Raw genomic sequence first — 418422 nt, 5'->3', positions numbered from 1 at the left:
CCGGGGCGCCGGGGGGGGGGGGGGGGGGGGCCGCGGGGGGGGCCCCCCCCCCCCCCCCCCCCCCCCCCGGCCCCCCGGGGGGCGCCCCCCCCCCCCGGGGGGGGCCCCCCCCCGGGCCCCCCCCGCAACCGGGGTCAGCCGTGCTTCTGCTGGTACCGCTCGTACGACTTGTTGACGACGTCCAGGTAGGAGCCCATGTTCTTGCCGTTGAGCTCGGTCACGTAGGCGTCCCACTCGCTGATCGGGCGCTGGCCCAGGATGAACTTCAGCGTGTTCGCGTAGACGAAGTCCTTCAGCGGCGTCTCCCAGAGGGTCACCTGCTCGCGTTCCGCGTCGCTGAGCGGGTGCGGCGGCGCGACCGCGACGTTCGGGCGCGCGTTGAGCACCTTCTGGAACTCCTTCTCCTCCTCGGAGAAGAAGGACTGGACCAGCTCGACGTGGCCACCGTAGGCGAAGATGCCGTTGTAGAAGCCGAAGTCCTTCTGCAGGTGCTTGGTGCCCTTCGGGTTGAGCCCGAGGACGTCGACGTCGGGGGTGAGGGTGCGCGTGCCGGAGGCGTCCTTGGTGAAGGTCGTGCCCTCGACACCCCACCTGGCGAACTCCTGGCCGGCGTCCGAGTACCAGAGCCAGTCGATGAACTGCATCATGGCCACGAAGTTCTTGCTGTCGCGGGCCTTCGAGGAGATCATGATGCCGTTCTCGAGCCGGGGCGCCGGGTTCACCGGTCCGGCCGGCCCGACCGGGAACGGAATCTTGGCGATCTTGGCGTTCGGCAGGCTCTTGGCCATGTCGGGGCGGTAGTCGTTGACGATGCTCTGTGCGTTGGCGCTGATCACGAAGGACTTGCCGCTGGCGAGCTTCTGCCGGGCCTGGTCGTCGTCCTGGGTGAAGGTCTCCGGGTCGAGCAGCTTCTCGTCAACCAGCTTGTGCAGGAACTCCAGCATCGCCTTGTACTGCTCTGACGCGCCGGTGTAGACGAACTTCTTGGCGTTGGCGTCCCAGCTGGTGTGCTGGAAGTTCCAGCCGGCACCCTGCAGGCCGTAGGCAAGGGCGAGCATGTTCAGCAGGTTGCCGGCGGGGTTGGGCTTGCCGAACCGGTCCGAGAACGGGTAGACGTCGGGGTACGCCGCCTTCATCGCCTTGAGCATGTTGTAGACGTCGTCCCAGGTCTCCGGGACCGGGATCTTGAGCTGCTCGAGGATGTCCATCCGGACCGCGAGGGTGTAGTCCTGCCAGGGCTTCTCGTGCAGGCCGGGAAGCAGGTAGAACTTGCCGTCCTCCTGGCGAAGCGAGTCGATCTCCGGCTTGAGGTTCCACTTCTCGATTCTGTCCTTGAAGTTGGGCATCAGATCGAGGTAGTCGCTGACCGGAAGGACCGCGCCGGAGGAGACATAGGCCTCCTCCTGCGGGTGGTAGGTCTTCGGAATGATGAACGGCGCATCACCGGCGCCGATCAGAACGCTGCGCTTCTGCTCGTAGTCGCTCAGCGGCACGGCGACCGGCTCGATCTTCACCCCGGTCCGCTTGGACAGCTCAGACCAGAACAGCCAGTCGTCCTTGAGCGGGTAGTTCGGGTGGTTGTTGTAGAGCATCGAGAAGGACACCGCCGTGGTGGCCTTGAACTGGTCGCCGACGCCGTACTTGTCCATGGCACCGACACGATTGTCGGCGAGGTCCTTCTTGCCCTTGTCGTCGCCGCAGCCGGCCATCGAGACGACGGCGGCTGCGCCCGCGGCGAACAGCAGGTTTCGCCGGGATAGCTGAACCATGGGGGATTCCTTTCGGTGGGGGAACGGTGCGGGTGGTCGCGCCGGTGGCTATCCCTTGACCGCGCCGAGCATGACTCCGGAGACGAAGTACCGCTGGATGAAGGGATAGACCGCCAGGATGGGCAGCACGGTGAGCACGATGGTGACGGACTTGATGGTGGCGGCGGACTGCACCACGTCGGTGGCGCTGCCGAGGCCGCCGCCGACCGAGGTCGCGTCGGTCGCACCGGCGATGAGGTTGCGCAGATACACCGTCACCGGCCACAGGTCCATCTGGTCCATGTAGAGGAACGCGGCGAACCAGGAGTTCCAGAAGGAGACGGCGTAGAAGAGGAACATCGTGGCCACCACCGCCTTCGACAGCGGCAACACGATCCGCAGCAGGATGCCGTACGTGTTCAGCCCGTCGACCGCGGCGGCCTCCTCCAACTCGACCGGCAGGCTCTCGAAGAACGCCTTCATCACCAGCAGGTTGAACACGCTGATGGCGTTGGGCAGCGCGATCGCCCACACGGTGTTCTTCAGCCCGAGGCTGGTGACCAGGACGTAGTTGGGGATCAGCCCGCCGCTGAAGAACATGGTGAACACGGCGATCCCGACCAGTGCGTTTCGACCCTTGAGCTGCTTCTTGGACAGCACATACGCGTAGCAGGTGGTCAGCACGAGCGAGACGGCCGTGGCGACTGTCGTGTAGAACACCGTGTTGCGATAGTTCGTCCAGAACATCGGGTCGGCCATGACGGCCTTGTACGCCGCGATGTTGAACCCGCGCGGGATCAGGTTCACCTGTCCCGACACGATGTATGCGTTGTCGCTGACCGAGCGGGCCACGATGTTGACGAAGGGATACAGGGTCACCAGCACGACGCCGGTCAGGACGATGGCGTTGACCACCTGGAAGACCCGGTAGCCCCGGCTGGTGTGGGTGCCGCGCCGACGTCTGGTCGCCGGGGCGGGCGTGGTCGTGTCGAGGGTCACCACAGGCTCGTCCCTACTGCGCGCTTGGAGATCGCGTTCGCCGACAGCACCAGCGTCAGTCCGATCACGGACTCGAACAGGCCGATCGCCGCCGCGTAGCTGAAGTTGTTGGAGACGATGCCGACCCGGAACAGGTAGGTGGAGATCACGTCGGCCGTCGGGTAGGTCAGCGGGTTGTACAGCAGCAGGATCTTCTCGAAGCCGACCGCCATGAACGTGCCGATGTTGAGGATCAGCAGCGTCACCATCGTCGGCCGGATCCCGGGCAGCGTCACGTGCCAGGTCTGCCGCCACCGGTTGGCACCGTCGATGCGGGCAGCCTCGTACAGGTCCTCGTCGACGGCGGTCAGCGCGGCGAGGTAGAGGATGGTGCCCCAGCCGACGGTCTGCCAGACCTCGGACGAGACCCAGATCGTGCGGAACCACCCGGCCTGCTGCAGGAACGGCACCGCCTCACCACCGAGGGCGCGGACGAGCTGGTTCACCGCCCCGTCGACGGAGAGCAGCTGCATGACCATCGCCGCCACGATCACGATGGACAGAAAGTGCGGCAGGTAGGACACCGACTGGACGAACCGTTTGATCTTGGGGCTGCGCAGCTCGTTGAGGAGCAGCGCCAGCACGATCGGCAGCGGGAAGCAGAACACCAGGGTCAGCGCGCCGAAGATCAGCGTGTTGGTGAAGACGTCCCAGAACGTCGGGTCGTCCAGGAACATGCGGACGTACCGCAGGCCCACCCAGTACTCGCCGAAGATGCTTCCGCCGGGCTGGAACCGCCGGAAGGCGATCACGTTGCCCAGCATCGGCAGGTAGCGGAAGATCAGGAAGAACAGCAGCGGCAGCACCGCGAGGGAGTAGAGCTGCCAGTCCCGTCGTAGCGCCTTACGCCAGGTGCGCCGAGCGCGCCGGCGGCGCGTACCGCCGACTGCCGCGGGTCGGCTCTCCGGCCCCACCGGCGGGCTCACCGCCTCCGACGTGGTCATGAGCGGCGCGCTTCGGCCCGGCTGGTCCAGCGACCGCCGTCGGGCAATCTGCCGTTCACGTGAACCCCCCTCGACCGACCGGGTCAACACCCGTGTGCCACCCGGTTTGCGCAGTGTCGGCTGCCGAAACTTTCGGCGGCGCGACGGTACTTTTTCGGCAACCTAGGGGTGTCGGCGTGAGTGTGTCAAGGGTCGACAAGTGAAGGTGCGACGGGGTGTGGCGGTGGGTGGTACTGACGAGGATGAATTCCACTGTCGAACAGGGTAGAACTCGCGGGGGCGCAGGTCCCGCGACCGACGTGATACGGTGCGGCGAAACTTTCGGACGCTCTTGCGGGCATCCGCGAAAGCCGACGGTGGCGGCGTTCCCGACTCCGCCGCGAGCTGAGCGGTGCCGGGCGGGGCGCCGCCCGCAACACCGAGCCGCCGCCCACGCGCCGTACCCCCGCGAGGAACCATGCCCCTGTTCGACCTGCCCCTCGACCAGTTGCGCCGATACGCGCCCGTGGTGGCCGAACCGGCCGACTTCGACGAGTTCTGGCGAACGACCCTCGCGGAGGCCGCCAGCCGGCCGGTCCTGCTCGATGTGCGGCCGGAGCCGACCGACCTGCGCCTGGTCGACTCCTGGGACGTGACCTTCGCCGGCTTCGGCGGCGATCCAGTCCGGGCCTGGTACACCCGTCCGGCCGGAGTGGACGAACCGCTGGCCACGGTGGTGGAGTTCACCGGTTACGGGCGCGGACGCGGCCTGCCGCACGAACGCCTGACGTGGCCGGTGGCCGGCTACGCGCACCTGCTGATGGACACCCGTGGACAGACCGGCCTGCACGGCGGCGGGGACACCCCAGACCCCGGGCAGGGGGCGGCCGGGGGTCCCTGGCCGGTGACCTGGGGCATCCTGAGGCCCCAGGACTACCACTACCGTCGGCTCATCACCGACGCCGTGCGGGCTGTCCAGGCGGCCCGCGCCCTGCCCGGCGTCGATCCCGACCGGGTCGTCGCCGTCGGGAACAGCCAGGGCGGCGGGCTCGCGCTCGCCGTGGCGGGACTCGTACCCGACCTCGCCGCGGTTCTCGCCACGGCCCCGTTCCTCTGCCACATCCAGCGGGCCATCGAGATGACGGACGCGGCCCCGTACGGCGAGATCGCGCGCTACCTGGCGGTCAACCGGGAGGCGGAGGAGGCGGTCCGCCGGACCCTTTCCTACGTCGACGGTGTCACGTTCGCCCGTCGGGCCATCGCCCCGGCGCACTTCGGGATCGGCCTGCGCGACAACGTGTGCCCGCCCAGCACCGGCTTCGCCGCCCACAACCAGTACGGCGCCGCCAACGGCCGCCCCGATCAGCCGGCGCGGGAGCTGCACGCCTATCCGTTCAACCAGCACGAGGGCGGGGAGGCCATGCACGTGCGGCGCCAGTTGCGGTGGCTCGCGTCGGTGCTGCCGGCCCACCTTCCCGCGCCAGCGTAATCCGTATTCGCGTGCGGCACATGGGGGTATCCGGCCTTCGAGGGAACACGACCTGCCGCATCCCGTGTCGCCCCCATCGCCGGGTCTCCGCCGTGGGGTCGCGAGCGAGCGGAGCGGGTCGGCCGGGGACTCGGTTTCGAAACTTTCGGAACCGCTGACGGCCGTCAAGCGTGGATCTCGTCGGGGACGCGGCACCTTCGGGTTTCGCTGGCACGGCTGGGATTTGCCGTGGCGGCAGGTGTAACGCCCTAGGCGCGTCGCGAGGGGCATCCGGACCGACGTAGCCGGTCACGGTTGCCGCTCGCGGCGAGCAGGCGATCGCCAGCGGGGTGGCCGAAAGTTTCCGGAAGTCGTTGACGCGCAACGCCGTCTTGCTCGACCCTGGGGCGTACCGGGGGCATAAGTGATCATCGATCACAGCGTGTCCATCACCCCAACCGGAAGGAGAGCCCAGGTGATCATCGGCTCGGGCCGCTCTAGGCTCCGTTCGACAGTCGTCGTGCTCGCGGCGGCGGCGCTCGCGGTCACCGGAACGGTGACCGTGGTAGCGAGAACCACCGCAGCCGCAGCCGCCGCCGACGTCATCGCGGCCGCCGCGCCCGTCGAGGACGAGGGCGCCGACTGTCAGGTGCCCGACCCGGGCTCCCTGACGGCCAACGCCAAGCTCCCCGATCCCTTCAAGAAGATCAACGGCACGCGGATCTCCACGAAGTCGGACTGGCGGTGCCGGCGAGCCGAGATCAAGAATCTGGCGGAGCGGTACGTCTACGGCAGCAAGCCCCGAAAGCCGGCAACCGTCACGGGCACGGTCTCGTCCACCAACATCACCGTGAACGTGACCGACCAGGGCAAGAGTTCCAGCTTCTCGGCGCGGGTTGAACTGCCGAGTGGCACCGGCCCCTTCCCGGCCGTCGTCGTGCTGGGCGGACTCGGCGCGGACACGTCCACCATCAAGTCCGCCGGTGCCGCCGTCATCAGCTACGACCCCCTCGCCGTCGGCAAGGAAGGCACGGCACGAAACAACAAGCAGGGCGCGTTCTACAGCATCTACGGCGCGACGAGCAGCACCGGCCTGCTGATGGCCTGGGCCTGGGGGGTGAGCCGCATCATCGACGTCATCGAGCAGTCGGGCGGCAACATCCTCAGGGCCGACGCGACTGGCGTCACGGGATGCTCGCGGTACGGCAAGGGCACCTTCGTGACCGGCGCCTTCGACCAGCGCATCGCGCTGACCATGCCGATCGAGTCGGGCAGTGCTGGGGCTCCGATCTTCCGCGGGATCCCCGGGGAATCCGGCTCCCAGCCGCTGAGCAGCGCCTACAGCGAGCAGCCGTGGTTGGGTGACGCGTTCAGCTCCTTCACCGGCAACCCGAACACACTGCCGGTGGACACCCACGAGATGGTGGCCATGGTCGCCCCGCGCGGGTTGCTCATCATGGAGAACCCGCACATCGACTGGCTGGCCGCCAGGTCCGGCAGCGTGGCCGCGCTGGGCGGAGCCGAGGTCTACAAGGCGCTCGGCGTGGGAGACAACATCACCTACTGGTCCGACATCCAGGACGGCACGCACTGCGCCGTACGGCCCGAGTGGCGCGATCCCCTGCAGAAGTTCATCAAGAAGTTTCTGACGAAGACGGGCAACGACGCGGGCACGATCAGGATCTCGAGCAAGAAGGCCGGCAACCTCGGCGAGTGGCGCGACTGGCAGACGCCGACCCTCTCCGACGGTGGCCCGACCACGCCGCCCACCACCACGCCGCCCACCACCGCTCCGCCGACGACCGCTCCGCCCACGACCGCTCCGCCCACGACCGCTCCGCCGACGACCGCTCCGCCCACCACCGCCCCGCCGACGACCAACCCGCCGACCGGTGGCTGCTCGGCGTCGGTGACGATCAACCAGTGGGTGGGTGGTTTCACCACCAACGTGCGGGTCACCGCCGGCTCCTCCCCGGTCAACAGCTGGACGGTCGGGGTGAACCTGCCGTCGGGCAGCAGCGTCACCAACACCTGGAACGCCAACGCCAGCGGGAGCACCGGCACGGTCCAGTTCAGCAACGTCAGTTACAACGGCTCCATCGCGCCTGGCCAGTCGACCGAGTTCGGCTTCCAGGGCACCGGCACCGCCCCGACGCAGACCCCCACCTGCACCGTCCGATAGGCGGCCGAGGCCCGGTGCGCAGGCGGCGCGCCTCCGCACCGGGCCCCAGGGCCAATGTCAGTCGAGGACCTTGACGCAGTCCCTAGAACAGGGTCTGCGGCCCGACCGGCGCCGGCTCGGGCAGCGGATCGAGCTCGGGCAGGCGCGTCCGCACCTCGTCGTGGAACCGGCGGGCGAGGTCGGGCGCGTCGGCGTTGTCCGGGGTGTGCACGAAGACGGTAGGTGAACGGCCCTCGCGCAGCCAACCGGTCACCACGTCGAGCCACGGCTGCCAACCCTCGACCGTCCGTGCGGGGTCGTCCCGGCCCAGGTACCGGACGATCGGCCGCTCGGTCAGCGCGTGGGTGCGCAGTGGCGTGCGCGGCTTCCTGGTCCATGCCTTCCGTTCCGCGTCGCTGGTCGGCGGCGTGCGGAAGAACGCGGTGGTGTCGAACGGAATCCACTCCGCGCCGACCCTGACCAGCGCCTCCTCCAGCGTCCGCGCCGCACCGGGATCGTCGAAGAACGCGGGGTGGCGGACCTCCACCGCGTACCGGTGGGCGGTGGGCAGCCCGCGCAGGAATCGGGCGAGCGCGGGTACGTCGGCGGGGCCGAACGAGCCCGGCAGTTGGATCCACAGCGCGTGCGCCCGTGGCCCGAGGGGCTCGATCGCGCTCAGGAACGCCCGAAGCTCCTCGTCGGCACCGGTCAGCCGGCGTTCGTGCGTGACGACCTTCGGCAGCTTGAGCACGAACCGGAAGTCCTGGTCGGTCTGCTGCGCCCACGACGCCACCGTCTCCCGGGCCGGGGTCGCGTAGAAGGTGGTGTTCCCCTCGACCGCGGTGCACCACCCGGCGTAGGCGCGCAGCCGTTCATGGGCCGGCAGCGGATGGGCCAGGAAGCGTCCCTGCCAGGACCTGTGCGTCCACATCGCGCACCCCACGTGCAGGCGCATCCGGCCCTCCCATCGCTCGACGACCCGGGCGGGGTGCCCCGCGCCGCGGGTACGGTATCCGGCCGGGACGGCCGTCGTCGCCGCGCCCGGGTCCGCTGATTCGCGGCGGGTGACGGTCGCGGGTTTCCGGCCGCGATCCTGGCCGGCGAGACGACGCTCGCCTGTGGCGGTGCGCACCCGAGGGGAGTGCGGCCGGACCTGCCGCCCGCCGTCGGTGGAACACGTCCGCCATTCACCACAGGCGATGCAATGGCAGATGACTCTCCGGTGTCCCGTGCTGGTCGGGCAGATTTAATTCCGAATTCCCGTAATTGCCGACGACGTCGTGGTGCGGCCCGGAATGTGGCAGGGGTGGCCCTTGTGCGGCGAATTTCGCCCCGCGGTCGGCCGCCCGGCGCGCCCTTAGCTGAGGCTTAGCTGAGGCGCCGTCGGATGCTGGATAGGGGTTTGCCTAATGGTGAGTAGGGGTGTCCCCAATGGGGGCTAAGGGTACCGCGAAGCTGCTGTTCACAAGGGGTTTCACCGGGGTGGAGCAGCAATAGTTGACATTGGACTGGTGGCGCTGCCATGCTGGCGTCGCGATCGGAAAAGGTCATCAGCAGGGGCGAATACAAATCACGTCGCAGCATTGTGCTGCGGTTTTTTGTGGCCTTGTCGGGCGGGTTTGTTGAGTAACTCTTCGCTCGCCCGAGCCCCGCTGGTCGGGTGGAGCAGACGTCAGAAGGAACCGGATTGTGAGCAGGTCGGTCCCAGGGCGAGACAATGCACATGAGAGCCAGGTTGGCCCGGCGGGGCGACGGGCCGGATCCACCGGCCGCTCCCGCGAGCCGCGCACCCTCGTAGATCAGTTTCGGGCCGTCCTCCTGGGGCGTCCGGAGGCGTCGACGTACCGGTTCCTGGTCGACGGCGAGGATGACGAACTCGTCATCTCGAACGCCGACATGGACCTGCGGGCGCGGGCCATCGCCGCCACCCTGCGGGAGCGGGTGAACGAGGGCGACCGGGCGCTCATCGTCTGCCCACCGGGCCTGGACTATCTCGCCTCGTTCCTGGGCTGCCTGTATGCCCGGGTGATCGCCGTACCGGTGTATCCCCCGAACCCGGTGCTGCTCAAGCGGACTCTGCCCCGGCTGATCGGCGTGATCGAGGACGCGCAACCTGCCATCGTGCTGGCCCCGGCCGAGATCATCGCGATGGCCGACCCGATCACCGCACTCGCCCCCGCGCTGGGGTCGCTGACCTGGGAGGCCGTCGACCGGATCGACCACGCCGTCGCCGACCGGTGGCGGGAGCCCGATCTCGACGGCAGCGACATCGCCTTCCTCCAGTACACCTCGGGCTCGACCGGCCGGCCGAAGGGCGTGGTGCTCAGCCACAGCAACCTGCTGGCCAACCTCGAGGTGACCAACCAGCGCTTCATCACCGAGGTCGAGAACACCCGGTTGATCAGCTGGCTGCCGCCGTACCACGACATGGGGCTGATCGGCTCGATGCTGCAACCGCTCTACGCCGGCTGCTCCGCGACGTTCATGTCCCCGACGTCGTTCCTCAAGCGGCCCATCCGCTGGCTGCAGGCCATCTCGAAGTACGCGGGCACGCTCAGCGGCAGCCCCAACTTCGGTTACGAGCTCTGCGTGGCGAAGACGACCCCGGAGCAGCGGGCCGCGCTGGACCTGAGCAGCTGGCGGCTGGCGTTCAGCGGAGCCGAGCCGGTCCGGGCCGAGACCATCGACCGGTTCGTGGCGGCGTTCGCCCCGGCCGGGTTCCGGCGCAGTGCCTTCTACCCCTGTTACGGGCTGGCCGAGGCGACCCTTTTCGTCTCCGGTGGACTCGAGGGGGAGGAGCCCGGCGTACGACGGGTCCGCGCCGCCGACCTCGCCCAGGGCCGGGCGGCCGACGCCGGCCCCGACGAGGTGAGCCGGACCCTGGTGAGCTGCGGATCGGTCGCCGCCGACCACGAACTGGCCATCGTCGACCCCGAGTCGGGTGAGCAGCTTCCGGCCGGGCGGGTCGGCGAGATCTGGTTCGGCGGCGGGAGCGTCGCCCAGGGCTACTGGCGGCGCCCCGAGGAGAGCGAGCAGATCTTCCAGGCGCGGATCGCCGGCACCGGCGCCGGACCCTTCCTCCGTACCGGAGATCTCGGCTTCCTCGACGAGCACGGGGAGCTCTTCGTGACCGGCCGGCGCAAGGACCTGATCATCATCGCCGGCAAGAACCACTACCCCAGCGACATCGAGTTCACCGTCGAGCAGAGCGACCCGAAGCTGCGGCCCGGCTGCGGGGTTGCCTGCTCCGTGGAGGTCGACGGCGAGGAGCAACTCGTCGTCATCCAGGAGGTCGGCGGCAACCGGAGTCAGCTCGACGCCGAGCGGGTGATCACGGCGATTCGGGGCGCCGTCTCCCAGGAACACGGTCTTCAGGCGTACGACGTGGTCCTGATCAAGCAGGGGAGTATCCCGAAGACGTCCAGCGGCAAACTCCAACGGCACGCCGCCCGGCAGTCGTACCTCGCCGGTCGTCTGGAGGTCCTGGCGAGCTGGAGCGCCGCCGACCCGGAGCGCGCCCCCACCGGCGCCGGCCGGGCGACTCCGGCGACCACCGCCGGGCCGGCCGCTCCGGCGCCCGCCGTCACGCCCGGCCGGGCCGAGGTCGAACAGCGTCTCATCGAGACGCTCGCCACCCGGCTGAAGGTCAGCCCGCGGACGGTCGACCCGACCCGGCCCATCGCCACCTACGGCCTCCAGTCGGTCGAACTGGTCGGTCTGGTCGGCGAGCTGGAGGGCTGGCTCGGCCGGGAGCTCTCCTCGACCCTGATCTGGGAGTACCCCACGATCGACGCGCTCGCCGGGTTCCTCAGCGCCCCGGCGTCCGGCGATCCGGCCGCCACCGCCACCGCTACCGACGCCACCGCCACCGCCACCGGCGTGACCGCGACCACCGACCCCGGCACGGGCGCTTCCGCCGACCCCGCCGCGGACCGGGCCACCGCCGGTGGAACCGGCGCGGAACCGGCCACCGCCGGTGGGCCCGGTGGGGCCGGCCCGGCCGGTGACACAGGTACGCCGGACCAGCCCGAACCCGTGGCCATCATCGGCATCGGTTGCCGGTTCCCGGGTGGCGTGGACGGCCCGGAGAGCTTCTGGCGGCTGCTGACCGAGGGCCGCGACGCGATCCGCGAGGTGCCCGAAGACCGGTGGGACGTCGAGGAGCTGCACACCGACGACCCGGCCGCACCCGGCAGGACCACCACCCGGTGGGGCGGCTTCCTGGACCGGATCGACCGGTTCGACCCGCACTTCTTCGGCATCTCCGCGCACGAGGCCGCCCGGATGGACCCGCAGCAACGGCTCCTCGCCGAGGTCACCTGGGAGGCGCTGGAGGATGCCGGCGTGGTCGCCGAGGACCTGGCCGGCTCCGCCACCGGTGTCTTCATCGGTATCGCCACCAACGACTACGGGCAGCTGACCTTCCAGGACCTGGACCGGGTGGACGCCTACACCGGCACCGGCAACGCGTTCAGCATCGCGGCGAACCGCCTGTCGTACCTGTTCGACCTGCGCGGCCCGAGCCTCGCGGTCGACACCGCCTGCTCCTCCTCGCTGGTCGCGGTCCACCAGGCCGTGGACAGCCTGACCCGGGGCGACTGCACGCTCGCCGTCGCCGGCGGCGTCAACGTGGTCCTCTCGCCGGCGCTGGCGATCAACTTCAGCAAGGCCGGCGCGATGGCCGGCGACGGGCGCTGCAAGACCTTCGACGCCCGCGCCGACGGCTACGTCCGGGCCGAGGGCGCCGGCGTGGTCGTCCTCAAGCCACTGTCCCAGGCGGTCAGCGACCACGATCCGATCTACGGGGTGATCCTCGGCGGAGCGGTCAACCAGGACGGCCGGACCAACGGGCTGATGGCGCCGAACCCGCACGCCCAGGAGGCGGTGCTGCGCAGCGCGTACGAGCGGGCCGGCGTACCGCCGGAGCAGGTCGGGTACGTCGAGGCACACGGCACCGGCACCCTGCTCGGTGACCCGATCGAGGCCAAGGCGCTGGCCGCGGTGGCCTGTGCCGACCGCGACCCGCGACGGCCCCTGATCGTCGGCGCGGTCAAGTCCAACCTCGGGCACCTGGAGGCCGCCGCCGGCATCGCCGGTCTGATCAAGACCGCGCTCGTCCTGCGGCACCGGGAGATCCCGCCGAGCCTGCACTACGAGACGCCCAACCCGCACATCCCGTTCGCGCAGCTCGCCCTGCGGGTCGCCGACCGGCGCCAACCGTGGCCCGCCCCGGACGCTCCGGCCGTGGCCGGGGTCAGCAGTTTCGGTTTCGGCGGCACCAACGCGCACCTGGTCCTCGGCGAGCCGCCCCGGCCCGCCGACGCCGCCTACCCGCCCGGCGCGGCGGCGGCGACCGGTGGCCCGCTCACCAACGGTCGGAGCGGCAGCAACGGTCGGATGCCCGCCGGGGCGTCGGCCAACGGGTCGACGCCGGCCGACCAGGACGGGGCCCGGCTGCTGGCCATCTCGGCCCGCACCCCGGAGGCGCTGCGCGAGCTGGCCGCCCGCTACGCCGACCGGCTGGCCGCGCCGGACGCCGGAACCGATCTCGCCGCCGTCTGCGCCGCCGCGGCGACCCGCCGCAGCCAGCACGAGCAGCGGCTGGCCTGCGTCGGCGGCTCGCCCGACGAACTGCGGGCGGCGCTCGCCGCGTACGCCGTCGACGAGGAGCGGGCCGGCCTCTCCTGGGGCGGCCGGCGGGTCGGCCGGCACCCGAAGCCCGTCTTCATGTTCTCCGGCCAGGGCCCGCGCTGGTGGCCGCTCACCGCCGACCTGCTCGCCGTACCGACCTTCCGCGACACCCTGGAGCAGTGCAGCCGGGCGCTGCGGCAGTACGTCGACTGGTCCCTGCTCGACGTGGTCACCGCCCACGCCGACGAGCAGCTGCTCAACGACCCGGCGGTGGCCCAGCCGACGCTGACCGCCGTGCAGATCGCCCTCGCCGCGCTGTGGCGCTCCTGGGGCGTGGAGCCGGCCGCCGTGGTCGGGCACTCCGTCGGTGAGGTGGCCGCGGCCCAGGTCGCCGGCGCGCTCAGCGTCCCCGACGCGATGCGGGTCGCGTGGCAGCGCGGCCGGGTCATCCGGGCCGCCATCGGCAACGGCCGGATGGCGGTGGTCGGGCTGCCGCTGGACCGCACCGAGCGCCTGCTCGCCGAGCGCGAACCGGGCGCCGTCTCGGTTGCCGCCAGCAACGGCCCGGAGTCCACCGTGCTCTCCGGCGACGGTACGGCGCTGGCGGCCCTCGCCGAGACGCTCCAGGCCGAGGGGATCTTCTGCCGGCTGCTCGAATCGGTCGACTACGCCTCGCACAGCCCGCAGATGGAGCCGCTGCGCGCCGAACTCGCCGCGCTGCTGGAGGGGCTCACCCCCCGGCCGGCCACCGTGCCGATCATTTCCACGGTCACCGCCGGGCCGATCGAGGGCACCGCGCTGGACGCCGGCTACTGGGCCACCAACCTGCGGCAACCGGTCCTCTTCGACACCGCCGTCACCGGGCTGGTGGACGCCGGGCACGACATCTTCGTGGAGATCTCCCCGCACGCCATGCTCGGCGACCCGGTCACCGAGCGGATCGCCCGCCAGCAGGGCGAAGGCGTCGTCGTCGGCTCGCTGCGCCGCGACGAGTCCGGTCACGCCACCATCCTCGGCGAGCTGGGCCGCCTCTACACCGCCGGCTACCCGGTCGACTGGCGCCGTGTCCACGGGGCGGACGTGCCGATGGTCGCCCTGCCGGCGTACCCGTGGCAGCGGGAGCGGCACTGGATCACCGACGAGTACCCGCGACCGCGCCGTGCCGGCCACCGGGGACACCCGGTGCTGGAGACGTACGTCCGCTCCGCCGCCGAGCCGGGCGGGCACCACTTCAGCGCCCGGATCGACCTGGCCGGCTTCGGCTACCTGCGCGACCACGTGGTCGAGGACACTCCGGTCCTGCCGGCCAGCCTGCTGCTGGACGCGGCCCTGTCCGCCACCCGGCGACTGCTGGACGACCCGGCGGCCGTCGTCGAGCGGATCGAACTGACCCGGGTCACCGTCGTCGACGAACTCGCCGAGGACGACACCCTCCAACTCGTCCTGCTGCCGGAGAACGGCACCGGCGGCGCGCTGCGGATCTACAGCCGCGGCCCGGCCCAACCGGACGGGACGTGGCGCGAGGTGGCCCACGGCCGGTACGGCACCGACCCGGCCGACCAGCCGGACCCGACCGCCGAGCCGCTGACCACGGTACGCGCCCGCTGCGCGCAGCCCTTGGACAGCGCCGAGCACTACGCCCGGCTGGACCGCTCCGGGCTCCGCTACGGCCCGGCCTTCCAGGGCGTCGGCTCGATCTGGCGGGACGGGCACCAGGCGCTCGGCGAACTGCGTGACCCGGTCGAGCTGACCGGAGACCACGACCCGTACCTGGTCCACCCGGCCCTGCTGGACAGTTGCCTGCAGGTGCTGGCGGCGGCCCTCACCGCAGGCGGCGACGGCACCGACGCCGGGACGTACCTGCCGGTCGGGGTGGAGCGCTTCCGGCTCGCCGCCGAGCGGGTGGTGCCCAGGTGGGCGCATGCGACGGTCGACGGGGCCAGCGTCGGGGCGCCCGAGATCAGCGGCGCCCGGGTCGTGCTCTACGACGCGGCCGGCACCCCCGCCGGGGAGATCACCGGGATCAGGCTCCAGCGGCTGGCCGGCTCCGGCACCGCCGACCGGGTCGCCGAATCCCTCCTGGAACTCTCCTGGCAGGAGACGGTCGACCCGACGGAGGAGACCGCGGCCCCCGGCTGGTGGCTGCTGCTCGCCGACGCGGACCCGGTCGGTGCCGACCTCCGGGCCGAGCTGGCGGGCCGGGGTGTGGCCACGGTGACCGCCGTCCCCGGCGACGCCTACCGGCAGGCGACCCCGGACCGGTACGAGATCGACCCGGCGCGCCCGGAGGACTTCGTCACCCTCCTCGCTGAGCTGCGCGCGGCCCGGCCCGAACCGTGCGCCGGCGTGGTGCACGCATGGAGCCTCGACACGGTGCTCACCGAGCAGCCGGCCGAGGCGGGCCCGGCCAACAACGCCGCCCAGCCGGCCGGGGACGCCCCGGCCGGCGGGCGGGACGCCGAACTCGACCGGAACGACCTGCTCGGACCGGTCGCCGTCCTGCACCTCGTCCAGGCCCTCACCCGGGCCGCCGGCCGCTCGCCCCGGCTGGTGCTGGTCACCCGGGGCGCGCAGGTGGTGGCCGCCGAACCCAGCACCCCGGCACCGGCCCAGGCCGGCCTCTGGGGGCTGGCCCGGGTGGTCACCCTGGAACACGGCGAGCTGCGTCCCACCATCGTCGACCTCGACCCGGCGGTCGAGGCGCGCACCGTCGCCGGCCTCGCCGACGAGCTGCTGCACCGGACCGGTGGGGAGCAGGTCGCGCTCCGGGCCGGACGTCGGTACACCCCCCGGCTGGCCCCCTGGCGGGCGCCCGCCCCGACCGACGCCGACCTGCGGCCGCACCCGTTCGACCCGACCGCCGCCGACGGCAACTACCGCCTCCTGTCCCTGCGGGGGCACCTGGGCAGCCTGACCCCGGTGCTCTCGGAACGGACCCCGCCCGCGCCCGGCCAGGTGCAGATCGAGGTCACCGCCGCCGGGCTCAACTTCAACGACGTCCTCAAGGCGATGGAGATCTGCCCCGGCGTACCCCCGGGCATCGTGCCGCTCGGCGGCGAGTGCGCGGGCCGGGTCACCGCGGTCGGCGCGGGGGTCACCGGTCACCGGGTCGGCGACCGGGTGATGGCCGTCGCGCCGTCCAGCATGGCCGCGTACGCCACCACCCCGGCCGAGATGGTCGCCCCCATCCCCGACGGGCTCACCGACGAGCAGGCCGCCGCGATCCCGATCGCGTTCCTCACCGTGGTCTACGGCCTGGAGTACCTGGGCCACCTCGGCGAGGGCGACACCGTCCTGATCCACTCGGCGACCGGTGGCGTCGGGCTGGCCGCCCTGCAGGTGGCCCGCCGCAACGGGGCCGAGGTGCTGGCCACCGCCGGCAGCGAGGAGAAGCGGGAACTGCTGCGCGGCCTCGGGGTCAAGCATGTCATGGACTCCCGGTCACTGCGCTTCGCCGACGAGGTGCTGGCGCTGACCGACGGCCGGGGCGTGGACGTCGTGCTCAACTCGCTCACCGGCGAGGCGCTGACCCGCAGCCTGCGCCTGCTCGCCCCGAACGGCCGGTTCGTCGAGATCGGCAAGCAGGACATCTACGCCAACAGCCACCTCGGCCTCGAACTGCTCCGGCACAACCGGTCGTTCCTCGCCGTCGACCTGGAACGCGCCTTCGCCGAGCAGCCGAAGCTGATCGCGCGCCTCCTCGCCGAGGTGCTGCGCGGCTTCGCCAGCGGCGAGTTCGCCGCCCTGCCGGTCACCACCTTCGGCTACTCCGACGCCGCCCAGGCGTTCGGCCACATGGCGCAGGCCCGGCACACCGGCAAGATCGTGCTGCGGCCGGACGTGCGGGAGGCGGCCGTACCGCCGGGGGAGGTGCCGGTCCGGCCGGTGGCCACGTACCTGATCACCGGTGGTCTCGGCGCCCTCGGCCTGCGGACCGCCCGCTGGCTGGCCGACCGGGGCGCCCGGCACCTGCTGCTGCTCGGCCGCAGCCAGCCCTCGGCGGCGGCCGAACGGGTCCTCGACGAGCTGCGCGGACGCGGCGTCGACGTCCAGGTCCGGCACGCCGACATCGGCCGCTACGACGAGGTCGCCGCCGTGGTGGCCGGGATCGACCGGGACCTGCCGCCGCTGGCCGGCATCGTGCACTCCGCCGGTGTGCTCGACGACGGGCTCATGCTTCAGCTCGACCGGGCCCGGTTCCGCGCCGTCGCCGCGCCCAAGGTGGACGGCGCCTGGCACCTGCACCGGGCCACCCTCGACAAGGACCTGGACTTCTTCGTCCTCTACTCCTCGGCCGCCGCGCTGCTCGGCTCGCCGGGCCAGGCCAACTACGCCAGCGCGAACGCCTTCCTGGACGCCCTCGCACAGCTGCGCCGGGCCCAGGGCCGGGCCGCGCTGAGCGTCAACTGGGGACCCTGGTCGGAGGCGGGGCTGGCGGCCCGCCCGGACCGCGGCGGCCAGCTCGCCGGGCAGGGCATCGTCAGCATCGACCCGAACGACGGCATCGAGGCGCTGGACCGGCTGCTGCGTACCCCGGCCGCCCAGGCCACCGTCCTGCCCCTGGACCGGGACCGGCTCCGCGCGGTGGCCACCGGCGGGCTGGTGCCGGCGCTCCTGGCCGACCTGGTCGCGGCGGACGGCACGCCGGCCGCCGCGGAGCGGCAGCGCTCCGGTGAGGTACGCCAGCGGCTGCTCACCGTCGAACCCGGCCGCCGCCGGCGCAACCTGCTGACCCAGCACGTCGCCGGGGAGGTGGCCCGGGTGCTCAAGCTCGACGTCGCCCGCGTCGACGTCACCGCGCCGCTGGCCAGCATGGGCTTCGACTCGCTGATGTCGCTGGAGCTGCGCAAGCGGCTGGAGGCGTCCCTGGACGTCGAACTCTCCGCCACCATCGCGTGGCGCTTTCCCACCATCGACGCGCTGGTTCCCTTCCTCGCCGAGCGGATGGACATCCCGCTGGCGGCCGAACCCGCCGCCGACGCGCTCCCGGCAGCGGCCGGCCCGGCCGCCACCGCCGCCGAACCGGCCACCGGGAGCCGCTCACCCGCCGGGGTGGGCGCCACCCCGGACGACGACCTGGCCACCGAGCTGGAGCAGCTCTCCGACGACGACGTCGAGGCACTCCTGCTGGCCAAGCTCACCCAGATCGATGAAAGGCCTCAGGTATGACCACTGGCCAGCAGGAGCAGGCGCCGACCTCCACCCTCAAGCGCGCCTATCTGCAGATGGAACGGATGCAGCGGCAGCTCGCCGAGTACGAGCGCGCCCGTACCGAGCCGGTGGCCGTCGTCGGCCTGGGGCTGCGCTTCCCGGGCGGCGCGGTCGACGCGGAGAGCTACTGGCGGATCCTGCGGGACGGGGTGGACGCGGTCGACGAGATCCCGGCCGACCGCTGGCCGGTCGACGACTACTACGACACCGAACCGCAGCAGCCCGGCAAGATGCGCACCCGTTGGGGCGGCTTCCTGGACCGGGTCGACCAGTTCGACTACGAGTTCTTCGGCATCTCCCGCCGCGAGGCGCTCGCCATGGACCCGCAGCAGCGGCTCGCCCTGGAGATCACCTGGGAGGCGCTGGAGAACGCCGGGCACGCCCCGACCGCGCTCGCCGGCAGCCGCACCGGGGTGTTCCTCGGGGTGTGCAGCAACGACTTCGCCACCGAGAACTTCCCCGGCCTGGAGGACATCACCGCGTACGCCAGCACCGGCACCGCGCACAGTGTGGTGACCGGCCGGCTCTCGTACGCCTTCGACTTCCGCGGCCCGAGCGTGGCGGTGGACACCGCCTGCTCCTCGTCGCTGGTGTCGGTGCACCTGGCGGTGCAGAGCCTGCGCGCCGGCGAGTGCGACCTGGCCCTCGGCGGCGGGGTCAACGTGGTGCTCTCCCCGCTGCCCAGCGTGGCCTTCTCCCAGTTCCCCGGGATGGTCGCACCGGACGGCCGGTGCAAGACCTTCGACGTCCGGGCCAACGGCTACGTCCGCAGCGAGGGCTGCGGCATCGTGGTGCTCAAGCGGCTCTCCGACGCGGTCCGCGACGGCGACCGGGTGCTCGCGGTGATCCGGGGCGGCGCGGTCAACCAGGACGGGCGCAGCTCCGGCGTGACCGCCCCGAACGGGGTGGCCCAGCGGGACGTGCTGCGCCGCGCGCTGGAGGCCAGCGAGGTGACCCCCGAGCAGGTGTCCTACGTCGAGGCGCACGGCACCGGCACCACCCTCGGTGACCCGATCGAGGTCGAGGCGCTGGCCGAGGTCTACGGCCGGGAGGCGGGCGCACCGTTCTACCTGGGCTCCTCGAAGACCAACATCGGGCACGCCGAGGCGGCCTCCGGCATCGCCGGGCTGATCAAGGTGGTGCTCGCCCTGCACCGGGGCGCGATCCCGCCGAACGTGCACTTCACCGAGCTGAACCCGCACATCTCGTTCGCCGGCACCACGTTCGCCGTACCGACCGTGGTCAGCGAGTGGCCGGCGGTGGCCGAGCGGTCGATCGCGGGCGTGAGCAGCTTCGGCTTCAGCGGCACCAACGCGCACCTGATCGTCCAGGCCGCGCCGGAGCCGCCGGCCGCGCCCGAGGGGTCCGAGCCGGAGCGGCCCCGGTCGGTGCTGCCGCTGTCCGCGAAGACCCCGGACGGCCTGCTGGAACTGGCCCGGCGCTACCAGGAGCGGCTGGCGGCCGACCCGGCCACCCCGCTGGCCGACATCGGCTACTCGGCCGGCACCGGCCGGGCCCACTTCAAGCACCGGCTGGCCGCCGTCGGCTCCCGCCAGGAGGTCGCCGACCAGCTCGCCGACTTCGTCGACGGGCTCCCCGGCGACCTGCCGGTGGTCGGCGCGGCCGGTGGCAACGAGGTGGTGTTCCTCTTCACCGGCCAGGGACCACAGCGGGTCGGCATGGCCCGCACCCTGTACGAGACCCAGCCCACCTTCCGGCAGGTCATCGACCGCTGCGACGAGATCCTGCGGCCGCTGCTGGAGGTGCCGCTGCTGGACGTGATCTACCCGGCCGACCCGGAGTCCGACCTGGTCTACCGGACCACCTACTCGCAGCCGGCGCTCTTCGCCGTGCAGTACGCGACGGCCCAGCTCTGGCGCTCGTGGGGCGTGGAGCCGGTGGCGGTGCTCGGGCACAGCTTCGGCGAGTATGTGGCCGCCTGCGTGGCCGGCATGATGAGCCTGGAGGACGGGCTGCGGCTGGTCGTCGACCGCGGCCGGTTGATGTGGGAGCTGGCCGAGAACGGGGCGATGGTCGCCGTCTTCGCCCCCGAGGCCGAGGTCGCCGAGGTGCTCGCCCCGTACGCCGACCGGGTCTCCATCGCGGCGGTGAACGGGCCCGGGACCACCTCCATCTCCGGGGAGCGCGAGGCGCTGGCCGAGATCCGCGCCGAGTTCGACCGGCGCGAGGTGAAGACCAAGCAGCTGCACATCACCACCTCGTCGCACTCGCCGTTGATCGAGCCGATCCTGCCCGGCCTGCGCAAGGCGGCCGACTCGGTGTCGTTCACCCCGCCACGCATCCCGCTGGTCGCCAACCTCACCGGCGAGCTGTGGCCCTGGGACACCGCCCCGGACGCCGACTACTGGTGCCGGCACGCCCGCCAACCGGTGCGCTTCGCGGCCAGCATCGACACCCTGCGCGAGCTCGGCTACCGGACCTTCATCGAGATGGGGCCGGCGCCGACCCTGCTCGGCATGATCAGCGACAACCTGCCGGCGGGGGAGGCCCTGCTGGTGCCGAGCCTGCGCCCCAAGCACGACGACTGGGCGGTGCTGCTCAACACGGTGGCCCAGCTCTACGCCGCCGGGGTGGACCTGGACTGGTCGGGCTTCGACCGGGACTACCGACGCTCGCGGGTGCCGCTGCCGACGTACCCGTTCGAGCAGACGCACTGCTGGCAGGAGCGGCGCCGCACCGACCGGGACCGGTACGCGGCCCCGGTCACCGCCGCCACCGGCCCCGACGACCCGGCCGACGAGTACGCCGACGACGACCTGCTCTACCGGCTCGACTGGCAGCCGGCTGAGGTTCCCGCACCGGCCGGGGACGCGGCACCGGTACCGGCCCGGATCTGGCTGGTGCTGGCCGACGCCGCCGGGATCGGCGCCGGGTTCGGCGACGCGGTGGCCGCTCGGGGCGAGCGGGTGGTCCGGGTGGTGCCGGGCGCGGCGTACCGCTTCGGCGGGGGCGCCGAGGCCGAGGTCCGCCTCGATGGCCCGGCGGACCTCGGCCGGCTGCTCGACGAGTTGCGGCTCGACGGCGCCGACCTGCAGGTGCTGCACCTGTGGGGCCTCGACGGCGCCGACGCCGGCACCGGCGCCGGCGGGGCCGCCGACGCCGCCGCGCTGCTGCGCGCGCACGAGCGGGGCGGCCTGAGCGCGGTGTACGCCGCGCAGGCCCTGGCCCGGGCGCAGGGCCCGGAGTCGGTCCGGCTCTGGCTGGTCACCAGGGGCGCGGTGCAGCCGACCGGCGCCGCCGGCGGCCCGGTGTCGCTCGAGGTCGCCCAGTCGACCCTCTGGGGCCTGGGCCGGTCGCTGCAGCAGGAGCACTCCGCCCTCTGGGGCGGCCTGATCGACCTCGACCCGCAGGCGACGCCCGCCGCGCTGGTCGGCCGGCTGGTCGAGGAGCTGACCCGGCGGGACGCCGAGGACCAGATCGCGCTGCACGGCGACCAGCGCTACGTGGCCAGGCTGGTCCGCCAGGCGGTGCCCGAGGTCGGCGTCGGCGAGGGGCCGTGGCGGCCGGACGCCAGCTACCTGATCACCGGCGGTCTCGGCGGCCTGGGCCTGGAGGTGGCCCGGTCGATGGTGCGCGCCGGCGCCCGCCGGCTGGTGCTGCTCGGCCGGACCACGATCCCGCCCCGCGCCGAGTGGGCCGACCTGCCCGCCGACGGGCCGGTGGCGCGGCGGGTCGCCGCGGTACGGGAGTTGGAGGCGCTCGGTGCCAGCGTCCACCTGGAGTCCGTCGACGTCGCCGACGAGGCGGCCATGCGGGACCTGCTGACCCGCTACGACCGGGAGGGCTGGCCGGCGATCCGGGGAGTCATCCACGCGGCCGGCACCGGCGAGGTCGCGCCGCTGCTGGAGCTGACCCGGGCCGACCTGGAGCGGCCGCTGCTGCCCAAGGCGGTCGGCGCCTGGGTGCTGCACCGCCTCTTCGCCGACCGGGAACTGGACTTCTTCGTCCTGTTCTCCTCGACCAGTTCGCTGCTCAGCTCGCCGTTCGTGGCCGGGTACGCCGCCGCCAACGCGTTCCTCGACGCCCTGGCGGCACAGCGCCGCGCCGCCGGCCTGCCCGGCCTCAGCGTCAACTGGGGCATCTGGGGCGGGGTCGGGCTGGCGAACCGGGGCGCCGAGGCCAACCCGGGGCTCAGCAAGGGCATGGGCACCCTGCGGCCCGGCCAGGCGCTGCGGGTCTTCCACCGGCTGCTGCACCACGACGACGCGCAGATCGCGGTGGTCCCGGTCGACTGGGCCGAGTGGGGCCGCCGCTACCAGGAGGTCTCCGGCTCGGCGCTGCTCGCCCCGCTGCTGCGCGGCGACGGACCGGCCCGCCCGGCCCGACGCCGGGCCCGCGCCAGCCTGCTGCCCAGCCGGGCGCAACTGCTGGCCCTGCCGGCCGACCGGCGTGCCGAAACCCTCATCGGGCAGCTGGTGGTCAGCGTCGCGGCCACCCTCGGCTCCGGGTCGGAGGCGGTCGGCCGGGACCAGCCGCTGTTCGACCTGGGCCTGGACTCGCTCATGGCGGTGGAGCTGAAGAACGAGATCGAGCGCCAGCTCGGCGTCGCCCTCTCCATCGCGGTCTTCCTCGAGGGCGCCACCCTGCGCACCCTCACCGACCAGATCATCGGCGGCCTGCCGGCCGGCGAGGACGACGGGGTCGCCGACACTGCGGGCATCCACCGGGTCGAGCGCTTCGAGGACGTCGCCCTGGAACTCCTCGCCGAGTTGGAGGGCCTCTCCGACAAGCAGGCGCAGGCCGCACTGGAGAAGGAGGGGTGAGGTGACCGACCTCGACGCACGGCTGGCGTCGCTCTCCCCGGAGAAGCGGGCGCTGTTCGAGAAGATGCTGCGGGAACGGGGGCAGGCGCAGCCCGCCCGGGCGGAGAACGTCTTCCCGATCTCCGTCATGCAGCAGGGCATCTGGTTCCTGGAACAGCTCAAGCCCGGCAACCCGGCGTACCTGATCCCGGCTGCGGTGCGCATCCGTGGCCCGCTGGACACCGGGCTGTTGCGCCAGGCCGTCAACGGGGTCGTCGCGCGGCACGAGTCGCTGCGGACCACGTTCGAGCTGCGGGACGGCCGCCCGGTGCAGGTGGTCCGCGCCGGGCTCGACCTCCCGCTGCCGGAGACGGACCTGTGCGGCACGGCACCCGACGGTGCCGAACTGGAGGAGCGGATCCTCGCCGAGCTGCGTGAGCCGTTCGACATCAGCGCCGGACCGCTGCTCCGGCTGGCCCTGCTGCGGCTCGGCCCGGACGACTGCGTGCTCGGGGTGGCGATGCACCATCTCATCTCCGACGGCTGGTCGGTCGGGGTGCTGCTCGGTGAACTCTCCACCCGGTACGCCGCCCTGGTCGCGGGCACCCGGCCGGCGCTGCCCGAACTGCCCGTCCAGTACGGCGACTACGCCGCCTGGCAGCAGGACTGGCTGCGCCGGGAGGACCTGTCGGCGGACCTCGCCTACTGGCGGGAGCACCTGGCCGGCGCGCCGGCCGTGCTCGACCTGCCAACCGACCGGCCCCGGCCGGCGGTGCAGGGCTTCCGGGGCGCCTCCCACCCGTTCGAGCTGCCGGAACCGGTGCTCTCCGCGCTTGGTGCGCTCGGCAAGCGGCACGGCGCCACCACGTACATGGCGCTGCTGGCCGCCTTCGGCGTGCTGCTGCACCGCTACAGCGGGCAGGACGACGTGGTGGTCGGCGTGCCGCTGGCCAACCGGGACCGGGCCGAGGTCGAGCCGCTGATCGGCTTCTTCGTCAACACCCTGCCGGTCCGGGCCGACCTCGCCGGCAACCCGACCTTCGCCGAGGTGCTGGGCCGGGTCCGCGACGCCTGTCTCGGCTGCTACGCCCACCAGCGGGTGCCGTTCGAGAAGGTGGTCGAGGAGCTGAAGCCGGCCCGGGACCTGAGCCGGCCGCCGATCTTCCAGGTGGGGCTGTCGTACCAGAGCGACCCGCTGCCCACCCTCGCCCTGGCCGGGGTGGAGTTCGAGCGGCTGCCGCTGCGCGCCCAGGCCGCCCGCTTCGACCTGGAGCTGCAGTTCTTCAACAACGCGGGCGGGCTGAGCGGCTGGTTCGAGTACGACCGGGACCTCTTCGAGGCCGCGACGATGGCCCGGCTGGCCGGCCACTTCCGGCGGGTGATCGAGCTGGTTGTCGCGCGGCCGGAGACCCCGGTCGACGAGCTGCCGCTGCTCGACGCCGACGAGCGGCGCGCGGTGCTGGCCCTGTCCCGGGGCGAGGCCCGGCAGTGGCCCGACGCCGGCTGGGTGCACGAGCAGATCGTGGCGCGGGCCCGCCGGACGCCGGAGCTGCCGGCGCTGCGCTACGCGGACCGGACGGTCGGCTACGGCGAGCTGGTGCGCCGGGCCAACGGGCTGGCCCGGCGGCTGCGTACCGCCGGGGTCGGCCCGGGTGTGCTGGTCGGCCTGGTGCAGGAGCGCTCGGTCGAGCTGGTGGTCAGCCTGCTGGCGATCTGGCAGGCCGGTGGCGCGTACGTCCCGGTCGACCCGGGACTGCCTGCCGGCCGGGTGGCGCTGATGCTCGACGACGCCGACCCGGCGGTGGTGCTCACCCAGCGGCCGCTGGCCGAGAAGCTCTCCTGGGACGGGCCGCTCTGGTACGCCGACGAACTGCTCACCGAGGACCCCGGCGACGCCGCCGACGATCCGGCCACCCCGGTCCGCGGCGCGGACGTCGCGTACGTCATCTACACCTCGGGTTCCACCGGCCAGCCCAAGGGCGTGCCGAACACGTTCGCCGGCATCCGCAACCGGCTGCTGTGGATGCAGGACGCGTACGGCCTCGGCCCCGGCGACCGGGTGCTGCAGAAGACGCCGTACTCGTTCGACGTCTCGGTCTGGGAGTTCTTCTGGCCGCTGATGGCCGGCGCGACCCTGGTGGTGGCGCGCCCCGACGGGCACCGCGACGGCCGCTACCTGGTCGAGACGATCCAGGCCGAGCAGATCACCACCATGCACTTCGTCCCCTCCATGCTCCAGGCGTTCCTGCGGGAGCCGGACGTGGCGGACTGCACCAGCCTGCGCCGGGTGATCTGCAGCGGCGAGGCGCTGCCCCGCGAGTTGCAGGACCGGTTCTTCGCCTCGTCAAAGGCCGAACTGCACAACCTGTACGGTCCGACCGAGGCGGCCATCGACGTCACCTCCTGGGCCTGCCGGCGCGACGATCCGAGGCCGGTGCCCATCGGGCGTCCGATCGCCAACACCCAGGTGTACGTCCTGGACCGGTTCCTGGAGCCGGTTCCGGTGGGTGTCCCCGGCGAGCTGCACATCGGCGGGGTCAACGTGGCGCTCGGCTACCTGAACCGCCCCGAGCTGACCGCCGAGCGGTTCGTGGCCGACCCGTTCACCACCGGCTCCGCTGAGCTCGCCGCCAGCGGCGCTAGCGGCACCGGCCTCGCCGGCGGCCCGGCCGCCGCCGGAGAGCGGGACGCGGGCCGGCCGCCGGCGCGGCTCTACAAGACGGGCGACCTGGGCCGGATCCGCGCCGACGGGGCGATCGAGTATCTCGGCCGCCTCGACCACCAGGTGAAGCTGCGCGGTTTCCGGATCGAACTGGGCGAGATCGAGGCGGCGCTGACCAGCTGCGCCGGGATCGCCGAGGCGGTCGTGGTGCCCCGGACGCACGCCGGGGACACCCGGCTGGTGGCGTACCTGGTCGGGCCGGCCGTGCCGGGTGCCGGCGAGCTGATCGCGCAGCTCAAGGAGCGGCTGCCCGAGTACATGGTGCCGTCGGTGTTCACCACCCTGCCGGCCCTGCCGCTCACCCGGAACGGAAAGGTCGACCGGCGGGCGCTGCCCGAGCCGGATCTGGCCCGCCCGGAGCTGCGCAGCCCGTACGTGGCCCCGCGCGGCGAACTGGAGCGAACCGTCGCCGGCATCTGGCAGGAGCTGCTCGGCGTGGACCGGGTCGGGGTGGACGACAACTTCTTCGAACTGGGCGGCCACTCCCTGCTGATGGCCGAGGTGCGGCTCCGGCTCGTCGCGGCGGTCGGCCGGGACGTGGCGCTGGTCGAGCTGTTCCAGTTTCCCACCGTCGGCGCGCTGGCCGGTCACCTCAACCGGCCCGGCGGCGGCGACGACCTGCTGGCCGACGCCCGCGATCGGGCGGAGAGCCGCCGGCAGTCCCTGAGTCGACGTCAACAGGCGGCCGCTCGTCGGGCGCGGGCATGAACGGTAGGTGAGGCAGGTGTCAGACGAAACCGGAGACCTGAACCAGGTCGCCGTCATCGGCATGGCCGGGCGCTTTCCCGGCGCCCCCGACGTGGGAGCCTTCTGGGCCAACCTCACGGCCGGCCGGGAGGGCGTCGTCGGTCTCTCCGACGAGGAACTGGCCGGCTCCGGGGTGGACCCGGAGCTGGCCGCGCGGGAGAACTACGTGAAGGCCAAGGGGGTGCTGGCGGACGCGGACCAGTTCGACGCCGCCTTCTTCGGCTTCCACCCCCGTGAGGCCGAGGTGCTCGACCCGCAGCACCGGGTCTTCCTGGAATGCGTCTGGACGGCGCTGGAGTCGGCCGGGTACGACCCGAAGACCTTCGCCGGGCGGATCGGTGTCTTCGCCGGGGCGAGCCTCAACTCGTACCTGCTGTTCAACCTGCTCGCCAACCAGCGGGCGGTGGACTCGGCCGGCAGCTACCAGACGCTGATCTCCAGCGACAAGGACTTCCTGGCCACCCGCGTGTCGTACAAGCTGGACCTGACCGGGCCGAGCATGACCGTGCAGACCGCCTGCTCCACCTCGCTGACCGCGGTGCACCTGGCGGTGCAGAGCCTGCTCAACGGCGAGTGCGACATCGCGCTGGCCGGCGGGGTCTCGGTCAGCGTGCCGCTGCACGGCGGCTACCTCTACGAGCAGGGCGGCATCCTCTCCCCGGACGGGCACTGCCGGCCCTTCGACGCGCAGGCGCAGGGGACCGTCGCCGGCAACGGTGCGGGCGTGGTGGTGCTGCGCCGGATGGCCGACGCCCGCGCGGCAGGGGACACCGTGGACGCGGTCATCCTGGGCACCGCGGTCAACAACGACGGCTCGCTGAAGGTCGGCTACACCGCGCCCAGCGTGGACGGCCAGGCACAGGTCGTCGCCGAGGCGCTGGCCGTGGCCGAGGTGGACGCGGACAGCATCGGCTACGTGGAGACCCACGGCACCGCCACCGCCCTCGGCGACCCGATCGAGATCACGGCGCTGACCCGGGCGTACCGCAAGCACACCGACCGGACCGGGTACTGCGCGATCGGTTCGGTGAAGAGCAACGTGGGGCACCTGGACGCGGCGGCGGGGGTGACCAGCCTGATCAAGGCGGTGCTGGCGCTGCGCAACGAGGCGATCCCGGCGACCCTGCACCACACCCGGGCCAATCCGGAGCTGGCGTTGCCGAGCAGCCCGTTCTTCGTCAACGCCGAGCTGCGGCCGTGGCCCCGGCAGGCGGCGCCGCGTCGGGCCGGGGTGAGCTCGTTCGGCATCGGCGGCAGCAACGTGCACGTGATCCTGCAGGAGGCGCCGGTCGGGGAGCCGGCCGGGTCCGCCGCCGTCGCCCGTACCGCGCACCGGGTGCTGCCGTTGTCGGCCCGATCGGCGACGGCGCTGGCCGAGGCGGCCGGCCGGCTCGCCGACCACCTGGCCGCGCACCCGGAGGTGGACCTCGACGACGTGGCGTACACCCTGGCCAGCCGGCGCCGGGCCTTCGAGCACCGGACGGCCGTGGTCGGCCGGGACGCCGCCGACCTGGTCGGCGCGTTGCGGCAGGCCGCGACGGCAGGCAGCGGCACGGTGGCCGGGCGGGACACACCGGTGGCGTTCCTCTTCCCCGGCCAGGGCGCGCAGTACGTGGGGATGGCCCGGGACCTGTACCGGTCGGTGCCGGAGTTCGCCGCGGAGTTGGACCGCTGCGCCGAACTGTTCGCCGCGCACCTGGGGGACGACCCCCGGCTGCCGCTGTTCGCGGACGACGACGAGGCGGGCGAGGCGGCGCTGGCGCTGGCCCGAACCTCGGTCACCCAGCCGGTGCTGTTCCTGGTCGAGTACGCGCTGGCCCGGCTGTGGATGTCGTGGGGCGTGCGCCCGGCGGCGATGGTCGGGCACAGCGTCGGCGAGTACGTGGCCGCCTGCCTGGCCGGGGTGTTCTCCCTCGAGGACGCGGTGGCGCTGGTGGCGGCCCGGGGCCGGTTGGTGCAGTCGATGCCGACCGGGTCGATGCTGGCGGTGTTCCTGCCCGAGGCGGAGGCGGCCGGCTGGCTGACCGACGAGCTGTGCCTGGCCGCGGTGAACTCCACCGGGCTGTGCGTGGTGGCCGGCCCGGCGGCGGCGGTCGACGAGCTGGAGCGGCGGCTGGCGGCGGCCGGGGTGGCCCGCCGCCGGCTACGCACCTCGCACGCGTTCCACTCGCCGAGCATGGACGCGGCGGTGGAGCCCTTCGTCGCGGCGGTACGTCAGGTCACGCTGCACCCGCCGGCGATTCCGTTCGTGTCCAACGTGACCGGTGCGTGGATCACCGACGAGCAGGCCACGGATCCCGCGTACTGGGGCCGGCACCTGCGGGCCCCGGTACGGTTCGCCGACGCCCTGGACGTACTCCTCGCCGACGAGGAACTGGTGCTGCTGGAGGTGGGTCCGGGGCAGACCCTGCGCAACTTCGTCCGCCAGCACCGGGCCTGGCACGAGCGGCGGACCGCGGTCGGCTCGGTGCGCCATCCGGACGAGCGGCGGGACGACCGCGAGTACCTGCTGACCGGGCTCGGGGAACTCTGGTCCGCCGGGACATCCGTCGACTGGACGGCCCGGGACGGCGACGCGGCCCGCCGGTTGCTGCGCCTGCCCACGTACGCCTTCCAGCGGCAGCGCTACTGGATCGAGCCGGAGAGCACGCCGGCGCCGCGCCGCGCGGTGACCACCGGGGCGGACGCGGAGTGGTTCCACGTACCCGGCTGGCGGCGGCTGACCGAGCCGGTCGCCGGGGTGGTGGACGGGAGTGCCGACGGGGCGACCCTGTGGGTGCTGCTCGGCGCCGACCTGCCCCTCGGGGCCGAGCTGGCGGCGCGGCTCGCCGGCGGCGACGCCGTTGTGCTGCGCGTCAGCGCCGGCGACGAGCTGCGGGAGACCGGCGACCGGGCCTGGGCGCTGGACCCGACCAGCCGGGACCAGTACGCCGGCCTGCTCAAGTCGCTGGAGGCGTACGCCCCGCGGACGGTCCGGGTGGTGCACCTGTGGAGCCTGACCGCCGAGCCGGCCGACGGCCTGGACGCGGACCGGATCGACCGGGCCCGCCGGTTCGGCTTCGACAGCCTGCTGGCCCTGGCCCAGGCGATCGGGGACGTGCAGCCGACCGGCAGGGTCGAGCTCGACGTGCTCAGCCGGGGCCTGTTCGGCGTGACCGGCGACGAGGAACTCCAGCCCGAGAATGCCCCGCTGCTCGGCGCCACCACGGTCATCCCGCAGGAGGTGCCGGACGTCAGCTGCCGGGTGCTCGACCTGACCGGCGCTGACCTGACCGGCGGGGGCGCGGCGACCGGCCCGGCCGGGTCCGCCGGCGGCCGACGGCCGGGCACCGCCGCCGCCGTCCTGGCCCGGTTGACCGCTCCCGCCGCCGACCGGGAGCTGGCCCTGCGCGGCCGGCACTGGTGGGTACGCGACTTCGAGGCGGTCCGGCTGGACGCTCCGGCAGCGGCGGGCACCCGTCTGCGTCCCGGCGGCGTCTACCTGATCACCGGTGGCCTCGGCGGCGTCGGCCTGGCCCTGGCCGAGCAGATCACCCGCGCGGTCGACGCCCCGGTGCTCGGGCTGCTCTCCCGCTCGGCCTTCCCGACCGAGGCGGCGTGGCCCGCCTGGCTGGCCGGGCACGGCGAGCAGGACGACACCAGCCGGCGGATCCGCCGCCTGGAGCAGCTCCGCGAACTGGGCGCCCGGGTGATCGTGCTGGACGCCGACGTCACCGACCGGGACGCCCTGGCCGGCGCGGTCGACCGGCTGCGCACGGCCGGCGGCGGGCTGCACGGCGTGATCCACGCGGCGGGGCTCCCGTCCCGGGGTCTGATCGCGGTCAAGTCCACCCAGGACGTGGCGGAGGTGCTGGCCGCCAAGACCGTCGGCACGCTCAACCTGGACGCGGTCTGCGACACCGACGAACTGGACTTCCTGCTGCTCTGCTCGTCGCTCACCGGGCTGCTCGGCGGTCCCGGGCAGAGCGACTACTGCGCGGCCAACGCCTTCCTGGACGTGTTCGCCCAGTGGCGGGCCGCCACCGGGGCGCCGGTGGCCGCCGTCGGCTGGGACACCTGGCGCAACACCGGCATGGCCGCCGGCCTCGTCGAGCGGCTGCACGGCGGCACCGCGCTGGCCGGGCATCCGCTGCTGCACCGGCTGGTCGCCTCGACCGGGAAGTCCCGGACGTACGCCACCACGCTCAGCACCGCCGACAGCTGGATCGTCGACGAGCACCGGATCATGGGGCACGGCCTGGTCCCCGGTACGACGTACCTGGAGTTGGTCAACGCGGCGGTGGCCGAGCAGGCCGCCGGCCGGGTCGTCGAGCTGCACGACGTGCTCTTCCTGATGCCGGTGATCGTGCCCGACGGGCAGACCCGCGAGCTGTTCACCACCGTCGAGGAGCGGGACGGGCAGCTCCGGTTCAGCGTGCAGAGCCGGGTCGACGGCGACTCGGCCCGGTGGCAGGAGCATGCCACGGGCCTGGTCTCCTTCCCCGAGCGGCCCACGGAGATCAGCCGGGATCTGGCCCGGCTGCGCGACGACTGCGCGGTCACCGAGGTGATCGACACCGAGGACGAGCTGAAGCGCCGGCTCAAGCTCGACCGGGTGGAGCAGGGCGGCCGGTTGCAGTTCTCCTTCGGTCCGCGCTGGCGCTGCCTGCGTCGCATCGAGGCCGGCGCGCAGCGGTTGATGGTCACCCTGGAACTGGCCGAGGAGTTCGCCGCCGACCTGGAGCGCTACCCGCTGCACCCGGCGCTGCTCGACGTGGCCGGCGCCTCGGCCCGGATCCGGGCCCGGGACGTCTTCTACCTGCCGTTCACCTACCGCAGCCTGCGGGTCTTCGCGCCGCTGACCCGGGTGATCCACTGCCATGTGGAGGTCGCCGAGTCGGGCGACTCCGGCGAGACCCTGACCGTCAGCATCGAGCTGCTCTCCCCGCAGGGACGGCTGCTGGCCAGCATCGTCGACTTCACCATCAAGCGGATCAACGACATCGACGGCCTGCTGGAACAGGTGCGCAGCGGTGCGGTCACCGCCGCCGACCCGGATACCGCGGCCGCGCCGGGCACGCTGCACGTCCTCAGCGAGGGGATGACCGCGGCCGACGGGATGGCCGCCTTCGACCGGCTGCTCGGCGCGCCGGTCCTGCCCGAGCAGGTGGTGGTCACCGGCCGGGACCTGGCCGGGCTGCGCCGGCTCGCGGCCTCGATCACCCCGGCGCTGCTCGCCGGTGAGGTCGAGCAGATCGCCCCGCCCCGGGGCACCCACCCGCGGCCCGACCTGGCCACTCCGTACGTGGCGCCGGCCACCGACGCGGAACGGGCGGTGGCCGAGATCTGGCAGGAGGTCCTCGGGCTGGACCGGGTCGGCGTCCACGACGACTTCTTCGCCCTCGGTGGACACTCGCTGGCCGCCGTGCAGATCGGCGCGAAGATCCGCGGCCGGTTCGGGGTGGAGCTGAACCTGCGCGGCTTCTTCGACAGCCCGACCGTGGCGCACACCGTGACCGTGCTGGCCGACCCCGGCGCCCCCACCGACCCGGCGGCCGACCGGATCGAGGCGGTCAGCCGGACGGGGCCGGACGGCGACCTGGCCGGCCTCGACGACCTCTCCGACGAGGAGGTCGAGGCGCAGCTGCGTGCCCTGCTCGCCGAGGACGACGGAGGGGAAGCGTGACCCGGATCCGTACCACCCGGCGTGAGCCGGCCCGTATCACCGCACCGGCCCGTATCACCGCACCGGCCCACCAGCGAACCGAGGATGATCGCCCGTGACCACCACCGACCTGGGCAGCCTGTCCGCCGCGGAGAAGCGCGCGCTGCTGGCCGAGCGGCTGCGGCAGAAGAAGCAGCGGCGGGAGTTCCCCGCCTCGTTCTCCCAGCAACGGCTCTGGTTCCTGGAGCAGCTGTCGCCGGGCAGCGCCGCGTACAACATCCCCGGGGCGGTCCGCATCCACGGCCCGCTGGACCTGGCGGTGTGGCGGCGCAGCTGCAACGAGATCAGCCGCCGGCACGAGGCGCTGCGGACCACGTTCACCGAGGTCGATGGCGAGCCGCGGCAGGTGGTCAACGCCACCGGTGAGCCGGAGTTCACCGTGGTCGACTGCGCCCACCTGCGCGGCCCGGCGGGCGAGGCGGGCATCCAGGAGCTGGCCCGCGAGGAGTTCACCCGCCCGTTCGATCTGGCCAGCGGCCCGCTGCTGCGGGTGAAGTTCCTTCGGCTCGGCCCGGAGGAACACGTCCTGCTGCTGACCATGCACCACATCGCGGCCGACCTGTGGTCCATGTCGGTGGCCATCGCGGAGCTGGTCGAGCTCTACGGTGTCTTCTCCGCCGGCCGCGCGTCGGCCCTGCCGGAGCTGCCGATCCAGTACGTCGACTACACCGTCTGGCAGCGGCAGCGGCTGGAGGGCGACGCCCTCGACGCCGACCTGGCGTACTGGAAGGAGACGCTGGCCGGCGCGCCGGCCGCGCTGGAGCTGCCGATCGACAAGCCCCGCCCGGCCGTCCAGAACACCCGGGGCGGCTCCCGCCCGTTCGCCCTGCCCGAGCCGGTGATGACCCGGCTGCGTGCGCTGAGCCAGCGGGAGGGCGCCACCCCGTTCATGACGTTGCTCGCGGCCTTCCAGGTGCTGCTGCACCGCTACAGCCGCGAGAACGACATCGTGGTCGGCGTGCCGGTGGCCAACCGGAACCGGCCGGAGATCGAACGACTGATCGGCTACTTCGTCAACACCCTGGCGCTGCGTACCGACCTCTCCGGCGACCCGAGCTTCCGCGAGCTGGTCGGCCGGGTCCGGCAGACCTGCCTGGGCGCCTTCGCCCACCAGGAGCTGCCCTTCGAACGGCTGGTCGAGGAGTTGGCCCCGCGCCGGGACCTGTCCCGCTCGCCGATCTTCCAGGTGCACTTCATCTTCCAGAACATCCCGATGCCCGAGTTCGATGTGCCGGGGCTGCGGCTGGAGCCGGTCGACGTGGAGAGCGCCACCGCCCGGTTCGACCTGGAACTGCAGGTCTTCGACCGGCCGGACGGGCTGACCGGCTGGTTCGAGTACAACACCGACCTCTTCGAGCCGGCCACCATCGAGCGGATGTCCCGCCACCTGGCGCAGCTGGTGGAGAACCTGCTCGCCGAGCCGGACCGGCCGATCGACCAGGTCGCGATGCTCGGCGCTGACGAGGAGCGGGACCTGCGGCTGCGCTGGAACGACACCCGGCGGGACTGGCCGCAGCCGGTGACCGTGCCGCAGCGCTTCGCCGCCCGGGCCGCCGCCACCCCGGACGCCCCGGCGCTGCGTACCGACCGGGAAACCCTGACCTACGCCGAGCTGGACCGGCGCTCGACCCAGCTGGCCCACCGGCTGCGGCAGCTCGGGGTGGCCCGGGAGACGCTGGTCGGAATCTGCCTGGAGCGCTCGGCCGACATGGTCGTCTCGCTGCTCGCCGTGCTCAAGAGCGGCGGCGCGTACGTCCCGCTGGACCCGGGCTTCCCGCCGGACCGGATCGCCTTCATGCTCGCCGACTCCGACCTGTCCGTGCTGCTGACCAGCAGTGACGTGCTGGAGAGCCTGGGCGCGGTGAAGGCGCGGCCGCTCTGCCTGGACCTGGTCGGCGACGAGTTGGCCACCGAGCCGGCCGAGCCGCTGGTGCTCGACGTCCGCCCGGACCATCTCGCGTACGTCATCTACACCTCCGGCTCCACCGGCCGGCCGAAGGGGGTGCGGATCCCGCACGGCGCGCTGGGCAACTTCCTGCTCGCCATGGCCGAGCGGCCCGGCATCGGGTCGGGTGACGCGCTGCTGGCGGTCACCACCCTCTCCTTCGACATCGCCGGGCTGGAGCTGTTGCTGCCGCTGGTGGAGGGCGCCAGCGTGATCGTGGTCGGCCGGGAGGTCGCCGCCGACGGCGAGCGGCTGGCCGCCGCCCTGGACCGCTCCGGCGCCACCATGATGCAGGCCACCCCCTCCACCTGGCGGATGCTGCTGGACGCCGGCTGGGCCGGGCACCCTGGGCTGCGGGTGCTGGCCGGCGGCGAGGCGCTCCCCGCCGAGCTGGCCCAGCGGCTGCTGGGCGGCTGCGCCGAACTGTGGAACATGTACGGGCCGACCGAGACGACCATCTGGTCGGCAGTGGCGCGGGTCGACCACGGGCCGATCACCATCGGTGAGCCGATCGCCAACACCGAGCTGCACGTGCTGGACGGCAGCGGGGCGCTGGTCCCGCTCGGCGTCCCCGGCGAGCTGCACATCGGCGGCGCGGGCCTGGCCCGGGACTATCTGGACCGGCCCGAGCTGACCGCCGAGCGGTTCGTCCGGCACCCGTTCCCGGTCGGGCTGGGCGACCGGCTGTACCGCACCGGCGACCTGGTCCGCCGCCGGGCCGACGGGAGCATCGAGTTTCTCGGCCGGCTGGATCACCAGGTGAAGCTGCGCGGCTTCCGGATCGAGCTGGGCGAGATCGAGTCGGTGCTGGAGCGGCAGCCGCAGGTCAACCAGGCGGTGGTGACCGTACGCGAGGACACCCCCGGCGATCAGCGGCTGGTGGCGTACGTGGTGGCCGACCCCGACGCGGACACCGAGGCGGACGCCGAGTGGCTGCGCGAGACGGACCAGTGGCGGGACGTCTGGGACGCCGCGTACGACGTCGAGGAGACCGGCGAGGTCGATCCGACCTTCGACACCCGGGGCTGGAACAGCAGCTACACCGGGGCGCCGATCCCGGTGGCGGAGATGCGCGGCTGGGCCGAGGCCACCGCCGAGCGGATCCTGGAGAGCGACCCGCGGTCGGTGCTGGAGATCGGCTGCGGGACCGGCCTGATCCTCTACCGGGTCGCCCCGCAGGTGCAGCGCTACTGGGGGACCGACATCTCGCCGGTCGCGCTGAACCGGCTCCGCGCCGACGCCACCTCGCCGGCCCGGGGACTGTCCGGAGTGGAGCTGTTCGGCTGCGCGGCCGACGAGCTGGCCACCCTGCCCGACCAGCGCTTCGACGTGATCGTGCTCAACTCGGTGGTGCAGTACTTCGCCGACGAGCGCTACCTGCTGCGGGTGATCGAAGGCGCGCTGCCCCGGCTCGCCCCGGGCGGATCGCTCTTCCTCGGTGACATCCGCAGCCTGCCGCTGCTCGAGTCCTTCCACACCTCGGTGCAGCTGGAACGGGCCGCGCCGGAGGACACGGCCGAGCAACTGCGCGAGCGGGTGCGCCGGGCGCTCGCCGACGACAAGGAACTGGTCTTCGACCCGGCCTTCTTCACCGCGCTGCCGGCCCGCTTCCCGCAACTCGCGCAGGTGCGGATGCTGCCGAAGCTCGGCGAGGTGAGCAACGAGCTGACCCGCTTCCGGTACGACGTACGGCTCACCGTGGCCGGCGGCGACACCGCCGCGACCCCGGTCGGGGACGTGGACTGGCTCGACTGGACAACCGAGCGGCTGACCCCGGACGGGCTCCGCGACCACCTGACCGGCGAGCGGCCGGCGTTGCTCGCGCTTCGGGGCGTACCGAACGCCCGGATCGACCGCTGGACCCGGGCCGCCACGGCGCTGGCCGAGGCGGGCGGCACGGTCGCCGAACTCCGGGCCGAACTGGTCGCCGCCGGGGACGCCCCGGCCGCCGTCGACCCGGAGCAGTTGCGCCGGCTCGCCGACGGGGCCGGTTACCGGCTCGACCTGGACTGGTCCGGGCACGGGCCGGCCGGGCACCTGGCCGGGGTGCTGCGCCGGCTGGGCCCGGACGGCCGCCCCGAACGGCCGCTACCCCGGCTGGCGCAGCCCGCCAGCTCGGTGCCGAGCGGCGGGCCGGAGCCGGTCGCGGGCGAGGAGCCGCGCTGGGACCGGTACGTCAACGACGCGCTCGGCCGCCGGACCCGGCGATTGCTGCCCCGGCTCCAGGCCGCGCTCGGCGAGCAGCTCCCCGACTACATGGTCCCGGCGATCTACGTCTTCCTGGAGGCGTTGCCGCTCACCCCGAACAACAAGGTCGACCGGAAGGCGCTGCCCGCGCCGGAGGCCGGCCGGCGGCAGGTGCAGTCGGCGTACGTGGCGCCGCGCAACCCGGTCGAGGAGGTGGTCGCCGGCATCTGGGCCGAGACACTCGGCGTCGACCGGGTGGGTGTGCTGGACGACTTCTTCGCCCTCGGCGGGCATTCGCTGCTCAGCACCCGCATGGTGGCCCGGGTCCGGGAGGCGTTCGGGGTGGACGTGCCGCTGCACCGGGTCTTCAGCGACCCGACGGTGGCCGGGCTCACCCGTGCCCTGTGCGCCGACCCTGCCCAGCGGGCGGTCGTCGAGAAGACCGCCGAGCTGTTGATCAGGCTGAGCGAGCTCTCCGACGACGAGGTGCAGCAGGCACTCGCCACCGACGGGAGGAAATAAGCATGTCGAGAGGTCGGTTCGCGCTCTCCGCGCAGCGGCTGGCGCTGCTGGGCAACCTGCTCAAGGAGGAGGGCATCGACCGCGCCACGACGCGGACCGTGCAACCCCGTACGGACCGCGACGCCCCGGTCCCGCTCACCTTCTCGCAGAGCCGGATCTGGTTCCTGGAGCAGTTCGCCGCGCACACCTCGGCGTACGTGATCTCCACCGCGATGTGGGTGAACGGCGACTTCCGCGCCGACCTCTTCGCGCGGGCCTGCGCCGAGGTGGTCCGCCGGCACGAGTCGCTGCGGACCGTCTTCGTCGACCTGGACGGCCGGCCGCACCAGCAGGTCCGGGCCGAGCTGCCCCCGGACGTGCGGATCGAGGACGTGCCCGGGGTGGCGCCGGAGGCGGTCGACGCCGAACTGCGCCGCCGCGAGGAGGAGTTGGTCGACCAGCCCTTCGACCTGTCCACCGGGTCGCTGCTGCGGGTCCGGCTGCTCCGCTTCGGCCCGCAGCGGACCGGGGTGCTGCTCAACCTGCACCACCTCGTCTCCGACCGCTGGTCGATGGGGGTGTTGTTGCGGGAGCTGATCGCCGGCTACCGGTCCCTGCTCACCGGGCTGCCCAACGACCTGACCGAGCTGCCGGTGCAGTACGCGGACTTCGCCCAATGGCAGCAGGAGCCGGCCGCCCAGGAGGCGTGGGCGGCGGACCTGGCGTACTGGACCGGTCAGCTCGGCGGCGCCCCGGCGGAGATCGGCCTGGTCGGCGACCGGCCCCGGCCGAGGGAGAAGAGCTACCGGGGCGACTCGGTGCCGCTGGAGATCCCGCCGGCCGTGGTGACCCGGCTGCGCGCGTTGTCCCGGGAGGAGAACGCCACGCTCTTCATGGTGCTGGGGGCCGCCTTCAAAGTGTTGCTGCACCGGCTCACCGGTGACGAGGAGATCGTGGTCGGTTCCCCGGTGGCCAACCGGCGGCTGGTCGAGTTGGAGCCGCTGATCGGGCTCTTCATGAACACCCTCGCGCTCCGCACCGACCTGCGCGGCGACCCGTCGTTCCGGGAGCTGCTACGCCGGGTCTGCGCGGTCTGTCTGGCCGCGTACGACCACCAGGGCATCCCGTTCGAGCGGCTGGTCGAGCAGTTGCAGCCGGAACGGTCGGCGGCCAGCACGCCGATCTTCCAGGTGCTCTTCTCGTACCAGAACGTCCCCTTCCCGGCCTGGCACGACGGGCCGGTTCGGGTCGAGCCGGTCTCGCTCGACGCCCGCAAGGCCGAGTTCGACCTGCTGCTGGATCTGTTCGAGGACGGCGACACGATCTGGGGCCGGTTGGAGTACAGCACCGACCTCTTCGACGCCGAGACGGCCGAGCGCTACGTGCGGATGTTCCACCGGCTGCTGCGTGGCCTGCTCGACGACCCGGACACCCCGCTCGGGGCGTTGCCGCTGGTCGGCGCCGTCGAGCGGGACGAACTGCTCGCCCTGGCCACCGGCCCGGCCCGCGCCGACAGGACCGGCGGGTCCGACCTGCCGTTGGTCGTCGACGCCTTCGCCGAGGCGGTCCGCCGCGACCCGGCCGCCCCGGCGGTCCGGTTCGGCTCCCGGACGGTCAGCTACGGCGAGCTGGACGCCCAGGTCGACGCGCTCGCCGGCCGGCTGGTGGCGGCGGGCGTACGCCGGGGCACCCCGGTCGGTGTCCGGTTGGGCCGTTCGGTGGAGCTGGTGGCCGCACCGCTGGCGGTGTGGCGGGCCGGTGGGGTGGTCGTACCCGTGGATCCCGCGCTGCCGGCGGACCGGGCCACCGACCTGCTGGTGGCGGCCGGGGTCGCGCTGCTGCTCGCCCGGCGGTCCGAGGACGACGCGCTGCCCTGGGCTGGGCCGACCTGCCTGGTGGACGACCCGTCCGCCGACCCGGCGGGGGTTTCCGACCAGACCGTCGGGGACGCCCCGGTGACCTCGTTGAGCGGCGGTGATCCCGCCTACATCAGCTACCCGGCCGAGCCTTCGGCCCCACCGCGGATCAGCGTGCACCGCCACGCAGCGCTGCGTGACCGGCTGTGCTGGCTGCGGGACGCGGTCGGGTTGACCGCGGACGACCGGGTGCTCCAGCAGGCCCCCGCCTCGGCCCCCTCGGCCTTCTGGGAGCTGTACGCGCCGCTGCTGGCGGGCGCGACCGTGGTGCTGGCCCGCCCCGGCGGGCACCGGGACGCCCGACACCTGGTGAGCCTGATCCGGGCGGAGCGGGTCAGCGTGGCCTGCTTCGTGCCCGACCTGCTGGCCGAGCTGCTCGACCAGCGCGGGGTCCAACGCTGCACCGCGCTGCGGCACGTGCTCTGCGCGGGGGCGCCGTTGACCCGGGAGGTGGTGGCCCGCTTCGCCGAGCGGTGCCCGGCGACCCTGCACAACCTGCTCGTGCCGGTGGACGTCGCCGCGCCGGTCACCGCTCACCGCTGCGCCGTCGACGGCGAGCCGACCGAACCGGACACCGTGGACGACGAAGGCCCTCGGCCACCGGTGCCGGTCGGCCGGCCGGTGCCCGGCATTCGGGTGCACGTCCTGGACCGGGCCGGCCAGCCGGTCCCGGTCGGCGTGGTCGGCGAGGTGCACGTCGGGGGAGCGGCCGTACCGGTCGCCGCGCACCTGGTACCGGATCCCTTCGCCACGGAGCCCGGCGCGCGGCTGCTGCGCACCGGTGAAGTGGGCCGGGTACGCCCCGACGGGACGCTCGAGCACCTCGGGCACCGGGACCGGCGGCTGCGGCTGCGCGGCTTCCCGGTCGACCTGGATCTGGTCGAGGCCACCCTGGCCGGACACCCCGGCGTCACCGGGGCGGCGGTGGTGGCCCGGGGCGAAGGGTGCGACGCGCGACTGGTCGGCTACCTCGCCGGGAACGCGGTCCCGACCGCCGGGGAGCTGACGGCGTACCTGCAGGAGCGGCTGCCGGAACACCTGGTCCCCGCGGCCCACGTCGAGCTGCCGGAACTGCCCCGGACGCTGACCGGCACGGTGGACCGCGTCGCCCTGCCCGAGCCGGTCCCGGCCGCCCTCGAGCCGCCGGCCGGTCGCCCGGCTCTCCGGGACGAGGTCGAGGAGGCGATCGCCGACATCTGGCGCGAACTGCTCGGCGTCGACGAGGTGGGACCGACCGACAACTTCTTCTCCCTCGGCGGGCACTCGCTGCTCGCCACCAAGCTCGCGGGGCAGATCGACGCCCGGTACGGCGTGCGGCTGCCGCTGCGCGAACTCTTCGGCAACCCGACAATCGGCTGGCTGGCCGAGCAGGTCCGGCACAACCGGGCGGGTGCGGACGCCGGGCCGGCGCCGATCCTCCGGGTCGACCGGGACGGCGACCTGCCGCTCTCCTTCTCCCAGGAGCACCTGATCCGGCACCATCCGCTCGGCCCGGTGGATCCGATCCACAACGTGGTCACCGCGCTGCGGCTGACCGGGCCCCTCGACGAGGCCGGGCTGCGCCGCAGCCTGGACGACATCGTGGCCCGGCACGAAGCGCTACGCACCCGGATCGTCGACGGCCCGCACGGGCCGGCGCAGCGGGTCGACCCGGCCGGCAGTTGGCCGCTGGACACCGTGGAGCTGCGCGACGCCGACCCGGCCGACCAGCCCGGCCGGCTCCGCGCCCTCATCGAGGAGCAGGGTCGGCGGCCGTTCCGGATCGACGCGGAGCCGCTGGTGCGCGGCCTGCTGGCCCGGCTCGGCGCGGACGAGCACGCGCTGGTGCTCACCATCCACCACCTGGCCACCGACAACTGGTCGTACGGGGTACTGGTGCGGGACCTGGTCGAGCACTACACGGCACACGCCACCGGCCGGTCGCCGCAGCTGCCGGCGCTGGCCGTGCAGTATCCGGACGTGGCGGCCTGGCAGCGGCAGCAGCTCGCCGCCGGGGCCCTGGACGTCCAGCTGGACCACTGGCGGCGCACGCTGGCCGACCTGCCTCCGGCGCTGACCCTGCAACCGCTGTCTACGGGAACCGGCACCGATCCCGCCACCGGCTTCACCCGGGCGTTCCGGGTCGATCCGGCGGTCACCACGCGGCTGCGCCGGCTCGCGGAGGCGGAGGGGGCCAGCCTCTTCATGGTGTTGCTGGCCGCGTACGACCTCCTGCTCGCGGCGTTCTCCGGGCGGGACGACATCCCGGTGGGCTTCCCCGAGGCGGGCCGGGAACGGCCGGAGACCGGCGAACTGATCGGCTGGTTCGTCAACCCGCTGGTGGTCCGGGCCGACCTGGCCGCCGCGTCGACCTTCCGGGAACTGGTCGGCCAGGTCCGCGACCGGACCCTGGACGCCTACGCGCACCGGGGCGTCCCGCTGTGGATGGTCACCGACGCCGGCTCGGCCGGTGATCCGACCCGGGTCCTGTTCAACCTGCTCAACGCCGAGGTGCCGGAGCTGACGCTGCCCGGGGTGCGGGTGGGCTCGCTGGAGATCGGCGACGACTACGTCTTCTCCGAGGTGCTCGGCAGCAATCTCAAACCGGCGGAGGTCGATCTCGCCTTGATCATGCGCGAACGTGGGACGGAACTGTTGGGCACCTGGCTCTACTCCACCGATGTCTTCGACGCGGGGGTCCTGGACCTGATGATGCGCCGCTGGGACCAGCTGCTCGGCTGGCTGGCCGACGAGCCGGCCGCCGCGCTGGCCGGCCTCCGCGCCCGGCTCCGGCAGGTGACGGCGTGAGCCTCTTCGCCTACCTGCTGCGCTACCGGCGAGGCCCGTTCCTGCTGGCCATCGTGGCCGGCATCATCAGCGGCGGCACCGGTGCGGCCTTCATCGCCATGGTCAACCTGGCCCTGGATGCCGACGGCGCCCCGACGACCCGGCTGATCTGGGGCTACGTGGCGCTCTGCCTGGCCACCCTGCTGACCCGGTTCGTCTCCCAGTCCATGCTGTACCGCCTCTCCCAGGGGGCGATCTACGACCTGCGCCGCCGCCTGATCGACGGCATCCTGGGCGCTCCGCTGCGGACCGTCGAGAGGACCGGCACCGCCCGGCTCTACTCGGCGCTCTCCGACGACGTGGTGGTGATCGCCGACGCGCTGCCCGGCCTGCCGGGCATCTGCTCCGGTGCCGCGTTCGTGCTGGTCGCGATCGTGTACCTGGTGATCGTCTCCCCGGTGGTGGCGTTGGCCACCGGCGGCACGATCGTCGTCGGCGTGCTGCTCTACCTGCTCATGTCCGCCACGGGAATCGGCGCGCTCAAGGCCGCCCGCGGGGAGCAGGACGTCCTCTTCGGCCACTTCCGCTCGGTCACCGAGGGAATCAAGGAGCTGAAGCTCAACCGGGACCGGCGTACCGCCCTGGTCGAGCAGGAGCTGGAGCGCACCGCGCTCGCCTACCGCCGGCACAGCGTCTTCGGCCTCTCCGTCTACGAGGGAGCCACCGGTGGCGGGCAGGGGGTGTTCTTCACCCTCATCGGCCTGCTGCTGTTCGCCTTCCCCGCCTGGTTCGCCCTGACCGGCCAGACGCTGGCGGCGTGCGTGCTGATCCTGCTCTTCGCCGTCTCCAGCCTCCAGGGCGTCCTCGTCTGGTTCCCCGCCCTGGGCCGGGCCTCGGTGGCCCTGGCCACGATCGAGGAGCGGCTGGCCGCGCTGAGGCCCGCCGCCGGCGAGCCCGCCGGCCAGTCGCCGGCCGCCGGCCCGGTCGGCGCCATCGGCGCGGCCGGGGCGGCCGCGCCGGCCGCCGCGACCGGGACGTCGACGACGGAAACCAACCGCTTCGCCGACTGGCGCAGCATCGCCTTCCGCGGGGTCAGCCACGTCTACCCGGGTCCCACCGGCGAGGAGTTCGTGCTCGGCCCGCTGGACTTCGAGTTCCGCCGGGGCGAGATCCTGTTCGTCGTCGGCGCCAACGGCAGCGGCAAGACCACCCTGGCCAAGGTGCTGACCAGCCTCTACCCGCCCGAGGCGGGGGCGATCCAGGTGGACGGCGCCGAGGTCACCGAGGCCAACCGGGAGGACTACCGCAACCTCTTCTCCGCGGTCTTCTCCGACTTCCACCTCTTCGACAGCCTGCTCGGGCTCCCGGCGGCCGACCGGGCCGACCGGGCCGAGCACTACCTGCGCCGCCTGCAACTCGACCACAAGGTACGCATCACCGGAGACCGGTTCTCCACGACCGCGCTCTCCCTCGGGCAGCGCAAACGGCTGGCCCTGCTCGTCGCGTACCTGGAGGACCGCTCCTTCTATCTCTTCGACGAGTGGGCGGCCGACCAGGACCCGACGTTCAAGGACTTCTTCTACCGCGAGCTGCTTCCGGAGCTGCGGGACCGGGACAAGGCGGTCGTGGTGATCAGCCACGACGACCGGTACTTCCAGGCCGCCGACCGGCTCGTCCGGCTCGACTACGGCCAGATCAGAGAGGAGGAGATGTCGGGTGGACAGGCGGTGGCTGGCCGGCCGGGAGTTGAGTCCGGGCGCTGACTTCCGGCTCTTCTGCCTGCCGTACGCCGGGGGCGGCGCGGCGGTCTACCGGGCCTGGCAGGAGGCGGCTCCGGCCGGGGTGCAGGTGTTGGCGCTGGAACCACCCGGCCGGGGCACCCGGTTGCGGGAGGCGCCGTTCCGGCGGGTCGCCCCGCTGATCCGGTCCGTGGCGGAGGCGCTGGCCGGCGCGCTCGACCGCCCGTACGCCCTCTTCGGGCACAGCATGGGCGGGCTGCTCGCGTTCGAGCTGGCCCGGGCGCTGCGCCGCCGCCCGGTCCGCCAACCGGCGCACGTGTTCGTCTCCGCCGCCGCGTCGCCGGGCACCGCACCGACCCGACCGCTGCTGCACTGCGCCACCGACGACGAGATCCGCCGGCGCCTGGTGGAGCTGGGTGGCACACCCCCGGACCTGCTGGCCAACGTCGAGCTGATGGAGCTGATGCTGCCCGTGCTGCGGGCCGACTTCGCGGTGCTGGAGACGTACGAGTACCGCGACGAGACGCCGCTGTCGGTGCCGCTGACCGTGCTCGGTGGCCGGGCGGACCGGATCGTGCCGCCGAAGGCGCTCGACGGTTGGCAGCGGCACACCTCGGCCGGCTCCCGGCTGCGCCTCTTCCCCGGCGACCACTTCTACCTGCACGGCGCCACCGCCGACCTGATGTCGACGGTGATGCGGGACTCCGGCGCGGCGGCCCTCGCCGGGCCGGCCCGGCTGCCCCACTGACGCTCACCGCACCCGGATCTCCAGGAGGAGACATGACCACGCTCGATTCGGTGACCAGGCAGCAGCCGGACGAGAGCGACATCGAGCCGTTCACCTTGCTCAGCCCCCGGGACCGGAAGATCGTCCCGCCCGGCGCCCGGGACGCGTACCCGCTGCCCGAGGCGCAGGCCGAGCTGGTGGAGGAGGAGCGGGCCTTCGCCGAGGTCGACCTGGACGCCCGGCGGGTCACCGACCCGACTCCGTTCTCGCCGGAGCGCCTCGCCTCGGCGGTACGGGCCGTGCTGCGCGCCCACGAACTGCTCCGTACCTCGGTCGACGTGTCCGGCGGCACCGAGCCGCTGTACCTGGTGCACCCGGACGCCCCGCTTCCGCTGGCCGAACACGACCACCGCAGCGTGGACGAGGCCAAACGGGAGGCGATGTTCACCACGCTGCTGGCGACCGAGCGGGCCACCCCGTTCGACCCGGCCACCCCCGGGCCGCTGCGGCTGACCGTGATCCTGGAGACCGAGCGGAGCTGGACGTTGGTCGTCGCCGCGCCCCGGGCGTTGGCCTCGGTGGTGGACCTCGCCGGCATCCTCGCCGAACTGCTCCGCGCCTATCACGCCGACGACGCGGTCCCGGCCGTCGCCGGCACCCGGCACGCGCCCTGCGTGGCCGGCGGGCTCGACGCCGCCGCCGACTTCGACGGCGCGGAGCACTGGACCCGGCTGCTGGCGGGCACCGCGTTCGCCCTGCCCGGCGGCTGGGGCGGCGAGCCGGGCAGCACCGAGCTGACCGTCGAGTTCGCCGACCTGGCCGCCGGTCTGGCCACGCTCGCCGACACTGCCGGGGTACCGCTGTCCACGGTGCTGCTCGCCGCCCACCAGACGGTGCTCGGCATGCTCAGCGCCGAACCGGCCGGGCACACCGAGACGGCCCTCGCCGCGCACGGACGGCCGGAGCAGGCTGGGACCGGCTGCGAACGGCTGCTGCACCGGTTCACCCTGCCCGTGCCGATGGTCACCGGCGCGGCGACCTGGCGCCGCCTCGTCACCCGGGTCGCCGCCGGGGAACGGGCCGCCTGGACCCACCGGTACGCGTACCGGCCGCCCGCCGCCGGGGACGGGCGGCGGCAGCACGTCCTCTTCGAGTGGGACGCCGCCGCCGACACCCCCGGCGAGCCGGTTTCGGGCCTGCCGGCCGACCGGGCGGAGTACGGCCTGCGGGTCACCGCCGGTCCGGCCCGGCTGCGACTGCGCGCCGCCGGGGAGACCGTCGACCCCGGGTACACCCACCGGCTCGCCGCCCTCTACCGGGAGGTGCTGGCGGCGATGGCCGCCGACCCGGACGGCGACGCCCGGGGCGCCTGGTTGCCCGCCGACGAGCGGCGCGCGGTGCTGGTCGACTGGGCGGTCGCCGGAACCGTGGACCGGGGCGGGGTGACCGTGGTGGACCTGATCCGGACCCAGGCGGCAGCCACCCCGGACCGGATCGCGGTGCGGGTCGGCGACGTCCGGCTGACCTACCGGGAGCTGATGCGGCGGGCCAACCAGCTCACCCACCACCTGCTCGATCTGGGGGCCGGCCGGGACACCCTGGTCGGGGTCTGTCTGGGCCGGACCCCGGACCTGATCCCCGCGCTGCTCGGCGTCTGGCAGACCGGGGCCGGCTACCTGCCGCTGGACCCGGAACTGCCGCCGGAGCGGCTGCGGCACATGCTCGACGCCGCCGACGCCCGGGTGGTGGTCACCTCCACCGTGCAGCAGCCCACCCTCACCGAGCTGTACGACGGCACCCTGGTCCTCGTCGACACCGAGGCGGCGGCCCTCGCGGCCCGTCCGGACACCGCGGTCGACGTGCTGATCGACCCGGCGCAGCTCGCGTACGTCATCTTCACCTCCGGCTCCACCGGCCGCCCGAAGGGCGTCATGGTGCACCACGCCGGCCTGGCCAACTATCTGCTCTGGACGGTCGACGCGTACGCCGCGCACGGCCCGGGCGGGGCTCCGGTCTTCTCGTCCATCTCCTTCGACCTGGGCATCCCGAACATCTTCACCCCGCTGATCACCGGGGAGCCGGTGCACCTGCTGCCCGAGCCACTGGACACGGCGGACCTCGGCGCGTACCTGCTCGACAGGGCCCCGTACAGCTTCATCAAGATGACCCCCGGCCACCTGGACCTGCTCACCTGGCAGCTCACCGCCGAGCAGGCCCGGAATCTGGCCGGCATGGTCATCGCGGCGGGTGACTCGTTCACCGAGGCGCTGGCCACCCGCTGGCTGGAGCTGGCCGGACCGGACGGGACAAAGGTGGCCACCGAGTACGGCCCCACCGAGATCACCATCGGCAACTCGGGGCAGCCTATCAGCGAGCCGCCGACCACCGAGCTGGTGCCGCTCGGCGTGCCCATCGTCAACACCACCATGTACGTGCTGACGGATCGGCTGGAGCCGGTGCCGGTCGGTGTGCCCGGGGAGGTCTACATCGGTGGCGTCGGAGTGGCCCGCGGCTACCTCGGCCGGCCCGACCTGACCGCCGAGCGCTTCGTGCCAGACCCGTACGGCGCTCCCGGCAGTCGCCTCTACCGCAGCGGGGACCTGGCCCGTTGGCTGCCCGACGGCACGTTGGAGTTCCTCGGCCGGATCGACAACCAGGTCAAGATCCGGGGGTATCGGGTGGAACTCGGCGAGATCCAGGCCCGGCTCGCCGCCCACCCGCACGTCCGCGACGCCGTGGTGCTCGCCCGCGAATCCGGCCAGGGCGACAAGCGGCTGGTGGCGTACCTGGTGCTCACCGCCGGGCACCGGCCGGACCCGACCGCGTTGCGCACGCACCTCGCCGCCGACCTGCCCGACTACATGATCCCCGCGGCCTTCGTCGCCATCGACCACATCCCGCTCACCACAAACGGGAAGGTGGACAGCCGCGCACTGCCCGCCGGGTGACCCGCGCTCGCCGTACCGCCGAACACCCGTCCATCCACGACACCGTGCCGCTCCTCCCGGACCAGCCGCCGGTCGGCTCCGCGTGGAGCCGGCGCGGGCCTGCCGGAGGGGGCAACCCCGGAATCCCTACGAGAGGACCGAACCGATGACCACGCTCGACCAGTCGACGACCCCGCAGGGGCTGACGCTGGATCTCACCGACGACGAACGGGCCGCGCTGGAGGAGCTGGCCAGGCAGCTCCTGTCCACCCCGCCGGCGCTGCTGGACGATCTGGCCTGGGTGGCGCAGGCCCGGCAGGCCAGCTGCCGGCTGCCGCTGAGGCTGCTGGCGACGCTGCGCGGCTTCCGCAACGACGCCGGTGCGACCGGCTCGCTGATCCTCACCGGCCTCCCCGTCGACGAGGAAGGCCTGCCGGAGACACCGACCAAACCGGAGTCGGTGGAGCGGGCGACCACCGTGCCGGCCGTGGTGGCCATGCTGATCGGCCTCCAGCTCGGTGAGGTGATCGCCTACCGGAACGAGAAGACCGGCGCCCTGGTGCAGAACGTGGTTCCGGTGCCCGGCCTGGAAGGGACGCAGAGCAACGCCGGGTCGGTGCCGCTGGAGTTCCATGTGGAGAATGCCTTCCATCCGCAGCGCCCCGACTATGTCGGCCTGCTCTGCCTGCGCAACGACCACGCCAAGCAGGCCGGCACCCTGGTCACCTGCGTCCGTCAGGCCCTGCCGCTGATCGAGGAGACCGACCGGAAGGTGCTGTGCGAGCCCCGGTTCATCACCGCGCCGCCCCCCTCGTTCCACCACGGCGACCGGACCATGCCGCACGCGGTGCTGACCGGCAGCCCCGAGGACCCGAACATCTGCCTGGACCTGAACGCCACCACCGGCCTGGACGACGAGGCCCGGGAGGTGATGGCCCGACTCAAGCAGGTCCTCATCGAGGTCTCGACCTCGCTGGTGCTCCAGTCCGGCTCGATGGCCATCATCGACAACCGGCTGGTGCTGCACGGGCGGACCGAGTTCACCCCCCGTTTCGACGGGCGGGATCGCTGGCTGCACCGGGTCTACGTGCACCTGGACAACCGGCGTAGCCGGGCACACCGGGCCGGCGCCGGCGCCGTTCTCAACTGACACAGAAATTTCCATAGATCCACTTATACCGACGGTAGGCTGTCCGGCGCCGGAGCGTCAGCGCCGGCAGTCGACCGCAGCACCAGTGGCCGGCCGGGACGACCGGTCGCCAGCCAAGAAAGGGACGCCATGACCGAGACCCTGAGGCGCACCCGAAGGGGCGGCGCCGGCCGCCCGCTCGAGGAGGGCCGCCTCTATCGTTGGGCCGTCTGGGCCGCGCTCAACCCAGTCAAGGTCATGCTGATCTGGCTGCTGCTGCTCGCCGCGGCAGTCGTCTCGGCCGGCTACTTCACCTCCCACCTCACCGGCAACACCAACTCGGTGATCGGCTCCGATTCGGAGCAGGCCAACCGACTCATCGCCGACGAGTTCCCGCACACGCCGAGCGAGACGGACTTCATCGTCCTGCACTCGGCCGCGCTGACCGCCCAGGACCCGGCGTTCCGCGCGGTGGCCGACGCCGCCGTGAGCCGCTACCGCCAGGAGCCGGACGTCGTCACGGCGACCAGCCCGTACGACGCCCCGGAGCGGCTCATCGCCCCGGCCGGACGTACCGCGCTCATCCCGATCACCCTCGACGGCGACGACAAGGAACTCCAGGAACTGGCCGCGCCACTGGGCGCGATCGCCGAGAAACTCGGCACCGGTCAGGTCGAGGTCTACTTCACCGGCGCCTCCCCGCTCGCCGCCGCCGCCGTCGAGCAGGGCAACGAGGACCTCTCCATGGCCGAGACCATCGGCTTCCCGGCCGCCGCGATCGTCCTCCTGCTCGCCTTCGGCTCGCTGGTCGCCGCCGCCATCCCGCTGGTCCTCGGCATCGTCGCCGTGCTGGCCGCCTTCGGCGCCCTCGGCATCGCCGCCCACTTCACCAGCTTCGACGTCTTCGTCCAGACCGCGGTCAGCATGGTCGGCATCGCGCTGGGCATCGACTACACGCTCTTCATCGTCACCCGGTTCCGCGAGGAACTGGCCAAGGCTGCCGACAACAGCCGGCAGGAACGGGCCAGGGCCGTCGGCCGGACCGTGGCCACCGCCGGGCAGGCGGTGCTCTTCTCCGGCGTCACCGTGGTCGTCTCGCTGGGCGGGCTCTGGCTGGTCCGGTCGGCCAAGGTCTACTCGATGGCCGTCGGCATGAGCACCGCGGTGCTGGTCATGATGCTCATCGCGGTCACCCTGCTGCCCGCCCTGCTCGGCCTCCTCGGCAGCCGGATCAACCGGCTCGCCCTGCCCTGGGCCCGCCGGTCCCTGGCGCACCCCGACCCGGAGCATTCTGTCTGGGCCAAGGCCATCGCCGTGGTCATGCGCCGCCCGGTGCTCATCGCCGCGCTCGGCACCGTCCTGCTCGGCGCCCTGTCGGTCCCGGTCTTCCATCTCCGGTACGGCGTCGATCTCGGCGCCGGCGCGGTCGCCGAATCCCCGGCCGGCAAGGGGTACACCGCCGTCTCCGAGGCGTTCGCGCCCGGCGTGCTCACCCCGATCACCGTGGTCGTCTCCGCCGAGGGCAGGAAGCTCAACGACCCGCAGCTCGACGCCGTCGCCCGGTTCAGCGACCAGGCCGCCGGCAACCGGGAGGTCGCCGACGTCGTCAGCATCACCAGGGTGCTCGACGCCCAGGCCCAGGGGCACACCACCGCCCACCTCGACGCCGCGGTGCGGACCGCCGGCGCGGCGCTGGCCGGGGTGGTGAGCACGGACGCCGACACCACGGTCATCACCATCCGTCCCCGGCACGGCGCCGACTCCGACGAGACCGCCGACCTGGTACGCGAACTGCGTACCCAGGCCAAGGGCGCGTTCGCCGGCACCGGGCTCACCGCCCACGTCGGTGGCGGCCCGGCCGAGATCGTCGACATCACCGACGAGAGCTCCCGGGCCATGCCGCTGGTCATCGGCGCGGTGCTGGCCGCGAGCTGGATTCTCCTGCTGATCGCCTTCCGGTCCCTGGTCCTGCCGTTCGAGGCGATCTTCATGAACCTGCTCACCTCGGGCGCCGCCTTCGGCATGGCGGTGCTCGTCTTCCAGGAGGGACACGCCGCCGGTCTGCTCGGTGTCGAACGGACCGGCTTCATCCAGGTGATCCTGCCGCTGTTCGCGTTCGCCCTGGTCTTCGGCCTCTCCATGGACTACCAGGTGTTCATGCTCTCCCGCATGCGCGAGGAGTGGGAACGGACCGGCGACAACTGGGCCGCCGTCCAACTCGGCCTGACCCGCACCGCCAAGGTGATCAGCGCCGCCGCGGCCATCATGGTGGTCGTCTTCGCGTCCTTCATGTTCACCCGGATCCTCGAGATCAAGCAGATGGGCTTCATGCTCGCCCTGGCCGTGCTGATCGACGCGACGGTCGTCCGGCTGTTGCTGGTCCCGTCCCTGATGCAGCTGCTCGGCCGGGGAAACTGGTGGTTGCCCGGCTGGCTGGACCGCGTCCTGCCCCGCGCCGGCCAGCACTGACCCCGCCGTACGGAACGGGTCCCGCCGGATCGTCACGACCCGGCGGGACCCTTTCGTGGTGCGTCTGCTCCGGTCGGGCCGGAGCGGACGAGGACATCGTCACTCGGTGGCCGGCTCCACCAGCTCGACCAGGATTCCGCCCGCGTCACGAGGGTGCACGAAGTTGATCCGGGTACCGGCGGTGCCGCGTTTCGGCTGCTCGTAGAGGAGTCGCACCCCGCGCTCGCGCAGCTCGGCGGAGGTCTTGTCGACATCGTCCACGGTCCAGGCGATCTGCTGCACGCCCGGGCCGGACTTGCTGAGGAAACGGGCGATCGGTGAGCTGGGGGTCAGCGGGGCGAGCAACTGGAGCCGACCCTGGGCGGGGTCCGGCCCGATCGACAGCATCGCCTCCCGGACGCCCTGTTCGTCGTTCTCCTCCACGTGCACGCAGCGCATGCCGAAGAGGGTCTCGTATCGCTGGATCGCCTCGTCGAGGTCGTTGACGGCCATGCCGATGTGGTCGATGCCGCGCAGGCCGACGCCGGACAGCGCCGACCCGTCGGCGGGCTGGGAGAGATCGTCAGACATGCATCCAGCCTAGTGCTTCGGCCGCGTTTTCAGGGCCGGAGTCTGCGCTGGTGGTGGCTGGTTCGGGCGCGGTACCGAGGCCGGCTCCGGCACGGCCTCGATCGTGCTGTGTAGAGCCTCGATTGCGGCGCGGCCGACGGGATCATCCGGAGGACCCGCGGCCGTCTGTCGGTTGGCGGAGGTGCCACCGCCGTCGCCGTCGCCGCCGGCGGAGGTCACGCCGGACGCCACGGCGTGCGCCCACTCCTGGCAGGCCGTACAGCGATGCGAGGCGGTCGCCGTCGGCGCAGGCGAGCCGGTACCGAACCCCGGCCGTCTTCGGGTGGTGCAGCTCGGTCAGAATATGCGTCGCGCGCTGCCAGTGCTTCCGGGCGGCGGCCCAGTCGCCCGTGTCCCACCGGTTGTCGCCCAGGTGCACCAGCGCCTCGGCCTGGAAGTAGCGGTCGTCGAGGTCGAGAAAGAGGTCGAGCGCCCGCCGGAAGCAGTTGTCGGCGGCCTCCCGGTGACCGAGTGCGGCGTACGCACACCCGAGACTGTCCCAGGCGCTTGCCTCGCCGTGCCGCTCCCCGAAGCGTCGCAGCAGGACGAGCGCGGTCCGGATCTGCCGCATGGCCCGGGGTACGTGCCCGGCCAGCAGATTGAGCCAGCCCGCTCCGTTCAGCACCTCCGCGCGGGCACAGGTGTCGCCCAGAGCGCCGAAGATCGCGGCGGAACGCCGGCAGCGGTCGAGCGCGAGGCGCAGGTCGTCCCGCTGCTCGGCGGCTACCGAGAGCCCGTGGTGAACGCGGGCCCGGCCGATCTGGTCGCCGAGTTCGGCGGCGAGGCTCAGCGCGCGGAGCAGCACGTCCTCCGCCGCGTCCGGCTGGCCGAGCCGCAGGTACGCGCGGCTCATGCCCCGGTAGGCATACGACATGCCGAGCAGGTCGGCGTCCGTCCTGGCCGCCCGCAGGGCGACCCGGTGGACGGCGAGCTGGTCGGCCCAGTGACCGCCTCGGGACAGGAACGAGGTCAGGGCCCAGGCGAGCTGCCAGGCCAGTGTCGCGAGACCGTGCACCTCGGCCAGGCGGACCATCGCGAGAAGGGTGGAATGGTGGGCCACGAACCAGTTCCGCGCGTCCTCGGCCCCTGCCAGCGCCAGCACAACCGTGCCTGCTGAGGGCGTCCGCACCACCGGCAGCTCTCGTCGTGGTTCCAGCAGTCGGGCACCGGCGATCGAGGTGCGGAGGTAGTGGTCGCAGAGGCGCCGCAGGCCCGCGTGCCGGGAGGGCTGGTCGTCTCGGCGAACCAGGTCGGCGGCGTACGCGGCGATCAGATCGTGCTGGTGGTAGCGTGCGTCCCCCTGCTCGGTGAGCAGGTTGGCCTGGTGGAGTTCGGTGAGCAGCGGGTAGGCCCGGTAGAGGGAGACACCGGCGAGGCTGGCGGCGGCGACCGCGGTGGCCGGGCCCGGGTGCAGGCCGAGCAGTCGGAACAGGCGAGCGGCGGGCTCGCTGAGGAGCTGGTACGAACCGTCCAGGCAGGAGCGGAGGTCGGTGGCGGTGTCGCGGCTGGCGAACCCGTCCAGCCGGTTCCCGGGCCGGGTCAGTTCTTGTGCGACCGTCTGTAACGGTGTTGACGCACGGCTGGTGATCCGGGCGGCTGCCACGGTGAGGGCGAGTGGCAACCCGCCGCAGGCCTCGGTGATCACGTCGACGGCGGCGGAGTCCGCCGCCGTCCGCGGGGGGCCGGTCCGTCCGGCCAGCAGTTGCCGGGACGCCTCGGCGGTGAGCGGGCCCAGTTCGACCGAATGGGCGGAGTTGCCGGCGACCAGCCCCACCAGCCGGTCCCGGCTGGTGACCAGCACCAGGCAGCCCGCCCCGCCGAGTAGCAGGGGGCGGACCTGCTCGCTGTCCTGTGCGTTGTCGAGGACGAGCAGCATCCGCCGGTTGATGAGCAGGCTGCGGAGCAGGCCGGTACGTCCGATATCGTCGGCCGGCATCGACGGGGCGGGTACGCCGAGCGCGTCGAGGAAGGCCGCTGACGCGAGCCCCGCCGCCAGCGGTGGTTGCCGGGGGTCGAATCCGCGCAGGTCCACGAAGAGTTGTCCGCCGGGGAACCGGTGCCGAACCCGGTGGGCCCAGTGCACGGCGAGGCTGGTCTTCCCGATGCCCGCCGGCCCGATGATCGCGATGGTCGTGACTGCACGCGACCGTCGGCCGGCGAGGATGCGGTCCAGTTGGGCGAGCGGGTCGCCGCGCCCGACCAGGTTGACGTCGGCCGGTAGTTGGGCCGGGACGGGTCGTGCCGGTGCTGCCTCGGAGCCGGCCCAGGACGTCGTGGGCGCGGAGGTTGCCTCGCCGCATCGGGCCAGGGCGTAGAACCGCAGTCGCTGGGCGGGGGTGAGGCCGAGCGCCTCGGCGAGCAGCCGGACGGTGCGTTGCCGGGGGGTACGAACCTGGCCGACCTCGATCGCTCGGAGGTTTCGGACGCTCATTCCGGCCCGTTCCGCGAGCTCCTCCTGAGAGAGGCTCATCGCCCGCCGGTGGGCGCGCAGGGCATCGCCGATCGTGTGAATGGGTGCCTCCGCCTCAAGACATCTTCCCGGCAGGATGTCGCCGCTCGATTGCCGGTGACGCTCCGAGCGTACGTGGACACACATCGAAGTTGATAGTGCGATCAGGGCGCGATGGGGGTGAGTTCGGGGCAGGGGCGGCAACGTCACGCGGGGGCCGCCGACCTGCGGCGTTGATGGCCCCACCCGCTGGCGACCCGGGGCGTGAGCCGCAGCCGGTCGCGACGGCTGAGTGGTCCAGGTGCCGGCCTGGCCCCGAGGCATTTCCCGGTTCCGTGGCTCTGGCTGCTCGCCGGTGAACCGCCGGTCAAGCTCCTGTTGTCGTCGGCGGTCGCCTGCGACCGTTGCCTCAGGTCGATCCATCCGCTGTCCGCGGCACCGGCCACGCCACTTCGATCATCAGGAGTACGCATGAGACTGAACCGCCTCTTGGCCGCGTCCGTCGTCGCGGTGACCGCAGCGGTCGGCTTCGTCCCCACCCCGGCGTTCGCCGGCGGCACGTTCCAGACCCAGACGAATCTGAACCTTCGCAACTGCCAGTGGCTCAACCTCTCGCAGTGCTCGGTCATCCTCACCATTCCGACGGGCAAGTCGGTTTACCTGAACTGCTGGGCGACCGGCTCGTCGGTCAATGGCAACACCGTCTGGTACAACGCCTTCTACGGAAACGCCAACGGCATGCTGGCGGGCGACTACGTCAACACGGGCCACGATCCGAACCCGTCGATCTCCCGGTGCGTCTGAGCCCTGAAGGCCTCACATCCCTGCCAGGCCGTGTTCTCACAAACCTGGTCGAAGCCATTCGTTCAACACGGCCGGCCACGGCATGCGGCCCCTGAGTACGGCCGGATGCACCTTCGATGCGAGTACGGCAATGGCCGGCGGCCGGCGTGGTCGCCGGGGAAGGAGGCACGGGGAGCCATTCGGCGGACGGGCTTCCGGGATCGCGGCGACCAGTGTCTGGCGGCTGCCGGGCTGGCGGCGCCATCCGAGTGAGAACAGCGGTGGGCCAACGGCAAACGCCCTTGAGGCAGACGACGAAGGGAAGAACAGTGACTCGAACTGTACGACGTGCGTTGGGGATTTTCGTGGCGGCCGGCACGGCCGCGCTCGCGCTGGCAGCCCCGGCGCAGGCGGGCGGCACCTCGAACAGCGCCGTCGCCAACAACGGCGACGCCGCAACGAGCCAGGACCGGTCCGGGTCGCGAATGGACCGTGGCATGCAGGCTCTGGAGGCGGGTTGCCCGAAGGGCCCGGCCACGTACGACATCGGCCCCGGCGACACGGGCACCGCCGTCCGGGAGGTGCAGTGCCTGCTGAACTGGACCCTCTCCTGGTACGTCTACCCGTACGACATCGCCATCGACGGTAACTATGGTCCGGTCACGACCGGTGCGGTCAAGGTCTTCCAGACCTGCGCCAACAACAGGGGTGCCGGAATCTCGGTCGATGGGCGCGTCGGACGTCAGACCCTCCCGCACCTGCGGTGGTGGGGGCAGTACAGCTACGACACCGGCGTGCTCATGTGCTGACCGACTGAGGACCGCGGTGCCATGAGCGCGCGCTCATGGCACCGCGGTCAGGGCCATCTCAGGTCGATGGGGCCGCTCAGCATTCAGCGGCCGCTCAGGTCGAGGCGCGGACGACCAGGAGGGGATCGAAGATGGTCGAGGAGCTGGTCAACTCCGGATCGTCGACGCGGGCCAGCAACATCCGGGTCGCCTCCGCCGCCATGTCCTCCAGCGGCTGCCGGACGGTGGTCAGTGGTGGCTGGGCGGCCTGCGCCGCGCTGCTGTCGTCGAAGCCGACGACCGCCACGTCCTCGGGCACCCGGCGGCCTGCCGCGCGCACCGCGTTGAGGGCGCCCTGCGCCATCAGGTCGTTGGCGACGAAGACGCCGTCGACCTCGGGATGCCGGTCCAGCAGGCGGCGCATGGCGGCCTCGCCGCTGTCCCGGGTGAAGTCTCCGGCCTCGTACGGTGACCTGGTGCGTCCCCGTCGTGCCATGGCCTGCCGGAAGCCGGTGGACCGGTCCTGGCTGGCCGGTGTGTCCGCCAGGCCACCGATGAGCGCCACCTGCCGGCAGCCGCGCGCCAGCAGATGGTCGACGGCCAGCGCGGCGCCGAGCTCGTTCGCCACGTCGACGTAGCTGATCGAGGTGTGGCGGCGGGCCGGCCGTCCCACCATGACCACCGGAATCGCGGCCTCGACCAGGCGGGCCGGCAGGGTGTCGTCCGGATGCAGGGACAGCAGGAGCACCCCGTCGGCCTGCCCCTGGCGCAGGTCGCCGACGAGCCTGGCCCGCGCCTGCTCGTTGCCGACCAGGTGCAGGGCGAGTTGGATGGTGGTCGCGCCGAGGACGCTCATCGCGCCACCGACCGCCCGCCCGAAGAACGGGTCGGCGAGGAAGCGGCTGAAGAACGGGTCGTCGTCGTGGTCGTGACTGTCCGAGACGACCAGGGCGATGGTGCCGGCGCGCCGGGTGACCAGGGATCGGGCCGCCCGGTTGGGTACGTAGCCGGTGGCGTCCACCGCCGACCAGACGACGGCGTGCAGGTCCGGGTCGACGTTGCGTACGCCGTTGATGACCCGGGACACCGTCGCCCGCGAGACCCCGGCCAGGCGGGCGACGTCCTCCAGTGTCGGCAGCCGGGGCCGGTCCCCGTCGGTGCGCGGGCCGGCCGTCCGTGGCGGGTACCCGGCGGCGCGGGAACCTGGTTGGGACGGATTCGCCATGCCGTTGTTATAGCACGGTGCCGGGAGAGCGCTCTCTGGCGTAACTGTCCGTGCGTCGGACCGTGCCCGGCTTCCGGCGGCCCGTGCCGGGCGGGTGGCCGCCCGGCACGCCGCCGGTCACTGGTAGACGTGGACGTAGTCGACGAGCATCTGGGACGGGAACGGCGTCGACGCGTCCGGCGGCCCCGGCCAGTCACCACCCACCGCCAGGTTGAGAATCAGATAGAACTGGTGGTCGTACACCCACGGGCCGCGTGTCGCCTCGACGGTGTCCTTGCTGGCGTAGAAGACCTCCGTGCCGTCGACGAAGAAGCGCATCCCCTTGCTGTCCCACTCCACCGCGTACACATGGAACGCGGCGGACAGGTCGACCGTCCACACGTGTTCCTGGCCGTAGCCGCCGCCACCGTTGTACGCCGGCGCGTGCAGCGTGGTGTAGCTGCGGTACGGGTCGCGGCCGAGGATCTCCATGATGTCGATCTCGCCGTTGTACGGCCAGGGGCGCCCCTGGAGGAAGTCGGCGCCCATCATCCAGAACGCCGGCCAGAACCCGTTGCCCTTGGGCACCTTGATCCGGGCCTCCACCCGGCCGTACTGGACGTGGAACTTGTTGCTGGTGTTCATCCGGTGCGAGGTGTACGCCCGCCCGCCGGCCGTCTCCCGTCGGGCCTCCATGACGAGCTGGCCGCTGCCGTTCATGGCGGCGTTGGCGTTGTCGGTGTAGTACTGCAGCTCGCCGTTCTGGCCGGTGCCGGGGTCGATGGTCCACTTCGCCGGGTCGGGCTTGCTGCCGGCCCCACCGTTGAACTCGTCGGCGAAGACGAGCCTGGTGGCGGGGAAGGTCGGGTCCGCCGGCACGGGTGGCGGGGCGGTCGGTGCACCGCCGGTGCCGTACACCTGGAACTCCCACAGTGAGTAGCCGTAGGTGCTGTTGCGGGCGGTGCCGTACATCCGTACGTAGCGGCCGGTGCCGGTGACGTTCAGGGTCTGCTTGAAGCCCTTGCCGCTGGTGGTGCTGTAGATGGTGGTCCAGGTGCTCGCGTCGTTCGACGTCTGGATCTGGTAGGCGGTCGCGTAGGCCGGGTCCCACTGCAGGACGACCCGGTGGATGGTCGCGGTGGCGCCGAGGTCCACGTAGATCCAGCCCGGGTCGACCCAGCCGGTGGTGGCGCTGGTCGCCCAGCGTGAGGCCGGGTCCAGGTCGAACGCGCGCGACGGGTTGCACTGCCAGCAGGCGCCGTCGTCCTGGTACGACGAGGCGAACCCCGGCTTGCCGTAGGACAGCAGGACGTCCCCGCCCGGCGGGGGAGTGGACGGCGGGGGAGTGGACGGCGGGGGAGTGGACGGTGGGGGAGTGGACGGTGGCGGGCTCGACGGCGGCGAACCGGCGGAGGTGCGCACCGCGAACTCCCAGAGCGAGTAGCCCCAGACGGTCGCCCGCGCGGTGCCATAGACCCGGACGTACCGGCCGGAGCCGGTGACGGTGAGCTGTTGGGTGCCGCCGGTCGAGGTGGTGGTGGCGTAGCCGGTCGTCCAGGTGGAGCCGTTGTCGGAGACCTGGATCTGGTACGCCGTCGCGTACGCGGCCTCCCAGCTCAGGTCGACGCGGCAGATGGAGCGGGACGAACCGAGGTCGACCTGGATCCACTGCGGGTCGGCGGCGGCGCTGGACCACCGGGTGCCGGCGTTACCGTCGACGGCGGACGACGCGGGGAAGGCCGCGTTCTCGGTCGACGACGCGGTCGCCGGGCGGTTCAGCGCGGCGTTGCCGGTGGTGTCGCAGCCGGTGGCGGTGGTCGTGCCGTACACCCGGAACTCCCACAGTGACACGCCGTACTGGGTGGCCCGGGCCGTGGTGTAGACGCGTACGTACCGGCCGGAGCCGGTGACGGTGAGCTGCTGGGTACCGCCGGTCGAGGTGGTGGTGGCGTAGACGGTCGTCCAGGTCGCGTCGTCGGCCGAGACCTGGATCTGGTACGCGGTTGCGTACGCGGCCTCCCAGTTCAGCGTGACCTGGGTGATGGCCGCGGCGGCGCCGAGGTCGACGCGGATCCACTGCGGATCGGCGCCGGCGCTGGACCACCGGGTGCCGAGGTCGCCGTCGACGGCGGCAGCGGCGGGGAAGGCGGCGTTCTGGAGGGACGAGGCGGTGACCGGCCGGCCCTGCGACAGCAGCGGATCGGCCGCGTTGGCGGCGGTGGTGACGGCCGCGACGAAGCTCGCGACCATGACGGCCACCAGGACGAGGACGACGGCGAGCCGGCGTCGGGCGGACGCGGGTGGTGTCGGGTCGAGGGCCGGGACGGGGAGGACTGCCATGGTGTCTCCTTGCGGAGTGGTAGGTGGTCGGACCGGACGCACGCGGCGAACCGGTTCGCCGGCGCACCCGGCGGGTACGGCGCGGCCCGGTCCGTTCCGGCCGCCGGGTGGTGGTGTGCGGCGGCCGGGACGGACGGTCGGTGATGACCGGTGTGGAGAGCGCTCACCGGGCAGCAGGGTCACGCATCAATCGGAATATGCCAATATCTGCGCGGCCGTGGTCAGGTGTGCGCCGATCACCAGCCCACGGCGACGAGCAACCACTGGGGATCGCCGGTCGAGACGAACGAGGACTGGTCGGCGTAGTCGTCGTACGGGAAGCCGTACGCCCGGCCACCGATGGCGTTGTCGTGCCAGAACTTCGCGTAGTAGTTCGCCGGCGCCTGCTGGTAGAACAGGCTCGGATCCGACCACTGCGCCCGCGGCAGGTGCGCGACGTGCCGGTTGAGCGCGGCGCAGCCGGCCGGATCGCCGGCCAGCGGCCCGGCGCAGCCGAAGATGTCCGAGGTGGCGGCGGGCAGCCCGACCGAGGACGCGTACCCGCTCAGGTAGGACGCGTACTGGCCGCCGGAACGGAACTGCGGCGTGCTCCCCGGCGACGGGATCCGGTACGGCGCCCCGATGGTGGCCAGGTGCTTGAACTCGGCCGGCATCGCGTCCGAGAACCGCTGGAAGGTCACCGACCGGTCCTCGGCGAACGTCGCCTCGGTCTCACCGACGGACACGTCGTATCCGGTGCGGGCGTGCAGCCGCATCGCCAGCTTCAACCCGAACGCGTCGACCCGGGTGGTGTTGCCGTTGAACTGGTTCGGCCCGACGGTGAACTCGATGAAGTCGCTGTACTGGCTGGTCGGTGAGCCGAGGTAGAAGTACATCCGGCCGGCGGTGTTCACGGGCATGTCGAAGTACGGCTGCTCCGCGATCGAGTGCGCCTGGCCGTTGTAGCTCCAGTAGACCTGGCTGTCGGGGTAGCGGCCGTTCGTCCGGTTGAGCACCTTCACCGTGAGCACGTTCTGGGCCGGGGGAATCGAGCCGGTGTCGCCCCAGAAGCCGCCGGTGGGCGGCGGGCTCGTCGGCGGCGGGGTGGTGCCCGACGACGTGGTCCGCACGACGAACTCCCACAGCGAGTAGCCGTACGCGGTGGCGCGGGTCGTGCCGTACATCCGCACGTAGCGCCCGGATCCGGAAACGTTGAGTGTCTGGGTGCCGCCGGTGCCGGTGGTGGTGCTGTACACCGTGGTCCAGGGTCCGTCGGCGCCGGTGGAGACCTGGATCTGGAACGCCTGCCCGTAGGCCGCCTCCCACTGCAGCACCACCTGGCAGAGCGCCTGGGTGCTGCCCAGGTCGACCCGGAGCCACTGGGGGTCGGTGAAGGCGCTCGACCAGCGGGTGCCGGTGTTGCCGTCGACCGCGGACGAGGCGGACGTGGCGGCGTTCTCCGCCGACGAGGCCGCCGCCGGACGGTTGAGGGCGGCGTTGCCCGTGCAACTGGTGGCGGTGGTGCCGTAGACCTTGAACTCCCAGAGGGAGTAGCCGTAGCCGGTGGCGCGGGCGGTGCCGTACATCCGCACGTAGCGGCCGGTGCCGGAGACGGCCAGCGTCTGGGTGCCGCCGGTTGCGGTGGTGGTGCTGTAGATGGTCTGCCAGGGCCCGGACACGCTGTCGGAGACCTGGATCTGGAAGGACCGGGCGTAGGCGGCCTCCCAGACGAGTTCGACCTGGTCGATCGCGGCGGAGGAGCCCAGGTCGACCTGGAGCCACTGGGGGTCGGCGAAGGCGCTCGACCAGCGGGTGCCGGTGTTGCCGTCGACCGCCGCCGAGGCGGGTGCGCCGGCGTTCTCGGTGGACGAGGCGGTCGCGGGTCTGCCCTGGGAGAGGAGTGCGGACGCGGCGTTGGCGGGTGCCGACGCGGTCACCGCCGCGTAGCCGGCGAGGAGCGCCAGGAGGGCGGCGGCGGTGGTGAGGAGGCGGGCCGGGTGACGTCGGCCGGTACGGGCCGACCGGTGTCGGTGGTGGACTGGGTGAGCGACATTCATGGATGTCTCCTGCGGTGTGGTGTCCGACGGAGAGCGCTCTCACGCCGAGAGTCGCCCCTGGATCGCGCCCGTGTCAAGCGGCTGGAGTTCCGGAACCGCCGCCGGGCGACCACTCGCCGCGCCCTCTTGACTGATAGAAGCAACTCGATGACTCTGATGGAGAGCGCTCTCCGTTCCCGTCGCCACCACCACCCGTCCGGGAGCCAGCCATGCCGACAGCGCCACCGCAACCACCACCAGCCCGCCCGCGCCGCCGCCTCGCCGCCACGATCGCGGCGCTGCTCACCCTGCTCGCCACCTACGCGGCCGTCCCCGTCCAGACCGCCGCGGCCGCCGGGCCACTGATCTCACAGGGCAAACCGACCACGGCGTCCTCGGTCGAGCAGGCCGCCACCCCGGCCGCCGCCGCCACCGACGGTGATCCCGGGACCCGCTGGTCGAGCGCCTTCGCCGACCCCCAGTGGCTCCAGGTCGACCTGGGCTCCTCCGCCGCGATCGACCAGGTCGAACTCGTCTGGGAGGCCGCCTACGCCCGGTCCTTCCAGATCCAGGTCTCCGACAGCGTGTCCGGGCCCTGGCAGACCATCTACAGCACCACCACCGCAACCGGCGGCACCCAGACGCTGGCCGTCTCCGGCACCGGCCGCTACGTGCGGATGTACGGCACCGCCCGCGCCACCGGCTACGGCTACTCCCTCTGGGAGTTCAAGGTCTACGGCACCACCGGCGGCGGCTCGGGTCCGCCCGGCGGCCGGCCGATCTCGGAGTTCAAGAAGGTCGCCGCCTCCTCCTGGGAGGGCGGCAACGCGCCCGCCGCCGCGCTGGACGGCCGGACGAACACCCGCTGGTCGAGCGAGTTCAGCGATCCGCAGTGGCTCCGCGTCGACTTCGGCGGCGTCGCCACCGTGAACAGGGTCGTCCTCAACTGGGAGGCCGCCTACGCCACCGGCTACCGGCTGGAGATGTCCAACGACGCCAACACCTGGACGAGCATCTACTCCACCACCACCGGGCGGGGCGGCGTCGAGCAGCTCACCGTGGCCGGCACCGGGCGCTACCTCCGGTTCTACGGCACCGCCCGCGCCACCGGCTACGGGTACTCGCTGTGGGAGTTCCAGGTCTACGGCACCCTCGACGACACGGCGACCACGGCGCCCATGCTCTCCGGCCCCACCAGGCCGCCGGGCACGCTCAACCAGTTCGGGCTGACCGCCCCGGCGGACGGCGCCATGATCACCACCACCCGCCGGCCCACCCTCTCCTGGGCGGCCGTCGCCGGCGCCACCCGATACCAGGTGTGGATCAACATCAGCCGGACCGACTACGACTTCACCGCCTCCGGCAACCTCATCGACCTCTACACGAAGGTCGCCGAGCCGACCGGCACCTCCTACACGCCGACCTGGGACCTGCCGGACCGCTGGACCTACAAGTGGTACGTCACCTCGATCGGCGCCACGACGACCACCTCGAACATCCGCCAGTTCAGCGTCTACCTACCCACCCTCGAAACCATCGCCGACGGCGTCAACATCGTCGCCGGCAGCCGGGACCTCAACAAGAACGGCACCATCGAGCCGTACGAGGACTGGCGGCTGCCGGTCGAGACCCGGGTGAACGACCTCCTGGGCCGGATGACGGCCGAGGAGAAGGCGTACCAGATGTTCTACAACGCCCAGGCGTACCCCCGCTCGGGCTGGCACTTCGGCCCCGCCCAGGCGCAGGACCTGCACAACCAGCTCCTCGCGTCGGCCGGCACCCGGCTGGGGATCCCGTTCGTCTCGGCGGGCGACACCATCCACGGCTACCAGACCACCTATCCGATGCAGAGTGCCCTGGCCGCCGCGAAGGACTACCCGCTGGACTACAAGCTCGGCGACATGCAGCGGCGGGAGCAGCTCGAGGTCGGCACGCGGGGAGTCCTCGGACCACTCGCCGAGGTCGGCACCAAGGTGATCTATCCGCGTATCCAGGAGGGCAACGGCGAGAACGCGCAGGTCGCCGCCGCCCAGGTGCGGGCGCTGGTGGCCGGGCTGCAGGGCGGCCCGGAGCTGAACCCCCAGTCGGTGCTCGCCACCGTGAAGCACTGGCCCGGTGAGGGCGCCGGCGGCGAGGCGCTGATCGTCTACGACGGCGTCACGATCAAATACCACATGATCCCGTTCCGCGCGGCGATCGAGGCGGGCGCGGTCAACATCATGCCCGGGTACGCAGGCAGCTCGTTGCTCGACCCGGGCGGCCCGGGCGCCGGTGACAGCGCGCCGATCCTGGCGTACCTGCGTCAGAACCTCGGCTACCAGGGCCTGATCACGACCGACTGGCTGCCGTCCGGCTCGTGGGTCGGCGCGGCGAAGGCCGGCTCCGACGTCATGGGCGGCGCGGACCCGGGCGCGGCCGGCTTCTCGATGGCCACCTTCACCGCCAACGTGCCGGCCGCCCGGATCGACGACGCCGTCCGGCGCGTGCTGCGGTTGAAGTTCCAGCTCGGTATCTTCGAGAGCCCCTACGGCGACCCGGTCAACGGCCCGTACCGCTTCCACCAGCCGTCCTACGCGGCGCTGGCGAACCAGGCATCCCGGGAGGCGATGACGCTGTTGAAGAACGACGGGGCGGTGCTGCCGATCCGGCTGAACCCGGGCGACAACATCGTGGTGGCCGGGCCGCGGGCGGCCGACCCCGCCGGCTGCTGCGTCTGGACCAGCTTCTTCCACTCCGAGTACGGCTCGCAGACCATCCTGGACGCGGTCCGCGGCCGGGCGACCAGGAACGGGGTGAACGTCTACGCGGACGACGGGCCGAACCCCAAGCTGGCCGTCGTGGCGGTGGGGGAGGCCTCCTACACCCACGCCACCAACTGGACCAAGGAACAGCCCTACCTCCCGCCGGACCAGCTCGCGCTGATCCAGGGCTTCCGGTCCCGCGGGATCCCGGTGGTGGTGGCACTGGTCATGCCCCGGCCGTACGTCATCACCGAGTGGCGCGACCTGGCCAACGCCATCGTCGTCACCTATCGGGGCGGCGAGGAGATGGGCCCGGCGCTGGCGAGCCTGCTCTTCGGCGACTACGCGCCGAGCGGCAAGCTGCCGTGGCAGTTGCCGCGCAGCCTGGCCGACGTGCTCCGGCCCGGCGGCACCGACGTACCGGCCGACGCCGTGGAGGCCTGGGACCTGCCGTACGACCTGGGGGCCACCGCGGCCGAACGCAACCAGATCCGGGCCAGCATCGACGCCGGCCAACCGCCGGCGACGACGTACGGGAACCCGCTCTATCCGTACGGGGCCGGGCTGACGGGATTCTGAACCACCGTGACCGGCGCCAGCACGGCGGCGGGGCCGACGGTCCGCGACCCGGACCGGCGGCCCCGCCACTACGCCGGGACGAGGATGGTCACCACTTGTTCCACGGAATCGTCCAGTCGCCCACCCCGTCGGTGAGCGTCATCGCCCGCGGGGTGTTGCGTACGTCGACGACGTCACCGAGCCGGAACGTTTCGTAGAACCACTTGGCATGGGCCGGTCCGACGTTGATGCAGCCGTGCGAGGTGTTCTGGTTGCCCTGCGCGCCGATGTTCCAGTCCGCCATGTGGACGAACTCGCCCGAGTACGAGATCCGCAGGCAGAGCTGGATGACCTCGTCGTAGTAGTCGGGGTTCTTGGGGTCGACGACCCCGTAGCTGGCCGAGGTCATCCGGTGCGACGGCTCGCGCGTCATGACCACGTGCGGACCCGAACGGGTCCAGTAGCTGATGACCTCCCCGTCCGCGTTCTTGCTGGTGCCGCCCTTGCCCATGCTGATCGGGATGTCCCGCACCATCTTGCCGTCGAGGTAGACCTTCATCCGGTGGGTGCGGGCGTCCGCGATGGCGATGCGGGACGGGCCGATGGTGAAGTTCGTGCTCGCGTTGGAGCCGCCGTAGACCCCCTTGCCGAGATCCTTGCCGAAGAGGTTGATCTTCACCGAGATCTTCGTGCCGGCGGCCCAGTACTTTTCCGGCCGCCAGTGCGCGTTCTGCCCGTCGATCCAGCGCCACCGTCCCTCGACGGCCGGCGTGGTCTCGACCTGCATCGCCTTCTCGGCCTCGGCGCGGTTCTTGACCGGCTTGCTGAAGTTCACCATGACCGGCTGACCGACCCCGTACGTGCCGCCCGTCCGGAGCGCGGTCAGCGCGTTGGCCTGGAACGTGATCGAGGCGATCCCGGACGGCTTCACGGTGCTGAAGCTGCTCGTGTGCTCGCTCAGCGTGCCGGCGGAGTCGGCGACGGACACGGTGACCGTGTAGGTCTTGCCGTAGGCCAGCTTGCCGGTCGATCGCCAGGTCTGATCGTCGCTGTCCACCTTGCCGGCGACGGTCTTGCCGCCCGTCGCCACCGAGACGTCCTTGAGCGTGCCGCCCTCGGCCGCCACCACGACCTGGTCGAGCGGCGACACCTTCGTGGCGTCGGCGGCCGGCGTGACGGTCACCCGCACCTCGTCCACGGCCGCGTCCGCCGCCGCAGCCGGGTCCGCCTGCGACCACGAAGCGTCGGACGAGGTTTTCTGGTTGCAACCTGCCGTCACCAGGCCGGCCGTGACACCCAGGCCGGTGGCGATCAACTTTCGACGACTGATCATTGCGTTCCTCTCCGCCGGGAGAGTACTTGGCGGCGGCGCGTCATGGGAGTACCGGTGCCGGGTACTGGACAGTCGATCAAAAAATGTGATTTCCGCTGGGCGGATCCGCACCGGATTCTTCCCATCGGTTGAGATGTCGGCCGAATTGGCCGGCCGCGTGCCGAGTTCCGTTACGCGGCCGAGGTGAAGTGGTTCACTGATCGGTCGCGTCCAGCGCCGTCCGCAGCCGGGCCAGGAAACCGCCGAGCTCGGCGGGTCCGGCCCCGTCGAGCACCCGGCGCATCAGCGCCGAGCCGACGGCGACCCCGTCGGCGTACGCGCAGGCCTCGGCCGCCTGTTCGGGGCCGGAGATGCCGAACCCGAGCAGCACTGGAAGATCCGTGGCCTGCTGGAGCGAGGTCACCAGCTCCCGGCCGGGCTCCCGCAGCTGTGCCTGCTCGCCGGTGGTCCCCATGACGCTGACCGCGTACACGAAGCCGCGGCTGCGCCTGGCGATCTCGACCCGGCGCTGCGCGGCGGTGGACGGGGAGGCGAGCAGCACGAGGTCGAGCGCGTTGCCCTCGGCCGCGGTGGCGATCGGCTCCACCTCGTCGATCGGCAGGTCCGGCACGATCAGGCCGTGCGCTCCGGCGTCGCGGAGCGCGGCGCAGAACGCGTCGGCGCCGTCGTGCAGGACCAGGTTGGCGTAGGTGAACCCGATCAGCGGTACGGGCAGGCCGAGCCGGGAGAGGTCGTCGAGGATCCGCCGGGTGGTCGCGCCCCGGGCCAGCGCCTGATACGAGGACCGTTGGACGACCGGTCCGTCCAGGGTCGGGTCGGAGAACGGGAGGCCGATCTCGATGGCGTCGACGCCGGCGTCCACGGCGGCCCGCAGCAGGTCGGTCCAGTCCTCGGTGACGCCGCCGGTGAGGTACGGCACGAGCAGTTTGCGTCCGGCGGCCCTGGCCGCGCGGGTCCGGGTCTCCAGCGCGTTCAAGACAGCTCCATCAGGGTCGCCATGTCCTTGTCGCCCCGGCCCGAGAGGGTGAGCATCACCGTCGCGCCCGGGGGGATCGTGCCGTCGCCGGCGGCGCGGATCACCCACGCCACCGCGTGCGCGGACTCCAGCGCGCAGAGGATGCCCTCGGTGCGGGCGAGCCGGTGCGTCGCGGCCACCACCTCGGCGTCGTCCACGGTCACGTAGCTGGCCCGTCCCAGGTCCGCCAGGTACGCGTGTTCCGGGCCGACGCCCGGGTAGTCCAGCCCGGGCGCGATCGAGTGTGCCTCGCTGATCTGTCCGTGCTCGTCCTGCAGCACCTTGGAGCGGAAACCGTGCAGCACCCCGGTGGAGCCGGCGTTGATCGCGGCGCCGCCCGCGGCCTCGACGCCGACCAGCCGGGCCGGGGTGTCGACGAAGCCGGCGAAGGTGCCGGCCGCGTTGGAGCCGCCGCCGACGCAGGCCACGACGAAGTCGGGTGCACCGGTGGAGAGGCTGCTCGCGCACTGCGTCCGGGCCTCGTCGCCGATCACGCGCTGGAACTGGCGGACCATCCAGGGGTACGGGTGGGGGCCCATCGCCGAGCCGAGGCAGTAGTGGGAGTCCTCGACCGCGGTGACCCAGTGGCGCAGCGCCTCGCTGCACGCGTCCTTGAGGGTGCGGCTTCCGGTGGTCACCGGGATCACCTCGGCCCCGAGCATCTTCATCCGGAAGACGTTGAGCTGCTGCCGTTCGGTGTCCCGTTCGCCCATGAAGACCGTGGTCTGCATGCCGAGCAGGGCGGCGGCGGTGGCGGTGGCCACGCCGTGCTGGCCCGCGCCGGTCTCGGCGATCAGGCGGTGTTTGCCCATCCGCCGCGCCAGCAGTGCCTGACCGAGGACATTGTTGATTTTGTGCGAGCCGGTGTGGGTCAGGTCCTCCCGCTTGAGCAGCAGGTTGATGCCCAGCTCGGCGGAGAGGCGCGCCGCCGGTGTCAACGGCGTCGGCCGGCCCACGTAGATCGAGAGCACGTGGTGCAGTTCGGCCCGGAACACCGGGTCGGCCCAGGCCTCGGTGAACGCCCGCTCGACCGCCTCGCAGGCCGGTACGAGTGACTCCGGGACGAACCGGCCGCCGTACTCGCCGAACCTGCCGAGCCCGGCCGGTCGGCGGGAGTCGGCCGTGACGGCCTGCTGGCCGACACGCATGAGTTGGTCCATGGCAGTTCTCCTCACAGTTCTAGAACGGCAAGATGGTTATACCAGCTTGCCGGATTGAGTTCTAGAACTGTGGCGGATTGGTGTCCGGAACCGCCTCACATCGACGGGGAGTTATCCCCGATGGCGTAGCTCATCAGGTGGCCGCCGGCCTCCCGGGTATTCATGATCACGACGCCGTTCCCGGCGAGGACGGCGAAGTCGACGACCAGCGTCCGCCGGTCGGCGTCGCGGGTGACCCGCTCACTGCGCATCGCCGGCTCGCCCGCGGGGAGGCCGAGCAGCTCGCCGACGTGCTCGGGCATGAGCACCGGCGTGATCGTCTCCTCGGCCTGTGCCGCCACCGCTCCGGCCCGTTCCGTCAGGACGGCGTACAGCTCCTGCTGCTCGAAGTCCACGTCGGACAGCAGGTCCGCGAACGGCTGCGGGAGGTAGGACAGCTGATGGATCAGCGGAGTTCCCCGGACGATCCGGATCCGTTCCAGCTTCAGCAGCTGACTGTCCGCGGGAATCCGGAACCGCCGGATGAGCTCCTCGGGCGCGGGGATGATCTCGCGGCTCAACACCCGGGTACGTACCTCGATGCCGTGCGCCCGCAGGTCGTCGGCCAGGCTGCGCAGATTTCCCATCGAGTACGGGACGGGCAGGGCCCTGACGTACGTGCCCCTGCCGGGAAGCTGCTCCACCACGCCCTGGTCGCAGAGCTCGTCCAGCGCCTGGCGCAGCGTCATGAGGCTGACGCCGTACTCATCGCTCAGGTGACGCTGACCCGGCAGCGCGTCGCCGGGCGCGAACTCCCCGTTCCTGATCCGCCTGATCAGGTCGTCCCGGATCACCAGGTACTTCGGAGTTCTGCCCGGAACGTCGCGCATGCGTTACCCAGCCCTGAGAGTCGGAACGGAACGCGTCGCGCCGCCCGACGAGTACGGAGCCCCACGCCCTACTTCTGTGGTGCCAGCGTATGGCCGTCGTCCGTGCGGGCCGACGTACGGGGTGGGCCGGACGCCCGGGCCGGTCACGGGAAGTCGTCGGGGCTGGTGAGGGGCAGCGTGGCCAGCAGCTGCCCGGCCAGCCGCCGTACCGTGCCGTCGTCCTCCTGGTGGGCGAGCCGGACGAGCACGCCGCGGGTCCGGCTGTCCTCGCCGTAGTGACGCGCCAACGCCAGCAGCGCGGTCCGGCGGATCTCCCAGTCGTCATCGTCCACCAGCCGCATCAGCAGCTCCCGTACCTCCGTGCGGTCGGCCAGCGTGGCCGCCAGCTGCTCCACCGCCCGGCGCCGGACCTCGAGGTCCGGATCGTCGTGGACCAACCCCACCAGCAGCACCCGGACGGCCGGATCGGCCCCGAAGTACTCGCCGAGCGCGGCGGCGACGCGGGCGCGGATCGCCGGATCCTGGTCGGCCAGCCGGCGCATCAGCCGATGCGTGACAGCCATCGACGCCGAGCCCCGCTCGGTCAGGCAGTGCACCGCCGCGTCGAACACCGCCGGGTCGGTGTCGTACTCGACGCACTCCAGCAGCCCGTCGGTCACCACGTCGGGGCTCCCGTACGCAGCGAGGGTCTGCACGGCGGCGAGCCGGATGCCGGCGTAGCTGTCCCGGCGGGCCCGCCGGGACAGGGTCTCCACCAGACCACCGCCGGCCTCGCCGTCGCGGGCCAACGCCTGCGCGGCCGCGCGCAGCACGTTTGGATCGGGATCCCGGCGAACCTGCTCGGTCAGGCACTCGCGCACGCCGGCGTCCAGCGGACCGCCGCCGCGGGTCAGGCTGCGAGTGACCTGCAACCGGACGATCGGGTCCCGCTCCCGCGAGGCCCGGCTGATGAGCAGGTCGCGGGTGGCGTGCTCGAGCAGCGGCCGGCCGGTGAGCAGTTCCACCGCGGCGAGCCGGAGGCTAGCGGTGGGGTCGTGGCGGGCCCGCTCCAGCAGCAGCTCCCCGGTGCGGTGGTCCGGAGGGTACACCTCGGCCAGCGCGCGCACCGCGGCGAGGCGCACCGTCGCGTCCTCGTCGGCCCGGGCCGTGTGCGCCGCCACCGTCCACCCGGTGTCACCCGGGCGGTACAGGTCGACCAGCGCGGCCACCGCCGCGGCCCGCACGGCCGCGTCCTCGTCCTGCTCGATCCGGTCCACCAGCCGCTCCCGGCACCGCCCCTCCGGGTCGGGCGCCAGCGCCAGCCGCTGTACGGCGACCGCACGGACCCGCGCCGCGGAGTCCGACCCGGCCAGCTTCAACAGCAGCTCGGTGCCCTCCGGGCCGGGCCCGGGCAGCAGCTCGGTCACCAGGCAGCGGCGCACCTCGTCCGGGGCGTCGCCGGCCACCCGCTCCAGCGCCCGGGTACGGGCCGCCTCGGCGTACCCGGGCAACGTCACCAGGCAGTGCAGCGCGCACTGCACCACCCCGGGGTCGGAGTCGGCGGTGAGCAGCCGGTGCAGTGCCTCGGGCGCGCCCGCCAGGTCGGCGCAGCGCGCGGCGAGCACTCCCGCCGCGGCCCTGCGCACCGCGGTGTCCCGGTCGTCGGTGGCGCGGGCCAGCAGCAACCGCCGGATGTCATCGGACAGGTCGGCCCGGCCGCTGAGGGCCTGCACGGCGAGCGCCCGCACCGCGGGGTCGGGTGAGCCGGCTAGGTCGCGCAGCACATCGACGAGGTCGGGGTCGGCGCCGAAGTGGGCGACCAGGGCGCGTACCGCGGCCTGCCGTACCGCGGTCGAGCCGTCCGCCCGCGCCTGGGCGAGGAGCTGATCCCGGCAGTACCGGCGGCTGTGGCCGGTGTCCTGCCGGCCGGCCGCCTCAGCCAGCCCGGCGACCAGGGTGATGTGGGCCTGCCGTTCGCGGCGCTGTCCGAGTTCCCGGTCCAGCAGCTCCTCCAACTGCTCCTGTTGGCCGGACAGCGCCGCGGCGACCCGGGTGGCGAACGTGGAGCCGGAGCGCCAACTGGTCCGCACCCCCCGCCGGCGGTACCAGTGCAGGAAGGTGGCGCGGCCGGGCCACTGCGGCCCGAGCGCCCGGATCGAGGACAGCAGCTCCTGCTCGGTGAGTTCCACCAGGTTCGGGTCGTCGGCGGAGATACCGTGCTCGACCAGCAGCACAACCTGACGTAGCACCGCATTGCCGGCGTCGGCCAGCTCGGCCGGCTGCGGAGCCTCCGCCACGCACTGCGCGGCCAGCACCAGGTTCCATGGCGGACTGGCCAGGTTCAGCGGTGGCCAGGGCCGGTTGACCTCGGTCGCGAGCAGGGTGATCAGGTCGTTGGCGGTGCGGGCGGGCAGCGCGCCGGCGACCAGCCGCAGCACTTCCCGCCAGGACGGATCGGACCAGTGCTCGCGGAACAACGCGCGCATCCGGTCGGGGGACCAGGCGTCCGGGTCGTGCTCGAACCTGTCCACGATCTCCTCGGCACAGAAGTACTCCAGGAACGTGCGGTGCACGAACCCGAACAGTCGCAGTCCGTACCGCTCCAGGATGAAGCTTCGCTGGCGCAATTTGTCGATCATCGAGTAGGCCATGGCGTGCGCCCGCTCGTTCTCGAAGCCGTAGAACTCCACCAGATGGTCCCGGAAGATACGGGCCAATTCGTCGGATTCAATATAGTTTCCGGCCGGACCGGATTCCCGGCATTGCATCCGGTACGCCAGGTGGCGCAGCAGCCGCAGCTTCGCCGGCGGGTCCAGCGGCGGCACGTCGCCGTGGCTCTCCCGCAGTTGCTTGGTCACGTCCCATTCGGAGATCAGCACGTCCGTGACGTGCGCGTAGAGCCGGCGCCGGTTGCGCGGCAGCGGGTGGTCCCGGCCGACGATCGCCATCAGCGTCAGCAGCAGCGGGTTACCGGCGATCTCGTGCATCGCCTGGGATCCGCGTACCACGTCGAGGATCTGTCGCCGCTGCCGGTCCGCCTCGGCCGCCGGGGTGGGCATGACGTAGCGATACCAACTGCCCAGGAACCGGGTGATCCGCTCGTCGTCGAGGTCCTCAAGGGTGAAGTGGTCGAAACCGGCGTTGGCGAAGGTGTGCCGCAGGTACCCGGCGGCCCGCGAGGTGACCACCGTGCGTACCCCCGGGTACTCGGTGGCGAAGGTGGCGATCTGCGCGGCCACCTCCACCCGGTGCGCCGGGTCGAACACCTCGTCCAACCCGTCGAAGAGGAACAACGCCTGGCCGCCCTGGCGCAGGTACGCCTCCAACACGTCCCGGTCGATCCCGGCCAGCCCCTGCTGTCGACGGTGGCCGACGTAGTCCAGCAGACCGTCGCACCGGCCGTCCCCGCGATGCGCTGAGTACGACCGCAACTCGATCAGCACGGGCAGGTGCCGGTCCAGTGCCGCCAGCCGAGGTTCGGCGCGTACCCCGGCCAGCACCAGCGCCAGGTACCGCGCGGCCGCCGACTTGCCGGAGCCGGGGTCGCCGAGCAGCACGATCGCCCGCCGGCCCGGGTCGGAGACCACGTCGAACAGGGCCAGCGCGTCCTTGGCCGAATACTCCTCCCAGAGCCGCTCCACCTCCTCCTGGTCCACCACGCCGGGTAGACCGCCGGCGTCACCGTCCGCCGTGGCGCCGGCCCAACGCCACCAGGCCAACGGCATCTCCGGCCGGGCCTCCTCGTGCACCCGAGGCTCGACGAACACGTTGGACAGGCCGACCGTGAGGTAGCCGATGGTGGGCCGCGGCGAGACCGCGTCCAGCGGCACCGCCTGGTACATCTGCCCCAGGAGTTTCTGGTACTGGTTGCGGGCGGCCTCCGGCAGGTGGATGTCGGGGTCGCCGGGTTCGCGCCCCGGGGACCGGCCGCTGCGTACGTCGGCCAGGGCCACGGTCACCTTCGCCGAGAGATCGTCCACACTGGTGAAGAAGGCGCACAGATGGCGTTCCTTGAGTTCCCGGCGCAGCGCGACGATCTGCTGCCAGTCGGCGTCCCGATCGACCATGTCCACCGGCCACAGGGTGTCCTCGGCGAGCAGGAAGATGAGGCACGGTTTCCCGGCCGCGAGCGCCTCGCGGTACTCCAGTTCGGTGATGGAGGACTTCTGGCCGGACGGTCGGTACCCGTAGCGCCACGCGAAGAGTCCCACATAGAGGTCGCACCGGCGCACGTCGGCCAGGCAGCGCTCCAGGGGCGGCCGGATGTCGGCGCCGTACGCCTCCATGGCCACGTCTTCGATCTCGAGGCGACGGGCTGCCGCGTGCACGGCGGCTCGATATTCCAGCAGGTCCTTTTGCGTGGCCGAAATGTAAACCTTCATCGACGGTAAACTCCAGGGGTGGCTGGCGACCGCACCATTCAAAATATCAGCCTCTCTCACATCCACCGGCCCGCGAACCTCCGGCGGCCGGTCGGATATGTGCTCGCCGCACCGGTGGCCCTATGATGACGGCACCGATCGGATCCGGGTACGGGCCGAGCCCACGCCCACCGGTAATCCGCGCGCGGACCGTGTCGGTGCGGGGCACGGCGGCGTACGTCAATCACCATAGGACCGCATTCCGCGGGGCGACCGCGGACCGGTGGTGGCGATGCGGAGGAAGCCATGCTCACGGTGGGTGAGGTGCACACCAGCCTGCTGCAGCACAGCACGGCGTTGACGCAGGAGCAGAGCTCCGAGGTGCTCAGCCTGGTGGAGGGTGAGGCCGTGCTGACGTCCCGGCGCCCGTCGCTGTACGCGGTGTCGCCCGACGTCCGCACCGGCGTGGACTGCTGGCTGCCCAGCGCCAAGAAACGCCAACTGCGCGGGGTGGGCGCGGTGGTCACCCGGGCGGTCGTCACCGGCGGCCGGATCGCGCAGGCCTCCTCGATCGTGCAGGTCGTCGCCGGGGAGCGCCGCCGGCCGTGGTCGCACTACCTGGCCAGTCCTGGCGTGCTGGAGACGGTCGGCAAGCTGGACGTCGAGGATCTGGCCGGGGGATTCCGGCTCGGTAATGCCGCCGACGTGCTGAACCTGGAGGCGATCACCGCCCGGGTGCTCGACGGCGTGCAGATGAACGAGCTGTTGGACCGCCGACCGCCGCTGCGCGCGCCGCGCACCCGAATGCGCTGGACCGCCAAGATCCACGAGCGGCCGGACGTGGCCAGCGCCGTGGTCACGCTGGACACCCCGACGCTGCGCACGGTCGAACTGGTGGTCGGCCCGCAGGACGTGCCGGCCGTGGTGGCCGGGCTCTGCGAGGATCTGGCCCTGCACGACTGGCTGCTCACCACGCTGTCCGCGCTGATGGAACTCGCGGTGACCCGGGCGGTCTCGACGCGGGAGCACATCGAGCGGCTGCGGCCGGTGATCGAGCACCTGCGCCACCTGTGGCTACCCGGCGCGCGGGTGGACCCGCGGCTGCGGCCGGTCTGGGATCAGCTGGAGCAGGTGCCCGGGTTCAGCCGGCAGTGGAACTCGCTGGTCAACTGGATCCGGGACCAGATCACCGTGGGAAACCTGGCCCTGCTGCGCGACCTGGCCGACCAGGTGGCGGTCGGCCAGCCGGGCCTGCGCTGAGCACGCTCATTCCCCGATGAACACGTAGCTCAACCGGTCGACCAGCTCGCTGGGCAGCTCCAGGCCCTCGCCGCTGGCCCGCTTCGCGACCTGCCGGGCGACCGCCGGTGGCACCGCCACCTGACCGAGGATGGTCCGCACGGCGAGCTCCACCGGCAGGTACCGGGTGTCCATCAGGGTCACCGTGCGATAGGCGCAGAACGGTGTGGCGAGCGGGTTCAACTGGACGATCGCCGGCAGCTCGTCCCACTCGGTGGGCAGTGGTTCGCCGGCTGGCAGCCGGTACGGCTGGGCCACCGTCTCACCCCGGTGCCGCAGCACGCCCAGCCGGGTCATCTGCCAGACCGAGGCCAGCAGCGCGCAGGCCCACACCCGGCCGTTCGGCTCGTTGGACCACAGCTCGACGTCGACGAAGATGGAGTGCCGGGGGTCGCCGGACTGCACCGGCGGGGTCCACGGCAGCGGCAGGGTCATCGCGGGCGCGGGCACGTCCACATGTCCCGGCGAGCGCATGCCGTTGGACAGCCAGCCCGACTCGTTGAGCGGTGGGCGGCTTCCGTTGGTGTGCCGGGGCGGCTCCACCACCAGCGTGTCGACCACCAGTTGGGCCAGCTCGACGTCGTCGTGCCGGGCGAAGGTGGACTCCCGGGCCACGTAGTCGAGCACCAGCCCCTGGGACGCTGCGGCCTCCTGCACCTGGGGGATGACCTCGCGCGGGTTTCCGAACCGGTGGAAGTAGTCGTCGACGAGGAAACAGGTGCTCACCCGGGGCTGCCGCTGTGGACGCAGCCCCCGGCGGGCCAGCGCCGGAATCGCCTGGGCCCAGTCCGCGATCCGCTCGAACTTGCGCTGCAGCTCTCGGCCCCCGTCACCGAAGTCCTCCGCGTAGACGTGCCCCAACTCCACCGACAGGTGTGAGTACGGCACGCTCTCCGTGCGACGCACTGCGGCTGCCTCCTGGAACCTGACATCCACGGTTATCACACGGTCTCCCACGCGGTGTCGTCGAAGATTTTCTCGGTCAACTCCACGAAGGCGTCCGCGGTCCTGGCGTTGGCGATCTTGGATTGCACATCGTGGTCCGAGATGAGCTGCTCGCGCCACTGCAGCAACGGGTCCAGCGGCACCGTGCCCAGCAACGTGGTCCGACCGGTGCCGCGCCGTCGGGCCAACTCCGACAGTTCGGCGTCGCACGTCTGCAGGAAGGCCTGCTGGGCGAGGTCGAGGTGCTCGACCTCGGGACCGCGCGGATCGATCACGGCGGTGCGGATGAACCGAAGCGACTCCCGTAGTTGGTCCGGCTCGTGGCCGTACTCCTTGCCCATGGCCAGGATTCCGCCGGCCTCGAACGCCAGGTCCGCTGCCGCGGTGACGTGCTGGGGGGTCCACCGGTGGAAGACCAGCCAGCGTGCGGCCACCTTGCGCATGGTGGCGGTGGCGGTGGCGGCCAGGGCGATCTGGCTGGCGTAGGAGCGGCCGGCGCTGAGGTCCACCAGGGTCAGGTCGAACTCCTCCTCCAGCCGCAGGAAGAGCTCGGCGCAGCGCTTGGCGATGTCGTTGGTGAACCCGAACTCGCTGCCGTTGCGCTGCCCGGGCAGCAGCACCAGCGAACCCGACCCCGGGGGCCGCTGGCGCAGGCTGGGCCGCTCCGAGGTGCCCCACACGTCCAGCTGTTCCGGGGACGGGATCTCCCCACGCAGGTACCGGTGCAGGCCGCCGCCGTTCGGCCCGGCGCCCTCCACCCCGTTGGTCGCCTGCGGGATCTGGAACGTGATGCCGGCCGTCGGGGAGCCGAAGTCGTAGTCCAGGTAGCAAGTGGGGCGGCCGGAGAGCGCGCTGCGGTAGGCAATGTTCGCCGCGGTCACCGAGCGCCCGGTGCCGCCCTTGTGGGAGGTGACGAAGACCAGCATTCAAATCCCCTCGCTGGCCTTCTGCTGCCCGGTGGTGATGTCGTTGAGCAGCAGGAGCAGGGAGTTCGCCAGAGCCGCCGCGGTGCCGGGCCGCTCGTCCACCAGCAACTGCGCCCGGCGCAGACTGGACCGGATGCTACGCATGCTGCGGTTCATCGCCGTGCCGGCGAACGTGCCGCGCATCAGCTCCCGGTCGAACAGGTACTCGGCCTCGTCGATGAGATCCTGCGCGTACGCGGCGAGTCGGCCGGCCCGCGGGAACGGCCGCTCCCAGAGCAACTGGCCGGCGCTGACCAGTGCCTGCACCACCCGCTCGGTCAGATACCAGGAGGGTGCCTCCGGCTGCGGCGCCAGTCCGGGGAAGGCGCCGCCGGCATGATCCCACAGCCCCTCGTGCTGGCCGTCCGGGATGCGTCGCAGCAGCAGGTGGTCCCACACCTCGTCGGCGAGTTCGAGCAGTTCGCTGCGCTGCCTGGCGTTGCTCAGCAGACCGGCGACGGTGGTGGCGCGCTGGAGCAGCACCGTGGAGAACTCGTTGACGTTCCACGTCATGATCGGCTTCGACGTGTCGTCGTTCAGGGTCACCCGCTTGCCCGGCGCGTGCAGCACCAGCGCCGGCTCGTCGGGCGAGGCGCGGCGGGTGATCCGGGCCCGCTGGGCCAGCTCCACCAGCACCGCGGCGATTCGCCCGAGTTCCTCGTCGGCGCCGCGCCCGCCGGCGAGCAGGCCCTTCACTGCCAGCGAGGTCGCCTGCAGCGTGTAGTAGTCGGTCCGGTCGCCGTCGGTGGTCCGCCAGGGGACATCTTCGATGGGCCACCGCCGTCGATTGTCGAAGGTCGCCACCGTCGCCCAGTACGTGCGGGTGAGCTCCCAGCGCAGCTGCAGCGCCCGGGACAGCCGCTGTTGCTCCTCGTTGAGCAGCCCGAGCAGCCGGGTGCGTTCGGAGTTCAGGTCGTCGATGGCGTCCATCGCGATGACCGTGAAGTAGAGGTAGGGGGCGTTCTCGGCCGAGCCCTCGCGCTGGCGGCCGATCGGCTCGGTGGTCGGCACCTCCTCGGCCCCGGCGATGACCCCCCAGGACCAGCCGCACTCGAAGAGCATGTCTTTGGTGTCCAGGTCCTCGGTCACCCGACCGGACCCGATCAGCACGCTGCGCAGGCTGGCCATGGTGTCCTGCAACTGCGCACGCAGCGCCGCCACGAGTTCGCTGCGCGGCATCTCATCCTGGTTGACCATGTCGCACAGCCGCACGCCGTACTCGTCGTTGGCGGTGAAGACGAAGGTGCTGAAGCTGCGCAGCAGCCCCACCATGGCCGCGGTGAGTCGCGCGCTGGCCATCGCCTCCAGCCGGTCCAACTGCTCCAGCAGGTCACGCCGTTTCGTCGAGCCACGGTAGACCTTGACGAAACCGATCGTCGCCAGGGTGAGCGTGACCGACACCGCGAACGAGTCGACGATGTCCAGGGAGCGTTGCTCCTCGTCGAGGTCCGGGCCGTCGTCCAGCGGTATGAGATAGCTCCCGCCGCCGAAGACCGGGGTGCCGGCCTCGTCGGTGTACCGGGTGAAATAGTCGGTCATCACGCCGACCAACCGGCGGGGAATTTCGATGGCACCACCGATCGCGCTGAGCGCTTCGAGGATCTCCCGGTCGGTGCGGTCCGGGTCGTCCAGCGACAGCACCGGGACCTTGGTCGCCGGCAGCAACAGGGTCAGCAACTGCTCCGCGTCGCTGATGGAGTTGCTCCCGCTCCGGCCGCCCCAGTGCCATTCACCGTTCTGCCAGCAACTGCGCACCGCGGCCCGCCAGATGTCGAGAATCCTCTGGCGCGGCTGTATCCGCATGATTCACCGCCGTCTGCTGTAGTCGTCGACCTGGAACTGGTGATGCCGTGCGCACGATGATCCACGGTGAGGTGCATCGTCCATCGTATCCACCGAATCCGAGCCTGGCGTGAACGGATCGGGCACCCGTGTGTCGGCCGCTCGTCCGGTTCGCGCCGCCGATGCCTTCTCCGAACGGGGCGGCATCGGCGTCAGCCTCGGGTGCGGCCGGTGACCAGCAGCATTGTCAGATATCCGTCACGCAGCGGCGGCTTCGGCCGCACCTCGTGGAAATCCACGTCGTCCGCGCCGACGGCGACGCTCGCCTCCACCTCGGCGCGCCGCAGCTGCACCGCCGGAAACCAGCGTTGGCCGACGCTGTAGCCGCGGGAGCCGAGCATGAACGTCGCGGCGAAGGGCGAGCCGGGCCGTAACGCGCCGAGGAACCGCGCGACCGCGCGCTCGGACTCCGCCCGGTCGGCCGAGATCGAACAGGCGACGAAGAACATCGTGCCGGCGTCCCAGGCATGCCGGGGCAGGTCGAAGACGCTGGCCCTCCGCACCCGACCCACCTGCGCCAGGCGGCCTCGCGGATCGGTCAGCGCCGAGAACGCCGGGTGCTCCGCGCACACCTGCCAGTACGGGTCCCAGAGCTCGTCGTAGCGGTCGACCTGCGTGCGTAACCAGCTCACATTGGCTGTGGACCACTCACACAGGTCAACGGTGTGGGCGAACGGCAGGACGGGCAGCACCGGATAGATATTCGCCCCCGACCCCACGTCGACGCAACGCGCGTCAGACAGTTTCGCCTCGGCGAAGAAATCTCGGACGCGGCAGAGGATTTCGCGGTCGTCGGCACGCAGCGCGGAGTAGTTGTGCCGGACGTAGGCATGGGGATCGAACCTGTCCCACTCGACCTCGGAATTGACCGGCCTCGGGGATCGGGTTGGTGGTGGCGGGGTGGATGAAGCGTTGCAACCAGAGCCAGCCGCCGGCGTCAATGCCATGGACAAGCCTCCATGAGGTAGGCGGACCACTCTGGCCGTTGTTCCGACGCGCTGAGCACGTTGTCCAATTTGTATCGGACGGGGTTGCAGGCCGCAAGTGGCACCCCGCCAACGCCGTCAATGCCGGCCGCGGGCCATCGCCGACCGGGCTGCCCCGGCGGTGAGGTGGTCAGGCGGGCCGGCTGCCGACCGGTGTCCTCGGGCAGCTGTGCCGGGTGCGCCACCAGCGTGGGTGAGAATTGCGTCTACGCCGCCTGGGCGCAAATTGCGGCGCTCGACGTTCGGCCCATCCCCGGCCGACCGCCCGGCGCCTTTCCGTCGCCACGCGCGCGCGTATGTCCCTGGCAAATCGGGACCGACTGCGAGGAAAAGGAACCTGTCTCGGGACGGCGCCGTTTCGGCTCAAGGTTGCTGGCTCTGACCCAGCCAGGTCAGGTCTGAGACGAGGGCCTGCAGCTCGTTGACAAGCCGTGCCGAATGGAACCCGTCTACGGCGGCGTGGTGCACCTGTACTGCGAGGGGGAGCAGCACTCGGCCGTCTCGCTCGATGTAACGGGCCAGCGTGAAGATCGGCGCCAGGTGGTCCCAGCCATCGCCGATGTTGAGGTTGAATCCGGTGAAGGATGCCCACGGCAGGCTCGACACATCAAACGTGTTGGCCGGGCAGGATGCCTCCTGTGGGAAGAACTCGGTGGCGCGACTGTGTTCCGCGAGCAGGGCGGCGGCGTTGTCATGGAAAGCGCCGAAGTCAGGATCGTACGGCGCCCATACGCTCGCGAACGTCTCGCGCTCCGGGTTGAAGACCGTGAAGGACGGGTGCACGACAGACCAGATGGCCGGCTCGCCGGAAGCGGTGAGGCACATTTTGAACTCATCGTGCCGGTTGACGACCGTGGACAGCGCCCAGACCTGCGCGAAGTACGTCTTCCGTCGCGATTGACGCAGCGCTGCGGCGAACGCGGTGACGTCGAGCTCCACCGTCATCGAATACGTGCACGGAACGACCCGGCGGTAGTGCTCGAAGTGTTGCCGGCGCGGCCACGTGTCGAGGTCGATCGGGGTCGGAGCGTCCATCCGCTCGATCATGCCATTCCCTGGGCTTCGCCGGCGTGCGCCCTGGCGACACGTCCGGCGGCCGGCGGTCGGACGACGAGCAGGAGCAACAGGCCGGCAGCGCACAGCCCGGTGGACGCGCCGTACGCGAGGCGGAAGCCGTAGTGCTGTGCCAGGCCGAACAACGGACCGGCCAGCATCGCGCCGATCGGATGGCAGTTGGTGAACAGGGTGGTGGCCTGCCCGGGGCGCTGCGGCAGCAGATCCTGCATGTACGAGATGCCGATGCCGGACACCGCCGCGATGAAGGCGGCGTTGGCGAGCTGCCCGACGGCGAGCATCGCCAACGAGGAAGCGACGCTGGCGATCGCGTAGTAGGCGACGCCGCACGCGGCTCCGCAGAGCAGCAGCACGCGCACCCGGATCCGGGTACCCAGGGCGCCCAGGGCCAGCATCAGGGGGATCTCCAGGGCGGCGCAGAGGCCGAGGATGAGGCCGGCCTGGGCCGCGTCGCCACCGAGATCGGTGCTGATGAACAACGGGAGGGCCTGCACGGCCAGGGTCAGCGGGCAGCTCAGCATGACGAATGCCGCCACGGTCAGCAGCAGCGTCGACCGCGACGCGGCGGGGGCGCCGGTCGGTTGACCGCCGGTGGCGACTGCCGGGGTGCGGACCTGCCTCAGGCCGACGATCGACGCGAGCCCGGCGAGCCCGAACATGGCCGCCGCGCTCAGGTAGAGCGACCGGAACCCTCCGCTGCTCAGCAGAAGCGCGGCCACGGGTGGGCCAACGACCCACGAGAGCGAAAAGACCGTCCGCAGGGTGCTGATACCCATCGCGGCCCGACCGGGGTCCGCACCGGAGAGGACCTGACGGGCGTAGGCGAAGGCCTGCGGAAACAGCGCTGCGGAGAGCGGCGCCAAGGTCATGGCCAGCGTCACCAGGATCCAGTAGTCACGGATGAACGCGGTCACCGCCGCGTTGATCAGCCCGGCCAGCGAGGCCCCGACGAGCAGTGCCCGGCGGATCGCCCATCGATCCGACAGCCATCCGATCAGCGTGGCCCCGACCACGCCCGACAGTGGCGCGACCAGGAGAAATATCGTGATCCGGACCGGATCGGCATGCACCGCCGTACTGAGGAAGAGCGACAGGAAGGGCATGACCACGGCGTTCGCGATGCCGACGGCGAAGCACACCACGCCCAGCAGGAGCAGGGTGCGGACCGCGCCCGGCGGTCCGGACCGGGCCCCATCGGCCACCACGGGCTGCCACTTCAGGGCCGCCCCGGCGCCGGAGGCCGTCGCGGTCCCCGGGCGGACCGCGCTCACCGTCGCCTCGGCTGCGTCCGCCGCTGCGGCGGGTCCGGCTCCGACGGCTGCGGGCGTTCGACGCGGATGGGGTTGCCGCGTACCAGTTCGTCGTGCACGCGCCACCGGCCGGCGGTGACGGCGCGCCGGGCCGCCTCGTCACCGCGCTCGATGCGCCGGCGCAGCAGCTGCAGGGCGATACGGCGGTTGAGACTGAGCTGCCGTTCGGTGTCGACCACGACGACGAGGCCCGAGGGCCGATGGGTGGCCCGCACCGCCGTGCTGGCCTTGTTCCGATGCTGACCGCCGGGACCGCCGGTACGGCAGGCGACGATGTCGACGTCCGTCTCGGAGAATGTCGTGGCCGGGATGTCGACCTGGCACGGCCGGGCGATGACGTACCAGTTCTTCCGGCCGGTGCTCGCCCGGTAGGGGCTGGGGGCCTGCCAGCACAGCGTTCCGGACCAGGCGGCGGCGAACGCCTCCGCGTCGACGCCGGAGATTCGCACCACGGCCGACCGGTAGGTGTCGGGCCGGTCACCCGGCACGGTCTCGACCCGGTCGGTCGTCAGACCGTGCCCGGTGGCGTCGACCTCCAGCCGGCCCAGCAGCCGGGCCAGCGCCCAGGCGCACTCCTGCGGGCCGCGCCCGGCCGAGATGAGCAGGTGTACGTTCACGGCCGGCCTCGCCGGCGGTGGCTGTCACGGCGGTCGGTCCGGGGCGCGGACCCGACGTCGGGCGTCTTGTAGGTGACCAGGGGCACCGTGGTGGCCACGGGGGTGGCCAGGTCGTGTCCGACCAGGTCGCTGATCACCTGCTCGATGCGCTTGTAGGCGGTGGGCGCCTCCTCGAAGAGCAGTTGGCGGTCCCCGCACACCACCAGCGAGCCCACCGGGGTGCGGCGCAGTTCCTCGACGGTGTGCTTGGCCCGGCCGCGGCGCAGCGCGTCGGCGCGGGACATCTTGCGGCCCGCGCCGTGCGCCACCGAGTGGTTGGCGTCCGGGCCGGCATGGGCGGCCACGAGGTAGGAACGGGTGCCTCGCGTGCCGGCGATGAGCACGTCACGGCCGTCACCCGGCGCCGCGCCCTTGCGGTGCAGATAGACCCCGTCGCGGTGCTCGACCAGGTTGTGGCACTGGTCGACGATCGGCGCGGTGGTCTCGGCCCCCAGGGCGTGGGCGACCCGGGCGGCCAGCAGGCGCCGGTTCAGCGAGCCCCAGCGTACGGCGTCGTCGTGCATCGCCAGGTAGGCGGCGGCGTCGGGGGCGGGACCCGCGCCGTGGACCTCGGTGTGTTCCCGCAGGATCCGTTCGCCGAGCCCGCGGGAACCACTGTGTACGACGAGCACGAGGTCGCCCGGTTCGAGTCCGAGACGGCTCGCGTGCTGCGGCTCGAAGACGGTCTCGATCCGGGCCAGCTCGACGAAGTGGTTGCCCCGCCCGACCGTTGCGAGCCCTTCGACGTGACCGGCAGGAATGTCGCCGTCGGCGACGGCCCAGGCCGGGTCGTCGGCGTCCCGCTCGGGGTGCAGCGGGCGGTCGAGGTCGGGAAATCGGGCGGCGAGCCGTTCCGGTACGGCGCGCTTGAGTCTGATGGGGAACACGGCGATCCCGCACCCGATGTCGGAGCCCACCAGGAACGGGTACAACACGGTCGAGGCCATGGCCGCTCCGATGGGCGCACCCTTGCCGGGGTGCAGGTCCGGCATGGCGGCGACGTGGATCATGCCGTCGAGTGCGGCCACCTGGTGGCACTGCGCGAGGGCATCGGACTCGATCCAACTGATGGGGGAGGCGAAGACGGTTACGGTGGCCGTGGCGGAATGCGGCGGGGAGCTGTGCTGAGACAAAGACGCTCGCTTCTCGCAGAGAGGTGTGGACGGACGGCAGCAGGGCGCTGGTCGGCGCCGCCGGGCATCAGGGTGCTGGAGGGTGCTGGCCGTCAGAACGTCATGGCACCACCCTCGTGGAGCCCACCGAGCGTCGCAAGCGACTTTCGACCGCGCGGAAACCGTCCCGCCCAACCCCCTTGGTCAGGCGATCCGGAGCGGGTCCCGACCGACCGGCGACGGGCGGTCGGCGACGCTCGTCGCGGTGACCCAGCCGGTGGTGATCAGCAGGAGGGCCGCCGCGTACGTCGACATCACCAGCAGGCCCCGCCCGGGCAGGTGGAGGCCCGCGGCGCCCAGCCCGATCAGCAGGTCCGACCCGAGGAACAGCGCCCCGCCGGCTGCCACCCGCCGGGACACCCCGGCCGCGGCGGCGGCCATCAGGGACAGCGCCAGGCTGTAGCCGAGCACCGGCAGCCAGAGCGGCCCCAGCGTGCCCCGGAGCAGGACGTTGGCGCCAGCCCAGAGCGCCACGTACGCCAGCAACGCCGCGATGGGCGGCCGGCGGTGCCGGCGGAACGTGGTGAGCAGGGCGAGCTGGGTGACCAGGAAACAGCCCATGCCGGTCAGGAACGCGGCCTGGCCCGGCACCAGCAGGGCCACGTCGCCGGCGGTGGCGAACACCAGACCGACCGCGACGCCGTCGACCCGCCGCCGCGCCGACCACAGGTACGCCAGCAGCAGCGGTGCCAGCAGTGGTTTGGCCAACCACTCCGTGGTGGTCGAGTCCAGTGCGACGCCGACCAGTTCGACCACGGCGACGAGCCCGAACAGGGACAGCCAGGGACGTCTCACCGGGCCGGCTGCCAACCGGGACGGCCGAAGACGTAGCCGAGGCGGTGCCGCCAGGTACGGGCGGCGCGGGCGTCGGCCCAGATCGCGGCGAACTCGTGGGTGGCCACCCGCAGCGGGTTGTACGTATCGATGTTCTTGGTGAGCCCGTAGCGGACGGTGGCTCGTTCTGGCTCGAAGGTGCCGAAGAGCCGGTCCCAGACGATGAGGATGCCACCGTAGTTGCGGTCCAGGTATTCGGTGTTGGAGCCGTGGTGGACCCGGTGGTGGGACGGGGTGTTCAGGACCAGCTCGATCGGCCGGGGCAGCACGTTGATCCGCTCGGTGTGCAGGAAGAACTGGTAGAGCAGGCTGATCGACTGCTGTAGGAAGAGCATCCATGGCGGGATGCCGAGCAGTGCCAGGGGCAGCCAGAACGGCAGCGCGGTCATCGGCGTCCAGCTCTGCCGCAGCGCGGTGGAGAAGTTGTAGTAGACGCTGGAGTGGTGCACCACGTGGCTGGCCCAGAGCACGCGTACCTCGTGGTGCAGCCGGTGGAACCAGTAGTAGGCCAGGTCGTCGGCGAGGAAGAGCAGTACCCAGGTCGACCAGTGGGCGGGGGAGAGGTGCACCGGCGCCACCAGCCACAGTGCCGCGTAGAGGCCGGCGGTGAGCAGCTTCCATGGCACGCCGATGAGCTGGCTGCCCAGGCCCATCGACAGGCTGGTGGTGGTGTCGCGCAGCTCGTAGCCGCGTTCGCCGTCGTCGGGGAGGAACCGGTAGGAGACCGCCTCGATGATGATGAGCAACAGGAACGCCGGGACGGCGTAGAGCACGGCGGGAATCATCGCTCAGGCATCCCTTCCGGGGACGGGGGTGGTGGGGGCGGTGACCGGGGCGGTCAGCAGGGCCCGGGCGTGTCGGACGGCGGCCGCACCCTGGCCGGCCTCGATGGCGGCGGCGAGCCGGCGATGCCCCGCGACGTCGAGCAGTTCGGCGGCGCGCGCGTCAGGTGGGACGTCACCGATGGCGAAGGTGCCGGCCAGCAGGCTGTTGAACGCCAGCAGGTAGGCGGTGTTGCCGCTGCCCCGCACGATCAGCCGCCAGATCGCGATGTTGGCCTCGTCCATCCGGGGCAGGTCGGGTGCGAGCGAGCCGTACTCGTCGGCGGCCCGGACCAGGGCGGCGGTGACCGCCGGATCGCCGCGTTCGGCGCAGAGCCGGGCCGCGTCGATGCCGACGCAGGCCCGCATCTCCAGCATGTCGCGGACCAGCGTCTCGACCGGGAGTACGTCCGCCGAGCGGGCCAGCGAGAGCGCCAGGTCCAGCCCGGCGTGCACCCGCCAGTCCAGCACCCGGGTCGCGTCGCCCTGGCTGACCCGGACCAGGCCGAGCTGTTGGAGCCGGCGCAGCGCCTCCCGGACGGCGTGCCGGTTGACCGCGAACGCGGCGGCCAGCTCGCGTTCGCCGGGCAGTGTCTCCTCGGGCCGGTAGCGGCCGCTGACGATGGCGTCGCGGAGCTGGCCGAAGACGTGGTCGGAGACCGAGACGCGGGGGACCGGGGCGAAGGTCACCTCGGCAGTGTGACCCCCGACACATCAACCCGTCAACTGGTTGGACCAGTTGTTCCAGACCTTGCGGCCCGTGAACGGCCGCCACCGCAGCCCTTCGCGGTCAGCGCAGGAAGTCCAGCAGCAGCCGGGCGGTCTGTTCGGGGGCCTCCTCCGGGATGAAGTGCCCGACGGGAACGGGCTCGCCGCGAACGTCGTCGGACCACTCTCTCCAGATGGCCAGCGGGTCGTCGTACAACGTGGCGACCGACCCCCGCTGGCTCCAGAGAAAGAGCACCGGGCAGGCCAACTTCCGGCTGCCCCGGTCCGCCTCGTCCTGCTGGTAGTCCAGGGTCGCGGCGGCCCGGTACTCCTCACAGATGGCGTGCACGGTGGCGGGATCGGTGAACTTCCGTACGTACTCCGCCCGGATCTCGGCCGGGAAGGCGTCTTTCACCTCCGGCCAACTGTCGAGCATGAAGTTGACCAGGACGTCGGGCGCCGCGCCGATGAAGTGCTCGGGCACCGGCTCCGGTGCCGCCAGGAAGGACCAGACCCAGTATCCGAGGCTGAACTTCATCTCCGCCCGCCGGTAGGCGTCACCGGTGGGCACGACATCCATCACGGCCAGCCGGGCGACCGCGTCCGGAGCGTCCAACGCGAGCCGGTACGCACATCGTGCGCCACGATCGTGTCCGACGAGTCTGAACCGGTGGTAGCCGAGACTCCGCATCACTTCAATCTGGTCGCGAGCAGTCGCGCGCATGCTGTAGGGCTCGTGGTCCGGGGTGCTGGGCGGCTTGCCGCTGTCGCCGTAGCCCCGTAGGTCGGTGGCGACGACGGTGTAGTGCTCGGCGAGCTGCGGCGCCACCCGGTGCCACATGAGGTGCGTCTCGGGGATCCCGTGCAGGAGGAGGACGGGAGGACCGCTGCCGCCGCGGCGGCCGTGAATTGTCGTACCCGACGTCGTCAGGTCGAACTCCTCGAACCCGTCGAACACTGCAAGTCACCTCTGTCCGTGCTCAGGGAGCCCGTGTGTGCCCTTGAAGCTAATGGACGAAGGCCGCCTATTCCCGTGAAAGGAATATTCACCGCAAAATGCGGAAGTTGCTCGGGTCGTCGCGCAGGCCGAGGATGTCGGACCTGCTCGTGCCCCCGCCCGTACGACCCGGCGGTGCCGCCGCCGTCACGCCTCGTATCCTTTCCGGCGGAATCGTCGCCAGGTGGAAGGGAGTCGGTGTGAGCGACCGGGTCGAGACGTTGGAGTTCCAGGCCGAGGCTCGTCAGCTGCTTCAGCTGATGGTCCACTCGATCTATTCGAACAAGGACGTCTTCCTGCGCGAGCTGATCTCGAACGCGTCCGACGCACTGGACAAGCTGCGGCTGGAGTCGCTGGTCGACAAGGACCTCACGGTCGACACGGAGGACCTGCACGTCGAGATCGAGGTCGACAAGGAGGCCCGCACACTGACCGTGCGGGACAACGGCGTGGGCATGTCCCGCGACGAGGTGGTCAGGCTGATCGGCACGATCGCCAAGTCCGGTACCGCCGAGCTACTGAGCAAGCTGCGCGAGTCGAAGGACGCCGCCGCCAGCCAGGAGCTGATCGGCCAGTTCGGCGTCGGCTTCTACGCCACCTTCATGGTGGCCGACAAGGTGACCCTGCTGACCCGGCGCGCCGGGCAGAGCGGCGGCACCCGCTGGGAATCCAGCGGCGAGGGCACCTACGTGGTGGAGGAGATCGCCGAGGCCCCGCAGGGCACCTCGGTCACCCTGCACCTCAAGCCCGCCGACGCCGAGGACAACCTGCACGACTACACCGCCGAGTGGACGATCCGGGAGATCGTCAAGCGCTACTCCGACTTCATCGCGTGGCCGATCCGGATGACCGTCGAACGGTCGGGCGAGGACGGCGCCACCACCCACGAGGAGCAGACGCTCAACTCGATGAAGGCGCTCTGGGCCCGCTCCCGCGACGAGGTCGACGAGGCCGAGTACAAGGAGTTCTACCGGCACGTCGCGCACGACTGGGCCGACCCGCTGGAGACCATTCACATGCGGGGCGAGGGCACCTTCGAGTACGAGGCCCTGCTCTTCCTGCCCTCGCACGCCCCGCTGGACCTGTTCTCTCCGCAGGGCCGCCGCGGCGTGCAGCTCTACGTCAAGCGCGTGTTCATCATGGACGACTGCGACGCGCTGATGCCCAACTACCTGCGCTTCGTCAAGGGCGTCGTGGACGCGCACGACCTGTCGCTGAACATCTCCCGGGAGATCCTGCAGCAGGACCGGCAGATCCGCGCGGTCCGCCGCCGCCTGGTCAAGAAGGTCCTCGCGACCCTCAAGGAGATGTCGGCCGAGTCCTACCACACCTTCTGGGCGGAGTTCGGCGCCGTGGTCAAGGAGGGGCTGCTCGAGGACCCGGACAACACCGAGTCTCTGCTGGACCTGGTCCGGGCCGCCGCCACCCACGATCCGGCCGAGCTGACCACGCTGCGCGACTATGTCGAGCGGATGAAGGACGGCCAGTCGGAGATCTACTACGCCACCGGCGAGAACCGGGCCACCATCGAGAACTCCCCGCATCTGGAGGCGTTCCGGGCCAAGGGTTACGAGGTGCTGATCCTCACCGACCCGGTCGACGAGGTCTGGGTCGAGCGGGTCGGCCAGTACGACGGGAAGACGCTCCGGTCGGTGGCCAAGGGCCAGGTCGACCTGGAGACCGACGAGGAGAAGGAGAAGGCCGAGTCCGAGCGCAAGGAGTACGCCGACCTGCTCACCTGGATGACCGGCGCGCTCGCGGACAGCGTCAAGGAGGTCAGGCTCTCCTCGCGGCTCACCACCTCGCCGGCGTGTGTGGTCGGCGACGCGCAGGACATGACTCCGACGCTGGAGAAGATGTACCGGGCGATGGGGCAGGAGGTGCCGCAGGTCAAGCGGATCCTCGAACTCAACCCGACCCACCCGCTGGTCACCGGGCTGCGCAAGGCGCACGAGCAGGGCGGCGACTCCACCGCACTGACCGAGACCGCCGAGCTGCTGTACGGCATGGCGCTGCTCGCCGAGGGCGGGGAACTGGCCGACCCGTCCCGGTTCACCCGGATCCTCGCCGACCGGCTCGCTCGGGCGCTGTAGGGCCTGCCGCCTCCGCCGGCCGCGGCAGCCACGCCGTGGCCGGCGGACGGCACCTCCGCGCCCCTACTGGCTGGCGGTGGTGAGGGCCGCCGCGAGGGCTGCGGCCTTTTCCTTGCCGATCGCGGCGACGATCGCGGCGGCGGCGTCGGCCGGGGACTGCCCGCCGAGTGCCTGTACGGTCGCCGTCGCGATCGCGGCGGCGGTCGGTACGGCATGGGTGGTCTCGTAGAGGTCGTTCAGCACGCCCAGCGTCGACATGCCGGTGGGGATGCCGCGACCGACGTACTGCCAGGGCAGTGCGCGCATCTTGGCGGCGACGGTCGGGTCGGACAGGATCGCGGAGAATTCGGCGGGGGTCATGGTGTCGTCCTTCGTCAACAGTGCTCGCAGTTGGGCGAGCGTGCCACGGTATGCGTTGCAGTCGGTCTGTCCGGACGCGCCCGGGCAGGCGACGTTGGACCCGAACTGCCAGATCGACGGGGTCACCCCGCCGTACGCGGCCCAGCCGGGGCCGCCGTCCCCACCACCCCGCGGGTAGACGGCGGCGGGTGTGCCGGTGGGGTTGCCGCCGTAGTCGCTGGCGACCAGGGGTGCGTCGAGCGGCCGGAGGTCGGGCCGGCCGAGGTTGCCGTCCCAGTTCCATTTCGGCAGGTAGATCGCCAGCACCCGCTGGTCGACGGTGTGCCAGCGGTCCACGAACCGGCGTACGTCGTCGAAGCGCGGCCACAGTCCGTTGGCGACCAACTCCGGGTAGCGCTCGACGTCGAGCATCGCCCACACCGCGCCGATCCCGTCGAGGGTGCGGCGCAGGTAGTCGACCTGCCGGTTGGTGCTGGCCTGATCGCCCTTGATCAGGTTGTGGTAGCCGCCGATCACGTCGAAGCCGGCGCGGCTCGCGCCCTGCGCCATCTCGCTGACGTGCGGGCTGGACGGGTTGAACCCCTGCGGGTCGCCGTAGGTGGCTCGCAGGCACAGGACAGGGGAGGTGGCCCGGAGAACCGCCGCCCAGTCGAAAGTTCCCTTGACGCGGTCCCAGTCGTGATACGACAGGTCGGCATAGATCACAGCCATCGCCATCACCTCTGCAGCCCACCGTAGCTCGACCCATCTGACCTGCGCGAATGTGAAATTCGGTCGGTGAGATGGGTGATCTACCACTGCCGGACGGCCGCCGTCGCGCGGCCCTCGCCGGGTCAGACCTGGCCGGCGTAGAAGCCGTGGCGGGCCAGTGGTTCCACGATCTCTTGTTCCTCGTAGGACAGGTGCGACAACAGGGTGTCGGTGAGGACGTCCACCGCCTTCTGCAGCTCGGTGAAGTCGCCCGGGTTGCGGATCAGGTCGACCAGAGCCCGGTCCACACTCTCCACCACGTCGTGGATCACGACGTGCTCCGCCTCCAGCCGGTCGAGTACCGGGCCCAGTCCCGGGTCCGATCGTCGCAGGTGCGGGAAGACCGAGTTGTCCTCCAGCCCGTGGTGCTGGGTGACCACGGTGCAGTAGGCGGCGCAGTACGCGCCCAGTGTCCAGTTGTTCTGCCGCATGGTCATCTGGTTGAGCACGGCGCGGGCGGCGCCGGCGGAGACGACCCCGCGCTTGACCTGTTCGAGCAGGTCGCGCACCTGTGCCAGCTCCTGCCGCAGGTGGTCGTGCACGTCCACCAGGTGTGCTCCGACGGCCTGGGCCTGCGGGGTGTAGACGTGCCCGGCCGGGGCCGGAGGGGTGGCCGGACGGGTGGACTCGTCCCAGAGCTGGTGGTCGGTCAGCCGTACCCCGGAATCGGGGGTGGGGGTGACGGCGAGCGCGGTGGCGCGGCCGGCTGCGACCGCCTCGCGCTGCTCCTCGGTGGCCTCGGCGCGGCTGCCGGGCTCGGCGCGCTCGGCGGCGACCAGCTCGCGCACCGCGGGCGCCACCTCCTGCGCGAAGAGCTGGATCGCGGTGGGGTCGTCGGCGCCGAGGATGAACGTGGAGATGCCGTGGTCCAGCGTGAGCCCGGCGAGTTCCTCCACCCACTGCTCGGGGGGTCCGGCCAGGAAACCGGTGGAGGAGCGGGTGAACCGGCCGGAGACGTTGAGCAGCCGCCGCACCGTGCGGGGGTCGCGGCCGGCCGCCTCGGCGCCCTCGTCGACCAGGGCGTTCATCCCCGTCAGCTCGGCCGGCCCCTTCGACAGGTACGCCAGCGACGGCAACCAGCCGTCCGCCGCGCGCCCGACCAGCCGCAACATCCGCGGCTTGTACGCGCCCACCCAGATCTCCACCGGGTGCGCCGGCGCCGGCCCCCGCTTCGCCCCGACCACCCGGTAGTGCTCGCCCTCGACCCGGACCATGCCGCGCTGCTCGGCGTCCCAGACCTCGCGGATCACCTGGATCGCCTCGTCGAGGGCGTCCACCGCCTGCCCGGGGGTCAGCCGGCGCCCGCCGACCGCCTCGATCGCCTCCCAGAACGCGCCGGCCCCGAGGCCCAGCTCGACCCGGCCGCCGGTGAGCAGGTCCAGGCTGGCCACGCTTCGTGCCAGCACCACCGGCTGGCGCAGGGGCAGGTTCAGCACGTTGCCGGCCAGCCGGATCCGACTGGTCGCCGCGGCCACGAACGACATCAGCGTCCAGGTGTCCAGGAAGCCCGGCTGGTACGGATGGTCCTGGAAGGTGACCAGGTCGAGGCCGGCCTGCTCGCAGAGTTTGGCCAGTGCCACCACCTGCTCCGGCTGGCCCGCCGTGGGGGTGAGGAAGCCCCCGAAGATCAGCTCGTGTCCGTGGTCGGTCATCGCCCCCGCCTGCTGGTCCAGCCCGGCGATCGTGCCGGACCTCGCCACGGTAGTCCTCAAGGGAGAACGCGGCCTCTCCGGCTTCGTCGTCTCCGACCGGGCGCGGCTTGTAAGGCACCTTCGGACGGTGCGCAACTCGTCCGGGGGCGCGTTCGCTCGGCCGGGTGAAGAACTTCACAAGAAGTGGTCGATCATCCGAAATCGTCCCTAACGTCGTTTGTGTTCGCGATCGCGGACACCCCGGGCCGGCAACGCCTAATCCCGCCGCCGGCCCGCGGTACCTGGACCTCAGGCGGGAGCGGGGGACCCACATGTTCCTCGGTGCTCGACACCTCGGGGTGAAGCCGCCGTCCGGCGGCCGGGCTCCTCGGCCCGAACCCGACAGCTCACCTCGTCGGCGTGGAGGAAACCCACATGGCAACTGAATACGTCGCACGTCGCCGACGCGTCACCCAGCGTCGGGTCGCCGTCGGAGCGCTCGTCGCCGGTGCCGCCACGGGCGCGGCCACCATCCTCGGGCCGATCGCGCCGGCCAGTGCGTCCAGCGTGAACTGGGACGCCATCGCGCAGTGCGAGTCCGGCGGCAACTGGCGCATCAACACCGGCAATGGCTACTACGGCGGCCTGCAGTTCTCGAAGGGTACCTGGAACGGCTACGGCGGCCAGCGGTACGCCAGCCGCGCCGACCTGGCCAGCCGCGGTGAGCAGATCGCCATCGCCGAGAAGGTGCTCGACGGTCAGGGCATCGGCGCCTGGCCGGTCTGTGGCAAGAAGAGCGGATCGACCAAGCACTACTCGTCCAGCTCGGGCAACGGGTCGAAAAAGTCGTCCAGGAAGGCCACCAGGGACCGGTCGTCGGGGAACCACAGCTCCACCACCCGCAGCCCCCGCTCCGCCACGCCGAGCAGCGGTAGCGCCGGCGACTACGTGGTCAAGCCCGGTGACACGCTGTCCGAGATCGCCGAGGCCCACCACCTCTCCGGTGGCTGGCCGGCGCTCTACGAGCGCAACGAGCGCGTGGTCGGCGACAACCCGGGTCTGATCTTCCCGGGCCAGCGGCTCGACCTGCGCTGACGTCGCCGGAGGCCCACGTACGACGAACGCCTGGCCGGGATTCCTGGCCGGGCGTTCGTCGTACGGCGGCCGTCCGGTGCTGCCGAAGGTGGGTCGGGGCTGCTCGCCGTACCGGCGGACCTTCTGACACGGTGCGCGCATCGTCGCCGTCGGGCGTGGTTGCTAAGGTCACGATGCTCCGGAAAGACGTGAAGAAAGCGCGGCTATGACCAACGAACCGTTCTCCGCGGCCGCGAGCCTCGACGAACTGCTCACCCAGACCCAGCAGGCGCTGTCCTCGATGCGGTCGCGGGCCGTCGAGCACCCCGACGGCGACCCGGCGCGGTTGCTCCGCGCCGAGGGCTCCGCAGCCGACGGCCGGGTCCGTGCCGTGGCTGTCCAGGGTGGCCGGCTCGAGTCCGTCACTGTCGATCCGCAGCTGGCCGAGGCGGGCGTCGAGGCGGTCTGCGGGCACGTGGTGGAAGCCGTGAACGCTGCCCTCGCCGACCTCGACGCCCAGGTCAGCGCCTCGGCGCGGGCCGACGTCGACGCCCTGGCCGCGCGGCTCGGCGGGCTCCAGGGGCAGTCGGTACGGCAGATGGAGCTGTTCAGCCAGGCGATGGAGGACGTGGTGGCCCGGCTCAACCGCGGCGGCGACGCGGGCGCCCGGGCGGACGGCTGAGGCGAGCGTCGTCGCCGGCGGCCGGCGACGCGCGCGGCGCCCTTCAGACGGACGAGGCAGCCGCTGACGCGACGAAGCGGCCGGCCGTCGGGAGGACGACGACCGGCCGCTTCGTTCGTGATCAGGAGAGGTTGACCGCCGTGTCGTCGATGACGAAGGAGGTCTGCAGAATGCTGTCCTCCGCGCCGGTGAACGAGATGGTGGCGGTGGTGCCGGCCAGCGACGAGATGTCGAAGGACTTCTGGACGTAGCCGGAGGCCGCGTTGGCGTTGGAGTAGGTGGCCAGGGTGGTGCTGCCCGCCTTCACGGTCAGCTTGTCGTAGGCCGTGGAGCCCGACTCCGAGGTGTCGATGTGCAGCCAGAAGGTGAGGGTCGCCCGGCAGCCGGACGGGATCGTCACCGACTGCGACAGGGTGTCGGTGTGGGTGGTGCCATAGCCGTCCAGCCACGCCTTGTACGAGCCGCTGTGCGCCGCCTGGCCGGTCGAGTTGGTGATGACGCCGGAGGTGGTGGTCCAGCTCACATTGCCGGACTCGAAGCCCGGGTTGGCCAGCTTCTGGCCGGAGCAGCCCGAGGGCGGGGTTGTCGTGGCGGTCGGGGTCGGGGTCGGCGAGCCGCTGGTGCAGGTCGGGTCACCGGACTGCGCCGGCACGCTGACGGCGTCCCAGGCGGCCTTGACGGTGTTGAACTCGGTGCAGCTGCTCGGGTAGAGATTCTTCGCCGCCTGCAGCGTCCAGGTGCGGTACTTCAGGTACGACGAGGACGTGGTCTTCAGCAGCATCGCGTTGTACATGATCTTGATGGCCGTCTGGATGCCCAGGCCGGTCACGCTGCTGCCGTTGCAGGTGGTGCTGGTCGGCTGGCCGTTGGTCGGGTTGCTGCCCATGGCCAGCAGGTAGAACCAGTGGTTGCCGGGGCCGGCCGCGGCGTGCACCTCGGTGCTGGGGATGCTGCTGGAGTAGCAGTTCGGGTCGCCCAGCGCCGACGGGTTGTACATGTTGCGGATCGGGCCGCTGCCGACCAGGTTGATCTTCTCGCCGACCAGGAAGTCCGGCGCGTCGTACGCGGACGGCTCGTTGGCGAACCACTCGGTCGCGGCGCCGAAGGTGTCGGCGACGAACTCCTGGGTGCCGCTGCCGGAGATGCCGCCGGGGGTCTTGTCGTCGATGCCGTGGCCGATCTCGTGGGCCACCACGTCGAGCGAGCCGATCCACTGCCCTGCGGTGTTCTTGCCGATCTGGACCTGGGTGCCGTCGTAGTAGGCGTTCTGGTCGTTCAGGCCCACCCGGATCGGCCACGCGCCGCCGCTGCCGTTGGCGCCGTTGCGGCCGAGCCACTGCGAGAGCATCTTGTGCTCGGTCTGCGCGGCGAACAGCGCGTCGACGCAGCCGGTCTCCTTGTTGGTGGCGGTGCCGTTGCCCCAGACGTCCGTCGACTTGCTGAACGTCGTGTTGTTGGCGGCGTCCTGGCAGCTCAGGTTGGTGACGCTCGGGTCCTTCATGGAGTAGGTGCTGCCCGAGAGCGTGGTGTTGAGGGTGAGCGGGCTCGGGCCATTCCACGCGCCGGTGCCGGTGCCGTGCACGATGTGCTCCTGCGTACGCAGGACGGCGCCGGTCAGCGCGTCGACGTCGACGGTGAGCCGGCTGGGGCCCTCGGCGTCGGTGCCGCGGACCGTGGTCTCCCAGGCCAGGGCCGGCTGGGCGCCGAGCGTGTAGACGACCAGGGCGGTGCCTTCGACGGTGCTGACCGTCTTGAGCTGGCCGCGCGCGGTCTTCGCGGCGGCGGCCGAGGTCACCTTCGGCGTGATGGCGAGGCTGCCGATGCTCCGCTGCTGGGCGACGGAGGCGTACTTCAGGTTGCCGGCCGTGTCGGTGGCCAGGACGAAGTCGCCGCCGACGACCGGCAGGCCCTTGTAGGTGCGCTCGTAGGGCACGTACTGGGTGCCCTCGGAGGAAATGACCTGCTGCTGCACGAACGCCTCGTCGGCGCTGGCGTGCAGGTAGGCGGGCCGGCCGGCGACCAACGCGCTGGCCGAGTTGGCGGCGAGCGCGCGGGCCTGGGCGGGGTCAGGGGTGGAGCTGGGGGGCGCGGCCTGCACGGCCGCGGCGGTGCCGGCGGCGATCAGGCCGGCCGCGACCGCGCCCGAGAGCGCGGCGAGGCGGGGTGAGAGCTTCACGGGGTGTGCTCCTGTTCCTGGGCACGCGGAGCCCGGTCGGGGGCGCGTGACGTGGGGTAAAGAGGCGAGGTGACGGTCGGTCTCCGGAGCTGCCGGCGTGGCCCCGGTTCGACAGATCGACCGTCCGAGCCGCCGGGGGTTGGCGGACTCGCTGGAGCACAATCACACGGCCCCGGTCGGTGAGCAATGGGCGAGCGGTGCGACGAACCCTTGTCGATCACCGCCCGGCGCCCCCGATCCAACAAAGCCATGATCTTCGATAGCCACTGATCAGGGCTGATGTTCTCCTCAGTGGACCGCGAGCCGCCCGATACGCGACCAATGCCGCTATCCGCTGATGGTGCGTGTTCGCCCCTCGGTCAAGATGTGGATCAGGCGTGAGCCGTCCGGGCCGTCCGCCCGGCCGAACGGGTGGCCGACGGTCGTCCATGTCGGTCGGTGCGCATCTCCGTTCGACCGGGGGTCCCGCCAGGAGTCTGGCGACCACTTTCGTCGGTTGTGAGGAAAAGTAATCACGTGGAAGACGAAAGGTGTGGACAGGATGACGGGAAGTTAGTAGGGTCAAGCCCTATCAATATGTTTCGTCGAGAGGAACTACCGGCACGGTAGCTCTCGACTGTGGTACCTCGGGCGGCGCAACACGTTCGGGACCACGACCGGCCAGGGATGGCCTACCCCGGGTCAACGCAACACAGCGATCGGGCGCGGCACGCGCCACCGGTCGACCGATGTCCGTACCCGACGAATCCATCAGCTCTGCTGCACCGCCGTGCCCGTCGAGCGGCGGATCTCGGCCCGCCGTCGATGTCGGGGCACCAATCCACCACTTCGGACGACCGTGGCGCCGGCCACGGCCGGTGATCCCGTGCGGCCCAGGGAGGGGTCGTAGGCCCATGACCAGCCAGAACGGCTCCGTCGGACCGACCGCACCCAGGCACGCTCCGCCCGCTGCTCTCCGGATCGTGAAAGAGGAATCTGATGAACCCACATCCACCGCGGAGCCGGCTCGGCGCGAGCCGGCTCCGGAGAACGATGGCCGCCCTCGCCACGCTGGCGTTGCTGGCCACCGGCCTCTCCGCCGCGCCGGCGAACGCGCGGCCGGCCGGCCCGGAACGCTCCGCGCCGGCCGCTGCGCCGGCGCCCCTCCAGGCCCAGGTGCTGACCTGGACGGCGGGGGACAACTTCCTCGCCTACCGGTCGGCGCCCACCACCGCGGTCGCCGGACCGGCCACCCTGGTTTTCGAGAACAGTGCCGCCACCGGCAACACCACCGGGATGCAGCACACCCTGACGTTCGAGACGTCGGATCCGAGGTACAACAGCGACGTCGACGTGAACATCCTGGCCGATCCGACGGACCGCAACGGGGGTCGCTGGACGGTCGACGTGGTGCTCACTCCGGGCACCTACCGGTACTTCTGCGCGATCCCCGGCCACGGCGGGATGACCGGCCTGTTGGTCGTCAGCGGCGGCAGTTCGGACACCACGCCGCCGACCGTGACCGCTTCGGTGACCGGTGACAAGAACGCGGACGGCGCGTACGTGGGCAGCGCGACGGTCACCCTGACCGCCTCCGACAGCGACTCGGGTGTCGACCGCGTCGAGTACGCGCTGGACGGCGGCGGGTACGGCACCTACACCGCGCCGGTCACGGTGACCCAGCGGGGGCAGCACACGGTGACGTATCGGGCCACGGACAAGGCGGGTAACACGTCGTCGCCGCAGCAGGTGTCGTTCACGGTGGTGGATCCGCCGGTGCCGGACACCACGCCGCCGACCGTGACCGCCACGGTGACCGGTGACAGGGACGCGGACGGCGCGTACGTGGGCGGCGCCACCGTGACGCTGAGCGCCTCGGACGCCGACTCGGGGGTGGACCGGGTCGAGTACTCCCTCGACGGGCAGCCCTACGCCGGCTACACGACCCCGGTCACGGTGACCCAGCCGGGGCAGCACACGGTGACGTATCGGGCCACGGACAAGGCGGGCAACACGTCGTCGCCGCAGCAGGTGTCGTTCACGGTGGTCGACCCGCCGGCGCCGGACACCACGCCGCCGACGGTCACCGCTTCGGTGACCGGGCAGCGGGACGCGGACGGGGCGTACGTGGGTGGTGCGACGGTCACCGTTTCCGCGGTCGACACCGAGTCGGGTGTCGACCGGATCGAGTACGCGCTGGACGGCGGCGCCTACACCCGGTACTCGGCACCGGTGACGGTGACCCAGCGGGGGCAGCACACCGTGGCGTACCGGGCCACGGACAAGGCGGATAACACGTCGTCGCCGCAGCAGGTGTCGTTCACGGTGGTCGACCCGCCGGTGCCGGACACCACCCCGCCGACCGTCGCCGCCTCGGTGACCGGGCAGCGGGACGCGGACGGGGCGTACGTGGGCGGGGCAACCGTCACCGTCTCCGCGACCGACACCGAGTCGGGCGTCGACCGGATCGAGTACTCCCTCGACGGGCTGCCCTACGCCGGCTACACCGCCCCGGTCACCGTCAACCAGGTCGGCCCGCACACGGTCAGCTACCGGGCCACCGACAAGGCGGGTAACACGTCGTCGCCGCAGCAGGTGTCGTTCACGGTGGTCGACCCGCCGGTGCCGGACACCACGCCGCCGACGGTCACCGCTTCGGTGACCGGGCAGCTCGACGACAACGGGGCGTACGTGGGCAGCGCCACCGTCATCCTCACCGCCGCCGACAGCGAGTCGGGCGTGGATCGGGTCGAGTACTCCCTCGACGGGCAGCCCTACGCCGGCTACACCGCCCCGGTCACCGTCGACCGGCCGGGCCAGCACACGGTGAGTTACCGGGCCACCGACAAGGCCGGCAACATTTCCGGCACCGCCTCGGTCGCCTTCACCGTGGTCGGCAGCGGGCCGCAACCGGACTGTGTCAAGGACACCCGGCCCACCGTCTGGCTCGGCACCGTGGACAGCGGGGTACCCAACCGGGTCGTCGAGGGCGACTGCACCATCAACAACGTCATCGAGGACGAGGGCACCTGGCCCAACCACGGCCAGTTCGTCTCGTACGTCACCGCCGTCGCCGGGCACCTGCACCACCTGGGCGTCATCAGCCACCAGGAGCACGGCAAGCTGGTCAGCGCCGCCGCCCGCTCCGGCGTCGGCAAGCCGGACACGAAGAACGGCTACCAGGCGATCCTCGACAACACACCCGCGTCCTTCAACCGGTGGCAGCAGGTCGGCGCGGGCGGCTTCACCCGTAACGCCGACGGGTCCGTCACCAGCAAGCCGCTGTCCGGGCTCGGCATGCTCTGGTACCCGGTCACCGCGTACGGTGACTTCTCCCTGAAGCTGCAGTGGCGCGACGACGCGCCGGGCGACGGCCGGGCCAACAGCGGCGTCTTCGTCCGCTTCCCCGACGTGCGCAAGCATCCGGCGGAGCCCCGCCCCGAGTGGGTCGCCATCAAGTACGGCCACGAGATCCAGATCCTCGACCGGCCCGACGGCGACCAGTACAAGAGCGGCTCGGTGTACGGGTTCGACCAGGTCGGCCTGGCCGGCGCGGGCGTCACCCCGAAGGGCACCTGGAACGACTACGAGATCCGGGTCGTCGGTCAGCACTACTCCGTGTTCCGCAACGGAAAGCTGATCAACGAGTACGTCAACCGTCCCGACGCCGTCTTCAGCCCACCCCGCGCGGACGACCCCGGCGGCGCCGGCCGGCAGCACGCCACCGGATACATCGGCCTGCAGAACCACGGCACCGAGGACGTCATCAGCTTCCGCGACGTCCGGATCGCCCCGCTGACCCCGTGCTGCCCCGACGGGGCGCCGGGCGGCGGCTCGAACACCTGCTGCTGAACGAGCGAAAGGAACCACCATGGCAAGGAACAGGATCGACCGGCGGACGCTGCTGCGCGGCCTCGCCGGCTCCACGGTCGCGGTCAGCGCGGCCAGCCTCGCCGGCACCATGCCGGCCGGGGCCGACCAGGGCGGCCAGGGCAACCTCATCCCTCGTGGACACCTGGGCATCCAGCTCTACAGCGTCCGCGACAAGATCGCCGAGATCGGGTTCGCCGCCGTCTTCGAGGAACTGTCCCGCATCGGCTATCGGGAGGTGGAGTTCGCCGGCTACGCCCAGGGCTCGGTGGGCGCCATCACCCCGGAGCAGATCCGCCGGCTGCTCGACGACAACGGGCTGAAGGCGGCCGGCAGCCACCGAGGGCTGAACGACTTCCGCACAAATCTGGAGTGGGAGCTCGACGTCGCCGAGACCCTCGGCATGCCGGCGATCGGCACCGCCGAGGCGCCCACCGGCAACCGGACCATCGCCGGATACCAGGCCGCCGCCGCCGAGTTCAACGCCTGGGGCGAGGCCGCGACGGCCCGCGGCCTCAAGCTCTACCAGCACAACCACACCATCGAGTTCAGCTTCGCGACGGACCGGCCCGACCTGCGGCTGTACGACCTCTTCCTGGAGCTGACCGACCCCCGGTACGTGTTCCTGGAGATGGACATCCTGTGGGCGTACGGCGGGGCACGGAAGTACCCGGGCTTCCGCCCGGTCGACTACGTCAACGCCCACCCGCACCGCTACCCGCTGTTCCACGTCAAGGACGGCGTGCCGCTGCCCGACCCGCAGCAGGGCAACTCCTACCTGGACGTGGAGTTCGGGGCCGGGGTCATCCCGTTCACCGAGTTCTTCGGCGAGCTGAAGGGGCGGGGCCGTTTCGAGTTCCTCTGGGAGCAGGACTCGGCACCGGGCGCGCAGCCGAACCCGCCCGGTTCGCTGGGTGCCGCCGAGCGCAGCTACCAGCGTATGGCTGAGCTGAGAGGTGTCCGATGAGCGCCTGGCGGTTGGTGGAGGGCACGGCCCCCGATCCCCGGCCGGCGTCCGACGCCGCGCCGCGGCCCGCCGAAGCGGCCCGGCCCGAACGCCCGCGAACCGGCGCCCGGCGGATGCTGGTCGTGGCGGCGGTCGCGCTGCTCACCCTCGTCGGCGCCGGTGGGCTGGCCGCCGCCGGGACCGGGATGTTCGCCGAGAAGCCCGACGGCTGCGGCAAGCCCGACCGCAACATCCAGTTGTACGCGGTGGAACTGCCCAGGGACGGCACCCAGATCCGGATCGGCTACGGCCTCACCCCCCAGACGGCCTCCTACCCGGGCCCGTTGATGGAGATGATGGAGGGGGAGTGCCTCGCCATCACCCTGCACAACCAGGTGTCCGCCGAGACCCTGGCGGCGCTGCGAACCGATCCGGCGCACCCACTGGGTGTCTCGCTGCACGTGCACGGGGTGAAGTACACCCAGCTCTCCGACGGCACCGTGCAGAACGGTTCGTACGTCCCGCCAGGCGAGTCGCGGACCTACACCTGGTACGCCCAGCCCCGCAACAACAAGACCGGGTCGCAGGGCACGGCCGGCTACTGGTGGTACCACGACCATGTGGTCGGCGGTCCGCACGGCACCCAGGGCCTGTCCGCCGGCCTCTTCGGCGGCCTGGTCGTCCGCCGCCCCGGCGACCCGAAACCGGACCGCACCTACACCGTGGTCTTCGGTGACCGGCAGAGCATCAACCTGCGTCGCGGCGAAGCCACCGACACCTGCACCGAGGCGAACCCGCAGCCCGGCCCCACCTGCCTGGTCGCCCGCAAGGGGGAGCGGGTCGAGTTCGTCGTGGTCGGGATCGGCAACGACATGCACACCTTCCACCTGCACGGGCACTCGTGGGCGGACACCCGTACCGGGGTGGTGCCCAACGGGCAGCCGTTCGCCGACTCCGTACCGGTCATCGACAACAAGACGCTCGGCCCGGGTGACTCCTTCGGCGTCCAGGTGGTGGCCGGCGACGCGGTCGGACCCGGGCACTGGATGTTGCACTGCCACATGCAGTTCCACTCCGACGCCGGCATGTCGACGATGCTGCACGTCCTCGACGAGAACGGGAACATGCCGCCCGGAATGGGCCACCAGCACCCGGCCGCCGCCCCACCCGCCACCGCCGGTGGTGCCGCGGCGCCCGCCACCGACGGGCAGCACCAGCACAGCTGACCCACCAACCCACCGCCGCACCGGCCACCCGACCCGGGTGGCGCCGGCGGCCGCAAACGCCCCGCTCCGGTGAGCGCCTCACTCTCACCGGCGAGGGGACGCCCGGAAGAACCCTCAACCCAGGAGGAGTCGAGATGGCAGACAGACGCCATTTCCGGTTCTCCCGAAGAGTCGGACGCCTTCGCGCCGGCTCGACGGGACCCAACACATCCCGACCGCCCACCCCGACCGTGCCGCGTCACGTCGGCCGGCCCCGACGCGTCGGCGCCCTGGCCTTCAGCGCCGCCCTGGCGCTCGGCATGCTGGCCCTGCCCGCCCAGGCCGTCACCCCGGCGGCCGCCGCCGAGGCCGCCGCCGCGGTCAAGGTGCTGGTCTTCCACGGGCCGGTCGACCAGCAGGACGACCCGGTCGCCAAGGCCACCGCCAGCATCCGTGAACTGGGCGAGCAGCAGGGCTTCACCGTGGACGACTCGGCCGACCCGGCCGTGTTCACCGTCGGTAACCTGGCCCGGTACCGCGCGGTGGTGTTCCTCTCCGCCAACGGTGTCACCCTCGACGATGCCCAGGAGGCGGCCTTCCAGGCGTACGTGAAGGGCGGCGGCGGCTTCGTCGGCGTCCACGACGCGGCGCGCGCCCAGCCGGAGTCGTCGTGGTTCACCGGCCTGATCGGCGCCCGTCCGGCGACCAGCCTCCCGAACGCCGAGAAGCCCGTCTCCGCCACGGCCAGCGCGGAGAACCCGCCGAACGAGACCGCGGCGAAGGCGATCGACGGCTCGACTGGCACCAAGTGGCTCGCCTTCTCGCCGACCGGGTGGCTCGCGGCCAAGCTGGCGAAGCCGGTCGCGGTGAGCCGGTACGCGCTCACCTCGGCCAACGACTTCCCCGGCCGGGACCCGAAGAACTGGACCCTGCAGGGCTCCCAGGACGGCACCACCTGGACCGACCTGGACACCCGTAGCAACGAGACCTTCCCGCAGCGGTTCCAGACCAAGCAGTACAGCTTCACCAACACCACGGCCTACCAGCACTACCGGCTGAACGTCACCGCCAACGGCGGGGAACCGCTGGTCCAGCTCGCCGAACTGTGGCTGATCGGGCCGGACGCCGGGCCCGCGCCGGACAGCACCGTCCAGCGGGCGACCGTCGACGTCACCGACCGGCAGCACCCGGCCAACAAGGACCTGTCGTTGACCTGGACCCGCTCCGACCAGTGGATCAACTGGGACCCCAGCCCGATCGGCAAGGTCCACACGATCGCCCAGGTCGAGGAGCACACGTACAACTCGGGCCTGAGCGGCAACGGCGCCTTCCACCCGATCTCCTGGTGCCAGGACTACGACGGCGGTCGCTCCTTCTACACCGGCATGGGCCGGACCGAGGCGAGCTGGACCGGCGACAAGCAGTTCCAGGGCCACCTCGCCGGGGCGATCAGGTGGACGGCCGGGATGGTCCGCGGCGACTGCCAGGCCACCATCGCGTCGAACTACCGCATCGACCGGCTCACCACCACCAACCAGTCGGGCCAGCTCGACCAGATCGGCGAGCCGCACGGCCTCACCGTCGCCCCCGACGGCGGGGTGTTCTACATCGGCAAGGCGGCCTGCCCCAGCGGCCCGATCGTGGACTGGAACGACCCGAAGGTCGGCCTGGGGTGCGGCACCATCCACCGCTGGGACCCGAAGACCAAGCAGGTCAAGCTGCTCACCACGCTTGACGTGATGGGTAACCGGGGCAGCGGCAGCGAGCTGGTGAAGAACGAGGAGGGCCTGGTCGGCATCACCCTCGACCCGAAGTTCGCCGAGAACGGCTGGGTGTACGCCTACTGGATGCCGCACGAGTCCATCGACCGGGACCGGCGGATCGGCCAGCGAACCGTCTCCCGGTTCACCTACGATCCGGCGAAGCAGGCAATCGACCAGGGCACCCGCAAGGACCTGCTGCACTGGGACACCCAGATCCACAGCTGCTGCCACGCCGGTGGCGGGATGACGTTCGACGAGAGCGGCAACCTCTACATCGGCTCCGGGGACAGCAACTCCTCCGGTGGCTCGGACGGCTACTCGGGCAACAACTGGACGCAGGAGTGGAAGGGCACGTCGTTCCAGGACGCCCGGCGTACCGCTGGCAACACCAACGACCTCAACGGCAAGATCCTGCGGATCCACCCGGAGCCCGACGGGACGTACACCATCCCGGCCGGGAACCTCTTCACCGGCCAGGAGGAGGGCGGGGGCAAGGCCCGCCCGGAGATCTACGTGATGGGCGTGCGGAACATCGCCCGGATCGCCTGGGATCCGGTCAACCACTGGCTGACCGCCGCCTGGGTCGGCCCGGACGCGGGCGGGCCCAGCCCGGACCTCGGCCCGGCGAAGTACGAGACCGCCACGATCATCACCTCGGCGGGCAACCAGGGCTGGCCGTACTGCATGGGCGACCGGCAGCCCTACCGGGACCGCAGCAGCACCGACGCGAACGTGCTCACCGGCTGGTACGACTGCGACAACCTGAAGAACACCTCGCCGCGTAACACCGGCCTCGTGAACCTTCCGCCCGCCCGGGACAACATGATCTGGTACTCGCCGCAGGGCGGTGGACCGGTCTATCCGATGCGGAACGACGGCAGCGGGCTGCCCTCGTACGTGCCGGGTGAGGAGACCTTCACCCAGCCGTACCTCAAGGGCGGCGGCCAGGCCATCATGGACGGGCCGACCTACCAGCGGTCGAAGGTCGACACGAGCAGCGGCGTGGCCTGGCCGGCGTACTGGGACAACAAGTGGTTCATCGGCGACGAGTCCAACGCCAACAACCGGATCGCGGTCAGCGTCGACCCGGCGAAGGTCGCCGAGCAGGGCCCGCCGGCCTTCGCCGAGGACCTGCGCCAGATCATCCGCTCCGGCACCGGCGGCAACCAGCTCCAGTCCTGGATGGACGCCAAGTTCGGTCCGGACGGCGCGCTCTACATGCTCGACTACGCCGGCGGCTTCTTCAGCCTGCACGCGAACCAGAAGCTGATCCGGATCGCGTACACCGGCGGCGAGGCGACCCCGCGGGCGAGCGACGCCGCCTGGCGGACCGTCACGCCGAGCCAGCCGAGGACCGTCGCGTTCTCGTCGGCCCGGTCCGGCGGGGTGGCGTGGGAGTGGAACTTCGGTGACGGCAGCGCGCCGTCGCGGGAGGCCAACCCGACCCACACCTACCCGGGCTACGGCACCTACCAGGCGACCCTGAAGGTGATCTACGCCGACGGTCAGACGTCGACCGCGACGATCACCGTAACCACCGGTTGCGCCGCGCCGGACGTCCGCGCGACCGTACGGATGCTGGACACCGACACCGGCGTGACCAACCGCGAGGCCGGCGGCGGCTGCACCGTCAACGACCTGATCGACGACGAGCGGAACTGGTCGAACCACGGCCAGTTCGTCAGCCACGTCGCCGGCGTGGTCAACGAGCTGCGCGGTGCCGGTGTGCTGGACAACAAGGAGGCGGCGAAGCTGAACAGCTCCGCCGCCCAGTCGCCGATCGGCAAGGTCGCCGGCTACCGGTCACTGTTCGACGGCACGGCGGCGTCGCTCGCCGACTGGCGGCAGGCACCCAGCGGATCGTTCACCCTGCGGCCCGACGGGACCATCCGCAGCTCCGGCGGGCTCGGCATGCTCTGGTACGCCAAGGACGAGTTCGCCGACTTCTCGCTGCGGCTGAAGTTCCGGGACGTCTCCGCCGACGGCACGTACGCCAACAGCGGCGTCTTCACCCGGTTCCCGGACCCGCGAATCCCGCTGGACCAGCGGCCGGCCGACAGCTGCGGCACGGTTGGCTCGGCCCGGACCTCCCAGGCCTGGGTGGCGATCTACTGCGGCCACGAGATCCAGATCTACGACGGGCCCACCGGTGAGCCGCAGAAGACCGGGTCGATCTACAACTTCGATCCGCAGGGGCTCGACCAGGCCGGGGTGACCCCGAAGGGCCAGTGGAACGACTACGAGGTCCGGGTGGTCGGACAGCACTACACGATCATCCGCAACGGCGTGGTGATCAACGAGTTCGACAACACACCCGGCAAGGCGTCGTCCCGGGCCGGTGACCCGCCGACCGACCTGCGGCAGTTCCTCAGCGGGTTCGTCGGGCTGCAGAACCACGGCACGAACGACCTGATCGAGTTCCGCGACGTACGGGTCCGCTCGCTCTAACGCCCACCAGGTCAAGGGCCACCTCCCGGCAACGGGAGGTGGCCCTCCTGCTCACCTACGGCCGCCTGGGCATGGTGCTGCTCGACCCAGACAGCGAGGTCGACCGTCGCGTTGGCATCCCGTTCCGCTGTATGCCCACTCACCGCAGCAGAAGACGCGCACCGGGAGGGGCAGGGCGGGGCCGATAGTGCGGCAGGCACTACACATTCTGGTTGACGGATACCACCGAGGTGCCGCAGTGATCCGCCCGCCCCGCCAGCGCTGTTTTTGCCGATGATGCGGGCCAGATCCGCCCAACCCGCATCCGAATCGCGGCGGCCAGCCGCCGGTCAGTGGCATGCCGGCGGTGTGCAGGGCCGCCAGAGCTAGTCAGTCGTGGGTGATCTTTGACGAGTGGACGCTCGCCAGCGAGACAGGCGCCAACGTCAACGGGTGGTTTTGGCGGTACGAGTGGCTGTCCTGCGGGCCGGCACGTGCCCTGCCCGTTGGCCCGTCCGTGCAGTTATTCGTTTGTCGCCCATGGGCGGTGGCCCCTACGGTCCGACCATGGTTCTTCGGGAAGATCACATTCGCGACCGTGAAGCGATCGGCTCCCTCCACCGGCGTGCCTTCGGCGGCGACCACGGTGAGGTCGTGGCGGAGCTGGTGGACGACCTGCGCCGCGACGATCCCACTGCTCTGTCCTTCGTGTCGGAGGAGGCGGACGAGGTCGTGGGGCACGTTATGTTCAGCCGAGGTCTGCTGGACGCCCCACGGCGAACCGTTGGCGTTGCGTCACTGAGCCCGCTGGCCGTCGCCCCAGAGTGGCAGCGCCGCGGCATCGGCTCCGCGCTCATCCGCCATGGTCTCCAGGAACTGGATAAACGCGGCGTGCCGCTGGTGTTCCTAGAGGGCGACCCCCGGTACTACTCCCGTGTCGGCTTCAGCCCTGCGGTAGAACACGGCTTCCGTAAGCCATCCCTGCGTATTGCTGACTGGGCCTTCCAGGTAATCGAGCTGTCGGCATACGAGCCCTGGATGACCGGCACGTTCGTCTATTCGGAGACGTTCTGGAGGCACGACTGCGTCGGTGGGCGTGACAAGGACGCCTGAGCTATGCGCGAGTCGAGCGGCGCACGGAAACCAGGCCGTAGGCTAGGCGCAGCCCATCCCCTGGGCGTACGTGGCCTTCGGGTTTCCGGCGACGAATCCGTCGGCGATCTCCCAGAACACCTCCGGCCAGTCACCCTTCTTGTCCATCTGGTGCAACACCTTCCACTGGTGGCTGCTGCGCAACGCGTCGGTGGCCCGCTGGAGTGCGGCGTCGTCACCGGTCCGCTTCGCGCGTAACCATTCCGCGATCCACGCGCAGCCGACGCGGCTGGTCACCTCTGTGCCGAAATGGTAGGGGTCGTTCGCGCCGATGTCACCGAGGGCCGCGGTGTCGAACTTCGGCGGCAGCGGCACGTCGGCGAGCACCCTGGCCGCCTCCGCGGCCACCCGGTCCGGCGTGACGACCTCCGGCGGAAGCGCGGCCAGCCAGGTGCGTGCGTCGACGCGCACCACGTCGGCGAGCACCTGGTCGAGCCTTTTCCGGGTCCAGTTGCTCCCGGTCCGGAGCCGGACGAAGACACCGTCGCGGGGGCGAAGCAGGACCTCGAAGTCGCCGAGGTTATAGACGAAGAGGTCGCCCGGCCAGCTGTCGACCGTCACCGGTTCCGGCTTGCCGACCCTGAGCCGGTCGGCGTAGAAGCTGTCGTAGATGTCGTCGTACGGGCCGGCTGGGGCCCAGTTCATCTCCATTTCGTGCCTGCCGTTACGGAACCTGATGGTGCCGTCCTGCTTGGCGAACCCGTAAACGGTTGTCACCTTCCAGCCGGGCCGGTTGATCAGCAGTCGCGGGTTCTCCTCGGCGGCCTTGAGCGCTGCGGCCGAGTACACGACGGGGGCGCCCGCGGGGGCGGCCGGGCCGTCGTCCTGGTGTTCGGGGAGCACGGCGGGCACGGCGAGAACGCCGGCGAGAACCGCGGCTGCGGCCAGTGCCACGGCGGTGCGGCGGACCATGCTGCGGGTCGCCGGGGGGCGCGGCTGCGGTGGTTCGAGGAGGCGATGAAGGGGCGGCACGGACATGATCTCGTCCAGGAGGGCCTGCTGCGCCCCGTCGAGGTGTCCGATGACATCGGGCCGGTAGGGGTCGGCGTCCCGGACCATCTGGTCGAGGTGCTTGTCGGTCATCGGCCCTCCTTGGAGGCGGGTGCGGTCAGGACATCGAGTACATGTCCGGGCGGGGCGAGGTCGTCACCGATGAGGTCGCGCAGTCTGGCCCGCGCGCGCGACAGGCGGGTTCGCACCACGGCCGGGCTCAACCGGAGGACGGCAGCCACCTCGCGCGGCTCCAGGCCCTCCCAGACGGTGAGCGTCAGCACCTCCCGGTCCACCTCGCCCAGACGGGCCAGCGCGGCCTGGACGGCGAGTCGTTCGGGCACCACGCTGCCGGGATCAGCGACGACGATCCCCCTCATTCGCTGCCTGAGCCGCTCACCCAGCCGCTCGCGGCGCAGACCGGTGCGGCGGTGGTTGGCGAGCACCCGTCGAGCGACGCCGTACAGCCACAGTCTGACCTCGGCGTCGGCCGGCATCTCGTGGCCGCGGCGCCATGCGACAAGGAAGGTTTCGGCGACGACGTCGGCCGCGTCCTCGGGCTGTTCGGCGCGCCGCAGGGCGTACGCCAGCAGCGGCTGGAAGTTGCTGGCGTAGACGCGTCGGAAGCGTTCCTCGTGGTCAGTTCCGGAGCTCACATTCCCCCATGTCCGGCTAAGCGCCGATCGTGACAGGGCGAGCAGGAGCAGACAGGGTCACCCACGTCCTGAGGCCGAACGAGGGGATTCATCGGCGCTGTTCGGTAACGGCGCGAGGCGGCCAGATACCGCGATGCACCAGCCGATCAAGGTGGTCCAGCAGCCGGATCTCGCTGCGGAGCACTCGGCCTCGTTCCACGTCCGGCAAGCCAACGAGCGGGTCTGGAAGCTCTCGGTCGGGGGGTACGTGGACCATCGATCCCGAGTAGGTCCGACACTGTGAGCACCAGGCCAGGCCGATGCAACGCTCATACATCGGGGAACCAGGCGGGTGGAACCGGTAGGAGTAGGAGTAGATCTCGCCGTCGCAACCAGGGCGGCGGTGGAGTTCACGGGCGTGATTGACGAAGCGCTTGGACCAGCGCCACCGTGTCCAGTCCTCGTGCTCGCTCGTCACGGGCGGAAGCATCACACAGTTGCGGTTGTGCGGGACGCATGTTCTTTCGTCAGTGTCGCAGACGGTCGGGTGCCGGGCACGGGGCGTGAGCCGCCGTACCCGGCACCCGGGTCAATCTCCGTCAGCTGGTGGGCAGTACGGCACTGCCCTTCTGGTAGTTCTTGCCGGTGCCGTCAGCGCGGTAGTTGTTCTCCACGTTGCCGGCGGCGTCCACCGAGAACCAGTGGATCTTCGTTCCGGCCGGCAGGGTCACCGTCTCGCCGCCCTCCCGGACGCCGGCGGAGGCGTACAGGGTGGACGAGTAGGTCGGCGCGCTGCCGTCGAGGGTGTAGAAGACCGCCGCCGGCTCGCTCACCGTGAACGTGACGTCCACCATGCCGGGCGTGTTGCTGGCGGTCACCGACAGGCCGCTCTTCGGCCGCTGGTGGTCGGTGTCGAAGTCCCGGGCCACCCGCATCAGCTCGACCAGGCCGTTGGAGAACTCCATCGTCTCGGCGTGCGCCTCGTTCCAGGCCGGCTGGAACGAGGTGCCGACCTCGAAGTTCCAGGCGTAGATGCCGTACTTGTACCAGAGCATGTCGCCGGAGTTACCGGCCGCCGAGTACAGCACGTCGGAGATCGGGCCGGTCCGGGCCGGCGTGACCGCCATGTTGCGGTGCCGCTTGATCGCGGTGAGGATCCGCGACGAGGCCCCCCAGAAGAACGACTCCTCGGCCAGGGTCGGCCGGGGGGCCGAGATCCGGTCCGGGGTGGTGTACGCCCCCGGCGACCACATGAAGTAGTTGCCGGAGGAGTGCAGGTTCATCGAGAACTTGATGTTCTTGTGCTGGGCCAGCCAGTCGAGGTTCTTGTCCTCCGGCTCGGACAGCTCGCTGGGCCCGGCGTAGGTGCCGCTGGTGCAGCTGCTGGACGCGCCCGAGTAGCCGTCGAACAGGCTGTACTCGGTGTAGTTGCGGTTGTTGTCGACACCCCACGAGTTGCGACCGAGGGCGTCGGCCGCATCGGTCAGCGGGCAGTGGTTGGTCATGTTCTTCCGCTGCGAGGCGTAGTCGTAGAACGAGTAGTGGCCGCCGTCCGGGTTGATCGACGGGGCGATCCAGATGTCCAGGTTGTTGAGCAGCTGCTTGGTGCGGCCGTCGTGGCCGTAGTTGCGCAGCAGTCGCTCGGCGGTCTCGATGGCGACCAGCGGCGGCACCCACTCACGGGCGTGCTCCTGGGCGTACGCGAGAACGCCCATCCGGGACCCGTCGCGGTGCTTGCCGATCCGGATGGCGTACATCGGCTGCGGGTCGCGGGAGACGCTGGCCGGCGCCTTCAGGCCGTCGGTGAGCCCGGTCCGGGCGGCGGCCGCGACCACACCGGCTCCGGCGTCACCGCGGTAGGTGTACGCCCGGACGATCGACCCGGCGTTGGCGTTCAGCGCCGCGGCGACCTGGGCCGCGGTGCTGGTCAGTGCACCACTGGCGTTGGTGGCCAGGCTGACCCGGATGTCCTTGCCGGTCACGGTCACCGACAGGGGACGGCTGGCGGCACCCGGGTTGACCAGCTCGACGGAGATGTCGTTGCCGCCCTCGTGCCCCCAGGCCAGCGAGTCGACCGCCACCCGGTTGGCGTTCGCGGCACCGAGCACCGCCTGTGCCTTGCGGCGGTAGCCGTTCGTCTTGTACGGCAGCTCGACGACCTCGGCCAGGCCGGGGAACTCGGCGGCGAGCTGGTGGACCCGGTCGTACAGCTCGGTCGGGGTGAGGTAGCTGCTGACGAAGTCCTTCTGGTAGCCCGGGCCCTCGGGGTCGTCGGCCGGGATCGGCAGCCACTCCTTCACCTGCGCGACGGCGACCCCGCCGGTCGGGCTGGTGATCTGGATCCGGTCCGGGCGGGTCGTCACCGTCGAGGCGCCCCGGTGGTACATGTAGACGCCGGCGTCCACGAAACGCGAGATGTTCTGGGTGCCGCCCGAGCCGAGCGCCGTGCCGGGGCCGCTGTCCCGGACCACGGTGAGCGCGTTGGTCGAGGTCTGGCCCTGGGCCCACTTCGCCTCGACCGACAGGATCTGGTCGGTGCCGGAGGTGTAGTAGTCGGCACGGATGATCTTGACGTCGGAGGCGTCCGAGGCGACCAGGGACGCGGTGAAGGCCTGGTTCTCCGCCTTGTGCGCGGCGATGGTCGCCTCGCGCTCCGCGACCCGCTCCGCGGAGTCGGAGGGCTGGAAGACGGTTTCGCCGAGCCGGTAGCCCCGGGCGCGCAGGGCCGCCGCCTCGCTCGGGGTGACCACCGCGTGGGCGACGATGCCCTCCTCGGTGCGCGTCACGTCGTGGTCGAGGTCGACGCCGGTGGCGACGAGTTTGTCCAGCTCGGCGCTGTCGGCGAGCAGGACCTCCACCACGCTCGCCTCCTCGTCCGGAAGCCGGTTCAGCTCGATGTTCTGGCCGGCGCCGTCCGCGGTTGGTGTGACGGCGGAGGCCGGACTGACCAGGAGCACGGCCGAGACGGCCGCGACCGCGACGACCGGTGCCCGCCAACGGCGGTCACCGGAATTCGGCATTCGCATGTTCTCCCCTTCTGACGATGGGTGCGGGAATTGCGGCCCGCGACGATCGGTGTATTCGAGACCCGCGTGCTGCGGACGCCTGGCGCGACCAACGGACTAGGGCTGACGGAGTCGGTTTACCGCCACCGGTGCGGCGAACGGAGGACCGCAGGTGTGAATTCACATCGGTGAGCGTCCGGTGGGGCGGTCAGAGTGGCGGTTGGCCAATCCTGAACGCATCTTCATCCGGCTGTCAATGATGGATCGCTCCTGAATCGACGGTCCGGTGGTCGATCCGTGCGACCACCGGCGCGGTGGCTCCGGCGGCCGTGCGACAGGCGTAGGAGCCAGCGGCGACCATCTTCCACAGGTGTCCGATGACCTGCCCGCGCGTCGGTCCGTAGGTTCGGTGCGACCGTTACGGCGGTGACCCATGTCTATGCCGGGCGAGAGAGTAGACCTGCAGGTCGACGGGCGCTGTGGGGAAAAGGAGCACGCGGATGCGAAGAGGAAGACTTGCCTGGCGCGCCTCGGTGGTGGCCCTGGCGGTGGCGGTCACCGGCCTGCCGGCGACCGGCGCGCTGGCCCGGCCGGGCGCCGACGAACGCCCCGGGTTGACGATCGAGAATGGTGTCACCCAACCTGTTTTCGGGTACGCCGACGCCGTTCGGGAACGGATTTTCGTCACCTCCGACGTCGACACCGACGGCGACGGTGCGCGTGACGTGGTGGCTATGGACATCATCCGGCCGAGAGCCAGCGAGAACGGGCTCAAGGTTCCCGTGGTGATGGATGCCAGCCCCTACTACTCGACGGTTTGTCGGGGCAACGAGAGCGAATGCAAGGGCGATGTCGACGGGGACGGGCTGAATGACAAATGGCCCCTCTTCTACGACAACTACTTCGTCCCGCGTGGCTACGCGGTGATCCTGCTCGACATGATCGGCACCAACAACTCGACCGGCTGCCCGGTCACCGGTGGCGAGGCCGACAACATCAGCGCGCCGACCGCGATCGACTGGCTCAACGGGCGTCGGCCCGGGTTCGACGCCGCCGGCCGGACGGTCGTCGCCGACTGGCACAACGGCCGGACCGGCATGATCGGCAAGTCGTACGACGGCACCCTGGCCAACGCCGCGGCGGCCAGCGGGGTGGACGGGCTGACCACGATCGTGCCCATCTCGGCCATCTCGAGCTGGTACGACTACTCGCGTAGCAACGGCCTGGTCACCCGGGCGAACAACTACTCGGGCAGCCTGGCCAACACGGTCACCGACGCCAACCGTCGGGCGTACTGCGCGCCGGTGCGGACGGCCCTCGGGCAGGGCGGGGACGACACCACCGGGGACTACAACGAGTTCTGGGCGGAACGCGACTACGTGCCGCACGCCAACCGGGTCAAGGCCAGCGTCTTCGTGGTGCACGGCATCAACGACGACAACGTCCGCCCGGACCACTTCAGCAAGTGGTGGGACGCGCTGGGCGCGCAGGGCGTGCCGCGCAAGCTGTGGATGACCGGCACCGGCCACGTCGACCCGTTCGACTTCCGCCGCACGAAGTGGGTCGACACCCTGCACCGCTGGTTCGACTTCTGGCTGCAGGGCATCGACAACGGAATCATGCGGGAGCCTGCCGTGGACATCGAGCGGGCGCCGGACGTCTGGGAGACGGCACGCACCTGGCCGCTGCCGAACACCCAGCCGACCCAGGTGTTCCTCACCGCGCCGGCCACCGGGAACGCGGGTGGCCTGTCCCTGCACTCCGGTCCCGGCAACGCGAAGGCCGGCTTCCAGGACACGCCGACGATGACCCAGGCCAACGCCATCCGCCACCCGTCGGACCCGGCGGCGAACACGCAGAACCGGTTGGTGTTCCTCTCCGCGCCGTTGCAGGCGCCCCTGCACATCTCGGGCACCCCGATCGTCCGGATCAACGCCACCGTCGACGGCGAGGACACCAGCTTCGCCGGGCTGCTCGTCGACTATGGCAGCCGCGAGCGCTTCAGCACCGCCGGTGACGGCGTCCGGACGCTGACGCAGGAGGACTGCTGGGGGGAGACGGCCAACTGGGGCGGCTTCGCCGAGGACGCCTGCTACAAGAAGGTGGAGAAGACCGTGATCACCAGCCCGCAGGAGCTGGTGACCAAGGGCATCATCGACGGCCTCAACCTCGACTCGCTGTCCGTGTCGACGCCGCTGGTGCCCGGGCAGAAGACCGAGGTCGACCTGAACCTGCTGCCCGAGGACTACGTCTTCGAGACCGGCAACCAGATCGGCGTGGTCCTGCTCGGCTCGTACTCCGGCTTCAGCAGCCGGGCCAAGCAGAACCGGGCCAACATCACCGTTCACTTCGACCGAAGCCGGATCACCCTGCCGGTGGTCGGCGGCCGGCAGGCGGCCGCGGCGGCTGGCCTGTAGGGCTCCGCGCAGGTGTGGGACGTCGGAGCACCCGGCGTCCCACACCTGCCTCGTCGCCCCCTGTCCGGGCGCCGGTTACGGCTGGTACTGGCCGGTCAGGCGGCCGAGTTTCAGCGCCAGGTGCAGGCAGAGGCGTTCGTTGCCGTCCTTGAGGTCGGTGTCGGCGAGCAGCTCCACCCGCTGCAACCGGTAGTACAACGTCGTCCGGTGCAGCCGCAGCCGTTCCGCGGTGGCGTGGGCGTTGCCGGCCAGGTCGAGGTAGGTCTCCAGGGTTTCGAGCAGCACCTGCTGGGTCTCATCGCCGAGCAGGCGACCCAGCCCCGGATGCACCCGCGCGACGTCCAGGTGCCGGGCGTCGACCCCGGAGAGCAGCCGGTAGATGCCCAGCTCGGACCAGGGGACGACCGGACCCAGCGCCGGCAGCTGGACGCCCACCCGGGCCGCCTGGAACGCCTCCTGGTACGACAGCACGCTGTCGTAGAGGCGGGGTCGGGTGTCGCCGACGCCGAGGACGGTGCGCGCCACCGACGCCAGTCCCCGAGTCGCCCCGCGCAGGGCCTGGTCGAGCTGCGCGGCGGCGTCCTCCGCGGCCACCCGGACGGCGTTCCGGCCTCCGCAGAGCAGCAGCACCCCGTGGTCGTGCCGGACCAGGTGCAGCGTCTCGCGCGACCCGATCCACTGCCGGGTCGCGACGAGCGCGTGTTCCAGGGCGATGCGGGCCTCGTCGTCGAGCGCATCGTCCGGGGCCACGACGAGCTGGGCGACCAGGGCGGTGACCTGACCGTCGGTGCCGAGCAGGCCGTCGGTCAGCAGCGATCGGACGGCCTCGCGGCGGGACTCCGGGGACTCGACGAGCAGCGTGCGGGTCGCCTCCGCCTCCCGCTGCGAGGTCAGCTCGCCGAGCAGGTTCTCCCGGTAGAGGGCGAGCGACAGGTCCGACATCGCCTCGGTGACCACCGAGATGTCATCATCGGTCATCCCCTCGGCCTCGTCGATGAACCACACGAAGCCCAGCAGCAGGTCCTGGTGCCGGATCGGCACGCACACCCGGGGGAGGAGGTCCAGCTCGGGGGAGGCTGGGGTGCGCACCGGCTCCCGGGCCTCCATGATCCCGATCTCCCGCGCCCAGGCGATCACCTCCGGGGTGGTGTGCCGGCGCAGGATCGAGCTGCGGCGTACGCCGTCGATCACCCCGGTGTGCTCGCTGTAGACGACGACCCGCTGGCGCCGGTCCTCGATCAGGGCCGGTCGTTTGACCCGTGCCGCGACCCGGTCGACGATGCGTTGCAGCTCCATGCGCATGCGATTCTCCCGGACACCAACCCGCTCCGGCGCTGTCTCCGCTCGGCTCGGACTGGATATGTGCTGGTAGGACGGTTGGCCTACCTTCGATGATGTTGGCCTGATGGCGCAATCCCCGTAACCTCACCGCAACATCCGTACCCGGAATAGCCTCGGCGGTTTCGGCATCTGTCGGAAGACCGCGAGAGGTCACCCCCCTAACGTGTGCGGTTGCCGGCCCAACGGGCCAGGGTGGGTCGTCCTCTCGCTGGGCACGCCCGCACGAACGGAGTGTCCGGGAAGGGACGTCGTGGCCGCAACCAGGCCCTGGCAGGGCGTCATCGTCGCCATCCCCACGCCGTTCCGGGCGGATCTGTCGGTCGACTACGACCAGCTCCAGGAACACGTACGGTGGCTCACCGACGAGGGCTGCCAGGGAGTCGCGCCGTGCGGCTCGTTGGGGGAGTACCGGTCCCTGTCCGACGGCGAGCGCGCCGACGTGGTCCGCGCCGCCGTCGAGGCCGTGCCGAGCGGCTGCGCGGTGGTGCCGGGGGTCGGCGGGTACGGCAGCCGGCAGGCACGGCGCTGGGCCGAGCAGGCCCAGGCCGCGGGCGCCCAGGCGGTGCTCGCGCCGCCCCCGGTCGGGCACCCGGGCACCGCCGGCGAGGTCGTCGCCCACTACCGCGAGGTGGCCGCCGTCGGGCTTCCGGTGGTGGTGTACGCCGACCCGGCCGAAACCACGGTAGACCTGACGCCGGAGTTGCTCGCCCGGGTCGCCGAGACCGACGGCGTCGTGGCGGTACGCGAGCGCGACGTACGCCGGCTGCACCACGTCCGTGACCTGTGCCCCCACCTCGACGTGCTGGTCGGCGCCGACGATGTGCTGCTGGAATTGACCGTCTGCGGCGCGACCGGGTGGATCGGGAAGAGCCCCAACGCCCTGCCCCGGCTCTCCCGCCGCCTGCAACGGCTGTGCGCCGCGCAGGACCTGGCGGCGGCGCTGCCGTTGTACGCCCAGCTGCACCCCCTGCTCCGCTGGGACTCCCGGCCCGAGGTGGTGCAGGTCGTCAAGCTGGCGATGGGGTTCGTCGGCCGGTACGGCGGTCCGTGCCGGCCGCCCCGCGGACCCCTGCCGACGGAGACCGAGGCGCGGCTGAGCCGGGACCTGCGGCGGGCGCTGCGGGCCGACGCCCAGTTGTGACGGTCCGCGTCGGCGGGCCTCCTGCACGTGTCGGAAGCGGCCGGTCCACCTGCCGACATCTGCACGGTGACCACCGCATCGACCGGCTCCTAGATTCGGTTCGGGTGTGATCATGCCGGACGGCGACTCCGCCCGGCTCCGATCGCCTCCACCCTCCCGAGCCCCCGACCTGAAAGGTGACCCGATGCACCTTCTGCCCACCAGGCGCGCGGTGTGGCGTTCGGTGCTGGCCGCTGCGGTCGCGACCGCCGTGGTCGCGACCGGATCCGCCGGGCCGGCCGCTGCCGCACCGAGCCTTCCGCCGGACGGGCTGACCCCGTTCCAGGCGATCGATGCGCAGCACTGGCAGAACCCCGACACGATGACCTGGGACGACTTCGTCCCGGTGCCCAACAAGAACTGGGCCGACCCCACCATGCGTGGGTCGGTCCGCAACTTCAAGATCGCGCTGGTCACGCTCGACTACTCGGACCAGCCGTTCGTCATCACCCAGGCTCCGCAGTCGTCGGTCTTCGGCAACCCGCAGTCGACCGCGACGAACGTGCAGCGGGACCAGGTCGCGCAGTTCTACAGCGAGTTCCTGAACAAGCCGAACGAGCTGAACCGGGGACACACCCTGCACGAGTACTGGATGCAGGACTCCAACGGCCAGTACGGCGTGGACCTCACCGGCTTCGGCCCGTACAAGATGCCGTCGAAGTCGTACCAGTACGGCATCGACAACAGCTTCAACCCCGGCGCCTGCCCGTCCGGGGAGACGTGCAACCGGAACATCCGTACCGACGGGCTGGGTGCCTGGCGCGCGGCGGTCGGCGAGGAGGTGGCCAGCAGTTTCGAGCTGATCTTCATCCTCTCCGCCGGTCAGGACGAGTCCTCGACCTGGCAGGAGTTCGGCCAGATGATGTTCCAGACCAAGGAGGACGTGCCGGACGCCTGGGGCCCGCCGGACCCCAACCTGCCCAACTACGCCAAGACCCGGTACGTCGACTGGACCTCCTGGAAGTCGGCCGCCACCATCTGGCCGAACGCCAGCGGCAACTCCTCGACGCAGGCGGAGAGCTCCGGCATGGGCGTCTACGCCCACGAGCTGACCCACCTGCTGAACATCGGGGACAACTACAACAACCCGTACGGCGTTCCGTTGCGCCGCGCGTACACCGGCATCTGGAGCATGATGTCGCGCGGCTCGTTCAACGGTCCGGGCGGGCCCCACACCCGCTGGCAGATCCCGCCGGTCAACGGCGGCTCGATGGGCTCGCTGCACATGCTGCGGGACAAGCTGAAGATCAAGCTCCTCGGTGAGGAGCACGTGCTGCGGCTGTCCCGGGAGGGCCTGGCCACCTCCGGCCTGGTGGTCGCCGACGTCACCGCCCGCGCGGTGGACGCCGGGGACGGCCTGACCGGCCTCAACATCGCCATGAACCGGGACCTCTCGCCGGCCTGCACCGTCAACACCAACCCGCTGTGCGACGGCGGCAACTACAACAACTACACCGTCGAGGTCGTCGACCGGATGGGCGCGGACTCGTTCACCCCGGACAGCGGCGTGCTGCTCAGCAAGACCAAGAACGCCGACAGCGCGCCGTTCGTGTGGGTGGTCGACGCCAACCCGCAGGACATCGACATGGTCGACTTCTACCAGCCGAACGGCACCCCGCAGAAGATCACCATGGGTGACTACCGGCAGCTGTCCGACGCGCTGTTCCACGCCGGCGCCAACTCCGGCAGCGAGTACGAGTACGTGGACGAGGCCAACCGGCTGCACTTCTACGTGCTCAACCTCCGCCGGGACGCCGCCGGGGTGCTGTCGTACACGGTCGCGGTCCGTTCGCTGGACGGCGCCGGCCCGAGCGCGCACGGCGTGGCGCTGTCCAAGGGCTCCCTGATCACCCGGGGCCAGCCGACCGGCGAGGGTGCGTTCTGCACGTTCGACCTGACCAACACCGGCAAGTACGTGGCCGGCGAGCAGTCGCACCCGGAGGACGCCAGCGACTACCTGACGTCCGACGTGTACAAGCTCTCGGCGACCGTGCCCGGCAAGGGCTGGAAGGTGGAGCTGCCGAACGAGCTGGCCGTGGCCAAGTTCGGTGACACCACCGGGGTCAACGTCTCGGTCGGCGCCTCCGCCGACGCGGTCGCGACGACCCTGGTGGAGCTCACCGCCACCTCGGTGAGCGACCCGAGCAAGACCGTGACCAGCCAGTGCCGGGTCGAGCGACCCCGGGCGCTGATCAGCTGATCCACCCGATGACCCGGGGCGGTGCGGACCGTTCGCCGCACCGCCCCGGGCTCCACCTCACGACGATCTGGGAGGACCGATGCGGCGCCTGCTGGCAGTGCTGTCGCTGCCGTCGTTGCTCGCTGGCGCGCTGACCGGCTGCGGCGGCGCCGAGGAGTCCCGGTCGGCGATGACCGTGCGGGTGCTCGTCCGCGACATCAACATCCGGCCGGAGGGCGAGCCGTGCGCCGGCACCGGCCCCTACACCCATTTCCACAACCGCGCGCCGTTCCAGGTGACCGACGCCGCCGGCCACACGCTCGCCGAGGGCTCGCTGTCGTCGGGCACGTCGGTGGCGACGTTCGCGGAAGACCTGGAGGTGGCGCGCGTGCCGACGTACTGCGAGTTCGCGGTGCCGGTCAACCTGGCCGCCCGGGACGCCTACCGGCTGGTCGTCGACGGCCACCCGCCGATCGATCTCACCCCGAACAGCAGCGAGGGCCCCGCGCTGGTCGCGGTGGTCCCGTCGTGACCCGCCGGTACGCGGCCGGCCTGGCTGCCGCAACGTTGGCCCTGGTCGCGGCGCTCGCCGCGGCGGCCTGTTCCGACGGCACCCCGGCACGACCGGAACCGGTCCCGGGCGGTGCCGCGGCCCTGCCCGGCCCGGCGCCCGAAGGGCTCGCCCTCCGACCGGCCCCGTCCGGCGTGCCGGCCGCGCCGGCCGTCACCGGCGCGCTGACCGACGGCAGTCGGGTCACCTTCGCCGACCTGTGGGCCGACCGGCCGGTCGTGCTCGTCTTCTTCAGCTCCTGGTGCGCCCAGTGCGAGCAGCGGCAGGACGCCCTGAGCGAGTTGGCCCGTACCTACCGCGACCGGGTCGTCTTCGTCGGGGTGGCCGGCGAGGACAAGCCCGACGATCTGCACCGGTACCTGCGGGAGCATCGGGTGGAGTACCCGGTCGTGGTCGACGACGACGGCGGGATCGGGCAGTCGTACGCGGTCCGCGAGCCTCCGGCCGTGGTGGTGGTCGCCAAGGGTGGTGCGCTGCTGCGGGGGTGGCCGGGTGGAGTCGACGCGCCGACCCTCGACGGCAAGCTGCGTGAGCTGGTGCTGGCCTCCTGACCCGACGGGCCGCGCCACCGGTCAGGGTTCCGCCGGCCCCGCCCCAGGGCCGCCGAGCGTGCGGCGTTGCGGATGGATGGTCTCGCCACGGGCCAGCATGGCGACGAACTGCGCGATCCGGCGTTCGCGGGTGTCGGCGCGCTTGGCGGTGGCGAGCCGGTGGAGGATGGCGAACCGGTTCTGGGCGGTGAGGATGTCGAACATCGCCCCGGCCCGGGGCTCGGCGGCCAGTGCGGTGGCGAGGTCCGCCGGGACCTCCGCCGTGGCCTGACCGGCGTACGCGGCGTCCCAGCGGCCGTCGCGCTTGGCGCGGTCCACCTCGGCGATGCCGGCCGGATGCATGCGGTTCTCGGCGAGCAGCCGCCCGACGATGCCGACGTTCCGCGCCGACCAGGGGCTGCGTGCCCGCCGTGGGGTGAACCGTTGGCGGTACGTGGCTTCGTCGCGGCTCCTCACCTGGCCGTCGATCCAGCCGTGGCAGAGGGCCTCGTCGAGCGCCTGGTCGTAGCTGACGGTGGTGGGGCCGGTGCCGCCGCGCTTGGCCAGCACCAGCCACACGCCGTCCGGGTCGGCGTGGTGCTCACCGAGCCACCGCCGCCAGGCGGCGGCATCCGGGACGATCAGCTCCGGCAGCTCACCGGGCATGGTGGCGCCTCCCGGTGGTCACCGCGGTCCCCTGGTCCGCGTCGGCGACAGGGTCGCCAGCGGGCTCAGCGAGGGCGACCCGGTGGGCGGCGGTGTCGGCGGATCACTCGGGCTCGGGCTGGGGCTGGAGTCCGACGGGGTCTCGCTCGGCGTCGGCCGGGGCGAAGCGGTCCGGGACGACGTGGTCGGTGCCGGTTGGCTCGTGGCCGGCGGCGGGGCGTCGTCCGGGAACTTCGGGTCGCTGAACCGGTACTTGTCCGGGTCGAGCTTCATCGCCGCGGTCGCCTGCTCCATGAACTGTCGCCAGATCGGTGCGGGGGCGTTGGACCCGAACACCTGGTAGCTGCCGTCCTTCGTCTTCAGCGGCTTGCCGTCGCTGGTGCCGAGCCAGACCGCTGCCGCGAGGGCACCGGTCCAGCCGACCATCCAGGTGTGCACGTTCTGCGTGGTGCTCTGGCCCGCCTGCCAGGTGCCGGTCTTGCCGGCGGAGTCCCAGCCGTTGTCGAGCTTGGCGGCCTTCACCCGGCGCAGCGTCCAGTCGAGCTGGTTGATCGCCTCCTCGTTCAGCCCGATGTCGCTCTGCTCCAGCTGCTCGGTGTACAACTTGTCGTCGCCCTTGGTCACCGAGCGGACGAAGTGGGCCTCGGCGCGCTTGCCGCCGGCCGCGAAGGTCGCCATCCCGTTCGCGTGGTCCTGGACGCTGATGCCGTACTGGCCGATGCCGACCTCGGTGGAGAACCGCTTGGCCGACTCCTCGGCCGACTTGTCGCGCAGGTCCACCCGCTGCGGCTGTGGGTTGCCCTTCACGGTCGCCCACATCGAGTCGACCCCGGCCTGCTTCGCCATGTCGATCACCTTGGCGGTGCCGAGCTTCTCGGTCAACTCGAAGTAGGTGACGTTCAGTGAGGCGACCGTCGCCTCCCAGAGCGCGCAGTCGGGCTGGCAGGCGGCGTGCTCGGCGTTGCGGATCGGGCCGGCCGAGCTGTCCTTGGTCCGCCCCGACTCCGGGAACTCCTTGGTCTCCGGCGAGTCGAAGTGCTGCTTCACGGAGATCTTGTCCTGCACGGCGGCAGCCAGGTCGTACACCTTGAACGACGAGCCCGGTGGGTGCTGGCCGAACCCGCTCGCGTGCCCGTTCTCGTCGTAGTACCAGCCGGCGTAGTCGGCGCCGGTGCCGCTGCTGCCGCCGAAGTAGCCGAGCACCCGACCGGTGCCCGGTTCGACCGCCACCAGCGCGGCCTGCCAGTTCTTCGGCTGATCCCGGACCGCCTCGGGGGCGGTGTCGCGACGGATGTCGGCGGCGGCCTCGGCCGCCTCCTGGACCCGTTTGTCGATGGTGGTGACGATCTTGTAGCCGCCGTCGCGGATGATCTCGTCCGGCTTGCCCCGGAACTGTTCGGTCTGGCGCAGCTCGGCGAGCACGTGGTTGACCACCAGGCCGTTGGGCCCGTCCAGCCCCGTCTGGCCGGCGTTGGGGTCGATTTCCTTGACCGTGTCGGGGTACGCCAGGTTCGCGGCCTGTTCGGGCGTCAGGTAGCCCAGCTTCACCATGCCGTCGCGGATGTAGTTCCAGCGGTCGACCGAGTTCTGTTTGGCCAAGGCGTTGCGCCGCGGGTCGTAGCCGGGCGAGCCCTCCGGGTCGGCGGGGTCAGCTTCGGGCTGCTTCACCATCGCGCAGAGCACCATCGCCTCCGCCTGGGTCAGCTGCTGCTGCGGCGGCGCGTCCCGGCGCACCGTCTTGCCGAAGTACGTCTGCGCGGCCGCCTCGATCCCGTACGCGCCCCGCCCGAACGGGACGGTGTTCAGATAGAAACCGAGGATCTCCTTCTTGCTGTACTTGTCGCCCAGCTTCCAGGCGATGACCGCCTCGCGCAGCTTGCGCGAGTAGGTGACCCCGCGCAGGTCGGCGGCGACCCGTGCGTACTGCTGGGTGATGGTGGACGCACCCTGCCGTTGCCCGCCGGTGAGGTTGGACCAGGCGGCGCGGAGCACGCCGCTGAAGTCGATGCCCTTGTTCGTCCAGAACGTGCGGTCCTCGGCCGCCACGATGGCCTGCTTGGCGGAGTCGTTCATCTGGTCGTACGGAACGATCGTGCGGTTCTCCGCGCCCAGCTTCGCCATCGCCGTGCGACCGTCGGCGTAGTAGACGGTCGTCGACTCGGGAAGTTTGAGGTCGGTGGGCGTGGGCACCCGGTCGAAGTAGTAGCCGCCCGCGAGCAGGCCGGTGCCGGCCAGCAACGTGAAGACCGCGAGGAAGATCAGCAACCGGTGGCGTCGGCGCTTCCGGCGCCGGGTCGGGGCGGCGGAACCGCCGGCATGGTCGTTGTAATCGGTAGGAAATTCCCGCACCCGATACCCTCCGACTGCTCGGCCGAATCGTGTCCCTGCTCGACCTGCACGCTAGCGGAGCTGCGGGTATGCCGTCTGCCACCGCCGTCGCCGGATGTGTTCAATCTCGCGGTCCAGACATCGACGGCAGCGCCGGAACCAACCTCGACGAACCAGCTACGGGAACGGCCCCTGCCGATCGATTCTGCGCTTGAACAGCAACGATGGCACGCTCGTGACCCATCCCGCGGCAGGCCGACCGGGGCCCCGCACGAAGCGTCGCCCCGGTCGGCTCGCCTCAGCGCAAGGCCCAGCTGTTCACCCGGCCGTTACGCGTCAGGGCAGGCGGGCGACAGGTCGGCCAGCGGGCGTTGCCACCCGGGCGGCCGCCCCAGAACGGCGACAGCCGCCACATCGGGTGCGTGGTGGTGCCGCCCGGCACCGGGAAGGTGTCCCGGTCGGCGTAGCCGTACCGACGAAGCAGGTCCCGGTCGCTCTCGGTGAACGCCTCCGCGTACGTCGGCAGCCCCAACGTGTCCATCCAGCGCTGCGCCCCGGCGAGGAGGGCGGCCGACCGCCGTGCCGGAGCCTGCCCCGGCGCGGCCAGCAGCGCGAGATGGTTGTGTGCCTCGGTGGGACGCCGCGCCGAGAGGACCCGGTCGAAGACTTTGAACCGTTCCTGGTGCTCGCCGCAGGCATCGGCGAGCCGGTCGGCGTACCGCGCGGGCGGCGGGATCGGCCGGTAACGGTGAAACCAGACGGTCGCCGCCGAGCCGTCCTGGAGCAGGAACGCGTCGCCGAAGAGCAGCGCGTGTTCGGTCCAGATCCGCGCCACGGCGGCGAGCACGGATGGTCGACGCCGCTCATCGGGGACGAGCCAGGCGCCAAGTGCGGTGGGGTTCAGGGAATCGGTGACGAGATCGGCGATCCAGCCGATGTCGCGCCACCGGGCCCGGACGACGGGCATGCTCACGCTCATGGGTAACTCCTGGTCACCATCGTGATCGGTTACGTCTGAAGGTCGCCGGCGCGGATCGCGTGGTAGGGCGCGCCATCACGGGCCGCCAGCTCGGTCGGAGGTACGCGGGGCCGCCCGCGCCGTTGCGGACGGCACAGAGCAGCGCGCCGGTCAGGCGGGCCGAGTGTCCGGACGGGGCGAGCGGGACCGGAGCGCCTCGCCGTCCGGTGGGTGGCACCGGCGCGCGGGCAGGACGGGTGATGCCCAAGGTTCGGCGGAGGCGTCGGCGGGGGTGCCGTGCCCGCCGCCGGACAGGTCGACCTTGCTGCTGCCGGGGATGTGCTGGGCCGGCGTGGAGTCGGCATCCGACCGGAGCGGGTGTGGCCCCTCCGGCTCGAGCCGTTTCGACGGGGACCGGGCGGCCGGCGTGTTCGGGACGAATTCGGCGCATCCAGGGATGGCCGCCGCCGGACCGGTGGTGGTCGGGGAGACGGCGGTGGTGGCCGGCGGGGGAATCGGGTCGATCGGGCCGGGCCTCGGACCGCCCGTGGCCGGTGGTGGTGCCTCATCCGGCGGGTCGGTGGCCGGGTCCGGCGGGTCGGTCACCGGTTCCAGCGGGGTCAGCACCGGGAGGAGCGGCTCGAGCACCGGCTCCAGGACCGGTGCGAGCGGCCCGATGACCGGGCGCAGCGCCCTGGCCACCGGAGGGAGTATCCCCGTGCGTCGCGGCCCGGTGACGTGCTTCAAGGCGTTGGCGACGGGGGCGAGTATCCCGGTGCGGACCGGCTCGGTGACGCGGCTCGGCAGGCCGGCCTTCGGGGTGGGCGCCCGGGCGGGCGCCGGGCGGATCGTGTCGCGGGGCCGGTCGGTCCGTGGCGGGGTGGTGACCCGGTCGGCCGGTCTCGTCACCCGAGCTCGGGCCGGCGCCGTCGTGGGCGTGGCCGGCGGTGGCCGGAGTCGCCTTTGGGTGGGCCCGGCGGGGCGGACGGGCGGCCGTGGCGCCGCCCGCTTCGGCGGGACGACGGTCCTGACCGGCGGTGGGAGCGGTGCGGTGCGGCGGGCGGCCGCGTCGATGGCCGGCCCGTGGGCCGCGGCGTGCGGGGCCGTGCCGAGGGCCGGGCGGAGAACGCCGCTGACCAGGTCGAGGGTGGCCCCGATGACGGGTGGCCGGTCGGCGGCGTACGCGGCGTCGGCGGCGGCGACCTCATGACCGGCCCATGCCGCGAGCACCCCGCCGAGCAGGAGGCCGAGGCGCAGCAAGACCCGAGTCAGTCGCCCGCCTCGTCGAGTCATCCCGGGTCCCTCCGGCCGGCGGCCAATACCGCCGATCAACGCCCGTACTCTACCGAAAGCGGTCGCTCGATCACAGCCTGCGGCTGATCGAAATCGGGCGAGTCGGGCCCGGCCGGTAGCGGGTACCCTTCCCGCCTTCGACGACACCCGCTCCGTTGACGGGCGTGTCGACCGTCTGCTGTCCCGACCCGACGGACCGCACCGGGCCGCCCGGGCCGCCGCCGGTCTGACCGGGCAGGATGCCGGGCATGGACGACGACGTACGCGGGTATCTGGCCGAACTGGTCGACCGGGCCCGGTCGGTCCTCGGCGAGAACCTGGTCGGGGCGTACGCGGCCGGGTCGGTGGGGCTCGGCGCGTACCAGGCGGGACGCAGCGACATGGACGTGGCCCTGGTGGTGGCCCGGCCGGTGGGCGACGCGGCCAAGCGGGCCCTGGTGGACCGGCTGCGGCACGAGGCGTTGCCCTGCCCGGCGCGCGGCCTGGAACTCGTCGTCTACCGACGGGACGTGGCGGCCTCCGGCACCCCGGCGCCGGGCTTCGAGGTCGAACTCAACACCGGCGCGACCATGCCGTTCCGCGCCGCGTACGACCCGGACGAACGACCGGAGGCCGATGGGCGGTTCTGGTACGCCCTCGACCGCAGCATCCTGCGCCAGTCCGGGCTGGCCCTGCTCGGTCCGCCCGCCGCCGATGTCTTCGCCGATCCGGCCCCGGACGACCTCCGCCGGCTGCTGGTCGCGGCGTTGTCCTGGTGGCTGGCGCTGCCGACGCCCGACGGCGACCGCCCAGCGCCCGGCGCGGAGGACGCCGTGCTCGGCGCGTGCCGTTCCCTGGTGCGTTTCCGGGACGGGGTGTGGCTGGCCAAGGCGGATGCCGGACGGCGGATCGCCGAGCGCGGCGAGGGCGCCGACCTGATCGGGCGGGCGATCGAGGCCCGTCGGGGTGGCCCGCCGCCGGGTGGCGCCGAGGCGCGGGCCTTCCAGCGTCGGGTGCTCGACGAGATCGCTCGAGCGCATTGACGAGGCTCGACGCTCTACTGTAAACAAGGCGTACTGATTAGTCGGGGAGGCTCCCATGCGACGCTTGGTACCGCTGGCCGCGCTCCTGCTCACCCTCACCACCGCCACTCCGGCGGCCGCCGCGCCGCCCCGGTCGGCCCCCGCGCCCCTCGCGGCCACCCCGATCCAGATCTACGGCGCATGGCACTGTGGAAACGACTACTGCACCTGGGGCGCGGCCCGCACCGTGGCCGAGTTCGACAGCCAGAACCACTGGATGATCGACCGGGGAGACGGCCGCCCCGCCGTCAACCTCGTGGTGCTCAGCTTCGTCAACCCGCTCGACCTGCTGCGCCAGACCACCAACGCCACCACCCTCGACGGCGTGCCGCGCGGCATGACCCCCGAGATCGTCGGCTGGTTCACCTCCCGCGGCGTGCGGGTCATGCTCTCGATCGGCGGCATCACCTACACCGGCGCCTGGGACACCGCCCTCGCCGAGAACCCCACCCTGCTCGGCCAGCGGGCCGCCGCCGTCGCCACCCGCCTCGGCGTCGGCATCGAGATCGACTACGAGCAGAACACCAACCCGAACCTCGCCGGCCTGCAGTCCTTCATCGACGCCTACCGGACGGTCCACCCGTACGACGCCACCGGCGCCCGACCCCAGGCCCGGCTCACCATCGACGTCGCCGCCGGCGACCGCTACCTCATCGCACTCAACCGCAAGGCCACCGCCGACTGGCTGCGTACCGACACCCCGGTCCTCGACTACGCCAACGCGATGGTGGCCGCCAAGCCCGCCTCCGCCAGCACCTCCCAGGCGAGCTGGCAGGAACACGTCGACGGGAAGCCGCAGTACGCCCCGCCGGTGCCGCCGCTCGCCCCGGCGAAGTTCACCGGTGGCAGCTACCTCGCGCACGGCGGCAAGCCGCTGCCGGAGTGCGTCGACTACGCCACCTCGGTGCAGCGGGCCGCCGCCCCGTACGCGCAGAGCGTCGCCCCCAACGGTGCGGGCAGCACCGCCGGCATGCTCGGTTTCATGTTCTGGGCCGCCGAACGCCCCGCCACCAAGGGCATTGGCACCGCACCGCCGAACACCTGTGAGCGCGGCGCCGGCGCCGGGGCGACCGCGCTGGCCGTCCCGGTGCCGATGCCCGCCCTGCGGCAGAGCTGAACGCTCTTGATCAACTCTGGGTGCGGCATGTTGTGGTCACGGCCGGCCGCGAGACCACCCTTTGCCGCATACGGAGTCGATCAGGTCCGGTATCCCCGGACTGCCGCTTGATCTAAGCTGTCCGGAACGACCAGCTACAAAGGAGCGTCGGTGACGCAGAAGCCCTCGACCGCCCCGCGCGCCGACGCGCTGGACACCAGCGTCCCGCACTCGGCCCGCCTGTGGAACTACCTCCTCGGTGGCAAGGACAACTTCGCCGCCGACCGGGAGGCCGCCGAGCAGGTCCTCGCGTTCCTGCCGGAGCTGGTCCAGTCGGCCCGGTTCAACCGGGAGTTCCTCGGCCGGGCGGTCCGTCACCTCGCCGGAGAGGCCGGCGTCCGGCAGTTCCTCGACATCGGCACCGGACTGCCGACGGCGAACAACACCCACCAGGTCGCCCAGGCCGTCGCGCCGGAGTCGCGCATCGTCTACGTCGACAACGACCCGATGGTGCTGGTGCACGCCCGGGCCCTGCTCACCAGCAGCCCGGAGGGCATCACCGACTACATCGACGCCGACCTGCGCGACCCCGAGCTGATCCTGGCCGAGGCCCGCCGGACGCTGGACTTCGACCAGCCGGTCGCCGTCATGCTGCTCGGCATCGTCAACTTCGTCGTCGACGACGAGGAAGCGATCCACATCGTTCGACGGCTCGTCGACGCGGTGCCGGCCGGCAGCTACCTGGTCCTGTCGCACCCGACCCGGGAGGTCAACCCGGAGGCGGTCGACCGGGCACTGGCGATGTGGAACGACGGTGGCGCCGCGCAGATGGCCGTCCGGACCCCGGCGGAGATCGGCCGGTACTTCGAGGGGCTCGAACTCCTCGAACCGGGCCTGCTCACCTGTTCCCAGTGGCGTCCGGACGGCAACGACACCACCCCCACCTCCGAGTACTGCGCGGTGGGCCGCAAGAACGGCTGACCCGGGCCGGCCCGCCCGGGCGCGGGGCCGAAAACCGATGTCGCTCCCGGGCACGCGGCCGTTAGGGTCAGGCGATGATCGAGGTGCGCGATCTGGCGAAGCACTTCCGGGTACACCGTCGACCACCCGGGTTGGGTGCCTCGCTCCGCTCCCTGTTCCGGCGCGAGCACGTCACCGTCCGCGCGGTCGAGCGGGTCAGCTTCACCATTCCCACCGGCGAGGTCGTCGGTTTCCTCGGCCCGAACGGCGCCGGCAAGACCACCACCCTGAAGTGCCTGACCGGCCTGCTGCACCCCACCGCCGGCACCGTACGGGTGCTCGGGCACACCCCGCATCGCCGGGAAGCCGCGTTCCTGCGCCGGATCTCGCTGGTCATGGGCCAGCGCAACGCCCTGTTCTGGGACCTGCCCGCCGCCGACGCCTTCGAGGTCAACCGGGCGATCTACGGCCTCGCCGAGGGCCCGTACCGGTCGGCGCTCGACGAGCTGGTCGCCCTGCTCGACCTTGAGCCGCTGCTGAACAAGCAGGTCCGGGTGCTGAGTCTCGGCGAGCGGATGCGCTGCGAACTGGCCGGCGCGCTGCTGCACCGACCGGACGTGCTCTTCCTCGACGAGCCGACGCTCGGGCTGGACGTCAACGGCCAGGCGGCGGTGCGGACGTTCCTTGCCGACTACAACGCCCGGTACGGCGCCACCGTCCTGCTGACCAGTCACTACATGGGTGACGTGACCGCGTTGGCCCGCCGGGTGCTGGTCATCGACCACGGCGCGCTGCGCTTCGACGGGGATCTTGCCGCGCTGGTCGAGGCCAACTCGCCGTACCGGCTCGTCCGGGTCACCCTGCGTCAGCCCGCACCGGCGGAAACCTGGGTGGGCCTCGGTGAGGTGTCGTCGGTCGACGGTGCCGTGGTCACCCTGAAGGTGCCGCGCGCCGAGACGGCCACGGTCGCGGCCCGGCTGCTGGCCACCCTGCCGGTCGAGGATGTCGCGATCGAGGACCCGCCGGTGGAGGACATCATCCGGGCGGTCTTCGCCCATGCGTGACGTGCTCACCGCGTACCCCTCGCTGGTGCGCAGCGCGACGCTGGTGGCGGCGACCTACCGGGGCCGGGTCGTGCTGTCGTTGGCCACCAGCTTCTTCCCGCTGCTGACGATGGCGGTGTGGCTCACCGTCGTCGCCGAGGGCGGCCCGCCGGCGGGCTGGACCACCGGCGACTTCCTGTCCTACTACGCGGCGGCGACGCTGCTGTGGAACCTTGCGGGTGACCGCGTGGTGTGGCAGTGGGACGCGGACATGCGTAGCGGCGACCTGTCCGCGCGGCTGCTGCGCCCGGTGCACCCCTTCCACCAGTACGCCGCGAGCGACCTCGGCCACCGGTTGGTGTTCCTCACGGTGCTGGCGCCCGCCCTGGCGCTCGCCGCGCTGCTCGTGCCGGGCCTGGGTTATTCGGCCGACCCCGTCAGGCTCGTTGCCGTCGCCGCCGCGCTGGTGCTGGCGTACGCGCTCAGCCTGCTGATGGCGTCGACGTTCGCCCTGATCGGGTTCTGGAGTACCCAGACGTCCAACGTGTGGTTGCTGTGGTGGGGCCTGGGCTCGTTCGCCTCGGGCTGGGTCGCGCCGCTGGCGCTGATGCCGGACTGGCTGCGTACGGCCGCGCTGGTGCTGCCGTTCCGTACCGCGATGGGCTTCCCGGTGGAGCTTCTGATGGGCCGCCTCGACGCCCGTCAGACCGCGTACGGGTTCGCGGTCGGGCTCGGCTGGCTTGCCGCGTTCGCGCTGCTGTACCTGATCGGCTGGCGGTACGGCGTGCGCCGCTACCAGGCGGTGGCCGGATGAGCCGCTGGACCCGGCACGCGCGGATCCTGGGCATCTGCTGGCGGGCAGCGGTGGCCACTGAGGTGGAGTACCGCTTCAACTTTCTCTCCAACATCGCGCTCAGCGCCTTCTGGCTGGTCTGGGCGGCCCTCGGCGCGTCGGTCTACTTCCGCTTCACCGGCTCGGTGGCCGGCTGGGCCCATGCCGAGGTGCTCGTCGTCATCGGCCTGTTCTTCGCGCTCAACGGCCTACGTCAGGCGCTGCTGCAACCGAATCTGGAGCGGATGACCGACTACGTGCGGCAGGGCACGCTCGACTTCCTGCTCACCAAGCCGTTCGACGCGCAGCTGCTGGTGAGCCTGCGGCAGGTGCGGGTCAACAACCTGCTCGACCCGGTGCTGGGTCTGGCCCTGGCCACCGTCGGCGTCGTCCAAACCGGCCGGGGCGTGTCAGTGGGCGCGCTGGCCGCGTTCCTGCTGCTGCTGGCCTGCGCGATGCTGCTGACGTACGCCCTGACGGTGGCGCTGATGGCGCTCGCGGTGGTGCTGGTGGGCGCCGAGGAACTCGGCCGGGTCTCCTTTGCGTTCGTCGAACTGTCCCGCTTCCCGGTGGATCTGTACCGCAACCCCGCACAGGCGCTGCTGACCATCGTGCCGGTGGCGTTCCTGACCACGTACCCGGCCGAGGCGTTGCTGGGTCGGCTCGACCCGTACCTGCTGCTGATCGCCCCGGGGGTGGCGGTCGGCGCGGTGGTCGTGGCCACGGTGGCCTGGCGGCGTTCGCTGCGCTCGTACTCCGGCGCCAGTGCCTGACCCGACGGCCGCTGGTTAGGGTGTGGCGGGGGAGGTGCGCCGATGGGGTCGGAGCTGAGCGGGGCCGCGCTGGCCGGACTGGAGGCGGCGGTCCCGGGCGGGGTACGCACCCGGGCCGCGGACCGGCTGGGACTCGCCCACGACGCCTCCCACTACCTGCTGCATCCCGCCGCGGTGGTCGCCCCGGCCGACGCGGAGCAGGTCGCGGCGCTGCTGCGGCACAGCCGCCGCACCGACACCCCGCTGACCTTCCGGTCCGGCGGCACCAGCCTCAGCGGTCAGGCGGTCACCGACCGGTTGCTGGTCGACGCCCGCCGGCACTTCCGTGACCTGGCCGTCCTCGACGAGGGTCGCCGGGTCCGGGTGCAGCCGGGGGTGGTGCTGCGGCAGGTGAACAACCGGCTCGCCCCGTACGGCCGGCGGCTCGGCCCCGACCCGGCCAGCGAATCCGCCTGCACGGTCGGCGGCGTGGTGGCCAACAACTCCAGCGGCATGACCTGCGGCACCGAGTTCAACACCTACCGGACGTTGGAGTCGCTGCTGCTGGTGCTGCCCAGCGGCACCGTGCTGGACACCGGTGCACCGGACGCCGACGACCGGCTGCGAGCCACCGAGCCGCAGCTGCACGCCGGTCTGCTGCGGCTGCGCGACCGGGTCCGTGGCAACCCCGACTCGGTGCGCCGGATCCGCGCCCAGTACGCGATGAAGAACACCATGGGGTACGGGGTGAACGCGTTCCTCGACCACGACGCGCCCGCGGAGCTGCTCACCCGGCTCGTGGTGGGCAGCGAGGGCACGCTCGCCTTCGTGGCGGCGGCGACCTTCCACACCGTACCGGCGCACCGGCACGCCGCGACTGGACTGCTGGTCTTCGACACCCTGGGCGCGGCGATGGCGGCCATGCCGGCGCTGGTGGCCGCCGGGCCGGCGGCGATCGAGCTGCTCGACGCCGCCGCGCTGCGGGTCGCCCAGGCCGACCCGAAGGCGGACGCCGCGCTGCGCGCCCTCGCGGTACGCGAGCACGCGGCGCTGCTGGTGGAGTGGCAGGAGTCCGACCCGGACACGCTCGCCGAGCGGGTGGCGGCGGCGCGGCCGGTGCTGGCCGGGCTGCCGCTGACCGCCCCGGCCCGGCTCAGCGGCGAGGCGGCAGCCCGCGCCGCGCTGTGGCACATCCGCAAGGGCCTGTACGCGGCCGTCGCCGGTGCCCGCCCGTCGGGCACCACCGCGCTGCTGGAGGACATCGCCGTCCCGGTGGAGGCGCTCGCCGACACCTGCGCCGCGCTCGCCGAGCTGTTCGCCGGGCACCGGTACGAGCAGAGCGTGATCTTCGGCCACGCCAAGGACGGCAACCTGCATTTCCTGCTCAACGAGCGGTTCTCGGGCGGCGTGGCCCCGGCGCGCTACGCCGAGTTCACCGAGGAGATGGTCGACCTGGTGCTCGGCCACGGCGGCACGCTCAAGGCCGAGCACGGCACCGGCCGGGTGATGGCCCCGTACGTGCGCCGCCAGTTCGGCGACGAGCTGTACGCGGTGATGCGCGAGGTGAAGACCCTCTGCGACCCCGATGGTGTGCTCAATCCCGGGGTGCTGCTCAGCGACGATCCCGAGATCCACCTGCGGCATCTGAAGACGGTGCCCACGGTCGAACCCGAGGTGGACCGCTGCGTCGAGTGCGGCTACTGCGAGCCGGTCTGTCCCAGCCGCGACCTGACCACCACACCCCGCCAGCGAATCGTGCTGCGCCGGGAGATCGCCGCCGCCCGCGCCGCCGGTGACGAGGCGCTCGTCCGGGAGCTGACAGCCGCGTACGGGTACGACGCGGTGGACACCTGCGCGGTCGATGGCATGTGCGCCACCGCCTGCCCGGTGCTGATCAACACGGGTGACCTGGTGAAGCGGCTGCGTACCGAGGGCACCGGCCGTGTCGCGCAGACCGGCTGGCGCGGTGCGGCCAACCGGTGGGGCGCGGCCACCCGGGCCATGGCAACCGGGCTGAACCTGGCCGGGGCGCTGCCGCCGGCCCTGCCGGAGGCCGGCACCCGAGCGGCTCGGGCGGTGCTCGGCGCCGGGCGGGTGCCGCAGTGGCGCCGGGACCTGCCCCGGGGCGGCGCGGTACGTCGCCCGCGCCCGGTGGACGATCCGGACGCGGTCTTCGTGCCGTCCTGTCTGGGCACGCTGTTCGCGCCGGTCGACGGCGGGTCGGGCGTCGCCGCCGCGCTGCTCACCCTCGCCGAGCGGGCCGGGGTACGCCTGCTGGTGCCCGACGGGGTGGCGACGATGTGCTGCGGCACGCCCTGGTCGTCCAAGGGTCTCACCGCCGGCTACCAGGCGGTGCGTGACCGGGTGCCGGCGGCGTTGCGGGCGGCCAGCCGGGACGGCACGCTGCCCGTGGTCACCGACGCCGCCTCCTGCACCGAGGGCTTCGTCAAACTGCTCGCCGACGTCGGTGAGCTGCGGGTGGTCGACGCGGTCGGGTACGCGGCGACCGAGTTGCTGCCCCGGCTCACCGTCCGGCGCCGGTTGGGCTCGCTCGCCTTGCACCCGACCTGCTCGTCCACCCGGCTGGGGCTGGACGAGGCGCTGCTCACCGTGGCCCGGGCGGTCGCCGACGAGGTGGTGGTGCCCGACGGCTGGCAGTGCTGCGGCTTCGCCGGCGACCGTGGTCTGCTGCGGCCCGAGCTGACCGCCTCGGCGACCCGTGTCGAGGCCGACGCCGTCGCCCGCCGTTCCTTCGACGGGTACGCCTCGGTGAACCGCACCTGCGAGATCGGGATGGCCCGGGCGACCGGCCAGCCGTACCGTCACCTGCTGGAACTCCTCGCCGACGCCACCGCCTGACCGGTCGCGGGGTCACCCCCCGGTGGATGCGCCAGATCCGCGTTGGCTGAACTGCTGGTCCTTCTGGTGGGACTGACCATCGGTTCTGGCGCGGCGGGGACGGGACGGACGACGGCGTAGCATTCGGCGGCGTGCGGAGTTGGTGGTTGGCGGGCATCGTGCTGGCATGCGGGGTGCTCGTGGCGGCCACCCGGCCAAATCTTTGGGTTGCCGTCGTCGAGTTCCTAGTCTTCGCAGCGCTGGCCTTCGTGTTCTCGCCGCTGGTGTTTCCGAGGTCGCTGACCGCCGCGCAGGCACAGGAACGCAGCGCCCGGGACGGCCGGCCGATCGTGTACTGGCGGCCCGGCTGCCGGTACTGCCTGCGGCTGCGGCGTCGGCTCGGCGGCCGGGCCGGTCAGGTGCACTGGGTCGACATCTGGCGTGATCCGGCCGGGGCGGCTGCGGTGCGGGCCATCACCGGGGGCGACGAGACGGTCCCGACCGTGGTGGCGCGCGGCGAGGCGGCGGTGAACCCGGAGCCGGCCTGGCTGTTGCAGCGGCTGTCCGGCCCGACCTCACCCATCGGTGACCGTCCGTCGATCTGAGCATCATCACCGGAGATTCCAGGCCTTGATCGGCTCCATGTGCGGCACGTGGTGGTCTCGGCGGCGCCGGTGACCACCGTTTGCGCCACATGGAGTGGATCACTCCCCTGGGCACCGCCCTCCGGGGCGAGGGTGAGGTCTAGCGTTCTCATTATCGGGAATGATAATATTTGGCCATGACCTCTTCGGCCGACCGTTGGGCGGAACTGGCGCTGCATCCGGTGCGGATCCGGATCCTGCGATCGGTCGCCGGCGCCCGCCGCACCACCCGTGACCTTGTCGTGGCCTTGCCGGACGTGCCGCAGGCCACCCTCTACCGGCACGTGGCGACGCTCGTCGCGGGCGGGCTGCTGGAGGTGGCCGAGGAGCGGAAGGTGCGCGGCACCGTCGAGCGGGTGTACGCGCTGCCCGCCCACGGCGCGGCCCTCGGCCCGGCGGCCCTCGCCGACGCCAGCGCCGAGGACCACGCGCGGTGGTTCACGGCATTCGTGTCCAGCCTGCTCGCGGAGTTCTCCCGGTATCTGTCCCGGGACCGGATCGACCTGGTCGCCGACGGTGTCGGCTATCAGCAGGTGATGCTGCACCTCTCCGACGAGGAGTTCGCCGACTTCGCCGCGGAGCTGGCCGGGGTGATCGCTCCGCGGCTGGCCAACCGGCCCGGCCCGGACCGGGTGGCTCGCCTGCTGGCCACCGTCCTGATGCCGGTCGATCCGGCACCCGCCACCGGCACCGCCGCCACCGCCACCGCCACCGCCACCGCGCCGCCGCCCACCGCCGACCCCGCACCCGAGCCCGGTGGCGCCGACCAGAGCTGATCACCCGCCTCCGGCCCGTCGATCCGGGCCCAACGGAAGGAGTTTCCATGGCCGTAGTGGCCGTCACCGGCGATCAACTCGACATCCGGTTCAGCTCCAGCGAGCGGATCTGGCTACGCCGTGACCAGCTGACCGTCCCACTGTCCGCGGTACGACAGGCGGCCTGCGTCGACCAGCCGCTACGCCTGGCCCGGGGCGCTCGAAGCGGCCTTGTGGTCTCCGGCTTCATCAAGATCGGTGTTTGGGGCGTCTTCACCGGCCCCCGCCAGCTCGTCTCGGCCCGCCGTGGCGAGCCCGGCCTACACCTGGTCCTCGACCGGTCGACCGGAAGCCTCGAGTACGACGAGATCGTGCTGTCGGCCCCGGCGGCGCCGCGGCTCGTCGAGGCGATCCAGCACGCGATGGCGGGCCGGCCGTGACCGGAGAGCGCCTGCCCATCGAGGTTTCCCGGCTGACCAAACGGTTCGGTGCCGTCACCGCCGTCCGCGACATCAGCTTCACCGTCGAGCCCGGCCGGGTCACCGGGTTCCTCGGCCCGAACGGGGCCGGCAAGACCACCACCATGCGGATGGTCACCGGCCTGGTGGCCCCCACCTCGGGCCACGCCACCATCGGCGGCCGGCCGTACGCGCGGCTCAATCGCCCGTCCAGTACCGTCGGCGCCCTCTTCGACGCCACCGCCGTCCACCCCGGCCACACCGCCCGCGACCACCTCGGGGTGTACGCCGCGATGGGCGGGCATCCCGCCCGACGCGTCACCGAGATGCTGGACCGGCTCGGCCTGACCGCGGCGGCCAACCGCCGGGTCGGCGGGTTCTCCACCGGCATGCGGCAGCGGCTGAACCTGGCCACCGCGCTGCTCGGCGACCCGCGCGTGCTGCTGCTCGACGAGCCGAGCAACGGCCTCGACCCGGAGGGCATGGCCTGGCTGCGTTCCCTGCTGCGCGCCCTGGCCGCGGACGGGCGCACGGTGCTGGTCTCCAGCCACGTACTCAGCGAGGTCGAACAGTTGGCCGACGACGTCGTGGTGATCCGTGCCGGCGAGCTGGTCGCCGCCGGCCCCCGGTCACGCCTGGCCGGCCCGCCGGCGGCGCTGGTCCGCACCCCCGACGCCGCGGCGCTGGCCGCCGCGCTCGCGTCGGCCGGCGCCGCCGGTCCGGACACCGACGACGACGCGCTCCGGGTGGCGGTGATCGGTGTCGACCAGCTTCGGGTGTACGGGATGCCGACGCCCCGGATCGCCGAGGTGGCGGCCGCGCACCGGCTGCGGATCCACGAACTCGGCACCGAGGCCGCCGGGCTCGAACAGCTCTTCCTGCGCCTCACCGGCGCTGCGACGACCTCCGGACAGGCGGACGCGTGATGCGAAATGTGATCAGGGCGGAGCTCCGCCGGCTGCTGGCCACCCGGATGTGGGCCGTGGCCCTGGTGGTCGCCGCGCTGCTCGGCGGTGGGCTGCTCGGCGCGCTGGCCCTCGTCGGCCCGGAGAACTTCACCCCACCGATGCCCGGCCTGGACACCGAGGCCGGGGTCCGATCGGTGCTGGGCATCGTGGGCTTCACCGCCTTCGTCCCGGCCGCTCTCGGCACCGTGGCGATCACCAGCGAGTACCGGCACCGCACGATCGCGGTGACCTTCCTGTTCGCGCCGCGCCGCTGGCAGGTGCTGACCGCCAAGCTCGTCGCGTACGGGGTGGCCGGACTGACGTACGGCATCGTGCTGGCCGGCACGGCGGCCGTCGGCCTGTTCGGGGCGGCCGCGGCACGCGATGTCACGCTCGGTATGCCGGTCGGCACCGTGCTGGGGCTGCTCGCCCGGATCGGCCTGGCGATGGTCGCCTATCTGCTGCTCGGCGTCGCCGTGGGAGCCCTGCTGCGCAACCAGATCGCGGCGCTCGCCGTGGTGGTCGGCTACCTGTACCTGGGCGAGGCGCTGCTGATGATGATCCCCGGGGTGAACCTGGCCTATCCGTTCCTGCCCGGTGGGGCGACCGCCGCCCTGACCAACTACACCTACCTCGTCGACGCGATGGCGGAGCAGCTCGCCACCCGGCCGGTGCACCTGCTGTCACCGGTGGCCGGCGCCCTGCTGATGCTGGCGTACACGCTGGTGGCCTCGGCGGTCGCGCTGCTCGTCCCGCTGCGCCGCGACGTCACCTGACCGCCGGTCGCGCTACCGCCGCCGCACGCCGACCGGGCCGCCCGGCTCGCCGAGAGCGGCTGGCCGACGTGACCGACCGGTCGGTCAGAGCGTCCGGGTCAGCTCCGTGATGATCTCGGCCGCCGGAGCGGCCCGGGCGGCGCGCCAGCCGGTGCCGGCCCAGAGGTGCAGCCGGTCGGCGTCATCGGCCCGGGCGGCGGCGGTGCGCAGCGGCCGGGTCAGGTGATGCAGCGCCGGATAGCCCAACGGGGCCTGTGCGCCGTGCCGGTCGACGAAGTCGTTGCGCAGCGCGCGGGCCGGCCGGCCGGTGAACGCCCGGGTGACCACGGTCCGGTCCCGGCGGGGGTCGGCCAGCGCATCGCGGTGGGTGCGGCTGGCCCCGCTCTCGTCCGCCCGCAGCAGCAGCGTGCCGACCAGGACGCCGGTCGCGCCGGCGGCGAGTGCGGCCCGGACGTCCGGCCCGCCGGCCACGCCACCGGCGGCGAGGACGGGCAGCCCGGTCCGGCCGGCGACGAGGCCGACCAGTTCGGGCAGCGGGCGGTCGGACGGCGGGCGGTCCGGGGCGAAGGTGCCGAAGTGGCCGCCGGCCCGCGCGCTCTGCGCGACCAGCCCGTCCACCCCGAGGTCGGCGGCGGCCGCGGACTCCGCCGGGTCGGTGACCGTGACCAGCACCCGGCTGCCGGCCCGCCGCAGGTCCCGCACCACGCCGGCCGGCGGGAGGCCGAAGGTGAAGCTGACCACCGGCACCGGGTCGCGGACCAGCAGGTCGATCTTCGCCGCCCAGTGGTCGTCGTCCTCGACGCGGGTGGCTGCCGCCAGGTCCAGCCCGTAGGGTGCGCCCTCGGGGCCGATGCGGGCCGCGTAACGGCGGAACTCCGCCTCGGCGACGGGCACCGGAGTGGGCACGAAGACGTTCACGCCGAAGGGACGGCCAGTGGCCCGCGCGACGGCGATGTCGTCGGCCGTCGCCTCCGGAGTCCGGTAGCCGGCGGCCAGGAACGCGAACGCGCCGGCCGCGCCGACCGCCGCGGCCAGCCCGGTGCTGGTCGGCCCGCCGGCCATCGGCGCCGCGACCACCGGCCCGTCCACCCCGAGCAGATCCTTGCGGTGACTGTCCACGAGCCCAGTCTGCCCGGCGGCGGCGGTGGTGTCGGCCGGCCTCACCGGGACGCGTCCCCGCTGGCCGAAACCCCGGTGAGGGACGGGCCACCCGGTTTACGGTGCAGGTGACGATGGATCCCGGTGCCGGGCATGGAGCGGAGGTGTGGCAGCGATGCCGTCAGCAGCGCCACCGGCGCGGCCGTTGACCGGACGGGTCGCCGTCGTCACGGGTGCCGCGCGCGGCATCGGCCGGGCGGCGGCCGTGGCGCTGGCCGAGGCCGGCGCGGACGTGGCCGGCCTGGACGTCGCCGGACCGGTCAGCCCGATTCTCGACTTTTCGCCGGCCACCCCCGAGGACCTGGCCGAGACCGGCCGGCTGGTCACCGCGGCCGGCGGACGCTGGTCCGGGCACGTCGCCGATCAGCGGAACATCGGTGCCGTCCGGGCCGTGGCCGAGGCGGTCGAGCGGGACCGGGGCGGTGTCGACGTGGTGTTCGCCAACGCCGGGATCCAGGCGTTCAAGCCGCTGCTGGAGATGGCCGACGCGGACTGGCACGACCAGGTCGACGTCAACCTGACCGGCACCGCGAACGTGCTGCGGGTCTTCGCCCCGCTGCTGGTACGCCGCGGCGGCGGGCGGATCATCGTCACCTCCTCCAGCCAGGGGCAGCACGGCACCCGGAACGGGTCGGCCTACTCCGCGTCGAAGTGGGGGCTGCTCGGGCTGGTCAAGTCGGCGGCTCTGGAGTTGGGCGGATACGGGATCACCGTGAACGCGGTGATCCCCGGGCTGGTGGACACCGCCCTGACCCGCCACCAGGACCGGTACGCGCAGGCGATCGTCGAGGGTGGGCGGACGCCGTCCGGTGAGCCCGGCACCGACGAGCGCACCGCGGTGGAGATGCTGCGGGCGAAGACTCCCCTGGGGGTGCCCTGGGTGCAGCCGGCCGACGTGGCCCCGCTGGTGGTGTTCCTCGCCTCCGACCAGGCCCGGATGGTCAGCGGCACCTCGTTCGCCGCGACCGCCGGGGACAGCGCCCACGTCACCGCCTGACCGCGGTCAGGCAAGCTCGCGGAGGCCGTCGCGCAGTCGCTGCAGCAGACGGAAGTCGACGTTGTGCTGGTCGGTGTGGATCAGCAGTCGGTCGATGGCGGCGAGGTCGTCGACGACCACCCGGGTCACCCCGAGGGACATCCCGCAGACCGCGGCGAGTTCGGCCACCGAGCGCGCCGCCCGGCGGGCGTGCTCGTACAGCGTCCTGGCCTCGGGGAGCAGACCCGAGGCGAAGACGGAGTCGTAGTACGGCACCGAGACCAGGGTGTGTACCAGCAGCGGCGCCCGGGTACGGGTCCGGCCGGTCGTCAGCACGTACGGCCGTACCTTCCAGTACGTCATCGGGACGGTCAGCTTCCTTCGTCCGGGCGGTGGGGCTGGCCGACAGTCAACCGATGCAGGTCGTGGCGTACCTGTGGGGTGAGGATGTGCCACACGGCGCTGACGAACTGGGTCATCCGGTACGACACGACCCGCAGATCGCAGCCGGGGGCGGCGGCCACCGCCAGGCCGGCCGACTCGCCGACCCGCATGAACAGCATGTGCCCGCGGGGCAGCCGGACGGTCAGGTACTCGGAGGCGCCGAGGTCCAGCAGGGCGCCGCCACGGTCGGCCATACTCAACATGCCCGCGGCCAGCGCGGAGAGCTGGTCGCCGACGTCCCGGCCGACGCCGCGGGACGCGGCGAGTTGCAGACCGTCCAGCGACACCAGTACCGCGTGGGTGACCCCGGGCACGTCCTCGGCGAACTGGTCGATCAGCCAGGCGCAGTCGGGAAGCCCCTGGCCGTTGCCGTTGCCGTTGACCGAGTATCCGTGGGTCATCATCTTTGTCCTTCGTCGGTGGTGGTCCGGGCGTCGCTGACACCAGCGGCGAACGCGGCCGTCTCGTCCGGCCATGCCTCGGGCGGGGATCCGGCACCGGCGTCGGCCGGCGGGCGTGGCATCGCGGCGGCCCGGTCGCGGCTGCTGCGCCGTAGGCGGGTGGGCAGGCCGCTGACCGACTGCTGCTGCTCCGTAGTCGGCTGCTGCGCGGTGGCCGTCTGCTGCTCGGTGGGCCGGGCGCCGAGCGCGGCCAGGCGTACGGTCGGTGAGTGGGTGCTGCCCCGGGGCGCGGCCATCGGCGTACTCCCTCGGTTGGTTGCGGTGCCGACGGGCCGGGCTGGCCAGGCCGCCGACGGTGTCGCGGGTTCGGGGTCCGGCGTGGCCGGGACCTCGCAGAGCAGCGCGCCGGGGACCAGCACGGTTGCCGTGGTGCCGCCGGAGGGGCGGTTGGTGAGGGTGACCCGCAGTTGATGGGCGACGGCCAGGTGCGCCACGACGGCGAGCCCGAGGTGGGCGGTCGGATCGACGGCCACCGGGCCGGCCGGCTGGCCGTCGAGCAGCGCGTTGAGCTGGGTGAGCTGGTCGGGACGCAGGCCCACTCCGGCGTCCTCGATCCGTAGCAGGACGCCGCCGTCCTCGGTGACGAACGCGGAGACGATCACCGGCGAGGCGGGCGGGGAGAACCGGCTGGCGTTGTCCAGCAGTTCGGTGAGCACCCGGATCACGTCGTCGGCGGCGAACTCGACCACCGCCAGCTCCACCACGTGTCCCACCCGGACACGGGAGTAGTGCTCGACGGCCGAGGTGGCCGCCCGGACCACATCGAAAAGGGTGACGATCTGCGGGTCGGCGTCCTCGACCCGGCGGCCCAGCAGGACCTGAAGGTTCTCCGCGTGCCGCCGGATCCGGGTGTTCGCGTGGTCGATACGGTAGAGCCGCTCCAGCCGGTCCGGGTCCTGCTCGTCGGCCTCGACCGCCTCCAGGTGGGAGCCCATCTGGTACGCCGCCGCGAGGATCCGCACCGCGAACTGCTCGCAGATCGCCGGCCAAGGGCCGGGCGAGGTCTCCCCGGAGGGCGGAGGCGGAGGTTCGGATGCCTCCGAAGGTGCTATCGACCACTGGGCGATCGTCGGGTCCAGCCAGCGCGCCGTCCGTTGCCGCCAGTTGGCTCGGCGTCGATCCTCCGACGGGGCCGGGGTGATGTCAGTGCTCTTCACGAAATTACCGGCCTGTCCGCGATCATCGCCTCTGGCATGGCTCAGCAGTCAACCACCCTTTGTGTGCCGATTGCAACGTACGGGGTCGACTTAGGAGGATTATTCGGGTCTCCCTTGCCGCACGTTCACGATGGCTTGATCGGGCTCGGTGGGCGAGACGCAACAGCCGTACGCCAGATTTTTGTCGTGTTCCGGCCGGGGCCCGGCCGCCGGCCGCCCGGACCGGTACGGCATGATCTTGACGTCGAGCGGGAGGGGGACGACGGATGACGGTCCAGGTGCCGCACGGCGGCCGCGTGCTCTTCATCGGCGACAGCATCACCGACTCCGGACGGGACCGGTCCGTCGGCGACGACCTCGGCACCGGGTACGCCATGATGGCCGGCGCGTGGTTCACCGCCCGCCACCCCGCCCACCGGGCCAGCTTCGTCAACCGCGGCGTCAGCGGTGACCGGGTACGTGACCTGCGCGCCCGCTGGGAGGCCGACTGCCTGGCCCTCGCCCCGCAGGTGGTGTCGGTGCTGATCGGCATCAACGACACCTGGCGACGCTACAGCGAGGACGACCCGACCAGCGCCGCCGACTTCGCCCGCGACTACCGGCACATCCTGGAGGCGACCCGGCGGCTGGGCGCGCGGATCGTCCTGATCGAACCCTTCGTGATCCCGCTCGACGATGCCAAACGCGCCTGGCGGGACGACCTCGGCCCGAAGGTCGACGTGGTCCGCAAGCTCGCCGCCGAGTACGATGCGACGCTGGTCGCGGTGGACGACCTGTTCCAGGCCGCCGACGTCGACGACCGGGTGTGGACCAACGACGGGGTGCACCTCACGCCGTTCGGCCACGCGCTGCTCGCCCAGCAGTGGCTGCGGGCGGTCGCCCCGACCGCCTGAGGGCCGGGCTGCGGTGGATTCGGTCCGTCTCGCGGCCGATGATTCTTGGTGACCGGCGCCAGTAGGGTGGCGTGACGGGCGCCGAGGAGCAGCGCCCTGGTTCAGCCGGCGAACGGGGCGACGAGGTGAGCGAACACTCGATCCGGCTCCGGCCGGTCGTCGAGGAGGACCTGGCGATGTTCCGTCGATTCGCGACGGAGCCGGGCCTCATCGGTCTGGACTGGACCGGATTCAAGGACCCGCAGGCGCCCGCGCGGCGCTACGCCACCGACAGCTATCTCGGGGCCGAGAGTGGCCGGCTGATGGTCGAGGTGGAGGAGAAACAGGCCGCCGCCGGGTTCGTGAGCTGGACGCTGCGGGACTTCGGCGGCCCCACGAAACACTGGGAGATCGGGATCGCGCTGCTGCCCGAGTGGCGCGGGCACGGCATCGGTTGGCGGGCACAGGCGATGCTGTGCGACTACCTGTTCACGCACACGCCGTTGCAGCGCGTCCAGGCGGGCACCCACCCGGAGAACATCGCCGAACAGCGGTCCCTGGTGAAGGCCGGATTCCAGCTGGAGGGCGTAATACGCGCCTGCGAGTTCCGGGACGGCCGGTGGTGCGACGGTTACCTGTACAGCCGGCTGCGGAACGGCCCGCCGCCCCTCTGACGTTGCGCTGCCGCCCTGGGGTGGCTGGGCCCGCGCGGTGGGGGCATAGGGTGGGGGCGTGGCAAGGTACTACGACCTGCATCCGGACAACCCCCAACCGCGCACCCTGCGGCAGGTGGTCGACCTGATCCGGGACGACGGGCTGGTCGCCTACCCGACGGACTCCTGCTACGCCTTCGGCTGCCGGATCGGCAACCGGGAGGGCGTGGACCGGATTCGGGAGATCCGCCGGCTCGACGACCGGCACCACTTCACCCTGGTCTGCCGGGACTTCGCCCAGCTCGGCCAGTTCGTCAAGGTCAGCAACTCGATCTTCCGCCTGGTGAAGGCCGCCATCCCGGGCAGTTACACCTTTATCCTGCCGGCCACCCACGAGGTGCCACGCCGGCTCCAGGAGCCCCGCAAGCGAACGGTCGGGGTGCGCGTGCCCAGGCACACGGTCACCCAGGCGCTGCTCGCCGAGCTGGGGGAGCCGCTGCTCTCCAGCACCCTGCTGCTGCCCGGCGACGAAGAGCCGATGACCCAGGGCTGGGAGATCAAGGAACGGCTCGACCACCTCGTCGACGCCGTGATCGACGCCGGCGAGTGCGGCCTGGAACCCACCACCGTGGTCGACCTGTCCGGCCCGGAACCGGAGATCCTGCGGCACGGCGCCGGCGACCCAGCCCGCTTCGAGTAGCGATTTACCCTGTTCCACCCCGTCGGCTCCGCCCGCCGTACCACCATGTTGGGGCGGCGAGCGGGTGACGGGGGGCGACGTGAGCGGGCTCGTACTGATCGCGGTGCTGGGCGCCACCGTGCTCGTCGGCACCACCATTGGCGGCCGCTACAGCGTCGCGCCGCCCGTGCTGCTCATCACCATGGGGGCGGGACTCGGGCTGCTGCCACCGTTCTCCCAGGTGACGCTCGAACCGGACGTCGTGCTGCTGCTCTTCCTGCCCGCGATCCTCTACCGGGAGAGCCTCGTCATCAGCCTCCGCGAGATCCGGGCCAACCTGCTCGTCATCACGCTGCTCGCGGTCGGGCTGGTGATCATCACGGCGGTCGCCGTCGCGTACGGCGCGCAGGCGCTCGGGGTCTCGCCGGCGGCGGCCTGGGTGCTCGGCGCGGTCCTCGCACCCACCGACGCCGCCGCCGTCGCCGGCCTGGCCAAGCGGATGCCACGCGGCATCCTCACCACCCTGCGCGCGGAGAGCCTGATCAACGACGGTACGGCGCTGGTGCTCTTCGCCGTCACCGTCGGGGTGATCGCCGGCGGGGCGGTGCCCGGCCCGCTCGGCCTGACCGGCCGCTTCTTCGGCTCGGCCGCCGTCGGGGTCGCCGCCGGCCTGCTCGTCGGCGGTGCGGTCATCCTGATCCGCAAACACGTCGACGACCCGATGCGCGAGGGCGGGCTGAGCATCCTCACCCCGTTCGTCGCGTTCCTGCTGGCCGAAGCGGTGCACGCCAGCGGCGTCCTCGCCGTCGTGGTCGCCGGCCTGCTGCTCTCGTACGCCGGGCCCCGGGTGATCCGGGCTCGCTCCAGGCTGACCGCGTTCGCGTTCTGGGACCTCGCCACCTTCATGGTCAACGGCAGTCTCTTCGTGCTGCTCGGCATGCAGGTCCCGCGCGCGCTGCGCGGCATCACCAGCCACACACCGGCCCAGTCGCTGGGCATCGCGGTGCTGGTCACGCTGATCGTGGTGGTCACCCGGATGGTCTGGCTCCAACTCGTCCTGCCCGCCCTGCAGGCCATCGACCGGCGTGAGTCCCAGCGGTCCCGTCGCTTCGACTTCCGGGTCCGCACCGCCGCCGGCTGGGCGGGCTTCCGAGGCGCTGTCTCGCTCGCCGCCGCGCTCGCCGTCCCGGTCAGCACCCACTCCGGCGCCCCCGTGCACGACCGTGACCTGATCATCTTCGTCACCGTCACGGTCATCGTGCTGACCATGCTCGGGCAGGGCACCACCCTGCCCGCCGTGGTCGGCTGGGCCCGCCTGGTCGGCGACCAGGAGCGGGAGGACGAGGTTCGCAGGGCACGGATCCAGGCCACCGAGGCCGGGCTGGCCGCCCTGCCGCAGGTCGCGGTCGACGTCGGCGCGTCGCCGGACATGGTCGAACGGCTGCGCGCCGACTACCAGGAGCACCTGGAGGACGCCCGCACGCCGGGCAACGAGGAGAACGCGCAGGAGCGCGAGACCGCCCGGCGGTTCCGCCTCGAACTGCTCGACCGCAAACGGCGGGAGATCACCCGGCTGCGAAACACCAACCAGATCGACGACGCCGTACTGCGGCAGCTGCAGGCCACCCTCGACATCGAGGAGATCCGGCTGCTGGGCCCGGACAGTGAGGACTGAGCGGCGTGCCACTCCGCTGCGCCTCGCGGACGAGGTGCGCAGCGCCGGTGGGTGCCGGCGCCAAAGGTTACTCCTGCCCGGAGGGCGGTTCGTGGCGTCGTCGCCGACGGGCCAGCAGCAGCCCGACCACCGCGGCCACGCCGGCCACCAGCACCGCCACGACCGCCGGCGTCCGCGTCGAGCCTGCCGCCGGCCCGACCCCGGTCGCGGCGGCCGGCGACTCCAGCGGCGGGTCGGTGGGTGGGTGCGTCGGCCCGGGGAACTGGTATGCATTGCTGGCGACCTGAGCGCCGGTCGTGGCGGACTCCACCGATGTGACGGTCACCCGGTTGCGGACCACCGCGCCCGGCGGCGCACCCGGGCGCACCAGGCCACTGATCGTGATCCTCGGCGCCCCCGGGGTGGCGCCCAGGGTCAGGTCACCGAGGTCGCAGACGACGGTACGCGGGGACGTGGTGCAGCCACCCGGCTCGGCCCGGGCGGTGACATCGTCGAGATCGGCCGTGGTGGTGAAGGTGACCCGGACGGCCGTGAGATCGCCGGTGCCGGCGATGGTGACGGTGTGCGTCACCCGCTGCCCGGGCAGTGCCCCGAACGGCGCCGACGTGAGCACCGGCGCGAAGGTGACCGGGGGTGACGGTGACACGGTCGGCGTCGGGGCGGCCGGACCGATGGCGGCCATCAGGCCCACCAGCGGCGCGGCAACCGACTCCCACATTCCCGCACTGTAGGCCGGCCGTGGGCCGGGCATCGGGCGTTTTCCTTGTCGTACCTCCGGTGGTGGCTGTGCCGGTTGCCCCCGGGGCCTGCTCGCCCCGGACCGTGTGATCGACACGGGTTGCGGCAAGGTGTGGTCAAAACTGACGACGAGACCACACTTTGCCGCAACCGGAGTTGATCAGCGGCGGGGGAGGATGCTCGTCGGAGTTGACGGTGGAAGCTGGAGGCCGGTCGCGTCCGCGGCCGACTGCGGGGAGGTGGAACGGGTCGTCGGCCGGTAGCCGCCAAGCTTGAGCTGCCCGCGTTCCGATTACCCGTTTCCCGCCACGCGTCGCCGCGGTGTCGACCACAGTGGGGGACGTGGCCGAGGAGGTGGCGTGACTGGACTGCGCACGGACCTGTACGAGCTGCGGATGGCGGCCAGCTACCTACGCCGCGGCATGAACGAACCGGCCACCTTCAGCCTCTTCGTCCGCCGCCTGCCGCACGGGCGCGGGTTCCTGGTCGCGGCCGGTCTGGCCGAGGCGCTGGCCTTCCTGGAGACCTTCGCCTTCGACGACGACGAGCTGGGCTACCTGCGCGACGTCGTCGGGTTCGACGAGTCGACCCTGGCGGCGTTCGCCGGGCTGCGGTTCACCGGCGACGTATGGGCGGTGCCGGAGGGGCGGGCGGTGTTCGCCGACGAGCCGTTGCTGGAGGTGACCGCGCCGATCGCGGAGGCGCAACTGGTGGAGACCGGGGTGTTGAACCTGCTGACCTTCCACACCACGGTAGCGACCAAGGCTGCCCGCTGCCGGATCGCCGCCGGTGACGCGCAGCTGATCGACTTCGCGTTCCGGCGCACCCATGGCTTCGAGGCCGGGGCGGGTGTGGCGCGGGCATCGGCCGTGGCCGGTTTCGCCGCGACCAGCGATGTGGAGGCCGCCCGGCGTTACGGGCTCACCCCCTCCGGGACGATGGCCCACTCGTACGTCGAGGCGTTCCCCGACGAGCGGGCCGCGTTCCGGGCCTTCGCCGTCGATTTTCCGGTGAACCCGATCTTTCTGGTCGACACCTACGACACGCCGGAGGGGGTGCGGGCCGCGGTCGACGTGGTCGCCGAGTTGGGGTTGACCGGGCCGGTGGCGGTCCGGCTCGACTCCGGTGATCTGGCCCCGCTGGCCCGCGAGGCCCGCGCGATCCTGGACGGCGCCGGCTTGACCAGGGCGAAGATCGTGGCCAGTGGCAGTCTCGACGAGGACGTGATCGCCGGTCTCGTCGCCCAGGGCGCACCGATCGACGGGTACGGCGTCGGCACCCGGATGGGGGTCTCCTACGACGCCCCGTCGCTGGACAGCGCGTACAAACTCGTCGCGGTCGGCGATCGGCCGGTGCTGAAGCTGTCGCCGGGCAAGGCCACCCTGCCGGGCCGGAAGCAGGTGTTCCGGGATCCCGCCGGGGCCAGTGGGGACGTGATCGGGCTGCGTGACGAACGGCTCCCGGCCGGCCGGGAGCCGTTGCTCGTGTCGGTGATGCGTGGTGGGCGCCGGCTTGCGGCGGCCGATCCGGCCGGTGAGGTGCGCGCGGCGCGCGACCGGTTCCACGCCGATCTCGCCTGGCTGCCCGACGCGGCGCGTCGCCTGACCGACCCCGGCCCGCTTGTCGCGACGGTGAGCCCGGCCCTGACCGCGCTCCATGACCGGGTGCGGGCGCAGCTGGGGTACTGAACCCGACGGCGGGTCTGTACCATCTGGTACATGGATTGCCAGGAGACGATATCCACCACCGCCAGCATCGAGCACAGCTGGGCGGCGCTGGAAGACGTGACAAGCTATCCGCGGTGGACGGCGTCGATGTCGGTGGTCGAACCGCTCGACGGCCCGGCGCTGCGGATGGGCAACCGCTTCCGCATCCGGCAGCCCGGGCTGCCGGCGACGGTGTGGCGGGTCTGCGAGCTGAACGCCGGCAGTTCGTTCGTCTGGGATGCCCACGCGCTCGGGGTGCACACGGTCGCCCACCACCGGGTGGACCGCCAGCCGGATGGGACGACCCGCATCCGGATCGGCATCCGACAGACCGGTGTCCTCGCCGGGCTGGTCGCGCTGCTGATCCGGGCCAGGACCCGACGATATCTGCGGATGGAGGCGGCCGGCCTCAAGGCGGCTGCCGAAGCCGTCGCCCGCGCGGCGGACGGGAGCCCGGCGCCCGGCGACGGTACGGCGTCCACCGGTGGCCGGTGAGGCCCGCGAGGCGCTGCTCGACCGGTGCGTCAGTTTCCTGAAGGAGGGCGGGTTCAGCCAGCTCAGCCTCCGCGAGATCGCCGCTGGTACGGGCACCAGCCACCGCATGCTCATCTACCACTTCGGCAGTCGGGAAGGCCTGCTCGCGGAGGTGGTCCGGTGGATCGAGGCCGAGCAGCGGGCCGTGCTCGCCGCGCTCGCCACCGAGACCGATGACCCGGTCGAGGTGAGTCGGCGGTTCTGGCGACGCCTGGCCGACCCGGAGTTGGCCCCGGCGGAGCGGCTGTTCTTCGAGATCTACGCGCAGGCGCTGTTCGGCCGGTCCTGGACCGAGCCGTTCCGCGCCTCGGTCATCGCTGCCTGGGCGGGCCCGGTCGAGGAGCTGTTCGTGCGACTCGGGTTCGACCGCGCGGACGCCCGGCAGCGGGCCCGGCTGGGCCTCGCCGCGACCCGTGGTCTGCTGCTGGACCTGCTGATCACCGGGGACCGGGACGTGCTGGACGCCGCCGCCGACCTGTTCGCCCACCTCGTCACGGCGCCGGGCACGCCGCCGGGGTGAGAGGCCGGCGAGCCAGGTAGACGACGTCCGGTTCGCCGCGCGGCACGTCGACGAGGTGAGTGGTGACCGAACCGATCATCGCCTCCAGGCGGGCGGCGTACCCGGGCGCGGCCGAGGCGCTCCAGACGGCCAGTACGCCGCCGCCAGCCAGTCGATCGCGCAGCAACCCGGTACCGGCCTCGTCGTAGAGCGTGGCATTGCCTGGGAAGACGGTCCAGTCGGGGCCGTTGTCGACGTCGAGGCAGATGGCGTCGAAGACGTCGTCGGTGCGCCGAAGCCAGTCCAGGAGATCCTCGTTCACCACCCGCACCCGGGGGTCGTGGAGAGCGCTTCCGCTGAAGGGGGCCAGGCGACGGCGATGCCACTCGACGAGCGTCTCCTCGATCTCCAGCACGACGATCTCTCCCGGCGTCGGGGACGCCGCCGCCTCGGCCAGCGAGAAGCCCACGCCCAGCCCGCCGATCAGCATCCGCGCGCCCGGCCGGACGAGGTGGAGGGCCTCCCGGACGAGCAGCCGTTCCGAGGCTCCGGCCCGGGTGTCCATCAGAAAGACCCCGTTGCTGATGATCTCGAAGTGCCCGCCGCACTGCCGGAGCACCAGCTCGCCCCGGTCGGTCACCACCCGGTCGACCACCGTACCCGTCTGGTTCATTCGACCAATGTAGGGCGAAAGATCAGGTTCGGCGCTCGATTTCGGTTTCGGTCGGGGTTTGCCGGGCCGGAAACCGGGAAACGGCACCGCGCCGTGGATGAGGAGTACGGGGTGCCGGCGGACGTGGACCCGGGGTGTGAGCTGTGCAGCAGGCCTCCGCCGCCCGGTTGGACGTTGGCGTACCGCGACGGTGAGGTGCCCGACGAGGAAGGCACCCGGGAGACGATCCTGACCCTGGGCAACGGATACCTGGCCACCCGCGGGGCGGCGCCGGAGGCGTCGGCCGACGGCGTCCACTATCCCGGCACCTACCTCGCCGGCTTCCACAACCGGCTCTCCGGCACGTCAGGCGACGAGAGCATCGTCAACCTGCCGAACTGGCTGCCGTTCACGTTCCGTCCCGCCGGCGGCGACTGGTTCGCGTCCGGGCAGGGGCGGCGGGTGCACGAGCACCGGATGCTGGATCTGCGGCACGGGGTGTATCTACGGGAGTTGGTCGTGGTCGACCGGGCTCGGCGACGTACCCGGGTTCGGCAGCGCCGGCTGGTGTCGATGGCGAACCCCCATCAGGCGGCTTTGGAGACGAGCGTCATCGCCGAGAACTGGTCGGGCCGGCTGGAGATCAGCTCGGGCATCGACGGTGGGGTGGTCAACGTGAACGCGCCGGCGGAAGCCGGAAGCTGCGGGCGGCACCTCACCGATGTGGCGACCGGCGGCGACGACGCGGAGATCGTCTGGCTGACGGCGGTGACGACGAACTCCCGGCACCAGGTGGCCGTGGCGGCCCGCACCAGGATCTGCGACGGCGTCGCCCACAGCAGGCAGCCGATCCACGGGCCGGACCAGGTGAGCCAGCTGATCGGGATCGACGTGACGCCCGGGGAACGTGTGGTGGTGGAGAAGACCGTCGCGGTCTTCTCCAACCGGGACCGGGTGGTGTCAGTGCCGTTGTCCGCCGCTCTCGAGGAGCTGCGCCAGGCGCGGGGATTCGCCCTGGCGCTGGCCGAACATGCCGCCGCGTGGTCCCGGCTGTGGGCACGGTTCCGGCTCGATGTCGGCGAGAAGCACGCCTGGCAGCTGCCGATCCGGGTGCACACGTTCCATCTGCTGCAGACCCTGTCGCCGCACGTCATCGGCCTGGACGCCGGTGTGCCCGCCCGGGGGCTGCACGGCGAGGGCTACCACGGGCACATCTTCTGGGACGAGCTGTTCGTCTATCCGTACCTGGATCTGCGGATGCCGGAGCTGACCCGGGCCCTGCTGGAGTACCGGCACCGGCGGCTGACCGCGGCGCGGAGGCAGGCCGCCGCGGCGGGAATGCCGGGCGCCCTGTTTCCCTGGCAGAGCGGCGACAGCGGCCGCGACGAGAGCCCGTCCCGTTCACCGTCGCCGGTGACGGGGGAGTGGACGGACGACTACACCGGCCGCCAGCAGCACGTCAACCTGGCGGTGGCCTACTGCGTGTGGCGGTACTGGGAGACCACCGGCGACCTGTCGTTCCTCGCCGCGTGCGGGCTGGAGCTGCTGGTCGAGACGGCGCGGTTCTGGGCCGGCCTGGCCACCTACGACCCGGCCGACGACCGGTACGACATCCGTGGGGTGATGGGGCCGGACGAGTTCCACGACGGGTACCCGGGTCGGCCCGGTCAGGGGCTGGACAACTGCGCGTACCTCAACGTGATGGTCGCCTGGGTGCTCGGCCGTGCCGTCGAGGCCTGCGCGGTCGTCGGCCGGCATCCGGGGGCCAGGCCGTGGCGTGAGGTCGCCCCGACCGACGACGAGCGGCGCCGGTGGGCACACATCGGGCAGCGGCTGCGGCTGGCCTTCCTCGACGACGGGATTCTCGCCCAGTTCGAAGGGTACGGCGATCTGGCGGAGCTGGACTGGGACCGCTACCGGCAGCGGTACGGCGACCTGCGGCAGCTGGGACCGCTGCTGCAGGCCGAGGGAGACCACCCGAACCGTTACCGGATCTCCAAACAGGCCGACGTGCTGATGCTGCTGTACCTGTTCAGCGCCGAGGAACTCACCGCCCTGGTGCGGGGCCTGGGGTACGAGTTCGACCCCGCCCGCATCCCCGCCACCGTCGACTACTACCTGTCCCGTACCAGCCACGGCTCCACCCTGAGCCGCGTCGCGCACGCGTGGGTGCTGGCACGGACGGACCGCCGTCGCTCCTTCGAGATGCTGGTGACCGCGCTCGGCACCGACCTCTCGGATTCGCAGCGCACCTCGACGCGCAACGGCATCCACCTCGGCGCCAGCGCCGGAGCGCTGGACATCCTGCAACGGTGCTACACCGGCCTGGAGATCCGTGACGACCTGCTCCGGCTCGACCCGCTGCTGCCGGAGGGGCTCGACCGCCTCGACTTCGTCATCCGGTACCGCAACCAGTTGATCTCCCTGCACGTCGACCACGAACGGTTGCGGATCTCCGCCACCCCCGGGGCCGACCAACCCGTCCCGGTGGCCGTCCGGGACCAGACCTTCCAACTCGCCGCCGGTTCGACCGTGACCGTCGAGCTGCGGTCTCCACCCCCGCCGGATCACCACGCCGCCCCGCCGATCTCCGCCGCGGGCAACGGCTGAGTGGAGCGCGGGCGGCCCGAGCCCGGCGGGACCATCCGGCACCCGGTGGGCCTACAGCCGGTGGCGGACCCAGACGTTGGGCTCGACGTAGACGGCGTGGTCGTGGGTCACGTCGCAGTGCACCGGCACCAGGGCGCCCGGCACCCGCACCGGGCCGTCGGTGTCGAACGGCAGACCCGTCCAGGAGCGCCAGTCGGCGAGCGTCCCGCTGATCGTCATGGAACGGGCGGCGACCCGCTCGATGCGCCCGCCGGCGCGTACGTGCACCCGCAGCCACGGGTCGACCGGCAGGCCGTCGTCGCGGACCTGCGCCGCGTACTCGGTCATCGGCAGGTCGGGCCGGGTGTGCTTGCCGCTCGGGCGGACCGGGGCGACGAGGGTGTCGTAACCGAGCTTCGCGACGGCCGTACGCATGGCGGCGAGCATCAGCGCGGACAGCCCGCTGCCGCGCCGGTCCGGGCGGATGCAGATCTCGATGGCCGAGACGATGTTCGGGCTGCCCCCGCTGAGCCGGTTGATGGCGGCCCGCTGGATCACCCGGTCCCAGCCGCCGTCGGGAAGCATCGCCTCCGTCCAACGCAACGGCACGGCGTACGCCCGCGCGACGGCGCGTCCCGGTTCGGCGGAGTCGACGGCGGCGAAGACGAACTCGGGGAAGAGGTCGTGCGCGACGCCGTAGTACACGGAAGCCATCGGGTCCCAGAGCATGAACTCCGGCCACGCCCCGTCGAAGTCGGCGTCGAGCAGGGGGGCGAGGTCGGGACGGTCCGCCAGGCTCGCGATGTCGATGGCCATGGCGGCACGGTAGAGCGCCGGACGGTGGGAGAGCATCTCAATTAGGAGGTTTGACATCGCCAGGCCGTCCTGACACCATCCGGCTGGGAGCGCTTCCAACCATACCCTTCTATGCTATTGGAAGGACCCGTCCCACGTGAAACCAGGCACCCTGAAGCGGGCCGGCGCGATCCTGGCCGCGACGCTGCTCACCAGCCTCATCTCCGCCACCGCGCCGGCACACGCGGCGCCCGTAGAGCACATCACCAACGGCACCTTCGACAGCGGCACCGCCCCGTGGTGGTCGACCGACAACACCTCGTTGGCCGTCAACGCCGGTCGGGCGTGCGCCAACGTCCCCGCCGGAAGCGAAAACCCCTGGGATGTCTCCATCGGCCACAACGACATCCCGCTGGTCGACGGCGCCACGTACACGCTGACTTTCACCGCCTCGGCCAGCACCGCCACCACGGTACGGGCCAACGTACAGCTCAACGAGCCGCCGTACACCGCACCGCTGTCACGTGAGGTCGCCCTGACGCCCACGGCGCAGACCTTCACCTACACCTTCACCTCCGGGCTCGACTCGACCAACGGCAGTCTCACCTTCCAGATCGGCGCCCCCGTCGCCTTCGCCTTCTGCCTCGACGACGTGTCGCTGTCCAGCGAGTACAACGGCCCACCCGCCGGCGGGCCGGAGCAGGTGAAGAACGGCCACTTCGACCAGGGCACCGCCGGGTGGTTCGCGTACGGCACCACCTCGTCGAGCATCCGCGACGGCGAATACTGTGCCGCCGTACCAGGCGGGCTGGCCAACCCGTGGGACGCGGGCATCGGCCAGAACGACATCACGCTGCTGGCCGGGCGCGACTACGCCTTCTCCTTCGACGCCTCGGCCGACCCAAGCGCCACCGTCCGGGTGACGGTGCAGCTCGGCTCGGAACCGTTCACGTCGTACCTTGCCCGTGACATCCCGATGACCGCCGCGGGCGCCCACTTCGAGTACAGCTTCACCGCGACCGAGGACACCCACACGGCCCAGGTCGTGTTCCAGGTCGGCGGGAACGCCGCGGCATACACCATGTGCATCGACAACGTGTCGCTGCGCGGCGGCGAGGAAGAACCGCCGTACGTGCCCGACACCGGCCCACGGGTGCGGGTCAACCAGACCGGGTACCTGCCCAGCGGCCCGAAGCACGCCACGCTCGTCACCGAGAGCACGACCGCGATGCCCTGGCAGCTGCACAACGCCGCCGGCACCGTGGTGGCCTCGGGGCAGACCACGCCACGCGGCGTCGACCAGGCGTCCGGCCAGAACGTGCACACCATCGACTTCTCCGGGTACGAGACGGCCACCACCGGATACACGCTGGTGGCCGACGGCGAAACCAGCTACCCGTTCGACATCTCCGGCTCGATCTACCACCAGCTCAGGTCGGACACGCTGCAGTTCTTCTACATCCAGCGCAGCGGCATCGCCATCGACGGCGCCCTGGTCGGCGAGCAGTACGCCCGCCCGGCGGGCCACCTCGGGGTGGCACCCAACCAGGGCGACACCGACGTGCCCTGTCAGGCCGGCGTCTGCGACTACCGGCTCGACGTGCGTGGCGGCTGGTACGACGCCGGCGACCACGGCAAGTACGTGGTCAACGGCGGCATGGCCACCGCCCAGCTGCTGAGCGCCTTCGAACGCACCAAGAACGCGGCGACCGGAGGCTCCGGCGCGGCGCTCGGCGACTCGACCCTGCGGGTGCCCGAGCGCGGCAACGGCGTACCCGACGTCCTCGACGAGGCGCGCTGGGAGCTGGAGTTCATGCTGCGCATGCAGGTGCCCGACGGCAAGCCGAAGGCGGGCATGGTGCACCACAAGATCCACGACCGGGTCTGGACCGGCCTGCCGCTCGCGCCGCAGGACGACCCCCAGCCGCGCGAGCTGCACCCGCCGACCACGTCGGCGACCCTGAACCTGGCCGCTGCCGCCGCCCAGGGCGCGCGGCTCTTCGCTCCGTACGACAAGGCTTTCGCCGACCGGGCCCTGGCGGCGGCGAAGAAGGCCTACGCGGACGCCAAGACGAACCCGGCCATCTACGCCGACCCCAACGACGGCAACGGCGGCGGGGCCTACAACGACAACGACGTCACCGACGAGTTCTACTGGGCGGCAGTGGAGCTCTACCTCACCACCGGCGGGGCCTCCTACCTCGCCGACCTGACCGCCTCGCCCCACCACACCGGAAACGTGTTCACCCCCACCGGTTACCACTCGGCCGCGATGGCGCCGATGGCCCGCCTGGAGCTGGCCACCGTGCCCAGCGGACTGCCCGCCGCTGAACGGACCCGCATCCGCCAGTCGGTGCTGGCCGCGGCCGACTCCTACCTGGCCACGGCCGCCACCCAGGCCTACGGACTGCCGATGCCGGGCCACGCGGGCGCCTACTTCTGGGGTGCCAACGGCAATCTCGTCAACAACATCGTCGTGCTGGCCACCGCCTTCGATATCTCCGGGCAGCCCCGCTACCGGGACGGAGCGGTGGAGGCGATCGACTACCTCCTGGGCCGCAACGCGCTCAACCAGTCCTACGTGAGCGGATGGGGCGAGAAGGCAGCGAAGAACCAGCACAGCCGCATCTACGGCAACCAGCTCGACCCGGCCCTGCCGAACCCGCCCGCGGGGTCGCTCGCCGGCGGCGCCAACTCCTTCCTCGACGATCCCTTCGCCCAGCAGCTGCTCGCCGGCTGCAAGCCGATGTTCTGCTACGTCGACGACATCAACTCGTACTCCACCAACGAGGTCGCGATCAACTGGAACTCGGCCCTGGCCTGGATGGCGTCGTTCCTGGACGACCAGGGCGCCGACCAGCCCGTCGCGGCACCGACGTGCAGCGCCCGCTACATCAACTACGGCACCTGGCAGGAGGGGGGCGGCTTCACCGCCCAGGTGGAGGTGACCAACACCGGCACCACCACCGTCAACGGCTGGACGATGCGCTTCGCCTTCACCGGTGACCAGAAGGTCCGCGAGTCCTGGTCGGGCCGCTCCAGCCAGTCCGGGGCGACGGTGACCGTGCTCAACGAGTCCGCGAACTCACGCATCCAGCCGGGAGCCACCGTCTACGTCGGTTTCAACGCCACCACGAGTGGTCTCTACGCCAACCCGGACCCACGATTGATCACCATCAACGGCACCGCCTGCAGCTTGCCGTGACCGCGCAGCTGCCCCGCCGGCCGACCGCGCCGGCGGGGCAGCTGCCTCCGGCCGGGCGAAACGCCTCGCACCGGCTGATCGCCGAGGCGATCCGGGAAACCGCCCTACAGGCGCAGCCGGCTCGCCCGGGTGTACGTGTCGGTCGGGTCCTCGCCCTCGGTGAGGTCAACGTCCTCGACGATCCGCCCGTCGCCGAGCCGGATCAGCCGGTCGCAGCGCGCGGCGATGGCCCGTTCGTGGGTGGCGAGCAGGATCGTCATGCCGTGCCGGTCGCGCAGGTCGAGCAGCAGGTCGAGGATCTGGGCGCCGGTGGTGGAGTCGAGGTTGCCGGTCGGTTCGTCGGCCAGCAGCAGCCGGGGCGCGCCCATCAGCGCGCGGGCGATCGCCACCCGCTGTTGCTGCCCGCCGGAGAGCTGGGCAGGAAGCGCCCGTTCCCGGCCGGCCAGGCCCACCGCCTCCAGCAGCTCACCGGCGCGCGTCACGTGCCCGGCGTGGCCCCGTCGGGGCAGCACCGGCGCGATGACGTTGTCCAGCACGGTGAGCGCCGGCAGCAGGTGGTAGCGCTGGAAGACGAAGCCGACCCGCTGTCGGTAGCGGGCCAGGGCGGACCGACGCAGCGCGGTGACCTCGACGTCGTCCACCGTGACGGTGCCCTGGTCGGCCTGCTCGATCGCGCCGATCAGGTGCAGCAGGGTGGACTTGCCGGAGCCGCTCGGCCCGGTCAGCGCCACCACCGACCCGGCGGAGATCTCCAGGGACACGTCGTCGATTGCGGTGAGTCGCTCGGCGCCGGTGCGGAACTGCCGGACCAGCCCGGCCGTGCGGACCGCGCTGCCCGTGGTCGCGTCCATGCTCACTCCTCTGCGAGTAGTCGTGCGGTGGGCAGGCGGCGCAGCAACGCGGCCGGGACGAGCGCCGCCAGGCAGGTGACCAGCACCCCGGCCAGCGCGACGGCGGCCGCCACCAGCAGCAGCGCCGCCGGCAGCTCACCGACCAGCCAGGCGGCTCCGCCCAGGCCCAGGGCCGCGCCGGTGAGCGCGCCGAGCGCGCCGAGGAGTAGTCCCTCGTAGCCGATCAGGCGACCCAGGGCGGCGTCGGTCCAGCCGGTCGCGCGCAGCGTCGACAGTTCGGCGGCGCGATCCCGGATGTTCAGGTAGAGCACGTCGGCGACGGCCGCCGCACCGAGCAGCACCGTGGCCACGGCCGCCAGGGCGTCCGCGCCGCGCACGCTCAGCGACACGGTGTCGCCGAGTAGGCTGCCGACGATGGCGCCCCGGAAGGCATACGCGGCGGCGGCGACCAGGGTCAGCGCGGCCACCCCGATGGCCAGCGCGCCCGCGCCGAGCAGGGTGCGACCGGGGGTGCGGACCAGGTTCACCAGGGCCAGGCCGGGCAGGGTGCGGGGCCGGCGTACCCAGCGGGCGGTGGCCACCGGCGGGCGCAGCGCGGCGGCCGGGTGGGCGCGTGCGGCCCGTAGTGCCGGCGCCAGGCCCGCGGCCAGCGCCAGCAGCAGGGCCACCGGTACGGCGAGCAATGCCTGCCGCCAGTCGACGTCGATGCCCAGCGCGGCGCCGAGCGGGAAGGCCAGCCCGACGGCGAGCAGCCCGGCGGCCAGCCCCAGCGCGGTGACCTCGCCGAGGATCAGCGCCGCGATCCGGCGGGCCGGCCAGCCGAGGCAGGCGAGCACCGCCAGTTCGGGGCGGCGGTCCCGGACGGCGGCGGAGACCGCGTTGCCGAGGAACAGTACGCACACGAGCAGTACCAGGACGAACAGTGCGGCGCTCTTGCGGTCCACGGCGTTGGTGATCATGGAGGCGACTCCGAGCGCGGACCAGTTTTCGGTCAGCCGCAGGTCGGGGCGGCCGAACGCGCCGGCCGGCAGCTCCACGGTTTGTGGCGCGGGGGAGGAGCCGAGGGTGATGTCGACGTCCAGACCGGTTTCGGTGGCGATCCGCTCGGCGATCAGCCGGACCCGCTCGGCCGAGCGTTTGCTGTACCCGTGCACGTCGGCGACCCGGACTCGGATCGCGCTGATCGGGGCCGCGCGCTGTGGGCTGGTGCCGCCCTCCAGCAGCTTCGGCACGCTGGCCAGGTTGGTCAGCAGCAGCGGTGGGGCGGAGAGGTAGCCGGCCGGGTTGCCGCTCGGCTCCAACGGCTGCCCGCCGAGGGCGCTGCGGCTACGTTCGTCGGCCCCCTCGGCCTGTGGCGGCTCGTAGGTTTCCAACGGCAGCCTGCCCAGGTCGCTGAACCCGGTCAGCTTCTCCGGGTCGAAGACCCCCACCGTCTGCCAGGATCGGAACGGACCGCTGGTGCCCTGCGCGACGGCGAGTCTTCGCAACTGTCGAGAGCCGGTGTCGTCGGCGAGCCAGGGGCGGGGGAGCGGATTCTCCGTGCGGTAATCGCCATATACCTTGGAGTCGGTGCGCAGGCCCCCTTCGGCCAGGAGGGTGCCGGTGCTGGTGGGGTCGTACGTCGTCTCCCCTGACTGCATCAGCACCTGGAGTTGGCCAAAGCAGCATCCGGTCTCGGAAAGGCCCTCGTCGAGCCAGGAGCGGAAGCCGGACGTCACATCCTGTTCGTCGCCACTCAGGGAGATCCCCTTCGCCCCGTCGAGCGTCTGCTCCAGATTCTCGACCGGCACTCCGGGGATTTGAAGATCGGGAATGCGGGTTACGCCGGTGCGTAGCGCACTGTCGATGAACGGGCGACTGGTGACCAGCACCGGGAACCGCCAGTGGACGACAACGCCGGCCGGGCTCTCGGTGGGCGTCTCGGCTTCCCGTAGGGTCCGGCCGTCAACCAAGCTGCCGCCGAGTCCCACCAACCGGTCCTCTGCACCGGGATCCACCGCTGCCAGCAGGAACGGCACGGTCAGGTCGTAGGTCAGTACCAGCCGGTCGGCGCTGCTGGCCGGTCCGTCGCCGCGAGGGGCCAGCAGACCGGCCGTCGCCTCGAACCGGCCGTCGGGGCGCAGCCGGACGACGTCCAGATTCCAGGTGTCGCGTTCCGACAGCGCGGCAGGGTTGCCCAGGAGATTCCACCACGGATCGCAGATCGGCTGGCTACGTCCATCCGGCAGAACCTCACGGGGAGCCGGCCCGCAGGCGCCTATCGGGTAGGTCCGGCCGTCCGAGTAGGGCGTGGCGTCGTTGCTGAACTCTGCGCCCAGCACGGGATAGATCAGCGGATGCTTGGTCACGTAGACGTAGTTGGGCTTGGCCTTCGTGGTGGAGAGGCCCCGCTCGGCGACGAAGGTCCGGTCGACGCGAATGACCTGGCGGTCCAGACCGCGGTCAACGGCGTCGGTGAGGTCGATCGACAGGGGCACCGGGGCGGTGGAGTAGCCGAGCATGGCGATCGGGGCGGCCACGTCCACCCCGGCGACGGCCTTGACCCGCTCGTACTGTGCCGTGGTGATGCCGCCGTAGAGGCCCGAGAGGTAGTTGGGGCGGACCAGTCCCCGCTCGGCCTCCAGCGGCGTACGCGTCCCGTTGGGACGGACGAGGATGTCGTACGCGGCCCGGGTGTTCCGTTCGACGGTGCCGGTCACCGCCAGGCGGGAGGTGGTGGTGGCACCGGTCAGGACGACGAAGCCGGTGGTGGCCACCAGCACGCCGGCCAGCAGCGCCACCGACCGTCCCGCACGGCCGCGAAGCTGCCCCCAGATGAAGTTGAGCATGTCGCGCCTCCCCGTGTGCTGACACACACTGTGCGCGATACATTGTGACAATGCAAGGCCCGTTCGGCCGGACGGGCCCGGTCCGGATTGGAGGAGACGGTGGCGATCCAGCACGCGGTCCTGGCCCTGCTCGCCCGAGGCCCCAGCTACGGCTACGAGCTGAAGAGCGCCTTTGAGGCGGCGGTCGGCCCACAGTGGGGACCACTCAACATCGGGCACCTCTACCAGATCCTCGACCGGCTCTCCCGTGACGACATGGTGGTCGCCGAGCGGCAGGCCCAGCCGGTCAAACCCGACCGGGTCGTCTACGAGATCACCCCGACCGGCCGCGCCGAACTGGAACGCTGGCTCGCCGAGCCCAGCCCCCGCAGCGGCGGGTTCCGCGACGACTTCTTCCTCAAGGTCACCGCCGCCGCCCGCACCGGCACCGCGGCGACGGTCCGGACGGTGCTCGGCAACCAACGCGGCCACCTCATGCGGGAACTGCGCAACCTCGACGCGCTGCGCCGCGCCGCCGACGACCCCGTGGTCCGGCTGCTGCTGTCGGCCGCCAGCCGGCACGTTGAGGCCGATCTCGCCTTCGTCGATGACGCCGAGTCGGCGCTGCTCGCCGACGGCGGCGCGACGCTCGCCGCGCTGGCCGACCGCGCCGGGCCGACAGCGCCCCCAGCTGGCCCGGCCCGCCCCAGCGCGACGGCGACACACGACCCCGGCCCAGCCCGCGCCGCCGGCTGAGCGCCGGGCGGATCCTCGCCTCAGGGCCCGGGGCGGCGCAGGTAGGCGAGGACCGCCAGCACCCGGCGGTTGGTGTCGTCGCTGGGCGGCAGGTCCAACTTGGTCAGGATGTTGCCGACGTGCTTGCCGATCGCCGCCTCGGTGACGTGCAGCCGCGCCGCGATCGCCGCATTGGAGTGGCCCTCGGCGAGCAGCGCGAGCACCTCACGTTCACGGGCGGACAGGGCGGCAAGCGGGTCCCGCGGCCGGTGCAGCAGATGCCGGACCACGTCGGGGTCGATGGCCGTCCCGCCGGCTACGACCCGGCGCAGGGTGCCGGCGAACTCGGCGACATCGGCAACCCGATCCTTGAGCAGATAGCCGACCCGCTGGCCGTCGCCGCTGTCGAGCAGCGCGGAGGCGTACTCGGTCTGCACGTACTGGCTCAACACCACCACCGGGAGCCGCGGCCGCTCGGCCCGGAGCGCCACGGCCGCCCGCAGGCCGTCGTCACGGTGGCCGGGCGGCATACGGATGTCGGTGACGAGCAGGTCCGGCTCGTGGCCGCGCACCGCCTCGAGCAGGGCCGGAGCCGAGCCGACGGCGGCGACCACCTCGAAGTCGAACCGGGTCAGCAGGCCGACCAGACCCTCGCGCAACAGGACCTCGTCCTCGGCGAGCACGACCCGGATCACCGGGGACATGGCAGCTCCACCCGCACGAGCGTAGGCCCGCCGGCCGGGCTGGCGAGCAACAACCGCCCGTCGACGGCGGCCACCCGGTCGGCGAGGCCGGTAAGACCCGTACCCCGGGCCGGATCGGCGCCGCCGCGGCCGTCGTCGGACACCTCGACGACGAGGTGGCGGCCCACCTGGGCCAGCCGCACCTCGGCCCGGGTCGCCCGGGCATGCCGGGCGACGTTGCCCAAGGCCTCCGACACCACGAAATACGCGGTCGTCTCGACCAGTTCGGGCAGGGGCCCGGCCAGGGAAGCGTGGACGGTGACCGGAATGGTGGCCCCGCCGGCCAGCTCCCGCACCGCACCGGCCAGGCCGAGCTCGGTGAGATCCTGCGGGCGGATACCCTGCACGATCTGCCGGAGCGTGACCATCAGATCCTTGGCCTGGTCATGGGCGATATCCAGCGGCCTGGCCGCGGGCGAGTCGTCGGGCACATCGAGCCGGGCCAGCCCCAACTGGAGGGTCAGGCTCGTCAGCCGAGGCTGCGCCCCGTCGTGCACATCCCGCTCGATGCGCCGGCGTTCCGCCTCGTACGCGTCGACCAGGCGAGCCCGGGAGCGGGTGACCTCCCGCAGCGCCACACCGTCGGCCGGTGGCCCACCGAGCAGCCAGCGCGCCACGGCGGCCTGTCCGGCGACGAGCAGACCAGCCAGATACCACAGCACCGGGACGAGCAGGAGCCCCACGATCGCGTAGGGGACCGCCTGACCGGGCGTGTCGACCGTGACCCACCCCAGGACCACCCGGTCCTCGTCCCCGGCCAACCATGGCCCGGCGAGCAGCGTGAGATCCAGCAGCATGAGCAGCGCGAAGATCCCGTACGCGAGCGGCACGGCGCCACCCAGCCAGCAGGCGTACGCGACCTCCCGCCACGCCGTCCCACTGGTGTAGCGCGCCGCCAGGCCGCTCGGCCGGCGCTGCTCCGGCAACGGACGCGGGTCGACGAGGCCGAGCCGCCACCGTTCGATCGCGGTCACCGGGGTGATCACGACAGGGGCGAGAAGCACCAGGACGATGCCGGTGACGGCGAGGCAGAGCAGGAGCGGCAACTCGATGGGGCGATCCTGGCGGAACGCACCGATCACCAGCAGCAGGGGATTGCCGACGATGAGGAGCGCGACCGCCAGCACCGCGGCGAGGGGCACGCTGGTGACGGCGTACGCCAGCGCCCGCCACGGCCAGGCGGAGATCAGGTAGCCGGGCCGGCGTAGCGCCGTGGCCAGGTACGGGGATTCGTCTGCGGTCATGCCCGTCAAGCTAGCCAGCCGGCATCGGCCCGACCCAGCCGTCTGGACCCCCAATCCTGGGTATACCTGGCCCCACCCGGGATCGGGCGCCTACACCCAGTGCGTCGCCGGCCCTGGCGACGCTGGACTGGGCGCATGCGAATCGACCGCCTCGGCGCCTGCAGTTGGCTGCTGGCCACCCCGCTGTTCCTGACCGCGAACGTGATCACGGGGCTGGCCTGGCGGCACCCGCCCTTCAGCTGGGCCACCAACAACATCAGCGACCTGGGCAACGTCACCTGCGGCAGCTGGGACACCACCCGACCGCGCGAGGTCTGCTCGCCGTGGCACGTGGCGATGAACAGCGCCATGATCGTCACTGGCCTGCTGCTCGCGCTCGGGGTGCTGCTCACCTGGTCGGCGCTCGGCTGCGGCGCCGCCACCACGGCCGCGCGGCTGCCGGCGCTCGCCGGCGCGGGCGGGTACGTCCTGGCCGGTGCGTACCCGGCGGACGTGAACGAGAACAACCACTTTCTTGCGGCACTGCTGATCTTCGTACTCGGCAATGTCGGGATGATTGTGGCGGCGCTGGCCCGACGGTCGCCGGTCCTGAGCGCGATGCGCGCGGACAGCCTCGCGCTGGGGCTGGCCGGCCTGGCCGGTACGGCCCTGTTCCTGGCGCAGGTCGACGTCGGGATCGGCGTCGGCGGCATGGAGCGGCTGGCCGTCTTCCCGCTGCTCGCCTGGACGGCCCTGGTCGCGATCCGGGTCATCAGACTCCCTTCCGCGGATACCCGGGTCTGAAGTCCGGAGAGGAGACGGGACTCCTGCGGTGCGGGGCAGGGAGAGCTGATTCGCCGCTGAGGCGGATCGGCGTGCTGCGCCCAGCCCCGGCTCGGACCGCGGCCGCAGGCTGGGCCCGGCGACGCCGTTCAGCTGGAAACGGTCGGCGCTCGATGCGCGACGTAGGCGTCGATCTCAGCCAGGACGGCAGCCTTGCCCGGGTCGTCGAGGAACGAGTACCGCACCGCCTGCCGGGCCAGATCGGCGACGCCGTACTCGTCCAGGCCGAGCAGGTCCGCGGCCACCTGGTACTCCCGGTTCAGGTGGTGGAGAACATCGGCGGGTCGTCGGAGTTGATGGTCACCGGCACACCCGGTGGGCGGCGGAGTGCGACACCGTCGCTGCTCATGCGTTTGGGACGGCGAGCGGCGCGGCGCCGAAGGACACCGCGAATCGTTTGCACCAGATCGACACGCTGCGCAGCCCGTCCAGGTTCGCTGACGCCGGGATGTCGTACGCCTGGTCGCCGATGTTGCCCTTGAGCCGGCCCAATTCGACCCAGCGGCCGTCATCGAACACGTGCCAGCCCGCGCGGCCGGGCAGCACCTCCCGATCGGTGAGCCAGACCCGCAGGTCGGGGCCGTCGGAGGTGTCCAGCCCGCGTAAGAGCAGCTGACGGCGGCCGTCGGCGAGGCGGACCAACTGCGCTTGGCCGGTCGTGTCGTGCTCGTGGGTGATGAAGTTGCCGGCGGCGAGGATCAGGTCCGCGGGCGCCACCGAGTTGCTCGGCTGCGGCTCCGTTGAGCCGGTCGGCTGGGGCTCCGCCACCGTGGGCAGCGCCTCGCGTACCTCGCGGTTCGTCACCAGCCGCCACGGCTGGAACAGGTACAGACTCACCCCGAGTCCGGTGAGGACCACGACGGCGAGAACGGACAACAGCCAACGTCTCCTGAGCATGTCGATGACGGTAAGCCGGTACGGTGCGGGAAGATCTTTCCGTTTGCTTACGGCGTCCTGGCGGCAGGTCGCGCGCGTCCGCACCGGGCCGCTGATGGGTAGCGTTGCGCCCATGGGGCCTCACGTGCTCGTCGTCGACGACGATCGAACGGTGAGCGATGTCGTACGGCGTTACCTGGAGCAGGACGGCTGCCGGGTCCGGCTGTCCTTCGACGGGGCCGACGCGCTCGCCGCGGTCGCGGCCGAGCGACCCGACCTGGTCGTCCTCGACCTGATGATGCCTGGTGTCGACGGCATCGAGGTGTGTAAGCGGCTGCGCGGCCGGATGCCGGACCTGCCTGTCGTCATGCTGACCGCGCTCGGTGATGAGGCCGATCGGGTCGCCGGGCTCGAGGTCGGCGCGGATGACTATGTGACGAAGCCGTTCTCCCCGCGGGAACTGGTGCTGCGCATCCGGTCCGTGCTGAGACGCGCGGCACCACGCGACGGGGGAGTCCCGGCGGCGCTGTGCGACGGCGACCTGACGGCGGACACCGAACGGCGGGTCGCCCGGCTCGGCGACGATCACCTGGCGCTGACCTTGCGGGAGTTCGACCTGCTCGCGTTCCTGCTGCGAAACCCCGGGCGGGCCTGGTCGCGCGCCGAACTGCTGGACCGCGTGTGGGGCTGGCGGTTCGGCGACCAGTCCACCGTCACCGTCCACGTCCGCCGGCTGCGGGAGAAGATCGAGGAACGCCCCGCTGAGCCGCGACGCATCGTAACCGTGTGGGGTGTCGGCTACCGGTACGAGCCACAGGGGCCGGACCGGTGAAGGATCTGCTGCTCATCGGTCTCTACGCATTGATCGCCGGAGGGATCGTCGGTGCGCTCGGCGTCGGCGCGTTGCGTCTGGTGCGCCGCCGGTCGATCCTCGCTCATGTGGCGGTGCTGCTGGCCGTCACGGTCGTATCGGTGGCCGCGGGAGTCACGGCGGTCGCGCAGGCCATGTTCCTGTCCGCACACGACCTGCAGGTCGTGCTCGTTACGGTTGCGGCGTCCGCGGCGGTCACCCTGGCCGTCGGGGTGGCGTTCGCGCGGCGGCTGGCACAGGCGGCGGTCTGGGCCGACCAGGCCCGGCAGCGGGAACGGCAGCTGGAGGCCGGCCGCCGCGAGCTGGTCGCCTGGGTTTCCCACGACCTGCGCACCCCGCTCGCGGGCCTACGGGCGATGGCGGAAGCGCTCGAGGACAAGGTGGTCGACGATCCGACGACGGTGGCCCAGTACCACCACCGGATTCGGGTCGAGACGGACCGGATGACCCGCTTGGTCGACGATCTGTTCGAGCTGTCGCGGATCAACGCCGGTGCGCTGCGGCCAGCACTGTCCCCGGTGCCGCTCGGAGACATCGTCTCGGATGCGATCGCCGCCACGGCGCCGCTGGCCGCCGACCGGCGGGTGCGGGTACTCGCCCCGGAGACCGGCTGGCCGACCGTCCGGGCGGCCGAGGCGGAACTCGCCCGTATCATCACGAATCTGCTCGTCAACTCGGTGCGGTACACGCCGCCGGACGGCACGGTGCGGATCGACGCCGGCCGTGACGAGAAAGATGTGTGGCTTGCCGTCTCCGACACCTGCGGCGGCATTCCCGAGGCGGACCTGCCCCGGCTGTTCGACGTGGCGTTCCGGGGGGAACGGGCCCGCACTCCCGCACCGGCCGGCGCCGACCGTGGCGGGCCCACCGGCGGGGGGCTGGGCCTGGCGATCGTGCGCGGTCTGGTCGAGGCGCACGGCGGACGAGTGCACGCGCACAACGTCGCCGACGGGTGCCGCTTCGTCGTCCGCCTCCCGGCGGCCCCAACGAGCTGACGACCCGACTGTCCCACCAGCGGTCCGGGGCGATCCCACGGCCGCGCGTCGTGGCCGAGAGGCAGCAACGACGCAGGCGGTAACCACCCCAGGATCGGGTTACTCACACCCGCCCCGGGCCGGGTGCCGACGACCCACACGGCCCGGGGCGGCAACGGCTCCAACACCGCGCGCCGAGCGTCGGTCAGGCCGGGACCCGATCACGCTCGACCGCTGTCCCCGTCCTCCGAACTGTCGGCCTGCGGGGCGCGACAACTGGGCGTGGTGGCCACTGTCAAGCGATCTGCAACTGGCGGTCCCCGTCCGGGTCGGGCCGGCGACGGCTGCGCGAGCGCGCCGCGAACATGAGCAGCCACGCCATGAGGACGACCTCACCGCCGAACGTGACCGCGGCGATCTGGATCGTGTACGCGGCCGAGACCAGCGTTCCGATCGAGTCGGCGAGGTAGCCCGCGCCGGCGATCGCCACGAGCACCGCCACCCAGGTCGGCGCAGTGGGAGACCGCCATGCGAGCCAGCCGATCATCAGCAGGTGGACTCCGAACAGGATCAGACCCAGGCTCCAGATGTCCTCGAATTTGGTGATCTGTGCGTACACGTTGAGGCTGATCTGGTCGGTCGCCGTGCCGTCATGCAGAATGCCGGCGGCGGCGATGAGGTGCGTGATCGCGACGGCGAAGACGACCGCGTACGCGGTGCGGCACCAGGCCGAGAGCAGTGCGACGGTGCGGTGGGTGTCGGCGAAGAACACCCGCAGCGCCCAGGCAACCAGCACGTCGAGGCAGGCCACCGTGAACAGAGCGGCGACGGCAAGGGCAAACGCCCGTTGATTCGACAGCAGTCGGGTGGTGGTCTCGGCGGCGTCGGTGGAGACCAGCCGTTGCACGATGCCGAAGTTGGCCAGTCCGGCGAGAACCGCCATCAGCAGCAGGCCGAGCCCGGCGGCCAGCGCCGCACGGCTTGCCCGGGACCTGCCGTCCACGGCCGCCGCTGCGTTCGACGGCCCGGCGGAAGCGGCGCCCGGCGGCACGGCGGTGGGCGGCGTGAAGCCGCGAGTGAGCAACAGCAGACCGAGGACGAGTTCGAACAGGCCTCCCGGGATCGCTGGCACGAGCCCGACGGTGGCCCCCGTCAGCTCGGCGGCCGCGCCGGTCGCCAGCAGCGCGTATCCGGCGAATCCCCAGATCGCCAGCCACTTCGGCAGCCAGCGCTGCCGGTTGAGGGTCAGGCAGAATGGCAGGCTGCCCAGCCCCAGCGACAGCATGGCCAACTGGTATGCGATGTCGGCGGCACCGGCCCCGACCGAGTCCAGCAGAACGATCCCGGCGGTGAGCAGGAACGCCTCCGCGCCGCGCGCGACAAGGTATGCCCAGGCGGTGCCCGGATGTGGTCGGCGCAGCGCCCGGAAGACCAGGATGCCGATGGCCGCCACCAGGACGGAGTTGAGCACCACGAGCGCCGTCCCGGCGAACTGCCCGGCGAGAGTGCTGCCGATGCCGTAGGAGACGAACGCCAACAGGAAGAACGCACCGGCGTATCTGCCGGAGGTGCGGAGGGACATCTTCGCCTCCCAGGCTATCGTACTAAGTACGTGGTACTAAGTACGATACGCTTGGGGGCGAGGCCGGTCAACGCAAGGCCACGAAAGGCGGGAACCAGACAGTGGTCGAACCAGCACGGCAGCTGAGTCGCGAGCGGGTGCTGCAGGCCGCGGTCGGCATCGCCGACGCACACGGCCTGGGGGCGTTGACCATGCGGTCGTTGGCCGCCGAGCTGAACGCCAAACCGATGTCGCTGTACCACTACATCCGCAACAAGGACGAACTCCTCGATGCTCTCGTCGACAGGGTTTTCGCGGAGATCGAACTGCCACAGGTGGGCGGCGACTGGCGCGCCGAGGTGCGCCGGCGTTCCCTCTCAGCCCGTACCGTCCTCGCGCGGCATCCCTGGGCACTGGCCCTGGTCGAAACCCGGACCAGCCCCGGGCCGGCCACCCTGCGCCATCACGACGCCATGCTCGGCGTGCTGCGGGCCGGGGGCTTCTCGCTGCAGATGACAGCCCACGCGTACGCGATCATCGATGCGTACGTGTACGGCTTCGTGCTGCAGGAGGCATCGCTGCCGTTTGACGGCGCAGACTCCGCCAACACGGTCGCGGATTCGATCATGGAAGGATTCGCGGCGGGGGACTACCCGCATCTGGTCGAGTTCGCCACGCAGCACGTCCAGCAACCCGGCTACCACTTCGGCGGGCAGTTCGAATTCGGCCTCGATCTGATCCTCGACGCGCTGGCGACGCGCGGCGGCATTACACGCCCGTCGTGACTCCTACTGCCGTATCCGTCGGCAGATCACCGGCCACGTCCCGGACCACCATCCGCGACGGCTGGCAGCTGGTCAACTACCGCACCGCGGCGGAACACCGGCCGTGCCGCTCCTGGTCGAGATCGCCGACATCCGCGACGACGACTTGGGCAACCACCGACGGCCGGTGTTCCGCGACGGCCCGTTCGTGGGCGCTCGCGCGATTCGGGTCCGGGGCCGTCCCGCCGGTCCGGATCGGGCGGTCCGGGCCGGCGGGAGGTCCGCCTTGTCTGGTCGACGTCAACGGAACCGGCGGAAGAACTCCCGTACGTCGCCGATCAGGAGGTCGGGTGCTTCCATGGCGGCGAAGTGCCCGCCGCGACGGAAGTCGGTCCAGTGCACCACGTTGTGGTCGCGTTCGGCGAGGGGCCGGATGGTGATGTCGTTGGGGAACACCGCCACCCCGGTCGGTACGGGCGACCGGTTCTGGGCCTGGCCCCAGGTACGGGCGTCTTCGTAATAGATGCGGGCGGCGGATCCGGCGGTGCCGGTCAGCCAGTACACCGAGACGTCGGTGAGGATGAGGTCGCGGTCGACGGCGTCTTCGGGCAGGGCGGCACTCGGGTCGGTCCATTCCTTGAACTTCTCGACGATCCAGGCGAGCTGGCCGACCGGTGAATCCGTGAGGGCGTAGGAGACTGTCTGTGGCCGGGTTGACTGGACGATGGCATACCCGCTCATGTCCCGGCCCCAGGTCGTCATGAGCTCGAGGCGGGCCTGGTCGGCCTCGGTGAGGCCGGCCAGCTCGGCCGGGTCGCCGGAGGGGAAGGTGCCCAGGTTGTTGACGTGCACGCCGATCACGTGATCGGGGTCGATGCGGCCGAGTTCGGGGGAGACGATCGCGCCGGTGTCGCCGCCTTGCGCGCCGTAGCGGTGGTAGCCGAGGCGACTCATCAGTTCGGCCCAGGCGCGGGCCACTCGGCTGGTGCCCCAGCCAGGGCCAGCGAGCGGGCTGGAAAAGCCGAAGCCGGGCAGTGACGGAGCCACGACGTGGAAGGCGTCGGCGGGGTCGCCGCCGTGTCGGGCGGGATCGGTCAGCGGCCCGATGACGTTCATGAACTCCACGACCGAGCCGGGCCAGCCGTGGGTGAGGATGAGCGGCAGTGCGTCCGGCTCGGGCGAAGGCACGTGCAGGAAGTGCACGTTCTGCCCGTCGATGACGGTGGTGAACTGGGGAAATTCGTTCAGCCGTGCCTCGTGGGCGCGCCAGTCGTACGTGGTTTGCCAGTAGTCGGCCAGGTCTTTCAGGTAGTCCAGCGGCACCCCGGCCTCCCAGCCGGCGCCGGGCAGCACCTCCGGCCAACGAGTGTTGGCGAGCCGGTGGCGCAGGTCGTCGAGGCGGTGCTGGGGAATCTCGATCCGGAACGGGGTGATCTGATCGCTCATGGCAACCACGCTACGGCCGAGCTAGGACACATCTGGTCCTAGCTTCCTGGCAGACTTCCGGGCATGTTGGAAACCTCCGCCCGGCTGCTGCGTCTGCTCTCGCTGCTGCAGACCCCGCGCGACTGGACCGGCGCCGACCTGGCGCAACGCCTTGAGGTCGACGTGCGGACCGTGCGCCGCGACATCCAGAAGCTGCGCGACCTCGGCTACCCGGTGCACGCCACCCCCGGTGCGGCCGGCTACCGACTCGGCGCCGGGACGAAACTCCCGCCGCTGCTACTCGATGACGAGGAGGCCGTGGCCGTCGCCATCGGGCTACGCACCGCCGCCAGCGGCACGGTGACCGGCATCGAGGAAACCTCGCTACGCGCACTGGCCAAGCTCGAACAGGTGCTGCCGTCGCGCGTACGCCACCGCGTCAACCTGCTGCACTCGGTCACCGTCACGGTCCCCGCCACCGGCCCCACCGTGGACCCTGACGTGCTGACCGCCGTCGCCGCCGCCTGCCGCGAGCACCAGCGGCTCCGCTTCGACTACCAACGCCACGACGGCACCGACTCGGTACGCGACACCGAACCACACCGACTGGTGCACACCGGCCGGCGCTGGTACCTGATCGGCTGGGACACCGACCGGCGCGACTGGCGTACGTATCGCGTCGACCGGATCCGTCCCCGCATCCCGACGGGCCCGCGATTCACCCCACGACAAGCGCCCGACGTCAACCTCGCCGATTACCTCCACCGCGGCGTGTCCACCGCGCCGTACCGCTACCAAGCCCAGATCACCCTGCACGTGCCAGCAGAGGCCGCCGCCGAACGCATCCCACCCACCGTCGGTGTCATCGAAGCGGTCGACCCGCACACCTGCCTCTTGCACACCGGATCCAACTCCCTCGACGAACTCGCCATCTACGTCGCACTGTTCGGCTTCCGCTTCCAGATCCACCAGCCACCCGAACTGATCACACATATCCGTGACCTCGCCACCCGACTCAGCGACGCCGTCGCTGACCGCTGACCGCTTCCGACAACCCCTCGAACGACAAGCCCCAGCGGCCCCGACCAGCGTCCGGCACCGTATTCAGAGCGGACCGACCGGGTGATCTTCAAGGCGCTGCAGACCTACTCGCAACGGCGAGATCGTCCGGTGGAATGACGCGGCTGCGGCCGGTCAGCAGCCGGAGCACCCGCGCCCGTGCTCACGTGCTGGGCTGTTGGCCCACCATCGGGCTGTTCGGGCCCGCTGAGCTCGCCAGGGCTGGCCATCGTCAGGTCGTTCAAGGACGAACGACAGCGCCCAAACGAGGGTCACCGGCGGCGGCCACCACTGGACCACCAGGCTCGATGGCCCTGGTGGCAAGCTTGGAAATTAGCCAATGACCCGTGCCGGGCGTTCGGCGGCCTGCTCCGGCGCAGTCGGGGATCGTCGGCGCTGGTGGATCAGCAGACCTACGAGCAGCAGGACGAGTACGAGGGTCCCTTCGATCAGCCACAGCAGCCAGGACGGCACCGCGGCCGGCGAGCCGTCCGCCGCGCCCGGCTTTCCCAACCACCGCAGGTCACCCGTGATCACCAGCGGCTGATCGGCGATCGTCGTGTGTACCGTCCAGTCACCGATCGGGTGGGGATGGCGGGGATCGGCGGCGACCACCGGCGGCCGCGCCTGGCCCATCCAGTGGATCCGGTGGTCGTGCCAACGCTTGGTGCCCTTCGTGCTGGTCGTCTTCCAGGCCGGAGCCAGCGTGCCACCGTCCTGTCCGGTGGGCACGCTGTCGGCGAACAGGCTCCGGTTCAGGTACGTCGTCTGGGAGAGTTCGTTTTCTTGCACGGACGTGGCGGTGATTCGCAGATACGGCTCCCGGGTGTAGCCGAGAACGATCACCTCGTCCGGACCGTTGTTCGTCAGCTCGATCCACTCGCCGCCGGGATCGACCTGCACCTGGATGTCTGGCCGGGGCGGCGTGACGGCATGCAGTTCGGCTCGGTAGTAGGCGGCATCGGGGACCGGCTGGCCACCGATGTGCGCCTGAGCGACGCCCGGCGCGAGCCCACCCAGCAGAACGGTCAGCCCGGCCAGCAACACGGCGGACAGGCGCGCAGGTCGGTCCATAGCCGCGATTCTGACCACCCGTGACCCCGCCGTGGCTCACAGATGACAAGACTGTCACCGGCCGCCCGAGGCCGGCCCGGCGAGCCAGCGATCTCGAGCGGTTTTGCCCGCCCGACGCGGAACCCCTTTCTGAAGGTGATCTGTCGGCAGACCACCTCATACCGGGGCTCCGCGCCGGACCGTGGTTCAGGACGACCGCGGCCTTGGCAAGCCGATCACGGTGCCTTCACGGCGGGAGTCGGCGCCGCCGTACTGCTTGCCGGTCTTCGGATCGACCACCACCGCCTGCACCGAACCGATGTCGGCGCCGGTGCTGAGCGTGTAGCCGAGGGTGCGCAGACCGTCAACGGTGTTCTGCGGGAATCCGTCCTCGATCGAGACCGAACTTGTCGCGCTGGTCACCGACACGCGAGGCGCGTCGATCGCTTCCTGGATCCCCATCTTGTGGTCGATGAGATTGAGCGCGACGTTGAACACCGAGTTGATGATCGTGGAGCCCCCGGGCGAGCCGAAGGCAACCAAGGGCTTGCCGTCGGGCGTGAGGATCAGGGTCGGCGTCATGCTGCTGCGCGGCCGCTTGCCCGGCTGCACATCGTTGAACCCGGGCCCGCCGGTGTAGGGGTTGACGGTCGGCGTCAGGTTGAAGTCGGTCAGCTCGTTGTTGAGCAGGAAACCGAAGTTGCGGAACGAGGCATCCGTGCCCTGGTAGCCGGCGAACACGCCGATGCCGTGCGACGACTCGATCGTGTTGGTGTAGGACACCATGTTGCCCCACTTGTCGATCGCGGTGAAGTGCGTGGTCGTCTCGCCTGGCCCGGTGACCGGTTCGGCCGTCGGGATCAACGTGCCGGCCGCTACGTCCGGATCCTCGAACGGGCGTGGGTCTCCCGGCGACGGGTTCGGCGTGATCCGCGCACCTGGCACGATCGCGGCCCCGCGGAGCGCGACGTAATCCGGGTGCAGCAGCCCTCGGCCCGGCTCCGGCACGAAGTCGCTGTCGCCCATCCAGATCGACCGGTCTGCGAACGCGACCCGCATCGCATCGGCCATCACGTTCACCGTCTTCGTGGAACCGAAGCCGAAGCCCTGGCTCTCATCCCCGACCGGTAGGGGCTCGAGCATCTTCAGCATCTGGGCCACGGTCAAGCCGCCCGACGACGGTGACGACATCGCCCGGATCTTGTAACCGCGATAGGTGCTCTCCACCGGCGTGCGCAGCGTCGCCTGGTAGTTCTCCAGGTCGGCGAGGGTCATACTGCCGCCCTTGCCGTTCGGGGCCTGCGGACGGTTGAACCTCTGGCCCTCGACGATGCCCTGGGCGATGTCGCAGCCCTTCTCCGGCATGTACACATAGAAGCAGTCGGCGCCGTTGGTGGCGATCAGGCGGAAAGTCTCGGCGAGGGGCTTGTTCTGCACCAGCGAGCCGACCGCCGGGGGTACGCCACCTGCGCAGAAGTACGCTTCAGCCTCCGGCGAGTTCCGCGCCCGGCTGCTGCAGCTGGCTTCCGCATAGCGCGGAGTGGCGGCGAAGCCGTCGTCGGCGAGCTTGATGGCCGGCTGCAGCGTACGAGCGAGCGACAGCTTGCCGTAGCGCTCCAGCGCCATTTCGGTGCCGCGCACCATCCCCGGCACACCGACGGCCACGCCCTGCAGCGAAGGGTTCGGCACGCCCACGAACATGTCGGGTGTCGCACCGGCCGGCGCGCGCTCCCGGGAGTCGATGGCAACCGTCTCGCCGGTCTCCGCCAGGTGGATCATCATGAAGCCACCGCCGCCGATGCCGGCCGACTGCGGCTCCACCACGTTGAGTGCGTAGGCGATTGCCACCGCGGCGTCCACCGCGTTGCCACCCTGTTCGAGGATCTGGGCGCCGGCTTCGGCGGCGTACGGGTTGGCGACCGCCACGACTCCCTGACGGAACGCCTTGCCGGACCACGGCGGCGGGTTGCCCTGTGCTTGTGACGGCAGGGACACGGTGGACTGGATGCCAAGCGACAGATCCTTGCTGCCTGCATTGGCGATTGCCATCGAGCCGGGGCTGGCGCCCACCAGCAGACCTGCCAGCAGGACGCCACCGAGGGCTCTTCGGGAGTGGGTCATCAGATTCCTTCCGTGGATACCTCGGCCTTCAGGCCGGGGAGGAAACGGAACTCCTGCCGGGCAGAGCAGGGAAAGCCGATTCGCCGGTCAGGCGGATCGGCTTGCGCCCACATGCAACCGCATGGTTTGCGAACAGGTGTGCCAGCACGGGAAGCGCTGGTAGGCGCCTCCGACGTGACCTGGTCCGTGTCCCTGCCATCCGACCAGCGTCCTTTCCGGATAGAACGACCCCATGCCCGTTTCGTGCCATGACGGCCGTCGGACTCCGACGTCGCCCACCGGCTGGACCGGTCCGTGACCACAGCCTGCGGGCGGCCTCAGATGTTCGAGCCGCCTCGGTCGGATGTACGGGCCGGCTGGATTGGCGGTGAGCGTATGCGCATTCTCGTCATTGAGCGATCGCGTGAACGGGACTTGAGCATCTCTTGAGGAGCCGCAACAGGTCCGTGTGGACGGACTGCCCGGTCACGACGATCGTCGTGGGCCGGCAGACGGCCCATTGACGTGGCGATCCATAGGAGGATGGACGGCCTCAGCGCAAACGGGGGCGAACCTCGCCCTGGACCTCGCCGTACTGCGTACCCGCGGCAGCAACGCGACCTACGCCAACGAGGGCGGCTGGCCGGTCGTGCTCAACGTGGGACAGAGCATGGTGCTGAACATGCGCCTGCAGTTCCTGGTCCTCTGCATGGCAGGCCGGTAGGCGCGTACCGCCGTCGAGGACGTCCCCGCGGCCGTCCGCGACGGTGCTCTGCCGGTCGGGGAGGAGCGCGGCCTGCCGCTGGTCCGCTTCCCGCTGCGCCGCACCGCCGACGCCCACCGGCTTGTTCAGGCCGGGGCGGGTCGGCAAGGTGCTGGTGGACCTCCTGACGTTCGGCCATGAGCCGCGTCCCGGCCCCGACGAGGGTCCTTGCCCGCGTCTTGCTCCGTTGCCTCGAATGCGAGCCGTAGCGGGGGATGCGGTAACGAATGGGCAATTTTTTGCCATTGGTTAAGCCGAGGGACATGTTGTGGATGTATCCCAGAGTGCTGATGTTGTCGGCTGACGCGGGGGTCAGGCGGTGGGGGTGCCAGGGTCTGCTGATGATCTTGACGAGTTGGTGCGGGTGGCACGGCGGCAGGGGTCGCCGGTGGAGGTGCTGCACTGGCTGGGGCGGCGAATCGGGGTAGAGGCCGCCTGGGTCGGTGGCGCGGCCACGGTCGAAGCCGCGACGGCCGGGTTCCGGCGTACGGTGCTCGACGCGCTGGAACAGCAGATGCGGCACCTGGCCGCAGGGCGGCTGGCTGCGGTCACGGCGCAGGTCGGCGGAGCGCAGGTATACCTTGAGGCCTTTGGGGAGCGTGAGCCGCGTCCGGTCCTGGTCACGGTCAGTGCCGGCGGGTTGTCGCGCGAGGCGGCGGCGCTGGCGTCACGGGCCGGAGGACTGGTGGAACTTCTGGGCCGGGCGCTGGCCGCCGACGACAGCTTTCGCGGGTACGAGCAGAAGGCGCGGCAGGTGCGGTTCGGGGTGCTGACGGCGTTGATGGCGGGGGACGTCACGCTGGCCAGGCGGATGACCACCGGTGACGTGCCGCCACTGCTGGACGCCGAGCGGCTGCGGGTGTATCTGCTGCACTGCCCGCCCGCCGACCGGGACCGGCTGGTCCGCTCCTACCAGGACACCTCTGGTTACCACGGCCCGGGTCTGATGGTGCACTGCCCGGCATTCGCAGAGCACCTGATCTGTCCGATCGCGGAGGACTCGGGCGCCGTCGGGCACCTCGGCCACGGGGCGGTGCTGCAGCGTCTGGTCAGGGAGAACCCGGCCTACGCGCTTGGTGTCAGCAGGCTGCACCCGCTCGACGCCACGGCTGCGGCCTACGGGGAGGCCCTGCACGCCCTGGCCGTCGCGCGCAACTCCCCGGGCCGTGTGGCGGCCTACCGCGGCGAGCCCTCGCTGCTGCACCTGTTGCCCCGCCGGGCGGCGGTCGGCTGGGCGCGGGCCTACGTGGCGCCCCTGCACGCCCTCCCGAAACTCACCCTGGACATCACACGCCTGGCGGTGGCATTTCCCCGCTCCGCGGTGGCCCGCCTGCTGCACATCGGTCGCAACACCGTCGCCGCGCACTGCCAGCGGGCGGAGGAGGCGCTGGGAGTTGACCTCAACGATGTGCAGGGCCGGGCGACGCTCGACCTGGCGCTGTCGCTCAGCAGTCTTCAGAGCGGCCTCCAATACGATCCGGGCGACACCCAGCAGGCCGCGCCGAGCCTGGGGGAGCTGCTGCGCACGCAGCCCGCGATGACGTGGGCGGAGACATTCCTCCGGCCCCTCTGCGACGCCGAGCGCCGCAACCTTCACCTCACCGTGCGGTCCTGGATCGAGGCCAACACCGACGCCCAGCAGGCCGCCGGGGCCCTGGGCCTGAGTAGGAACACCGTCCGGGCGCGCCTGCGCGTCGTCGAGCGCTTGCTCAACCGCGACCTGCTGACGACCGGGTCGGGCATCTACGACGTCGTCCATGCCCTCCGTGCCGTGGGTGAGCACCGTGCACACCTCGCGGAGTAAATCGAGCATTGTGCACGGTGGCTCCGGCGGGTCGCGCCTTCTAGCCTGCTCCTGTGTGGACGAAGATCAATATAGCTGTCCTGGTCGGCACGAGGTCCCGCAGCACGTCGGCGCCTGCCCCGCCGGCCCACCGCACCGGCCGGCCCAGCCGGCTCCGAACGGCCATACTCGCGTCCCTGATGAGCTCGGCGATCGCCGGGGCGGCGGTCCTGGCGCAGCCCGCTACGGGGGCGGTGATCGCCGCCCCGTCACGCTCGGACGAACTGGGTGAGGTTGCCGCGCGCGCTGCCGCGGTCGCCTCCGGGCGACGGGTGGAGGCAAGCGCGCTGCGGACCGAGCGGCAACAGGTGTTCGCGAACCCGGACGGCTCGTTCACGCTGGAACAGTCGGTGCAACCGGTTCGGGTGCGCCGCGGCGCGGAGTGGAAGCCGGTCGACACCACGCTGCAGGTCGCACCCGACGGTATGGTGGTGCCGGCGGCGAGTGTGCTCGACATGGCGTTCTCCGGCGGCGGGGACGCGCCACTGGCTCGGCTGCGGCGCGATGGCACAGAGCTGCTGCTGCGCTGGCCGGGGCGGTTGCCGGCGCCGGTGTTGGCGGATGACACGGCCACGTACCCGGAGGTGCTGCCCGGGGTGGATCTGACCGTGCGCGCCGGTGTCGAGGGCTTCTCGCAGGTGCTGGTGGTCAAGTCGGCGCAAGCGGCGGCGAATCCGGCGCTCACCCGGTTGCGGCTGCTCACCAGCACCAGAGGCGTGACGGTACGGGCGGCGCAGGACGGCAGCCTGGCCGCGGTGGACACGGCCGGTGAGGCGGTCTTCCAGGCTCCCGCGCCGTACATGTGGGATTCCAGCGGCAGCGGTTCGCGGACGGTGCCGGGTGGGCGGGTCAGGTCGATGCGGGTGGCCACCACGGCCGGCGAGTTGGCCCTGGTGCCGGACCGCGGCCTGCTCACCGGGTCGGCCACGCGTTACCCGGTCTACATCGACCCGTCCTGGTCGGGGGCCCGGACGGCGTGGACACAGGTGTGGAGCAACCTGCCGGGGACCTCGTTCTACAACGGTGCGAACGACGCCGAGAAGGAGGCCCGGGTCGGCTACGACGCCCAGGACGGCAAACTGACCCGCTCGTTCTTCAGGTTCGACGTCAGCGGGGTCAAGGGCAAGCACATTCTCTCGGCGACGCTGCAGACCCACGAGGTGTGGTCGTACTCGTGCACCGCGCGTGAGGTGCAGGTCTGGGAGACCGGTGGGATCTCCTCGTCGACGACGTGGAAGAACCAGCCGAGCTGGATCAGCAAGCTCGCGGCGAAGAGCTTCGCGAAGGGGTGGTCGTCGTCGAGCTGCCCGGCCGGAGGTGCCGAGTTCAGCGTCACCGCGCACGTGGCCAAGGCCGCGAAAAACGGCTGGAGCAGCATCACCCAGGGCATGCGCGCGTCGAGTACGGCGGAGTCGAACCGGGACCCGCACTCGTGGAAGCGGTTCCGGAACAATCCGTCGATCACCATCGTGTACAACACGGTGCCGAACGCGCCGACGAGCCTGACCACCGACGGGTCGGCGACCTGCACGACCGGGTCGGGGCGGCTGGTGGTCGGTGCCGCCACCCCGACGTTGCGGGCGACGGTGAGTGACGTCGACAACGCGGTCAAGGCGCACTTCCAGTGGTGGAAGGTGGACGGGACGGCGCCGGTCGGGGAGTGGACGTCGGCGTCGGTGGCCGGCAAGACCGCGACCGTGGTGGCCAAGCAGATCCCGTCCGGCGCGTTCGGCAACGGCGCGGTGGCCAAGTGGCGGGTGCGGGCCGAGGACGGTACGGACAGCAGCGCATGGAGCGCCTGGTGCGAGTTCCAGATCGACACCAGCCGGCCCCCGATCCCGACCGCGACCTCCACCGCGTTCCCGGACAACGCCGAGGGCGACGCGGTGATGGGGCGCGGCTCGTCGGTGACGTTCGGCGCGAACGGTGGCGGCGACGTCACCTCATACGAGTACGCGCTCAACGGCGACGCGACCGCGTTGAGCAAGAAGGCCAACCCGGCGACCGCGGGTGGGTCGGTCACCGTCTCGGTCACCCCGGACCGGTTCGTCAACTGGATCCACGTGCGGTCGGTGGACAAGGCGGCCAACCGTTCCGAGGTGGCCACCGTGGTCTTCTACGCCGCCGCGCCGTCCGGGCCGGTCGGTGAGTGGACGCTGGACGAGTCGGGTGACGGCACCGTCGCCGTCGACTCCTCGGGCAACGGCCGTGATGCCGCTGTTTCCGGCGGTGCCACCTGGACCGACGGGGTGACCGGCGGGGCGCTGCACCTGGACGGCAAGGACGACCACGCCGCGACCAGCGGCGCGGTGCTCGACACCTCGAAGTCGTTCTCGGTGTCCGCGTGGGCGCGTATCACCAGCAAGTCCGGCAACCGCGGCGTGCTGAGCCAGGACGGCACCCACCGCAGCTCGTTCTACCTGCAGTACTACTCGGCCACCGATCGGTGGCGGTGGTCGTTCCCGGTCGCCGACAGCGTGGAACGTCCGAGCTACGTGACGGTCGACTCCGTCTCCGCGGTACCGGTCGGCGAATGGGTGCATCTGGCCGGTGTCTACGACAAGTCGGCGGGCCAGATCCGCCTCTACGTCAACGGTGTGCTGCAGGCAACGGCGAGCTACAACGCCGCATGGACCGGGACCGGGCCGTTGACGATCGGCCGGGCGCTGACCAACGACACCCTGGTCGACTTCTTCCCCGGGGACATCGACGAGGTGCGAGCCTACGACCGGATCCTGCTCCCCGGTGAACTCCAGCAGGTGCCGCGGCTGGCCGGGCACTGGAAGCTCGACGAGACGTCCGGCACCACCGCCGCGGACGCGGCCGGCTCGCGTCCGGCGACCTGGTCGTCGAGCGGCACGACGCGGATCGCCGGGGTCGCCGGCAACGCGGTGGCGGTCAACGGCACCACCGGTGTGCTGACCACGTCCGGCCCGGCCATCCGGACCGACGCCAGCTACACGGTGACCGCCTGGGTGCGGCCGGACGCGCTGAGCAAGAACGGCATCGCGGTCAGCCAGCTCGGCGGCAAGGTCGGCGGGTTCAACCTCGGCTGGTCGTGGAGCGACGACTATCGGATGTACCTGTGGTCGGTACGTAGCTCGGCGCAGGACGCGTCCGGGGCGGAACTGCGCGAGGCGGTGGACCTCTTCGACGTCCCGACCGTGGGGGAGTGGACCCACCTCGCCGCAGTGTACGACGCGCAGACGCAGCGGTTGCGCCTCTATGTGAATGGGCAGGCCGTGGACGAGACATACCACGTCAGCGCCTGGAACGCGGGTGGCGCCGTGCTCCTCGGTCGCGGACAGGCCTCGAACGTCACCTTCTCGCAGTGGCTGATCGGCGGGATCGATGACGTGCGGGCGTACTCGGGAACGCTCAGCGACCAGGAGATCTTCAATCTCTACAGCGCCATCGCCAACCCCCAGTAGGCGCCGTCACCAGCTCGGAGGCATGCGGTGAAAAGACAGTGGAGTACGAAGAGCCGCGCCACGGCTGCGGCGGTGGCGGCGGTGGTGGGGGCCGGTGGCCTGGTTGTCACCGCCGCGCCGGCAGCAGGTGCGCCGGCCTGGCAGCGGCCCGCCGTGCAGTCGGAGCGTTCGGTGCCGGGGCGGAACTTCGCCGCGCGGGCGACGCCGGCCGACCCGGCGGCAGCCGCCGTGCAGCGGACACCCGCATCCGTCGCCTGGCCTGCGGCGGGCACCGCAGAGGTGGCCGTGCCCAGCTCCGGCGCCGGCCGGGTGCGGGCCGGCGCCCTGCCGGTCTGGCTCGGGCGCGGCGCCGGGCAGCCCACGACGAAGACGGCGGCACCCGCGTCGGCCCGGGTACGGGTGCTGGACCGGACCGCAACCGACAAGGCCGGCGTGCGGGGCCTGCTCCTGACCGTCTCCACCGGCGAAGAGGACGGCGCCGCGCCGACCCCGGCGACCCCGACCGCGGCCGCGGCCCGTTCCGCCGACGATCGCCTGGCGGTGCAGGTCGACTACTCCTCGTTCCGCCACGCGTACGGCGGTGACTGGGCATCCCGGCTGCGTCTCGTCCAGCTGCCCGCGTGCGCGTTGACCACACCCGAACAGGTCGAATGCCGTACCGGCACCCCGCTGCCGACCCGGAACGCGGCCAAGGAGGGACGCCTCACCGCCGACGTGCCGGTGGCGGCGGCGGAGATGGCCGTGCTCGCGGCGACGGCGGCGCCGGCCGGCAGCGCGGGCGACTACCAGGCGACGAAGCTGTCGCCGTCGTCGTCGTGGGACGCCGGAGGCCCGTCCGGGGACTTCACCTGGACGTATCCGATGGACGGGGTGCCCGGCCTCGGCGGCCCGGAGCCGGACCTCGAGCTGGAGTACTCGTCCGGCGGCGTGGACGGGCGCACCGCGTCGACCAACAACCAGTCGTCCTGGGTCGGCGAAGGCTGGGACCTCAGCGAGGGCTTCGTCGAGCGGCGCTACAAGTCCTGCTCCGACGACGTGACGTTCACCCCGAAGCCGTACGACCTGTGCTGGGAGACCGACAACGCCTTCCTCGCGGTGAACGGGCAGACCGTGGAGCTGATCAAGGACGCCACCACAGGGGCCTGGCACCCCCGCAACGACGACGGATCCAAGGTGGAGCGCCTGACCGGGGCGTCGAACGGCGACAACGACGGCGAGTACTGGAAGATCACCACGCGGGATGGCACCCAGTACTTCTACGGGCTCAACCGGCTGCCCGGCTGGGCCAGCGGCAACGAGGTGACGAACTCGACCTGGACGGCGCCGGTGTTCGGCAACGACTCCGGCGAGCCGTGCCACGCGAGCACCTTCGCCGCATCGTACTGCGACCAGGCGTGGCGCTGGAACCTCGACTACGTCGTCGATCCCCACGGCAACGCCATGTCGTACTTCTACACCACGGAGACCAACTACTACGGCCGTAACCGGACCGCGACCGCGGGTACCGCCTACCACCGCGGCGGCTACCTGAGCCGTATCGACTACGGGCAGCGCTCGGACACCATGTACTCGGCCGCCGCGCCGATGCGGGTGGTGCTCGGCGCGGAGGAGCGGTGCGCGGCGGGGGCCACCTGCGGCACCGGGGCGATCACCAAGGACACCGCCAAGAACTGGCCCGACGTGCCGTACGACCAGAACTGTGCCGCCGGCGCGACGTGCACCAACCTGTACGCGCCGACGTTCTGGACGCGCAAGCGGCTGGCCAGCGTGACCACGAAGGTGTGGGTGTCCGGCACCACCTACCGGGACGTCGACGTCTGGACCCTCGGCTATCAGTTCCGCGAGCCCGGTGACGGCACCTCCCCGGCGCTGTGGCTGGCGTCGGTGACGCGTACCGGCAAGGTGGGCGGCAGCTTGGCTCTGCCGGCGGTGACCTTCGAAGGCGTCCAGTTGGAGAACCGGGTGGACGCCGAGGAGGGTATCCCGCCGATGTACAAGTGGCGGCTCACCGACGTCTACGACGAGTTCGGCGGCCACGTGCGGGTCAACTACTCCGGCAAGGAGTGCACCCGGAGCGCCCCGCCGACCCCCGACTCGAACACCAAGCGGTGCTTCCCCGGCTACTGGATTCCTGAGGGCGCCATCGAGCCCAAGCTCGACTGGTTCCACAAGTACGTGGCGCTGCAGGTGCTGGAAGACGACGTGTCCGGGGTGGCCGGGATCGAGCAGACCGACTATGAGTACCTCGGCGGCGGCGCCTGGGCATACGACGACAACGAGCTCACCCCGGCGAAGTACCGCACCTGGAGCCAGTGGCGCGGGTTTGCCAAGGTGCGCACCACCAACGGCGCCGTCGGCGGGGTGCGCTCGCAGTCCGAGGTGCTGTTCCTGCGCGGCATGGACGGGGACAAGACCTCCACCGGCACCCGCAGCGTCACGGTGACCGACTCGGAGGGGGTCGCCATCACGGACCATCCCGCCCTGGCTGGCTTCAGGCGGGAGGAGATCACCTACAACGGTGCCGGCGGCAGCGTGCTCGACGGGGAGATCAACGACCCGTGGACCTCGGCACCGACGTCGACCCGTGGTAGCAAGAAGGCGTACCTGGTCGGAGTGACGAAGAAGCGCGGCCGGCTGGCCCTGGCCGCCGGGGGCTGGCGGCGTACCGAGGTGCAGACGACGTACGACACGTACGGGCTGCCGTCGCAGGTCAACGACCTCGGTGACACCTCCAGCACCAATGACGACGAGTGCAACCGCATCACCTATGCGCGGAACACCGCGAAATGGCTGGTCGACTTCAAGGTGCGCGAGGAGCGGCTTTCCGTGCCGTGCGCCGCCACGCCGTCGTACCCGAATGACGTGATCTCCGACGTGCGGACCTTCTACGACGGGTCGACCACGTTCGGCACCGCCCCCACCAAGGGTGACATCACGCTCACCCAGGAGTTGGCGTCGTACTCCAACAGCACCCCGACCTACGCGCAGTCGACCCGGGCCGAGTACGACATCCACGGCCGCGCCGTGGCCAACTACGACGCGCTGAACCAGAAGACGACGACCGCGTTCACGCCGACAACCGGCGGGCCCGTCACCAGCAGCACCGTCACCAACCCGATGGGGCACGCGGTCACCAAGACGCTGGACCCGGCGTGGGGGCAGGAGACGGCCGTCGTCGACGCGAACAGCCGGCGTACGGACATCACCCACGACCCGGTCGGGCGGATCACCGCGGTCTGGCTGTCGGACCGGTCCAAGACTCGCGGCGACACGGCGACCTCGAAATTCTCCTACCTGGTGGGCAAGAACGCGCCAATCGTGGTGACCACGCAGAACATCCGCGACGACGGAACATACAACACGCGGTACGAGTTCTTCGACGGCCGGCTCCGCCCGCGTCAGACCCAGAAGCCCGCGACCGACGGTGGCCGGGTGGTCACCGACACCTTCTACGACTCGCGCGGCCTGGTGGTGAAGCAGAACGGCGCCTACTGGAACGACCAGCCCGCGGGGACCACACTGCTGACCGTCACCGACAACACCGTCCCGGCGCAGACCCGCTTCGTGTTCGACGGCGACGAGCGGGAGACCGACCGGATCACGCTGTCGTACGGCACCGAGAAGTGGCGGACCACCACCACCTACGGCGGCGACCGGGTCAATGTGGACCCACCCGCCGGCGACACCCCGACGACCACCATCACCGACGCCGACGGGAAAACCGTCGAACTGCGCCAGTACACGGGAGACTCACCCAGCGGAACCTACGACGCCACCAAGTACACGTACACCCCTGCCGGCGAGGTCGAGACCGTCACCGATCCGGCGGGCAACGTCTGGCGCAACCACCACGACCTGCGCGGCCGCAAGGACTGGGAGGAAGACCCGGACAAGGGCACCACCAAATACACCTACGACAACGCCGACCAGATGCTCACCGCCACCGACGCGCGCGGGGTCACGCTCGCATACAGCTACGACCCGCTCGGCCGCAAGACCGGCGAGTACGAGAGCTCGACCTCGGGCCCGAAGCGGGTCGGCTGGACGTACGACACGCTGACCAGCGGCGTGGTGGTGAAGGGGCAACTGGCCAGCACCACCCGGTACGTGAACGGCAACGCCTACACGGAAGCGGTCAACGGCTACGACCTGCGCTACCGATCGCTGGGCAGCACCCTCACGATCCCGTCGACTGAGGGCGCACTCGCCGGCACGTACCGGTTCAGCACGGGTTACACCGACACCGGCCTGCCGCTGCTGAGCACCTACCCAGCCGTCGGTGGGCTGTCCGCGGAGACGCTGCGCTACAGCTACGACGTCGACGGGCGGTTGAAGACCGCCCAGACCGGTTTGAGCACGCTGCTCAGCGACGCGCTGTACACCCCGTACGACGAGGCGACGCAGTACACCCTGCAGGCCGTCACGGGTAAGCAACTGGTGCAAACCTTCACCTACGACGACGCCACCCGGCGACTGACCCGGGCCCTCGTCGACCGCAACGTCTCACCGATGCACCTGGCCGACGTCAACTACACCTACGACGCCTCGGGCAACGTCACCCGCATCGCCGACCGGCCCTCCGGCGGGCCGGCGGACACCCAGTGCTTCAAGTACGACTACCTGCATCGCCTGACCAGCGCCTGGACGGCGACGGACGCCTGCGCCGCCGCGCCGAGCCCCTCGGTGCTCGGCGGACCGGCACCGTACTGGCAGGACTGGACGTACGACAAGGTCGGCAACCGGCGCACCGAGACGAACTACAACACCACCACGGGCGCCGGCACCAAGAGCACGTCGGCGTATCCGGCCGCCGGGCACGGGCCGCACAGCCTGGCGTCGGTGACCACCGGCAGCACCACCAACAGCTACGACTACGACGCGACGGGCAACACCACCACGCGTACCGTGTCCGGCTCGAGTCAGACTCTGACCTGGGACGTCGAGGGCCATGTGGCCACGGTGACCGAGGGCGGCAAGCTCACCGAGTTCCTTTACGACGGCGACGGCGACCGGCTGATCCGCCGTGACCCGGGGGCGATCACCCTCTACCTCGGCAACACCGAGCTGAAGCTGACCAGGTCCACCGGCCAGTTGTCGGCCACCCGCTACTACGGTCTCGGCAGTGTCACCGCGGTGCGGACCTCCACCAACGGGCTGTCTTTCGAGGCGGCCGACCGGGTCGGCACCGCGCAGCTTTCGGTAGGCGCCACCGACCTCGCCGTGACCCAGCGCCGGTACCTGCCCTTCGGGGAACAACGCGGCGCGTCGCCAAACTGGCCGACCGAGAAGGGGTACGTCGGCGGTACCGTCGACACGTCCACCGGCCTGACCCACCTCGGCGCCCGCGAGTACGACCCGGACACCGGACGGTTCATCTCCGTCGACCCGCTGATCGACTACAACGATCCGCAACAGATGAACGGGTACGCGTACGCCAACAACACGCCGGTCACGATGAGTGACCCGGATGGTCGGTGGCGGTTGCTCCCCGGCGGCCACTACTGCGACGGGTGCGGCGGCTACAACAACGAGGACCAGCCGAAAAAGAAGAAGTCGGGCAGCGGCAAGAAGAAAAAGAAGTCTTCTGGAGGCGGTTCGACCAAGCACTACTGCGACGGCTGCGACTACAGCCGCCGGGTGAACAGCGGGAGCACCGGGGGGACCGCGCACCACTACTGCGACGGCTGCGACTACCAGCGCAGGGCGGCCGAGGCACGGCGGCTGGCCCGGGAGTACGCGGCCAAACGGGCCAAGGCGGCGGCCGAACGCAAGGCACGCGAGGCGGCGATGACACAGGGCGAGAAATGGTGGCACTCGTGCATCGCCAAGTACGGCGTCACCAGCGCGACAAGGTGCGGCCCCAACCCGGGCGACTCGGGTCCTAGCAAATATGGCAACCACAGCCTCTTCCGCCACATCTACTTCAGCGCCTCTGTGTGCCTGATGGTCTGCCTTTCTGTGACCTATCAGGACAGCTCAGCGGTCGTCGGGCTCAGCGGCGGTCTCTCCTCCGGCTCCGACCCGAAGGCCCTGTCGAAGTTGTCGCTGCTGAAGAAGGCCACGGGAGTAGCAAACATGTACGGCGGTGTATCCGTTGGCTATTCGTCGGCCCTTCCGAAGGACCAACTGGGCTCTGCGGGAGTAACAGCCGCTCGGGGATTGATCGGTGCGAACGGCGGCGCCGGAGTCCGCACGGAAGGGAAGGGCTACTACTACTACGGCGGATACAGCGCGGGCCTCGGCTGGGCGATCCAAGGCCCCACTCTCGTGAGCTGGAAAGTTGGTCCGAACCCTCCGAAGCCGATGGGCGTGGGCTGACAAGACCCGCCAACTGATCACGGGATCCCCGGCGCGTGTGCGCCGGGGATCCCGCATTTTGTTCAAGGCATCCGCCTCGGACACGAGTTTTCGTGGGGATCCGCGCAAGATCGACTGGTAGCGGCGGCTCGGCGGTTCACCACGAGCGGCACTCCACACTCGCACCATGCAAGATCGGCGGAACGTCACGTTCAGCCGGCCGCTGCCCGTTGGAGCGCTCGACGGACGTGCTGGATCGGGGGCGTTCCCGTCAATCCCGTGTCGCCGTGGTAGAGCCGGCAGGCCAGGCCAGGCGACAGGGCCGGATCAGCGAAAGGGTCACTACCGTCGATCATCACGGTAGGTGAGCCGACGAAGCCGAGTTGCTCAGCTTGGGCCTGGCTGGCGACCACGGTGGTCGTCACCCGCGTACGGTCGAGTCCCAGGTCGTCGAGTGCCCGCCGCACAACAGCGGTGGTGGTCTCGGCGTGGGGACAATCGAGAACCACGAGAACTTCCACATGCATGGTGCAATCCTCCCTCGCTACACCGCGGCCTGTCCGGCACCGCAGCCAGCAAGCGCATTACGAGGACTTGAGGGCTTGCTGGAGCAACGGCGACATCCGGTCCATCGTGGTGGCTAGCCAGCCGGTGAGCTCGTCCGGCAACGTGTCGTGAATCCAGACCAGGCGGCATCGCCCCCCGCTCTCTGGGAAGACCTGCATTGAAGTGTTGTCATGTGTCACGTCGTCCGCGACCCAGGCATAGACCATTCGGCGGGCTGGCTCGTCGCGCGCGACGAGCCGCTCCCGAACGACGGTGCCGTCGGCGAAGGTGAGCGCTCGTACGTCCTGCTCCACGAGCCTGCTGTCGACCAGGGCGCCGCCCGACATGCGCAGGGGGCCGTCCACGAAGTCGCTCACGACGGCCCAGACGTCATCCGCTGGGGCGTCGATGACCATCTCCCTAATGACTGATCCCATGACCACTCCCGCTTCTAGGATAGATAGACAGACAGGTCTGTCTGCTTCGCTGTCTAGCCTAGACAGACCTGTCTGCTACGGTCAAGGAGTGAACGTCAGATCGCGGGAAAGCCTCGCTCGCCGCCGCGTGCTGGAAACGGCGTCGGCACTGTTCTACGCCGAAGGTGTCCACGCCGTGGGCATCGACCGGATCATCGCAGAGGCAGGCGTGGCCAAGGCGACCTTCTACCACCACTTCCCTGCCAAGGACGAACTCGTACGCGGGTACCTGGACGAGGAGTACCGGCGCCAGCGCACCGCGTTGGAGGCGGTGCGACACGACGCACCCGGGCCACGGGAGGCGCTGTTGCGCATCTTCGACCTTCTGGTCAGCAACGCCGCCAACCCAAAGTTCCGCGGCTGCCCGTTCACCAACGCCGCAGCCGAATATCCAGATCCGACCCACCCGGTACGCCAGACCATCGCCGACTACCGTCGGTGGAACCGTGGATTCTTCCGCGACCTACTGGCCGACGCCGGCCATCCCGAGCCGGACAGTGCCGCCATGATCCTCATGATGCTCCGCGACGGCATCGTCGTGGGCGGTGACCTGGACGACCCGGACACGCTGCATCCCCATGCGCGAGAGGCGGTGACCCGAATCTTGGGCATCGCGAACGCATCCGCCTGACCAGCACCGATTCCCACCCCACGCAGGCATCTGACCGACGCGATGTGGCAGGTGGTGTCGGCGTACCTGCCGGCACAGGATCCGTCCAGGCCCGCACCCTCTCAGGCGAGAATCCTGCTGATGGCGTCCATGTTCCCGGCGCTGTGGGCGCGTAGTAGGGCAGCGAACTGGTCCGCGGGCAGGATCCGGATGCCGAGTTGCTCGGCCTTGTCGGCTTTCGTGCCGGCGCCGTCGCCGACGACAACCATGTCGGTACGTTTGGACACCGATCCGGAGGACTTCCCGCCGAGCGTTTCGACGGCCTCGTTTCCCTCATTGCGGGTCAGGCCCGGGACCGTGCCGGTCACGACGACCGTCATCGGGGTTCCGTCGGGCTTCTGAAGCGGGAGACGACGAGCTGCTGCGCCGTTCGGGGCCGGGGCGACGACGGCCGGCCCGCCCGGTTCGCTCATGTTCACCCCGTGCGCGGCGAGTTTGTCGATCACGCCGGTCAGCTCGACCAGCTCAGCGGCGATCGTGACAGCGCGTTCCGGGCCGACGCCCTCGACCTGCTGGAGGTCGTCGACACTGGCGTCGAGCAGGGCCTGCATGGTGCCAAAGTGTCGGGCCAGCCGCCGGGACATGGACCGGCCCGTCATCCGTACCCCGAGGCCGGTCAACACCCGCGACAACGGCCGGTCCTTCGATGCCTGGATGTTGGCTACCAGCTTGCCCGCGGAGATCTCGCCCAGCCGGTCGAGCACGGCTAGGGTGGGCACGTCAAGGTCGTACAGGTCGGCCGGGTCGGTCACGAGCTTGGCCGCCACCAACATGTTGATGATCTTGTCGCCGAGTCCCTCGATGTCCATCGAGTCGCGGGCGGCGTAGTACGCGAGGGACTCGTGAGCACCGCAGGCCCGACCGCGGGTGCAGCGCCACCGCTTCTGCGAGCGGTCGATGTCGCCGCCGCAGCGGGGACAGACCGTCGGGGGCTCGAACGGCGCGGCGTCGGCCGGCCGGTCGTCGAGCTTGGCGCCGGTGACCTCGGGGATGACGTCGCCGGCGCGGCGCACGAACACGGTGTCACCGGCGCGGACATTGCGGCGGACCAGGTCGTCGAAGTTGTGCAGAGTGGCCGAAGTGACGGTGACGCCACCGACGACGACCGGTTCGAGCACCGCTACCGGGGTGATCACGCCGGTGCGGCCGACCTGGACCTCGATGCGCTGAAGTCGGGTGGTGCGAGTGTCGGCAGGGAACTTGTAGGCGATGCCCCACCGCGGCGCCCGGCTGGAGAAACCGGCCCGGTCCCGGTCGGCGGGCTGGTCGGCCTTGATGACCGCCCCGTCCACCCCGAACCCCAGCTCCCCGCGGCCGGCGCGCAGAGCCTCCACCGCGGCGATGACCTCGTCGACGCTCGCGCACAGCGGCATCCCGGCCGCCGAGGTCGCGGTCGTCGCAACGCCCAGCTGCCCGACGCGGGCCATCGCGACCGAGTGCGGCATCGGCTCACCGTCGGCGCCGTCGAGGCCGTGTACGGCGTAGGCGAGAAACGACAACGGCGCGTCGTAGGCGCGGTCCTGCGCGCGCAGCGTGCCGGCCGCAGCGCTGCGGGGGTGGGCGAACGCCGGCTCGCCATGACCGGTGCGCAGCACGTTGGCGGCGGCGAAGTCGACGTCGGTCATGAACACCTCGCCGCGGACTTCCACCGTCAACGGCTCTGCCAGGTGGGCAGGCAACCCCGCCGCCCGCCGGGCCTGCCCGGTTACGTCCTCACCGGCCCGCCCGTCACCGCGGGTCGCGACGATGGTCAGCCGCCCGTCGACGTACCGGGCAGCGACCGCCAGGCCATCGATCTTCGGCTCGACGGTGTATCCACCCACCGGCCCATCCAACAACCGCTCCAGCCGGACAGCCCACTTGCGCAGCGTCTCCTCATCGAACACGTTGTCCAGACTGAGCATCGGCGAGCTGTGCTCGACGTCGCCAATCACACCGCCGCCGGCCGCGACCACCCCCGTCGGGGAGTCGTCGGCCTTCCACTCCGGGCGGGCGGCCTCGGTCGCGGTAACCCGTGCCAACAACGCGTCGTAGGTCGCATCGTCCATGACCAGGCCCGACCCACCGTAGTACGCCACCGCGGCCGTCCGGACCTCGGCGATCGCTGACCGGTACGCCTGCACCGAATCGAATGGCTCGGCGCGCTCGGCGTCAACGACCGGGTCGATGGGGTCGACCAGTTCCTCAGAAGCAGTGACACCGGGGCTGGCCATCGCCGACCTCCTTGACTTCCCGCCGGCCACGCCGACGGCGGCGGCGCGGCGCAGACTTGCCCGACCTGAGCTGACCGGATGCATGCACAACCTAGCGATCGGGTACGACATGGACGCGGCAATCCGGCGCGATGGGGCGGAGCGAGACGAGACCAGTCCGGGGCCAGGTAGTTGAGCCAGGCGTGTTGGGCAGTGGCGGTCTCCGGGCGTCGTGGCGGCGGTTGAGCCGCGGCCCGACCTGAAATGATGCCGGGTCCAAAGGGTGGAAAGCGGGCCTGTGCCGTCTGCGCTAGAGTCCGCGACGTGGGTGTCTTGACGGACTATTTCGCGGCCACCGGGCAGGAGTTGGACGCGATGGATCTCAATGTGGGGCCGGCCGGCAACAACTGGCCGTACGTCGACTGCAAGGGCTGGCTGCTTGAGGTCGAGGAGTTCGCCGGCGAGATCGACGGCCGGGATCCGAGCGAGTTCGGCCGGGACGAGCCACTGGGCGATGGGGCCGACCCCGAGTACGAGGGACCGTGGACGGTGCGGGTCAACCCCGAGCTCGTCGACAGCCTGGCGCGACTGACCACCGAGCGGATCCGGGCCTACGCCGATCGCTACCTGTTGGAGGGCTGGGAAGCCGAGCGACTCGTTGGTCTTGCGGACCTCGCACGGTCAGCCCGCGGACCTCATCGATGAGCGTGGCCATCGCGGCAAGTGCTCTCCAACAGCGCTTCCGCCCAACCCGTCACCCGGCAGGCCGGGTCGCGATGAGCGGCCCGGCCTGCTGCGGTTCCTTACGTAGCGTCGCTGAGGTTCACCCGTGTTGCGGCATGATCCGTACGGCATCGGCGATGACGTATCCGTCGGCGTTGTTGGACAGCTCGACGGTGGCAGTACCTTCGGCGAACGAGAATTCACCGAGCGACACCCACTGCCCGTTGCGGGAGCGCTGGTCGACCGGGACCGTCGTCGCCCCGCCCGCGTGCTTCACCACGTACGGCGCGTTCGACGCCCGGTTCTCGTGCGCGGTGTACCAGACCGCCACCTGATACACCCCGCTCGCCGGCACCTCCAGCGTCCACCGGACCTTGGCCGTGCCGGTGCCTGCCGGGCTGCTGCCGTAGTTCTCGCCGTAGTACCCGGAGACGCCCTTCGCATTGTTGTTCCAGGTTCCGGACAGCACGGTGAAACTCGTCGAGGCGTTGTCGACGACCACGCCCTGATAGACGACCCGTACCGCGTCGGCGATCACGTACCCATCAGCCTTGTCGGTCAGCTCGACGGTGGCAGTGCCTTCGGCGAACGAATACTCACCGAGCGACACCCATTGCGAGCCCCGAATCCGCTGGTCGACCGGGACCGTCGTTGCCCCGCCCGCGTGGTTCACCACGTATGGCGCGTTCGATGCCCGGTTCCCGTCCGCGGTGTACCAGACCGCCACCTGATAGACCCCGGTCGCCGGTAGCTCCAGCCTCCAGCGCACCTTCGCCGCGCCGGTGCCCGCCGGAGCCGTGCGATAACTCTGCTCGTAGTATCCGGGCACCCCGGTCGCCCGATTCCACGCGCCGGAGGCCACCTCGAACCCTGCCGTGTCGTTGTCCACCACACCACCGATCCGGACAAGTCGCACGGCGTCGGCGATGACGTACCCGTTCGCGTCGTCGGACAGCTCGATGGTGGCCGTGTCGCCGGCGACGAACGAGAAGGCACCCAGCACCACCCACCGCGCGCCCTCAGCGCGTTGGTCGACCCGGAATCTCGCCTGCCCGTCCGCATGGTTGACCACGTAGGGCGCGTTCGAGGCCCGGTTCGAGTGCGCGGGATACCAGACGGCCACCTCATACGTCCCGGTCATCGGCACGTCCGGCCGGAACCGGGCCACCGCGCTGCCGGTGCCCGCCGGATGGGTCGCGTAGAACTGGCCGTAGTACCCGGCCACCCCGGTCGCGTCGGTGTCCCATGTGCCAGACACGATCTCGAAGCTTGACGGTGCGTTGTTGTCCGCGATGGTCCGCGGCGTATCGGCGGGGGACCCGCCGGAGGTCAGCGCGAGCTCGTCGGGAGCGATCACCTTACCGCCGCCACGGCCAGCCTTGACCAGAGTGAACCGGATCCAGTGTCTGCCAGCGGACAACGCGAAGGTCCCCAGCGGATAGACACGGAAACCCTCGACCGCTGTCATCGTCGGATCGACCCGGCCGTACGGCAGATCCACGCCGTCGATGCTTGTGCGGATCTGACCCCGGTCGCTGCCCTGGTGCAGGCGCACGGCCACCTCGTAGCTGCCGGCGGTGGGGACATCGAACGGAACCTCGAGGTAATTACCGGCAGCGCTCGCTCCGTAGGCAACGACCTTGCCGCCTCGGGCATTGGCGTCCGAAACGATCCGCGGCGTACCCGTGTCGGCCCGCGCCGAAGCGGTGGCGAGTTCGTATTCGCGTTGGGTGAGCCCAGGCCCACCGGCCAGGCTGTCCCGCCCGTTGGTCAGCCACTCCAGGTCGAAGCGGGCCACCGAGATACGTTCCGGGAAGGCGCGTGAGTCACCGTCGCGTCCATAGATCAGCAGGATCGTGCCGTCGGACAGCGACGCGAGGTCGGAGTAGTAGGACGTGCCGGGGTTGACCACCCGGCTGTATCGATAGCTGGCGCCCTCGTCGTACGAGACCGAGACGGTCATGTTCTCCCGCGCCGAGGCATCCGGCCTGCTGTACAGGATCCGGTTGACCGGTGCGCGGGTGTACTGGATCAGGCCAGCGTCGATGGCGACGAACTGCTCGATCGAGCCGTCAACCACCGGCCGGGCCCAGGTTGTCCCGCCGTCGGTGCTGGTTGACGTGATGCGGTAGTGGGTCCCGCCTGCGCCCCACCTTCCGTTGATCACGACCGCGCCGTCGCTGCGCTGGAAGAGCCGGCTCTCGCCGATCGGGTACTTCACCGAAAACGGTATCGCCGTGCTCCGCCGCCACGTGCTCCCATGATCGTCGCTGAGGAGCAGGTCGACCCCGTAGTTGGGGGCACTGCCGGAGGACTTGTGGCCGACCGGCATCAGCAGGCGCCCGTTGACGAGTTGGATGCCGTGGCCCGGGGTGGGGCTCTGATGCGTCCAGCCGTTCGGGTTGGTGGCGTACAGAGAACTCAGGTTCACCCGGGCACCCCAGGTGGCGCCGGCGTCGTCGCTCCGCTTCACGAACATCGACGCGTTGGCGCCGCGGTAGAACAGGAACACCGCGCCCGTCTGCTCGTCCACCAGCAACGACGGACTTCCGATGCTGTCGCCCTCGGGCGCGTCGTCGGAGACCACCACGACGCTCGGGGACCAGGTGCGCGCGCCATCCACACTGCGCCGCAGAAGCAGGTCCTTCTTACTGCAGTCGCAGTCGGACTTACGCCCCTCGGTGATGGCGAGCACGACATCGTCGGTGAGGGTCTGTCCGCCGCCGGAGGCGGGCAGCGCCGTGCCAGCGCGGACGACGACAAACGCCTGCACATGCATGCGCACGTACGGGTCATTGGTGTCGGTGGCATCCCACAGCTTCGTCTCGGTGAACGAACCAACAGCCGCAGGCGCCGCAACCGCAGGGGACGCCGAATGTGTCGGCGCGACGACCGCCACAAGGCTCAACGCCAATTCCAAGCACAGCATCAGGACAAGCCTTCGAGGCGACATGATGGTGACCCTACCGGCCCGTGACCACAATGGACCCTGATGCCGCCGCCGCCAGTGTGCCGCGCAGCTGTTCAACGTTCGGCGCTCGTACCATCGCGGGCATGTGGTCACATGCTCACCGGCGGCTCACCCGGGTGGTCCTGCTGGCGCTGGGAATCACCGCAGCGCTGGCGGTACCCGCCGCACCGGCCGCCGCCGCCATCTCGGATGGCGCGATCGTGCTCACCCCCAACACACACGGCTACATCTGCTACCGCATCCCCGCGCTCGTCACCGCCGTCGACGGCACACTGCTGCTGTTCGCTGAGGGTCGGAAGCCGACCTGCGGTGACTCCGGCACCCACGACGTGGTGCTGGCCCGCTCGTTCGACGGCGGACGGACCTGGCCGTCGTTTCAGGTCGTGCATCGCGGTGGCGACGCCACAACACACAACCCGGTACCGGTGGTCGACGCCGAAACGGGCCGGATAACCCTGCTCACCACCCGCTCCTACCGCACGGTATGGAAGCAGCACAGCACCGACAACGGCACCACCTGGTCCGCGCCGCAGGAAATCACCGACGCGGTGAAGCTGCCGTCCTGGGGCAGCTACGCCACCGGCCCGGCGCACGGGATCCAGCTGACCCGGGGCGCCCACGCCGGTCGACTCGTGGCCGGAACGCACTACACCACCACCGGCAGCCGGAAGGGAGGTGCCCTGATCTACAGCGACAACGGCGGCCAGGACTGGCAGCTCGGTGCGTACGACGACAGTGCCGACCCGGACCTGCGGGTCCAGGAACTCTCCGCCTTCGAACGGCCGGACGGCTCGATCTTCACGCTGGCCCGGGACGAGGGCGGGGCAAACCTGGCGACGGTCGCCTCGGCGGTCTCCACCGACGGCGGGTTGACCTTCTCCACCCGGTTCCACGCCGGCGCCGCGGAGACCGGACTCCGGGTGCCCCGGGTGCAGACGGCCACCCTGGAACTGCGCGCCACAGACAAGGGTGACCGGTACAACCGGGTACTGCTGTCCGGGCCGGCCAGTTCCGGGGAGGAGGTCACGGACCGGGCGAACACCACCATCCGGTCCACCTACAAGGGCGGGACCGAGTGGGCGGACCCGGCCGGCGGCACGGTGGTCTACTCGGGTGCCTCGTCGTACAGCGACCTGACGTTGATCAACAACAATACGGTCGGGCTCGCGTACGAGCGCGCCCAGTCCTGGTCGCACGGCTACATCTGGTTCACCCGATTCACCGAGGCCGACCTGGGGCATCCGGACGCCGCCTCGATCGGGATGCCGACGACACCCGACGTTTCCGGTAGCGGCCTGCACGGCTACCTCCACGGCGGAGCCAACCGGGTAGCCGGTCGGTTCGGCGGCGCCATCAACCTGGACGGCGTCGACGACCACGTACGGCTGCCGTTCGCGGAGAAGCTTGCGGTGAGCAGCGGCGACTTCACCTGGACCGGCTGGTTCCGGTACGGGGCCAGCACGTCCACCCAGGCGTTGATCTGGGCGTACAACCAGGGGGACGTCTACTCGCAGCTCTGGCTCCGGGGCGAGCCGGCCAGCGGCCGGCTGCGGACCTGGGCGCAGAGCGGCGAGCAGTCGGTCACCGTCACCACCACCGGCGCATACGCCGACCAGGCGTGGCACCACGTAGCGCTGCGCCGCAGCGGCGACACCCTTGCGGTGTACGTGGACGGTCGGCTGGCTGGTTCCGCGGCCTCGCCCGGGCTCGGCTCGGTCAGCCCGAAGCGCCCATTCCAGATCCACCTCGGGCAGCGGCTGGACGGACAGCAGCGGCTTCGTGGCGCACTCGACGACATCCGGCTTTACGACCGCGCGCTGACCGACGCCGAGATCGCCTCGCTGCACGCCTCGAACGCGACGATCACCAACGGCCTGCGCATCCGGCTCCCGTTCGACTGAGCCGGCCGGCCGCCATAGTCACCTCAGTGGTTTGTATTTGATCAAGGGCTGGGCCTTTTCAGGTCCAGCCCTTGTCCGTCGCTCAGGGCAGCGATTTGCCGGGCTGGTGTTCACCAGTGGGATGGCGTTCGCCGCGCCAGCACCATGATCTGCTACCGCCGCCTCGCCAAATGAGGTGCGCCCTAAGTCCCGCTTCAACGTCTGACATCGTGCGGTGAACGCTTCGGCCAGATGGCCGGCACGCGGAAGATGTGGCGAGCCGCAGACAGAGCGACTCCCCAGGCGAGCATGAGCGCCAAGAACAGGTGAGAGGGTTCCCCGCCGAGATGGACCCAGACGCCGATGACGAGCCAGGCCGACATGGTTGCGCCGACCAAGGCCCACCAGACCACATCCCGTCGCCGCATGGCACCAGTGTAGGTTGATCAATTGGGTGACGACCCGGGCGGCCGGCGCCGGACGCCCGCGGACGACGATGGGCTTTTCCGACAACTCACCCCGGCTACTCGCCCAGCTCATCGACGGCTGATCATTCTTTCGGGACGAAGGGGCCGCCCACTCCCGTACGACATCCAAAGCACCGCAGTTCGGCCGCGATCGGGGGCCGGCAGGACAGTTACCGGGTTCGCGTAAGGCGCCCATGACCAGATGCGAGAAGGGCGGGTCCTTGTGTCTTTTAAGAAGGAAGGCTATACCAAGATTATCGACTTGGCTGAGGACAACACCTATTATCGGGGCAGTTGATCCGGTGCACACAAGCCGCACGGGCCTGTACTCCGCGATGACCTGGTTGCTCGCCTGTGTTGGCATGATGTCCTCGGCGGTCTTCCCGTTCCTCGCTGTCGTCAACGGGAGTACCATCTGGACGGTGTTGCTGGGATGGCCCTTCGGCTACCTCTTGGCATGGGTGGTCGCCAAACGCCGAGGGCTGGACGACAACACCCGGCGCCGGGTACTTGGCTGGGGCGTTTTCGCGATCTTTATCGTCCTGTTCGTCCGAGAGCCTGACTAGGTGGGTGCTGTCAAGAAGGGTAGCGGGGCGCTTGGCTGGGGTTGCCCAGTCGAAGTCATCCGGGGCTTTTCGGGCTCGCGGGGACCTCAATGGTGTCGGGGGATCGGCGCCTCACCGCCGGATGACATCATGGCAGGTCGTCTCTATGCTGCTAAGTGGAGTGAAGTTCGTCGCTCCGTCGCCGACCGATCCGTCCGCATGTACCGGCATTGAGGGGGAATCGTCGTGGCTCATGCCGCACCGGTCGAGGCCCAGCAGACGTCTACCGATCTCACCGTGCTTCTGCGTACTCCACTGCGCCAGCTCACCGCCGACCAGGTCCGTCCCCTCGTACAACGGATCGTCGAGGACCGCAACCGCTCGGAGGCGGTCGATGTGGCGGCGTTCAATTCGGCGATCTGATGCGTGGTGTCCACCACGCCAGGCGCATCAGATGTGGGGCCGCGCCCGCTGAACCAGTACGTCCTCAAGGTGCACAGCCGGTGTGATCTGGCCTGCGACCACTGCTACGTCTACGAGCACGCGGACCAGAGCTGGCGCGGCCGGCCGCGGGAGATCGCCCCGGAGACCGTGTCGGCCGCCGCCACCCGGATCGCCGAGCACGCCCGAGACCACGGGCTGCACCGGATTCACCTGGTGCTGCACGGCGGTGAACCACTGCTGCTGGGGGCGGCCGGACTGGCGATGGTGCTGACCCGACTGCGCGGCGGCATCGAGCCGGTCGCCCAACTGGACCTGCGGATGCAGTCCAACGGGGTGCTGCTCACCCCGCAGCTGTGCGACCTGTTCGTGGAGCACGGCGTACAGGTCGGTATCTCACTGGACGGCGACGCCGTCGCCAACGACCGGCACCGACGCTTCGCCGGCGGGGCGAGCAGCCACGCCCAGGTACGCCGGGCGCTGGCCCTGCTCCGCCGCCCGGAGTATCGCGACAACTACGCGGGCATTCTCTGCACGGTCGATGTGCGCAACGACCCGATCCAGGTCTACGAGGCGTTGCTGGCCGAGGCGCCGTCCCGGATCGACTTCCTGCTCCCGCACGCCACCTGGAACAGTCCGCCCCCGCGACCCGACGGCGCGGCCACCCCGTACGCCGACTGGCTGCTGCGTATCTACCGACGGTGGGTCCGCGACGGCTGGCCGGTCGACATCCGGCTGTTCGACTCGCTGTTGGCAACCGCGACGGGCGGGCAGAGCGGCACCGAGTCCGTCGGGCTCGATCCGGCGGGCCTCGCGGTGATCGAGACGGACGGTGCCTGGGAACTGGCTGACTCGATGAAGACCGCGTTCGACGGTGCGGCCGGGACCGGGTTGGATGTCTTCCGCCACCCGGCGGACGCCGTGGCCTCCCATCCGGAGTTCGCCCGCAGCCAGCGTGGCGTGAGCCAGCTCTGCCAGACCTGCCGGGAATGCCCCGTCGTCGGCCAGTGCGGTGGCGGGCTGCGGGCGCACCGCTACTCCGATGCCGGGGGATTCGACAACCCGTCCGTCTACTGCGCCGACCTGAAGGGGCTGATCACTTCGATCAACCACGAATCCTCGACGAGCGCGGTGCGTACCGGCGCGGCGCCGGACCCGGGTGGGCCCCGCGGCGACCTGCTGCTCGATGGCCTGCCGGCCGACGACCTGCTCGACGATCTCGGCGCCGGCTACGGCTCGGCGGCCAACCTGCGGCGGCTCGCCACCGCTCAGCTCGCCTATGTCCGGGGACTGCTGGTCCAGATCGCCGACCGGGTCGCCGGTACGCCGATCGCCGCGGCCTGGGACCTGATCGTCCGGCTCGACGAGGAGGCGGCCGACGCGGTGTCGGCCGCGTTCGCCCACCCCTACGTGCGGCGGTGGGCGCGGCACTGCCTTGCCCCGCCCGCAGGCGAGTCCCCCGACTGGGCGTTCCTGGGCGCGCTGGCCGCGGGCGTGGCGATCCGCGCCGGCGTCGGCGTCGACCTCGAGGTGCCGGTGCGGTCCGGTCTGGTTCACCTGCCCGGCCTTGGCGCGCTCGCGCTCGACGAGCCGGGGGAGCGGGAGGCGTGCCTGTCGATCGCGGGCGGCGGTTTCACGGCCCGCGCCGGGCATTCGGCCGTCGCCGTGCCGCTGGCCGGGCCCGCGCCGCCACCGGCGGCCTGGCTGCCGGTACGGCAGGCTGAGCTGGACGGCTGGAGGGTCCTCGTCGAGGACCTCGACCCGTACCGGGACTGTTACGAGTGGCCGGTGGCGGGCCGGCTCGGCCCGGCGCAGCTGGCGTTCTGGCGCCGGTCGCTGGCCGCGGCGTGGACCCGGATCCAGCGCTCCGTGCCCGGTCAGGCCCCGGGCATGCGGGTGGGGCTGCGGGCCGTCACACCGCTGCGGGTCGATCCCACCGGCCGGCTGCGAAGTGCCGCGTCCCGGGACGCCTTCGGGGCGGTCGGTACCGTGCCGACCGACCCCGATCCGCTCGCGGAGCTGCTGGTACACGAGTTCCAGCACATGAAGCTCGGCGCCGTACTGGATGTCAGCGTCCTGTACGACCCGGCGTACCAGCGGCGGCTCACCGTGCCGTGGCGGGACGAGCCGCGACCGCTGGAAGGAGCGCTCCAGGGCACGTACGCGCATCTGGCCCTCGCCGACATCTGGCGGGCCCGGCCCGGTGCCCAAGCCGGGCAGCAGTACCGCCGGTATCGCGGGTGGACAGTGCGTACGATCGATGAGCTGGCCGCCACCGGGGCGCTCACCGAGCACGGGGAACGGTTCGTCCGGCGAATGCGCGACACCGTGGACTCGTGGTCCGATGACCCGCGCTGACCCGCCGACCCGTGTTGGTCATGCCGATCCCCGGGACGTCGACCGGCTCGCCGCCGATTTGGCCGCCGTCGGCGTACGGGCTGGTCAGGACCTGTTGGTGCACTGCTCGATGCGGCGGATCGGGCCGGTGGCGGGGGGCCCGGCGACGCTGCTGGCGGCGCTGCGCCAGGTGGCTGGCCCGGACGCGACGGTTGTCGTGCCGGCGCAGACGGTCGGCAATTCGACCACGGGTCCGGCATTCCGCGCTGCCACCGACGGCCTGGACGCGGCGGGCCGAGCCGCGTACGAGGCCCGGCTAACCGGTTTCGATCCGGCGATCACGCCGTCCGAGGGGATGGGGATCCTCGCCGAATACGTCCGGCAGCAGCCCGGTGCGGCCCGCAGCGGCCACCCGATCACGTCCTTCGCGGCCGTCGGACGGCGCGCGGTCGAGTTCACCGAGGTCCACGACCTCGACTGCCACCTCGGGGAACGCTCCCCACTTGGCCGCCTGTACACCGCGGGCGCCGCGGTCCTGCTGCTCGGCGTGGGCTACGACAAGTGCACCGCGCTGCACCTGGCCGAGTACCGGCCCGGCGCGCGTCGGCCGGCGGGCCCGCCTCCGGAGCGGGCGTATCGCTGTTACCTGCTGGTGGGCGGCCGGCGGGAGCGGCGGGATTTCCGCGCGCCGATGCTCGACGTGAGCGACTTTCCCGAGATCGGCGCGGCGATCGAGGCCCATCTGCCGGTCGGCCACGGCCTCGTGGGTGCGGCGCAGTCGACGCTTCTTGATCTTCGCGCTGCGGTCGATTTCGCGACAACCTGGATGGCCGGGCATCGCCGACCGTAAAGCGGTATAGACCCGCCGGAGTCGGTGTGCTTACCTTGGGCGACAGGAGCGAGCAAGACCTGCGGTCGATGGTGGGAGAACGGCAGTTGGACGACGGCAGGGTGGTGGACGATCCCCTCGCCCCACTGTTCTTTGTCAGCTATGCCGTGATCAAGCCGCCGAGGCGGGCGGCGGGTGGCCGGCGGGAGGCCAACTCGAACGCCCTGCGACTGTTCACGGAGCTGTCGATCCACGTGAATGCCCTGGTGAGCCGATCGGCCGGCGCGGACCCGGGCTTCATCAATCGGAACATGCGTGGTGGCGAGAGGTGGACCCCGGAGCTGTTGGAGGCCGTCGGCACCTGTCAGGTCTTCGTCGCCCTGCTGTCTCCGGCCTATTTGGACAGTGAGTGGTGCGCGATGGAGTGGGACCTCTTTGCCAGCCGTACGATCGTGCGTCGCGACGGCCGGCCCACCCACGAGACCTGCATCCTGCCGGTGAGTTGGGCACCTGCGGATTCCTGCGAGCCGCCCAACCGCCTCCAATGGTTTTCCCCCGACGGTACTCCCGACGAGGACGTGGTCCCGAACTACCACCAGGAGGGCCTGTACGGGCTTCTCTCCATGAAGGACGACGCCAGCGATGTCGTGATCTGGAAACTCGCCCAGCGCATCGTCGAGCTGTCCCGATCGCACTGGGTCGAGCCGCGGGTCCTGACCGCACCCAACGGGCTCGCCAGGAAGTTCTCCAGGAGGGGTACATGACCGGGATCGGGGCAGCTGCGGCACCGGTGGCGATCGACCACGGCACCTACTTCTTCCTCAGCTACGCCCACTCCGCGCCGATGCTGGAGGATCCCCGCCTGGATCCCGACAAGTGGGTCAAGGTCTTCTTCGACGACCTGTCGGCGGCGATCCGTGGTCAGGTCTCCGCTCCGGACGACCGGCAGGTCGGGTTCTTCGACGCGCAGTTGAGCTTCGGCGCCGACTGGGAGGAGACGCTGACCACGGCACTCGGCAACACCCAGGTCTTCGTGCCGCTCTACTCGCCCGCCTATCTCAGAAACTCCTGGCCGCTCGGTGAGCTGGAGGCGTTCCGCCGCCGGTTGAAGGCGTCCACGATCGTCGAGAAGTACCGGCACATCGTCCCGGTGCTGTGGATCCCGCTGCCGTCATGGGACCAGACGGCCGAGACCCGCGAGGCGCTCGAACTCGCCGGGGACGTCGCCGGGTACGCCGAGAACGGGCTGCGGGCGCTCTGCATGCTCGCCAGCTACCGCCCGGCGTACGAGGAGATCCTGGGCCGGATCGCGACCGAGGTCACGCAGATCGCCCAGCGGTATCCGTTGCCACCCTCCGTGGTGCCGAAGGTGGCCGAGGCGCGTCACACCTCGCGGGCGGACGCCCAGTTCGTGGTCGTCGTCGCCGCGCCGACGCGGGCCGAGGTGCCGGCGGACCGTGCGCCCGGGGTCTATGCCGAGCGCAGCGAGCAGTGGCGCCCGTTCGGGCAGGACCAGGCGCTGCCCGCGGCCAAGTACGTGGCCAGTACGGCCGAGCGGCTGGGTCTGGCCACCCACATCACCAGCTTCGCCGATGCCGGTGACGTGATGGCCCGCTGTCCCTCGGTGCTGCTCATCGATCCGTGGATCGTCAGTGACAGCGCCGGCGAGCACGATCTGGCGCTCGTGTTGAAGCGCCTGCCCCGGTGGGTGATCCCGCTGATAGTGCTGAACGAGGGCGATCCGCTGACCGTGGCCGAAGGCAACCGGTTCGCCGACCGGGTCGCGCTGATGCTCCAGCGGGCGAATCGGCCGCAGGCAAAGCGGGTCACCCAACTGCCGGAGTTCGTCCAGATCATGCCGGAGCTGGTAACCGAGGCACGCCGTCAGTACCTCAAGAACGCACCCGTCGTTCCGTCGGACCGGCCCCGGGTCCGGCGTCCGCAGCTCGGCCGGCCCGAACCGTCGGGCAGCACTTTTCCAGGCACGGAAGGCGAACGATGACTGACGAACGCAACGGCCAGGTGGTCACGTTCTACTCGTTCAAGGGCGGCACCGGCCGGACCATGGCACTGGCCAACGTGGCCTGGATCCTGGCGGCGAACGGCAAGAAGGTGCTGGTCGCCGACTGGGATCTGGAATCGCCCGGTCTGCACCGGTTCTATCACCCGTTCATCGACCTGAGTGTCCTGCCCGGCACCGGCGGCGTCATCGACATGATCCGCGGTTTCGAGAACCAGGCCTCGGCGAAGGACGCCGAGGGGCTGCCGAAGAGTCGCTCCCTGCCCGACGGCTGGGAGGCGGAGTTCGCGCGGGTGCGGCATTTCGCGTTCTCGCTGAACCACACCTTTCCCGGCGGGGGCAGCCTCGACTTCCTCTCCGCCGGCCGGCAGAACCAGGACTACGCCGCCGGGATCAGCGGGCTGGACTGGGACGTCTTCTACGACGGGCTGGGCGGGGCGGCGTTCATCGACGCGTTGCGCGCGGACATGCAGCGCAACTACGACTACACGCTGATCGACAGCCGGACCGGCTTGAGCGACGTGGCCAGCATCTGCACCATCCACCTGCCGGACGTGCTGGTCGACTGCTTCACCTTCAGCGACCAGGGAATCGAAGGTGCGGCGCGGGTGGCCCGCGAGGTGACAAACCGGTACACCAACCGGCGGATCCGGGTGCTGCCGGCCCCGATGCGGGTCGACCCGGCCGAACAGGACAAGGCCAATGCCGGACGAGCGCTCGCCATGCACCGCTTCGCCGGCCTGCCCGCCGGGCTGAGCGAGGGGGACCGGCGCGATTACTGGGCCGAGGTCGAGGTGCCGTACGTGGCCTACTACGCGTACGAGGAGACGCTGGCGACGTTCGGCACCGATCGGGCGATGCTCTCGGCTTACGAACGACTGACCTCGGCCATCACGGAGGGTGAGGTCCGGTCGCTGCCGCGGCTGGACGACGCCGTGCGGAACCAGCTGCGGTCCCAGTTCGAGCGCAAGAGGTTCCTGCCGCAGGGGGAGATCCTGCTGCGGTACGCCCCGAAGGACCAGGCCTGGGCGGAGTGGATCGAGCGGATCGTCGGCCTGGTCGGTATCCAGGTCATCGACGCGGGGTCGGCGGGGATGGGCCGGGACGTGATCCCGACCCGGACGCTGACCGTCGTCTCGACGGCCTACGCGGAGACCACGCCGGGCGCGCTGCCGCCGGCAGAGAGTCCAGGTTCGGGCACTCCGCTCGCGGTGTACGTCGACGACGTCAAGCCGCTGCCCGAGTTCCTGCAGGAGACGTCGGTCTTTCTCAACGGGCTGACGAGGGCGAGCGACGCGGCGGCGAGCCTGTTGCGGCTGGTCGGCCGGGTCGAGTTGTCCAACGACGACGTGACCGCGGCGACCGGCGCCCGCTATCCGGGAATCGGTCCGGAGTTGCAGAAGACACCGGTGGCCAACGTCCAGTTCACCGGGCGCGACGAGGACCTACGCAGGCTGCGGCGCCGGCTCCAGTCCGGCGCCAGCCGCGGATACTCACTGGTCGCGCTGCGCGGCATGGGCGGCGTGGGCAAGACCCAGATCGCCCTGGAGTACGTCCACCGGTTCCGGACGGCGTACGACCTGGTGTTCTGGATCGAGGCCGATCCGCAGATCTTCATCGACTCGACGCTGGTCGATCTCGGCGAGCGGATGGGCCTGCCCGAGCCGGCGAACATCCCGACCGCGATCCGCCAGGTGCACGACACCCTGGTCCGCGGCGACCGCTACCCGCGATGGCTGCTGGTCTTCGACAACGTCGCCGATTACCGGGAGATCGAGGGCTTCCTGCCCCAAGGCGGTCGGGGCCACATCATCATCACCGCTCGGGAGAAGACCTGGGAGGAGAGCGCGGAGACGATCGAGATCAGCCCGTTCAGCCGGGACGAGAGCATCGAGCACCTCCAGCGGCAGGTGCCCGGCCTCCCCCGCCGGGACGCCGAGCGAGTCGCCGAGGCGCTCGGTGACCTACCGATCGCACTCGCCCTCGGTGGCGCCCTGATGGCCGACAGCGGCATCGCGGTGGACGACTACCTGGCCCAGCTGGCCGAGCACGGTGCCTCCCTGGACACCTGGGGGCCATCGCTGGACCGACTCAAGCAGGACTCGCCGGGCGCCTACCGACTGCTGGAGATCTGCTCGGTGCTGTCGGTGAAGGTCTCCATCGAACTGCTGAACAGCAAGGGCATCGGAGAGCTGCTACGGCAGGCCGACCCGTCGGTGTCGACCCGGTCGGGCGCCGCGCGGCTGATCCAGCGCATCAATCGGCTGGCACTGCTCCGACTCGACACCCGCGCGCAGCAGATCGAGATCCACCGGCTGCTGCGCGACGCCGTGCAGCGGCGGATGGCCGAGGACGAGCAGCAGACCATCCGCCGGCAGGTGATCAGCGCCCTGGCCGCGGCCCGGCCAGACGGCGACGTGGACGTGGCGGACAACTGGGAGCGGTTCCGGATGCTCTGGCCCCACCTGGAGGAGTCCGAGGTGGCCATGCAGGCGGCGCTCGACTCCGACGACCCGGCCGTGCTGGAGCTGCTGGTCGAGCGGGTCCGCTACATCTGGCTGCGGGGCGTGCTCAGCCAGGCCCGCGACCTGGCCGAGCGGATCCTGACGGCGTGGACCGACCGGCTCGGGTCGAGCACCGACCCCGACGAGCGCGAGATGCTGCGTCCACCGCTGCTGCGGCTGCGCTTCAACTTCGGCAACATCCTGCGCTCCCAGGGCCACTTCCAGCAGGCCTACACGTACGACGAGGAGACTCTCGTCCAGCAGCAGGAACTGCTCGGCGAGACGCACGCCGACGCGCTGATGACCGCCGGTGGCCTGGCCGGCGACATGCGCGGCTTGGGCCGGTACAGCGCGGCCCTGACCCGGGACCGGCAGACCTACCGGATGTGGTCACGGGACTTCGGTGAGGACTTCCCGCGTACCCTCACGGCACTGAACAACCTGGCCGCCTCGATGCGGCTGGCCGGCAACGTGACGGAGGCGCAGCGCCTCGACGAGCAGGTGTACGAGCGGCGCCGGGTGGTGCTCGGCCGCAACAACCACTGGACCCTCTCATCGGCCGTGAACCTGGCACGAGACCTGCGAGAGTCCGGTGAGTACGAGCGTTCGCTGGTGCAGTCGCAGGAGGCCCTGACCGACTATCAGAGCCTGTCCGGGCCGAACGCGCTGGCCACGCTGAGCGCACAGACAAACCTCGGGGTGGCGCTGCGAACCGTCGGCCGGCCGGTCGAGGCGGCTCGGTTGCTCGACGCCACGTACGACACGTTACGGATGACGTTCGGCGAGGACAGCCCGGACACGCTGGCGGCCCGGCTGAGCCGGGCGACCAATCGGCTGGCGCTCGACGACGCCGCCGGGGCCGAGGAGGAGTTACGGGCGGTGCAGGCGCTCTACCGGGCGCTGCTCGGTCCCCGCCACCCGCACACGCTGATCTGCGAGAACAACCTGTCGGCGGCGGCTCGGGCGCAGGGCAACCGGGAGGCCGCCCGCATATCGGCCCAGGTGGCCGTCAGCGGACTGAGCGAGATGCTGCACCCGGAGCATCCGTTCGTGCTCGCTGCCCAGATGAACCTGGCGGTCTGCAAGGCGGAAACCGGCGATCTCGCTGGGGCCTTCGACCTGCTGGACAACCTGCGCAAGGTGATGCGCACCGTCCTCGGCCCCCGGCACCCGGACACCCTGCGTGCCGCGGCCAACCTGGCGTTGATCCGGGACCTGCGCGAGCCGGACTCCGGGCCCGAGGAACTGGAGACGGCGGTGGCGGGTCTGGTCGAGCGACTCGGCGGCGGCCATCCGGACGTGCGTGCGCTGGGCCATCGGAAGCTGCTCGACCGGGTGCTGGACCCGCACCCGTTCTGATCCATCGTTCGCGGCCCGGGCGGTACGTCGCACCGCCCGGGTGGTCGGGTCAGACCCGGCGCCCCGGGCGGGCGTCGACCAGTTCCGGCTGGGCGGTGGCGAGCCAGGCGAGAATGTCCGGCAGGATCAGCATGGCGGCGAAGTGACCCACCCCAGGCTGCTCCTCAAATTCAGCGTGCGGGATCTGCGACTTGAGCCAGCGGGTGTGGGCAACCGGCGAGAAGGCGTCCTCGGCACCGTGCCAGAGCCGGACCGGCACCTTGATCGACGACGGGTCGAAGCCCCAGTCTTCGCTGAGCGCCAGCGCGTCGTCGATCCACCCGTCGGCGCCGCACCGCACCGCCTCGGCGTAACTCTCGGTCAGTTGACGGCGCAGCGCGACGTCCTCGACCACGTTCCGGTCGGCGGCGCTCAACTCGCCGTCGATGAAGCTGACCACGCTCGCCGGGTCCCGCCGCGTGCGGTCGGCCCGGATGGTCAGCGACTCGATCAGCCTGCGCCGGTCGGACAATGCCTCCCGATACGCCTGGATGTTGGAGGGGGCCATGCCGGCGTACCAGTCCAGGCCGTGTGCGTCGGTGGGAGCCGGGGAGACCAGGACCGCGACCCGGGTCAGCCGGTCGGTGAACAGGCCACTGGCGGCGCAGGCGAGGGCGTGCGGCCCACCGCCGGAGCGGCCCACGACGGCGAACTTGTCCAGCTCAAGGTGATCGGCGATCGCCTGCACGTCCAGGGCGGCATCGACGACGCGACGGCCGGGATGGCGGGTCGATCTGCCGTAGCCGGGCCGGTCGTAGCAGATCAGCCGGATGCCGAGCAGATGCAGGATCATGCTCCGGGGCTTCGGGCCACTGCGGCTGCCCGGCATCCCATGCATCAGGAAGACCGGAAAACCGTCCGCTTTCCCCGATGTCTCGACGGCGAGGCTTCGGTCGTCCAGTGGGACGTCCCACTCAGTCGGCCGCTCCTGTGACACCCTGTGCCCTCCCTTGAACCTCCTGGAAGCGGCGTCGGTGGGCACACCAGCACACACCGCCTCGGCTGAGGCTCCCCCGTCGATTGCGATGGGGCTGATTCCTGAGGAACTCAGCGTATCGCCTATCGAGGCAGGTACACCAGCAGACCGGAGAGACACGCGAGACCTGTACCGGGTGGCAGCGCCATGACCTTCGTTGCTGCTGAGCAGCAGATCCATTCCCAGGTTGTGGATCACCGGAACGCGGCCCGGGTTCCTCCACGCCGGGTGCGAGGCTGCGGGGCAGACCGGTGACCGGCGGATTCGTCGTTCCGGAGGCTGGTGCTTGACCGAGTTCTGATTCATTCCCTGAATGAACAGACACAGCTGATCTATCGAACTTTTGTTGTCCTTATCGGTCACCTATGGTGCCGCAATCAGCCGGCAGTAGAACCCCGGCGGGCTCGGTGCGTCGCCATCAGCTGATGGTGCTCGCGCTTCAACGCCTCGAACGACCGTCGAACGTAGTCGACGTACGGGGCACCGGGGTGCCCGATCAGGGCCTGCCGCCGCTCACCGACACCCGACTCTCGACTGGACAACATCACCTCGTACGCGGCGACATGCGCACAGAACGCTCGCAGCGGTTCCGGCATGCCGTCCTCGATCACCAGGTCGGCGTGGCCGACGATGAGATCGCGCATCTTGATGTTCGCCGGCATGAGCGCGTGACGGAGCCAATCCATCCACTGTTCTTGCTGCTCGACCGCCAGGACACCGTCGGATCTGCGCCGCTCCATTTCAGGGAGGTCGACGTCCCGGAGGGCTCGCCAGAGGCGTTCGTTGACATCGACAAGGGCATGCAGCGGACCGTGAAGGCTGCGCAACTGGCTGGCGACCCGGTCCAAACGGGCACGCCGACGCTCGGCTCGCATCTGGGCACGCTGGTTGAGCACGAAGACCAGCACCGCGACCACGATGCTCGCGCTGGCTGTGATCACGGCTGCTGTCACATCACGCTCCCATTAAGGAGGGCCCGACAACCAGTTTGTCACGGGATCAGATCCCCAGGGCACGCCATCGCAGTCCATATCGGACGACCGCGAACCCGCAGCGAAAAGTCGCGCCGGTCGGCGGAGCGCACCCACAGCGTGTTCCGTCACCGCGACGGCAGGCTGGCCCCGGCGGAAGGACGTCCGGGTCGAGATCTCCAGGCCCGGGGCCGTTCGATCCTTGTCGACCGCAGTGACGGGACGCCGGCTGCCGCCGACGCCCCGTGCACACTCGGCTCAACGCCGCCAGATCACCTGCGAGGTGGTGGTCGGGTCGAGGACGACGTCGCCGTTCCACGTCAGAAAGGACGCCTGGGGCAGGTAGTCCTGGTCCAGGAAGAAGCCACGCTGGATTCCGGTCACGTGTACGACGGCACCGTTGTCGGCACCGACAACGACGCGGTGGACGCTCACCTCCACGATGTCGTCGGCGGTGGTTCCGGCAGGCAGTTCAACGGTGGTGGCCGCCGGTACGTCACGCTGGATCGACCAGGTCGCGTCGACATGGTGCGACAGGTAGATGGTCTGGCCGTTGACGAGGCGTACACCGAGGGAAACCCCGACCCAGTTCGACCCGGAGTCGGCCGGCCGGGTGACTTTCTCGACCACGGCATACAGGTAGTTGCGCTGGTCGCTCACCTCCGGCGTGAATACCGCCGCCGGCGAGGCCGGCTCGATTTTGCCCTCGCGAAGCATCTCCTCGGCCATGATCTGGTATGTCCAGGGGTTCGTGTCCATGAGGTACTCGCGGGCCTTGCCTGCGGGCAGCGTCGGAAGCGTCGACAGGAAGAACCGCATAGGGTCGTCCACGACATCGCACATGTTGTTGTTCGAGGTGCACGTCTGCAGCAGGGCGTGGTCGTCCTCGTATCTGCCTGCGAAGTGCAGAATCTGGTGCTCCGGAGCCTGGTAGACATCGCTGCCGGCGACCCGGTTGCCATGCTCGTCGATCTCCACCGAGTAGACCCACTCGATGTCGGTCGTACGGCCCCAGCGGGCCATCAACGCGGGCGAGTTCGTCCCGCCGTCCTCGTTACTCCACACCACCGAGTACGTGATCTGCTGGTGGCCGGCGACGGCGGCCGGCGTGATCTCGTGCCAGGCGATGAGTGGCGTGTCGGTCGTCGCGTTCTGGTAGGGGCTGCCCAGAGCCGCGAGGTTGCGCCCATAGACCACCGGCGCGTACCGGAGCACAGCGTATTCCGAGGTGCCGGGCGCGTACGTCGACACGTGCAGGCCGCGTACCAGGACTGAGGTGCTCGCGGCCGCCGAGCGCTCCGCCGCGAAACGCAGGCGCAGCTGGTGCGGTCTGGCATCCAGGTGCCCCAGCGCGAGCTGCTGGTGCAGCGGCTGGTCGCCGGACACGACGAGATCGGTGACGTATCGACCATCAACCGAGATGGACACGACCGCGGACTCGGCACCCGCGGTGGACCAATCCGTGCCCGGGGCGGTCACGTCGAGGTCGACGACCGCCTCGCCGGCGGTCCGCACCACCACGGGAACCCGCACGTCCGGATGGTCGCGGCGGACGGTGGCGTGCGTAACCCCGGTGGTGGTGCCCGGCGCAGCCTGTGCGTGGGCCGGCAGGGCCAAGCCGGAGACCACGGTTGCGGCGGCGAACGACGCGGCGAGTAGGTGAACGATTCGCATGAGTTTTCCTTCCGGACGCATGGCGGCGCGAGCGGGGCAGACAGCCATGGGGGACAGGTCGCCCGCGCGAACAGCAGCAACTCACCACTACGTCTATCGATCGGGTTTGACCCGACGGCCAACAGTGGGCAACGACCGCTCGACGAGCGCGACAAACGTGCACAAGCTGCGGCGCTTCCGTCGAAGCCAGACCAGACAGGTGATCACGCGACTTTCGCCGCCTGGCGGGCGGGGGACCGGCAGCCTTCGCGTGCTGGGTCGCGGGGATGACCATGTGCCTCTTCGTTGACCTCGCCGTCGTGGGACTGCGGCACCGGATCACGGCCGTCACGACATCCGGGCTCCTCGACCCGCTCTTCCGGCATCGTCGTCAGGTCATATAATCGCCTCATGGCGATGAGTGGAGAGCTCGGTCCGGCGGTGGCGTTGTTCCACTCGTTGGCGGACCGGACCCGGCTGGCTATCGTGCGCCGCTTGGTCGGCGGCGAGGCGCGGGTGGTGGATCTGACCGGCGAGCTGGGACTGGCCCAGTCGACGGTGTCCAAGCATCTGGCCTGCCTCCGTGACTGTGGCCTGGTGGACTTCCGAGCGGTGGGACGGCAGTCGTTCTATGCGTTGACGCGTCCGGAGCTGGTCGACCTGCTCACAGCGGCCGAAGCGGTCCTCACGGCGACCGGAGAAGCGGTTGCATTGTGCCCGACATACGGCCAGGCCGCAGAAGTTGAGGCAGCCCGGTGAGCACCGCGCTGACTGCCCAACGGCGCGCGCTGCTCAACCAGCGCAGTCTGCTGCTGGCGTACGCGACCGCCGGATACAACCTCCTGGAAGGGCTCGTCGCCCTGTCGGCCGGCGCGACGGCGTCCTCGGCTGCGCTGTTCGGGTTCGGGCTGGACTCGTTCGTGGAGGTGTCCAGCGCCCTGGTCGTGATCTGGCAGTTCCGGTCCCGCGTGCCCGAAGCGCGGGAAAAGTTGGCGCTCAAGCTGATCGCGGTGTCGTTCTTCGGGTTGGCCGCATGGGTAGGATTCTCGGCCGTCCGGGCGCTGCTGGGTTGGGACGAGGCACAGCCGTCCCCCGTGGGCATCGGCTTGGCGGCGGCGTCGCTGGCGGTGATGCCGCTGCTGGTGTGGGCCAAACGCCGCACCGGCCGGGAGTTGAACTCCGCCACCGTGGTCGCCGACTCCACCCAGACATTGTTGTGCACATACCTATCGGCGGTGCTGCTGGCCGGTCTCGGGTTGAACGCCTGGCTCGGCTGGACCTGGGCAGACTCGGTGGCCGCGCTGGTGATCGCGGGGGTGGCGGTCAAGGAAGGCGTCGAGGCGTGGCGCGGTGAGCAGTGCGACGACTGCGCCCTGCCTGACGCCGGCCGCAACGAATGCGGCTGCGGACCCGACCGCGGTGACGTGTGCTGCTCGCGGGAGGCTGCTGTCTGATGGCGTGGGACGTCTTGATCGGCCTCAGCGTCGCGATCGTCGCCTCCTGGTTGACACTGTTGGCCGGGTTGGTGATCGTGCGGCCGAAAGGTCCGCTGCTCACCGAGGCGATCCGGATCCTGCCGGACCTGTTGCGGTTGCTGCGCCGTCTTGCCGGTGACCGCAGCCTCGGCCGAGGAGTGCGAGTCCGGCTCGGTCTGCTGATGACCTACCTGGCGATGCCCATCGACCTGATCCCCGACTTCATTCCCGTGCTGGGCTACGCCGACGACGCGATCATCGTGGCCGCCGTGTTGCGCTCGGTGGTCCGCCGGGCCGGCATCGACGCGGTCCGTCAGCACTGGCCCGGCACCGACGACGGGTTTGCCGCCCTGTGCCGCCTGACGGGCATCCACGCGCCCACACGCGATGCCGAGCCTACGAACTGATGCCGGACGTGGGGTCGCCTTGGCCGTCGCCATGGTGGCCGCGCCCCTCAGTCTCCCGTAAGCCATGCGGCCGCAGCCGGTCGACGCGATCGGCGTTCGCGAGTGACGGACGACCGAGACGGGGCCAGTTCAGCCACCGCTCATCTGGCCTGCGGCGTTCAGATAGGTGAGGACGGCGAGGACGCGGCGGTGGCCGCTGTCGGTCACAGCGAGGCCGAGCTTGGCGAAGATGTTGCCGATGTGCTTATGGACGGCGTTGTCGGTGATGACAAGCAGTTCAGCGATGGCGCGGTTGTCGTGCCCCTGTGCCATCAGTGCGAGCACCTCGCGTTCGCGGGGGGTAAGGGCGGCGATCGGGTTGCCGGCGCGTTGGACGAGCTGCGCGATGACCTCCGGGTCCATTGCGGTACCACCGGCGGCGACGCGGCGCAGCGCGTCGACGAACCCGTCCACCCGGCTGACCCGGTCCTTGAGGAGATAACCGATGCCGCCGCCGGTGGTGGAGAGCAGTTCGGCGGCGTACTGCTGCTCGACGTATTGCGACAGCACCAGGACCGGCAGGCCGGGGTGCTCCCGGCGGGCCTGCAGCGCCGCTCGGATTCCTTCGTCGCGAAACGACGGCGGTAGCCGGACATCGACGATCGTGACGTCGGGACGGTGCTCCCGCACGGCGGTGAGGAAACCCGCCGCATTGTCGGCGATGGCCGCGATCTGGAAGCCCACGCGGCCCAGCAGCAGTTCCAGCCCGGTGGACAGAAGCACGTTGTCTTCGGCGATCACCACCCGCATGGCAGCTCCACGGTGATGGCCGTCGGCCCGCCAGCCGGGCTGTCGATATCGACGATGCCGTCGAGTGCGAGCACCCGGCGACGGATCCCGGCAATGCCGGTGCCCCGCCGATCGTCGGCGCCGCCGGTGCCGTTGTCAGTGACTACCACCGACAATCGGTCGGCCGTACGGCTGACCTGTACGCCGGCCGCGGTCGCCTGGCTGTGTTTGGTGACGTTGGTGAGTGCCTCGGCGACGGCGAAGTAGACGACGGCCTCCACGGCCGCGGGGACCCGTTCGAGGTCGCTGATGTCCAGTTGGGTCGGCACGCCGCAGCGGGTGGTCACGGCGGTCAGGGCACCGTGGAGGCCCCGGTCGGCGAGGATCGGCGGATAGACGGTTCGGATCACCTCGCGCAGTTCGGTCATCGCCTCCTCGGTTCCTTCGTGCGCGTCCCGAAGAAGTCCTTCCACGAACTGCTCGTCGCGCGGATTTTCGGTGAACGCCTGCCGGGCCACGGCCAGCCGCATCGCGATGGCCACCAGCCGGGCCTGGGTGCCGTCGTGTAGATCGCGTTCGATCCGGCGCAGCTCCGCGCCGTGTGCGTCGAGCACGTCCGCGCGGGTGCGGGTCAACACGGCGACCCGTTCGGCGAGTTGTTCGTTGGTCGAGTGCGACAGCACCACCAGGCAAATCCGGGCGTGCGCGCGAGCGATCGGTGGGAAGCCCAGATACGCCAGCACGGCGAGCAGGAGGATCTGAAGTGGACCGAGGGTGAGGGCTGTCGTCCAGTCGATCACCGGGACGTCGATGAACAGCCGTGGCCGATCCTCCAGCCTGAACGCCCACCACAGAGATGTGGCGATCATGGCGACTACGATGTTGCCCACGCACAGCAGTGCGGGCAGGCCGAGCGCCATCCCGCTGATGGCGTTCACGGGCAGCCAGAGCAGGGCGCGGGACGTGCGGACCGTGGCCCGATCGGCCCATGCTCGGCGTTTCGTCGCGGGCTTGGCAGGCCGCGATGCCGACGGCGCACCGAGCAGCCGGCCGGCCCGGTCACGGTGCCAGTTCGCGGACAGCCGGGCGAGCCGCGGGACGCACAGCAGCGGCAGCGCGAGCACCGTCGCGACCCCGGAGAGCAGTGAGCCCAGCAGGTAGACGCCGCCCCGCCGCGCTTGTGCCCACCGTTGCCTCGGCGTCACGGGCTGTCCTCTCTCCGCGCCTCCCGGGGAAGCTCGCGTTTCCGACACGGTGTCGAGTCTGCCCGATGGTCGCCGCCCTCATCACTACAGCTAGCTGTACCTCATGTCCGGTGGTACGGGGTATCGGTCCAGGCCGCCGTCGAACCTAACGTCGGACGGCATGAGATTGACGAGGGACCGGTCGAGACGGCCTGTCGCGCAGGCCGAGACCACCGCTGAATCGCCCTATGCGGTGCGTCTGGATTCGGTGTCGAAGGAGTACCGGTCGGGGAAGAACGCGGTACGCGCTCTCGACGCGGTGACAGTCGGGTTTCCGCGCGGTACGTTCACCGCTGTCATGGGCCCGTCCGGGTCCGGCAAGAGTACGTTTCTGAACTGCGCGGCCGGTCTGGACCGGCCGACGTCGGGCCGGGTCGTGCTGGGTGACACGGAGCTGTCCAGCCGGTCGGAGACCGAGTTGACGCAGCTGCGGCGGGACCGGATCGGGTTCGTCTTCCAGGCGTACAACTTGCTGGGCTCGTTGACTGTCGAGGAGAACGTCACGCTGCCGCTGCGGCTGGCGGACCGGAAGACCGACCAGGCGTTCCTTCGCGAGGTGCTCACCGCGGTCGGCCTCGGCGAGCATGTCAAGCGGCGGCCGAGTGAACTCTCCGGCGGTCAGCAGCAGCGGGTCGCGGTCGCCCGTGCGCTGATCACTCGCCCGGAAGTGGTGGTCGCGGACGAGCCGACCGGAGCGCTGGACACCCGGTCCAGCAGGCAGGTTCTGGAACTGCTGCGACACGTCGTGGACAACATGGGGCAGACGGTGCTGATGGTCACCCACGATCCGGTTGCCGCCTCGTTCGCCGACTCGGTGGTGTTCCTGGCCGACGGCAGGCTCGCGGGTGAGCTGGCCCGGCCGATTCCGGAGCAGGTCGCGTCGCGTCTGACGCACCTGGGCGAGTGGTGATCCGCCGCGTCCGGCGGCTGGTCCGCCTCGTGGTGCCGTTACCCAAGGATCTGTCGTTGGCGTGGAACACGATCAAGGGGAACACGGGCGGTTTCGTCGGCTCGTTCATCGCGATCGCCGCGGGCTCGGCGGTGATCACCGCATGCGGGATCTTGCTGGTGTCCGGGCTCGGCGCCGGCGTGATCCCCGAGCGCTACTCGGGTGCGGCGGTGGTTCTCGGCGCGCAGCAGTCCTTCAGCCTGGACGAGAGCTCTGAGGTCCGCTACAGCGAGCGGGTCACGCTGCCCGCCGACAGGGTCGCCGCCGTCGCCGCGGTGCCCGGTGTTCGGTCCGCCATCAGCGACGTCAATGTCGAGGTCAGCGTGCTGATCCCGGACGGCGCCGCGGTGGGCGGCTCGAACGGCTTCCCGGTGCTCGGGCACGGCTGGTCCGCCGGGGCGCTCGGGCCGTTCCGGGTGCGCGAGGGCCGGGCGCCGTCCGCGCCCGACGAAGTCGTGCTCGACGCCGACCTCGCCGCGCGCGGCGACGTGTCGCTCGGCGCGATGGTGCGGCTGGTGGTCGGCTCGATCCCGTCTTCCTACCGCGTGGTCGGCATCGCCACCGCGCCGGCCGGGTTGGATCGGCAGTCCGCCGTGTTCTTCACCGACGACCAGGCGACCAAGCTGTCTGGCCGTCCGCACCGGGTGGACGCCATCGGTGTGCTCGCCGAGCCCGGCGTCACACCGCACGAGCTGGCCGAGCGCATCACGGCCGCCGTGCCGGGCGTTGTGGCCCACACCGGCGCGGGACGCGGTGACGTGGAGTTTCTGGATGTGGGCGACGCCCGCAGCATGGTGGTGGAGACGGCGGCGTCGTTCGGCGGCACCATGGTGCTGATCGTGGTGTTCGTGGTGTCGAGCACCCTCGCGCTGTCGGTGCGGCAGCGCCGGCGCGAACTGGCCCTGCTGCGCGCCATCGGTGCGACGCCTGCGCAGATCCACTGGATGATCAACGCCGAGATGACCCTGGTGTCGTCGGTGGGCGCTGCGGTCGGCGCGATCCCCGGCGTGGTGCTCGCCTTCGTGATGCGCGGTGTGTTCGTCCTCGCGGGCGCGATGCCCCCGGACTTCCAGATGCAGGTGGGGTTGTTGCCCATCCTCGCCTCGCTGGTGTTGTGCATGATCAGCGCCCGACTCGCCGGCTGGCTGGTCGCGCGCCGAGTGGCCAAGGTCAGCCCGGTCGAGGCGCTCGGGGACGCCGCGGTCGAGCCCAAGAAACTCGGCTGGGTCCGGTTGACCATCGGCGTCCTGCTCATCCCGCTCGGGCTGCTGCTGGCCCTGGGCAATGTGGCATCGCCAGGCGACTCGGCCGCCGACACCGCCGGGAGCGCGGTTCTGCTGTTCGTCGTGGCGCTCGGGTGTCTCGGACCCCTGCTGCTCAGGGGTGCCCTCGTGCTGTTCGGCTGGATCCTGAACCGGCGGTCCACAGCCAGCGGCTTCCTCGCCCGGTCCAACGCGGGCACCAACTCGCGGCGACTCAGCGCGGCCAGCACACCGCTGGCCATGGGCGTGGCCCTGGCCGCCGTGCAGGTGTTTGCCGCGTCGACGACGATCGCGGGGGCACAGCACCAGCTCAAGGACGGACTGCGGGCCGACCACGTGCTGACCGCTTCGTCCGGCACCGGAGTGTCTCCGCAGGTCGTAGACGCCGTGCGCGGCGTGCCCGGGGTCGCCGTCGCGACGCCGGTGGCGCGGATGCAGGTACTGCTGACGTTCCCTTCCGAGGACAGCACCGCGACCAAGGTCCTCGCCGCCCAGGGTGTCGCGCCCGAACGGCTCTCCGAAACCATGGACCTCGCGGTGATCCAGGGCGACATTGCCGACCTGCACGGCGAGGCGGTGGCGCTGAGCCGGGTCGCCGCGGAGACCGTCCACGGGAGAGTCGGCGGAACGACCGAGGTCCACCTCGGCGACGGCACGGTGATCAAGCCCCGGGTGGTGGCGATCTACGAGAACGGCCTGGGCTTCGGGGACGTCACCCTGCCCAACGGCCTCGTCGTCGCCCACACCACCGCGCAGGTCGACACCGCGGTGCTGATCAGGTCCGCAGACGGGACCGACGCGAAGGCGCTCGCTGGCGCACTGCGCGGCGCCGTCGAGCGCTACCCGACCGTCCAGGTGGACGACCGGGAAGCGTTCCTGAGCGTGCCCGGGGCCGGCGGCGAGGGCGACTGGGCGCTCAACCTGCTGTTCCAGACCGTCCTGCTGGGCTACATCGCCATCGCCGTGGTGAACACCCTGATGATGGCGACAGCGGCGCGGGTCCGAGAGTTCGCGATGCTGCAACTCATCGGGGCCAGCCGAGACCAGGTCCGCGCGATGATGAACGGCGAGGCCAGGATCGTGGTCTTTTCGGCGCTGCTGTTCGGTCTGCTGGCGACGATCCCGCCGCTGATCGGCATCAGCCTCGGGTTGACGCGGTCGCCCATCCCCAGCATTTCCCTCATCGGTCTCATCGCGATCGTGGCGCTCACCATCGCGCTCTCCCGGGGTGCGATCACGACAGCCACCCGGTACGCGATGCGGCCAGCGCCGGTGGATGCGATCGGCGGGCGCGAGTGAGATGCCCGGTGGCGGCGGAGGCCACGCGGAGCACGCGATGACGCCATCGTCAGGTGCAGAGCGTCCTCGGTCCACCTCGCGTACGCGTCGGGGAAGGCGGACACCTGGACCGCCTGGGCGGCCTGGGGGAGCGGCATCGCCTCCCATGCCGGAACGGTCAGCTTCTCGAAGGTGCTCCTTCGACCTGTTCAGCCGGGGGCTGGACAGCCCGCGGTGGTGACGCCGTGGCCGCCAGGTGCTCGAGAGCGGTTCAGGGATAGCCTTGTGGCCATGCACCGCAGTCGACTGGTCGGACTCCTCATCGACACGCCTGCCACGCAGGTCGACGCGGAGGTGGACTTCTGGTCCGCAGCGCTGGGTGCCCCGGCCTGCCCCGCGCCCGGCGAGGAGCAGTTCACCGTCCTGGCCGGCACCGTCCCCGGTCTGTTCACCGTCGTCCAGGCGATCGACGATGGTGCGCCGCGTTACCACCTTGACATCGAGACGGATGACTTGGAGGCAGAGGTTGCCCGCCTGACGGCCCTGGGTGCGGAGCAGGTGTCCCGCTGGAAGGACGCCTTCACGATGCGCTCACCGGGTGGCCACATGCTCTGTGTGGTGCCCGTGCACAGCGATCCCGAGACGTTCGCCGGCTCAGCGCGAACCTGGCCGTGACGCTACGCGGCTCATTCGGGCGGTGCCCCACCGTCCAGGAAGCGTCTCAAGACCCAACGCCATTCAGTTAAGGCTGGCGCTGCGGCTCACGTAGATCGTCACGGTCCGTACGCTATTGGTCACAAGGCTGGCGAGCGTGTCACCTGGCGGCGATCTTGGCCCGGCTTACGCCACCAGCTCCTCGCTGAGGGTCCATAGACGCGCGGCGGCCTCGGGGTCGCGGGCCAGAGAGCTCGCCTCGATCTGCTTGCCGCGGAAGAAGTAGCCTCCGGTGACCTCGGCCGCCTCCGGGGCGCTGGCCAGGTAGACCGGGGTGGCCGCGCCGGTCTGGACGCTCCCCATGAAGGGCTTGGCGGCCGCGACGAGCAGTTTGGCGACGCCGCGGACCTCGCGGCCCAACCGGGTGCGGATGAGGCCCGGGTGCAGGCAGTTGGCGACCACGCCGGTGCCCCTCAAACGGCTGGCCAGCTCGACTGTGAACAGGATGTTCGCCAGTTTCGACAGCGGGTAGCTCGGCTCGCCGCGGGCCAGTTCGTCCCACGGAATCTGCTTGGCCGAGCGGTGTGCGTTGGACGCCACCGTGATCACGCGGGCCGGCGCGCTGTCCACCAGTCGTTCCCGCAGCAGGTTGGTCAGCAGGAACGGCGCCAGATGGTTGACGGCGAACATGGTCTCGTAGCCGTCGACCGTGAACTGCTGCTTGAGCGTGATCACACCGGCGTTGTTGTCGAGCACGTCGAGCCGGTCGTACTTCTCCAGCACCGCGGCGGCCAGCCGGCGCACTTCGGCCAGGCTCGACATGTCGGCTGTCAGGAGGTCCACCTCGGTGCCGGGCGCCCGATGCCGGATCTCCGTGACGGCCGCTCGCCCTCGCTCGGCGTCGCGCCCGACGACGACCACGGTGGCCCCGAACTCGGCCAGCCGGGCCGCCGTCTCCCGGCCAATCCCGCTGGTCCCACCGGTCACCAGGCACACCTTGCCGGACATCATGGTCATCGACCCTCCCGGACGTACGTGCCGCAGCGCCATTTTCTCCACGGCGAGCGCCGTCAGCCGCCGCAACGTCCAGATCGCGGCCGTCACGCCGACCCACCCACCACCATGCGCGACGATCGAACCGGTAACAACCTGGACCGCCGTAACCAATCACAACACCGAACGGCGCGCCTGGAGGTGGGCGGCCACCACGCCGACCCGCTCGCAGGGCGGTTGCGAGCGGCTCACCGATCGATTTCCGAACCGCTCGGCGATGCGGTTGCCCCTGCTTCGTCGCGACGAGGCAGCCCGTCGGGCTCAGGCAGAGAACGAAGCAATGCCGCCAGGTCTCCGTGCGCGAGCGGAAGGCCGCCCAGCTCCTTGATCCCGACCCAGGCGATTTCGTCATGCTCGTCAGGTGCACGGTTGGTCGGAGAGCCGACCCAGTCTCCGACCTGCCAGACGCCCACGTGAACGGCGTCCTCACCACTGCCGGCATGCCAGTCGCCCAACCGTGAGGAGGACTCCGCCACGATGTGAACACCGAGCTCCTCGTGCATCTCACGCGCGAGGGCTTGTAGTTCCGACTCACCCGCTTCGACATGTCCGCCGGGCAGATCCCAGAGATCCGGATATGCCCGGCGGGTCGGACTGCGGTGTACCAGCAGGACCGCACCGTTTTCCACGAGTGCGCCCGTGACGACGACATGCATGGCGGGATTAGAGCACAGGCATAGGACAGCCGAAGGGTTCCTCGTCCCGACCCCTCCGAACTGTTCGACCCATCGCATCACGGGGGCCACGCGCCGTTCGGGCCGGGATCTTGGCGGGAGATCCCTCATCACCACACCTACGGAGCCCCCCGCCGCGACAGCTTGTCCAGGTCGCGCACGCAGAAACCGTGGTGTTCCCATTCCTCGTTGAGCACAGTGCCGAGGCATTGCCGCACGCGCCGGCCCTTGGCATACGGGGGCCATCTGTCGTCGTCCGGCACCGGCGCGGGCTTTGCGAGCTGCTCGGGTGTGACCTCGGCCAGCCACGCCTCAATCTCCGACGCCTGCCGATCGCGCACGGTTAGCACTTCGTCGAGACCCGGCCGGGCGGACCTGTCCAGCCCCAGCCCCTCCTGATCCGGCACGAACAGAGTTGCCAGTCCCATCGCCGTGAACGGCTCGGTCAGCCCGAGGACGCAGCGCCGAAACCACGAGTCGTGCACGAAGACCAGATGACGCAGAGTCTCGACCATCGACCATTCGCCGTCGACGCCGACATCCGCGCTGCCCTCGGCCATCGACCGGGCCCGCTCGATAGTCGTCGCCCACGCCGTCCGCAGCTGTCGCCAGGCCTCGCGCAGGTCGGCCGGTTCATCGGAACGGATCAGCAGCCGCACCGGGTGCCGGCGGTCGAGCTCCGCCTCGACGTACGACATCACCTCCACGCCGTTGACCACCAGGTTGGTGACCAAACCGTCGATCTCAACGTCTTGCATGACCACACCGACCAGCCGCGTCCTACTCAGGTCGCACTCGCGGAACTCCGCGCCCGTGAGGTCTTCGTCGTTGAAGCGTCGCATGCGGACAGACTAAGCCGTACCGCACGCACACAGACGAATAGGCCATCTCCGCCTGCTGATTGATCGCGAGCGGTCACAGTCGGTAGCTGACCTCCGAGTCGAGCGGGCATCCTGAACTGCCGAAAGAGTGCATCCGATCATGCCTATGGCAGTGCACTCACCCCTGCCGCGTGCTCGTTGTGGCTCAAGCGCCACGGGTGTCCCCACGGGCGAAGTGTCGATGAGGAATACTGCGTGCGCCGAAGACCGTTCGACGTCGTGGAGCGCGCCATCAAAACCCGAGCCCAGTGGATCATCCCGGCCGGAGTCGTTCTGGTCCTCGCCCTCATCGGCGGGAGCTATTGGTACTTCTCGTACCGGCCCAATGCGCAGCGCAGCGACGCCGCGTACGCCACCCTCGACAGGATCACCCTGCCGGATGGGTGGCGGACGACGGACACGCTGGAGAACAAGTATTCCTCCGGCAAGCCGTACTGGACGCGCTTCTACATCGCGCCGAACGTGTCGGGGCCGGCGGCATTAACCGCCCTCACCGAACGGCTTCAGCAGGCCGGCGCCCAGCCCGGGGAGAATCGCTGCTTCCAGAATCCAAACTGCGTCAGCCTGGACTACCCGCCCAAGTACCGGATGACCGTTGACGCCGATGACCGGAACATCGCCCACGAGAGCACCTGCCCGGAGGTGTCCTCGTGCACCCAACTGATGCTCACCCTGGATGAGTGGCAACCGAGCGACCCCGGCTGAAAGATCAGTTCACAATACCGTTTGCGCAGGCGGTGCATGCTGCCGCTCGCCTCGCCGAGGGCATCGAGGTCGAACAGGACACTCTCATCGGCTTCCTCGACCGAGCCCACCAACGGCCCGAGCAGTGACCGGCCGCGGTACACGCCGCCAGCACGGGCGCCGTCCGGATCTGCCGCGTGGCGTGCGCGCTTCCTCGTTGCCATAGTCAGTCGTGGCCAGGCGGCTGGGTGCCGCAGCGTAATGGGCGAGTGATGGCAATGGTCATCCTCAGCCAGAGTGGGAGCTGGCCGTAAGTGTCGTCGCTACTCCAACCGGTGAGGTTGCTTCCGGACTCGTAGCTGACCGGTGATTCATGACGCCAAGGCAAGCCGGTGCTGCGTTCGTATGCCTGCGACGCGACGAAGAGAAGTGGTTCTGCCTCGCGCCGCGCGAAACGCCGAAGCTTGTGCGGATCGGCGAGCACTTCTTCGTAGGCCGCTCGCCCGGAGGTGACTGCGGCGCAGCGGACGTAGAGGAACCAGTCTCCCCTGGCTCGGGCGGCACGGGCGTGAGCGTGTGTGTCCAAGCCGTGCAGCAGGGCGGCCAGATGATTCTCGAACGCCTGGATGTCCGGCACCGACAGAGTTGCCAGCTCGGCGGTCAGCCTGTCGAAGCCGTCGTCGTCCGGCTTCGGACCCATAGATTCGACCAGACGCCAGAACTCTTCCCGCTCCATGGCGAGATCATCTCAGTGGGTGGTCGAAGAGGGTCAGGTAGACCTCGATCCGGCGTTTAGGGATGCCGCAGAGTGTCCCCCTCTCCGCCGTAGGCGTGCTGCAGGTCTGGGGCGGCTCGGGCGACCGCGAGACCAAACCGGGTTGGTTCCCTCGCCACGGCAAAGGACCAGCCTTCTCGATCAGCAGACATCACGGCGCGAGGTTACCGGTCTTGCGGATGCTCCGTCGGACGGAAATCACGTGGCGCGGTTCAACCGGATCTACCGCCGGCCGGGCGTCACGGTACATAACGTGTGAGCGGCAGCGCCCAGCGCCCGCGTCGCAGGTCTCGGTGGTGGCCATCACGCGCCCGCGGAGTCCGCGGTCTCCCAGCCCCAGCGCAGCAGGTCGCCGGGCTCGCAGCCGAGGGCTTCGCAGAGTGCGGTGAGGGTGGTGAAGCGGACGGCTTTGGCGCGGCCATTGTTCAGCACGGCCAGGTTGGCGGGTGTGATGCCGACGCGTTCGGCGAGTTCGCCCACGGACATCTTCCACCTGGCGAGCATGACGAAGACGTCGACGGTGATCGGCATCAGATCAGCCCGTTCAGCTCGGCCTGCATCTGCGCCGCCTCGGCGTCGCGAGCATCGTTGGACGACGCTCCTGCCGCTCTGTGACTTATGCCATACGCAGTTCCTGTCAGCAATCGGGGCGCTGTTCCGCTCAACTCCCTGAGAGCAAGCGAACCGACAGGAGCAACACATGAAGCACCGCATCGTCATCCTCGGCGCCGGTTATGCCGGGGCCTTCGTGGCCGGGAACCTGGCCCGCCGGCTGTCCCCGGCGTACACCGAGATCACCGTGGTCAACGCCGAGCCGGACTTCGTCCAGCGGCTGCGGCTGCACCAGCTCGCGGCCGGTCAGGAGATCGAGGCTCCGAAGCTCGCCGACGTCTTCGCGGGCACGGGGATACGGCTGCGTCTGGCCCGGGTCACCGCCGTCGACCCCGAGTGCCAGGTCGTCACCGTGGCCGATGTCGACGGCGGCGGCGAGCTCGGCTACGACACGCTTCTGTACGCCCTCGGCAGCCATGGCGACGACCGCGGCGTCCCCGGCGTGGCCGAGCAGGCCTTCGACATCGCCGCCCGGCCCTCGGCGCTTCGGCTGCGCGAGCGCCTGGACAGCCTGGGCAGGCGGCGCGGAGGCGGGAGGGTGCTGGTCGTCGGCGACGGGTTGACCGGCATCGAGACCGCCACCGAGATCGCCGAATCCCGGCCCGGCCTGTCGGTGACGCTGATCGCCCGCAGCGTGCTGGGCGCCCGGCTCTCCGCCGGAGCCCGCAGCCACCTGCGCCAGGCCTGCGACCGGCTGGGCATCACCGTCCTGGAACACACCAGCGTCGAAGCCGTCGAAGCGACGCGGGTGCTGTGCGCCGACGGCACCGCCCTGGCGTCCGACGCCACCGTGTGGACGGCCGGGTTCGCGGTCAACCCCATCGCCGCCGCCAGCGGGCTGGAGGTCACCGAGAATGGCCAGATCGTCGTCGATCGCACCATGCGGTCGGTCTCGCACTCGAACGTCTACGCCGCCGGCGACAGCGCCTACGCCATCGGCGACAACGGCCGGCCGCTACCGATGTCCTGCGCTTCGGCCGGCTACACCAGCAAGCAGGCCATCGAGGCGATCATGGGACGCCTGACCGTCCGCAAGATCGCGAACACCAAGCTGGTCTACCCGGGCAACCACATCAGCCTCGGGCGGCAGGACGGGATCCTGCAGCTGGTCGACGACGAAGCGCAAGCAAAGCCGAAGTACGTGGGCGGCCGGAAGGCCGCGCGGATCAAGGCGGGCATCCTCAAGATGTCGCTGTGGGCCACCTCGCACCCGACCTTCGGCCTGCCCAAGCGCAAGCGCCGCCTGGCCGCCGCGCCGGATACGTTCGCCGAAAAGGCGCTCGGCGTAGCCGCCTAGGGTGATCCGCGTGGACAGCACCGCCACTGACCGCTTCGACACCAGTCGGTTCGAGGCCAGCCGGAACCGGCTGGCCTCGCTGGCGTACCGGCTGCTGGGCTCCGCCGCCGACGCCGAAGACGCCGTGCAGGATGCGTTCCTGCACTGGCAGGCCGCCGACCGGCAGCGGATCAAAGTGCCGGAAGCATGGCTGACCAAGGTCGTCACCAACCTGTGCCTCGACCGGCTCCGCTCGGCACAAGCCCGCCGCGAACGCACCGTTGGCGCCTGGCTGCCCGAACCGCTCCTCGACGGCGACCCTCATCGGCAATCCCTTGTCGGGCACCGCGACCGCGCCCGAAATGCTGCCCGGCTGGTCCGGCACGCTCGGCCAACTGCTGCCGCCCGGCGCGGGTGGCCGGCTGCTGCGGTCCACCGCCTTCTTCGACGGCCACGGCGCCACCCATTCGATCACCGTCCTGGCGACGTGGCTAATGCTCGGCGTACTGCTGTGTCTTGCCGGCAGCCTGCGCCCACGACGCCCGGTCGCCGACCTAGTGACCACAACCGCGCAGCCAGCCGGACAGGCGACCGTATGAGGTGCAGCGGCGGGGTCACTCGCATCACAGTGCGCCGCCGCTGTCCATGGTTCCGATTAGACGGAGCCACGGATGATGAGCTCGACGGGCATGATGACCCCGGAGGGATCGTCGCCGTCCATGCGTTGCCGCAGGTGCCGGGTGAGCTGGGGTCGTGGCCGTCGCCTGATGCACCCGCTCAGTCGTCGACGGCCTGTACCGCGGCGGCGATCGGCTCGAGCCCCGCGACCAGCTCGTCGAGCTCGTCCGTGCTCAGTACGTCGTACGCCGGCGCCGCCAGCTCGTCGGTGAGGGCCTCGATCCGCTCCCTGGTCTCCCGGCCGGCGTCGGTGAACCCGCCGGCGGCGCTCACGAGGCCGCGGTCGCGCAGCCTGTCGACGACAGCGGCCAGCTGCGCCTTGGGCAGGTGGTGGATCCGGCCGAACTCCTCCGCCCGCATTCCGAGGGAGAGAGCGAGGAGGACGTGGGCCTCGGTGCCGCCGATGCCGTGGGCGAGGAGGGCGGCGTTGTGGCCGTCCCCGCGGTGCTCTCGCAGCAGCGTCGCCGCGTGCCAAAGCCTGGCCACCGGCTCCGCGGGCACGTCGAGCGCCCGGAGTCCGGCGTACAGCGCTCGGCCCTCGGTCGGCGCGCTGACCGCTGCTCGGGTGGCGAGGTCGGCGACCCGCACCAGATCGGGGGAGTCGGCGAGCTGCCCGATCATCTGCCGCAGCGCGGCGGCGCTGCCCCGCTCGCGCACCGCGATCGCCTCCTGCGGAGTGGTCTTTCCCCAGACCCACGGGATGTGGCGCGCCACCTCGCCGTCCGCGAAGTTGTAGAAGACCGCGTGCACCACCGCGGCCGGTGCCAGCCCCAGCGGCGCGGCCCGGCCCGCGAAGTATCCGTCCCAATAGTTGCGCATGCCGATGGCCAGGAACGCCTCGTTCGGCACCTCGGAGAAGGTGACGGTGGCGATCGGCTCGACGAGCTCGAACATGCGGTGGACCGTGGTCTGTGGGTGCGTCATCGGTGGCATCTCCTGTGGTCGTGACAGCGCCTTCGTGGACCGCCTCTCACCGTAGCTACGAACAGCGCGGCCCGGATACGACAACTCCGGTCGACATCAACCCAGCCAAGATCAGGCTTACTCTCATGCCACCAATCGAGCGTTACTGTCGGTAGCCGGCTGGCGGTCGTTGGTTGTGCGCACCAACTTGGGCTCATACTGAGCAGTCACTGGCCAGATGTAGCCGCTCACTTGCTCGCACAGGGGGCGGAGGGGGAAGCAGTTGGCGCGATTGAGCCCAGACCTCGACTACCCCGATGGCGTTATCGGCGACGCCTACTACGCATCAGAATGGCTGGACTGCGAGTGCCATGCCGATTCGCCCGAACGTGATGCAGCGGTTGCTTTGGAAGCCAACCTACGCACCAGCAACCCGTCGGGCATTGACCCCGGGTTGCTCTCGGCTGTGACCGCCACCGTCGTCTGACGTCAGTCAGACCCGAGCGCGCATCCGGATCTGCCGCCGTCCGGGCGTTACTTGGCGTTTCCTGTGTGGGTGACCCTCAACTTCTGTCGGGAACTGTCGGCCGCCGACTGGATCGCCCACAGCGACCTGCCGTGGCAGCAGCTTGTGGGCCTCGGCCCTGCGGGCTTCGACGCCTACGCGCGGCTTCGCTTCCTGCCCGATCCGACACGCCCCGGCCAAAGCGAGAACGACGTCGACGCGGACTGGCCCACCGACCAGCTGCCCACCCTTTTCGAGGTGCTGGCCACCCACACCACGACCCCCGAAGACTGCTACTTCTGCGTCTGGGAAGGCTTCGGCGACGCCGACGTCGCAGCCGACGACGACGCCGTGTACATCGACGAAGAGAACATTGCCGCCCCGCTCGATCGGCCCGGCGGCCAGCCGGGACTGGCACCCACACCCGCTGCCCCGCCCTCGACACCAAGTGCGCCCAAGGTTGTGGTGCCCAACCGCGCGTACTGGTTGTTTCGAGGGCCGTTAGCCGACGTCGGCACCTGGGACACCGCTGCGGAGTGGCCGGGCCAGCGTCGTCTCAGCAACGCCGAGCCGGCATTCGCCTGGCCCGCTGACCACGCCTGGTGCGTGGCCAAGGACGTCGATCCGCACTGGGCCGGAATCGGCGGGACCCGGGCGCTGATCACCCAACTCACCACCGACCCACGCCTCGACGTGGTCCCCGCCGACCCCACCCAAGACCAGCCGCTCTACCGATGAACAGCCCGGTGCTCGGTTGACGAGTGCTTTGCGGGCGGCTGGCAGGGCCTGCCGCGCTCAGGTCGGAACGCACGGGTCTGCCGCCGACCGTGCGTCACGGCGTGTCGCCAGTGCCGCTGGGCGAGGCGTCCGGTCGCGCCCAGTCGAGGGTGTTCGGTCACGGCCGAGAAGAAGTGCGGGCGTGGACCGCGCGACAGCCCGGTAGAAGGCACGCCGCCGGACGGGGCTCGGAAGCAGACACGAGCTGGGTGGCCGGGCGCTGTGGGTCCGGGGGCCACGAGGCGAACGCCTCAGGTGTTCTTGACTGTCTGGCCATCCAGCCATACGCTCACGGCAAAGTTGAACATGTTCAAAAGGGTGCCGGGTGGGGAGGGATTGTGAAGGTCGTCATTCCCGGTGGCACTGGGCAGGTCGGCACGATTCTGGATCGGGCGTTGACTGCGGAGGGCCACGATGTTGTGCTCTTGACACGCTCGCCGAAGGGTGAGGGTCAGCTTCATTGGGACGGCTCCACGCTTGGCGATTGGGCCAAGCAGATCAGCGGCAGCGATGTGGTCATCAATCTGGCAGGGCGCAGTGTGAGCTGTCGGTACACCGCGGAGAACCTCGAAGCCATGATGTGCTCACGTGTGGCGTCGGCGCGGATTGTCGGCGAGGCCATCGCCCAGGCGGCCCGACCGCCCAAGGTGTGGATGCAGATGAGCACCGCAACGATTTATGCGCACCGCTTTGACGCGGCCAACGACGAGTACGGCGGTCTGATCGGCGGTAGCGAGCACGGTGTGCCTGGGTACTGGGCGTACAGCGTCAAGATCGCTCAGAACTGGGAAGCTGCACAGGAGCAGGCGGCAACTCCCCACACGCGCAAGGTCGCACTGCGGTCCGCCATGGTGATGAGCCCCGACCGCGGTGGCGTATTCGACGTGCTGAGCTGGCTTGCGCGGCTTGGACTCGGCGGATCGGTCGCGGGCGGCAGGCAGTATGTCTCGTGGATCCACGACCAGGACTTCGCCCGCGCCATCCGATTTCTGATCGAACGCGACGACCTCACCGGGGCCGTGAACCTAGCCGCACCGGGCCCGTTGCCACATCGAGAATTCATGCGAGAGCTACGTTCGGCCTGGCGGATGCCGGTTGGCCTGCCGGCCACCAGATGGATGGCTGAGGTCGGCGCGTTCGCGATCCGGTCGGACACCGAGCTGCTGCTGAAGAGCCGGCGAGTCGCCCCTGGACGGCTCTCTGATGCCGGATTTACATTCGGCTATCCGCAGTGGCAGGCCGCGGCCGTAGACCTAGCGTCACGACGCCGCCGAGGCTAGCAGCTTCGCGCTAGAGCCAAGGCCGCGAAGCAACCCCCGGACGTCAACGTCGCTGGCTCACCGGGTGGCGATGCGCGCCGTACGCTGATCTGCGCTGTGACGCTGGTCGGAGGTGCGGGGTGACGTTGGAGCAGGTTGTCCGGGCCGTGGAAGGCACGTGTGACGGGGATGTCTACATGCTGGTCCGGGAGTTGGTCGCGAGCGGCGACCGCTCGGCGATCGCACCCGCGCGGGCCGCGCTGGAGCACTACGCTGCGGAGCGTAACTGGTACGGCCGTGACGTGATGGCACAGCTCCTGGCCGGACTGGCCAGCGTCGAAACGTTTCCGCGGCTGCTCGGTCTCTACGCCGACGCGATGCGCCGCGATGACGGCGATGACTGGGACTCTCTGGGCCAGGCGCTGTGTACCGCGATGCGAGCCGACCCGGCCGGCTGCAGGACGGTCCTGTTGCCCATGCTGAGCGACCGTGATCAGCACGTCCGCAGAGCCGCCCTATGGACGATCGGGTACGTCTTCGAGCCCTCTGACATGGCGACTCTGCGGGATGCGCTCGCTGACCCCGATCCGTGGATCCGGTTCACCGCACTCGGCTCCCTCCCGACGGCGAAGGACAATCCGGAGATCTACCACCTCCTCGTGGCGATGCTGCGAGATCCGGACCAGTGGGTGCAGCGCGAAGCCGTGCTCCTGCTGGCATGGTCCGCCCCGCCGATGGTCGTCGACCATCTGATCCCGCTTGCCTCCGATCCGGGCTTTCATGCCCGTTCGGCGCTGGGTGAGGCCATTGGCCGCCGGGCCGCGAACTCCGATCGCATTCCGGCGGCGGCCGCCGCCCTGCGCCAACTGCTGGCCGACCCCGAACCGGCCGTGCGGGTCGGTGCCGTCCGTGGCATCGGCCTGCTCGGGCAGCCGCTGGACCGGCTGGAATCCATGGTGGATGATCCGGACTGGCGCGTCCGTTCCGCGGTCGCGGACGTCTCCGCTCGACATCGACCATCCCGGTGACAGGGTCGCCAGTCGTGAAGGCCAGTCCTCGGCGCCTGGCCCGAGGATGCCTTAGATGGGCGGCTGGTTCTCGCGGTGACGTTGGGGGAGACCTGGCTCGGGCAGTCGATGTCGGGACGTGCTTGAGTCGCCGCGCCAGCAGGAGGTCCGACATCATCCACCGTTGATGCTGGGGGTGGGCGGACCAGGTCCGTGCCGTCGGGCTGCGGATTTTCCTCTTCGTCATCGTCGTCATCGAAGTAGCGCACTACCTGGAGCGTCGCGGTGATGCCCCCCTCCGGGGCATTGATCTCTTCAGCAAGGGCCGCCACGCTGAGTGGAATATTCTGATGGCGATCAACAAGGCCGGCGGCCGTCCCATTGCGGGAGCTGCTTCGAGGAGTGTCTGCAAGGGCGCCGGACGGTGGTGATCTTATCTTGGCGACCGGCGGTAATATCCAAGGCAAGCCCTTCGAAGCCGAGGGTGGTCGCAGATCAGAACGTTCTATTGGCCCGGCTCGAGGATCTGTAACTGTATATGACGCTGGACAGGCTGGTTCCCGAAGAATCACCGGCGCGGGCTGCGGTTTTTGTCGCAGCGTGCGTGGAGCGTGCGATCAACATCGTCTCGTGGGCGGCGGCGCTGGACGGGCGGCCGGATGACGTCGCCGTCTACGTGGAAGCCTTGGAGCTTTTGTGGCATCACGACGTGGATGACGCGCAGGCTTGTCGTGTGAAGATGGCCCAACTCGAGGAGATGCATGAAATGACTGTGGCGGACGAGTTGACCGGACCACCCGCCTACGGGCTGGAGTCGGTGCTGGTGCTTCATTCTGGTCTGGGCGTGGTGGTTGAGCCCACCCTGGCCAATTTAAGGGATTGTTCGATGGCGGCTCGTAATGGGGCTTTGCACTTGGAGGGCCTGATTCCTTCTCAGCACCTCCTCAGCGCGGAGGAACGGAGTCAGGACGAGGACATCGAGGCTCTGCTGCGGGGTGCCTCTGGGGATGAGCTGCGAGACCGGGCCAGGCAGGTCGGTAGGAGTCGTCTGAATCTTGTCCGCTCACAGTTTTGACCCCTACAAAACTCCACTTGTGCTTGACCTTTAATCCGTCGCCCGACCAGGGACAGCGATGCGCGAACGCAGCCGGAGGCCCGATGTTCGCAGTGGACTTCTTCGCGTACCCGCTCAGATCGGTCAACGGCGCACCCGATAGCGCAGGTGAAGCACCCGGTTGCCCTGAATCACCACGTCAGGATCCTCCAACAGGTGCTGCGCGTCGACCGACCCGAAGTAGCGCTTGCCGGACCCGAACACCACGGGTACGACGTCCATGCGCACCTCGTCGACCAGACCCGCGGCAAGCACCTGGCCACCGACGTCGCCAGCGGCGACCTCGACCAAGCGGTCACCCGCAAGCTCCTGCGCCTTGGCCACGGCTGCCTCGACGCCGTCGACGAAGTGAAACGGCGCCTCGGGGTCCCAGCCCTCGGGCTCCGGCCGGTGCGTCACGACGACCACGTGGTCGACCCCGCCCGGAGGCTTCCCGTCCCAGCCGTCCGTCATGTCGAAGACGTGGCGGCCGACGACTGTCGCCCCAATCTGGTCCCAGTACGGCCGGGTGTAGTCGTAGGACGTCTGCGACACCTTCACCTCGCCGCTTTCGTCCAACGGGACGTCACCGCTGGACAACCAGTCGAACAGCGGCCCGGGCTGGTCATTCTCATCCGCGACGAAGCCGTCCACCGACACCGAGCTGTACATGACCACCTTGCCCACGGGACTCTCCTCTGCTTGGGGTGCCCCCAAATTAGCGTGTCGTGAGCTGTCGCTCTTGTAAGAAATCAATCGGCCGGCAGCGGCCAGCTGTCCAGCACATGGCCGGGATGTTCGCGCAGGAACCGCCGCCGGACTTCGACGTACCGGGTCGGCGTGAGCCCGGTGAACGCCCGGAACTCGTGGCCGAAGTGGGCCTGGTCGAAGTAGCCTGCGCCACCGGCGAGGTCGCCCCAGTCGATCGGCCCGGCGGGGTCGATCGCGAACACTGTGGCGGCGAAGCGGTAGGTGCGGGCCAGCCGCTTCGGCGTGACGCCGATGAGCTCCTTGAACCGCCGTGCCAGATGGGTGCTGCTGACGCCGGCTGCCACCCTCAGATCGCCGATCGCCACCGCCCCGCTGGTCGCCGCGATGACGCTGCTCGCATGGCGGACCAGCCCCAGGCCGGCGGTCTCGCACACCCGTAGCATCAGCTCCTCCTCGAGCAGCGTCAGCATCTCGTGCGGTCCGTCCGCCGTGGCCAGCCGGTCTCGCAGCTCAGCAATGGCGGGCCGGCCCCAAACCTGCTCTACCGTCACCGGCCGGTCACACAGCTCGGCCGAGGGCATCGGCAGGTACGGCGCCAGCCCCCACGGCTTGAAGTGCACACCGACGGACCGGGTCCGGAGTGGGTAGCCGAACTCCAACGCGCGGGTGGGCATGGTGACCACGCAGCCGTCGGCGTACTCGGCCGTCTCGATGTCCGTGCCGGCGCGGATGCGGAACGGCGCCCCGAGGTTGACGATGAGCAACGCCGACGGCATCGGCGGCAGCATCAGCCGGGCGTACGGCGGCGCACCCCCCAGGTAGTAGAGGTCGTCGATCAGCCCGTCCAGCGGCGGTCGTGGCACTCTGGACACGTACTCCACGCCCACAGCATCGCCGCCACCGTGTTCGCGATCAACCCCGCCGGCATCGCGCGCCGGGACGGTCCAGCCGCGCTGCCGCCAGCATCGAGCCGACGCCGACCCCGGACGAGCGCCCGGCCGCGGACATCTGCGTGGGATGCGCGTGCTTGGTGAACGATGGAGGATCCTCGGCCCTCCAATTGTCGGCCGTCTCGAACAGCTCCACGGCTCTGCCCTTGGCTTACGCAATCTCGCGAAGTGCATCGCGGTGGCCTCGGCGATCCGGTGACGCAGCATCCGCCCTGCGCCGTGACGGCCGGCCGCGAGCCCTACCGCACGACCCGCCCGACGGCGGCGTTGAAGGAGACCTCCTCGACGGAGGGCCGCGGCTTCGGCGCCTCGTCCGCGTGCCACTGCGCGACGGAGACGACGCCCGGCGGGACCAGCTCCAGGCCTTCCAGCAGATCCGTGAGCTGGGCGCCGGAGCGGGCCCGGAACCGCCCGTCGCGGTTGGCCGCCTCCAGTTTGACGGTCATCTCCGGCGGCATGTACTCCCAGGTGACGTGCGATGCGACCACGTAGCTGCCGGAGGGCAGCGCGTCGATGAGCGTGCGCACGATCCGCGCCGGGTCCTCGTCGTCGCGGATGAAGTGCAGGACCGCGACGAGCATCAGCGCGACCGGCGCGTCGAGGTCTAGGGTGGCCCGCAGGTCCCGGTCGACCAGGATTTTCTCCGGCTCGCGCAGATCCGCATCGATGTAGGCTGTGCGCCCCTGTGGGGTGCTGGTGAGCAGTGCGCGGGCGTGGGCCAGCACGATCGGGTCGTTGTCGACGTACGCGACCCGCGCCGACGGGTCGATGGCCTGCGCCACCTCGTGCGTGTTGTCGGCGGTGGGGATGCCGGTGCCGATGTCGAGGTACTGGCGGATGCCCTGCCGCGCCAGGAATCGCACGGCGCGCTGGAGAAACAGACGGTTCTCCACGGCGGCGAGGCGCACGGTGGGCATCGCGGCCTCCAGTTCGGCGGCGGAGGCACGGTCGGCGGCAAAGTTGTCCTTGCCGCCGAGCAGGTAGTTGTATCGGCGCGCGGGGTGCGCCACCGTTGCGTCGATCCGTGCTGAAGCGTCCTGATCGTCCACCCGGGCCTCCCGCCGTCCTGCCCGACATCCGTCGGGATTCGACACATCGTAGGCGCCCGTCGTGGAGTAACGGCCGTTCGGTCCACTGTTGGGCGGCGGGCGAACGTCAGTTGCCGACGGCAGCGGCGGGTTCGATGGAGAGGTTCTCGGGTGGAGGAAGTCAGCCGAGCCACCGGTCGAACCATGCGCGGGTGCGGCGGAGTACGTCGAGTTGGTGGTTGCGTTCGCGGATCGAGTGGTTCTCCCGGGGATAGACGACGTACTGGTGCTCGACTCCGAACCTGCGTAGCGCGCGGTGGAAGAACTCCGCCTGTGATACCGGAACGTTGGTGTCGTTCTCGCCGTGCAGGATCAGCACCGGCGTGCGGACCTTGGAGGCGTACGAGATCGGGCTGAGCCGGTCGTGGCGGTGTGGACCTGTTCCTTCCCAGCCGCTGCTGCCGCCGAGCGCAGCCTCGAACGGCCCCTGTTCTCCGGTTGCGGTGAGCATTCCCCAGTCGCTGATTCCAGCGCCCATCACGGCGGCCTTGAACCGGTCGGTCTGCCCGACCGCCCAGGCGGCCATGAACCCGCCGTGGCTCCAGCCGCCGATGCCCAGCCGGTCGGGGTCGGCGACGCCGTCGGCGATGAGCAGGTCGATGCCGGCGCAGATGTCGGTCCACTCGTCCAGGCCGACCGCACCAGCGACGCGCACCGCGAAGTCGTGGCCGTGCCCTTGGCCGCCGCGCGGGTTCGGCAGAAACACGGCGTAGCCCGCGGTCGCCAGCCACTGGCCGGACGGGTGCCAGCCGAGCATGAGCCGGTCGGCGTGACGCCCGTACGGGCCGCCGTGGACCAGTGTCACCAGCGGAAATGGCCCGTCCTCGTGGGACCGGCCGGCGGGCAGGATCAGCAGGCCGTCCAGCGTCAGCCCGTCAGATGCCTCGTACGACAGGCGTTCCTGGACACCCCACCGGATGCCGCGGAGTTCGGGCCTGAGATCGGTCAGCCTCGTCAGCGGCCCGCAAGTGGGGCCGGCGTGGACGTTTCCGGGCTCGTAGGACGTGCTGAGCACCGCCGCGACGGCGTCACCGCGCCGGCTCGCGGTCAACGACGTGGCGAGGCCGTCGACCCGGGACACCTCGACGAGGTTGGGTTCGACCGGATCGAGCCGGTGAATCGCGGTATCGAGCCCGTCGGCGACCAGCGCCAGCGGCGGACCGGTGTCGACCTGGACCAGGTTGATCGGACAGACGGTCGTGCCGGCGGTCAGGTTACGGTGCTCGCCCACCGGCCCGTTCACCGGCACGGCGACATCGAGGACCGCGTGTCCGCCCACCAGAGCGGGCGGGGTCTTCGCGACATATGCCAGGTGCCAGCCGTCGTCGGCGGGCCACCAGACGAGCGACGACGCGTCCGCCGCGGCCGGGCCGAGGTCGCGTGTCTCGCCGCTGCCCGAATCGAGGAGGTGGAGACCGGGCGTGACCAGGCCCGGGTCCACGTCGGGGGTCGACCAGGTGAGGACCGCCAGGATTCGGTCGTCGGGCCGCTGGGCCACCTCGACGACATGGCGATCGCCGAACGCATCCGGTGTCCGGACCTCCCGGCTCCGTACGTCGAGCAGCCGCAGCCGGTCCGGGCGTACGCGTTCGCCGCACACCCGAGCGTCGTCGCGTTCCTTTTCCCGGCGTTCGTCCTCAGCGGACGGTTCGTCGGCTGCGATCACCACGACCAGGTCCGGATCGGCGAGTGGGAGGTGCCCGGACACCCCACCGGCCCAGGACGTGACCGCCTCCACAACACCGTCGACCAGCCCCACCCGGTGCAGTTGCGCCGTGCCACGCTCGGCCCGGTCGGAGAGAAAGTAGATCAACAGGGAATCCCCGTCCCACCGCGGCGCTGAATCGTACGCCTCACCCGAGGTCAATCGTCGCGGCGGCCCGGTACCGTCGACGGCGGCGACCCAGAGTTCGCTGACCGGGTGATCACCAGCGCGCCCGACCGGGGTGACCACGTAGGCGACCCAATTGCCGTTCGGTGACAGCGCCAATGCCTGCGGAACACGACCGTCAACCACCAACTGGGCGGTGAGCTGTGTACGGGCCATCGAGGCACAGTATCGATCGACTACTACGGCAACCAACCGCTGCCGCAACGCGCCGTAGCATGGCTGCGGCGTCCCCGCAGGTCGTCCCAATCTCGACCAACCCCGCATGACCAGTCAATCCCATCCGTTGGGCGAGGAAGAGTTCCCCTGCGACCTGACGGGCCACTTCTGGGCTACGTCGGAGTACCGTCCCGAGCTCGATCGATGGGCTTTCAAGATCGTCGACTATCAGAACAACGTCCTACTGAGCGGCATTGCCTTCAGCGAAGGGCAGGCCGCGGCGATCGTCAACGCCTGGGACTTACATGGCCTCGGGAACATAGCCAGCACTCGCGGCTTTGCCGAGGATAGTGAACCCGCCGGAGGAAGGGCGCTATCACGGCGAAGCAGGCGGTCAGAAGACGTAGAAGTTGTAGCTGTAGGGACGGCCTCGGTCGTAGATGGCACGCAACCATGGCTGCCTGACCTCGGGCAGTCGGGCCAGATCGCTGAGGAAGATCTGGCCGTCCGGCGCGAACCGGGAAGCCGGGAGCAGCGCCGGCAGGGCCTCCGGCGGGATCGGGACCGACCGCCCGACCGGCTTCGGGGCTCGGTAAAACGCGAGGTGCCGCCAGGCGTCCCAGGGTAGCGGTACCGGCCTCACCGGCGGGGCCACCGGCCAGAGTTCGCCGGTCTGCGGATGTTTTGGAATGAGGGCGAGGCCGCCGTCGGCGTCCGGAAGGCCGGGCCCGGCCAGAATCAGGGTGCGCTTCGGCCCCGTCCTGCCCGGGCCGGCGAGACGATCGAGAGCGGGCCGGAAGACCTCGGCGACCTGGTGATCCGGGATCGCTATCGGGTCGCCGCCCGAGGCGGCCAGCAAGTGTGCCAGCGCCGAGCCTGCGGCGGCTGCCCACATCGGGTGCCAGCTGCCGCCCGGTTCGGACGGCGGGATACCGGGCCGCTGGTCGATCAGGTCCGCCCAGTCGAGCACCGGGTGCGGGCCGGGATCGTCCTCGATTACGCGGGTGGCCAGCGGGTCCAGCCAGATAGCCTGCCGCAGGCCACAGTCGTCGATCCGGATGGCCACCGGCGTGCCGCAGGTGGCGCAGACCATATTGGGTTCGCCGCCGTCGAGGCCACAGCACGCGGAGCCGCCGACCAGCGCCGGGGCGATGACGGCGCCGCGGACGTCCCCCGGGGCGAGCAACACCTGGCCGACCGGCCCGGCGGAGATGCGGAACCTCGGCGCGTACCAGCCGAGCGCCTCGGCCTCACCGGGTTCAAGTTCGGCCCACCGGCGCCATGGCGAACCGGAGGGCAGCGGATTCACCGCGAACGTGCCGGGTTCCAGTGCCGGGGCGAGCGATCCCGGCCCGTTCCCATACTTCTGGTCCGCGTGGACGGGCAGCGCCACCCTCGACACCGGAACCGTCAGAGTGGCGTCGCAGCTCCTGCAGCCGAAAACCGTCATGCATCCCCCGCGTGTCGACTGAGGTCAATCTAGATCATTGCCGCGCCCGGCCGGTTGCGCTGCGGCCCCGTGCCGCGCGGACCTCGCGCGGCATTCCCGTATCGGGAGGCCGTGCGCCCAGCAGCGCCTGGCAACGAACTCCCGTGGAGCGTCCCGCCTGATGATCTTCCGCCGATCGGACGGTCGTTGACGCCACTCGACCACGCCGGTGAGCGGATGCCTCAGAAGCCCATGGGGTGTGATGATCGGCAGCGATGAACAGCAGTGACGATTCCGCGTCGATGACCGTGGCACTGGGGCGGGTGGTGGTGCCGTCGCGGACTGTCGTGCTGGCCTGCGGCGGGTTTCTCGATCAGTGGGCCGACCTTGGGAAGCCGTTGTCGGCTCGTGCGGTGCGGGCGGCGGATACAGGCGGCGCCCACCTGCGGGACTGGCTCGCCGAGGCGGTCGCCGTGCCGGCCGGCCTCGGAGCGCTGATGGTGACTGCACGGACCCGGCCCGGTACATACGAGGCAATCGACACCATAGCCACTATCGACATCGACCTGAACCTACCCTGGTCGGCGGTGTCAGCCGGAGAAGAACCTGTGATCCTGGGCGATCTGCCCGTGGACCCGTCCGGGATGGTCATCGGTGACGCGGTTGCACTTGACTCATGGGTCGGCTTCCTGCCAGCGGCACGCACTGTCGACGGGTTAGCTGACCTGCGGATCTGGGGCAAAGGCGAGGAAGAGGCTTGGGCGCACTTCGGTGCGCAACCTATTCCGGCGTTCCACACCAACCGCCTGCGCGGCTGGTTGGATCTACCGGTCGAAGTCGCGCAGGAGAGGGCGGCGGCGATCAACCGGTGGGCGGTCGCGCGGGGTCACCACCCACACCTGGCATCCGTCGACCTACACAGCCATCACCATCTCGGATGGCGAGCCGGCTGGCAGGATCCCCTCGGCGTCGGAGTGATCGAGGTAGCCGGCTGCCCGATCCTCTGTGCCGGCTGGGCACCGAGCGAACTTCAGCGATTCAAAGCAGGCAGGTCTTTTGGACAGGTGTACCCACTGAGTCTTCAGCACGTCGCGGGCAAGGCCGTACTACGGTGGAACATCCCACCCGCCGCCACCGAAGTCCGATGAGTGCGCCAATCAGCGCTACGAAACGACGCTGATCCTGCGCGATCATGCCGCCGACCGGGTGCGGTGGCCCGTTGCCCTTGGCGACAGCCCGTGACGTGGAACCCTGTGTCGGCCGTGTCCTGAGCTGCCGACGGCAGCGCTTATCGCTGACAATTGCCCGGTGATCGCATTGCCACATGGGCCCTCCGGCTTGTCGAGGGCCACCTGGACGGACGCCGACCTGGCGAACATGGGATGGCATGACTGCCGAGTCCACGCGGTCAGCATCGGCGAGTACGTGGACGATACGCTCCCGCCCGCCAGGTTGTTGCTGGACCTCGACTACATCGTGCGTTGGGTGGAGCCCGTCCGGCGTGAGCTGCCGTTCACCTTCTGGATCGCGCCGGCGACGCTCGTGTTCGAACGGGCCTGGAACATCACCGGCCAGATGGGGCCGCTCCACGAGGTCATGGAGATCGCTGACGTGCACCGGCTTGATCCGCTGGACGGCGGCCCCGACCCGCTATGGCATATCGAGGGCCAGAACTTCGATTTACAATTTCGTGCGCACGGGTACATCCAGTATCTCCGGCTGCCGCCGCAGCGCACCGCTCGGCAGGTCCTCGCCATGAGTGAGCGCGGCGGAATCAGTTTCGCCGAGCAGTCGTTCGCATAGCGCTGGCGGGTCGTTGGGGCCGGACCGCCGTCCCGGGCAGGCCCGGATCAGCGGTACGGTTTCCGGCGTGCTTCCCGACGTCACGCGACCGTTGGTCTTCATCGACATCGACGGCGTGCTCATTCCGTTGCAGGCTCGGTCAGCCAGCACGCGGCCGCGTTCACGCTTCGGTGCGGGAGGCGATCCCGGCGGCACCGGCAATCCGCTGTTGGAGCGGCTCGATTCAGGTGACGGCGAGCGACTGCTCGCGCTGGCGGGTGAACTGGTCTGGGCGAGCACTTGGATGGCGGAGGCGAACGAGGTGGTGGCGCCTCGGCTTGGCCTTCCCGCTCTGCCGGTCATCGACTGGCCGGATGACGACGAGGAACCACAGCGTGGCGTGCACTGGAAGACCGCACCATTGACGCGATGGGCGGCGGGTCGTCCGTTCGTGTGGCTCGACGACGAGACCACCGACGCCGACCAGAAATGGGTCGACGCGCACTACCCACGGCCAGCGCTGCTGCATCGCGTCGATCCGTACCGGGGACTCACCCGCACCGACCTTACGGCGGTGTCCCAATGGCTGAGGCAACATGACAGAGCTGATTGATCGCCTGCGCGCTCCTGCCGCGACGTGCGCGGCAGGAGTAGCGAGGATGACGTCCGCAGCCGGATCAGGGATCGTGATGCGGTGACGTTCGCGGACGACATGAGCGACGACGAGAACTGGACGGGTGGCTTCTACGAACTCTGCCTGGTTCTCGGCGCAGCCGACGATGACAACGTCGACCGGGCCCTACGGTCCCTGTGGCGCGCCGTCGGCGTCCAGGGCTGCCATGTTCGTCGGGCCGACGGGACCGGGTTCGCGGAGGTCGAGCTTGGCGTGGCCGCTCTCCACGAGCATGGTCACTTACGCGGAACGCTGACGCTGCCCTCGGGCGCCCGGGTCGTCTGCGGCGGGTTCCTGTCCCGGTACGAGAGCGTGGATACATTGGAGCTTTACCTGCCACTGGGCGCGTTGGCCCGAGCCGACCGCCGCATCGGTGGCTACCCCTTCGACGAATCCAGCGGCGTGAAATCGTTGACGTGGCGTAGCGCGCTGGACCGGTGGTTGGCTGACGTTGCTCTTGCTGTGTACGGCGATGTGCCGTTCCACCGCGCGCTCATCGGCTTCGAGATCGATGAGGACCGCGACATCGCCGCCAACCGACGGTATGCCGCGGTCTTAATGTCCTGCGTGGACGGCTTGGAGTACCGCCCCGCCGACGCCTGAAGCACGGTGGGTCGGCGAGTTGTGGATCCGGGTCGTGCACCAGGAGCCTACAAACCTATGATCACCAACCCTGGCGGCGGCGACAGAGACCGTCAGCTGCGGTTGGAAGGATTCGAAGCCCCCAGCCTCGGCATGGTCGACGGAGAAGTTCGTGGTGGTTGTCGAGGTCGTAGGAGCGCCTGAGCTTGTTGATCATCGCGACGCGAGTCGATGTGGCTTCGGGCTGGCTGTCGTGCGTGATCTCCGCGACCGGCGAGCGCCGGTAAGTACCGAGGAGGACGAGCTGCCTGAACGCTCGTGCTGTGATCTGTCAGTGACCGATCGCTCCTGAATCGACGATCCGGTCGTTGCAAACGCGAATCGGGTCGGCTTGCGGTCCAGCGCCGGCGGCGACCGTGCGACAGGCGTAGGAGCCGACGGCGGCCATCTTCCACAGGTATCCGATGACCTGCCGTACGTCGGTCCGTAGGTTCGGTTCGACCATTGTGGCGACTGGCCCGTGTCTATGCCGACGAGGGGGACCTCGAGCCGCTGGTCGACGGGTGGTGTGGGGAGGAGGAGCACGCAGATGCGAAGAGGGAAGCTTGCCGGGCGCGGCTCGGTGCTGGCCTTGGCGGTCGTGGCCGCCGGCCTGCCGGCGACCGGTGCCCTGGCCGGGCCGGGGGCCGACGAACGCCCGGCCAGCGCGCAGTGGTCGTACCCGGAAGACTGCGCGCAGTGGTCGTATCCAGAAGACCCCGGGTTTGTCGCCACGAGTCCAGGGGAGCTAGACGCCGCTAAAGCCAGTTGGGAAACGCCGGAATATGGTTTTTATACCGGCCATAATCCTTCTACTCCTGGCACGGCGGTTAATTCCCCTTGGCAGCTCGCCGCGGTAAACGCGTCCACCGCCTACGCCCTGGGGTACTGCGGGCAGGGCGTCACGCTGGGCATGATGGATTCGGGCTACAGGCCTACACACGAAGCATTTCAGACCGAGCGGATCGAGTCGGTGACAGGGGAGGGTGTCTACGGTACGTCCGGCTACGGGTATCGTGGCGCGACCCCGACGAACCCTTTTACTGCGGGCGAGTGGTTCACTGTGGCCGGTGATCAGGCGAGAGCAAGTGACTACTCGCACGGGACCGGTATGCTTGGCGTCACCTCCGGCGTGCGCGATGGTGTAGACCAGCACGGCATCGCCTTTGGATCGAAGATGTTTGTTGCCAAGACCGGCGGTTCCGATAGCCAGTCCCACGGCCCCTTCCACGATTACGTGTACTGGTATACGGCCAATAAGGCCCTGGTCGACGCGGGCGCTCAGGTTATCAACAGCAGCTGGGGCTCTTATGTTCAGACTCTTGACAGAGCCCGCTATGACGGCTTGGGAAACGACCTTGGAGTCAACGGCAACCTCGCCAACGCTTACCAACTGCCTGGCAAAGACAGCGCCAGCGCCACGGCAATGGCGACCATTGTCCCCAACGAGTACCTGAAGGATCTCGAGTACCAGTACTTCTTCTTCAAGAAAAGCTATTCGGAAGGCGGCATTCAATACAATCCGAACTACCCCGGACGTTCCTTTATGGACGCCATCTGGGACGCCATCAAGGACAGCGGTGCCGTCAACGCAAGGTCGGCCGGCAACAACGACTGGAGCAACCCGTACTTTCGCCCGGCGTATCCCCTCTTCAATCCCTTGGCGGAAAAGCAGTGGGTAGCGGTCGGCGGGGTGCAACCGCCCACTGCGACCAATCCCGAATACACAAAGCAGTTCGGGTACAACGAGGCGGGGCTCGCCAAGTGGTGGAACGTGTCTACCCCTTCAAACAACGTTCGGACCACGAGCAGCGGTGGTGACACCAGCTATTCGAACTCAAGCGGCACGTCACCGGCGACGCCCGTTGCGACAGCGGTGATGGGGGTTCTGCTCTCCCGCTATCCGAACATGGACGCCAAGCAGGTGCGTGAGCTGATGTTCACCACGGCGAACAACAAGATGTCCGACGGCGTGAGATTCCTCGGCACCGGGCAAACCTCCCCGTCCGGAGCATCCATCGCCTGGACCGCTCCCGACGGTCTTCCGGACGAACGCTGGGGCTGGGGGATTCCCGATCTGGCCAAGGGCATGTACGGCCCCGGCCAGCTCCTGAGCCCCATGACCTACAACATGGATAAAGCGCCCCTGGACGTCTGGTCGAACGACATCAGCCAGATCGCGATCAAGCAAAGGGAAAAGGAAGATCTGGAGTGGCTGGCGGGCTACAAGGAGCAAGGCGTTGCCTACGCCGGTGAATTCAGCCCCAACGTGCTGAACCGGGACGGCACGCTTGACAAACATGCCTTCATGCTTCAGGGCATTTTGGGTGATCCCCACATCCAAGCTATCACTAACGGCCATCCCGAGTTGTACGACAAGATCACCTATGAGGACGCCGTCAAGTGGCGCAAGGAATGGATGGACGAGCGCGCGGCCTACATTCAGAACAACATCGACAACAACCTCTACACGGCTTCTCTCACCAAGCAAGGCCCCGGGACGCTGATCATGACGGGCGACGACACCTACGAGGGCGGCACGACGGTTGAAGGCGGTAAGCTTTCGATCACCGGCTCGCACGCAAGCTCGATCGACGTCAAGGGCGGCACGCTCGGCGGCAGTGGCAGCGTGGGTGACAGTGTGACCGTCACCAGCGGCGTGCTGCGGCCCGGGCTCGCGTCCGACGAGGCCGCGCAGCTCACCGGCACCTCTGCGGGCAACGTCCTGAACGTCGGCGGGAACGTGACCGTCGGCAGACAGGGTCGTGTCGCCGTCACCATCTCCGGCGACCGGGACTACACGAGCGTCCGGGCGGCGGGCAAGCTGGTGCTGGACGGCGAGCTGGACCTGGACGTGCGGGGCAAGCTGACCCCGGGCACCGTGTTCACGATCATGAGCGGTAGCTCGATCAAGGGCGCCTTCCACGCGTTGCCCGAGAACCGGGCCCTGAACGCGGGCGGTTACCTGTTCCGGGTGTCCTACAAGAACAACAGCATGACGCTGACCGTCATGCACCCGGTGCCGAACAACGGCAAGTAGGCCGTGACCTGCGGCTTGACCATGGTCGAGTCGAGGTGAAGGGACCGTGAGGAAAGGTGGGCCGCGACGCCGAGAGATCGGCGTCGCGGCCCACCAATTCGTCCGGCCCGCCCCGTGCCCTCATTCCGTGGCGGCCGGCGGAGCAGGCGCCCACAGGGCGGGCACCGCCGGCTCGGAGTCGGCCACCCATCTCGGGTGGGCGTCGACGAACGCGTCGACGGTGTCGTCCCGGACCGCTTGCATCAGTCGCAGGCTGGTCGGGCGGTCAGACACCGGCGAGGGTGAGCAGCCGGTCCATCTCGGCCACGGGCAGGGTCGCTGCGGCGGCTGCCGCGTGCGCCACCCACTCGCTCGGATCTGCGAGCAGGGCGCGACGTGCGTGGATTGGAAGGTTGGGATGCCCGGCGGCGGCGCGGCGAACCGCGTTGTCGGGGTCGGTGGCCAGGCGTTCGGTCAACTCGACGGGCAGGTCCAGGTCCCGGGGTGCCAGGCACCGCATCCGCGGATCCGGGTCGGTGGCCAACCGGCGCAGGGTCTGCGGCGGGAACGTGAACAGGTCGGCCGGTCGCCAGCGTGTTCTCTTGTCCGGCCGGAACTCACGGTCGATGCGCTCGGCCGTGGCGGGGTCAACCAGCTGCGGGGCGTGCGTGGCCATGGTCGTGCGTACGCCACTGTCGTCGTCGTTGAGCAGCTGGATGACCGCGTCGGCCGGCAGCGTCCGGTTGCGTGCCGCGGAGCGCCGGAAGCAGATGTACGGCGAGGACACGTGCGGCATCGGGTCGGTGGTGACCCAGTCCAGCCGCAGGTAGCGCAGCTCGGCGACGGCCATGTGGTCCTCGAACTGCTGCAGCAGCGCATGGTCGTCGAGTTCGTCGTCGGGCAGGTCGGTCAGCGGGCGATCGCCCTGCTGGATCTGCGTATAGATCCGGTGGCGTACCGGTTCGGGTGTGTCCCGGCGGCTGAAGACACCCACGCGTACGTTCGCGCTGGGATCCTCGGCGAGTAGGTCCCGTAGTGGTGGGGGGAGCTGCGGGTGCTCGGCGGCCTGGCGGCGAACCTGGTAGTCGGGGTCACCCGCCAGCCGTGCGGCCAGTTCCGGGGCCAGGACTGCGTGGCGTACGGCCCCGGCGCGGGAGATCGGGTCGGCGAGCAGTCCCGCCACGAGGTCGGGCGGCGGCACCGGGTGCGGCAGCCGCGCGTAGTAGGTCGAGCAGGCAGCCGCGCGGACCTCGTCGACGGGGTCGGTGAGCAGGATCCGTCGGACCGCGTCGGGGGCCTGCGTCCACCACCGCGCGAGCGTGGCCCGGATCTTCGGGTCGGGATCGTGGGCGAGTCGGGCGAGTAGATCGGTCGGTATGTCGTCGCGTTCGGCGAGGTATTCCCGTACCCGCGTGTCCGGATCGTCGATGAGTCGCTCGTGCAACTCGCGCGGTGCGTCACGGGCGCCCGCGGCCAGGGCAGCCCGGATGCCGGGATCGGTATGGGCGGCCAGCCGCATCCGGACGGCGTGCGGCAACTGGCCGTTGAGTGCGAGCGAGTGCAGCAGCCAGTGGTGGCCCGAGGCGAGGATGTCCTCGATCATGTCCGGGGTCAGGTCGGCGCGTTTGGCGACGTGGCCGAAACCGTGCCGGTAGCGCACCAGCCGGCGGACCAGCCCGGCCGGCAGCGCCGGGTTCTCGGCGAGACCGTCCAGTACCTTCGTCAGGTGGACCGGTGTCGGCGCGTCATCAGCCATCCGCCGCCCCTCTCCGCATCCGTTGCGCCGTCACCGAGTCTGGCATGTTCAGCACAGGCGGGCCCGCCCCGGGTTGGTTAACTCCGCGTTACCAAGCCAGTCGAACCTGCTGACGAACGCGAGTTTGTAGACCTGGGAGGCCTGCGCAGCATCGACGTACCAGGCCCGCCGGGATGATCAGGTCGGCCGGCAAACCGTCGTCGGGGACCGGGATCGTCACCTCGCGTGTCCTTATCTTCTACCTCCGCAACCGCCGGCGGGTCCACCGCCGGCCGCGCCCCGCATACCCTGCCGGTACCTGCGCTCACCTGTTGCGTTGACACCGGCGGCAACCTTTACCGTGGCGACCAGGGCGAACGAGGGAGGTCGGATGCTGATCGGTGAGCTGGCCGAACGCGCCGGCACCAGCACCCGCACGTTGCGGTACTACGAGACCCGGGGGCTGGTACGACCGCGCCGCTCGGCGAACGGTTACCGGGTCTACGACGAGGCGGAGCTTCGCGTCGTACACGAGATCCGGGCGCTGCTGGCGGTGGGCTTCGACCTCGACGACATCCGGCCGTTCGTGGCCTGCCTGCGGGCCGGCCACAGCTCCGGCGACGTCTGCCCGGACTCGGTCGCCGTGCTGCGCCGCAAGCTGGCCGAGGTGGACGACTACCTCGACCGCCTCGGCACGGTACGGCGACAACTGCATGACCAGCTCGCCCGCGCGATCGCCGATCGGGAGGAAAATTGCCTCAGGATACGCAACAGACCCAGCTGACCGTGGTCACCGACGAGACCTTCGCCGCGACGGTGCTGGCCAGCGCCCGGCCGGCGGTGGTCGACTTCTGGGCCCAATGGTGCCCACCCTGCCGTGCCGTGTCCCGGCACCTCGCGGAGCTCGCCGAGGAGTTCGGCGCGGCGATGCTCTTCGCCACGCTCAACACCGACGAGAACCCGGTGACCACCCGGGCGTACGGGGTGCTGTCCCTGCCGACCCTGCTGGTGTTCCGGGACGGCGAGGTAGTCGGTTCGATCGTCGGTGCCCGACCGAAGAACCACCTCCGGCTGAGCTTCGCCCGCCACCTGGAGCCCTGACCGCCGGATCCCCGACCGCCGGTACCCCTGGCGGCCGGGGCCTCCGGCGTCGCGGCCCCGAGCGTCGCGGCCACCCGACGGCTCCTACCTGGCGTTGATCTACCGGCCCGGGCTGTGCGCCGAACGCCGCCGCCGGCCGGCGCAGACCGTCATTGCCGGCGGCGCGGTCCCCGACGACCTCGCCCGCCTGGTCCAGGCCATCGACTACACCGTGCCCGACCGTAACCGCTATCCACGACGGGCTGGTCTTCGCTGGTCTTCACTACCACGGTGAAGCAATTCCTTTAGGTCACCTGATCCTCCGAAGGATGCCCCGGCCTTCAGGCCGGGGAGGAATTCGGACTCCGTCAGGAGTGGCCCGGCGCCCGGGTGGCGAACCTGCGCCGCGACGGCCTGCACAAGCTCACCACCCGACTGACCCGCAGGTACGGCACGATCGTGGTCGAAGACCTCAACGTGGCCGGCATGCTGCGCAACCGGCGCCTGGCCCGACACGTCGCCGACGCCGGGTTCGCCGAGATCCGCCGACAGGTCGGGTACAAGGCCGAATGGAACGGCGGTCGGCGGATCTTGGCCGACCTGTGGTACCCGTCCTCCAAAACGTGTTCGGGCTGCGGCGCAGTGAAAGCCAAGCTGCCGCTGCGCGTGCGGACCTACACCTGCAACTTTTGCGGCCTCGTCCTCGATCGGGACCTCACCGCCGCACGCAACCTCGCCGCGACCGCGCGCGATGAGACCACCGCCGGGAGTGGCCCGGTGGCAGGACGTGGAGCCGACCATAAGACCCGCTCCGGCGGGCAGGTGGCTGTGAAGCGTCAACCCGGCACCGCCCAGGCGGGTAAGGCCGGGACCGCCCCACCGCAAGGCGGGGCATACCAATCAGCCGCTCACTAGAGCTCACTGAAAGGTAACGGTACGGACAGCCCTACCGCCGAATGGGTGGGCAGCCGCAGTGACCTTTGTCGACCGCGGCACCACAATCGGGTGTCATGGCGAGCCAACGTCTGTCCTCGAGTCAGTTGCCCTCCGCGGTGTGCTTGATCGCCGGACCGGTCCTGTTCACCGCAGCCGACTTCTTCTGGGTCGGCGACGCTGAGTACGGCTTGGTCGCCGGCACGCTGCTGGTGCTGGGATCGGTCGCCTGGATTGTCGGCTTCGCCGGGATCGCCGCGGTGATCCGACGAGACGCACCGCGGATCGCCGGCTGGGGCATGGTGCTGGCAGCCTACGGCGCCGTCTGTGGTGGCGCGGCCTTTGGCCTGCAGGGCGTCATGAACGCCATGTACGGCGTCGGCCACCGCGAAGCCCTGGACCGCTTGGGCGATCATCCGCTGGTTGCCAACGTGATCTTCTGGATCGGCGGGCCCGCGTTCCCGCTCACGCTGCTGCTCCTCGCGATCTACCTGCTCGTCAGCCGCCGAGTCCCGCTGTGGACCGGGGTAATGCTCGCCGCCGGCGCCGTCCTCTTCCCCGCCGCCCGGATCCCGCGCATCGAACTGGTCGCGATCGCCGTCGACCTGCTGATGCTCGTCCCCGCCGTCTACCTCGCCGGCGTCATCACCCGCCACGATGATCTCCCGCGGCGCCGTGGCATGCGCCCCGATAGATCGATACCACGGACGCCATAGACCGCACCTCGCGGCGGAAGACGATACCGGCAGCACGGTAGGCGTAACCCCGGCACCGGACTTTAGAGCCACTCATCGGTGAGCCGAAGCGATCATCAGCTGGACGCCAGCCGGCCGTCGGGTGCACTCACGTCGGTATGACCGCGCTCCTCGCGGCAGATCCGCTCCTTACGGCAGCCTGGGACGAGCGACTTGAGCGGTCGGTGCCGCCGTGACGGTGTGCGGGAAACGTGTGAGTTTTGTGCCGACGAAGACGAGCCATGCGGCGAACATTGCCTGCGCGATCGAGCGATTAGGGGACCGGTGAGCCACGGGTAGGCCCCGGCGATCTGCAGCGCGCCCGCCGCGACCCCGAAGGCTGCGGCCGTACGGCCGAAGGTTCCTCGCCGCATCGTGAGTGCGAGCATGATCAGTGCGGCGCCCAGCAGCAGGGTGACCTCGTGGGCGCCACCGTAGTAGCGGGACACGACCAGCGCGACGGTGGCCGGATCGTTGGTGTCGATGCCGTAGACGGGGTACATGAGCCGCCCGCGGATGATGGCCAGCGTGAGGATGATCGGTACGGCGGCCGCGAGCACGGCGCAGCCGAATGCGGCCCATGGCCGTTGGGGTCCGTCGAGGCTTCGGTAGAGCGCGAGCACCGCGGGGATGAGCAGCAGGCCGCGAAGGCGAGGGTCTCGTTGGTCAGCGTCAGCGAAAGCTGGTGCGACGTCATCCATGCCAGCAGTTGGGCTCCTTTCTGGAGTACATCAACTGGGCGGCGGTGACCCTGGGCGGACACGACCCCGTCCGGCTCGTGATGATCGCGTCTCGGACCGGCCTGGTGCAGCTGCAGCTGCAGCGGCCCGGAACGGTGCGGCTGTTGACCTGAGGTGGGCGGTCCGCCGGGCCGTTGACCTCGAACGGCAGCCCGATCGACGCCAGCCGGAGCGCATGCCAGTCGTGCTTCCACACCTCTTCCACGGCCCTTGCACCAGCCTTGCACCACGGCTCGGCAGGGTGTTCCTCAGAGGTAGCACGGTGCTCCTCGGGTATGTCGGGAGGCTCGGATGAGGGGAATCATCGAGGGCGTGGGCGGCCGGTTGCTGGCCATGTTCGTGCCCAAGATCAATGCGTCGGCGGGCTGCGGCAGCTGGCCTTCGTGCTGGCAGTGCATCAGCCGGTGTGGGAGGGCGTTGCCCTGCGACGCCTGCACCGTCGGGGAGATCGACCAGCCCGGTGAGTGGATCCTGTGCAAGGGCTGCTGACCAACTGAGGCTGCAGGGCGACTGATCGCTGTCGCCATGCGGCTTCCTGCCTCCGGCCGAGGCCGCAAAGCCGATGCTCCGATGTGGGATCCACGGGCGGAAACGGGTGGTCGAGCCTCGGCCGGGGCGGCCAGGCGCCAACGAGTCGAAGCGAAGGGAACAGCGATGCACTATCTGGCCATCACCGTGCGGTGCGCGATCGGGCTGGTATTCCTGGCGTCCTCGGTCGGCAAGTTATGGGGACGGGGTGCGTTCCCCGCCTTCGTCTCCTCTCTGCGCGGCGTCGGACTACTGCCGCGACGCCTGGTCCGTCCGGCCGCGATCGTGCTGGTGGTGGTGGAGGGTGCGCTGTGTGCGGCGTTGGCGGTGCCAACGGGGCTCGTTCCCAGCCTTGCGCTCGTCGGTGCGGCCCTGCTGCTCGGGATCTTCACGGTGGGGGTGGGAATCGCGGTACAACGGGGGACCGCGAGCAACTGCCGATGCTTCGGCGCCACCACCGAGAGACTCGGCCGCAGGCACATCGTCCGCAACATTCTGCTCACCGGCCTGGCGACGGGGGGAGCCGTCGCGGCGTTCGCGCCGGTCGCGTCACCACCCGGCTCCCTCCGGTCGGCGGGGCTGGTGCTCGCCGGCTTCGTCGGCCTGCTGCTGGGCTTCCTGGCCACCAGATCCGACGATCTGGTGGCCTTGTTCCGCAGGGTCGACCACGATCCGCGACTTACCACCCACAGTCGTTGACTACTCTTCAGGAGCAACAGATGACCATTCTTGTTGCGGCCGTTCTGGTCGTGGGCCTGCTCGGTGCGGTGAACTTCCTACTCACTTTCGGCGTACTCAAGCGTCTCCGTGAGCACACGGCGCTGCTCTCCAACGAGGCCGGGCTCTCCGCCGAACTGGGCATCGCCGATCCGGTGGGCGACTTCGCTGCGGTCGACACCGATGGCGTACCGGTGCGCCGCGAGCTGCTGCGGGGGGAGACCTTCGTGGCCTTCGTCTCCACGTCCTGTGACTCCTGTCGGGAAAAACTGCCCGAACTCGTCGAGCACGCCCGGCGGGTGCCTGGCGGCCGGGAGCAGGTGCTCGCTGTCGTCGCGGCCGGCGCCAACGATGCCGATGGGTTCGCCGAGCGACTCGCCGCAGTGGCGCGGGTCGTGGTCGAGCCGAAGGGCGGTCCCCTCAGCAACGCTTTCCGGGCCTTCACCTATCCCACCATGATGTGGGTCGGTCCGGACGACGCCGGTCGGGTGGTCCGGATCAAGCAAACGGCGCCGACCCCGGCATGACCGGGTGGCGGACACGGCGCAGCGGCGCCGCGGCGGGTGCCGGCCGTGGGTCGGGGGCGTCGGCACCACCGGTGCGGTCGGCACGCCGGATCCGTACGGCCTGCCTGCTCGTCGCCCGCGCCGCCCCGGTGACCCTGCTGGGGTACGTGGTGCTCCTGCTCGGCGCCGGTGTGCTGCCCGTACTGGTGGCGTGGTTGACCAAGGGGATTCTGGACGGACTCGCCGACGACGCGGCGCCGAAGGCCCTGACCCAGATCGGATTGGCACTTGCTGTCGCCGGCATGGTGGCGGGATCGGCGCCGCAGCTCACCCGGTACCTGCGGGCGGAGTTGGACCGGTCGGTCGGCCTGCTCGCGCAGGAACGGCTGTTCACGGCGGTGGACCGCTTCGTCGGTCTCGACCGGTTCGAGGACCCCCAGTTCCTGGACAGACTCCGGCTCGCCCAGCAGACCGGTGGCACCACCCCGAGCCAGGTCGTGGACGGTGTCCTGGGCACCGCCCGTACGGCGCTTACCGTCACCGGTTTCCTCGGGTCGCTCTACCTGTTCAGTCCGATGCTGGCCGTGCTGGTGTTGGCGTCGGCGGTGCCGATGCTCGCGACCGAGATGCTGCTTGCCCGCTATCGGGCCGGGATGCAGTGGCGGATCGGGCCGGCGGAGCGCCGCGAGTTTTTCTACAGCCAGTTGCTCTCCACCTCCGCGGCGGCAAAGGAGGTGCGACTGTTCGGCACCGGCGGTCATCTGCGGGCCCGGATGCTGGCCGACCGCCGGACGGTCAACCGGGCCAAGCACGTCAACGACCGCCGCGAGCTGTTGGCGCAGATCAGCCTGGCGCTCGTGTCCGCGGTCGTCGCCGGCATCGGCCTGCTGTGGGCGGTCCACGCCGCGGCAGCCGGCCGGATCACGGTAGGTGACATCACCGTCTTTGTCGCGGCGGTCGCCGGTGTGCAGAACGCGCTGGCCACGCTGGCTGCGGAGATCGCCCGCGCGCACCACGCGTTGCTGATGTTCGACCACTACGTGGCGGTGACGACGAGTCCGCCCGACCTCCCCGTCACCTCGCTCGCACAGCCGGTCGATCAGCTGAGGCGGGGCATCGAGCTGCGGGACGTGTGGTTCCGTTACTCCATCGAGGCGCCGTGGGTCCTGCGTGGGGTGAACCTGTGGATCCCGGCCGGCGCCACCCTCGCGGTCGTCGGGCTCAATGGTGCCGGCAAGTCGACACTGGTCAAGCTGTTGTGCCGGTTCCACGACCCCACCCGCGGACAGGTTCTCTGGGACGGGGTGGACATCCGCGAGATTGATCCGGCCCAGCTGCGGCTCCATATCGGCGCCGTCTTCCAGGACTACATGCACTACGACCTGACCGCAGCGGAGAACATCGCTCTGGGTGATCTCACCGCCCTGTCGGAGCGAGGACGGATCACCGCCGCAGCGCGTACCGCTGGCATCCATGACGTGCTGACCGCGCTACCGCACGGTTATGACACCCTGCTGTCCAGGATCTTCTACCAGGAGGCGGACAAGCAGGATCCGACCACCGGCGTGGTCCTCTCGGGTGGCCAGTGGCAACGGCTGGCGCTTGCCCGCGCCTTCCTGCGGGACCGGCCGGACCTGCTGATCCTCGACGAGCCCTCGGCCGGGCTCGATGCCGCAGCCGAGCACGAGATCCACCACCGCCTGCTGCGGCACCGCGCGGGCCGGACCAGCGTGCTGATCTCGCATCGGCTGGGCGCCCTCCGCGACGCCGACCTGATTGTCGTCATCGCCGACGGCGGCGTGACGGAACGAGGCACGCACGATTCCCTGATGGCGGCCGACGGCACCTACCGCAGGCTGTTCGACCTTCAGGCGTCCGGCTACGGCGAACACGCCGAGGGCGCGCTGACGACGGAGGCGAGATGATCGAAGAACCCGTCGGACGTACGCCGTCCGACCAGACGCTGACGGCACAGGCCGTCGGCGCCCTCACCCTCCTCGACGGGACCTTGCTGGCAGTAGCGTTGTGGCCGTACGCGTGGATGTTGATCTGCGGGGTGTCGGCGGCCCTGGCCGGCGCGGTCCTGCTCGGACGGTGCTTGCTGACACGTCGTCTCGTCGCGGTGACCGTGCACGGCGCCAGCATGGAGCCAACCTACCGGGACGGCGACCGGGTGCTGGTCCGGCGGGGCGGCGTGCCGGCCGTAGGACAGGTGGTGGTCGTGGAGTATCCGTCCCTCGACGGCAAATGGCACCTGCCGCTGTTGCGCGACGGTGCCTCGGCATCCGAGGTGGGCCGACGCCGGTGGCTGATCAAGAGGGTGGCGGCGGTGCCTGGTGATCCGGTGCCCCGTGACCGGGTGCCGGCGCTGGCCGAAGAACGAGTACCGTCAGGCATGGTCGTACTCCTGGGCGACAATCCAGGCTCAAGCTTCGACTCGCGGCGAATGGGTTACTTCTCCGGCGAGCGGGTACTGGGCGCGGTTCTCAACGCCCGTCGCTCGCCCTCGACATGACCGGCGGCCGGCATCCTTGTCCGGGTGCCGCAGAGTTCCAGCTTGGCCCGTACGGCATCGACGCCGTCGGTGTGCAGCTCGGTCATGATCGCGTACGCCCGTCCCCAACTGGTCGCGGCGGCCGTTATGTCCCCCAGCGCATGGTGGCAGTCACCCAGATGCGCCAGGGCCTCGGCTTCCTTGAAGCGATGTCCGACGTTCAGGCACAGTGCCTGCTCGTAGCACTCGACGGCGATGGTGTACTCGCCCAGTTGGTGGTAGGCATAGCCGAGGGTGTGCCAGGTGTTCACGGCCCCGGCGTCATCGCTCAGTTCGGCGTGCAGTGACAGCGCCTGCCGGCAGTATCCGATGGCCTGCCGATAGCTGCCGACCTGCGCGTAATCCCAACCCACCGCGTTCAGCGCCCGAGCCTGCCCGCTGCGGTCGCCACCTCGTTTGAACAGCTCGAGCGCGACCTGGTCGTGGTGTGTCGCCGCCCGCCGATCACCCTGCAACTCACACAGCCAACCCAGGCTCAGGTGGATGTACGCCTGGCCACTCGGATCCGCGGCGTCGACGAGATCGGTCAGTGCCCGGTGCAGCTGATCCCGCGCCTGTTCCGGTAGCCCGAGCCCGGAGAGCGCGTGGGAGAGTTCCCTGCGGCACTGGGCCTGCGCCGATCGGTCGTCGAGGCGGGACGCCGCCGACAGGGCCAGGGACTGGGTGGTCAGAACGTCGTGCCAGTAGCTGCCCCGGCCGAGGTAGGTGGCCGTCGCCCAGGCCAGCTGCCAGGCGTGCCGGTCGAGACCGGCTTGGGCGGCGCAACCGACCATGGCGATCAGCGTCTGATGCTCCACGGTGAACCAGACGAGGGGGTCACCCTCCGCGATGTCTTCGGGCGTCACGCCCTCCTCCGGTGCGACCACCGAAACCGGTTGCCTGTACGGCATCAGCACCCTGTCCGCCGCGACGGCGGAATGCAGGTAGTGGTCCAGCACCCGGCGCAGTGCAGCCCGCCGCTCGGGCTCGGCCTCGCTCAGTTCGCCCGCGTAGGCCCGGAGCAGATCATGCAGGACGTAGCGGCCCGGAACCGGTTCCCCAACCAGGTGGGCACCGGTCAGTTCGGCGAGCAGGGCGTTGGCCGCGCGCCGGCTCACACCGGCCATGCTGGCCGCGGAGGCGGCGCTGAACTCTGGGCCGGGATGTAGGCCGAGCAGCCGAAACAGTCGAGCCGCCGCCGGGGTCAGGGCCCGGTAGGACCAGGAGAACACGGCGCGTACGTCCATCGACGAGTCGCTGTCGGTGAGCCGGTCCAGCACACCGGCCCTGGCAAGATCGTCGGCGAGGGACCGGAGGGTGAACTGGGGGTTGGCAGCGGCCCGGGCTGCCGCGATGGACAGGGCCAGCGGAAGGCCCGCACAGAGCCGGGTGATCTCGGAGACGGCCTGGGGTTCCTTCCCGGCGCGGTCGGCGCCGATTCGGTCGCGGACCAGTTGGCCGGCCTCCTCCTCGTCCAACAGGCCCAGGGTGAGCGGGTGGGCGCCGTCGACGGCGATCAGCGATGACATCCGATTCCGGCTGGTCACCACTGTCACGCACGTGGTCGAGCAGGGAAGTAATGGCCGAACCTGGTCGGCGCTGTGGGCGTTGTCGAGGATGATCAGGATCCGTCGGTCCCGCAATTGGGCCTGGTATCTGGCCATCTGTGCGTTGAGGTTGGTCGGAATCTGCTCCGGTGCCACACCGAGTGCCTCGAGGAAGGCGCGCAGCACCTCGGTCGGCGCCAGCGCCGTGGCAGTGGCGTCGAAGCCGCGGAGGTTGGCATAGAGCTGCCCGTCGGAGAATCGAGGGGCCAGCCGGTGAGCCAGACGCAGACTCGAACTGGTCTTACCGACCCCGGCCGGACCGAGGACCAGCAGAATCGCCGACCGCTGCTCGTCACGGCCGATCAGCCGGGCCTCCGCGGTGGAAAGTTCCTGCGCCCGGCCGACGAAACACGGCAGGTCCGGAGGCAGCATCCGGGGCACCGAGGGCTGGCTGACCGACCCGCCGGTCGGTTGTTGCACCTCCCGCCGCAGGATGTCGCGCTGTAGGCCGTGTAGCTCCGGTGCATCGATGCCCCGGCGACCCAACAGCGCCAGGCCGTGCCGGCACACCTCCGCCGCCTCGTCAGTTCGGCCGTCGAGGTACAGGGTGAGGGCGAGCACGCAGCGCAGACCCACGTCGTACGGATCGGCGGCCACCGCGCCGGTAAGGTCGCCCATCGCCTCGGCGTGCCGCCCCAACTCGTTGACTGCCTCCGCGTAAGTGAGCAGTGCAGCACGGCGAACTGCCTGAAGTCGGGCGATTTCGGCCAACGCAAAGGGCTTGTCCGCGAGGTCGGCGAAGGGCTCGCCGTGCCATTGGTCGAGCGCAGTGCGCAGGATCGCGACGGCCCGGTCGGCCTGCCCGGTATCGCCGAGCGCCAGCAGTCGACGGCTCTCCCGGAGCGACTCCTCGAACCGGACGGCGTCGACGCACGCCGGTTCCAGGTCCAGCCGGTATCCCGCCGCGGTGCCGTGGCCAACCGTGGCGATGAGCCCCTTGCCACGCCGCCCCCGCTCACCGGGTTCGAGGGCACGCCGCAGGTGGGCGACATGGCTGCGGAGGGTGGCCCGCGCGGCGTCCGACACGTCGTCGCCGGCCAGCAGTGTCGCCAGTCGCCGGCTCGGCACCGGCTTGCCGAGCTCCAACAGCAAGATGGCGAGCAACGTGGTGAGCTGTGGACCCAGCGGGACCAGGACACCGTCTCGGCGTAGCTGCACGGGGCCCAGTATGGAGACGTCCATCCGTCCACTCGCCACATGCTCGTTCACCGGCACGCGCCCAGGTCACCGAGAGCGGGTACGGTCGGGACTGTCGCGCCTGTGGCCGGCCCGGCCGTCGACCGGAACAGGCCGATGGGGGCTACCCGAGTACGCAGCAGATCCCCCTCAGCCATCATCACTTGTTGATATAGGTGAGGTGCATTGTATAGGCGTCGTTGGGCCGGCGGCACCATGCTGCCGGCCGGCTACCGGCAACTGTCAGCTCCGCCTGAAAACGGGATCTGGGTCTGGCCCACTTTCCGTGATCGGGAGTGACCCTGTCAGGCCAGCAGGACTCGCTTGCGGAGCAGGACAACTACGCCACCCAGGTCAACTCGCGCGGAGGCGACAGCGGGGTCACGGCCACGGTACGGCACGAGTCGGGTGAAATCGGTGCGCGCGGGACGATGGGACTGGCCGGTACGGATGCGGTTGCAGACCGGATCGAAACCATGCCGGCTCATCGCCGCAAGGGCCTAGCCAGCGCGGTCATGGGTGCACTTGCCCGCTCTGCCATCGAAGAAGGCGTCGAACAGGGCATTCTCATCGCCAGCGAGGACGGTCAGCGTCTGTACAGGACGCTCGGCTGGAAGCCGGTTGCCGATGTGCTGATCGCAACGACGCCTGGCAACGCGTACCCGTCCTGAACGGCGCGGATATTCGCGACCGAACCACGCTCCTCGTCGTCGCCCAGGCGAGCGAGCAATCCAATATCCGACCACGACGGCCACTGATCTCGGCATAGCGCGTACTGGGGAGCGTGGTGGCTACCCGCCCACGCCCCGATGCGCAGCCATGATGACAACGGCGGCGGAGAGAGCGCCCAGTCCGTTGCCGTTCGGGACAATCACATCGACGGTCGCCCGGCCAGCGGCTCCAGGTCTGGACTCACGAGTCGGTGTGGTCATCGAGGTCACCGACGATCTCGTCCGGGGCGCGCATGTGCCACGCGTCGGTGACGAGTTCCCGCAGGCGGTCGACGCTGACCATTGCCAGCCGCAGCATGACCAGGGGCATCCCGTCATAGGCGGGCGTGGTGAAGAAGACCTCGGGCTCGCCGAGCAGCAGCGCCTGCTTCTCCGCTTCGTCGCCGACGTAGAGGACCGCGATGTCGGTCCGAATGCGGCGCGAGGCGCCGGGTCTGCGTTCCGGGTAAGACCAGACGAATCCCTTGCCGCCGACCCGGAAGTCGAAGCCGTCGCTGTTGATCTCGACCACGTGCGGCAGCACCAGTGCGAGTCGACGGACGTCGTCGGCGTCAGCCATCGAGGTCGCTCCAGCACGCCGTCATCGGCTCAGCCTAGTGCCGTGACCACGAACGTTTGGGGTGTTGGGTCAGGCTGCGCGGGTGGTGGGTTGGCCCCAGCGTCGTTGTCGTTCGCTGCAGATGCGGGCGCGTTCGCGGCGTTGGGCGGCCAGGACGTCGGGGTGGCGGGCGTTGGCGTTGCGCCACCGCAGGTAGTCCTGCAGTTTCCGGGTCAGCGCGGGGTGGTTGGGGTGGTTCGAGCCGGAGATCACGAAGGTGCGTGGCGGCCCGAACTGGGCCTCGATCGGGTTGGCCCAGGAGGCGTAGGTCGGGGTGAAGCAGAGCTCGACCTTGTTCCGGCCCGCCCAGGCCCGGATCTTGGCGTTTTTATGCGCGGACAGGTTGTCCAGGATCACGTAGATTGGCGCCCCGTCCGGACGGGCGGCCCGGATCGACTTGAGCGCGGCGAGGGTGTTCGCGCTGCTCTTGCGGCGCCGCACGACGCCCCAGAGTTGGTCGTCGCCCACGCTGTAGCAGCCGTGGAACTGCCGGACCCCGTGCAGCTTGTGGTATCGCGGGCAGCCGATGTGGGTGCCCGGCCGGCGCCCACCCGGTACCGGCCTGCGGACGGATCACCAGGGGCCCGAACTCGTCGAACGCGAACACCCGCTGCGGGAAATGGCTGCTGACGTACTCGATCCGGGCGAGTTTGGCCTCACGCTGCGGGTCGGTGGACTCCTTCCACGTCTTCGTCCGCTGGAAGGTGATCCGGTGCCGGTGCAGGATCTGCCGCAGCCGTTCCCGACCCACCGCGATCCGGCGAGTGGAATGAACCCGCAGGTGATCGGCGAGCTTGCGGATGCTCCACCGGGTGAACGGACGCCCCAGTTTCTCGGGGGCGGGTGTTGGCCGTCTCGACGATGAACTGCTCCTCGTCAGGACTGATCTGGCGGGGACGGCCACCCGCCCACCGAGGGTCCAGGCTGGCCATCCCCATCTCGTTGAACCGGTGGATGACCTGCCGGATCGTGTCCTCATCGGCTTGGACGAGGCGGGCGGTCGCCGGCACCGTGTTCCCGCTGGCAGACGCGAGCACGGTCATGGCCCGACGTAGTCGGATCGGTGAACCGGTTCCCCGGCGGGTGATTCTGAGCAGCTGCTGACCTTCGTGATCACTCAGCCGCCGCACGCGTACAGGATCTGCCACCGCCACAGCCTGACCGCCGCGGCGCCGCCCGGCCGACAGGTCGGACGGCGTGTCATCCAACACCGTGAACGTTCGTGGTCACGGCACTAGCCAGCGTGCGTGATCGAGGAGATGCCGCAGTGCGCCTGCGACGTGGCGGTGGCCCGCTATGCGCAGATCCTGCCGCCGGCCTTCGTGGCAAACGTTGAGTCGGCCGTGTTGGAGCGGGACGGCCCACGCACCCGCGCGGATCATCCTGTTAGGAGTTCTCAGAGCGACCGGCAATAGGGCATAGGTTCGGTCAGAAGATCACACCGGGGCAGCAAGCGGGCACAGGCATCAACGATCGTCGAGGAGCGGCCGATCCTCGGGTGGGATCCCCGTCTCCAGGTAGGGCCATGTTCCCTGGCATGACCGGTTCTTCTCGTCCTCGTTCTCTGTCCACTCCGGGCCTTCGTACGGCACCCTTGTAGATAGAAGGTTGGACGGTCGGGGACTGCCCGACGAGGAAATCCGCTGATCTTAGGGGACGATTCCAGTAGCAGAGGCCCAGAACCAGAGGCCAGCCACGACAGCTGCCGCAACCGCTGACCCGTTTGCGATCACCCTGAAGGCCCGACTGCTCCGGGTCCCGGAGTAGCACCACGCCGCGACGGAGGTGAGACCAAAAGCAGCCACCAGCGTTGGCGGGAGAACGACTGCAACGGCCAAGCCCGTCATGTTCTCCGGGACGTCAGCGCCGTAGGCAGCCACCGCCATGGAGACGAGTAGACCGACAACCAGCCACGCCGACACCGCGAGGGCCGCAGCAGGTAGGAACAGGGGGCGCAGGAAATGCGCCAGAGAAGACTGGTTCCCAGGTTGGGACCAGGCGTCGGGGTCGGCCACCGATTGATGGTGGCACATGGGCGGTTAGGCAGGCCACCCGCAGCGGTCCGGAGGTAGTCCGCAAGGGGTCGGCGGACGGCGGGGGAGTGGTGTGAGATGTCGAGGGGCCACTGCCGGTCTCGGCCAGGACGGAATCGACCATCTCGAACGGCACCTGCTGCGTCAACTCGCCCAGATGGCCCGGCGCGAATCGACCCGCAGCCACCACAGCCGTGCGATGCCGCCGGTTACCCCACCGACAATCGCCTCGGTGACGATCCGGGTGCACTGGCGAAGTAGGTATTGGAAAGGTGCGGTGTTCCGCCCAGCTGACCAGTACCACCAGGTCCAGCTACGCTGCGCTGCCGAATCCGAGGAGGTCGGGCATGACCGACACCGCCGTGCAGCAGCGCCGGGCCGCGTACACCGCGAACGTCGCCGCCGCCGCGACCGCACTGGGACTGCTGGCGTTCGCCGCCGACTCCGTTGACGGCGTCGCCGGCCATGTGATGGTCGCGCTGACCTCCAGCGGACTCGCCTGGGGGCTGGCCGCGGTCCTGGCCGGACGGTATGCGGATGCCACGTGGCGCGCCATCACGGGCGCCACCGGCCTGCTGGTTCTGGCCACCGTGTTGTACTACCTACTCATCCTGCTGGTTAGCCGCCGGTGGAGCGGTGGCACGTTGGCGGATGGCAGTTCGGCCAACATGGCCGGACTGCGCTCGGTCGCGGTAATGACTGCGGTGTGGCTGGCCGGGTCGTTGCTCGCTGGCCCGTTGCTCGGGCTGCTCGGCCACGCAGTACGCGCCAACAGCACCCGCCGCGCCGCCCTTGCCGCTGGTGTCGCGTGCGGGCTGCTGTCTGCCGAGGGCTGGCACGCGATCGTGCAGGCGCCGCCGTGGCGTCTGCTCGCCCTTGGTGATCCATTCTTCTACGGCGTCGCGGTCGGGGAGATCGTGCGAGTGGTGCTGCCGCTGGCTGTACTGGCGTGGCTGGTTGTGGCACACCGTCTCGGCCGGGACTGGCCGATGCTGCTCGCCGCCACCGTCGCCGCCGCGACGGCTGGCGCGCTGCTGTGGTATGCCTTGGGGCTGGTCCAGGGTGCTTGATTGCAGCGCGTTCCGGCCCGGACCAGCGGTGGAAATCGACCACGACGAGGTTTAGGGCTGCAGGTGGCAAGGCAGTCGGACCAATTGTCGCCAATGAATTGGGTCCATCGGTTGGCGGTGCGAGGGCGGATGCCGACCATGTCGGCGATCACGATAGTCGCCTGCTACCCGCGCACGCGGGGGTCAGCCCGCCGTGGTTCTGTCCGCGCTGGTCCAGTATGAGTGAGGCCGAGTTCGCCTGCGGTGAGGCCGTCGCTGATCTCGCGGACCAGTGCGGCTCCGGTTGCTGCCGCCCGGTCGAGGGTGGTGCGAAACTCGGCGAGTTGGCGGAATGCCTGTCCGTACGCTTGCTGCTGGTCGAGTGGCAGCACGGGGATCGCGAGTCGCCTGATGTCGATGCGTAGAGTGCCGTTGGCGGTGCTGGCGGCTCGGCCGGCGACGCGCAGGTTGTCGGTGCGGGAGATGACACCGGCGACGAACCATGGATCGAAGCGGGCCGTGTCGATGCGTATCAGCTGGGTGCCGGGTCCGAGTTCGGCTCCGACCTGGTCGGGGGTGGCCACTCGGGCGCTGATCTTGTTGCCGATGACGGGGACGAGGATGTCGTCGGCGCGTACTTGGGGCCCTGGGTCGTCGGTGGTGGCGCGGATCGCTGATCCGGTTGCCGGGCCGCCGGTCAGGATGTCGGCGGCGGTCAGTACGGCGGTGCTGGTGGTGGCGCTGCTTGATCGGCTGCGGGAGGCGGCGCGTTGGACGGTGATGCTGCCGGAGCGGATGAGGTCGGCGATGTCGGCTTGGCGGGCGGCGCGTAGCGGTGTTGTCTGTGCTTGTTGTACGGCGGGCAGGATGTGTCGCATGTGGTCGAGGAGTTGGTCGAAGTCGCTGATTCTGGCGAGGGTCTGGGCCGGGTTGGTGGCGAGGTCGTTGGCCTGCGGCAGGTAGCGTTGCGGGGTCAGGTCGACCTGGTCGTCGAGCATGTCGATGGCGGGCACGGCGCCGTGGACGCCGGGCAGTTCGGCGTAGTGGTCGGACAGGTAGGCCCGCCACGCGGTTCGCACTGTGTCCGACAGGTTGCGGCTGGTTGGGGCGGCTGTGGTGTCGACCATGAGCAGGTCGCCGGCGGGTGGCTGGTGCGGGTCGGGTTGGGTGAGGACCCAGACGTGCAGTCCGATGCCGGTCGGTGGCATCAGGCCGGCGGGCAGGGTGATGACCGCGCGCAGCACTCCGTGGCGGATCAGTTCGGCCCGAACGCGGCGGCCGGCTGGACGGGATGCGGCAGCCGGCGGCATGAGGACGACGGCGGTGCCGCCGGGGGAGAGGTGGGCCAGGGCGTGTTGCACCCAGGCGAGTTCGGGCTCGGTGCGTGGGGGCAGGCCGTAGGTCCAGCGGGGGTCGTAGGCGAGCCGGTCGTGGCCCCAGTCGTGAACGCCGAACGGAAAGTTCGCCACGACCACGTCGGCCCGCAGGTCTGGCAGCGCGTCGGCGAGCAGGCTGTCGCCGATGTGTACGACGGGTGGCTGCGTGTCGTGTCCGGCGCGGCGGGCGCGCAGGTGTACGAACCAGAGCCGCAGCAGGGTGATCACGGCGTACTGCGGGTTGATTTCCTGTGCGTAGCAGCGTGTGGTGGTGCCGCTTTGCAGGGCCTGGTCGGCGGCCATGCGCAGGATCGATCCGGTGCCGCTGGTGAAGTCGAACGTTCGGGTGCCGGAGCCGGCGAGGGTCAGGATCACCTCGGCGACGCTGTCGGGTGTGCCGGCGAGGCCGGACATCGAGTGGGCCGAGGTGACGTACTGGCTGTGCAGGTGTTCGAAGGCGGCTTCGGGGTTCTGTTCTGAGCTGAGTTGGTCGACCGTGCGGAGCAGCGTGGTGAGCTGCGCGGTCCACTGCTTCGGCAGCACGTTATCGACCAGTGTGGCCAGGCCGGGGTCGAGTGTGCGCAGGTGGGTGACGAGCTGTTCAGGGGTGGGGAGGCTGTCGCCGGCGGCGCCGGTCTGGTCGGCGCGGACCAGCAGGTGTGCGCCGGCGATGCTGAGGACGTCGCTGATCTGCGCCGCGGGCTGGTAGCTCTCGATGTGCCGCCACGCCTGCTGCTCGGTGCTGGCCTGGTGTAGCCGGCCGTGGCGGCGCAGCCAGTGCTCCACCTCCCCGGCGTCGAACGACGGGCTTGTCGGGGTGCCGCCCACGGGGGTGGGGAAGTCGGCATACCGGCGGCGCCAGTTGCTCACGGCCGCCCTGCCGACGTTGGCCAGTCGCGCGATGCCGCTGGCGGTCAGGGTTGCCTCGGTGGGGAGCATGCTCGCCTCTCTCGTCACACGTGAACGCTATCATGACGCAATCGCTTGTGTACACGCTTCACAATGGCTATGGTTCTCGTGAATCCCGACCTACACCTCTCATGGAGGAGCCATGCCGCGTCGTGGGCGCAGCACCACCATCGGAAAGTTCGCGAAGCTCTATCAGGACCGCCGGGTGTCCGAGATCCGCGTGCTCGGCGAGCTGCTGCGCCGCGAGCAGTGCGTCACGCCCGGCGTACGGCTGCAGCCGCGCGATGTCCGCGAGGACTCGGGAGCCCGCTGACTCGCCCGCCACTCGTTCCGACAACCGAAGGAGGACCATGAACACCCTTGTTCGTACCCGCGCCGGCCGCCCCGTCTCCGTACTTTCCGCCGGTCGCGTACGCCTTTCACGGTGCCCGGCGGTACGCACCGCGCTCCGCGAACACCACCCCGCAGGCGTACGCACGAGTGCGCCTTGACCCCGCCGTCGGTGCCGCCATCGCAGCCGCGTACATGGCGGCGCCGGTCCGCGACCAACGGGCCTACGCCGCGTACGCCGCGTTCTGCCGGGAGACGGCGCGGCAGTACCACTTCCTGATCGGTCGGGTGGAGTTCGGTGGCCTGGGCGTGACGGTGCGGATCGTGGATGAGGATCCGTACGCCGATGTTGAGTCGATGGTCGACGACGTGCGGCGGCGTCAGCTGAAGGTGTGGTCCAGCGCGGCCAGTGCCAACCCGCATCCATACCTCAGCGACGGGGAGAACGACATGTTCCGTGCGGTCCACGACGTGTTCGGGCACGCGGCGAGTGGCCGCGGCTTCGACCGGCACGGTGAGGAGGCGGCCTGGTTGAAGCACAGCACGATGTACTCGCCGTTGGCCAGGCGGGCCCTGACGACCGAGACGCGCGGGCAGAACTGTGCCCTGATCTTCCGCTACGGGGGTGATCGCTTTCCCGCGCAGAAGGCGGCGTTGCTGCCCCGGTCGTTCAGCGATCCGCGCCTGGTCCGCATCGAGAGGGGGACGTTCGCCGCTCCGCGCTGAGTCGCGCGATCTCTTCTCGCAGGTCCAGCACCGCTGGATGTTCCGGTCCGTCGACCCGGACACGGTCCTGCAGCAGGTTCTGCAATTGTCGCTCCGCCCGCTCGTGCTCGCCGAGCGCCACGTGGGCGCGCGCGGCGCGCAGCCGGAGGGCGAACACCAGGGGATCGTCGTCGCCGTGCTGCCGGGCGTGATGGTCGGCGAGTTGCCGCCACTGTCGTGCGGCGGCTCGGAACTCGCCGGCGGCGTGCAGCTGATCCGCCTCCTTCGCGGTCTGCTCGACGTCGATTTCGGATTGTTCGGTGGTAGCCGTCGCCGTGGGGCGGGTCTGCTGGGGGACCCGTCCCACGATCGCGGCGTAGTACCGCACTGCTGGGGCGGTGTCGGTAAGCACGCCGGGGATCGGCGGCAGGTCGTGGGAGAGCGGTGCCAGGACCTCGTACACGTCGGCGGCGCTGGCCGGCCGGTCCCGGGGGTCGAGTGCCAGCAGCGCGTGCACCAGGTCGTCGAGCACGGTGGGGATCTCCGGCCGCAGCTGGGCAGGTCGCGGCGGGGGATCACTCAGCTGGTGCCGCAGCGTGGTGGTGGTGGTCACGCCGTCGAACGGCGGGCGGCCGGTGAGCAGGTCGAACAGCGTGGCCCCCAGCCCGTACAGGTCGGTACGGTGGTCGGCGCGCTCGCCGAGGATCTGTTCGGGCGCCATGTAGCCCACCGTGCCAAGGCTCTGCCCGGTCTGGGTGATCCGGGAGTAGCGATCGTCGCCGTGAACGACGGCCAAGCCGAAGTCGAGGACCTTCACGGCGCCGCTCGTGTCCAGCATGACGTTGCTCGGCTTGATGTCCCGGTGCACCAGGCCGATCCGCATCGCCGCGTGCAGGACGCTGCTGACCTGTGCCCCGATGGCGGCCACCCACCCGATCGGGAGTGGACCCTGCTCGGCGGCCAGGTGCGTGAGCGTGATTCCGTCGATCTTCTCAAGGACCAGGTAGGGCTGGCCGGCTTGCTCGCCGAGGTCGAAGACCGCGGGCACGCCAGGGTGAGTGAGCCGAGCGGTCAGCAGGGCCTCACGGCGGAACCGTCGCAACAGGTCCAGGTCGGACATGGCGGCGTTGACGAACTTCACGATGACGGGGCGATCGAGCAGGGTGTCCTGCGCGGGCCACACCTCACCCATTCCCTTGTGCGCCAACGGGAATCGGCCCAGCTTGTATCGGTCTTTGAGGCTCGTACCGGGCACCACGGGGTTCAGCATAACGACCGACCGGGTCACCGCGCGGCACGCCCGCCGATCAGGAGTGTCCAAATCGGTGAGCGATGATCACAAATAAAGCCTTGCAAGCGCAGTTCACAACATGCTTGAATGTGGGCCATCCGCGCGCCCGCTTCACCAGCGCCCAAGCCCATGCTGCGCGACGTACGCGCTCAACTCTGTCCGCATCGCGACAGTTCACCTTCCACGCCCTGGCTCCGCCAGGCACCCACTGACGAGGGACGGTATGGCTGAGTTGGCCATCGGCCGGGAATTCCTTTCCGCCTACGCCAGGCTGCAGCGCCGGGTCCAGCGCGCCGTAGACGCCGCCATCAGCAAGTTCGCCGAGCACACCCACGCGGGCCTGCACCTGGAGAAGCTGACCGGGGCGCGAGATCCGAACATCCGCACCATCCGGATCGACCAGTTCTACCGCGGCGTCGTGCTCTCACTCGGAGCAGAGAAATACGCGCTGCTCGACGTCCTGCCACACGACGACGCCATCGCCTTCGCGGTGAGCCGCCGGTTCACCGTCAACCAGGCACTTGGCGTGTTGGAGATGCGCGACCAGGCGGGCATCGAGGAACTCGCCCGTACCGGCCCGTCGAACCCGTCCACCGGCCGCCTCTTCGACCACGTCTCCAACGCCGACCTCCTCCGGCTCGGCGTGGACGCGGACCTGCTGCCGCTGTTGCGCGTCATAGCCACGGACCAGCAGCTGGACAGCCTCGCCGGGCGCCTGCCGGAGGCCCAGCTCGACGTCCTGAACGGCCTGGCCAGCGGGCTGCCCGTCGAGGAGGTCTGGGCGGAGATGGCGGACCGGGCCGTGTCGGGCGTGGACGCCGACGACCTCCTCACCGCGGCACGCCGCACGCCCGAACGGATCCACTTCGTCTCCGGCCCGGTGGAGCTCGCCGCCATCCTCGCCCACCCGTTCGACGTGTGGCGCACCTTCCTGCACCCCACGCAACGCGACGTCGCCTACCGCGAGACCTACAGCGGCCCCGCGCTGGTGACCGGCAGCGCCGGAACCGGAAAGACGGTAACCGGACTGCACCGGGCGGTGTTCCTCGCCGAGCGGCTGCCGGACGGCGAGAAAGTCCTGCTGACCACGTTCACCCGCGCGCTCGCCGACGCCCTCGGCAACCAGCTGTACCGGCTCACCACCGACCCGAGCGTGCGGGCACGCATCGACGTGATCAGCGTCGACAAGCTGGCCTACGAGATCGTCGCCCGGGACGGCGCAAGAATACGAGTCGCCGAGAGCGGGACCATCGACCAGCTGTGGGAAGCCGCCGCGAAGGCCGGACCCACCTATCTGAACCGCGCCGGCCAGATCACCACGGCCAGCGCCGCCTTCCTCAAGCACGAGTGGGAGCAGGTGGTGCTGGCCCAACAGCTGACCACCCTGGACGCCTACCGCGACGCCCCGCGAAAGGGCCGCGGCGCGGGGCTGCGCAGGGCGCAACGTGAACAGGTGTGGACCTCGATCGACACCGTGGTGCGCGAGCTGACGAAGCAGCGCCTGCGCACCCACACCCAACTCGCCGACGACGCGGCCACCGTCGCACGCCGCTCACCAGCCCCGTACCGGCACGTCGTCGTCGACGAAGGGCAGGACCTGCACCCGGCACAGTGGCGTCTGCTGCGGGCACTCGTCGCGCCCGGCCCGAACGACATGTTCCTGCTCGCCGACCCGTACCAGCGCATCTACGACAGTCACGTGTCGCTGGCCCAGCTCGGCATCGAGGTCCGCGGCCGAACCCGCAGGCTCACCGTCAACTACCGGACCACCCACGAAATCCTCGATCTGTCGGTCAAGGTCCTGGCCGGCGACACCGCCACCGGCCTCGACGGACAGGACGACACGCTGCGCGGCTACCGCTCGATCACCCGCGGCGGCGTACCCGAGCTTGCCGCGCACGGCAGCCGCGACGGCGAGTGGGAAGCGTTGATCAAGCGGGTCGGGACCTGGCTGGACCAAGGCGTGGAACCCCACGCCGTCGGCGTGGCCGTCCGCACCGGGCAGCTGGTCAGGACCATCAGCAGAATTCTGAGCGACGCCCACATTCCCGTCGCCGACGACAAACGAGGCATCGACGGGGTGCGCGTCGACACCATGCACCGCATGAAGGGGCTGGAATTCCAGTGCCTTGCCGTCGTCGGGCTGGACGCGGGCGTGCTGCCGGCACCGAACGCGGTCACCTCGGCGGCGGAAGATCCGCATGCCCACGGGCAGGACCTGCAGCGCGAGCGCTGCCTGCTGTTCGTCGCCCTGACCCGCGCCCGCGACGTGCTCTACCTCTCGCACACCGGCACACCCAGCCCGCTCCTGCCGGTGAGCCGATGAACGGCCGAAATACTGTCGGCGGTCCCAAACTGGGCGACGCGGCACGCTCCGTCTGGGGCAAGACCGACCGCAGGGGCACCTCCCCGGTCGGGTGGCTGCCGCTGTGGCGGCACCTCGCCGACACCGCCGACGTCGCCGGACAGCTGTGGGACCACTGGCTGGGCGACGCGGCTCGCCGCCGCGTCGCCGACGAACTGCCCGGCGGCGACGCCGACGCCCGAACCCTCGCCGTCTGGATCGCCGGCGTCCACGACATCGGCAAGGCCACGCCCGCCTTCGCCTGCCAGGCGTACGCCCTGGCGGAGCGGATGCGCGACCACGGGCTCACCTACCACCGGGACCTGATCCGCGCCGACCGCAGGTACGCCCCCCACGCCACCGCCGGACACCTCGTGCTGGCGGACTGGCTGCAGGAACAGAACTGGATCGACCCGCACCCGTACGCGGTCATCGTCGGCGGCCACCATGGTGTCCCACCGACCGACGAAGGCCTCCGCGACGCGCAGGTGCGCCCGCATCTGCTCGGCGACCCGGCCTGGCGGCAGGTACAGCAGGAACTGCTCACCTGGATGACAGAGCGGTCCGGGGCAGGGGAGCGGCTCGTCGACTGGGGCGACGTTCCGCTGTCACAGCCCGCACAGGCCATCCTCACCGGCCTCGTGATCGCCGCCGACTGGATCGCCAGCAACGAGGACTTCTTCCCCTATCTCCTGGACAGCCCCGACACGCACCGACTCCAGGCCGGCTGGAACCTGCTGGACCTGCCCGCCCCCTGGCGGCCCGCCGCACCGCCGCAGAGCGTGGACGAGCTGTTCGGCACGCGGTTCACGCTGCCCGCCGGCGCGGCGCCACGACCCGTGCAACGCACGGTCGCCGAGCTGGCCGAAGCCATGCCCGTGCCCGGCATGATGATCGTCGAGGCGACGATGGGGGAGGGCAAGACCGAAGCCGCCCTGGCGGCGGTGGAGATCCTGGCCCGCCGCACCGGGGCATCCGGCTGCTACCTGGCCCTGCCCACCCGAGCCACCAGCGACGCCATGTTCGGCCGAATGCTGTCCTGGCTACGCCGACTGCCCGACACGCAGGTCGGCCGAGGCGACCGCGACGTCCGCCTGGCGCACGGCAAAGCAGCACTCAACCCCGAGTACGACCAGCTGCGCACCACCTCGCTGCCCAGCGGCATCGCCGAGGACGCCGGTGGCACCGACATCGGCGTACACACCTGGCTCGCCGGACCCAAACGGACACTGCTGTCCAGCTTCGTCGTCGGCGCCATCGACCAATTGCTGTTCGCGGCGCTGCGCAGCAAACACCTGGTACTGCGCCACCTCGGCCTCGCCGGCAAGATCGTCGTCATCGACGAGGCGCACGCCTACGACGTCTACATGGGCCGCTTCCTCGACCGGGCACTGGAGTGGCTCGGCGCCTACGGCGTACCGGTCGTCGTGCTCTCCGCCACCCTGCCAGCACACCGACGGGCCGAGCTGATGCAGGCCTACGACGCCGGCCGCCTCGGCCCACTGCCCCCGCTCACCTGGCGCGACCGCGGCAAACCGCGCGTCGACCCGTACGCCCCGCTCCGCACCGACCTGCGATACCCACTGATCACGGCCTCCACCACCGAACGCGGCGCCACCGCCACCAGCTGCGCCGACTCCGGACGCGGCATCGAGGTGACCCTGCGGCGCCTGGCCGACGACCTGCCCGCACTGACCGACCTGCTGCGCGACCAACTGGCCGGCGGCGGCTGCGCACTCGTGATCCGCAACACCGTGACACGGGTCCAGGAAACCGCAGCCGCGCTACGCGCGACGCTCGGACCGGACACCCCCGTGTCGGTGGCGCACTCCCGATTCATGGCCATCGACCGCGCCGCGAAGGACCGCTGGCTGCGCGACACGTTCGGACCACCCGGCAACGGCACCCGACCCCACCGGCACGTCGTGGTGGCCAGCCAGGTCGCCGAACAATCCCTCGACATCGACTTCGACCTGCTCGTCACCGACCTGGCCCCGGTCGACCTCGTCCTGCAACGCATCGGCCGGCTGCACCGCCATCCCCGCACCGACCGCCCCGCCCGGCTCGCGACCCCCACCTGCTGGATCAGCGGCGCCGACTGGACAACCGAACCGCCGCAACCGGTCACCGGCTCACGCCGCGTCTACCAGCCGGCCACGCTGCTCCGCAGCGCCGCGGTGCTGCTGCCACACCTGGACGGCGCACCGCTGCGGCTCCCCGCCGACATCGCCCCGCTCACCCAGACCGCCTACGCCGACGCCGCCGTCGGCCCGCCCTCCTGGCAGCCGGCAATGACCGAGGCGGAGGCGAAACAGCGAGACGAGATCACCACCAAGGAGTTGAAGGCCGACGGCTTCCGCCTGGCCAGCGTCGCCGAACCCGGCGTACCGCTGATCGGCTGGCTCACCGGCGGCGTCGGTAACGCCGACGACCGCGCGGCGCAGGGTCACGTCCGCGACACCGACGCCGAATCCCTTGAGGTCCTGCTGCTGGTACGCACACCGGACGGCCTGATCCTGCCACCGTGGATCGACGGCGGCGGCGTACCGGTCGCGACCAGCAGCGTTCCGCGCCGGCCACTGCCCCGGCTGATCGCACGCTGCACCCTCCCGCTGCCACGTGCGATGACCGCCGCCGACGTGATCGACCAGGTCATCGACGAACTGGAGCAGCGCACCGACGTCAGCGCCTGGCAGGACAACCCCTGGCTCGCCGGTGAGCTCGTACTCGACATCGACGCGGACGGAAACGCAACGGTGGCCGGCTTCGACCTGCATTACCACCCCGACGAAGGGCTGCGGGTCACCCGCGCCACCACCTGAACCACATCGACCCGAACAAGGAGGTGATGCCGATGACCGGCTCACCACACCCAGCTGAGTTCTCGCTGGTCGACGAGGCCTGGATCCCGGTGCTGGACGCCACGGGCCAGCGCCGCGACGTGTCGCTGCTCGGCCTCTTCGAGCAGGCCGGCGACGTACGCATGATCGCCTGCGAACTGCCCACGCAGACCTTCGCGATCCTGCGGCTGGCGCTGGCGATCCTGCACCGAGCCACCGGCGGCCCGGCCGGCGAGGCCGCCTGGCAGGCACTGTGGCGGGACCGGGCACTGCCGGTCGCGGACATCGCGGACTACCTTGGCGCCTTCCGCGACCGGTTCGACCTGCTGCACCCGATGCACCCGTTCTATCAGGTCGCCGACCTGCATGCGGCGAAGAGCAACACGTACGGGCTGGAGCGTCTCATCGCCGACGTGCCGAGCGGCCTGCCCTTCCTGACGACCCGTGCCGGGCCAGGCATGGACTCGATCACGCCGGCCGAGGCTGCCCGCTGGTTGGTGCACTGCCAGGCATACGACCCCTCCGGCATCAAGACGGGGGCGGTCGGAGACACGCGGGTCAAGGGCGGGCGGGGCTATCCCATCGGCGTGGCATCGCTCGGCTCCCTGGGCGGAGTACACCTTGAGGGCGCGACCCTGCTGGAGACCCTGCTGCTCAACCTGGTGCCGATCGCACCGGGCTGGCAGGTGGCCGACGAACGGGACCTGCCGGTGTGGGAGCGTGACCCGCAGACGTCCGCCGAAGAGGCCGACGTCACCCGTGGCCCGTACGGTCTGCTCAGCCTCTACACCTGGCAGTCCCGGCGGATTCGCCTCTTCGGTGATGCCGCCGGCATCACCGGCGCGATGATCTCCAACGGTGACCGGCTCGAATGGCAGGACCGGCACCTGCTGGAGCCGATGAGCGTCTGGGGACGCAGCGGCCCACGCGAACGCGAACAGAAGCGGACCCCGATCTACCTGCCCCGGCCGCACGACCACAGCCGGGCCCTGTGGCGAGGGTTGCAGACCCTGCTGCCGGCGCCGCCGCCGTCCGGCGCCGAGCCGCCGAAGCGGTTGTCGCCGATGGTGGTGCAGCGGCTCGCCCGGCTGACGGTCACCGGAGTCGTCGGATCGGACTTCCAGGCCCGCACGCGTGCCACCAGCGTCACCTACGGCACCCAGCAGTCGGTCGTGGACGAGGTGTTCAGCGACGCGCTGACCATGAACGTGCTGCTGCTGGTCGAAGACTCCGCGCTGCGGGCCACCGCCGTCGACGCCGCCGGCGACGCCGAGGCGGCGGTGACGGTGCTGCGCCGGCTCGCCGACAACCTGGCCCGCGCCGCCGGCAGCCGCGACACCGACATCGGCGAGGCTGACCGGGCGGCCGAATCCGCGTACGCCCGGCTGGACCGCGCCTTCCGTGACTGGCTGGCCCGACTCGGCCCGGACAGCGACCCGGCGGCCGAGCGTGCGACCTGGCAGCGGCTGGTCCGCCGGGCCGTCGAGCGGCTCGGGTTCGACCTGGTCGCCGCCGCCGGCCCGACCACCTGGGTCGGCCGCATGGGCAAGGACCGCGCCGGCCGGGACATCCACTACTCCAGCTCCCAGGCCGAGGCGTGGTTCCGCGACGGCCTGGCCAGGGCACTGCCCATGACGACCCAGTCTCCGCACCAGAGGCAGGAGGAGAAGGTATGACCGCGGTGGAAGTCGACCAGCCGGCCGGCCCGGCCCGGAAGGCCTGGGTCCGGCGCCGCGCCGACCTCGGCGAGCACGTCGCGCGGACGGTCGGCAGCCTGCAGGCACGGGTGTTGAGCACCGTGCCCCAACCCGAAGCCGTCAGCGCGCTGGCCCGGCTGCGGCGCGGCATCGGCCGAACGCCAGGCTTCGATTTCCTGCTGGAACGGTACCTACAGGTGCCGGAGCACCTGCTCGGCCACCGGCCAGCCGACGACACCGAGGCGACGGACGCCGAACACGCCGTGCACGACGCGGTAACCCTGTACGCGCTGCACCAGCAGTCGCGCCGGGAGCGGATGCACGCGGACGGACGCGGGCTGGGGCAGGCCCTGTCCGACCTCGTCCGCAAGTCCTCCAGCCCGGACGGGGTGCGCCGCCGGTTCGCCGCCCTCGGCACCGCCAGCACCTACCACGAGAGCACCTACCACCTGCGCAGCCTGATCACGATGCTGCGCGAACACCAGATCCCACTCGACTACGGCCTGCTCGCCGACGACCTGCGGACCCTTCGCAGACCGGACGGGCCGGCCAAGGTCCAGGCCATCTGGGGCCGGGAGTTCTTCCGCAGCCGGCCCAGCACCGACGTTGACGCCCCCACCCACTCTGCCGAGGAGCAGCCATCATGAGCCGCACCATCATCGACGTCTACGCGCTGCAGACCGTGCCGCCGAGCAACCTCAACCGCGACGACACCGGCTCCCCGAAGACCGCCGTCTACGGCGGGGTGCGACGCGCACGGGTCTCCAGCCAGGCCTGGAAGCGGGCGATCCGGCTGGCCTTCGCCGACCTGCTCGACGACTCCCAGCTCGGCGAGCGGACCAAACGCGTCGGCGAGTCGCTCGCGGCCCGGATCAAGGCACTCGACGCGAGCATCACCGACGAGGCCGCGTCCGCGCTGGCCACCGACGTCTTCGTGGCCGGCGGCCTCGCCAAGGCCGAGAAGAAGAAGACCGAGGCGAAGGACGTCGAGTCCGGCTACCTGCTGTTCCTGAGCCACCGGCAGCTGGACAATCTCGCCGCCGCCGCGCTGGAGGCGGCACGCGCCGGCGCCACCCTCGACAAGGCCCGCTTCAAGGCGCTGGTCGACACCGAGCACTCGGTCGACATTGCGATGTTCGGCCGGATGGTGGCCGACATGACCGACATCAACGTCGACGCCGCATGCCAGGTGTCCCACGCCATCAGCGTCCACGCCGTCGACAACGAGTTCGACTACTTCACCGCCGTCGACGACCGCAAGGCCGACGCCGCCGAGACCGGCGCCGGCATGATCGGCACCATCGAGTTCAACTCCTCCACGCTGTACCGGTACGCCACCGTCGACGTCGACGCGCTGCACCGTACCCTCGGCGACGCCGACGCGACCCGAGCCGCCGTCGAAGCGTTCCTGACCGCGTTCGCCCGCAGCATGCCGACCGGCAAGCAGAACACGTTCGCCCACCGCACGCTGCCCGACGCCGTGCTGGTGCGGCTGCGCGACACCCAGCCGATCAACCTGGTCGGGGCCTACGAGACGCCCGTCCGGGAGACGCACGCCGCCGGGCGGCTCGAACTGGCCGCGGCCGAACTGGCACGGCACACCGTGGCGGTCGAGAACGCCTACGGCGAGCGGCCGGTCGCCAGCTGGGTCACCCAGGTCGGGGAGAAGACCGCGGTGCTGGCCGACCTCGGCAAGGCGGTCAGCTTCAGCGAACTCGTCACCGGGGTGGGCGAGCAGGTCGCCGTGGCACTCGGACAACCCGCATGAGCGTGCTGCTGCTGCGGCTGGCGGGCCCGCTGCAATCATGGGGCTCGTCCAGCCGCTTCGCCCGTCGCGGCACCGAGATCGCGCCTACCAAGAGCGGAGTGATCGGTCTGCTGGCCGCCGCCAAGGGCCTCCGGCGCACCGAACCGCTTACCGAACTGCTCGGCCTGGAGTTCGGGGTACGACTGGACCAGCCCGGGCAGATCCTTCGGGACTTCCAGACCGCCCGAAGCCTCGACGGCCGCCAGAGCGCACCGTTGACCTACCGCTTCTACCTGTCGGACGCGTCCTTCCTCGCCGCCGTCAGCGGTGAACGGGAGCTGCTGTGCGGCCTGGCGGACGCACTGGACCGCCCCCGCTTCCCCCTCTACCTCGGGCGTCGCTCCTGCCCACCGGCCGGGCCGATCAGCCTCGGCGTGCACGACGGAACCCTCGACGACGCGCTGACGCAGTGGCCCTGGCTCGCCGCCGACTGGTACCGCAAGAAGGCCGCCCGCACCATCCGGCTGGAAATCATCCGCGACGCCCGCCCCGGCGATCCGGTCACCGAGACCGTGCCCGACGAGCCGGTCAGCTTCGACCCCGCCCATCGGCAGCACACCTGGCGGTCGGTGCTGCGCCGGCACGTCGACGTCGCCAACGACCTCGCGGAGCGGGCCGGTGTCGCCGAGCACGACCCGCTGAGCCTGCTGGGAGGCTGAGCATGTTCCTGACCCGATTCCAGATCAACCCGGCCCGCCGCAACGCGCGGAAACTGCTCTCCTCCCCGCACGCCATGCACGCCGCGGTCCGCGCCGGCTTCGCCGCCGCCGAGGACTACGAGCGCGCCGGCTCCCGTACGCTCTGGCGGCTCGACACCCCGGCCACCGCGACCGTCCACCTCTACATCGTCAGCCCGGGCCGACCCGACCTCGCCCACCTGGTCGAGCAGGCCGGCTGGCCCACCAGCGACGAAGTCTGGGTGACCCGGGACTACGACGGACTGATCGGCTCGCTGCGCTCCGACCAGGAGTGGGCGTTCCGGCTCACCGCCAATCCGACCCACAGTGGGCGCAAGAACGCCGAGGCCAAGGAGACCCAGCGCTTCGGCTACCTGCGCGAACACGAGCAGATCGCCTGGCTGCTCGCCCGCGCCGACCGGCACGGCTTCACCCTGACAAGCCAGCACGACGGCCGCCCCAACCTGCGACTGCACCGCCGCCAGACCCAGACCTTCAAACGGGGCATGGGCGCCGTCACCCTCACGACGGCGACGTTCGACGGCATCCTCCGGATCACCGACGCCGACGCCTTCCGCCGGGCGCTGACCGGTGGAATCGGGCACGCCAAGGCGTACGGCTGCGGCCTGCTCACCCTCGCCCCCGCCCAGGCCGCCCCATGAAGATCCCCGGTGTCCCGCCGGCGGAACTGGCAGACCTCAACCGCGCCCAGGACCGGCTCAGCTTCATCTACCGCGAACGCTGCGTCATCCACCGCGACAGCAACGCGATCACCGCCACCGACGACAAAGGTGTCGTCCACATCCCCGCCGCCACCCTCGGTGTCCTCATGCTCGGACCCGGCACCAGCATCACCCAACAGGCGATGATGCTCCTCGCCGACAACGGCGCCACCGCAATCTGGGTCGGCGAGCACGGCGTTCGCTACTACGCACACGGGCGCCCGCTGGCCCGATCCAGCCGGCTGCTCGTCGCCCAGGCCATTGCGGTCTCGCAGCGCGACCGACGCCTGCAGGTGGCACGAGCGATGTACCGGATGCGCTTCCCGGGCGAGGACACCACCGGACTCACCATGCAGCAACTGCGCGGCAAGGAAGGAGCACGAGTACGCCGCTGCTACCGCGAACACTCCCGTCGCACCGGCGTGGCATGGAACAACCGCGAGTACAACCCGGACGACTTCAGCGGCAGCGACCCCGTCAACCAGGCCCTGTCCGCCGCACACGCCTGCCTGTACGGCGTCGTGCACGCCGTCATCGTCGCGGTCGGCGCCTCACCCGGGCTCGGCTTCGTCCACACCGGCCATGACCGATCTTTCGTCTACGACATCGCCGACCTCTACAAGGCCGACATCACCATCCCGGTCGCCTTCGACGTCGCGGCCAGTGGATCCACCGACATCGGCCCGGACACGCGCCGCGCCGTCCGGGACCGGATCCACGACGGGGCACTCCTCGACCGATGCGTACGCGACATCCGGAGCCTGCTGCTCGATCCCGCTCCCACCGGGCCGATAGACGAGCAGTGGCTCGACGGCGAGGCGGAAGGCGACACCGTGCGCCTGTGGGACGAAGGCGGCTACGAGCTTGCCAGCGGACGCAACTATGCCCCGGACGTAGATTTCTGATGACCGTCATCATCCTGACCGCCTGCCCCGAAGGACTGCGGGGTCACCTGACGCAGTGGCTGTTGGAGATCTCCGCCGGGGTGTACGTCGGTCACGTGAACAGCCGCATCCGGCAGCGACTCTGGGCCAAGGTCGTCGAGATGGCCGGGGCCGGCCGGGCGCTGCTCGTCTATCAGCAGCCGGGCGAGCAGCGACTGTGCTTCCAGGTGCACGACCACCACTGGCAGCCGGTGGACTTCGACGGCATCACCCTGATCTGCCGACCGACCGAGCGCAGGACCTACAACCCGGCGTTGCCCCGAGGCTGGAGCAAGGCATCGAAGCGCCGCAGGTTCGGACGCCGGACCCCAGGGGGCAACGCCGCACCGGCGGTGAGCCCCGGACAAAGCGATGGAGAACGCGACGGCTGACCGTGGCGCAGGTGTTCGGACAACTCGCATCCCGGCGGGGGCGGTTCAGGATGCGGGCGAGCAGTGCGATCACGGGTGGGCGGCACCGCAAGAGAGGATCCGGCTGGTGGGGACTCCGCCCACGTCGGCGGGGCGGCCCCGCGATCGGTTCCATCGTGGAGAACTCTCTTTGACGGTGTCAACGACGGCCGAAAAGTGACCCCCTAGCGACGGTCGAAAGCTGACCCCCTGCTGGTTCGGTTCTATCGGTGGTCGTGCTTGTCGGCTGGCGGTACTGGCCGGCCGAGGCTCGACTGCGTCCACGACCGAGCCCGCAGGTTTACGCATGTGCTTCGGCGGCTCGGACGCCGCCAACGCCCGACGGACCGTGTTCTTCGAGATACCCAACCGGCGAGCGATCGCCTTGATCGGCATCTGCTCCGACCGGTGCAGCCGGCGGATCTCCGCCCAGTCCTCCACGCTCAACACCCTCCTGATCATTCGGAGGGGTCAACATTCACCCGCCGCCAGGGGTCAGTTTTCACACGTCGACGACAGACGGGGAGCGTCGCTGGCAGTCGATCGGACTCGATCCGTCCGACTGGGCACCCGGTACGCTCCCTCTATCCTGAAGCCGGTCACGCGACCGTCCCCTTCTTGTTGCAGAGGCCAGGTAAGACGATCTTGCGAGGCGAAGTGAAGGAAAACGACGTACTTGATCTTTAGAGCCGCAGGTCAAGAAGTCTGCTCCCCGCGCACGCGGGGGTGATCCCGGCTTGCGCTGCATCGAGATCAGCAGGCTTGACTGCTCCCCGCGCACGCGGGGGTGATCCCCCGGCCACGGACCTGCCCCGCGCACGGGTCAACTGCTCCCCGCGCACGCGGGGGTGATCCCGCAGCGAGACGCTGCCGGGGTCGGTGTCCTGCCTGCTCCCCGCGCACGCGGGGGTGATCCTTTGGTTGGGCCGATGTTTGATGCACTCGGCGGCTGCTCCCCGCGCACGCGGGGGTGATCCCTTCTGACCGTCACGAATGCTGCCCTCGAACGCCTGCTCCCCGCGCACGCGGGGGTGATCCCGGGGGGTGCACGCGACGGGCACCCCACTCCGGCTGCTCCCCGCGCACGCGGGGGTGATCCCGCAACGTCGCCGTGCGGCTGGGCAGACATCCGCTGCTCCCCGCGCACGCGGGGGTGATCCTTGGGTCGACGGAGCAACCATGCTCGGCAGCAACTGCTCCCCGCGCACGCGGGGGTGATCCCTTCTATACGGCCAACGTGTCCGTCTGGCAGTCCCTGCTCCCCGCGCACGCGGGGGTGATCCGGTGGCGCAGCTGGCCGGCGCCGCAGCCACCGGCTGCTCCCCGCGCACGCGGGGGTGATCCTTAGCGGGAGATGACTGGGCCGCTGAGTCAGAGTCTGCTCCCCGCGCACGCGGGGGTGATCCGCGGCTCGACAAGTCCGGTACCGCCTCGATGGTCTGCTCCCCGCGCACGCGGGGGTGATCCCCGACCTCGGGTGCGGTCACCGCGACGTCCCAGCTGCTCCCCGCGCACGCGGGGGTGATCCCGGCACGGCGTACGCGACCAGCGGTGTCACGCTCTGCTCCCCGCGCACGCGGGGGTGATCCCTGAGCGGGCAGTCCGTGCCGGCTGGCCACCGGCTGCTCCCCGCGCACGCGGGGGTGATCCCCTGAACGGTCAAGCTCTTACCCTTAAGATCACCTGCTCCCCGCGCACGCGGGGGTGATCCCTTGCCGCGCTCCCGACTGATCCGATCGGCGACCTGCTCCCCGCGCACGCGGGGGTGATCCGTCGGAGAAGTCGTCGCCGAGCTCGGGCAGCTCCTGCTCCCCGCGCACGCGGGGGTGATCCCATGCTCGACAAGGCCAAGGACACGCCGATCATCTGCTCCCCGCGCACGCGGGGGTGATCCGGCGTCTTCCGAAACTCGCCGACGACGGGACAGCTGCTCCCCGCGCACGCGGGGGTGATCCCCACCTGGCCGTCATCGACGAGCACGGCTTCGTCTGCTCCCCGCGCACGCGGGGGTGATCCCGTTGATCAGTTCGGTGGTGGCCATGTCAGGCCCTGCTCCCCGCACACGCGGGGGTGATCCCACCGAGGCGACGCCACCCCCGCCCGCGTCGCCCTGCTCCCCGCGCACGCGGGGGTGATCCCGCGCACGTCCTGATCGGCGACCTCGTGCCGTGCTGCTCCCCGCGCACGCGGGGGTGATCCCTCTCGCGTCTCGGGGCGGTACCGGCGGTCGGTCTGCTCCCCGCGCACGCGGGGGTGATCCCGTGTCGACGAGGATCCCGCCGAGGTGGGGGAACTGCTCCCCGCGCACGCGGGGGTGATCCCGTCTTGCCGCCGTGCTCGAACTCGAACCCGTCCTGCTCCCCGCGCACGCGGGGGTGATCCCGAGCGGATCCGGCTGACGTTCGGTCATGCCGGCTGCTCCCCGCGCACGCGGGGGTGATCCCGACGCGTACTGAAGCGCGATCAGCAGCGAGAACTGCTCCCCGCGCACGCGGGGGTGATCCCCAGATCCGCTGGACGACGGTGCGCGGCGGAGCCTGCTCCCCGCGCACGCGCGGGTGATCCCTGGGCCGGCGTCCAATCGGCCGTCCACGGCATCTGCTCCCCGCGCGCGCGGGGGTGATCCCGGCGGCAGGATCGCGAGGTCGATCAGGGCGTCCTGCTCCCCGCGCACGCGGGGGTGATCCCTTGATGCCCCTGGGTGGTTGACGGTTAGTCGCCTGCTCCCCGCGCACGCGGGGGTGATCCCGGGCCGAGCGCCGACGGCTGAAGGCGCTGCATCTGCTCCCCGCGCACGCGGGGGTGATCCGTCGACCCAGACGGGCACGAGGTGCACGGCGGCCTGCTCCCCGCGCACGCGGGGGTGATCCCCTCATGAAGGAGCGCTACCCGGATATGCCGGTCTGCTCCCCGCGCACGCGGGGGTGATCCCCCGTCACCCGTGGCGGGCCACCGCCCGCACCGCTGCTCCCCGCGCACGCGGGGGTGATCCCTCACGCATCGCGTTGCGTGGGCCATCGCCAACCTGCTCCCCGCGCACGCGGGGGTGATCCGTCGCGTCTCCAGGGTGAGGCCGATTTCCCGGACTGCTCCCCGCGCACGCGGGGGTGATCCCGCGTAGTCCCGCTCCCACTTGACCTTCCACACCTGCTCCCCGCGCACGCGGGGGTGATCCCGCGACCGGCACCGCGGCGCCGCGGTGGGGAACCTGCTCCCCGCGCACGCGGGGGTGATCCGCGTGTGGTGTACGTGTTCCTGCGTGTCGGTGCCTGCTCCCCGCGCACGCGGGGGTGATCCCATCATCGAGGGTTGGGAATACGCCCGCCTTGCCTGCTCCCCGCGCACGCGGGGGTGATCCCTGCCACCGGACGTACGTGCCGCCCGGCGTGGCCTGCTCCCCGCGCACGCGGAGGTGTCCCGGCAGTTCCCCGCCGTCTGCGTAGACGCGGGTCTGCTCCCCGCGCGGGGGTGATCCCTCGCTCTTTGCGGTTAGGGCGACGGCGGCGACCTGCTCCCCGCGCACGCGGGGGTGATCCCGCGTTCTGAGCCGACGGCTTCTCCGCAGCCTCCTGCTCCCCGCGCACGCGGGGGTGATCCCACGGCGTACAAAATCCTGCTCACCGTCGCGCCCTGCTCTCCGCCCACGCGGGGGTGATCCCGCCTGGGACAGTGCGGTCTTGGGAGGCGTTGTCCTGCGCCCCGCGTACGCGGGGATGATCCCATTGTGTGGGACCACTCCACTACAAGTCCGGGCGGGCCTGCTCCCCGCGCACGCGGGTTGATCCCCCGCACCACCAACCGACTGCTACGGACACCCGACCTCTGCCAGGTCGCCGGTGTGCTGCGTAGAAATCCACGCGCCCGCCGGTCAGATCATCTCGGTCTTCAACCGCCCGTCCTCGTACGGCTGTGCGGCCCGCTGGAAGCAGGCACCGGATACTCGGCTCTCCACCGTCCGGACGTGCCGGAAACGTTGGCCTCGGTAGTAGGCGTGCAACCGCGGGTTCGTGGTCCACGCGTCCAGCCGTAACCAGGTCAGGCCGGCCTGGTACGCCCGGCCGCCGGCCCAGTCGAGCATCTCCCCACCGAGCCCGGCGCCGGCGTACCGAAGCGGGATCATCATCTTGGCGGCGTACAGCGCGTCGGCCGGATCGTCTTCCGGGTACCACAGGGCCTCGGGGTCTCTGTCCGGCTTCCACAACGAGTCGACGTCCACATATGCGGTCAAGGTGATCGTGGCGATCGGGTCCGACCCGTCCCACACCATCCAGGTCTGGCCGGCCTGCACAGTGGCAGCCACCGCCGACCGAGGCAGTGGGATCGACCACTGCTCTTCGCCTCGTGCGGCGAGCCAGGCGGCCCGCTCGCGCCGCCAGCTCATGATGACCTCGACGTCTGCCAGGGTCGCAGGGCTGATGATCACTGCGGCTCCTCCTCCCGGTCGTGGAACCTTCCGATCACGGCCGAGTCGCCGAGCGTGTAGGCCAGCCGGTTACGGTCGCCAGCGAACGAGGTCACGGACACCCGCACCGCCCGCTCGTTGGTGAACCCGGTCCGGATGTACAGCAGCACCGGAGTGCCCGGCGGCAAGTCGAGCAACTGTGCCTCGGCCGGGTTCGGCATCCGGGCCAGAATTTCGTCCTCGTATGCCACCTGCTCGTAGCCGCGCGCGGCCAACAGGCGGGTGGTGCCCTGCGGGATGTCGCGAGGCGAGAGCAGCTCGGTGACCTGCTGACACAAGTCCATCGGGTAGTAGGTGTCCTGCACAGAGGACGCCTGCCCGTTGACGAAACGGATGCATCGGCGGACAGCGGCGTGGGAGTCGACCTCCACCCCGAGCCGCTGCGCCAGCTCGGCCGGCAACGCCTCGATCCGAAGCTCGAACTCCTGCGATGCCTCGTGGCCCTGGTCGGCGACCTCGCTGCGCCAGGCGTCCGTCTCGGCGTAGGGGCCGGTGGGGAACTCCGCGCGGGAGGCGTGGAAGGTCAGGGTGAGCCGGTCACGGACGAGCATGCCACCGGACCGTCCGGGCACCGATTCCACCAGGCCCTCGTTGACCAGCAGGCCAGTTGCGAGCCGGATGGTGTTGCGTGACACCTGGTACTGGTCCATCAACTGGGGCTCGGTCGGCAGCCGGTCGCCGGCGCGTAGCTCGCCCTTGCGGATCTTCTCGCGAAGTTCGTCGGCGATCTTCTGGTACAGCGGCGGCACAGCCCCACCCTCCCTGATGTCGTACCAACCAATCTAGCCCTTGGCCTTGACTGTGGCCTGACGCACTGCAATGGTTGGTATGAATCCAACGTTACCCAGCGTCGGCACTCGACCACCATGGAGCAGGGATGAGTACTCCGGCTGAGATGGCCCGGGAGATGGAAACAGTCAACCGGGCACTTTCGGCGACGAACGTCCTCCTCGCCGGCATGGACCAGGTCAACAGCGCCTGTGAATTGCATCCACCGGCCAATTCGCCGCTGCGAACCCTCGTCGAACACGCCGAGCAATCCGCCGGCCTGGTCACCAAGTACTTGCGGGATCAGCCCCGCGCATGAGCCGGGTGCAGGGTCCGTCTTCCTCCCCCCGATGGCCCCTGCACCCATCAGCCGGGTGCGCGGTCGGTGCCGGGAAAGGCCCGGCCGCGCACCCACGGGAAGGAGGTGGCGCCCGTGCAGCGCAAATGGTTCGTGCCTGCCAGTGCCGACGATCCCTACGATCCGTTCGGCACGGCCACCCTCTACGGCCGTCAGGACGGCTACACGCTGCCGGCCTCGACCGGTCCGACCGACCCGCAGGCGCGCGCCGCCGCCAACCGGGCAATCTGGGAGTCGGCTCCGCTGCCGGCGCAGCCCGGGTTGCTGGCCCGCCTGTTGCACAGGATCACGAAATGACCGGCCCACCAGAGCCGCAGCCCCGCTCGTTGGTGGTACCGGCCGGCACGCTTCTGCGACTCGCCGCCACCGAATGGGCCGACTGCGCTGACCTCACCCACGACACCGACGTCGCGGTGGTGCTGTCCGTGGTGCGGACCGACCCGACCCACGTCGGGTGGACGTGCGTGATCGGGCACCGGCCGCAGTGTGAGTACGCCGACGAGCACCCGCCGTACATCGAGCTGCGAGTCCGTACTGCGGTGTTGCACCGGTTCGGAAGCCCGCCGTGACCCGGATGGACGAGCCGACCGGTCTTGCCGACCAGGTGGAGGTCGCGTTGCTGACCGTCGCGGCGCACGAGGACGGACGCCGCTGTCTCAACTGTTCCGCGGGCGTCTGCGGGGTGTGGTGGTGGGCGCTGAAGTTGCTCGAACGCCATCCGGGCCCCACCGGCTCCGCACCGACTTCCGATCAGTCCAGACGACGTGACCCGAGAGAGGCCAGCCGTGGTGATGACACCTCCTGGCGCAGATGACCGCCCGACCGCGCGTATCGACCCGGTCCCCGCCGCCGTCCGGCCCGACACCGTGCGCGGCGGCCCGCACCAGGGGCCGAAGCTCCTGGCCGACGAGTTCCATCTCCTCGCCCACGACGACCAGACCGGGAAGCCCCGCCTGCACGGCGCGGCGACCAACTACGGGATTGCCGCCGCGCTGCTCGGCGAGCTGGCCTCGGCCGGAAAGGTCACGTTCGACCGGGGTCGGCTGTGGGTGCGGGACACCCGGCCACCGGACGATTGGTTGCAGCATCTGGTGCTGGCCCGGCTGGTCGCCGAGCCGCAGCACACCGCCACCCGTACCTGGCTGGCGTTCCTTGCCGAGACGGTGCCCGAGCAGGTCGCTGAGCGGCTGTGGCAGGCCGGCAAGGTCGCCCCCCAGCAGCACCGCCGGCTGCTGCGTGCCACCACCGTGTACGTGCCGACGAACACCAACGTCGCCGCCTGGTCGTGGGCGCGGTTGTCGACCCTGCTGCGCGACCACAAGCAGCTGAACCCGTTCGACCTCGCGCTGATGGGCATCGCCAACTCGTGCGGGCTGGGCGGGTTCGTCCTCGACGGCGCCCGTGCGTCCGTCCACGCGGACCTGCGCCGGCAGCTGGAGGAGGCCCCCCAGCCGATGCGCGAACTGCTCGCCGACCTTGACACGGCTGTCGGGTCTGCCGTTCTGAGCCACCGCACCTGACCGGTGCGGTTCATGTCACCCGCACCGGCCGGTGCGGTCGTTTCCCCCCACCCCCTTCTTGCAGGGAGCTTCCCCATGTCCTCACCTCCTGACACCGTGTCCACTGTGCTGGCACGAGGCCGGCTCGGCACGTGGACCGTGGTGTTCTTCGTGATCGCCGCCGCCGCGCCCCTGACCGTGGTCGCCGGCGGCGCGACGACCGGATACGCCGTCACCGGCGTACTCGGCATCCCGGTGTCCTACCTCGCGGTCGCCTCGGTGCTCGCCGTGTTCGCCGTCGGCTACGTCGCCATGAGCAGGCGCATCGTCAACGCCGGGGCCTTCTACACCTACGTGACCAAGGGCTTCGGCCGGCCGGCCGGCGTTGGAGCCGCGTTCGTCGCTGTCGTCGGCTACAACGCCATGCAGATCGGCCTCTACGGCGGGTTCGGCGCGGTCCTCGCCGGGTTCCTCGGCGACCGTGGCATCGACGTGCCATGGTGGCTGTGCGCCTACGCCGCCTGGGCGATCATCGCGGTGCTCGGAGTTCTGCGCATCGACCTCAACGGCAAGGTCCTCTCCGCCATGCTGGTGGGCGAGGTCGTCGTCGCGTTGGTGTACGACGCGGTCATGCTCACCCACCCGGCCGACGGGCGGGTCACGTTCGACACTCTTTCTCCGTCGCACATTTTCGCCGCCGGCATCGGTGCCGCCCTGGTCACCGCCATCACCGGCTTCGTGGGTTTCGAGAACACGGTGGTGTTCTCGGAGGAGACGAAGGACCCGAAGCGGACCGTGGCGAGGGCGACGTACATCGCGGTGGCGATCACCGGCCTGCTGTACGGGGCGTCGGCGTGGGCGATGTCCGTGGCCACCGGCCCTGACAAGATCGTTGAGGCGGCTTCGAAGGACAGCACCGACCTGATGTTCAACCTCGTCGGCCCGTACATCGGAGCCGAGTTGGTGACCGTCGGCCGGCTGCTCTTCATCACCAGCCTGTTCGCCGCCCTGCTCAGCTTCCACCACACCGAGGCGCGGTATCTGTTCGCCCTCGGTCGGGAGCGGGTGCTGCCCGCCGTCCTCGGCCGGACCAGCCGGCGCACCGGAGCACCGAAGGTCGGCTCGATCATCCAGACCGTACTCGCCGCGGTGGTTCTCGCCGGGTACACGATCACCGACGCCGACCCGATCGTGCACCTGTTCTTCTGGGTCACCGTCACCGGCGGCCTCGGCGTGCTGATCCTGATGACGGTCACCTCGGCCAGCGTGGTCGCGTTCTTCATCCGCAACCGCACCGACGACGGGATATGGCGGACCCGGATCGCGCCGGCTCTGGCCGCCCTCGCCCTCGCCTCGATCCTCTACGTGACCATCGAGCAGTTCGACACCCTGCTCGGGGTGGAGCCAGCCTCGCCGATGCGCTGGTGGTTCCCCGCCAGCTACGGCATCGCCGCGGCGGCCGGACTGGTGTGGGCGCTGGTCCTGCGGGCGATTCGACCCGAGGTGTACCGGTCGATCGGGCTGGGCGCGGAATCCGCGAAGACACCGCTACGCGCTCCCGAACCCGTCCGCCAGCCCGCCTGATGAGGAGCCCTACCGTGCCCACGACACAAACGGATGCGACCATCCGACGGGCCACACCACCCGACGCCGCCGCACTGGTGCGGGTGCTGGTCGACGCGTTCTTCGACGGACCGGTCGCGGACTGGCTGATCCCCGACCTGGCCGAGCGACGGGTTGTGTACCACCGCTACTTCCGGCTGATGCTCAACCACGGGCTGAGGCACGGACGGGTCGACACCACCACCGACCTGACCGGGGTGGCGATCTGGCACCGGCGCGAAGACGCAATCCCGGCCGGCCCGGACCTTCACCACGAACTGGAGACGGCGTGCGGCGAATACGCGCCCAAGTTCCTGCTCCTGGACGCGCTCTTCGAAGCACACCACCCCCGGATGCCACACGACTACCTGGCCTACCTCGCGGTTGACCCGACCGCGCAGGGCCGGGGGATAGGCTCGGCGCTGCTGAACCACGCACACCGTGCGCTCGACGAGAAGAGCCAGCCGGCATACCTGGAAGCCAGCAACGAGCACAACCGCCGGCTGTACCTGCGCCACGGCTACGAGTCCGGCCAACCGATGCGGGCATCAACGGAGGCCCCGCCGATCTGGCCAATGTGGCGTCAGACTGCCGACGGGGGAGCCCAAGGGCCGGACCGGCGGCTGCGGTGAACGCCACCATGGCCACGTCCGTACGGCACGCGAAACCCGGCGACGTCGCCGCTGTGACAGCGCTGCTCGTCGCCGCGCTGGAAGGCGACCCGGTCGCTGAGTGGCTGGTGCCGGACCAGCGCGAACGGCACAACGTTTTCCAGCGACTACTGGCAGTCGAGGTCGACCACGCCGTCGAAGCCGGCGACGTCTACGTGACGCTGGACTGGTCAGCCGTCGCCGTCTGGCGCCGCCACGACCTCGACTCGGACCGCAGGGCGTTCGGAGATCACCACCTGACAACCTTCGCAGGCCGCGCGGCACCCCGGTTCGGCGAGCTGGCCGCCGCAGTGCGCAGCTATCGGCCCGACGCGCCGCACCACTGGCTGTCGTGGCTGGCCGTGCAGCCCGGCTACGCGTGGCCCGCCGCCGACGCGTTGCTGCGCCAGCATCACCAGGTGGTCGACCAGACCGGACACCCGGTGTACGCGGTCGTCTGGACCAAGGGCGCGCGGGACCTGCTGTGCCAGCACGGCTACCGGCCGGACCTTCCGCTGCACCTACCCAGCGGCCCGAGGATCTGGCCAGTCCAACGCGGGTCTCACCCCGCTCCGCTGTCCACCGCTGGCTGACCACCCGACCACGGGTACCAGGGTCGCCGCATCGCTGAGGCGGCCCTGGTCCCCGGCCGCCCCTGACCAATATGTCAGCAAGGAACTGCACGCCATGCTCCAGCCGGCCGTCCCCACCCGCCGCCGCGTCAGCCTGCATGGCAGCGACCTCATCTGCCGCGCAGGCGTGATCGGCCTGCTGCGACCTCGTCCGGAGGTGTTGCTGCTCCACGACGCCGAGACCGACCAAGCCGACGTGGCGGTAATCATCGGCGACAGCGTCGACGAGGCGACCCTGCGATCCCTGCGGTCCCTGCACTGCCGGGGTGGCACCGCGATGGTGCTGGTAGTCACCCACATCGACGACGCTGGGCTGGTCGCCGCCGTCGAACACGGAGTCGCCGGGATCGTCCGCCGGTCGGATGCCAGCCCTGACCATCTCGTCAGCGTCATCCGAGCCGCCGCAGCCGGAGAGGGGAGCGTCCCACCCGATCTGCTCGGCCGGCTCCTCAAGCAGGTCGGCACGGTGCAACGGGACGTGCTCAGCCGGCAGGGCCTGACATTCAACGGCTTCACCGCCCGCGAAATCGAGATAATGCGCCTGGTCGCCGACAGCTACGGCACCAGCGAAGTCGCCGCCGCACTGGCCTACTCGGAGCGAACGATCAAGAGGATCATCCAGGACTTGACCAACCGCCTACACCTCCGCAACCGCTGCCACGCCGTGGCCTACGCGCTGCGCAACGGCCTGATCTGAGAGGAGTGGCCATGCCATCGCGTTTGTCGCCAACATCGTGGCCGAAGCCAAGCAGCGCCTTCACAAGTCCCACCAGCGATGTCGCGAAAGCACACAAGACCTCGGCTTGGGTTCGTTCCGGGGGCAGCCGGTGGAAGTTGATCGCCATCGACCAGTCCGGCCAGAGCGCCCGGTACGCTGTACCTACCCTGAAGCCGGTCACGGGCCCTTCCCCCTTCTCGCTACACAGGCCAGGTAAGACGATCTTGCGAGGCGAAGTGAAGAAAAACGACGTACTTGATCTTTAGCGCCGCAGGTCAGGAAGTCTGCTCCCCGCGCACGCGGGGGTGATCCCCTTGTCGGCCGGGAACCGAGTAGCCGTCAAATCTGCTCCCCGCGCACGCGGGGGTGATCCCGACGCTGGCCGCTACCCAGTGCTCCAGGCTCACTGCTCCCCGCGCACGCGGGGGTGATCCTCCGGCGCAAGATGATCACTCTCCTATGATGGGCTGCTCCCCGCGCACGCGGGGGTGATCCCCCCAACCTCGTCGTACATGGCCGTCACGACAGCTGCTCCCCGCGCACGCGGGGGTGATCCCAACACCGCTGCCGCCGCCGAGGCCGCCGCAGCCTGCTCCCCGCGCACGCGGGGGTGATCCCGCAGTCACGCTCACGTTCGGTGGCGACGCCGACTGCTCCCCGCGCACGCGGGGGTGATCCGCTGGCCCCGAAGGGTGCGCCGAAGCTCTCGCGCTGCTCCCCGCGCACGCGGGGGTGATCCCTGGAGGCTCGCGATGGCGAGCACGCGGGCACCCTGCTCCCCGCGCACGCGGGGGTGATCCGGCGTCGGCCGTCAGGCCGGACGCGATCACGTACTGCTCCCCGCGCACGCGGGGGTGATCCCGACGAGCTTCGCCGGAGCGGGCTTCGGGACAGCTGCTCCCCGCGCACGCGGGGGTGATCCCTCCTGCGTCACCCGGATGTCACCGCCGGCAGCCTGCTCCCCGCGCACGCGGGGGTGATCCCGGCAGCAGCAGGCCGCCCGCCTCACCGAGGTCCTGCTCCCCGCGCACGCGGGGGTGATCCCGTCTTGCCGCCGTGCTCGAACTCGAACTCGAACTGCTCCCCGCGCACGCGGGGGTGATCCCGGGGCCAACATCATTCAGAATGACCTTGTTGCCTGCTCCCCGCGCACGCGGGGGTGATCCCCCCGGATCGCGGCCGCCAACCCCTCGTTGCGGCTGCTCCCCGCGCACGCGGGGGTGATCCCTCACGGGTGGCACCGCGCTGACCGGAAACGAGCTGCTCCCCGCGCACGCGGGGGTGATCCGGGAAGGCGGGGCGTCGTGCTGCGTACTACCGTCTGCTCCCCGCGCACGCGGGGGTGATCCCGACGCCAAAGCCGAACCCAAAGTTAGGGGCATCTGCTCCCCGCGCACGCGGGGGTGATCCGGCTCTTCCGGTCGAGGCGGAGGAGATCACCGACTGCTCCCCGCGCACGCGGGGGTGATCCCTCGCCGCCGGACGGCACCTCAACAACAAGGCCCTGCTCCCCGCGCACGCGGGGGTGATCCCGCCACGCTCGTGCGCCCGCCCGCGCCGGCCGCCTGCTCCCCGCGCACGCGGGGGTGATCCCAGGATCGAGATGACGTCGCCGATGATCGCGAACTGCTCCCCGCGCACGCGGGGGTGATCCGGTCACCCTCGACGGTCTCGCCGGGCGATTCGACTGCTCCCCGCGCACGCGGGGGTGATCCCTCGGCGGAGTGCAGAAGCTCAGCAATGCCCGCCTGCTCCCCGCGCACGCGGGGGTGATCCCATGGCCAACACGTTCTGGCCGGGGGCGCCCGGCTGCTCCCCGCGCACGCGGGGGTGATCCCGGGCCCCGGGGATTCGTCCTCGGGGCCCTTCGCTGCTCCCCGCGCACGCGGGGGTGATCCCTCCTCCAGCTCGATACGTCCGACCGCGCGTGCCTGCTCCCCGCGCACGCGGGGGTGATCCCGCTCACGGTCGCCGTACCGACGTACGAGACAGCTGCTCCCCGCGCACGCGGGGGTGATCCGGCGCTCACCGGAAAGACTCGGGAAGAGCGTGACTGCTCCCCGCGCACGCGGGGGTGATCCCTGGGCGAATAGCTTGACTCGCGGGTCGCTGCTCTGCTCCCCGCGCACGCGGGGGTGATCCCGTCGTCTTCGACACGCTCCGGTGCGCGATCGCCTGCTCCCCGCGCACGCGGGGGTGATCCCAAGGCGAAGGCCACCAAGGTTTACGACGACTACTGCTCCCCGCGCACGCGGGGGTGATCCCGGCTGGGACAAGGTGATGGTGTCGCCGGAGATCTGCTCCCCGCGCACGCGGGGGTGATCCCACCGGCACAGTCGGCAGGTCTGCCACGGCGGTCTGCTCCCCGCGCACGCGGGGGTGATCCCGTTCGTTGCGGTCAGGCGGCTGACCTCACGGCCTGCTCCCCGCGCACGCGGGGGTGATCCCACCGTGCGCTGCGGCCACTCGGACACCTCGCCCTGCTCCCCGCGCACGCGGGGGTGATCCCCTCGGCCGCATGTTCGCTGACGCCGAAGCGGACTGCTCCCCGCGCACGCGGGGGTGATCCCCGGCTCCGCTTGCTGCGTGAGGCGCGGTCGTTCTGCTCCCCGCGCACGCGGGGGTGATCCCTCGCCCTCCGTCACGCTGACGATTGTCACGCCCTGCTCCCCGCGCACGCGGGGGTGATCCCACCAAGGTCACGGTCTTCCGGTCGCAGGCCAACTGCTCCCCGCGCACGCGGGGGTGATCCGGAGGGCGCCAGAGGGATCGACGTGAAGCGGCTCTGCTCCCCGCGCACGCGCGGGTGATCCCGCGCGGCGGTGCTCGTCACGGAGACGCGTGGCTGCTCCCCGCGCACGCGGGGGTGATCCCGCGGTGCCCAGGCCACGGAAGGCGAGGATGCCCTGCTCCCCGCGCACGCGGGGGTGATCCCGGCTTCGGGAGCATCCCGATAATGGACGTCACCTGCTCCCCGCGCACGCGGGGGTGATCCCGGCTTCGGGAGCATCCCGATAATGGACGTCACCTGCTCCCCGCGCACGCGGGGGTGATCCCCCGCACTCCTCGCACTGCCGGGCGTCGTACCGCTGCTCCCCGCGCACGCGGGGGTGATCCGTCGTCGTCCAGGTCGTGCGTGGCCTCGGACGGCTGCTCCCCGCGCACGCGGGGGTGGTCCCAGGTCGCACAACGGGCGGCTGTGCTCGGCGACCGACTCCCCGCGCATGCGGGGGTGATCTTTTCCGCACCGGCGGCGCGGTGCCGGTGAGGCTCTGCTCCCCGGCACAAGCGGGGTTGATCCAATTTCCGCCGAGCGACGGTGAGCCCTGCCGCTGCCACTCGACCAGCGGCGCGCTCAGGTCCCGCTAAGCGCAGCGGCTCGGCTAGCCGGCTGAACTCCACCTCTCGCCACTCGCGCAGCGCCGCGTCGTGGCCAGCAGCGGGCCGGCCGGGCCGCCAGCGGCTGCGCCAGGTCGCCGTCGATGAGCGGATGCCGTCCTAGGGGCAGTGCGCCGTGGCGCCTGAACCGTTGCGCCGATGACCTGGGAAAGGGAGGTGGCGCGACGACTCGCCTTCCGGTGCCCCGACGCCACCCGCGCACGGTGACCCGGTAGAAGACCAGGCGGATCGCGAGCTGCGGCCCAGCAGGAACGGCTGCCGGGCCAACCTATCCGCCAGCGGTGATTCGGAGCCGGGCAAGCACGTCGGCGACTTCCCGGGTCTCCTCGTGCTGTGGGCCGTAGACGACACAGAGGTCGTCGTACAGCGGCTGCAGTTCCGCTGAAGCCTCCGTGGCCTTACCTTCGGAGAGCAGCAGCAGGCCGATGTTGCGGCGCAGGTCGAGGGCCGTGGGGGAGGCGTCGCCGGAGGTGGCGCGTACGTGGGTCAGCACCTGCCGGAACTGGCGCAGTGCCGTGGTGGCCTGACCGAGCTCGGCCCGGCTGTGGGCCGCCTGCCGGAGGCACTCCAGCGCGTCCTCGCTTGTCGGGCCGGCGGTGCGGGCGTACGCGGCGGCGAGGGCGTCGAACTCCGGCAGCGCGCGCCGGAAGTCCCCGCCGATGACGAGCATGGCGGCGCGCCGTGACCGCAGCCCCAGCACGCGGGGGCTCTCGGCGCCGAGTGCGACGCTGGCGGGGCCGATCACCCCCTCAAGCACCTCCGCGGCCTGGGCGAAGCGTTCGTCGTCCAGCAGCTCGTCGGACTGCGACACGGCGGCCTTGATGGCGTCTCGAACCCCGGTTCGCGGGATCGCCGCCGGGTCAGCGACCGGCGTTTCGCTCCGCGGCGCGGGGACCACGGGCGCGGGCTTGGGCCGGCGACGCGGCGCGTTGGGTCGGCGGTACACCAGCATGGGGTCCGGCATGGTGCGTCACCGGCTGGCCTCAACGGGCAGGCAGATGTGGCCTGGACGACGCAGCCATCGGAGGAGGACGTCTCCCGACCGGACAGCTTCGGCGAGTTGCTCCGATGGCTGCCGAAGCTCGTGCACGTCGAGTTCACCGGCGACCCTGACCACGCCGCGGACCTCGACAGCAAAGACTGCCAGCCCCAGGGTGGCCCAGGATCGGCACGTACGTAACCAAGCGGCGAGCCGCCGCCCTCTGTGCCAGCGCCCGGTCGTAGCAGAGAACGGTGTCTGTCCGGCGAACGAACTCAGGTCGTCAGTCAGGTCTGTCCATTAGGGTCGACGGATGGGACCAGATCTCGCGACCAGTGCCTTCGAGTCGCTGCGCCTCGACGCCGTGCCCGACGAGGAGACGCTGCGCCGGGCCTACGAACTGCCCAGCGACGCGGCGGTGCGGAAGCAGATGACTGAACTCACCGAGCAGACCCGGCGGTTGATCGGCTGTGCGTCGCTGGTCCTGGTCGGCAGCGCGGACGCGGAGGGCAACTTTGACGTCTCCCCGCGTGGCGGTCCCGCCGGATTCGTCACCGTCCTGGACTCGCGGACGGTGGCGATACCGGACGCGACCGGTAACAAGCGTCTGGACACCTTGCAGAACGTCGTCGTCACCGGACGGGCCGGGCTGCTGTTCGTCATCCCAGGGCGTACCACGACGCTCAGGGTGAACGGTCGGGCCTGCGTCTCCACCCGCCCGGATCTGCTGTCGCAGCTGACGGCTGTGGGTAAGCCGCCGGCTAGTGCGTTGGTGGTGGGGATCGAGGAGATCTACCCGCACTGTCCCAAGGCGCTTCTGCGCAGCGCGGCGTGGAAGCCGGAGCAGTGGTTGCCGGCGGACGCCCAGCCGACCTCAGCCGAGGTGACGCTGGCTCAGTTGCGGATGCCGGAGCTGACGATCGCTGACATCGAGCAGTCGGAGGCGGACGCGCTGAAGTACCGGTACGAGTAACGGGCCGCACAGCGATCGTGCCGAGCACCGCGAGTCACCCGCGGGGCCGTTGTCGCAGCCGGAATCCAAAATCCGCTCGCGTCGGGTCACTCAGCACCCCAGAATCCGTTCGTGGCCCTCACCGCAGAACCTCTGCACGCCCGGCCCCGGCCCCAGGATCAGATGACTCGGCTGTTCACAGGCGGCTGGCCCGAGTTCATCTTTCACGACAAGGAAACCGAGCGGTACATCGGCCGGGTCCGTGAACTGTTCCGCCACCTCGAACTCGTCCTTCTCGACGACGGCGAGGTCGTGGCGGCCGGATGGGCGGTGCCACTGCGGTGGAACGGACAGATCGACGATCTACCCGCCGGCTACAACGACTCTCTGGCCCGCGCGATCAACGTGCACGATGCTGGCGAAAGCCCCGACACCCTCGTCATTCTCGCCGCCCAGGTCCGTCATGACGTCCAGGGCAAGGGCCTTGCCGGTGAACTACTGACCGCTCTTCGACACCTGGCCGAGCAGGCCGGATGGCCGCGCGTCATCTGTCCGGTGCGCCCGACGCTCAAGGACCGCTATCCACTCACTGCGATCGATCGCTACATTGAATGGACCCGACCTGACGGAGCACCACTGGACCCGTGGGTCCGCACTCACTGGCGCCTCGGCGCGCGCGTGCTTGCGCCGGCTCCATGCTCACAGGTGATCACCGGAACTGTCGCCGACTGGCAGACCTGGACCGGCATGGCGTTCCCTGACTCCGGCGACTACGTCATCCCCGACGGCCTGAGCACCCTGCACATCGACCGGGAAGCCGACCAAGGCCTCTACGTCGAGCCGAATGTGTGGCTCCGGCACCAGTAGCCCGGCCGTCCTCCAGCAACCCTGGCACACCGAAACCGCGATCAGACAGTGATGATCATGATTTGCCGCATTGCGCTGGCAGTCACACGTCCCTCAGGCGGACGTTCGAACGCGGGGTCGGGGCTGCGGCTTGAGGTTCTTCGTCGAGTCTGTCCGGGTCGCCCCTGAGACTGGCGCCTGGAGGGTGAGCCGGGTTTCACCCACGGCACTGGGCGCGTCCTGTGGGCCTGACCCGTAACGATACCGGTCGGTAGAGGGATCCATCTGCCGACTCGATAGGAGGATCGACGTGCCTCGCAGGGAACTGATCGACCGCTGGCGTACCCGGGATGGAGTGGCTTCGGCCCGCGAAATCCTCCGGCGTTTGGCGGACGGCAGTTCCCTGCGAGGCCTCGGACTGCCGACTGTGGACGGCCTACTGGATCTCCGGGGAATACGTGCCGGCGGCCTGGCCGCGCATGGAGTTGAGATCGCCGGAGTAGACCTCAGCTATTCCTCGCTGTCTGAGGCCCGCCTCGACGGCGTCCGTTGGAGTCGGTGCCGTTTCGACGGCGCCGACCTCTCGGCTGCGGTGTTCATTGGTGGGTCCATCGCCGAATCCACCATGCGGCGTACCGATCTCCGAGAAACACTGGTCGCCGATGCCGACTGGGAGTCGGTCGACCTAGTCGGGATCAAGTCGAACCATTTCGCAGCCGAGCGCACCACATTCACCCGTTCCACGTTTCCGGCCCTGGTCAAAGTTGATTTCACCGGATGCTCCTTCGACGACTGCCGTTTCACCGGAGGCTTGTCCGAAGTTCGCTTCCTGGGACGAGGGCAGGACAGCGAATCAGTGCCCGCCGTCCTGCGGAACGTGACCTTCTCCTCCGACGACTTCCGGTACGCCGAGTTCGACGGCATGGATTTCGAGAACGTCCTATTCCCGGAGAGCGACTCGCTGATCGTCGTTCCTCAACGTTTCCGTGCCGTGGCGGAGCGCGCGAGCACCATCTCGTCGAGCCGCGGCGACGACCTCGGCAAGGCCTTCCGGAGGTTCCTTTCCCGCGAATCCCTACGGCCGGGCCTGAGCGAGACGGCCGGCTGGGTTGTGGGTCGGCGCGACCTCACCGATGATCACCCGAACGGGCAGGAGCTGGCCGAGTCCGCCGCCCGTACCCTCAACGAGGCGCAGGAGCAACTACGGACGGAGGGCGTCGTCCCGTGACGGCGGGCAGGACAGCCACTGCACGAGATGCCGCCATGACCGGCCGTCCAGCCAGCTTTCGGTCGATGCCGGAGGTGCGGTAGACGATCGTGTCGTTGCGGTTGCCGGGCTGCGGATCGCCGAGGGTGATGACGAGGCGGGTGCTCGCGTCGATGGCGACCTGGGGGCGCTCGTCGAGTAGCGGTAGTTCTTGCCCGTGCAGCAGGCGGTGGCCTCGGGTGGTTATCAGGGTGCCGTTGACGATCGCGATCTGATCGACCGGCCGCCGGCGCACGGGCGCCAGGGCCAGCAGCGGGCCGAGGGTGTCGACGACCCGGTGTGCGGCCGAATGCGACACCTCGAACAGTGGACCGATCTGACGCGCGGTCACCCACGGGCCTTGACCCGGCTCCGTCGATCAAGCGGGCCGTCGGTCTGGGGCATCGCGCCCGCCATCCGGTCGAGATTGAAGTGCGTGCACATGAACCCCTTGACGTCACACACAAACGGGCGTAAACAAATGTGAAACCAAGTTGAAACGGCGGTGACCCCACATGTATGCCGAGGAGCGGCAGCAGGAGATCGTCCGGCTGGCTCGGTCCAACGGGCGAGTCGAGGTGGGGACTCTCGCCGACGCCCTCGCCGTGACCGCGGAGACGATCCGGCGGGATCTGACGACCCTGGAGCGGGCCGGCGTCCTGCGCCGAGTGCACGGTGGCGCGATCCCGGTGGAGCGGATCGGCTTCGAACCGGCGCTCGCGGCCCGGGACGCCGTGCTGATCGACGAAAAGGAGCGGATCGCCAAGGCGGCGCTCGCCGAGATCCCCGCAGAGGGCGCGATCATCCTGGACGCCGGCACCACGACAGCCCGCCTGGCCGAGGCGCTACCCAGCGACCGGGAGTTGACCGTGGTGGTCAACTCCCCGGTGATCGCCACCATTCTCGGCACCCGCGCCAACCTCAACGTGTTGCTGCTCGGCGGCCGGTTGCGTGGCCGCACGCTGGCCACGGTGGACGACTGGGCACTGCGACCCCTCACCGACCTGTACGTTGACGTCGCGTTCCTCGGCACCAACGGCTGCTCCGTCGAGCGAGGGCTCACCACCCCCGATCCGGCAGAGGCCGCGGTGAAAGCCGCCATGATCAGGGCAGCCCGCCGGGTCGTCCTACTTGCCGACCACACCAAGCTCGGCAACGACTACCTCGCCCGATTCGGGTCCGTCTCCGATCTGGACCTGCTCATCACCGACATCGGCGTCGACGACGAGTTGGCCAGCGACGTGGAGGCCGGCGGAGCCCGGGTGGTGCGGGCATGATCGTCACCCTCACCCTCAATCCGAGCCTCGACCGCACGCTGGAGATCACCGAACTGGTCCGCGGCGACGTCATCCGCGCCACGGCGGTCCATCTCGAACCGGGCGGCAAGGGCGTCAACGTATCGCGGGCGCTGCTCGCCAACGGCGTGCCGTCGCGAGCGGTGCTGCCGTGCGGCGGCGACGACGGGGCAGAGCTCGTTCGACTACTCGTCGCTGCGGGCGTTGACGTCCGGGCAATCCCGATCTCCGGCCGCACCCGTTCCAACATCACCATCGCCGAGCCGGATGGCACCGTCACGAAGATTAACGAGCCGGGACCGGAACTCACCGCCGACGAGGTAACCGGCCTCATCGACCGGGCGCTCACCGAGGCGGGCGCGGGAGGCTGCGTGGTGCTGTGCGGCAGTGCCCCGCCCGGACTGCCCCTGGCGGACCTCACCGCCCTCTACGAGCGGGTGGTCGCCGCAGGTGACCGGCTCGTGGTCGATACGAGCGGGCCGGCGTTGCGGGCGGCTGCGGTGGCCGGAGCAGACCTCGTCAAACCCAACCGCGACGAGGTCGCCGAGGTCGTCGGCCGGCCGATGCGGTCCCTCGACGACGTGGTCGAGGCCGCGCGGGAACTGCGCTCGTGGGGAGCCGGCACGGTGTTGGCCAGCCTCGGAGCCGACGGTGCTGTCCTCGTCGACGACACCGGTGTGCTCTTCGGGTCCGCGCCGGTGCCGCGCCTGCGCAGTTCCGTCGGCGCCGGCGACGCGTTGCTCGCCGGCTTCCTCACGCGCTGGGCCGCCGGTCCCGCACGCGGTCGGGATCTCGCCGCTGCGGCCCTCGCCGAGGGACTGGCCTGGGGCGCTGCCGCCGTAAGCCTGCCCGGCAGCCGGATGCCCGGCCCGGCGGACATCCGGCGGGACTCCGTCCGCCTCGACACCCGGCCGGAGGACCTCCGGCAGCTACTGACCCCCAACTGATCCCCCATCCCCCGAACCGTCTGGCGTTCAAGGAGTGAACCGTGACGACCAACTACACACCTCAGGTCCAGGGGACCGGCGTCAAGGCAACAGTCCAGCGGATCGGCGGACACCTCGCCGGCATGGTGATGCCGAACGTCGGCGCCTTCATCGCCTGGGGTCTGATCACCGCGCTGTTCATCCCCACCGGCTGGCTGCCGAACGAGAAGTTCGCCGCCCTGGTCGGGCCCATGATCTCCGTGCTGCTGCCGGTCCTCATCGGCTACACCGGTGGCCGACTGGTGCACGGTCAGCGGGGCGCCGTCGTCGGCGCGGTGGCCACCGTCGGCGTCGTGGTCGGCTCCGACGTTCCCATGTTCCTCGGCGCGATGATCATCGGCCCCCTGGCCGCGTACGTCGTGAAGCTCGTCGACGGCCTGATCAAGGACCGGATCCGCCCCGGCTTCGAGATGCTCGTCGACAACTTCTCTGCCGGCATCATCGGCGGCGGCATGGCGCTGCTGGGCGTCCTGGGGATCGGGCCAGTGGTCCGCACGTTGACCAGTGCGGCCGGCAACGGCGTGGACTGGCTGGTCTCGAACCACATGCTCGGCGTGGTGTCGGTGATCGTCGAGCCGGCGAAGGTCCTGTTCCTCAACAACGCCATCAACCACGGCGTGTTCGGGCCGCTCGGGGTGGCCGAGGCGGCGGATCAGGGCAAGTCCATCCTCTTCATGATCGAGAGCAACCCCGGTCCCGGACTCGGCCTGCTGCTGGCCTACTTCCTGTTCGGGCCGCGGGCGCTGCGTCCGACCGCCCCCGCCGCGATGATCATCCACTTCCTCGGCGGCATCCACGAGGTGTACTTCCCGTACGTACTGATGAAGCCCCGACTGATACTCGCAATGATCGCCGGCGGCGCCGCCGGCGTCTCCACCTTCATGATCACCGGCGCCGGCCTCGTCGCCACCCCCTCACCCGGCAGCATCTTCGCCTACGCCGCAGTCACCCCCAGGGGCGGCTGGTTCGGGGTCTTCCTCGGCGTCCTCATCGCGGCCGCTGTCACCTTCGCCGTCGCGGCTCTGCTGCTCAGGCTTGGACGTACCGAGCCGGACGACGCCGACGCCGAGGCCACCACGCCAGAGGATCAGGCCGACGCCGAGCGAGCGGAACTCAAGGCCGCACAGCGCCAGTCGGCCGCCAACAAACCGCGTACGCCGGCGGCCCGCGACTCCGCAGAGCAAACGACGTCCGCCGACCCCACCAACGCTGGAAAGGCGTAAACCCTCCATGGCAACCATCAACGGCACCGCCATCCGCAAGGTCGTCGTCGCCTGTGACGCCGGCATGGGCAGCAGCGTCATGCTCGCCAGCCAGCTGCGCCGCCAGCTCGGCAAGAACTCGGTGACCGTCGAGCACACCCCGGTCGACTCGATCCCCGCCGACGCCGACGTGGTGATCTGCCACCAGGGACTTGTCCAGCGCGCCCGGCTCAGCGCACCCGGCGTGGTGATCGTCCCGATCCAGGTATTCATCGGCGACCCAGCCGTGACGAAGGTCGTCAAGGCCGTGCAGGCCGGGGGTGATCTAAGTGGATGACAGCCTGCTGCAGGAACGGGCGATCCGGCTCGCCGAGCGGGCCGCGACCCGCGCGGACGCGGTCCGCCGGTGCGGAGAGGTGCTGGTCGAGATCGGCGCGGTCACCCCGGAGTACGTGACCGCGATGCTGGACCGCGAGGAGTCCATCTCCACCTACGTGGGCGAGGGCGTCGCCATCCCGCACGGAACCGCCGCGGGCAAGGCGGCCATCCACCGCGACGCCGTGGCCGTGCTGCGGTTTCCCGACGGGGTCGACTGGGGCGGCAACCCGGTGCAGCTGTGCATAGCGATCGCCGCCCAGGGCGACGGGCACGTCGACCTGCTCGCCGAACTCGCCGAGATCCTCCTGTGCCCCGACCACGCGCGGGCGCTGCGCGAGGCGTCCGACCCGACCGAGGTACGCCGGCTCCTGGTCCCCACGGCCAGCGCCGACCATGAAAGTCGAGAGGAAAAGGTGCAATGAAGGTCGTACGCTTCCACGCCCCCGGCGATGTCCGCATCTCCGACGCGCCAGAGCCCACGCCGGGGGCGGGCGACGTGAAGATCCGGGTACGCAACTGTTCCACCTGCGGCACCGACGTGAAGATCTCCCGGTTCGGCCACCACCACATCGTGCCGCCCCGCGTCATGGGCCACGAGATCGCTGGCGAAGTCGTCGAGGTCGGCCAGGACGTTGACGGCTGGGCGCCCGGCGACCGCGTACAGGTCATCGCTGCCATCCCCTGCGGCCACTGTGTCGAGTGCCGGCGAGGGTTCCGCACCGTCTGCGAGAACCAGGAGTCAATGGGATATCACTACGACGGCGGCTTCGCCGAGTACCTCGTGGTGCCGGCCAAGGTGCTGGCCGTCGACGGGCTGAACCGGATCCCCGACGGACTCGACTACGCCCAGGCCTCGGTGGCCGAACCGCTGGCCTGCGTCCTCAACGGACAGCAACTCGCCCGGGTCGGCACCGGCGACGACGTAGTGATTATCGGCTCCGGCCCGATCGGCTGCCTGCACGTCCGTCTGGCCCGCGCCCGGGGCGCCGCCCGGGTCACCCTCGTCGAACTCAACCCAGAGCGGCTGGCACTGGCCGCCGCGCTCGTCGCCCCCGACGCCACCGTCTGCGCCGGGGACACCGATCCGGTGGACGCCGTGCGCAAACTGACCGACGGGCGGGGAGCCGACGTCGTTGTCACCGCCGCAGCCTCAGGGTCGGCGCAGGAGCAGGCCGTCCAGATGGCCGCCCGGCAGGGCCGCATCAGCCTCTTCGGCGGGCTGCCCAAGGACAACCCGACAATCAGGCTGGACGCCAACCTCGTCCACTACCGCGAGCTGACCGTCGTCGGCGCCAACGGCTCCAGCCCCGCACACAACGCCGAGGCGCTGCGCCTCATCGCCTCGGGCGCCGTACCCGTGGCCGACCTGATCACCCACCGGCTTCCGCTTGACGCCACGCTCGACGCGTTCGATCTGGTCGCCAGCGGCACGGCGATCAAGGTGACCATCGAGCCCTGACCCCACACCCACACCTCTCCGAAGGAGACCGCAATGCCCACCCGAACGGTCACCGTCGGCTCCGCCAGCGGTCTGCACGCCCGACCCGCCGCCATCTTCGTCGCCGCCGCCACCGCGCAACCCGTCGCGGTGACCATCCGGACCGCCGACAAGCCCGCCGTCCCCGCCCGCAGCCTGCTGTCCGTGCTGTCGCTGGGCGCCAAGTGCGGCACCGAGGTAACCCTGGAGGCCGACGGACCGGCCGCGGACAGCAGCCTCGCCGCGCTCGCCGCGCTCATCGCCGCAGACCTCGACGCCGACGACGCCGAGAAGACCGAAGGTGACTCCGACCGGGGGCGGGACGGAGATGGCTGAACACCTGCGGGGCATCGGTGTCAGCCCAGGCCGCGCCGCCGGCCCGGCGTACCGGATGACACCGGCGCCGCGTCTACCGGACCCCAGCCCGGTGGCCGACCCGCAGGCCGAGGCCGAGCAGGTGAGAACGGCACTCGCCGCGGTCGCCGCCGACCTCGACCGACGCGCGTCCGCCGCCGGTGCCAGCCTCGCCGCCGACATCCTGCGCGCGCAGGCGATGATGGCGCAGGACCCCGAACTGGTCGAGGCCGCAGCGGCGAAAGCCCGGACCGGCTGCACCGCGGCCGCTGCCATCGACGCTGCCCTCGCCGTACACCGGCAGGCGTTCCAGGCCGCCGGCGGGTACCTCGCGGAACGGGTGGCCGACCTCGACGACATCCGAAACCGCGCCGTCGCGGCGTGCCTGGGCCAGCCGACGCCCGGCATCCCGACCCCCGCTCACCCGTTCGTGCTGGTCGCCCGGGACCTCGCCCCGGCCGACACCGCCGAACTGGACCCGGAGCGGGTACTCGCACTGGTCACCGAGGAAGGCGGACCCACCAGCCACACCGCGATCCTGGCCCGGGCCCTCGGCCTGCCCGCCGTGGTGATGTGCGGCGGCGCGCTGGACCTCGACCACGGCGTCTCCGTCGTCGTTGACGGCACCACCGGCGAGGTCACGGCCGGCGTGGACGCGGCCAGCGTCGCGGCGACCCGGGTCGCCGAACAACGCCGCCGGCAGCGGCTGGCCAGCGCCAGCGGACCCGGCCGCACCGCCGACGGTCATCCCGTCACCCTGTACGGCAACATCGGCTCCGCCAAGGACCTGCACGGGGACCTGGAGGGCGTCGGTCTGTTCCGCACCGAACTGCTCTATCTCAACCGGACCGACCCGCCGGACCGCGACGAGCAGGCCGCCGCCTACGCCGAGGTGCTCGCGGCGATGGCGGGCCGTCGGGTGATCGTGCGGACCCTCGACGCCGGTGCCGACAAGCCACTGCCGTTCCTGCGGCAGAGCGGCGAACCGAACCCGGCGCTGGGAGTCCGCGGGCTGCGCCTGGCGCGGCGGCAACCCAATGTCCTGCGTACCCAACTGGAAGCAATCGCGCAGGCGGCCCGACAAACCTCGGCGCAGGTGTGGGTAATGGCGCCGATGGTCGCCACGGTCGCCGAGGCCAAACGGTTCGTGGCGGCCTGCCGCGACGCCGGATTGCCCACCGCCGGAGCGATGGTGGAGGTCCCGGCGGCCGCGCTGCGGGCCCGCGCGTTGCTCTCGGTCGTCGACTTCCTCAGCATCGGCACCAACGACCTGAGCCAGTACACCTTCGCCGCCGACCGCCAATGCGGAGAGCTGGCCGATCTGCTCGACCCGTGGCAGCCCGCCCTCCTCGAACTGGTCGCCGGCTGCGCATCAGCCGGGTTGGCCGCCGGCAAGCCGGTCGGCGTCTGCGGCGAGGCCGCCGCCGACCCTCGGCTCGCGCTGGTGCTCACCGGTCTCGGCGTGACCAGCCTGTCGATGGCGCCGCGTGCCGTGTCCGAGGTGCGGGAGGCGCTCGCCGCGCACACCCTCGCCGAGTGCCGGCAACTCGCCACCGAGGCACTCGCCGCGGACGAGACGCGGCCTGACCGGGACGGGGCGGCTGTCGGCTGATGCAAATCGAGAAGCGGGACCAAACGCTCGGCGGACGCTGGCGGGTAAGCGCCAGAAGCAACTTCGCCTGTTCGTACGCCGTGGGCAGTTGCCGTCGAGGAAGGTGGCCGCATCGCGTCTGGCCTGTTCGACCTGGTCGGCAGCGGTGGGGATCAGCAGCCGAGGCGCTCGGTGGAAAGCGCGATGTCGTCGATCCAGAGGTCGAACTTGCCCGGCCTGGTGCCGCCCTGGTAAAGCTGCCAGCCGATCTTCACGGTGTTCACCGTCGGCAGGATGAAAGGCACGTCGTTGCCGCCGTGCTCGTTGGTGGTGGCGGTCAGCCCCGGGTTCGCCACCCCGTCGATCCACACCGCGACGCGGTTGTCTGCCGGGTCGAGTTTCCACTCGAAGCACTGCCAGCGGTCTTCGACGACCGGGGCGGACTCGCGCCAGTTGGTCCAGTCGCCAGTCGGTCCGCCATCGGCGCCCACGCCCCAGAAGATTCCGGGGACCGTGGGGGCGTACTGGCCGCCGATCGGACGGACGACCTCCGAGCTGCCGGTGCCGGTCGCCTCTACGAGCGTGAAGTGTGCCCAGTCGGGGGCGGTCGGGAAAGCGTCGACGTGTAGCCGCATACGGCCGTAGAAGCGGTTGCCGGGTGCTGCGAAGTCGTCGATGCGCAGGAAGGCGCGTCCGTTGTCGACCGTGTGGATGTGCAGCACCTGGTTGCCGCGGCGGGCGTGTTCGACGGTGAGTGTGCCGTTGCGCGTGTCGATGCCCCAGTTCAGAGTGCTGGGACCGCCGCGCGGCAGTCGCTCGAAGTCTTCGCAGAAGAGCAGGTGTCGGGTGCAGGAGCCGCGGTGGGAGGCACCCGCTGCGCCGGACGGGATGCTGCCGGCCGTAGCGCCAAGCATCAGGGCGGCGGTTAACGCCGCGAGAAGGTTGCGCATGGTCTCCTCCTTGACTCGGCCCTCACCACGCCGACGGCGTGCCGGAGGGACACGGCGCTCCGCGCGTGGAAGCGTTCCCATGTATAGCAGATGTTGAATACCTTCGCTGCGATCGGCGTTGGGTCCGATCCGGACACCACGCCCGTGTCCGGGACCAAGCCCGCCACGTCCGGATGCCATTCAGGCTCCTCCGGCTCGACCGAAACTTTTCGAACTTGGGCGAGGTTGAGGTGTGCGCGGCTGCGGGTGGCGCAGCGGGTCCGGCGGCGCTGTTCCTCGGGGTTGCGGAAGCCGTGTGCGTTGCGGGCGGTGGTCTTGATGATCCGGTTAGTAGCCCAACGTCACTTGGCTTCGGTGTTGGGCACGGCCGGGGCATGAGGACGGCGGCTCCAATGCCTGCAAGAATCGCTGGGGGAGTAGGGCGGGACTTGGTGACGGAGGTTACGGGTGCTGACAGGTCGGCGTTTCGCCGCGGCCGTGATCGTTGTTTCGTTGCTGGCCCCGTTGGCAGCCTGCATCCCGGGTGATCCCGACTATTCACCCGTCGGGTTCACCCTCCTCAACGGGCGAGTGGCCGCAGTTGTGCCTCAATGCGGCGACGAAAAGGTAGTCGGGATGGAGGCGGAGGCCGACCCCTACGACGAGAACGGCAAGTTGAGGGAGGAAAGCCAGCTCTTTTGGAAGGTGTCTGGTTTGAAGCAGCTCGACTCGACGGGACCTTTCGTGGTCGGGGACCCCGCCGCCTGGGAGCGGGAGAGCGACTCCCTGGTCGCGACGTTGCCCGACAGCTTCCTGGTCTCGGTCGAGACGACCCGGCGACGGGCAGTCTCCTCCGTGAGGCGGGCGGCTCTCGACGGGTTGCCGGGCGACCAGGTGCTGATCGACGGAAATGCGGGTTCCCTCGCGTCACTGACGAAGAAGTGGAGCTGCTGACGGGAGCCGTGGCAACAAAGCGTTACCGCCCTACATATTTACGGGTAATTCAGCCGTTCTCTGGCCGTGCCGTGCCGGCAACCGGCAAATCAACCCAAGGATGCGTGGTGTTCCCATCCAGAAGTCATCGGGGCCCGCGTCATAGCTGAGGGTGGCTGCGGCCATCGCTGATGGAGTCCCGGTTAGCCGCCTGGCCGACAGCAGCGGGATCATTCTGTCCGAACAGGGCACGTCGAGGATTGAGCGTTGATCGCCAGCATCCGATGCCATGACTGTCGCGATCTCCACGGTGAATCCGGGCGGCAGCGAGTCCGTGGTCACCAGACGCACGGACAGCGTCGCGGAGTAGCCGGACCCGCCGGTCGTCGGAACTGCTGGGGAAACTGGCTTCGTGGCTGTGGCCGAGCCGGTCGCCTGCGCGGTGGAGGATCTTCCGACTGGCCTGCTCCCCGAGTCGCCGTGGGTGATGTCGGCCCAGGAAGCAGCCCCGGGGTCGATCCAGTCCCGGTGGGCTGGCTGTCAGCCGAGCGACATGACCCCGTGCAACGCAGCCCGGGCGTGGTGCCGATTCATGTCGATCATCGGACGCAACCCCACGTGTACGGCAATCGGATCGAGATGGGTGGGCGCAAGGTGGTCGTCGGATCGACGGGGGTGCACCCCTGCGGTGGGGGAGTGGGTTGGGTGATGCTTGGAGTCGTCCTGGCGTTTGCCCCGCTCACCCCCGCAAACCCTGGCTCGATGCTGACGAACAGTGACAGGAAGCGACCATTGCCCGGTCGGGTCTGTGCAGCTCAATGCCTACTTCTGGCAAGCAACGACAACCTCGAAGACGGATGCCCGACAGAGGTTGTCGTGGGTTCAAAGTCACCTCCTGCTGTACGCCGACGAGGTGGGCGGTGCGGACGGCTGGAAGAAGGTGGGCCGACCAGTATCTCCCGGAGCGGTTGACGTCGAGCGCTTCCATCACTGCTACCACCTGTTCTACTCCCAGTCCCAGCACTCCAGCCTGGACCTGCTGTGACCGCAACCGACTGCCGCTCGCTTCGTTGGCTGCACACCGACTTCGACCTGGGCGTCTTCCTGAGGTGGTGCGCCAGAACTGGTCGGTCGCCGCGTCAGCGACGGTCCCGCGGGTGCTGCGGCGGCTTTGGATTGTCCGGTGGTGGCGGTGGTGACTCGTCGCCCACCTCGTTTGCCGGTGCCTCTTGCTTTGGGCCGAACCCGTAACGCACTACCCAAAATGCGACAAACGCCACAATGAGGACGATCAGAAAGAAGCACGCTATCCCCCCGGTGATGCCCATGTCGCGAAATTATCGTGTTGGGCGCGGCGGGGGACTCGGTTTGGGGGACATCAAGGGGAGGGCTGGCATGGCGGTCAAGCCTGGGGACGCACGCCGCTGGAGTCGCGCACGATCAGCTGCGGGCTGATCAGCACCCGGTGCACGGGCCGCCCCGGGTCCTGCAGACGCTGGGACAGTAGCTGCGTCGCGGTTTCGCCGATGGTGTACTTGGCCGGGCGGACCGCGCTCAGGGCGGGATTGGCCAGGCCGGCGACCTCGTCGTCGAACGCGACCACGGCCAGGTCCCGGGGGACACCGATGCCCCGCTCCTCACACCGGGCGACCAGCGCGATCGCCTCCCGGTCGGAGTGCGCCAGCAGCGCCGTCGTGTCGGTGGTTGTCCAGGCGTCGATGGCGCGGTCGATCTCGTCGCCCCACCGGGGGTCGCGGTGATCGGGGCTGATCACCTCCGGGGTGCCGTCGAGCTCGAGCCCTGTCTCCAGGGCGGTCTGCCGCCAGCCTCGCCGCACTGCCGACGTGTGCGGGCTGGCGGCCGAGGCCAGGAAGCCGACCCGGCGATGGCCCAATGCGGCGAGGTGCCGCACGGCAAGGCTCGCGCCGAACGCGTGGTCGGTGGAGACGGACTCGACGTGCTCGTGGTACGGGCCGACGGTGGCGGTGCGTTCGACCAGAACCACCGGGATGTCGAGCCCGGCCAGCCAGCCGATCAGCTGCGCGGCCTCGTCGCCGACGGTGGGTGGGGCGATCAGCAGGCCCTGGATGCCGGCGGTCTCCAGCAGCCATGACGTCTGGCGGCGTACGTCGGCGATGTCGTCGTAGGAGGATCCGCGTAGCACGATGCGCACCCCGGCGTCGGGGGCGGCGTCGCGGGCGCCGCGGACGATCTCTGGCCAGTAGTAGTCCAGCGACGGGACGAGCATGCCCACGGCAGGGCGTGCGGTCTCGTCGGCGCTTGTGGGCCTGCTTGAGTGCCGCACGGCCACGGTGGACTGCGGTGGAGTGTCGGCGACGCGGGGCAGCCGAATGCCGCCGTGTACCCGTTCGATGGCCCCTTCGTCGGCGAGTTGTGCGAGATCGCGGCGCACGGTGACGGTGGTGACGCCGAGGGCACGGGCGACGTCGCTGACCCGCAGGGTGCCGCGGGCGCGCAGGTCGGCCAGCAGCCGTTCGCGGCGCTCGGCCGGCAACAGCGGAGGCTCGGACAGGGTCACGGCTCCTCCACGATCGTGTCGTTCGCGTCGGGGTCGATTGTGCACGGACGCATGCGGCGGCCGGCCACGTGGCGGGCGGCCGTTCGGTCGGATCTGACCGGCACGGACCGGCATGGTTGCCCCATCGTCCTCCCTCTCACAAACGAACAAATTCGTTCACAAAGAAAGTTCTAGCGCAACGAGCTCCGTGTTGCGGCTCGGTAACGGGCACTTGTGGTTCAGCTCACACGCTGATCTACTCATCCATAGATGTTCGAGTGAACAGAAGCGAACACGTTAGCAAGGCGAGCGATGAGCAGGGAGAGCCCACCCCATGCACCGTCCGCAGGCACTGCTCGTGATGCGGCCCGAGACGTTCCGGCTCCAGTTCGGACCGCAGGAACTGTCGCGGCTGCGCTCACTGGCCGACCTCGGCGACCCGATCTGGTCCCACGACATCGACGCACCCCACACCCGAGCCCGCCTCGCCGAGACCGAGGTGCTGCTCACCTCCTGGGGCTGCCCCACGCTCACTCCCGAGCGACTCGACGCCGCACCCCGGTTGCGGGCCGTCCTGCACTGCGCCGGTAGCGTCCGCCACCTCGTCTCCGACGAGATCTGGCGCCGCGGCATCCTGGTCACCAGCGCCGCCGAGGCCAACGCCACCCCGGTCGCCGAGTACACCCTCGCCGCGATCATCTTCGCGGGCAAGAAGGCCCACCTGTTGGCCGCCCAATCCCGGCAGCACCCCGCCGACTGGGACGCCGTCCACCACCGCGAGGACCTCTCCAACTACGGCCGCACCATCGGCATCGTCGGGTTCTCCCGAATCGGCCGCCGCGTCATCGAACACCTGCGCACCCTCGACACTGCGCAGATTCTCGTCACCGACCCGTACGCCGACCCGGCCGCCGTCGCCGCCGCCGGCGGGCGCCTCGTCGAGCTCGACGAACTGCTGATCGCCTCCGAGATCGTCTCCCTACACCTGCCCGAGCTGCCGCAGACACGTCACGCCATCGGCGCTCGCGAGCTCGCCCTGCTCCCGGATGGCGCGACCATCATCAATACCGCTCGAGGCGCCGTCGTCGACACCGCCGTCCTGGAGCGCGAGTGCGCCACCGGGCGGCTCAATGCCATCCTCGACGTCACCGACCCCGAGCCCCTGCGCGCCGGGTCGCTCCTGGCGCAGCTGCCCAACGTCATGATCACCCCGCACATCGCCGGGTCGCTCGGCTCGGAGACCCGCCGGCTCAGCGCGCAGGCCCTCGACGAGCTGCAACGTCTCGTACGCGGCGAGCCCGCGCTGGACGCCGTCACCAGCGAGGACCTGGAGGTCAGCGCATGATCTCGCCGTACACCGGATGGACCCGCACCGAATGGGCCGCACTCGCCGACCACATGCTCGACTCCGCCTGGCGGCACGCCTCACCCACCGGCGCCCGTATCACCCCGCCCGGCGATCCCGGCGGCTATGGCACCACCGTCGACGGACTGGAAGGCTTCGCGCGCACCTTCCTGCTCGCCGGGTTTCGAATCGCCGGTGAGCAGGGCCGCGACCCCGGCAACCTGCTCGAAAGGTACGCGAAGGGCATCGCCGCAGGCAGCGACCCGAATTCGCCGGAGCGGTGGGTCCAGCCGCGCGAGCACGGCCAGGCGAAGGTCGAGGCGGCGTCGATCGCGCTGATCCTGGACATGACCCGGCCATGGCTGTGGGACCGGCTCAAGTCCGACGTGCAGGAACGCGTCGTGGACTACCTCGCGCAGGTCGTCGGTGACCACACCTACCCGCGCAACAACTGGGTCTGGTTCCGCATCGTGGTCGAGCAATTCCTCGCCTCGGTCGGCGGCCCGTGGTCGGTCGACGACATGGAGGCCGATCTGGCCCGGCACGAGTCGTTCGTCCGCGACGAGGGCTGGTACAGCGACGGCGACGAACGCAGCTACGACCACTACGTCGGCTGGGCGCTGCACCTGTACCCGATCCTGTGGGGCCGCATGGCGGGCGCGCAAGCGATGGCCGCCGCGCGGCTGCCCGACTACCGGGCACGCCTGGACCGCTTCCTGCTCGACGCGGTGCGCCTGGTCGGCGCGGACGGGTCGCCGCTGATCCAGGGCCGTAGCCTGGTCTACCGGTTCGCGGCCGCTGCGCCGTTCTGGGCCGGGGCGGTGGCGGGCACCGATGCGGTCGCCCCCGGTCTGCTGCGGCGGGCCGCGTCCGGGATCGTCAAGCACTTCACCGACCGTGGCGCCCCGGACGCCGACGGCCTGCTCACCCTCGGCTGGTTCCAGCCATGGCGGCGCATGGCGCAGCGCTACTCCGGGACCGCCTCGCCGTACTGGGCGTCCAAGGGCATGCTCGGCCTCGCGTTGCCCGCCGACCATCCGGTATGGACCGACGTCGAACAGCCGCTGCCGGTCGAGCAAGCCGACCATCTCGGCGTCATCACCGCGCCAGGCTGGGCGCTGGCGGCGACCAGGGCCGACGGCGTCGTACGGGTCTACAACCACGGCACCGACCATGCCCGCACCGGCGACCGCAGTGGGGACTCGCCGGTCTACGCTCGCCTGGGCTACTCCACTGCGACCGCCCCGGCGATGGACGACGACGGCTGGGACAACCCGCTCGACCAGTCGGTGGTGTTGCTCGACGCCAATGCCCGGGCCACCCACCGCAGCGGCTTCGCCACCCTCGACGTGCGGCTCGGCGACGACACGCAGGCCGCGGTACTGGCTTCCCGGGCCCGCTGCCATTGGGTCGAGCCGGACTCCGCCGCGCCGGACCACGGCTCCGGCCGTCCCGGGATCGCCGTCGACGCGGCCACCGTCACCACCGTGTCCGTCGTTCGCGGTGCGTGGGAGGTCCGCCTGATCCACGTCGACGTAGTCGACGCGCTCGGCTGGGACCGGGCCACGACGCTGCGCATCGGTGGCTGGCCGATCCCGACAGCAACCGGCTCGCAGGACGCCGAGCACCCCGCGCACGCGGTCGACGACGGGCTGCCCCTTGCTCAGGCCACGGGCATCGCACACACCTCGACCGCGGTCGGGCTGTCCGGCTTGCCGGTCGCCGGGGTGCACACCGTGCACGACGCCACCCCGCTGGGGGAGTGGACCGCCATCCCGTGGCTGCAAGCCACTCCCCGGGAAGGTTTCTGGCACGTCGCGGCCTTCGCGCTCAACGGCGGCAACCGGCCGCCGTCGGCAGAGATCTCCGGACCCGAGGAGGCGCCGGTCGTCCGGATCACGTGGCCGGACCAGGCCACCACGACGACGGCGCTGCCCCAGCCGCCGGCCGGCCAGCACCACCACGCACAGAACCGATCCTCCGCCTCGTGAGCGGCCGTCTTGATAGGAAGGAACGTTCGTGATCAGAAGGAGAATGCTGGCAGCGGTCGGCCTGGCGATGGCCGCCCTCCTGCCGCTCCCCGCGTGCGGCTCCAGTGACAACGAAGCCGAAGGCGGCCCCGTCGAGCTCACCGTCGCCGTGTGGAGCCTCGCCTCCACGCCCGAGTTCCAGACCCTGTTCGACGCCTTCCACAAGGCGAACCCCGACATCACCATCAAGCCCGTCGACATCCTCGCCGCCGACTATCCCACCAAAGTCACCACGATGCTCGCCGGCGGCGACACCACCGACGTCATCACCATGAAGACTCTCGCCGACTACGTCCGCTTCGCTGGCCGGGGCCAGCTCAAGGACATCACCGAGCTGGCCACCTCACCCGACGGCGCCAAGCTCGCCGGGCTCGACCAGTACAAGCAGGCCGGCGACAAGTACTACGCGCTGCCGTACCGGCAGGACTTCTGGGTCCTCTACTACAACAAGAAGATGTTCGACGCCGCCAAGCAGCCCTACCCGGAAAACCTGACCTGGGACCAGTACATCGGGCTGGCCAAAAAGCTGACCACAGGCAGCGGCGACAAGAAGGTCTACGGCGCCTACCAGCACGTCTGGCGCTCTGTGGTGCAGGCCATCGCGGCCGCACAAACCGGCGGCGACCAACTGAGCGGCGACTACCAGTTCTTCGCCGACCAGTACCGCACCGCGCTGGCGCTGCAGGACGCCGGGGCCACGCTCGACTTCGGCACCGCGGTCACCCAGAAGACCGGGTACGCGTCGATGTTCGAGACCGGCAAAGCCGCGATGCTGCCGATGGGCACCTGGTACATCGCGAAGGTCCTGTCGGAGAAGAAGAAGGGCACTACCGACGTCGACTGGGGCATCGCCCCGATGCCGCAGCGCCCCGGCGCGGCCGGCGTGACCACGTTCGGGGCGCCGACCGCGTTCGCGGTGAACAAGAAGGCCAAGCACGCCGCGGCGGCGCAGAAGTTCGTCGAGTTCGCCGCCTCACCGGAGGGCGCGAAGGCGATCGTGGACATCGGCGTGGTGCCGGCCTACCAGAGCGATGAGATCCGCCAGCAGTACTTCGCGTTGGAGGGTATGTCCACCGACGAGCTGTCCAAGAAGGCGTTCACCCCGGACAAGATCAACCCGGAAATGCCGGTCAGCGACAAAACCGCCAAGGTCGACACGGTCCTCGCCGAGGAACACCAGCTGATCATGACGAAGCAGAAGTCGATCGAAGACGCGATCAAGGAGATGGAGTCCCGCGTCAAGAACGAGATCAACTGACCACGCGCACGCCCGCGGGGACGGCACTGTCCCTCCCCGCGGGCCTACGGGAGGACGAGATGGCAGACCTGACCACCAGGCAGCCAGCGACCGGGAGGGCCGTGCCGTCGCCACCGCCGGCGCGCAGCAGGCGTGCCCGGCGCAACATGCTCATCGGCTGGAGCTTCATCCTGCCGAACTTCCTCGGCTTTGCCCTGCTCACGCTCCTGCCGGTCGCCGGGGCGCTCGCGCTGTCGTTCATGGAATGGGACTCGTACAACCCGCCGGAATGGGTCGGGCTGGACAACTTCGAGCGACTGCTGCGCGACGAGTCCACCAAGATCGCCCTCCGCAACACCGCCAGCTACGCGCTCGGGCACGTGCCGCTGACCATGCTCGCCGCACTCGGACTCGCGCTGCTGCTCAACCGCAGGCTTGCCGGGATCGGGTTCTTTCGGGCCGCGGCGTTCTTCCCGTACGTCACCTCGATGGTGGCCGTCGCCGTGGTGTGGAACATGCTGTTCAACCCGCAGCTCGGGCCGGTCAACCAGTTCCTGCAGTTCCTCGGCGTCGAGTCCCCACCCGGCTGGACCACCAGCGTCACCTGGGCGATGCCCGCGGTGATCCTCACCAGCGTGTGGCGCGACATGGGCTACTACATGGTGCTGTTCCTGGCCGGGCTGCAGGCGATCCCGACCGAGCACTACGAGGCCGCAAAGGTCGACGGCGCGGGCGCGTGGCAGCGCTTCCGGGCCGTGACCTTGCCGGGCTTGCGGCCGGTCACGTTCCTGGTACTGATCCTACTGACGGTGCAGAGTTTCAAGGTGTTCGACCTGATTGTCGTCATGACCGACGGGGGCCCGGGTCGGGCCACCCTCGTGCTGTCCCAGCAGATCTACCGCAAGGGCATCCTCGACGGCGAGTTCGGCTACGCCTCGGCAATCTCGCTCGTTCTGTTTCTGCTCGTGTTGGTCTTCACCCTGGCACAGTTCTGGTTCAACGACCGCAGGGAGCGCTCATGAGCCCCGCCGACACCACCGCGCGCCCGGCGATGCGCCGCCCACGCACGCTGGGCCAGATCAGCCTGTACGTGGTGCTGGCGCTGTGCGCCGTGGCGATCCTGGTGCCGTTCGGGTGGATGGTCAGCGCCTCACTCAAGCGCAACAACGAGGTCTTCACCATCCCGATCCAGTGGATTCCGACCGACTTCCAGTGGAGCAACTTCACCCAGATCTGGGACCGGATCCCGCTGGGCACCTACCTCGGCAACACCCTGTTCCTGAGCCTGGTCATCACGCTGCTGCAGGTGCTGACCGGCAGCTTCGCCGCGTACGGGTTCGCCAAGGTGCGCTTCCGCGGCCGCGACGCGCTGTTCCTGGCGTACATCGCGACCATCGCCGTGCCGTGGCAGGCGTACATGATCCCGCAGTACATCATGATGCAGAAGGCCGGGCTGACCGACACATTTCTTTCGCTGATCCTGCTACAGGCGTTCGGCGCGTTCGGCGTTTTCCTGATGCGGCAGTACTACCTGACAATCCCGGACGAGCTGTGCGAGGCGGCGCGCCTGGACGGCCTGAGCGAGTACGGCATCTGGGCGCGGATCGTGCTGCCGCTGTCGAAGCCGGCGCTGGCGAGCCTGGCCCTGCTGACGTTCGTCAACACGTGGAACGACTACATGGGACCGTTCATCTACCTGACCAGCAATGACCTGTGGACGATCCAGCTGGGCCTGCGCTCGTTCGTCGGGCAGTTCGACGCCGACTACGCGATGATGATGACCGGTTCGGTGCTGTCGGTCCTGCCGATCCTGGTGATCTTCCTGCTCGGCCAGCGGTACTTCATCCAGGGTGTCGCCGCCTCTGGCATGAAGGGGTGAACCGGCATGCGACTGCTCGCGAGGCTGCCCTACGACACCGTCCTCAACACGGTTTACGCGGGCCTGAAGCTCAACCTTCACTTGATCATAACGGCCCTACCGCTGCTGCTCGCGCTCGCCCTTGGTGGCCGGCCGCTGCAGGCCTGGCCGTTCTTCGCCGGGCTGTCGGCCCTGTGCGGACCGTCCGCGGCCGCCGCCTTCGCCGCTTTCCGTGCCTTCTCCGAGGGCGAGCACCGTGTCGGCCGGGTCTTCTGGGCGGCCTACCGGACGTCGTTCGGGCGCGCGATGGGCGCCGCCACCGTGGCGGCGGCGCTGGTGATCGTGCTCGGCGTCGACTTCCAGCTCGCGCTCGGCAGCCCGTTCGGTGCGGTCACCCCATTGCTGGCGCTGCTCATCGCCCTCGTCGTCGCGGCGACCACTGCGTTCCTGGCCACGGGTGGCCGTTTGCGGCCGAGTACGCTGCTGGCCTACGCCTACCTGTCGCTGCGCTACTGGCACCTCAGCCTGGCGAACCTCGCCGTCCTCGGCACCCTTGTCGCTGCGGTCGTCGCCAAGCCCGCGATCGGGCTCTTCCTGTTGCCTGCACCTGCCCTCTACATCGTGTGGGCGAACGCCCGCCACATCGGAGGACGGCACGAACACCGCGTTCCGGGCGTGCGCGAGGGCATCCCCGCGCAGGTCGTGTCCGACAGCGCCCACCGCTGAGCGAGCGGACCGCGGTCTGCCGACGGGCTACTCCTCCTGGATGAGACGGGTGAGTGACGCCGCCTCGCCGGCGACTCGGCCAGGGTCGTCGTCGATCACGAATTCCAGCAGAGCGTCGTGGTGCCTTCCGGTGCCGCGCAGCAGTGTGAACGCCTCGCGCCAGAGGCTGTCGCGGGCGTCCAGCGGCAGGCGCTGCTGCTGGGGCCACCAGGAGAAGACGTGCACCGCGCTGACCCACGGGAGGACCTTCCGAAGGTCGTCGATGGCCGCCGCGTCAGGGACACCCACCGGTGGTTGCCAGTACGTACGGATGCCGGGATGCTTCACGTCGGCAAGTAGGCGTAGCGTCGACTCGGCGGTGTCCGTCAGCGTGCCCGAGTGGTATTCGAAGGCAAGCTCGACCCCGGCGTCGCTCGCCCGCTGCACCGCGGCCCGCGTCTCGCGAACCACGGCCCTGCGCTGTTCGTCGGTAGCTGACGCCGAGCCGACGGCGCCGGCCCAGATGCGGATCCGCAGGGCACCGAGCGCGACGGCGCTGGCCAACACAGCAGAAAAGTCCTCGGTCGTGTGGGGCCCGGCGCGGAAGTAGGAGCCGTAGGACGCGACCCGGACGCCGCGGTCCAGGCCAGCCGATCGGATCAGCGCCGCGGTCCCCGTGTCACCCGGCGGCACGTGCACGTCGGCGCCCCACTCGATGCAGGACAGCCCGGCGGAGGCGGCAACGTCCAGCACCGACCATGCGGACTCGTGCCGGAGGGTGACCGAACATATACCAGGAGAAAAGGGGTGGTTCGACGCTGTCACGCTTGCCCTCTCGGCAGAGACGCTGGTAAGCGCTTTCCCCAAACGTAGATCAGGTGTCGGACTGGTGCAAGGGATTGGCACCGGAGGAGAGCAGGCAGGAGTGCTTGCCTTCAGGACCACGTCGCCGCCGACGCGGTGGGAGCGGGACAGTTCGTTGAGGACTGAGAGGAGGACCTGACGAACAATCTGTACGAGATCTGGAATCGGAGGTCGTCAGGGGCATGTTTCCGCCTGCGCGAAGTGCCGGCGACGGTGAGCTGGAGTCGGCCGCCGCGAGTTCGCAGAGCAGCACATCCCCGCGTAGCGGCCGTGGTCAGTCCCCTGCCCTCGGGGCGGGGTAGGGCGGGGTGAGTCGGTCCGCGAGCCCCTCGATGATCTGGGTGAGGTAGTCGAAGTCCGGCACCGCGACCCGCTCGGCCCGATCGTGCAGGGTTTCCGGGGTGACCGTATCGTCGATGCGGGCGACCTCGTGGTGTCCGTAGCAGTCCATGGCATGCCTCCCGCCACTGGTCGTGACGCTCGCCAGCGGTGCCGTCGCACCGTCGCTCGCCTACACCCATCATGACACTGCGTAAGCATCGCGGACAGGGGGTGACCTGGGCGGGTCAGCCCTCGGCCCGGTCTCTCGGCTCGCGCGGCTCCGGCGGCGGTCACCGCCCCGTAGGCGTCCATCATCAACGCACTACTAACCATTCGCCGCCACGGTCCGGTCGAGCACAAGATCCCGGGCGGCGGTGACGCCGACGGCCACCGCGCCCATGAGCACTGCGTCCGAGCCGAGTGTGGAAACCTCAATCCGCGGGGGTTGCAACGCCACGAGGTGCCGCAGGCGGTCTTGGATCGGACCAATCAACAGGTCGCCGCCCTGCACCCCGACACCGCCTCCGAGCACGACAAGTTCCGGGTCGAGCACTGCGGTCACTGCGGCTAGGCCATGCGCCACGTGATTGACCTCCACCTCGACCGCGCGACGGGCGATCGGGTCGCCGGCCCGTGCCGACTCGAAGACCTCCTTGGCGTTGGTCGCGTCCGTCCAGCCCAGCCGGCGGGCCGCCGCGACGATGCCATCGGCCGATGCCACCGACTCGAACATCCCGCGGCGCAGCGCTTCCGGGTCGTCCAGCAACGGATCGCCCTCACCGATCGGGAGATAGGAGATCTCGCCAGCGCCGCCCCGTGAGCCGCGGTAGAGCTTGCCGTCGACCATGACGCCCATGCCGATGCCCGTGCCTATCGACACGAAAGCGAAGTGCGCAATTCCCCGACCCAGACCGTAGGTCGCCTCACCGACGGCGGCCAGGTCGACGTCGTTTTCCACAAGGTACGGCAAGGGGGACACCGCCGAGAACCGGTCAACGGCGCCGGCGCGGTCCCACCCGGGCATGTTCGGGGCGAGGTGAAGCGCACCGGTCTCTGTGTCGTGAATGCCAGGGGTGCCGAAGACTGCCAGGGTAATGTCGGCGCGCCGGATTCCGGCCTTTGCGGTCAGGCGGTCGGCCAGCCCGGCCAACTGGGTGAGCAATTCGGTCGGATGCCGGCTCTGTGACGGATCTTCGGTGCGGGCGATGACCGTGCCCACCAGATTGGCCAGGGCAAGCCGGACGAAGGCCTGCCCGATGTCGACGGCAAGCACCCAGCCCGCCTCCGGACGGACCTCGTAGAGAAGCGCGGAACGGCCTGCGGCACCTGCGCGCAGGCCGACCTGCCGCACCAGACCGGCGCGGCCGAGGTTGGCGAGCGCGCCCGAGATCGTCGGCTTGGACAGGCCGGTGGCCTGGGCGAGCTCGGGCCGCGACACCGTGCCCAGCCGAAAGATCTCTCCGAACACCGCCCGCTCGTTCATGACCCGCAGCATGCTCGTCGTGCTCGCGGTCTGGTGAGTCAGCACCTGATCACAGTCTCACACGACTTCGTAAAGGTCCATTACCAATTTTGTTAGAGACATTGCCAAACGCCGTTGGCAGGGTGCATTCTGCTGATCTGAACCACCGACGAGAGGTGTCCCATGAGACCTAAGTGGTTCCTTGTCCCGCTGGCGGCTGTGTTGCTGGCCGCGGGTTGCGGCTCCGGCTCCGGCTCTGACGCGCCCGCGGGAGATGCGCCAACGATCGCGCTGTTCCTACCCGAGTCCAAGACCACGCGCTACGAGGCGTTTGACCGGCCGTTGTTTGAGGCCAAGGTCAAGGCGCTCTGCTCGAACTGCAAGCTGCTCTACAGCAACGCCGACCAGGATGCCGTCAAACAGCAGCAGCAGGTCGAGGCGGCCCTCGCGCAGGGCGCCGACGTCCTGGTGCTCGACGCCGTGGACGCGGATGCGGCCGCCTCCCTGGTCAACCAGGCCAAGCAGCAAAAGGTGCCGGTCATCGCCTACGACCGGCTGATCTCAGGCATCGCCTACGAGTACTACGTGTCCTTCAACAACGTCCGGGTCGGGGAGGCCCAGGGCCAGGCGTTGCTGGACGCCCTCAACGCCAAGGGGACGGCCGACAAGGGCAAGATCGTGATGATCAACGGAGCGCCGACGGATCCCAGCTCCGCGGATTACAAGTCCGGCGCACACCACATCCTCGACGGCAAGGTCCAGATCGGGCGCGAGTTCGACACCCCGGACTGGAGCCCGGACAAGGCCCAGCAGCAAATGGAACAGGCCATCACGGCGCTCGGCCGGGACAACATCGTCGGCGTGCTCTCCGCCAACGACGGCATGGCCGGGGGCGCGATCGCCGCCATGAAGCGGGCCGGCTACACCACGTTGCCGCCAATCACCGGGCAGGACGCCGAGCTGGCAGCCGTGCAGCGGATCCTGACCGGTGAGCAGTACATGACCGTCTACCTGGACATCCGCAGTGAGGCCGAGAAGTCCGCGGAACTGGCGGTCGCGCTGACCAAGGGCGAGCAACCGCAGGCGATGGCCAAGGTCAACAACGGGGCGACCGACATCCCGGCGTTCCTGCTGGATCCGGTCGCGGTGACCGCTGACAAGATCAAGGACACCATCGTGAAGGACGGCTTCTACAAGCCCAGCGAGATCTGCACCGGCGCCGTGGCCGCCGCCTGTGACAAGGCCGGAATCCAGTAGATGTTCGCGGCGCGAGGAGTGTCAAAGCGGTTCGGTGCGGTACGGGCACTCGACACGGTCGACCTCGACCTGAGCGCAGGCGAAGTCGTCGCGCTGGTCGGCGACAACGGCGCCGGCAAGTCCACCCTGGTCAAGGTGATCTCCGGCGCGGTGACCGCCGACGAGGGACGGCTGGAACGCGACGGCGCGTCCGTACAGATCAACAACCCACACCAGGCCAGGAGCCTCGGCATCTCCACCGTCTACCAGGACCTGGCGCTCTGCGAAAACCTCGACGTCATCGGCAACCTGTTCCTCGGCTCGGAGCGCCGCCGCTGGACGATGCTCCGCAAGATTGAAATGGAGCGGGCCGCGCGAGCGCTGCTGTCCTCACTGGACGTTCGGATCCAGGACATCCAGGTGCCGGTTGCGATGCTCTCCGGCGGCCAGCGTCAGTCCGTCGCCATCGCCCGAGCGTTGGTGGGCGATCCGTGGCTGGTCATCCTCGACGAGCCGACGGCCGCGCTCGGTGTCGAGCAGACCGCGCAGGTGCTGGACCTGATCCGGCGCCTGCGTGACCGCGGTCTGGCCGTACTCCTCATCTCGCACAACCTCGCCGACGTCCGCGCCGTGAGCGACCGCACGGTCGTGCTGCGGCTGGGCCGCAACGCCGGCGACTTCCGTACCGCCGAGACCAGCCCGGAGGCGATCGTGGCCGCAATCACCGGAGCCGCGGCATGACCACAGTAGCGAAAGCGTTCCGCTGGCCAGGCCGCTCAGCGGACCGGGCCACGAGGCGCAGCGACATCGGCACGTGGCCGGTCATGGGCGGACTGATCGCCATCGCGATCGTGTTCGGCTCGCTCAACGAGCGGTTCCTCTCCGCCGAGAACCTCACCAACCTCGCACTGCAACTCGCCGCGACCGGCACGATCTCACTGGGCATCATCATGGTGCTCCTGATCGGCGAGATCGACCTGTCCGCCGGATCGGTGAGCGGGCTGTGCGCCGCGGTGCTCGCCATCCTGCACGTCCGGCAGGGCCACTCCGCACTGCTCGCCGTCGCTATCGCACTCACATTGGGCGCGGCGATCGGCCTGGTGCAGGGACTGATGTTCACGCAGCTTCGCATGCCGTCGTTCGTCGTGACGCTCGCCGGCCTCATCGGCTGGCAGGGGCTGCTGTTGTACGTACTGGGCCGGGGCGGCACGATCAACCTCCCGTTCGACGGCTCAATCGCCCGCCTCAGCGACACCTGGCTGCCGCCCTGGGCAAGCTGGCTACTGGTCGTACTCATCGTCGGCGCCGCAGGGACGAGCGCCGCGCTCAACAGGCGGTTGCGCCGGAAGGCCGGCCTGCCACTGCCGCCGCTGAACCGCCCGGTCCTGCGCCTCGCCGGGCTCGCCGGACTGCTCTGCCTCGCCGTGCTCGTGCTGAGCGCCGACCGCGGCGTACCGCTGCTGCTGGTCATCTTCGGGGCGCTGGTCGTCTCCGCCGACCTGGTGCTGCGCAACACCGTGTTCGGGCAGTGGCTCTATGCGATAGGCGGCAATGCGGAGGCGGCACGGCGGGCCGGCATTCCCGTCACCCGGCTGCGGATCATCGCGTTCGTCTTGGCGTCGGCGTTAGCCGCGTTCGGCGGCCTCCTCGCCGCGAGCAGGCTGGCCGCTGTCAATCAGAGCTCGGGGGGCAGCGACACCCTGCTGATGGCGATCGCTGCCGCGGTCATCGGCGGTGTGTCGCTGTTCGGTGGCCGTGGCCGCGCATACGGGGCCCTGCTCGGCATCCTGGTGATCCAATCAATCACGAACGGAATGCTGCTGCTAAACGTCGACTCGTCGATCCGCCTTATGGTCACCGCCATCGTGCTGGCGGCCGCCGTGGCCATCGACTCGTTGTCCCGTCGAGGTCAGCAGTGAACGGGGCCCACGTACTCGGTATCGACTTCGGCGGCACAAAGGTCGCACTGGCCACGGCCGACGCCCGGTCGCCCCTGGACTTCTCGACCCGGCTGAGGATACCGACGACCGGGGGAGCCGAACAGGTGGTTCGGCGGTCGCTGGAGGTCGCCCGAGGAATGGTCGCCGCGCCGGCCGCCGTCGGGGTGTCCACCATCGGCGTCGTGCGCGCCGATCGAATCCGGCTCGCCCCCAACGTACCCGGCTGGGAGGGCATGGAACTGCCGCGGATGCTACGCGACGAGTACGGCGACACGCCGGTCATCATCGACAACGACGTCAACGCCGCCGCCGCGGCAGAGCTGCGTTGGGGTGCGCTGCGCGGGGTCGACGTCGGCCTGTACATCAACCTAGGTACGGGCCTCGCGGCCGCGCTGGTGGTCGACGGTCGCGTGGTACGCGGCGCGCACGGCGCCGCCGGCGAGATCGGCTACCTCCTGGACCCCACCACCGACGACTGCTATGCCGACGGTCACGCACCCCTGGAGGAGTTGGTGTCCGGCAATGCGTTGGCCCACCAGGGCTCAGCCCTGGTGGGCCGCACGGTAGCCGCCGCCGAGCTGTTCACCATAGCCGGCGACCCGCGTGTGGACGCCCTCATCGACGGGGCGCTACGGAGGCTGGCCCAGGCCGTGGCCATCCTGTGCATCACCCTCGATCCGGCGCGAGTGGCTATCGGTGGCGGGATGATGGGCGCCGCCGACCGCATCCTGCCCCGCATCGCCACCTTGCTTCCCCAGGCGGTCCCCTTCCCGCCACAACTGGTGCCGGCAAGGTTCATTGACGACGCGCCGCTGCTGGGTGCACTTGCCCTGGCGGTCGAAGCGGCCGGCGTCACGTAGCTGACGGTCAATCCCGGCCTGGACTGCAACATCCTCCACTCGGCACGGCCGGAGGTGTGCGTCGGGGCGGTTCACCTTCGGCGCCCGCATCGGGCCGGCGCTGATCTTCGTTCGCGCCCGCTCAGGAGCGACCGCGCGCGGACCGCCGCGTGATGCAGCTCAGGGCGAGGCCACCTTGCCTCTCGCCCCGGCTCGGGCCCACGGCGGCGGCTCCGAGCAGGACGAATGAGAAGTCCCTGCGAGTTCTGCGGTTCAGCGGAATGCCGACCTTGACGCGGCGAGCCATCTCCCGGCGGCTGATGCCCAGCCCCTTGGGCGATGAGCCGTTCGAGGCGAAGGGGCACAGGGGCGTCGAAGATGACCGGAACCCGGATGGGCCAGGGGCTTTCGGGACGGGACGGGGCGAGCAGTTCCCAGCACGAGTCCCATTCCAGGGCGAACCGGTTACGCCGGCTGAGCAGCGGGTCGAGAAGGAATCGGGCGACGAGGGCAGAGACGATGCCGGAGCAGCCCTCCAGAAGGCTTGGATTCAGGTACCGGACCGGGACACGATCGTGAACGGTGATTTTGCTGCTGCGGTCGCAGGAAACGCAGGCGACCAGGAGCCAGCTGTCGAGGAGTTTGCGGTGGACCTTGACGCGGAACTTCCCGTTGCCGTTGCTGGCGAGGTCAAAATGGCAGTGGACGCAGCGGAATGCGGGCACGGGATGGCGCGTGCGCCGAACGGTCCAGGACAGCACGATTTGAGGACGCGTAGACATGATCTCTCTGAAGATCTGACGGAAGGCATGGGAAAAGAGCCGACGGAGACGTCGGCGACCGATGCACGGGATGGTGTCAGGTCTAAAGAGCAGGCGGCGTCACGCGGGGTGAAGTCCTCTCGTGAGTGGGTCGGAGAAGAAGATCCAGTTACAAGGTAGGGCGGAGCAGGCTGGCGAGACCACCCATTTTTGTCCTGGTGCGGAGCGCTTCGCTGATCGAGCCTCCGCAGCCTGGACCTGTGGTGGACGGGGGCGGCGGCCGATGCTGATCTCGTCGAGCCGCGGCTGAGGTCAGTCCAGCGCCTGGACCGACCAGTTGGCGAGGAGTTCCAGCACCGTCCGGCGGCCAGCGAAGATCGCCGCTTCGTCCCGCTGGTCGTAGGTCTGGCCGGTGGCCCCGCCGGCACGGTTGAGCATCACCGGCGCGAGCCAGAAGTACTTGGCCGCGCCGGTGATCCGTACCGCGCGGGCGACCAGTGCCGGGTCGACGGCCGCGCGTAGCCCCTCGACGTACCCGGTCAGCACAGCGTCGGCGACGTCGGGTAGGAGCGCCAGGTCCACCAGGCCGTCGAAGAAGGTGTCCAGCACCAGGTTGGCCGCGTCCTCGCCGATCGGACCGGGGCCGACGAAGGACCAGTCCAGCAGCACGGGGCCGGCGTCGGTGAAGATCAGATTGTTCGGCCAGACGTCGTGGTGGCACAGGGTGTGCGGGAGTTGGTCGGTGGCCGCCAGCACCGCCTGCCGCCCATCCCAGAGCCGGCGGAGGCCGTCGCGCAGCGGTGCCGGCCAGGCCGCCGCCGCGACGGGATGCTGCCACGGCACCGGCTCGGTCACCGGACGGCTCAGGGTGTAGTCGCGTAGCCAGTCCCGGGCCAGCCAGTCGTGGCGCGACAGCGTGCCGGTCCGATCCAGCCAGTCGGCGTGCGCCGAGCCGAGCCGGCGGGCCAGCTCGGCGAAGTCGGCCATCGAGCCGGCCGTGCCCGGCCGGCCGTCCACCTCGGCCAACCAGAGGGCGACCGTCCCGTCCGGTCGCTCCTCGACCGCCAGTACATCCGGCGCGGCCAGGCCCGCGCCGGACCAGGCAGTGGAGGCCAACCCACTGCGGTACGCCTCGACCTCGCGCCGCCAGTAGTTCCAGTGGCCCGGATCGGCGCTCGCTGCCCAGTGCGCGGGGCCGGTGCCGCCCGTGGGCGGCGTGATCAGCTTGAGCACCGCCGGGCGGCCGTCCCGCCGGGTCCGCCAGATGCCGCCGGTCACCCCGTTGAGTGGGTTGTGGGTCAACGACTGTGCCGGCACCTCGGCGGGGACGAGGTCGAGCGGTGGGCGGGCCATCGCGCGCAGCGTACCGTCCCGACCGTCAGCCCTGCGGCGACCCGCAGCGGTTGACCACGGCCGGTGCGAGCCGACTGACCCGATCCCGTCCCGGCCTGTCGGCAAGTGGACACGTCACCGCATTGCACGCCGTCAGCTTCGTCAGCACGATGAGATGCATCCGAAGCCGGGGAGAACCGCGGCGCCCAAGCCCGCAATCTCATGTGCCCCCTTTGACTGGAGTCTCACGACCCCCTCCCGGTGCCGCAACGGGATGGCCGGCGACGCGAGGGCACACGGGCGGACGGCGAAGCTGACCCGGGCGTTGGGCGAACGCTACGCCCGGGAGGTGGCCGTGTACCAGAAAGAGGCGGCGGGATCGCATCGCCTGCGGCAGGCGGCCGAGGCGCGCCTGCGGTACGGCCGGGCCGCCGGGATGCCGATTCAGTTCCGGATCCCGGAGTTGTGAGCGGTGCACGCCTACGACGATTCAGCCTGTGCCGACACGCGCGGCGTTCGGCGCTCCGCCGTTTCGGAGTCCGTGACCGTGGACGAGCACCTCGAGGCCGAGGCTGACCGGTTCGCCGACCGGCACTCGGAGAGTCCGCCCGGTGCTGTCCGCTCGATGCCGCGCCTCGACGCGCCGGCTCCCCCGATCGGGTCTTCCGGCGAACCCCTGGACGCCGGAACGCGAGCGCTGATGGAACCCCGACTGGGCTGGGATCTGGCTCAGGTTCGGGTGCACACCGGGCGGAACGCCGCTGACTCGGCGACCGCGCTCGGCGCGCAGGCGTACACCGTCGGCCGGCACATCGTCCTCGGCGCGGGTGCCGGACCCGGGTCGGACACCGGCCGTCGCCTTCTCGCGCACGAGCTGGCCCACGTGGCGCAACAGGCCCGGGGTGAGAGCCGTGGCGCGCTCCACCTGAAGCCCGGGGCGCCACCGGCGCCAGCGGGATCGCGCAAGCCGCGCCCGTTCCGCCTGCTGGTGACGCGAGTGATGTCGCCACCGGAACTGCTGCGCGAGTTCGTCCGGCAGTATTACCAGACCGCGAGTGAGCAGGAGGTCGACCGGCGGCTGCCGCTGTGGCACTGGCAGAACCCGGGCGGCCGCGGGACATCCGCCGCCGACGTCCGCCGCGGTTTCATCATGCTGCCGGTCACCGACGCCACGCAGGCCGCGATGCGAGGGTTGTCCGAGGCCGAGCAGCATCAGATCAACGCGGCGGCCGATGCGCGGTTTTGGCAGGAGAACGGCCTCGAACCGGGTACGAAGCTCGGCACCGGTCCGAAGGACGCCGCGCTGCGCGGCCGCTGGCGCGGGGCGCGCGCCGATGTGCTGCGCGAGCACGCCGAGCTGCGGGAGATCGAAGCCCTACCCGACGACGTCAAGCGAATCCTCTTCGGTGGCGACCGGACGCTGGCCCCGGAAGAGTACGAGAAAGCACTGTGGCTCGCGCACAAGCTGAGCGGCCTGACGAAGGCCCAGCGGACGGACTACCTGAGCAAGGTCAACGCGGGGACGACGAGCTGGGCCGAGCTGGACGCCTCGATCGAGCGGTACCTACTCGACCAGCGCATCCGTGAGGCCGAGACGGTGCGGACGGAGGCCGCCGCCGCCACACTCTTCGGATGCGAGGACCTGTACCGGGCCTGGCAGCGCAGGAACCTGGTGAGAGCGTGGACGAGATCGGTCGTCGGCCCCGCCCACGACCCCGTGTTGCTGCGCGAGATGGGCGAGGCCACTACCCAATTCAGGGCGGCCCTGAGCCGTCACGGGTTCGCCGACGAGGCGGCGTTCCGTGCCGCAATGGATGCCTACCTGCTGCGGTTCCGGTCCGAGGCGGTCACGTTCGGACTCGACGTCCTCGCGCGCTACGACCACCTGCTCTACGAGGAACGGCGCAAACTGCAAGACCTCGGCTACCTGCAGGCGATGGTCGCGGGCATCGCCAAGACCACGGCGCGCGCCGACTACGCAGCGGCAGCCGAGAAGGCGTCCTTCGCTCGACTCACCGTCATGGGGGTGGATCCAGAATCACCCGTCGAGCGGTGGCGGGCCGCCGCGCAGGCGGCCAAGTACAGCGCAGAGGCCAGCGCCCTGCGGACCGCGGCCAGCACGGCGGTGGTGACCGCGTCGGGCGGTGACCCCCTCGTCGACCCGGAGAAGCTCGGCCGGGGCACCGACCGCGAGAGGCTCGCGGGAGCAGACGCCACCACCGCGCAGCGGTACCTGCTCGACGTGGTCCGGGAACGGCTGTCGGACACGGCGAAGGCGCGTTACGAGTTCACGAACGACCCGGAGCGTATCTTCAGCCTGCCCGACCTTGTCGCCGCGACAATGAAGAGCCAGGGTGCGGAGGCCGACACCATCTACGCCTGGATCGTCCGCGACCACATCGACGACATACGATCGGCGCACCTCTTCTCGGCCATCGTCCTCGGCATCATCGCCCTCGTCCTCGCGGTGCTCGTACCCGGTGGCGGTTGGCTCGCCGCGGCCGCGCTGGTCGCCAACACCGGGATCAGCGCCTACCAGGCGATCGAAGCGATCAAGGAATACCAGCAGCAGGCGGTCGAGTACCGGCTGTCGTTCATCCAGGACGAGCCGTCGCTGTTCTGGGTCGGGGTCGCGGTCGCGGCGGCGGCGCTCGACCTCGGGATGACAGCGGCCCAGCTGCTGAAGATGTCGGCGAAGGGGCTGTCGTCGCTGGAGGGGCCGCTGCGCGAGTTCGCCGCCGCCTCCGACGTCGAAACCGCCGCACTGCGATTCGAAAAGCTCACCGCGAAGATCGACGCGGCCGAGGGGCTGCAAGTGGAGGTCAAGGCGGCGCTGAAGGCGCGCGCGGCGGCCGAACTCGGTCTCAAGCGGGCCCTGAGCCAGATGGGTGGCCGGCTCATGGGCTCGGCCGGGGTGGTCGACCCCGTACCGCTGTTCGAGGGTCTCTACTACGGCATCAAGAAAGGCGTGAATTCGATCACCAAGTTGCGCAAGGACGCGCAGCTGCTCGAACTCATGGGCGACGTGACGAAGATGTCCGGCGCCGGACGGGCCGAGATCACCACGGCGTTCGAGCAGGTGAAGCAGGTCGTCACGCTCGGCGAGAAGCGCGGAATGGACGAGGCCGCGGTGCTGCGGTACGTCGACCGGCTCGCCGCGGAGCGGTCCGCCGGTGAGGGTGCGTTCCAAGCGCTGCTGGAGGAAATGCGGGCCTGGCGACGCCCGACCCAGGAGCAGGTCCAGGCCGAGGCGAAACTCGCGGCGGCGAGCGATCGGCTCGCCTCGCTGCGCCAGTACCGAGCCGAGCTCGAGGCCGAACTGCGCGCCCGCCCGAAGACGCCGGCCGGGACGCCGGACACCGAGCGGATCGCCGAGATCCGCAAGGAGCTCGACGACCTCGACGGCGTCGTGCGGGCAGACCGGTCCGGCATCCGCCGGGTGGACCGCGAAGGCCTCATCACCCAGGCCGAGCGCAGCCTGCGCGAGGCGGAGACACTCGCGGAAAGTGCCAGGCTCGATCCGACGACGCGGATGCGACAGGTCTTCGGCGCCTCACGAGAACGGGCCGACGTCGTGGCAACCGCCACGGTAGACCAGGTCGGGCAGTTGCGAACGCCAAGCCAGGGACTCGCGGTGGACCACGTCGTCTCGCTCAAGCGGATGTCGCAGATGGAGGGCTTCGACAAACTCAAGGCGATCGAGCGCAACGCCCTGGCTGTCCGCAGGGACAACCTCGTTCTCATGGACGCCTCCGCGAACGCGTCCAAGGGCGAGCGCAGCTGGACGGCCTGGCAGCAGGCGTCGACCTTCTACGCCCCCGACGTCGTCGCGTCATGGGCGGCCCGGGACGCGGAACTGACGAAGACGATCCAGGAGTGGATTCTCGCGACGATCCGGGGCCGCTGAGCTCCAACGCGGCAGAACCATCCGCCTCTGAAATCGCCCGGCGGGAACCGACGCGCGCTGGCGCTGCGCCACCCACCGTGACGCCTGCCAGTGAACTGTGTCAGCTTGGTTCGAGGCCGGTCAGCACCTCGACGATGACCGACTCGGTCCCCGCGTTCGCGAATTTGAGCGATCGGGGGCCACCGTCGACCAGCGCGGCGAGGACGCCCGGCGTGGCAATGAGCAGCGTGCCGTCAATGCCGAACGGTTCGCCCTCGGTCGTGCCGTTGACCGGCGTGAGGGTGACTGCCGCCGCCTTCCCGCCGGGCGTATGCGCGGCGACCCCGAGCAGGACGACCGTCCCGCCGTCGGGCAGGAGGTCGACGCTCTGCTCGTCGCCCGCGCCTCCCGTAGCGTTGAGAGCGACGGAGGCGAAGGTGTACGACTGCGGCTGCAGGGTGCTGCTCAACGGCAACGTGGGGCCGCCGGCCACCTTGAGTGCAGCAGTCACGGTCACCTGGACCATGGGACCTCCCAGGACGTGGGTGAGGCCAGCATCGGCCGCCGGCGTCAAGACGTTGTCACCGCGGCGTCACCGACCCGACGCCGCCAAGCTCCCGCACCGTGCCCCGTCCCGGCAGCACAGCACCCGCCCGATGCTCATCGCCTTGACGCGGCAGTGACGGACGCGTGACGGGTCAGCGGCACGGTCGACGTAGACGTCGTACCGAGGAGCCAGCATGGCCGTTACCACGACCTATCCCGGGGTCTACCTCAGCGAGATTCCCAGTGGCAGCAGGACGATCACCGGCGTGTCGACATCGCTCACGGCGTTCATCGGACCCGCCCTGCGCGGCCCGGTCAACGAACCGGTCCCGATCGCGAGTTTCGCCGATTTCGAGCGTACGTTCGGTGGCCTGTGGCGCAGCAGCGGCCTCGGCTACGCCGTCCGCGACTTCTACCTCAACGGTGGAGGCGCTGCGATCATCGTTCGTGTCGCACACGGCGCAGACGCCGTACCCGAACGCAACGCCGCCACCGCTGCCCTCGACGCGGGCGGGCTCGGGCTGCGGGCCACCGGCCCCGGCGCCTGGGCGAACACCCTCCGGGCCACCGTGACCTACCCGAACCCCGCCGAGGCGAAGGAGATCGCCGCCGCGCAGGGAGTGAACGCCGACGACCTGTTCTCCCTCGTCATCCAGGAATCCGACGCGGCCGGCTCGCCCGCCGAGACCTTCCTCAACCTCACAGTCGTCGACGGACCACGCCGGGCCGACGTCGTCCTGGCCGCCTCCCAACTCGTCGACCCGGCCGGGGCGCTGCCGACCGACCGCCCCATCGTCGGCACGTACACCGTCGGCGACAGCGGGGCGGGACGCGACGGTGCACCTCCCGGTGCCGCCGACTACGCCGGCGACGAAAGCACGAAGACCGGCCTGTACGCCCTGCTCAAGGCCGACCTGTTCAACATCCTCTGCATTCCACCGCCGACGCCGGCCAGCGATCTGCCGGATTCGCTGTGGGCGACGGCCGCCGGGTTCTGCGCCGAGCACCGCGCCTTCCTCGTCGTCGACCCGCCGTCCACCGCGACGATCGACACGATTACCGGCTGGGTGACCAGCGACGCGGCGCTCACCGGCATGAACACGCGCAACGCCGCGGTCTACTTCCCCCGGATCAGGCGTCCCGACCCGCTGCGCGGCGGTGCGGTCGGCGACTTCGCGGCCTGCGGCGCGATCGCCGGGACGTACGCCCGGACCGACGGCAGCCGCGGAGTCTGGAAAGCGCCGGCGGGAATCGAGGCCGGCCTGGCCGGCGCGAACGGCCTGACCGTGCCGCTCACCGACGCTGAGAACGGGCGGCTCAACCCCGCCGGCATCAACTGCCTGCGCACGTTCCGTGGGGTGGGGACCGTCGTCTGGGGCTCGCGGACGCTGCGCGGTGCGGACGCGCTGACCGACGAGTACAAGTACATTCCGGTGCGACGGCTCGCACTCTTCATCGAGGAGACGCTCTACCGCAACACCCAATGGGTGGTCTTCGAGCCGAACGACGAACCGCTCTGGGCGCAGATCCGCGCCTCGATCGGAGCCTTCCTGCAGGACATGTTCCGCAAAGGCGCGTTCCAGGGAACGACGCCGCGCGACGCGTACTACATCCGCTGTGACGCCGACACGACGACGCAGTACGACATCGACCGCGGCATCGTCAACATCCTCGTCGGATTCGCCCCGCTCAAGCCGGCCGAGTTCGTCGTCATCGGTATCCAGCAGAAGGCCGCCTCGGCCACCGCCTGACGGCAGCCGTACCTGCCGTCAGACCCGAAGGAGCAGTTACATGGCCGAGTTCACGGTGAACGCGACGCGGTTCGACCCGTACAAGAACTTCAAGTTCCGGGTGAAGTGGGACGGTCGGTACGTGGCCGGAATCAGCAAGATAGGCGCGCTCAAGCGGACGACGGAGGTCGTCAAGCACCGCAGCGGCGGCGACCCCAGCAGCAGCCGCAAGTCACCTGGGCGCACCGAGTACGAGGCAATCGTGCTGTCCCGGGGAGTCACCCACGACGTCGACTTCGAGCAGTGGGCGAACAAGGTGTGGAACTACGGCTCGGGCCTCGGGTCGGAGACCTCCCTCAAGGACTTCCGCAAGGACGTCATCCTCGAGATGTACAACGAGGCCGGTCAACTCGTGATCGCCTACAAGGTGTACCGCTGCTGGGTCTCGGAGTTCGAGGCGCTACCGGAGCTCGACGCCAACGCCAACGCCGTCGCAATCCAGACCATCAAGCTGGAACACGAGGGCTGGGAGCGTGACTACGACGTCAGCGAACCCAGCGAACCGTCGTACGTCGAGCCGTGACCGTGACCGCGCACGGGCCCCGCAGCCTCCACGACGCGGCCACGGTGCTCCGGTCGTGGGAGGCCGCGCTGCGGGCGCCCGCGCCCCTGCGCGGCGCGGCGGTCCTCACGAACCTGCACCCGGACGGCGACGCGGTACTCGACCTTCCGCTCGCCGAGGTGGCCGCGCTGGCCACGACGTACCTGGCCGAGGCTTCCGGCTACCACGTCGAGGGCGTCCTGGAGTGCGCCGGCTGCGGGATGCTCCTCGACGTCCGCCTGCGCCTGTCGGATCTCCTCGACGATCCCCCCGCGACCGAGGGACGCGACCGCGGGGCACGATTCGCGCTGCGGCCACCGACGCCACGGGATCTGGCTGCTGCCAGCGACGACGCCGACGCGTACGGGCTGCTCCTGCGCCGGTGCGTGAGCTGGGCCGACGGAACCCCGGTCGACCCCGCGGCGCTGGGCCCGGCAGACCTCGACGAGATCGACGGTGCACTGGAAAGCCTTGCCGGACCGGCGTTGCCGCTGTTGCGGGCCACCTGCCCCGACTGCGGTGGGGCGGCAACCGGCACCGTCGACGTGACTGACCTGCTGTGGCGGCACGTCGAGATCGAAGCCCATGCCCTGCTGCGCGACGTCTCGCAACTCGCGGCCACCTTCGGGTGGCGGGAGGCCGACGTCCTCGCCCTGAGCCCGTACCGGCGCTCGGCCTACCTGGCCCTGGTGACCGGATGAGCGGGTTCCTCGACCGGCTCGCCGCCCACGCGCAGGGGGCGGCCCCTGTCCTGCGCCTGCGGCCACGCTCCCGTTTTGAAGGAACCACACCCCATCCCGCGGCCGCCGCAGCCGCGCCCGTCGACGAACCGTTCCCGGACGAGCTGGCGCCGACACCGGACGAGCCAGCCGGACCAGCCCCGGTGCGAGGACCGGTACGGTCGCGGCCACGGCACCCCGAACACCCGGCCCAGGCCCGACAGCGGCCCGGCTGGCCGCCGCCGGACGACCCGCACGAGGCGGCTCCCGAGCCCCGGCACCACCCGTCCTCCGGTGACCGGCAGCCCGACCTTCTCCCCGCCACATCCGCGCGCGCCGTGACGCCCGTGGCCCCGAACCCTGGGCCGCCCGCCGACAACCGAACCACCCCGGCTGCCCCCTCCGATGCGACGGCGGTGCGGGCCGAACCCAAGACCCGGCCGCCGGCCACACCGAACAGGGAACATCGACCGCCGCCAACGGCTTCCGCCCCCGATCCCATCCCGTTCGCCAGCGCCGAGCCACGCACCGCCGCCACAGCACGCCGCCGCCCAGCCGAGGAGACGACCGGACCGAGGCACGATCCAGCAGAACGGGCCGACGCGGTCCGGCAACCGGCCGGCGCGGCCTGGCCGACCACCGACGAGGTCGGCCACCGGCTCACAACGGCCCTGCGTGACGCCGGCCTGCTCGCACCGGCCGACGGCCGCGAGGCACCGAGCATGCGCTGGCCCGTCGACGGCTTTCCCGAGCCGGCCGACCTCGACAGCCGGCTCGGCCCCGCCACCGACGCCCGCGCCGGACAGGGCGTGCACCTGCATGTCCACCTCGACCGGGTGGAGGTGGTGCATCCCGCACCACCGGCGCCCGCCCCCACACCCCGCCGACCGGACCCACCCCCACGTCGCCCGGCGCCGTCCGTGGACCACGACGCGTACCTCGCCCGCCGCCGGCAGGACCGACGATGAGCAACACCCTGGCCGTCGCCGCCGTCACGTCGACCCTGCGCTACGTGCTCGAGCAGGCCCTCGGTGGCCGCCAGGCCGGCCCGGTCGGCGGTTCCCGCGTGACCACGCTGCATCCCGCCGACATCCCCGCCGACGCCAGCGGCGGCGAGATCCACAAGGGCATCAACGTCTTCCTCTATCAGGTCACGCCGAACCACGCCGGCAACCTCACCGACCTGCCGACCCGCCGCCACGACGGCTCACTCGCGCACCGACCGACCGCCGCGCTCGACCTGCACTACCTCCTCACCTTCCACGGCGACGACGCCGAACTCGACGCGCAGCGACTGCTCGGCCGAGCGGTGCTCGCCCTCACCGTCACGCCTGTCCTCACCCGGGACGTCGTGGAGTTCGCCCTGGCGGACTACGCCACCGAGACCGGTACCGCGTTCCTCGCCGACGCTGACCTGGCCGACCAGGTCGAGCTGGTCAAACTCGCCCCGGCCGCGCTGTCCCTGGAGGAGCTCGGGCGGCTGTGGTCGGCCCTCGGGACCAGGTACCGGCTCGCGCTCACCTACACCGCGACCGTCGTCGTCCTCGAAGCCGACCTCGTGGCCCGCACCGCGCTGCCGGTGCGGCGCCGCGCCCTCGCTGTCGCACCGGCGCACCGCCCGCGCGTCGACCGCGTCACACCCCCGACCGGAGCGGCCATCTCCACAGGCACGACGCTCGAGATCCACGGCAGCGGACTGATCGGCCCCGGACTCACCGTCCGGATCGGTCCGGTCGAGCTGGCACCTGAGGACGGAGCACGCGCCGACCGCCTGTCGGTCACCCTGCACGGGGCCGTGCCCGCCGGGGTGCACGGACTCCAGGTCATCCACCGGACGCCGGCCGGTCCGACCACACCGGCCCGGGTGCTCGCCCGCTCGAACGCCGTACCAGTCCTGGTACGCCCCACGGTGAGCGTCGACACCGTCACCGCCGACACCGTGACCCTCGCCGTCGCACCACCCCTACAGGCCCGGCAGCAGGCTTCCGTCACCTTGTCCCGGCTCGACGGGTTCCCGGCGATGCTGGCCTTCCCGCTGCAGGCGCCGACACCCGGGCAACCGGCCGCCGCAACCGTCGACCTCGACCGGCGCGACGTCCCGGACGGCACCTGGCTCATCCGGCTCAGCATCGACGGCGCGGAAAGCCTCCCGGCGCTCGACGACGACACCTACACCTCGCCCTCGCTGGTGCTGCCGTGACCCCCGACCGCGACCTGGCCGCCCGGGACGCGCTGGTCGCCGAACTCTCCGTGCTACGCGCCCGGGTACGCGGGGACGCCACCGAAGCGGTCGCCCGCGCCGAGACCGCGGCAGCAACGGCCCGGGCGGCCGCTGCCGGCGGCACGGGCCTCGACGAGGTGGCCGACGGGTTCGGCCTGTCGACGTTCGAACGGGCCGTCCTGCTCCTGGCCGCCGGCCCGGAGCTGGTCGCGGCCACCTCCGACGAACTGGTCGCGGTCGGCGCGGGCCCACGGCTGACCTTCGGGACGGCGCTGGCGCTGCTGCCCGACGCGCACTGGAGCGCCATCACCCCGGCGTCGCCGCTGCGCCGCTGGGACCTGGTCCGGCTGCTCGATCCCACCTCACCCACCCGCAGCCCGCTCATCGTGGACGAGCGGGTGCTGCACCACCTGGCGGGAGCGGGACACCTCGACGCCGGACTCGCCGCGGTGGGCCGGCCGCTGTCGCCGCCGCCGCTGCTGACACCGACCCTGACCGCCCGCGCCGACGCGGTCATCGCCGGCTGGCGGGAAAACCGGCCGGTGACCGTCCACGGGCCGCAACCGGCCAACGTCCGGGCCGTCGTCGCCGCGGCAGCCGACCGCACCGGGCTCACCGCATACCTCGTCGCCATGGCCGACCTCCCATCGGACCCGGTCGACCGCGAGCGCATGCTGCGCCGGATGGAACGGGAGACGGTGCTCGGCGGGTGCGCGTGGATCCTCGACGTCAACCACGTGCGCGCGGAGGAAGCGACCGCCGTGGCCCGGGCGCTCGCCGGCCTGGACGCCCCCGTCGCGGTGCTCGGCGCCGCCACCGACGGCGCCGGGCCGCCAGCGGCGGGCCCCGACGGCGCCGTACCGGTACGGGTCGACCGACTGCCGCTGGACGAACGACGACTCGCGTTCGCGTCGGCCGCCCGCCGAGCCGGCGCCGTGCTCGACGCCGCCGAGGTGGACGAGGTCAGCGGAGTCTTCGACCTGGCGCTGGACGACCTCGAACAGGTCGCCCGTGAGGCAGCTGCCGGGACAGCCCTGTGGGCCGCGTGCCGGGCCCAGGCCCGGATGACCGTCGACAGCCTGGCCACGGTACGCACGCCGCGCGCGACGTGGGACGACCTCGTGCTGCCGGCCCAGCAGCTCGACCAACTCCGCGCGCTCGTCGCCTCGGTGCGCCACCGGACGCTCGTCCTGGACAACTGGGGATTCGCGGACCGCGGCCCGCGCGGTCTGGGCTCGACCGCGCTGTTCGCCGGACCGAGCGGCACGGGAAAGACCCTCGCCGCCGAGGTGATCGCGAGCGAGTTGGGCCTCGACCTCGTCCACGTCGACCTCAGCCAGGTCGTCAGCAAATGGATCGGCGAGACCGAGAAGCATCTCGCCCGCCTGTTCGACGCCGCCGAGGACGGCGGCTGCGTGTTGCTGTTCGACGAGGCGGACACCCTGTTCGGCAAACGGTCCGAGGTGCGTGACAGCCACGACCGGTACGCCAACCTGGAGGTCGGCTACCTGCTGCAGCGGATGGAGGCGTTCCGCGGCCTGGCCATCCTCACCACGAACTCCCGCAACGCCCTCGACCCGGCGTTCACCCGCCGCCTGCGCACCATCGTGACCTTCCCATACCCGGACGCCGACCTGCGTGCCTCGTTGTGGCGCAGAGCGTTCCCCACCGCCACCCCTGTCCCGGACCTGGACGTACGGGCCCTCGCGGCCGTCGACGTACCGGGCGGCGGCATCGCCTCGATCGCGCTGACCGCGGCCTACCTGGCCGCCGAGGACGGCGCGGTGTCCGCCGAGCATGTCCGGACCGCGGCCCGCTGGGAGCTGTCGAAGTCCGGCCGGCGGGTCGGCGGGTGAGGTCATGCCTACTTCGCGTTCGCGGCGATCCAGACCGCGAAGTCGGATTTCTTGTGGGTCTCGGTGCCGCCGAAGTGCCGGACGACCATCTTGTCGCCCTCGTACCGGACGAAGACGAAGGACGTGCCGAAGAAGTCTGCGTCATCGGACCTGATCGCGCGCGTCCTGCCGCCCTTCAGCGTCACCCTGCCCACCTGGAGCAGGTCATACGCCGCACGGCTGCGCCAGACCTGCATGGCGGCCCCGGGTTTGAGACCACCGTTCCAGACGTCGGCCTCCGCCACGAACTCCCCGAGGCCCGCATACACCAGGGCGCCCGCAGCGCCGGTTCCCCGGTAGACCTGCGGGACATCGTCCATCTTCCATTCGTGGGTGGCGAGGATGGTCTCGAACACCGGCTTCGTCGCGCCCTCTGGGAGCGAGAGCGGACCGCCGGTGGCCAACTGCGTGCCGCGCAGCAGCCGCTCCTTGGTCGCCAGGTAGCACAGCCGCTCGGAATCCGGGTTGGTCACCTTCTGGATGGCCGCCATCGCCTCGCCGAGGCCGGCGATCCGCCACCACGTGGTCGGCCCGAGGATGCCGTCGATGTCGCGCTCCGGAAGGTTGAAGTCGAACTGCAGCGAGGCGACCGCGTCGGCGAAGGCGTCGTACGCCCCCTTGTTCCACAGCGTGCCGAGCTGGGCGAAGCGCCCGCCGCCGGCCGTGGCCAGGGCTGTGGCGAAGCCGAAACCGCGTGCGTACCGCTCGTTTGCGGCCCTGGCCTCGGTGTACTTGATCGGCCGCCGGGCCAGCACCTCCGCCTTGTGCTCGGCGAGGCGCACCTCCCCGGACCCCTGCCGCTGCACCGCGACGGGTGCGGGGGTGACCGCCGGTGGCGCCGCACCGGTGAGGACGGACGCCGCCGCCGCATCGGCCTGCCGCTCGTGCCCGGGTGTCGCGGTGCCGCTTCCGGCGTGCCCGGCCTGCTGCAGTGAGTGCCAGGCTTCGTGGGCGAGCACCGCGCGCCCCGCGGGGAGATCGGTGTCCACCTGTCCGGGCGCGAGGACGATGTGCGCTCCGACGGTCAGCGCCCGCGCCTCGACGTCACGTGCGGACGCTCCGGATGTCGCGTCGTCGTGTACCCGGATGTGGCCGAGGTCGTGGCGGAGGCCGCGCTCGAGGTCAGCGCGCAGGTCCGGCGCGAGCGGCCGGCCGGTCGGCTCGAGTTCCTCATGGCTGACCGTGCGCGGGTGCGTGGCGTGGTCGAACTCCGGCATCAGCCGCGCCCGTCGGACACGACGACGACCACGCCGGTGCCGGGGTCCACCGGGCTGCCGGCCGGCGGGTCGGTGCGCAGCACCAGGCCGCGGCGCAACGCCAGCCCGGGCTCGTCGACCTCGTCGGCGACGACCAGCCCCGCGGCCTCGATGAGCCGGCGGGCCACCGCCGGGGTGCGCCGGCCGACGTCGGGAACGTCGACGGCCCGTGCCTTGTTCCGGGACAGCCGGAACCACTGGACGAACCTGCCGCCGGTCACCTCGTCGTCGGTCGGCAGCTCAAGCAGGGTGCGCCCCCCTTGCAGCCTCGCGTTGGCGTGCCCGTTGAGATGCATGGCCGGATCCTTCTCGGCCACGATCGCCCAGCCGTCGATGATCAACCGGCCGAGGATCGGATCGTCCCACCGCGCCTTCCCCAGCGCAGTCCACATCCGCTCGACGAGCCACTCGCGGGTACGCTCCGACGGCCACCAGACAAGCAGCGCGCCGTCGGCGTTGACCGTCGCGTCCAGGACGACGGTGCGGTACCCGACCGGGAAGTCGGCCCAGATTTGGTGGTCCTCTCCGGACAGCGGCCACGGCAGGTCGAGTTCGACCCGTACGACAGGCTTGTTCTGCACGGAGTCCTGGCGTACGGGCCCGTCGAGCTCGGCGTGGATCCCTGACACCAGATCATCGACCGCGACGTCGGAGTCGTTGCGGAACAGCACGCCGGTGGCGAAAGTCAGCCGGGTGATGTGGACGCCGGGGCGGCGCGCGCCGGGCGGGTCGAGCTGGGCCGCTACCCGGATGGCCGGGTCGCTGGCGCCGGCGACGGACAGCTCGAGCGTCCCGGAGCGGTCGTTGCCGAATCCGGGCTGCCACCAGAACGCCGCGACACCCGTGTCGTCGGTCGGCACCTCGGCATCCTTCCGGGCGCCGGTGTTGTCGAGGGTCGCCGGGGTCGGCTGACCGTCGACCGCGGCCACGACGAGCCCTGCTCCGCTGGCACCCGCGCTCGCGCGGGCCACGACGGTGACCCCGGCGACCGGCCCGCACGGGCTGTCCACGACCACCCGGACCGGCTGTGGCACGACGCTTCCCGGTGCCGCCACCGTTTGGCCGTCACCACCGAGCAGTCGCAGCTCGGCCGTCGTGGCGAGCCGGGCCAGCGCGTCCTGCACCGTACGGGTGCCGGCGAAACCGGCGCAGACCGGCGTCCACCGCACCTGCGCGGCGACGCTGAGCCGGGCGGTGACGACCACCGGCACGTCGACCGGGTTGCCATGGTCGTCGAGGCGGCGGATCGTCAGCGTCTGCGCCGCAGGCCCGGCCGGGTCGAGCAGCCAGCGCACCGCCGCGACGCCATCCGCGCCGGTGACGAGGGTCTGCAGAGTTCCCGGCGGCTTCGGCAGCGTGGCGGGGGAGGTGAGGTCCGGCACGCCGCCGACCGACAAATGGCCGTTGACCGTCGTCGCGCTCAGGCGCGCGCCGACCACCGGCGACGATCCGTTGCGGACGACGACGCGCACCGGCTCTGCCAGCGGGTCGCCGGGCATCGCCTCCTGGCCGTCGCCGCCGACCAGGTCGACGGTGACCAGCCCGGTGAGCGGCGGGAAGAGCAGCCGGCAATCCGACTCCAGGTCCCAGCCGGAGGCGGCTCGCCGCAGGATCGCCAGCGGCGCTACGTGGTGCACGATGCCGGCGGGCGGCTGATCGGTCGGCCCACGGTCACCGGGCGGCCACTCGATGGTGCCGCTGAGTTGCGTCAGTCCGTAGGCGAGCCGGACCGTCCGCGCCGGGATGGTCCAGAAGTCACCGGTCCGGACCTCACCTCCGGCGGGGAACCGCACCGTGATCCCCGCCTCGAGGTCGGTCGCGGTCGTGCGCACCGGCAGCGGCCCACCGTCCCAGCGTCGTACCACCGGCGACGAGCCGAGCGCGGCGAGCGAGGCGGGCGCCGCGCCGAGCCAGGTCACCGGCAGAGTGAGCCCGGTCGGGGCACCGGTCCGGGCCAGAAATCCGGGCAGCCCGCGCAGTTCGCGGTCGCGGCTGGTCACCTCGACGAGCTGCTGCTCGCGCAACGACAGCTCCTCGTCCCGGCCGACCCGGTCGAGCCCGAGCGTCGCGCTGCCGGCGCCGGAGCCTGGGGCCAGCGTCAGGAGCGCGGCGACGACACTGCCGTTGTCCCGCGACCAGACGAACGTGCCGCCCGAGACGGTGTCGTGCACCTGGACGCGGTAGAGCTGGTTCTCCAGACGCTGGTAGCCGCCCGAACCCGTGATCAGACACGGGTCGGCGCCGGCGTCCGGCGGGCGCAGGCCGGCGATCATCCGACGCGGCGTCCGGGCCGACCAGCCCGGCACGTGCAGGTCCGAGCACTGTTCCCCGTTCTTGAGCCGGATGGCACGCACCTGCCACACCGTCCGCGCCCGCGTCGTCGTGTCCGGACCACCCAGCGCCGGCTCGATCAGGGCGGGGTCCTCGTCGGCGGTGACGTGGTGAGTCCACACGTCGAGGTAGAGGGCGTAGCGGTCGCCCGGCGCGGTGCCCGCCGGCTCCGCGAGACCGGGGTCGGCGGCGCCGATCGCCGGCAGGTGGGGCTGGTCGGTGAGCGGCCAACCGACGGCGGGTGCGGCCGGCGGCGTGCTCTCGCAGAGGATCCCGTCGACGTAGTAGGTGCCCGGGCTGACCCGCAGGTCCGCCCAGGCCGTCCCGGCCGGCGCCGATCCGCCGGCCGCGACCACCGCGAACGGCCCGGCCGCCGCCGGGCCGGTGGCGCCGGCTGCCGGCGCGGGCCCGCCGCTGCGCCCCACCACGTCCCGCGTGCGTACCTCGTCGTGGTGGGCGGTGATCTCGGCCTGCTCGTTCCAGTCCGCATCGAGCAGGACCCGCCCCTGCTGAAGGAGTACCGCGCGGTAGGAGTCCGCGGCGTCGAACGTCGTACGCGAGAAGTCGCCCTGCATGCCCCTCAGCTCCCTGCCGTCGCCGCGGGCGCGGCGACCCCGATCTCCAGACCTACCGGTAGGTAAGGCGCGAGCAGCCGGACCGCGGCCCGCACCCGCACGGGCCGGCGCAGATGGTGGTGGACGCCCATCTCCGCGCCGCCCTCACCGCCTTCGCCCACGGCCACCGGACAACCCGCTGCCAGGGCGAGGTAGTGCGGCGACCCCGGGTCGATCGAGCGGTAGACCGGCCGCACCGACGCATCGCCGCCCGGAGCCGGCACGCACCGGTACCGGCGCGGTGCGCGCGCCCCCGCCGGCAGAAACGAGTACCGAGCGCAACCGGCCTGCCGGTGCTCGACGTCGACCGGACCGTCGAGGATGCTGTTCGTGGCCTCCAACGTGCGGACCGTGACCACGCCGCGCACGGTCGAGGCGTCGACGGTGAGCGCGAGCCCGGTACCGCGAATCGCGTCCGCACCAGGGTCGACCCCGCCGCCATCGCCGAGCCGGCCGAGCACCGCGGCGTCCACGACACTGTCGGCGACCACCAGAGTCGCCGCCGCGGGTCCGAACGCCACGCCGCCGACGACGCTGCGCACGATCTGCACCGCGATCCCCGCGTTGGCCGGCGCGCCGGTGCCGACGCCAACCGTGCCCGAGACGGTGCACTGACTCAGCGCCAGCGAGCCGAGCGCGCCGGGACCGACGACGACGTCACCCTCGACGACGAGCCCGTCGAGCACGAGACTGCCGCCGCCCTCCCCGGTGACCGTGACGGTGCCCACCAGCTGCGGGCGCAGCCCTTCCGGGGTGTAGACACCCGGCGGCGGGGGCAGCACCTCGCCGTCGGCGAGAAACCGTGGCGCCCAGGACGCGGCGACGACCACGAGCCGGGTGCCTTCGGGCACGTGCACTTCGACGTCCCCGTGGTAGCTGCCGCTGTCGCCGATCGCGATGACATACGTGCCGCCGGCCGGTGACGACGCTCCCGCCCAGGCGGCCTCGGCGTCGGACAACGCGGTAGCCAGCGGCGACGGCACCGTGCCGGGCGGTCCCGCGGTGACGGCCACCTGCGCGGTGACGCCCGGCCCGCCGCGGCCGGGATCGCCGACGTAGACGTCGGCGGCGAGCACATCCGCGTGCACGGCCGCCCGGTCGTACGTACCCGCCCCGACGTCCGCGGTGGCGCCGTACCCGAACCGGACGTCCAGCCGCTGCGGGATGTCGGCGACCCCGCTCCGGTACGGATACACCCGGCCGGTCAGCGTGTCCACCACCACCTGCCACCCCGGCAGCGGATCCGGATCGTCCGGGTCGGGCGACGCCGGGTCGGTCGCGAGACCCTCCAGCCCGTACACCCGCATCCGCTGCGGCCCCAACGGATCCCCGTCGTCGACACGGACCACCACCGGCAGCGACCCCGGGTCGGCGTCGGCGGCCCGGGCCGCGGCGAGCATCGCGAGCAACCGCCGGGGACGCAGCGGGACCGGCAGGTCCGCCTCCGATGCGAGATGCTCGATCGTCTCCTCGGTCTCCGGCACGGCGTACAGCGGGCCGTCCAGGCGCAGCGGATGCACGCTCCACCCGTCCGACGCGTCGGCGCCGCGGGCGCGCGCCGGCGACCAGCCCGACTCGTAGACCTGGTCAGGGAACAGGAACACCCCGACGTTGCCGATGCCGTACCGGCCGCGCAGCCGGGCGATCCCGCGGACGTCGGCGGTGTGCGCCAACGGGTCGAGGGCTCCTCGGGCGACCGCGGTGGGCACGAGTTCCAGCGACCCACCGGCCGCCGTCGGGGTTCGTATGCTCGCGGTCGCCGCACGATCGAGCCGCACGTGATTGACGTGGCTGCTCGCGGCGAGCAGCCGGTAGTACTCGACGGCCCGGGCCGGCCAGCCCGTCACGTCCCGGGCCACCTGCTCGATCACCGCCAGCGTGCCCTTGCGGCGCCGGTAGGCCAGGGTGTTGGCCACGAACGCGCGGCGGCTCAGCCCCGCCCCACCGACACCGGACAGATCCGGGGGCAGATCGGTGACCCCGACGAGATCGCCCAGGTAGGGCACCACCCACTCCGGGCAGGTCTCGATGAACCAGGACGCGTAGAGGTCATCGATGTCCTGCTCGAGGATCGCCAGCTCCCCACCGACCGCCTCGAGCAGCGTCCGCAGCAGACCACCGGCCTCGACGTCGCGGGCGACGACGTGTCCCGGCAACAGATCCAACAGCCGATCGACGGCCGGGCGGGTATCGGTCACGGTGTCATCTCCCCGATCTCGACGGCACCCGCCGCGAGCTCGGCGAGCTCGGCGGGCACGATCCGGTCCGCCGACGCGCCCGCATCGTCCCAACGCGCGGGCAGCGGGGCGACAACGTCGACCGCGTCGCTGTCCAGCGGCAGCACCGGCAGCTGCGGTGGCGCCGGCACGGCGTCGAGGGCCAACAGCCGCGGCATCGTGCAGGCGAGCACCCCAGGCGTGGCACGGACGACGACGAGCACCGCCGGCGCGCGCACGGGCACGGCGAAGGCCGTACGCGCGGGACCGTACGCGTCCGCGAGGGCCGCCTGGACCGCCGCGAGGACGTCCGACCGCCGATAGGCGCGATCGTGGGCCAACGCCATCCGGATGCCGAACCGCGTCACCGTGCCCGCGCGCACGTCGAGCGGCCCACCCGGATCCCTGGCCGCGGCCAGGTCCCGCTCGAGGTCGTCGAGCAGGTCCTTGCCAGGCAGCGCCGCGCCGGCCGCGAGGACACTGAGCACCAGCCGGTTCACCCGACCGTCCCAGACCAGGTCGGCGCGGGCCGGCCCGACCCCGGCGTAGCCGCGGGCAAAGTCCTCGTGGTCGGCCACCGACACCGCCCGGTCGAGCGTACGGACCCGCAGGGGAGCGTTGATACGCGCGCTCTGCAGGTCCTCCTGCGGCGCCCAGTCCCGGGACGCGGCCGGGTTCGTCACCTGCCCGACGCCCAACGGCCGGCGAGGCAGCATGCTGATCTGTCCGGGCTCGACCGCGCCGGCCGAGCCGACACCGACCCGGTACGCCGCCGTCACGTTCTCCGTGCCGGTCGCCGGCCGGGCACCGTGCACGCCGTCGCCGAGGACGATCCGGGCCCCGCCGTCCTCGCCGTGCCGGACCGCGTAGACCCGGTCGGTCGGGCCCGCCTCCGCCAGACTGGACACCAGCGACCACTCGACGCCGTCCACCCGGATCGACAGCTCCGGGCGCGCGCCGTCGGGTGTGGTGGCCCGAACGTAGGTCAACGGCGACCGGCGCGGCCGCAACGTCGCGAACGTGGCGCGGCCGTCGCCGCTGCCCAGCGGCTGGACGACGCTCTCGCCGTGCGTGGCGACGGCCACGTTGGCGAGCACGTCCAGACCGGCGGGCCGAAACGCGTGCGCCAGGTCGTCGGTGAGGGTGATCGTCATCGTCCGGCCGTCCGGCGCCGGGACGCACTCCCGCACCGTGGCGGTCTCGACCACCGCCGCCCCGGTGGTGGAATCGGTGCCGCGCAGCAGGATCCGGCGGCCGGCGGGCAGCGGCGGGTCGCTGGCGGCGACGGTCACGGTCCGGCCGGACACCGCGGCGGTCGCGGGTTCGTCCGAGGCGGGCAGCGGGCTGCTGCCGCAGTGCACGCTCGCCCGGCGGCGGCCGAACGAGCGCAAGCCGTCGGCGAGATCGACGCGGAGCCGGGTCAGCGGGCCGCTGAGCGCCCACCGTTGCGCACCGTCCGGGGTGATCCGCTCGACGAGGTACGCCTCGGTGCGCCCGGGCTGCTCGAGTACCACCCACGAACCGGGCAGCACCTCCGGATGCACGCCGTCGACCTCGACGACAGTCGGTTCGGCGGAACTGGTCACCTCGAAGTCACGCCAGCGGTAGGCACCGTGCGGGTCCTGTTCCACCCCGTCCGGGCTGTGCTCGGTGGTGACGAGCAGGCTCGGGTCCGGGGCGTTCCAGCCGAAGAGCCGGCCCCGGGTCGCGAACGCGTACACGGCGATGTCGGCCTGCGCGACCAGGGTTCGCGTGCGGCGGTAGCCGATCGGCCGGTCGAGGGACAGCCGCACCCAGCCGGCGTGGCCGTCGTATCCCGGCTCGACCGCCGTGACCACGCGGAAGTCCCAGCGTTCGTCGTCGTCGAGGGTCTCCGGTCGCCGGGGACGCCATGTCGGCCACGCACCGTAGGCGACCCGCTCGCTGCCGACAACGAGAAGGGTGTCGCCGGGCCGTACGGTCGTCGAGGCGCCCCGCAGCCAGATGTGGTCACGGCCGTAGCCGAAGTGCTGCGGCGCGCCGGCCACCGCCGGCAGAACGTTCCAGCCCGCGCGGACCTCGACGTCCTCGACCGTCTCGAAGGTCTGGGGGAGTTCGGCCGGCCCGGGTGGCGCGCCGACGGGCGCGGCCCGGGGCACCGACTGCGCCGGCGTCCCGCGTGGCACCAGCACCGCATCCGGTGTCCCGGGCCCCTCCTGGACGAAGAAAGCGAGGTCGACCTGAGCGGCGACCCCAGGCCGCAGCTCGTAGCCGAGCATCCGGGCCAGCTCACGCACCGACCCGCGCTGCGTCGCCGTGCGCAGGTAGCCCTCCTGCGCGATCCGCTCGCAGTAGAAGGCGACCACGTCGGCGACATAGGCCCAGGTATCGAGCAGTCCGACCGAGGGGTCCTCGGTGCCGTGCCGCGCCAGGGCCCGCAGCGCGAGGTCACGTCCGGGCTCCGACAGAGCGGCACGCATCCGCTCCATCGCGGTCGCATGCGTGGCGACGCGGCGGCGCAGCGCCGCGAGCCCCGGCGGGTTCTGCACCGAAGGCAACGCGGCCGTGGCGCTGTCCGGCTCGGTCACGACCCACCTCCGAGAACAAGGTCGACGCGGCCCGCCTCGGGATTGTTCGGGTCGCTGTCGCAGCGCAACACCTCCTGGGGCTGGACCGCGACGCGGCCGGCGGCCAAGGCCGCCGCGGTCGCCGCCGCGGTCGCGTCCAGCCGGCCGAACCGGCGCACCTTCACCCAAGACACGCCAGGCACCGCCATCGCCGCCGCCACCACGTCGCTGAGATACAGCGGCTCGCCGAACGTGAACCGGTCCGGATGGAAGAACCCGGTCCGTCCGCCGCCCAGGTCCCGCGCGGACAACGCGGCCGCGAGCCGGCCTTCGACGTCCTGACGCTCGAACTCGCGGGCCGCGCAGGCCAACAACTCCAGGTGCAGCGGCGCGTAGACAGGACGGCTGATCTCGACATCCCGGCCGGCCATCCGCCGGGTCTCCAGCAGCGCGAGCACCGCCGCGCGGACCGACGGGTCGTCCGCCTGCGCGGCGAGCGCGTCCACCATGACCTCCTCGGTGTACCACGAGCCGGCCCACCGGCGCCGGGCCAGGCTGCGCTGCACCCCGGGCACCGTCTGCGCGGCGCCGGCGTAGTCGGCGTCCGTGACCGCGCGCAGCTGGCGCCGGTACGCCGACGGCGCGAGCTGGCGAACCTGCTCCAGCGGCTCGGGATCGGTCCCGCCACTGGCGCGCAACGGGTTCCACACCTCGAGCCGGGCACCTGACGGCACGGCGGCAGAGCCGTCCGGGCGCAGCAGCCACGCGGTGATCCGGCCCGCGCCGACATTGCCCGCGCAACCGCCGCCCACCCGGTATCGGGCCCGGAACCTGGCCCGCGCGGCCGGTGCGCGGCCGGTGACGCCATCGCCGAAACGCAGCCACGCCGAGCCGTCCGGGCCGGGTTCGACCACCACGTGGGGGGCCAGCCGCCCACTGGCGATCAGGTCGGGGCGCGGCTCCCAGATGCGCCGGCCGTCGTCGAGGACGAGCTGGGCGACCGCGAGCCGGGGGTCCGGCAGGGTGAGCGCGGACGCGGCGCAGGCCGCCGCGCCGGTCGGGTCCGGCGGATCCGCGAACGCCAGCCCGGTGCGGGCCAGCCGCGGCCGGTAGCGGGCCGGATCGAGCACCTGCGCAGGCTCCAGATCCTCCCAGCCGACGGTGGCCCCGTGGTCGGCCAGGACGACGTTCGCCAGCGCGACCGCGCGGGTGGCCGGACGCCCGGCAGGCCCCGGCTCGCTGGCCCGCAGCGGGCCCAGCAGCGCATCCTCGGCGTGCCAGTGCACCTCCAACACGGTGCGGTCCGGCGCGAGCGGGTCGATGTGTGCCACCGGGTCGCGGTCCAGCCGTACGGCGTGCCGGGCCGCCGGGTCGCCCAGCTGCGCGGGCCCGCCGTCCTCGCCGTCGTGCGGGCAGTCGACGAGCACGAGGACATCGCCCGCCCGCAGCCGCGGGTCGCCGCCGGCGGTGGGGTAGGCGAGAAACGCCGTGGTGGTGCCCTCGGCCAGGACGTGGTCGGCGTCGCCCCACGTGTGCACGGCGATCCGGTTGCGCTGCGGCCGGATCGCGACGTCGGCGCAGGTCTCGAAGACCACGGCGCCGAGACCGTCCGCGTCCACCGGTCGCAGCGCGTCACGGCTCGACACGTCACACACGCCGGTGCCCGCCCGCAGGGTCAGCGTGCTGTCGGTGCTCAACGCCAGCCAGGCCCGCGCCGAGCAGCCCTCGTGCACCCGGTAGCCGAGCAGCCGGGCATGCCGCCGCACCGACGTACGCTGCCGGGCGGTCCCGAGGTAAGCCTCGACGGCCACCGCGTCCTGCCAGGAGGCGAGCCGGTCCCCGAGGGAGGCGAACAGCTCGATCAGCATGACGGCGGGGTCGGCGGCGCCGCGGTCGGTCCAGCCGGGTACGAGGGTGCTGAGCCGGTCCAGCAGGCGCGTGCGCAGCGCGTCGTAGTCGCGGGCCAGGTAGTCCAGGACGGTCGACGACACCGCCGCCGCGGCTTCCTGCTCAGGCGGGCAGCAGTCGAGGTCGCTCGGGCAGTCGACGGTGAACGTGAACGTCACCTCGCTCAGCGGCGGGTCGAACCCGGCCGGCACGCCGGTCCGGCCGTCGCCGAGCAGGCGCAGCAGATACGTCGACCAGTCGCCGCTGGTCGAGGTCCGCACGACAAGGACACGTCCACGCACAGCCCCGTCCGGCGGCAGGTTGACGTCAACAAGCGCGCGGTCGGCGGCGTCGACGCCGTCGAGGTCCGCGATCGGGGAAACCGGACCGCCCGGCCCGCTGGCCGCTCCCGCAACAGCCAACGCGGGGTAGGCCCATTCCACCCGCACCGGATTGACCCGTGGGTCCGGCCGCACACCCCCGGTGATGGCCACACGGGCGCCATCCCAGTCCGCCGGGACCGGGTGGTTGAGCACATGGACCAGAACAGTCCGCTGCCGTGGCGCCCCCACGACATGGTTCGGCAGGCCCGGGGCGTTGGCGAGCACCTCGACGAAATCAATGCCGTCGAGGTCCGAGCGGCCCTCGACCAGGGCGCGCCGGGCCGCCCGGTCCACCGCGGCGACGCCACCGGTCCCCACCGGCGCGCCGGTCCCGGCGCTCACGGCGATCCCGCCCCGGCGGACCCGGGCCGACCGCTGACCCGCAAAATGCGGCGGCCCTCGGCGATCGGGGCCCGCAACGACACGTACGCCACCGTGACCTCGAGCGTCGACTCGTGCGCCCGCACGTCGACCTGGTCGACCCGGATCAGGTCGCCGAGGTGACGTTGCAACGCGCCGTGCACCATGGCCTGGGTGGCATTCGCGAGCTCGTCGCCGCCGGGAGCGAACACGAGCGCATCGACACCGCTGCCGAAATCGGGCCGGTTGACCCGCTCGCCAGGACGGGTGAAAAGCACCTGCTCGACGAGACCCCGCAAGTAGTGTTCCTCGTCCGCGCTCGCCGTCCGGCCCCGGCCGTCCAGCCGCAGCGGAAAGGCGACATGCGTCACCGGACCGCCGGTCAGCCCCGACAGGGCACCGGCCGGCCCACCGAACCCGGCCGGCATGCTCATGTCGCCTTCACCCGCGCCTGCGCCGACACGACGTTGAGCGGAACCCCGGTCGGGACACACTGCGCGGTGCCGCCCTGGACGACCAGGGGCTGCCCCATCGACGTCACGCGGACCGTACCGGCGGTCCAGCTGGCGGTGGCGCAGGGGCCGCCGCTCTGCGGAGGCAGCGGACAACCCCCGACGGTCCACGGCGGCGGCAGGCCGATGGCGGGCTGACCGGAAAGCCTGACCCGGGCCGCCGCAACGGTAGGTTGCGCCTGCCCGCCGTGGGCACACAGCACGGTCGCGCCCTGCTGCACCAGGAAGCCCACTCACATCACCTCCAGAGCGCCGTTGTTCACCGACACCGACGACGTGCTGAGCAACACCTTCTGCGCGCCGATGCTCAACTCGATCCCGCTGGCCGAGCAGGCGATCCTCATCGGCACCGGCACCGCGGGAGAGGCGACCTCAATGGTCAGACCCCCAGCGCCGGCCAGGTCCTCGAACGTCAGGGTCACCCCGTCGGTCTTGAAGACCTTGGTGGTGGGCAGGCCGGTACCGGGGCTCTGACCAGCCCCCCAGAAACAGCCCGCGAGGATCGGATACGCCGGATCACCGCCTTCGAACTCGACCCACACGTTGGCGCCAATCGGAGGCACGGCGAACAACCCCACCCCGTCACCGGCATAGGGAACGCACGGCATCGCCCAGCTCAGCCTGCCGTCACCGAGCACGGCGGGCACGCTCACCTGGACGCGACCCAGCCGCATCGGGTCGATGTTGTTCGCCACCGTGCCGCGGTACTTGCCGTGAAAGGTCACCCCTGCCGCAGTCACACGACCACCACCGGCACGGTTGATCCGTAGCCCTCACGCACGATCGTGAACTGCTGCCGGTAAGAACCGGGCGCCAGGTCGTGGACGACCCGCCGGACATACCAGAGGCCGTCATGCGACCAGCCCGCACCACGGACGCCGACCAGACCGCGTGGGCGCAGCACGGCCCCGTAGCGAGCGCCGTCCAACTCGCCGTCGCCGACCACCGCGTCCATCGACCGGTCGACCTCCGCCTGTGCCCGCGCGTACGCACCCGTGATCCCGGCACCGCTCACACGCAACCGCCGGGTCCGCACGTCGCCCGAGTTCGTCAACGACAGCGGCAGCGCCGCCAGCGGCGGACGCAGACCGGTGCTCAATGCGACCCTGGTGGTGCTGCCGCTGCGCGGGTCCTGCACCGCGCCCTCCACCCGGACCGGCGACAACGCGTCGACCCGGAACCGCGGCGGCGCGGTCACGTTCGTCTCCGGCCCGAGGTCCACCGACAAGGCACGCTGAGGCGCCCCGACCCGGACCGGCGGTCCCCAGTAGAACGTGCTGGTACCGGGAGCCGGGCCAGGAATCACGTAGGCCACGTAACCATGCCGCTGCGCCAGCATGACCAGGTGACGCAGGTCCGTGTCGTGCTGGGTGGGCACCCGCTCGATGGGCAGCGGAGGGTCCATGTCCAGGGGCGGCACGACCATCGGGACGATGCCCTGGGCGGCATACGGCGCGAGGATCGCCCACACCTGGGGATAGTCGTCCAGAGCCGGCCATTCGGTGTCCCGCTCCTCGCGGTCCAGCAGCACCGAGACGTCCTCACCGGTGACCGTCAGCGTGGCCGCGCCCGGCTCGTCACCAGGCGTAAGCTCCACGCTGGTGACAACGCCGTCCATCAGCACGGTCGGCAGCACGCCAAACGTGACGACCAGGACGAGCCGCGCGCCGGCGGTCACCGCAGTGGCGAGCATCGGAGTGTCGAACGCGCCACCGACGCCGGAACGTCCGGCGTCGAAGGCCAGCGTGAACACCGAGCGCTCCTCGTCGCTCTCGGTGACCCGTGCGGAGCGTAACCGGGCGACGACCTGCGCCGGCAGCGGCAGCGGCAGCGTACGACCGGCCAGAACCGACATCCGGACGCCGAGCGCGCTCACCCGTCACACCCCCGGCCCGGGAATGGCGATGACCCGGCCCTCGGCGTCCGGGCCGACGAGCGCGTCCGGGTCGAGCGCGAGATTGGCATCGCAGATCCGCCACGCGGCGGCGGGATCGCCCAGGTAACGGGCCGCGAGCAGGTCGAGCCGGTCGTCGGGTACGACCCGATGCCACGCCACCACCGGGGTCGTGGCCGGGTCGAGCGGCACCCGGGTGAGCAGGTACGCGACCTCGCGAAGCCCGCCGGCCCCGTCGTCCACGACCACCGTGGCCGGCTGTGCTCCGTCGTAGCGGCTGTGCCCGGCCATCTCAGGCACCAGCCAGCGAGGTGAGAGCGGGTACCGCCCCGGTGACGCCGGCGACGCTGGCCATCGACTCCTTGAGCACCTGGTGAACCAGGAACAGGGCGTGCCCGGGATCGGTCGCGGGGAGGTCGTTGTAGGAGAGCACCTGCACGGAGAGTTCGACGGACGCCCGGATCGGGAACAGCGCGACGTCGAAGGCCTGCTCCGTGATGGTGAGGCTCTCCAGCCGAACCGGCACGGCACGCCCAGGGCCCCAGACCAGCACGGTGAGCGGTCCCTCCGGAGGAAGGATTTCGATCGTGCCGGCGAGCAGCATGGCCGAGTTCGCGATGACGAGTGCGGTGCTGGGATAAAGCAGCATCTCCAGGGCCGCGAGCTGGGGCACGATGCCCGCCGCCGCCGCGACCGGATCGCCCTTCTCCAACTGGTCGGTCGCGTCGATCTCCACCGTCATCGCGATCGTCTCGGTCGGCGCGCCCCAGACCCGGTGGGCGTCCGCAGGGCCCACCTGCTGCTCCGCCGGCGCACGGCGCGGTCGCAGTGTCCGGGTTACCTGGTCCGGGTTGTACTGAAAGACGACGATGCGAGACAACGGGCTCAACGGGTCAATCGCGACGATCGCCCCGCTCAGAGTACGCGGACTCCCCGGGAAACTGCCCATGACAGGAGGGTCGGGGGAGTGCGTCACCCGCCTGTCACACCCCCGTCACCAACGAACTCCGTCGTGATCGGACCCCCGCCAGAGTCGGCTTCCTATCAGAAGCGCTGCTCGTCCGATATACGGGGGCAGCTTGGTGCTACCGTCGCGCTACTCCAGCCCTGGATAGGTGGCTCGCGGATCGGCTACTGGCGCGGGCGCAGGCTGATACGCGGAGGCCCAGCATGCCGCATCGTCCCCAGCTTCCCGCCAACGTCGACCGCGACTCGCCACGTACCCTCAACCCGGAAGCCACGTCGAAACCTGTGCCTGCCGTGGCACTGGCCCTGCTCGGTGGATTCGTGCTCCAGGTCAACGGTGAGATGGTGGAGTTCCCGACCGCTATGCAGCGGCTGGTCGCTGTCCTCGCGCTGCGTGGACGGATGAGCCGCAGCCGGCTGGCCGGCACCTTGTGGCCGGGAATCACGGAGCATCGGGCACTTGCCCGTCTGCGTACGGCAATCTGGCGAGTCAACCACGTCACCGACCGACTGGTCACCTCGACGAGCGGTACCGTCGACCTCGGCGCGGAGGTGGACGTCGACGTGCGCCGCCTGGTCGCTGGATCGCTCGCCATCATGCGTGCCGACACGTCGGCGTCGGCGCAGGACGCCCACGCCATCCTCGAGGACGAGGGAGACCTGCTGCCGGACTGGGAGGACGAGTGGCTTCTCGCCGACCGGGAGCGCCTGCGCCAGATGCGGTTGCATGTACTCGAGGCGGCCGCTGAACAGCTGGCCAGCCTCGGCCGCTTCGGCCTTGCGATGGAGGCGGCCCTGGCCGCGCTGCGCATGGACTCCCTGAGGGAGAGCGCACACCGCACGGTGATCAGCATTCACCTCGCGGAGGGGAACCTCTCCGACGCCCGTCGTGCCTATGACCAGTGCCGGGAGATCATGGTTCGCGATGTCGGCGTGGAACCCTCGCTGGCCATCACCAGAATGCTCGCTTTCGACGACCGCACCGACCACCGCCCACTCGACGCGGTCGTCTAGACAGCCCGGAGGCGCCGCTGTGGGGTCGCCGTAGGGCCATCTGAAGCGAATCGTAAGGGTGGTTCGGCAACGTGACGGTTGTCAACGGCAAGCGCCACGAATACGAGGGAGTCCCCAATGCGGAAGCTCATCAACTCGACCTATATCACCCTCGACGGGGTCATCGAGAACCCGATATGGACCATGCCGTATTTCGACGAGGAGGCCATGGAGTTCGCCGGGGCACAGACCGAGGCCGCCGATGCGCTGATCATGGGGCGGGTCACCTACGACGGGATGTCCGCCGCCTGGCCGACGCGGGACGAGAGCGACCCGACCACCGGCGCCGCCTACTTCAACCACGTCAAGAAGTACGTCGTGTCCCGCACCTTGACCGACCCGACGTGGAACAACTCGGAGGTGCTGCAGGGCGACCTGGTCGAGGAGGTCCGGAAGATCAAGGCGCAGGACGGCAAGGACATCCTGCAGTACGGCTACGGGTCGGTCACCACACAGCTCATCCGGGCCGGGCTGGTGGACGAGGTGCGGTTCTGGATCCACCCGGTGCTGGAGGGCGGCGACAGCTTGACCACGCCACTCAAGGACGTCAAGGCGACGTTCGAGCTGGTTGGCACCAGGGTCCACAAGAGCGGCGTGATCATCGCGTCGTACCGCCCGAAGGCACAAGCGTAAGAACGGTCTCAGAGCTGAGCCCGGGCCTCGTCCGGGCTCAGCCGGCTGCCCTCGGCGAGCAGCGCATCGAAGCGGTCGCGGCCGAGCACAGCCACCACACGCTCGGTCACCCGGTCGATCTCGTCGCGTTCGGCCGGTGCCGCCGGCGCGTCGAGCACCAGCCGGGCGGCCGACGCGGCGCCCAACAAGCGGGCCGCGAGATCCGGAGCGGACACCGCCGAGGCCATCCCCTCCAGGGCGCCGGTCGTGTCCCGCGGCCACCCCGCCACGTCGGCGACGTCGAACGCCTCGGTGTGCAGCGCCAGCGCGGCCGCCGAATCGCCCAGCTGCTCGACGGCGTAGCCGAGCTCGACGAGCACCATCGGCAGGTACAGCGCCGGTCGCGGCTCGCCGCGCCCCTCGTCGGCGAGGCGGGTCAGGTGCGTGATCGCCACGTCCAGCTTCGCCGAGCGGCGCGCGGCCATACCGAGGCACATCTCGGCGAAGACCACCGCGGCCGGCGCGTCGTGCTCCACCACCAGCGCGTACGCGCGCTCGGCCAGCTCCCGTCCCGCCTCGTAGTCGCGGGTCTGCACCGCGATCCAGGCCAGCCAGGACAGCTTGCCGCCCACGTCCGGCCACAGCCCCAGCTCCTCCGCCCAGCGCAGCCCTTCATGATGCAGGGCCGCGGCACGCTCGTGCTCGCCCCGCATCTCGGCGAGGCCGCCGAGCCAGTCGTTGGCCTGCAACCGGCCCCATCGATCACCGAGGTCGGCGAAGATGGCGGCGCTGCGGGTCGCGGCTTCCTCCAGTGCCGCCAAGTCCCCTGCGGCATGGGCGAGCTTGGCCCGCGAGGCCAGCACCGCCGCCGCGGTCCAGGGGTCGTCGGTGGCCTCGGGCAGCAGCTCCTGGGCGAGCGCCACGTCGCTGCGGTCGGACGCCGCGTTCGCCACGAACCAGGTGGCGCGGCCGTCGGAGTCGCCGGCAAGCGCGGCCCGCACATCGTCGGGCACGATCGGGTCGCCCTGCAGCAGCGCGAAGCCGATCCGCCAGGGCGTGGCGCGGGCAACGTCGGTGGGGGAACCGGGTAGCGCTAGGGCGCGCCGGGCCTCGGTGAACCGGCCGCGCAGGAACCAGTACCAGGTCAGGGCGTTGGCCAGGCGCAGCCCGCCACCGTGAGCCAGGGCCGCGCGCAGGTTGCCGGTCTCGGCGTCGAGCCGGGCCAGCCACTCCTGCTGACCGGCGCCCCGCAGCCGCGCATCGGCGTGTGCGGCCAGATCGGTGTAGTAGCTGGCGTGCCGGGCCCGCACCTCGTCGGCGTCGTCGAGGCGTTCCAGGCAGAACGCGGCGACCGACTCCAGCAGGCGGTACCGTGGGCGCTCGCCGGACTCATCGAGTACCACCAGTGACCGGTCCACCAGCCGGGCCAGCGCGTCGAGATCGGTCTGGCACACCCGTTCGGCGGCCTCGGGCGTGCAGCCGTCGCTGAACACCGCGAGCCGGGCCAGCACCGGGCGGTCGGCCTCGTCGAGCAGGTCCCAGCTCCAGCCGATCACCGCGGTCATCGTGCGCTGCCGTGGCGGTACGTCACGCTGCTGGGTGGCCAACAGCCGGAACCGGTCGTCGAGCCGGTCGACCACGCCCTGCACACCGAGGGCACGCACCCGGGTCGCGGCCAGTTCCAGCGCGAGCGGCAGGCCGTCGAGGCGGCGGCAGATCTGCGCGACGGCGGGGGCGGTGTGCGCGTCGAGCCGGAACCCGCGCTGTCGCGCGGCGGCACGGGCGGCGAAGAGCCGCGCCGCGGCGGAGCGCCGCACGGCGTCGAGGTTGTGCTCGTCGTCCGGGAGTGCCAGCGGCGGTACCTCCCAGAGCACCTCGCCGGTCAGGCCCAGCGGTTCGCGGCTGGTCGCGAGGACGCTGACGTCGGCGGCGTCCCGCAGCAGCCGGGCCAGCAGCTCGGCGACCGGCTCGACGACGTGTTCGCAGTTGTCGAGGACGAGCAGCATCCGCCGCTGGCGGAGCGCGGCGACCAGGCGGTCCACGGCTTCTTCCGTGGTCTCGCGCAGTTCCAGCGTGCCGAGGACGTGCTCGGCGATGCGTTGGTCGCCGGGCGGCAGCGTGGCCAGCTCGACGACGTGGACGCCGTCGTGCTCGCGGGCGGCCTCCGTGGCCAGCCGCGTCTTGCCCACGCCGCCCGGCCCGATGAGTGTGACGAGACGGTGGGCCGGGATCAGGGTGCGCAGCTCGGCCAGCGCCTCGGCCCGCCCGACGAGCTCGTCGAGCTGCGCCGGCAGGCTGTTGCGGACGATGGCCGCGCGCGGCGGAGCGCTCAGCGCCGCGTCCTGTTCGAGGATCTTGCGGCGCAGGGCGACCAGCTCCGGCCCGGGGTCGAGGCCCAACTCCTCTGCGAGGCGGTCGCGCAGGTCGGCGTAGCTGTCGAGGGCCTCGGACTGTCGGCCGGCCGCGTACAGGGCCCGCAGGTGCACCGCCCGCAGCCCTTCGCGCAGCGGATGCTTGGCGACGAGTTCGGCCAGCTCGGCGGCGACCAGGTCATGCTCGCCGCGGGCCAGGCGGGCCTCGGCGAACCGCTCGCGCACGACGAGGCGCTGCTCGGCCAGCCGCGCGGCCTCGGCACGGCAGAACTCCTCGTCGGCGACGTCGGCGTACGGCTCGCCGCGCCACAGGTCGAGGGCTCGTGCGAGCTGGTAGGCATCCGTTTCGGCGGCCAGCTCGGCGAATCGGTCGGCATCGACCGCCTGCGTCCGCAGCACGTAGCCGGGCGGGCGGGACTCGATCAGGTCGCGGGCGCCGGGCTCGGCGTCGTTGAGCGCCTTGCGCAGCTGCGACACGCGCACCTGCAGCGCGCCGGCCGAGTGCGCGGGCGGGTCGTCGCCCCACAGGTCGTCGATCAGGCGATCGGCAGAGACCACCTGGTTGCGGTGGGCCAGCAGGTCGGCGAGCAGCATCCGGACCTTGGTGCCGGGCACTACGACCAACTCGCCGCTGTCGGTGGTTACGGCGAGCGGCCCGAGCACCCCGAACTGCACAGCGCCCATCGTAAGCGGACCGAAAGCGCGGCGGCGCATCGTCGCGACATGGACATCTACCACGAGTCACACGGCACCGGCGGCGAGCGGCCGCTCATCCTGATCCACGGCGCTCTCTCGGGCATCGGTACCTCGTTCGGCGCGGTCCTGCCGGTGCTGGCCAAGACCCGGCGGGTGATCGCGGTCGAGCTGCAGGCGCACGGCCACACCCCGGACATCGACCGGCCGTTCACCGTCGAGCACTTCGCCGCCGACGTCGTCGAGCTGCTGGACCGGCTCGGCATCGAGCGGGCGGACGTGTTCGGCTGGAGCATGGGCGCGTCGGTGGGGCTGCGCCTCGGCACCGACCACGCTTCCCGCGTCGAGCGCCTGGTGTTGGCGTCGGTGAGCTTCTCCAACGCCGGCGTGCATCCCGGGCTGCTCGACGGCATCCAGGACCTGCAGCCCGAGCACCTGCACGGGTCGGAGTTCCACGAGGAGTACCTGCGAACCGCGCCCGACCCGGCAGGCTGGGCTTCGCTCGTTACCAAGATGAAGGTGCTCGACGCGAACCTGCCCCAGTGGACGCCGTCCCAGATCCGTGCGTTGGCCGCCCCCACGATGCTTGTGCTCGGCGACGCCGACATCGTCGTACCGGAGCACGCGCTGGAGATGTTCCGCCTGCTCGGCGGCGGGGTGGCCGGCGACCTGACCGGCCTGCCGGCCTGTCGCCTGGCGATCCTGCCGGGCACCACGCACACCATGATTCCGCAACGCGCGGACCTGCTGGCCCCAATGATCGAGGAGTTCCTGGACGAGGCCACACCGGGTACGGCGGCAGGGTTGTAGTGCGGAGGTAGACGCATCGGATCAGCTTCCCCGCGCGCCGACGGTGTCGGGATCCCGTCACCAGATGTGGACAACCGGTCACGGGGTAGGCCCGACGAGATGAAGGAAAGCCACATCAGGCTCCCGGTTGTCACACGGTCAGATCAAAAGCTTTCCGCGTTTACACGAATGTCCTCCGCCCCCGCTTCTTCTTCAATCGAACGGCAAGGACGGCGACGGGTCACGTGTGGACGGATGCGGTGCGATGGTGACGACGGTTCGGGCGGGCAGCCGCGCTGCGAGTGGCGGCACGGGCGGGTGGCGGGCATGAGCTGGCAGCCGAGGACGCTGGGTGAACTGCCGTTGGTGCTTGCCGGGCCGCTGCTGCGGCGAGTGGACGGTACCTCGGTGACGGTCTGGTTGGCGCTGCGCGATCCGCGCAAGGTCACCGTGCGGGTGTACTCGTCGGACGTCAACGGGGTCGGCCAAGGGCAGCTGATGGTGGGCACCCGAAACAGCGTCCGGGTCGCTGAGCACTGCCACCTGGTCGCGGTCACCGCGACCGGCGCAGCCCCGCTGGCCGCCGGCACCCTCTTCCGGTACGACGTGCACTTCGGCACCCCCGGCGACGAGTCGGTGCCGGTGCCCTCCACCGAGCGTCGGCTCTACAGCCCGGCCGTGGTCGCAGCGACCGAGGCTGACGCCCGGGCCGCCCTCACCTACGTCGACGCCGGACCGACCCTGCCCAGCTTCGCCACCCCGCCCGCCGACCTCAACCGGCTGCGGATGGTGCACTCGTCGTGCCGTAAACCGCACGGCGGCGGCGAGGACGCCCTGGCCATCCTCGACGACATCCTGCGCGCCGACGGCGCGGACCCGGCCACCCGACCGCAACAGCTCGTGCTCACCGGCGGCCAGATCTACGCCGACGACGTCGCCGACTGCCTGCTTACGGTGATCGACGGCACTGCCACCGCGCTCGGCGCAGCCGTCGAGGCGCTGCCGGGAATCGACACGACCGACGTTCGGCTGCGGCCCGGGCACCGCCAGGAGCTGGTCACCGGGAGCGCCGGGTTCAGCACGCCCGCCGGCAAGAGCCACCTGCTGACGCTGGCCGAGTTCTGGGCCATGCACCTGCTGGTCTGGTCGGACGTGCTGTGGCCCTCGGCGCTGCCCGAGTTCGCCGACGTCTACCCGGACGAGGCGGCGCTGCTGGACCGGCTGCCGTTCGACGTCAAGGTCTCCGACGCCTGGGAGACGCTCAAGGGCTACGGCCGGGCGAAGGAACTGCGTGACGCCTTCCAGGACGAGCGCAAAGCGGTGGCGGCGTTCCGGGCCGCCACGGGCGCGATCCGCCGGGTGCTGGCCAACATCCCGAGCTATCTCGTTATCGGTGAGCATGAGGTGACCGAGGACTGGTACGCCACGCAGGGCTGGGCGGAGAAGGCCCTGGCCGCCGGCGGAAGCGCCAGCGGTCTCGGCCGGCGGGCGATGCAGAACGCCCTCGCCGCGTACGCGATGTGTCAGGCGTGGGGAAACACCCCGGAGCGGTTCGTCCCCGGCGAGCCCGGCCGGGCGCTGCTGGACGCGGTCGCGGCCTGGGACGGCAATGAGAACGCCGCTGCGGCTAGCATCCGCGAGCGGGTCGGCCTGCCGACCGGCTTCAACAGCGGCGTACCGCTGCGCCCGGCCGGCGCTCTGGACTGGCACTTCCATGTGCGCTGGACCGCACACCAGCTGATCGTGCTGGACACCCGGACCACCCGGGTGTTCCTCGGCGGCCCCGACGACCCACCGGCCCTGCTCTACGGCGACGCGGCGCTCAAGGCACAGATCGGTGACCCGCCGGACCTCGGCCCAGAGGCGGCCACCGTCGTGGTGTCCGCCGCCCCTGTGGTCGGCTACCCGTTCATCTCGGACTTCGTGCAGCAGATGCTGGGCCAGCGGTACCGCGGCCGGTCCGCCGTGGACACCGAAGCCTGGGGCCTGCAGCGGCCCGCGTACGAGAAGGTGCTGGCCCGTCTGTTCACCCGGCCCGCGCCGGCCGCGGACGGCACCCGGCGGCAACGCATCATCCTGCTCTCCGGCGAGACCGGTTACGGCTTCGCCGCCCGGCTGCGCTACGACGCAGCCGCGCCGTTCAAGGCCCTGACCCCCGGACGGACCCGAGGGGTGATCGCACAGTTCGTTTCCAGCGCCGCGCACAACGAAGACGGGCTGACCCGGTTCCTGCACGGCACCGGGTTCGACGTCACCGCCGACGCCCTGCCGCGCAGCCGGCGGGTCGGCTGGGCCAACCCCGACGGCGGCACCATGACCGTCGGCACCGAGACCGTGGCCAACTACTGGAGCGGCCTCAGCAGCATCGCGTGGACGGCGTCGGGCACCCCGGCGGTCGCCGAGACGACACCCACCCGCCAGGCCACCCGCACTCCAGACTGGTCGTACGACCTCACCTTCATCAAGCACAACGACGCCGACCCAACGATTCCGCCACGCCCCGGCACACCACACCCGGTCTACCCGCCCACCGGCGACCGCTCGGCAGCCCTCGGGCAGTACCTCGCCGCGACCACCAACCACGATGACTACCTGGGCAAGTGGGGCGACGGCAAGGAGGTCGTCGGCCACGCCAACCTCGGCGAGGTCACCCTTTCCTGGTCGCCCGGCGACGCGAAGAGGGCCGTACAGACCCTGTGGTGGCGCCTGCCCGGCGCCGCCACGGCCGCGCCGCTGACACGCTGCGTGGTAGACCTGTCCACCCGGGCGGCTGGACCGGCGCACGACCCCGCCCACCTGGTGCTGACGCTGCACAGGCAAGGCGCGGACGGCAGCGCGGCCACCGACCGGCCAGCCGAGGACAGCTGGGTCTACTGGCGTACGGGGACCACCGTCCGCCGGCTGCGCGCCGGCACCGACGGCTACCTGTACGCCAGCGCGGGCAGTTCGGCGGATCCTTGGGACTACACGGCGGCGTTCACCCCTGCCGCCGGCACGGTCGCCGACGTCGCGTACAGCACCGGGGCCAGGCCCCTGCCGGACGCGCTGCTCGACACCGAGAGGCTGTTTCAGCAGTGCACCGTGCCGCCCGTGCCGCCCGCCGACGCCGAGCAGCCACGGTCGGTGGCGGTGCCCGGCCGGCTGCTGCGCCTGGTGAGCCCAGCGGAGCTGGACCTGTGGCCAGTGGTGTGGGAGACGCCGGAGACGTACCTGACCCAAGGCCTGGCGCAGCAGGCATCGGCGTGGACGAACACGACCGGGATCGGTGTGAGCGCGGAAGGCAACGCCGCGCCGCTGCCACCGGCCGACCACCAACCGCAGGTACGGGGCCTGCGGGTGACCGGGCAGGTGGACGGTGCCGCCTCGGAGGTGAAGCTGCGGTTGCAGACCACGGACGGCACGATCGTGCGGATGCGCGACGCGATCGCCGCCGACGCGCCAGTGGTGACCGAGCTGACCGCCGTGCTCGAAGCGGCGGTGGCCGGGACGCGGACGTTCACCGCCGGCGTGTTCCTCGCCGACCCGCCGGCGGCGTTCGGCCCGGTGGAGATCGTCGTGACCGCGCAGGGACCGGCGGTGCCGCACGTGGATTCGTTCACCGTCCACCTGTGCGGCATGCAGCTCGCCCTGGTCGACGACCCCGGCGCGGCCCAGCGAGGCCCGAGCCTCGGGCAGGCCGACGAACGCATCGTGGTCGACTTCGTGCACTCACCGCGCGCGAACCTCGCGGGTATCTCGGCCGAGGCCCGGCTACGGCGGATGGTGCGGTACCAGTTCCGCAACGAGCTGCGGCCGCTGCCCGCCGGGGGAGGAAACGGGCTGTACCCGCAAATGCCGATGTGGATGGGGGAGGTGCAGTTCGTCGGGCTCTCCGCCGAGCAGTTGCGGCAGCTGCTGCGCCGCCGCTGGACCCGCACCGCAGTCCTCGACCCGCCCGACCCGGCCGTCAGTCCGCCCGCTCCCCGGCCGCTGCGTATCGACTGGACGTGGGCGCTCCAACTGAGCTGGGACGGCCCCGATGCAGACGGAGCCGCGATAGGCCCGGGAGCCGCGCGCAGCCACTCGTACACCCTGCCGCTCACGGCCGAGCCGGTGGTGCAGCTGCATTACGGAGCGGAAGGGCAGTTCACCGACGCGACGGGGCATGACCTGACTGCTGACAGTGAGGGGCGGCTGCCAGGGGCGTTCGATCCGGCGCCCACCCGGATCACCTTCCCCGTCGCCGACCGACGGCTTCCGGCGGTCGTGCTGACCGGCCAGCAACGGGCATGGGGACGCGCGGCCGGCGCGACGCCGCGGCCGACCCTGGTACTGGAGTTCCAGCCGAAGGTGACCGACGCCGCACAGGAGGTGATCCGAGGCGGAGACGGGTTGCTCCAGGTGCCCCGGCTACTCATCGACCGCAGGCCGGTCGACCCGGGCCTCGTCGCCGATGCTGGCGGCACGGCGATCCCGCCGGCGGCGACGGTTCCACTCCTGCGGCTGCCCGAGTTCCGGATCGTGGGGACCAACCCGACCGCCGTCGCGGACATCGAGGCGACGATTCGGGCCGTGGTGGACGACACCTACACGACCAACCAGGCGCTTCCCTACGTGGCGATCCTGAGCCAGGCGTGCTGGCGGGACACAATCGTGCGGATCTTCTCGCACGAGAGCGGGCTGACCGGCGGCTACGTGCAGTTCGAGACCCGCAGATCGGGCCGGTACTCCTACGAGCGCCACGGCGTGACCCACTATTTCGGCCTGGAGAAGGACATGCCCCTGTTCGGGCCGCCGCACGGCTACGGCATCGGGCAGCTCGACGAACTGGGCGGCCGGGGCGCCACGCCGGACGAGGTGTGGAGCTGGGTCGAGAACATCCGTGCCGGCGTCCAACTGCTGATGATCACCAAGGCCAGCGCGGTACACACCTGGATGACCGCCCGCCACCTGCCCACCCCGGTAGACCAACGCAGCCGGGCGATCTTCCAGCGCGAATGCGTGCGCCGCTACAACGGCGGCAAGGAGTTCATCTGGGAACCCACCCTCCGGGACTACCTCATCCAGCCGAGCTACCAGTACAACATCCCGCTCGACCCGACCAACCCGAACTCGGGACCAGCGTCCGGGCCGGACGTGAAGCTGCTGTACCCGAACCAGGTCCTCGGCACCACCATCACCTACTTCACCAGCCACACCGGCCAGCCGAACCGCGCCGACGGCGCCAACACCGCCTACGCATGGCCCATCACCTTCGCCCCCGCCGACTATGGACCGGAGACGGCATGACCAGCACCGCTGCCGACGACGGCAACCTGCAACGTCAGCTCCTCGCCGAGGTCGAGGACCTGCTCTCGCCGATCACCTCCGCCGCCTCCAGTCCGTGGCGGCAGGCCGAGGTCCTCGACGCGCTCGGCTGGGACCTGGCCGCGCTGGCCGGCATGCCAGCGCAGGAGTTCGAGCAGTGGCTCACCTCGTGCGCCCAGGCCGTCGAGGGCATCCGCCACCTCGTCGAGCAGGGGCCGCCGGAGTCCCTGGAGGACCTGACCGCCGCGCTCGACACGGCCGCAGCCGCGGTCGAGGCAGTCACCGGCCTACCGCCCGCGCTGAAAAACGCCGGCGCGGCAGCGCCCCCCGTGGAGGTGCTGGCCAGCGACCTGATCACTTTCCTGACCGTCAACTACCTGCAACGCCGGCACCCGGTCGCGTACCGGGCGGCGATCCTGCTGACGTTGATCACCCCAGCCGACGAGGCGCCGGTGAGCGTCCCCATGCCGGCCACCGGCGCACCGGTCCGGCTGCCCCGGTCCCGGCCCGAGCTGCACCTGGACCGCCTCGGCGACCTGCTGCACGACCCGGTCGGCACGCTGCGAGCGGCCTACTTCCCCGATGGGCTGGTCACCAGGGACGCCGCCGACACGGCGGCGGCGAAACTGTTCCCCCGCATCGCGGCCCTGCTCAAGGAACTCGGCATCCCGGCCCGCTACGGCATCGACACCAACGCCCAACCCGACCTCGGCCCGGTCGGCGCAGCGCTGGCCGCACACATGCTCACCCTCGCCGCCCCGATCCGCCTCGGCGACACCCAGGTCACCGTCGGGGCAAGCGCCGCGCTCTCCTCCGCCGACCGGGGCGACCTCGGCCTGGTGCTGGCGCTGCGCGGCGCCCTGGAAATCGACCGCATCCTCGCCGGCTGGGCGCTCACCCTGGCCGTCTCCGGCAGCGTCGGTGGCTTCGCCATCGGCCCGCAGGGGCTCACCCTGCCCCAGGGCGTCGACGGGATGCTGCGGGTCGCGCTCACCGCCGACAAGGTGCCCGATGCCACCGGAGTGGCGCTACGGATCGGCAGCGCCACCGGCACCCGGCTGGAAGTGCAGGGCCTGCGGTTCGCCGTCGCGGCCTCCCTCGGCGGCGGACTGGACGACGTCGAACTCTCCGCCGCGGCCGCCCGCGCCGCGCTGGTGGTGGCCGCCAGCGACGGTGACGGGTTCCTCGCCCAGGTGCTCCCCGCCGACGGGCTGCGCGCCGAGTTCGACCTGGCGCTGGCCTGGTCGCTGCGCAAGGGACTCACCTTCAAGGGCGCCGCCGGGCTCGATGTGGACCTGCCATTGCACATCAACGCCGGACCGGTCGAGATTCTCGGCCTGCACGCCGCGCTGGCAGCCACGCCGGACGGGCTCACCGCCGCACTCGGCGCCTCCGCGACGCTGCGCCTGGGCCCGCTGACCGCGACCGCCGACCGGATCGGCCTGACCGCGGGGCTGACGTTCCCGGCCAGCGGCGGCAACCTCGGACCGGCTGCGGGCACGGTCGCCTTCAGACCCCCGTCGGGCGTCGGGCTGTCGCTGGCCGCCGGCCCCCTGGTCGGCGGCGGATACCTGTTTGCCAACGACGGCCAATACGCGGGCGTACTGCACCTACAGTTCGAGTCGATCGCGGTCACCGCCGTCGGCCTGCTGGCCACCCGCAACCCCGACGGCACGCCGATCCTGATGCCCGACGGCAGTGAGGGCTTCTCCCTGCTGGTCATCATCTCCGCCGAGTTCACCCCGATCCAGCTCGGCTTCGGCTTCACCCTCAACGGCGTCGGCGGGCTGCTCGGCGTGCATCGCCGGGTCAACATCGACGCGTTGCGCGCCGGCATTCGGACCGGCTCGCTGAACTCACTGCTGTTCCCCAGCGACCCGGTGGGACGGGCGTCCGAGCTCGTCGCCACCGCCGGGGCGGCGTTCCCGGTGGCCGTCGGCCGCTACGTGTTCGGGCCGATGGCCCGGCTCGGCTGGGGCAGCCCGACGCTGCTGACGTTCGACCTCGGCCTGGTCCTGGAGCTGCCCGCCCCGCTGCGGCTGGTGGTGCTCGGCCGGCTCCGGATGGTGCTGCCCGACGAGAAGCACCCGGTGGTCAACATCAACATGGACGTGCTCGGCGTGATCGACTTCGGCGCCGAACAAGCCTCCATCGACGCCTCCCTGTACGACTCGCAGATCGCCGGATTCCCCATCACCGGCGACATGGCAATGCGACTGTCCTGGGGGCGCGAGTCGGCATTCGCGCTCTCCGCCGGCGGGTTCAACCCACGCTTCACGCCGCCGACGAACTTCCCGACGCTGCGGCGCATGGCCATCGCCCTGTCCAACAACGACAACCCCCGGCTGCGGCTGGAGGCCTACCTCGCGTTGACCTCCAACACCGTGCAGTTCGGCGCCCGGCTGGAGGTGTACGCCACCGCCGCCGGTTTCACCATCACCGGCATGGTCGGCTTCGACGCGCTGGTGCAGCTCGCCCCGCTCGGCTTCATCGTCGACATCGCCGGGGCGGTGTCGCTGCGCCGGGGCTCGCGGGAACTGATGGCGGTGACACTCGCGGTGACGCTCAGCGGACCGCGGCCGTGGCGGGCCCGAGGCCGAGCCAAGTTCAAGGTGCTGTTCGTCAGCGCGTCGGTGTCGTTCGACGTGTCGATCGGCTCGCGCACGCCGCCGCCCCTGCCCGAGGCGGTCAACGTCGGGGGTCTGCTCGACACCGCGTTGTCCGACCCGGCGAACTGGACCGCACAGCTGCCGCCGCGCGGTGAGCCGCTGGTCACCCTGCGCCGGATCGAGACCACGCCCGGACAGCTGCTGGCCCACCCCCTCGGCGCGATCGCCGTCACCCAGCGGGTCGCCCCGCTCGGCCTCACGATCAGCCGCTACGGTAGCGCCCCGGTCACCGAAACCACCGATTTCGCCATCGCCGAGGTCCGTTTCGGCGACGACGACGGCCACGCGGCCGGCACGGCCACCTACGAGCAGTTCGCCCGCGCCCAGTTCCAGGACATGACCGACGACGAGAAGCTCTCCGCGCCGTCGTTCGAGCTGATGGAAGCCGGGCGCAGCTTCAGCTCAGACAAGATCGAGTACGACGAGGACGCACCCGCGGCCGTGTCCCTGGGATACGAGTACATCGTCATCGACGAGCCGGACGTCGCGTCCCGCCCAGCCGTCACCCGGACCGGTCTCACCGCGACAACCGCGGCGCCGTTGACCGGCGTGCGGCTGACTCAGCTGTCCCGCGCCAGCGCCGCCGCGAACGCGGCGGCCCGGACCACCGGCACCGCCGCCTACCGCACCGCACTGGCACCACTGGTGCGCTACATCGAACCGGTCGCCGGTTCATCGACTCGCAAGGAGGCACACCGGTGACCGCGCAACTGCACTTCCTGGCCTACGTACGCCAGGGACTGGCCGCCGCCGGGGTGGCGCCGGATCCGATCGAGACGGACATCCCGGCCCGAGCGCCGGTCACCGTCAGCGTCCAACTCGCCCACCGCAACCCGCACACCTTCGACGTACGCCTTTACGGTCCCGGCGACATACGCGGCCTGGACACCCGGCAGATCATCCGGCTGGACCCACCGCCGGGCGCCAGCGACTTCGAGCCCAACAACCTGGTGACGTGCGAATTCGACCGTCCCGACTTCCCGTGGCTGTTCACCCCCGCCGCAGTGGGCGACCGGGGACGCTTGCGCCCCTGGCTGTTCCTCGTGGTCGTGCCGGTCACCGACTCCACGCTGCACACCGACACCGGCCCCCTGCCGGTGCTGCACTGCGACCTGTCGCAGCTGCCCGACCTCGCCGAGTCGTGGGCCTGGGCACACGCCCAGGTGGCCACCATCGACGACAAGGAACCCGTCGCCACCGTGCTGGCGACCGACCCGAACCGCACCCTGTCCCGGCTGATCAGCCCGCGCCGGTTGAGCCCGGGCATCGCGTACCGGGCCTGTCTCGTGCCCGCATTCGAGGCCGGCCGCCGCGCCGGGCTCGGCCTCGCCGTCGACGAGGACACCGACCTCGGACCGGCATGGCAGGTGGGCTCCGGTCCCGCGCCCGCACTGCCCGTCTACCACCACTGGGAGTTCTCCACCGGCGCCGACGGCGACTTCGAGTCACTGGTACGGCGACTGCGACCCCGCGCCCTGGCCAGCGACGCGGGCCTGCGTCCCATGGTGCTCGGACGGCTCGGCGTACCCGAACTCGACCCGACCGTGCCGACCGTCACTCTCGGGGCGGAGGGGGCGCTGCGCGGCGCAACGACCATGCCGACGCTCTGGCCCGCCGAGTCACGCGAGCCGGTCCAGCGGGTGCTGCGTGACCTCATCGCCGGCACCGGCACCCGCCTCGGCCCACCCCTGTACGGCGGTGGGTACACCAACGCCGACCGGCTGCCCGCCGACACGGGCCTGCCACGCTGGCTGCGGGAGCTCAACCTCGACCCCCGCCACCGGGTCGCGGCGGCGCTGGGCGCACGCGTGGTCCGGGAACGGCAGGAGGAGCTGATGGCCGCCGCCTGGGAGCAGGCGGCGGCGGTGCAGCGGGCCAACGAGGCACTACGCCAGGCACAGCTCGCGGCCGAGGCCAGCCGATCGACCTACGAACGGCGGATCGGACCCGCACCGGCGGGCACGCGGCTCTCGGCCGGCGCCCCGGTACTCGGCGGCGGCCGGCTGCTGCAGGTCTCCGCCGCCGTGCTGGGCGCCGTGCCGGTCACGCCCCGCAGCCGCCGGCTGGTCGGCGGCGAACTGGACGGGAACTCAACCACCTCGGCCACGCTGTCCACCGCGTACCGCCGGCTGGCCCGCCGGCACGGTCCGCTCGCTCGCCGGATCGGGCCGACCACCGATCTGAGTACGGTGGTGGAGGCGACCGCTGCGAACCAGATCACCGCGACCCCGCCGCCGCGTCCCCCGGACGGCACCGTGCTGTTCGACAAGGTGGCCGGCGACAGCATGTCGTTCACCCGGATCAACCGGCAGCGCATCAACGACGCAGCCCGCTGGTGGGCCCGCACCGGCACGGCCGCGACCGGGGCCCGCCTTGCCGCCCCGGCAGCCGACGCCGAGCCGACGCCGCAGGCCGGCGGCCAGACCGCGGGTGCGGACGTGGCCGTCGAGGCCGAGAGCCCGGTAGTGCTGCCGGCGCAGCGGAGCGCCGAGGCCGAACCGGTGACCGCCGTGCCGGCCACCGTCGTGGCGGGCACCGACGGCGCGCTGTCGCCGCACACCAGCCAGCCGCAGACGATGCGGCCGCGCGATGACGACTGGCCGCCGCCGGACTGGGACCCGGATCCCGACCCGGACCCGAAGCCCACCCCCACGGCCACCGAGCTGCCGCCGGTGCCGTACCCGGACGGCAAGCCGTTGCCCGCGGGTACCCCGGCGACACTGACCGGCCAGCCCGGCACGCTGCTCAGCCCACCGAGCGCAACCCCCGACGGCCGTCGCCTGTACGCCAACACCACCGATGGCCAACTGTTCGAGCGCTACTTCGACGGCACCCGCTGGCTCTGGTCCGACCACGGCACCCCGCCGAACACCCGGGCCGCGTCGGTCGAGCCGGGCGGCTTCATGGACGGCGGCCGACGGGTCTTCGTCGCCTCCTACAGCGGACGACTCTTCGAGCACTACTGGGACACCGACCGCTGGCTGTGGCGCGAGCACCCGATCCCACCCAACAGCTACGGCCTGGGCTCCGCACCCGGTCTGGTGCTGAACAACGAGAGCCTGTTCGTCGCCACCACCACCAACGGCACCACCAACGTCGGTCGACTCTGGGAGCGGCGGCGCAACGGCGACTCGTGGACGTGGATCGACCACGGCAACCCGGGCGGCAGCGAGCAGATCACCGACAAGCCGTGGGCCGCCCACGGCAACACCCGGTTCTTCGTCCAGACCATGGCCGGCAACCTGTGGGCCCGCCAGTGGGACGGCAACCGCTGGTGGTGGGTCAACCACGGCTACCCGTCCGGCGCCGGCGTACGCGGCATCGGACCAGCCCTCGGCACCACCAGCGTCTTCGTCCAGACCTACGACGGCCGGCTCTTCCAGCGGCAGTACGACGGCACCTCCTGGACCTGGGTGGACCACGGCACCCCGCCGGGCACCCGGATCGCGAACATGACCTACGAGGTCCTGGAGACCGCCACGGAGACGGCGCTGTTCATCGGCGCCACCAACGGCCACCTCTATCAGCGGCGATGGAACGGCTCCCGGTGGGACTGGGTGGATCTCGGCACCCCACCCGGCACCACGATCATGCAACCGCCAGGAGGCGTGGTCACCTCACCGCCGACCGCGTTCGTCACCGGCAGCAACGGCCGCCTCTACTCCATCAGCAAGGGAACCAGCGGCTGGGTATGGACCGACCACGGCGCGCCGCTGGACTCCCGCGGCTCCGGGCCGGCGGCCGCCGAGCCGGTGGCCGACGTGCGCTGGGCGCTCCCGCTCGGCTTCCTGTCCAGCATGATCGCCGCGCACATCGACAACGGCCCCACCGACAACTACATCTACCACCGCGTCGGCCGAGACATCGGCTTCGAGGGCGAGATCCGCGGCGGCTGGTCGGACCCGGTCCTCAAGCCCGGATGGACCGGCTGGGAGAACCAGGGCCTCGGCATCGCGGTCGCCGACATCAACGGCAACGGCCGACCCGACATCATCGTGCTGTGGGTCGACAACCCGGCCGGCGCGAACACGATCTGCTACCAGATCGGCTGGAACCTCAACCCGAACGGGCAGCCCACCGACGGCTGGAGCGACGTGTTCCGCCTGCCTGCGCAGGTCGCCCCCGAGGTGCAGGGCGCCGACCTGGCCATCGCCGACCTGGACGGCGACGGCCGACCCGAGCTGATCCTGGCCTACGTCACCGCCGGCGCCACCCCCACCATGTACTACCGGGTCGGTTGGCGACTCGACGGCACCGGCCAGGTCACCCAGGGCTGGTCGGAGTCGGTGCCGGTGCAGTGGAAGGCCGGCCCGGTGCAGGGCGTCGGCGTGGCGGTGGCCGACCTGGACAACAAGCAGGTACCAGACCTCCTGCTGCTCACCATCGAGCCGTCCGCCAGCGGTAACAAGGCCATCTACCGGATCGGGCGACGGCTCAACCCGCGCGGCCAGGTGGTCGGCGGATGGACCCCGGTCAAGACGGTGGGCGGCCCCCCGCTGCCCGCCGCCCACCAGGGCGCCGGCGTCGCCGTGATGGACGTCACCGGCACCAACCGTGCCGACCTGGTGCTCTTCCACCTCGCCAACCCCGCCGGAGCGAACCACGGCTACTACCGCGTCGGCTGGGACCTGGACCACTACGGCGACGCCAAGTCGTGGTCCGCCGACGCCGAAGTGACCGGCTGGTTCGGCGGCGAGGGGCAGGGCGCCGCAGTGGCCGTCGCCGACCTCGACCCGGCGCTGACCGCCATCCGCACCGCAATGGGGGACGCGTTCGTGGCGGCCGCCGGTCCACACCAGGACAAGGTGCTGGCCGCTCAGGCCCTGGTCCGCCAGCACACCCCACCGCCCGTCGACGCCGCGGCCCTGGCCGACCGGGTGGCGACCGCGCTGCAACCGGTCGCCGGCATCACCGAGCGCACCGTCGCCAAACTCGAGCTGCCCGGCCCGGTGGACAGCCTCCGCCAACTCGTGGTGGTGCCCCAATTCCCGCAACCCATGTACGAGGCGCTGCGTGACCTGTCGCAGGAACTGCTCTTCCCCGGCGTGGCGGGCATCCCCGCCGAGACGGTCACCCTGCTGCGGATCAACGCGTCCTTCGTCGAGGCGTTCATGGTCGGGCTCAACGCCGAACTGGGCCGGGAGATGCTGTGGCGGCGGTACCCGACCGACCCGCGCGCCACATACTTCCGCCAGTTCTGGGACGTCCGCTCCACGACCAAACCCCTCCCGGACGTGCCCCCGATCGGCGACTGGGACCCACACCAGGAGATCGGCGGCAACCTCGCCGCCGCAGCCGGTGGCGACATGCTGGTCCTGCTGGTCCGCGGTGAGCTGCTGCGCCGCTACCCCGGCACCGACATCTACCTGCAGCAGGCCAGCCTCGGCGCGGACGGCCGGCGGGTACCGACCGGCGCGGTCCTGACGCCCCGCTTCGCCGGACGGCTCCGGCCGGACATCCAGTTCTTCGGCATGCCACTACACGTCGACGACGCACGGGGCGACGACGACAGGCCCGGCTGGTTCGTCGTGCTGCGCCAACCGCCGACCGACGCCCGGTTCGGCCTGGACGCCCCAACCGAGGACACCCCGTACGGCGGCGCACCGGGACGCTGGGACGACCTGCACTGGCGGCATCTCGCCGGCAGCGCCGCCGACGACAAGGTGCTGCGCCACGTGCCGGCAACCGGACGGCTGCGCAGCCTCAGCCTCGGCGGGCTGGAATGGGGGCGCAACGCCGCCCACCAGGCGCAAATCGTGCTGCAACGACCCGTCCTGGTGGCCGTGCACGCCAGCGACATGATCCCGGTCGTCGACGACGCCTGGCAGGTCGACGCCGTCGACCGGCGCGATGACCGCATCGTCGCCCTCGGCGGTCGCCGCTCCGACGGCACCCGCTGGCGGATGAGCAGCGACGAGGTGATCGCCGCGCTCAGCCGGCACGAGCAGTTCCTGGTCGACCAGCCCACCGGCCACACCGTCGCGGTACGGGTCTCCCGGACCGCCGCGGGACGGCCCTACCTGACCACCGACGCCGACGGCGAAATCCCCAACAACCTGCTAGCCCTTCCCGAACTGGCCGAGGACGCGTGATGAGCACACCCCCCAACCCGCAGTGGCAACTGTCGACCCAGTGGCCGGTCGCGCTGCTGCCGGTACGCGTGGAGACCCGGTTCGTGGATACCCCGACCGGCACCGAGCTGTGGCTGCGGATCCTGCCCGACGTGCTGCACGTTGACACCCACCAGCCGCGGCTCACCGACGACGAGGTGACCTGGGGCCGCCAGTATTGGCGAGACGTGTGGCGGGCCGGCCGGGTCCACGACGACGAGGTGGCCGCCTGGCGACGGCTCTGCCAACTCGTGCTCCCGGAGCGGGCGGCCTGGGTCGCCCGGGTACTCGAGCCGCCGCAGACCGGACGACCCGAGCAACCCGTACCCCCGGCCGAGCCGCTGCCGCACGAGCCGGCCTGGCCGCCGGTGCCCGGCGGCGCGAACCCGTGGAACAACGCCCCCCTGGCACAGGGCCTGCCCAGCCAGTGGCAGGTGACCTTGTGGCGGGCCGGCGCCGAACCCGTCTACTGGCAGTCGAAGCCGGTCGCCCGGCCGCTGGTCGTCGGCCCGCCAGCGAACCTGAACCTTGACAACGTCGAGGACCACGAGCCCCCCGTCGACCAGGCCAGCCGCTGGCTGGTCGACTTCCAGACGGCGGTGGACGTCGGGATGGCTGGCCGGATCCCGCTGCCGGCCGCCATGGCCAAGACCATCGACCGGCTGGTGGTGTTCGGCGTCGACACCGACCCCGTGACCGGGCCCGACACCCCGGCGGCGCGCGGCTCACGCATCCTGGGCGAGCTGCTCGACGCGCACTACCACACACACGGGCTCAGCCTGCTCACTCCGGGCACCCCCACCAACAACACCGCCGGCGTGCGCTCCGGCCTGGACAGCCGAGACGCCGAGCGCGCCGACTCGCTGCGGGTCAACCACGGGCAGCAACCGTCCACCCAGCCCGAGGGGGACGCTCCCGTCACCGCCCGCGCGCTCGGCGTTCCGCTGGCGGCCCAGACCGGTGACCCGCTGCACCAGGCGCGCGGCGGGGCAGCCACGACCTCACCGCGTGCCCTGGCCCGCGCCGAACAGAGCCCCGGCGAACCGAACCCGGACGCGCCCCCCGCGGCGGTGTCGCAGCAGGCCGGCGCCCGCCACATGAACACCGTCACCTGGGCCGCCACCTGGGGCTACTTCCTCAGCGACATGCTCACCGACACCATCGGCGAGGAAGCCATCCGCTACGGGCGGGCGCACTTCATCAACCACGTCCGAGCCGCCGGCCCGGTACCCGCCCTCCGCATCGCCGAACAGCCCTACGGGGTGCTGCCGGCCATCGCGCTGGACCGCTGGTCGTCCACCTCGGACACCCGCGCCGCGGCACTCGTGTCCCTCCTGCGGACCCTGCGGGACCGGGTGTGGCGGCCGTCGGTCACCGAAGTCGACCCGACGACGGGGCTGCCCGGAGTGCCCCGAGTCGGCGGGCCCGGCGACACCCGCCAAGCGCTGCTGCGGATCCTCGCCCAGGGCCCGGTGGGCACTCAGTGGCGGGCCCGCAGCCTGCTCGGCATGGAGTACGTGACCCACCTGTGGCGGTTCATGCGGCTGCGCCTGCCCGACGACTGGCGTGAACAGCAGGCCTTCGAGCCCAGCCAGCTGCTGACACTGCTCAACCTGGCCTGGGACCCCCGCGTGGCCAAGGCGGTCTTCGCCCAGGGCGCCTACCCTCTCCGAGGCCCGCTGGTCGTGCCGCCGACCGGTACCGCCGCCGACTACCTCGACTGGCTCGGCGCCACCGAACGGACCTGGACGGACCTGGCCGACCAGCTGGAGACCAACGGCACCGCCACGCCGCTGCTCTACCGGGTGCTACGCCAATCCGCGCTGGCCGAGTACGCCACCGGCGCCCGCCGGCTCCAGGCGGCCCACGCCCCGCTACCCGCCGACGCCTACCGCGACGCCGAGCTGATCGACATCCGACCCGATCGAGAAAGCTGGACGCTGTGGCGGCAGCTCGACCGGGACATCCCGTTGCCGACCGGCATCGGCAAGGTCGGCGCGTACCTGCGTACCGCCGACCCGGCCACCGAACCCGCCGCCGCCGAACTGGCCGCCTTCCGTGACAGCGCGCGGGCGCTCGCCGCGTACCCGACCGACGAGTTGGAACGGCTGTTCGCCGAGGCACTGGACCTGTGCGCGTACCGGCTGGACGCCTGGATCACCTCCTTCGCCAACCAGCGGCTGGCCACCATGCGCACCGCCGCCCCGAAGGGGGTGCACCTCGGCGGGTACGGCTGGGTGGAGAACCTGCACCGGCGCGGCACCGCCCCACAGCCGGTCGCCAGCCCGCCCCCCGGCGAGGGCGGGCAGCAGCTGTGGGAGGGCGAGCCCAACGCCGGCTACATCCACGCGCCGTCACTGGCCCAGGCCACCACCGCCGCGGTCCTGCGCGCCGGCTATCGGGCGTACAGCGGCGCCGGGGACAATCCTCTGGCCGTCGACCTCACCTCCGAACGGATCCGGCTGGCCACCTGGCTCCTCGACGGCGTCCGCCAGGGACAGCCCCTGACCGAACTGCTCGGCTACCGCTTCGAGCGGCAGGTGCAGGACCACCCGCTGGTGCTGGAGCAGTACCTGCCCCGGCTACGGGAGATCGCCCCGATCCGGGTGACCCGGGTGGAGCACAACGACCGGCCCCGTGAAGTGGTGGCCGCCACCAGCGTCGTCGACGGTCTGGACCTGCACCAGCGGTGGCGGGCCGGCAAGATCGACTGGAACGGCGACGCGAAGTTGCCGAACGCGGGCACCAACGACCAGGTCGCACTGGTGACGCTGCTCGGCGCGCTGGGCGAGGCCATCGACAGCGTCGCCGACACGCTGCTCGCCGAGAGCGTGCACCACGCCGCTCAGGGCAACCCCATGCGGGCCGGCGCCACCCTCGACGCCGCGTCCCGCGGCGAGGTACCCGCCGCCGACCTGGAATTCACCCGCACCCCCCGCACCGGGCTCGCCCTCACCCACCGGGTGGTGCTGGCCGCCAACGCCTGGCCCAGCGTCCCGGCGGACTGGCCGGTCGTCGGTCCCAGCCCGCGCGCCGCGGCCGAGCCGAACCTCGACGCCCTGGTCAGCAATCTGCTGCCCCGACCGGCGTCGGTGCGCTGCCGCGTCGAGTGGGCCGGCAACCCCCCGGTGACCCGCCCGCTCACCCTGGACGCGCTGGCCCGCTCACCGCTGGACCTGCTGGCGCTGACCGACGTGGCGGACCTCGACACCGACAGTGAGCTCGTCGACCGGATCCTGGACGCGGCGGCGGCGCAAGGACGTCCTACCGGTGCTGCCGGGTCCCGGCCAACGCGCATACTGCCCGGGCGGCCCGCCGACTGGACCCCGGACACGGTGGCCCTGGACGAGTTCGTCGAGATCGCCCGAGCGGTGCGCGCCCTGCTCACCTCGGCCCGTCCGCTCCTCCCCGCGGACCTGCGGGGCGCCGACGTCGACACCGACGAGGTGCCAGACGTGGTGGTCGACCCCTCACTGGCCACCCGCGCCGACACCGCGGCGGCGCTCCTCGACCAGCTGGCGACCGACCTGACCTCGGCCGACCCGGCGGTGCTGCACACCGCGTTGACCCTCGCCGCCGGCATCGGCGTCGCCGGCGCGTACGCCGGTTTGGCGGCCACCGATGAGGCGGTGCTCGCGCAGGCCCGCACCGCCGCCACCGAGGTCGCCGGCCGACTGGCGACGCTCACCGCCCTCACCCTCGACACCGCAGCCGGCCCCGAGCAGACCCGCGACCACCATCTCGCCCGGATACGCGCGGTGTTCGGCACCACCTTCCGGGTGCTGCCGGGCTTCACCCTGGCCCAGCCCGCCGAACTCAGCACCGCCCTGGTCGGCAGCACCGCAGTACAGGGCGGTAACCGGCACGCCGTGGTCGACTGGCTCGCCGACGCGGCTCTGGTCCGCCCCGGCGTGCAGAAGCTGGACACCGTGCGCCGGTACACCCAGGCGGTCCGTCCCGAGCAGGTGGCCCGGCTGCGGGTCGCGCAGCTGCCCTACCGGACCGACGACCGATGGCTGGCCCTGCCGCTGGCCGGCAAGCGGCCCGACGCGTCCCGGCTGTCCGTGGTGGTCGACGCGCCGGCCGGGTTCGACCCGGCGGCACAGGTCTGCGGTCTGGTGATCGACGAGTGGGTGGAGGTGCTGCCCGACGACACCCAGACCACCGGCCTGACCTTCCACGCCGAGTCACCCGGGCAGGCTGCCCCGCAGGCGATCCTGCTGGCGGTTCCCGCCGACGACGCGGTGACCTGGACCCGCGACGCACTGGAACAGACCCTGGTCGAGACGCTCGAACTCGCCCCGATGCGGGCGGTGGACGTGGCCACCCTCGGCGAGGTCGGCCAGTTCCTGCCCGCCCTGTACTTCCCGCTCAACGTCGACGGCGCGACCGCCGCAACCGACTTCACCCGCACCGTCCCGGCCGGCTGAGGAGCTGCCCAATGTCCTCCGTAACCTCGTGGACCCGACTGGAACCGGGTGCCCGTAGTGACGACCTCGCTCCCGGCCTGCAGGCCCGGGTGTACGACCCACTCTGGCTGCTCGCCCGGCAATGGCAGCTCGGCGAGTTCACCGGCGAGGACGCCGGCTCCCCAGCATCGGTGCGGATCCAGGCCCAGAGCGCCCCAGTAACCACCTACCGGCCCGCCGGAGGCACCGCGCAACCGTTCCCGCACGGACGCCCGCTGGAGTCCGTCGTCGAGGCCGGGCCGGTCGGCCGACTGACCGATCTGCCACACGCCACCCGCACCGGCGAGCACTTCCTACGGCTGCTGGCGGACCAGCCCCGCCTCGCGGGATACGCGTCGCTGTTCATCGAGGCATACCCGCTGGCCGTGAACGGCCCGGCGGCGGACGACCTGGACCCGGCCGCCCGGCGCTGGCTGTCGGTGCTCACGCGGCGGGCGGCCAGCGGCGTGCTGCTCCTGCCGGCACTGCGCAGCCTCGTGCAGCAGGGCACCCCGCCGCCCGGAGTGCTGGTACCGCCGGCACTGCTGCCGGAGCTGACCCGCTGCGCGACCACATGGCTCGACTGGTTGGACACACTCGGCCTGGACCTCTCAGGAATCGGCAGCGGCACCGGCGGCGGGCTGCCCGAGGCGTTCGCTGCCGGGCCGTCCGCCAGCGCCGCCGGCACCGGACCGACCGCATGGCAGCCGGCCCGGATGGAGTACCGGTTCGACATCTCGGCCCGCTTCGGCGGCAACGACACCGTGCTCTCCGCCTCCGAGTACGACGGTGGCCGGCTGGACTGGTACTCGTTCACGGTCGACACCGCCGCCCGGCTGCCCGCAGCCAACCAGATCAGCGACATCGTGCAGACCGTCCTACCCACCCCGGCCGCCTATCCCGGCATGCCCGCCCCCCGCTGGTGGGAGTTCGAAGACGCTCGGGTGGACTTCGGTCAGGTGGAGGCCGAACCCAGCGACCTGGCGCGGCTACTGCTGGTCGAGTACGCCACCGTCTACAGCAACGACTGGTACCTCGCGCCCCTGACGGTGCCGGTCGGTTCCGTTCTCAAGATCCGCTCGGTGGTGGTCACCGACACGTTCGGCTTCCGCACCCTGGTCCGCGTCGCCGGTTCGCTGTCCGGCGACGGCCAGGACTGGTCATTGTTCCGGCACACCGTCACCGGACCCCAGGCCGCACTCACCAACGGCCGCTCCGACTGCCTGCTGGTCGCTCCGGCGCTGACCGACACCCAGGAGGCAGATCCGGTCGAGGAGGTGCGGATGTTCCGCGACGAGATGGCCAACGTCGCCTGGGCGGTGGAGACCATCGTCGAAGGCGTAACCGGCGATCGCATCCGCCGGCACGAAACGGTCGACCTACCCGCCGTGGAAACGCCGTCGGGTGGCGAACCCTTCTACCGGCTTGCCACCAGCGTCCCGGAGCACTGGTTCCCGCTGCTACCGGTCACCCCCTCGCCAGGGGCGTACCGGTTGCGCCGGGGCAGTGTGCCCCGGTGGCGCGACGGACACGCGGTCGATCCGCAGCCGGTCGGTCAGCTACTCGAACCCGGCACCGATCTGCTCCTCCACGAGGAGGAGGTGCCGCGGGAGGGCGTGCACGTTACCCGGGTGCGGCAACGGGCCCGGTGGAGCGACGGCAGTACCCACTCCTGGACCGGCCGCCGCAAGCGGCCGGGCCAGGGGGAGGGCGCCAGCGGCCTGCTCTTCGACCAGGTGGTCGACACCACCACCAGTTGAGTTCGCTGCGCACGTCGAGAACCGCGCCGACCCGGCCGAGCGAAGGACCGCATCGGACCACAGCGCTCGACATCCCGTCCGCCGATCCCCGGGCGCCGGATGAGACGACGGCCGCGCGTCGGCCAGCCAGGGCGCGGCCGCCTTGGCCGCGGCGACCAGCCGCCACGGCCTGGGCGGTCGTACGCCGCAGGCACAGGCCGGCCACTGCTCTGGCTCACCGTCCGCGCGGCGACCCTCTGCCGACGGCGACCGCCGGCCCGGCCTGCCCGTCGGAGCGGACACCGCGGCCGGCGGCCGGGCCGACCTGGTCGTGCACCTGCCTCGGCGACCCGGCTCGGACCGTACTAATACCCGACGGTCACCCGCATTTTGGCCCAGGTGATCCGACCGGCAACTCCATCGTCGGCAATGCCCTGCATCCGTTGGTACCAACGGACACCTTCCTCGGTGCGGGTGTCGAAGGTTCCGGTCGGCTTCCCACACCGTCGCTCTCCGACGAACCGCTGAATGAACGCCACGTCGTCCCCGCTCATCCCACGCCGCACGGTCCGGGTCCCGGGCCGGTGGCCGGTCGGCCTCGGCGACGGCTCGGGCTTGGTCGCCTCCCGCAGCGCGGCGATCGTCTTCGGGCCGACGATGCCGTCCACGGTCAACTTCCTGGCTTTCTGGAATCCACGCACCCAAGCCTGCGTCACCGTGCCGAACACACCGTCGACCGCCAGACCGGCGCCGACCTTGTTGGCGAGGCTCTGGAGCTCCCGCACGTCGCTGCCCTTGCTGCCGGCGCGCAGCGTGCGGTCGCCCAGCCTCGGGGCGATCGACGTGGCGATACCCCACGCGCGGGTGCTGTCCTCGCGGCTTCGAGTGTGGCTGACACTGACGTGGATGTGCTTGTCGTGCGGGTTGGGCCCGGTGTATCGGGCGGGCCGGAACCCGCGGGTGCGGCTCCAGATGGTGCGGTCGAAGATGACGTACTCCGTCGACGGGTGCTCGCTGCACCGGCGGACGACCAGCAGCGGGTCGATGCCGTCCTTGTCGAAGTCGATAGCGTTGACCGAGCCGTCATCGCCATCCGGGTTGTGATCGGACTTGCGCGCCTGGTGCGCCGCATCACCGATCCAACCGTCGGACGTCCGGTCGCGCATGGGCCAGCGTTTGTTGACTTCGTCCCGCAGGACCATCAGCGCCGGCGACAGGTGGACTGCCACTCCTACTCCTCCTCCTCGACCGCTGTGAGGTCGTACTCGACCGGCTCGCCGATGTGTTCCTCCGGGCTGTCGTCCTCCTCGAAACAGGTGACGACGAGGTCCTCGGTATCCGCGCTCATCACTCATTCCTCTCGTCCGAGGTCACCGAGTCACGATTTACTTTGCGGCCGATGATTTTCCAGCCGCAACGACCAGTCAGCTTTCTTGCAGTACATCTGCCGACCCTGCCAATTGCTGCCACCGAACGGCCCACGGCGTCCTCGCGGATTACCCGACGGTTGTCAAACGAAGAGGCTGATCCTGGGCAGCCTTCGTACGATGATCACAAGAGCGGCGATCCAGGTTGCCGCCATCAAGGAATGTCGGTGACCGACCTCGGACCCACCCCCTCAAATGGTGAGCGAATTATCGGGTCGCATTGGAAGCCCAGGTCGGCACGTGGTGCACGATCGACATGCTCGGCTGCCGCGGCGACGCGTGCTCCGTTCGGGTTCCACGCCCAGTACCGCACTACTGGCTTGTTGGTCACTTGTTGACAGGCCATCGCCGAATCGGGTGATCGCCACCGCAATCCAACGCCATTCACCGATGTTGTGGCAGCGTCAGCGGAGCAGGATGTGCGGAAGTGCCTACTCCGCAGCCCGCCTGACCCTGCACGTCAGGCTCATCGTTCACCGGCCTACACACCCCCGAAGGCCCCGGCTCGGTCTCTCAGCTGCCGAGCATCCAAAGGAGTCACCTTGTCGAACCACTTCAGCGCCGACAACCTCAAGTTTCCCGGCGACGACCGTCGCCTCGACCTCACCGACCTGTACGTCTTCACCTCACCAGAGGACCCCAGCAAAACGGTGCTGATCATCAACTCGAACCCGACCAGCGCCCCGCCCCCGATACCGGCCCCTACCACCGGCCCGGAGTTCTACCCCGGCGCGGTCCACCGGATCAACATCGACACTGACGGCGATGCGCAGGCCGACGCCGCATTCACCTTCACGTTCTCCGACTATGAGAACGGCAGCCAGACCGCGACCGCCTGGTACGCCACCGGCCCCGACACCCGCCAGCCCGAGCCGGCCGGCCTGGTGCTCGCCGAGTCCTTCCCCGTCAGCTTCGACGGCGCGGCCCAGCCGGTCATGGTCACTGAGCCGGGGCAGATCCGACTGTTCGCCGGGCTGCGCAGCGACCCGTTCTTCGCCGATGTCGAGGGCGCCCTGCACGGAATGAAGTGGACCGGGCACGACGACTTCGCCGGCAACAATGTCGACTGCATCGTGGTGGAGGTGCCCACCGACCTGCTCGGCCCCGGCCCGGTCATCGGAGTGTGGGCCTCGATCAGCCGGCGCAGCGACGGCGCGCTGGAGCAAATGGACCGCGGCGGGAACCCGACCATCAACCCGTTCATCAACCCGGACGGCGAGAAGAACCTCTACAACTCTCGGCAGCCGGCCGACGACGTGGCCAACTATCTGGGCCCGTGGTCCCAGATGCTGGAGAAGGGCGGCTACTCACCGCAGGAGGCCAAGGAGACCGCCATGCAGGTCCTGCCCGACATCCTCCGTTACGACCGCACCAAGCCGGTCGCCTATCCCAACGGCCGCAAACTCATCGACGACGTCTTCAGCTATCGCTTTGCCTGGCTGACCCACGGCAAGCTTTCCCCGACCGGGCTCAAGCCGCACGACGACCTCACGTGGCAATTCCCCTACCTCGGCCCACCCAACCCGTAGATCCTCGAAAAGTGGCTCGACTGGTTGCCGCTCGTGGTCAGGGCGCCAGCGCACCGACCGCGTCCACGCCTATCACCAGCGCCGGCTGGCTGATCTCCCGTGCGGGGTGGCCGGCACGAGCCGGCGGGTGATCCACAGCGGTGAGGGGACGCGTTGCCCATCACCACCGCGTGCGCGCCAGCCTCGAAGGCCACGCCGATCTGCTCCGCGGTGCGGTACCCCGGACCACCAGCGCCAGCCCGGCGAGGACGATGGCAGCTGCGGCCAGCTCCGTCGGGCCGACGGGCTCGTCGAGCAGCAGCCACGCCGCGCTGAGCCCGAAGACCGGCACCAGGAGGCTGAACGGCGCCACCCGCGCGATCGAGTACCGGGCGATCAGTCCGTTCCAGATCCCGAAGCCGACGAGGGTCGACACGTACGCGACGTAGGCCACGGCGAGCAGCCCGCGCCACGACAGGCCGGTGATCGCATCCAGCACCGCCTGCCCGCCGTCGACCACGCCGGCCAGGCCGAGCAGCGGCAACGGCGGCACCAGGCTCGACCAGACCAGTAGCGAGAGCGGTCGCTTCTCGCCGCTGGCCCGCATGACCAGGTTTGCCACGGCCCAACTGGCCGCCGCGAACAGCGTCAGCATGAAGCCGATCACCGTGGCGTGGCCGCCGCTCCCGGTCGCCAGCACGCCGATCCCGACCGATCCGACCAGTACGCCGCCCACCTGCGCCCGCGCGGGCCGCTCGCCCAGCACCGCCGCGGCCAGCAGCACCGACATCAGCGCCTGCGCCTGAAGCACCAGCGAGGCCAGACCGGCCGACATGCCAGCCGCGAGCGCGGTGAAGAGAGCGCCGAACTTCAGGACGCCGAGCACCAGCCCGTAGGTGACCACGTAGCGGAGCCGGGCACTGGGGCGCGGTACCAGGAAGACCAGCGGCACCGCCGCCGCGACGAAGCGCAGTGCGGTCAGCACGAGCGGTGGCAGGTCGCGCAGGCCCAGCTCGATGGCGACGAAGTTTACGCCCCAAATGGCGGCGACGAGCACGGCGAGAAGTCGGTGCGATGCCTTCATGCCGGCAAGGCTGCCCGAGCGAACACTTAAGGACTAGTTCAATGTTCTTCATCGCTGTTGTAGCGTAGCTACATGGATCTTGACGTACGCCGGCTCCGCGTGCTGCACGAGGTCGCGCTGCGTGGCAGCGTCACAGCCGCCGCCGCAGCGCTGCACGTGACCCCGTCGGCGGTATCCCAGCAACTCGTCCAGCTGTCCCGAGAGGCCGGGCACGAGCTGGTCGAGCGCGCCGGGCGCGGAATCGTGCTTACCCCGGCCGGCCAGGTGCTGGCCAACCACGCGAAGGACGTGCTGGGCGCGGTGGAGCAGGCGGTGGCCGGGCTCGCCGCGCTCCACCACAGGGTCAGCGGCACGGTGCGGGTCGGCGCGTTCGCGTCCGCGGCCGGCGCGCTGGTGGCCCCCGCCGCCGCCCGCGCTCGCGCGAAGCACCCGGAGCTGGACGTGCGGGTGATCGAGGCCGAAGACCAGCAGAGCCGCCTTGACCTGCGCTCCGGCACCCTCGACGTGGTGGTGCTGCAGGAGTACGACCACGTGCCCACGCCGCTGGTCGACGACCTGGACCGGCACCCGGTCACCACCGACCCGATGCACCTGGTCACCCCGGTCGGGTGGCGCCGTCGAACCGGCCGGCTGCGCGAGCTGCGGGACGTGCCGTGGATCGCCAGCGCCGAGCGCACACCGTGCCTTCAGTCAACATTGCACGCTTGCCGGCTCGCCGGCTTTGAGCCCGACATCCGGCACCGCTCCGTCGACTTCGCGCTCACCCTGGACCTCGTCGCGGCCAGCCTGGGCGCCGCGCTGGTGCCGGAGCTGGCGCTGCGCCACGTACCACCCGGGGTGCACGTGCAGCCACTGACCGAGCCGGTCACTGAGCGACGCATCTTTGCGGTCACCCGCGCCCTCGGCGACGCGCCACAACGGCCCGCGGTGGACGCTCTCCTGGCCGAGCTGAGCGGCCCGGCCGGCGTCCCCCATGGGCAATTGCCGCCGACCATCGCTTGACGCACGTGCCCGGGATCCACCAGCGCTCGGCCATGATCGGCGCGCCGCTCGTGGCGGTTCGCCGTCCTGCTCAGCGGACCACACCCAGGTCAAACACGGAAATCGACGCGGTCCCACGAGGCGGTCGCCGGGTTCCGGACGGTCGACAGTCAGTGGGGCGTCTGCGGCTTTGCAAGGGGCGAGTTGGCAGCGGTCCTTTCAGGACTTCGCCCCGTCTTCCTGTTCGGTGTCCGGGCACCACTGGTGCAGCCTGCCCGGCCGGGACGAAGGCGCCTTCGGGATGGCAGCCGGGGCCGACCGGCGGGCCGGCCGTACTGAACCGGCAACGCGTCGTCACCGGGGACCAGTAGGCCAGGCTCCCAACCGCCCCGAGCCTCGATGTCCTAGGACGGTTTAGAGAGTGTGCGCCAGCGCCGCAGGCTTGCACATGTTGCGGTCGAGGCCAGGATGGCCGGTTCAGTTCCGTTGCCTGTCGGTCACCGGCGGTGTGCCTTCCGCCGGCGGAAACCTGGTTCCAGGGCCGCGCATCCAGCCCGTTGTCGCCTCTCTAGGCTGGGGCGATGAAGCTCTTGTCCATCCAGTCGGTGGTCGCTCACGGCCATGTCGGGAACTCCGCGGCAGTGTTCCCGCTGCAGCGCATCGGTGTAGAAGTTGTCCCCGTCCCGACGGTGAATTTCTCCAATCACACGGGCTATGGCGCCTGGCGGGGGCCCCTCATCCCGCCGCCGGATGTGGCGGAGATCCTCCTCGGGGTGGAGGAGCGTGGAGTGTTTCCCCAGATCGATGTTGTGTTGTCCGGATATCAGGGCGGGGTGGGCATTGGCGACGTCATCGTCGATGCCGTGCGCCGGGTGAAGGCGGCGAACCCTTCGGCGCTCTACGCGTGCGATCCCGTCATGGGCAACGCCAAGTCCGGGTGCTTCGTCGCACCGGAGATCCCTAGCCTGCTGCGCGACCGGGTCGTGCCGGTGGCCGACATCATCACCCCGAACCAGTTCGAGCTTGGGTTCCTGACCGGCACCGAGCCGGCGAGCATCGAATCGATCCTGGCCTCGGCCGACCTCGCCCGCGCCATGGGTCCCTCGACCGTGCTGGTCACGAGCGTGGAGCGTCCCGATCGGGAGGAAGGCGTGATTGAGATGCTCGTCGTGGACGGCGCCGGCGCCTGGCTCGTGACTACCCCGCACCTGCCGTTCAAGGCGAACGGGTCCGGTGATGTCACGGCGGCTCTGTTCACCGCCCACTACGTCAAGACCGGGAACGCGGCGGTGTCGCTGGAGCGCACGGCCTCCAGTGTCTTCGATTTGATCGAGATGACCTACCGGGCCGGCGAGCGTGAGCTCCAGCTGGTGCAGGCCCAGGAGTTCTACGCTGCGCCGCGCATGCAGTTCAGCGCCAAACAAGTGCGCTGAGTTCGACGCGTGCACGCCCACGACGATGGTGGGTGCGGCCGCTGTCGGGGAAGATCGAGAACGGCCCGTTCAGCACCTGACCGTCCGGCCCGCAGCCACCTGGGACGACATCCACCACGCCCTACGCGAGGAGGTCCGCCGGGCCGTGGGACGCGACCCCGAGCCCAACGCGGCGGTCGGCGGGCAGGCTGGCGGCAGCGGCACCGAGCAGGCCACGCAGATCCTGTTCGGCACCGGCCGGGAACTGCTGCGGCTCCTGGAGCTGGTAAGCGACCCTGGCGGCGTAGTGGTCGCCGACGAAGGCCCAGCCATCGATCCGGGACTGGCTCCCGTCCCATTGCCGTACGGCGAAGCAGGAACGGTCGCCGGGGCCGTCCTGGCTGAGCGGTGCGCCGATGCCGTCGCACTCCTCGGTCTGTGTTTTCTCGCTGTAGCTGGGGTTGTAGTCGGACAAGGACTCGGCGATGACCGTGACGCGGAGGTCGCCGCGAAACCCGTCAGCGGCGTTCAGGTCGACACTGCAGGCGAGAGTAGCGCCATGCGAGGTGATGTCCCGGTCGGGTTCGCGGGCAGACCCCGGGGCGAGCCGCGTGAGCATGTCGTCGGTGATCAGCGGGCACGGATCGGGTAGCTGGCCGAGCTCGACCGTGTCGTCGGAACAGGCAGCCAGGCCGAGTCCCAGGAGGCAGGTGGCTAGGGTGCTGGCGAAGCGCAGGGAAGTGCGGCGGGGTAGGACGGAGCGAGGCGAGGCTTCCGGTCGGGGTTTGAGGCCTTGGTCGACAGCCGTGCTAAGCGTGCTGCGATCGGTCACGTCGGCAAGTGTCACGGACTTGAGGGTACGGGGCTCCTCCTACGACACTAAATCCGCCTGGTCCACTGTCGACTCGGATCCGCGCCGTCGGCGAACTGATCGCAGCGCACTGTCCAGGCCCCACTGGCAGCGCTACGACATTGGGCAGGGCGCTGGCGGACCGAGGCGGCCGGGTGGGCGATCACGCTCGACTCCCGCCCGGATCACGACAGTGCGACGGAGAACGGCGACCGCTGTTGACGGTTACCCCGCGACCGTGGTGCTGGCTGCCGCCGCGGGCACCGCCACGGCCGTGTGGCAGGTCGCGTTGTTGCGGGGCAGCATGGGCCAGGCAAGCGGGTCAGGGCAGGGCGGCGAGGTACCGCTCGGCGTCGAGGGCGGCGGCGCAGCCGGTGCCGGCGGCAGTGATGGCCTGCCGGTAGGTGTGGTCGACGAGGTCACCGGCGGCGAACACGCCGGGCAGGTTGGTCTGGGTGCCAGGGGATTCGACTTTGACGTAGCCGTCGGGGTCGAGGTCGACCTGGCCGCGAAACAGTTCGCTGCGCGGGTCGTGCCCGATGGCGACGAACACGCCGGTGGTGTCCAGGCCCCGCGCCTCGCCGGTGTGGACGTCGCGCAGCCGGACGCCGGCGACGGCGCCGTCGTGGCCGAGGATCTCCTCGACGACGCTGTTCCACTCGACGGTGATCTTCTCGTTGGCCAGGGCGCGGTCGGCCATGATGCGGCTGGCGCGGAAGGCGTCGCGGCGGTGGATGATGGTGACGCTGCGGGCGAAGCGGGTGAGGAAGGTGGCCTCCTCCATGGCGGTGTCGCCACCGCCGACGACGGCGATGTCCTGGTCGCGGAAGAAGAACCCGTCGCAGGTGGCGCAGGCGGACACGCCGTGGCCGAGGAGTTCCTGTTCTCCGGGGACGCGGAGGGGCCGCCAGGCGGATCCGGTGGCGAGGATGACCGCCCGCGCCTGGTATGCCTGCTCGCCGACCCGCACGGTCTTGGCGTCGGTGGTGAGGTCGACGCGGGTGACGTCGTCGGTGAGGAACTGGGCGCCGAACCGGTCGGCCTGTTTACGCAGGCTGTCCATCAGTTCGGGGCCGGTGATGCCGTCGGGGAAACCGGGGAAGTTCTCCACGTCGGTGGTGGTCGTCAGGGATCCGCCGGACTGGACGCCTTCGATGACCAGGGGTGTGAGGTTGGCGCGGGCGGCGTAGACGGCAGCGGTGTAGCCGGCGGGCCCAGAGCCGATGATGATCAGCGGATGGGGGTCAGGCATGGGGTCGCTCCTGGTCAGGGGTGAGCCGCCCGCCGGCAGGGGCCGGCGAGCGACAACGAAGGCGGGGGTGTCAGGCGGTGGGGCGCAGCTCGGTGAGCAGCTTCTCCACCCGGGTGCGGATCTCGTCGCGGATCGGGCGGACGGCGTCGACGCCCTTGCCGGCGGGGTCTTCGAGCTTCCAGTCCTCGTAGCGCTTGCCAGGGAAGACGGGGCACGCGTCGCCGCAGCCCATGGTGACGATCACGTCGGAGGACTCCGCGGTCTCGTATTCGAGGAGCTTGGGCGTCTGGTCGGTGATGTCGATGCCGACCTCGCGCATGGCCTCGACGGCGGCCGGGTTGACCTGCTCGGCGGGTGCGGAGCCGGCGGAGCGGACCTCGACGGTGTCGCCGGCGAGGTGACGCAGCCACCCGGCGGCCATCTGGGAACGGCCGGCGTTGTGGACGCAGACGAACAGGACGCTGGGCTTGTCACTCATGGGGTGCCTCTCTTGGTGCAGTGCGAATCGTGGGGCCGGTCGACCGCCGTGTCGTCGACGCTGTCGGACGGGACGCGGTCGGGGGTGCTGTTGCGGTCGACCAGCCGGTATCGGCCGGGGTCGTACCGCCGGTTGATCGGAGAAATCTGGGACACGCCGTGATCAGGTGGCGGTGTCATGGCCAGCGGCCGACGGTCGCCTCCTCGTCGGTGGGGACGACGACCTGGTCGGCGGCGGCGCCGGCATCGGGGTAGAGGACGGCGAGCAGGCCGACGCCGACCGCGAGGCCGACGAGCTGCGCCAGCACGAACCCGGGCACGGAGGTGGGGGCGATGCCGGCGAAGGTGTCGGTGAACGCGCGGCCGATGGTGACCGCCGGGTTCGCGAACGAGGTCGACGAGGTGAACCAGTAGGCCGCGCCGATGTAGGCGCCGACGGCGGCTGGCGCGACGGGGGCGCGGCCGGAGCGGGCGAGGGCGAAGATCAGCAGGATCAGGCCGGTGGTGGCGACGACCTCGCCCAGCCACAGGTGGCCGGCTGCGCGGTCCTTGTGGGAGAAGTCGACGGCGGCGAGGTCGAACATCAGGTTGGCCAGCACCGATCCGGCGATCGCGCCCAGCACCTGGGCGGCGACGTAGCTGCCGAGGTCGCGGGCGGTGAGTCCGGTTCCGGCACGGCGGCCGAGGAACCAGTCCGCGGCGGATACGACCGGGTTGAAATGGGCCCCGGAGATCGGTCCGAAGATCAGGATCAACGTGGCGAGGGCGAACACGGTGGCGGTGGAGTTCTCCAGCAACTGGAGGCCGACATTGTCGGGGGAGAGGGTGGTGGCCATGATGCCGGAGCCGACCACGGCGGTGACCAGCAGGGCGGTGCCGAGGAACTCGGCCAGCAGGCGCCGCCGAAGTGCGATGGTCGTCAAAGTGTTCTCTTCCATGATCGGAGGGGCCCCGGGGTGAGCCGGGGGTGACGGTTACCAGGTGGTGACGATGCCCAGCTCGTCGAGGAGTTGGCGGACCCGGCGTTCGATCTCATCCCGGATCGGCCGCACCTCGGCCAGGTCGAGGCCGGCGGGGTCGTCGACGGTCCAGTTCTCGTAGCGGGTGCCGGGGAAGATGGGGCAGGCGTCGCCGCAGCCCATGGTGACCACCACGTCGGCGGCCCGGACGACTTCGGCGGTCCAGGGTTTGGGGAACTCCTCCGAGATGTCGATGCCACGTTCGGTCATCGCCGCGACCGTGGCGGGGTTGATCTCGATGCCGGGTTCGCTGCCGCCGGACCAGGCGATTGCGTGTTTGCCGGCCAGGTGGGTGAAGAAGCCCAGGGCCATCTGGGAACGGCCGGCGTTGTGGGTGCACAGGAACAGCACCACCGGGCGGCCGTCACGGTGGTGGCCCTCGACGCGGGCCAGGGCCCGCAACCGTTGGCGGGCGAACCGCTCCGCCAACAACGGCAGGTAGTGGGAGATGGTGGCGGCGGTGGCGAACTGGTCGTAGCTGGTACGCAGGAACCGTTCGATGGTCTCGGTGCCGTAGACGCCGTCGAACTCCTCGACCAGCCGCGCAGCGGCCGTGTGCAGGGCGACCTGCTGGTCGAGGGTGATTTCCTCGTGCGGGTAGGCGGTGTCGGTCATCGGGGACCTCCGGGCAGGACGGCGGGGGCGAGCCGGTCGACCCGGTCGGCGAGGTCGGCGTAGGCCGCTTCGAACGCCTCATCGGTGTCCACCCGCACCGGGTCCGGGACGGACCAGTGCAGGCGGGGGCGCACCGGGCCGGCCAGCTCTTCGTGGGCGTTGTCGCACACAGCGATCACCAGGTCATCCCCGCGGACAACGTCGGTGACGTGGGCGGTGCCGGTCGGGTCGAGGTCGAGGTGGTGGCGGTGAGCCACGGCCACCGCGCGGGGATGGACCCGCGCTGCCGGTTTCGTTCCGGCGGAGGCGACATCGGTGTTGGTGCGCTGCTTCCAGAGGGCGGCGGCCAGCTGGGAGCGGGCCGAGTTGTGGGTGCACACGAACACCACCCGGCCGACGCCGGGCAGCCGCGGGGTGGCGAGGGCGGCGAGGGTTTCCGGGCGCAGCCGCAGGTAGGTGCGGCGGCGGTCTCCCTCGGAGCGGCCCTTGGTGACCAGGCCGGCGTCGGTGAGGACCTTGACGTGGTGAGCGACCAGGTTCGTCGGCATACCGAGGGTGTGGGCGATCTCCCCGGGAGAGGAGTCGCCCAGGGTGAGCGCGTCCACGATCGCCAAGCGCGCCGGGTCGCCGAGCGCGGCGTGGATCCGGGCGCGGTGGACGAGAGCAGTATCAGCGTTCATTGACTCAATGATGACTGAGCGAATCGGAGGCGTCAACTCGCCCGCGCTTGCCTCACAGTGGTACGCCGTCCGAGCCCTTCACCGGTGACCGTCTGACGGGGTGGGCGTGGAACCGCCACGGGTGGCCGTGGCGTATCGCACGGCGTGGCTGATCGCGACCACGCCGCGGGCGATCCGAGTGAGGCTGGCGGCGAGGGCGACGACGGCCAGTGCCGAGGCCGGAAGCTCTGACCGCAGGTAGGTCGCGATCACCGTGACATCTCCGGCGAGCGCGAGAGCGGCGATCGTGATGGTGGCGGCGAGTGCGTGTTGAGGGGTGGCCTCGGGTAGCCAGCGCATGAGGCGGCCGGTGGTGGCGAGGGTTCCGGCGGCGGCGGCGATCGCGATGATGATCAGGGGGATGGCGGGGATCGCGGCGAGCAGGGCGATGAGGCCGGTGCGCCAGGGATGCGGTTGCAGGAGCAGCAGCCACCAGATGCCCACGAGAGGGCCGGTGGCGATGTACCAGGCGATGGTTCGCCGGGCGTAGGCGGTGGCCAGTTCCCCGGCAAAGGCGTGCGCGACCGCCTGTGGGGTGCCGAACTGGGCGATCGCGGCGGTGGCCGCCTGATCTTCGGGCAGGCCGGCGGTCATGTGGTCGAGGGTGGCGTGGTCGAGCCCGTCGCGCAGTTCGGCGAGGATGCGCTCGCGGCGTCGGCGTGGTCCACGCAGCCGCACGGCGAGGTCGTTCAGGTACTCGTCCAGGCGCTCCTCGCCGGCCGGGAGGATCAGGCGGTCGCTGGCCATGCCCGCCTGCCCAGCACAGCGGTGACCGCGGTGGAGAAGTGGTCCCAGACTGCCCGCTGCTCGCCGAGCGCGGCCTGCCCGGCAGGGGTGAGATGGTAGGCGCGGCGTCGGCGGCCGCCGACGGTCTGCCACTCGCTGGCGATCACGCCAGCCCGTTCGAGTCGGTGCAGTGCCGGGTAGACGGTGCCGGTCGGCAGGTCCAGCGCCCCATCGCTGCCCGTACGCAGGGCGTCGATGATCGCGTAGCCATGCTGCGGCCCGGGTTCCAGGACCGCGAGCAGCAACGCGTCGAGATGGCCCTTGAGCAGTTCCGGTCGTATCGGCAACACCTGGTGACTCCTCTTCTTGCTGGTTGCGGTCAGGCGCATCTACTGTAGCGTAACAATACTTTGTAACGCTACATATGGTGGTGTGTGATGAGCTCCAACCTGACGATCGTGGACCTGGCGGACGCGAGCGCCGCCGACCGGACGGTGATCGGTGGGAAGGCCGCCGTGCTGGCGGACCTGTCCGCGGCCGGGTTTCCGGTGCCGCCCGGGATCGTGGTCACCGCCGCCGCTCTCGACGACTCGCGGCTGGACGAACGGCTCGCGGCCGCCGCCGAAGACCTGGGTGGGGACGGGTTCGCGGTGCGTTCGTCAGGTGCGGCGGAGGACCTACCCGATGCCTCGTACGCGGGCCTGTACGAGACGTACCTGAACGCGCCGGCCGACGGGCTGGGTGCGGCGGTGCGGCGATGCTTCGCCGCATCGGCCAGCGAGCGCCTCACCGCCTACCACCAGCGGCACGGCGGCGCGTCGGCGGCGATGGCCGTCCTGGTGCAGGTGATGGTCGACCCGGTTGCGGCCGGGGTGGCGTTCACCGCGCATCCGGTCACCGGCGACCATGACCAGACGGTGGTGGCCGCCGTCGCGGGGCTGGGTGATCCGCTGGTGTCGGGTGAGACGACCGGCGAAGAGTGGACGGTGACCGCCAGCGGCGTCCGCATGACCCGGTCCGGCCCCGGCGGCGCGCCTGTCCTCGCCGCCGTCCAGGTCAGCGCGGTGGCGGAGCTGGCGGCCCGGATCGCCGACCGGTACGAGGGCCGGCCGCAGGACGTCGAGTGGGCCATTGACCAGGCAGGCAGGCTGTGGCTGCTGCAGGCCCGGCCGATGACCGCCGTGCCGGAGCCTGTGTCGTGGACGGCACCGGGACCAGGATTGTGGATGCGCAACTTCCGGCTCGGGGAATGGCTACCCGAGGTGGCCACGCCACTGTTCGCCGGCTGGCTGCTGCCGCAGCTCGAAGACGGCTACCTCGATGGGATGCACAGCACCGTCGGCGTGCGAGTGCCGTTCCGGTACGCACTGGTGAACGGCTGGTACTACAACGCCACCCCGATCCCGTCGCCGGCCCTGTTGGCCGGCGTGCTGCGGCAGGGGCGCCGGCGGGCGGTGAAGATCCTGTTCAACGCGTTGATCCGGGTCAGCTCCGACCCGGCCGCCGCCGACCGCGCCGTCCTGTCCGAACTGGAGCGGGCCTGGCGTGAACAGCAACTGCCCGGCTATCGACGCCTTGTTGCCTCCGCAGAGGCTGAGGTGAGCACGGCACCGCCGCCGCGACTGGTGGAACTCGTCGACGCGCTCGGACGGGAGGCCGGGATCTACCTCTGGTATCTGGCGATCGTCGGTGGTTCGGCGTGGAAGATGGAAGCCTGCCTGACCCGCTTCATCCGCCGGCACCTCGCCGACGTGCTTCCCGACAGTGAGGGCGGGGCGCAGGTGCTGCTGCGCGGACTCCCCGGCACTCAACCGTTGACCGGCGCCCACGCCGTGCAGAGCCTCGACTGGTACCACCCGGTCGCCGGAGAACTGGCCACAGGGCAACCGCCCCGCCCCGACCGTCACGGCCAGCTCGCCGAACACCGGGTGGCTGGCGAACAACGCTGCCGGGCAGCGCTCGCCGACCGCCCGAGGCTGCTGGCTGCCTTCGACCAACTGCTGCAGGTCAACCAGCGCTACACCGTCATCCGCGAGGAGCAGGCCCGGGACTTCACCCTCGCTTGGCCGGTCCTGCGAGCCTGCGCCGGCCGTCTCGGGCGACACCTGGTCACTGCGGGGGCGATCGAGCAGCCCGACGACATCTACTTCTGCACCCGGGATGAAGTGAGCACCGCGGTCGCTGGCGGTCCCAGCCGGTTAAGCACCGCGATCGACGAGCGACGGGCGCTGTGGCAGCGTCAGCGCCGATTGCCCGCGCCGTTGACCCTTGGCCGTCCCGTGCGATTGATCGGCGATGTCATCGAACGGGCCGTCCAACAGGCCCGCGCGGGTGCGGAGACCGCCGAAGGAGCCATCGTCGGGCACCCCGCCTCTGCGGGCCGAGCCACCGGCACCGTCGCCATCGTGCTCGGACCACAGGACTTCGACTCCTTCGCCGAAGGTCAGGTGCTCGTCGCCAAGGCCACCGCCCCGGCATGGACACCGCTGTTCGCGCGTGCCGCCGCAGTCGTCACCGACGGCGGATCCCTCGCCGCACACGCTTCCCTTGTGGCCCGCGAGTACGGAATCCCCGCCGTCGTCGGCACCGGTGACGCCACTCAACGACTACGCCCCGGGCAACTCGTCACCGTCGATGGACTGGCAGGCACCATCTCGCCGCACGACTAGAGGGCAGGTGCGGCATGCGCTCAGAGAAGAGCCCAGCCGCGTTGACCGGCGACCCCGCCCTTCCCGCCAGAGGCGCGACACTCCCTCCGCGTCACCCGTGGCCAACGTCGCCCATGGCAGCGGATCGAGGCGCAGATGGCACCGGCCCGTGACGGCGTGGGGGAGCGGCGGGGTCAGACCTGTGAGCCGGCACCCGGCTCGATCGACAGCAGTGCGGCGAGCTGGCGCAGGATCTGCGGGCGGGCGCGGTAGTAGACCCAGGTGCCGCGCCGCTCGGCTTCCACCAGACCCGCCTCCCGCAGAGTCTTGAGATGGTGGGAGATCGTCGGCCCGGTCAGGTCGAACGCGGGCGTCAGGTCGCACACGCACGCCTCTCCGCCCTCCGCGGAGGCGATCATCGACATCAGCTGCAGCCGCACCGGATCACCGAGGGCCTTCAACGTCGGCGCGAGCACCGCGGCCGTCTCGGCCGGAACCCGGCGCCGCGCGAGCGGCGGGCAGCACGGCGCGTCGGCGTTCAGATCGAGGATGGGCAGCGACGCTTGCTGTTTCGACATGCCTCTAGGTTGACACCTCTCTAATCAGCGTGCAAGTCTCTGCTTAGACGGACGTCAAGACAGAGCGTCCCGAGTAAGGGGACCCGCATGTTCGGCTCCATCCGCCGCCCACGGACGTCTCTCACCGGTGTCCGGTTCTGCGACTCCTGCGCCCAGGTGTCCACCCCCGCCCAGCGGGCCGAGCGCCGTCTCGACCGCGCCCGCACCACCGCCTACACGCTGATCACTCCCCGTTGAGGAAGGACCCGCCATGAGCCAGAACATCCCCACCACTGGTGGCTTCACCGGCGACCCCGCCGCCGCCCTGGCCGTCACCGGCTCCGGCGCCTGCTGCGGCAGTCCCGCCCAGGGCGTTGGCGGGATCCTTCCCCCGGCTGGCGAGACCGCCAGCGGCGACCCGTGCTGCGGCACCCAGCAGGCCGCCCAGGCCGCCGACTCCTGCTGCGGCACCCAGGCCAAGGCCGACGCCATCGCCACCGGACAGGCCTGCTGCTCATGACCGCCCGTACCGATCTCGCGGACCTGCTCGCCCAGGTCAGCGCCGACCGGATGACCGCCACCGTCGCCACCCTCGCCTGCGATCCCATGGCGGGCCGGCGCGTCGGCTCGACCGGTGGGGCGGTGGCCCGCGCCTGGCTCGTCGACAAGCTCACCGCGCTCGGCGCCGACGTCCACACCGAGGATTTTCAGGTCCGCGCCGTACCGCAGGTGTATCAGGCGCCGGCGGTCACCTGGGGCGACCGGAACTGTTCGTATCCGCTGGTGTTCGGTCGGCAGGTCGCCATCCACCCGGCCTCCGCCGACAGCCGCAACCGTCGCCGCGGCGACCTCGGTGTCGCGGGCAGAGGCGACCCGGCCGGGCGGTGGCTCGTGGTTCCGGCCGAGATGAGCCTGTTCGACGCCTACCGCGACACCCGCGACGCGGCCGGGCTGCTGGTCCGCCGCCCGGTCGACGCCGAGGGCTGGCAGTTCACCATGCTCGCCGGCCCGGATCCTGGGCCGCTGCCGGTGCTGGCCCTCGACCCCGACACCCACCACGCCGTCCTCGCCGCCGCGACCGGCGACGGCTGGCTGGACGGGACGACACCCCTTCGCCGCGCCGACGTCACCGGCACCAACATCCACGCCCGGCTCCGGCAACCCGCCCCCGGCGGTGTGGAACTGCTGCTGACCGCGCACTACGACGGCGTCGGCGACCACCCCGGGCTGCGCCTACCCGGCGCGTCGGACAACGCTACCGGCGTCGCCGTGGTTCTCGAATCCGCCCGCATCCTCACCACCGCACTCCCCGACGGCGTGGGACTGTCCGTCGCCCTGCTCGACGGGGAGGAAATCGGCGCGCTCGGCTCCGCCCACCACGCCACCCAAGTCCGCGAGCAGGGCGCCGCGCCCCTCGTGATCAACATCGACGGCGCCGGCCGCCTGGACGGGGCGGCGGCGGTCGAGGCCGGCGGCCCGGCCCACCGCCTTCTCGCCCTACTCGACCAGGCGGGCCGGCACACCGGCGTACCGCTCACCGCCAGCCCCGTGGCCTCGGACAACCGCCGCTACGGCGGCGCCGGGTTCGCCGCGGTCGGCATCGGCGCCGGGATGGGCGGCTACCACAGCCCCGCCGACACCCCCGACAAGGTCGATTCGGCCACCCTTGCCGCGATCGCCGGCCTCGTCGTCGCCACCGCCCACCTCGCCGCGGCGACACCCGCTACACTTTCATCGTCGATCGGCGATAAACGATAGAAGGAGTTGGTGGTGGGCGACCTGCTCGACCGGGACACCGCGCAGACGTACGCCTCGTGGTTCCGGGCCCTCGCGGACCCGACCCGGGTGCAGATCGTCGAGTACCTGGCGCGGCATGCCCGGCCGATGAGCGTCGGCGAGATCGTCGCCGCGGTCGGGCTGGCCCAGTCCACCGTCTCGCAGCACCTGAAGATCCTCACGGAGGTGCGGTTCGTGCTCGTCGACCCGGTCGGCACCGCCCGCCACTACCGCATCAACGACGCCTGTGTCGGCTGCTTCCCGTCGGCCGCCGACGTGGTCATGGGCCGCCCCGCCCCGACCCCGAACGGAAAGTGCTGATGGCTGACCTCGCCGTCCGCCCGATGACACCCGATGACGCCGACCGCGTCCTGGCGATCTACCAGGCCGGTCTCGACGGGGGCAACGCCAGCTTCGAGACCGCCGCCCCGACCTGGGCGGCGTTCGACGCCGGCAAGCTGGCCGACCACCGCCTCGTAGCCGTCGACGCAGACGAAGCCCTCATCGGCTGGGTCGCCGTGTCACCGACGTCGACCCGCGCCGTCTATGCCGGCGTCGTCGAACACTCCGTCTACACCGATCCCGCCGCCCAGGGCAGAGGCGCCGGCCGGCTGCTGCTGGACGCGATGATCGCGTCCACCGAGGCCGCCGGCATCTGGACCATCCAGTCCGGCGTCTTTCCCGAGAACGCCGCGAGCCTCACCCTGCACCAACGGGCCGGGTTCCGGATCATCGGCACCCGCGAACGCGTCGGCCGCCACCACGGCCGATGGCGCGACGTCATCCTCCTTGAACGCCGCAGCCCCACCATCACCTGACGCCGCAGTCGGCCGCCCTGAACCGCGGCCCACCGCACCCTGCTGATTTGATGAATCTCAACATAAGGAGTCGCCTGATGAGCGCCCTGGACCAGCTGCCCATCGCCGTCATCGGCGCCGGCCCGGTCGGCCTCGCCGCCGCCGCCCACCTGCACGAGCGCAGCCTGCCCTACACCGTCCTCGAAGCCGGCGACACCGCCGGCGCGGCGGTGAAGCAGTGGGGCCACGTCCGGGTCTTCTCCCCATGGCGGTACAACATCGACCCCGCTGCCCGGCGGCTGCTCGACGACGCCGGCTGGATCCCGCCGGACTTTGAAGCCCTGCCCACCGGCGCCGACCTCGTCGCCAACTACCTGCAGCCCCTCGCCGAACTGCCCCAGCTCAAGCCGCACCTGCGCTACGGCGCCCGGGTCGAGGCGATCAGCCGCCTCGGCTACGACCGGCTCCGCACCGCCGGCCGCGAGCAGGCACCGTTCCTGATCCGCCTCACCACCGGCGAGGAGGTCCTCGCCCGCGCCGTCATCGACGCCTCCGGCACCTGGGGCACCCCCAACGTCGTCGGCGCCTCCGGCCTACCGGCGCGCGGCGAGTCCGACGCCGCCGCGTACCTGGAGCACGCCCTCCCAGACGTGCTCGACGTCGACCGGGACCGCTTCGCCGGCCGGCACACCGTCATCGTCGGCGCCGGCCACTCCGCCGCCAACACCCTGCTCTCCCTCGCCGAACTCGCCACCCAAGAACCGGGCACGGAGGTGACCTGGGCCATCCGCTCCGCCTCCCCCGCCCGCACCTACGGCGGCGGGGACGCCGACGCCCTCCCCGCCCGCGGCGCCCTCGGCTCCCGCCTGCGTGAACACGTCGACGCCGGTCGCATCCGACTGCTCACCGGCTTCTCCGTTCACGCCATCACCCCGACCGGCAGGCGGGTCGTCCTTGTCGTCCGGCACGCCGACGGCACCGAAGAGTCCATCACCGTGGACCGGATTGTCGCCGCCACCGGCTTCCGACCCGACCACACCATCGCCGCCGAACTGCGCCTGGACCTCGACCCGATCATGGGCGCCACCCGCGCCCTCGCCCCACTCATCGACCCCAACGAGCACTCCTGCGGCACCGTCCCCCCGCACGGCGTCGATGAACTAGCCCACCCCGAAACCGGCTACTACGCCGTTGGCATGAAGAGCTACGGCCGCGCGCCCACCTTCCTCATGGCCACCGGCTACGAGCAGATCCGCTCCGTCGCAGCCGCCCTCGCCGGCGACTGGGACGCCGCCCGCGACGTCCAACTCGACCTCCCCGAAACCGGCGTCTGCAACAGCAACCCCGCCGACTCCACCGGCACCGACAGCTGCTGCGGCCCCACCCCGCAGCCGGCCAAGGGACTTGCCACGGGCATCTCCGGTGGGCTGCTGTCCGCCCCGCTGAGCCTCATCAGCCTCGACACCCCGGCCAGCGGCCAGACCGGCGGCTGCTGCGGCAGCTGATGGCCACCTCCACGATGGCGCCCGCCGACCTGCCGACCTGCCGACCTGCCGACCCGCCGGCCCGACGGTCGGCGGGCGCCGTCCACCGGACCTCCGATGCACGGCACGTCAACATTCGCCCACATGTACTGATCATCCGTCGAAACCCCGCGACGCTTGGCGCGTTCCACCGATTGGCGGCATCGACCTGCGGGCCGACCGGAGGCGTGACGAGTGCGGCTCTTCCTGGTGCTTACCGGGAGAAGATCTCGCAGATGGTCACTCACTGGCCGACGGGCGCAGTCGTATGGAAGGCCGTGCCTGGCTGGGTAGGTTGCCATCCCTCGGCCAATGCCTTCCGGACAATCGCCGCGACCGCCGACGGGAGAACGGGGACCGCCGGCCCGCCAAACCAGTTGCTTGGATGATCCTGAGGCATGCCGACCAACAACACCCTGCCCTTGCAATCGACCTGTTCGACAGCGACGGCGAGTGGATTCTCACACAGCGCTTGGGCATAGGTTGGTCTGCCGCGTACTCGCCACCTGTAGGTGATCCCGTCAACCGTGATGAGCCGAGAGCCCTTCTTGACCAACGCCATGACGATCCTCCTCGACGTCAGATGACCGTGCCCGTAGCGTGCCCGATGCAGCGGTCAGCATGGGGCAGCGAGGGACGCCCGATCGGCGAGGCAGACACGCTGCGTGCCGCCTGACCTCAGAATGTCGCTACGCGACGTGTAGATCAACGCGATTCCCAAGCGGACAGTTCAAGTTGATCAAGTAACGCTCGCGGTTCTACTTGGCCGGGCCGGACCCGGAACCGGGTGGTGCCGTCCTCAGCTTCCACGTGATCCCGCCCAGTGCTAACGAGGAGGATCTGATCCTCCTGCTGACCGACGACACAGCACCTCACGAACGCCGGCTGGGGGAGAGGAGCGCCAGGAGCGATGGCGTCATCGAAGAAGATCGGGACCTTGTCGACGAAGAACCACGTTCGTCCGTCGGCGTCGACCAGGCGCACACGAACCCACCCCGGCCAGTCTTCGTCGACCCATGCGGAGCACCTTCCCGGCGATCGGCAGTAGCGAGCTGATCGGCTCCAGGTCGAAGCCACGCGCGGCCAGCGGCAGGCTCTCAAGGTGGTATCCCCGGTACTCCTGGTGGCCCACCTGCCGGGTCAACTCCGGCAGGGTGCAGCGCACGCACTCCAACGCGTAGAACGCGACCGCGTCGATCAGCGCGAGGGACTCGTCCGACCAGGCGACCGGAGCGATGAGCGAACTCCGTCCGTCCGTATCACGTCGGCAGGACGGCATCCTTCGGGCGCTGGAAGACGCCTCCCGTCTCGAGTGTCACCTTGTCCGGGGGAGCGTCGGCGGGGCGCCCGTGGAGGTGGCCGATGGCCCAACTCCACAGCGGGGCCAGGCTGTCGCGGGAGTGGTCGAGCCGTTGCGGTCCGCCGGACAGGGCGGCCTGAGCCAGGCGAGCCGTTCGCCCCCGGCGGCCAGGTAGCGCCGTAGGTGGTCCTCCGTGGACTCGGTGATGGTGCTGAGGAGCATCCCGGGCGGGCGCCAGCACGACGCGCTGCTTCCCGGTGAACAGGCCGTACGCCTGGTTGACGGTTGGCGTGCTTTACCGCTTTACTATTGAACTAGTAAAGCAAGGGAGGCGGGTCGTCTTGTTCCTGTTCAGGCTCGACAGCGGGTCAGGGGTGCCGCCGTACCTGCAACTGGTGCACCAGGTGAGGCAGGCGGTCCTTATGGGATATCTGCAAGCCGGTGATCGGCTGCCGCTCATCCGTGAGGCAGTCGAGACCCTGGCGATCAACCCCAATACTGTCGCCAAGGCTTATCGGCAGCTGGAGCAGGAGGGCCTCGTGACGGGCCGCCCGGGACAGGGCACCTTCGTCAACGACGTGGCCTCCGCGGCGATACCGGCCGAGGACTACACCGCTTTGCGCCGGGACATGGAGGCGTGGCTCAAGCGCGCCTACGAGGCGGGGCTCGACGAGCACGCGGTCACCGCTCTGTTCACGACCATCCATCAAGAAACCAGGATCGGGGCCATCTCATGACACATGCCCTTTCCGCCAGCAGCCTCTGCAAGCGCTACCGTTCGACGTGGGCGCTGCGCGACTGCGACCTGGCACTGCCGGCCGGGCGGGTGATCGCCCTGGTCGGCCCGAACGGTGCCGGCAAGACCACGCTGTTACGCCTGACCGTGGGCCTGCTCTCGCCCACCTCTGGCTCGATCGAGGTGTTCGACTCCTCGCCCACCGCCAACACGCCACAAGCGCTGGCGCGCATCGGTTTCCTGGCCCAGGAGCACCCGCTCTACCGGAGCTTCACCGTCGCGGATCTTCTGCATTTCGGCGCCAGCCTCAACATCCGGTTCGACCGCCGGCTGGCGGAGAAACGGCTTGATTCGCTCGGCATCCCGCTGGATCGCAAGGCGGGCGCGCTCTCCGGCGGCCAGCAGTCACAGGTCGCGCTGGCACTGGCCTTGGCCAAACGCCCGGACCTGCTGGTGCTGGACGAGCCACTGGCCAGTCTGGATCCCGTGGCGCGCCGTGAATTCCTGCAGACCCTGATGGGCGCGGTAGCGCAGGACGGTATCACCGTCCTGTTCTCCTCCCATGTCGTGCACGAGCTGGAGCGAGTCTGCGACTACCTGGTGGTGCTCAACCACGGGCGCATCGCCCTCGACGGTGACATCGATGCGGTGCTTGCGCGCCACCGCATCCTGACCGGCCCGCGCTCCGAAATGGACGATCCGCGACTCGGCGCCGTTCTTGAGGCCACCCACAGCGACCGACACACCTCGCTGCTCGTACGTGACGGCGCCGCGATCGACGGCTGGCAGGAGCAGCAGGCGGGCCTGGAGGACGTCGTGCTGGCTTACCTACGCGGTTCCGCAACGATCGAGAAGAGGGAGGTGGCCGCGTCATGATCTGGATGACCTGGCGACAGCACCGCACCGAAATGCTTGTCCTGGCCGGGATTGTGGCCGTCATGGGGCTGATCGTGGTAGCACTGGGGCTGTCGATGCGCGGGCTCTTCCCCGACGGCGTGGCTGCCTGCACCCACGCCGACGTCACCAGCGGGGACAGTTGCGGGCTGGCTCTGAGCAAACTCAGCGACGGTTACGGTCACGCCACATTTCTTTCCATGCTGGCCACTCTGGTCCCGTTCGCCATCGGCGCCTTTCTCGGCGCGCCTCTGCTCGCCCGCGAGTTCGAGGCCGGCACCTGGCAGCTGGCGTGGACGCAAGCGGTCCCCCGGCTGCGGTGGCTGGGGGTGAAAATCGTCGCGCTCGCGGGCCTGACCGTCCTGCTCACTCTTGCGTTGTCCGCCTTGATTTCCTGGTACCGGGCCCCGATGGACATGTTCGAGGGAAAGCTGGGCCAGATCGGATACGAGGTCGAGGGCGTGGTGCCGGTCGCCTACGGCCTGTTCGCCTTCGCCCTGGCGACGGCGGCCGGGGTGTTGCTGCGGCGCAGCCTCGCCGGGCTGGCCGTGGCCGCAGTGGCATTCGTGGTAGCACGGATCGGCGTGGCCAGCTTTGCCCGCCCGAAGTTCGCCACCGCCATGACCCTCGTCCAGGCGATGCAGGAGAAGGGACGCGACGACACGCGAGGCACCGGCAAGGTCGGCGACTGGACGATCGGGCAAACCTTCGTCGACGCCTCGGGCCACGCACTCGCCACCCCGACGCTCGACAAACTGTCCGGGGAAGCCACCGAAGCCGGAGTCAGCGTTCCTACCTATTTCCAGCAGCACGGGATCCAGCGCGTGATCACCTATCAGCCGGGCGACCGGTTCTGGCACTTCCAGCTCGTGGAGGCCGGGCTCTATGCCGCCGCGTCCCTGTTGCTCGTCGCCCTGGTGGTCTGGCGGGTCAGGCGGCGCAGCCTCTAGCCAACGCTTTCCGTAGCGGCAGCCGGATCCGAAAGATTTGGGAAGTAGTTCCTATTGCCGTATGTCGATGAGGCCGGCGCGATTCGGTGCATGAGTCTCAGAATGACGGTCACACGAAGCGCTGCCGCACTGACGATGTTCCTCGGGCTCGGTGCGGTCACGCCTGCCCTTGCCGGCAGCCCGGCACAGGCAACTGCGACCACCACGACGACCGCGACCGCCACGGCGGCTGCCTGCACCAAATACGTTTGTCATCTCACTGCGGCCGGTGGAGATCTGGATCGACTCGGAGCCCAACGCCTACAACGAGACGTGGTACAAGCTGTCTCTCGGTCAGGTCTTCTGCGCCTCAGGCACCAACGCGTCCAACAGGCGTTTCAAGGTGGACTACAGCGTCATTAATATGATCGGCGGCATGCTAGGCGGGGGATTTCAATGACAGACCGCCGAGCCCAAGCCTGCGATCGAGCGGGTGAAGCCCGTGCCGGGCGGACTCGGGGCGATCGGCCTTGCCGTGGTGGTGCAACTCCTGTTCCTGACGTTGTTCAACCTCTATCCCGGCACGAACTCGGGCTTTCTCAGCCCGGCGATGTTCGTCGGGGTTCTCCTGCTCGGCGCGGCGGTGATCCTGGCGCCGGAGATCACCCTCCCGGCGATCGGCGTCGGGGCCCCGTCGGGGCAACCGCCTGACGGTTGACAGGATCCGACCATGACAGTGCTTGAGGCCCTCGCGGCTAGGGTCGCCGACGGCCTGGCAGACCTGGCCGCGAGGCCCGAGCGGGCCGCCGTGGTGATCCCCGGCGAGCGTGGCGACCGCATCGTGGTCGACCTGCGGGACTTCCCGCTGCACCACGACGACGTCACCACGTTCTTCGTTGACGTCGGCCTCTGCCCGGTGCCGTGGGTGGCGTGGCTGCACGAGATCAGCTTCGCGCAGGCGCGGGAACGGGTTCCGGACGAGGCCGACGGGATGGTCCGCGACCGGTTGACCGGGCCGGGCATGGGCGGCTACTGGGATATCCGCGGCCGCGACCTGGGGCCGGCCGTGCGCGACCTGCTGCCGGCGCTGCGGATCGCACTGGACGGCAGGTTTCTGCCGCTGCTGCCGCGCGAGGCGTTGCGCGCGCGGATCCGCTCCGGTGACCTGTACCCGGCCGCCGGGGTGTACGGCGATCCCCGCGTCACCCAGATGCTGTGCGTGCTGGAGGACATGCCCGACGGCGACCGGGCGCAGTTGGTGGAGTACTTTCGTCGCTGTGCCGCCGTCGGCGACCTCGACCTGGGGCGGCTGGCCGACTGGCTGGACAGCGATCCCGCCGGTGCGGGCTCGGGAACCGGCGCGGTGCGGCCCGCGCCGGACGGCGCGGTGGCGGCCGACCGGCAGGAGGACGGGTAGGCGTAGGCATCCGCCTGGGGTGCCCTCGGCACCTCGGGCGGAATGTTTCCGGCCTAGATGGGGCCAGGTTGGCGTGGTCGCACGACCGGCCGCCATGCTCGGTCAGGTCGGCCTGTAAGCGTGGGACCCGGGACCCTGACCGGCGACCACGGCTACGTATACGGAAGGTGACGAGCCTCCGACTGCCGATGCGCGAGTCGCGGGGCCTACTTGTGCGTGAGGCGGGTCCACTTGGCGCGTCGCGTCAGGCCAGCGTCAGCTCAGCCGCAGATCGTGTTGTTCGAGGGAGGCCTCGATGATGTTCAGTGCTTTCGGCCCCATGCCGTGCAACCTGGCAAGCTCTGCGCGCGGCACACCCGCGAGATGGCGTAGCGCGGTGTAGCCGGCGGCGTTCAGTGCCCGCGTCGCTGGTGCGCCGATCTTCGGCAAGGTGTCAAGGGACGAATTCACCGCTTGATGCTAAACCGCCGATCCCACGCCCGACGCCCGCATCGCGGCCATGAGAGTGTGGTGTTAAGAAGTCCCGTGGGCGGTCAGGCAAATCCGCCGTTGCTGAACAGCAGTTGACCGTTGATCCACTGACCTTGTGGCGAGCACAAGAAATCAACCAGATTTGCGGTGTCCTGTGGGGTGCCGAGCCGGCCGAGTGGTGTCTGCCGGATGCAGCCGTCTCGTCCTGCCTCTGTCATCCACCCGGTGTCCACCGGACCGGGATTGATGACGTTCGAGCTGATGCGGAGGTGCGCCAACTCGTGGGCCGCAGCCAGGGTGATGCGGTCGAGTGCGCCCTTGCTGGCGCCGTACGGCAGGTTTCCCACAGTGTGATCACTGGTGAGGGCGATGATGCGACCGTCGCCGTGCCGGCCGCGGAAGCGCCGTCCGTGCTCGCGAATCAGCAACCATGTCGCCCGCGCGTTGACGGCGAAGTGGCGGTCGAAACTCTCCACGGTGGTGTCGAGTAGTCCGGAGTCGACTGACTCGCAGTGGCACATCACCAAGGCGGTAACTGGACCGAGCTGGCGCTCGGCCTCGTCATAGATCGCAGCGGGTGCCGTGGTGTCGGTGAGGTCCGCTTCTACGGCGGCGACGGCCGCTCCGCGCGCGGTGAGTGCTTGCGTGATGGCGTCGGTGGCCCCAGCTTCGATGCCCCAGCTCATGCGCTCGTCGTACGCGGTCCAGAAGGTGAAGGCGATATCCCAGCCTGAGGCCGCCAACTGGCTTGCGATGCCAGCGCCGATACCGGTCGTGCGGCCGACCCCCGTGATGAGTGCTGTCGGCCGGGATCCGCCGGACGGAGCGGGTGGAGTGCCGTCCGGTCTCTGCCCAGGTTTCGCCATGACGGGCATCCTCCTCGATCGCCAAGAGACCGCGCAATCGCCGTTCGCTGCGCAGGCTCGATCAAGCGAATCGCCTTTCGCAGAACGGCGCTTGCCCCACAGATGCGGCAAGCTGCTTCGAGTTCTCCGGTTCCGGCTGGCCTACCTACGGCACGCCCTTGGCGTCACCGGCAGATCGGCAACCAGGTAAGCGCGACTTCTCCGAAAACGCCCTAATCTCGGCATGTCCGCACGTCAGGCTGTCAACCGCGGCGATCACGGTATGTAGCGCCCGGATCGCGATTAGAAGCGCGCATGTCACCTCCGTGAGCGCGACGGATCGGTGAGCTGTCAAGCTCCGTGATTGGTTACGGCGGTCCAGGTTGTTACCGGTTCGGTCGTAGCGCATGGTGGTGGCTGGGTTGGCGTGACGGCCGCGATCTGGACGTTGCGGCGGCTGACGGCGGCATTGAGGATCGCCGGGAGAACGGGGCGGACCGGGCAGAGTGGCGTCATCGAGCGGCACCTGGTATCCGAGTTGTCGCCCTGGAGAAATGGCGCTGCGCCACGTACGTCCGGGAGGGTCGATGACCATGATGTCCGGCAAGGTGTGCCTGGTGACCGGTGGGACCAGCGGGATTGGCCGGGAGACGGCGGCCCGGCTGGCCGAGTTCGGGGCCACCGTGGTCGTCGTCGGGCGCGACGCCGAGCGAGGGCGAGCGGCCGTCACGGAGATCCGGCATCGGGCGCCCGGCGCCGAGGTGGACCTCCTGACGGCCGACATGTCGAGCCTGGCCGAAGTGCGTCGGCTGGCCGTCGAGGTGCTGGAGAAGTACGACCGGCTCGACGTGCTCGACAACAACGCCAGAGGCAAGCCGGCGCAATGGCTGTCTGACCTCTTCGGCCCGGCTGACGAGGTCATCGAGCAGGAAGACCTGCTCAGAGGGTTGTCGATGGGATTCGAGTCTCAATTCCCGGGATCCCTACCCCACGACGGCACGCAGCCCCGCACGCGGCCGGGAGGCGCCTCGCCGGGTGGTGGCCAGGCGAGGCGCCTCCCGCGCAGGATCGAACGGTCAGCGGTGGCCGACGAAGATGCCGATGCCGTTGGCGACCGCGCGCTCCGTCCCGTCTGAGGGGTTGTTGCGGGCTGTGGCTGCCGCCTGGCCCGGCTCCCGGACGGCGATCGTGGTCGAGCCGCCGCCGTCCAGGTTCACCGCGGCGTCCGCGCCGAGCGTACGCATGAGGTCGGCCAGTTCGGCGATCGTGAAGCCCGCGCTGGCGGGCGCGCTGCCGGCCAGTGCGACGAGGTACGCCGTCTCCCCGTCGCGGCTGACGCCGGCCGAGCTGCGCACGGCGGCGGTCTTGGTGTCCAGGCCCGCCAGCGGCTGTCCGTCGCGCAGGATCGGCGCGCCCCCGACCGCGAACGTCAACTTCGGCTCACCGACCGAGACCAGTTTCTCGTCCACCGTCACCCGGTCGCCGACGATTAGGTCGTCGAGCACGTCCGCGCCGCCCTCGCGACCGACCAGCACCTGGGTGTCGCTGGGAATCGCGCCCGCGCCGGGCGTCTGACTCACCGAGGTCACCACACCGTCGCGTACGGTCACCTCATAGGTGCGGGTGCTGCACGGATCGAGGCGGCTGGTGTCGCTGCCGCAGGTCGACCGGACCCGCGAGGCGGTGCCCCAGTCGGAGGTGAAGAGGCCGACGCCGCCGACCGGGAGCGCGTACTGGTTGAGGCCGTCGAGCGTGAACGTGCCCTTCGCGCTGCGTACCTCTCCGACCAGGCTCAGGGTGTCGACGCGCGCCTTGCCGTTCACGCCCACACCGAACACGTCGCGGGTGGAGGTGCCGGGGGCGAGCCCAGGGCCGAAGCGCTGCGCGTTCGGTACGGCGAACTTCAGCTCCTCGCCGTCGGCGATCTCCGGGCCCGACGCCGAGCCGGTCGGCACGACCCCGTCATGGGTCTCGCTGATGTTGAAGAAGTCCCCGTTCACGCCGGCGATGGCGCCCTGGTCGTTCGTCATCGCCGAGACGACCTGGCGCTGCGCGACAGTATCGGGGTGCAGCAGCTCCAGGGAGATCTTGTTCTTGCGCAGGTCGGCGGTGAGCAGGTAGCCGACGGTGACGCCGCGGGGCGTGTCCACCTGGAAGGAGCCGTACGTCACGCCCGGGGCGAGCTGCTCGGTGGAGGTGAAAGTGATCGAGGCGTCCGCCGTCGTGACGGGCGCGGTCGCGGCCTGGGCGCTGCCGGTCGGCGCCGCGAGCGTGCCCAACCCCGCGGCGAGCAGCAGCGCCAGACCCGGACGTCCGAGGTGCGATGACCTCATCGCCGCTCCTTTCTTCTCGGGTTCCGAGCCGGTGCTCGGAGGTTCGAGCCGGACCGGCAGGTGGCCAGACCAGCGAAAAGCTTCCTGGGTAGCCGATCATGCGGGGGTGAACAGGTGAGGTGATCAACCTGAACCACCAGTGCCCCTTTTGTTTCCCTGACTGTGCTCAGTGGAAGTCAGACAGGGCAGCGCCGGGCGGTGTGTCGGCAGCCCATGCCTCCACCGGTTTGGGCTGCTCAGCGAGTCCCGATGGTGGTGGGTGCCCCTTGGTGCGGTTGATCGGCGTGGCCGGCTTTCCGCAGCCTGCGGCCCGCCCGCAGGCCACGGACAGCGACGATCGGTGCGACCAGCAAGGCCGCGACCAGCGTCAGGCCTTCCAGGCCGCCCGGCCGGGTCGCGGTTGTGTACCCGTCGGCGGCCAGTAGCTCCGGCAGGCGGTCGTCGGCGGCATTCTGCACCTGCAGCAAGGCGAGAAACAGCCACAACGGTGACGCGACGGCGATCGAGGTGGCCAGGCCGCGCAGCCACGGCGGCAAGAACGGGATGGCGACCAAGAGGGCCGCCAGCACGAGCGCCCCCAGGTAGAACCACAGCGCACGCACGTCGCCGAGCGCGAATGGCCCGTACGAAGATTTGGTCACCACGCCTTGCCGCAACCCCCAGAACCCGGCGGTGGTGCCGGGCGTCGTCGCCACGCCGATCGCGAGCAGCACCAGCGCCGCGGCGATGGCCACGACCAGCTCCCAGCGGCGCGCGAGGACGAGGACGACGATCAGGACGAGGGTGAGCACGGCGGTCAAGGCGAGCCACCAGCCGATCCCCTCATACGCGCCAAGAGCCGCCTTGGACAGTCCCCGCGCGGGCGGCAACGCCGGCAGCTGCGCGGTGACCAGTTCGCTGGAGTGCCGGCGGATCTTCACCGCCAGCACGGCCAGCACACCGAGCGGCAACAAGGCCGCGACCAGGGCGGCCGGCCCGATCACCGCACGCAACGAATGCCGCCGCCGCAGGGTGAGGCCGCTAAGCACGGTGAGCAGCCCCACGCCGAGCATGAAGGCTATCCAGTACACCGGTTCCGCCTGGCCGTGCAGCGTGAACAGGCTCGGCGACTCGATCGGCCCGTGCGCGTTGACGAACTGGGCACGGACCGCAAAGGCGGCGCTCACGATAGCCACCCCGAGCAATACATACCGGCCGACAGGGTTGTCCGTACCTGCTGTCGACCCGACCGGCGTCGGAACACCGGCCTGCCGACGCAGACGGCGCCGTACCACCAAGCCGGCGAGCACCACGAGCGGGGCAAGCATCCCGATCACCGTCAGAACGGTGACCACGAAGACCTCAGTGGACGACGGCGCCATACCCGCCACGGCCGCTCCCCCCGCACGACTACCGACAAACGGACGCCAGAATACGGCACACCAACGCCCAGCAGTGACGACCATCGAACCACCTCGTCAAGGTCAGGCCCTCAACAACGGCTGGTGGTCAGCGGCGCCAACGCGCAGGACCTCGACGGTGCCGGACGGCCGGTGTCATTTGCACGTGTTCAGGTCGAGCGTGCCCCACGGCCAGCGCCAGCGCGACCAACGGCAGATCCGGTTGTTCACGGCAGTCTCGGACCACCGACTCCTGCCCTCGGTGCCGCTGTGACGGCGCGTGGGAAACGCGTGAGTCTCGTGCCGACGAAGACGAGCCATGCAGCGAACATCGCCTGTGTGATCGAGGTGAGCAGCGAACCGGTGAGCCACGGGTAGGCCCCGGCGATCTGCAGCGCGCCCGCCGCGACCCCGAAGGCCGGGGCCGTACGGCCGAAGGTTCCTCGCCGCATCGCGAGCCCGAGCATGATGAGTGCGACGCCCAGCTGCAGGGCGACCTCGTGGGCGCCACCGTAGTAGAGGGACACGACCAGCGCGACGGTGGCAGGGTCGTTGACGTCGATGCCGTACACGGGATACATGAGCCGCCCGTGGATGATGGCCAGCGCGACGATGATCGGTACGGCGGCCGCGAGCAGGGCGCAGCTGAACGCGGCCCATGGTCGGTGGGATCCGTCGAGGCTCCGGTAGAGGGCGAGCACCGCGGGGATCAACAGCAGGGCCGCGAAGACGAGGGTCTCGTTGGTCAGCGCCAGCGACAGCCGGTGCGACGCCAGCCATGCCAGCAGTTGCGCGGCGTCGGACGGCGGGTCTCCCACGATGAGATCCAGGACCGATTTGACCAGGAACAGCGTGCCGCTGGCCACAGCCGAGATCCCGCCCAACCTGAACGGAGAGGCAACGCGGGAGGCCGGGTCTTCCGTCGAGGTATCCTGCCGGCGTGGCACAGAAGTGTCCATCACCGCTCCTTGTCCACGCTGGCAACGGCTCCGCCTGGATCGCCCCGGGGGCGGCGCGATCGACAGCCAGCGTCGTCGTTCGGAACCAGCGGCGGCAGGGCCATAAGTCCTCGATGCATCCCCATGAGCTGCGTACGCCAATTGCGTCGCTGGACGTCGCGGTGGCCAAGCCCGATCCGGCCCCCTCGGCGGTGACGCTCGCGGATCGCCTGGGTAGGCAATTGGACCGCATCGACCACCTGCTCGACGGGTTCCTCGCGGAGGTCCCGCACAGCACGGCACGCTGACCGACGCCACCACCGTCGACCTCGGCGACCCCATCGGCACGGCACTGGACGAACGGGCCGCCGACGCGAAGACGAAGCGGCTTCGCACGACGGTGGACATGCCACCGGGAACGACGACCCAGGGCAGCCCCGACTGTTGGCGCGGCTGGTGGCCAACGTCATCGACAACGCCGTGACACAACGAGCACGGCGTGTGGATCGGAATCGCCGGATCCGAGACCTCGGCGAAGCGAAGCACCCGGATGCCGGGCTACGGCGCGCGAGGGAGCGAGTAGTCAGCGGGCGGGCACCGGCTCGGCCGACGGTCGCCACTCTCGCCTGATCAGCCCGTAGACCCACGAGTCAGAGACCTCGCCGTTCACGACGCAGTCTTCCCGCAACGTCCCTTCACGCACGAACCCGAGCTTCTCCAGCACGCGGGCAGATGCCACGTTGCGGGTATCGGTCTCAGTCTGGACGCGATTCAGGTCCAGCGTGTCGAATGCCCACCGCAGCAAGGCGCGCGCGGCCTCCGTCGCGTAGCCGTGGCCCCACGCTGCAGCCTCGAAGCAGTAGCCCAGCGATGCGCTGCGGTAGTCCGGATTCCACCGGTTCAGGCTGCACCAGCCGATGAACGCCCTGTCGGAGTCCCGGTCCACGGCCAGCCGCGCGCCGGTGCCCCCCTCTGCCATCTGCCGGCAAGCCGTGATGAACCGCTCGGCGCGCCCACGTTCGCTCCACGGTGGCGCGTCCCAGTAGCGCAGCACGTGGGCGCTGCTGTGCAGCGCAAAGAGGTCGTTTGCATCCGCGTCGTCGAAGGGACGCAGTGTAAGGCGAGGGGTGTGCAGCGTGGGGGTGGGCAGCGACATGGGCGTCATGGTCCCTCCGGCGATTGCTGGCCGACGTGGTCCAACAGCAACACATCTCCCGTGCCGGGGTTGAGCAGGGGAGGGTTCACATGATGGCGGTCCAGAAGCGACCGGTGCGGGCCGCTGGCAGCTCCACCAGCCGTATCGGGACGCTCAGCACGTTTCCCGCACACGGCGCACCGAGAGCTTTCCACCGAGGCAGTGTGACGTACCTGCCGGGCGAGGGCATCCGAAATATGAGAGCACCCCTTCGGTGAGTGAGATGCTGTCAGGGGACAGTCGTCCTTTCTGTATGTACTCAACGTCGGTACGACCGGACGCGAGTCGGCCCGGAGAATTCCCACCGAACGTAGCGAGCACCTCGCGGCATGAGTGAGCGGATGCCGCTTTAGGCCGGGCCGGCCGGCCAGCGGTCCCGATTTTTGCTGATTGGCCATCATGATCATGCGGTTGCTGGGTTGCGCGCCAACCAGGCGCATGGCGGTGTCGCTACGGCTCGACCTGCGCCTTGAGCCCGTGGCGTGCAGCGAATCTGGTCCGGTAGTTGTGCACGCTGCCACAGGCACTTGAGTCGCCCCGCGGCGTCGCGCTCGCCTCCCGACAGGTAACGCCTACAGCCTTGACGGCAGGGGCGAGTCGGCGTCCGCCCCGCCAGCCATTCGCTGAGCATCGGCGTTCCCGGACTCTTCGCCGGTGGTCACTGCTTGACACGCGTCCGGCCCCCCTGCATCCTCATTCCACTAGTAACCTAGTGGAACAGGATTATGGGTGATCGACTTCCACCTCGACGCGCACTCGGGGATCGCCCCGTACCTGCAGATCGTCAGGCAGGTACGCCAAGCGCTGCTGCTGGGGCTGCTCGCCGAGGGCGACAAGCTGCCCACGGTCAAGGAGGTGGTCGCCAAGGTGGCAATCAACCCGAACACCGTGAGCAAGGCGTATCGCGAACTCGAACACCTCGGCCTGGCCGCGGCAAAGCCGGGGGTGGGCACCTTCATCACCCGATCGCTCGGCCACGCATCGCTCACCGAGCACGGCCCGCTGCAGCAGGAGCTGCGCGCCTGGATGGACAAGGCCCGCACTGCAGGCCTGACCGAGCCGGGCATCGAGGCCATGTTCCAGAACACCCTGCGCGAGACCGCGGAAGAGGAGAAATGAACGCGATACTGCAAGCCCATGCGCTGGGCAAGATATACGGCCAACGCCAGGCGCTGGCCGACTGCACCCTTGAGCTCCCGCCGGGGCACGTCGTCGGCCTGGTCGGGCCCAACGGCGCGGGCAAAACCACCCTGCTGAAGATCGCCTTCGGCATGCTCGCGCCGACCACGGGGCGGATCGAGGTGCTGGGCGAACAGCCCAACGGCGGAACCGCGCAACTGGCCCGGGTTGGGTACGTCGCCCAGAACACACCCACCTACGCGAGCCTGTCCGTCGCCGACCACCTGAAGTTCGGCGCCAGGATGAACCCGGCCTGGGACGCAAAGCTCGCACAGGCCCGCGTCGAAAAGCTCGGCCTGAACCCGAAGCAGAAGGCGGGCAAGCTCTCCGGCGGGCAGCGCGCCCAGCTCGCCCTGACCATCGCGATCGCCAAACGACCCGAACTGCTCATCCTCGACGAGCCGGTCGCCAGCCTTGACCCGCTGGCCCGTCGGGACTTCCTGCGGCACCTGATGGAGTCCGTCGCCGAGCACGACACCAGCGTCATCCTCTCCTCACACCTGGTATCCGACCTCGAACGCGTCTGTGACTACCTGGTCGTGCTGGTCTCCTCCCGCGTACAACTCGCCGGCGAAACCGATGATCTGATCGCGCAGCACCACCGGATCGTGTGCACGCGGCGCCAGGAGTCCGACCTGCCCGCGGGGCTGGAGGTCATCTCGACGCAGCACAGCGACCGGCAGTCCACGTTCGTGGTGCGAAGCAAGAGCGAACTGCCCGCCGGGGACTGGTCCGCCGAACACCTCGAACTGGAGGACCTCGTGCTGACCTACATGGAGCGACCCGTCGACCACGGCGGCGGTACCGCGATGCACCCGACGGGAGAAGCGCGATGCTCTGGATGACCTGGCGGCAGTTCCGCGCCCAGGCCCTCACCGTCCTGGTCCTTCTCGCCGCCGCCGCGATCGCCCTCCTTATCACCGGGTTACGGATGCGTCACAGCTACACCGCGGACCTGGCCGCGTGCGCCCCGCTGCACGCCTGCGACGGAGCAACCGCCGCCGCGCGGGCCTTGGGTGCCCAGATCTCCCAGCTGCAGCGAAGCTATGAGCCCATGTTCGAGCTACTGCAACTCCTTGTGGTCGCCGTGCCGGCGCTGATCGGCATCTTCTGGGGTGCGCCGCTGATCGGCCGTGAACTGGAAACCGGTATGCACCAGCTCGCCTGGGGTCAGACCGTGACCCGCACCCGATGGCTCGCGATCAAACTCACCATCGTCGGTGTCGCCGCGGTAGCCACCGCAGCGGTTTTCAGTTGGCTGCTGACCTGGTGGGCCGGGCCGCTGGACCACCTCAACGGTAACCGGTGGGCGGCGATGACCTTCGCTTCACGCGACATCGTCCCGCTCGGCTACGCCGCGTTCAGCTTCGCCCTGGGTGCCACGCTTGGACTTCTGCTGCGCCGCACCCTCCCGGCCATGGCCATCACCCTCGCCGTGTTCATCGCCATCCAGATTCTCGTGCCCACCTTCATCCGACCTCACCTGCTGCCGTCGACCACGACCACCTTTCCGATCAACCAGGCCAGCACGAGCCAGTTCCATGGCTTTTCGGGCTCGCAGACGGACTTCCACTTCGACCTGCCGACACCGCGGGGCGCGTGGCTGACATCCCAGCCGCCCGTGGAGAACTCGTCCGGCCAGGTAGTCCGCTTAGATAACTACTCCGACTGCTTCCCGGGTCAGGACGCCGGCGGGCAGGGCGACGACCCAGACTTGGGTCAGATCGGCGCCTGCCTCGCCAAGGCCAACCTCCACGAGACAGTCACCTACCATCCCGCGAGCCACTACTGGCCGCTGCAGTGGCTGGAAACCGGGATCTTCCTCGTGCTCGCCGGGGCACTGGCCGGCACCTGCTTCTGGTGGATCCGGCGCCGACAGAACTGACGGTTCGCCCGCGCGGATACTTGGAGGCTGTCGCGAGGGGCGTTGACCCACTCGAACCGAACGGCGTACGCCTCGATCCGGCTACCGGCCAGATCGAGGCCGCCGCCGATAAACGCACTCCTCGAACGCGTGCTCAGACCGCTCGAACTTCGGCGAGCCGCCTGACTGCGTACTCGTCGTCCCAGCAGACCGCGGCTTCCCATGCGGCCGACGCTTGCCCGGCGATGTCGAGCGCGCCGTCGTCGAGGCCGGCGGCGTTGCCGGGCAGCACGAGGTCGAGGTCGGGCACGTCAACGTGCGCCTCGTCCCAGTCGATCAGCGCGACCTGACTCGCGGTCATCCGGACGTTGCCAGGGTTAGGGTCGCCGTGCACGACGCCTGTCTGACGTCCAGTGAGCCGCGCCCACGCTGCTCGGCATCGAGCAACGCTCTCAGGGGGCATCGCGCCGAGGTCGATCTTCGTCCCGGTCTCGGCGTGCAGCAGGTCGGTCGACGATCGCCAGCCTGGGCGCTGCGGCCAGCCCTGCGTCAGCCGATGCAGCTCGCGGAGCGTGCCGGCCACACGACGCCAGTCGGCCTGCGTTTCGGGCGGTCCGCCATCCAGATAGGTCATCACCACCAGACCGTCGGCGAACAGTCGGCCGTCCCTTGTCGGGATCGGAACCGGCACGGTCAGACCTTTACGGTCGAGGTATTGGAGAAGCTCTGTCTCCCACGCAAGATCAGCGTCGCTCCTGGTGCCGAGACGACCGACCGCGATGCGCCCGTCGACGCGCACGCTCCACACGTCGTTGGCGACTCCGCCAGCGAGCGGTTCGATGCGAGCGACGTCGTCACCCCATTGCCCGAGCGCCTCCCACCCCACCAGTCACATCCTACCGGGGTCCGAACATCACTGTTCTCGACAGCTGCGTGTGCACCTGTAGCTGCCGCCTCATGTTTGCGTGCGAGCCGCGGCGGGTCGCGGGCCGCGCAGGTCAGTCTGGTGCCTCCGGCCGCGCACTGGTCGGTCAGCGCGTGGCCGAGGGCTTCAAGTAGTGGTCAGGATGCCGGTGCCGGCCACCATGCCGTAGGTCAATCGAGCGGCTGACGGGCGAGGGTGGATGCCTCCTTCCCCGCAAGCAGCCAACCACCGGTGTATGCGATGGCCGGTAGGCCGATCAGGATCGCGGCCAGGTGGAGCACCGGCACGTGACCGAGCCAGTGCGGCGCCTGGTGGTGCCAGGCGAGCAGCGCGAGGTAGGCGCCTGCGGTACCGATCACCGCGCCGAGTAGGGCCAGGGCACCAGCGGTCGCGGCGGTGAGCGCCCGCCGGGTACGGCGTCGTGCACCGGCCGCGGTCAGCGTGCGCAGGTCCCGGGCGGTCTCGCTGCGGATCAGTCCGACGGTCGTGGCGAGCACGCCGAGGGCCACCGCGATGCCGGCACCGGTGGCTTGGTCGGCCAGTCGCGCCGTGTCCGCGCCGATCGTTCGGGACTCGACGCTGAGCCCAGCGGCGAGGGCGATCTGCTGTGCCCGGTCGACCTGGGCCTGGGTCAGCGGGCGGGGCACCCGGACCAGCCAGCCGACCGGGATCGGCGTCAGATGCAGCGATTGCATGGCCTGGGTGGTCAGCAGGGCGGTGGGCAGCGACCTGTACGTCGGCAGCGTCGTCTGTTGGACCCGCGGGTGCCAGCCGTCGTGCCGGCCGGGGTACAGGTCGTAGCCTTCCAGGCCGGTCCGCGAGGTGAGGACGTCGGTGGTCGCGTCGATGCTCGCCGGGTCGATCCCGTAATCCCGGAGCAGTTCCGGCGTGGGCACGAACAGCGGCACCGAGTCATCGCTGCTGTACCCGGTGGCGCCGCTTTCGTTGAGCACTCTTGGCTGTCCCAGCTGTGCCGCTTCCAGGCCGCTGCCCGAGGGACCGTGCACCTGCGGTCCGTTCGGGTCCACCGCTGCCTGTAGCGGCAGCACCGACGTGGCCTGCAGGTCGGCGGCGATGGCGTCGACCTGCTTGCGGGTGTTCTCCGCCTGCCCGGATGTGAGCTCCGGTATCGGTGTGTGGAGCCCGCCGTGGGACACCCAGACGATGATCTGGTCGGGGGGCAGGTTGCCGCCGGTCGGTACCGCCGCTTTGGCCACCAACACGGCGGTGCTCAGCGCGACGGTGGAGGCGATGCCCACCGCGAGCGCGATCGCGGCCAGTGCCGCGCTCGACCGGGCCCGGTACCGCGCCAGGTCGCGCAGCGCCAGCCGCGGCGCGAGGGGGGCGAGTCGCGCCAGTCGACCCAGGGCGGCGATACCGACCGGGGCGAGCAGCAGCAGGCCGAGGGCCGTGGCCACGACGCCGCCGATGATGAACGGCGGCCTGGTCTGCTGCGCCGCGACCAGCGAGCCGACCCCGCCGAGCAGGAGGATCCCGCCGAGCGCCGCGAACCGGCGCACGGGCCGCGGCGGCACCGGGCGCGCGGACAGGGCGGCGACGACGGGTACCCGTGCCGCGGCCCGCGCCGGCCACCATGCGGCGCAGACCGCGGTCAGGATCGCCAGCAGCCCCGCGACGAGGAGCAGCAGCCAGGGCAGGTGGAGAGGGTCGATGCGGTGCCCACCGAGGGACTCCAACTGGGGGTTGAAGGCGAACCAGACACCGAGGCCGGCCGCAGCGCCCGCGAGCGCGCCGACCGCGCCGATCACGGCCCCGTTGGCCACCAGGACCAGCCGGATGTGGCGATGGCTGGCGCCGATCGCGGCGAGCATGCCCAGCGCCCGCAGCCGGCGCTGGGCCATCACGGTGAACCCGGCCACCGCGAGCAGGCCGGCGAACATCAGTCCGATCGTCGCCAGCATGAGCACCCCGATGCTGGAATTGCCCTCCGACTCCACGGCGCGGGCCTCGATCGATGCCCCGTTCGGTTTGGCCTTCCGCTCGAACTCAACAGGAGTCGCCTGGATCAGGACGGCGACGTGGTCGTCGGGGGCGGCGGGCGCGGCCTGGCCCGGCGCCACGAGGGCGAAATGGTCGAGCAGGTTCAGCGGGTTCTCGACCAGGCCGACCATGGTCCGGTGCCGGCCGTCCTGGTCCCAGGTGCCGCCGAGGCGCAGGTTGAAGATCTTCGCCACCCGATCGGTGACGGCGATCTCGTCCGGGCCCTGCGGATACCGGCCGGCGTTCAGCCGCAGCATCGACCGGCCGTACGGGCCTTGCGGGTCCTGCGCCCGCAGGTCGACCGGGTTCGTCGAGCCGGGCACCGGGATGTTCCGGTGCTCGATCACCTCGACGGTGCCGAAGGCGGTGCGCAGCGCGGCGATGTCGGCGTCCAGTTTCGCGTCCCTGCTGTCGAGGGTCACCAGGTAGTCGGCGGTGCCGAAGAGCGACGCCTGCGATGGCGGGTTGGCCGCGATGCCCAGTCCGACCGTGGTCGCCGCGACCGCGACCAGCAGCAGCGCCAGCACCAGCGACTGCTGGCGCCATTCTCGGCGGAACAGCCGCCACGCCCAGCGCACCACGGCCCTCCGGGCCGCCATCCCGCCATGGCCGGTACCGAGGACCAGCGGCGGATCCTGAACGGAGATGCTCATCGCGCCGGCTCGCCGGTGAACAGGGAGTCCGGCCCCGGGCGGGCGGCGGTGCGGTCAACGATGCGGCCGTCGCGGATGAACACCACTCGGTCTGCCCACGAGGCGAGCTGGGCGTCGTGGGTCACCACCACCGCGGCCAGGCCCCGCTTGCAGGCGGCCAGCATCAGCCGCATCACCGCCTCGCCGTTGGTGGAGTCAAGGGCGCCGGTGGGCTCGTCGGCGAGGAGCAGCCGGCGGTCGCCGACGACGGACCGGGCGATCGCGACCCGCTGCCGCTCGCCGCCCGAAAGCTGGTCGGGGAACCGGGACGCCCGTTCGGCGAGGCCCAGTTCCTCCAGCGCCCGCAACCCGGCGGCGCGCGCCTTGCCGGCCGGCATGCCGTCCAGTTCCAACGGCATCGCCACGTTCTCGGCCGCGGTCAGCCCGGGCAGCAGGTTGAAGTCCTGGAACACGTAGCCGATGGCACGCCGACGCAGCCGGGCCCGATCGTCGCGCGACATCGAGGACAGTGGTTGGCCGGCCACCAACACCTCGCCGGCGGTCGGCGACTCCAACGCGCCAGAGATGGTCAGCAGCGTGCTCTTGCCCGAGCCGCTGGGCCCCATCACCGCCACCATCTTTCCGGCCTCGACCGACAGGTCCACCTCGCGCAGGGCGTGCACCTCGTCCGCGCCATCCAGATAGGTCTTCGAAACCCCGCGCAGCTCCAGCACGCTCATCGACGTGCCCCCGCCCGGCGCCGGATCTGCGGCGTGCCCGGCGTTTTGGCGGGCGCTGGCGGCTCCAGCGCGGCGCGTTTGAGCCGCCCGTCGGCGGTGTCCAGCCACTGCACGACCGAGTCCAGCCGGTAGAGTTCCGCGTCGACCACCAGCGCCAGACTGAGGTCGAGGTCGGCCTCCTCCTCCTTGAGTCGGGTCCACTGCTGCATCAGCTCCACCAGGTAGCGCCGGTGTGCCTGGATCACCTCGTGCACATCGACGCCGGGTAGGCGTACCGCGACCAGGATCTTGATGACCAGCTCGTCGCGGGGCGGCGACGCCAGGTCCGGCGGCGTGCGCAGCCAGCCGGCCAGTTCCTCGGCACCGTCGGTGGTGATCCGGAACCCCTTCTGCGGACCGGGTTCGGCGTCGTCATCGGACTCCACCAGGCCGTCGCGCTCCAGCCGCTGGAGTGTCGTGTAGACCTGGCCGACGTTGAGCGGCCACACCTCACCGGTCCGCGCCTCGAATTCCTCACGCAGCTGAAGGCCGTACTTCGGACCCTCGCTGAGCAGCGCCAACAGCGCATGCCGGATGCTCATGACTCGACCACACTCGATATCATGCCGAGTATGATACCCCGTATAGTGCCTCTGTCGAGGCAGGACGAGAATGCTGGCAGTATCCGCCCCACCGGTGGGACCGCCCGCAAGCAAGCACGTGCGAACATCGGCAGATCCGGCAGTTGACGACGGCGACCTATGAACGTGTCTGTAGCGGAACGTAGCCGCCAGAGACCAGATCAGACCTCGGTCAGACGCCGGCGGAGGTGAGCAGCCGGGGCAGGTCGGGGCCCCGGGGCGCCAGGCACCGCATCCGCGGATCCGGGTCGGTTGCGTGCCGCGGAGTGCCGGAAGCAGGTGTACGTCGAGGACACGTACGGCAGCGGGTCGGCGGTGACCCAGTCCAGCCGCAGGTAGCGCAGCTCGGCGACGGCCATGTGGTCCTCGAGCGCGCGACTTTGCGTGCGGGTGAGCGGTCGGGGCGGAATCGGGGTAGCCGGAAGCGCCTCGATCCGCAACGCTGTTGTTGTGACCGCTTCCGTCCACTGACAGTCCCACGGCGCCCGTGCCGCCGCCGAGTTTGGAGTTCCGGCAGTGCTTTTCGATGTCACCCGCAGCGAACTCGTCGACATCTTCGGCGAGGACCGGCTCGTGACCCTGCCCGCCACCGCCTTCCCGCCCGCCGCCGCGGACACCGAGGGCGCCCGCCTCCTGCAGACCGTCGGTGTCCCCGCCGGGACGCTCTGGCTGCGTGTGCCCGACGAGGACTCCGGGCGGCTGCCCCTCGTCCAAGACATCGTGTACGTCGAGGACTTCGAGGACTCCTCGGAGGACGCGGGCGAATGGCCCGTCATCGGCTGGCTGCTCAACGCCCACCTCGCCCTCGACCCGGGATCCGGCAAGGTGCACGCCTTCGACGCCGACGAGGAGACCGTGCAGGCACTCCACACGGACGTCTCCTCCCTCGTTCAGGTCACCTTCCGGTTCCAGCGCCTGCTCGACGAGTTCACCTTCAGCGGCGACGACGGCGACGAGGAAGCCGACTTCGAGCGCCTGGAGCGCGAGGTCGAGCGTATCCGCCAGGAGACGAGCAGCATTGACCCGCTGCCCTTGCAGGACGACGAGACCGTCTGGTCGGTGGTCGGCGAGGAGATCGCCGCGGGCCAACGCTTCAAGGCCAACCGCCCGGGAGCCCGCTCGCTCTACGGGTGATCGCCGGCCGATGTCGCCCACCACGCGGCCTGCGCGGTGCGTGGGTTGCCTTCCCGCGAACCGGTCTCCTCATCGACCTGCCCGACCACCGATCAGTGCCGTGGTGGCCGGGACAAGACATCGGTGTTACCGCACGGCCACTAGGTGACGGTACGTGGCGCGCCGGCGCCGCTCTGGTTGGCGCTGCGATCGACGGCCGTGACGCAGTACGTGTACCGATGACCGGCTGTGGCCGTGGCGTCTGTCCAGCGCTGCACGTCGTCCGCCGTGGCGTGCAGCGTAACGAGCAACTGGGCGTCGCCGTCCGGGCCGTCCAGGCGGTAGACGGCGTAACCGGTCGGTGGCGGACCGGCGGACGGGCGCCACTCCAGCGTCACTGCGCCCTTGCCGTTTCGCCCCGCCGCGGTGAACGCCGGTGCACCCGGCGGTGCCGCCTTGAGCCGCGTCGCCGTCGGTACGAGTGCCGGCGCGGCGTAGTGTGTCGCGCGGTAGCGGCTCACCGATCCCAACCGGTCGGCGCGCACGTGCCTGGCGCTGAAGTGGATACTACCGTCGACCTTGAAACGCGCATTGAGCGCAAGTTGGCGGTCGAGCTGCGCCGGGTTGCTCCACGCCCCCGACTCGCCGACGCGGTAGTCGGCCTGCCCGATGTACAGCTGGACGCCCGTACCCTCGACGGTCTTCGCCCACCACGGCAGCAGCTTGGCGTAGTCGGCTTTCTTGAATCCGATGTGCCAGTAAAGCTGCGGCACGACGTAGTCCAACCACTTCTTCCGTACCCATTTACGGGTGTCGGCGTAGATGGCGTCGTAGCTTTGCAGGCCGCTCGTGGCCGACCCTGCAGGGTCGGTCGCCTGGTTGCGCCAGATGCCGAACGGGCTGATGCCGAAGCGTACCCACGGCTTGAGCGCTTTCGTGCGTTCGGACATCTCCCGCACGAACGTGTCGACGTTGTCCCGGCGCCACTGGGCCTTGTTGACACCCTTGCCGTATCGGGCGTAGGAGGCTCCGTCGGGAAAGTCACCGCCTGCTGGGTACGGGTAGAAGAAGTCGTCGAAGTGCACTCCGTCGACGTCGTACTGCTCCACCGCCTCGAGAATCGAGTCCTCGACGAATCGGCGGGCCTCGGGGATTCCCGGGTCGTAGTAGAACCGTGCGTTCTTCGCGTTCGAGGGATGGGCGACCACCCAGTCCTGATGCGTCCGAACCGGATGGTTGGGAGCGAGGTTCGTGAAGTCGGCGGGCCCGCCGACTGCCGCACGGTACGGGTTGAACCAGGCGTGGAACTCGAGGTTGCGGGCGTGGGTCTCGGCAATCATCCAGGCCATCGGATTCCAGCCCGGATCGCCGCCGTTTCGGCCGGTCAGCCACTCGGACCACGGCACGTACCTCGACGGCCAAAACGCGTCGCCGCTCGGCCGCACGTGCACGAACACCGCGTTGAATCGCTGCCGCTGCGCGAGGTCGAGCCACGAGAGGTACTCGGCCTTGGCTTTCTCGACGGGCAAGCCCGGGCGGCTCGGCCAGTCGGCGTTGCTGATGGTCGTGAGCCACATGCCGCGAAGTTGCCGTTGTGCGATGAGCGGGCGCCCGCCGCAGGTCGGGGAACCAGGTATCGCCGACCCGGCCTTAGCCATCCCTTTATCGGGCCCGAACCCGCCGATCGAGCCGAAGCGCAGCAGCGCGACACCGGCCGGCACGGTTACCGCCACCAGCAGGACGACGAGCCAGGATATGAGCCGACGATTCACGCGGGCGACGCTAGGCCGACCGCGTGGAACGGGTCAATTCACCTAAGGAACGCCTAAAGGTCGCTCATGAACGGCCTGCTCCTGGCCCGTCGCCGACCGCCTGATACGTCGCGAACAGGCGACATCGATGCCGGCCTGGCGCGAGGGGCCCTCGCTCACGACGCGGACGCTACCTCCGGTCGCTCGGCCAGCGGCCTTAAGCCACACGCGGCGGCGAAGCCGTCGGACTCGATGCCGAGCGCCACGTTGCCACGCGTGCTCATGTTCGCGAATGCGATCACCGAGGTGAGCTCGACCACGGCGGGAGGTCCCAGCTCGGCGTGCAGCCGGTCCACCAGCTCGTCGGTCACGGTCGGGGGTGTCTGGCTCATCGCCTCGGCGTACTCTAGGACGTCCCGCTCCAGCGGAGTGAAGACCTCCGCCTCCCGCCACCGCGGGATCTCGCGCGCCTTCTCCACGTCGAGCCCCTTGTTGCGGATCTCGAAGTAGTTGAAGTCCAGGCACCACGTGCAGCCGATTAGCGACGCGACCGCCATGTGGGCGAACGACTTCAGATTCTCGTCGCAGGCGTCCCACTTCTGTAGCTTGCTGCCGAGGCCGAAGGTGGCGAACAGCACCTTGGGGTTGTGCCAGTAGATGCCCACCGCCGTCGGCACCTTGCCGAGTTTCTTCCCGACCATCCGCTTGATCAGTGCTCCCTTGATGCCGGTGATCTCGGCCGGGGGGATGCGAGTCGTGTGCTCCATGTCTCCTCCTGTATCGGTGGCTGTGCCGACGGTTGGTAGGTCGTTACCCATGGAGACACTGGCCGGGCCGCGGTTGTGACATCGAGCGGGTGATCGTGGTGTCAGGAGCGAGCGAGGGCGTCGGTGAGCGCGAATATCGCGGCGGCAACCAGTGTCGTGCCCACCCCGATCCCGTTGACGGCGCTGACCGGGAGTGAACGTCGACGGGCAACGGGCACGGCGGCAACTGCCACGACGATGACGACCGCGGCCACCGGGTAGAGCAGCGGAGACCGAAGCAGCGGCGCGAGCGGGATGAAGTGCAACCCCACCACCAGAGCGATCCAGACCGGAACGAGTTCGCGACGGCCGCGCCGGATCAGCACGCCCGCACCGATGCCGGCCAGGCCGAACTCGATGCCGACGATGATGCCGAACAGCTGAGAGGTGTCTCGGTCGAACACCGTGCCGGTGTTCCAGATGCTCCAGGAGAGCAGGCCGGCCGCGACCAGGATCAGCGCTGCCAGCGCGGACCCGGTGAGCAGCCACTTCTTCCAGGGCTTCGGTGGGTGCTCCTGCGCCCAGCCGAACCACCCCATCGCGAAGAAGCCAAAGATGGCGGCCGTCATGGCTGCGTCGCGGGCGAACTCTGACGTCATGGCGTCCTCCGGGGCGGCTCCGGGTGATCTTGGCCGACTGTACCCGGGAGGACTGCCACTACCGTTGACGCGACTGCCCACGGCCGGCCGAGATCCAGGTAAGGGGTGGCCCAGTCCGGGAGGTGTGAGATCCATCGCCCGTGGGAAGGCCCGGGCGAGCCTGGACGTTGTCCGGCACATGCCGGAGACGGATGTGGTGGTTATCGGCGCCGGACAGGCGGGGCTGTCCAGCGGGTACCACCTGCGCTCCTCCGGTCTTGACTTCGCCGTCCTGGACGCCAACCCGGCACCCGGCGGGGCCTGGCAGCACCGGTGGCCGACGCTGCACATGGCAACCGTGCACGGGATCTTCGACCTGCCCGGCATGCGCTTCACGCCTCCGCCGCCGGATGAACCAGCCGCCGACGCGGTGCCGGCGTATTTCGCCGCCTTTGAGAGAGAATTCGGCATCGACGTGCAGCGGCCAGTCGCGGTCTCGGCCGTCCGGAACGCTCGTGGCGGACGACTCCTCGTCGAATCGGTCAACAGCACCTGGACCACCCGGGCACTGATCAACGCCACTGGAACGTGGACCAGGCCATTCGTGCCGTACTACCCGGGGCAGGAAACGTTTCACGGGCGGCAGCTGCACACCGCCCAATACCGGGGGCCGGCGGAATTCGCCGGGAAGCGGGTGGTTGTCGTCGGGGGCGGAACGTCGGCCGTGCAGCTCCTGGTCGAGATCGCCGATATCGCGGCGACGACGACCTGGGTCACCCGCCGGCCGCCGGTGTTCCGGGACGGGCCGTTCACGCCGGACTACGGACGCGAGGTGGTCGCCAAGGTGGAAGCACGGGTACGGGCCGGCCTGCCCCCGGGAAGCATCGCCAGCGCGACCGAGCTGTCGTGGACACCGCAGCTGCTCGAAGCCCGGGAACGCGGTGTCCTCCTACGCCGGCCGATGTTCGACCGGATCGTCCCCGACGGCGTCCAGTGGCGCGACGGCGCGGCACAGGAGGTGGACGTCATTCTCTGGTGCACGGGTTTCCGGCCGGCGCTCGACCACCTGGCCCCGCTGCGGCTGCGGGGGCCCCGCGGCGGCATCGTCGTGGACGGCACCCGGGTGGTCGCCGACCCCCGGATCCACCTGGTCGGCTATGGGCCATCCGCGAGCACAGTCGGCGCGAACCGCGCCGGGCGGGCAGCGGTACGCGAGCTGCGCGCGCTTCTGGCGGCGCCCGCGCCGATCTGACCGCTCGGCGACGGTGGATCCGTCAAGGGCAGGGGGAGTGGGCGCAGCAGTCGCACGGATTGTGATCGGGATGGCCGCGGATCGGCCGTTGCTTCGCCGGCCGGTTCCGGGCATGCGCCGGGTCCCTGCCCGCCGTCCGGCGTCAGGTTTCCTGTCGTAGGGCGAGGGCTGGGCACATGGCGATTGCTTTGCGGGCGGTGCTGTTGAGCCATGGTGGGACGGGGGTGTTGGGTAGGGACGGGTATCCGTTCGCGTCGAGGGTGATCAGTTCGGGCGCGAGTTGGGCGCAGAGTCCGTGTCCGTCGCACCGGGACCAGTCGACAAGGAGCCGGCCGGCTGTGGTTTCCTCGGTTTCGGGTAGTGGTAGTACGCCGCGTACGGGTGTGTCGCAGCCGCCGCGGGCGAGGTGTGCCGCGATGTCTTCGGTGAACGCGTCGATCGCGGACAGCGCGAAGCGGGCGGTGCCGTCGGGGTGGCTGCATGCGCCGCGGCCGCGGACGCCACCGGCTGCGGTGCGGATGCGTTCCAGCGCGGCGCTGCCGCCGCTGCCGTCGCTGAGTGTGCTCATCGCGCGGGCCAGGTCGGGTAGGCCCAGTTGGCAGGGTCCGCATTGGCCGGCGGACTGACCGGCGAGGTAGCGC

The 418422-nt window shown here is 70.8% G+C and carries 318 protein-coding genes, 4 pseudogenes, 2 CRISPR repeat arrays and 1 riboswitch; of the genes and pseudogenes, 186 read left to right on the top strand and 136 right to left on the bottom strand.

Features of this window, described 5'->3' with window-relative positions; translation table 11 throughout:
* Nucleotides 1–134: 134 nt before the first annotated feature.
* From ACIRG9_RS14130 to ACIRG9_RS14120, 3 genes are read right to left on the bottom strand one after another with little or no spacing between them, the layout of a single operon-like run.
* Nucleotides 135–1769 (bottom strand): extracellular solute-binding protein, encoded by a 1635-nt coding sequence (locus ACIRG9_RS14130; RefSeq protein ID WP_402854868.1) that lies wholly within the window; start codon nucleotides 1767–1769, stop codon nucleotides 135–137.
* 48 nt (nucleotides 1770–1817) lie between these two features.
* Complete coding sequence (locus ACIRG9_RS14125; protein ID WP_402854866.1) at nucleotides 1818–2747, bottom strand: carbohydrate ABC transporter permease; 930 nt, start codon at nucleotides 2745–2747, stop codon at nucleotides 1818–1820.
* Entirely contained in the window at nucleotides 2744–3730 is a 987-nt protein-coding gene (locus ACIRG9_RS14120; protein ID WP_402854864.1) for an ABC transporter permease, read from the bottom strand. The genes ACIRG9_RS14125 and ACIRG9_RS14120 overlap by 4 nt, the downstream gene beginning before the upstream one ends.
* A gap of 457 nt (nucleotides 3731–4187) precedes the next feature.
* Between ACIRG9_RS14120 and ACIRG9_RS14115 the strand changes: the two genes are divergently transcribed.
* Nucleotides 4188–5198: an acetylxylan esterase gene (locus ACIRG9_RS14115; protein ID WP_402854862.1), complete on the top strand. Its 1011-nt coding sequence runs from the start codon at nucleotides 4188–4190 to the stop codon at nucleotides 5196–5198.
* A gap of 454 nt (nucleotides 5199–5652) precedes the next feature.
* Nucleotides 5653–7359 carry a cellulose binding domain-containing protein gene (locus ACIRG9_RS14110; protein ID WP_402854860.1) on the top strand — a complete coding sequence of 569 codons (1707 nt, stop codon included), beginning with the start codon at nucleotides 5653–5655 and terminating at the stop codon, nucleotides 7357–7359.
* Nucleotides 7360–7441: 82 nt separating this feature from the next.
* Here the strand turns inward: ACIRG9_RS14110 and ACIRG9_RS14105 are convergent, their stop codons facing one another.
* The gene (locus tag ACIRG9_RS14105) at nucleotides 7442–8269 is read right to left on the bottom strand and encodes a DUF72 domain-containing protein (RefSeq protein WP_402854966.1); all 828 of its coding nucleotides are present in this window, start codon (nucleotides 8267–8269) and stop codon (nucleotides 7442–7444) included.
* Between the two features lie 758 nt (nucleotides 8270–9027).
* Between ACIRG9_RS14105 and ACIRG9_RS14100 the strand changes: the two genes are divergently transcribed.
* The 11 genes from ACIRG9_RS14100 to ACIRG9_RS14050 all read left to right on the top strand — a co-directional run bounded on the left by ACIRG9_RS14100 (nucleotide 9028) and on the right by ACIRG9_RS14050 (nucleotide 50422).
* Nucleotides 9028–18138 carry an SDR family NAD(P)-dependent oxidoreductase gene (locus tag ACIRG9_RS14100; protein ID WP_402854858.1) on the top strand — a complete coding sequence of 3037 codons (9111 nt, stop codon included), beginning with the start codon at nucleotides 9028–9030 and terminating at the stop codon, nucleotides 18136–18138.
* The gene (locus ACIRG9_RS14095) at nucleotides 18135–22964 is read left to right on the top strand and encodes a type I polyketide synthase (protein ID WP_402854856.1); all 4830 of its coding nucleotides are present in this window, start codon (nucleotides 18135–18137) and stop codon (nucleotides 22962–22964) included. Before ACIRG9_RS14100 ends, ACIRG9_RS14095 begins: the two co-directional genes overlap by 4 nt.
* Nucleotide 22965: 1 nt before the next feature.
* Nucleotides 22966–26373 (top strand): amino acid adenylation domain-containing protein, encoded by a 3408-nt coding sequence (locus ACIRG9_RS14090; protein ID WP_402854854.1) that lies wholly within the window; start codon nucleotides 22966–22968, stop codon nucleotides 26371–26373.
* 16 nt (nucleotides 26374–26389) lie between these two features.
* Nucleotides 26390–32077 carry an SDR family NAD(P)-dependent oxidoreductase gene (locus ACIRG9_RS14085; protein ID WP_402854852.1) on the top strand — a complete coding sequence of 1896 codons (5688 nt, stop codon included), beginning with the start codon at nucleotides 26390–26392 and terminating at the stop codon, nucleotides 32075–32077.
* Nucleotides 32078–32171: 94 nt separating this feature from the next.
* On the top strand, nucleotides 32172–36770 hold the full coding sequence (locus ACIRG9_RS14080; protein ID WP_402854850.1) for an amino acid adenylation domain-containing protein: 4599 nt from the start codon (nucleotides 32172–32174) through the stop codon (nucleotides 36768–36770).
* Between the two features lie 2 nt (nucleotides 36771–36772).
* Nucleotides 36773–41452: a condensation domain-containing protein gene (locus ACIRG9_RS14075; protein WP_402854848.1), complete on the top strand. Its 4680-nt coding sequence runs from the start codon at nucleotides 36773–36775 to the stop codon at nucleotides 41450–41452.
* A complete protein-coding gene (locus tag ACIRG9_RS14070; protein WP_402854846.1) occupies nucleotides 41449–43194 on the top strand; it encodes an ATP-binding cassette domain-containing protein in 1746 nt (581 codons plus the stop codon). Before ACIRG9_RS14075 ends, ACIRG9_RS14070 begins: the two co-directional genes overlap by 4 nt.
* Nucleotides 43148–43918, top strand: a complete 771-nt coding sequence (locus ACIRG9_RS14065; protein WP_402854844.1) for a thioesterase II family protein — start codon at nucleotides 43148–43150, stop codon at nucleotides 43916–43918. Before ACIRG9_RS14070 ends, ACIRG9_RS14065 begins: the two co-directional genes overlap by 47 nt.
* A gap of 32 nt (nucleotides 43919–43950) precedes the next feature.
* Nucleotides 43951–46845, top strand: a complete 2895-nt coding sequence (locus ACIRG9_RS14060) for an amino acid adenylation domain-containing protein (protein WP_402854842.1) — start codon at nucleotides 43951–43953, stop codon at nucleotides 46843–46845.
* A gap of 145 nt (nucleotides 46846–46990) precedes the next feature.
* Nucleotides 46991–47974 carry a TauD/TfdA family dioxygenase gene (locus tag ACIRG9_RS14055; RefSeq protein ID WP_402854840.1) on the top strand — a complete coding sequence of 328 codons (984 nt, stop codon included), beginning with the start codon at nucleotides 46991–46993 and terminating at the stop codon, nucleotides 47972–47974.
* Between the two features lie 129 nt (nucleotides 47975–48103).
* Entirely contained in the window at nucleotides 48104–50422 is a 2319-nt protein-coding gene (locus ACIRG9_RS14050; protein WP_402854838.1) for an MMPL family transporter, read from the top strand.
* A gap of 99 nt (nucleotides 50423–50521) precedes the next feature.
* Here ACIRG9_RS14050 and mce read toward each other — a convergent pair whose 3' ends face one another.
* Together mce and ACIRG9_RS14040 are read right to left on the bottom strand one after the other, a co-directional pair.
* Nucleotides 50522–50992, bottom strand: coding sequence for a methylmalonyl-CoA epimerase (mce, locus tag ACIRG9_RS14045; protein ID WP_402854836.1), 471 nt, complete (start codon nucleotides 50990–50992; stop codon nucleotides 50522–50524).
* Between the two features lie 142 nt (nucleotides 50993–51134).
* Nucleotides 51135–53627 carry an ATP-binding protein gene (locus tag ACIRG9_RS14040; RefSeq protein WP_402854835.1) on the bottom strand — a complete coding sequence of 831 codons (2493 nt, stop codon included), beginning with the start codon at nucleotides 53625–53627 and terminating at the stop codon, nucleotides 51135–51137.
* A gap of 324 nt (nucleotides 53628–53951) precedes the next feature.
* Between ACIRG9_RS14040 and ACIRG9_RS14035 the strand changes: the two genes are divergently transcribed.
* Nucleotides 53952–54284 carry a hypothetical protein gene (locus ACIRG9_RS14035; RefSeq protein ID WP_402854833.1) on the top strand — a complete coding sequence of 111 codons (333 nt, stop codon included), beginning with the start codon at nucleotides 53952–53954 and terminating at the stop codon, nucleotides 54282–54284.
* A 344-nt stretch (nucleotides 54285–54628) separates the two neighbouring features.
* Nucleotides 54629–55072 carry a peptidoglycan-binding protein gene (locus tag ACIRG9_RS14030; RefSeq protein ID WP_402854832.1) on the top strand — a complete coding sequence of 148 codons (444 nt, stop codon included), beginning with the start codon at nucleotides 54629–54631 and terminating at the stop codon, nucleotides 55070–55072.
* Nucleotides 55073–55166: 94 nt separating this feature from the next.
* On the opposite strand, the gene ACIRG9_RS14025 is transcribed toward ACIRG9_RS14030, so the two are convergent.
* The 3 genes from ACIRG9_RS14025 to ACIRG9_RS14015 form a co-directional block, all read right to left on the bottom strand.
* The gene (locus ACIRG9_RS14025; protein ID WP_402854830.1) at nucleotides 55167–56276 is read right to left on the bottom strand and encodes a LacI family DNA-binding transcriptional regulator; all 1110 of its coding nucleotides are present in this window, start codon (nucleotides 56274–56276) and stop codon (nucleotides 55167–55169) included.
* 117 nt (nucleotides 56277–56393) lie between these two features.
* Entirely contained in the window at nucleotides 56394–58595 is a 2202-nt protein-coding gene (locus tag ACIRG9_RS14020) for a discoidin domain-containing protein (protein ID WP_402854828.1), read from the bottom strand.
* Between the two features lie 236 nt (nucleotides 58596–58831).
* The gene (locus ACIRG9_RS14015; RefSeq protein WP_402854826.1) at nucleotides 58832–60631 is read right to left on the bottom strand and encodes a discoidin domain-containing protein; all 1800 of its coding nucleotides are present in this window, start codon (nucleotides 60629–60631) and stop codon (nucleotides 58832–58834) included.
* Between the two features lie 209 nt (nucleotides 60632–60840).
* On the opposite strand from ACIRG9_RS14015, the gene ACIRG9_RS14010 reads away from it, so the two are divergent.
* A complete protein-coding gene (locus ACIRG9_RS14010) occupies nucleotides 60841–63930 on the top strand; it encodes a discoidin domain-containing protein (RefSeq protein WP_402854824.1) in 3090 nt (1029 codons plus the stop codon).
* An 88-nt stretch (nucleotides 63931–64018) separates the two neighbouring features.
* Here ACIRG9_RS14010 and ACIRG9_RS14005 read toward each other — a convergent pair whose 3' ends face one another.
* From ACIRG9_RS14005 to ACIRG9_RS13985, 5 genes are all read right to left on the bottom strand, one after another.
* The gene (locus tag ACIRG9_RS14005) at nucleotides 64019–65242 is read right to left on the bottom strand and encodes an Ig-like domain-containing protein (protein WP_402854822.1); all 1224 of its coding nucleotides are present in this window, start codon (nucleotides 65240–65242) and stop codon (nucleotides 64019–64021) included.
* Between the two features lie 193 nt (nucleotides 65243–65435).
* Nucleotides 65436–66218, bottom strand: a complete 783-nt coding sequence (gene trpA / locus ACIRG9_RS14000; RefSeq protein WP_402854821.1) for a tryptophan synthase subunit alpha — start codon at nucleotides 66216–66218, stop codon at nucleotides 65436–65438.
* Nucleotides 66215–67405, bottom strand: coding sequence for a tryptophan synthase subunit beta (gene trpB / locus ACIRG9_RS13995; RefSeq protein WP_402854964.1), 1191 nt, complete (start codon nucleotides 67403–67405; stop codon nucleotides 66215–66217). The genes trpA and trpB overlap by 4 nt, the downstream gene beginning before the upstream one ends.
* A gap of 107 nt (nucleotides 67406–67512) precedes the next feature.
* A complete protein-coding gene (locus ACIRG9_RS13990) occupies nucleotides 67513–68286 on the bottom strand; it encodes a GntR family transcriptional regulator (RefSeq protein WP_402854819.1) in 774 nt (257 codons plus the stop codon).
* Between the two features lie 143 nt (nucleotides 68287–68429).
* Nucleotides 68430–72647 (bottom strand): HEAT repeat domain-containing protein, encoded by a 4218-nt coding sequence (locus ACIRG9_RS13985; RefSeq protein ID WP_402854817.1) that lies wholly within the window; start codon nucleotides 72645–72647, stop codon nucleotides 68430–68432.
* Nucleotides 72648–72932: 285 nt separating this feature from the next.
* On the opposite strand from ACIRG9_RS13985, the gene ACIRG9_RS13980 reads away from it, so the two are divergent.
* Nucleotides 72933–73886, top strand: coding sequence for an SCO2521 family protein (locus ACIRG9_RS13980; protein WP_402854815.1), 954 nt, complete (start codon nucleotides 72933–72935; stop codon nucleotides 73884–73886).
* A 6-nt stretch (nucleotides 73887–73892) separates the two neighbouring features.
* On the opposite strand, the gene ACIRG9_RS13975 is transcribed toward ACIRG9_RS13980, so the two are convergent.
* The 12 genes from ACIRG9_RS13975 to ACIRG9_RS13920 all read right to left on the bottom strand — a co-directional run bounded on the left by ACIRG9_RS13975 (nucleotide 73893) and on the right by ACIRG9_RS13920 (nucleotide 86196).
* Nucleotides 73893–74861, bottom strand: a complete 969-nt coding sequence (locus tag ACIRG9_RS13975; protein WP_402854813.1) for an SCO2522 family protein — start codon at nucleotides 74859–74861, stop codon at nucleotides 73893–73895.
* Nucleotides 74862–74866: 5 nt separating this feature from the next.
* Nucleotides 74867–75796 (bottom strand): SCO2523 family variant P-loop protein, encoded by a 930-nt coding sequence (locus tag ACIRG9_RS13970; RefSeq protein WP_402854811.1) that lies wholly within the window; start codon nucleotides 75794–75796, stop codon nucleotides 74867–74869.
* Nucleotides 75797–77638 carry an SCO2524 family protein gene (locus ACIRG9_RS13965; protein WP_402854809.1) on the bottom strand — a complete coding sequence of 614 codons (1842 nt, stop codon included), beginning with the start codon at nucleotides 77636–77638 and terminating at the stop codon, nucleotides 75797–75799.
* A gap of 191 nt (nucleotides 77639–77829) precedes the next feature.
* Entirely contained in the window at nucleotides 77830–78654 is an 825-nt protein-coding gene (locus ACIRG9_RS13960) for an SCO2525 family SAM-dependent methyltransferase (RefSeq protein ID WP_402854807.1), read from the bottom strand.
* Nucleotides 78655–79026: 372 nt separating this feature from the next.
* On the bottom strand, nucleotides 79027–79710 hold the full coding sequence (catA, locus tag ACIRG9_RS13955) for a type A chloramphenicol O-acetyltransferase (RefSeq protein WP_402854805.1): 684 nt from the start codon (nucleotides 79708–79710) through the stop codon (nucleotides 79027–79029).
* Complete coding sequence (locus tag ACIRG9_RS13950) at nucleotides 79707–81008, bottom strand: sugar efflux transporter (RefSeq protein WP_402854803.1); 1302 nt, start codon at nucleotides 81006–81008, stop codon at nucleotides 79707–79709. Before ACIRG9_RS13950 ends, catA begins: the two co-directional genes overlap by 4 nt.
* The gene (gene prfH, locus ACIRG9_RS13945; RefSeq protein WP_402854802.1) at nucleotides 81005–81664 is read right to left on the bottom strand and encodes a peptide chain release factor H; all 660 of its coding nucleotides are present in this window, start codon (nucleotides 81662–81664) and stop codon (nucleotides 81005–81007) included. The genes ACIRG9_RS13950 and prfH overlap by 4 nt, the downstream gene beginning before the upstream one ends.
* Nucleotides 81661–82836 (bottom strand): RNA ligase RtcB family protein, encoded by a 1176-nt coding sequence (locus ACIRG9_RS13940; RefSeq protein ID WP_402854800.1) that lies wholly within the window; start codon nucleotides 82834–82836, stop codon nucleotides 81661–81663. The genes prfH and ACIRG9_RS13940 overlap by 4 nt, the downstream gene beginning before the upstream one ends.
* A gap of 183 nt (nucleotides 82837–83019) precedes the next feature.
* Nucleotides 83020–83670: a lysoplasmalogenase family protein gene (locus tag ACIRG9_RS13935; RefSeq protein ID WP_402854799.1), complete on the bottom strand. Its 651-nt coding sequence runs from the start codon at nucleotides 83668–83670 to the stop codon at nucleotides 83020–83022.
* The gene (locus ACIRG9_RS13930; protein WP_402854797.1) at nucleotides 83667–84494 is read right to left on the bottom strand and encodes a sterol desaturase family protein; all 828 of its coding nucleotides are present in this window, start codon (nucleotides 84492–84494) and stop codon (nucleotides 83667–83669) included. Before ACIRG9_RS13930 ends, ACIRG9_RS13935 begins: the two co-directional genes overlap by 4 nt.
* A gap of 3 nt (nucleotides 84495–84497) precedes the next feature.
* Nucleotides 84498–85220 (bottom strand): FadR/GntR family transcriptional regulator, encoded by a 723-nt coding sequence (locus tag ACIRG9_RS13925; protein ID WP_402854795.1) that lies wholly within the window; start codon nucleotides 85218–85220, stop codon nucleotides 84498–84500.
* 100 nt (nucleotides 85221–85320) lie between these two features.
* A complete protein-coding gene (locus ACIRG9_RS13920) occupies nucleotides 85321–86196 on the bottom strand; it encodes an alpha/beta fold hydrolase (protein WP_402854793.1) in 876 nt (291 codons plus the stop codon).
* A 239-nt stretch (nucleotides 86197–86435) separates the two neighbouring features.
* Here ACIRG9_RS13920 and htpG point away from each other — a divergent pair, with 239 nt between their 5' ends.
* Nucleotides 86436–88328 carry a molecular chaperone HtpG gene (gene htpG, locus ACIRG9_RS13915; protein WP_402854791.1) on the top strand — a complete coding sequence of 631 codons (1893 nt, stop codon included), beginning with the start codon at nucleotides 86436–86438 and terminating at the stop codon, nucleotides 88326–88328.
* A gap of 63 nt (nucleotides 88329–88391) precedes the next feature.
* Here the strand turns inward: htpG and ACIRG9_RS13910 are convergent, their stop codons facing one another.
* Nucleotides 88392–89399, bottom strand: coding sequence for a hypothetical protein (locus tag ACIRG9_RS13910; RefSeq protein WP_402854789.1), 1008 nt, complete (start codon nucleotides 89397–89399; stop codon nucleotides 88392–88394).
* Nucleotides 89400–89521: 122 nt separating this feature from the next.
* Nucleotides 89522–91138, bottom strand: coding sequence for an LLM class flavin-dependent oxidoreductase (locus ACIRG9_RS13905; protein ID WP_402854788.1), 1617 nt, complete (start codon nucleotides 91136–91138; stop codon nucleotides 89522–89524).
* Between the two features lie 194 nt (nucleotides 91139–91332).
* Nucleotides 91333–91505: riboswitch (cyclic di-AMP (ydaO/yuaA leader) on the top strand.
* Between ACIRG9_RS13905 and ACIRG9_RS13900 the strand changes: the two genes are divergently transcribed.
* Together ACIRG9_RS13900 and ACIRG9_RS13895 are read left to right on the top strand one after the other, a co-directional pair.
* Complete coding sequence (locus tag ACIRG9_RS13900; RefSeq protein WP_402854786.1) at nucleotides 91505–92164, top strand: transglycosylase family protein; 660 nt, start codon at nucleotides 91505–91507, stop codon at nucleotides 92162–92164. Its footprint overlaps the riboswitch before it by 1 nt.
* A 205-nt stretch (nucleotides 92165–92369) precedes the next feature.
* Nucleotides 92370–92825 (top strand): YbaB/EbfC family nucleoid-associated protein, encoded by a 456-nt coding sequence (locus ACIRG9_RS13895; RefSeq protein WP_402854785.1) that lies wholly within the window; start codon nucleotides 92370–92372, stop codon nucleotides 92823–92825.
* Nucleotides 92826–92946: 121 nt separating this feature from the next.
* On the opposite strand, the gene ACIRG9_RS13890 is transcribed toward ACIRG9_RS13895, so the two are convergent.
* The gene (locus ACIRG9_RS13890; protein WP_402854783.1) at nucleotides 92947–95001 is read right to left on the bottom strand and encodes a M4 family metallopeptidase; all 2055 of its coding nucleotides are present in this window, start codon (nucleotides 94999–95001) and stop codon (nucleotides 92947–92949) included.
* Nucleotides 95002–95979: 978 nt separating this feature from the next.
* On the opposite strand from ACIRG9_RS13890, the gene ACIRG9_RS13885 reads away from it, so the two are divergent.
* The 5 genes from ACIRG9_RS13885 to ACIRG9_RS13865 all read left to right on the top strand — a co-directional run bounded on the left by ACIRG9_RS13885 (nucleotide 95980) and on the right by ACIRG9_RS13865 (nucleotide 106304).
* Nucleotides 95980–98832: an OmpL47-type beta-barrel domain-containing protein gene (locus tag ACIRG9_RS13885; protein WP_402854781.1), complete on the top strand. Its 2853-nt coding sequence runs from the start codon at nucleotides 95980–95982 to the stop codon at nucleotides 98830–98832.
* A 19-nt stretch (nucleotides 98833–98851) separates the two neighbouring features.
* Entirely contained in the window at nucleotides 98852–99817 is a 966-nt protein-coding gene (locus tag ACIRG9_RS13880) for a sugar phosphate isomerase/epimerase family protein (protein WP_402854779.1), read from the top strand.
* A complete protein-coding gene (locus ACIRG9_RS13875) occupies nucleotides 99814–101022 on the top strand; it encodes a multicopper oxidase domain-containing protein (RefSeq protein WP_402854778.1) in 1209 nt (402 codons plus the stop codon). The genes ACIRG9_RS13880 and ACIRG9_RS13875 overlap by 4 nt, the downstream gene beginning before the upstream one ends.
* Nucleotides 101023–101156: 134 nt before the next feature.
* Nucleotides 101157–105212, top strand: a complete 4056-nt coding sequence (locus tag ACIRG9_RS13870) for a ThuA domain-containing protein (RefSeq protein WP_402854777.1) — start codon at nucleotides 101157–101159, stop codon at nucleotides 105210–105212.
* A gap of 546 nt (nucleotides 105213–105758) precedes the next feature.
* Complete coding sequence (locus ACIRG9_RS13865) at nucleotides 105759–106304, top strand: GNAT family N-acetyltransferase (RefSeq protein WP_402854775.1); 546 nt, start codon at nucleotides 105759–105761, stop codon at nucleotides 106302–106304.
* Between the two features lie 42 nt (nucleotides 106305–106346).
* On the opposite strand, the gene ACIRG9_RS13860 is transcribed toward ACIRG9_RS13865, so the two are convergent.
* The 3 genes from ACIRG9_RS13860 to ACIRG9_RS13850 all read right to left on the bottom strand — a co-directional run bounded on the left by ACIRG9_RS13860 (nucleotide 106347) and on the right by ACIRG9_RS13850 (nucleotide 110994).
* On the bottom strand, nucleotides 106347–107426 hold the full coding sequence (locus tag ACIRG9_RS13860; protein WP_402854773.1) for a hypothetical protein: 1080 nt from the start codon (nucleotides 107424–107426) through the stop codon (nucleotides 106347–106349).
* Nucleotides 107423–107989 carry an RNA polymerase sigma factor gene (locus ACIRG9_RS13855; protein WP_402854772.1) on the bottom strand — a complete coding sequence of 189 codons (567 nt, stop codon included), beginning with the start codon at nucleotides 107987–107989 and terminating at the stop codon, nucleotides 107423–107425. The genes ACIRG9_RS13860 and ACIRG9_RS13855 overlap by 4 nt, the downstream gene beginning before the upstream one ends.
* 578 nt (nucleotides 107990–108567) lie before the next feature.
* On the bottom strand, nucleotides 108568–110994 hold the full coding sequence (locus ACIRG9_RS13850; RefSeq protein ID WP_402854770.1) for a M14 family metallopeptidase: 2427 nt from the start codon (nucleotides 110992–110994) through the stop codon (nucleotides 108568–108570).
* Nucleotides 110995–111473: 479 nt separating this feature from the next.
* Here ACIRG9_RS13850 and ACIRG9_RS13845 point away from each other — a divergent pair, with 479 nt between their 5' ends.
* Nucleotides 111474–113390 (top strand): Xaa-Pro dipeptidyl-peptidase, encoded by a 1917-nt coding sequence (locus ACIRG9_RS13845; RefSeq protein WP_402854768.1) that lies wholly within the window; start codon nucleotides 111474–111476, stop codon nucleotides 113388–113390.
* A gap of 75 nt (nucleotides 113391–113465) precedes the next feature.
* Here ACIRG9_RS13845 and ACIRG9_RS13840 read toward each other — a convergent pair whose 3' ends face one another.
* A complete protein-coding gene (locus ACIRG9_RS13840; RefSeq protein WP_402854766.1) occupies nucleotides 113466–114692 on the bottom strand; it encodes a PucR family transcriptional regulator in 1227 nt (408 codons plus the stop codon).
* Nucleotides 114693–114981: 289 nt separating this feature from the next.
* On the opposite strand from ACIRG9_RS13840, the gene ACIRG9_RS13835 reads away from it, so the two are divergent.
* The 4 genes from ACIRG9_RS13835 to ACIRG9_RS13820 all read left to right on the top strand — a co-directional run bounded on the left by ACIRG9_RS13835 (nucleotide 114982) and on the right by ACIRG9_RS13820 (nucleotide 119212).
* On the top strand, nucleotides 114982–115872 hold the full coding sequence (locus ACIRG9_RS13835; protein WP_402854764.1) for a dihydrodipicolinate synthase family protein: 891 nt from the start codon (nucleotides 114982–114984) through the stop codon (nucleotides 115870–115872).
* 184 nt (nucleotides 115873–116056) lie between these two features.
* On the top strand, nucleotides 116057–118111 hold the full coding sequence (locus tag ACIRG9_RS13830) for a M6 family metalloprotease domain-containing protein (RefSeq protein ID WP_402854762.1): 2055 nt from the start codon (nucleotides 116057–116059) through the stop codon (nucleotides 118109–118111).
* A 79-nt stretch (nucleotides 118112–118190) separates the two neighbouring features.
* Nucleotides 118191–118622, top strand: coding sequence for a hypothetical protein (locus ACIRG9_RS13825; protein WP_402854760.1), 432 nt, complete (start codon nucleotides 118191–118193; stop codon nucleotides 118620–118622).
* Complete coding sequence (locus ACIRG9_RS13820; RefSeq protein ID WP_402854758.1) at nucleotides 118619–119212, top strand: TlpA family protein disulfide reductase; 594 nt, start codon at nucleotides 118619–118621, stop codon at nucleotides 119210–119212. The genes ACIRG9_RS13825 and ACIRG9_RS13820 overlap by 4 nt, the downstream gene beginning before the upstream one ends.
* A 21-nt stretch (nucleotides 119213–119233) precedes the next feature.
* On the opposite strand, the gene ACIRG9_RS13815 is transcribed toward ACIRG9_RS13820, so the two are convergent.
* The 4 genes from ACIRG9_RS13815 to ACIRG9_RS13800 all read right to left on the bottom strand — a co-directional run bounded on the left by ACIRG9_RS13815 (nucleotide 119234) and on the right by ACIRG9_RS13800 (nucleotide 124403).
* Nucleotides 119234–119857 carry a YdeI family protein gene (locus ACIRG9_RS13815; protein ID WP_402854756.1) on the bottom strand — a complete coding sequence of 208 codons (624 nt, stop codon included), beginning with the start codon at nucleotides 119855–119857 and terminating at the stop codon, nucleotides 119234–119236.
* An 18-nt stretch (nucleotides 119858–119875) separates the two neighbouring features.
* Nucleotides 119876–122206: a transglycosylase domain-containing protein gene (locus ACIRG9_RS13810; protein WP_402854755.1), complete on the bottom strand. Its 2331-nt coding sequence runs from the start codon at nucleotides 122204–122206 to the stop codon at nucleotides 119876–119878.
* A 277-nt stretch (nucleotides 122207–122483) separates the two neighbouring features.
* The gene (locus ACIRG9_RS13805; RefSeq protein WP_402854753.1) at nucleotides 122484–123164 is read right to left on the bottom strand and encodes a hypothetical protein; all 681 of its coding nucleotides are present in this window, start codon (nucleotides 123162–123164) and stop codon (nucleotides 122484–122486) included.
* A gap of 150 nt (nucleotides 123165–123314) precedes the next feature.
* Nucleotides 123315–124403, bottom strand: coding sequence for a hypothetical protein (locus ACIRG9_RS13800; RefSeq protein WP_402854751.1), 1089 nt, complete (start codon nucleotides 124401–124403; stop codon nucleotides 123315–123317).
* Between the two features lie 281 nt (nucleotides 124404–124684).
* On the opposite strand from ACIRG9_RS13800, the gene ACIRG9_RS13795 reads away from it, so the two are divergent.
* From ACIRG9_RS13795 to ACIRG9_RS13740, 12 genes are all read left to right on the top strand, one after another.
* The gene (locus ACIRG9_RS13795; protein WP_402854749.1) at nucleotides 124685–125458 is read left to right on the top strand and encodes a nucleotidyltransferase domain-containing protein; all 774 of its coding nucleotides are present in this window, start codon (nucleotides 124685–124687) and stop codon (nucleotides 125456–125458) included.
* A gap of 55 nt (nucleotides 125459–125513) precedes the next feature.
* A complete protein-coding gene (locus ACIRG9_RS13790; protein WP_402854747.1) occupies nucleotides 125514–126614 on the top strand; it encodes a hypothetical protein in 1101 nt (366 codons plus the stop codon).
* Nucleotides 126615–126764: 150 nt separating this feature from the next.
* Complete coding sequence (locus tag ACIRG9_RS13785; protein ID WP_402854745.1) at nucleotides 126765–127574, top strand: SAM-dependent methyltransferase; 810 nt, start codon at nucleotides 126765–126767, stop codon at nucleotides 127572–127574.
* A gap of 74 nt (nucleotides 127575–127648) precedes the next feature.
* Nucleotides 127649–128617 carry an ATP-binding cassette domain-containing protein gene (locus ACIRG9_RS13780; protein WP_402854743.1) on the top strand — a complete coding sequence of 323 codons (969 nt, stop codon included), beginning with the start codon at nucleotides 127649–127651 and terminating at the stop codon, nucleotides 128615–128617.
* Nucleotides 128610–129410: an ABC transporter permease gene (locus tag ACIRG9_RS13775; RefSeq protein ID WP_402854741.1), complete on the top strand. Its 801-nt coding sequence runs from the start codon at nucleotides 128610–128612 to the stop codon at nucleotides 129408–129410. Before ACIRG9_RS13780 ends, ACIRG9_RS13775 begins: the two co-directional genes overlap by 8 nt.
* Complete coding sequence (locus ACIRG9_RS13770) at nucleotides 129407–130201, top strand: ABC transporter permease (protein ID WP_402854739.1); 795 nt, start codon at nucleotides 129407–129409, stop codon at nucleotides 130199–130201. The genes ACIRG9_RS13775 and ACIRG9_RS13770 overlap by 4 nt, the downstream gene beginning before the upstream one ends.
* A 42-nt stretch (nucleotides 130202–130243) precedes the next feature.
* Nucleotides 130244–133039 (top strand): FAD-binding and (Fe-S)-binding domain-containing protein, encoded by a 2796-nt coding sequence (locus ACIRG9_RS13765; RefSeq protein ID WP_402854737.1) that lies wholly within the window; start codon nucleotides 130244–130246, stop codon nucleotides 133037–133039.
* Nucleotides 133040–133170: 131 nt separating this feature from the next.
* Nucleotides 133171–133623 (top strand): glutaredoxin domain-containing protein, encoded by a 453-nt coding sequence (locus tag ACIRG9_RS13760; RefSeq protein WP_402854735.1) that lies wholly within the window; start codon nucleotides 133171–133173, stop codon nucleotides 133621–133623.
* A 176-nt stretch (nucleotides 133624–133799) separates the two neighbouring features.
* Nucleotides 133800–134438 carry a helix-turn-helix domain-containing protein gene (locus ACIRG9_RS13755; RefSeq protein WP_402854733.1) on the top strand — a complete coding sequence of 213 codons (639 nt, stop codon included), beginning with the start codon at nucleotides 133800–133802 and terminating at the stop codon, nucleotides 134436–134438.
* Nucleotides 134439–134485: 47 nt separating this feature from the next.
* Nucleotides 134486–134857: a hypothetical protein gene (locus tag ACIRG9_RS13750; RefSeq protein ID WP_402854731.1), complete on the top strand. Its 372-nt coding sequence runs from the start codon at nucleotides 134486–134488 to the stop codon at nucleotides 134855–134857.
* Entirely contained in the window at nucleotides 134854–135801 is a 948-nt protein-coding gene (locus ACIRG9_RS13745; protein ID WP_402854729.1) for an ABC transporter ATP-binding protein, read from the top strand. Before ACIRG9_RS13750 ends, ACIRG9_RS13745 begins: the two co-directional genes overlap by 4 nt.
* Nucleotides 135801–136598 (top strand): ABC transporter permease, encoded by a 798-nt coding sequence (locus tag ACIRG9_RS13740; protein WP_402854728.1) that lies wholly within the window; start codon nucleotides 135801–135803, stop codon nucleotides 136596–136598. The genes ACIRG9_RS13745 and ACIRG9_RS13740 overlap by 1 nt, the downstream gene beginning before the upstream one ends.
* Nucleotides 136599–136682: 84 nt before the next feature.
* Here the strand turns inward: ACIRG9_RS13740 and ACIRG9_RS13735 are convergent, their stop codons facing one another.
* Nucleotides 136683–137717 carry an NAD(P)H-dependent flavin oxidoreductase gene (locus ACIRG9_RS13735; protein WP_402854726.1) on the bottom strand — a complete coding sequence of 345 codons (1035 nt, stop codon included), beginning with the start codon at nucleotides 137715–137717 and terminating at the stop codon, nucleotides 136683–136685.
* Nucleotides 137718–137871: 154 nt separating this feature from the next.
* Here ACIRG9_RS13735 and ACIRG9_RS13730 point away from each other — a divergent pair, with 154 nt between their 5' ends.
* Nucleotides 137872–138753 (top strand): SDR family NAD(P)-dependent oxidoreductase, encoded by an 882-nt coding sequence (locus ACIRG9_RS13730; protein WP_402854724.1) that lies wholly within the window; start codon nucleotides 137872–137874, stop codon nucleotides 138751–138753.
* A 6-nt stretch (nucleotides 138754–138759) separates the two neighbouring features.
* Here the strand turns inward: ACIRG9_RS13730 and ACIRG9_RS13725 are convergent, their stop codons facing one another.
* Genes ACIRG9_RS13725 through ACIRG9_RS13715 form a run of 3 tightly spaced genes read right to left on the bottom strand, consistent with a single transcriptional unit; the run spans nucleotide 138760 to nucleotide 140599 of the window.
* A complete protein-coding gene (locus ACIRG9_RS13725) occupies nucleotides 138760–139095 on the bottom strand; it encodes a DUF742 domain-containing protein (RefSeq protein WP_402854722.1) in 336 nt (111 codons plus the stop codon).
* Between the two features lie 8 nt (nucleotides 139096–139103).
* Entirely contained in the window at nucleotides 139104–139577 is a 474-nt protein-coding gene (locus tag ACIRG9_RS13720) for a roadblock/LC7 domain-containing protein (protein ID WP_402854720.1), read from the bottom strand.
* Nucleotides 139577–140599, bottom strand: a complete 1023-nt coding sequence (locus tag ACIRG9_RS13715; protein WP_402854718.1) for an ATP-binding protein — start codon at nucleotides 140597–140599, stop codon at nucleotides 139577–139579. Before ACIRG9_RS13715 ends, ACIRG9_RS13720 begins: the two co-directional genes overlap by 1 nt.
* 461 nt (nucleotides 140600–141060) lie before the next feature.
* Between ACIRG9_RS13715 and ACIRG9_RS13710 the strand changes: the two genes are divergently transcribed.
* From ACIRG9_RS13710 to ACIRG9_RS13695, 4 genes are all read left to right on the top strand, one after another.
* A complete protein-coding gene (locus ACIRG9_RS13710) occupies nucleotides 141061–141687 on the top strand; it encodes an SGNH/GDSL hydrolase family protein (RefSeq protein ID WP_402854716.1) in 627 nt (208 codons plus the stop codon).
* Between the two features lie 71 nt (nucleotides 141688–141758).
* Entirely contained in the window at nucleotides 141759–142340 is a 582-nt protein-coding gene (locus ACIRG9_RS13705) for a GNAT family N-acetyltransferase (protein WP_402854714.1), read from the top strand.
* A gap of 58 nt (nucleotides 142341–142398) precedes the next feature.
* Entirely contained in the window at nucleotides 142399–143019 is a 621-nt protein-coding gene (locus tag ACIRG9_RS13700; RefSeq protein WP_402854712.1) for an L-threonylcarbamoyladenylate synthase, read from the top strand.
* A gap of 79 nt (nucleotides 143020–143098) precedes the next feature.
* Nucleotides 143099–144673, top strand: a complete 1575-nt coding sequence (locus ACIRG9_RS13695; protein WP_402854710.1) for a Na+/H+ antiporter — start codon at nucleotides 143099–143101, stop codon at nucleotides 144671–144673.
* Nucleotides 144674–144740: 67 nt separating this feature from the next.
* On the opposite strand, the gene ACIRG9_RS13690 is transcribed toward ACIRG9_RS13695, so the two are convergent.
* Nucleotides 144741–145391 (bottom strand): hypothetical protein, encoded by a 651-nt coding sequence (locus tag ACIRG9_RS13690; RefSeq protein ID WP_402854707.1) that lies wholly within the window; start codon nucleotides 145389–145391, stop codon nucleotides 144741–144743.
* 379 nt (nucleotides 145392–145770) lie between these two features.
* On the opposite strand from ACIRG9_RS13690, the gene ACIRG9_RS13685 reads away from it, so the two are divergent.
* Genes ACIRG9_RS13685 through ACIRG9_RS13675 form a run of 3 tightly spaced genes read left to right on the top strand, consistent with a single transcriptional unit; the run spans nucleotide 145771 to nucleotide 148171 of the window.
* Nucleotides 145771–147099 carry a nicotinate phosphoribosyltransferase gene (locus ACIRG9_RS13685; protein ID WP_402854704.1) on the top strand — a complete coding sequence of 443 codons (1329 nt, stop codon included), beginning with the start codon at nucleotides 145771–145773 and terminating at the stop codon, nucleotides 147097–147099.
* A gap of 30 nt (nucleotides 147100–147129) precedes the next feature.
* A complete protein-coding gene (locus ACIRG9_RS13680; RefSeq protein ID WP_402854702.1) occupies nucleotides 147130–147612 on the top strand; it encodes an SRPBCC family protein in 483 nt (160 codons plus the stop codon).
* Nucleotides 147602–148171 carry a TetR/AcrR family transcriptional regulator gene (locus ACIRG9_RS13675; RefSeq protein ID WP_402854700.1) on the top strand — a complete coding sequence of 190 codons (570 nt, stop codon included), beginning with the start codon at nucleotides 147602–147604 and terminating at the stop codon, nucleotides 148169–148171. Before ACIRG9_RS13680 ends, ACIRG9_RS13675 begins: the two co-directional genes overlap by 11 nt.
* On the opposite strand, the gene ACIRG9_RS13670 is transcribed toward ACIRG9_RS13675, so the two are convergent.
* Nucleotides 148143–148823, bottom strand: coding sequence for a spermidine synthase (locus ACIRG9_RS13670; RefSeq protein WP_402854699.1), 681 nt, complete (start codon nucleotides 148821–148823; stop codon nucleotides 148143–148145). The genes ACIRG9_RS13675 and ACIRG9_RS13670 overlap by 29 nt on opposite strands.
* Nucleotides 148824–148934: 111 nt before the next feature.
* On the opposite strand from ACIRG9_RS13670, the gene ACIRG9_RS13665 reads away from it, so the two are divergent.
* Nucleotides 148935–151412 (top strand): glycoside hydrolase family 65 protein, encoded by a 2478-nt coding sequence (locus ACIRG9_RS13665; protein ID WP_402854697.1) that lies wholly within the window; start codon nucleotides 148935–148937, stop codon nucleotides 151410–151412.
* 51 nt (nucleotides 151413–151463) lie between these two features.
* Here ACIRG9_RS13665 and ACIRG9_RS13660 read toward each other — a convergent pair whose 3' ends face one another.
* Nucleotides 151464–152207, bottom strand: a complete 744-nt coding sequence (locus ACIRG9_RS13660; protein ID WP_402854695.1) for an N-acetyltransferase — start codon at nucleotides 152205–152207, stop codon at nucleotides 151464–151466.
* Nucleotides 152208–152343: 136 nt separating this feature from the next.
* Between ACIRG9_RS13660 and ACIRG9_RS13655 the strand changes: the two genes are divergently transcribed.
* Complete coding sequence (locus tag ACIRG9_RS13655) at nucleotides 152344–155391, top strand: glycoside hydrolase family 9 protein (RefSeq protein ID WP_402854693.1); 3048 nt, start codon at nucleotides 152344–152346, stop codon at nucleotides 155389–155391.
* Between the two features lie 104 nt (nucleotides 155392–155495).
* Here ACIRG9_RS13655 and ACIRG9_RS13650 read toward each other — a convergent pair whose 3' ends face one another.
* Both ACIRG9_RS13650 and ACIRG9_RS13645 read right to left on the bottom strand, forming a co-directional pair.
* Nucleotides 155496–156242 (bottom strand): ABC transporter ATP-binding protein, encoded by a 747-nt coding sequence (locus ACIRG9_RS13650; protein ID WP_402854692.1) that lies wholly within the window; start codon nucleotides 156240–156242, stop codon nucleotides 155496–155498.
* Between the two features lie 2 nt (nucleotides 156243–156244).
* Complete coding sequence (locus tag ACIRG9_RS13645; RefSeq protein ID WP_402854690.1) at nucleotides 156245–159070, bottom strand: FtsX-like permease family protein; 2826 nt, start codon at nucleotides 159068–159070, stop codon at nucleotides 156245–156247.
* A gap of 99 nt (nucleotides 159071–159169) precedes the next feature.
* Between ACIRG9_RS13645 and ACIRG9_RS13640 the strand changes: the two genes are divergently transcribed.
* The gene (locus ACIRG9_RS13640; protein WP_402854688.1) at nucleotides 159170–159805 is read left to right on the top strand and encodes a PadR family transcriptional regulator; all 636 of its coding nucleotides are present in this window, start codon (nucleotides 159170–159172) and stop codon (nucleotides 159803–159805) included.
* Between the two features lie 20 nt (nucleotides 159806–159825).
* On the opposite strand, the gene ACIRG9_RS13635 is transcribed toward ACIRG9_RS13640, so the two are convergent.
* Nucleotides 159826–160488, bottom strand: a complete 663-nt coding sequence (locus ACIRG9_RS13635) for a response regulator (protein ID WP_402854686.1) — start codon at nucleotides 160486–160488, stop codon at nucleotides 159826–159828.
* Nucleotides 160476–161771 carry a sensor histidine kinase gene (locus ACIRG9_RS13630; protein WP_402854685.1) on the bottom strand — a complete coding sequence of 432 codons (1296 nt, stop codon included), beginning with the start codon at nucleotides 161769–161771 and terminating at the stop codon, nucleotides 160476–160478. The genes ACIRG9_RS13635 and ACIRG9_RS13630 overlap by 13 nt, the downstream gene beginning before the upstream one ends.
* 135 nt (nucleotides 161772–161906) lie before the next feature.
* Between ACIRG9_RS13630 and ACIRG9_RS13625 the strand changes: the two genes are divergently transcribed.
* The gene (locus tag ACIRG9_RS13625; RefSeq protein WP_402854683.1) at nucleotides 161907–162554 is read left to right on the top strand and encodes a DUF998 domain-containing protein; all 648 of its coding nucleotides are present in this window, start codon (nucleotides 161907–161909) and stop codon (nucleotides 162552–162554) included.
* Between the two features lie 128 nt (nucleotides 162555–162682).
* Here ACIRG9_RS13625 and ACIRG9_RS13620 read toward each other — a convergent pair whose 3' ends face one another.
* Nucleotides 162683–162838: a hypothetical protein gene (locus ACIRG9_RS13620; RefSeq protein WP_402854681.1), complete on the bottom strand. Its 156-nt coding sequence runs from the start codon at nucleotides 162836–162838 to the stop codon at nucleotides 162683–162685.
* Nucleotides 162839–162938: 100 nt separating this feature from the next.
* Nucleotides 162939–163490, bottom strand: coding sequence for a DM13 domain-containing protein (locus tag ACIRG9_RS13615; RefSeq protein WP_402854680.1), 552 nt, complete (start codon nucleotides 163488–163490; stop codon nucleotides 162939–162941).
* 112 nt (nucleotides 163491–163602) lie between these two features.
* Between ACIRG9_RS13615 and ACIRG9_RS13610 the strand changes: the two genes are divergently transcribed.
* Together ACIRG9_RS13610 and ACIRG9_RS13605 are read left to right on the top strand one after the other, a co-directional pair.
* The gene (locus tag ACIRG9_RS13610; protein ID WP_402854678.1) at nucleotides 163603–164301 is read left to right on the top strand and encodes a response regulator transcription factor; all 699 of its coding nucleotides are present in this window, start codon (nucleotides 163603–163605) and stop codon (nucleotides 164299–164301) included.
* Complete coding sequence (locus ACIRG9_RS13605) at nucleotides 164298–165335, top strand: sensor histidine kinase (protein ID WP_402854676.1); 1038 nt, start codon at nucleotides 164298–164300, stop codon at nucleotides 165333–165335. Before ACIRG9_RS13610 ends, ACIRG9_RS13605 begins: the two co-directional genes overlap by 4 nt.
* A 274-nt stretch (nucleotides 165336–165609) precedes the next feature.
* Here ACIRG9_RS13605 and ACIRG9_RS13600 read toward each other — a convergent pair whose 3' ends face one another.
* Entirely contained in the window at nucleotides 165610–166896 is a 1287-nt protein-coding gene (locus ACIRG9_RS13600; protein ID WP_402854674.1) for a DUF4386 family protein, read from the bottom strand.
* Nucleotides 166897–166997: 101 nt separating this feature from the next.
* Here ACIRG9_RS13600 and ACIRG9_RS13595 point away from each other — a divergent pair, with 101 nt between their 5' ends.
* Nucleotides 166998–167660 carry a TetR/AcrR family transcriptional regulator gene (locus ACIRG9_RS13595; RefSeq protein WP_402854672.1) on the top strand — a complete coding sequence of 221 codons (663 nt, stop codon included), beginning with the start codon at nucleotides 166998–167000 and terminating at the stop codon, nucleotides 167658–167660.
* Nucleotides 167661–167939: 279 nt separating this feature from the next.
* On the opposite strand, the gene ACIRG9_RS13590 is transcribed toward ACIRG9_RS13595, so the two are convergent.
* Nucleotides 167940–169085, bottom strand: a complete 1146-nt coding sequence (locus ACIRG9_RS13590; protein WP_402854670.1) for an epoxide hydrolase family protein — start codon at nucleotides 169083–169085, stop codon at nucleotides 167940–167942.
* A gap of 63 nt (nucleotides 169086–169148) precedes the next feature.
* On the opposite strand from ACIRG9_RS13590, the gene ACIRG9_RS13585 reads away from it, so the two are divergent.
* A complete protein-coding gene (locus ACIRG9_RS13585; protein WP_402854668.1) occupies nucleotides 169149–170105 on the top strand; it encodes a helix-turn-helix transcriptional regulator in 957 nt (318 codons plus the stop codon).
* 351 nt (nucleotides 170106–170456) lie between these two features.
* On the opposite strand, the gene ACIRG9_RS13580 is transcribed toward ACIRG9_RS13585, so the two are convergent.
* Nucleotides 170457–171197 carry a hypothetical protein gene (locus ACIRG9_RS13580; protein WP_402854666.1) on the bottom strand — a complete coding sequence of 247 codons (741 nt, stop codon included), beginning with the start codon at nucleotides 171195–171197 and terminating at the stop codon, nucleotides 170457–170459.
* Between the two features lie 186 nt (nucleotides 171198–171383).
* Nucleotides 171384–173297 (bottom strand): gamma-glutamyltransferase, encoded by a 1914-nt coding sequence (ggt, locus tag ACIRG9_RS13575; protein WP_402854665.1) that lies wholly within the window; start codon nucleotides 173295–173297, stop codon nucleotides 171384–171386.
* A gap of 499 nt (nucleotides 173298–173796) precedes the next feature.
* On the opposite strand from ggt, the gene ACIRG9_RS13570 reads away from it, so the two are divergent.
* The 4 genes from ACIRG9_RS13570 (at nucleotide 173797) to ACIRG9_RS13555 (ending at nucleotide 185631) form a co-directional block, all read left to right on the top strand.
* Nucleotides 173797–174000 (top strand): hypothetical protein, encoded by a 204-nt coding sequence (locus tag ACIRG9_RS13570; RefSeq protein ID WP_402854663.1) that lies wholly within the window; start codon nucleotides 173797–173799, stop codon nucleotides 173998–174000.
* A 403-nt stretch (nucleotides 174001–174403) separates the two neighbouring features.
* Complete coding sequence (locus ACIRG9_RS13565) at nucleotides 174404–175843, top strand: helix-turn-helix domain-containing protein (RefSeq protein ID WP_402854661.1); 1440 nt, start codon at nucleotides 174404–174406, stop codon at nucleotides 175841–175843.
* 179 nt (nucleotides 175844–176022) lie between these two features.
* Nucleotides 176023–179313 (top strand): LamG-like jellyroll fold domain-containing protein, encoded by a 3291-nt coding sequence (locus ACIRG9_RS13560; protein ID WP_402854659.1) that lies wholly within the window; start codon nucleotides 176023–176025, stop codon nucleotides 179311–179313.
* 27 nt (nucleotides 179314–179340) lie between these two features.
* Complete coding sequence (locus ACIRG9_RS13555; protein ID WP_402854657.1) at nucleotides 179341–185631, top strand: RHS repeat-associated core domain-containing protein; 6291 nt, start codon at nucleotides 179341–179343, stop codon at nucleotides 185629–185631.
* Nucleotides 185632–185822: 191 nt separating this feature from the next.
* Here ACIRG9_RS13555 and ACIRG9_RS13550 read toward each other — a convergent pair whose 3' ends face one another.
* Together ACIRG9_RS13550 and ACIRG9_RS13545 are read right to left on the bottom strand one after the other, a co-directional pair.
* The gene (locus ACIRG9_RS13550) at nucleotides 185823–186035 is read right to left on the bottom strand and encodes a hypothetical protein (protein WP_402854655.1); all 213 of its coding nucleotides are present in this window, start codon (nucleotides 186033–186035) and stop codon (nucleotides 185823–185825) included.
* A gap of 159 nt (nucleotides 186036–186194) precedes the next feature.
* Nucleotides 186195–186593, bottom strand: a complete 399-nt coding sequence (locus ACIRG9_RS13545) for an SRPBCC family protein (protein ID WP_402854653.1) — start codon at nucleotides 186591–186593, stop codon at nucleotides 186195–186197.
* A gap of 88 nt (nucleotides 186594–186681) precedes the next feature.
* Here ACIRG9_RS13545 and ACIRG9_RS13540 point away from each other — a divergent pair, with 88 nt between their 5' ends.
* Nucleotides 186682–187263, top strand: a complete 582-nt coding sequence (locus ACIRG9_RS13540; RefSeq protein WP_402854651.1) for a TetR/AcrR family transcriptional regulator — start codon at nucleotides 186682–186684, stop codon at nucleotides 187261–187263.
* Nucleotides 187264–187364: 101 nt separating this feature from the next.
* Here the strand turns inward: ACIRG9_RS13540 and ligA are convergent, their stop codons facing one another.
* Nucleotides 187365–189626 (bottom strand): NAD-dependent DNA ligase LigA, encoded by a 2262-nt coding sequence (ligA, locus tag ACIRG9_RS13535; RefSeq protein WP_402854649.1) that lies wholly within the window; start codon nucleotides 189624–189626, stop codon nucleotides 187365–187367.
* 192 nt (nucleotides 189627–189818) lie between these two features.
* Here ligA and ACIRG9_RS13530 point away from each other — a divergent pair, with 192 nt between their 5' ends.
* Nucleotides 189819–190199: a hypothetical protein gene (locus ACIRG9_RS13530; protein ID WP_402854647.1), complete on the top strand. Its 381-nt coding sequence runs from the start codon at nucleotides 189819–189821 to the stop codon at nucleotides 190197–190199.
* Nucleotides 190200–190317: 118 nt separating this feature from the next.
* On the opposite strand, the gene ACIRG9_RS13525 is transcribed toward ACIRG9_RS13530, so the two are convergent.
* Nucleotides 190318–192996, bottom strand: coding sequence for an exo-alpha-sialidase (locus ACIRG9_RS13525; protein WP_402854962.1), 2679 nt, complete (start codon nucleotides 192994–192996; stop codon nucleotides 190318–190320).
* 275 nt (nucleotides 192997–193271) lie between these two features.
* Here ACIRG9_RS13525 and ACIRG9_RS13520 point away from each other — a divergent pair, with 275 nt between their 5' ends.
* On the top strand, nucleotides 193272–195089 hold the full coding sequence (locus ACIRG9_RS13520) for a LamG-like jellyroll fold domain-containing protein (protein WP_402854645.1): 1818 nt from the start codon (nucleotides 193272–193274) through the stop codon (nucleotides 195087–195089).
* Nucleotides 195090–195283: 194 nt separating this feature from the next.
* On the opposite strand, the gene ACIRG9_RS13515 is transcribed toward ACIRG9_RS13520, so the two are convergent.
* The gene (locus tag ACIRG9_RS13515) at nucleotides 195284–195496 is read right to left on the bottom strand and encodes a hypothetical protein (protein WP_402854643.1); all 213 of its coding nucleotides are present in this window, start codon (nucleotides 195494–195496) and stop codon (nucleotides 195284–195286) included.
* Nucleotides 195497–195870: 374 nt separating this feature from the next.
* Here ACIRG9_RS13515 and ACIRG9_RS13510 point away from each other — a divergent pair, with 374 nt between their 5' ends.
* The 7 genes from ACIRG9_RS13510 to fxsT all read left to right on the top strand — a co-directional run bounded on the left by ACIRG9_RS13510 (nucleotide 195871) and on the right by fxsT (nucleotide 205570).
* A complete protein-coding gene (locus ACIRG9_RS13510) occupies nucleotides 195871–196101 on the top strand; it encodes a hypothetical protein (RefSeq protein WP_402854642.1) in 231 nt (76 codons plus the stop codon).
* 225 nt (nucleotides 196102–196326) lie between these two features.
* A complete protein-coding gene (locus ACIRG9_RS13505; RefSeq protein ID WP_402854640.1) occupies nucleotides 196327–196503 on the top strand; it encodes a hypothetical protein in 177 nt (58 codons plus the stop codon).
* A gap of 33 nt (nucleotides 196504–196536) precedes the next feature.
* Entirely contained in the window at nucleotides 196537–198879 is a 2343-nt protein-coding gene (locus ACIRG9_RS13500; RefSeq protein ID WP_402854638.1) for an FxsB family cyclophane-forming radical SAM/SPASM peptide maturase, read from the top strand.
* Entirely contained in the window at nucleotides 198866–199708 is an 843-nt protein-coding gene (locus ACIRG9_RS13495; RefSeq protein WP_402854636.1) for an aminoglycoside N(3)-acetyltransferase, read from the top strand. The genes ACIRG9_RS13500 and ACIRG9_RS13495 overlap by 14 nt, the downstream gene beginning before the upstream one ends.
* 86 nt (nucleotides 199709–199794) lie before the next feature.
* On the top strand, nucleotides 199795–200451 hold the full coding sequence (locus ACIRG9_RS13490; RefSeq protein WP_402854634.1) for a TIR-like protein FxsC: 657 nt from the start codon (nucleotides 199795–199797) through the stop codon (nucleotides 200449–200451).
* Complete coding sequence (locus ACIRG9_RS13485) at nucleotides 200448–201689, top strand: TIR-like protein FxsC (protein ID WP_402854632.1); 1242 nt, start codon at nucleotides 200448–200450, stop codon at nucleotides 201687–201689. The genes ACIRG9_RS13490 and ACIRG9_RS13485 overlap by 4 nt, the downstream gene beginning before the upstream one ends.
* Entirely contained in the window at nucleotides 201686–205570 is a 3885-nt protein-coding gene (fxsT, locus tag ACIRG9_RS13480; protein ID WP_402854631.1) for an FxSxx-COOH system tetratricopeptide repeat protein, read from the top strand. The genes ACIRG9_RS13485 and fxsT overlap by 4 nt, the downstream gene beginning before the upstream one ends.
* A gap of 49 nt (nucleotides 205571–205619) precedes the next feature.
* Here fxsT and ACIRG9_RS13475 read toward each other — a convergent pair whose 3' ends face one another.
* The 3 genes from ACIRG9_RS13475 to ACIRG9_RS13465 all read right to left on the bottom strand — a co-directional run bounded on the left by ACIRG9_RS13475 (nucleotide 205620) and on the right by ACIRG9_RS13465 (nucleotide 209230).
* Complete coding sequence (locus ACIRG9_RS13475; protein WP_402854629.1) at nucleotides 205620–206447, bottom strand: alpha/beta fold hydrolase; 828 nt, start codon at nucleotides 206445–206447, stop codon at nucleotides 205620–205622.
* A 515-nt stretch (nucleotides 206448–206962) separates the two neighbouring features.
* Complete coding sequence (locus tag ACIRG9_RS13470) at nucleotides 206963–207493, bottom strand: hypothetical protein (RefSeq protein ID WP_402854627.1); 531 nt, start codon at nucleotides 207491–207493, stop codon at nucleotides 206963–206965.
* Between the two features lie 321 nt (nucleotides 207494–207814).
* Nucleotides 207815–209230, bottom strand: a complete 1416-nt coding sequence (locus ACIRG9_RS13465) for a hypothetical protein (RefSeq protein WP_402854625.1) — start codon at nucleotides 209228–209230, stop codon at nucleotides 207815–207817.
* 390 nt (nucleotides 209231–209620) lie between these two features.
* On the opposite strand from ACIRG9_RS13465, the gene ACIRG9_RS13460 reads away from it, so the two are divergent.
* The 3 genes from ACIRG9_RS13460 to ACIRG9_RS13450 are packed head-to-tail and all read left to right on the top strand — an operon-like array spanning nucleotide 209621 to nucleotide 211091.
* Nucleotides 209621–209968, top strand: coding sequence for an ArsR/SmtB family transcription factor (locus ACIRG9_RS13460; protein WP_402854623.1), 348 nt, complete (start codon nucleotides 209621–209623; stop codon nucleotides 209966–209968).
* Nucleotides 209965–210663 (top strand): cation diffusion facilitator family transporter, encoded by a 699-nt coding sequence (locus ACIRG9_RS13455; RefSeq protein ID WP_402854621.1) that lies wholly within the window; start codon nucleotides 209965–209967, stop codon nucleotides 210661–210663. The genes ACIRG9_RS13460 and ACIRG9_RS13455 overlap by 4 nt, the downstream gene beginning before the upstream one ends.
* Nucleotides 210663–211091 (top strand): YkvA family protein, encoded by a 429-nt coding sequence (locus ACIRG9_RS13450; protein WP_402854619.1) that lies wholly within the window; start codon nucleotides 210663–210665, stop codon nucleotides 211089–211091. Before ACIRG9_RS13455 ends, ACIRG9_RS13450 begins: the two co-directional genes overlap by 1 nt.
* A gap of 129 nt (nucleotides 211092–211220) precedes the next feature.
* Here ACIRG9_RS13450 and ACIRG9_RS13445 read toward each other — a convergent pair whose 3' ends face one another.
* Complete coding sequence (locus ACIRG9_RS13445; protein ID WP_402854617.1) at nucleotides 211221–211880, bottom strand: response regulator; 660 nt, start codon at nucleotides 211878–211880, stop codon at nucleotides 211221–211223.
* Entirely contained in the window at nucleotides 211868–213064 is a 1197-nt protein-coding gene (locus ACIRG9_RS13440) for a histidine kinase (RefSeq protein WP_402854615.1), read from the bottom strand. The genes ACIRG9_RS13445 and ACIRG9_RS13440 overlap by 13 nt, the downstream gene beginning before the upstream one ends.
* 166 nt (nucleotides 213065–213230) lie before the next feature.
* Here ACIRG9_RS13440 and ACIRG9_RS13435 point away from each other — a divergent pair, with 166 nt between their 5' ends.
* The 3 genes from ACIRG9_RS13435 (at nucleotide 213231) to ACIRG9_RS13425 (ending at nucleotide 217267) form a co-directional block, all read left to right on the top strand.
* Entirely contained in the window at nucleotides 213231–214013 is a 783-nt protein-coding gene (locus ACIRG9_RS13435; RefSeq protein ID WP_402854960.1) for an ABC transporter ATP-binding protein, read from the top strand.
* A 56-nt stretch (nucleotides 214014–214069) separates the two neighbouring features.
* Entirely contained in the window at nucleotides 214070–216613 is a 2544-nt protein-coding gene (locus ACIRG9_RS13430) for an ABC transporter permease (protein WP_402854613.1), read from the top strand.
* A 270-nt stretch (nucleotides 216614–216883) separates the two neighbouring features.
* A complete protein-coding gene (locus ACIRG9_RS13425) occupies nucleotides 216884–217267 on the top strand; it encodes a VOC family protein (RefSeq protein WP_402854611.1) in 384 nt (127 codons plus the stop codon).
* Nucleotides 217268–217432: 165 nt separating this feature from the next.
* On the opposite strand, the gene ACIRG9_RS13420 is transcribed toward ACIRG9_RS13425, so the two are convergent.
* From ACIRG9_RS13420 to ACIRG9_RS13410, 3 genes are all read right to left on the bottom strand, one after another.
* Nucleotides 217433–218350: an SDR family oxidoreductase gene (locus ACIRG9_RS13420; protein WP_402854609.1), complete on the bottom strand. Its 918-nt coding sequence runs from the start codon at nucleotides 218348–218350 to the stop codon at nucleotides 217433–217435.
* 137 nt (nucleotides 218351–218487) lie between these two features.
* Nucleotides 218488–218955, bottom strand: a complete 468-nt coding sequence (locus ACIRG9_RS13415) for an NUDIX domain-containing protein (RefSeq protein WP_402854607.1) — start codon at nucleotides 218953–218955, stop codon at nucleotides 218488–218490.
* Nucleotides 218956–219092: 137 nt separating this feature from the next.
* Nucleotides 219093–219815, bottom strand: coding sequence for a DinB family protein (locus ACIRG9_RS13410; protein ID WP_402854605.1), 723 nt, complete (start codon nucleotides 219813–219815; stop codon nucleotides 219093–219095).
* A gap of 234 nt (nucleotides 219816–220049) precedes the next feature.
* On the opposite strand from ACIRG9_RS13410, the gene ACIRG9_RS13405 reads away from it, so the two are divergent.
* Nucleotides 220050–220559: a hypothetical protein gene (locus ACIRG9_RS13405; RefSeq protein ID WP_402854604.1), complete on the top strand. Its 510-nt coding sequence runs from the start codon at nucleotides 220050–220052 to the stop codon at nucleotides 220557–220559.
* A gap of 205 nt (nucleotides 220560–220764) precedes the next feature.
* Here ACIRG9_RS13405 and ACIRG9_RS13400 read toward each other — a convergent pair whose 3' ends face one another.
* Complete coding sequence (locus ACIRG9_RS13400; RefSeq protein ID WP_402854602.1) at nucleotides 220765–221274, bottom strand: DUF4240 domain-containing protein; 510 nt, start codon at nucleotides 221272–221274, stop codon at nucleotides 220765–220767.
* Between the two features lie 342 nt (nucleotides 221275–221616).
* On the bottom strand, nucleotides 221617–221844 hold the full coding sequence (locus tag ACIRG9_RS13395) for a helix-turn-helix domain-containing protein (protein WP_402854600.1): 228 nt from the start codon (nucleotides 221842–221844) through the stop codon (nucleotides 221617–221619).
* Between the two features lie 169 nt (nucleotides 221845–222013).
* Between ACIRG9_RS13395 and ACIRG9_RS13390 the strand changes: the two genes are divergently transcribed.
* The 3 genes and pseudogenes from ACIRG9_RS13390 (at nucleotide 222014) to ACIRG9_RS13380 (ending at nucleotide 223800) form a co-directional block, all read left to right on the top strand.
* On the top strand, nucleotides 222014–223222 hold the full coding sequence (locus ACIRG9_RS13390) for an NAD(P)/FAD-dependent oxidoreductase (RefSeq protein ID WP_402854599.1): 1209 nt from the start codon (nucleotides 222014–222016) through the stop codon (nucleotides 223220–223222).
* Nucleotides 223223–223232: 10 nt separating this feature from the next.
* A pseudogene (locus ACIRG9_RS13385) lies at nucleotides 223233–223523 on the top strand (sigma factor); the annotation flags it as partial.
* A 13-nt stretch (nucleotides 223524–223536) separates the two neighbouring features.
* A complete protein-coding gene (locus ACIRG9_RS13380; protein WP_402854597.1) occupies nucleotides 223537–223800 on the top strand; it encodes a hypothetical protein in 264 nt (87 codons plus the stop codon).
* Nucleotides 223801–223978: 178 nt separating this feature from the next.
* Here ACIRG9_RS13380 and ACIRG9_RS13375 read toward each other — a convergent pair whose 3' ends face one another.
* Nucleotides 223979–224773 carry a MarR family winged helix-turn-helix transcriptional regulator gene (locus tag ACIRG9_RS13375; protein ID WP_402854596.1) on the bottom strand — a complete coding sequence of 265 codons (795 nt, stop codon included), beginning with the start codon at nucleotides 224771–224773 and terminating at the stop codon, nucleotides 223979–223981.
* Nucleotides 224774–225074: 301 nt separating this feature from the next.
* Here ACIRG9_RS13375 and ACIRG9_RS13370 point away from each other — a divergent pair, with 301 nt between their 5' ends.
* The 5 genes from ACIRG9_RS13370 (at nucleotide 225075) to ACIRG9_RS13350 (ending at nucleotide 229405) form a co-directional block, all read left to right on the top strand.
* Nucleotides 225075–225269, top strand: a complete 195-nt coding sequence (locus ACIRG9_RS13370; RefSeq protein ID WP_402854595.1) for a hypothetical protein — start codon at nucleotides 225075–225077, stop codon at nucleotides 225267–225269.
* Between the two features lie 69 nt (nucleotides 225270–225338).
* Nucleotides 225339–226025: a hypothetical protein gene (locus ACIRG9_RS13365; protein WP_402854593.1), complete on the top strand. Its 687-nt coding sequence runs from the start codon at nucleotides 225339–225341 to the stop codon at nucleotides 226023–226025.
* Between the two features lie 377 nt (nucleotides 226026–226402).
* On the top strand, nucleotides 226403–227344 hold the full coding sequence (locus tag ACIRG9_RS13360; protein WP_402854591.1) for a TIGR01777 family oxidoreductase: 942 nt from the start codon (nucleotides 226403–226405) through the stop codon (nucleotides 227342–227344).
* Nucleotides 227345–227463: 119 nt separating this feature from the next.
* Entirely contained in the window at nucleotides 227464–228351 is an 888-nt protein-coding gene (locus ACIRG9_RS13355; protein ID WP_402854590.1) for a HEAT repeat domain-containing protein, read from the top strand.
* Nucleotides 228352–228868: 517 nt separating this feature from the next.
* Complete coding sequence (locus tag ACIRG9_RS13350; RefSeq protein ID WP_402854588.1) at nucleotides 228869–229405, top strand: hypothetical protein; 537 nt, start codon at nucleotides 228869–228871, stop codon at nucleotides 229403–229405.
* A 123-nt stretch (nucleotides 229406–229528) separates the two neighbouring features.
* Here ACIRG9_RS13350 and ACIRG9_RS13345 read toward each other — a convergent pair whose 3' ends face one another.
* From ACIRG9_RS13345 to ACIRG9_RS13325, 5 genes are all read right to left on the bottom strand, one after another.
* Nucleotides 229529–230110 (bottom strand): dihydrofolate reductase family protein, encoded by a 582-nt coding sequence (locus ACIRG9_RS13345; RefSeq protein WP_402854586.1) that lies wholly within the window; start codon nucleotides 230108–230110, stop codon nucleotides 229529–229531.
* Nucleotides 230111–230175: 65 nt separating this feature from the next.
* The gene (locus ACIRG9_RS13340; RefSeq protein WP_402854584.1) at nucleotides 230176–231015 is read right to left on the bottom strand and encodes a helix-turn-helix domain-containing protein; all 840 of its coding nucleotides are present in this window, start codon (nucleotides 231013–231015) and stop codon (nucleotides 230176–230178) included.
* Nucleotides 231016–231323: 308 nt separating this feature from the next.
* Nucleotides 231324–232133, bottom strand: coding sequence for an SAM-dependent methyltransferase (locus ACIRG9_RS13335; protein WP_402854582.1), 810 nt, complete (start codon nucleotides 232131–232133; stop codon nucleotides 231324–231326).
* 160 nt (nucleotides 232134–232293) lie between these two features.
* Nucleotides 232294–234219, bottom strand: a complete 1926-nt coding sequence (locus ACIRG9_RS13330) for a S9 family peptidase (protein WP_402854580.1) — start codon at nucleotides 234217–234219, stop codon at nucleotides 232294–232296.
* 394 nt (nucleotides 234220–234613) lie between these two features.
* A complete protein-coding gene (locus tag ACIRG9_RS13325) occupies nucleotides 234614–235669 on the bottom strand; it encodes a hypothetical protein (protein ID WP_402854579.1) in 1056 nt (351 codons plus the stop codon).
* Nucleotides 235670–235923: 254 nt separating this feature from the next.
* Here ACIRG9_RS13325 and ACIRG9_RS13320 point away from each other — a divergent pair, with 254 nt between their 5' ends.
* The 5 genes from ACIRG9_RS13320 to ACIRG9_RS13300 all read left to right on the top strand — a co-directional run bounded on the left by ACIRG9_RS13320 (nucleotide 235924) and on the right by ACIRG9_RS13300 (nucleotide 241764).
* A complete protein-coding gene (locus ACIRG9_RS13320; protein WP_402854578.1) occupies nucleotides 235924–236796 on the top strand; it encodes a hypothetical protein in 873 nt (290 codons plus the stop codon).
* 160 nt (nucleotides 236797–236956) lie between these two features.
* Nucleotides 236957–237451, top strand: a complete 495-nt coding sequence (locus tag ACIRG9_RS13315; protein ID WP_402854577.1) for a hypothetical protein — start codon at nucleotides 236957–236959, stop codon at nucleotides 237449–237451.
* 67 nt (nucleotides 237452–237518) lie between these two features.
* Nucleotides 237519–238043 carry an HAD domain-containing protein gene (locus ACIRG9_RS13310; protein WP_402854576.1) on the top strand — a complete coding sequence of 175 codons (525 nt, stop codon included), beginning with the start codon at nucleotides 237519–237521 and terminating at the stop codon, nucleotides 238041–238043.
* A gap of 81 nt (nucleotides 238044–238124) precedes the next feature.
* Nucleotides 238125–238706 carry a hypothetical protein gene (locus ACIRG9_RS13305; RefSeq protein WP_402854574.1) on the top strand — a complete coding sequence of 194 codons (582 nt, stop codon included), beginning with the start codon at nucleotides 238125–238127 and terminating at the stop codon, nucleotides 238704–238706.
* A 568-nt stretch (nucleotides 238707–239274) separates the two neighbouring features.
* On the top strand, nucleotides 239275–241764 hold the full coding sequence (locus ACIRG9_RS13300; RefSeq protein ID WP_402854572.1) for a S8 family serine peptidase: 2490 nt from the start codon (nucleotides 239275–239277) through the stop codon (nucleotides 241762–241764).
* Between the two features lie 120 nt (nucleotides 241765–241884).
* Here ACIRG9_RS13300 and ACIRG9_RS13295 read toward each other — a convergent pair whose 3' ends face one another.
* Together ACIRG9_RS13295 and ACIRG9_RS13290 are read right to left on the bottom strand one after the other, a co-directional pair.
* Nucleotides 241885–242007 carry a hypothetical protein gene (locus ACIRG9_RS13295; RefSeq protein ID WP_402854571.1) on the bottom strand — a complete coding sequence of 41 codons (123 nt, stop codon included), beginning with the start codon at nucleotides 242005–242007 and terminating at the stop codon, nucleotides 241885–241887.
* A gap of 22 nt (nucleotides 242008–242029) precedes the next feature.
* The gene (locus ACIRG9_RS13290) at nucleotides 242030–243499 is read right to left on the bottom strand and encodes a hypothetical protein (RefSeq protein ID WP_402854569.1); all 1470 of its coding nucleotides are present in this window, start codon (nucleotides 243497–243499) and stop codon (nucleotides 242030–242032) included.
* A gap of 370 nt (nucleotides 243500–243869) precedes the next feature.
* Between ACIRG9_RS13290 and ACIRG9_RS13285 the strand changes: the two genes are divergently transcribed.
* The 4 genes from ACIRG9_RS13285 (at nucleotide 243870) to ACIRG9_RS13270 (ending at nucleotide 246207) form a co-directional block, all read left to right on the top strand.
* The gene (locus ACIRG9_RS13285; protein ID WP_402854567.1) at nucleotides 243870–244262 is read left to right on the top strand and encodes a MerR family transcriptional regulator; all 393 of its coding nucleotides are present in this window, start codon (nucleotides 243870–243872) and stop codon (nucleotides 244260–244262) included.
* A complete protein-coding gene (locus ACIRG9_RS13280; protein WP_402854566.1) occupies nucleotides 244232–244579 on the top strand; it encodes a thioredoxin family protein in 348 nt (115 codons plus the stop codon). Before ACIRG9_RS13285 ends, ACIRG9_RS13280 begins: the two co-directional genes overlap by 31 nt.
* A 369-nt stretch (nucleotides 244580–244948) precedes the next feature.
* Nucleotides 244949–245473 (top strand): RNA-guided endonuclease TnpB family protein, encoded by a 525-nt coding sequence (locus tag ACIRG9_RS13275; RefSeq protein ID WP_402854564.1) that lies wholly within the window; start codon nucleotides 244949–244951, stop codon nucleotides 245471–245473.
* 95 nt (nucleotides 245474–245568) lie between these two features.
* The gene (locus ACIRG9_RS13270; protein ID WP_402854562.1) at nucleotides 245569–246207 is read left to right on the top strand and encodes a hypothetical protein; all 639 of its coding nucleotides are present in this window, start codon (nucleotides 245569–245571) and stop codon (nucleotides 246205–246207) included.
* Between the two features lie 95 nt (nucleotides 246208–246302).
* Here the strand turns inward: ACIRG9_RS13270 and ACIRG9_RS13265 are convergent, their stop codons facing one another.
* Entirely contained in the window at nucleotides 246303–246926 is a 624-nt protein-coding gene (locus tag ACIRG9_RS13265) for a hypothetical protein (protein WP_402854561.1), read from the bottom strand.
* Nucleotides 246927–247256: 330 nt separating this feature from the next.
* Between ACIRG9_RS13265 and ACIRG9_RS13260 the strand changes: the two genes are divergently transcribed.
* The 5 genes from ACIRG9_RS13260 to ACIRG9_RS13240 all read left to right on the top strand — a co-directional run bounded on the left by ACIRG9_RS13260 (nucleotide 247257) and on the right by ACIRG9_RS13240 (nucleotide 251231).
* Complete coding sequence (locus tag ACIRG9_RS13260) at nucleotides 247257–247454, top strand: hypothetical protein (RefSeq protein ID WP_402854560.1); 198 nt, start codon at nucleotides 247257–247259, stop codon at nucleotides 247452–247454.
* 165 nt (nucleotides 247455–247619) lie between these two features.
* Nucleotides 247620–248192 carry a MauE/DoxX family redox-associated membrane protein gene (locus tag ACIRG9_RS13255; protein ID WP_402854558.1) on the top strand — a complete coding sequence of 191 codons (573 nt, stop codon included), beginning with the start codon at nucleotides 247620–247622 and terminating at the stop codon, nucleotides 248190–248192.
* Between the two features lie 20 nt (nucleotides 248193–248212).
* Nucleotides 248213–248737 carry a hypothetical protein gene (locus ACIRG9_RS13250; protein WP_402854556.1) on the top strand — a complete coding sequence of 175 codons (525 nt, stop codon included), beginning with the start codon at nucleotides 248213–248215 and terminating at the stop codon, nucleotides 248735–248737.
* A 71-nt stretch (nucleotides 248738–248808) separates the two neighbouring features.
* Nucleotides 248809–250641 carry an ABC transporter ATP-binding protein gene (locus ACIRG9_RS13245; protein ID WP_402854555.1) on the top strand — a complete coding sequence of 611 codons (1833 nt, stop codon included), beginning with the start codon at nucleotides 248809–248811 and terminating at the stop codon, nucleotides 250639–250641.
* Nucleotides 250638–251231, top strand: a complete 594-nt coding sequence (locus ACIRG9_RS13240; protein WP_402854553.1) for a S26 family signal peptidase — start codon at nucleotides 250638–250640, stop codon at nucleotides 251229–251231. The genes ACIRG9_RS13245 and ACIRG9_RS13240 overlap by 4 nt, the downstream gene beginning before the upstream one ends.
* Here the strand turns inward: ACIRG9_RS13240 and ACIRG9_RS13235 are convergent.
* Nucleotides 251168–254014 carry a BTAD domain-containing putative transcriptional regulator gene (locus tag ACIRG9_RS13235; RefSeq protein ID WP_402854552.1) on the bottom strand — a complete coding sequence of 949 codons (2847 nt, stop codon included), beginning with the start codon at nucleotides 254012–254014 and terminating at the stop codon, nucleotides 251168–251170. The genes ACIRG9_RS13240 and ACIRG9_RS13235 overlap by 64 nt on opposite strands.
* 314 nt (nucleotides 254015–254328) lie before the next feature.
* Between ACIRG9_RS13235 and ACIRG9_RS13230 the strand changes: the two genes are divergently transcribed.
* On the top strand, nucleotides 254329–254703 hold the full coding sequence (locus tag ACIRG9_RS13230; protein WP_402854550.1) for a GNAT family N-acetyltransferase: 375 nt from the start codon (nucleotides 254329–254331) through the stop codon (nucleotides 254701–254703).
* A 241-nt stretch (nucleotides 254704–254944) separates the two neighbouring features.
* Here ACIRG9_RS13230 and ACIRG9_RS13225 read toward each other — a convergent pair whose 3' ends face one another.
* Nucleotides 254945–255322: an MmcQ/YjbR family DNA-binding protein gene (locus tag ACIRG9_RS13225; RefSeq protein WP_402854548.1), complete on the bottom strand. Its 378-nt coding sequence runs from the start codon at nucleotides 255320–255322 to the stop codon at nucleotides 254945–254947.
* A 69-nt stretch (nucleotides 255323–255391) separates the two neighbouring features.
* Nucleotides 255392–256509, bottom strand: a pseudogene (locus ACIRG9_RS13220) (IS630 family transposase).
* A 99-nt stretch (nucleotides 256510–256608) separates the two neighbouring features.
* Here ACIRG9_RS13220 and ACIRG9_RS13215 point away from each other — a divergent pair.
* Complete coding sequence (locus ACIRG9_RS13215) at nucleotides 256609–256776, top strand: hypothetical protein (protein WP_402854546.1); 168 nt, start codon at nucleotides 256609–256611, stop codon at nucleotides 256774–256776.
* Between the two features lie 965 nt (nucleotides 256777–257741).
* Nucleotides 257742–258464: a hypothetical protein gene (locus tag ACIRG9_RS13210; RefSeq protein ID WP_402854544.1), complete on the top strand. Its 723-nt coding sequence runs from the start codon at nucleotides 257742–257744 to the stop codon at nucleotides 258462–258464.
* A 164-nt stretch (nucleotides 258465–258628) separates the two neighbouring features.
* Here ACIRG9_RS13210 and ACIRG9_RS13205 read toward each other — a convergent pair whose 3' ends face one another.
* On the bottom strand, nucleotides 258629–260776 hold the full coding sequence (locus ACIRG9_RS13205; RefSeq protein ID WP_402854542.1) for a class I SAM-dependent DNA methyltransferase: 2148 nt from the start codon (nucleotides 260774–260776) through the stop codon (nucleotides 258629–258631).
* A 94-nt stretch (nucleotides 260777–260870) separates the two neighbouring features.
* Between ACIRG9_RS13205 and ACIRG9_RS13200 the strand changes: the two genes are divergently transcribed.
* The gene (locus ACIRG9_RS13200; protein WP_402854541.1) at nucleotides 260871–261041 is read left to right on the top strand and encodes a hypothetical protein; all 171 of its coding nucleotides are present in this window, start codon (nucleotides 260871–260873) and stop codon (nucleotides 261039–261041) included.
* 47 nt (nucleotides 261042–261088) lie between these two features.
* A complete protein-coding gene (locus ACIRG9_RS13195) occupies nucleotides 261089–261784 on the top strand; it encodes a hypothetical protein (RefSeq protein WP_402854539.1) in 696 nt (231 codons plus the stop codon).
* Here ACIRG9_RS13195 and ACIRG9_RS13190 read toward each other — a convergent pair.
* Nucleotides 261729–263021: a protein kinase gene (locus ACIRG9_RS13190; RefSeq protein ID WP_402854537.1), complete on the bottom strand. Its 1293-nt coding sequence runs from the start codon at nucleotides 263019–263021 to the stop codon at nucleotides 261729–261731. The two genes, ACIRG9_RS13195 and ACIRG9_RS13190, sit on opposite strands and share 56 nt — an antisense overlap.
* 256 nt (nucleotides 263022–263277) lie before the next feature.
* Here ACIRG9_RS13190 and ACIRG9_RS13185 point away from each other — a divergent pair, with 256 nt between their 5' ends.
* The 9 genes from ACIRG9_RS13185 to cas2e are packed head-to-tail and all read left to right on the top strand — an operon-like array spanning nucleotide 263278 to nucleotide 274456.
* The gene (locus tag ACIRG9_RS13185; protein ID WP_402854535.1) at nucleotides 263278–265380 is read left to right on the top strand and encodes a UvrD-helicase domain-containing protein; all 2103 of its coding nucleotides are present in this window, start codon (nucleotides 263278–263280) and stop codon (nucleotides 265378–265380) included.
* Nucleotides 265377–268220: a CRISPR-associated helicase Cas3' gene (cas3, locus tag ACIRG9_RS13180; RefSeq protein ID WP_402854533.1), complete on the top strand. Its 2844-nt coding sequence runs from the start codon at nucleotides 265377–265379 to the stop codon at nucleotides 268218–268220. The genes ACIRG9_RS13185 and cas3 overlap by 4 nt, the downstream gene beginning before the upstream one ends.
* Before the next feature lie 32 nt (nucleotides 268221–268252).
* Nucleotides 268253–269914 (top strand): type I-E CRISPR-associated protein Cse1/CasA, encoded by a 1662-nt coding sequence (gene casA / locus ACIRG9_RS13175; protein ID WP_402854532.1) that lies wholly within the window; start codon nucleotides 268253–268255, stop codon nucleotides 269912–269914.
* The gene (gene casB, locus ACIRG9_RS13170; protein ID WP_402854530.1) at nucleotides 269911–270582 is read left to right on the top strand and encodes a type I-E CRISPR-associated protein Cse2/CasB; all 672 of its coding nucleotides are present in this window, start codon (nucleotides 269911–269913) and stop codon (nucleotides 270580–270582) included. The genes casA and casB overlap by 4 nt, the downstream gene beginning before the upstream one ends.
* Nucleotides 270579–271703, top strand: coding sequence for a type I-E CRISPR-associated protein Cas7/Cse4/CasC (gene cas7e / locus ACIRG9_RS13165; RefSeq protein ID WP_402854528.1), 1125 nt, complete (start codon nucleotides 270579–270581; stop codon nucleotides 271701–271703). Before casB ends, cas7e begins: the two co-directional genes overlap by 4 nt.
* Nucleotides 271700–272401: a type I-E CRISPR-associated protein Cas5/CasD gene (gene cas5e, locus ACIRG9_RS13160; protein ID WP_402854526.1), complete on the top strand. Its 702-nt coding sequence runs from the start codon at nucleotides 271700–271702 to the stop codon at nucleotides 272399–272401. Before cas7e ends, cas5e begins: the two co-directional genes overlap by 4 nt.
* A 2-nt stretch (nucleotides 272402–272403) precedes the next feature.
* Nucleotides 272404–273081: a type I-E CRISPR-associated protein Cas6/Cse3/CasE gene (gene cas6e, locus ACIRG9_RS13155; protein ID WP_402854524.1), complete on the top strand. Its 678-nt coding sequence runs from the start codon at nucleotides 272404–272406 to the stop codon at nucleotides 273079–273081.
* The gene (gene cas1e, locus ACIRG9_RS13150) at nucleotides 273078–274046 is read left to right on the top strand and encodes a type I-E CRISPR-associated endonuclease Cas1e (RefSeq protein ID WP_402854522.1); all 969 of its coding nucleotides are present in this window, start codon (nucleotides 273078–273080) and stop codon (nucleotides 274044–274046) included. Before cas6e ends, cas1e begins: the two co-directional genes overlap by 4 nt.
* Complete coding sequence (gene cas2e / locus ACIRG9_RS13145) at nucleotides 274046–274456, top strand: type I-E CRISPR-associated endoribonuclease Cas2e (RefSeq protein WP_402854520.1); 411 nt, start codon at nucleotides 274046–274048, stop codon at nucleotides 274454–274456. Before cas1e ends, cas2e begins: the two co-directional genes overlap by 1 nt.
* A 282-nt stretch (nucleotides 274457–274738) precedes the next feature.
* On the opposite strand, the pseudogene ACIRG9_RS13140 reads toward cas2e, so the two are convergent.
* The 3 genes and pseudogenes from ACIRG9_RS13140 to ACIRG9_RS13130 all read right to left on the bottom strand — a co-directional run.
* A pseudogene (locus ACIRG9_RS13140) lies at nucleotides 274739–274924 on the bottom strand (helix-turn-helix domain-containing protein); the annotation flags it as partial.
* A 255-nt stretch (nucleotides 274925–275179) separates the two neighbouring features.
* Nucleotides 275180–278264: a CRISPR direct-repeat array (repeat unit 28 nt; unit sequence CTGCTCCCCGCGCACGCGGGGGTGATCC).
* A gap of 78 nt (nucleotides 278265–278342) precedes the next feature.
* Nucleotides 278343–278897 (bottom strand): GCN5 family acetyltransferase, encoded by a 555-nt coding sequence (locus tag ACIRG9_RS13135; protein WP_402854518.1) that lies wholly within the window; start codon nucleotides 278895–278897, stop codon nucleotides 278343–278345.
* On the bottom strand, nucleotides 278894–279685 hold the full coding sequence (locus tag ACIRG9_RS13130; RefSeq protein ID WP_402854516.1) for a GntR family transcriptional regulator: 792 nt from the start codon (nucleotides 279683–279685) through the stop codon (nucleotides 278894–278896). Before ACIRG9_RS13130 ends, ACIRG9_RS13135 begins: the two co-directional genes overlap by 4 nt.
* 128 nt (nucleotides 279686–279813) lie before the next feature.
* Between ACIRG9_RS13130 and ACIRG9_RS13125 the strand changes: the two genes are divergently transcribed.
* From ACIRG9_RS13125 to ACIRG9_RS13085, 9 genes are all read left to right on the top strand, one after another.
* Nucleotides 279814–280023, top strand: a complete 210-nt coding sequence (locus tag ACIRG9_RS13125) for a hypothetical protein (protein ID WP_402854514.1) — start codon at nucleotides 279814–279816, stop codon at nucleotides 280021–280023.
* Nucleotides 280024–280137: 114 nt separating this feature from the next.
* Nucleotides 280138–280359 carry a hypothetical protein gene (locus tag ACIRG9_RS13120; protein WP_402854513.1) on the top strand — a complete coding sequence of 74 codons (222 nt, stop codon included), beginning with the start codon at nucleotides 280138–280140 and terminating at the stop codon, nucleotides 280357–280359.
* Nucleotides 280356–280631 (top strand): hypothetical protein, encoded by a 276-nt coding sequence (locus ACIRG9_RS13115; protein ID WP_402854511.1) that lies wholly within the window; start codon nucleotides 280356–280358, stop codon nucleotides 280629–280631. The genes ACIRG9_RS13120 and ACIRG9_RS13115 overlap by 4 nt, the downstream gene beginning before the upstream one ends.
* Before the next feature lie 5 nt (nucleotides 280632–280636).
* On the top strand, nucleotides 280637–280876 hold the full coding sequence (locus tag ACIRG9_RS13110) for a hypothetical protein (RefSeq protein WP_402854509.1): 240 nt from the start codon (nucleotides 280637–280639) through the stop codon (nucleotides 280874–280876).
* The gene (locus ACIRG9_RS13105) at nucleotides 280854–281582 is read left to right on the top strand and encodes a GPP34 family phosphoprotein (RefSeq protein ID WP_402854507.1); all 729 of its coding nucleotides are present in this window, start codon (nucleotides 280854–280856) and stop codon (nucleotides 281580–281582) included. The genes ACIRG9_RS13110 and ACIRG9_RS13105 overlap by 23 nt, the downstream gene beginning before the upstream one ends.
* Nucleotides 281583–281657: 75 nt before the next feature.
* Nucleotides 281658–283145, top strand: coding sequence for an APC family permease (locus tag ACIRG9_RS13100; protein WP_402854505.1), 1488 nt, complete (start codon nucleotides 281658–281660; stop codon nucleotides 283143–283145).
* A 14-nt stretch (nucleotides 283146–283159) separates the two neighbouring features.
* Nucleotides 283160–283795: a GNAT family N-acetyltransferase gene (locus tag ACIRG9_RS13095; protein ID WP_402854503.1), complete on the top strand. Its 636-nt coding sequence runs from the start codon at nucleotides 283160–283162 to the stop codon at nucleotides 283793–283795.
* Nucleotides 283796–283803: 8 nt separating this feature from the next.
* Nucleotides 283804–284406: a hypothetical protein gene (locus ACIRG9_RS13090; protein ID WP_402854501.1), complete on the top strand. Its 603-nt coding sequence runs from the start codon at nucleotides 283804–283806 to the stop codon at nucleotides 284404–284406.
* A gap of 94 nt (nucleotides 284407–284500) precedes the next feature.
* Nucleotides 284501–285142: a response regulator transcription factor gene (locus ACIRG9_RS13085; protein ID WP_402854500.1), complete on the top strand. Its 642-nt coding sequence runs from the start codon at nucleotides 284501–284503 to the stop codon at nucleotides 285140–285142.
* A 305-nt stretch (nucleotides 285143–285447) separates the two neighbouring features.
* Nucleotides 285448–288465: a CRISPR direct-repeat array (repeat unit 29 nt; unit sequence CTGCTCCCCGCGCACGCGGGGGTGATCCC).
* A gap of 365 nt (nucleotides 288466–288830) precedes the next feature.
* Here the strand turns inward: ACIRG9_RS13085 and ACIRG9_RS13080 are convergent.
* A complete protein-coding gene (locus ACIRG9_RS13080; RefSeq protein WP_402854498.1) occupies nucleotides 288831–289373 on the bottom strand; it encodes a hypothetical protein in 543 nt (180 codons plus the stop codon).
* A 481-nt stretch (nucleotides 289374–289854) separates the two neighbouring features.
* Here ACIRG9_RS13080 and ACIRG9_RS13075 point away from each other — a divergent pair, with 481 nt between their 5' ends.
* From ACIRG9_RS13075 to ACIRG9_RS13065, 3 genes are all read left to right on the top strand, one after another.
* A complete protein-coding gene (locus tag ACIRG9_RS13075) occupies nucleotides 289855–290514 on the top strand; it encodes an MSMEG_1061 family FMN-dependent PPOX-type flavoprotein (protein ID WP_402854496.1) in 660 nt (219 codons plus the stop codon).
* 162 nt (nucleotides 290515–290676) lie between these two features.
* Nucleotides 290677–291360: a hypothetical protein gene (locus ACIRG9_RS13070; RefSeq protein ID WP_402854495.1), complete on the top strand. Its 684-nt coding sequence runs from the start codon at nucleotides 290677–290679 to the stop codon at nucleotides 291358–291360.
* A 289-nt stretch (nucleotides 291361–291649) separates the two neighbouring features.
* Nucleotides 291650–292567 carry a pentapeptide repeat-containing protein gene (locus ACIRG9_RS13065; RefSeq protein ID WP_402854494.1) on the top strand — a complete coding sequence of 306 codons (918 nt, stop codon included), beginning with the start codon at nucleotides 291650–291652 and terminating at the stop codon, nucleotides 292565–292567.
* Between the two features lie 31 nt (nucleotides 292568–292598).
* Here ACIRG9_RS13065 and ACIRG9_RS13060 read toward each other — a convergent pair.
* Nucleotides 292599–292937 (bottom strand): annotated as a pseudogene (locus tag ACIRG9_RS13060) (IS5/IS1182 family transposase); the annotation flags it as partial.
* A 163-nt stretch (nucleotides 292938–293100) separates the two neighbouring features.
* On the opposite strand from ACIRG9_RS13060, the gene ACIRG9_RS13055 reads away from it, so the two are divergent.
* Genes ACIRG9_RS13055 through ptsP form a run of 8 tightly spaced genes read left to right on the top strand, consistent with a single transcriptional unit; the run spans nucleotide 293101 to nucleotide 299889 of the window.
* Nucleotides 293101–293862, top strand: a complete 762-nt coding sequence (locus ACIRG9_RS13055) for a DeoR/GlpR family DNA-binding transcription regulator (protein ID WP_402854493.1) — start codon at nucleotides 293101–293103, stop codon at nucleotides 293860–293862.
* Complete coding sequence (locus ACIRG9_RS13050; protein ID WP_402854492.1) at nucleotides 293859–294827, top strand: 1-phosphofructokinase family hexose kinase; 969 nt, start codon at nucleotides 293859–293861, stop codon at nucleotides 294825–294827. The genes ACIRG9_RS13055 and ACIRG9_RS13050 overlap by 4 nt, the downstream gene beginning before the upstream one ends.
* 41 nt (nucleotides 294828–294868) lie before the next feature.
* A complete protein-coding gene (mtlA, locus tag ACIRG9_RS13045; protein ID WP_402854490.1) occupies nucleotides 294869–296089 on the top strand; it encodes a mannitol-specific PTS transporter subunit IIC in 1221 nt (406 codons plus the stop codon).
* Between the two features lie 7 nt (nucleotides 296090–296096).
* On the top strand, nucleotides 296097–296405 hold the full coding sequence (locus ACIRG9_RS13040) for a PTS lactose transporter subunit IIB (RefSeq protein ID WP_402854488.1): 309 nt from the start codon (nucleotides 296097–296099) through the stop codon (nucleotides 296403–296405).
* Nucleotides 296398–296868, top strand: a complete 471-nt coding sequence (locus ACIRG9_RS13035; protein ID WP_402854486.1) for a PTS sugar transporter subunit IIA — start codon at nucleotides 296398–296400, stop codon at nucleotides 296866–296868. The genes ACIRG9_RS13040 and ACIRG9_RS13035 overlap by 8 nt, the downstream gene beginning before the upstream one ends.
* Nucleotides 296865–297905 carry a zinc-dependent dehydrogenase gene (locus ACIRG9_RS13030; protein ID WP_402854484.1) on the top strand — a complete coding sequence of 347 codons (1041 nt, stop codon included), beginning with the start codon at nucleotides 296865–296867 and terminating at the stop codon, nucleotides 297903–297905. Before ACIRG9_RS13035 ends, ACIRG9_RS13030 begins: the two co-directional genes overlap by 4 nt.
* A gap of 33 nt (nucleotides 297906–297938) precedes the next feature.
* Nucleotides 297939–298259: an HPr family phosphocarrier protein gene (locus ACIRG9_RS13025; protein ID WP_402854482.1), complete on the top strand. Its 321-nt coding sequence runs from the start codon at nucleotides 297939–297941 to the stop codon at nucleotides 298257–298259.
* The gene (gene ptsP / locus ACIRG9_RS13020; protein WP_402854480.1) at nucleotides 298252–299889 is read left to right on the top strand and encodes a phosphoenolpyruvate--protein phosphotransferase; all 1638 of its coding nucleotides are present in this window, start codon (nucleotides 298252–298254) and stop codon (nucleotides 299887–299889) included. The genes ACIRG9_RS13025 and ptsP overlap by 8 nt, the downstream gene beginning before the upstream one ends.
* 152 nt (nucleotides 299890–300041) lie before the next feature.
* Here the strand turns inward: ptsP and ACIRG9_RS13015 are convergent, their stop codons facing one another.
* Complete coding sequence (locus tag ACIRG9_RS13015) at nucleotides 300042–300818, bottom strand: hypothetical protein (protein ID WP_402854478.1); 777 nt, start codon at nucleotides 300816–300818, stop codon at nucleotides 300042–300044.
* Nucleotides 300819–301265: 447 nt separating this feature from the next.
* Here ACIRG9_RS13015 and ACIRG9_RS13010 point away from each other — a divergent pair, with 447 nt between their 5' ends.
* Both ACIRG9_RS13010 and ACIRG9_RS13005 read left to right on the top strand, forming a co-directional pair.
* Nucleotides 301266–301751, top strand: a complete 486-nt coding sequence (locus ACIRG9_RS13010) for a hypothetical protein (protein WP_402854476.1) — start codon at nucleotides 301266–301268, stop codon at nucleotides 301749–301751.
* An 850-nt stretch (nucleotides 301752–302601) separates the two neighbouring features.
* Entirely contained in the window at nucleotides 302602–302775 is a 174-nt protein-coding gene (locus ACIRG9_RS13005; protein WP_402854474.1) for a hypothetical protein, read from the top strand.
* 357 nt (nucleotides 302776–303132) lie between these two features.
* Here the strand turns inward: ACIRG9_RS13005 and ACIRG9_RS13000 are convergent, their stop codons facing one another.
* Nucleotides 303133–304269 carry a LacI family DNA-binding transcriptional regulator gene (locus ACIRG9_RS13000; protein ID WP_402854472.1) on the bottom strand — a complete coding sequence of 379 codons (1137 nt, stop codon included), beginning with the start codon at nucleotides 304267–304269 and terminating at the stop codon, nucleotides 303133–303135.
* Nucleotides 304270–304582: 313 nt separating this feature from the next.
* Between ACIRG9_RS13000 and ACIRG9_RS12995 the strand changes: the two genes are divergently transcribed.
* From ACIRG9_RS12995 to ACIRG9_RS12970, 6 genes are read left to right on the top strand one after another with little or no spacing between them, the layout of a single operon-like run.
* Nucleotides 304583–305593: a hydroxyacid dehydrogenase gene (locus tag ACIRG9_RS12995; protein ID WP_402854470.1), complete on the top strand. Its 1011-nt coding sequence runs from the start codon at nucleotides 304583–304585 to the stop codon at nucleotides 305591–305593.
* Nucleotides 305590–307584, top strand: a complete 1995-nt coding sequence (locus ACIRG9_RS12990; RefSeq protein WP_402854468.1) for a DUF2264 domain-containing protein — start codon at nucleotides 305590–305592, stop codon at nucleotides 307582–307584. The genes ACIRG9_RS12995 and ACIRG9_RS12990 overlap by 4 nt, the downstream gene beginning before the upstream one ends.
* 28 nt (nucleotides 307585–307612) lie before the next feature.
* Nucleotides 307613–308881: an ABC transporter substrate-binding protein gene (locus ACIRG9_RS12985; protein ID WP_402854467.1), complete on the top strand. Its 1269-nt coding sequence runs from the start codon at nucleotides 307613–307615 to the stop codon at nucleotides 308879–308881.
* A gap of 59 nt (nucleotides 308882–308940) precedes the next feature.
* Nucleotides 308941–309882 (top strand): carbohydrate ABC transporter permease, encoded by a 942-nt coding sequence (locus ACIRG9_RS12980; protein WP_402854465.1) that lies wholly within the window; start codon nucleotides 308941–308943, stop codon nucleotides 309880–309882.
* Nucleotides 309879–310739 carry a carbohydrate ABC transporter permease gene (locus ACIRG9_RS12975; protein ID WP_402854463.1) on the top strand — a complete coding sequence of 287 codons (861 nt, stop codon included), beginning with the start codon at nucleotides 309879–309881 and terminating at the stop codon, nucleotides 310737–310739. Before ACIRG9_RS12980 ends, ACIRG9_RS12975 begins: the two co-directional genes overlap by 4 nt.
* 6 nt (nucleotides 310740–310745) lie before the next feature.
* On the top strand, nucleotides 310746–311444 hold the full coding sequence (locus tag ACIRG9_RS12970) for a DUF624 domain-containing protein (protein WP_402854461.1): 699 nt from the start codon (nucleotides 310746–310748) through the stop codon (nucleotides 311442–311444).
* Between the two features lie 27 nt (nucleotides 311445–311471).
* On the opposite strand, the gene ACIRG9_RS12965 is transcribed toward ACIRG9_RS12970, so the two are convergent.
* From ACIRG9_RS12965 to ACIRG9_RS12955, 3 genes are all read right to left on the bottom strand, one after another.
* A complete protein-coding gene (locus ACIRG9_RS12965) occupies nucleotides 311472–312176 on the bottom strand; it encodes a sugar phosphate isomerase/epimerase family protein (protein WP_402854459.1) in 705 nt (234 codons plus the stop codon).
* 385 nt (nucleotides 312177–312561) lie between these two features.
* The gene (locus tag ACIRG9_RS12960; protein ID WP_402854457.1) at nucleotides 312562–312738 is read right to left on the bottom strand and encodes a hypothetical protein; all 177 of its coding nucleotides are present in this window, start codon (nucleotides 312736–312738) and stop codon (nucleotides 312562–312564) included.
* 195 nt (nucleotides 312739–312933) lie between these two features.
* A complete protein-coding gene (locus tag ACIRG9_RS12955) occupies nucleotides 312934–314091 on the bottom strand; it encodes an ROK family transcriptional regulator (RefSeq protein WP_402854455.1) in 1158 nt (385 codons plus the stop codon).
* A 162-nt stretch (nucleotides 314092–314253) separates the two neighbouring features.
* Between ACIRG9_RS12955 and ACIRG9_RS12950 the strand changes: the two genes are divergently transcribed.
* From ACIRG9_RS12950 to ACIRG9_RS12935, 4 genes are all read left to right on the top strand, one after another.
* Nucleotides 314254–315327: a sugar ABC transporter substrate-binding protein gene (locus ACIRG9_RS12950; protein WP_402854453.1), complete on the top strand. Its 1074-nt coding sequence runs from the start codon at nucleotides 314254–314256 to the stop codon at nucleotides 315325–315327.
* Between the two features lie 18 nt (nucleotides 315328–315345).
* Nucleotides 315346–316047, top strand: a complete 702-nt coding sequence (locus ACIRG9_RS12945) for an ATP-binding cassette domain-containing protein (protein ID WP_402854451.1) — start codon at nucleotides 315346–315348, stop codon at nucleotides 316045–316047.
* Nucleotides 316048–316130: 83 nt separating this feature from the next.
* The gene (locus ACIRG9_RS12940; protein WP_402854450.1) at nucleotides 316131–317225 is read left to right on the top strand and encodes a sugar ABC transporter permease; all 1095 of its coding nucleotides are present in this window, start codon (nucleotides 316131–316133) and stop codon (nucleotides 317223–317225) included.
* Nucleotides 317222–318106: an ROK family protein gene (locus ACIRG9_RS12935; protein WP_402854449.1), complete on the top strand. Its 885-nt coding sequence runs from the start codon at nucleotides 317222–317224 to the stop codon at nucleotides 318104–318106. The genes ACIRG9_RS12940 and ACIRG9_RS12935 overlap by 4 nt, the downstream gene beginning before the upstream one ends.
* 71 nt (nucleotides 318107–318177) lie before the next feature.
* Here the strand turns inward: ACIRG9_RS12935 and ACIRG9_RS12930 are convergent, their stop codons facing one another.
* Nucleotides 318178–318867, bottom strand: coding sequence for a DUF1062 domain-containing protein (locus tag ACIRG9_RS12930; protein ID WP_402854447.1), 690 nt, complete (start codon nucleotides 318865–318867; stop codon nucleotides 318178–318180).
* A gap of 291 nt (nucleotides 318868–319158) precedes the next feature.
* Nucleotides 319159–320199, bottom strand: a complete 1041-nt coding sequence (locus ACIRG9_RS12925) for a phosphotransferase family protein (protein ID WP_402854445.1) — start codon at nucleotides 320197–320199, stop codon at nucleotides 319159–319161.
* A gap of 253 nt (nucleotides 320200–320452) precedes the next feature.
* Here ACIRG9_RS12925 and ACIRG9_RS12920 point away from each other — a divergent pair, with 253 nt between their 5' ends.
* Together ACIRG9_RS12920 and ACIRG9_RS12915 are read left to right on the top strand one after the other, a co-directional pair.
* Nucleotides 320453–320647 carry a hypothetical protein gene (locus tag ACIRG9_RS12920; RefSeq protein ID WP_402854444.1) on the top strand — a complete coding sequence of 65 codons (195 nt, stop codon included), beginning with the start codon at nucleotides 320453–320455 and terminating at the stop codon, nucleotides 320645–320647.
* A 156-nt stretch (nucleotides 320648–320803) separates the two neighbouring features.
* Nucleotides 320804–324085, top strand: a complete 3282-nt coding sequence (locus tag ACIRG9_RS12915; protein WP_402854958.1) for a DUF4157 domain-containing protein — start codon at nucleotides 320804–320806, stop codon at nucleotides 324083–324085.
* 100 nt (nucleotides 324086–324185) lie between these two features.
* Here ACIRG9_RS12915 and ACIRG9_RS12910 read toward each other — a convergent pair whose 3' ends face one another.
* On the bottom strand, nucleotides 324186–324590 hold the full coding sequence (locus ACIRG9_RS12910) for a hypothetical protein (protein WP_402854442.1): 405 nt from the start codon (nucleotides 324588–324590) through the stop codon (nucleotides 324186–324188).
* 214 nt (nucleotides 324591–324804) lie between these two features.
* Between ACIRG9_RS12910 and ACIRG9_RS12905 the strand changes: the two genes are divergently transcribed.
* The 6 genes from ACIRG9_RS12905 to ACIRG9_RS12880 all read left to right on the top strand — a co-directional run bounded on the left by ACIRG9_RS12905 (nucleotide 324805) and on the right by ACIRG9_RS12880 (nucleotide 331737).
* Nucleotides 324805–326361 (top strand): phage tail sheath family protein, encoded by a 1557-nt coding sequence (locus ACIRG9_RS12905; RefSeq protein WP_402854441.1) that lies wholly within the window; start codon nucleotides 324805–324807, stop codon nucleotides 326359–326361.
* A gap of 40 nt (nucleotides 326362–326401) precedes the next feature.
* Entirely contained in the window at nucleotides 326402–326923 is a 522-nt protein-coding gene (locus ACIRG9_RS12900; protein WP_402854440.1) for a phage tail protein, read from the top strand.
* The gene (locus ACIRG9_RS12895) at nucleotides 326920–327642 is read left to right on the top strand and encodes a hypothetical protein (RefSeq protein ID WP_402854438.1); all 723 of its coding nucleotides are present in this window, start codon (nucleotides 326920–326922) and stop codon (nucleotides 327640–327642) included. The genes ACIRG9_RS12900 and ACIRG9_RS12895 overlap by 4 nt, the downstream gene beginning before the upstream one ends.
* 434 nt (nucleotides 327643–328076) lie before the next feature.
* On the top strand, nucleotides 328077–328628 hold the full coding sequence (locus ACIRG9_RS12890) for a hypothetical protein (RefSeq protein WP_402854437.1): 552 nt from the start codon (nucleotides 328077–328079) through the stop codon (nucleotides 328626–328628).
* On the top strand, nucleotides 328625–329860 hold the full coding sequence (locus ACIRG9_RS12885; protein WP_402854435.1) for a Pvc16 family protein: 1236 nt from the start codon (nucleotides 328625–328627) through the stop codon (nucleotides 329858–329860). The genes ACIRG9_RS12890 and ACIRG9_RS12885 overlap by 4 nt, the downstream gene beginning before the upstream one ends.
* A complete protein-coding gene (locus tag ACIRG9_RS12880; RefSeq protein WP_402854433.1) occupies nucleotides 329857–331737 on the top strand; it encodes an ATP-binding protein in 1881 nt (626 codons plus the stop codon). The genes ACIRG9_RS12885 and ACIRG9_RS12880 overlap by 4 nt, the downstream gene beginning before the upstream one ends.
* A gap of 8 nt (nucleotides 331738–331745) precedes the next feature.
* Here the strand turns inward: ACIRG9_RS12880 and ACIRG9_RS12875 are convergent, their stop codons facing one another.
* Genes ACIRG9_RS12875 through ACIRG9_RS12825 form a run of 11 tightly spaced genes read right to left on the bottom strand, consistent with a single transcriptional unit; the run spans nucleotide 331746 to nucleotide 346571 of the window.
* Nucleotides 331746–332993: a DUF4157 domain-containing protein gene (locus ACIRG9_RS12875; protein WP_402854431.1), complete on the bottom strand. Its 1248-nt coding sequence runs from the start codon at nucleotides 332991–332993 to the stop codon at nucleotides 331746–331748.
* Nucleotides 332993–335938, bottom strand: coding sequence for a DUF6519 domain-containing protein (locus tag ACIRG9_RS12870; RefSeq protein ID WP_402854430.1), 2946 nt, complete (start codon nucleotides 335936–335938; stop codon nucleotides 332993–332995). Before ACIRG9_RS12870 ends, ACIRG9_RS12875 begins: the two co-directional genes overlap by 1 nt.
* Before the next feature lie 5 nt (nucleotides 335939–335943).
* On the bottom strand, nucleotides 335944–338175 hold the full coding sequence (locus ACIRG9_RS12865; protein WP_402854428.1) for a hypothetical protein: 2232 nt from the start codon (nucleotides 338173–338175) through the stop codon (nucleotides 335944–335946).
* Entirely contained in the window at nucleotides 338172–340760 is a 2589-nt protein-coding gene (locus tag ACIRG9_RS12860) for a hypothetical protein (protein ID WP_402854426.1), read from the bottom strand. The genes ACIRG9_RS12865 and ACIRG9_RS12860 overlap by 4 nt, the downstream gene beginning before the upstream one ends.
* Complete coding sequence (locus ACIRG9_RS12855) at nucleotides 340757–343351, bottom strand: putative baseplate assembly protein (RefSeq protein ID WP_402854425.1); 2595 nt, start codon at nucleotides 343349–343351, stop codon at nucleotides 340757–340759. Before ACIRG9_RS12855 ends, ACIRG9_RS12860 begins: the two co-directional genes overlap by 4 nt.
* Complete coding sequence (locus ACIRG9_RS12850; protein WP_402854423.1) at nucleotides 343348–343803, bottom strand: GPW/gp25 family protein; 456 nt, start codon at nucleotides 343801–343803, stop codon at nucleotides 343348–343350. Before ACIRG9_RS12850 ends, ACIRG9_RS12855 begins: the two co-directional genes overlap by 4 nt.
* Entirely contained in the window at nucleotides 343800–344114 is a 315-nt protein-coding gene (locus ACIRG9_RS12845) for a hypothetical protein (RefSeq protein ID WP_402854421.1), read from the bottom strand. Before ACIRG9_RS12845 ends, ACIRG9_RS12850 begins: the two co-directional genes overlap by 4 nt.
* Nucleotides 344115–344576: a phage baseplate assembly protein V gene (locus ACIRG9_RS12840; RefSeq protein ID WP_402854419.1), complete on the bottom strand. Its 462-nt coding sequence runs from the start codon at nucleotides 344574–344576 to the stop codon at nucleotides 344115–344117. It lies immediately after the preceding gene.
* Between the two features lie 41 nt (nucleotides 344577–344617).
* Complete coding sequence (locus tag ACIRG9_RS12835; protein WP_402854417.1) at nucleotides 344618–345757, bottom strand: hypothetical protein; 1140 nt, start codon at nucleotides 345755–345757, stop codon at nucleotides 344618–344620.
* A gap of 3 nt (nucleotides 345758–345760) precedes the next feature.
* The gene (locus tag ACIRG9_RS12830) at nucleotides 345761–346066 is read right to left on the bottom strand and encodes a hypothetical protein (protein ID WP_402854415.1); all 306 of its coding nucleotides are present in this window, start codon (nucleotides 346064–346066) and stop codon (nucleotides 345761–345763) included.
* Nucleotide 346067: 1 nt separating this feature from the next.
* Nucleotides 346068–346571, bottom strand: coding sequence for a hypothetical protein (locus tag ACIRG9_RS12825; RefSeq protein ID WP_402854413.1), 504 nt, complete (start codon nucleotides 346569–346571; stop codon nucleotides 346068–346070).
* Between the two features lie 464 nt (nucleotides 346572–347035).
* On the opposite strand from ACIRG9_RS12825, the gene ACIRG9_RS12820 reads away from it, so the two are divergent.
* Nucleotides 347036–347755 carry a BTAD domain-containing putative transcriptional regulator gene (locus ACIRG9_RS12820; protein WP_402854411.1) on the top strand — a complete coding sequence of 240 codons (720 nt, stop codon included), beginning with the start codon at nucleotides 347036–347038 and terminating at the stop codon, nucleotides 347753–347755.
* A 117-nt stretch (nucleotides 347756–347872) separates the two neighbouring features.
* Nucleotides 347873–348427, top strand: a complete 555-nt coding sequence (locus ACIRG9_RS12815; RefSeq protein ID WP_402854409.1) for a dihydrofolate reductase family protein — start codon at nucleotides 347873–347875, stop codon at nucleotides 348425–348427.
* A gap of 8 nt (nucleotides 348428–348435) precedes the next feature.
* Here ACIRG9_RS12815 and ACIRG9_RS12810 read toward each other — a convergent pair whose 3' ends face one another.
* Nucleotides 348436–351462 carry a BTAD domain-containing putative transcriptional regulator gene (locus ACIRG9_RS12810; RefSeq protein WP_402854408.1) on the bottom strand — a complete coding sequence of 1009 codons (3027 nt, stop codon included), beginning with the start codon at nucleotides 351460–351462 and terminating at the stop codon, nucleotides 348436–348438.
* Nucleotides 351463–351501: 39 nt separating this feature from the next.
* Here ACIRG9_RS12810 and ACIRG9_RS12805 point away from each other — a divergent pair, with 39 nt between their 5' ends.
* The 6 genes from ACIRG9_RS12805 to ACIRG9_RS12780 all read left to right on the top strand — a co-directional run bounded on the left by ACIRG9_RS12805 (nucleotide 351502) and on the right by ACIRG9_RS12780 (nucleotide 372533).
* Nucleotides 351502–352281, top strand: coding sequence for an alpha/beta fold hydrolase (locus ACIRG9_RS12805; RefSeq protein ID WP_402854406.1), 780 nt, complete (start codon nucleotides 351502–351504; stop codon nucleotides 352279–352281).
* 306 nt (nucleotides 352282–352587) lie between these two features.
* A complete protein-coding gene (locus ACIRG9_RS12800) occupies nucleotides 352588–357528 on the top strand; it encodes a hypothetical protein (protein WP_402854404.1) in 4941 nt (1646 codons plus the stop codon).
* Nucleotides 357525–360917: a DUF6603 domain-containing protein gene (locus tag ACIRG9_RS12795; RefSeq protein ID WP_402854402.1), complete on the top strand. Its 3393-nt coding sequence runs from the start codon at nucleotides 357525–357527 to the stop codon at nucleotides 360915–360917. Before ACIRG9_RS12800 ends, ACIRG9_RS12795 begins: the two co-directional genes overlap by 4 nt.
* Complete coding sequence (locus tag ACIRG9_RS12790) at nucleotides 360914–366307, top strand: DUF3892 domain-containing protein (protein WP_402854401.1); 5394 nt, start codon at nucleotides 360914–360916, stop codon at nucleotides 366305–366307. Before ACIRG9_RS12795 ends, ACIRG9_RS12790 begins: the two co-directional genes overlap by 4 nt.
* The gene (locus tag ACIRG9_RS12785; protein WP_402854400.1) at nucleotides 366307–370755 is read left to right on the top strand and encodes a hypothetical protein; all 4449 of its coding nucleotides are present in this window, start codon (nucleotides 366307–366309) and stop codon (nucleotides 370753–370755) included. The genes ACIRG9_RS12790 and ACIRG9_RS12785 overlap by 1 nt, the downstream gene beginning before the upstream one ends.
* 11 nt (nucleotides 370756–370766) lie before the next feature.
* Nucleotides 370767–372533 carry a hypothetical protein gene (locus tag ACIRG9_RS12780; RefSeq protein WP_402854398.1) on the top strand — a complete coding sequence of 589 codons (1767 nt, stop codon included), beginning with the start codon at nucleotides 370767–370769 and terminating at the stop codon, nucleotides 372531–372533.
* A gap of 344 nt (nucleotides 372534–372877) precedes the next feature.
* On the opposite strand, the gene ACIRG9_RS12775 is transcribed toward ACIRG9_RS12780, so the two are convergent.
* Nucleotides 372878–373714 (bottom strand): peptidoglycan-binding protein, encoded by an 837-nt coding sequence (locus ACIRG9_RS12775; protein WP_402854397.1) that lies wholly within the window; start codon nucleotides 373712–373714, stop codon nucleotides 372878–372880.
* 767 nt (nucleotides 373715–374481) lie between these two features.
* On the opposite strand from ACIRG9_RS12775, the gene ACIRG9_RS12770 reads away from it, so the two are divergent.
* Complete coding sequence (locus ACIRG9_RS12770; RefSeq protein WP_402854395.1) at nucleotides 374482–375468, top strand: DUF4331 family protein; 987 nt, start codon at nucleotides 374482–374484, stop codon at nucleotides 375466–375468.
* A 160-nt stretch (nucleotides 375469–375628) separates the two neighbouring features.
* On the opposite strand, the gene ACIRG9_RS12765 is transcribed toward ACIRG9_RS12770, so the two are convergent.
* On the bottom strand, nucleotides 375629–376531 hold the full coding sequence (locus ACIRG9_RS12765; protein WP_402854393.1) for an EamA family transporter: 903 nt from the start codon (nucleotides 376529–376531) through the stop codon (nucleotides 375629–375631).
* 72 nt (nucleotides 376532–376603) lie between these two features.
* Here ACIRG9_RS12765 and ACIRG9_RS12760 point away from each other — a divergent pair, with 72 nt between their 5' ends.
* Nucleotides 376604–377533, top strand: a complete 930-nt coding sequence (locus ACIRG9_RS12760; protein WP_402854391.1) for a LysR family transcriptional regulator — start codon at nucleotides 376604–376606, stop codon at nucleotides 377531–377533.
* A gap of 560 nt (nucleotides 377534–378093) precedes the next feature.
* The gene (gene pdxY, locus ACIRG9_RS12755; RefSeq protein WP_402854389.1) at nucleotides 378094–378945 is read left to right on the top strand and encodes a pyridoxal kinase PdxY; all 852 of its coding nucleotides are present in this window, start codon (nucleotides 378094–378096) and stop codon (nucleotides 378943–378945) included.
* Nucleotides 378946–379066: 121 nt separating this feature from the next.
* On the opposite strand, the gene ACIRG9_RS12750 is transcribed toward pdxY, so the two are convergent.
* The 9 genes from ACIRG9_RS12750 to ACIRG9_RS12710 all read right to left on the bottom strand — a co-directional run bounded on the left by ACIRG9_RS12750 (nucleotide 379067) and on the right by ACIRG9_RS12710 (nucleotide 384971).
* The gene (locus ACIRG9_RS12750; protein ID WP_402854388.1) at nucleotides 379067–379771 is read right to left on the bottom strand and encodes a hypothetical protein; all 705 of its coding nucleotides are present in this window, start codon (nucleotides 379769–379771) and stop codon (nucleotides 379067–379069) included.
* 325 nt (nucleotides 379772–380096) lie between these two features.
* Nucleotides 380097–381026 (bottom strand): thioredoxin-disulfide reductase, encoded by a 930-nt coding sequence (gene trxB / locus ACIRG9_RS12745; protein ID WP_402854386.1) that lies wholly within the window; start codon nucleotides 381024–381026, stop codon nucleotides 380097–380099.
* Between the two features lie 70 nt (nucleotides 381027–381096).
* Entirely contained in the window at nucleotides 381097–381504 is a 408-nt protein-coding gene (locus tag ACIRG9_RS12740) for an arsenate reductase ArsC (protein ID WP_402854384.1), read from the bottom strand.
* A complete protein-coding gene (locus tag ACIRG9_RS12735; RefSeq protein WP_402854382.1) occupies nucleotides 381501–381659 on the bottom strand; it encodes a hypothetical protein in 159 nt (52 codons plus the stop codon). Before ACIRG9_RS12735 ends, ACIRG9_RS12740 begins: the two co-directional genes overlap by 4 nt.
* A 20-nt stretch (nucleotides 381660–381679) precedes the next feature.
* Nucleotides 381680–382441: an aquaporin gene (locus ACIRG9_RS12730; protein WP_402854381.1), complete on the bottom strand. Its 762-nt coding sequence runs from the start codon at nucleotides 382439–382441 to the stop codon at nucleotides 381680–381682.
* A 36-nt stretch (nucleotides 382442–382477) separates the two neighbouring features.
* Nucleotides 382478–383137 carry an arsenate reductase ArsC gene (locus tag ACIRG9_RS12725; RefSeq protein ID WP_402854379.1) on the bottom strand — a complete coding sequence of 220 codons (660 nt, stop codon included), beginning with the start codon at nucleotides 383135–383137 and terminating at the stop codon, nucleotides 382478–382480.
* Nucleotides 383134–383817 carry a helix-turn-helix domain-containing protein gene (locus tag ACIRG9_RS12720; protein WP_402854377.1) on the bottom strand — a complete coding sequence of 228 codons (684 nt, stop codon included), beginning with the start codon at nucleotides 383815–383817 and terminating at the stop codon, nucleotides 383134–383136. Before ACIRG9_RS12720 ends, ACIRG9_RS12725 begins: the two co-directional genes overlap by 4 nt.
* 78 nt (nucleotides 383818–383895) lie before the next feature.
* On the bottom strand, nucleotides 383896–384603 hold the full coding sequence (locus tag ACIRG9_RS12715) for a permease prefix domain 1-containing protein (RefSeq protein ID WP_402854375.1): 708 nt from the start codon (nucleotides 384601–384603) through the stop codon (nucleotides 383896–383898).
* Nucleotides 384585–384971 (bottom strand): PadR family transcriptional regulator, encoded by a 387-nt coding sequence (locus ACIRG9_RS12710; RefSeq protein WP_402854373.1) that lies wholly within the window; start codon nucleotides 384969–384971, stop codon nucleotides 384585–384587. Before ACIRG9_RS12710 ends, ACIRG9_RS12715 begins: the two co-directional genes overlap by 19 nt.
* 48 nt (nucleotides 384972–385019) lie before the next feature.
* Here ACIRG9_RS12710 and ACIRG9_RS12705 point away from each other — a divergent pair, with 48 nt between their 5' ends.
* A complete protein-coding gene (locus tag ACIRG9_RS12705) occupies nucleotides 385020–387251 on the top strand; it encodes a PEP/pyruvate-binding domain-containing protein (protein WP_402854371.1) in 2232 nt (743 codons plus the stop codon).
* A 173-nt stretch (nucleotides 387252–387424) separates the two neighbouring features.
* Here the strand turns inward: ACIRG9_RS12705 and ACIRG9_RS12700 are convergent, their stop codons facing one another.
* Entirely contained in the window at nucleotides 387425–387808 is a 384-nt protein-coding gene (locus tag ACIRG9_RS12700; protein WP_402854369.1) for an ArsR/SmtB family transcription factor, read from the bottom strand.
* A gap of 87 nt (nucleotides 387809–387895) precedes the next feature.
* On the opposite strand from ACIRG9_RS12700, the gene ACIRG9_RS12695 reads away from it, so the two are divergent.
* The 6 genes from ACIRG9_RS12695 to ACIRG9_RS12670 all read left to right on the top strand — a co-directional run bounded on the left by ACIRG9_RS12695 (nucleotide 387896) and on the right by ACIRG9_RS12670 (nucleotide 391865).
* Nucleotides 387896–388045 (top strand): hypothetical protein, encoded by a 150-nt coding sequence (locus ACIRG9_RS12695; RefSeq protein ID WP_402854368.1) that lies wholly within the window; start codon nucleotides 387896–387898, stop codon nucleotides 388043–388045.
* Nucleotides 388046–388058: 13 nt separating this feature from the next.
* Entirely contained in the window at nucleotides 388059–388307 is a 249-nt protein-coding gene (locus tag ACIRG9_RS12690; protein WP_402854366.1) for a hypothetical protein, read from the top strand.
* Nucleotides 388304–389545, top strand: a complete 1242-nt coding sequence (locus ACIRG9_RS12685) for a M28 family metallopeptidase (protein WP_402854364.1) — start codon at nucleotides 388304–388306, stop codon at nucleotides 389543–389545. Before ACIRG9_RS12690 ends, ACIRG9_RS12685 begins: the two co-directional genes overlap by 4 nt.
* A 12-nt stretch (nucleotides 389546–389557) precedes the next feature.
* Complete coding sequence (locus tag ACIRG9_RS12680) at nucleotides 389558–389884, top strand: ArsR/SmtB family transcription factor (protein WP_402854362.1); 327 nt, start codon at nucleotides 389558–389560, stop codon at nucleotides 389882–389884.
* The gene (locus ACIRG9_RS12675; RefSeq protein WP_402854360.1) at nucleotides 389884–390381 is read left to right on the top strand and encodes a GNAT family N-acetyltransferase; all 498 of its coding nucleotides are present in this window, start codon (nucleotides 389884–389886) and stop codon (nucleotides 390379–390381) included. Before ACIRG9_RS12680 ends, ACIRG9_RS12675 begins: the two co-directional genes overlap by 1 nt.
* Nucleotides 390382–390458: 77 nt before the next feature.
* Entirely contained in the window at nucleotides 390459–391865 is a 1407-nt protein-coding gene (locus ACIRG9_RS12670; protein ID WP_402854358.1) for an NAD(P)-binding domain-containing protein, read from the top strand.
* Nucleotides 391866–392127: 262 nt separating this feature from the next.
* On the opposite strand, the gene ACIRG9_RS12665 is transcribed toward ACIRG9_RS12670, so the two are convergent.
* Entirely contained in the window at nucleotides 392128–392445 is a 318-nt protein-coding gene (locus tag ACIRG9_RS12665) for a hypothetical protein (protein ID WP_402854356.1), read from the bottom strand.
* 1079 nt (nucleotides 392446–393524) lie between these two features.
* On the opposite strand from ACIRG9_RS12665, the gene ACIRG9_RS12660 reads away from it, so the two are divergent.
* The 6 genes from ACIRG9_RS12660 (at nucleotide 393525) to ACIRG9_RS12635 (ending at nucleotide 397159) form a co-directional block, all read left to right on the top strand.
* On the top strand, nucleotides 393525–393920 hold the full coding sequence (locus tag ACIRG9_RS12660) for a GntR family transcriptional regulator (RefSeq protein ID WP_402854354.1): 396 nt from the start codon (nucleotides 393525–393527) through the stop codon (nucleotides 393918–393920).
* A complete protein-coding gene (locus ACIRG9_RS12655) occupies nucleotides 393917–394795 on the top strand; it encodes an ABC transporter ATP-binding protein (RefSeq protein WP_402854352.1) in 879 nt (292 codons plus the stop codon). Before ACIRG9_RS12660 ends, ACIRG9_RS12655 begins: the two co-directional genes overlap by 4 nt.
* Nucleotides 394792–395763, top strand: coding sequence for a transporter (locus tag ACIRG9_RS12650; RefSeq protein ID WP_402854351.1), 972 nt, complete (start codon nucleotides 394792–394794; stop codon nucleotides 395761–395763). Before ACIRG9_RS12655 ends, ACIRG9_RS12650 begins: the two co-directional genes overlap by 4 nt.
* 268 nt (nucleotides 395764–396031) lie before the next feature.
* Nucleotides 396032–396202 carry a hypothetical protein gene (locus ACIRG9_RS12645; protein WP_402854349.1) on the top strand — a complete coding sequence of 57 codons (171 nt, stop codon included), beginning with the start codon at nucleotides 396032–396034 and terminating at the stop codon, nucleotides 396200–396202.
* 33 nt (nucleotides 396203–396235) lie between these two features.
* A complete protein-coding gene (locus ACIRG9_RS12640; RefSeq protein WP_402854347.1) occupies nucleotides 396236–396460 on the top strand; it encodes a hypothetical protein in 225 nt (74 codons plus the stop codon).
* A gap of 12 nt (nucleotides 396461–396472) precedes the next feature.
* A complete protein-coding gene (locus ACIRG9_RS12635) occupies nucleotides 396473–397159 on the top strand; it encodes a hypothetical protein (RefSeq protein WP_402854346.1) in 687 nt (228 codons plus the stop codon).
* Between the two features lie 255 nt (nucleotides 397160–397414).
* On the opposite strand, the gene ACIRG9_RS12630 is transcribed toward ACIRG9_RS12635, so the two are convergent.
* Together ACIRG9_RS12630 and ACIRG9_RS12625 are read right to left on the bottom strand one after the other, a co-directional pair.
* The gene (locus ACIRG9_RS12630) at nucleotides 397415–397609 is read right to left on the bottom strand and encodes a DNA-binding protein (RefSeq protein WP_402854344.1); all 195 of its coding nucleotides are present in this window, start codon (nucleotides 397607–397609) and stop codon (nucleotides 397415–397417) included.
* 83 nt (nucleotides 397610–397692) lie between these two features.
* On the bottom strand, nucleotides 397693–398496 hold the full coding sequence (locus ACIRG9_RS12625) for an SDR family oxidoreductase (RefSeq protein ID WP_402854342.1): 804 nt from the start codon (nucleotides 398494–398496) through the stop codon (nucleotides 397693–397695).
* 566 nt (nucleotides 398497–399062) lie between these two features.
* Between ACIRG9_RS12625 and ACIRG9_RS12620 the strand changes: the two genes are divergently transcribed.
* Complete coding sequence (locus ACIRG9_RS12620) at nucleotides 399063–399611, top strand: SDR family NAD(P)-dependent oxidoreductase (RefSeq protein WP_402854340.1); 549 nt, start codon at nucleotides 399063–399065, stop codon at nucleotides 399609–399611.
* Here the strand turns inward: ACIRG9_RS12620 and ACIRG9_RS12615 are convergent.
* The 3 genes from ACIRG9_RS12615 to ACIRG9_RS12605 all read right to left on the bottom strand — a co-directional run bounded on the left by ACIRG9_RS12615 (nucleotide 399552) and on the right by ACIRG9_RS12605 (nucleotide 403053).
* A complete protein-coding gene (locus tag ACIRG9_RS12615; protein WP_402854338.1) occupies nucleotides 399552–400808 on the bottom strand; it encodes a phosphodiester glycosidase family protein in 1257 nt (418 codons plus the stop codon). The two genes, ACIRG9_RS12620 and ACIRG9_RS12615, sit on opposite strands and share 60 nt — an antisense overlap.
* Before the next feature lie 236 nt (nucleotides 400809–401044).
* Complete coding sequence (locus ACIRG9_RS12610) at nucleotides 401045–402178, bottom strand: hypothetical protein (protein ID WP_402854336.1); 1134 nt, start codon at nucleotides 402176–402178, stop codon at nucleotides 401045–401047.
* A gap of 236 nt (nucleotides 402179–402414) precedes the next feature.
* Nucleotides 402415–403053, bottom strand: coding sequence for a hypothetical protein (locus tag ACIRG9_RS12605; protein ID WP_402854335.1), 639 nt, complete (start codon nucleotides 403051–403053; stop codon nucleotides 402415–402417).
* Nucleotides 403054–403259: 206 nt separating this feature from the next.
* On the opposite strand from ACIRG9_RS12605, the gene ACIRG9_RS12600 reads away from it, so the two are divergent.
* Complete coding sequence (locus ACIRG9_RS12600; RefSeq protein WP_402854334.1) at nucleotides 403260–403433, top strand: hypothetical protein; 174 nt, start codon at nucleotides 403260–403262, stop codon at nucleotides 403431–403433.
* A gap of 275 nt (nucleotides 403434–403708) precedes the next feature.
* Here the strand turns inward: ACIRG9_RS12600 and ACIRG9_RS12595 are convergent, their stop codons facing one another.
* Complete coding sequence (locus tag ACIRG9_RS12595) at nucleotides 403709–404281, bottom strand: GNAT family N-acetyltransferase (protein ID WP_402854332.1); 573 nt, start codon at nucleotides 404279–404281, stop codon at nucleotides 403709–403711.
* A 768-nt stretch (nucleotides 404282–405049) separates the two neighbouring features.
* Here ACIRG9_RS12595 and ACIRG9_RS12590 point away from each other — a divergent pair.
* From ACIRG9_RS12590 to ACIRG9_RS12580, 3 genes are read left to right on the top strand one after another with little or no spacing between them, the layout of a single operon-like run.
* The gene (locus ACIRG9_RS12590) at nucleotides 405050–405439 is read left to right on the top strand and encodes a GntR family transcriptional regulator (protein WP_402854330.1); all 390 of its coding nucleotides are present in this window, start codon (nucleotides 405050–405052) and stop codon (nucleotides 405437–405439) included.
* The gene (locus ACIRG9_RS12585) at nucleotides 405436–406344 is read left to right on the top strand and encodes an ABC transporter ATP-binding protein (protein WP_402854328.1); all 909 of its coding nucleotides are present in this window, start codon (nucleotides 405436–405438) and stop codon (nucleotides 406342–406344) included. The genes ACIRG9_RS12590 and ACIRG9_RS12585 overlap by 4 nt, the downstream gene beginning before the upstream one ends.
* Nucleotides 406332–407384 carry a transmembrane transport protein gene (locus ACIRG9_RS12580; RefSeq protein ID WP_402854326.1) on the top strand — a complete coding sequence of 351 codons (1053 nt, stop codon included), beginning with the start codon at nucleotides 406332–406334 and terminating at the stop codon, nucleotides 407382–407384. Before ACIRG9_RS12585 ends, ACIRG9_RS12580 begins: the two co-directional genes overlap by 13 nt.
* 133 nt (nucleotides 407385–407517) lie before the next feature.
* Here ACIRG9_RS12580 and ACIRG9_RS12575 read toward each other — a convergent pair whose 3' ends face one another.
* From ACIRG9_RS12575 to ACIRG9_RS12555, 5 genes are all read right to left on the bottom strand, one after another.
* Nucleotides 407518–408249 carry a phosphotransferase gene (locus tag ACIRG9_RS12575; protein WP_402854324.1) on the bottom strand — a complete coding sequence of 244 codons (732 nt, stop codon included), beginning with the start codon at nucleotides 408247–408249 and terminating at the stop codon, nucleotides 407518–407520.
* 209 nt (nucleotides 408250–408458) lie between these two features.
* Nucleotides 408459–410942 carry an FtsX-like permease family protein gene (locus tag ACIRG9_RS12570; protein ID WP_402854322.1) on the bottom strand — a complete coding sequence of 828 codons (2484 nt, stop codon included), beginning with the start codon at nucleotides 410940–410942 and terminating at the stop codon, nucleotides 408459–408461.
* A complete protein-coding gene (locus ACIRG9_RS12565; protein ID WP_402854320.1) occupies nucleotides 410939–411661 on the bottom strand; it encodes an ABC transporter ATP-binding protein in 723 nt (240 codons plus the stop codon). Before ACIRG9_RS12565 ends, ACIRG9_RS12570 begins: the two co-directional genes overlap by 4 nt.
* Entirely contained in the window at nucleotides 411658–412242 is a 585-nt protein-coding gene (locus ACIRG9_RS12560) for a PadR family transcriptional regulator (RefSeq protein ID WP_402854318.1), read from the bottom strand. Before ACIRG9_RS12560 ends, ACIRG9_RS12565 begins: the two co-directional genes overlap by 4 nt.
* A gap of 200 nt (nucleotides 412243–412442) precedes the next feature.
* Nucleotides 412443–412640 (bottom strand): hypothetical protein, encoded by a 198-nt coding sequence (locus ACIRG9_RS12555; RefSeq protein ID WP_402854317.1) that lies wholly within the window; start codon nucleotides 412638–412640, stop codon nucleotides 412443–412445.
* 157 nt (nucleotides 412641–412797) lie between these two features.
* On the opposite strand from ACIRG9_RS12555, the gene ACIRG9_RS12550 reads away from it, so the two are divergent.
* Nucleotides 412798–413415, top strand: a complete 618-nt coding sequence (locus ACIRG9_RS12550; RefSeq protein ID WP_402854315.1) for an SUKH-4 family immunity protein — start codon at nucleotides 412798–412800, stop codon at nucleotides 413413–413415.
* 140 nt (nucleotides 413416–413555) lie between these two features.
* On the opposite strand, the gene ACIRG9_RS12545 is transcribed toward ACIRG9_RS12550, so the two are convergent.
* The 3 genes from ACIRG9_RS12545 to ACIRG9_RS12535 all read right to left on the bottom strand — a co-directional run bounded on the left by ACIRG9_RS12545 (nucleotide 413556) and on the right by ACIRG9_RS12535 (nucleotide 416550).
* Nucleotides 413556–415166, bottom strand: a complete 1611-nt coding sequence (locus ACIRG9_RS12545; protein ID WP_402854313.1) for a glycoside hydrolase family 10 protein — start codon at nucleotides 415164–415166, stop codon at nucleotides 413556–413558.
* A gap of 155 nt (nucleotides 415167–415321) precedes the next feature.
* On the bottom strand, nucleotides 415322–415912 hold the full coding sequence (locus ACIRG9_RS12540) for a carboxymuconolactone decarboxylase family protein (protein WP_402854311.1): 591 nt from the start codon (nucleotides 415910–415912) through the stop codon (nucleotides 415322–415324).
* A 101-nt stretch (nucleotides 415913–416013) separates the two neighbouring features.
* Nucleotides 416014–416550 carry a hypothetical protein gene (locus tag ACIRG9_RS12535; protein WP_402854309.1) on the bottom strand — a complete coding sequence of 179 codons (537 nt, stop codon included), beginning with the start codon at nucleotides 416548–416550 and terminating at the stop codon, nucleotides 416014–416016.
* A gap of 124 nt (nucleotides 416551–416674) precedes the next feature.
* Here ACIRG9_RS12535 and ACIRG9_RS12530 point away from each other — a divergent pair, with 124 nt between their 5' ends.
* A complete protein-coding gene (locus tag ACIRG9_RS12530; protein WP_402854307.1) occupies nucleotides 416675–417781 on the top strand; it encodes an FAD-dependent oxidoreductase in 1107 nt (368 codons plus the stop codon).
* Between the two features lie 142 nt (nucleotides 417782–417923).
* On the opposite strand, the gene ACIRG9_RS12525 is transcribed toward ACIRG9_RS12530, so the two are convergent.
* On the bottom strand, nucleotides 417924–418422 hold a 499-nt coding region (locus ACIRG9_RS12525), incomplete at its 5' end, for an NADH-ubiquinone oxidoreductase-F iron-sulfur binding region domain-containing protein (protein WP_402854305.1).

It is taken from the genome of Micromonospora sp. NPDC093277, from assembly GCF_044765245.1.
Taxonomy (GTDB): Bacteria; Actinomycetota; Actinomycetes; order Mycobacteriales; family Micromonosporaceae; genus Micromonospora.
This window is presented reverse-complemented; position numbering and strand designations above follow the sequence as displayed.

Bases quoted from the DNA above. Each gene is read 5' to 3' on its own strand.
- ACIRG9_RS13070 (WP_402854495.1), top strand. From the start codon at position 290,677: ATGACTCGGCTGTTCACAGGCGGCTGGCCCGAGTTCATCTTTCACGAC.
- ACIRG9_RS13260 (WP_402854560.1), top strand. From the start codon at position 247,257: ATGAGGGGAATCATCGAGGGCGTGGGCGGCCGGTTGCTGGCCATGTTC.
- ACIRG9_RS13105 (WP_402854507.1), top strand. From the start codon at position 280,854: ATGACACCTCCTGGCGCAGATGACCGCCCGACCGCGCGTATCGACCCG.
- ACIRG9_RS13110 (WP_402854509.1), top strand. From the start codon at position 280,637: ATGGACGAGCCGACCGGTCTTGCCGACCAGGTGGAGGTCGCGTTGCTG.
- casA (WP_402854532.1), top strand. From the start codon at position 268,253: ATGACCGGCTCACCACACCCAGCTGAGTTCTCGCTGGTCGACGAGGCC.
- ACIRG9_RS13635 (WP_402854686.1), bottom strand. From the start codon at position 160,488: ATGTCCCCGGTGATCCGGGTCGTGCTCGCCGAGGACGAGGTCCTGTTG.
- ACIRG9_RS12595 (WP_402854332.1), bottom strand. From the start codon at position 404,281: ATGTCGCTGCCCACCCCCACGCTGCACACCCCTCGCCTTACACTGCGT.
- ACIRG9_RS14130 (WP_402854868.1), bottom strand. From the start codon at position 1,769: ATGGTTCAGCTATCCCGGCGAAACCTGCTGTTCGCCGCGGGCGCAGCC.
- ACIRG9_RS12960 (WP_402854457.1), bottom strand. From the start codon at position 312,738: ATGGACTGCTACGGACACCACGAGGTCGCCCGCATCGACGATACGGTC.
- ACIRG9_RS13185 (WP_402854535.1), top strand. From the start codon at position 263,278: ATGGCTGAGTTGGCCATCGGCCGGGAATTCCTTTCCGCCTACGCCAGG.
- ACIRG9_RS14010 (WP_402854824.1), top strand. From the start codon at position 60,841: ATGCCGACAGCGCCACCGCAACCACCACCAGCCCGCCCGCGCCGCCGC.
- ACIRG9_RS12955 (WP_402854455.1), bottom strand. From the start codon at position 314,091: ATGAACGAGCGGGCGGTGTTCGGAGAGATCTTTCGGCTGGGCACGGTG.
- ACIRG9_RS12780 (WP_402854398.1), top strand. From the start codon at position 370,767: ATGTCCTCCGTAACCTCGTGGACCCGACTGGAACCGGGTGCCCGTAGT.
- ACIRG9_RS12990 (WP_402854468.1), top strand. From the start codon at position 305,590: ATGATCTCGCCGTACACCGGATGGACCCGCACCGAATGGGCCGCACTC.
- ACIRG9_RS14035 (WP_402854833.1), top strand. From the start codon at position 53,952: ATGAGACTGAACCGCCTCTTGGCCGCGTCCGTCGTCGCGGTGACCGCA.
- ACIRG9_RS13325 (WP_402854579.1), bottom strand. From the start codon at position 235,669: ATGACGGTTTTCGGCTGCAGGAGCTGCGACGCCACTCTGACGGTTCCG.
- cas5e (WP_402854526.1), top strand. From the start codon at position 271,700: ATGAGCGTGCTGCTGCTGCGGCTGGCGGGCCCGCTGCAATCATGGGGC.
- ACIRG9_RS13730 (WP_402854724.1), top strand. From the start codon at position 137,872: ATGCCGTCAGCAGCGCCACCGGCGCGGCCGTTGACCGGACGGGTCGCC.
- fxsT (WP_402854631.1), top strand. From the start codon at position 201,686: ATGACTGACGAACGCAACGGCCAGGTGGTCACGTTCTACTCGTTCAAG.
- ACIRG9_RS13895 (WP_402854785.1), top strand. From the start codon at position 92,370: ATGACCAACGAACCGTTCTCCGCGGCCGCGAGCCTCGACGAACTGCTC.
- ACIRG9_RS13515 (WP_402854643.1), bottom strand. From the start codon at position 195,496: ATGCGGCGACGGGATGTGGTCTGGTGGGCCTTGGTCGGCGCAACCATG.
- ACIRG9_RS13630 (WP_402854685.1), bottom strand. From the start codon at position 161,771: ATGACCGCAGACGAATCCCCGTACCTGGCCACGGCGCTACGCCGGCCC.
- ACIRG9_RS12795 (WP_402854402.1), top strand. From the start codon at position 357,525: ATGACCAGCACCGCTGCCGACGACGGCAACCTGCAACGTCAGCTCCTC.
- ACIRG9_RS13680 (WP_402854702.1), top strand. From the start codon at position 147,130: ATGGATTGCCAGGAGACGATATCCACCACCGCCAGCATCGAGCACAGC.
- cas3 (WP_402854533.1), top strand. From the start codon at position 265,377: ATGAACGGCCGAAATACTGTCGGCGGTCCCAAACTGGGCGACGCGGCA.
- ACIRG9_RS13445 (WP_402854617.1), bottom strand. From the start codon at position 211,880: ATGCGGGTGGTGATCGCCGAAGACAACGTGCTTCTGTCCACCGGGCTG.
- ACIRG9_RS13510 (WP_402854642.1), top strand. From the start codon at position 195,871: ATGACCTGGTTGCTCGCCTGTGTTGGCATGATGTCCTCGGCGGTCTTC.
- ACIRG9_RS13850 (WP_402854770.1), bottom strand. From the start codon at position 110,994: ATGCGAATGCCGAATTCCGGTGACCGCCGTTGGCGGGCACCGGTCGTC.
- ACIRG9_RS13255 (WP_402854558.1), top strand. From the start codon at position 247,620: ATGCACTATCTGGCCATCACCGTGCGGTGCGCGATCGGGCTGGTATTC.
- ACIRG9_RS12620 (WP_402854340.1), top strand. From the start codon at position 399,063: ATGACCATGATGTCCGGCAAGGTGTGCCTGGTGACCGGTGGGACCAGC.
- ACIRG9_RS12740 (WP_402854384.1), bottom strand. From the start codon at position 381,504: ATGAGTGACAAGCCCAGCGTCCTGTTCGTCTGCGTCCACAACGCCGGC.
- ACIRG9_RS12615 (WP_402854338.1), bottom strand. From the start codon at position 400,808: ATGAGGTCATCGCACCTCGGACGTCCGGGTCTGGCGCTGCTGCTCGCC.
- ACIRG9_RS13290 (WP_402854569.1), bottom strand. From the start codon at position 243,499: ATGGCTGATGACGCGCCGACACCGGTCCACCTGACGAAGGTACTGGAC.
- ptsP (WP_402854480.1), top strand. From the start codon at position 298,252: ATGGCTGAACACCTGCGGGGCATCGGTGTCAGCCCAGGCCGCGCCGCC.
- ACIRG9_RS13285 (WP_402854567.1), top strand. From the start codon at position 243,870: ATGCTGATCGGTGAGCTGGCCGAACGCGCCGGCACCAGCACCCGCACG.
- cas6e (WP_402854524.1), top strand. From the start codon at position 272,404: ATGTTCCTGACCCGATTCCAGATCAACCCGGCCCGCCGCAACGCGCGG.
- ACIRG9_RS12800 (WP_402854404.1), top strand. From the start codon at position 352,588: ATGAGCTGGCAGCCGAGGACGCTGGGTGAACTGCCGTTGGTGCTTGCC.
- ACIRG9_RS12535 (WP_402854309.1), bottom strand. From the start codon at position 416,550: ATGACGTCAGAGTTCGCCCGCGACGCAGCCATGACGGCCGCCATCTTT.
- ACIRG9_RS13870 (WP_402854777.1), top strand. From the start codon at position 101,157: ATGGCAGACAGACGCCATTTCCGGTTCTCCCGAAGAGTCGGACGCCTT.
- ACIRG9_RS13815 (WP_402854756.1), bottom strand. From the start codon at position 119,857: ATGCCCGGTGAGCTGCCGGAGCTGATCGTCCCGGATGCCGCCGCCTGG.
- ACIRG9_RS13765 (WP_402854737.1), top strand. From the start codon at position 130,244: ATGGGGTCGGAGCTGAGCGGGGCCGCGCTGGCCGGACTGGAGGCGGCG.
- ACIRG9_RS13320 (WP_402854578.1), top strand. From the start codon at position 235,924: ATGAACAGCAGTGACGATTCCGCGTCGATGACCGTGGCACTGGGGCGG.
- ACIRG9_RS13225 (WP_402854548.1), bottom strand. From the start codon at position 255,322: ATGGCTGACGCCGACGACGTCCGTCGACTCGCACTGGTGCTGCCGCAC.
- ACIRG9_RS14095 (WP_402854856.1), top strand. From the start codon at position 18,135: ATGACCACTGGCCAGCAGGAGCAGGCGCCGACCTCCACCCTCAAGCGC.
- ACIRG9_RS13875 (WP_402854778.1), top strand. From the start codon at position 99,814: ATGAGCGCCTGGCGGTTGGTGGAGGGCACGGCCCCCGATCCCCGGCCG.
- ACIRG9_RS12975 (WP_402854463.1), top strand. From the start codon at position 309,879: ATGAGCCCCGCCGACACCACCGCGCGCCCGGCGATGCGCCGCCCACGC.
- ACIRG9_RS13075 (WP_402854496.1), top strand. From the start codon at position 289,855: ATGGGACCAGATCTCGCGACCAGTGCCTTCGAGTCGCTGCGCCTCGAC.
- ACIRG9_RS13900 (WP_402854786.1), top strand. From the start codon at position 91,505: ATGGCAACTGAATACGTCGCACGTCGCCGACGCGTCACCCAGCGTCGG.
- ACIRG9_RS13050 (WP_402854492.1), top strand. From the start codon at position 293,859: ATGATCGTCACCCTCACCCTCAATCCGAGCCTCGACCGCACGCTGGAG.
- ACIRG9_RS13650 (WP_402854692.1), bottom strand. From the start codon at position 156,242: ATGGACGCGACCACGGGCAGCGCGGTCCGCACGGCCGGGCTGGTCCGG.
- ACIRG9_RS12725 (WP_402854379.1), bottom strand. From the start codon at position 383,137: ATGACCGACACCGCCTACCCGCACGAGGAAATCACCCTCGACCAGCAG.
- ACIRG9_RS13300 (WP_402854572.1), top strand. From the start codon at position 239,275: ATGCGAAGAGGGAAGCTTGCCGGGCGCGGCTCGGTGCTGGCCTTGGCG.
- ACIRG9_RS13525 (WP_402854962.1), bottom strand. From the start codon at position 192,996: ATGCATGTGCAGGCGTTTGTCGTCGTCCGCGCTGGCACGGCGCTGCCC.
- ACIRG9_RS13990 (WP_402854819.1), bottom strand. From the start codon at position 68,286: ATGCGCGACGTTCCGGGCAGAACTCCGAAGTACCTGGTGATCCGGGAC.
- ACIRG9_RS14055 (WP_402854840.1), top strand. From the start codon at position 46,991: ATGACCACGCTCGACCAGTCGACGACCCCGCAGGGGCTGACGCTGGAT.
- ACIRG9_RS12625 (WP_402854342.1), bottom strand. From the start codon at position 398,496: ATGGCGAAACCTGGGCAGAGACCGGACGGCACTCCACCCGCTCCGTCC.
- ACIRG9_RS13465 (WP_402854625.1), bottom strand. From the start codon at position 209,230: ATGCGAATCGTTCACCTACTCGCCGCGTCGTTCGCCGCCGCAACCGTG.
- ACIRG9_RS12980 (WP_402854465.1), top strand. From the start codon at position 308,941: ATGGCAGACCTGACCACCAGGCAGCCAGCGACCGGGAGGGCCGTGCCG.
- ACIRG9_RS12685 (WP_402854364.1), top strand. From the start codon at position 388,304: ATGACCGCCCGTACCGATCTCGCGGACCTGCTCGCCCAGGTCAGCGCC.
- ACIRG9_RS12670 (WP_402854358.1), top strand. From the start codon at position 390,459: ATGAGCGCCCTGGACCAGCTGCCCATCGCCGTCATCGGCGCCGGCCCG.
- trxB (WP_402854386.1), bottom strand. From the start codon at position 381,026: ATGCCTGACCCCCATCCGCTGATCATCATCGGCTCTGGGCCCGCCGGC.
- ACIRG9_RS13055 (WP_402854493.1), top strand. From the start codon at position 293,101: ATGTATGCCGAGGAGCGGCAGCAGGAGATCGTCCGGCTGGCTCGGTCC.
- ACIRG9_RS13450 (WP_402854619.1), top strand. From the start codon at position 210,663: ATGGCGTGGGACGTCTTGATCGGCCTCAGCGTCGCGATCGTCGCCTCC.
- ACIRG9_RS12775 (WP_402854397.1), bottom strand. From the start codon at position 373,714: ATGGTCCTGCGGGACGAAGTCAACAAACGCTGGCCCATGCGCGACCGG.
- ACIRG9_RS12565 (WP_402854320.1), bottom strand. From the start codon at position 411,661: ATGAGCGTGCTGGAGCTGCGCGGGGTTTCGAAGACCTATCTGGATGGC.
- ACIRG9_RS13100 (WP_402854505.1), top strand. From the start codon at position 281,658: ATGTCCTCACCTCCTGACACCGTGTCCACTGTGCTGGCACGAGGCCGG.
- ACIRG9_RS13040 (WP_402854488.1), top strand. From the start codon at position 296,097: ATGGCAACCATCAACGGCACCGCCATCCGCAAGGTCGTCGTCGCCTGT.
- ACIRG9_RS12580 (WP_402854326.1), top strand. From the start codon at position 406,332: ATGCTCTGGATGACCTGGCGGCAGTTCCGCGCCCAGGCCCTCACCGTC.
- ACIRG9_RS13885 (WP_402854781.1), top strand. From the start codon at position 95,980: ATGAACCCACATCCACCGCGGAGCCGGCTCGGCGCGAGCCGGCTCCGG.
- ACIRG9_RS14120 (WP_402854864.1), bottom strand. From the start codon at position 3,730: ATGACCACGTCGGAGGCGGTGAGCCCGCCGGTGGGGCCGGAGAGCCGA.
- ACIRG9_RS13750 (WP_402854731.1), top strand. From the start codon at position 134,486: ATGGCCGTAGTGGCCGTCACCGGCGATCAACTCGACATCCGGTTCAGC.
- ACIRG9_RS13790 (WP_402854747.1), top strand. From the start codon at position 125,514: ATGCGACGCTTGGTACCGCTGGCCGCGCTCCTGCTCACCCTCACCACC.
- ACIRG9_RS12715 (WP_402854375.1), bottom strand. From the start codon at position 384,603: ATGGCCAGCGACCGCCTGATCCTCCCGGCCGGCGAGGAGCGCCTGGAC.
- ACIRG9_RS12650 (WP_402854351.1), top strand. From the start codon at position 394,792: ATGATCTGGATGACCTGGCGACAGCACCGCACCGAAATGCTTGTCCTG.
- mce (WP_402854836.1), bottom strand. From the start codon at position 50,992: ATGTCTGACGATCTCTCCCAGCCCGCCGACGGGTCGGCGCTGTCCGGC.
- ACIRG9_RS13795 (WP_402854749.1), top strand. From the start codon at position 124,685: ATGGACGACGACGTACGCGGGTATCTGGCCGAACTGGTCGACCGGGCC.
- ACIRG9_RS12655 (WP_402854352.1), top strand. From the start codon at position 393,917: ATGACACATGCCCTTTCCGCCAGCAGCCTCTGCAAGCGCTACCGTTCG.
- ACIRG9_RS12785 (WP_402854400.1), top strand. From the start codon at position 366,307: ATGAGCACACCCCCCAACCCGCAGTGGCAACTGTCGACCCAGTGGCCG.
- ACIRG9_RS13625 (WP_402854683.1), top strand. From the start codon at position 161,907: ATGCGAATCGACCGCCTCGGCGCCTGCAGTTGGCTGCTGGCCACCCCG.
- ACIRG9_RS12705 (WP_402854371.1), top strand. From the start codon at position 385,020: ATGAGCTCCAACCTGACGATCGTGGACCTGGCGGACGCGAGCGCCGCC.
- ACIRG9_RS13585 (WP_402854668.1), top strand. From the start codon at position 169,149: ATGTTGGAAACCTCCGCCCGGCTGCTGCGTCTGCTCTCGCTGCTGCAG.
- ACIRG9_RS13610 (WP_402854678.1), top strand. From the start codon at position 163,603: ATGGGGCCTCACGTGCTCGTCGTCGACGACGATCGAACGGTGAGCGAT.
- catA (WP_402854805.1), bottom strand. From the start codon at position 79,710: ATGATCGAGCGGATGGACGCTCCGACCCCGATCGACCTCGACACGTGG.
- trpB (WP_402854964.1), bottom strand. From the start codon at position 67,405: ATGCGTGTCGGCCAGCAGGCCGTCACGGCCGACTCCCGCCGACCGGCC.
- ACIRG9_RS13865 (WP_402854775.1), top strand. From the start codon at position 105,759: ATGGTTCTTCGGGAAGATCACATTCGCGACCGTGAAGCGATCGGCTCC.
- ACIRG9_RS13200 (WP_402854541.1), top strand. From the start codon at position 260,871: ATGCCGCGTCGTGGGCGCAGCACCACCATCGGAAAGTTCGCGAAGCTC.
- ACIRG9_RS14040 (WP_402854835.1), bottom strand. From the start codon at position 53,627: ATGTGTGTCCACGTACGCTCGGAGCGTCACCGGCAATCGAGCGGCGAC.
- ACIRG9_RS12765 (WP_402854393.1), bottom strand. From the start codon at position 376,531: ATGAAGGCATCGCACCGACTTCTCGCCGTGCTCGTCGCCGCCATTTGG.
- ACIRG9_RS12830 (WP_402854415.1), bottom strand. From the start codon at position 346,066: ATGGCCGGGCACAGCCGCTACGACGGAGCACAGCCGGCCACGGTGGTC.
- ACIRG9_RS13775 (WP_402854741.1), top strand. From the start codon at position 128,610: ATGCGTGACGTGCTCACCGCGTACCCCTCGCTGGTGCGCAGCGCGACG.
- ACIRG9_RS13390 (WP_402854599.1), top strand. From the start codon at position 222,014: ATGAAGCACCGCATCGTCATCCTCGGCGCCGGTTATGCCGGGGCCTTC.
- ACIRG9_RS12635 (WP_402854346.1), top strand. From the start codon at position 396,473: ATGACAGTGCTTGAGGCCCTCGCGGCTAGGGTCGCCGACGGCCTGGCA.
- ACIRG9_RS13780 (WP_402854743.1), top strand. From the start codon at position 127,649: ATGATCGAGGTGCGCGATCTGGCGAAGCACTTCCGGGTACACCGTCGA.
- ACIRG9_RS12850 (WP_402854423.1), bottom strand. From the start codon at position 343,803: ATGAGCATGCCGGCCGGGTTCGGTGGGCCGGCCGGTGCCCTGTCGGGG.
- ACIRG9_RS13980 (WP_402854815.1), top strand. From the start codon at position 72,933: ATGCTCACGGTGGGTGAGGTGCACACCAGCCTGCTGCAGCACAGCACG.
- ACIRG9_RS13330 (WP_402854580.1), bottom strand. From the start codon at position 234,219: ATGGCCCGTACACAGCTCACCGCCCAGTTGGTGGTTGACGGTCGTGTT.
- ACIRG9_RS13350 (WP_402854588.1), top strand. From the start codon at position 228,869: ATGACGCTGGACAGGCTGGTTCCCGAAGAATCACCGGCGCGGGCTGCG.
- ACIRG9_RS13240 (WP_402854553.1), top strand. From the start codon at position 250,638: ATGATCGAAGAACCCGTCGGACGTACGCCGTCCGACCAGACGCTGACG.
- ACIRG9_RS12540 (WP_402854311.1), bottom strand. From the start codon at position 415,912: ATGGAGCACACGACTCGCATCCCCCCGGCCGAGATCACCGGCATCAAG.
- ACIRG9_RS13025 (WP_402854482.1), top strand. From the start codon at position 297,939: ATGCCCACCCGAACGGTCACCGTCGGCTCCGCCAGCGGTCTGCACGCC.
- ACIRG9_RS12690 (WP_402854366.1), top strand. From the start codon at position 388,059: ATGAGCCAGAACATCCCCACCACTGGTGGCTTCACCGGCGACCCCGCC.
- ACIRG9_RS12560 (WP_402854318.1), bottom strand. From the start codon at position 412,242: ATGAGCATCCGGCATGCGCTGTTGGCGCTGCTCAGCGAGGGTCCGAAG.
- cas2e (WP_402854520.1), top strand. From the start codon at position 274,046: ATGACCGTCATCATCCTGACCGCCTGCCCCGAAGGACTGCGGGGTCAC.
- ACIRG9_RS13805 (WP_402854753.1), bottom strand. From the start codon at position 123,164: ATGAGCGTGAGCATGCCCGTCGTCCGGGCCCGGTGGCGCGACATCGGC.
- ACIRG9_RS12910 (WP_402854442.1), bottom strand. From the start codon at position 324,590: ATGGTCCAGGTGACCGTGACTGCTGCACTCAAGGTGGCCGGCGGCCCC.
- casB (WP_402854530.1), top strand. From the start codon at position 269,911: ATGACCGCGGTGGAAGTCGACCAGCCGGCCGGCCCGGCCCGGAAGGCC.
- ACIRG9_RS12940 (WP_402854450.1), top strand. From the start codon at position 316,131: ATGGGCGGACTGATCGCCATCGCGATCGTGTTCGGCTCGCTCAACGAG.
- ACIRG9_RS13265 (WP_402854561.1), bottom strand. From the start codon at position 246,926: ATGGATGACGTCGCACCAGCTTTCGCTGACGCTGACCAACGAGACCCT.
- cas1e (WP_402854522.1), top strand. From the start codon at position 273,078: ATGAAGATCCCCGGTGTCCCGCCGGCGGAACTGGCAGACCTCAACCGC.
- ACIRG9_RS12995 (WP_402854470.1), top strand. From the start codon at position 304,583: ATGCACCGTCCGCAGGCACTGCTCGTGATGCGGCCCGAGACGTTCCGG.
- ACIRG9_RS13520 (WP_402854645.1), top strand. From the start codon at position 193,272: ATGTGGTCACATGCTCACCGGCGGCTCACCCGGGTGGTCCTGCTGGCG.
- ACIRG9_RS13910 (WP_402854789.1), bottom strand. From the start codon at position 89,399: ATGGCTGTGATCTATGCCGACCTGTCGTATCACGACTGGGACCGCGTC.
- ACIRG9_RS13545 (WP_402854653.1), bottom strand. From the start codon at position 186,593: ATGGGATCAGTCATTAGGGAGATGGTCATCGACGCCCCAGCGGATGAC.
- ACIRG9_RS13560 (WP_402854659.1), top strand. From the start codon at position 176,023: ATGAGCTCGGCGATCGCCGGGGCGGCGGTCCTGGCGCAGCCCGCTACG.
- ACIRG9_RS13660 (WP_402854695.1), bottom strand. From the start codon at position 152,207: ATGGCCATCGACATCGCGAGCCTGGCGGACCGTCCCGACCTCGCCCCC.
- ACIRG9_RS13930 (WP_402854797.1), bottom strand. From the start codon at position 84,494: ATGATTCCCGCCGTGCTCTACGCCGTCCCGGCGTTCCTGTTGCTCATC.
- ACIRG9_RS12675 (WP_402854360.1), top strand. From the start codon at position 389,884: ATGGCTGACCTCGCCGTCCGCCCGATGACACCCGATGACGCCGACCGC.
- ACIRG9_RS13670 (WP_402854699.1), bottom strand. From the start codon at position 148,823: ATGAACCAGACGGGTACGGTGGTCGACCGGGTGGTGACCGACCGGGGC.
- ACIRG9_RS13970 (WP_402854811.1), bottom strand. From the start codon at position 75,796: ATGCTGGTCTTCGTCACCTCCCACAAGGGCGGCACCGGGCGCTCGGTG.
- ACIRG9_RS14060 (WP_402854842.1), top strand. From the start codon at position 43,951: ATGACCACGCTCGATTCGGTGACCAGGCAGCAGCCGGACGAGAGCGAC.
- ACIRG9_RS14005 (WP_402854822.1), bottom strand. From the start codon at position 65,242: ATGATCAGTCGTCGAAAGTTGATCGCCACCGGCCTGGGTGTCACGGCC.
- ACIRG9_RS12720 (WP_402854377.1), bottom strand. From the start codon at position 383,817: ATGAACGCTGATACTGCTCTCGTCCACCGCGCCCGGATCCACGCCGCG.
- ACIRG9_RS13125 (WP_402854514.1), top strand. From the start codon at position 279,814: ATGAGTACTCCGGCTGAGATGGCCCGGGAGATGGAAACAGTCAACCGG.
- ACIRG9_RS14075 (WP_402854848.1), top strand. From the start codon at position 36,773: ATGTCGAGAGGTCGGTTCGCGCTCTCCGCGCAGCGGCTGGCGCTGCTG.
- ACIRG9_RS13985 (WP_402854817.1), bottom strand. From the start codon at position 72,647: ATGAAGGTTTACATTTCGGCCACGCAAAAGGACCTGCTGGAATATCGA.
- ACIRG9_RS12875 (WP_402854431.1), bottom strand. From the start codon at position 332,993: ATGCCGGAGTTCGACCACGCCACGCACCCGCGCACGGTCAGCCATGAG.
- ACIRG9_RS12905 (WP_402854441.1), top strand. From the start codon at position 324,805: ATGGCCGTTACCACGACCTATCCCGGGGTCTACCTCAGCGAGATTCCC.
- ACIRG9_RS14105 (WP_402854966.1), bottom strand. From the start codon at position 8,269: ATGTGGACGCACAGGTCCTGGCAGGGACGCTTCCTGGCCCATCCGCTG.
- ACIRG9_RS12900 (WP_402854440.1), top strand. From the start codon at position 326,402: ATGGCCGAGTTCACGGTGAACGCGACGCGGTTCGACCCGTACAAGAAC.
- ACIRG9_RS13860 (WP_402854773.1), bottom strand. From the start codon at position 107,426: ATGACCGACAAGCACCTCGACCAGATGGTCCGGGACGCCGACCCCTAC.
- ACIRG9_RS12730 (WP_402854381.1), bottom strand. From the start codon at position 382,441: ATGGAAGAGAACACTTTGACGACCATCGCACTTCGGCGGCGCCTGCTG.
- ACIRG9_RS14025 (WP_402854830.1), bottom strand. From the start codon at position 56,276: ATGGCGAATCCGTCCCAACCAGGTTCCCGCGCCGCCGGGTACCCGCCA.
- ACIRG9_RS13845 (WP_402854768.1), top strand. From the start codon at position 111,474: ATGCGAAGAGGAAGACTTGCCTGGCGCGCCTCGGTGGTGGCCCTGGCG.
- ligA (WP_402854649.1), bottom strand. From the start codon at position 189,626: ATGTCGTACCCGATCGCTAGGTTGTGCATGCATCCGGTCAGCTCAGGT.
- ACIRG9_RS13475 (WP_402854629.1), bottom strand. From the start codon at position 206,447: ATGCATGGGATGCCGGGCAGCCGCAGTGGCCCGAAGCCCCGGAGCATG.
- ACIRG9_RS12970 (WP_402854461.1), top strand. From the start codon at position 310,746: ATGCGACTGCTCGCGAGGCTGCCCTACGACACCGTCCTCAACACGGTT.
- cas7e (WP_402854528.1), top strand. From the start codon at position 270,579: ATGAGCCGCACCATCATCGACGTCTACGCGCTGCAGACCGTGCCGCCG.
- ACIRG9_RS14015 (WP_402854826.1), bottom strand. From the start codon at position 60,631: ATGAATGTCGCTCACCCAGTCCACCACCGACACCGGTCGGCCCGTACC.
- ACIRG9_RS14020 (WP_402854828.1), bottom strand. From the start codon at position 58,595: ATGGCAGTCCTCCCCGTCCCGGCCCTCGACCCGACACCACCCGCGTCC.
- ACIRG9_RS12760 (WP_402854391.1), top strand. From the start codon at position 376,604: ATGGATCTTGACGTACGCCGGCTCCGCGTGCTGCACGAGGTCGCGCTG.
- ACIRG9_RS13645 (WP_402854690.1), bottom strand. From the start codon at position 159,070: ATGCTCAACTTCATCTGGGGGCAGCTTCGCGGCCGTGCGGGACGGTCG.
- ACIRG9_RS13015 (WP_402854478.1), bottom strand. From the start codon at position 300,818: ATGCGCAACCTTCTCGCGGCGTTAACCGCCGCCCTGATGCTTGGCGCT.
- ACIRG9_RS13600 (WP_402854674.1), bottom strand. From the start codon at position 166,896: ATGTCCCTCCGCACCTCCGGCAGATACGCCGGTGCGTTCTTCCTGTTG.
- ACIRG9_RS13210 (WP_402854544.1), top strand. From the start codon at position 257,742: ATGACCGACACCGCCGTGCAGCAGCGCCGGGCCGCGTACACCGCGAAC.
- ACIRG9_RS13840 (WP_402854766.1), bottom strand. From the start codon at position 114,692: ATGCGCATGGAGCTGCAACGCATCGTCGACCGGGTCGCGGCACGGGTC.
- ACIRG9_RS12815 (WP_402854409.1), top strand. From the start codon at position 347,873: ATGCGGAAGCTCATCAACTCGACCTATATCACCCTCGACGGGGTCATC.
- ACIRG9_RS13250 (WP_402854556.1), top strand. From the start codon at position 248,213: ATGACCATTCTTGTTGCGGCCGTTCTGGTCGTGGGCCTGCTCGGTGCG.
- ACIRG9_RS13580 (WP_402854666.1), bottom strand. From the start codon at position 171,197: ATGGACCGACCTGCGCGCCTGTCCGCCGTGTTGCTGGCCGGGCTGACC.
- ACIRG9_RS12695 (WP_402854368.1), top strand. From the start codon at position 387,896: ATGTTCGGCTCCATCCGCCGCCCACGGACGTCTCTCACCGGTGTCCGG.
- ACIRG9_RS12810 (WP_402854408.1), bottom strand. From the start codon at position 351,462: ATGGGCGCTGTGCAGTTCGGGGTGCTCGGGCCGCTCGCCGTAACCACC.
- ACIRG9_RS12870 (WP_402854430.1), bottom strand. From the start codon at position 335,938: ATGCAGGGCGACTTCTCGCGTACGACGTTCGACGCCGCGGACTCCTAC.
- ACIRG9_RS13825 (WP_402854760.1), top strand. From the start codon at position 118,191: ATGCGGCGCCTGCTGGCAGTGCTGTCGCTGCCGTCGTTGCTCGCTGGC.
- ACIRG9_RS12915 (WP_402854958.1), top strand. From the start codon at position 320,804: ATGCCGCGCCTCGACGCGCCGGCTCCCCCGATCGGGTCTTCCGGCGAA.
- ACIRG9_RS12665 (WP_402854356.1), bottom strand. From the start codon at position 392,445: ATGGCGTTGGTCAAGAAGGGCTCTCGGCTCATCACGGTTGACGGGATC.
- ACIRG9_RS13740 (WP_402854728.1), top strand. From the start codon at position 135,801: ATGCGAAATGTGATCAGGGCGGAGCTCCGCCGGCTGCTGGCCACCCGG.
- ACIRG9_RS13395 (WP_402854600.1), bottom strand. From the start codon at position 221,844: ATGCCGATCACCGTCGACGTCTTCGTCATGCTCGCCAGGTGGAAGATG.
- ACIRG9_RS13425 (WP_402854611.1), top strand. From the start codon at position 216,884: ATGCACCGCAGTCGACTGGTCGGACTCCTCATCGACACGCCTGCCACG.
- ACIRG9_RS13115 (WP_402854511.1), top strand. From the start codon at position 280,356: ATGACCGGCCCACCAGAGCCGCAGCCCCGCTCGTTGGTGGTACCGGCC.
- ACIRG9_RS13755 (WP_402854733.1), top strand. From the start codon at position 133,800: ATGACCTCTTCGGCCGACCGTTGGGCGGAACTGGCGCTGCATCCGGTG.
- ACIRG9_RS13690 (WP_402854707.1), bottom strand. From the start codon at position 145,391: ATGTGGGAGTCGGTTGCCGCGCCGCTGGTGGGCCTGATGGCCGCCATC.
- ACIRG9_RS12600 (WP_402854334.1), top strand. From the start codon at position 403,260: ATGCATCCCCATGAGCTGCGTACGCCAATTGCGTCGCTGGACGTCGCG.
- ACIRG9_RS12920 (WP_402854444.1), top strand. From the start codon at position 320,453: ATGGCCGGCGACGCGAGGGCACACGGGCGGACGGCGAAGCTGACCCGG.
- ACIRG9_RS13710 (WP_402854716.1), top strand. From the start codon at position 141,061: ATGACGGTCCAGGTGCCGCACGGCGGCCGCGTGCTCTTCATCGGCGAC.
- ACIRG9_RS13410 (WP_402854605.1), bottom strand. From the start codon at position 219,815: ATGCGACGCTTCAACGACGAAGACCTCACGGGCGCGGAGTTCCGCGAG.
- ACIRG9_RS12925 (WP_402854445.1), bottom strand. From the start codon at position 320,199: ATGGCCCGCCCACCGCTCGACCTCGTCCCCGCCGAGGTGCCGGCACAG.
- ACIRG9_RS13085 (WP_402854500.1), top strand. From the start codon at position 284,501: ATGCTCCAGCCGGCCGTCCCCACCCGCCGCCGCGTCAGCCTGCATGGC.
- ACIRG9_RS14115 (WP_402854862.1), top strand. From the start codon at position 4,188: ATGCCCCTGTTCGACCTGCCCCTCGACCAGTTGCGCCGATACGCGCCC.
- ACIRG9_RS12700 (WP_402854369.1), bottom strand. From the start codon at position 387,808: ATGTCGAAACAGCAAGCGTCGCTGCCCATCCTCGATCTGAACGCCGAC.
- ACIRG9_RS13460 (WP_402854623.1), top strand. From the start codon at position 209,621: ATGGCGATGAGTGGAGAGCTCGGTCCGGCGGTGGCGTTGTTCCACTCG.
- ggt (WP_402854665.1), bottom strand. From the start codon at position 173,297: ATGACCCACTCCCGAAGAGCCCTCGGTGGCGTCCTGCTGGCAGGTCTG.
- ACIRG9_RS12930 (WP_402854447.1), bottom strand. From the start codon at position 318,867: ATGTCTACGCGTCCTCAAATCGTGCTGTCCTGGACCGTTCGGCGCACG.
- ACIRG9_RS13400 (WP_402854602.1), bottom strand. From the start codon at position 221,274: ATGGAGCGGGAAGAGTTCTGGCGTCTGGTCGAATCTATGGGTCCGAAG.
- ACIRG9_RS12805 (WP_402854406.1), top strand. From the start codon at position 351,502: ATGGACATCTACCACGAGTCACACGGCACCGGCGGCGAGCGGCCGCTC.
- ACIRG9_RS13880 (WP_402854779.1), top strand. From the start codon at position 98,852: ATGGCAAGGAACAGGATCGACCGGCGGACGCTGCTGCGCGGCCTCGCC.
- ACIRG9_RS13830 (WP_402854762.1), top strand. From the start codon at position 116,057: ATGCACCTTCTGCCCACCAGGCGCGCGGTGTGGCGTTCGGTGCTGGCC.
- ACIRG9_RS13615 (WP_402854680.1), bottom strand. From the start codon at position 163,490: ATGCTCAGGAGACGTTGGCTGTTGTCCGTTCTCGCCGTCGTGGTCCTC.
- ACIRG9_RS12710 (WP_402854373.1), bottom strand. From the start codon at position 384,971: ATGCGCCTGACCGCAACCAGCAAGAAGAGGAGTCACCAGGTGTTGCCG.
- ACIRG9_RS13485 (WP_402854632.1), top strand. From the start codon at position 200,448: ATGACCGGGATCGGGGCAGCTGCGGCACCGGTGGCGATCGACCACGGC.
- ACIRG9_RS13590 (WP_402854670.1), bottom strand. From the start codon at position 169,085: ATGAGCGATCAGATCACCCCGTTCCGGATCGAGATTCCCCAGCACCGC.
- ACIRG9_RS13495 (WP_402854636.1), top strand. From the start codon at position 198,866: ATGACCCGCGCTGACCCGCCGACCCGTGTTGGTCATGCCGATCCCCGG.
- ACIRG9_RS13965 (WP_402854809.1), bottom strand. From the start codon at position 77,638: ATGCGGATACAGCCGCGCCAGAGGATTCTCGACATCTGGCGGGCCGCG.
- ACIRG9_RS14050 (WP_402854838.1), top strand. From the start codon at position 48,104: ATGACCGAGACCCTGAGGCGCACCCGAAGGGGCGGCGCCGGCCGCCCG.
- ACIRG9_RS13720 (WP_402854720.1), bottom strand. From the start codon at position 139,577: ATGACCCACGGATACTCGGTCAACGGCAACGGCAACGGCCAGGGGCTT.
- ACIRG9_RS13375 (WP_402854596.1), bottom strand. From the start codon at position 224,773: ATGTTCGAGCTCGTCGAGCCGATCGCCACCGTCACCTTCTCCGAGGTG.
- ACIRG9_RS13270 (WP_402854562.1), top strand. From the start codon at position 245,569: ATGGCGAGCCAACGTCTGTCCTCGAGTCAGTTGCCCTCCGCGGTGTGC.
- ACIRG9_RS13725 (WP_402854722.1), bottom strand. From the start codon at position 139,095: ATGACGTACTGGAAGGTACGGCCGTACGTGCTGACGACCGGCCGGACC.
- ACIRG9_RS12570 (WP_402854322.1), bottom strand. From the start codon at position 410,942: ATGAGCATCTCCGTTCAGGATCCGCCGCTGGTCCTCGGTACCGGCCAT.
- pdxY (WP_402854389.1), top strand. From the start codon at position 378,094: ATGAAGCTCTTGTCCATCCAGTCGGTGGTCGCTCACGGCCATGTCGGG.
- ACIRG9_RS13770 (WP_402854739.1), top strand. From the start codon at position 129,407: ATGAGCCGCTGGACCCGGCACGCGCGGATCCTGGGCATCTGCTGGCGG.
- ACIRG9_RS12885 (WP_402854435.1), top strand. From the start codon at position 328,625: ATGAGCAACACCCTGGCCGTCGCCGCCGTCACGTCGACCCTGCGCTAC.
- ACIRG9_RS13030 (WP_402854484.1), top strand. From the start codon at position 296,865: ATGAAGGTCGTACGCTTCCACGCCCCCGGCGATGTCCGCATCTCCGAC.
- ACIRG9_RS12585 (WP_402854328.1), top strand. From the start codon at position 405,436: ATGAACGCGATACTGCAAGCCCATGCGCTGGGCAAGATATACGGCCAA.
- ACIRG9_RS13090 (WP_402854501.1), top strand. From the start codon at position 283,804: ATGGCCACGTCCGTACGGCACGCGAAACCCGGCGACGTCGCCGCTGTG.
- ACIRG9_RS12555 (WP_402854317.1), bottom strand. From the start codon at position 412,640: ATGGCCGTCGCCGAGCTGCGCTACCTGCGGCTGGACTGGGTCACCGCC.
- ACIRG9_RS13295 (WP_402854571.1), bottom strand. From the start codon at position 242,007: ATGCAAGCGGTCCGGGACGACACCGTCGACGCGTTCGTCGACGCCCAC.
- ACIRG9_RS12950 (WP_402854453.1), top strand. From the start codon at position 314,254: ATGAGACCTAAGTGGTTCCTTGTCCCGCTGGCGGCTGTGTTGCTGGCC.
- ACIRG9_RS13415 (WP_402854607.1), bottom strand. From the start codon at position 218,955: ATGCATGTCGTCGTCACGGGCGCACTCGTGGAAAACGGTGCGGTCCTG.